Source organism: Polyangium mundeleinium (genome assembly GCF_028369105.1).
In the GTDB taxonomy this organism is placed as follows: domain Bacteria; phylum Myxococcota_A; class Polyangia; order Polyangiales; family Polyangiaceae; genus Polyangium; species Polyangium mundeleinium.
The window spans coordinates 1,439,086-1,900,458 of the sequence record NZ_JAQNDO010000001.1 but is presented as its reverse complement, the minus strand read 5'-3'; the positions used below and the strand labels follow the sequence as shown (position 1 = coordinate 1,900,458).

Annotated in this window: 366 protein-coding genes, 7 tRNA genes and 1 pseudogene (1 of these 374 only partly in view); 184 read left to right on the top strand and 190 right to left on the bottom strand. The window is 68.1% G+C overall.

Going from position 1 to position 461,373, the window contains the following annotated elements:
* Positions 1-491: 491 nt before the first annotated feature.
* Together POL67_RS07800 and POL67_RS07795 are read right to left on the bottom strand one after the other, a co-directional pair.
* Positions 492-848 carry a hypothetical protein gene (locus POL67_RS07800; protein ID WP_271916463.1) on the bottom strand — a complete coding sequence of 119 codons (357 nt, stop codon included), beginning with the start codon at positions 846-848 and terminating at the stop codon, positions 492-494.
* Complete coding sequence (locus tag POL67_RS07795) at positions 845-1,744, bottom strand: histone deacetylase family protein (protein WP_271916462.1); 900 nt, start codon at positions 1,742-1,744, stop codon at positions 845-847. The genes POL67_RS07800 and POL67_RS07795 overlap by 4 nt, the downstream gene beginning before the upstream one ends.
* Positions 1,745-1,812: 68 nt before the next feature.
* Here POL67_RS07795 and POL67_RS07790 point away from each other — a divergent pair, with 68 nt between their 5' ends.
* Genes POL67_RS07790 through POL67_RS07780 form a run of 3 tightly spaced genes read left to right on the top strand, consistent with a single transcriptional unit; the run spans position 1,813 to position 5,831 of the window.
* Positions 1,813-2,748, top strand: a complete 936-nt coding sequence (locus POL67_RS07790; protein ID WP_271916461.1) for a DUF58 domain-containing protein — start codon at positions 1,813-1,815, stop codon at positions 2,746-2,748.
* Positions 2,745-4,778, top strand: coding sequence for a vWA domain-containing protein (locus POL67_RS07785; protein ID WP_271916460.1), 2,034 nt, complete (start codon positions 2,745-2,747; stop codon positions 4,776-4,778). The genes POL67_RS07790 and POL67_RS07785 overlap by 4 nt, the downstream gene beginning before the upstream one ends.
* Positions 4,779-4,820: 42 nt before the next feature.
* Positions 4,821-5,831 carry a hypothetical protein gene (locus POL67_RS07780; protein ID WP_271916458.1) on the top strand — a complete coding sequence of 337 codons (1,011 nt, stop codon included), beginning with the start codon at positions 4,821-4,823 and terminating at the stop codon, positions 5,829-5,831.
* Between the two features lie 48 nt (positions 5,832-5,879).
* Here POL67_RS07780 and panB read toward each other — a convergent pair whose 3' ends face one another.
* The 18 genes from panB to POL67_RS07690 form a co-directional block, all read right to left on the bottom strand.
* On the bottom strand, positions 5,880-6,815 hold the full coding sequence (panB, locus tag POL67_RS07775; protein WP_271916457.1) for a 3-methyl-2-oxobutanoate hydroxymethyltransferase: 936 nt from the start codon (positions 6,813-6,815) through the stop codon (positions 5,880-5,882).
* A 225-nt stretch (positions 6,816-7,040) separates the two neighbouring features.
* Positions 7,041-8,417: a DUF2330 domain-containing protein gene (locus tag POL67_RS07770; protein ID WP_271916456.1), complete on the bottom strand. Its 1,377-nt coding sequence runs from the start codon at positions 8,415-8,417 to the stop codon at positions 7,041-7,043.
* 161 nt (positions 8,418-8,578) lie between these two features.
* On the bottom strand, positions 8,579-10,756 hold the full coding sequence (locus tag POL67_RS07765) for a DUF4388 domain-containing protein (protein WP_271916455.1): 2,178 nt from the start codon (positions 10,754-10,756) through the stop codon (positions 8,579-8,581).
* Positions 10,757-10,954: 198 nt separating this feature from the next.
* The gene (gene rpoC, locus POL67_RS07760; RefSeq protein WP_271916454.1) at positions 10,955-15,286 is read right to left on the bottom strand and encodes a DNA-directed RNA polymerase subunit beta'; all 4,332 of its coding nucleotides are present in this window, start codon (positions 15,284-15,286) and stop codon (positions 10,955-10,957) included.
* A 6-nt stretch (positions 15,287-15,292) separates the two neighbouring features.
* Positions 15,293-19,420: a DNA-directed RNA polymerase subunit beta gene (gene rpoB, locus POL67_RS07755; RefSeq protein WP_271916453.1), complete on the bottom strand. Its 4,128-nt coding sequence runs from the start codon at positions 19,418-19,420 to the stop codon at positions 15,293-15,295.
* A gap of 272 nt (positions 19,421-19,692) precedes the next feature.
* Entirely contained in the window at positions 19,693-20,079 is a 387-nt protein-coding gene (gene rplL / locus POL67_RS07750; RefSeq protein WP_136932093.1) for a 50S ribosomal protein L7/L12, read from the bottom strand.
* Positions 20,080-20,252: 173 nt separating this feature from the next.
* Positions 20,253-20,789 (bottom strand): 50S ribosomal protein L10, encoded by a 537-nt coding sequence (gene rplJ, locus POL67_RS07745; RefSeq protein WP_271916452.1) that lies wholly within the window; start codon positions 20,787-20,789, stop codon positions 20,253-20,255.
* Positions 20,790-20,791: 2 nt separating this feature from the next.
* Positions 20,792-21,502, bottom strand: coding sequence for a 50S ribosomal protein L1 (rplA, locus tag POL67_RS07740; protein ID WP_271916451.1), 711 nt, complete (start codon positions 21,500-21,502; stop codon positions 20,792-20,794).
* Positions 21,503-21,673: 171 nt separating this feature from the next.
* On the bottom strand, positions 21,674-22,117 hold the full coding sequence (gene rplK, locus POL67_RS07735) for a 50S ribosomal protein L11 (protein WP_136932096.1): 444 nt from the start codon (positions 22,115-22,117) through the stop codon (positions 21,674-21,676).
* A gap of 55 nt (positions 22,118-22,172) precedes the next feature.
* Entirely contained in the window at positions 22,173-22,703 is a 531-nt protein-coding gene (gene nusG, locus POL67_RS07730) for a transcription termination/antitermination protein NusG (protein WP_271916449.1), read from the bottom strand.
* Between the two features lie 22 nt (positions 22,704-22,725).
* Positions 22,726-23,385 carry a preprotein translocase subunit SecE gene (secE, locus tag POL67_RS07725; protein WP_271916447.1) on the bottom strand — a complete coding sequence of 220 codons (660 nt, stop codon included), beginning with the start codon at positions 23,383-23,385 and terminating at the stop codon, positions 22,726-22,728.
* Positions 23,386-23,535: 150 nt separating this feature from the next.
* Positions 23,536-23,608: transfer RNA gene (locus POL67_RS07720), tRNA-Trp, on the bottom strand.
* A gap of 61 nt (positions 23,609-23,669) precedes the next feature.
* Entirely contained in the window at positions 23,670-23,870 is a 201-nt protein-coding gene (gene rpmG, locus POL67_RS07715) for a 50S ribosomal protein L33 (RefSeq protein WP_506333364.1), read from the bottom strand.
* A gap of 6 nt (positions 23,871-23,876) precedes the next feature.
* Entirely contained in the window at positions 23,877-25,067 is a 1,191-nt protein-coding gene (gene tuf / locus POL67_RS07710; RefSeq protein ID WP_271916446.1) for an elongation factor Tu, read from the bottom strand.
* 64 nt (positions 25,068-25,131) lie between these two features.
* Positions 25,132-25,207, bottom strand: a tRNA-Thr gene (locus tag POL67_RS07705).
* 18 nt (positions 25,208-25,225) lie between these two features.
* Positions 25,226-25,298 (bottom strand) — tRNA-Gly (locus POL67_RS07700).
* 88 nt (positions 25,299-25,386) lie between these two features.
* Positions 25,387-25,469, bottom strand: a tRNA-Tyr gene (locus POL67_RS07695).
* A 122-nt stretch (positions 25,470-25,591) separates the two neighbouring features.
* A tRNA-Thr gene (locus POL67_RS07690) sits at positions 25,592-25,667 on the bottom strand.
* Positions 25,668-25,950: 283 nt separating this feature from the next.
* Between POL67_RS07690 and POL67_RS07685 the strand changes: the two genes are divergently transcribed.
* Positions 25,951-27,873 (top strand): protein kinase domain-containing protein, encoded by a 1,923-nt coding sequence (locus tag POL67_RS07685; RefSeq protein ID WP_373372353.1) that lies wholly within the window; start codon positions 25,951-25,953, stop codon positions 27,871-27,873.
* Between the two features lie 279 nt (positions 27,874-28,152).
* Positions 28,153-28,413 (top strand): hypothetical protein, encoded by a 261-nt coding sequence (locus POL67_RS07680; protein WP_271916444.1) that lies wholly within the window; start codon positions 28,153-28,155, stop codon positions 28,411-28,413.
* Positions 28,414-28,545: 132 nt separating this feature from the next.
* Here POL67_RS07680 and POL67_RS07675 read toward each other — a convergent pair whose 3' ends face one another.
* A complete protein-coding gene (locus POL67_RS07675; protein ID WP_271916443.1) occupies positions 28,546-30,300 on the bottom strand; it encodes an MXAN_5187 C-terminal domain-containing protein in 1,755 nt (584 codons plus the stop codon).
* A 4-nt stretch (positions 30,301-30,304) separates the two neighbouring features.
* Positions 30,305-31,066 carry a hypothetical protein gene (locus tag POL67_RS07670; protein WP_271916441.1) on the bottom strand — a complete coding sequence of 254 codons (762 nt, stop codon included), beginning with the start codon at positions 31,064-31,066 and terminating at the stop codon, positions 30,305-30,307.
* Between the two features lie 96 nt (positions 31,067-31,162).
* Here POL67_RS07670 and POL67_RS07665 point away from each other — a divergent pair, with 96 nt between their 5' ends.
* From POL67_RS07665 to POL67_RS07640, 6 genes are all read left to right on the top strand, one after another.
* Positions 31,163-32,764 (top strand): prolipoprotein diacylglyceryl transferase, encoded by a 1,602-nt coding sequence (locus POL67_RS07665; RefSeq protein ID WP_271916440.1) that lies wholly within the window; start codon positions 31,163-31,165, stop codon positions 32,762-32,764.
* Positions 32,707-33,369: a bifunctional phosphoribosyl-AMP cyclohydrolase/phosphoribosyl-ATP diphosphatase HisIE gene (hisIE, locus tag POL67_RS07660; RefSeq protein ID WP_271916439.1), complete on the top strand. Its 663-nt coding sequence runs from the start codon at positions 32,707-32,709 to the stop codon at positions 33,367-33,369. The genes POL67_RS07665 and hisIE overlap by 58 nt, the downstream gene beginning before the upstream one ends.
* 65 nt (positions 33,370-33,434) lie before the next feature.
* Positions 33,435-34,331, top strand: coding sequence for a hypothetical protein (locus tag POL67_RS07655; protein ID WP_271916438.1), 897 nt, complete (start codon positions 33,435-33,437; stop codon positions 34,329-34,331).
* A 45-nt stretch (positions 34,332-34,376) separates the two neighbouring features.
* Positions 34,377-36,314 (top strand): hypothetical protein, encoded by a 1,938-nt coding sequence (locus POL67_RS07650; protein ID WP_271916437.1) that lies wholly within the window; start codon positions 34,377-34,379, stop codon positions 36,312-36,314.
* 40 nt (positions 36,315-36,354) lie between these two features.
* The gene (locus POL67_RS07645; protein ID WP_271916436.1) at positions 36,355-37,848 is read left to right on the top strand and encodes a BamA/TamA family outer membrane protein; all 1,494 of its coding nucleotides are present in this window, start codon (positions 36,355-36,357) and stop codon (positions 37,846-37,848) included.
* Positions 37,845-38,528: a hypothetical protein gene (locus POL67_RS07640; RefSeq protein ID WP_271916435.1), complete on the top strand. Its 684-nt coding sequence runs from the start codon at positions 37,845-37,847 to the stop codon at positions 38,526-38,528. The genes POL67_RS07645 and POL67_RS07640 overlap by 4 nt, the downstream gene beginning before the upstream one ends.
* A 117-nt stretch (positions 38,529-38,645) precedes the next feature.
* Here the strand turns inward: POL67_RS07640 and POL67_RS07635 are convergent, their stop codons facing one another.
* A complete protein-coding gene (locus tag POL67_RS07635; RefSeq protein WP_271930763.1) occupies positions 38,646-40,886 on the bottom strand; it encodes a sigma-70 family RNA polymerase sigma factor in 2,241 nt (746 codons plus the stop codon).
* A 203-nt stretch (positions 40,887-41,089) separates the two neighbouring features.
* On the opposite strand from POL67_RS07635, the gene POL67_RS07630 reads away from it, so the two are divergent.
* From POL67_RS07630 to POL67_RS07620, 3 genes are all read left to right on the top strand, one after another.
* Positions 41,090-41,695, top strand: coding sequence for a precorrin-2 dehydrogenase/sirohydrochlorin ferrochelatase family protein (locus POL67_RS07630; RefSeq protein ID WP_271916434.1), 606 nt, complete (start codon positions 41,090-41,092; stop codon positions 41,693-41,695).
* A gap of 135 nt (positions 41,696-41,830) precedes the next feature.
* A complete protein-coding gene (locus POL67_RS07625; RefSeq protein WP_271916433.1) occupies positions 41,831-43,090 on the top strand; it encodes a PEGA domain-containing protein in 1,260 nt (419 codons plus the stop codon).
* Positions 43,091-43,097: 7 nt separating this feature from the next.
* Positions 43,098-44,051, top strand: coding sequence for a hypothetical protein (locus tag POL67_RS07620; protein ID WP_271916432.1), 954 nt, complete (start codon positions 43,098-43,100; stop codon positions 44,049-44,051).
* Positions 44,052-44,113: 62 nt separating this feature from the next.
* Here POL67_RS07620 and hflX read toward each other — a convergent pair whose 3' ends face one another.
* Positions 44,114-45,943: a GTPase HflX gene (hflX, locus tag POL67_RS07615; RefSeq protein ID WP_271916431.1), complete on the bottom strand. Its 1,830-nt coding sequence runs from the start codon at positions 45,941-45,943 to the stop codon at positions 44,114-44,116.
* 131 nt (positions 45,944-46,074) lie between these two features.
* Here hflX and POL67_RS07610 point away from each other — a divergent pair, with 131 nt between their 5' ends.
* The 6 genes from POL67_RS07610 to thiL all read left to right on the top strand — a co-directional run bounded on the left by POL67_RS07610 (position 46,075) and on the right by thiL (position 52,991).
* Positions 46,075-47,046: a homoserine kinase gene (locus POL67_RS07610; RefSeq protein WP_271916429.1), complete on the top strand. Its 972-nt coding sequence runs from the start codon at positions 46,075-46,077 to the stop codon at positions 47,044-47,046.
* Positions 47,047-47,132: 86 nt separating this feature from the next.
* Complete coding sequence (locus POL67_RS07605; RefSeq protein ID WP_271916427.1) at positions 47,133-48,026, top strand: M48 family metallopeptidase; 894 nt, start codon at positions 47,133-47,135, stop codon at positions 48,024-48,026.
* A 4-nt stretch (positions 48,027-48,030) separates the two neighbouring features.
* Positions 48,031-49,800, top strand: coding sequence for a dynamin family protein (locus POL67_RS07600; RefSeq protein ID WP_271916426.1), 1,770 nt, complete (start codon positions 48,031-48,033; stop codon positions 49,798-49,800).
* Between the two features lie 45 nt (positions 49,801-49,845).
* A complete protein-coding gene (locus POL67_RS07595; RefSeq protein WP_136969208.1) occupies positions 49,846-50,577 on the top strand; it encodes a GTP-binding protein in 732 nt (243 codons plus the stop codon).
* On the top strand, positions 50,574-52,022 hold the full coding sequence (locus POL67_RS07590; protein WP_271916425.1) for an ATP-binding protein: 1,449 nt from the start codon (positions 50,574-50,576) through the stop codon (positions 52,020-52,022). Before POL67_RS07595 ends, POL67_RS07590 begins: the two co-directional genes overlap by 4 nt.
* Before the next feature lie 9 nt (positions 52,023-52,031).
* Positions 52,032-52,991, top strand: a complete 960-nt coding sequence (gene thiL, locus POL67_RS07585) for a thiamine-phosphate kinase (protein WP_271916424.1) — start codon at positions 52,032-52,034, stop codon at positions 52,989-52,991.
* A 15-nt stretch (positions 52,992-53,006) separates the two neighbouring features.
* On the opposite strand, the gene POL67_RS07580 is transcribed toward thiL, so the two are convergent.
* The 3 genes from POL67_RS07580 to sppA (POL67_RS07570) form a co-directional block, all read right to left on the bottom strand.
* Positions 53,007-53,465, bottom strand: a complete 459-nt coding sequence (locus tag POL67_RS07580) for a hypothetical protein (protein ID WP_271916423.1) — start codon at positions 53,463-53,465, stop codon at positions 53,007-53,009.
* Positions 53,466-53,635: 170 nt separating this feature from the next.
* Entirely contained in the window at positions 53,636-56,971 is a 3,336-nt protein-coding gene (locus POL67_RS07575; protein ID WP_271916422.1) for a vitamin B12-dependent ribonucleotide reductase, read from the bottom strand.
* Positions 56,972-57,558: 587 nt separating this feature from the next.
* The gene (sppA, locus tag POL67_RS07570; protein ID WP_271916421.1) at positions 57,559-59,289 is read right to left on the bottom strand and encodes a signal peptide peptidase SppA; all 1,731 of its coding nucleotides are present in this window, start codon (positions 59,287-59,289) and stop codon (positions 57,559-57,561) included.
* Positions 59,290-59,487: 198 nt separating this feature from the next.
* Here sppA (POL67_RS07570) and POL67_RS07565 point away from each other — a divergent pair, with 198 nt between their 5' ends.
* The 3 genes from POL67_RS07565 to POL67_RS07555 all read left to right on the top strand — a co-directional run bounded on the left by POL67_RS07565 (position 59,488) and on the right by POL67_RS07555 (position 63,298).
* Positions 59,488-61,179 carry a ribonuclease J gene (locus POL67_RS07565; RefSeq protein ID WP_271916420.1) on the top strand — a complete coding sequence of 564 codons (1,692 nt, stop codon included), beginning with the start codon at positions 59,488-59,490 and terminating at the stop codon, positions 61,177-61,179.
* On the top strand, positions 61,176-62,114 hold the full coding sequence (locus tag POL67_RS07560) for a CHAD domain-containing protein (RefSeq protein ID WP_271916419.1): 939 nt from the start codon (positions 61,176-61,178) through the stop codon (positions 62,112-62,114). The genes POL67_RS07565 and POL67_RS07560 overlap by 4 nt, the downstream gene beginning before the upstream one ends.
* An 89-nt stretch (positions 62,115-62,203) precedes the next feature.
* Positions 62,204-63,298, top strand: a complete 1,095-nt coding sequence (locus tag POL67_RS07555; protein WP_271916418.1) for a hypothetical protein — start codon at positions 62,204-62,206, stop codon at positions 63,296-63,298.
* 61 nt (positions 63,299-63,359) lie between these two features.
* Here POL67_RS07555 and POL67_RS07550 read toward each other — a convergent pair whose 3' ends face one another.
* Together POL67_RS07550 and POL67_RS07545 are read right to left on the bottom strand one after the other, a co-directional pair.
* Positions 63,360-63,929 (bottom strand): peptidylprolyl isomerase, encoded by a 570-nt coding sequence (locus tag POL67_RS07550; RefSeq protein ID WP_271916416.1) that lies wholly within the window; start codon positions 63,927-63,929, stop codon positions 63,360-63,362.
* Between the two features lie 47 nt (positions 63,930-63,976).
* Complete coding sequence (locus POL67_RS07545) at positions 63,977-65,200, bottom strand: thiolase family protein (RefSeq protein WP_271916415.1); 1,224 nt, start codon at positions 65,198-65,200, stop codon at positions 63,977-63,979.
* 289 nt (positions 65,201-65,489) lie between these two features.
* Here POL67_RS07545 and POL67_RS07540 point away from each other — a divergent pair, with 289 nt between their 5' ends.
* Positions 65,490-68,813, top strand: a complete 3,324-nt coding sequence (locus tag POL67_RS07540) for a GAF domain-containing protein (protein ID WP_271916414.1) — start codon at positions 65,490-65,492, stop codon at positions 68,811-68,813.
* A 364-nt stretch (positions 68,814-69,177) separates the two neighbouring features.
* Here the strand turns inward: POL67_RS07540 and POL67_RS53495 are convergent, their stop codons facing one another.
* Complete coding sequence (locus POL67_RS53495; RefSeq protein ID WP_271916413.1) at positions 69,178-70,929, bottom strand: cytochrome b N-terminal domain-containing protein; 1,752 nt, start codon at positions 70,927-70,929, stop codon at positions 69,178-69,180.
* Positions 70,926-71,495: a QcrA and Rieske domain-containing protein gene (locus POL67_RS07530; protein ID WP_271916412.1), complete on the bottom strand. Its 570-nt coding sequence runs from the start codon at positions 71,493-71,495 to the stop codon at positions 70,926-70,928. The genes POL67_RS53495 and POL67_RS07530 overlap by 4 nt, the downstream gene beginning before the upstream one ends.
* A 112-nt stretch (positions 71,496-71,607) precedes the next feature.
* Here POL67_RS07530 and POL67_RS07525 point away from each other — a divergent pair, with 112 nt between their 5' ends.
* Positions 71,608-73,845 (top strand): autotransporter assembly complex protein TamA, encoded by a 2,238-nt coding sequence (locus POL67_RS07525; RefSeq protein WP_271916411.1) that lies wholly within the window; start codon positions 71,608-71,610, stop codon positions 73,843-73,845.
* Between the two features lie 10 nt (positions 73,846-73,855).
* On the opposite strand, the gene POL67_RS07520 is transcribed toward POL67_RS07525, so the two are convergent.
* The 15 genes from POL67_RS07520 to POL67_RS07450 all read right to left on the bottom strand — a co-directional run bounded on the left by POL67_RS07520 (position 73,856) and on the right by POL67_RS07450 (position 97,808).
* A complete protein-coding gene (locus POL67_RS07520) occupies positions 73,856-74,098 on the bottom strand; it encodes a hypothetical protein (RefSeq protein ID WP_271916410.1) in 243 nt (80 codons plus the stop codon).
* A 160-nt stretch (positions 74,099-74,258) separates the two neighbouring features.
* The gene (locus tag POL67_RS07515) at positions 74,259-76,586 is read right to left on the bottom strand and encodes a (Fe-S)-binding protein (RefSeq protein ID WP_271916409.1); all 2,328 of its coding nucleotides are present in this window, start codon (positions 76,584-76,586) and stop codon (positions 74,259-74,261) included.
* A 151-nt stretch (positions 76,587-76,737) separates the two neighbouring features.
* Positions 76,738-77,346, bottom strand: a complete 609-nt coding sequence (locus POL67_RS07510; RefSeq protein WP_271916408.1) for a hypothetical protein — start codon at positions 77,344-77,346, stop codon at positions 76,738-76,740.
* The gene (locus POL67_RS07505) at positions 77,328-78,413 is read right to left on the bottom strand and encodes a tetratricopeptide repeat protein (RefSeq protein ID WP_271916407.1); all 1,086 of its coding nucleotides are present in this window, start codon (positions 78,411-78,413) and stop codon (positions 77,328-77,330) included. The genes POL67_RS07510 and POL67_RS07505 overlap by 19 nt, the downstream gene beginning before the upstream one ends.
* Positions 78,413-80,386 carry a serine/threonine protein kinase gene (locus tag POL67_RS07500; protein ID WP_271916405.1) on the bottom strand — a complete coding sequence of 658 codons (1,974 nt, stop codon included), beginning with the start codon at positions 80,384-80,386 and terminating at the stop codon, positions 78,413-78,415. The genes POL67_RS07505 and POL67_RS07500 overlap by 1 nt, the downstream gene beginning before the upstream one ends.
* Before the next feature lie 217 nt (positions 80,387-80,603).
* Positions 80,604-81,353, bottom strand: coding sequence for a TrmH family RNA methyltransferase (locus tag POL67_RS07495; RefSeq protein WP_271916404.1), 750 nt, complete (start codon positions 81,351-81,353; stop codon positions 80,604-80,606).
* Between the two features lie 49 nt (positions 81,354-81,402).
* The gene (locus POL67_RS07490; protein WP_271916403.1) at positions 81,403-82,278 is read right to left on the bottom strand and encodes an STAS domain-containing protein; all 876 of its coding nucleotides are present in this window, start codon (positions 82,276-82,278) and stop codon (positions 81,403-81,405) included.
* An 82-nt stretch (positions 82,279-82,360) separates the two neighbouring features.
* Complete coding sequence (locus POL67_RS07485) at positions 82,361-82,672, bottom strand: hypothetical protein (RefSeq protein ID WP_271916402.1); 312 nt, start codon at positions 82,670-82,672, stop codon at positions 82,361-82,363.
* 540 nt (positions 82,673-83,212) lie between these two features.
* On the bottom strand, positions 83,213-86,563 hold the full coding sequence (locus tag POL67_RS07480) for a hypothetical protein (protein WP_271916401.1): 3,351 nt from the start codon (positions 86,561-86,563) through the stop codon (positions 83,213-83,215).
* Positions 86,564-86,628: 65 nt separating this feature from the next.
* Positions 86,629-87,918, bottom strand: a complete 1,290-nt coding sequence (locus POL67_RS07475; protein ID WP_271916400.1) for a hypothetical protein — start codon at positions 87,916-87,918, stop codon at positions 86,629-86,631.
* 49 nt (positions 87,919-87,967) lie between these two features.
* Positions 87,968-92,161, bottom strand: a complete 4,194-nt coding sequence (locus POL67_RS07470; protein WP_271916399.1) for a VIT domain-containing protein — start codon at positions 92,159-92,161, stop codon at positions 87,968-87,970.
* A gap of 178 nt (positions 92,162-92,339) precedes the next feature.
* Complete coding sequence (locus tag POL67_RS07465) at positions 92,340-92,747, bottom strand: hypothetical protein (protein WP_271916398.1); 408 nt, start codon at positions 92,745-92,747, stop codon at positions 92,340-92,342.
* Entirely contained in the window at positions 92,744-93,475 is a 732-nt protein-coding gene (locus tag POL67_RS07460; RefSeq protein ID WP_271916397.1) for a hypothetical protein, read from the bottom strand. The genes POL67_RS07465 and POL67_RS07460 overlap by 4 nt, the downstream gene beginning before the upstream one ends.
* A gap of 129 nt (positions 93,476-93,604) precedes the next feature.
* Positions 93,605-96,163, bottom strand: a complete 2,559-nt coding sequence (locus POL67_RS07455; RefSeq protein ID WP_271916396.1) for an alpha-amylase family glycosyl hydrolase — start codon at positions 96,161-96,163, stop codon at positions 93,605-93,607.
* 124 nt (positions 96,164-96,287) lie between these two features.
* On the bottom strand, positions 96,288-97,808 hold the full coding sequence (locus POL67_RS07450) for a DUF2330 domain-containing protein (RefSeq protein ID WP_271916395.1): 1,521 nt from the start codon (positions 97,806-97,808) through the stop codon (positions 96,288-96,290).
* 84 nt (positions 97,809-97,892) lie between these two features.
* Between POL67_RS07450 and POL67_RS07445 the strand changes: the two genes are divergently transcribed.
* Positions 97,893-100,115 (top strand): hypothetical protein, encoded by a 2,223-nt coding sequence (locus POL67_RS07445; RefSeq protein ID WP_271916393.1) that lies wholly within the window; start codon positions 97,893-97,895, stop codon positions 100,113-100,115.
* 92 nt (positions 100,116-100,207) lie between these two features.
* Positions 100,208-101,428: a hypothetical protein gene (locus POL67_RS07440; protein WP_271916391.1), complete on the top strand. Its 1,221-nt coding sequence runs from the start codon at positions 100,208-100,210 to the stop codon at positions 101,426-101,428.
* A gap of 3 nt (positions 101,429-101,431) precedes the next feature.
* Here the strand turns inward: POL67_RS07440 and POL67_RS07435 are convergent, their stop codons facing one another.
* On the bottom strand, positions 101,432-102,685 hold the full coding sequence (locus tag POL67_RS07435; RefSeq protein ID WP_271916390.1) for a 6-phosphofructo-2-kinase/fructose-2,6-bisphosphatase: 1,254 nt from the start codon (positions 102,683-102,685) through the stop codon (positions 101,432-101,434).
* A gap of 82 nt (positions 102,686-102,767) precedes the next feature.
* Positions 102,768-104,597: a radical SAM protein gene (locus POL67_RS07430; RefSeq protein ID WP_271916389.1), complete on the bottom strand. Its 1,830-nt coding sequence runs from the start codon at positions 104,595-104,597 to the stop codon at positions 102,768-102,770.
* A 61-nt stretch (positions 104,598-104,658) separates the two neighbouring features.
* On the opposite strand from POL67_RS07430, the gene POL67_RS07425 reads away from it, so the two are divergent.
* Positions 104,659-107,667, top strand: a complete 3,009-nt coding sequence (locus tag POL67_RS07425; protein WP_271916388.1) for a radical SAM protein — start codon at positions 104,659-104,661, stop codon at positions 107,665-107,667.
* Between the two features lie 48 nt (positions 107,668-107,715).
* Here POL67_RS07425 and POL67_RS07420 read toward each other — a convergent pair whose 3' ends face one another.
* Both POL67_RS07420 and POL67_RS07415 read right to left on the bottom strand, forming a co-directional pair.
* Positions 107,716-111,573, bottom strand: a complete 3,858-nt coding sequence (locus POL67_RS07420; RefSeq protein WP_271916387.1) for a calcium-binding EGF-like domain-containing protein — start codon at positions 111,571-111,573, stop codon at positions 107,716-107,718.
* Between the two features lie 81 nt (positions 111,574-111,654).
* On the bottom strand, positions 111,655-112,521 hold the full coding sequence (locus tag POL67_RS07415; protein WP_271916386.1) for a hypothetical protein: 867 nt from the start codon (positions 112,519-112,521) through the stop codon (positions 111,655-111,657).
* A 561-nt stretch (positions 112,522-113,082) separates the two neighbouring features.
* Between POL67_RS07415 and POL67_RS07410 the strand changes: the two genes are divergently transcribed.
* On the top strand, positions 113,083-113,823 hold the full coding sequence (locus POL67_RS07410) for a hypothetical protein (RefSeq protein ID WP_271916385.1): 741 nt from the start codon (positions 113,083-113,085) through the stop codon (positions 113,821-113,823).
* 78 nt (positions 113,824-113,901) lie between these two features.
* A complete protein-coding gene (locus POL67_RS07405) occupies positions 113,902-114,975 on the top strand; it encodes an NnrU family protein (protein WP_271916384.1) in 1,074 nt (357 codons plus the stop codon).
* A gap of 25 nt (positions 114,976-115,000) precedes the next feature.
* On the opposite strand, the gene POL67_RS07400 is transcribed toward POL67_RS07405, so the two are convergent.
* Both POL67_RS07400 and POL67_RS07395 read right to left on the bottom strand, forming a co-directional pair.
* The gene (locus tag POL67_RS07400; RefSeq protein WP_271916383.1) at positions 115,001-117,121 is read right to left on the bottom strand and encodes a response regulator; all 2,121 of its coding nucleotides are present in this window, start codon (positions 117,119-117,121) and stop codon (positions 115,001-115,003) included.
* A 22-nt stretch (positions 117,122-117,143) separates the two neighbouring features.
* The gene (locus tag POL67_RS07395) at positions 117,144-122,687 is read right to left on the bottom strand and encodes a HAMP domain-containing protein (RefSeq protein WP_271916382.1); all 5,544 of its coding nucleotides are present in this window, start codon (positions 122,685-122,687) and stop codon (positions 117,144-117,146) included.
* Positions 122,688-122,904: 217 nt separating this feature from the next.
* Here POL67_RS07395 and POL67_RS07390 point away from each other — a divergent pair, with 217 nt between their 5' ends.
* From POL67_RS07390 to POL67_RS07380, 3 genes are read left to right on the top strand one after another with little or no spacing between them, the layout of a single operon-like run.
* The gene (locus POL67_RS07390; RefSeq protein WP_271916381.1) at positions 122,905-123,306 is read left to right on the top strand and encodes a winged helix-turn-helix domain-containing protein; all 402 of its coding nucleotides are present in this window, start codon (positions 122,905-122,907) and stop codon (positions 123,304-123,306) included.
* Entirely contained in the window at positions 123,299-123,556 is a 258-nt protein-coding gene (locus POL67_RS07385; protein ID WP_271916380.1) for a DUF5985 family protein, read from the top strand. The genes POL67_RS07390 and POL67_RS07385 overlap by 8 nt, the downstream gene beginning before the upstream one ends.
* Positions 123,553-123,834, top strand: coding sequence for a DUF5985 family protein (locus POL67_RS07380; protein ID WP_271916379.1), 282 nt, complete (start codon positions 123,553-123,555; stop codon positions 123,832-123,834). Before POL67_RS07385 ends, POL67_RS07380 begins: the two co-directional genes overlap by 4 nt.
* A 1-nt stretch (position 123,835) precedes the next feature.
* On the opposite strand, the gene POL67_RS07375 is transcribed toward POL67_RS07380, so the two are convergent.
* Positions 123,836-124,570 carry a class I SAM-dependent methyltransferase gene (locus POL67_RS07375; RefSeq protein WP_271916378.1) on the bottom strand — a complete coding sequence of 245 codons (735 nt, stop codon included), beginning with the start codon at positions 124,568-124,570 and terminating at the stop codon, positions 123,836-123,838.
* 14 nt (positions 124,571-124,584) lie between these two features.
* Entirely contained in the window at positions 124,585-126,294 is a 1,710-nt protein-coding gene (locus tag POL67_RS07370; protein WP_271916377.1) for a hypothetical protein, read from the bottom strand.
* A gap of 146 nt (positions 126,295-126,440) precedes the next feature.
* On the opposite strand from POL67_RS07370, the gene POL67_RS07365 reads away from it, so the two are divergent.
* A complete protein-coding gene (locus POL67_RS07365) occupies positions 126,441-126,941 on the top strand; it encodes a hypothetical protein (protein WP_271916376.1) in 501 nt (166 codons plus the stop codon).
* Positions 126,942-126,946: 5 nt separating this feature from the next.
* Here POL67_RS07365 and POL67_RS07360 read toward each other — a convergent pair whose 3' ends face one another.
* On the bottom strand, positions 126,947-128,020 hold the full coding sequence (locus POL67_RS07360; RefSeq protein WP_271916375.1) for a hypothetical protein: 1,074 nt from the start codon (positions 128,018-128,020) through the stop codon (positions 126,947-126,949).
* 138 nt (positions 128,021-128,158) lie between these two features.
* Between POL67_RS07360 and POL67_RS07355 the strand changes: the two genes are divergently transcribed.
* The 5 genes from POL67_RS07355 to POL67_RS07335 all read left to right on the top strand — a co-directional run bounded on the left by POL67_RS07355 (position 128,159) and on the right by POL67_RS07335 (position 135,081).
* Positions 128,159-129,376: a hypothetical protein gene (locus tag POL67_RS07355; RefSeq protein ID WP_271916373.1), complete on the top strand. Its 1,218-nt coding sequence runs from the start codon at positions 128,159-128,161 to the stop codon at positions 129,374-129,376.
* Positions 129,377-130,098: 722 nt separating this feature from the next.
* Complete coding sequence (locus POL67_RS07350) at positions 130,099-131,781, top strand: 1-acyl-sn-glycerol-3-phosphate acyltransferase (RefSeq protein WP_271916372.1); 1,683 nt, start codon at positions 130,099-130,101, stop codon at positions 131,779-131,781.
* Complete coding sequence (locus POL67_RS07345; protein ID WP_271916371.1) at positions 131,778-132,761, top strand: NAD(P)-binding domain-containing protein; 984 nt, start codon at positions 131,778-131,780, stop codon at positions 132,759-132,761. The genes POL67_RS07350 and POL67_RS07345 overlap by 4 nt, the downstream gene beginning before the upstream one ends.
* Before the next feature lie 84 nt (positions 132,762-132,845).
* The gene (locus POL67_RS07340; RefSeq protein ID WP_271916370.1) at positions 132,846-134,390 is read left to right on the top strand and encodes a serine/threonine protein kinase; all 1,545 of its coding nucleotides are present in this window, start codon (positions 132,846-132,848) and stop codon (positions 134,388-134,390) included.
* Positions 134,391-134,433: 43 nt separating this feature from the next.
* On the top strand, positions 134,434-135,081 hold the full coding sequence (locus POL67_RS07335; RefSeq protein WP_271916369.1) for an HAD family hydrolase: 648 nt from the start codon (positions 134,434-134,436) through the stop codon (positions 135,079-135,081).
* Positions 135,082-135,099: 18 nt separating this feature from the next.
* Here the strand turns inward: POL67_RS07335 and POL67_RS07330 are convergent, their stop codons facing one another.
* The 9 genes from POL67_RS07330 to POL67_RS07290 all read right to left on the bottom strand — a co-directional run bounded on the left by POL67_RS07330 (position 135,100) and on the right by POL67_RS07290 (position 153,277).
* A complete protein-coding gene (locus tag POL67_RS07330; protein ID WP_271916367.1) occupies positions 135,100-137,472 on the bottom strand; it encodes an MYXO-CTERM sorting domain-containing protein in 2,373 nt (790 codons plus the stop codon).
* A gap of 137 nt (positions 137,473-137,609) precedes the next feature.
* The gene (locus tag POL67_RS07325) at positions 137,610-138,161 is read right to left on the bottom strand and encodes a hypothetical protein (RefSeq protein WP_271916366.1); all 552 of its coding nucleotides are present in this window, start codon (positions 138,159-138,161) and stop codon (positions 137,610-137,612) included.
* A 98-nt stretch (positions 138,162-138,259) separates the two neighbouring features.
* Positions 138,260-138,341 (bottom strand) — tRNA-Leu (locus tag POL67_RS07320).
* An 87-nt stretch (positions 138,342-138,428) separates the two neighbouring features.
* Positions 138,429-139,592: an ATP-binding response regulator gene (locus POL67_RS53490; protein WP_271916365.1), complete on the bottom strand. Its 1,164-nt coding sequence runs from the start codon at positions 139,590-139,592 to the stop codon at positions 138,429-138,431.
* Between the two features lie 69 nt (positions 139,593-139,661).
* Positions 139,662-141,437, bottom strand: a complete 1,776-nt coding sequence (locus tag POL67_RS07310; RefSeq protein ID WP_271916364.1) for a carboxypeptidase-like regulatory domain-containing protein — start codon at positions 141,435-141,437, stop codon at positions 139,662-139,664.
* A 2-nt stretch (positions 141,438-141,439) separates the two neighbouring features.
* Positions 141,440-142,180: a hypothetical protein gene (locus tag POL67_RS07305; RefSeq protein WP_271916363.1), complete on the bottom strand. Its 741-nt coding sequence runs from the start codon at positions 142,178-142,180 to the stop codon at positions 141,440-141,442.
* A 57-nt stretch (positions 142,181-142,237) separates the two neighbouring features.
* The gene (locus tag POL67_RS07300; protein WP_271916362.1) at positions 142,238-148,936 is read right to left on the bottom strand and encodes a tetratricopeptide repeat protein; all 6,699 of its coding nucleotides are present in this window, start codon (positions 148,934-148,936) and stop codon (positions 142,238-142,240) included.
* A 46-nt stretch (positions 148,937-148,982) separates the two neighbouring features.
* Positions 148,983-150,839, bottom strand: coding sequence for a signal peptide peptidase SppA (sppA, locus tag POL67_RS07295; RefSeq protein ID WP_271916361.1), 1,857 nt, complete (start codon positions 150,837-150,839; stop codon positions 148,983-148,985).
* On the bottom strand, positions 150,839-153,277 hold the full coding sequence (locus tag POL67_RS07290) for a zinc-ribbon domain-containing protein (RefSeq protein WP_271916360.1): 2,439 nt from the start codon (positions 153,275-153,277) through the stop codon (positions 150,839-150,841). The genes sppA (POL67_RS07295) and POL67_RS07290 overlap by 1 nt, the downstream gene beginning before the upstream one ends.
* A 402-nt stretch (positions 153,278-153,679) precedes the next feature.
* Here POL67_RS07290 and POL67_RS07285 point away from each other — a divergent pair, with 402 nt between their 5' ends.
* From POL67_RS07285 to POL67_RS07275, 3 genes are all read left to right on the top strand, one after another.
* On the top strand, positions 153,680-154,819 hold the full coding sequence (locus POL67_RS07285) for a hypothetical protein (RefSeq protein ID WP_271916359.1): 1,140 nt from the start codon (positions 153,680-153,682) through the stop codon (positions 154,817-154,819).
* A gap of 236 nt (positions 154,820-155,055) precedes the next feature.
* Positions 155,056-155,364, top strand: a complete 309-nt coding sequence (locus POL67_RS07280) for a YtxH domain-containing protein (RefSeq protein ID WP_271916358.1) — start codon at positions 155,056-155,058, stop codon at positions 155,362-155,364.
* A 139-nt stretch (positions 155,365-155,503) separates the two neighbouring features.
* On the top strand, positions 155,504-156,013 hold the full coding sequence (locus tag POL67_RS07275; protein WP_271916357.1) for a hypothetical protein: 510 nt from the start codon (positions 155,504-155,506) through the stop codon (positions 156,011-156,013).
* Positions 156,014-156,046: 33 nt separating this feature from the next.
* Here the strand turns inward: POL67_RS07275 and POL67_RS07270 are convergent, their stop codons facing one another.
* Genes POL67_RS07270 through POL67_RS07255 form a run of 4 tightly spaced genes read right to left on the bottom strand, consistent with a single transcriptional unit; the run spans position 156,047 to position 158,562 of the window.
* Positions 156,047-156,364, bottom strand: a complete 318-nt coding sequence (locus POL67_RS07270; RefSeq protein WP_271916356.1) for a hypothetical protein — start codon at positions 156,362-156,364, stop codon at positions 156,047-156,049.
* 14 nt (positions 156,365-156,378) lie between these two features.
* The gene (locus POL67_RS07265) at positions 156,379-156,651 is read right to left on the bottom strand and encodes a hypothetical protein (RefSeq protein WP_271916355.1); all 273 of its coding nucleotides are present in this window, start codon (positions 156,649-156,651) and stop codon (positions 156,379-156,381) included.
* Positions 156,648-157,481 (bottom strand): sensor histidine kinase, encoded by an 834-nt coding sequence (locus POL67_RS07260; RefSeq protein WP_271916354.1) that lies wholly within the window; start codon positions 157,479-157,481, stop codon positions 156,648-156,650. The genes POL67_RS07265 and POL67_RS07260 overlap by 4 nt, the downstream gene beginning before the upstream one ends.
* Positions 157,459-158,562 (bottom strand): PAS domain-containing sensor histidine kinase, encoded by a 1,104-nt coding sequence (locus tag POL67_RS07255; protein WP_271916353.1) that lies wholly within the window; start codon positions 158,560-158,562, stop codon positions 157,459-157,461. Before POL67_RS07255 ends, POL67_RS07260 begins: the two co-directional genes overlap by 23 nt.
* 59 nt (positions 158,563-158,621) lie before the next feature.
* Here POL67_RS07255 and POL67_RS07250 point away from each other — a divergent pair, with 59 nt between their 5' ends.
* Positions 158,622-159,104 carry a response regulator gene (locus POL67_RS07250; RefSeq protein ID WP_271916352.1) on the top strand — a complete coding sequence of 161 codons (483 nt, stop codon included), beginning with the start codon at positions 158,622-158,624 and terminating at the stop codon, positions 159,102-159,104.
* 57 nt (positions 159,105-159,161) lie between these two features.
* Here POL67_RS07250 and POL67_RS07245 read toward each other — a convergent pair whose 3' ends face one another.
* The gene (locus POL67_RS07245; RefSeq protein ID WP_271916351.1) at positions 159,162-160,292 is read right to left on the bottom strand and encodes a DHH family phosphoesterase; all 1,131 of its coding nucleotides are present in this window, start codon (positions 160,290-160,292) and stop codon (positions 159,162-159,164) included.
* A 123-nt stretch (positions 160,293-160,415) separates the two neighbouring features.
* Positions 160,416-162,401 carry a serine/threonine protein kinase gene (locus POL67_RS07240; protein ID WP_271916350.1) on the bottom strand — a complete coding sequence of 662 codons (1,986 nt, stop codon included), beginning with the start codon at positions 162,399-162,401 and terminating at the stop codon, positions 160,416-160,418.
* Between the two features lie 105 nt (positions 162,402-162,506).
* Between POL67_RS07240 and POL67_RS07235 the strand changes: the two genes are divergently transcribed.
* On the top strand, positions 162,507-162,749 hold the full coding sequence (locus POL67_RS07235; protein WP_136930940.1) for a hypothetical protein: 243 nt from the start codon (positions 162,507-162,509) through the stop codon (positions 162,747-162,749).
* Positions 162,750-162,762: 13 nt separating this feature from the next.
* On the opposite strand, the gene yhbY is transcribed toward POL67_RS07235, so the two are convergent.
* Positions 162,763-163,065 (bottom strand): ribosome assembly RNA-binding protein YhbY, encoded by a 303-nt coding sequence (yhbY, locus tag POL67_RS07230; protein WP_136930941.1) that lies wholly within the window; start codon positions 163,063-163,065, stop codon positions 162,763-162,765.
* A gap of 151 nt (positions 163,066-163,216) precedes the next feature.
* Between yhbY and POL67_RS07225 the strand changes: the two genes are divergently transcribed.
* Positions 163,217-163,681, top strand: a complete 465-nt coding sequence (locus POL67_RS07225) for a host attachment protein (protein WP_271916349.1) — start codon at positions 163,217-163,219, stop codon at positions 163,679-163,681.
* Positions 163,682-163,739: 58 nt separating this feature from the next.
* Positions 163,740-165,161 carry an MATE family efflux transporter gene (locus POL67_RS07220; protein ID WP_271916348.1) on the top strand — a complete coding sequence of 474 codons (1,422 nt, stop codon included), beginning with the start codon at positions 163,740-163,742 and terminating at the stop codon, positions 165,159-165,161.
* Between the two features lie 77 nt (positions 165,162-165,238).
* Here the strand turns inward: POL67_RS07220 and POL67_RS07215 are convergent, their stop codons facing one another.
* Positions 165,239-165,787, bottom strand: a complete 549-nt coding sequence (locus POL67_RS07215; protein WP_271916347.1) for a dihydrofolate reductase family protein — start codon at positions 165,785-165,787, stop codon at positions 165,239-165,241.
* Between the two features lie 314 nt (positions 165,788-166,101).
* Between POL67_RS07215 and POL67_RS07210 the strand changes: the two genes are divergently transcribed.
* Entirely contained in the window at positions 166,102-168,282 is a 2,181-nt protein-coding gene (locus POL67_RS07210; protein ID WP_271916346.1) for a bifunctional alpha,alpha-trehalose-phosphate synthase (UDP-forming)/trehalose-phosphatase, read from the top strand.
* Here the strand turns inward: POL67_RS07210 and POL67_RS07205 are convergent.
* From POL67_RS07205 to POL67_RS07190, 4 genes are all read right to left on the bottom strand, one after another.
* Entirely contained in the window at positions 168,279-169,154 is an 876-nt protein-coding gene (locus POL67_RS07205) for an oxygenase MpaB family protein (protein ID WP_271930761.1), read from the bottom strand. The two genes, POL67_RS07210 and POL67_RS07205, sit on opposite strands and share 4 nt — an antisense overlap.
* Before the next feature lie 138 nt (positions 169,155-169,292).
* Entirely contained in the window at positions 169,293-169,652 is a 360-nt protein-coding gene (locus POL67_RS07200) for a ribosomal maturation YjgA family protein (RefSeq protein WP_271916345.1), read from the bottom strand.
* A gap of 77 nt (positions 169,653-169,729) precedes the next feature.
* Positions 169,730-171,235: a serine/threonine-protein kinase gene (locus POL67_RS07195; RefSeq protein WP_271916344.1), complete on the bottom strand. Its 1,506-nt coding sequence runs from the start codon at positions 171,233-171,235 to the stop codon at positions 169,730-169,732.
* A gap of 12 nt (positions 171,236-171,247) precedes the next feature.
* Positions 171,248-172,639, bottom strand: a complete 1,392-nt coding sequence (locus POL67_RS07190; RefSeq protein ID WP_271916343.1) for an FHA and sigma-54 interaction domain-containing protein — start codon at positions 172,637-172,639, stop codon at positions 171,248-171,250.
* Between the two features lie 93 nt (positions 172,640-172,732).
* Here POL67_RS07190 and POL67_RS07185 point away from each other — a divergent pair, with 93 nt between their 5' ends.
* Positions 172,733-172,915, top strand: coding sequence for a hypothetical protein (locus tag POL67_RS07185; RefSeq protein WP_271916342.1), 183 nt, complete (start codon positions 172,733-172,735; stop codon positions 172,913-172,915).
* 18 nt (positions 172,916-172,933) lie between these two features.
* Here POL67_RS07185 and POL67_RS07180 read toward each other — a convergent pair whose 3' ends face one another.
* Both POL67_RS07180 and POL67_RS07175 read right to left on the bottom strand, forming a co-directional pair.
* A complete protein-coding gene (locus POL67_RS07180; RefSeq protein ID WP_271916341.1) occupies positions 172,934-174,436 on the bottom strand; it encodes an OmpP1/FadL family transporter in 1,503 nt (500 codons plus the stop codon).
* Complete coding sequence (locus tag POL67_RS07175; RefSeq protein ID WP_271916340.1) at positions 174,433-178,347, bottom strand: hypothetical protein; 3,915 nt, start codon at positions 178,345-178,347, stop codon at positions 174,433-174,435. The genes POL67_RS07180 and POL67_RS07175 overlap by 4 nt, the downstream gene beginning before the upstream one ends.
* Before the next feature lie 138 nt (positions 178,348-178,485).
* Between POL67_RS07175 and POL67_RS07170 the strand changes: the two genes are divergently transcribed.
* Positions 178,486-179,403, top strand: coding sequence for a hotdog family protein (locus tag POL67_RS07170; protein ID WP_271916339.1), 918 nt, complete (start codon positions 178,486-178,488; stop codon positions 179,401-179,403).
* A 1-nt stretch (position 179,404) separates the two neighbouring features.
* Here POL67_RS07170 and POL67_RS07165 read toward each other — a convergent pair whose 3' ends face one another.
* From POL67_RS07165 to POL67_RS07150, 4 genes are all read right to left on the bottom strand, one after another.
* Positions 179,405-180,214 carry a Uma2 family endonuclease gene (locus tag POL67_RS07165; RefSeq protein WP_271916338.1) on the bottom strand — a complete coding sequence of 270 codons (810 nt, stop codon included), beginning with the start codon at positions 180,212-180,214 and terminating at the stop codon, positions 179,405-179,407.
* Between the two features lie 88 nt (positions 180,215-180,302).
* Positions 180,303-181,124 carry a metal ABC transporter permease gene (locus POL67_RS07160; protein ID WP_271916337.1) on the bottom strand — a complete coding sequence of 274 codons (822 nt, stop codon included), beginning with the start codon at positions 181,122-181,124 and terminating at the stop codon, positions 180,303-180,305.
* A gap of 6 nt (positions 181,125-181,130) precedes the next feature.
* On the bottom strand, positions 181,131-181,958 hold the full coding sequence (locus POL67_RS07155; RefSeq protein ID WP_271916336.1) for a metal ABC transporter ATP-binding protein: 828 nt from the start codon (positions 181,956-181,958) through the stop codon (positions 181,131-181,133).
* The gene (locus tag POL67_RS07150) at positions 181,955-183,064 is read right to left on the bottom strand and encodes a metal ABC transporter substrate-binding protein (RefSeq protein WP_271916335.1); all 1,110 of its coding nucleotides are present in this window, start codon (positions 183,062-183,064) and stop codon (positions 181,955-181,957) included. The genes POL67_RS07155 and POL67_RS07150 overlap by 4 nt, the downstream gene beginning before the upstream one ends.
* 126 nt (positions 183,065-183,190) lie before the next feature.
* On the opposite strand from POL67_RS07150, the gene POL67_RS07145 reads away from it, so the two are divergent.
* The 5 genes from POL67_RS07145 to POL67_RS07125 all read left to right on the top strand — a co-directional run bounded on the left by POL67_RS07145 (position 183,191) and on the right by POL67_RS07125 (position 187,481).
* Entirely contained in the window at positions 183,191-184,162 is a 972-nt protein-coding gene (locus POL67_RS07145; RefSeq protein ID WP_271916334.1) for a hypothetical protein, read from the top strand.
* On the top strand, positions 184,159-185,205 hold the full coding sequence (locus tag POL67_RS07140) for a nitrilase-related carbon-nitrogen hydrolase (RefSeq protein WP_271916333.1): 1,047 nt from the start codon (positions 184,159-184,161) through the stop codon (positions 185,203-185,205). The genes POL67_RS07145 and POL67_RS07140 overlap by 4 nt, the downstream gene beginning before the upstream one ends.
* 65 nt (positions 185,206-185,270) lie before the next feature.
* Positions 185,271-185,546 (top strand): hypothetical protein, encoded by a 276-nt coding sequence (locus POL67_RS07135; RefSeq protein WP_271916332.1) that lies wholly within the window; start codon positions 185,271-185,273, stop codon positions 185,544-185,546.
* A gap of 13 nt (positions 185,547-185,559) precedes the next feature.
* The gene (locus POL67_RS07130) at positions 185,560-186,210 is read left to right on the top strand and encodes a class I SAM-dependent methyltransferase (protein WP_271916331.1); all 651 of its coding nucleotides are present in this window, start codon (positions 185,560-185,562) and stop codon (positions 186,208-186,210) included.
* 50 nt (positions 186,211-186,260) lie between these two features.
* Positions 186,261-187,481, top strand: coding sequence for a hypothetical protein (locus POL67_RS07125; RefSeq protein ID WP_271916330.1), 1,221 nt, complete (start codon positions 186,261-186,263; stop codon positions 187,479-187,481).
* On the opposite strand, the gene gloB is transcribed toward POL67_RS07125, so the two are convergent.
* A complete protein-coding gene (gene gloB / locus POL67_RS07120) occupies positions 187,478-188,242 on the bottom strand; it encodes a hydroxyacylglutathione hydrolase (RefSeq protein ID WP_271916329.1) in 765 nt (254 codons plus the stop codon). The two genes, POL67_RS07125 and gloB, sit on opposite strands and share 4 nt — an antisense overlap.
* Before the next feature lie 189 nt (positions 188,243-188,431).
* On the opposite strand from gloB, the gene POL67_RS07115 reads away from it, so the two are divergent.
* Entirely contained in the window at positions 188,432-190,645 is a 2,214-nt protein-coding gene (locus tag POL67_RS07115; protein ID WP_271916328.1) for a beta-propeller domain-containing protein, read from the top strand.
* A gap of 54 nt (positions 190,646-190,699) precedes the next feature.
* Here the strand turns inward: POL67_RS07115 and POL67_RS07110 are convergent, their stop codons facing one another.
* The 8 genes from POL67_RS07110 to POL67_RS07075 form a co-directional block, all read right to left on the bottom strand.
* A complete protein-coding gene (locus POL67_RS07110; protein ID WP_271916327.1) occupies positions 190,700-191,206 on the bottom strand; it encodes a GNAT family N-acetyltransferase in 507 nt (168 codons plus the stop codon).
* 56 nt (positions 191,207-191,262) lie between these two features.
* Positions 191,263-192,591: a hypothetical protein gene (locus tag POL67_RS07105; protein ID WP_271916326.1), complete on the bottom strand. Its 1,329-nt coding sequence runs from the start codon at positions 192,589-192,591 to the stop codon at positions 191,263-191,265.
* Positions 192,592-192,600: 9 nt separating this feature from the next.
* Complete coding sequence (locus tag POL67_RS07100) at positions 192,601-193,746, bottom strand: acyl-CoA dehydrogenase family protein (RefSeq protein WP_271916324.1); 1,146 nt, start codon at positions 193,744-193,746, stop codon at positions 192,601-192,603.
* A gap of 11 nt (positions 193,747-193,757) precedes the next feature.
* Positions 193,758-194,972 carry an acyl-CoA dehydrogenase family protein gene (locus tag POL67_RS07095; protein ID WP_271916323.1) on the bottom strand — a complete coding sequence of 405 codons (1,215 nt, stop codon included), beginning with the start codon at positions 194,970-194,972 and terminating at the stop codon, positions 193,758-193,760.
* A gap of 25 nt (positions 194,973-194,997) precedes the next feature.
* A complete protein-coding gene (locus POL67_RS07090) occupies positions 194,998-196,071 on the bottom strand; it encodes an STAS domain-containing protein (RefSeq protein ID WP_271916322.1) in 1,074 nt (357 codons plus the stop codon).
* Positions 196,072-196,271: 200 nt separating this feature from the next.
* The gene (locus tag POL67_RS07085; RefSeq protein ID WP_271916321.1) at positions 196,272-197,411 is read right to left on the bottom strand and encodes an acyl-CoA dehydrogenase family protein; all 1,140 of its coding nucleotides are present in this window, start codon (positions 197,409-197,411) and stop codon (positions 196,272-196,274) included.
* Positions 197,412-197,423: 12 nt separating this feature from the next.
* Complete coding sequence (locus tag POL67_RS07080) at positions 197,424-198,605, bottom strand: acyl-CoA dehydrogenase family protein (RefSeq protein WP_271916320.1); 1,182 nt, start codon at positions 198,603-198,605, stop codon at positions 197,424-197,426.
* The gene (locus POL67_RS07075) at positions 198,605-198,970 is read right to left on the bottom strand and encodes a hypothetical protein (protein WP_271916319.1); all 366 of its coding nucleotides are present in this window, start codon (positions 198,968-198,970) and stop codon (positions 198,605-198,607) included. The genes POL67_RS07080 and POL67_RS07075 overlap by 1 nt, the downstream gene beginning before the upstream one ends.
* A gap of 269 nt (positions 198,971-199,239) precedes the next feature.
* Between POL67_RS07075 and POL67_RS07070 the strand changes: the two genes are divergently transcribed.
* Complete coding sequence (locus tag POL67_RS07070) at positions 199,240-199,716, top strand: hypothetical protein (protein ID WP_271916318.1); 477 nt, start codon at positions 199,240-199,242, stop codon at positions 199,714-199,716.
* Between the two features lie 285 nt (positions 199,717-200,001).
* Here POL67_RS07070 and POL67_RS07065 read toward each other — a convergent pair whose 3' ends face one another.
* Positions 200,002-200,475, bottom strand: a complete 474-nt coding sequence (locus POL67_RS07065) for a DUF4304 domain-containing protein (RefSeq protein ID WP_271916317.1) — start codon at positions 200,473-200,475, stop codon at positions 200,002-200,004.
* A gap of 3 nt (positions 200,476-200,478) precedes the next feature.
* Complete coding sequence (locus POL67_RS54120) at positions 200,479-200,802, bottom strand: hypothetical protein (RefSeq protein ID WP_373372352.1); 324 nt, start codon at positions 200,800-200,802, stop codon at positions 200,479-200,481.
* A 1,394-nt stretch (positions 200,803-202,196) separates the two neighbouring features.
* On the opposite strand from POL67_RS54120, the gene POL67_RS07060 reads away from it, so the two are divergent.
* The 5 genes from POL67_RS07060 (at position 202,197) to POL67_RS07040 (ending at position 205,952) form a co-directional block, all read left to right on the top strand.
* On the top strand, positions 202,197-202,616 hold the full coding sequence (locus POL67_RS07060; protein WP_271916316.1) for a hypothetical protein: 420 nt from the start codon (positions 202,197-202,199) through the stop codon (positions 202,614-202,616).
* Positions 202,617-202,819: 203 nt separating this feature from the next.
* A complete protein-coding gene (locus POL67_RS07055) occupies positions 202,820-203,566 on the top strand; it encodes a hypothetical protein (protein ID WP_271916315.1) in 747 nt (248 codons plus the stop codon).
* Between the two features lie 2 nt (positions 203,567-203,568).
* Entirely contained in the window at positions 203,569-204,060 is a 492-nt protein-coding gene (locus POL67_RS07050) for a hypothetical protein (protein ID WP_271916314.1), read from the top strand.
* A 202-nt stretch (positions 204,061-204,262) separates the two neighbouring features.
* The gene (locus tag POL67_RS07045) at positions 204,263-205,000 is read left to right on the top strand and encodes a hypothetical protein (RefSeq protein WP_271916313.1); all 738 of its coding nucleotides are present in this window, start codon (positions 204,263-204,265) and stop codon (positions 204,998-205,000) included.
* Between the two features lie 7 nt (positions 205,001-205,007).
* Entirely contained in the window at positions 205,008-205,952 is a 945-nt protein-coding gene (locus tag POL67_RS07040) for a hypothetical protein (protein WP_271916312.1), read from the top strand.
* A gap of 405 nt (positions 205,953-206,357) precedes the next feature.
* Here the strand turns inward: POL67_RS07040 and POL67_RS07035 are convergent, their stop codons facing one another.
* Both POL67_RS07035 and POL67_RS07030 read right to left on the bottom strand, forming a co-directional pair.
* Positions 206,358-207,389 (bottom strand): hypothetical protein, encoded by a 1,032-nt coding sequence (locus tag POL67_RS07035; RefSeq protein WP_271916310.1) that lies wholly within the window; start codon positions 207,387-207,389, stop codon positions 206,358-206,360.
* Positions 207,390-207,509: 120 nt separating this feature from the next.
* On the bottom strand, positions 207,510-208,634 hold the full coding sequence (locus POL67_RS07030; RefSeq protein ID WP_271916309.1) for an AraC family transcriptional regulator: 1,125 nt from the start codon (positions 208,632-208,634) through the stop codon (positions 207,510-207,512).
* Between the two features lie 227 nt (positions 208,635-208,861).
* Here POL67_RS07030 and POL67_RS07025 point away from each other — a divergent pair, with 227 nt between their 5' ends.
* Together POL67_RS07025 and POL67_RS07020 are read left to right on the top strand one after the other, a co-directional pair.
* Positions 208,862-209,212: a hypothetical protein gene (locus POL67_RS07025; protein WP_271916308.1), complete on the top strand. Its 351-nt coding sequence runs from the start codon at positions 208,862-208,864 to the stop codon at positions 209,210-209,212.
* Between the two features lie 88 nt (positions 209,213-209,300).
* Positions 209,301-209,753 (top strand): hypothetical protein, encoded by a 453-nt coding sequence (locus tag POL67_RS07020; RefSeq protein ID WP_271916307.1) that lies wholly within the window; start codon positions 209,301-209,303, stop codon positions 209,751-209,753.
* Positions 209,754-210,147: 394 nt separating this feature from the next.
* On the opposite strand, the gene POL67_RS07015 is transcribed toward POL67_RS07020, so the two are convergent.
* The 3 genes from POL67_RS07015 to POL67_RS07005 form a co-directional block, all read right to left on the bottom strand.
* Positions 210,148-212,451, bottom strand: a complete 2,304-nt coding sequence (locus tag POL67_RS07015; RefSeq protein WP_271916306.1) for an RCC1 domain-containing protein — start codon at positions 212,449-212,451, stop codon at positions 210,148-210,150.
* 211 nt (positions 212,452-212,662) lie between these two features.
* Positions 212,663-213,970 carry a serine hydrolase domain-containing protein gene (locus POL67_RS07010; protein WP_271916305.1) on the bottom strand — a complete coding sequence of 436 codons (1,308 nt, stop codon included), beginning with the start codon at positions 213,968-213,970 and terminating at the stop codon, positions 212,663-212,665.
* Positions 213,971-214,173: 203 nt separating this feature from the next.
* The gene (locus POL67_RS07005; protein WP_271916304.1) at positions 214,174-214,419 is read right to left on the bottom strand and encodes a hypothetical protein; all 246 of its coding nucleotides are present in this window, start codon (positions 214,417-214,419) and stop codon (positions 214,174-214,176) included.
* A gap of 213 nt (positions 214,420-214,632) precedes the next feature.
* On the opposite strand from POL67_RS07005, the gene POL67_RS07000 reads away from it, so the two are divergent.
* Complete coding sequence (locus POL67_RS07000; protein ID WP_271916303.1) at positions 214,633-215,040, top strand: DUF2795 domain-containing protein; 408 nt, start codon at positions 214,633-214,635, stop codon at positions 215,038-215,040.
* 43 nt (positions 215,041-215,083) lie between these two features.
* Here POL67_RS07000 and glmS read toward each other — a convergent pair whose 3' ends face one another.
* Entirely contained in the window at positions 215,084-216,904 is a 1,821-nt protein-coding gene (gene glmS / locus POL67_RS06995) for a glutamine--fructose-6-phosphate transaminase (isomerizing) (RefSeq protein WP_308789512.1), read from the bottom strand.
* A gap of 118 nt (positions 216,905-217,022) precedes the next feature.
* A complete protein-coding gene (locus POL67_RS06990; protein WP_271916301.1) occupies positions 217,023-218,189 on the bottom strand; it encodes an MFS transporter in 1,167 nt (388 codons plus the stop codon).
* Positions 218,190-218,353: 164 nt separating this feature from the next.
* Here POL67_RS06990 and POL67_RS06985 point away from each other — a divergent pair, with 164 nt between their 5' ends.
* The 6 genes from POL67_RS06985 (at position 218,354) to POL67_RS06960 (ending at position 226,507) form a co-directional block, all read left to right on the top strand.
* Entirely contained in the window at positions 218,354-218,701 is a 348-nt protein-coding gene (locus POL67_RS06985) for a hypothetical protein (protein WP_271916300.1), read from the top strand.
* Positions 218,702-218,774: 73 nt separating this feature from the next.
* A complete protein-coding gene (locus POL67_RS06980; protein WP_271916299.1) occupies positions 218,775-219,905 on the top strand; it encodes an NHL repeat-containing protein in 1,131 nt (376 codons plus the stop codon).
* Between the two features lie 168 nt (positions 219,906-220,073).
* The gene (locus POL67_RS06975; protein WP_271916298.1) at positions 220,074-222,173 is read left to right on the top strand and encodes an esterase/lipase family protein; all 2,100 of its coding nucleotides are present in this window, start codon (positions 220,074-220,076) and stop codon (positions 222,171-222,173) included.
* A gap of 103 nt (positions 222,174-222,276) precedes the next feature.
* Positions 222,277-222,672: an MAPEG family protein gene (locus tag POL67_RS06970; protein ID WP_271916297.1), complete on the top strand. Its 396-nt coding sequence runs from the start codon at positions 222,277-222,279 to the stop codon at positions 222,670-222,672.
* 42 nt (positions 222,673-222,714) lie between these two features.
* Positions 222,715-224,598 (top strand): serine/threonine-protein kinase, encoded by a 1,884-nt coding sequence (locus POL67_RS06965; RefSeq protein ID WP_271916296.1) that lies wholly within the window; start codon positions 222,715-222,717, stop codon positions 224,596-224,598.
* Positions 224,599-224,680: 82 nt separating this feature from the next.
* Positions 224,681-226,507, top strand: a complete 1,827-nt coding sequence (locus tag POL67_RS06960) for a putative bifunctional diguanylate cyclase/phosphodiesterase (RefSeq protein WP_271916294.1) — start codon at positions 224,681-224,683, stop codon at positions 226,505-226,507.
* A gap of 6 nt (positions 226,508-226,513) precedes the next feature.
* Here the strand turns inward: POL67_RS06960 and POL67_RS06955 are convergent, their stop codons facing one another.
* From POL67_RS06955 to POL67_RS06930, 6 genes are all read right to left on the bottom strand, one after another.
* The gene (locus POL67_RS06955) at positions 226,514-226,921 is read right to left on the bottom strand and encodes a hypothetical protein (protein WP_271916293.1); all 408 of its coding nucleotides are present in this window, start codon (positions 226,919-226,921) and stop codon (positions 226,514-226,516) included.
* Positions 226,922-226,935: 14 nt separating this feature from the next.
* A complete protein-coding gene (locus POL67_RS06950; protein ID WP_271916292.1) occupies positions 226,936-227,586 on the bottom strand; it encodes a DNA-3-methyladenine glycosylase family protein in 651 nt (216 codons plus the stop codon).
* Positions 227,587-227,753: 167 nt separating this feature from the next.
* Positions 227,754-229,124 (bottom strand): hypothetical protein, encoded by a 1,371-nt coding sequence (locus tag POL67_RS06945; protein WP_271916291.1) that lies wholly within the window; start codon positions 229,122-229,124, stop codon positions 227,754-227,756.
* The gene (locus POL67_RS06940; protein WP_271916290.1) at positions 229,121-230,563 is read right to left on the bottom strand and encodes a hypothetical protein; all 1,443 of its coding nucleotides are present in this window, start codon (positions 230,561-230,563) and stop codon (positions 229,121-229,123) included. Before POL67_RS06940 ends, POL67_RS06945 begins: the two co-directional genes overlap by 4 nt.
* Positions 230,564-230,684: 121 nt before the next feature.
* The gene (locus tag POL67_RS06935; RefSeq protein WP_271916288.1) at positions 230,685-231,443 is read right to left on the bottom strand and encodes a hypothetical protein; all 759 of its coding nucleotides are present in this window, start codon (positions 231,441-231,443) and stop codon (positions 230,685-230,687) included.
* A gap of 44 nt (positions 231,444-231,487) precedes the next feature.
* Positions 231,488-233,971, bottom strand: a complete 2,484-nt coding sequence (locus tag POL67_RS06930) for an MMPL family transporter (RefSeq protein WP_271916287.1) — start codon at positions 233,969-233,971, stop codon at positions 231,488-231,490.
* Positions 233,972-234,102: 131 nt separating this feature from the next.
* On the opposite strand from POL67_RS06930, the gene POL67_RS06925 reads away from it, so the two are divergent.
* Positions 234,103-236,106 carry a vWA domain-containing protein gene (locus POL67_RS06925; RefSeq protein ID WP_271916286.1) on the top strand — a complete coding sequence of 668 codons (2,004 nt, stop codon included), beginning with the start codon at positions 234,103-234,105 and terminating at the stop codon, positions 236,104-236,106.
* Between the two features lie 13 nt (positions 236,107-236,119).
* On the opposite strand, the gene POL67_RS06920 is transcribed toward POL67_RS06925, so the two are convergent.
* On the bottom strand, positions 236,120-237,463 hold the full coding sequence (locus POL67_RS06920; RefSeq protein ID WP_271916285.1) for an alkaline phosphatase family protein: 1,344 nt from the start codon (positions 237,461-237,463) through the stop codon (positions 236,120-236,122).
* 231 nt (positions 237,464-237,694) lie between these two features.
* Here POL67_RS06920 and POL67_RS06915 point away from each other — a divergent pair, with 231 nt between their 5' ends.
* From POL67_RS06915 to POL67_RS06905, 3 genes are read left to right on the top strand one after another with little or no spacing between them, the layout of a single operon-like run.
* Positions 237,695-239,308, top strand: coding sequence for a sigma 54-interacting transcriptional regulator (locus POL67_RS06915; RefSeq protein WP_271916284.1), 1,614 nt, complete (start codon positions 237,695-237,697; stop codon positions 239,306-239,308).
* Between the two features lie 56 nt (positions 239,309-239,364).
* Positions 239,365-240,171 carry a patatin-like phospholipase family protein gene (locus POL67_RS06910; protein ID WP_271916283.1) on the top strand — a complete coding sequence of 269 codons (807 nt, stop codon included), beginning with the start codon at positions 239,365-239,367 and terminating at the stop codon, positions 240,169-240,171.
* On the top strand, positions 240,168-240,662 hold the full coding sequence (locus POL67_RS06905; protein WP_271916281.1) for a cupin domain-containing protein: 495 nt from the start codon (positions 240,168-240,170) through the stop codon (positions 240,660-240,662). The genes POL67_RS06910 and POL67_RS06905 overlap by 4 nt, the downstream gene beginning before the upstream one ends.
* 15 nt (positions 240,663-240,677) lie before the next feature.
* Here the strand turns inward: POL67_RS06905 and POL67_RS06900 are convergent, their stop codons facing one another.
* Positions 240,678-241,265, bottom strand: a complete 588-nt coding sequence (locus POL67_RS06900; RefSeq protein WP_271916280.1) for a PepSY-associated TM helix domain-containing protein — start codon at positions 241,263-241,265, stop codon at positions 240,678-240,680.
* Complete coding sequence (locus POL67_RS06895; protein WP_271916279.1) at positions 241,258-241,974, bottom strand: molybdopterin-dependent oxidoreductase; 717 nt, start codon at positions 241,972-241,974, stop codon at positions 241,258-241,260. The genes POL67_RS06900 and POL67_RS06895 overlap by 8 nt, the downstream gene beginning before the upstream one ends.
* Positions 241,975-242,176: 202 nt before the next feature.
* Between POL67_RS06895 and POL67_RS06890 the strand changes: the two genes are divergently transcribed.
* Together POL67_RS06890 and POL67_RS06885 are read left to right on the top strand one after the other, a co-directional pair.
* Entirely contained in the window at positions 242,177-242,395 is a 219-nt protein-coding gene (locus tag POL67_RS06890; protein WP_271916278.1) for a KGG domain-containing protein, read from the top strand.
* A 56-nt stretch (positions 242,396-242,451) separates the two neighbouring features.
* Positions 242,452-242,781, top strand: a complete 330-nt coding sequence (locus POL67_RS06885; RefSeq protein WP_271916277.1) for a KGG domain-containing protein — start codon at positions 242,452-242,454, stop codon at positions 242,779-242,781.
* Between the two features lie 87 nt (positions 242,782-242,868).
* Here POL67_RS06885 and POL67_RS06880 read toward each other — a convergent pair whose 3' ends face one another.
* A complete protein-coding gene (locus tag POL67_RS06880; RefSeq protein ID WP_271916276.1) occupies positions 242,869-244,407 on the bottom strand; it encodes a deoxyribodipyrimidine photolyase in 1,539 nt (512 codons plus the stop codon).
* Between the two features lie 230 nt (positions 244,408-244,637).
* Between POL67_RS06880 and POL67_RS06875 the strand changes: the two genes are divergently transcribed.
* Positions 244,638-246,788: a S9 family peptidase gene (locus tag POL67_RS06875; RefSeq protein WP_271916275.1), complete on the top strand. Its 2,151-nt coding sequence runs from the start codon at positions 244,638-244,640 to the stop codon at positions 246,786-246,788.
* Between the two features lie 101 nt (positions 246,789-246,889).
* Here POL67_RS06875 and POL67_RS06870 read toward each other — a convergent pair whose 3' ends face one another.
* Both POL67_RS06870 and POL67_RS06865 read right to left on the bottom strand, forming a co-directional pair.
* Positions 246,890-247,927 carry a class I SAM-dependent methyltransferase gene (locus POL67_RS06870; protein WP_271916274.1) on the bottom strand — a complete coding sequence of 346 codons (1,038 nt, stop codon included), beginning with the start codon at positions 247,925-247,927 and terminating at the stop codon, positions 246,890-246,892.
* An 87-nt stretch (positions 247,928-248,014) separates the two neighbouring features.
* Positions 248,015-249,478, bottom strand: a complete 1,464-nt coding sequence (locus tag POL67_RS06865) for a cellulase family glycosylhydrolase (RefSeq protein WP_271916273.1) — start codon at positions 249,476-249,478, stop codon at positions 248,015-248,017.
* A gap of 23 nt (positions 249,479-249,501) precedes the next feature.
* Here POL67_RS06865 and POL67_RS06860 point away from each other — a divergent pair, with 23 nt between their 5' ends.
* Positions 249,502-250,026 carry a hypothetical protein gene (locus tag POL67_RS06860; RefSeq protein ID WP_271916271.1) on the top strand — a complete coding sequence of 175 codons (525 nt, stop codon included), beginning with the start codon at positions 249,502-249,504 and terminating at the stop codon, positions 250,024-250,026.
* Positions 250,027-250,052: 26 nt separating this feature from the next.
* Here POL67_RS06860 and POL67_RS06855 read toward each other — a convergent pair whose 3' ends face one another.
* A complete protein-coding gene (locus POL67_RS06855) occupies positions 250,053-251,540 on the bottom strand; it encodes a vWA domain-containing protein (RefSeq protein WP_271916270.1) in 1,488 nt (495 codons plus the stop codon).
* An 82-nt stretch (positions 251,541-251,622) separates the two neighbouring features.
* Between POL67_RS06855 and POL67_RS06850 the strand changes: the two genes are divergently transcribed.
* Positions 251,623-252,600, top strand: coding sequence for a hypothetical protein (locus POL67_RS06850; protein ID WP_271916269.1), 978 nt, complete (start codon positions 251,623-251,625; stop codon positions 252,598-252,600).
* Between the two features lie 3 nt (positions 252,601-252,603).
* Here the strand turns inward: POL67_RS06850 and POL67_RS06845 are convergent, their stop codons facing one another.
* The 9 genes from POL67_RS06845 to POL67_RS06805 form a co-directional block, all read right to left on the bottom strand.
* Positions 252,604-253,113 (bottom strand): hypothetical protein, encoded by a 510-nt coding sequence (locus tag POL67_RS06845; protein ID WP_308789511.1) that lies wholly within the window; start codon positions 253,111-253,113, stop codon positions 252,604-252,606.
* A 114-nt stretch (positions 253,114-253,227) separates the two neighbouring features.
* Positions 253,228-254,637 (bottom strand): dihydrolipoyl dehydrogenase, encoded by a 1,410-nt coding sequence (gene lpdA, locus POL67_RS06840; protein WP_271916268.1) that lies wholly within the window; start codon positions 254,635-254,637, stop codon positions 253,228-253,230.
* A gap of 138 nt (positions 254,638-254,775) precedes the next feature.
* Positions 254,776-255,960 (bottom strand): thiamine pyrophosphate-dependent dehydrogenase E1 component subunit alpha, encoded by a 1,185-nt coding sequence (locus POL67_RS06835; RefSeq protein ID WP_271916266.1) that lies wholly within the window; start codon positions 255,958-255,960, stop codon positions 254,776-254,778.
* Between the two features lie 42 nt (positions 255,961-256,002).
* The gene (locus POL67_RS06830) at positions 256,003-256,809 is read right to left on the bottom strand and encodes a hypothetical protein (RefSeq protein WP_271916265.1); all 807 of its coding nucleotides are present in this window, start codon (positions 256,807-256,809) and stop codon (positions 256,003-256,005) included.
* Between the two features lie 99 nt (positions 256,810-256,908).
* Positions 256,909-258,108, bottom strand: a complete 1,200-nt coding sequence (locus tag POL67_RS06825; RefSeq protein WP_271916264.1) for a hypothetical protein — start codon at positions 258,106-258,108, stop codon at positions 256,909-256,911.
* Positions 258,109-258,243: 135 nt separating this feature from the next.
* Entirely contained in the window at positions 258,244-258,858 is a 615-nt protein-coding gene (locus POL67_RS06820; protein ID WP_271916263.1) for a DUF4149 domain-containing protein, read from the bottom strand.
* Positions 258,855-259,886 carry a tocopherol cyclase family protein gene (locus tag POL67_RS06815; RefSeq protein WP_271916262.1) on the bottom strand — a complete coding sequence of 344 codons (1,032 nt, stop codon included), beginning with the start codon at positions 259,884-259,886 and terminating at the stop codon, positions 258,855-258,857. The genes POL67_RS06820 and POL67_RS06815 overlap by 4 nt, the downstream gene beginning before the upstream one ends.
* Positions 259,883-260,914, bottom strand: a complete 1,032-nt coding sequence (locus tag POL67_RS06810) for a HEAT repeat domain-containing protein (protein WP_271916261.1) — start codon at positions 260,912-260,914, stop codon at positions 259,883-259,885. The genes POL67_RS06815 and POL67_RS06810 overlap by 4 nt, the downstream gene beginning before the upstream one ends.
* A gap of 60 nt (positions 260,915-260,974) precedes the next feature.
* A complete protein-coding gene (locus tag POL67_RS06805; protein ID WP_271916260.1) occupies positions 260,975-261,634 on the bottom strand; it encodes a hypothetical protein in 660 nt (219 codons plus the stop codon).
* 184 nt (positions 261,635-261,818) lie between these two features.
* Between POL67_RS06805 and POL67_RS54510 the strand changes: the two genes are divergently transcribed.
* The 6 genes from POL67_RS54510 (at position 261,819) to POL67_RS06780 (ending at position 268,142) form a co-directional block, all read left to right on the top strand.
* Positions 261,819-262,046 (top strand): 4Fe-4S binding protein, encoded by a 228-nt coding sequence (locus POL67_RS54510; RefSeq protein ID WP_506333363.1) that lies wholly within the window; start codon positions 261,819-261,821, stop codon positions 262,044-262,046.
* Positions 261,992-262,255 carry a 4Fe-4S dicluster domain-containing protein gene (locus POL67_RS06800; protein ID WP_276075460.1) on the top strand — a complete coding sequence of 88 codons (264 nt, stop codon included), beginning with the start codon at positions 261,992-261,994 and terminating at the stop codon, positions 262,253-262,255. Before POL67_RS54510 ends, POL67_RS06800 begins: the two co-directional genes overlap by 55 nt.
* Positions 262,256-262,278: 23 nt before the next feature.
* Complete coding sequence (locus tag POL67_RS06795) at positions 262,279-263,040, top strand: hypothetical protein (protein ID WP_271916259.1); 762 nt, start codon at positions 262,279-262,281, stop codon at positions 263,038-263,040.
* A 97-nt stretch (positions 263,041-263,137) separates the two neighbouring features.
* Positions 263,138-264,058 carry a hypothetical protein gene (locus tag POL67_RS06790; protein WP_271916258.1) on the top strand — a complete coding sequence of 307 codons (921 nt, stop codon included), beginning with the start codon at positions 263,138-263,140 and terminating at the stop codon, positions 264,056-264,058.
* A gap of 37 nt (positions 264,059-264,095) precedes the next feature.
* The gene (locus POL67_RS06785) at positions 264,096-266,081 is read left to right on the top strand and encodes a protein kinase domain-containing protein (RefSeq protein WP_271916257.1); all 1,986 of its coding nucleotides are present in this window, start codon (positions 264,096-264,098) and stop codon (positions 266,079-266,081) included.
* Between the two features lie 66 nt (positions 266,082-266,147).
* Positions 266,148-268,142, top strand: a complete 1,995-nt coding sequence (locus POL67_RS06780; RefSeq protein WP_271916256.1) for a monovalent cation:proton antiporter family protein — start codon at positions 266,148-266,150, stop codon at positions 268,140-268,142.
* Positions 268,143-268,151: 9 nt separating this feature from the next.
* On the opposite strand, the gene POL67_RS06775 is transcribed toward POL67_RS06780, so the two are convergent.
* The 5 genes from POL67_RS06775 to POL67_RS06755 all read right to left on the bottom strand — a co-directional run bounded on the left by POL67_RS06775 (position 268,152) and on the right by POL67_RS06755 (position 273,636).
* Complete coding sequence (locus POL67_RS06775; protein WP_271916255.1) at positions 268,152-268,838, bottom strand: hypothetical protein; 687 nt, start codon at positions 268,836-268,838, stop codon at positions 268,152-268,154.
* Between the two features lie 33 nt (positions 268,839-268,871).
* Positions 268,872-271,325 (bottom strand): ATP-binding protein, encoded by a 2,454-nt coding sequence (locus tag POL67_RS06770; RefSeq protein ID WP_271916254.1) that lies wholly within the window; start codon positions 271,323-271,325, stop codon positions 268,872-268,874.
* A gap of 43 nt (positions 271,326-271,368) precedes the next feature.
* On the bottom strand, positions 271,369-272,208 hold the full coding sequence (locus tag POL67_RS06765) for an MlaE family ABC transporter permease (protein ID WP_271916253.1): 840 nt from the start codon (positions 272,206-272,208) through the stop codon (positions 271,369-271,371).
* Positions 272,201-272,731 carry a hypothetical protein gene (locus tag POL67_RS06760; protein WP_271916252.1) on the bottom strand — a complete coding sequence of 177 codons (531 nt, stop codon included), beginning with the start codon at positions 272,729-272,731 and terminating at the stop codon, positions 272,201-272,203. The genes POL67_RS06765 and POL67_RS06760 overlap by 8 nt, the downstream gene beginning before the upstream one ends.
* Before the next feature lie 89 nt (positions 272,732-272,820).
* Complete coding sequence (locus POL67_RS06755) at positions 272,821-273,636, bottom strand: rhomboid family intramembrane serine protease (protein WP_271916251.1); 816 nt, start codon at positions 273,634-273,636, stop codon at positions 272,821-272,823.
* Between the two features lie 107 nt (positions 273,637-273,743).
* On the opposite strand from POL67_RS06755, the gene cysS reads away from it, so the two are divergent.
* Both cysS and POL67_RS06745 read left to right on the top strand, forming a co-directional pair.
* Complete coding sequence (cysS, locus tag POL67_RS06750) at positions 273,744-275,318, top strand: cysteine--tRNA ligase (protein WP_271916250.1); 1,575 nt, start codon at positions 273,744-273,746, stop codon at positions 275,316-275,318.
* A gap of 120 nt (positions 275,319-275,438) precedes the next feature.
* Positions 275,439-276,410, top strand: coding sequence for a DnaJ C-terminal domain-containing protein (locus POL67_RS06745; RefSeq protein ID WP_271916249.1), 972 nt, complete (start codon positions 275,439-275,441; stop codon positions 276,408-276,410).
* 28 nt (positions 276,411-276,438) lie between these two features.
* Here the strand turns inward: POL67_RS06745 and POL67_RS06740 are convergent, their stop codons facing one another.
* Together POL67_RS06740 and POL67_RS06735 are read right to left on the bottom strand one after the other, a co-directional pair.
* Positions 276,439-276,771 (bottom strand): hypothetical protein, encoded by a 333-nt coding sequence (locus POL67_RS06740; protein WP_271916247.1) that lies wholly within the window; start codon positions 276,769-276,771, stop codon positions 276,439-276,441.
* Between the two features lie 67 nt (positions 276,772-276,838).
* Positions 276,839-277,171: a hypothetical protein gene (locus POL67_RS06735; RefSeq protein ID WP_271916246.1), complete on the bottom strand. Its 333-nt coding sequence runs from the start codon at positions 277,169-277,171 to the stop codon at positions 276,839-276,841.
* A gap of 229 nt (positions 277,172-277,400) precedes the next feature.
* Here POL67_RS06735 and POL67_RS06730 point away from each other — a divergent pair, with 229 nt between their 5' ends.
* From POL67_RS06730 to POL67_RS06715, 4 genes are all read left to right on the top strand, one after another.
* The gene (locus tag POL67_RS06730) at positions 277,401-277,760 is read left to right on the top strand and encodes a PEGA domain-containing protein (protein ID WP_271916245.1); all 360 of its coding nucleotides are present in this window, start codon (positions 277,401-277,403) and stop codon (positions 277,758-277,760) included.
* 265 nt (positions 277,761-278,025) lie between these two features.
* Positions 278,026-278,835 (top strand): hypothetical protein, encoded by an 810-nt coding sequence (locus POL67_RS06725; RefSeq protein WP_271916244.1) that lies wholly within the window; start codon positions 278,026-278,028, stop codon positions 278,833-278,835.
* A 74-nt stretch (positions 278,836-278,909) separates the two neighbouring features.
* Positions 278,910-279,320 (top strand): AMP-binding protein, encoded by a 411-nt coding sequence (locus tag POL67_RS06720; protein ID WP_271916243.1) that lies wholly within the window; start codon positions 278,910-278,912, stop codon positions 279,318-279,320.
* Between the two features lie 155 nt (positions 279,321-279,475).
* Entirely contained in the window at positions 279,476-279,886 is a 411-nt protein-coding gene (locus POL67_RS06715) for a hypothetical protein (RefSeq protein ID WP_271916242.1), read from the top strand.
* Between the two features lie 85 nt (positions 279,887-279,971).
* Here POL67_RS06715 and POL67_RS06710 read toward each other — a convergent pair whose 3' ends face one another.
* Positions 279,972-280,355 carry a hypothetical protein gene (locus POL67_RS06710; RefSeq protein WP_271916241.1) on the bottom strand — a complete coding sequence of 128 codons (384 nt, stop codon included), beginning with the start codon at positions 280,353-280,355 and terminating at the stop codon, positions 279,972-279,974.
* 7 nt (positions 280,356-280,362) lie between these two features.
* The gene (locus tag POL67_RS06705) at positions 280,363-280,593 is read right to left on the bottom strand and encodes a hypothetical protein (RefSeq protein ID WP_271916240.1); all 231 of its coding nucleotides are present in this window, start codon (positions 280,591-280,593) and stop codon (positions 280,363-280,365) included.
* Positions 280,594-280,712: 119 nt separating this feature from the next.
* Between POL67_RS06705 and POL67_RS06700 the strand changes: the two genes are divergently transcribed.
* Positions 280,713-282,356 (top strand): long-chain fatty acid--CoA ligase, encoded by a 1,644-nt coding sequence (locus tag POL67_RS06700; protein WP_271916239.1) that lies wholly within the window; start codon positions 280,713-280,715, stop codon positions 282,354-282,356.
* Between the two features lie 9 nt (positions 282,357-282,365).
* Positions 282,366-282,920 (top strand): hypothetical protein, encoded by a 555-nt coding sequence (locus POL67_RS06695; protein WP_271916238.1) that lies wholly within the window; start codon positions 282,366-282,368, stop codon positions 282,918-282,920.
* Here POL67_RS06695 and POL67_RS06690 read toward each other — a convergent pair.
* Positions 282,917-283,405 (bottom strand): GreA/GreB family elongation factor, encoded by a 489-nt coding sequence (locus POL67_RS06690; protein WP_271916237.1) that lies wholly within the window; start codon positions 283,403-283,405, stop codon positions 282,917-282,919. The two genes, POL67_RS06695 and POL67_RS06690, sit on opposite strands and share 4 nt — an antisense overlap.
* Before the next feature lie 21 nt (positions 283,406-283,426).
* The gene (locus POL67_RS06685; RefSeq protein ID WP_271916236.1) at positions 283,427-284,119 is read right to left on the bottom strand and encodes a class I SAM-dependent methyltransferase; all 693 of its coding nucleotides are present in this window, start codon (positions 284,117-284,119) and stop codon (positions 283,427-283,429) included.
* A gap of 61 nt (positions 284,120-284,180) precedes the next feature.
* On the opposite strand from POL67_RS06685, the gene POL67_RS06680 reads away from it, so the two are divergent.
* From POL67_RS06680 to POL67_RS06655, 6 genes are all read left to right on the top strand, one after another.
* Positions 284,181-284,894, top strand: a complete 714-nt coding sequence (locus tag POL67_RS06680; protein WP_271916235.1) for a hypothetical protein — start codon at positions 284,181-284,183, stop codon at positions 284,892-284,894.
* 40 nt (positions 284,895-284,934) lie between these two features.
* Complete coding sequence (locus POL67_RS06675) at positions 284,935-285,951, top strand: lysylphosphatidylglycerol synthase transmembrane domain-containing protein (RefSeq protein WP_271916234.1); 1,017 nt, start codon at positions 284,935-284,937, stop codon at positions 285,949-285,951.
* A 43-nt stretch (positions 285,952-285,994) separates the two neighbouring features.
* Positions 285,995-286,588, top strand: a complete 594-nt coding sequence (locus tag POL67_RS06670; protein ID WP_271916233.1) for a Uma2 family endonuclease — start codon at positions 285,995-285,997, stop codon at positions 286,586-286,588.
* A 9-nt stretch (positions 286,589-286,597) separates the two neighbouring features.
* Positions 286,598-288,580 carry a sulfatase gene (locus POL67_RS53485; protein WP_271916232.1) on the top strand — a complete coding sequence of 661 codons (1,983 nt, stop codon included), beginning with the start codon at positions 286,598-286,600 and terminating at the stop codon, positions 288,578-288,580.
* 46 nt (positions 288,581-288,626) lie between these two features.
* Positions 288,627-291,026 carry a hypothetical protein gene (locus POL67_RS06660; protein ID WP_271916231.1) on the top strand — a complete coding sequence of 800 codons (2,400 nt, stop codon included), beginning with the start codon at positions 288,627-288,629 and terminating at the stop codon, positions 291,024-291,026.
* 208 nt (positions 291,027-291,234) lie between these two features.
* Positions 291,235-293,661: a hypothetical protein gene (locus POL67_RS06655; protein ID WP_271916230.1), complete on the top strand. Its 2,427-nt coding sequence runs from the start codon at positions 291,235-291,237 to the stop codon at positions 293,659-293,661.
* A gap of 72 nt (positions 293,662-293,733) precedes the next feature.
* On the opposite strand, the gene POL67_RS06650 is transcribed toward POL67_RS06655, so the two are convergent.
* The 3 genes from POL67_RS06650 to POL67_RS06640 all read right to left on the bottom strand — a co-directional run bounded on the left by POL67_RS06650 (position 293,734) and on the right by POL67_RS06640 (position 299,230).
* Positions 293,734-294,411 carry a hypothetical protein gene (locus POL67_RS06650; RefSeq protein WP_271916229.1) on the bottom strand — a complete coding sequence of 226 codons (678 nt, stop codon included), beginning with the start codon at positions 294,409-294,411 and terminating at the stop codon, positions 293,734-293,736.
* 119 nt (positions 294,412-294,530) lie between these two features.
* Positions 294,531-296,306: an eCIS core domain-containing protein gene (locus tag POL67_RS06645; protein ID WP_271916228.1), complete on the bottom strand. Its 1,776-nt coding sequence runs from the start codon at positions 296,304-296,306 to the stop codon at positions 294,531-294,533.
* A 137-nt stretch (positions 296,307-296,443) separates the two neighbouring features.
* Positions 296,444-299,230 carry a glycosyltransferase family protein gene (locus tag POL67_RS06640; protein WP_271916227.1) on the bottom strand — a complete coding sequence of 929 codons (2,787 nt, stop codon included), beginning with the start codon at positions 299,228-299,230 and terminating at the stop codon, positions 296,444-296,446.
* A gap of 158 nt (positions 299,231-299,388) precedes the next feature.
* Between POL67_RS06640 and POL67_RS06635 the strand changes: the two genes are divergently transcribed.
* On the top strand, positions 299,389-300,666 hold the full coding sequence (locus POL67_RS06635) for an AAA family ATPase (protein WP_271916226.1): 1,278 nt from the start codon (positions 299,389-299,391) through the stop codon (positions 300,664-300,666).
* A complete protein-coding gene (locus tag POL67_RS06630) occupies positions 300,663-301,472 on the top strand; it encodes an HNH endonuclease family protein (protein ID WP_271916225.1) in 810 nt (269 codons plus the stop codon). Before POL67_RS06635 ends, POL67_RS06630 begins: the two co-directional genes overlap by 4 nt.
* Positions 301,473-301,731: 259 nt before the next feature.
* On the opposite strand, the gene POL67_RS06625 is transcribed toward POL67_RS06630, so the two are convergent.
* Positions 301,732-302,691: a GDP-L-fucose synthase family protein gene (locus POL67_RS06625; protein ID WP_271916224.1), complete on the bottom strand. Its 960-nt coding sequence runs from the start codon at positions 302,689-302,691 to the stop codon at positions 301,732-301,734.
* An 80-nt stretch (positions 302,692-302,771) separates the two neighbouring features.
* Between POL67_RS06625 and POL67_RS06620 the strand changes: the two genes are divergently transcribed.
* On the top strand, positions 302,772-303,185 hold the full coding sequence (locus POL67_RS06620; protein ID WP_271916223.1) for a helix-turn-helix domain-containing protein: 414 nt from the start codon (positions 302,772-302,774) through the stop codon (positions 303,183-303,185).
* On the opposite strand, the gene POL67_RS06615 is transcribed toward POL67_RS06620, so the two are convergent.
* On the bottom strand, positions 303,186-304,130 hold the full coding sequence (locus POL67_RS06615) for an NAD-dependent epimerase/dehydratase family protein (RefSeq protein ID WP_271916222.1): 945 nt from the start codon (positions 304,128-304,130) through the stop codon (positions 303,186-303,188).
* 87 nt (positions 304,131-304,217) lie between these two features.
* Between POL67_RS06615 and POL67_RS06610 the strand changes: the two genes are divergently transcribed.
* Both POL67_RS06610 and POL67_RS06605 read left to right on the top strand, forming a co-directional pair.
* Positions 304,218-305,240, top strand: a complete 1,023-nt coding sequence (locus POL67_RS06610) for a glycosyltransferase family 2 protein (RefSeq protein WP_271916221.1) — start codon at positions 304,218-304,220, stop codon at positions 305,238-305,240.
* Positions 305,237-305,848, top strand: coding sequence for a class I SAM-dependent methyltransferase (locus POL67_RS06605; protein WP_271916220.1), 612 nt, complete (start codon positions 305,237-305,239; stop codon positions 305,846-305,848). The genes POL67_RS06610 and POL67_RS06605 overlap by 4 nt, the downstream gene beginning before the upstream one ends.
* Positions 305,849-305,854: 6 nt before the next feature.
* Here the strand turns inward: POL67_RS06605 and POL67_RS06600 are convergent, their stop codons facing one another.
* Positions 305,855-306,154, bottom strand: coding sequence for a hypothetical protein (locus tag POL67_RS06600; protein WP_271916219.1), 300 nt, complete (start codon positions 306,152-306,154; stop codon positions 305,855-305,857).
* Positions 306,155-306,469: 315 nt separating this feature from the next.
* On the opposite strand from POL67_RS06600, the gene POL67_RS06595 reads away from it, so the two are divergent.
* Positions 306,470-306,781, top strand: coding sequence for a hypothetical protein (locus tag POL67_RS06595; protein ID WP_271916218.1), 312 nt, complete (start codon positions 306,470-306,472; stop codon positions 306,779-306,781).
* Between the two features lie 2 nt (positions 306,782-306,783).
* On the opposite strand, the gene POL67_RS06590 is transcribed toward POL67_RS06595, so the two are convergent.
* A complete protein-coding gene (locus POL67_RS06590; protein WP_271916217.1) occupies positions 306,784-309,393 on the bottom strand; it encodes a hypothetical protein in 2,610 nt (869 codons plus the stop codon).
* A gap of 135 nt (positions 309,394-309,528) precedes the next feature.
* Between POL67_RS06590 and POL67_RS06585 the strand changes: the two genes are divergently transcribed.
* The 4 genes from POL67_RS06585 (at position 309,529) to POL67_RS06570 (ending at position 313,585) form a co-directional block, all read left to right on the top strand.
* Complete coding sequence (locus POL67_RS06585; RefSeq protein WP_271916216.1) at positions 309,529-309,690, top strand: hypothetical protein; 162 nt, start codon at positions 309,529-309,531, stop codon at positions 309,688-309,690.
* A 157-nt stretch (positions 309,691-309,847) separates the two neighbouring features.
* Complete coding sequence (locus POL67_RS06580; protein ID WP_271916215.1) at positions 309,848-310,912, top strand: hypothetical protein; 1,065 nt, start codon at positions 309,848-309,850, stop codon at positions 310,910-310,912.
* Between the two features lie 67 nt (positions 310,913-310,979).
* Positions 310,980-312,776: an AMP-dependent synthetase/ligase gene (locus POL67_RS06575; RefSeq protein ID WP_271916214.1), complete on the top strand. Its 1,797-nt coding sequence runs from the start codon at positions 310,980-310,982 to the stop codon at positions 312,774-312,776.
* A 53-nt stretch (positions 312,777-312,829) separates the two neighbouring features.
* Positions 312,830-313,585, top strand: a complete 756-nt coding sequence (locus tag POL67_RS06570; protein WP_271916213.1) for an HAD family hydrolase — start codon at positions 312,830-312,832, stop codon at positions 313,583-313,585.
* Here the strand turns inward: POL67_RS06570 and POL67_RS06565 are convergent.
* From POL67_RS06565 to POL67_RS06555, 3 genes are all read right to left on the bottom strand, one after another.
* A complete protein-coding gene (locus tag POL67_RS06565) occupies positions 313,539-314,852 on the bottom strand; it encodes a hypothetical protein (RefSeq protein ID WP_271916212.1) in 1,314 nt (437 codons plus the stop codon). The genes POL67_RS06570 and POL67_RS06565 overlap by 47 nt on opposite strands.
* 167 nt (positions 314,853-315,019) lie before the next feature.
* Positions 315,020-317,230, bottom strand: coding sequence for a hypothetical protein (locus tag POL67_RS06560; protein ID WP_271916211.1), 2,211 nt, complete (start codon positions 317,228-317,230; stop codon positions 315,020-315,022).
* Positions 317,227-318,747, bottom strand: coding sequence for a DUF1501 domain-containing protein (locus POL67_RS06555; RefSeq protein WP_271916210.1), 1,521 nt, complete (start codon positions 318,745-318,747; stop codon positions 317,227-317,229). Before POL67_RS06555 ends, POL67_RS06560 begins: the two co-directional genes overlap by 4 nt.
* Positions 318,748-319,113: 366 nt before the next feature.
* Here POL67_RS06555 and POL67_RS06550 point away from each other — a divergent pair, with 366 nt between their 5' ends.
* From POL67_RS06550 to POL67_RS06540, 3 genes are read left to right on the top strand one after another with little or no spacing between them, the layout of a single operon-like run.
* Positions 319,114-320,052: an AgmX/PglI C-terminal domain-containing protein gene (locus POL67_RS06550; RefSeq protein WP_271916209.1), complete on the top strand. Its 939-nt coding sequence runs from the start codon at positions 319,114-319,116 to the stop codon at positions 320,050-320,052.
* Positions 320,053-320,102: 50 nt separating this feature from the next.
* On the top strand, positions 320,103-320,324 hold the full coding sequence (locus POL67_RS06545; protein WP_136933684.1) for a thioredoxin domain-containing protein: 222 nt from the start codon (positions 320,103-320,105) through the stop codon (positions 320,322-320,324).
* The gene (locus POL67_RS06540) at positions 320,325-320,672 is read left to right on the top strand and encodes a peroxiredoxin family protein (protein ID WP_271930757.1); all 348 of its coding nucleotides are present in this window, start codon (positions 320,325-320,327) and stop codon (positions 320,670-320,672) included. It begins immediately after the preceding gene.
* Here POL67_RS06540 and POL67_RS06535 read toward each other — a convergent pair.
* On the bottom strand, positions 320,658-321,437 hold the full coding sequence (locus POL67_RS06535) for a hypothetical protein (RefSeq protein ID WP_271916208.1): 780 nt from the start codon (positions 321,435-321,437) through the stop codon (positions 320,658-320,660). The genes POL67_RS06540 and POL67_RS06535 overlap by 15 nt on opposite strands.
* Before the next feature lie 101 nt (positions 321,438-321,538).
* Here POL67_RS06535 and POL67_RS06530 point away from each other — a divergent pair, with 101 nt between their 5' ends.
* Positions 321,539-324,145 (top strand): AAA family ATPase, encoded by a 2,607-nt coding sequence (locus POL67_RS06530; protein WP_271916207.1) that lies wholly within the window; start codon positions 321,539-321,541, stop codon positions 324,143-324,145.
* Between the two features lie 64 nt (positions 324,146-324,209).
* On the opposite strand, the gene POL67_RS06525 is transcribed toward POL67_RS06530, so the two are convergent.
* The 3 genes from POL67_RS06525 to POL67_RS06515 all read right to left on the bottom strand — a co-directional run bounded on the left by POL67_RS06525 (position 324,210) and on the right by POL67_RS06515 (position 326,307).
* A complete protein-coding gene (locus tag POL67_RS06525; protein WP_271916206.1) occupies positions 324,210-325,049 on the bottom strand; it encodes an STAS domain-containing protein in 840 nt (279 codons plus the stop codon).
* Positions 325,050-325,240: 191 nt separating this feature from the next.
* The gene (locus POL67_RS06520; protein ID WP_271916205.1) at positions 325,241-325,648 is read right to left on the bottom strand and encodes a hypothetical protein; all 408 of its coding nucleotides are present in this window, start codon (positions 325,646-325,648) and stop codon (positions 325,241-325,243) included.
* A complete protein-coding gene (locus tag POL67_RS06515; RefSeq protein ID WP_271916204.1) occupies positions 325,645-326,307 on the bottom strand; it encodes a hypothetical protein in 663 nt (220 codons plus the stop codon). The genes POL67_RS06520 and POL67_RS06515 overlap by 4 nt, the downstream gene beginning before the upstream one ends.
* Positions 326,308-326,476: 169 nt before the next feature.
* On the opposite strand from POL67_RS06515, the gene POL67_RS06510 reads away from it, so the two are divergent.
* The 5 genes from POL67_RS06510 to POL67_RS06490 all read left to right on the top strand — a co-directional run bounded on the left by POL67_RS06510 (position 326,477) and on the right by POL67_RS06490 (position 330,517).
* Complete coding sequence (locus POL67_RS06510; RefSeq protein ID WP_271916203.1) at positions 326,477-327,355, top strand: Rieske (2Fe-2S) protein; 879 nt, start codon at positions 326,477-326,479, stop codon at positions 327,353-327,355.
* 116 nt (positions 327,356-327,471) lie between these two features.
* Complete coding sequence (locus POL67_RS06505) at positions 327,472-327,675, top strand: hypothetical protein (RefSeq protein ID WP_153823764.1); 204 nt, start codon at positions 327,472-327,474, stop codon at positions 327,673-327,675.
* A gap of 30 nt (positions 327,676-327,705) precedes the next feature.
* Positions 327,706-328,047 (top strand): SPW repeat domain-containing protein, encoded by a 342-nt coding sequence (locus POL67_RS06500; RefSeq protein ID WP_271916202.1) that lies wholly within the window; start codon positions 327,706-327,708, stop codon positions 328,045-328,047.
* 54 nt (positions 328,048-328,101) lie between these two features.
* Complete coding sequence (locus tag POL67_RS06495) at positions 328,102-329,964, top strand: hypothetical protein (RefSeq protein ID WP_271916201.1); 1,863 nt, start codon at positions 328,102-328,104, stop codon at positions 329,962-329,964.
* A 37-nt stretch (positions 329,965-330,001) separates the two neighbouring features.
* On the top strand, positions 330,002-330,517 hold the full coding sequence (locus POL67_RS06490; RefSeq protein WP_271916200.1) for a hypothetical protein: 516 nt from the start codon (positions 330,002-330,004) through the stop codon (positions 330,515-330,517).
* Positions 330,518-330,527: 10 nt separating this feature from the next.
* Here the strand turns inward: POL67_RS06490 and POL67_RS06485 are convergent, their stop codons facing one another.
* The 7 genes from POL67_RS06485 to POL67_RS06455 form a co-directional block, all read right to left on the bottom strand.
* Positions 330,528-331,475: an RluA family pseudouridine synthase gene (locus tag POL67_RS06485; protein ID WP_271916198.1), complete on the bottom strand. Its 948-nt coding sequence runs from the start codon at positions 331,473-331,475 to the stop codon at positions 330,528-330,530.
* Between the two features lie 43 nt (positions 331,476-331,518).
* Positions 331,519-332,925, bottom strand: a complete 1,407-nt coding sequence (locus POL67_RS06480; protein ID WP_271916197.1) for a hypothetical protein — start codon at positions 332,923-332,925, stop codon at positions 331,519-331,521.
* An 11-nt stretch (positions 332,926-332,936) separates the two neighbouring features.
* On the bottom strand, positions 332,937-334,520 hold the full coding sequence (locus tag POL67_RS06475; protein WP_271916196.1) for a hypothetical protein: 1,584 nt from the start codon (positions 334,518-334,520) through the stop codon (positions 332,937-332,939).
* Positions 334,521-334,618: 98 nt separating this feature from the next.
* The gene (locus tag POL67_RS06470) at positions 334,619-336,010 is read right to left on the bottom strand and encodes a Stp1/IreP family PP2C-type Ser/Thr phosphatase (RefSeq protein ID WP_136933669.1); all 1,392 of its coding nucleotides are present in this window, start codon (positions 336,008-336,010) and stop codon (positions 334,619-334,621) included.
* Between the two features lie 112 nt (positions 336,011-336,122).
* The gene (locus POL67_RS06465) at positions 336,123-336,914 is read right to left on the bottom strand and encodes an acyl-CoA thioesterase (RefSeq protein WP_271916195.1); all 792 of its coding nucleotides are present in this window, start codon (positions 336,912-336,914) and stop codon (positions 336,123-336,125) included.
* 40 nt (positions 336,915-336,954) lie between these two features.
* On the bottom strand, positions 336,955-342,678 hold the full coding sequence (locus POL67_RS06460) for a hypothetical protein (protein WP_271916194.1): 5,724 nt from the start codon (positions 342,676-342,678) through the stop codon (positions 336,955-336,957).
* Positions 342,675-344,396, bottom strand: a complete 1,722-nt coding sequence (locus POL67_RS06455) for an ATP-binding protein (protein WP_271916193.1) — start codon at positions 344,394-344,396, stop codon at positions 342,675-342,677. Before POL67_RS06455 ends, POL67_RS06460 begins: the two co-directional genes overlap by 4 nt.
* A gap of 192 nt (positions 344,397-344,588) precedes the next feature.
* Here POL67_RS06455 and POL67_RS06450 point away from each other — a divergent pair.
* Positions 344,589-344,664 (top strand) — tRNA-Arg (locus POL67_RS06450).
* Between the two features lie 94 nt (positions 344,665-344,758).
* Here the strand turns inward: POL67_RS06450 and POL67_RS06445 are convergent.
* A complete protein-coding gene (locus POL67_RS06445; protein ID WP_271916192.1) occupies positions 344,759-345,958 on the bottom strand; it encodes a tyrosine-type recombinase/integrase in 1,200 nt (399 codons plus the stop codon).
* A 345-nt stretch (positions 345,959-346,303) separates the two neighbouring features.
* Between POL67_RS06445 and POL67_RS06440 the strand changes: the two genes are divergently transcribed.
* Together POL67_RS06440 and POL67_RS06435 are read left to right on the top strand one after the other, a co-directional pair.
* Positions 346,304-349,639 (top strand): hypothetical protein, encoded by a 3,336-nt coding sequence (locus POL67_RS06440; protein WP_271916191.1) that lies wholly within the window; start codon positions 346,304-346,306, stop codon positions 349,637-349,639.
* 278 nt (positions 349,640-349,917) lie between these two features.
* Positions 349,918-350,538 (top strand): hypothetical protein, encoded by a 621-nt coding sequence (locus tag POL67_RS06435; protein WP_271916190.1) that lies wholly within the window; start codon positions 349,918-349,920, stop codon positions 350,536-350,538.
* A 151-nt stretch (positions 350,539-350,689) separates the two neighbouring features.
* Here the strand turns inward: POL67_RS06435 and POL67_RS06430 are convergent, their stop codons facing one another.
* Both POL67_RS06430 and POL67_RS06425 read right to left on the bottom strand, forming a co-directional pair.
* Positions 350,690-351,877, bottom strand: a complete 1,188-nt coding sequence (locus tag POL67_RS06430) for a tyrosine-type recombinase/integrase (protein WP_271916189.1) — start codon at positions 351,875-351,877, stop codon at positions 350,690-350,692.
* Positions 351,874-352,176, bottom strand: a complete 303-nt coding sequence (locus tag POL67_RS06425) for a hypothetical protein (protein WP_271916188.1) — start codon at positions 352,174-352,176, stop codon at positions 351,874-351,876. The genes POL67_RS06430 and POL67_RS06425 overlap by 4 nt, the downstream gene beginning before the upstream one ends.
* Before the next feature lie 1,934 nt (positions 352,177-354,110).
* On the opposite strand from POL67_RS06425, the gene POL67_RS06420 reads away from it, so the two are divergent.
* From POL67_RS06420 to POL67_RS06370, 11 genes are all read left to right on the top strand, one after another.
* On the top strand, positions 354,111-355,835 hold the full coding sequence (locus POL67_RS06420) for a hypothetical protein (protein ID WP_271916187.1): 1,725 nt from the start codon (positions 354,111-354,113) through the stop codon (positions 355,833-355,835).
* Complete coding sequence (locus POL67_RS06415) at positions 355,832-356,290, top strand: transglutaminase-like domain-containing protein (protein ID WP_271916186.1); 459 nt, start codon at positions 355,832-355,834, stop codon at positions 356,288-356,290. Before POL67_RS06420 ends, POL67_RS06415 begins: the two co-directional genes overlap by 4 nt.
* Before the next feature lie 4 nt (positions 356,291-356,294).
* Positions 356,295-357,044 (top strand): P-loop NTPase family protein, encoded by a 750-nt coding sequence (locus POL67_RS06410; RefSeq protein WP_271916185.1) that lies wholly within the window; start codon positions 356,295-356,297, stop codon positions 357,042-357,044.
* On the top strand, positions 357,041-357,664 hold the full coding sequence (locus tag POL67_RS06405; RefSeq protein WP_271916184.1) for a hypothetical protein: 624 nt from the start codon (positions 357,041-357,043) through the stop codon (positions 357,662-357,664). The genes POL67_RS06410 and POL67_RS06405 overlap by 4 nt, the downstream gene beginning before the upstream one ends.
* A 695-nt stretch (positions 357,665-358,359) precedes the next feature.
* Positions 358,360-360,486, top strand: coding sequence for a LysM peptidoglycan-binding domain-containing protein (locus POL67_RS06400; protein ID WP_271916183.1), 2,127 nt, complete (start codon positions 358,360-358,362; stop codon positions 360,484-360,486).
* A 191-nt stretch (positions 360,487-360,677) separates the two neighbouring features.
* Positions 360,678-361,373, top strand: a complete 696-nt coding sequence (locus tag POL67_RS06395; RefSeq protein WP_271916182.1) for a hypothetical protein — start codon at positions 360,678-360,680, stop codon at positions 361,371-361,373.
* 100 nt (positions 361,374-361,473) lie between these two features.
* A complete protein-coding gene (locus POL67_RS06390; protein ID WP_271916181.1) occupies positions 361,474-361,953 on the top strand; it encodes a hypothetical protein in 480 nt (159 codons plus the stop codon).
* Positions 361,954-361,973: 20 nt separating this feature from the next.
* Positions 361,974-363,188, top strand: a complete 1,215-nt coding sequence (locus tag POL67_RS06385) for a hypothetical protein (RefSeq protein ID WP_271916180.1) — start codon at positions 361,974-361,976, stop codon at positions 363,186-363,188.
* Positions 363,189-363,223: 35 nt separating this feature from the next.
* Positions 363,224-363,610 carry a hypothetical protein gene (locus POL67_RS06380; RefSeq protein ID WP_271916179.1) on the top strand — a complete coding sequence of 129 codons (387 nt, stop codon included), beginning with the start codon at positions 363,224-363,226 and terminating at the stop codon, positions 363,608-363,610.
* 16 nt (positions 363,611-363,626) lie between these two features.
* Positions 363,627-364,598 (top strand): hypothetical protein, encoded by a 972-nt coding sequence (locus POL67_RS06375; protein WP_271916178.1) that lies wholly within the window; start codon positions 363,627-363,629, stop codon positions 364,596-364,598.
* A 171-nt stretch (positions 364,599-364,769) separates the two neighbouring features.
* Positions 364,770-365,582: a hypothetical protein gene (locus tag POL67_RS06370; protein ID WP_271916177.1), complete on the top strand. Its 813-nt coding sequence runs from the start codon at positions 364,770-364,772 to the stop codon at positions 365,580-365,582.
* 109 nt (positions 365,583-365,691) lie between these two features.
* On the opposite strand, the gene POL67_RS06365 is transcribed toward POL67_RS06370, so the two are convergent.
* From POL67_RS06365 to POL67_RS06355, 3 genes are read right to left on the bottom strand one after another with little or no spacing between them, the layout of a single operon-like run.
* A complete protein-coding gene (locus POL67_RS06365) occupies positions 365,692-366,453 on the bottom strand; it encodes an ImmA/IrrE family metallo-endopeptidase (RefSeq protein WP_271916176.1) in 762 nt (253 codons plus the stop codon).
* A 1-nt stretch (position 366,454) separates the two neighbouring features.
* Positions 366,455-366,874, bottom strand: coding sequence for a hypothetical protein (locus tag POL67_RS06360; RefSeq protein ID WP_271916175.1), 420 nt, complete (start codon positions 366,872-366,874; stop codon positions 366,455-366,457).
* The gene (locus tag POL67_RS06355) at positions 366,871-367,455 is read right to left on the bottom strand and encodes a hypothetical protein (RefSeq protein ID WP_271916174.1); all 585 of its coding nucleotides are present in this window, start codon (positions 367,453-367,455) and stop codon (positions 366,871-366,873) included. Before POL67_RS06355 ends, POL67_RS06360 begins: the two co-directional genes overlap by 4 nt.
* Positions 367,456-367,741: 286 nt before the next feature.
* Here POL67_RS06355 and POL67_RS06350 point away from each other — a divergent pair, with 286 nt between their 5' ends.
* The 5 genes from POL67_RS06350 (at position 367,742) to POL67_RS06330 (ending at position 375,698) form a co-directional block, all read left to right on the top strand.
* Positions 367,742-368,035: a hypothetical protein gene (locus POL67_RS06350; protein WP_271916173.1), complete on the top strand. Its 294-nt coding sequence runs from the start codon at positions 367,742-367,744 to the stop codon at positions 368,033-368,035.
* 290 nt (positions 368,036-368,325) lie between these two features.
* Positions 368,326-368,883 (top strand): hypothetical protein, encoded by a 558-nt coding sequence (locus POL67_RS06345; protein ID WP_271916172.1) that lies wholly within the window; start codon positions 368,326-368,328, stop codon positions 368,881-368,883.
* A 61-nt stretch (positions 368,884-368,944) separates the two neighbouring features.
* Positions 368,945-371,284 (top strand): N-6 DNA methylase, encoded by a 2,340-nt coding sequence (locus tag POL67_RS06340; RefSeq protein ID WP_271916171.1) that lies wholly within the window; start codon positions 368,945-368,947, stop codon positions 371,282-371,284.
* Positions 371,278-372,702 carry a restriction endonuclease subunit S gene (locus POL67_RS53480; RefSeq protein WP_271916170.1) on the top strand — a complete coding sequence of 475 codons (1,425 nt, stop codon included), beginning with the start codon at positions 371,278-371,280 and terminating at the stop codon, positions 372,700-372,702. Before POL67_RS06340 ends, POL67_RS53480 begins: the two co-directional genes overlap by 7 nt.
* Positions 372,699-375,698, top strand: a complete 3,000-nt coding sequence (locus POL67_RS06330; protein ID WP_271916169.1) for a type I restriction endonuclease subunit R — start codon at positions 372,699-372,701, stop codon at positions 375,696-375,698. The genes POL67_RS53480 and POL67_RS06330 overlap by 4 nt, the downstream gene beginning before the upstream one ends.
* A gap of 78 nt (positions 375,699-375,776) precedes the next feature.
* Here the strand turns inward: POL67_RS06330 and POL67_RS06325 are convergent, their stop codons facing one another.
* A complete protein-coding gene (locus POL67_RS06325; protein ID WP_271916168.1) occupies positions 375,777-376,001 on the bottom strand; it encodes a DUF2188 domain-containing protein in 225 nt (74 codons plus the stop codon).
* Between the two features lie 47 nt (positions 376,002-376,048).
* Entirely contained in the window at positions 376,049-376,312 is a 264-nt protein-coding gene (locus POL67_RS06320) for a DUF3892 domain-containing protein (protein WP_271916167.1), read from the bottom strand.
* A 128-nt stretch (positions 376,313-376,440) separates the two neighbouring features.
* Between POL67_RS06320 and POL67_RS06315 the strand changes: the two genes are divergently transcribed.
* Positions 376,441-376,800, top strand: coding sequence for a helix-turn-helix domain-containing protein (locus POL67_RS06315; protein WP_271916166.1), 360 nt, complete (start codon positions 376,441-376,443; stop codon positions 376,798-376,800).
* Positions 376,790-377,665 carry an ImmA/IrrE family metallo-endopeptidase gene (locus POL67_RS06310; protein ID WP_271916165.1) on the top strand — a complete coding sequence of 292 codons (876 nt, stop codon included), beginning with the start codon at positions 376,790-376,792 and terminating at the stop codon, positions 377,663-377,665. The genes POL67_RS06315 and POL67_RS06310 overlap by 11 nt, the downstream gene beginning before the upstream one ends.
* Here the strand turns inward: POL67_RS06310 and POL67_RS06305 are convergent.
* Together POL67_RS06305 and POL67_RS06300 are read right to left on the bottom strand one after the other, a co-directional pair.
* On the bottom strand, positions 377,619-378,137 hold the full coding sequence (locus tag POL67_RS06305; protein ID WP_271916164.1) for a DUF6884 domain-containing protein: 519 nt from the start codon (positions 378,135-378,137) through the stop codon (positions 377,619-377,621). The genes POL67_RS06310 and POL67_RS06305 overlap by 47 nt on opposite strands.
* Before the next feature lie 9 nt (positions 378,138-378,146).
* Positions 378,147-378,608 (bottom strand): sigma-70 family RNA polymerase sigma factor, encoded by a 462-nt coding sequence (locus tag POL67_RS06300; protein ID WP_271916163.1) that lies wholly within the window; start codon positions 378,606-378,608, stop codon positions 378,147-378,149.
* A 413-nt stretch (positions 378,609-379,021) separates the two neighbouring features.
* On the opposite strand from POL67_RS06300, the gene POL67_RS06295 reads away from it, so the two are divergent.
* Both POL67_RS06295 and POL67_RS06290 read left to right on the top strand, forming a co-directional pair.
* A complete protein-coding gene (locus POL67_RS06295; protein ID WP_271916162.1) occupies positions 379,022-379,483 on the top strand; it encodes a hypothetical protein in 462 nt (153 codons plus the stop codon).
* The gene (locus POL67_RS06290) at positions 379,480-380,544 is read left to right on the top strand and encodes a hypothetical protein (protein WP_271916161.1); all 1,065 of its coding nucleotides are present in this window, start codon (positions 379,480-379,482) and stop codon (positions 380,542-380,544) included. The genes POL67_RS06295 and POL67_RS06290 overlap by 4 nt, the downstream gene beginning before the upstream one ends.
* 9 nt (positions 380,545-380,553) lie before the next feature.
* Here POL67_RS06290 and POL67_RS06285 read toward each other — a convergent pair whose 3' ends face one another.
* The 5 genes from POL67_RS06285 to POL67_RS06265 form a co-directional block, all read right to left on the bottom strand.
* Positions 380,554-381,348 (bottom strand): hypothetical protein, encoded by a 795-nt coding sequence (locus POL67_RS06285; protein WP_271916160.1) that lies wholly within the window; start codon positions 381,346-381,348, stop codon positions 380,554-380,556.
* 14 nt (positions 381,349-381,362) lie between these two features.
* Positions 381,363-382,481 (bottom strand): DUF2169 family type VI secretion system accessory protein, encoded by a 1,119-nt coding sequence (locus POL67_RS06280; RefSeq protein WP_271916159.1) that lies wholly within the window; start codon positions 382,479-382,481, stop codon positions 381,363-381,365.
* Between the two features lie 4 nt (positions 382,482-382,485).
* Complete coding sequence (locus POL67_RS06275; protein ID WP_271916158.1) at positions 382,486-383,160, bottom strand: hypothetical protein; 675 nt, start codon at positions 383,158-383,160, stop codon at positions 382,486-382,488.
* A gap of 15 nt (positions 383,161-383,175) precedes the next feature.
* On the bottom strand, positions 383,176-384,096 hold the full coding sequence (locus POL67_RS06270; RefSeq protein ID WP_271916156.1) for a DUF2169 domain-containing protein: 921 nt from the start codon (positions 384,094-384,096) through the stop codon (positions 383,176-383,178).
* Between the two features lie 100 nt (positions 384,097-384,196).
* Positions 384,197-386,587, bottom strand: coding sequence for a type VI secretion system Vgr family protein (locus tag POL67_RS06265; RefSeq protein ID WP_271916155.1), 2,391 nt, complete (start codon positions 386,585-386,587; stop codon positions 384,197-384,199).
* Positions 386,588-386,814: 227 nt separating this feature from the next.
* Here POL67_RS06265 and POL67_RS06260 point away from each other — a divergent pair, with 227 nt between their 5' ends.
* The 14 genes from POL67_RS06260 (at position 386,815) to POL67_RS06195 (ending at position 401,730) form a co-directional block, all read left to right on the top strand.
* Complete coding sequence (locus POL67_RS06260; protein ID WP_271916154.1) at positions 386,815-387,789, top strand: hypothetical protein; 975 nt, start codon at positions 386,815-386,817, stop codon at positions 387,787-387,789.
* 19 nt (positions 387,790-387,808) lie between these two features.
* Positions 387,809-389,236 carry a serine/threonine-protein kinase gene (locus POL67_RS06255; RefSeq protein WP_271916153.1) on the top strand — a complete coding sequence of 476 codons (1,428 nt, stop codon included), beginning with the start codon at positions 387,809-387,811 and terminating at the stop codon, positions 389,234-389,236.
* Positions 389,220-390,458, top strand: coding sequence for a hypothetical protein (locus POL67_RS06250; RefSeq protein WP_271916152.1), 1,239 nt, complete (start codon positions 389,220-389,222; stop codon positions 390,456-390,458). The genes POL67_RS06255 and POL67_RS06250 overlap by 17 nt, the downstream gene beginning before the upstream one ends.
* A 1,407-nt stretch (positions 390,459-391,865) precedes the next feature.
* Complete coding sequence (locus tag POL67_RS06245; RefSeq protein ID WP_271916151.1) at positions 391,866-392,630, top strand: hypothetical protein; 765 nt, start codon at positions 391,866-391,868, stop codon at positions 392,628-392,630.
* A gap of 51 nt (positions 392,631-392,681) precedes the next feature.
* Positions 392,682-393,803, top strand: a complete 1,122-nt coding sequence (locus tag POL67_RS06240; protein WP_271916150.1) for a hypothetical protein — start codon at positions 392,682-392,684, stop codon at positions 393,801-393,803.
* A 51-nt stretch (positions 393,804-393,854) separates the two neighbouring features.
* A complete protein-coding gene (locus POL67_RS06235; protein WP_271916149.1) occupies positions 393,855-394,979 on the top strand; it encodes an RNA polymerase sigma factor in 1,125 nt (374 codons plus the stop codon).
* A gap of 144 nt (positions 394,980-395,123) precedes the next feature.
* Complete coding sequence (locus POL67_RS06230; RefSeq protein WP_271916148.1) at positions 395,124-395,384, top strand: hypothetical protein; 261 nt, start codon at positions 395,124-395,126, stop codon at positions 395,382-395,384.
* A 416-nt stretch (positions 395,385-395,800) separates the two neighbouring features.
* Positions 395,801-396,169: a hypothetical protein gene (locus tag POL67_RS06225; RefSeq protein WP_271916147.1), complete on the top strand. Its 369-nt coding sequence runs from the start codon at positions 395,801-395,803 to the stop codon at positions 396,167-396,169.
* A gap of 14 nt (positions 396,170-396,183) precedes the next feature.
* Positions 396,184-396,537, top strand: coding sequence for a hypothetical protein (locus tag POL67_RS06220; protein WP_271916146.1), 354 nt, complete (start codon positions 396,184-396,186; stop codon positions 396,535-396,537).
* A 16-nt stretch (positions 396,538-396,553) separates the two neighbouring features.
* Positions 396,554-397,978, top strand: a complete 1,425-nt coding sequence (locus POL67_RS06215) for an ATP-binding protein (protein ID WP_271916145.1) — start codon at positions 396,554-396,556, stop codon at positions 397,976-397,978.
* A 374-nt stretch (positions 397,979-398,352) separates the two neighbouring features.
* A complete protein-coding gene (locus POL67_RS06210) occupies positions 398,353-398,829 on the top strand; it encodes a hypothetical protein (RefSeq protein WP_271916143.1) in 477 nt (158 codons plus the stop codon).
* Complete coding sequence (locus tag POL67_RS06205) at positions 398,808-399,056, top strand: hypothetical protein (protein ID WP_271916141.1); 249 nt, start codon at positions 398,808-398,810, stop codon at positions 399,054-399,056. The genes POL67_RS06210 and POL67_RS06205 overlap by 22 nt, the downstream gene beginning before the upstream one ends.
* Before the next feature lie 25 nt (positions 399,057-399,081).
* Positions 399,082-399,606 carry an AgmX/PglI C-terminal domain-containing protein gene (locus POL67_RS06200; protein ID WP_271916140.1) on the top strand — a complete coding sequence of 175 codons (525 nt, stop codon included), beginning with the start codon at positions 399,082-399,084 and terminating at the stop codon, positions 399,604-399,606.
* Positions 399,607-400,431: 825 nt separating this feature from the next.
* Entirely contained in the window at positions 400,432-401,730 is a 1,299-nt protein-coding gene (locus tag POL67_RS06195; RefSeq protein ID WP_271916139.1) for a TIR domain-containing protein, read from the top strand.
* 10 nt (positions 401,731-401,740) lie between these two features.
* Here the strand turns inward: POL67_RS06195 and POL67_RS06190 are convergent, their stop codons facing one another.
* The 3 genes and pseudogenes from POL67_RS06190 to POL67_RS54115 all read right to left on the bottom strand — a co-directional run.
* Entirely contained in the window at positions 401,741-402,193 is a 453-nt protein-coding gene (locus tag POL67_RS06190; protein WP_271916138.1) for a toll/interleukin-1 receptor domain-containing protein, read from the bottom strand.
* Between the two features lie 768 nt (positions 402,194-402,961).
* On the bottom strand, positions 402,962-404,038 hold the full coding sequence (locus POL67_RS06185; protein WP_271916137.1) for a tyrosine-type recombinase/integrase: 1,077 nt from the start codon (positions 404,036-404,038) through the stop codon (positions 402,962-402,964).
* A 44-nt stretch (positions 404,039-404,082) separates the two neighbouring features.
* A pseudogene (locus POL67_RS54115) lies at positions 404,083-404,385 on the bottom strand (helix-turn-helix domain-containing protein); the annotation flags it as partial.
* 50 nt (positions 404,386-404,435) lie between these two features.
* Between POL67_RS54115 and POL67_RS06180 the strand changes: the two are divergent.
* The 12 genes from POL67_RS06180 (at position 404,436) to POL67_RS06125 (ending at position 420,488) form a co-directional block, all read left to right on the top strand.
* The gene (locus tag POL67_RS06180) at positions 404,436-404,972 is read left to right on the top strand and encodes a hypothetical protein (protein WP_271916136.1); all 537 of its coding nucleotides are present in this window, start codon (positions 404,436-404,438) and stop codon (positions 404,970-404,972) included.
* A gap of 20 nt (positions 404,973-404,992) precedes the next feature.
* Positions 404,993-405,793: a hypothetical protein gene (locus tag POL67_RS06175; protein WP_271916134.1), complete on the top strand. Its 801-nt coding sequence runs from the start codon at positions 404,993-404,995 to the stop codon at positions 405,791-405,793.
* Positions 405,794-405,831: 38 nt separating this feature from the next.
* Positions 405,832-406,047, top strand: coding sequence for a helix-turn-helix domain-containing protein (locus POL67_RS06170; RefSeq protein WP_271916132.1), 216 nt, complete (start codon positions 405,832-405,834; stop codon positions 406,045-406,047).
* The gene (locus POL67_RS06165) at positions 406,044-407,852 is read left to right on the top strand and encodes a hypothetical protein (RefSeq protein WP_271916131.1); all 1,809 of its coding nucleotides are present in this window, start codon (positions 406,044-406,046) and stop codon (positions 407,850-407,852) included. The genes POL67_RS06170 and POL67_RS06165 overlap by 4 nt, the downstream gene beginning before the upstream one ends.
* Positions 407,752-409,971, top strand: a complete 2,220-nt coding sequence (locus POL67_RS06160; RefSeq protein ID WP_271916130.1) for a DUF5131 family protein — start codon at positions 407,752-407,754, stop codon at positions 409,969-409,971. Before POL67_RS06165 ends, POL67_RS06160 begins: the two co-directional genes overlap by 101 nt.
* Before the next feature lie 238 nt (positions 409,972-410,209).
* Positions 410,210-410,821 (top strand): hypothetical protein, encoded by a 612-nt coding sequence (locus POL67_RS06155; RefSeq protein ID WP_271916128.1) that lies wholly within the window; start codon positions 410,210-410,212, stop codon positions 410,819-410,821.
* Between the two features lie 1,201 nt (positions 410,822-412,022).
* The gene (locus POL67_RS06150; RefSeq protein ID WP_271916127.1) at positions 412,023-412,487 is read left to right on the top strand and encodes a hypothetical protein; all 465 of its coding nucleotides are present in this window, start codon (positions 412,023-412,025) and stop codon (positions 412,485-412,487) included.
* A gap of 65 nt (positions 412,488-412,552) precedes the next feature.
* Positions 412,553-417,358 carry a DNA polymerase gene (locus POL67_RS06145; protein WP_271916126.1) on the top strand — a complete coding sequence of 1,602 codons (4,806 nt, stop codon included), beginning with the start codon at positions 412,553-412,555 and terminating at the stop codon, positions 417,356-417,358.
* Positions 417,359-418,366: 1,008 nt separating this feature from the next.
* Complete coding sequence (locus POL67_RS06140; protein ID WP_271916124.1) at positions 418,367-418,585, top strand: hypothetical protein; 219 nt, start codon at positions 418,367-418,369, stop codon at positions 418,583-418,585.
* Positions 418,582-419,748, top strand: a complete 1,167-nt coding sequence (locus POL67_RS06135) for a BRO-N domain-containing protein (protein ID WP_271916123.1) — start codon at positions 418,582-418,584, stop codon at positions 419,746-419,748. Before POL67_RS06140 ends, POL67_RS06135 begins: the two co-directional genes overlap by 4 nt.
* A 29-nt stretch (positions 419,749-419,777) precedes the next feature.
* Positions 419,778-419,969: a hypothetical protein gene (locus tag POL67_RS06130; protein ID WP_271916122.1), complete on the top strand. Its 192-nt coding sequence runs from the start codon at positions 419,778-419,780 to the stop codon at positions 419,967-419,969.
* A 165-nt stretch (positions 419,970-420,134) separates the two neighbouring features.
* Positions 420,135-420,488: a hypothetical protein gene (locus tag POL67_RS06125; protein WP_271916121.1), complete on the top strand. Its 354-nt coding sequence runs from the start codon at positions 420,135-420,137 to the stop codon at positions 420,486-420,488.
* 141 nt (positions 420,489-420,629) lie between these two features.
* On the opposite strand, the gene POL67_RS06120 is transcribed toward POL67_RS06125, so the two are convergent.
* The 8 genes from POL67_RS06120 to POL67_RS06085 all read right to left on the bottom strand — a co-directional run bounded on the left by POL67_RS06120 (position 420,630) and on the right by POL67_RS06085 (position 434,086).
* Positions 420,630-421,523, bottom strand: coding sequence for a hypothetical protein (locus POL67_RS06120; protein WP_271916120.1), 894 nt, complete (start codon positions 421,521-421,523; stop codon positions 420,630-420,632).
* A 697-nt stretch (positions 421,524-422,220) separates the two neighbouring features.
* A complete protein-coding gene (locus POL67_RS06115) occupies positions 422,221-422,994 on the bottom strand; it encodes a hypothetical protein (protein ID WP_271916119.1) in 774 nt (257 codons plus the stop codon).
* Positions 422,995-423,194: 200 nt separating this feature from the next.
* Positions 423,195-424,514, bottom strand: coding sequence for a group II intron reverse transcriptase/maturase (gene ltrA, locus POL67_RS06110; RefSeq protein WP_271916075.1), 1,320 nt, complete (start codon positions 424,512-424,514; stop codon positions 423,195-423,197).
* A 1,027-nt stretch (positions 424,515-425,541) separates the two neighbouring features.
* A complete protein-coding gene (locus POL67_RS06105; RefSeq protein ID WP_271916117.1) occupies positions 425,542-425,682 on the bottom strand; it encodes a hypothetical protein in 141 nt (46 codons plus the stop codon).
* Positions 425,679-426,581: a hypothetical protein gene (locus tag POL67_RS06100; RefSeq protein ID WP_271916116.1), complete on the bottom strand. Its 903-nt coding sequence runs from the start codon at positions 426,579-426,581 to the stop codon at positions 425,679-425,681. Before POL67_RS06100 ends, POL67_RS06105 begins: the two co-directional genes overlap by 4 nt.
* 99 nt (positions 426,582-426,680) lie before the next feature.
* The gene (locus tag POL67_RS06095; RefSeq protein ID WP_271916115.1) at positions 426,681-429,146 is read right to left on the bottom strand and encodes a type VI secretion system Vgr family protein; all 2,466 of its coding nucleotides are present in this window, start codon (positions 429,144-429,146) and stop codon (positions 426,681-426,683) included.
* Between the two features lie 12 nt (positions 429,147-429,158).
* Positions 429,159-430,031: a hypothetical protein gene (locus POL67_RS06090; protein ID WP_271916114.1), complete on the bottom strand. Its 873-nt coding sequence runs from the start codon at positions 430,029-430,031 to the stop codon at positions 429,159-429,161.
* Between the two features lie 5 nt (positions 430,032-430,036).
* Positions 430,037-434,086: a YraN family protein gene (locus tag POL67_RS06085; protein ID WP_271916113.1), complete on the bottom strand. Its 4,050-nt coding sequence runs from the start codon at positions 434,084-434,086 to the stop codon at positions 430,037-430,039.
* A gap of 188 nt (positions 434,087-434,274) precedes the next feature.
* Here POL67_RS06085 and POL67_RS06080 point away from each other — a divergent pair, with 188 nt between their 5' ends.
* Positions 434,275-435,117 (top strand): hypothetical protein, encoded by an 843-nt coding sequence (locus POL67_RS06080; RefSeq protein WP_271916112.1) that lies wholly within the window; start codon positions 434,275-434,277, stop codon positions 435,115-435,117.
* Positions 435,118-435,141: 24 nt separating this feature from the next.
* On the opposite strand, the gene POL67_RS06075 is transcribed toward POL67_RS06080, so the two are convergent.
* Entirely contained in the window at positions 435,142-436,323 is a 1,182-nt protein-coding gene (locus POL67_RS06075; RefSeq protein ID WP_271916111.1) for a hypothetical protein, read from the bottom strand.
* Positions 436,324-436,474: 151 nt separating this feature from the next.
* Between POL67_RS06075 and POL67_RS06070 the strand changes: the two genes are divergently transcribed.
* The 7 genes from POL67_RS06070 to POL67_RS06040 all read left to right on the top strand — a co-directional run bounded on the left by POL67_RS06070 (position 436,475) and on the right by POL67_RS06040 (position 442,255).
* Positions 436,475-437,551, top strand: a complete 1,077-nt coding sequence (locus tag POL67_RS06070) for a hypothetical protein (RefSeq protein WP_271916110.1) — start codon at positions 436,475-436,477, stop codon at positions 437,549-437,551.
* A 69-nt stretch (positions 437,552-437,620) separates the two neighbouring features.
* The gene (locus tag POL67_RS06065) at positions 437,621-438,862 is read left to right on the top strand and encodes a sigma-70 family RNA polymerase sigma factor (protein WP_271916109.1); all 1,242 of its coding nucleotides are present in this window, start codon (positions 437,621-437,623) and stop codon (positions 438,860-438,862) included.
* A gap of 416 nt (positions 438,863-439,278) precedes the next feature.
* The gene (locus tag POL67_RS06060; protein ID WP_271916108.1) at positions 439,279-440,019 is read left to right on the top strand and encodes a hypothetical protein; all 741 of its coding nucleotides are present in this window, start codon (positions 439,279-439,281) and stop codon (positions 440,017-440,019) included.
* Positions 440,016-440,549, top strand: coding sequence for a hypothetical protein (locus POL67_RS06055; RefSeq protein ID WP_271916107.1), 534 nt, complete (start codon positions 440,016-440,018; stop codon positions 440,547-440,549). Before POL67_RS06060 ends, POL67_RS06055 begins: the two co-directional genes overlap by 4 nt.
* A gap of 1 nt (position 440,550) precedes the next feature.
* Positions 440,551-440,922: a helix-turn-helix domain-containing protein gene (locus tag POL67_RS06050; protein WP_271916106.1), complete on the top strand. Its 372-nt coding sequence runs from the start codon at positions 440,551-440,553 to the stop codon at positions 440,920-440,922.
* Between the two features lie 104 nt (positions 440,923-441,026).
* On the top strand, positions 441,027-441,218 hold the full coding sequence (locus POL67_RS06045) for a hypothetical protein (RefSeq protein ID WP_271916105.1): 192 nt from the start codon (positions 441,027-441,029) through the stop codon (positions 441,216-441,218).
* Between the two features lie 536 nt (positions 441,219-441,754).
* Entirely contained in the window at positions 441,755-442,255 is a 501-nt protein-coding gene (locus tag POL67_RS06040; protein WP_271916104.1) for a hypothetical protein, read from the top strand.
* 55 nt (positions 442,256-442,310) lie between these two features.
* Here POL67_RS06040 and POL67_RS06035 read toward each other — a convergent pair whose 3' ends face one another.
* Entirely contained in the window at positions 442,311-443,114 is an 804-nt protein-coding gene (locus POL67_RS06035) for a hypothetical protein (RefSeq protein ID WP_271916103.1), read from the bottom strand.
* A 42-nt stretch (positions 443,115-443,156) separates the two neighbouring features.
* On the opposite strand from POL67_RS06035, the gene POL67_RS06030 reads away from it, so the two are divergent.
* Positions 443,157-443,474 carry a helix-turn-helix domain-containing protein gene (locus POL67_RS06030; protein WP_271916102.1) on the top strand — a complete coding sequence of 106 codons (318 nt, stop codon included), beginning with the start codon at positions 443,157-443,159 and terminating at the stop codon, positions 443,472-443,474.
* Between the two features lie 265 nt (positions 443,475-443,739).
* Here POL67_RS06030 and POL67_RS06025 read toward each other — a convergent pair whose 3' ends face one another.
* Positions 443,740-444,003: a hypothetical protein gene (locus tag POL67_RS06025; RefSeq protein WP_271916101.1), complete on the bottom strand. Its 264-nt coding sequence runs from the start codon at positions 444,001-444,003 to the stop codon at positions 443,740-443,742.
* A 135-nt stretch (positions 444,004-444,138) separates the two neighbouring features.
* Here POL67_RS06025 and POL67_RS06020 point away from each other — a divergent pair, with 135 nt between their 5' ends.
* The gene (locus POL67_RS06020) at positions 444,139-444,939 is read left to right on the top strand and encodes an Ntn hydrolase family protein (RefSeq protein ID WP_271916100.1); all 801 of its coding nucleotides are present in this window, start codon (positions 444,139-444,141) and stop codon (positions 444,937-444,939) included.
* Positions 444,940-445,285: 346 nt separating this feature from the next.
* Here the strand turns inward: POL67_RS06020 and POL67_RS06015 are convergent, their stop codons facing one another.
* Positions 445,286-445,609 carry a hypothetical protein gene (locus POL67_RS06015; protein ID WP_271916099.1) on the bottom strand — a complete coding sequence of 108 codons (324 nt, stop codon included), beginning with the start codon at positions 445,607-445,609 and terminating at the stop codon, positions 445,286-445,288.
* Between the two features lie 1,192 nt (positions 445,610-446,801).
* Here POL67_RS06015 and POL67_RS06010 point away from each other — a divergent pair.
* The 4 genes from POL67_RS06010 to POL67_RS05995 all read left to right on the top strand — a co-directional run bounded on the left by POL67_RS06010 (position 446,802) and on the right by POL67_RS05995 (position 453,522).
* On the top strand, positions 446,802-447,284 hold the full coding sequence (locus POL67_RS06010; protein ID WP_271916098.1) for an HNH endonuclease: 483 nt from the start codon (positions 446,802-446,804) through the stop codon (positions 447,282-447,284).
* A gap of 107 nt (positions 447,285-447,391) precedes the next feature.
* Positions 447,392-449,344: a helix-turn-helix domain-containing protein gene (locus tag POL67_RS06005; RefSeq protein ID WP_271916097.1), complete on the top strand. Its 1,953-nt coding sequence runs from the start codon at positions 447,392-447,394 to the stop codon at positions 449,342-449,344.
* A gap of 304 nt (positions 449,345-449,648) precedes the next feature.
* The gene (locus tag POL67_RS06000) at positions 449,649-451,613 is read left to right on the top strand and encodes an ATP-dependent nuclease (protein WP_271916096.1); all 1,965 of its coding nucleotides are present in this window, start codon (positions 449,649-449,651) and stop codon (positions 451,611-451,613) included.
* A gap of 1 nt (position 451,614) precedes the next feature.
* Positions 451,615-453,522, top strand: coding sequence for a UvrD-helicase domain-containing protein (locus tag POL67_RS05995; RefSeq protein ID WP_271916095.1), 1,908 nt, complete (start codon positions 451,615-451,617; stop codon positions 453,520-453,522).
* A 53-nt stretch (positions 453,523-453,575) separates the two neighbouring features.
* Here POL67_RS05995 and POL67_RS05990 read toward each other — a convergent pair whose 3' ends face one another.
* From POL67_RS05990 to POL67_RS05980, 3 genes are all read right to left on the bottom strand, one after another.
* The gene (locus tag POL67_RS05990; RefSeq protein ID WP_271916094.1) at positions 453,576-453,932 is read right to left on the bottom strand and encodes a hypothetical protein; all 357 of its coding nucleotides are present in this window, start codon (positions 453,930-453,932) and stop codon (positions 453,576-453,578) included.
* Positions 453,933-454,093: 161 nt separating this feature from the next.
* A complete protein-coding gene (locus POL67_RS05985) occupies positions 454,094-455,098 on the bottom strand; it encodes a DUF2130 domain-containing protein (RefSeq protein WP_271916093.1) in 1,005 nt (334 codons plus the stop codon).
* A 283-nt stretch (positions 455,099-455,381) separates the two neighbouring features.
* The gene (locus POL67_RS05980) at positions 455,382-455,993 is read right to left on the bottom strand and encodes a DNA sulfur modification protein DndB (protein ID WP_271916092.1); all 612 of its coding nucleotides are present in this window, start codon (positions 455,991-455,993) and stop codon (positions 455,382-455,384) included.
* Positions 455,994-456,076: 83 nt separating this feature from the next.
* Here POL67_RS05980 and POL67_RS05975 point away from each other — a divergent pair, with 83 nt between their 5' ends.
* The 3 genes from POL67_RS05975 to POL67_RS05965 all read left to right on the top strand — a co-directional run bounded on the left by POL67_RS05975 (position 456,077) and on the right by POL67_RS05965 (position 457,916).
* Entirely contained in the window at positions 456,077-456,508 is a 432-nt protein-coding gene (locus tag POL67_RS05975) for a hypothetical protein (RefSeq protein WP_271916091.1), read from the top strand.
* Positions 456,505-456,948: a hypothetical protein gene (locus POL67_RS05970; RefSeq protein ID WP_271916090.1), complete on the top strand. Its 444-nt coding sequence runs from the start codon at positions 456,505-456,507 to the stop codon at positions 456,946-456,948. The genes POL67_RS05975 and POL67_RS05970 overlap by 4 nt, the downstream gene beginning before the upstream one ends.
* A 512-nt stretch (positions 456,949-457,460) precedes the next feature.
* Positions 457,461-457,916, top strand: coding sequence for a hypothetical protein (locus POL67_RS05965; protein ID WP_271916089.1), 456 nt, complete (start codon positions 457,461-457,463; stop codon positions 457,914-457,916).
* 276 nt (positions 457,917-458,192) lie between these two features.
* On the opposite strand, the gene recA is transcribed toward POL67_RS05965, so the two are convergent.
* From recA to POL67_RS05950, 3 genes are all read right to left on the bottom strand, one after another.
* Positions 458,193-459,188 carry a recombinase RecA gene (gene recA / locus POL67_RS05960; RefSeq protein ID WP_271916088.1) on the bottom strand — a complete coding sequence of 332 codons (996 nt, stop codon included), beginning with the start codon at positions 459,186-459,188 and terminating at the stop codon, positions 458,193-458,195.
* A gap of 135 nt (positions 459,189-459,323) precedes the next feature.
* Entirely contained in the window at positions 459,324-460,259 is a 936-nt protein-coding gene (locus POL67_RS05955; protein ID WP_271916087.1) for a hypothetical protein, read from the bottom strand.
* Positions 460,256-461,373: the 3' portion of a YifB family Mg chelatase-like AAA ATPase gene (locus tag POL67_RS05950; RefSeq protein ID WP_271916086.1), read on the bottom strand. It continues 397 nt past the right edge of the window; only the last 1,118 of its 1,515 coding nucleotides appear in the window; its start codon lies beyond the right edge, outside the window — the gene reads right to left on this strand; it ends in the stop codon at positions 460,256-460,258. Before POL67_RS05950 ends, POL67_RS05955 begins: the two co-directional genes overlap by 4 nt.

The window sequence follows — 461,373 nt, the reverse complement described above, 5'->3', positions numbered from 1 at the left end:
GAACACCTCATTCGAAGCAACCCCGACTGGCTCCGCCCTCCGGAGACGGGTCCTGTTCGGCTGCCGAACAAGGAGGTGCGCGGCGGGCCGGGACTCGTTTTGCGACAGGACAGGATTGGTCCGCGGGTCCGCCTCGCTTCAGGCGCAAACAACAATGGATTGCGGCCGCGTCCCGGCGTGGTTGCGGGAAACAACGGCCGGCCGGCGAGACAAGCCCGGGGCTGTTTCGCGAAAAAATCCCCGTCCGGAGGTCGAGCCGACAGGCTCACGGAGCAAAACAGGAGGCGGACGCGACGACGGTCACAGCTTGCCGCGAAACAGGGGGCGGCCGGGGAACCGGGAAGCGTTCGGGGACGAGAGCCGGCGGGCCCCCAGGGGAGGCGAAGCTCGTTCGGCGGCAGAACAAGAGGCGGACGCGCGAAACATGACCGTTTCGACGATTCGATTCGGGGAGCCCCCGCCATCCACCGTCGGCGGCCCGCGCCGCCTACTTACAAGAGCGCCCCCGGACACACCACCGGCTGCGTCCGTTCGGTGCTCCCCTCCCGCATGCACGATTTCCCCATGACACGAATGCGCTCGCCGATCTGCAAATCCGGCGGGCACGGGGTGCGCGTGGCCGGGGAGACGGCGTCCCGGTCGACCGAATACACCTCGCATCGCTCCGCCGTGCGCGCGAGGTAATGGCGGATCGTCGGGCGGCGCGGCATGGAGGGTGAGGGCGAGGGCGAGGGCGCGGCCGACGGCGTGGTCTCGGGCGGTGTCGGCGTCGCGTCGGCCGATTCGCCGCCACGGCAGGCCGAAAGCAACGTCGCGAGGAGGAGCAGCGTGATGCGTCCGGGCGTCATCCGAAGACCTCACGGGCGACCGCATACGTCCCGACGTGCGCGGCGAGGGTCGCGTCGATGGGATCGGTATATCCACCGCCCAGGGTGAGCGCGATCGGAATGCCGCGGCGGCGCGCCTCGCCGAGGACACGCTCGTCCCGCCTGCGCATGCCCGCCGCCGTCATGCCGAGCCGGCCCAGTTTGTCCGCCGCGAGGGCGTCCACGCCGCCCTGGAAAAAAACCAAATCGGGGTTCGATTCGGCGAAGGCGCGGGCGAGAAAAGGTTCGAGCGCGGCGAGGTATTCGTCGTCGCCCGTCTGGTCCGGGAGCGCGAGGTCGAGGTCGCTCTGCTGCTTGTGAAAAGGGAAATTCTTTTCGCCGTGGATCGAGGCCGTATACACGCGGGGCTCGTTTCCGAAAAGGGAGGCGGTGCCGTCGCCCTGGTGGACGTCGAGGTCGAGGACGAGCACACGGCGGACGTCGCCCGCGTCGAGCAAGGTGCGGCAGGCAACGGCGATGTCGTTGAAGACACAGAATCCAGCGCCGCGATCCGCGAAGGCGTGGTGCGTGCCGCCGGCGAGGTTTCCCGAAATGCCGTCTTCCAGGGCCGCGCGGCCGGCGCAGAGGGTGCCCGAGACGCTGGCGCGCGACCTGCGCACGAGGGCGTCGGACCAGGGAAACCCAATGGCGCGCAAGATGCGGGGGTCGAGCGTGCCCGAGAGCAAGCCTTCGAGGTAGTGCGGCGCGTGGACACGCGCGAGGTCGGTGATCGAGGCGGGCGTGGAAGGCTGGAGGTCCGTCGGATCGAGCAGGAGCGCTGAAAGCAGGCGCTCGCGCAGGCGTGCGTACTTCGCCATCGGGAAGCGATGCCCAGGCGGAAGCGGGACCTCCACGTGATCGCAGAAGAACACGCGCACGGTCCTCTCCTTGCCACAAGTTTTGTCGTGGCGGGCCTTTCCCGTTGGGGTAATGCATCGATCCCCTCATGGCCGAGCTTCGCCCCTCGCAGCGCTCCGGAACGGACGGGATCCCCATCGACTGGGGTAGCCTCGCGCCGCTGCGCCTGCGGGCCCGAACGCTGGCCGAAGGCGTCTACGCCGGCGGGCACCGGAGCGTGCGCAAAGGGCCAGGCGTGGAGTTCGGCGGGCACCGGCCTTACGTGCCCGGCGACGATCTCCGGTTCTTCGACCGGCGCGCGCTGCTGCGGCACGACCGGATGATGGTGCGCGAGTTCGAGACGGAGACGGATCGCGCGCTCTGGCTGTGCGTGGACGCGACGGCGTCGATGGCCTACCGGAGCAGCCGGGCCCCGGGCGCGAAGCTCGCCTACGGGGCGCTCGTGGCCGCAGCGCTGGCGCGCGTGGCGCTGTCGACGGGGGATCCCGTGGGGCTCGCGTGGATCGGCGGGCGGGGGACCATGCCGCTGCCGGCGTCGAGCGGGCGCGAGGCGTTCGACCGGGTCGCAGGGGCGCTCGAAGGGGCCGCGGCGGCAGGCGACGCGAGCGCGGACGAGGCGGCCATGGAGCGCGCCCTCGCCCCCGTGGCGCGGCGCGCGCGGCGCGGCGCGGTGATCGTGCTGGTGAGCGATTTCGTGGACCTGCCGGAGCGGGCGCTCTCGGCGTTCACGGCGCTCGGGGCCGGCGGGCGCTCGCTCGTCGCGGTGCGGGTGCTCGATCCCAACGAGGCAGATCTCGGCTTCTCCGGGCACGTGCGGCTCCGCGCGAGCGAGGGCGACGTGGTCGTCGAGACGGACGCCGAGGAGGTGCGCGCGGTGTATCGCGAGCGGATCGCGGGGATCGCCGAGCACTGGTCGAAGGAGCTGTCCGCGCGGGGCGGTCGCTGGGTCGAGGCAACGACGGACAAGCCTCCCGCCGACGTGGTGCGCGAGGTGGTGCGCGCCGTGGCCGAGGCGCGCGCATGAGCTTCGCGACGATCGCCGCGCTGCTCGTGGCGCTCCTCGTCGGCGCGCCGGTCGCGGCGCACCTGCTCCGGCGAAGGCAAGCCGAGGAGCAACCCTTCCCGCCCGCGAAGCTCGTGCCGGCGACGAAGCCGATGGCCCGGCGGCGGAGCATGCTGGAGGATCGCTCGCTCTTCGTGGTGCGGGCGCTCAGCGTGCTGATGCTCGCGGTGCTCGGCGCGACGCCGTTCGTGCGGTGCTCACGGCTCGGGCTAGCGCGGAGGGACGGGGCGTCGGTGGCGCTCGCGATCGTGATCGACGATTCGCTGAGCATGCGCGCGCCGCTGGAAGGCGGGGCAGGCGGGCCGGGGAAACGGACGAAGTTCGAGCGGGCACTCGCGTCGGCGCGCGAGCTCACGACGGGTTTGCGCAGCGGCGATGCGGTGGCCGTGGTCCTCGGGGGCGCGCCCGCGCGGGTGGCACTCGCGTCGACGACGAACATGGCGGCCGTGACGGGCGCGCTCGAGGGGATCGAGCCGTCCGATCGCGCGACCGATCTGGAAGGCGCGCTGGCCCTGGCGCGGGAGCTTTTGCGCAGCGTGCCGCACGCCGATCGGCGCGTGGTGCTGCTGAGCGATCTCGCGGACGGGGCGCCGAACGCGCTGCCCCTCGGCGGCGGCTCGGATACGACGCTCTGGGCGCCGCTGCCGGAGCTCGTGGCCTCGGGCAGCGATTGCGCGGTGACGCGGGCGGATCTGCGCGCGGGCAAGGTGCGGGCGCGTGTCGTGTGCAGCCCCGACACGCGGGCGGCGGGCGAGGGCGCGGCGGGGATCTCGGCCTCGGCAGGTCGGGCGGTGGAGCTGCGCGCCGGGGGCAAGGTGCTGACGTCGGCGCCGCTCGGGGCCGCGGTCCGCGCCGAGGAGGTCGCGCTCGACGTGCCGGAAGGCGCGCCGGAGGAGCTGACGGTCGGGCTGACGCCGGGCGACGCGATCCTGGAGGACGACGAGGCGCCGGTCGTGCCGGCCGGCGGAGCGCTGCCGATCGCGGTCGTGGTGGACGTGGCCTCGACCCACGTGGCGACAGGCGGGCCGCCGCCGATCGAGCAGGCGCTCGCGGCGATGCACCTCGACGCGGAGGTGCGTCCCCTGCCCGCGGTGCCGGACCACGCGGACGAGCTCGCGGCGTTCGCGGGGCTCATCGTGGACGACGTGCCGGGCTTCACGCCGGAAGGGCGGCGTTCGCTCGCCGCGTGGGTGGAGCGCGGGGGCGTGCTGCTCTTGACGTTCGGGCCGCGCGCGGCGACGGCCCCGCTCGGCGCAGGGTTCGACCCGCTCATGCCGGGCGTGGTGCGCTGGGGGCCGAGCCCGTCGCAGGGCGCCGATGCCACGAGCGCGGTGTTTTTCGGCCCGAGCGCGGAAGGCCTGGCGAAGCTCTCGCCCGATGGGCGCGCGTCCTTCGATCCGGCCGCCGCGACGAACGCGGACGTGCTCGCGCGCTGGGACGACGGCGCGCCGCTGCTGCTGCGCCGCTCGCTCGGCCGGGGCGCCGTCTTCGCGCTCTCGCTGCCGCTCACCGTGGACGAGAGCGATTTCGTGCTCCGGCCGGCCTTCCTGGCGCTGCTGGACCGGTTCGTGGGCACGGCGCGAGCGCGGGGCGGGGCGCGGCAGATCGACGTGGGCGACGCGTTCACGTTCGACGGGTTCAAGGACGTGGCCATCGAGCGATTGCCGGTGCGCGCGGGCGAGGCGCGGCGGCCGATCCCGGTCGTGGAGCAGGACGGCCGCCGTCGCGCCGTGGCGCCGCTGCAGGGCCGGTACGAGGTGCGGCTCGACGGCGAGCGCGCGGTGCGGGTCGCGACCGTGCCGGAGCGCGAGATCGATCTGCGGCCGCGGCGCGTGATCGACGCGGCGCGCGCCGAGGAGCTCGGCGGGGTCGTGCCCTCGATTGACGCGTCGCCTTATGTTGCGCTCGGGCTGCTCGTCCTCGCCGTGCTGGAGCTGTTCCTGCGCGCGGTGGGGCAAAAGCGCGAGGGTTCGGCGTCCACGCCAGCCTGAACCGCGGTAGCATCGCGCTCCTTGCTTCGGAGGAGTGGGGACATGCGATTCACATGCTTGCTCGCAATCGCCGCGCTCGCCGCGGCTGGGTGTACCGCCGACGGCAGGGACCTCTTCGGCTCGCCAAGCAACCCAGGTGCAGGTGGTGAAGGCGGCGCGGGAGGAAGCGGCGGCATGGGCGGCATGAACGCGTCGTCGTCCTCGTCCGGAAGCACGGCTTCCTCGTCGAGCGCATCGAGCTCCAGCGCGTCGTCGTCGTCGTCGTCGTCGTCGTCGTCGTCGTCCTCGTCCGCCTCGTCGTCCTCGTCCGGCGGCGGCGATAGCTGCCAGCACGCCGTCTGCACCGTCGGGAATCCGCTCACGGCGGGCTGCAATTCCTGCGTCACGCAGGTCTGCGCGTCGCAGAACGGCGCCGCGTGTTGCGAGAACTTCTGGGGCGAGAACTGCGTGCAGCTCGCCGATCAGCTCTGCAACGCGGGCTGCTGCGGCAACGGCGAGTGCAACGGCGAGACGTGCAGCTCGTGCCCGAACGACTGCGGCGCCTGCTTCTGCGGCGACGGCGTGTGCAACAGCGGCGACAACTGCACCACGTGCCCCCAGGACTGCGGGCCCTGCGCGGAGTGCCCGCACTCGGTCTGCGGCACGGGCGCGGCCCTCGATCCGAACGTCTGCCGCGCGTCGTGCGTGGACGAGGTGTGCATGCAGGACGCGAACTGCTGCGGCATGAACTCGGGCTCGCCGTGGAACGGAGCCTGCGCCTACCTCGCGGACACGCTCTGCGGCGCGGATCCATGCATCACGTCGGTGTGCATGGATCAACCGGAGTGCTGCACGACAGGCTGGAATGAGGCCTGCGTGGCCGCAGCCACGATGAAGTGCGGCGTGAGCTGCAACTGCGCGCACTCGATCTGCCAGTCGGGCCCCAAGCTGGATCCGACGTGCAACCCGTGCGCCGCGGCCGTCTGCAAGGCCGATCCTTATTGCTGCGAGCAGAACTGGGACGGGATCTGCGTGGACGAGGTCGGGTTGGTCTGCGGCATCAACTGCAATTGATGCCGGACGCGCGGGGCGGGCGCGCAGGCCCGCCCTCGCGACCCAACCTCAATGCGTCTGCCAGTGCGGAGGAATCTCTTCCAGCGCCGCCGCCGCAGGCTCGGCCGGCGGCGTGATGCGGCGCGGGCCGTTCGGCTTGAAGCTGTGCTCGGCGCCCGGGAACGTGCGCGCTTGCACCTCGTCCACGTACGCCCGCGTCGCCGCCATGATCTGCTCGCCCACCTCGGAGAAGCGCTTCGCGAAGCGCGGGCGCAGATCCGGGTACATGCCGAGCATGTCGTAACAGACGAGCACCTGCCCATCACACCCCGCGCCCGCGCCGATGCCGATCGTCGGGACCGACACGGCCGCCGTGATCTCCTCCGCGAGATCCGGCGGGATCGCTTCGAGCACGATCGCGTAGGCGCCGGCCTCGTCGAGCGCCTGCGCGTCGCGCACGAGCCGCGCCGCGTTCTCTTCGCCCTTGCCCTGCACCTTGAAGCCGCCCATCGCGTGCACGGACTGCGGCGTGAGCCCGATGTGCCCGCACACCGGGATGCCCGCCGCGACGATGCGGCGCACGTGCTCGGCGATCTCCTCGCCGCCTTCGAGCTTCACGCTCTCGAACGCGCCGTCCTTCATCATGCGGCCCGCGTTCTCCAGGGCCTGCATGGACGAGACCTGGAAGCTCATGAACGGCATGTCCCCGACCACGTGCGCCCGCCGCGCCCCGCGCGCGACCGCGCGGCCGTGGTAGCAGATCTCCTCGACCGTCACGGGCAACGTCGTCGGGTGCCCTTGCACGACCATGCCGAGCGAATCACCGACGAGCAGCATGTCCGCGCCGCCCTCGTCGAGGAGGCGCGCCATCGTGAAGTCGTAGGCCGTCACCATCGCGATCGGCGGCCCACTTGCCTTCCGTGCGCGAATGTCCGGAACGGTGACCTTCTTCGGGGCTGCAGGCGGACGACCAGCGCCGCTGCTCTGACCTTTGGGACCGTACATGTTTCCTCCGGGTCGCGGCCGCTGGGTCGCGGTCCACGCCTGCAAAAGAGGCTAGGGCGACCCGAACGAAACGACAAGACGCGTGATCCGCGAAAAAATCGCGCGGGCGGCGGTGGAAGACGACCAGGAAAACCACACGAGGTCGCGAAGCGAGCTCGCCTCTAGGGGGTGAATCGGCCGGGCTTTGCCCGGACGAGAGGGGGACGCGAGGCGTTCCCCTCGGGACTAACGACGTCGACGGCGACGCGCGACGGACAGGAGCATCGCGCCGCCGAGGAGCCCGAGCGCCGCGGGCATGCTCGCCGCGCCGCCGACAGCGCAGCTCCCGCTGCCCTGGCCCAGGTTCGGGTCGTCGTTGCCCACGCCGAAGCCGTTGTCCCAGGGGTTCAGGTCGGGGTCGGTGCCCGGCTCGGTGCCCGGGTCGACGCACCAGTCCGGCGGCGGCGGGCACGCGGGCGGCGTGCCCACGGCGTTCGAGACCTGGAGCCATCGCTCGACGTACGACTGGTCGTTCGACGCGCCCAGCGTGAGGTCAGCCGCGAGCGCCGCCCGCGAGAGCTCGGCGTGGATGCGGGTCACCCAGAGGCTGTTCTCGGGGATCGAGCCGAAGAGCGCGTCGAGGTCCTCGATGCACTCGTCGAGCGCGCTCGGGCCCATCGGATCGCCGCCGTAGCCGCTGTTTTCCGGGTCGAACTCGGCCGTGTACTTCAGGCTGTCCTCGATCCAGTACCGCGAGAGCGGCTCGCCCGCCTCGACGAGCCACGCCTTGCCGCCCGACGCGTCGAAGCTCTGCTGCTTGATGTCCTTGTAGTTGCTCGACTGCGTGTCCCAGTTCCACACGAGATCCGCGGCCTTGATCTGGAAGCTCGGGAAGTTCGTCGGCTCGTAGCGGCCCTCGGCGAGGACCCACAACGTGATCGGCGTGATCGCGCCCGTGCCCGCGGCGACCATGCGCAGCGGCAGGACCGGGAGCGCGCCCAGCGAGGTGACACGCACGGGGCGCATCGAGTTGATGCCCTGGCCGGGCACGAGCTTGAGGGCCAGGAAGTCGAAGCCCTCGTTCACGTACGCGTCGACGATCGGCTTGATGTCGGGCGGGATGTTGTAGCCGTTCGTGAGCAGCCAGTTCGCGAGCGCATTGGGATCCTGCGACGAGAGCTGCACGGTCGCGTACGGGCCGACGACCTCCTCGGCGATGACCTCGACGCCCCCAGTCCCGCCGCCGGTGCCGCCGCTGCCGTCCCCGCCAGCGTTCGGCGCGCCCACGCAGTCCGACGGGAGGCAGTTGATCGAGGGCGAGAGGACCGAGACCTGGGTGCCCTGTTCGAGCGCGTTGAAGACGGCGTCGGACGAGAGTCCGATGTCGACCTGCCCCTTGATCGGCAAGAGCCAGGCGAACGAGGCGGGATCACCCGCGTAGGTAATTTGATCCCAAAGGGTCGTGCGATCGTTCGAGATCGAAAGGACCATGCGGTGGCCCGTGACCTGCGTGGTTTCCTGCTGGCTGATGAAACAGCCGCCGCACGCATTCGAATCGGTCGCGTACAGGGCGGGCACCACGAGGAAAGGCAACGACAAGGCGAGGGCGCGAAGGAGCTTCATCGCGGTTCTCCGAGGGCAAGTGCCCGGCAGCGCCGAGCGAGGATGCTTCGCCACGCGCGACCCCATGAAAGCGCGTGGTTCCTCGATTCTACGCGTCGCCACGCGCCCGGATCGGGTGATGGCGGGAGAACACGAGAACGAGCTCGGAGATGGAACGCCCGTTACGGAGCGTGGAGCATGCCCTCGTCGAGGCGGCGCATGCCTTCGAGCAAGAGCGCCTCGGGCGAGACGGCGATCGTGCGGCCCGAGGGCTCGACGCCCGGTTCGAGCCGGAACTCGCCCTCGTGCAGCGCGAGCATCCGGTAGAAGGCTTCTTCACCGAAGACCTGCTCCCAGCGCGCGTCCACGATCTGCCCCTCGGCGAAGTGGATCTCGCCCGTGCTCTTGCCCGTCTGGATCCGGAGCGCGCACGTCTTGCGGCCATGCCAGAGGACCTGGACCATGTCCGGAATGCTCATCTCCGCGAGCGATCCCGCCACGCCACGCCCGCCGCCACGCGCGACGCGGCGCTCCACGAGCTGACGTAACTTCGCGGCAAAGATGTCCGCGGACGTCGGCTTCGCGACGAAATCGTCGACGCCGAGATCAAAGGCCTTCTGCGCGCTGTGGCGGTCGTTCTTGCGCGTGAGGATCACCCACGTGATCTCGCGTCCCCACGATTCCTTCTGCGCATCGGCACGAAGCGCGAGGCCCATCTCCGGCTCTTCGAGGTCGATCTCGCTGACGACGGCCGCGATCTCGCCGCCCTCGAGCTCGCGCCACGCCTGCGCCACGGTCCGCGCGACGCGCACCTCGAAGCCCTGCTCGATGAGCCGGAGTTCGAGCACCGTGGTCTCCTCGGGATCCGGATCGATGACGAGCACGGTGTACCGCTCGGACAAAAGCCGCGCGCGCATGTCGTCGCCCGTGACCTCGTGCCGGAAGAGGTCGACGATGTTCGGATCGAAGACGGTGCCGCGATACCCAGCGAGCACGTCACACGCCTCGGCCGGGCGGAGGATCTTGCGGAACGGGTTGCGCGGGTTCTGCGTGAGGTCGGCGTAGGTGTCCGCGACGGCGAGGATCCGCGCGCCAAGCGGGATCTCCTTGCCCGCGAGGCCATGCGGCAAGCCGCGGCCGTCGTACCGCTCGTACATGGCCTGAAGCGCAGCCACGGTCTCCGCGGGCAAGCCGACCGATCCCATGAGCTGCGCCGGGAGCGCGACGGCCTTGAGGCCCGCGACGCGGTGGCCCTCGTACTCCGCGACGTTCAGCGCGGTGAGGTGATACGCGCCCATCTTGCCGAGATCGTGCAGGTAGGCCGCGACGACGAACGCCGCGACGTGGGCAGGCGCGAGGCCGATGCGCTCGCACGTGCGGCGGCAGAGGCGCGCGACGACGGCCGAGTGGCCGCGAAGATCCTGGCGGTTCGCTTCGAGCAAGCTCACGAGGACGTTGAGCGTCTCGATGTACTCGTGGGTCTCGATCGGCGTGAGGACCGGGACGGGCGGAGGCGGCGGCGTGGGCGAAGGCGTGGTCGCCGTCAGCGAGCGCGCCTGCGGGGGCGGCGGGTGTCCTCCCGTCGGCGACGTCTGCGCGTTCGCCGCGTTCGGCGCATGCCCGCCGTTCGCCGAGGGCTGCGTGCTGCCCGCGTTCGGCGAAGGCTGCGTCTGCTCGCGCGCGCCAGACGGGCTGGTTTGTCCGGTCGCCGAGGGAGACGTCGGCATCGGCCCGCGCGGCGGCGGCGGCGCTTGCACGGCCGTATTGCGCGGCGAAGCGGCAGGCGTCGGGATGGGCCCCGTCGCAGGTCGCGCGGGCGCAGGGCCGAGGTCGATGTCGATGAAATCGCCGGTCGTGACGTTTGTCGTGACCGGACGGAGGAGCGCCTCGAAGGCCGAAGGATCCTTGAAGTAGTGCCGCGCGATCGCAGCGCGCACCGCCGCCGGCCGGGCCACGAGCGCGCGCACCTCGCGCACGCCCGCCGCGAGCTTCACCTCGTGGATCGCAGCGTCGTTGTCGGGATCCGCGGTGACGACCGAGAGCACGGACTTCGCCTCGTCGAGCAGCACCGGGAAGACGCCGTGCATCTTCGCGGTCTTCGGCAGCACGCGCCCGAGCACGCGCGGCTCGATCGCGGCCTTCGCGAGCTTTTCGGTCGAGACGAACCGCGTGTTGTGCAGCGTCGCGACGTACTTGAGGAGATCTCCCTCGGGCATGATGTCGAGCTCGACGAGAGAGTCCTCGATCCGGCCGCGCTGACGGCTCGCGTGCTCCACGGCGCGCCGATGCTCTTCGGCCCCGATCCGGCCCTCGGAGAGCAGGCGATCAGCGACACGCTGGTTGGTGCCGTGCACGGACATCGCGAGTGCAGAGATAGTACATGTCCGCAAGGACGGGGTATCCCAAGACCCGCCGAAACAGCAGTCATCCGGCGGATCAGCACGGGACGGCGCGTACCTGGCCGAACAAAAAACACACGCCCGCGCCTGAAGACAGGGCGGGCGTGCATCGAAGGGGTCAGGAGGCCGTCGGCGACGACGACCCCCCTCCCCTGCACCTCACTCCTCGTTGACGGCCGTGAGCGTCTCCTCGGGGCGAGGACGCGGCGGCGCCATGGCCGGCGCCGGGGGCTCGGCCGCCGGCGCGCGCTCACGCACCGGCTGCTCGCCCTCGACGATGACCTGGAGCCGCTTGTAGGCGGGCAGGCCCGTCCCGGCCGGGATCAGGCGGCCCATGATGACGTTCTCCTTGAGGCCGCGGAGATCGTCCACCTTGCCGCTGATCGCCGCCTCGGTGAGCACCTTGGTCGTCTCCTGGAACGACGAGGCGCTGATGAACGACTCGGTCGAGAGGCTCGCCTTGGTGATGCCGAGGAGCAGCGGCTCGGCGATGGCGGGACGTCCGCCACGCTCGAGCACCCGCTCGTTCTCGCGCTCGAACAGGTGCTTCTCGACCTGCTCGTCCACGAGGAAGTTCGTGTCGCCGACGTCCTTGACGCGAACGCGCCGGAGCATCTGCCGCACGATGACCTCGATGTGCTTGTCGTTGATACCGACACCCTGCAGGCGGTAGACCTGCTGGATCTCGTTCACGAGCCAGGCCGCGAGCTCCTTCTCGCCCTTCACGCGCAAGATGTCGTGCGGGTTCGGCGGGCCGTCCTGGAGCGGGTCGCCCGCGCGCACGCGATCGCCCGGCTGCACCTGGATGTGCTTGCCCTTGGGGATCAGGTACTCGCGCGCCTGATCCGGGAGCGGGTGCCCGTCCGCGCCAAACGGCGTGATGATCACCTTGCGCTTGCCCTTCGTGTCCTTGCCGAAGGAGACCTCGCCATCGATCTCGGTGATGATGGCGTGATCCTTCGGCTTGCGGGCCTCGAAGAGCTCGGCGACGCGGGGCAGACCACCGGTGATGTCCTGCACCTTCGTCGTGTCGCGCGGGATCTTGGCGATGATGTCACCGGCCTCGATCATGTCGTCCTGCTGGGCGACGATGTGCGCGCCGACCGGCAGGAGGTAACGCGCCTCGAGCTCGCTGTTCGGGAGCTTCAAGGTGGCGTTCGAGTTCGGGTCCTTCAGCGAGATCCGCGGGCGGAGGTCCGCCGCCTTGGACTCGATGACGACCTTGCGCGACAGGCCCGTGACCTCGTCGACACGCTCCTGGACGCTGACGCCCTCGACGAGGTCGCCGTACTTCACGATGCCGGAGACCTCGGTGAGGATCGGCGTCGCGAACTGGTCCCACTCGGCGAGCAGCTCGCCCGGCTTCACGCGCTGGCCGTCGGCGACCTTCATGTTGGCGCCGTAGACCAGGCGGTGATGCTCGCGCTCGCGGCCCGTCTCGTCGACGACGACGAGCTCGCCATGGCGGTTCATGACCACCATGGTGCCGTCCTTCTTGCGCTGCACATTCGCGCGACGCAGGCGCACGGTGCCCTCGGTCCGGGCTTCGAGGTAGCTCGCCTCGATCTTGCCGCGGGCCGCCGTACCACCGATGTGGAACGTGCGCATCGTGAGCTGCGTGCCGGGCTCACCGATCGACTGGGCGGCGATGATGCCGACCGCCTCGCCGATGTTGACGCGGTAGCCACGCGCAAGGTCGCGGCCGTAGCAGAGCGCGCAAACGCCCCGCCGCGTCTGGCAGGTGAGCACCGAGCGGATCACGACCTCCTCGATGCCCGCGTCCTCGATCCGCTTGACGGAAGCCTCGTCGAGCTCGGTGTTGGCCGTGATGAGGACCTCGCCCGTGAGCGGGTCGATCACGTCCTCGAGCACGACGCGGCCGAGGATGCGGTCGCCGAGAGGCTGGATCACCTCGCCGGCCTCCTCGAGCTTCGTCACGCGGATGCCGTCGATCGTGGCGCAATCGTACTCGGAGATGACCGCGTCCTGCGCGACGTCGACGAGACGCCGGGTGAGGTAACCCGAGTTCGCCGTCTTGAGCGCCGTATCCGCGAGGCCCTTACGCGCGCCGTGCGTCGAGATGAAGTACTGCAGCACGGTGAGGCCTTCACGGAAGTTCGCCGTGATGGGCGTCTCGATGATCTCGCCCGAGGGCTTGGCCATGAGGCCACGCATCGCGGCGAGCTGGCGGATCTGCTGGGTCGAGCCGCGCGCGCCCGAGTCCGCCATGATGTAGATCGGGTTGAAGCTCGGCTCGATGCTCTCCTTGCCCGTCTCCGGATCGGTGACGCGCTCCTTGCCGATCCCATCCATCATCTTGGCCGTGACGGCGTCCGCCACGCCGGCCCAGATGTCGACGATCTTGTTGTAGCGCTCGCCGTCCGTGATCAGACCTTCCTGGTACTGTTCGACGACGCGCTCGACCTCGCGCTGCGCCTCCTCGAGGAGGTCCTTCTTCGCCGGCGGGATCACCATGTGATCCATGCAGATCGAGATACCGGCGCGCATCGCGTGGTCGAAGCCAAGCGTGCGGAGCCGGTCCGCCAGGAGGACGGTCTCCTTGTTGCGGTGGACGCGGTAGCAGACGTCGATGAGGGCCGAGAGCGCCTTCTTGTCGAGCGTCTTGTTCGCGTAGTCGAAGCTCACGCCCTTCGGCAGGACCTCGGAGATGAGGACCCGGCCCACGGTCGTCTGCACGATGCGGCGCTTGATCTGGCCGTGCTCGTTGCGGACGGGGTTCCCGTCCTCGTCGATGTGCGGCACGCGCACGCGGATGCCCGCGTGCAGCACGACCTCGCCCGCGTCGAACGCCATGCGCACCTCTTCGGGAGAGGCGTAGACGCCGCGCAGATACCCCTCGGCCGTCGAGCCCTCCGCGCCCTGGCCGTCCGCGCCGAAGCGCAGGCTGCCCTCGCGGAAGCTGCCCTTCGCGAACTTGCGCTCGCGCGTGGCGTAGTAGAGCCCGAGCACGATGTCCTGCGTCGGGTTGATGATGGGCTTGCCGTTCGCGGGCGAGAGGATGTTGTTCGTGCTCATCATGAGCACGCGCGCCTCCATCTGCGCCTCGATCGAGAGCGGCACGTGCACCGCCATCTGGTCGCCGTCGAAGTCGGCGTTGAACGCCGCGCAAACGAGCGGGTGGAGCTGGATCGCCTTGCCCTCGATGAGCACCGGCTCGAACGCCTGGATGCCCAGGCGGTGGAGCGTCGGCGCGCGGTTCAGGAGCACCGGATGCTCGCTGATGACCTCTTCGAGGATGTCCCAAACCTCGGGACGCTCCTTCTCCACCATCTTCTTCGCGCTCTTGATGGTGTTGACGTACCCGCGCTCTTCCAGCTTGTTGTAGATGAACGGCTTGAAGAGCTCGAGCGCCATCTTCTTCGGCAGACCGCACTGGTGCAGGCGCAGCGTCGGGCCGACGACGATGACCGAGCGACCCGAGTAGTCGACGCGCTTGCCGAGCAGGTTCTGACGGAAGCGACCCTGCTTGCCCTTCAGCATGTCGCTGAGGCTCTTCAGCGGCCGCTTGTTCGGGCCCGTGATCGTCTTGCCGCGGCGGCCGTTGTCGAAGAGCGCGTCGACCGCCTCCTGGAGCATGCGCCGCTCGTTGCGGATGATGATCTCGGGCGCGTTGAGCTCGAGCAGCCGCTTCAGGCGGTTGTTGCGGTTGATGACGCGTCGGTAGAGGTCGTTCAGATCGCTCGTCGCGAACCGACCACCGTCCAGCGGGACGAGCGGACGCAGGTCGGGCGGCAGCACGGGGATGACCGTGAGCATCATCCACTCGGGCCGGTTGCCGCTCTCCCGGAACGCCTCGACGACCTTCAGGCGCTTCGCGAGCTTCTTGCGCTTCGCCTCGCTCGTCGCCTTGCGCATCTCCTCGCGGAGCAGCTCGGCGAGCGCGTGCACGTCGACCTGCTTGAGCATCTCGAGCACGGCCTCGCCGCCCATGCCCGCCGCGATCTTGTCGTCGCCGTACTCGTCGATGATCTGCAGGTAGCGCTCCTCGCTGAGGAGGTCGCCGCGCTGCAGACCCGTCTCCTTCGGGTCGATGACGATGTACGCCTCGCAATAAAGGACCTTCTCCAGATCCTTCAGCGTGATGTCGAGCATGTTGCCGATGCGCGACGGCAGGCTCTTCAGGAACCAGATGTGCGCGACCGGCGTCGCGAGCGAGATGTGCCCGAGGCGCTCACGTCGAACCTTCGACTGGATGACCTCGACGCCGCACTTCTCGCACACGATCCCACGGTGCTTCATGCGCTTGTACTTGCCGCAGTTGCACTCGTAGTCCTTCACAGGCCCGAAGATCTTCGCGCAGAAGAGACCATCCCGCTCCGGCTTGAACGTGCGGTAGTTGATGGTCTCCGGCTTCTTCACCTCGCCGTGCGACCACTCCCGGATCTTCTCCGGGCTCGCGAGCGAGATCCGAATGGCGCTGAACGAAAGCGGATCTTTGGGCTTCTCGAAGAAGCTGAAGATGTCACGCATTCGGCATCACTCCTCTTCCGCGGCCGAGGCCTCGAGGCCCGTCTCGACCAGCTCGACGTTCAGACACAACGATTGCAGCTCTTTGATGAGCACGTTGAAGCTCTCCGGCAGGCCGGCCTCCAGCGTGTACTCGCCCTTGACGATTGCCTCGTACATGCGCGTACGACCCATGACGTCGTCCGATTTCACCGTGAGGAACTCCTGCAGCGCGTAGGCCGCGCCGTAGGCCTCCATCGCCCACACCTCCATCTCGCCGAGGCGCTGACCGCCGAACTGAGCCTTTCCGCCCAACGGCTGCTGCGTGACGAGCGAGTAGGGGCCGATCGACCGGGCGTGGATCTTGTCGTCCACGAGGTGGTGAAGCTTCAGCATGTACATGATGCCCACCGTGACGTTCTGATCGAACGCCTCGCCCGTGCGACCATCGAACAGGATCGCCTGGCCCGAGCTCGGCAGACCCGCGAGCGCGAGCGCGCCCTTGATGTCCCCCTCGCTCGCGCCGTCGAACACCGGCGACGCGACGAACACACCGTGACGAACTTTGCGCCCGGCTCGCACCGCGTCACCCTCATCCATCGCCGCGACGATCGCCGAGCTCTCTTCGTCGTTGGCGTACACCTCGGCCAGACGATTGCGGATCTCGGCGCCCGCCTTTTGATCCTCGATCATCTGCTGGATCTGCCGGCCGAGCTCGTAGGCGCCCCAGCCGAGGTGAATCTCCAGGATCTGACCGACGTTCATGCGGCTCGGCACGCCGAGCGGGTTCAGCACGATGTCCACCGGCCGGCCGTCCTGCAGGTAGGGCATGTCCTCCTCCGGAAGAATCCGGCTGATGACGCCCTTATTGCCGTGGCGGCCTGCCATCTTGTCGCCGACCTGGAGCTTGCGCTTGATGGCGATGTAGACCTTCACCATCTTGATCACGCCCGGCGGCAGCTCGTCGCCCTTCGACAGGCGCTCGATCTTGTCGCGGAAGTGCTCCTCGCGCGTACGGACGAGGTCCTCCAGATCCCGCAGGATGTTCTGGATCCGGTCCGTCTCCTCCACCGGGATCTCGCCCCAGTAACGGCGCGGGATCTCGGCGAGGGCCGCCTCGGTGATCTCGTCGCCCTTCTGGAGCAGGACCTTGCCCTTGTCGTCGACGAGCTTCCCGTTCGTCGTCTTGCCGACCAGGATCTCGCGGACCCGGCGATAGAACGAGTCGCGCAGGATCTTGATCTCCTCGTCGCGCGTGCGCTCGATCCGAGCGCGCTCCTGATCTTCGATGTCCCGCGCGCGGTCGTCCTTCTCCGTGCCCTTGCGCGAGAAGACGCGCGCGTTGATCACGATGCCGCTCACGCCCGGCGGGACCTTGAGCGAGCTGTCGCGCACGTCACCGGCCTTCTCGCCGAAGATCGCGCGGAGCAGCTTCTCCTCGGGAGAAAGCTGCGTCTCGCCCTTCGGCGTGATCTTGCCGACGAGGATGTCGCCCGGACGAACCTCGGCGCCAATCCGCACGATGCCCGAGTCGTCGAGGTCCTTCAGGGCCTCCTCGCCGACATTCGGGATGTCACGCGTGATCTCTTCCTTGCCGAGCTTCGTGTCGCGCGCGACGCACTCGAACTCCTCGATGTGGATCGAGGTGAACACGTCGTCCTTCGCGATGCGCTCCGAGACCAGGATCGAGTCCTCGAAGTTGTAGCCCTGCCACGGCATGAACGCGACGAGCACGTTCTGCCCCAGCGCGAGCTCGCCCATGTCCGTCGACGGGCCGTCCGCGAGCACGTCGCCCGCCTTCACCACATCGCCCGTGCGCACGATCGGCTTCTGCGTGTAGCAGGTCGACTGGTTCGAGCGCTGGTACTTCATGAGGTGGTAGATGTCCGGCACCTCGGCGCCTTCGCCCGCTGCGCGCACCACGATGCGCGTCGCGTCGACGCTCTCCACGATGCCCGGACGACGCGCCACGACGCACACGCCCGAGTCACGCGCGAGCCGGTTCTCCATGCCCGTGCCGACGAGCGGCGCCTCGCTCTTGATGAGCGGCACCGCCTGGCGCTGCATGTTCGCGCCCATGAGCGCGCGGTTCGCGTCGTCGTGCTCGAGGAACGGCACGAGCGCGGCCGCGACGCTCACCATCTGGTTCGGCGCGATGTCCATGAGCTCGATCATGTCCGACGCGACGATCTTGAAATCGCCGTTGAGACGCGCCGAGACCACGTTCTCGCGGAACTTGCGACCATCGTCGAGCGCGGCCGTCGCCTGCGCGATGTACTTGCCCTCTTCCTCGAGCGCGCTGAGCCAGGTCACCTCGTCGGTTACCGTGCTCTCCGTCACCTTGCGATACGGGGTCTCGACGAAGCCGAACTCGTTCACGCGGGCGAACGTCGAGAGCGACGCGATGAGGCCGATGTTCGGGCCTTCCGGCGTCTCGATCGGGCAAATGCGGCCGTAGTGCGTCGCGTGGACGTCGCGCACCTCGAAGCCCGCGCGCTCGCGGGTGAGACCGCCCGGACCGAGAGCGGACAAGCGCCGCTTGTGCGTGACCTCGGAGAGCGGGTTCGTCTGGTCCATGAACTGCGAGAGCTGCGAGCTCCCGAAGTACTCCTTGACCACCGCGGAGACGGGCTTCGCGTTGATCAGGTCGTGCGGCATGAGCGTGTCGATCTCCTGCGACATGCTCATGCGCTCCTTGATCGCGCGCTCCATGCGGACCAGGCCGATCCGGTACTGGTTCTCCATGAGCTCGCCGACCGCGCGCACGCGGCGGTTGCCGAGATGGTCGATGTCGTCGACCGAGCCGCGGCCGTTCTTGAGCTCGATGAGGTGCCGGACCGTCTCCAGGATGTCCTGCGGCGTGAGCACCGTGAGATCGAGGTTCGGACGCTGGCCCTCCGGCAGATCCCGGTAGAACTTGTAGTTGAGCTTCAGCCGGCCGACTTTCGAGAGGTCGTACCGCTCCGGGTTGAAGAACAGGTTGTGGAACAGCGTCTTCGCCGTCTCGAGCGTGGGCGGGTCACCCGGGCGGAGACGACGGTAGATCTCGAGGATCGAGTCCTCCTGCGTCTTCACCTTGTCGGCGAGCAGCGTGTCGCGGAGGTACGAGCCGACGTTGAGGCCGTCGATGAAGAGAATGCGGAAGCTCTCGAGCTTCGCCTCGCGGATGCGCTCGAGCTTGGCGTCCGTGAGCTCCTCGTTCACCTCGACGATGACCTCGCCCGTCTCCGGGTCAACGACGTCGTGCGCCGCGACCTTGCCGACGAGCTCCTCGGTCTCGACCTGCATGCGCTCGAGCTTCGCCTCCTTCATCTTGCGAATCGCGGCGCGCGTGAACTTCGTGTTCTTCTTGACGATGACATCTTCCTTGATCTTGATGTCACGCGTCGCGCGCTGACCCGCGAGGAGGTCGTACTCGATGCTCTTCGCGTACTTGCCGCCCTTCTCGAGGTAGACGGTCTCCGTCGAGTAGAAGTAGTTCAGGAGGTCCTGCGTCGAGTAGCCGAGCGCGCGCAGAAGGACGGTCGCGTGCATCTTCCGACGACGGTCGATGCGCACGTAGATGATGTCCTTCGGATCGAACTCGAAATCGAGCCACGAGCCGCGGTACGGGATGACGCGCGCCGAGTAGAGCAGCTTGCCGCTCGAGTGCGTCTTGCCCTTGTCGTGATCGAAGAACACGCCGGGCGAGCGGTGGAGCTGGCTCACGACCACGCGCTCGGTGCCGTTGATGATGAACGTGCCCGTCTCGGTCATCAGCGGCAGCTCGCCGAAGTACACCTCCTGCTCCTTGATATCCCGGACGATGCGCTCGCCGCCGTCACGGGTGTCGTAGATCATGAGCTGGTTGGTGACCTTGATCGGCGCCGCGTAGGTCATGCCTCGCTGGCGGCACTCCTCGACGTCGTACTTCGGCGGCTCGAGGTTGTACGAAACGAAGACGAGCTCGCTCGTCCCGTTGAAGTCCTTGATGGGGAACACCGAGCGGAAGACCGCCTGGAGCCCGACTTCCTCCCGCTCGTGCGGCGGGACGTTCATCTGGAGGAACTTGTCGTAGCTGGACTTCTGGATGTCGATCAGGTTCGGAACGTCGATGATGCGACGAACGCGCCCCAGATTCTTACGGATGCGGAAGTTGGATTGGACGACCGACGGCATCGATATTCCTCCGGCTCCTACGGGTGCACAGGGCTCGATCCCCGCGCGCTCCACGAACCGAGCATCAGCCTCGAAGCTACGAAACAGCCATCAAAGGTCCCGGCGACGGACAAACTCGGCTGCGCTACCGCGACCTGGAAGACGCGCTCGAATCACGCGACAGACGCAGCAGCAAACCCCCCAAAGACAAAACTCGACGCGCGGCAGGGACGTTCGCCCCTGCCGCCGTCGCATGGCGGATCGCGCTGTCCCTGAACGGGAAGCTCGGATCCTTACTTGAGCTCGACCGTTGCACCTGCCTCGGCGAGCTTCTTCTTCATCTCCTCGGCGTCGGCCTTGGAGACCGCTTCCTTCACGTTCTTGGGCGCGCCCTCGACCAGGTCCTTCGCCTCCTTGAGGCCAAGGCCCGTGATCTCACGGACCGCCTTGATGACCGCGATCTTGTTGCCACCGGCGTTCGCCAGGACAACGTCGAACTCGGTCTTCTCCTCGGCCTTCGGCGCCTCGGCCGCAGCCGCCGGGCCAGCAGCAACCGCCACCGCCGCCGGCGCAGCCTTCACGCCCCACTTGTTCTCGAGCTCCTTGATGAGCTCGGCGATCTGGATGACCGGCAGGTTGGAAAGGTAATCGACGACCTGCTCCCGCGTGATCTCAGCCATGACGAGACTCCTTCAAACCGTCTGCGCGCCGCGGTGGGATGAGTACCCCGGGGCGCGTCTGTAGATCAAAACCCGAAGGGCGCAATGCCCTTTCTCACTGGTCGAGCGTTTGGAGCTCCGGACCAAGTCCGTTCCCCCATCGCCCCGACCACGATCGGACTCGGAACGTGGGCTCAGCCCGCCCCGCCCGCCGCGTCCTCCTTGGCCTTCAACAGGTACGCGAAGTTCTGAAGAGGCGCATTGAGCTGCTGCAAGAACTGCTGGAGAGGCGCCTGCAACGTGGCAAGCAGCGTCGCCCTGAGCTCGTCCTTGCCGGGCATCGTCGCGAGCTGATTCTCCACGCCCTCGGCGTCGAGAATCTGACCCTCGATGAGACCCGCCTTGATCTTCAGCTTCTCGTGTTCCTTTTCCTTGCGGAAGGCCTTGACGACCTTCGCGGCCGCGCTGGGATCTTCGTAACTCCAGGCAATCCCGGTCATCCCGACCAGCGTATCGTCGAGCTTCTTTGACCACGCGTGATGCTTGATCGCGTGACGAACGAGCGTGTTTTTCACGACTCGATACTCGACGCCCGCCTTCCGGAACTCGTCGCGCAGCTTCGTGACCACGGCGACGTTGAGACCCGTGAAGTCGAGGAAGACCGCCGAGGTCATGCGATCGAAGCGCTGCTTGACCTCGCCGACCAGAGCCTCTTTCTCCGTGCGCTCCATGATCAGCCCTCCTCACCCTTGTCGCTGAGGTGCACAGGGTCGATCCGGACGCCCGGCCCCATCGTCGAAGACATCGTGATGCTCCGGAGATAAATCCCCTTCGCCGTCGACGGCTTCGCGCGGATGAGAGCCTGGATCAAGGCCTCCGCGTTCTTGGCGAGCGCGTCCTCCTTGAAGGAGACCTTGCCGATCCGAGCGTGCACGATGCCCGCCTTCTCGACTCGGTACTCCACCTTGCCGGCCTTCGCTTCGGACACCGCCGTCTTCACATCGACGGTGACGGTGCCGACCTTCGGGTTCGGCATGAGGCCTCGCGGACCGAGGATACGACCGAGCTTACCGACCAAGCCCATCATGTCGGGCGTAGCGATCACGCGGTCGAAGTCCATGAAGCCTTCCTGGATCTTGTTCACCAGGTCGGCCTCACCGACGAAATCGGCGCCCGCCGCTTCCGCTTCCTTCGCCTTTTCGCCCTTGGCGAAGACGAGGACGCGGACCGACTGGCCCGTTCCGGCCGGCATGACCACAGCGCCACGAACCATCTGGTCCGCGTGACGCGGGTTCACGCCCAGCCGCACAGCGATATCGACGGTCTCGTCGAACTTCGCCGATGCGGCCTGTTTTACGAGCGCACACGCTTCTTGCAGCGTGTACTTGCGCGTGCGGTCCACCATGGCCTGGGCCGCAGCGCGTTTCTTGGCGACTTTCGGCATCTGCCCTCCTGTTTTATCGGCTTACGCCTCCCACGGTGCGCCGTTTTTAACCGTGGTGCTCTCCTCCCAACGTGGGGGGGTGCTCTTGTAGAGCCGCGTTTTCACGCGGCCGCGCGCCCGCTGCCGGCTTCTCCGCCAAACGGAGATGCAGCAGAGCGCGCGGTGGACGACTCAGTCGACGATCGAGATACCCATCGAGCGGGCCGTGCCCGCCATGCTGCGCATCGCCGACTCGAGGTTCGTCGTGTTCATGTCCTGCATCTTCATCTGCGCAAGCTCCTGCAGCTGCTTGCGCGTCACCTGGCCGACCTTCGTCTTGTTCGGCTCCTTCGAACCCGAACCAGGCTTCTTCTTGGTCTCCAGCCCCGCAGCCTTCTTGAGAAGGACCGACGCGGGCGGCGTCTTCAAGATGAACGTGAACGACCGGTCCGAATAGACCGTGATCACCACCGGGATGATCATGTCGCCCTGCGAGGCGGTCCGCGAGTTGAAGTCCTTGCAGAACGCCATGATGTTCACGCCGTGCTGGCCGAGCGCAGGACCGACCGGCGGCGAGGGGTTGGCCTTCCCCGCAGGGAGCTGAAGCTTGACGTACCCGGTGACCTTCTTCGCCATTGCTTTACCCGTTCTGTGCTGCGTCTACCTTGTTCGTTCCGACCCGGAACGTCGCTCAGCGCTTCTCTACCGCCGAAAAATCGAGCTCCACGCTGGTCGGACGGCCGAAGATCGACACCTTGACCTTCAGCTTCTGCTTATCCATCTTCACGTCGTCCACGGTCCCGGTGAAGTTGGCGAACGCGCCGTCGAGCACGCGAACCTCCTCGCCGACCTCGAACGTGAGCTTGGGCTTCGGCTTGACTGCGCCCTCCACAATGCCTCGACGCAGACTCTCGATCTGCGGGGCCGGGACCTCTTGCGGCGTCTGGTTGCCGATGAAGCCCGTCACCTTCGGTGTGTCCTTCACGAGGTGCCACACCGTCTCGCTCATCTCCATTTCGGCGAAGATGTAGCCAGGCAAGCTGAGCTTCTGACGAACCCGTTGCTTGCCCCCCGGGCGGTTCTCCGTGACCGTTTCACTCGGGATCAGGACCTCGCCAATCTTGTCCTCGAGGCCGTGCTGCTTCGCGCGCTGTTGGAGCGCATCACGCACCTTCGCCTCGTAGCCCGAGTAGGTATGAATGACGTACCACTTCTTCGCCATGGCGCGTGGCTCCCGAACGGCTCTAGCTCCCAGTGCCGTAGACGATGCCCGTCACGAACGACCACAACCGGTCGAGCAGCGCGAGATAGAGGGTGGCCACGGCGCTCGCCGCAATGACCACCATGGTTGAGTTCGTGACGTCCTTCTTGGTCGGCCACTTGACCTTGATCAGCTCCGAAGCGACCTCGTCCGTCCACTCCCGCACATCGGGACGACGATAGGTCCGCAGCGTGACGATGACCGCGACGACGCCCGCGATGACGGTCGCATACGTCGCCTTGTCCTCGTCCGCGACTGCCGCGACTGCAGGCACCGCACGGCTGAACCAGTCCCGGTTCGAGAGGTTGCCCCAGATCCCGTGGATGGCCTTGCCAAGCACGTACGCGCCGAGGATCGCCGCTCCGAAGAACCCCGCCATCACGTAGCGGTCGCTCCCGAGTGGCCGCGCCGCCGCGGCCTCGGCGTCTTCGCCGGCCCCTTCGTCCTGCGCTTGCCCCTCCGGGCCCTCCGCAGCAGCGTCGTCGTGCTCTTCACCGGCTTCGTCCGCGCTCGGCGACACGTCGAGATCGCTCCCCTTGCGCACCGCAAGCGAGGCGTCCGCACCCGAGTCCGGGGCAGACTCCGGCGCAGAGCCCTTTTTCTGGGCCTTCCGTGCCTCGTCTTTCTCTCGTCGTGTCGCCATCGCCGTTCGTCCCAAACGTGTCGGATCCCGCTTCGAGCAGCGTCACCGACATCTACGCCTCGCCCGCTCGCTTCCGCGAGGCCGAGCGAGGCGTTTCGTGTGGCCCCTACCTGATGCTGAACAGGCAGCGAAAGGAGGAGCCGTCATGGGCAGGGGCAGAGAGGCTCGAACTCCCGACCTGCGGATTTGGAATCCGCTGCTCTACCAGCTGAGCTATACCCCTTCAACCTGCTCGACCCGGGACTGATGCCACGAGCCGAGCAGTTCGTCTACTTCGGATCTGACTACTTCGTCTCCCGGTGCAGCGTGTGCTTCTTGCACTGCTTGCAGAACTTCTTCAGTTCCACGTAGTCGCCGGGAGCTTTGGTCGTCTTGTAGTTTCTTGCCGTACACTCGGTGCAGGCCAGCGAGATCGGGATGCGTGTCCCTCGTTCTCCCGTGGCCCCACCGCTGCCACCGGACCCGCCGCCCTGCACCGACATCATGCCTCGTTACTTGAGGATCTTCGTCACGATGCCCGCGCCGACGGTCTTGCCGCCTTCGCGGATCGCGAACCGCATCTGCTCTTCGAGCGCGACCGGCGCGATGAGCTCGATGTTCATCGTGATGTTGTCGCCCGGCATCACCATCTTCACTCCCTCGGGGAGGTTGACGGTGCCCGTCACGTCCGTCGTCCGGATGTAGAACTGCGGGCGGTAGTTCGTGAAGAACGGCGTGTGACGGCCGCCCTCCTCCTTCTTGAGAACGTACACCTCACCCATGAAGTGGGTGTGCGGCGTGATCGAGCCCGGCTTCGCGAGGACCTGGCCACGCTCGATGTCGTCCTTCTCGACGCCGCGCAGGAGGCAACCGACGTTGTCGCCGGCGATGCCCTGATCGAGCAGCTTCCGGAACATCTCGACGCCCGTGACCACGGTCTTGCGCGTGTCCTTGAAGCCGATGATCTCGACCTCTTCGCCGACCTTGATCACGCCGCGCTCGATGCGGCCCGTGGCCACCGTGCCGCGGCCCTTGATCGAGAACACGTCCTCGATCGCCATGAGGAACGGCTTGTCGATCGCGCGCTCCGGCTCCGGGATGTACGTGTCGAGCGCCTCGAGCAGCTCCCCGATCTTCGCCTCCCACTTGGGATCGCCCTGGAGCGCAGGCAGCGAAGCACCACGGACAACCGGCGCATTATCGCCGTTGAAGTTGTACTTGTTGAGGAGCTCGCGGACCTCCATCTCGACGAGGTCCAGCATCTCCGGGTCGTCCACCGCGTCGCACTTGTTGAGGAAGACGACGAGGTAGTTCAGGCCGACCTGGCGGGCGAGCAGCACGTGCTCGCGGGTCTGCGGCATGACGCTGTCGAGCGCGCTGACCACGAGGATCGCGCCGTCCATCTGCGCGGCGCCCGTGATCATGTTCTTGATGTAGTCGGCGTGGCCGGGGCAGTCGACGTGCGCGTAGTGGCGCTTCGGCGACTCGTACTCCACGTGCGCAGCCGCGATCGTCACCGTCTTCGTCTCGTCACGGACGGTGCCGCCCTTGGCGATGTCGGCGTACTTGATCTCTTTCGCAAGCTTCTGCTTGGACTGGACCTTGACGATGGCCGCCGTGAGCGTCGTCTTGCCATGATCGATGTGGCCGATCGTGCCGACGTTCACGTGGGGCTTGGTTCGACTGAATTTCTCCTTGGCCATCGTTCTTGCTCCTGACGGTTGCCGACCGAGACGGTCGCGCTCGCTGTCCTTTCCTTGCGCTTGCTGGAGCCCACCATCGGGATTGAACCGACGACCTCGTCCTTACCAAGGACGTGCTCTACCAACTGAGCTAGGTGGGCATGGAGCCGGTCCGGCGGAGCGGGCGACCGGGTTCGAACCGGCGACGTTCAGCTTGGAAGGCTGACGCTCTACCAACTGAGCTACGCCCGCAGATAGAGAACGGGGAGGAGTCCCCCCGGCCTCGTCTACGTACCGACTGTCCGACTCCGCGGGTCGAGGCGCCTCATCGGCGTCTCGGTGGAGGGTGATGGATTCGAACCATCGAAGGCAATTGCCGGCAGATTTACAGTCTGCTCCCTTTGGCCACTCGGGCAACCCTCCAGATTTTCAACGTCTCGCGAGATCCAAGGGCTCGCGGGTCCCCTCTCTACTCTGTTTCGGTCGGTTCGTCTCCTGAGATTTTTAGATCTCGTTCGTCCGAGCCTTCCGCCTCTGACGTCCGGTGGAGCTGACGAGGGGACTTGAACCCCTAACCCCCTGCTTACAAGGCAGGTGCTCTACCGGTTGAGCTACGCCAGCGAGTTCCTCCCTCGAAGACAGACGTGTCCCGTCAAAGGGGAGCAGGCTCTTAGCCCCTTGCTTTTGACATGTCAAGCCGGATGGAAGGTTTTGTTGTTTGGAGCGGGACCCCAGCCGCGCTCGAGAGGCCGGAATCCACGGGAGACCCGGCAGGGTCACCTCCCCCGGCACGCTGGATCGCGAACCCGCGTGAGACCAGACAGGCGAGGCACGATCCTCGCGACGCGTCCTGCCGCAACTTCTTGCACCACACGCGCGCCTCTTGCGATGCTCGCGCCGCATCATGGAGTGTCCCGCCTGTCAACACGCGAACATCGATGGAGCGCGCTTCTGCGCCAAATGCGGAGCGCCGCTGCCCTCAGCGCCTTCCGAAGAAGACCCGTTGATCGGGTCGATCGTGGGCGGTCGCTACCGCATCACGGGCGTGCTCGGTGAAGGCGGCATGGGCCGCGTCTACACCGCCGAGCAGCAGATGGGCACGACGGTCCGAAAGGCCGCGGTCAAGACGCTCCTCGCGCAGTACGCGAAGGATCCGCAAGTGCTCGCGCGCTTCAACCGCGAGTGCGGCACCGTCGCCGAGCTCAAGCACCCGAACACGATCCAAGTTTGGGACTTCGGGCAGACGAACACCGGCGAGCTCTACATCGCGATGGAGCTGCTCGAAGGAAGTCCGCTCGAGGACGAGCTCGCGCACAAGGGACCGATGCCGCCCGAGCGCGTCGACAAGATCATCGGACAGGCCGCAGGCTCGCTCCAAGAGGCGCACAGCAAGGGGATCGTGCACCGCGATCTCAAGCCCGCGAACCTCTTCCTCACGAAGATCGACGGCGACGATTTCGTGAAGGTGCTCGACTTCGGCATCGCCAAACGCGGCGAGCGGCCCGACTCGAAGGAGCAGAAGCTCACGCAGCAAGGCACGGTGCTCGGCACCCCGCCGTACATGAGCCCCGAGCAGTTCCGCGGGCAGGAGCTCGACGCGCGCAGCGACGTCTACTCGCTCGCGATCGTCGCCTACGAGATGCTCACCGGGCGGCTGCCCTTCGACGCAGACACGCCGTGGGCCTGGGCCACGCAGCACCTCACGGCGCAGCCCTCGCCCTTCGAGGTGACGCCGCTCGGCGCGCAAGTGCCGCCGAAGATGAAGACCGCGATCATGCGCGCGCTCGAGAAGGACAAGAACAAGCGCCAGTCGTCCGTGCGCGAGTTCTACGATGAGATCTCGATCGGAGCCGGGCGCGCGTCGATGGTTGGGGGTGCGACGGGTCAGCAGCAAGTCGCGGGCACCGCGGCGATGCCAGGCCTGCCGAGCGGACAGTACGGGATGCCGAGCGGACAGATGCCCGGCATGCCAAGCGGACAGTACGGGATGCCGAGCGGGCAGATGCAAGGCATGCCGAGCGGCCCGATGCCCGCGCGTCCCGGCGGCACGCAGATCGGTGAGCCGCTCTTCGCGCAAGGAGCGCCGAGCGCGCCGGGGGGTCGAACGATGGTCGACACGGGTCCCAGCGCGGCCGCGATGACACCGGGGCCGATGCCGGTCGTGTCGATGCCGCCGCAGCACGGCCACGCGCCCATGCAGATGGGCGGACCGGCCTACGCCGCGCCGCCGCCTCCGCCGATGGGCGGTAGGCAGCAGCAAAAGAGCAGCCCGATGCCGATCATCGCGGGCATCGGCGCGCTCGTCGTGATCGGGATCGTGATCGCGATCTTCGCGACCCGCAGCAGCAAGAGCGGCGGCGATGGCGAGGTCATCCTGATGCCGTCCGCGGCCCCCACGACTGTCGTGGTCGCCTCCGATCCGACGGCGAATCCGGCGGACAGCGCGGGTGTCGCGGGGACGGCCTCCTCCGCGGGTGGTTCGGCGCAGTCCGGACAAACCACGGGCTCGAACACCGGATCAAACGCGGGCTCCGGCTCCGCGGCGACGACGGCCTCGGGCTCGGGCAGCGGCCCGAAGGTCGACGCCGCGGGCGACAAGGCCTGCGACGCGGCGATCACGTATGCGTATGGCGGCAACACGACGATGGCGATCAGCCAGTACCGCTCGTGCACCGGGCCCAAGCGGAGCAAGGCGCTCTCGGCGATCGACGCCTCGGCCGCGCGTGAGGTGAAGTCCAAGGGGTGCGCGGGCAAGCCCATCGCGGACTCGGCGGCGTCGATCGGCGCCAGCAGTGCAAAGGCCGCGCTCCCTCCGCGCTGCAAGTAACGCAGCGCGTCCCCTCGACAGGGTCGTACAGCGGCCCTAGATGGGAATTCGCCTGTGTGTGACCGCGTTTTGACGCGCTTGACGCCCGTTCGACGCGGGTGCTAGATGGACCTTGCGAGCGATGACGCTCGTTCGCAGAAGCCTCTGTTCGATGGTTCGGCGCAGCGTGTCAAAGCCGACGAGCTGCACTTCGCAGCCCACGTCGGCGCCGATGCCGGAGATTGCAGAGGAGAAGGTCGTTCACGGGCAATGGGCAGTAGACGTCGCGGAGCCATCCGGATGACGTGGCTCGATATGTGCCGCTCCGACGAGTATCGGGGGCGGTGGGTCGCACTCGACAACATCGATTACGAGGACGGGTCGTCCCAACCCCAGCAGGCGGATGTCGTCGACAGCGACGAGGACCTCGGGGAGTTATGCAGCAGGATGCGCGAGTCCGACAGAACGGCATGCGCGATCCTGTATTGCGAGGATGATTCGTTCGCGCCGCCTGTCGCCAAGCGGGCCGCCATGCAGACGCGAGGTGCCGCGCACCGCTAGCCAGCTCGGCGCAGCCCCCGCTTCGATTCCCCCGCTCTTTCTTCCCCCCACCAACCAAACCGTCACGACGGACGCGAGATCAGACGCGCCCGAGCCGATGCTTGGAGCTCCTCGCAAAGTTGCTTGGAGCTCCTAGCGAAGGATCGGCTTGAGCGTGGGTTTGCCGTCCTTCATCACCACGTTGTAGTCGACCGTTTTTTGGGGGTGGGAAGCCTTGAGCTTCTCGGCCTGCTGGCGGAGCTGCTTGGCGAGCGCCTCGTACGTGACGCCCGCGGTCGACTCCTTCGCGGCGCGCTTGGCCTCGACGTACTGCGCGTAAATCTGACGGATCCGCGCGTCCGAGAGGTCCTCGGACGACCCCTGCGACGGGCGAGGTCGCGCTGGCGCGGGGCGTGGTCCAGGCTGAAGGCGCGCCTCGGGCGCGGGCGTGTCCGTATCCGGAGGAGGTGCCGGCGCTTCGGGCGGAGGATCGGGCGGCGGCGGCGCGACGACCGCGCGTATGCTGCGGCTGCTCTTCCGGCGCGAGGACGGCGCCGGCACGCTCGGCACGGGCTCATCGGACACGGTCGGGACGTGGACGGCGGCCCGCGTGCGTGTGCTCGAAGGCCTGCGTCGCGAGGGCGGCCCTTGCTTCGATGCGTCGAGGTCGAGGTCGAGGTCCAGCGGGCGCGCCGAGGCAGGGCCGCTCAGACCCGCTTTGCCTTGTTTCGCCTGGGCCGCGAGCTCAGCGACGCGGCGCTTGCCGAGGTCGGGCGAGGAAGCCTGCGGGCGTCGCGCGGCCGGCGCGTCGGCCGGCGGAGGCGCCTCGGCAGGCTTCGTTTCCGCGAGCTTCGGCTCCGCGGCTTTGGATGCGATCGACGCCTCGGGCCGGCGCATCATCATCATCAGCGGCACGGGCTCGGGCTTTTTCGTCGGCTCCGGCTTGGCGGGCGGCGCGGGCTCGGCCGGCTTCGCCGCGGGCGGAGGCTCGGGCGGCGGCGCAGGCGGAGGCGCGGAAGGACGATCGAGCGGCGTCGAGGCGAGCGGCGGGCGCGGAGGCGGCGGGGCCTTCGCGGCGAGCGAAGGCGCAGGCGGCGCGGCAGGTTTGCCCGCGGGAGGCGGCGGCGGCGCGGCGGGTTTGCCCGCGGGAGGCGGCAGCGGCGCGGCAGGTTTGCCCGGCGCGGGCGGCGGTGGAGGCGCTTTTCCGATCGCGGGCGGCGGCGGAGGCAGCGCGGAGATTCGTCCCGGGCTCGAAGGCGGCGGTGGCGGCGCAGCCGGTTTCGGGGCCGCAGGCGGGGGCGGCGGCGCGGCCGGTTTCGAGGCCGCGGGCGGGGGCGGCGGCGCGGCGGGCTTCGGGGGCGGCGGCGGCGCGGCCTTTGCCGGCGGCGGCTCCGCGGTCGTGAACTCGAGCGCGTCGTCGGCGAGCTCTTCGTCCGCGACATCCTCGACCTCGTCGGCCAGGAGATCCTCGTCGGCGAGCACCTCCTCGTCGAGCGTGAGCGCCTCCTTGCGGATGCGGGCGCGTCGCTCTTCCTGTGCGGCGGCGAGCTTCGCGTACTTCTCTTTTTGCTTCTTGCCGACGATCGTCAGCGCGTCCTTCGTGCCGAAGCGCGCGGCCGCGCGGAGCACGTCGCGCTGGTAGGTGCCGTTCTCGATCTCGCGCGCGACGCGGCCCCAGTACTGCTGGAACGTGTTGTAGCGCTGGATCAGCGTCTGGAACTTGAAGCGGAGCGCAGTGTTCCGGATCTGCTCGCGGCGCAGGAGCATGATGCGCCGCTCGAGCTCCTTGCGCGGGACCAGCGGCTCGAGCTTCTCGATGCCGAGGAAGTACTGCTCGTAGAGCGCTCGCAGCCGTTCGAGTCGGCTGTCGAGATCCTCCAGGGCGCGTTCGACCTCGGCGTGTTCCATGCGGTCAGAGCGGCGTGACCTTCAGGTTGTCGAAGCAGACCGGGACCTCCCAGTCGTTGAAGCCGACATGCTCGTGTCCAGGGCCCGCGAGTGGCTCGGGGTCGGTGAGCGTGAAGTACTCGACGCCGTTGATCGACCACACAATCGTCTTGCCGTCCGCGCGCTCGACGCGGAACCGATAAGCCTGGCCCGCAGACACGGGGCGCTCGCGCTCGTCGTCGCTCTTCGGATCGACGTCGATCTCGAGCCGGTCGTCGCCGTGCTCGTCGAGGCGCGCGAGGACGTGCTTCGAGTTCCGCCAACCGCCAAAAATGGCGATGTAACTCGTGGCGTTCGTGTACGACGTCGTCGTGGCGCCGCTCTGCCCGTCGCCCCATAGCTCGACCTTGAGGTCGCCGATCGCGCTCTCGGCGTAAGCGTCGAACTCGATACGTGCGTTCACGGGGAGCCGGCGGCGGAGCCAGATGCCGCGATTCTTCGCGCTCTTGCCGCAGAGGCGGCCGTTCTCGATGTGCCAGCCGGGGGAGAGCGCGTTCCAGTCCTCGCCGAGCGCGGCGCGGTCGAAGGTGTCCTCGAAGGGCGCCGTGATGGGCGGACCGGGCGGGACCAGAGGGACGGCCGGGGCCTTGGTTTGGGGGCGCGGGGTCGCCGGGCGGGCGGCCTGCGCGGGGCCGGCGTCTGCTGTGGGCGGTCCCTCGGGCACACACGAAACGAGCGTGAGCGAGAGGAGGGCGCACGCGCGGATCGTGGTCGCTCGTCTGAGCACGCCGGCATCGTAGCAGCAGGCGGGGCTCCACCAAAAGGGCCGCGAGCATCGGCGACGCTTGCCCGGCCCTTGGGGCAAGCGTAAGGAAGGGCGGCCATGCATCCGATCCTGTTCCGCGTGCCGCTCCCGCGCACGACGCTACCCCTGCTCTGGGTCCTGTGCGCGCTCGCGGGGATCGCGGCGATCGTCGCGATCTACCAGTTCGTGACGAAGAACAGGGCCTTCGCGATCGGCGCTGCCATCGCGACAGTGGCCCTCGGCGCCGCGGCGTTCGTGTTCCGCGCGAGCACGGTGCCTGTCGGCCCGCTGCCCATCTACAGCTACGGCGTGATGCTCGGCCTGTCGCTCGTCGTGGGCTGGTATCTGACGCTCGGGCTCGCGGAGCGGGATGGGCTGCCGAAAGAGCTGATGGCGAACAACTACGTGGTCACGGCCGTGGCCGCGGTGGTGGGCTCGCGCATCCTGTACATCGTTACGAACCTGAACGAGTTCGAGTCGTTCGGCGCGATGCTCGACGTCCGCAAGGGCGGGCTCGTGGCCTACGGCGGCTTTCTCGGCGGATTCATCGGATCGCTGGTGTTCCTGCGGCGTCACGGGATCCCGCTCCTGCCGTGGGCGGACGTGGCGGTGCCGAGCCTCGCGTCGGGCCTCATGATCACGCGCGTCGGCTGCTACCTGTTCGGCTGTGATTTCGGCCAGCCGCTCGCGAAGACAGCGCCCGCGTGGCTGCAGAAGCTCGGCACGTTCCCTCGCTGGGATCCCTCGGTGATCGAGACGCCGAGCGGCGCGCCTGCCGGCTCGCCGGCCTGGATCCAGCACGTGAAGAAGCACCTCATCGAGGACGACGCGACGGCATCGCTCCCGGTGCACCCGACGCAGGTCTACGAGTCGCTCGTCGGCGTTTCGCTCCTCGTGCTGCTCCTGGTCTCGCGGCGGTATCAGAAGTTTCGGGGTCAAATCTTTTTGATCTTCACGTTCGCCTACGGCGTCGGACGCTTCTTGCTGGAGATGCTGCGCGCGGACGACGAGCGCGGCTGGATCCCGCCGTCCTTGCCCGAGCACATCCTCCTGCCGCTCGCGCTCTCGCTCTTCGCGGTCGGCTACGTGGTCGGCATCTCGAAGATGGTCGAGAACCCGACGATGCGGCGCCTGTCGCAGATCCTCGCGTTCGTCCCGGCCGTCGTGCTCTTCCTCGCGCTTCGGCCCGAGTCGTTCGGGACCTCGGCGACGATCGAGCTGTCGACATCACAAGCCGTGGCGCTCAGCACGGGCGTCGCAGCGGCCTTCGCGTTCTCGGTCTATCACCAGGCCGCGCTCGCTCACCCGGAAGCGGCGATGGCGATCCCGCAGCTTGCCTACATCGACGACGAAGCGGCCGAAAAGAAGGCCGAGAGCAACGTCGCCGACGAGGACGAGGACGAGGACGGCGAGCCGGCCGCGGCGACGAAGAAGGCCGCGGATGCAGACGCGGACGAGGATGAGGACGAAGCGCCGCGCGTGAAGAAGAAGCCGCGAAGAAGGCGCAGAAGGCCGACGCGTCGGACGAGGCGCCGAAGGCCGTCGCGACGAAGAAGACGAAGAAGAAGCCGGTGGAGGAAGAGCGGACCTCGGAGCCGCCCCCGTCCGAGGAGAGCTGAAGCGTGGAGCTCGCCTGGGGCGAGGCGGGGCTCTTGCCCGCAATCGTTCAAGACAGGCTGACGGGTCAGGTGCGCATGCTCGCGTACATGAACCGCGCGTCGCTCGAACGGACGATCGAGACGGGGCGAGCAACGTTCTTCAGTCGATCCCGCGGCGCGCTTTGGGAGAAGGGCGAGACGAGTGGCAACACGCTCGCCGTCGCGACGATCGTCGCGGACTGCGACGCCGACGCGCTGCTCCTGCTCGTGGATCCGGTCGGGCCGACGTGCCACACGGGCAAACCCGCGTGTTTCTTCCGCCGCGTGGACGAGCGCGGGATCGCCGCGGAGTCCGGCGTGGATGCAGCCGCGTTCCTCGACGTGCTGGAGCGCGAGATCGAGGCGCGGCGCACGTCGAGCGCGGAGAAGAGCTACACGCGGTCGCTGCTCGACGGAGGCCCGGCGAAGATCGGCGCGAAGATCCGCGAAGAGGCGGACGAGCTCGTCCGTGCGATCGAAGGCGAGGACGACACGCGCGTCGCGAACGAGGCCGCGGATCTCGTGTACCACGTGCTCGTGGGGCTCGCGTCGCGTGGCGTGTCGCTGCGCGAGGTGGTGCACGTGCTCGCCGCGCGCGCAGGGACGAGCGGGCACGAGGAAAAAGCGAACCGACGCGGGCCTCGCTGACACCCGCGGCGACGTCCTGCGGCGCGTTCCGGAAGAGGCCGATGCTCTGGTAGTGTCGGTCTACGATGACCGGCGTTCGGCGCGCGGGGACGCCGCAATCCCCCTTCCGCGAACCACCGAAGCTGGAGCTCGGCCCGCTGTCGGTCGGGCTGCATCAAGCCGCGTCGCGCGCGATGAAGCGCCTGCCGAGCGGAGGGCGCATCGTCCGGCAAGGGCCGACGCGGCGCATCGCGCACACGCAAGGCGCGCTCGGATGCACGGGGCTCGTGCTCGCCGCGAGCGCCGCGTTCATCGCCATCACGACGGGGTGGTTGCCGCAATCCCACGCCGAGGTCGCGATCGTGATGGTCACGGTGATCGTGGCCGGCGCGTGCCTCGCGGCCGTGTTGCTCGCGCTCGATCGCGCGCGGCCTCTGCCCACGTGCGAGGCGGAGCCCGTGGGGCACGCGGCGCGGCTCGTGGCGCAGCGGCTCGCGCGGCTCGCGACGTGCGCGGCCGAAGACACGGCGCGGTTTGGCCCGAGGCGGATCAATGCGCTGCGGCGCGCGCTCTCGGCGGCCGCGGATCCCGCGCTCGCGACGTGGATCCCGGACGACGTGCGGGGCCGCGCCGAGCTCCTGCTCGCGCGGGCGATCGTGGCGCACGCGCGTCCCGGATGGACACGTGACGCGGCCGTGCGCGCCGAGGTGCGCGGGCTGCTCGTGCGGGCGGCGACGCACCTCGACGAGCCCGCCGTGGCCGCGGCGGATCTCGTGCGGCTCGACGCGGCGCCGCTGCCGCCGGCGGACGCCGTGGCCGGCGCGCACGGCCGGGAGCCGCTCCGGAAGCGCTTCCGGCAGCGGTTTGCGAGCGAGCCTGGCTCGGCGGCGGACGAGGCCGCGGCCGAGGAAGAGGCCCAGCACGAAGAGATGCGGCCCCGCGCGAGGCGACGGAGGGAACGGCGGGCCAACGTGATACCCTGAGCCGGCGTTTTCGCGTCGCCTTCCTTCTGCTGGCACAGGTGCACGATGAAGCAGAATCGCTTGCGCTCGTTTGGCCTCGGGCTCTCGTTCCTCGTGGCGGCCGCCTCGGTCCCGCTGGCCTGCTCGCCCGACTCCGGGATCAATCCCGGCGGATCGGGCGCTGGCGCGAGCGGTGATGGCAACTCGTCCTCGTCCGGCATGGGCGCGGGCGGTGAGGGAGGCACGCTGTTCCTCGACTCCGGCGGGACGTGCGGCGATCCGACGGACAAGGACAAGGACCTCATCGCCGATTTCCTCGAGCTCGGCCCAGACAAGGACACGGACGGCGACGGTACGCCCGATGCGCTCGACAACGACAGCGACGGCGATGGCGTGCTCGACGCGGACGAAGCGGCAAACCCCTTCCTCCTGAACGGCGAGCCCGGACAAACGCGTGACGATAGCTGCGATCCGCTCGCGGACTCGGACGGCGACGGCGATCCGGACGTGCGCGATCTCGACAGCGACAACGACGGCGTGTCGGACACGCAAGAGACGACGTACGACGCGGACGGCACGAAGGGCTGCCGCGTGCGCGTCGATTGCGACGACGACGGCGTCATCGATCTCGTCGAGCTCGCGGCTGGATCGAGCCCGACGGAGAAGGGCTCGGTTCCTGTGGATGCGGGGCTCTACTTCGTCCTGCCGTACCAGGGCGGCGAGCAGACGAAGGATTTTACGTTCTCGACCGGCGTCACGAAGGCCGACATCTACTTCCTGATCGACACGACGGCTTCGATGCAGCCCGCGATCGACAACCTGAAGGCGTCGATCGACACGGAGATCATCCCGGCGATCCTGAACGGCGATCCCACGGCGACCCCGCCGATCCCGGCGATCGGCGACGCGTGGATCGGCGTGGGCGAGGTGCGCGACGTGCCGTGGCTGCCGTACGGGCAGGACGGGGACGCGCTCTATCGGTATCGCTTCCAGGTTGGTGCTCAAACGATCGCCGGGGACCTCGCGCCGCCGGTGTTCGACGGGCAGAAGTACACGGCGCCGATCGCGACGAAGCAGATCCTCGGCACGCTCACGGCGGGGGGCGGCGGTGACGCGCCCGAGGGGACATCCCAAGCGCTCTGGCTCGCCGCGACGAACCCGAACAACTACGCGCTCACGATCGGCGGGATCTGGAACTACCCGCAGTACACCTGTCCGCTCGCCGGCGGCATCGGCGCGCCCTGCTTCCGGCCCGAGTCGCTGCCGATCTTCGTGCTCATCACGGACGCCGCGTTCCACAACGGGCCGAACGTCACGCACCAGTACGACGGGGCGAAGGTCGGCGGGACGGTGAAGACGTACGCCGAGGCCGTGACCGCGCTGAACAACATCAACGCGAAGGTCGTCGGCGTGCCCGTCGCGACGGGCAGCCCGGGCGCGGCGCGGGCCGACCTCACGGACCTCGCCACGCAGACGGGCAGCCTCTACCACGACCCCGCGTTTGGCGGGAAAGACCACCCGCTCGTGCCGAAGACGGACGTCGGCAGCGGCTCGGTGTCGCAGGAGGTCGTGCGCCTGCTCGGCCGGCTCGCGGACGCGGGCCTGCACGACGTGACCACGGCGCGCGAGAACTACGCGTGCGACGGCGGCATCGATTGCACGGGCGACGGCGTGCCGGACCTCGCATACCAGAACCCGCCGGTCGATCAGGGGATGGCGCCGTTCGACGCGAGCACGCTCATCACGAAGATCGAGACGCTCGAGAGCGCGGCCTCTCCCCTGCCCTACGCGAGCCGCACGGAGACCACGTTCTTCGGCCTGCAGGGCGACGCGCCCGTGAGCTTCCGCGTGCACGCCGTGAACAACACGATCAAGCCCGCGACCTTGCTCGTGATGCGCGCCTTGATCCGCGTACGTACGCCTGACGGGCAGGTCCTCGGCGGCAAGAACGGGATCAAGCTCGTGTACTTCGTCCTCCCGCAGTACATCCCCAAGGTCAAGTGAGCGCACGCCGGGCGATGTCGCGGGGCAGCGGACGAAGCACGTGATCGGCGCGCGATCGCTCGTCTGGCTCTCCGCCCTCGCCGTCGTGGCGACGCCGGCCCTCGCCGCGGCTGCCGATCCGCCGTCGCCGAGCACGACCACGCCGCCGGAGCCGCAGCAACGGGCCCGCCTCCGCTACACGCTCGAAGGGATCGAGCTGCGCGGCAACGTCCGCACCGCAGGGCGCGTCGTCCTTCGCTACGTGAAGTTCCGCGCGGGGGATGTGCTCGACGTCGACGACCCGGAGCTCGAGCTCACGCGCTACCGGCTCCTCGGCACGGGTTTTTTCGCGCAGGTGGATCTCAGCTTGCGCAAGGGGTCGCGGCGCGGCGCCGCCGTGCTCATCATCGAGGTCGTCGAGCGCAACACGCTCGTCGTGCAGAACCTCTGGGCCGGCGTCGCCGCGGATGAAGACACGGCCGGAAATGCGCGCCCGCTCTCGGCGTTCCTCGGCGTGCAGGTGGCCGAGACGAACCTCGCGGGCACGGGGATCACGCTCGGCGCGGGCGTCGCGCTCGCCGCTGATCAGTTCGCGCTGCGCACGAGCTTCGTCGATCCCTCGTTCGTCGGGACGGGCTGGTCAGCCGCGATCACCGTGCTCTACAACGACGCGCGCGACTTCTTCGGCAACCGCGACGTCCTCTTCGAAGCGCCGCTCATCGCGCAGCGCGAGGTGACGGACTACGCGGTCGTCGCCTACCGCCGCTTCGGCGCCACGATCGGCACCGGCCACGACCTCGGCGTCTCCTCGTCCTTCGCGCTCGACTACCACCTCGAACAGATCGACGCGACCGTGCCCGTCGCGGCCTCGCACATGCGCGGGCTCTCGCGCGAGCCGGTCGATTTCTCCATCCGGCCCGGCCGCAGCGTGCTCTCGACGGTGCGCGGCACGCTGACGTACGACACGCGCGACGCGCCGTTCCTGACCGCGCGCGGGACACACGCGCAGGCGTCCGTGACCGTCGGGATCCCGGGCACCGATTACAGCTTCCAGAAGTTCGAGGGGACGCTGCGGCGCTGGTGGCGCCTGCCGTGGCGGCACGTCGTGAGGTTCGACGCGTACGTGGGCGCGATCGCGGGCGACGCGCCCTTCTTCGAACAGTTTTACGTCGGAGATTTCACCGACCTCCTGCCCGATCGCCTGCTCGCGCTCGCGCCGGATCGGAGGCAGCCGCCGAACTTGCTCGGCACGGACATCATCGAGGTCCGTTACGGCAATTTCGCCGCGAAGATCGAGGGCGAGTATCGGATCCCGCTCTACACGGGGCGCGAGTCGGTCTACGGCGTGGACCTCTTCGCGTCGGCGGGCATTTATTCGGTGGCGACGCGCCGCGAGTTCACGGATCCGCCAACGGGGTACCGTGGTTGGTCGCGCCTGCCGGTCGACGTCACGGGCAACCTCGGCTTGCGTCTCGACACGAAGCTCGGCGGCGTGACGGTCGCGTTTTCGAACGTGCTCGGGCTCGTCGCCGCGCGCAACGGTGCACGCAAATGACCCGGCGGGCGGCGCTCTTCGCGCTGGCCCTCGCCGCCCTGACCGCACCGGCCGTGACCGTGCGCGCGGAGCCGCCGAAGACCCCGGCGGCCCTGCCGACGAGGAACGCAGTCGTCGCGCTGGAGGGCAAGCAGGCCGTCCTCAGCGTGCCCTTCCGCGACGTGGTCGACGCGGAGATCGAGAAGAAGCTCTCGAGCGGCTTGCCCACGGTGATCGTGCTCCGCGCCTGGATCTTCCGTGACGGGGGCACCGAGCCCGTCGCGCTCACGGCGAAGACGTGCCGCGTCGTCTACGATCTTTGGGACGAGGTCTTTCGCCTGCAGATCACGCAGCCGGGCGGGCTCGTCGATACGGTCGCCGTCAACATCGAGGGCGTCTTGCGCCAGTGCGCCGAGGCCCGGAAGCTACGCATGATCGAGCGCTCGCAGCTCGAAGACAACGGCCGGTATTTCGTGGCCGGGCTCGTCGAGGTGAACCCGATCAGCCAGGAGACGCAGGATCGCATCAAGCGCTGGGTGACGCGCCCGAACGGCTCGGCCGCGATCGGGCCCGGCGACTCGCTCTTCGGATCGTTCGTGGGTCTCTTCGTCGCGCGGATCGGCGACGCGGATCGAAAGCTCGCGTTCCGGACGCAGGTGTTTGCCCCGCCGAACCCGCCGCCGCCCGAGAAGAAGCCGTAGGCGCGCCACGGGTGCGGCCCGTCGACGCCGTGGGTCATTCTCGGTCGATAGGCGGTGCCATTGATTCTTTTTGCGTGCCCCAACGCGCGAGGCACGTTGCGTCGACGTGAGGCGATCTCAAGCGCAGAGCGCTTCGATCTCGGGCTCGGGTTGCGTCGCCGCGAGCAGCACCTCGGCAGCCTCGCTGCCTTCGCGCACGACGGCCTCGAACGCGCTGCGAAGCTTCGACTTCGTACGCGCTTCGAGCTGCCGCATGCGCTCGCGCGAGACGCCGAGACGACGGCCGAGATCCGCGAGGCTCACCTCGTCGTCGTCCGAGAGCAGCCGCTCCTCCACGATGAGCCGCTCGCGTGGGTCGAGCGCCTTCCACACGCGGCCCACCACGCCGCGGACGAACGCGTCGCGCTCCGCGCTCGCCGTGAGGTGCTCCGGATCCGACGACGGATCGCGCAGCATCTCCAGCAGCGTCGGCCCGCCCTCCATTCGCGCCTGCGCGTCGAGCGAGGTGTCGCGCGACGCGACCCGCTGCGACATCGATCGGATCGCGTCCTCCGTCGTCTGGAACCGGGTCGCGAGCAACGTGTCGATCGAGGCGTCGCCCTCGCCGAGCTGCATTTCGAGCTTGGCCCGCTCGCGCCGCAGCCGGAAAAACGTGCGCGACACGAGCGGCCCCGTCCCGCCGCCGACCATGCTCCACTCGCGGAGCAAGTGGTCCACGATATAGGCGCGGATCCAGTAGACCGCGTACGTCTTGAAGCGCAGGTTGCGCGACGGCTCGAACCGTCGGACCGCTTCGAGCAGGCCGAGGTTGCCCTCCTCCACGAGGTCGGAGAGCTGCATGCCGTAACCTCGGTACTGCGCGGCCACCTTCACCACGAATTGCAGGTGGCTCTCCACGAGCGTGTTCGCGGCCGCGTGATCGCCCTCGCGCCGGTACCGCCAGGCGAGATCGAGCTCGGTCTCACGATCGAGCACCTGATACCGCCGGATCGCCGCGCGATACGCCCCGAACGGGGACTGCGCCGCCGGGCTCGAACCGAGGCCCTCGGGGCGCGGCTTGCGGGCAGCCCCGTCAGGGCTCGATGCTTTTGGGGCGAGATGACTCCGCGGGCGTGACTCGGCGTCGAGCGGTGGATCCGCCGAGGGTGGAGGCTCGGTCGAGCGCTCGCCGTGCGGCGCCCCGAAGACGTGCTCCTCGGGCACGCGCGTCGGCGCGACGCCGTCGAGGTGGAGCATGGCGCGGTAGATGAAGCCGCGCGTCTTCTTCTTATGACCCCCAAGGATCGGCTGGATCGTGTTCGGGCTCGTGACGTAGCCGAATGCCTCGACCTCACGCGAAATGCGGATCGCGAGCTTGCGCATCGTCATGCCCGGGTTCTCGGCCACGTGCTTGCGGGCGAGCTCGGCGATGGGCGCGGCCTTCACCCAGGCGAGATCCAGCTCGACGCCCGTGGGCGGCCCGTCCTTCGTGGCGGGCGCCTCGATCACCACAGACGCCGCGTCTCCGCGCAGGATCGACTCGATCGCCCTCGACATTGCATGCCGCACGCGACGCGCGCGCCCGTCGACGAGCTTCTGCACGTGCGGCAGGCCGATCACGACCCCTCGCTCGGCGAGCCGCTCCTTGAGCAAGAGCGCGAGCCTGCGTGACGACGGCTCCTTGTGCTCGACCTTCCACGCCTTCGCGAGCTCGTGGATCCGGCGCGCGCTCTCGAAGACCCGGCCCTCCTGCGCGCCGAGGATCTCGCGCGACATCGCGTCGATGCGCGCCTCGGCGTCGGCCGACGACGTCACGCCATCGTGGCGCAGGAGCGCGAAGAGCGCGTCCTGGATCTCGCGCCGCACGAGCCTCTGCTTACCGGCGAGGATGCTCTGGAGCGAGTCGACGTTGAGGCGGATCCCGCTCCGCTCGAGCTCCTCGCGCAGGCGAAAAGCGAGCGCACGCTTCGATCGCTCGGGGTGCAGGTAGAGCCAGAGCTGGGCGAGCGGCAGCATCCGCTCGCAGACGATGTACGTGGGCGCCGTGGCCGAGGACGCGCCCGCGAGCCCGGCCTCGACGAGGGCACGCTCGACTGCGGCGATCGCGTCCTCGCCTCCCACCTCGGCGATCGCCTCTCGCAGCGCGCGGTCGACCTCGGGCGGCACCGTCGCGACCGCCCCCGAGAGCTGCCGCTTCAGCGTGCGCAGGTGGTAGCGAATCCCGCGCCGCGCGAGCCGATCGCGCAGGTCCCGCGCGAGGGCTTCGCGTGAGAGGTGCGTGTTTCGTTGCAGGTGCAGGGCCGCCGCAGCTCGGAACGCGGCGCCCGGGATCCGTTCGGGCGTCCCTGCCATCCCCGCCGCCGGCATCGTCACGCTCATCTCCACGACCGACCTCCGTGCTCTCGCCGGCGCCCCACGCGCCGATCGTCGCCGCGCACAACACTCGACAAACATCGCAACGTCACGTCAACATTGAACAAAGACTGATGGATTCCCAGCCCCCGTGTCAAGTTACATTTTGTACAACATTACCAAACATTGTACAAAGCATCTACAACAAGGACTTGTGGTAAACGGAATTCGTGCGGTACTTGCCGGTCGAAGTGGATGTGCAGGGGCGCCTGGCGCTCGTGGTCGGGGCGAGCGCGGAGATCGTGCCCAAGGTGGAGCGGCTGCTCGCCGCGGGAGCGCGGGTCGTGGTCGTCGCGCCGGGGGAGGTCGATCCGGCGATCGAGGCGCTTTCGGCGGAAGGGCGGCTCGACTTGCAGCGGAGGGAGCCGTCAACGGGCGACGTCGACGGCAAGGCCATCGTCTTCGTGGCCACCTCGGAGGACGGCCGCGCAGCGCCATTTCACGCCCGCGGGGTCGCGGAGGGGCGGCTCGTGTGCACGCTCGACAGGCCGGAACTGTCGACGTTCGTGAACCCGGCAGTCGCCCGGGCCCATGGCCTCACAATGACGTTCGCGACCGGCGGCACGAGCCCGGGGGTGGCGCGGCGCATCCGCGAGGACCTGGAAGCGCTCTTCGGCGATCCGCGGTTCGGGCGGTTCCTCGGGGCGCTCGAAGGCCTGCGGGCCCGGCTGCCGCGGGGGGAGCGCGCGGGGCGGATGGCCGAGGCCGTGAAGGGGTTTGCTCTGGACGCGAAGCTTCGTTTTCCCGCGTGGGTGGAGCGGGGCGAGGAGCCCTGACACACGCGGGAGGGGGGAGGCACCGAGAGGGTGCAAGGACGCGCGCTGCTCAAACCTCTTGTGTCGCGCAGGCAGCGCGAGTTAATTCAGCGAAACTCAGAGAGTCGAGCAGAGACGAGTGAGGAGGGCTTAGATATGCGATCGAGTTCGGGCCGGCTGACGTCGTTGCACACGGCAGCAGTGCTCACGAGTCTGTTGGCGCTCACGGCGTCTCCGGCGGCGTACGCGCAGGCGAAGGCTCCTGCCGCTGCGCCCGCCGCCCCCGCCGCGGACAAGAAGCCTGCTGCGGCGGCGCCGGCCAAGAAGGACGACAAGGCCGCGGCTGCCGCGGCGCCCGCGAAGAAGGACGACAAGGCCGCCGCCGCTCCTGCGAAGAAGGACGACAAGGCCGCCGCCGCTCCTGCGAAGAAGGACGAGAAGACCGCCGCCGCGAAGCCGGCGAAGCCTCTCACCGACAAGCAGAAGAAGGACATCGCGACGCAGGCCCTGAAGGACGGCGACACCGCCTTCGAGAAGGGCGAGTTCCAGGCCGCGCTCGACGCGTACAAGACCGCCGACGAGACGCTCCCGGGCCTCAACGCGAAGTTCAAGGTCGCTGTCGCGCTCGAGAAGCTCAACAAGGTGCAGGAGGCCGTCGCGGCCTACCAGGGCTTCCTCGCGGCGATCGACGAGCAGGCCGCCGACAAGAAGAAGAAGTTCGATCCCAAGAAGTGGGAAGACCGCGTCAACGAGGCGAAGGCCAAGATCGAGGCGCTCAAGAAGACGCCTGCGACGGTCAAGATCGCCACGACGCCGGAGACGGCCGCGGGCCTCCTGGTCGCGGTCGACGGCAAGGAGCCCGCGCCCGCCGGCGAGCTGAAGCTCGAGCCGGGCAAGCACACGCTCGTCTACTCGGCGAAGGGCTTCATCACCTCGCAGCCACAAGAGGTCGAGGTCGCCTTCGGGGAGACGAGGGAGTTGCCGGCGCCGACGCTCGAAGCCGAGCCTCCGCCGCCCCCGCCGCCTCCGCCGCCCCCGCCGCCCCCGCCGCCTCCGCCGCCCCCGCCGCCTCCGCCGGCCGCACCGAAGTCGTACGTCCCCGCGTACGTGACGCTCGGCCTCGCGGGTGTGGGCGCAGTCGTCGGCACGATCTTCGGCGTCTCGGCGCTCGGCGCGAAGAGCGACTTCGAAGCGAACCCGACGGTCGACAACGCCGACAAGACCGATCGCAACGCGCTCATCGCGGACATGTCGTTCGCCGTGGCGCTCACGTTCGGCGTGACCGGCGCCGTGCTGCTGTTCGGCGGCGATGACAAGCCCGCCCAGCAGACGGCCACGACCAAGCTCTACAAGCCGGTCGTCGCGCCCTTCGTCGGTCCGACGGGCGGCGGCGGCGTCGTGTCGTTCAAGTTCTGACCACACGATGAAAGCACGGAGCACTCGAAGCTGGGCAACGCTCGTGTTCTGCACGGGCGTCGCCCTCTCCGTGGGCGCGGGCTGCGAGCTCGTCGCTTCCGTCGATCGCGACAAGATCCCGATTGGCGAGGGCGGCACGGGAGGCACGGGCGGCACGGGCGGCATCGGTGGCCAAGGCGGCATCGGTGGCCAAGGCGGCGTTGGCGGTGTCGGCGGCCAAGGTGGTCAGGGCGGCCAAGGTGGCCAAGGTGGCCAAGGCGGCAGCACCGGCACGTGTGTCGATCCTGCAGCCGACTGCCCTCCGCCGTCGGGCCCGTGCGTGATCGCGATCTGCGACGCGACCAAGAACTGCGGCGAAGAGCCGAAGGCGCAAGGTAGCCCGTCGTCGAACGAGGTGGCGGGCGACTGCAAGCAGCACACGTGCGACGCCGCAGGCGGCGAGCAGGTGACGGACGAGGCCCTCGGGACGGCGTGCGGAGACGCCACGGCGTCCTGCGCGAACGGCATCGCGAACCAGCCCGACACCTGCGACGGCACAGGCACGTGCCAGGCGAACGACAACGTCGCCTGCGCGCCCTATGCCTGCAGCGGGAACGCCTGCGGCACGACCTGCACGCTCGACGCGGACTGCGCAGCCGGCAACTACTGCAACGGCGGCGGCACGTGCGCGCCGAAGGTCGCGAACGGCGCGGCGTGCGCGACGGCGAACGCTTGCCAGAGCGGCTTCTGCGCCGACGGCGTCTGTTGCAACACCGCGTGCAACGGGCTCTGCCTCGCGTGCGACGGCACGGGCACGGCCGGCATGTGCACGCCGGTCCCGGCGGGCACGCCCGATCCGGCGTGCGGTGCGGGTGAAGCCTGCAGCGACGCGACGACCTGCCTCAAGCTCGCCGGCACGCCCTGCGATATGCCGGACGAGTGCATCTCCAACGTGTGCACGGCCGGCGAATGCGCGCCGTGACGTGATGAACGCGCGGGGGTCCGCTCCGGCAAACGGAGCGAATCCCCCGCGCGTTTTTCCTTTCAAACCCGCAACGTCGTCCGCCGATAACGCTTGCCCGCCGTGAGCTCGGCGAGCGTCGTGAGCGACGATTCCGCCTCCTCGGCAGGCGCCGCATCCGCGGCGTCGCCCTCGCCTGCCTGCGCTTCGTCCTCGTCCACGTCGTAGGCCGGCACCGTCCTCGCCTGCTCCCACCGATCCTTCAGCCGATCGGCGATCGTCGCGAGCAACGCGCGTGTCGTCTCGCGGTTCGTCGCGGAGACGAGCACCGCGCTCTTGTTGCCGAAGAGCAGCCGCCGCGCCTCGCCCTTCTCGACGAGGTCGACCTTGTTGAAGACCAGGATCCGCGGGATCGACGAGAGCCCGAGCTCGCCGAGCAGCTCCTCGGTCGTCGCGATGTGCTGGTCGTGGGCCGGGTCGCTCGCGTCGACCACGTGCAGGATGAGGTCCGCGTCGGCGGCCTCCTCGAACGTGGCGCGGAACGCGGCGAACAGGTCCTTCGGCAGCTCGCGGATGAAGCCCACGGTGTCCGTGATGATCACCTCGCGTTCTTCGGGAAAACGGATCCGGCGCGAGCGCGTGTCGAGCGTGGCGAAGAGCTTGTTCTCCGCGATCGTGTCCGAGCCCGTGAGCGTGTTCAGGAGCGTGCTCTTGCCCGCGTTCGTGTAGCCGACGATGCTCACGATCGGCACGTCCTTGCGCGCGCGCTTGCGGCGCCGCTGCTCGCGCTGACGCGAGAGCTTTTTGAGCTGCGCTTCGAGGAACGAGACGCGCTCCTTGGCGCGGCGGCGCCCGATTTCGAGCTTGGTTTCGCCGGGGCCACGCCCGCCGATGCCGCCGGTGAGGCGCGAGAGCGAGTCGTCCTTCAACGCGAGGCGCGGCAGGGCGTACTTGAGCTGTGCGAGCTCGACCTGGAGCTTGCCGTCCGCGGACTCGGCGCGCTGCGCGAAGATGTCGAGGATGAGCTGCGTCCGATCGATGACCTTGAGGTCGGCGTGCTTGGAGATCGCGGAGGCCTGCGAAGGCGTGAGGTTGCGATCGAAGACCAAGGTCGCTGCGTCGAGCTCGGCCGCTCGCAAGACGATGTCGTCGAGCTTGCCCTTCCCCACGACGAGGCGCGGGTCGATCTTCTCGCGGAGCTGCACGACGTTGTCGACGACCTCGACGCCCGCGGTGCGCGAGAGCTCGGCGAGCTCGCGCAGGCTGTCCTCGGCCTCCGCATACGCGCCTTGCTTCGACTTCTCCGCGACGTGCACGAGGATCGCACGGCCGTCCTTCGCGTGCGTGAAGATGCGCGACCTTCGGGCGAACTCGTCTTCGAGCGCGCTGATGAGCCCGCCGAAATGGATGTCGATGCGGCCCACGGGCAGCGGGCCCACGCGCCGATAGGGCAACCCATTTCGCGGATCCTCGCCCTCTGCAACCGGGGATGGCGGCGTGTTGTACGCGAGATCCATCGTCTTCGCCTCGCCTTCGGGCGAGAGCTGGATCGCGGCCACGAGGTCGAGGCGCAGGCGCACGAGGTCGACGATGTCGTCGCGCGTGAGCTGCTCGTTGTAGAGGTGCGTGTGAACGAGGCGGAGCGCGCGGAAGCGGCCCTCGGCGGCGCGCAGGCGGCCGATGTCGGGGAGCATGAGCTTCGTCGCGTCACCGACGACGACGTAGTCGATCTCGCCCGATCGATGGACGAGCGCGCCGACCTGGCGCCCCGTCACGTGCGAGGCCTCGGCGAGGGATTTGACGAGCTCCGGCGTGGCCACGTGATCGAGGGGGACCTTGCGCCGATAGATACGCTCGAGCAGTCGAACCGCGTGGGGGCTCAGCCCCGTGGTGTTTCCGTAGATTTGTTGCATTCGGACGGTGGTTTGAGGGCCAAGCTCCGCTCGCCGGAGCGTCTCCCCCAAGCATGGATTCGTGCCCCCCTTTCATAACGCACGGATCCCCGGGGCGCGAGAGGCCACGCCTTGGTACCGTGCAGCCGGACATGGGCATCTTCACGGCACTCTCGCAGGATGATGCGCAGGCGCTCGGCGCGCGCTTCGGGCTCGTCGTCACGGGCGCCCGCGGGCTCGACGCGGGCAGCGTAAACACGAGCTACGAGCTCGCTATCGAAGGCGGGAGCCGTGTCTTTTTGCGGATCTACGAGGGCGCGAATGTGGCCTCGGCCGAGCGGGAGGCGCGCCTGCTCGCGCACCTCGCCGAGCGCGGCGTGCCCACCCCCATGCCGCTGCTCCTCGCCTCCGGAGGCGGCTCGTTCGTGGCCGAACACGCGGGCAAACCCGCGGTCGTCTTCCCGTGGATCGAAGGCGACGTCCGCTGTCAGCGCGGGGTGACCGAGGCGCACGCGCGCGCCGTCGGGGAAGGGCTCGCCCGTGTCCACCTCGCGGGCGCGTCGTTCGGCGAGCCGCTCATGACGCGGTTCGGCCCCGAGGACCTCGCGGCGCGGCTCGCGGGCCTTCGCGAGCGGACGGACGCACCGGAGCACGTGCAGCAAATCCTGCCCGCGCTCGAACGGCGGCTCGACCACCTCTCCCGTGTGAGCCTCGGCCCGACGCTCCCGGTGATCCATGCCGATCTCTTTCGGGACAACGTTCTGTTCCGGGACGGCGCGCTCACCGCGCTCCTCGATTTCGAGAGCGCGTCGAGCGGCGCGGCCGCGTTCGACCTCATGGTCACGGTGCTCGCGTGGTGCTTCGGGGACGGGCTCGATCGAGGCCTCGCGCGGGCGCTCGCGCGCGGATATTCCACGGTCCGCGCCCTCGCGGACGACGAGCGAGCGGCGCTCCGCGATGCGGCGCTCTTCGCGACGCTTCGCTTCACGATCACGCGCATCACGGACTACGAATTGCGCCCGCGCGGCGTGGTCGCCTTCAAAGATTACCGGCGCTTCGTGGCGCGCGGCGCGGCCATCGAGGCGCTCTCGACGCGCGAGCTCGCCGAAATGCTCGGCGTGTGAAGGGCGCGTGAAGGAGTTTTGATTTTCGTGGTGGATCCTGGGCCGACGGTTGCGCTGTAGGAGGCACGCCGTTACCTTCGAGGACCATGGCACAAGTCGGGACGCTCGATTTCAAGGGCTTCATCGAGAACCGCAAAGAACAGCGCGCAGGCGGCGTGGACGGGGGTGGACACGCGTATGCGTACGTCTCCGATCGGACGACGCGCGCCGCGTTCGACAAGATGAAGCCGGTCGAGCTGGCGGTCGCCGCCTCCGTCCGGTTCTTCAAGGCCGTCGGCAAGAGTGATCTCCTCGGCCACGCAGTGAAGGTCGGGACGAACCAGTTCCCGCGCGTGCATGGCATCGCCGCCGAATGCGCGCAGACGCTCGGCATCGCGACGCCGACCGTTTACATCCTGAACAACCCGCAGATGAACGCGGCGACGTACGGGACGAACGATGACTCGTTCATCATGGTCCACTCCGCGCTCGTCGATCACTTCTCCGACGAGGACCTGCGAAACGTCATCGGCCACGAGTGCGGCCACATCCACAACAGCCACGTCGTCTACCTGACGGCGATGCACTACCTCAAGATCATGGCCTCGCGCTTGCTCGGCCCGCTGGTCGAGCCCGCGGTGGTCGCGCTGTCGAGCTGGTCGCGCCGCGCCGAGGTCACGTGTGATCGCGCGGGGCTGCTCTGCTGCAGGAGCCTCGAGGTCGCGCAGCGGACCTTTGCCAAGCTCGCGCTCGGATCGGCAAAACTCTACGCCGAGCTCAACATGGACGCGTTCCTCGCGCAGTACGAGGAGGGCCGGGAGGGCGTGGGCCGCTACCGCGAGCTGCTCGCGAGCCACCCCTACCTGCCGAAGCGCGTGATGGCCCTGCGCACGTTCGCCGAGAGTGAGCTTTACAAGAAGCACATCGGCCAGGAAGGCCCCGGCCTCTCGATGGAAGAGGTCGACGAGAAGGTGCACGACATCATCAAGGTGGTCGGGTAGGACGATGCTCGAGACATTCCGCACGAGACAGGTCGAAATCACCACTACGCTCCGCGAGCTGCTCTCGATCGCCGGCCGCGTCGGCGCGCGCTCCCTCGCGGGCCGCCTCGGCAGCGACGTCGTCGACAAACTCTCCGCCGACCGCTTCCACCTCGTCGTCGTCGGCGAGTTCAACCACGGCAAGACGACGTTCGTGAACGCGCTGCTCGGCGCCGAGGTCCTGCCCGTCGGCGTGACCCCGACGACGGCCGTCATCCACCACCTCGAATACGCGCCCGAGCCGCGCGCGGAGCTCGTGCGGGCCTCGGGCGAGCGCACGACGATGCCGTTCGAGGAGGTGCGCAAATTCGCCGTCGGTCAGGAAAAAGGCTCCGAGAGCGCGACGAGCGAGGTGAAGCACCTCGAGGTCTTCTACCCGGCGGAGCTGCTCCGCGAGCGCATCGTGCTCGTCGACACGCCAGGCGTGAACGACCTCTCGCTCCAGCGCGCGGACATCACCTACAGCTACATCCCGCGCTCGGACGCCGTGCTTTTCCTCATCGACGCGGGTCAGCCGCTCAAGGAGAGCGAGCGCGTCTTCCTCAACGAGAAGCTGCTCGGCCAGTCGCGCGACAAGATCATCTTCGTCGTCACCAAGAAGGACATCTGGAGCGAGGACGAGGAGGAGGAGGCGCTCGCCTACATCCGCACCGAGCTCGCCAAGCTGATCCGCACGCCCGTGGTCTTCCCCGTCAGCGCGAAGCGCGCGGCCGAGGGGCACCCCGAGGAGAGCGGCATGCCCGAGCTGCTCGGGCACCTGACGAAGTTCCTCGCCGAGGAGCGAGGCCGCATCCTGCTCGACAACGCGCTCGGCGAGGGCCTCGAAGCCGCGCGCATGCTGGTGAAGGGCATCGACGCGCGCAGGCGCGCCGCGCAAATGTCGAGCGAGGAGCTCGCGCGCCGCATCGACCTCCTGGAGAAGGACCTCGCAGGCCAGTCCCGCACGATCGATGAGCGTCGCGTGGGCATCCGCGAGGAGGTCGCCGCGATCCGCGCCTGGGTGCAGCGTGATCTCGCTCATTTCGTCGACGACGTGACCCGGCAGATCCCGGACCTCGTCGACAACCACTCGGCCGAAGACATCAAGGTCTGGCTCGGCCCCTTCCTGGAGAAGACGTTCGCCGACTGGGCGCAGGCCGAGACGAAGGAGATCGCGAACGCGCTCGAAGCGCTGGCCGAGAAGACGATCGCGCTCGTCCGCGAGGACGCGCACGACGTGGCCAAGCGTGTCGGGCAGGCGCTCGGCTCGGACGTCCGCTCGCCCAGCGTGGAGGTCGACACGCTCGGCTACGACGTGGGCGTTTTCGCGCTCTTCACGCTCGGCCTCGGCGTGATGTTCACGAACGTCCTGCTCGGCGGCCTGCTCCTGCTCGCCTCGCCCGTCCTCGCCGTGTACGTGAAGGACAAGGTCGAGGCCGAGACGAGGAAGCGCGCCAAGGAGCTCGCCCCGAACGCGCTGCGCGAGGCCGCCGCGCGCGTCGGCCCGAAGCTCGACGAGATGATCCAGGAGTTCGCGCAGCGGCTCGACCAGTGGGTCGTGACCGCGGGCGAAGAGCTGCACCGCGAGGTCATCGAGGTGCTGGAAGCCGCGCGCACCGAGCGAGCGGGCAAGGCGCCCGGCGTGGAGGCCGCGACGCAGGCCTGCGACGCGGAGGCGCGCGAGCTCACGGGCGTGGTCGAGCGGCTCGAAACCATGCGCCGCTCGCTCTGGACCACGGACGCGGCCGCGAAGTGACGATCCCGGGGGACGTGCGCCCTCGGCCCATGCGATAGTAAAAGCGTGCAGCTCGATTTCGCATCACGCGAGATCTCGATCAAGCTCGTCTATTACGGTCCTGCGCTGAGCGGAAAGACCACAAATCTGGTCGCTCTGCACAGCCGCGCCGGCGCCGACGCGCGCGGGCGGCTCATGACGCTCGAGACGCAGGACGATCGCACGCTCTTCTTCGATCTCCTGCCGCTCACGTTCCGTTCGAAGGACGGCGACGTCTCGCTCCGCATCAAGCTCTTCACGGTCCCCGGCCAGCCGATCCACGCCGCGACCCGCAGGCTCGTCCTGCAAGGCGCCGACGGCGTCGCGCTCATCGCCGACTCGCGCATCTCCGAGACCCAACGCAACGCCGACGCCTTCCTCGATCTGCGCCAGAACCTGCGCGACAACGGCATCGAGATCTCGAAGATGCCGCTCGTGATCCAGTTCAACAAACGGGATCTGCCGGACATCCGCAGCGACGAAGAGCTCGCGCGGCTCGCAGCACGCGGCAAGGAGCCGGTCTTCCGCGCAGTCGCGACGAGGGGCATCGGCGTCGTCGAGACGTTCGTTTGCCTGCTCTGGTCCACGTGGCGTTCGCTCGATCAGAGCCATCAGCTCTCGCGCAAGCTCTCGATCGACGGCGACGACCTCGTCTCGACCGCGGCGCAGCAGCTCGGCGTGACGACGCCATTCCGCGAGCTCATCGCCGCGCGAATGGGCGGGAGGATGGCCGGCGCTGCGCCCGGAGGCGCTCCTTGAGCGACGAGCGCTCGGTCGACGTCGACGCGCTTGGCCTCGGGCTCGGACCGCTCCGACTCGAAGACCTCGTCGACCGCGAAGCGATGCGTGGCATGGTCGGCTCGATCGAGCAGGTCTTCGGCATGCCCGTCCGGATCGTGTCGAACTCGGGCGTGAGCCTGGCGAGCTCGTCCCGCGAGGCCCCGCTCTGCGCGATGATCAACGAGGAGCCCGTGGGCCGCCGCGCCTGCGGCGCCATCGTCTCCGAGGTCAAACGCCTCCGCGTCACGTCGAGCGAAGGCGCCACGCACGGCTGCTTCACCGGCGCGCGCTACCGCGTCGTCCCGATCGAATACGAAGGCGGCACCATCGGCCGCGCGATCCTCGGCCCCTACCTTTCTCCGGAGGTCGAGAGCGTCCCCGACACGCTGCTCGCGATCGAGGGTGTCGACCCGGCGCGCGCGGCGGAGCTTTTGCCGCACATGGCGCGGGCGACCGAGGCCACGGCCGAGACCGTCGCGAAGCACCTCGTCGCCGTGCTCGACGTGATCCTCTGGAGCGGGCACAAGGCCCTGCTCACCTCGAAGATGCACATCGCGTCGATCCGCGAGAGCTACCGCGAGCTCTCCGAGAAAAACGCGGCGCTCGAGCAGGCCTACGAGCGGCAGCAAGAGCTCGACAAGCTGAAGTCGAACTTCCTCGCAACGATCTCGCACGAGCTCCGGACGCCGCTCACCTCGATCCTCGGCTACAGCGAGATGCTCGTGGGCGGCATCGCCGGCGAGCTCACGGGGCCGCAGCTCGACTTCGTGCAGATCATCCACTCGAAGAGTGATCAGCTCCTGAAGCTCATCATGAGCCTGCTCGACCTCTCGAAGCTCGAGAGCGGCACCGTGATGATGCGCCGGAGCGACGTGGCGATCGGCGCGGTGCTCGCCGAGGCGGCCTCGACGGTCGCGCCCGTCGCCACGAAAAAGGGCGTCACGCTCACCGTGGACGCGCCGGCGGACTTGCCGCTCGTGCTCGGCGATCCGGAGCGGCTGCGGCAGGTGTTCGTGAACCTCGGCGAGAACGCCATCAAGTTCACGCCGCCGGGCGGCACGGTGCAGATCGTCGCGCGGCAGATGGCCACCGAGGTGGACGGCGGCGACGAGCCCGGGATGGTGCTGCTCGCGCCGCTCCGGCAGATGGTCGAGGTGCGCGTGACCGACACGGGCATCGGCATCCCGGCCGCCGAGCGCGACAAGGTCTTCGACCCGTTTTACCAGGTGGATCAGTCCTCGACGCGTGAGCACGGCGGCACGGGGCTCGGGCTCTCGATCGTGAAGCGGCTCGTCGAGGCGCACCACGGGAGCGTGCACATCGAGGGCAACGAGCCGACGGGCGCCGTCTTCGTCGTGCGTTTGCCCGCGTCGCGCCCCTCCGCGCCGCCCTCGCACGGAGCGATTTCGGTCCGGTTCGCGTAAAGTCGGGGCATGACAGCTCGAAGCTCGGAGCGAGCGCGCATCGACATGCTCTCGCGCGTGTTCGGCGCAAACGGCTCAAGCCGGACGATCGTGGGCATCGGCGACGACGCGGCCGTGATCGCGCCCGGCCAAGAGCCCCTCGTGTGGACCGTCGACGCGCAGGTCGAAGGCATCCACTTCCGCCGCGACCTCGTCTCGATGGCAGACCTCGGCTACCGCGCGACGATGGCCGCAGCGAGCGACCTCGCAGCCATGGGCGCCTCGCCGCTCGGCATCCTCGCGGGCCTCGTACTGCCGGCCGACGTCACCGACGAGGACCTCTGCGCCATCGCCGAAGGACAACGCGAGGCAGCAGAGGAAGTTGGTACACAAATCATCGGTGGAAACCTCGCACGCGGGCAAGAGATTTCGATCACGACGACGGTGCTCGGCGAGACGCCGCGTCCGCTCGGTCGGTCAGGCGCCAAACCCGGGGAGGTCCTGGCGATCGCAGGGCCCCTCGGGCTCTCGGCAGCGGGTCTCGTGCTGATCGGCCGAGGGCGCGAGCGGGAGGCGGACGCAGCCCCGGCCGTGCGCGCCTACCGGAGGCCCATCGCGCGCATCGCGGCAGGGCTCGCCGCGCGGGACGTGGCGAGCGCGGCGATCGACGTGTCGGACGGGCTCACGCGAGACGTGGGGCACGTGGCGCGAGCGAGCGGCGTGCTCGTGGTGCTCGATCGGTCGACGCTCCTCACACCGGAGCTCGAGCGCGCCGCAGCACTCGCCGAGGCAGACCCGTACCAGCTCGCGCTCGAAGGCGGCGAGGACTACGCAGTCGTGGTGACAGTGCCGGAGGACCGTGTCCCCGCGGGTTTCAAGCGGATCGGGCGCGTTGTACCAGCCCAGGGCGGGAAGATCGGCATCGCCGTCGAGCACACCGACGGCACGCTCACGCCGCTCGACGAGCGCGGCTACGACCACTTCGGCTGATCGTTCGACCTCGAACTAGTTGCAGGCAGCCGGCGCACTCCCGGCCATGGTGGCGCGGATCTGCGTGAGCGCCGTCGAGCGCGGAGCCTTGCCTTCCTTGACGAGCTTCGCCGTGCCCGCGCACATCGACGCAGCCGTGGCAGCCTTCGACCGAACCGTCGAAGTCGCCTTCGTGTCCTTCGCCAAGGCCTGAAGCGCCGAGCAACACCCGTCAATCGACGGCGCCGCCACAGCCTTCGGAGGCTCCGTCGGCGCAGCCGACGGCGTAGGCGCAGCCTCCGCAGGCGCAGCGCTCCCCGCAGCCGAGCCTTGTGCAGCCTGAGGCGTATCCTCCGTGGCCTTGACCGGCGCAGGAGCCGCCGACGGGAGCGGGACAGCCTGAGGCGCCTCTTCCTCCTTCTTACAGCCGGTGAAGAGCAGCGCGCCAAGCGCAAACGTGAGCAGGGCAGTGCACGCGCGAGCGGAAGTCAGCATGGACGCCGTTTACCCGTGTTTTGGGGCGGCGGCTACTTTCGAGGCGGCGTAGCGCCGGGGTTTCACCCCGGGCCCGACCAGGGGCTGTCCGCCCCTGGACCCGGACCAGGCACGGCCTGGACCGAGGGTGCATCGACCGCAGTGCGGTCGATGCATCGGATCTAGATTTTTTAGCTGCAACCCATGCTGTTGCCGCAGTTGAGGCACTTGTAGCAAGCGCCGTTGCGGACCGTGATGTGGCCACAACCGTCGCACACGGGGGCGTCGCCCATCATGTCCTCGAGCTGCGCATCGAGGGCGCTCGTGACGCGCTCCTGCGTCTCGACGCGGGCCGGCGCAACCGGCAGCACCGGCGCGGCCGACGAGCTCTCCTGCGCCCGCGTCTCCGTCGGATCCTGGATCGTCGCCGTCGGCTGCGGCTGCACGTGCGCGAGGTCGTAGCGGTGCAGGTACTCGATGCCGAGTACACGGAAGATGTAATCGACGATCGACGTCGACAGCCTCACGTAGTCATGCCCCTCGACCATGCCCTGCGGCTCGAAGCGCGTGAACGTGAACTGATCGACGAAGGTCTCGAGCGGCACGCCGTACTGCAAGCCCACCGAGACGCTCATGGCAAAGCAGTTCATGAGCGAACGGAAGGCCGCGCCCTCCTTGTGCATGTCGATGAAGATCTCGCCGAGCGTGCCATCGACGTACTCGCCGGTGCGGAGGAAGATCTTGTGCCCGCCGACGATCGCCTCCTGCGTGAAGCCCGTGCGCTTCTTCGGCAAACGCACCCGCGCACCCGTCGGGCGGACCGCAAGCCCCGCAGGCGCCTGCGTGGCCATCACGACCTCGGCCTTCGCCTCGGCCTTCTCCGCCTTCTCCTCCTTCGAATCACCCGACGCGGAGAGCGGCTGCGACGCCTTGCAGCCGTCGCGGTAGAGCGCGACCGCCTTCAAGCCGAGGCGCCAGCCCTCCTCGTAGATCTTCTGCACCTCCTCGACGGTCGCCTCGTTCGGCAAGTTCACCGTCTTCGAGATGGCACCCGAGAGGAACGGCTGGGCCGCCGCCATCATGCGCACGTGCGACATCGGCGCGAGGAACCGCTTGCCAATCTTGCCGCAACGGTTCGCGCAATCGAACACCGCGTAGTGCTCTTCGCGCAGGTGCGGCGCGCCCTCGACGGTCATACGACCGACGATGACCTCGTTCGCCTCGGCAATCTCCGACGACGAGAAGCCAAGCGCGCGGAGGAGCGAGAAGCCCGGCGTCTGGCGCTGCTCGGGCGTGATGCCGAGCCGCACGTACGCCTCTTCGCCGAGCACCCACGGGCTGAACGCGAGCCCGAGGTCGAAGACACCCGGGATGGCCGCCTCGACCTTCGCGAGGTCGTCATGCGTGAAGCCACGCTGCTTGAGCGACGCGCGGTTCACGTTCGGCGCGGCGAGCAGGGTGTTCGTGCCCGACACGTAGGCGACGATTTCCTGCACCTCGTGCTCGCTGTAGCCGAGCCGGCGCAACGCCTCCGGCACGGACTGGTTCACGATCTTGAAGTAGCCGCCGCCCGCGAGCTTCTTGAACTTCACGAGCGCGAAGTCGGGCTCGATGCCCGTCGTGTCGCAGTCCATGAGGAGGCCGATCGTCCCGGTCGGCGCGAGCACCGTCGCCTGCGCGTTGCGGAAGCCGTTCTGGTGGCCGATGCGCACCGCCTCGTCCCAGTCCGCGCACGCCGCGCGCCAGAGCGGCTCGGGGCACTTCTCCCGATCGATGGCGTACGCCGCGTCGCGGTGCAGGCCCATCACCCGGAGCATCGGCTCGCGGTTCTTCGCGTAGCCCGGGAACGGCCCGCGTGAACCGGCCATCTCGGCCGAGACCTTGTACGCATGGCCGCACATGATCGCCGTGATGGCGCCGGCCACCGCGCGCCCCTGGTCCGAGTCGTACGGGATGCCGAGGAGCATGAGCAACGTGCCGAGGTTCGCGTACCCGAGCCCGAGCGGCCTGTAGTCGTGCGAGTTCCGCGCGATGGGCTTCGTCGGGTAGGACGAGAAGTCCACGAGGATCTCCTGCGCCACGAAGAAGACGCGCGTCGCGTGGCGGAAGCCCTCGATGTCGAAGGAGCCGTCGGCGCGGAGGAACTTCGTGAGGTTCAGGCTCGCGAGGTTACAGGCCGTGTCGTCGAGGAACATGTACTCGGAGCACGGGTTCGAGGCGTTGATGCGCCCCGAGTTCGGGCAGGTGTGCCAGCGGTTGATGGTCGAGTCGTACTGCACGCCGGGGTCGGCGCAGGCCCACGCCGCGTCGGCGACCAAACGCCAGAGATCCTTCGCGTTGTGCGTCTCGACGACGTCGTTTGTGGTGCGCGCCCGCGTCTCCCAAGCCCCTCCGGTGGAAACCGCGCGCATGAATTCGTCGGTGACGCGGACGGAGTTGTTCGAGTTCTGGCCGCTGACCGTGTGGTAGGCCTCGCCGTTGAAGTCGGAGGACATGCCGGCGCCGATGAGCATCTGCGCCTTGCGCTCCTCACGGACCTTCCACTGGATGAAGTCGACGATCTCGGGGTGGTCCATGTCGAGGCAGACCATCTTCGCGGCGCGCCGCGTCGTACCGCCGCTCTTCGTCGCCCCGGCCGCTCGGTCGAACACCTCGAGGAAGCTCATGAGCCCCGAGCTCGTACCGCCGCCCGAGAGCTTCTCCTGCTTGCCCCGGATGGTGCTGAAGTTCGTGCCCGTGCCCGACCCGTACTTGAAGAGCCGCGCCTCGCTCTTCACGAGGTCGTAGATGCTCATCAGGTCGTCGTTGATCGACTGGATGAAGCACGCCGAGCACTGCGGCTTTTCGTACGCGTTCGAGACCTCGCAGATGGAGCCGTCGCCTTCTTCGCGATCAAAGGGCTGCTTGGTCTCGGTCCAGGCGTAGTTGCCGCCCGCGCCGACGATGCCGTAGCGGTGCCAGAGGCCGCAGTTGAACCAGACGGGCGAGTTGAAGGCGCCGTACTGGTTCACGAGGAGGAAGGTGAGCTCCGCCTCGAAGGTCTCGGCTTCCTTGGTGCTGGCGAAGTAGCCGCCGAAGGTCTCGCCCGCCTCGCGGATCGTCTTGGCCAGGCGCTCGACCACCTGACGCACGCTGGTCTCGCCGATGTCCTTCTTCCCGTGAAGGCCGGCCTTGCGGAAGTACTTGGAGACGACGATGTCCGTCGCGAGCTGCGACCAGCCCGCCGGCACCTCGGCCCCCTCCATCTTGAAGACCACGGAGCCGTCGGGGTTGTTGATGACGCTCGACCGACGCTCCCAGGTGACCTCGTCAAGCGGGTTCGCCCCTCGGTGCGTGAAGACCCGGTCGAAGGCGAGGCCACGCGCACGCGCTGCCTTCTTCGCCTCTTTCGCGGAGACCGCCGCCCCGGCCGCCGTGGCCGCCGCGGTCTTGCCGGGCTTGTCCGAGACCCGGGCTGCGCGCTTCGTGCCCTCCCCGGACGTCTTCGCCACCTTCCCGCCTTCCTCACCGATCGTCGGCTGCGCCATCTACATGTCTCCCAAGATGGAAAACGTCGCCTGTCCGTACGAACCGCTCCGAGAATCGTACAGTGGCGACGCTGCATTGGCAGGCCCGCGGCGCTGCCTCTGCTTTTGTTCAGGAGTAACTCGAAATCGTTTGCCGCGCCGGGCTCGACTCACCCGGCGGGCGACCTGCTGCCGACGGTGGAACCCCACCGGCAGTGTCTTGGTCGCCGTCGTACCCCAACCCCTAGCGTCCAGGCAAGCCCCCAAGATCAGGATGAGGGTTCTCCACACCAAACCACATGAACCGCTGCACCCCTGTGGATTTGTCCCGGCCCACTCTGGTTTTTCTGAACAAAGACCGGGATCTGGAGCGCCTCGGTCAAACGCCGGTGTCCCCGCTTGGCAGGAAAATTCCGTTTATCATCCCACACCATTTCCAATTGGGTCGAATTGTCTGGACGAGCAAAATGTAAGGAAACAACGCATTGACAACGCGTCGCGTGGCGTTTCAAGCGGCAACGCCATCCCGCGGTGCGTAGCGTCGTTCCCACCGCACGCGCCCCCCAGGGCCGGAGAGCGCAGAATCTGCGGGATCCCTTGGGAAATCGTTACGTGAGGTCCTGCCAGGTTCGTCCATCCGAACCCCAAGGCTCGTAGACGAGCACGCGCTCGCTCGCCGCGAGGTTCAAGCCGAGCAGGGCACGCTCGGCCACCGGCGAAAGGCCGAGCGCCCCCAGCGCCGACAGCGCCGCCCGGGCCACGCGCGCCGCGCTCGGCGGCAGCCCCTCCCCACGCGGCGGAGGCACGAGCCGAAGCTCGAGCGGGCCGAGCCCCGCGAAGTCCGACGCCCGAGCGACCGCGTCCGAGAGGCCCCCGAGCTCGTCGACGAGCCCACGCGCCCGCGCCTCGGTCCCGCTGTAAATACGGCCCTGCGCGAGCTTGTCGATGTCCTCGAACGCCCGGCCCCGCCCCCGCGCGACCACGCCCACGAACGTCCTGTAGAAGGCGTCGACCTCGGACTCGAGCACCGCGCGCTCGGACGCGTCGAGCGGCCGGACGGGCGAGAACAGATCGGCGCGCGCCCCGCGCTTGACCACGTCCGTCGAGACGCCGACCTTCTCGAGGAGCCCACGCAGGACGAAGTGCGCCGACACGACGCCGATCGACCCCGTGATGACCTGGGGCTCGGCGACGATGACGCGCGCCGCCGCCGCGACGTAGTAGCCGCCGCTCGCCGCGACGTTCGAGAGGTACGCGATGACCGGCTTCTCCTTGGCGAGCAGCTCGACCTCGTGGTGGATGCGGTCCGAGGCGACGGCGCTGCCGCCGGGCGAGTCGATGTGCAGCACGACGGCCGCGATGCGTCGGTTGCTACGCGCCGCGCGGAGCGCCCGGACGACGCGGTCCTCGACGGCGAGCTTGCCGAGCGAGAAGCGGCTGCGCGAGACGATGGGGCCATGCACCTCGACAAGGCCCACGACCGGCCGCGGCAAGAGCGGCCGGAAGCCTGACGCGCGACGCGCGGCGATGTACCGGCCCGCCGGCATCCAGCGCGCCGTCGGGGCCGGCTCCTTGCCGAGCAGCCTCGTGACCTCGTCCTCGTACGCGACGGCGTCCACGAGGCCGAGCTCCTCTGCGCGGCTCGCTCGGTAGGGCGCCTCGTCGACCCAGCGGGACGCGACCGTCATGTCACCGCCGCACCGCTCCGCGAGCGCCCGGACGAGCGCGTCATGCCGCGCGCCGAGCACCTCGCCGAGCTGCTCGCGTTGCGCCTCGCTCATCGCGTCCCGCACGAGCGGCTCGGCGGCGGCCTTGTACGTGCCGCGCGCAAACACTTCGGGCTCGACCCCGATCTCGGCGAGCGCTCTCCGCAGGTAACGCCCCGTCGCCGCGTAGCCGATCGGCGCGACGAGCGTCTCGGGCCCGACCACGACGCGGCGCCCCGCGGACGCGAGGAACATCGTGTCGTTGTCCGCGCCCATGGGCAGGTAGAAGACGACCTCCTTGCCTGCGTCCCTCAGGGTCGCGAACACCTTGCGGAGCGAGGCGAGCACGCTCGGGCCGGCCGCGAGACCGTCGAGCCGGACGAAGAGCCCTGCGGCCCGGTCGTCCCCGGCGATGAGCTCGCAGAGCTCCCGCACCCGCGCCACCGAGAGCGGCGGGCGAACGCGCCGGAGGATCCGCGCGAGGCCGCGCGGCCGCGTCGGCACGGTGTCGACGACCGGCCCGTCGAGGTCGAGCAGGACGTAGCCGCCCTTCGGGATGGCGAACGCGCGGCGCAGCCATCGGAGGGGCATGACGAGGAGGAGGAAGAGGTTCGTGAGGACAGAGCGGAGCAAGGGAGGGCCTTCGGATCCGGGGAGGAACCAGCGCAACGTAGACCCACGGAGGCGGCGGCGGTAGATCGGGCCGTTCCCTCCTCGGGAAGGGGGCCAGACCGCCCAGGCCGCGTTATGCTCCGGGGACGAGCCGGCCGTCGACGGCGCTCGAACGCGACAGGAGTGTTGTTGTCCTCGTTGAACGATCCGCAGAGCGGCATGTCCCCCCCTCCCCCGCGCGGGCCTTCGAATGGCCGCTCCTCGCTGCGGGTCGTCCCCCTCGGCGGGCTCGGCGAGATCGGGATGAACTGCATGGCGCTCGAGCAAGGCGACGACGTCGTGCTCGTCGACTGCGGCGTCACGTTCCCGACGACCGACCTCGGCATCGACACGTATCACCCGCGCTTCGACTACGTGATCGGGCACAAGGACCGCGTGCGCGCCGTCGTGCTGACCCACGGACACGAGGACCACATCGGGGGGCTGCCTTATCTGCTCGCGCACCTCGACGAGGACGTCCCGGTCTACGGGCCGGCCCACGCGCTGGAGCTCGTCAAGCACAGGCTCGCGGAGCACGGCTACGGCGACGACGAGGTCGAGCTCATCCCCGTCGCGCCGCGCAAGACGTACGAGGCCGGCTCGTTCTCGTTCGAGCCCATCCGCGTCACGCACTCGATCGTCGACGCGGTCGCCCTCGCGTTCCGGACGTCCGCGGGCATCGTGGTGCACACGGGCGACTTCAAGCTCGACCCCACGCCGCCCGACGGCGAGCTGACCGACGAAGCGCGCCTCGCCGAGCTCGGCGACGAGGGGGTCTCGCTCCTGCTCTCCGACAGCACGAACGTGGACTCGCCCGGCCGGTCGACGAGCGAGCTCTCCGTCGGCCAGGCGCTGGAGGAGATCGTCACGCGCGCCAAGACCCGCGTGATCATCGGCATGTTCGCCTCGAACGTGCAGCGCCTCGCCATGCTGGCGAAGGTCGCCGTGGCCACGCGGCGGCGGCTCTGCTTGCTCGGCCGCAGCGTGCAGACCCACGTCCGCGCCGCCGAGATCGTCGGCCGGCTCCGGTTCCCGAGTGATCTGCTCGTGCCGCCCGAGCACCTCGGCTCGATGCCGCGCGACCGCGTCCTCATCATCGCGAGCGGCACGCAGGCCGAGCGCATGAGCGCGCTCGTGCGCCTCGCGGCCGGCACGCACCCCTTGCTCCGCCTCGACCCGGGCGACGTCGTCGTCCTGTCGAGCCGCATCATCCCGGGCAACGACCGGCCGGTCTTCGACATGATGGGCGATTTCCTGCGCATGGGCATCGACCTCAAGACGGGGCTCACGGACCGGGGCGTCCACGCGAGCGGGCACGCGCACCGCGAGGAGCAGACGCGCATGATCGAGCTCTGCCGGCCTCGCTCCTTCGTGCCCGTACACGGGACCTTGCACCACCTCGTGCGGCACGCCGCGCTCGCCCGCGAGGTCGGCGTCTCCGACGTCCTCGTCGCCGAGAACGGCGAGGTGGTCGAGCTCGGCGCGCGTGCGGCCCTCGCCAAGGCCGCGCGCGTGACCGTGGGCAAGGTCGCGACCTACGCCGGCGACGAGCTGCCCGACGAGGTGATCCGCGAGCGCGCGCAGATCGGACGGTCGGGCGTGGCGATGGTGTCGCTCGTGCTCGACCGGCGCGGCAGCGTCGCCGCCCCGCCGCGCGTCGTGCAGCGTGGCGTCGTTGATCAAGAGGAAGGCGCCTCCGAGGTGATGCGCGCGGCGGCCCTCGCGGTCTCGCGCGCGATCTCGGAAGCGGACGGGCGGACGCGGTCGAGCGACGAGGGCGTGACCGAGGTGGTGCGCCTCGCCGCGCGCCGCGTCATCGAGGCAAAGACGGGGCGCAGGCCGATCGTCGTCGTGGCGCTTTCCCGGGTATGAACACACCGAACCATGCCCATCAGCTCGTCGCCACGGCGCTCCACGCGCTCGTCGCGGACGCACGCGCGGCCCGGGAGCGGGTGCTCGCCGTCTCCACGTCCGCGATCCAAGGAGCACCGGACGGCGCCAGCGACGAGGCGGCGCTCCACGACTTCCGCGTGGCGCTGCGGCGGATGCGCACGCTCCTCCGCGTCGCGCGCGAGCTCTGGCGGCGCAAGCGGCTCGCGCGACTCGAGGGCGAGATCCGCTACTACGCCCAGGCCACGGGCGCGCTCCGCGACGAGGAGGTGCTGCGCGAGACGCTCGCCGCGCTCGATCTGCCCCCAGAGGCGCACGCCGAGGTGGGCGGCTGGCTCGTCCGTCGCGCCCACGCCACGCGGAAAGAGCACACCGAGGTGACGCGCTTGCTCCGGGACGGCCCTCCCGCGCGCACGCCGACCTTGCCGGGCGGCAAGCGCATCCGACGTCTCGAACGCTCGTTCCATGCGCTCGCCGCGCGCCTCAACGGGGACACGCCGCGGCTCGTGCCCGCCGTCGAGCTCGGCCACGAGGTCCTCGATCGCGCGGCGCGCGACGTGGTGACGTGGGCCCAGCGGGACGTCGGCGACGTCGAGGCGATGCACGAGCTCCGCATTCGTTACAAGCGCCTGCGCTACACCGCCGAGCTCTTCGCCGTGCCCCTCGGCGTGACGGCGACACGCCTCGCCAAGCATGCGACGCGCATGCAGCGGCACCTCGGCGAACTGCACGACATCGACCAGGCGATCGTCACGCTCAGCCGCGCGCGAAGCCTCGGCACGGCCACGAAAGACGCGGTCCTCGCGGCGCTCCGCGCGTCACGCGTCGCGTGTGCATCGAAGGTCGAGCTGCACCTCGTCGAGGCGCGAAACCTCATGAATCGTGGGATGGACGACGAGCCACCTCCCATCGTGTGAATGCTCGCCGGTCTCCTGCGATTGCCGTCCTCGTGATACCTTCGGGCATCCTTTCCAGTCGGGCCTGCGCGCCCGAGCGAGGTGATGCCGTGAAGCGCTCCGCCATCCTGACCGCAACCCTTCTTTCGGCTCTGGGCCTCACGTACCTGGGCTGCACCCAAGACTTCAACCAGTTCGAGCCCTCGGGTGGCACCGGCGGCCTCGGGGGTGGGACGAGCTCGTCGAGCACCGGCGGGACCGGCGGCGTCGGCGGGGTGGGGGGCATGGGCGGCGGCGGCATGGGCGGCGGCGGCACGGGCGGCATGGGCGGCATGCCGTGTCAGAACCCTGGGGACTGCCCCGCGGACACGACCTGCCGCGACTGGAGCTGCGTGAACGGGACGTGCGAGGCGGACGACGCGCCCGACGGCATGAACCTGCCCGACCCGATGAACGGCGACTGCAAGGCGCTCGAATGCGACGGCATGGGCGGCGAGAAGGTGGTCAACGACGACGACGACACGCCGCCGGGTGACGGCAACCCCTGCACGACCTCGGTCTGCGTCTCCGGCCTGCCCATGCAGATGAGCGACCCCTCGGGCGACCCATGTCCCGACGGCGTGTGCAACGGGAGCGGCGCGTGCGTCGAGTGCGTCGAGGACAACCACTGCTCGGGCAATGACGTCTGCAGCGGAAACACGTGCGTCGAGTGCGCCACCGACGCCGACTGCACGGACGGCGTCTGCAACGGGGGCACCTGCGTCGCGTGCGTCGCCGACAACGACTGCATGGGCACGAATCCCACGTGCCTGCCCGACAACACGTGCATCTCGTGCAGCGACGGCGTGAAGAACGGCGACGAGACCGGGATCGACTGCGGCGGCGCCAAGTGCGCCAAATGCGACGCCGCCGCGTGCGCGGCGAACGCCGAGTGCGAGAGCAACTTCTGCGTCGACGGCGTCTGCTGCGCGACCGCCTGCACGGGCACGTGCCAGGCGTGCAACGTCATGGGCAACGTGGGGACGTGCTCCCCCGTGCCGGTCAACCAGGACGACACGAACGGGATGACGCCCTGCATGGGCAACAAGGCCTGCGACGGGGCCGGCGTCTGCAAGGGCGAGCCGGGCGCTCCGTGCACGAACAACCCCGACTGCCTGAACAACATGTGCACGGGCTCGGGCGCGAACAAAACCTGCGCGCCCTGATCGAAGCCCGCCGCGCGCGCCGGGTCTCCGCGGAGGCCCGGCGCCTGGGCGCCCTCCCCGGCTACTGCCGGAAGATCTCCACCCGCTCGATCACCACGTCCACATTCGGCCGATCCCGCGAGGTCGGGACGTTCGCGATCTTGTTGACCACGTCCTGACCGCTCACGACCTTGCCGAAGACCGAGTGCTTGTTGTTGAGGTGCGGCGTCGGCCCCTCCGTGATGAACCACTGCGACCCGTTCGTCCCCGGGCCGCTGTTCGCCATGGAGAGCACGCCCGGCCCGTCGTGCCGGAGCTCCGGGTGGAACTCGTCGCTGAACTTGTACCCCGGCCCGCCCGTGCCCCAGCGCGCCGCCATGTCCGGGTAACGCGTGAGCGGATCACCGCACTGGATCATGAACCTCGGGATCACGCGGTGGAAGCGGACGCCGTTGTAGAGACCCTCGCCTTGATGGGTCTGCCCGGTCTTCGGGTCCTTCCAGTCGATCGAACCGGTCGCGAGGGCGACGAAGTTCTTCACGGTGTTCGGCGCGCGCTCCTCCTCCAGCCGAAGGACGATGTCGCCGAGCGTCGTGACGAGCCGCGCGTGGAGTTGCCCTGCGCCGGGCACGTTGATGGCCGGAAATTGCATGTCTCTCTCCTCTTCCTTTTCCGTGGGGCCTTGGGGCCCCGACCCCCTCAGATTTTCTCGAACAGAGCTGCGATCCCTTGCCCCACGCCGATGCAGAGCGACGCGAGGCCGATCTTCTTCTCGCGCGCCTTCATCGCATGCACGAGCGTGCAGGCAATGCGCGCGCCCGACGAGCCGATCGGGTGGCCGAGCGCAATGGCGCCGCCGTTCACGTTGACGCGTGACGGGTCGAGCTCGAGCGCGCGCACGCACGCGAGCGACTGCGCCGCGAACGCCTCGTTCAGCTCGACGAGGTCCACGTCGGACGCCTGAAGACCTGCCCGGGTGAGCAACTTTCGGACGGCGGGGATCGGCCCCTCGCCCATGAAGCTCGGATCCACGCCGGCCGTCTGGCTGCCGAGCACACGCGCGAGCGGCGTCACGCCCGCCTGCGCCACGACCTCCGCCGACGCGAGCAAGAGCCCCGAGGCGCCGTCGTTGATCGGCGAGGAGTTGCCCGCCGTCACGCTGCCGCCCTTCTTGAACACCGCCGGCAGCTTCGCGAGCGCGTCGAGCGTCGTGCCTTCCCGCACGGACTCGTCGCGGTCGAACAGCACGGGATCGCCCTTCTTTTGCGGGATCGGCACGGGCACGACCTCGGCCGCGAAGGCCCCGCCCTTCCACGCCTCGGCCGCCCGGCGCTGCGACTCCACCGCGAAGCGATCCTGATCCTCCCGCGAAATCCCGTACTTCTCGGCCACGTTTTCGGCCGTCTCGCCCATCGAGATCAGCGGGAAACGCGCCTTCATCCGCGGGTTCTCGTACCGCCAGCCGAGCGTCGTGTCGTAGACCGGCGGCGGCGTGCGGTCGAACGCGCTCGCCTGCTTCGGCATGGAGAACGGCGCGCGCGTCATGCTCTCGACTCCGCCTGCGATCACGCACGACGCCTCGCCCACCGCGATCATCCGCGCCGCGTCCGCGACCGCCTCCAGGCCCGAGCCGCAGAGCCGGTTCACCGTCACGGCGGGCACCTCGTAGGGCAGGCCCGCGATGAGGAGCGCCATGCGCGCGACGTTCCGGTTGTCCTCGCCCGCCTGGTTCGTCGCTCCGAACACCACGTGATCGAGCTGCGCGGCGAGCGCCTCGTTGCGCTTCGCCAGCGCCGACACGACGTGCGCCGCGAGGTCGTCCGGGCGCACGCTCGCGAGCCCGCCGGCGTACCGCCCGATCGGCGTGCGCACGGCGTCGACGACGTAGACCTCGCGAGGCAAAAGAGACTGTCGCGTGCTCATGCGAAGGGACTCTAGTCGCAGCCCCCGAACCTTCGCAAAGCTTCGTTTTTCTCACCGCCGGCGACGCGCCGCGTGAGCCTTCATCCTCCTTGGATCATGGGTATTCGAAGCGGCTGCGCGCGCCCGCAAATCCTGCGCGCGACATGCGCATCGAGGAACGTCGCAGACGGACAAAGGCCCAACGTGATCGCTCCGACGCGGCCTTTTTGTCGCGTATTGCGATGAAAATGAAGGTACGCTCGGAGGACGTCATCGCGTGGGGGGGAGCGCCGCGCACCGACGGATTGCCATGAAGAGCACCGAGCACCGAGCGCGCGAGCCCGGTCCTACCGAGGAGCAACTCGCCTTCCTGGCGCGGGCCGGCGAGCGCCTGGCGAGCTCCCTCGATTTGCGTACGACGCTGACGAACCTGGCGCGGCTGAGCGTGCCCACGCTCTGCGATTATTGCGTCATCGACCTGCTCGAAGAAGACGGACGCCTGCACCGCGTCGAATCCGTGCACGTCGACCCCGCCAAGGAGCACCTGCTCACGGCCCCCACGTCGCCGCGCGAGAGCGGCATGTGGTTCGCCGAGGTCGGCCCGCGCCTGCTCGCGCGCGGCGAGCCCTTGCTCACGCCGAGCAACGACGCGGGCCTCGCCCCGCGCAGCCACCCGTTCTTGCCCCCGGCCGTCCTCGGCACGGTCTCCTCGATCAACGCGCCCCTCGTCGCCTCGGGACGCACCATCGGCGTGCTCACGCTGGCCACGGCCGACTCGGGCCGGCGCTACGGGAGCGCCGATCTCACGATCGCCCAGGACCTCGCCCGGCGCGCCGCGCTCGCCATCGACAACGCGCGCCTGCACGCAGCCGAGCAGCGCGCCCGCGAGGCCGCCGAGCGCGCCGCGGCCCGCACCTCGCGGCTCCAAGCCCTCACGTCGAGCCTGGCCGCCGCCCTCACGCCCGCGCAGGTCGCCGACGCCGTGCTGCAACAAGGCCTCGTGGCCGTCGACGCCCGCGCCGCCGCGCTCGCCCTGCGCACGCAGGACGGGAGCCTCGACATCGTCGGCGCCCTCGGGTTCGCCCCGGGCACCCTCTCGCGCGGCGCCCGTGTCGCAGCGGATGCTCCGGGCCCGCTCGCCGAGGCCCTGCGCCGCAAGCAGCCCCTCTGGCTCGAATCGGAGGCCGCCGTCGCCGAGGCGCGGGCCCTCGCCGAGCTCGATCCCGAGGGCCAGGACCCGCCGAAGGCCGTCGCCTGTTTGCCCCTCCTTCTCGACGACCGGGCCACGGGCGTGATCCTCTTCTCCTTCCGCGAGCCCCGCGTCCTCTCGCACGAGGACCGCTCGTTCCTGCTCACGCTCGCGCGCCAGTCCTCGCAGGCCCTCGAGCGCGCGCGCCTCTACGAGGCCACCGAACGCGCCCGCGCGGCCGCCGAGCTCGCGACGATGCGCCTCGTCGCCCTCCAGCGCATGACGGCCGCGCTCTCCGACACGATGAGCCGCATCAAGGTGGCCGAGACGATCGTCGACCACGTGCGCGACATGCTGCCGAGCTGCAAGGCCATCGTCGCGACCGTCTCCGCCGACGGCGAGCACCTCGACCTCGTCCGCGCCATCGGCCACACGCGCGAGACGCTCGACCGGTACGACTCCACGAAGCTCGACTTCTCCTCGCCGCTCACGGACGCCGTCCGGAGCCAAACACCGCTCTTCTTCGACGACGCCGAGGCCTACCGCGCGCGCTACCCGCACCTCGCGACCAGCACGTCCGACGTGCCGTGGGGCGTCGCCGCCGTGCCCTTCATCGTCGAGGATCATGCCATCGGCGGGCTCTCGCTCCGCTACCACCGGTCGAGCCAGCGCGCGAGCGAGGACAACGCCTTCATCCTGCACCTCGCCCGCACCTGCACGCAGTCCCTCGAACGCGCCTACCTCTACGAGGCCGAGCGCAAGGCCCGCGCCGACGCCGACGTCGAGCGCAAGCGCCTCGCCCTGCTCGCCGAGGCGAGCGCCGTGCTCAACGCCTCGCTCGATCCGGCGGCCATCACCGAGTCCCTCGCGCGCGTCGCGGTGCCGAGCTTCGCGGGCTACTGCATCCTGTGCAGCCTCGACGAGGAGAGCGCCCCGCAGTTCGTGTACGCGCTGCACGAGGATCCCGAGATGGAAGCGCTCCTGCGCGACATGCGCGCGCGTTACCCCTTCGGCAAGAGCCACCCGATCAGCGAGGCCGCGCGCACGGGCAAGTCGAAGCTCCTCCGCGTGGTCGACGACGGCTCGTTCCGCGCGGTCGCCGCCGACGACGAGCACCTCGAGATCATCCGCCGCATCGGCACCACGTCGGCGATCGTCGTACCGCTCATCGCGCGCGGCCACACGCTCGGCGTGCTCTCGTTCGGCACCACGCGCGGCCGCTACGGCCAGTCCGACCTCGCGCTCGCCGAGGAGCTCGGCCAGCGCGCCGCCCTCGCGCTCGACAACGCGCGCCTCTTCCACGAGGCGCAGGAGGCGAGCCGCGTGAAGGACGAGTTCCTCGGCGTCGTCTCGCACGAGCTGCGCACGCCGCTCAACGCCATCCTCGGCTGGGCGCGCATGCTCCGCACCGGCGCCGTCCGCGAAGGCAACCAGCCCCGCGCGCTCGAATCGATCGAGCGCAACGCCGTGCATCAAGCGAAGCTCATCGACGACCTGCTCGACGCCTCCCGCATCACAGCAGGCAAGCTCCGTCTCGACCCATCGGTCCTGGAGTTCGCGCCCGTCGTCGAAGCCGCGGTCCACTCCGTCACGCCGGGCGCGACGAACCGCGAGATCACGCTGCACACAACCTTCGACACGGACAGCGTGCCGATCTTCGGCGACCCGAGCCGGCTGCAGCAGGTCGTGTGGAACCTGCTCTCGAACGCGATCAAGTTCACCCCGAAGGGCGGGCGGATCGACGTGCGGCTCGCGCGCGCAGGCGACGAGGCGGTGCTCGTGGTCTCCGACAGCGGCCGTGGCATCCGCGCCGAGCTCTTGCCGCACATCTTCGAGCGCTTCCGCCAAGGCGACGGCACGCTCACGCGCGCCTCGGGTGGCCTCGGACTCGGCCTCTCGATCGTGCGTCACCTCGTCGAAGCACACGGCGGCACCGTACGCGCCGAGAGCGACGGCCCGGACACAGGCGCGAAGTTCACGGTCAAACTCCCGATCGCCAAGCCACGCCCGCTCCCCGCACAAGGCCCGCCCGTCGACGAACGCCGCACGGAAAAACGCGCGCTCGCGGGTCTGTCGGTGCTGGTCGTCGACGACGAACCCGACGCGCGGGAGATCCTCTCGGAGATCCTCGACATCGCAGGCGCGACCGTAAAAACCGCGGCCGACGCTGCCGAGGCCCTGCGCATCCTGTCCGACTTCGTGCCCGACGTGCTGGTCTCAGACCTCGCGATGCCAGGAGACGACGGCCTCTCGCTCATCCGCAAGATTCGCAGCCGCACGCCGGATCGGATCGCGACGGTGCCGGCCATCGCGCTCACGGCGTACACGCGGCCGGAAGATCGCGTGCGCGCGCTGAACGCGGGGTTCCAGATGCACGTGCCGAAGCCCGTGGATCCGACGGAGCTCGTCGTGACGATCGCGAGTCTGCGGACGCTTTTGGCTTGAGGTCGAGCCTCCCCCGCAGCCCTTCGGGATCTCCTCGGGGAGCCGTCGGTTTGGGGCCTCCCCGAAGACGCCTCGGGCCGCGCCGGCCTCCTTTTGGGGCCTCCCCAGCGACCCCACCGGCCGCGCCGACCTCCCTTTGGGGCCTCCCCAAACGGCACTCCGGACACACCCACCTACATTTGGGCCCTCCCCAAACGGCACCCCGGACACATCCACCTACATTTGGGGCCTCCCCAAAACGTACGTGGACCGCTCCGACCCCGCTTTGGGGCGTTTTCGCTCCCTTTTCGGAGCGACTGTTCACATTTGGGGCTGGTCTCGACTTGACACAGGCGCGGCGGGGCCATGCCCGCCGCCACCTTCCCTACTTGCCCGCCTGCTCCTGCACGAACTTCGCGAGCAGCGCCCGATCCTTCTCGGACAGCTTGTCCTTGAACGCGGGCATGTGCCCTTCGAGCTTCGGATCCATCGCGCCCTTCGGGTAGGTCGCGCCGCTGCCGGGATCATCGATCTGCGCGAGGATCCAAGGCACCGAGGCCCAGCCGCGCAGCTCCGGCGCGAGCGAGTCCTCGTCGTCCGTCTTGCCGTCGAACCGATGGCAGCTCGTGCATCGCTGGCTCACGAGCTTCTCGCCCGGCAACCCCTCGCCCTTCTTCCCTTGCGCTTGCACCGCGAGGAAGTCCGCGATCGCGTCGAGGTCCGCCGGCGCCATCGCCGTGAACGCCTTCGCTGCCTCGGGATCCGCGGGCGGCTTCGTCATGCTCGGCATCTCGCCCTTGAACGCGGTCTTGCCGAACATCGCATCGTGATCCGGCTCCTCCATCACCCGCTTCGCCCACGCCTTCGTGCCGAAGCCCGTCAGATCCGGCGCCGTGTCCTTGTCCTTCGGCGGCCCCAGATCCCCCATGCGATGGCAGCTCGCGCAGTGCTGCTCGAACAGCGCAACGCGGCGCGTCTCCGGGTGGTTGCGCAGCATCGCCAGCGCGCCCTCCGGCGGCACGCCTTCCTGCGCCAACGCCAGCGCCTTCGTTCCTTGCGCCTCGGCCTTCGCCACGGCCTTCCCGAACTCCGCGTCGGCTGCGTCCGTGCGCATCGACGCGAACGTGAGCACGCCTGCCGCCACCCCGAACAACCCCACCGGCGCGAGCAGCGGCAGCCGCTTCATCACGCCGCGATCCGCCTTCTTGTCGAGCAGCGGCAAGAGCACCAGGTACCCCGCCACGAGCCCTGGGATCACCACCGTCGCGATCAACTCCAGCTTGCCCGGGAAGGGCTTTCGCATCTCGTAGAGCGCGAGGAAGTACCACTCCGGCCGCGCCGGGTAGTCGCTCGTCGGATCCGCCGGCGCGTCGAGCGGCGCGCCGTGCCGCATCCACGTCAGCGCCCCGATCACGCCGAGCACGGCCACCGCCACGATCACGTCGCGCGCCGCTTGCGTCGGGAAGTACCGATCCGACTTCACCGCGTCCGCAGGCGTCGCGAGCGCCGGCCCGTGCTTGCGCGACAGCCACAGATGCTTCGCCGCGATCGCGCCGAGCAGGAACGGCAACACCACCGTGTGCAGCGTGTACAGACGCGACAGCGTCATGTGCCCCGGCGTGCCTCCGCCGAGCAAGAGCTGCTGCAAGACGCCGCCGACCACGGGCACCGTCCCGATGATCCCCGTCTCCACACGCAGACCCCAGAAGCCGCGTTGATCCCAGCGCAGCGGATTGCCCGTCAGCGCCGTGACCACGACGAGCCCCACCATCGCGAGCGAAAGCCAGTACGTCAGCTCCCGCGGCTTGCGGTACGCCCCGCGCGCGATCGCGTACCCCACGTGGATCACCGCGAGCACGATCGCCGCCTGCGCGCCGAACTGATGCAGCCCGCGCACGATCCAGCCCCCCGGCACCTTCTGCTGCAGGTACGCCACGCTCGCCCACGCCGTCGTCGCGCTCGGCGAATACACGGTCATGAGCAGCACGCCCGTCACCGCTTCCAGCAGCAGCACGATCCCGAGCGCCGCGCCCCACGCGTACGCGAAGCGCGCTCCGCCGGGGACGGTCGCTTCCACGAACTTCCGGGAGATCGCCCGGTAGCCCGTCCGTTCGTCGAGCCAATCGCCGAGCTTCACCCGACCTCCTTTCGCTCCGCGATCCCCTGGCGGAAGAGCTTGAAGTCCACCTCGACGTGCCCGTCCACGACGCGCACCACGAGCGGATCCATCCCGCGCGGGCTCGGCCCTGCCTCCGCCGCGCCCGCGAGCGAGAACTTCGACGTGTGGCAGGGACACGAGAAGCTCTTCTTGTCGCCGTTCAGATCGATCGAGCAGCCGAGGTGCGGACAAACCGCGCTGAGCGCCGTCACGCTCTCGCCCTTCTTCGTCACCCAGATCGAGCCGAGGAGCTGATCCTTCGTCACCGTGTACGCGTCGCGCTCGTCGCCGACGACCACGACCCGCCGCGGCTCACCCTCGGTCAGCTCGGCGAGACGACAAACCCGCATCCACCGCGCCGCGCCTGCGCCGCCTTCAGACGATGGGGCCAGCATGGTCACGGCCGGGACCACGATCGCGCCCGCGTAGGCCGCGCCGCCCAGCGCGACGAGCACCTTCAACGCGCCGCGACGGCTGCCGTCCACGCGCGAAGGTTCCTCGGGACGCTCGGCCCGCGGCGGCTCGCCGCCGAGGTCGTTTTGCATTGGCTCCGCCATCTCGTAGGCTCTCCCTCTCCGCCGCGCCCGTGCGCGGCTGACCGAGGATACCCGAGGGGAAGGCCACTTGACGCAGAACAGGAGCAAGTCCCGCGTCGCCTTGAGCAAGCTTCTGCCGTTCGCCCTGACCCTCGTCACGTCCGCGGCGTGCAAAACCACGCCCCCCAAAACCCCGACGTGTAACCCTCAAGACCTCTCCGGCTGCATCATCGAAGAGGTCGACGTCCTCGGCAACGACGAGATCCCCGACGCTGCCATCAAGGACCGCATCGCCACCGCGGAGAGCTCGCATCCGCTCGGCGGCGTCCTCCAGGGCATCCCCATCCTTGGCCTCAGCGACGTCCTGGCCGTCGAGTACGAGCGCTTCGACCGCTTCGTCCTCGAGCGCGACCTCGCCCGCATCGAGCGTTACTACCGCAGCCGCGGGTTTTACGAGGCGCACGTCGAGGCCGGCCGCGTCATGCGCCGCAAGTCCGACGGCAAGCTCCGCGTCGAGATCGTCGTCGACGAGGGCAAACCCGTGAACCTCCGCAAGGTCGACCTCGCCTGGGTCGACTGGCGCCTGCCCGACGCGGCCGACGTCACGCGCCCCGTCACCGAGGCGAAAAACGAGCTCCCCCTCGGCAAGCGCTTCGAGGAGGACAGCTACGAGGCCACGAAAAAGGCCATCACCCGCGTCCTCACCGAGCGCGGCTTCCCCTACGCGAACGTCCACGGCGACACCAAGGTCGACCTCATCGCCCACACCGCCGACGTCACGTACACCATCGAGCTCGGCCCCCAGGCCACCTTCGGCGACGTCCGCATCGTCGGCCTCGGCGAGCTCCCCGAAAAGCCGATCCGCGCGGCCCTCGGCTTCAAGAAGGGCGAACGCTTCTCCACCGCCACCCTCGCCTCCGCCGAGCGCGCCCTCGCCGACTTCGGCATCTTCGGCGCCATCGACGTCCGCCCCGAGCTCCCCCCGCCCGACAAGCCGCGCACGAACGTCGTACCCATCACGATCGTCGTCCAGCCCGCCGCGCTCCGCGCCGTCAAGCTCGGCTTCGGCGCCGAGGCCGGCGGCCGTGTCGAGGCGCACGGCATGGCGAGCTGGGAGGACCGCAACTTCCTCGGCGGCTTGCGCCGCTTCGCCATCGAGGCGCGCCCCGGCCTCGTGTTCTACCCGAACGCCCTCTACAACCTCTTCCTCGCGCGCCCGAGCTACATCCTCCCCGAGATCCGCCTCCGCTTCGAGCTCCGCCAGCCCGGCGTCTTCGAGCCCCGCACCCAGGCCGTCCTCCGCGGCGCGGCGAACATCTACCGCCCCCTCAACATCATCACGGCGCCCGCCCCTGGCACGCCCGAGGCCAAGGAGCCCGCGCTCGGCTACCGCGAGGCCGCCGTCACCCTCGGCCTCGAACGCCGCTTCGCCGACTTCACGCATTACCTCGGGCAGTTCATCCACGTGCAGTACGACGACCCGTTCCTGTACTGGCACGACGGCGTCCCCGAAGGCTTCACCCGCCTCGTGTTCACGTACCTCGAAACCGTGGGCACGCTCGATTTCCGCCAGAACGACCGCGGCGAGACCGACCGCATCACCCCACGCCGCGGCGTCTACCTGAACCTCAATGCGCAGCTCGCGGGCTACTTCCTCCCCGGCGACGCCAACGACGTCCGCCTACGCCCCGAGCTCCGTGCCTACGTGCCCGTCGCCAAACGCGTCACCCTCGCCTTCCGCCTGGCGGGCGGCTTCCTCATCCCGCGCTCGGACGACTTCCAGCAGACCCTCGACATCCTCGGCCCCAAGGCCCGCGACCGGAAGCGCCCCGACGAAAACGACGACGGCATCGTCGACGGCACGAACATCCCCCTCGACGAACTCCGCCGCTCCCTGCAGCTCCTGCAGTTCCGTGGTTTCTACAGCGGCGGCCCCAACTCGAACCGGGGCTACGTCTACAACGGCGTCGGCATGCACGCGAGCGTCCCGCTCCGCGACACGGCGCGCGGGGCCGTCCCTCCGTGGGCGCCGACGGGTGGCCTCACGTTGTGGGAGTCCGCGATCGAAGTGCGCCTCTCGTTCACCGAGAACCTCGGCGCGATCCTCTTCCTCGACGCGAGCGACGTCCGCCCTGGCCTCGCCGAGCTCGCCTTCGACCGCCCGCACATGTCCGCCGGCCTCGGCGTCCGGTATGCGACCCCGGTCGGCCCGGTCCGCGTGGACGTCGGCTACCGCATCCCGTGCGCCCAGCAGATCGGCATCTGCGACGAGGCCGCGCTTGGCTACGACGTCGGCTTGTTCGGATATACGGGCGGATTCCCGATCGTGACCACGATCGCGATCGGCGAGGCGTTTTAAGGCGGAAGGATCAGCCTTCTTCTTCTTCGACGCTCCACGTCGCGAGCGCCGTGATCCCGATGGCCGTCGCGCATTGCGCGCAGAGCGGGGGCTCCTCGTAGCGGACCTCGTCTCCGCGGGTCCACACGTACAGCCCTCGCCCGGCCGGCTCCCCTTCGATGGGCTCCGAGCAGGCGTCGCACCGGAGCTCCCCCGCATCCTCCGGCGTCATGTGCGCCTTGAGCGCCACATCGGCCAGCGAATCGATGGCCATGGAAAAAACCATGTTTCGCGGTTGCTCCATATGCCTCCCTCGGATCCAGCGACCGCCCGAATCTAGCTCAGGCTCTCGTCGGACGCACGTGCTCCGGAACGAGGGGGGGTGGACCAGGTGATTCCTGGATGGAGTTGAGGGAATCGCGGAGCTTGCGTGATCAGGCGGAGGGGGCTTCCACCGTCTCGGGCGCAGCCTTCTTCGGCTTTTCCTTCTTCGACCCGCCTTCGAGGCAGCTCTCGAGCAGGATCTCCGACACGTCGAGCTGACGTACGCTTTCTTCCTTCCCGTGCGCCTTCAGGCCGTCGGTGATCATCGTCTGGCAGAACGGGCACGCGGTCGCGATCGTCTTCGCCTCCGTCTGCAGGAGCTGGAGCGTGCGCTTCACGTTCACGCGGTCCTTGTTTTGCTCCTCCATCCAGAACTGCGCGCCGCCGGCGCCGCAGCACAGGCCCTTGTTGCGGTTCCAGCCCTCCGCCTCGACGAGCTCCACGCCCGGGATGCTCTTCAGGATGTCGCGCGGCTGCTCGTACACGTCGTTGTAACGGCCCAGGTAGCAGGAGTCGTGGAACACGACCTTGCCCTTCACCGGGGTCTTCGGCGAGAGCTTCCGCTCCGCCACGAGCCCGAGCAGGTAATCCGTGTGATGCACGACCTCGAACTTCGCGCCGAAGTCGGGGTATTCGTTCAGGATCGTATTGAAGCAGTGCGGGCAGGCCGTGATGATCTTCTTCACCCCGCCCTGGTCCTTGTAGCCGTTCAGCGTGGCCACGTTCTGCTCGGCCAGCATCGCGAACAGGTACTCGTTGCCCGCGCGCCGCGCCGGATCCCCCGTGCAGGTCTCCTCCTGCCCGAGGACCGCGAAGTCCACGCCCGCCTCCTTGAGCAGCCGCGCCGTCGCCCGCGCGATCTTCTTCGCCCGGTCGTCGTAGCTCGCCGCGCAGCCGACCCAGTAGAGGACCTCGGCCTTCGGGTTCTCCGACATCATCGGCACGTCGAGCCCCTCGGCCCAGTTCGCGCGATCCATGCGGGCGAGGTTCCAGGGGTTCCCGTTCACCTCCAGCGCCTGGAACGGACCGTTGAGCTGCGCCGGGAACTCGCCCTTCACGAGCACCAGGTGCCGCCGCATCTCCACGATCTTGTCGACGTAGCTGATCATCACGGGACACTGCTCTTCGCAGGCCCGGCACGTCGTGCAGGCCCAGAGCACGTCCGGGTGGATCACGTTCGCCACGAGATCCTTGCTCGCGTCCTCGACCTCGGCGCTCGGCTGCGCCTGCAAGCCTTCCGGCTCCGAACGGTAGGGCCCGACCTCGCCGTTGTCCTCGGTCGTCGCGTCGGGCCGCGCCAGCGCCGCGCCCACGCGATCGGCCTCGTGCTTCTGCGCGATGAGCACGCTGTCGTGGTCGTACAGGTGATCGCGCAGGTTGAGCGTGAGCTGCTTCGGCGAGAGCAGCTTGCCCGTCTTGTGGGCGGGGCAGTTGTCGGAGCAACGCCCGCACTCCGTGCACGTGTAGAAGTCGAGGATCGCCTTCCAGGTGAAGTCCTGGATCTTGTTCACGCCGACGGGCTCGGCCTTCGCGGGCTCCTCGGCCATCTTCATGACCATCTCGCCGATGGCCTCCGCGCTCGGCGCCATGAGCGGCAGCCGCCCGCGCGGCGTCACGTTGCGGAAGAAGACGTTGAAGCCCGCCGTGATGACGTGGAAGTGCTTCGAGTACGGAAGGATGTTCGCGAAGATCAGGACGAGCGACGCGTGCGTCCAGAAGCCGATCTTGGCGATCACGAGCAACGTATCGCGCGGTACGCCCGCGAGCAGGGTCGCGAAGAACGAGCCGGCCGGCGAGGGGAACGGCGCCCAGCCGAGCGCGTGCGTCGGCGCAGGCCCGAGCGGGGCCACGACCTTGCGCACGGCCTCGCAATACTCGGGCTCGAGGTTCCGCCCCGTACAGCCCGCGAGGCCCTTGTGGTGCAGGACCATGGAGGCGCCGTCGTAGAGCATGTCCGCCAGCATCATCGTCATGATGATGCCGAGGATCAGGATCGCCTCGCCCGACTTCGTCATGCGGGGGTCGACCTTGATCACGCGGAAGTACAGGAAGACGAGCGCGCCGACGATGACGAGCGACGCGATGATGTCCTTCAGGAACTCGTACGCGTGCCCGAGGGGCAGGCCGAGGAAGCCCTCGGGCCCCAGGATGAAGAGGTTGAACGACGGGTCGAACCCGCGGCCCCAGAGGATGAGCGACCGGGCCAGGAGCACCACGAAGCCCAGGAAGATGAGCATGTGGGCCGCGCCGGCGAGCCGGTAGTAATGCATCTTCTTCTGGGCCAGCGCGTAGATCACCGTGCCCTTCACGCGCTCCGGAACGTCGTCGAAGCGATCTTCCGACCGCCCGACCTGGAGCAACGACCACCGCCGGCCTGCGCTGTACGCGAAGGCCCCGGCCAGGCCGAAGATCATGAGAAACATCATGAGCGGATTCATGGCGCGCGTTCTCCCGGGGAAACGGCCCCTGTTGTAGGGGGCCGAGGTGCTGCGCGTCAACCCGAGCGATGCCGCGCGTCACGGGGGTTTGGGGGCGTAGCTGGGCTCGTCCTAGCGTAGCCCCCAAACGTCAACCGAATCGTTCACGAGATCAAAGTGTGAACTCGAACGACTTCTCTTCCGTGCCCGCGCCTGGCGCGAGCTCCACGACCATGCTGAACGGCCGCTGCCCCACACGCGCGCCGAGGCGCACCCGCACCGGCGCGGCCGCGCCGTTGAGCTTGTCGAGGCGGATCACCACGCGGTAACGACCGCGCTTCGGGTCCCCCTCGGCCAGGTAGACGTTCTCCACGTTCTGGCCCTGGCACTCGTTCTCCGACTGCGGACAATCGCGGTCCTTCACGAGGCCCGTCGAGGTCGGCTCCCCGACCCGCGCGAGCTCGCCGCCGACGTCGTAGACGTTCAGGTCCACGTCGGCCTCGGCGGCCTCCCACGCGATCACGAACTGCAAGATCCCCGTGTGCAGCCCGCACCCCTCGTCGATGACGCCGTTGCAGTTGTCGTCGCGAGCGTCGAAGCACGTCTCGATGCCCGTCGGCGTGCACGCGGTCTCGAGCACCACGCCCTCGCTCGCCTTCACGTCGACGACCTTGAGCGCGTCCTTCGCCGGCGGCGCCGGCACCTCGAGACACGCCGGCGCCGCGAGCACGAGCGCGAGCGCGGCGAGCAGACTCCGGGGCGTCAGAACGTGCCTGCGCATGAGACGCCGAGGCCGCCGAGCGGGCCGCAGGCGAACGAGCGGATGCCCGCGCCTTTCTGCGCCTGCGTCGTGGGCAGAGCTTCATCCTTGGGCTTCGCGGGCTCCTCCGGCATCGCGAAGATCGTCAGCACGACGCCGCCCGCGCCGAGCACGAGCGCGCTGATCCCGAGGCCGACGCTGAGGTTGCGCATCGTGTTCGCGTCGCGCCCGTCGGCCGCGATCACCTGACGATCGAGCTGGCAGAACGAAGCGTCCCCGCGGCTGCAGTTCGGCCCGTACATCTTCTCGTGGATCTCGATGTCGCGCGCGACGTTGTTGCGCAGGTGGGTCGACACGAGGCTCGCGCCGAGCGTCCCGAGCCCGAGCCCAGCGCCCACGCCCGTCGCCACCAGCCCGATCAGGCGTTGCTGCGGGATCCAGTTTTTCTGCGGCGGAGGTGGCGGAGGTGGCGGCGGCGGCGGCGGCGGCGCCTCTTTTTTGACCTCCTTCGGATCGATCGAGAGCTCGAGGGGCTTGCCGCCTTCGAGCTCGATCTCCTGCACCTCGTCCTCGTGGTCCGGCGCGCTCACGACGATCTTGTGCTTGCCGGGCGAAAGCCACAGCGGCTTCGCGAGCGGCAGATTCACGCCCGGCTGATCGTCCACCACGAGCTTCGCGCCGCTCACCTTCGACGTGACGTTGAGCACGCCGATGTGCACCATCGCCTTCGAGAGCTGCTCCTTGACGTCGGTCTTGTCCTCGTCGGACAGGGCCCCGACGTCCGAGACGAGCGCGGCTTCCATCGCCTCGGCCGCGGGCATCCACTTCTCGAGCGCGAGCAGCGAATAGCCGATCATGCGGACGATCTGCGCGCTCGGGTAGAGCGCCTTCGCCTGCTCGAAGAGGTTCAGCGCCTTGTCGAACTGGCCCGCGCGATACGCCGTGAGCCCCTCCGATGCGGCCTGGCGCGCGAGCTGGATCTGGGCCTGCGAGGTCTGCGCGTCCGACGCGTGCGAGGGCGCGGGCGCGGCGAGACCAACGAAGGCGACGAAGGCAAAGGCGAGCGAACGCCGGCAGAGCTCGTTCATCAGAACTTGATGTTACCGACCTTCGGCGCGACGGTACTAGAAGGCTTCGGTTTTACGGTGCCGGACTTCGTCGTCGCCGTGGTGGCGGCCACCGCGGCGGCCGTGGGCTTGGCCGTCGGCGCCGCCGTGGGCGCGGCGGAAGGCTCGGCCGTGGCCGCAACTTCGATCGCGAGATCGTCCTCGGGCTCGGCCGTAGCCGCGGGCTCGGCCGTCGGCGCGGCCGTGGCCGCGGGCTCGGTCGTCGGCGGCGGCGCGGCTGGGGGGGTTGGCGAAGGTGCGACCGGAGGCGGCGCCGGCTCGGCCGTCGTCGCGGCGGGCGGCGTCGTGGCCACGGTCTGCGCGGCGGGCGCGGTCCCCTCGGCCTTGCCCTTGAACACGAAATAAAGCCCCGCTGCGCCCGCGAGCCCCACCGCGATGAGCCCGCCCGCGAGGATCGCGCCGAGCTTCGACCTGGCCGGCTGCACCATCGCCCCGGCCTGCGTCGAGTAGAGCGGCGCGCCCGTCGTCCCCGGCGGGATCGACACGCGCGGGATGGGCGCGCCCGACTGCGACATGCCCATCGCCGCGAGCTGCGCGGCCGTCGCGCCTGCGTGCGAGAGCGCCGCGGGGTTTGGGGCGTAGCTCGGCTCGTCCGAGCGTAGCCCCATGCGTGGACCCGAGTTCACGCCGGGCGGCAGCGTCATCCCGGCTTGCGAGAGGCCGGCGGCGGGGATGCTCGTGCCCGGGATCGGCATGCCCGGCGGGATCGAGCCGCCCGCCACGCTCATGCCGTACATCGGCATGCCTTGCAGCGCCTGACGGACCTGCGCCGACGCGGAGAGATCCGACGGGTTCGGCATGTCGAGGCTCGTCGGCTGCGCCGCGTAGTTCACCTGCAGCGCCATGGCGAGGGCCTGGATCTGCTCGACCGCGTTCGGGTACCGCTGCTCGGCCTCCCGCGCGCAGGCCCGGGCAAACCACGCGTCGAAGCGCGGGCCGAGGTGCGGCGACATCGTGCTCGGCGGGACCATCGGCTCGTAGAGGATCTGCCCGATGAGCGCGGCCATGCCCTCGGCGGACCAGTAGTTTTTCCCGGTGAGCAGGCGGTAGGCGATGAGCCCGAGCGCCCAGAGATCCGCGGCCGGGCCGACCTTCGACGCCTGCCCGCGGGCCTGCTCGGGCGACATGTACCAGGGCGTGCCGAAGATCGCGCCGTCCTGCGTGAGCTCCTTGGCGTCGCTCTGATCGACGAGCTTGGCGATGCCGAAGTCGAGGATCTTCACGAGCGGCGTGCCGTCCTCGCGTTGCGTGACGATGAGGTTCGCCGGCTTGAGATCGCGGTGCACGATGCCGAGCGCGTGCGCCTTGTCGAGGACGCGCGCGACCTGCTTCAAGCACACGACGACCTCGCCCGCGGGCAGCGCGCCGCGTTGCTTCAGCTCCGAGCCGAGATCCCGGCCCTTGAGCAGCTCCATCACGATGAACGGCACGCCGCCGATCTCGGGCGCGACGTCGGCGTCGATGACGCGCACGACGTGCTCGCTGCCGATGCTGACGGGGGCGCGCGCCTCGGTGCGGAAGCGCTCGACGGCGCCGGGGTTGTTCGCGACCGACGGGTGCAGGAGCTTGAGCGCGCAGATCTCGCCCGTGTTGACGTGACGAACGGCGTACACCGCGCCCATGCCGCCGCGACCGATGAGCTTCTCGATGCGGTAGCGGCTCTGGATCACGAGCCCCGGCTGGAGATCCCCTTGCTGCGGGTTCACGGCCTCGCCGACATCGGCGGGCACGGCCGGCACGCCAGCGGCGGGGCGCGGCGCGGGCGCGGACGCACCTGCGGCGGGGCGAGGTTGCAGCGGCGCGGCGGGCGCGGGCGCGGCGGCTTCGAGGGGGCTCGGGAACGGCACCGTGGCGACGGCCGAGGGCAAGGGCGCATCCGCGAACACGGGCGGCGGCGGCGCGGGGTTTGCCGTGGGGCCGGGGTGCACGGGCATCGGCACCGTTCCCGTGGGCCTGGGAGGCGGCGCGGAAGGGCGCGCGATCGCGCCAGGTGCAGGGGGTGCCGCGCGAGGCGGCGCAGGCGGTTTCGGCGGCGCAGGCGGAGCAGGCACGAGGACTCCCGGACGATCGAAAACAGCCGACAATCGTCGTTCTGCACAGGCTATCGACTTTCGCCGGAAGGGGCAAGCGAGGTGGAAATGTCCCTGCGCGCTACCCCGCCGCCCCCTCGACCCCGAGCGCGTCCTCCCCGAGCGAAATCCCGTTCGCGAGGAGAATCTCCGCCGCGTGATCGATCGTCAGGATCATCGCGCGGGCATGCAGCGCACGGAGCTCGTCCTCGGAGAGATCCCCTTGCCGGCCCGACGTCGCGTGCTGGAGCAGGATCGCGCCCGTCACGCTCACGTTCAGGCTCTCCACGAACCCTCGCATCGGGACGCGGACGCTCCGCTTGCAGGCGGCGACGAGCTCCTCGTGGATGCCGTCGCGCTCGTTGCCGAGGACGAGGCAGACCTTCGGGATCGAACGAAGATCCTCGGGCGCGAGCTCGCCTTGCGGGTGGGTCGCGATGAGCTCGTGGCCGGACGCGGCGAGGGCGGCGAGGGACGCGGCGCTCGTGGGGTACGTGCGCACGTGGACCCATTGCTCGGAGCCGCGGGCGACCTCGCGGGCCGCGAGGAACGAGATGCCGCCGCGCTCGACGACGTGCAGGCGCTGGACGCCGAACGCGTCACACGACCGGAGGACAGCGGCGCCGTTGTGCGGGTCGTAGGGCGCGTCCATGAGCACGGTCACGGAGCCGAGACGGGAGGCGAAGACCGCGTCGAAGCGGGCCTTGCGCTCGGGCGTGAGGAAGGGGCCGAGCGCGCGCACGATCGCGGCGTGATCGAGGCTGGCGAGCCGGGCGAGCAGCCGCTTCTGCGCGAGCTCGACCTGGATGGCATGGGGGGTCCTGCGGCGCATCGCGGGGGCGGGGATAGCACGAGGGAGGCGAGGGCGGGAACAGGGGCGATCAGCCGGCGCGGGCCATCGCGAAGGCGATCCCGCTCTGGACCGTGCTGCGCGTGACGATGCCGCCGAGGTCGGCCTGGATCTCGACCAGCGTCTGCGCGACGTCGCGCCGGACGCCGGTGAGCACCACCTTCGCGCCGAGGAGCTGCACTGCGCGGGCGGCCCGGACGAGCGCGTCGGCCACCTCCGTGTCGACGACCGAGATCCCCGTGATGTCGAGGATGGCCGTGCGCGCGCGCCGCTCGGTGACGCCTCGGAGCAGCGTATCCATGACCTGCTGCACGCGCTGCGAGTCGAGCACGCCGATGAGCGGCATCACCACGATCTCGTCGGTGACGGGGATGAGCGGCGTCGACAGCGCGGAGAGCGCCGCCTCCTGCGCGTCGATCACCGCTTGCCTGCGTATCCCCTCGGCGAGCGCCTCCTCGGCGCGTTTGCGGTCGGTGACGTCGCGCGCGACGACGATCACCATGTCGTCGGACATCGGCGTGACGTTGGTGCTGAAGAAGATCTCCCGGCCGGCGGCCGGCATGCTGTATTCGAGGTGGACGAGCCCCTTCCGCTCCAGCGACGCGTGGACGTGGAACAGGAGGAAATCGGCCATCGCCGGCGGCATGACCTCGTGCAGCGTCTTGCCGAGGAGATCGCCGCTCGGCTTGTAGAGGAGATCCGCGCCGGTGGGCGCGATCTTGAGGTACCGCCCCTCCCGGTTCATGACGATCACCACGTCCGTCATGGCCGTGAACATGGCCCGCAGCTCCGCCTCGGCGGTGCGCGCTTCGGCGAGCGCCGTCTCGGCTGCGGCGAGCCGCGTACGCAGACGCTCCACCTCGGCGTGAAGCACGTCGGTTCCGTTCGGATCGGACTTATCCCCCATCCCTGCGTACCTGTCGCAGGTGCGGCGCGATGTCTAGAGCCGTGTCGCAGGGCTCGTCGACCTGCCTCCGAGGGTCATGGCTTTAGCTGCGCGCCGTCGCGGCGTGCAGCCGCTCGCGCGCGGCGATGTACGCCGTCTCCAACGACCACGACAAGCTGCGGTCCGTCGCCTGGGAGAACACGCGAACCTCGTCGAGCACGCGGCTCGGCACCGCGAGGGTCCGCTTGACCTTTCTGTCGGACGTCGGCGGCGTCGCCAGCGCCTTCGCGGACACCGGCACGAGCTGCGGGACCTCGATCGCCCCAGGGGGCTGGGCGTGCGGGGCCGGCAGGAAACGATCGGGGCCTGACGCGTCGACCGACCGCACGAAGAAGCCGCCGTGGAACTGGGACACGCGGGGCTCCTACGTCAGGTGGTGCCTTGTTTGCAACAGCGGCGCAGACCATGGCGGGCCTCCCCCGATACAAGCCGCCGAGGTGGTCACGACCCTCCCGCAACCCTCGTCGACCAGCCGCCGAGGTGGTCACGACCCTCCCGCAACCCTCGTCGACCAGCCGCCGAGGTGGTCACGACCCTCCCGCAGGCATCTTCGACAAGCCTCCGAGATGGTCACGCCCCTCCCGCAGGCATCTTCGACCAGCCGCCGAGGTGGTCACGCCCCTCCCGCAACCCCCGTCGACAAGCTGCCGAGATGGTCACGACCCTCCCGCAGGCCTCGTCGACAAGCCTCCGAGACGGTCACGACCCTCCCGCAACCCTCGTCGACCAGCCGCCGAGATGGTCACGACCCTCCCGCAGGCCTCGTCGACAAGCCTCCGAGACGGTCACGACCCTCCCGCAGGCCTCGTCGACAAGCCTCCGAGACGGTCACGACCCTCCCGCAAGCCTCGTCGACCCACCTCCGAGACGGTCGCGACTCTCCTGCGGTCAGGGCCTACGCCCCCTGACGGCGGCCCCGCCGCGTCCTCGCCGCGACGAGCCCGAGGGCCGCCGCCGCGAGCGGCATCCCCGACGACCCGCCATCGCCCGCGGCGCGGCAGTCACATTCGGCCCCACCTCCCGGTACGGTCGAGCCGCCCGAACCTCCCGAGCCCGGACCAGCGCCGCCCATGCCACCGGAGCCGCCCGAGCCCGGACCAGCGCCGCCCATGCCACCGGAGCCGCCCGAGCCCGGACCCGCGCCGCCCATGCCACCGGAGCCGCCCATTCCACCGGCCCCACCACTTCCACCAGCGCCGCCCATTCCACCAGCGCCGCCCATTCCACCGGCCCCATTCCCTTCGCCCACGCAGATCCCCCCGGTGCACACGCCCCCATTGCACTGGGCGTCCATCGTGCAGGCCGTGAAATCCACGACCCTCGCCCGGACCCGCGACGTCCCGAAGGGCGCTTCCGTATGGAATTGCGGATAGGCCACCAGCACCTTGCCCGCATTCGTCGAAGCAAGCGTCGGGAGGCCCTCGGGGTGAGCATCGCTCGTGATCGCGAGCGTCGTGATCGGCGCAAGCATGCCGTCGACCACGAGCGCATGAACGTCCGTCGCGCCCTGCCCGCACGTGCGAACCCCGATCACGGTGCGACCCCCGTCGGCGACCACGCCGCGCCCCGCGAGCCCCACGTGCGCGCATCCCGGCGCGCTCGCGAGCGACACCGCCGCGGCATCGAGCACGGCCCCCGCGGGGCTCACCCGCACCCCGAAGACGCCCTCCCCGTCCACCCACACGACGACATGGTTCGTCCCATCAAAGGACACGGACGCCCCGGCCGGCGCGGCGAGCGTCCCCGAAAGGACGATCGGCGTCGCATCGACGGCGCTGCCCTGCGGCGTGAAGCGCTTGCCGACGATCTGCTTTGCTGCGTTTTGCCATACGACGAGGTGATGCACGCCGTCGAATGACGCGCTGAGCGCCGCGGGGAGGGCGTCCGGCGCGAAGGACGTGAGCGTGCCCGAGGGCCCCGCCGCGTCGATCGTCGTCGCCACAACCTCGTCATAACTGCTCGCGGCCACGAGCGTCGCGCCGCCGCCCACCGAGAGCGCCACGCGGTCGCCGACCCCGTCGAAGCCCTGGATCTCCGTCGCAGGCGTGTCGAGCACCACGCCTTGTGGGCTGAGCCGACCCGCGCGCAACCCGCACTCCGTGCCGTCGTAATAGATGTTGCACTCAAACCACGAGAAGAGCGTATTCGTCCCGTCGAACACGGCCTCCGGGCGGATCACGTCGTACGCCCCATTGTTCACCTGAATGGCGCTCGCGTCGACGACCATCCCCGAGGGATCAATGCGCGTCGCATACAGGTTCGTCTCCTGCTTCGCGACCAAATCACGCCCGTCCGACCAGGCCACGACGAAGTTCTGGCCATCGAACGCCACCGCGGGCGCGCGTTGCTCGCTCGCCCCGCGCGACACCACGATCGGCGCGGCGTCGAGCGCCTGCCCACTCGCGTCGAAACGAAGGGCCTCCACCGTGAAGGCGCCCGGGAAGAACTTGTCGAAGTAGGCATTGCGCCACACGTGGAGCGCGTGCGCGCCATTCGAAGCGCCCCGCGCCACGGCCCCGCGCGGCGCATACACGACGCCGTTATGATCGAGCACGGCCCCCTGGGGCGAGACGCGCGCCCGCCGGAGCGGATGCGCGACCAGATCGGGCAGGTAATCACTCCAGGTCACGACGGCGTTCGTGCCATCGGTCGTCACGTCGAGCTGCGTGATCTCCTTGCCGGTGGGATCGATGAGGGGAATCGGCGCGGCGTCGAGGAAAGCACCCTGCTCCGGGTCGAAGCGCGCCGCGACGACCGTCCGCTCCTCGTCGGTATACTGGATGTACCCCACGAAATACGACGATCCCATCCACAGGGGCGTGGGCTGATGCTGCGAGAGGAGCGGGTCGGGCAGGATCGGAATACTGACAGGATCGAGCAAGACGCCCTGGGCATCGACCCGCGCGAGGTGGCCCTGCGAAAACCCCGGGTTGTCCCACGCGAGCAGGGCCCCCGCGCCATTCGAGGCGACGCGCAAGGCCCGGACCGTCCCTGCGCCGAACACGACGCCATTCGGATCGAGGACCTGCCCGGACGGCGTGACGCGCGCATAATATCCCGTGTCTTCGTTCAGGCCGCTCCAGGCGACGAGATAGTTCGTCCCATCGAACACCACGTGGCCATCGGTGCCGGACGGCGACAGCGAGATCGGCGCGCCGACCGGCTGACCATTCGCGTCGAGGCGCTGGCCGTACAAGCCCATCAGACCCGCGGGCGCGGGGTAGACGATGTCGTACGCGAGGAAATACCCATTCCCGTCGCTCGCGAGCGACGGATGTTCCCCCGCGTCCGCCAGCGGAATGCCGGACAGGTCGAGCACGTCGCCCTGCGGGTCGACACGCGCGGCGTAGATTGCCCGCTCCGAGACGGGATCGAGGAACCGGCTCACCTCCCAGGCCACGAGATACCGGCTGCCATTCCACGCGACGGCCGGATCCCTGTGGATGCCCGTGCCGAGGCCATTGACAGGTTCGTCCACCGCGATCTCCGCGCTCAGGATCGGGTCGAGCACGGCCGGATACACGGACGTGGCGAGCACGCGGTCGGGGACCCGCAGGACGATCCGCGTGTCCTCGACGTGCGCCTCGACATGGGTCCTCGTCCCGCGCGCGTCGATCCACGTCGCGCGCCCGAACCGCACACCAAGCCCGGTCGCGGGGTCCACGTAATGCAAGCCACGCGCCGTCGCGCCGACGTACCGCTCGCCGCTGGTCGCGAGCACGACGGAGAGATCCCCCTCGCCCTCGGGCGCGCGCGGAAACCCATAAGAGAGCTCCACGCCGTCCTCGCGATTGTCGATGTGCTCGGTGACGTCGCCGGCCTCGATGGCCAGGTGGTGGCCTCGTTCGATGCGGCCCGTGGGCGCGCCGCGCAAGAGCTCACGCTCGCCCCGCGTGATGCGCGCCTTCTCGATGCGCAGGGGCGCCCCCGCGCGCACCGCCCCGCCGGCCGAAGGCGAGGGCGCGAGGGGGGCGACGTCGAAGCCCTCTACCGTGGCCGAAACGTGGTGGGTCGGCCCGGCGCCGACCCATCGGGGCCCCTCGGCGCGGAACGCCCGCCGCGCGTCACGCGCCGTCGCGTCGAGGTCGAGGGGCGCGGAGAGCCGAGCCCCCGCCTGCGGAGCGGGCGGCGCCGGCGAAACGCCCGGCGTGGGCGACTCGGCGCATGCGGTGAGCATGCCCGCGACGAGGAGGAGGGACGTGCGTTGCGTGAACGAGCGGAGCCGACGAGACGTTCGAAGGGCCATGAATCGTCCTTTCTTGTGCAAGGCCGGGACAAGGAGAAGAAGAAATGCCGACGCGACGGTCCGGCTCACCCGATCGACCGCAGCGCCGCGACCACCCCACCCAGCGACGCCCGGTCATCCTGGTCGAGCGCGCTCGTCCCCCGGGAGAGCGCCTCCACCAGCACCCGCAGGTCCTCGTCGCGCCCCGGCGGCTCGATCGAGGACACCCGCTCGGCCCGCGCGACGTCGTCCAGCAAGAGGCCAAACTCCCGCTCGTCGAGGCCAAACGCCTGCGCCTGCTTCGACACCACGCCCGCCGCGCTCGCCACCTCGGCCAGGCCCTTGCGCGCCTGGAGTCCGAGCCGCGTCAGCTCCGCGCGCTCCCGCAGCGATCGATACGCCGCCTCGATCACGTCGAGATCCGCCCGCGCGTGGGCCAGCGGGTCCTTCGCGCGCCTGTCGTCGTCGTCGTCGTCGGCCGCGTCCGGGGCAGGTGGCGGGAGCGTCGGCCGCCGCGTCGTGACCTCTTCGAGCTCGGCGCGCGCCTCCGCGAGCGCGACGAGGTAGCCGTCGATCGCCGCCGTGGCCGCGGCGAGCCGCGCCGCCGGATCGCCCGGCGCCGCCGGATCGAGCCCCGCGATCTCCGCGGGCCGCCTGCGCACGAGCTTCTTGATCGGCAGCGCGCATGCGAGCCGGAACGCCGCGGCCTCGGCCGCCGTGAGCACACGTTCCCCGAGCTCGATCCGCAACGTGAGCTCGTCTCGCATGCGCGCGATCTCCGGCACGAGCCGCGGCTCCCCTCCTGGGCCGTTCCCCTTCTGGAGCTTCTGCCCGAGCGCCGCGCGTGTATCCACGAGCGTCCCGAGCGCCTCGCGCAGCTTCGTCAGCGCCGCGTCCGCCGCGCGTAGCTCCCCGCGCAGGTCCTCGCCCGCGAGCCGCTTCTTCGCCTTCGCTTCGAGCGCCGCCGTCTGCGCGGCCCGTGCCGCCGAGAGCGCGTTCTTCTGCACGACGCGCCCGCCTTCGAGCTTCGCGGCCGTCCGCATCGCCAGCATCGAGAGCGCGAGCGTCCCGCTCCGCGCGAGCATGCCGAGCGCCGCGGCGAACGTGATCGTCGCGAGCGTGCCTCCGATGGTCGACGTCGAGATCACGAAGGCAAACGTGAGCACGCCGAGGATCAAGGCGATCGATCGCAGGATCCGCGCGCGGCCCGCGACGACCTCGGGGAGCACGCCGCGCGGCGCGGCGAGCCCTTCGAGCCCCTTCGCGGCCGCGCCGAGCACGTAAGCGCTCGCGGCGAGCACGAGGAGCAACGAGACGAACGCCAATGCGCCCGCGATCGTCGCGACGAGCTGCCCGAGAAAGGTGATCTCGATCATGCGCCTCTCCTCCCCTCTCCCAGCGGGAGAGGGGCTGGGGGTGAGGGACTCAGAGGCCGGGGTTGAAGGACGAAAGCGAGACGTCCGTGTCCTTCGCCCCGAGCTTCGCCTTCCGGATCGTCACACGAAACGCCTTCCCATCCCACGCGATCAGGTGCAACGAGACGGGCACCTCGCGCCCCGGGCTCGCCTTGCGGAAGCGCGCCAAGAACCCGAGGCGCGCCTCGTCGCCGAGCGGAAGCTCCACCGCCGAGATCCCGATCGAAGCCGCGTCGGAAAGCTCGGCGAGCGTCGCCTCCACTCCGCCCTCCTTGCCGACGAGGCCGAGCGTCGTGTCGAGGTCCTCCCACGTGAGGACCGCGAGCGCGCTCGGGCCGCTGAAGAGCGAGAGCTCCTTCAGCTTGCGCGAGAGCCCCTCGGCGAGGCCCGGCTCCACGGGTTTGCCTTCGCCTTCGAGCAGCCGCGCGAGGTGCGCCGCCGCCCAGAGCCGCGCCCAGAGCCGCGGATCCCGCGGCCCCGGCGTGCCCTCCGCCGAAGCAACCTGCCGCTCCAAGCGCAGCGCCTCGTCCACGCGCCCGCTGCCCGCGGCGGCCAGCGCGAGCCGCAAGAAGCTCGGCGCGTCCGCGGCCGGCAGATCCGTGAGCGTCTTGTATTGCCGGTACGCCGCGCCGTACCACCCGTTCCGGAGGAACACGTCGCCGAGCAGCCGCCGCGACTCGGGGCTCTGCGAGTCGAACTCCACGATCTCCGAGTACGTGCGGAGCGCCTCGTCCTGAAAGCCCTGCGCCGCGAGCACGTCGCCGAGCGCGAGCGCGAGGTCGGGGCTCATGAACCCACGATCCCGGAGCCTCCGGCCTTGCGCGAGCGCGTCGTCCTTCTTGCCCGCCTCCGCCAAGAGCCGCACGACCCGCAGATCGCCCTGCGGATCCCCAGGCGCGACGAGCATCCGCTCGCGCAGCTTCGCGAGCTTCGCGTCCACGCCGTCGATCGCGGCGAGCTCCGCGTCGACCTGATCCCAGGCGATCTTCTCGCCGAAGAGCGTACGCCGCACGGACGCGGCGATCCGCGGATCGACGGTGCGACGGAGGATCGCCTGCGCCACGTACGCGCGCGTGTCGGGCACGGGCTCGAAGTGCGCGAGCAGCGTGGTCACGGCGTCCTCGGTGCGGGCCTTGCGCTGGAGGAGGTCGAGCAGCGCTTGCTCGGCGCGCCAGTCCGGGATCTCGCACGCGCCGCGCGCGGCCTGGTACCGCGACACCAGCGTCTTGCCGTCGAGCTCGCCGCGCAGCCGCTTCGACCACATCACGATGCGGTCCGCGAGGGGCCTCCGCGCGACGTCGCTGCACGGCGTGGCCGGCGGCGTGAGGGGCGGAGGGACACGCACCGTCGTCCCCTCCGCGAGCTTCTTCGTGGCCTCGAACTGCGACGTCGACGTCGACATCGGGGGCGGCGGCGGCTCGGGCGCGCGCCCCTTCGCCCTGTCGAGCGTCGGCTGATCCTCGGTCGCCAACCCGTTCACCACCGACCGCTTGCCCGCAATCTCTTGCCCGTCGAGCCCCTCGCGCTCCGCGTTCGCGCGGAACGCCCCGCCCCCGCCGCCCGGCGCGGGCTTCGCAGGCGAAGGCGCGTTCTCCGCGACCGCAGGCTCGGGCTCCGTGGGCGTCGCCGTCGCCATCGCTGTCGCCGGAGACGTCTGGTTCTGCACGTCCATCGGCTTGTCCTCGAGCGCCAGCGGCGCGGGCGCAGCCGCCACGCTCTCCGGCGGCGCCTCCTCCTTGCTGCGAAGGCTGCACCCCATCGCGACCGCGGGCGTCGGGTTCAGCGCCGCATCCATCAGCGCCCGCTCCGTGCGCGCATCGAGCGCCGTGAGCCGCACGCCCCGCAGCGGCGAATACCTCCGCCGGATCCCTTGCCGCGCATACGCGGCCTCGTTCTCCAGCGCGAGGATGCTCGTGAACGGCGTCATCAGCCCGTACTCGAGCCCGATCTCCACGATCTTGCCGCGCTGCTCCTCGGGATCCGTCACCTCGCCGAGCAGCCGCCGCACCTTCTCCGCGGCCCAGAGCCGCGGCACGAGCGACGTGCTCGTCCCCTGCGCGAGCGTGATCGGGTAGTTCTTCGCAAAATCCTTCCCGCCCACGCGGCCCTTCACCGTCGCCTCGGCCGGCAGCGCGTGGTGCGTCCGCGCGAACAGGAGCACCTCTTCGCCGCGCGAGACCTTTCCGCTCGCCGTGAGCATCGCCTCGTCGAGCCCCGCGCCGAGGTCGATCGCGAGCTCGGTGATCGTCGGCGTCTTGATCGCGCTCGCGAGCCTGAGCACCTCGCTCGTCGCCGTCTCCATCCGATCGATGCGGAAGCTCTGCCCGCCGCCCTGCCGCGCAAGCTCGCGGAGCAGACCGACATTGCTTTGGGTCCCAACGGCCACCGTGAAGAGCCGCGCCCGCGAGGTCGAGAGGCTCCGCCGGAGCCGCTCCGAGAGCCGGTCGCCGCTCACCTCACCCGACGTGGGCAAACCATCGCCGATGTAGACCACCGCGGGCTGCTCGGTCCCGTGCAGCCGCCCGAGCGCCGCGTCGAAGAGCGCGCCGAGGTCCGTCGCGCCGCCCGACGAATGCTCCGCGAGCCGCGCCAGCGCCGCCGCGATCTCCTTGTCCGCCGCCTCGGCGAGCCCCTCCTTCGGCCAGAGCACCGTCGGCGCCGAGTCGATCGCGATCAGCACGAACCGATCCTTCTGCGAGAGCGCCCGCAGGATCGCCTCCGCCGCGGCCGCCTTCTGCTGCCGCACCGCCTCGTCCCCCGACGCCGAGGTGTCGACCACGACCGCGACGTCGCCCGGCGGCTCGGGCACGGCCGCCCAGTCGATGTCAGGCACGTACCGCGCCATCACGTAGTCGGCCCGATCCGCGCCCGCGGCGAAGCGCGCGACCGTGAGCGCGGCTCGCTTTTGCGGCTCGATCGGCGTCGCTTCGAGCTGGAAGTCCGCGCGCGGCAGATACCCGCTCCGGCGCATCGTCACGCGCCGCCCGCCGTCCTCGACCACCGCGTCCGCGAGGCTCGCGATCCGCATCTTCGAGCCCGCCACCCCGAGATCCACCTCCAGGGAAAACTCCCCGATCCGCGCCGGATCCTCGCCGCGCATCGGGTAGAGGTACTCGAGCTTCCCGCCCTGCGAAGGCAACACCTCGAGGTACCGGAGCACCACGCGGCGCGCGCCGGACGCCGGGATCGGGTAGATCCGCGAGCGATACGTGCGTCCGTCGACCCATTCGAGCAGCGCGGGCGAATGCCCCGTCGCCATGGCCGTCGCGTACCGCGCCGCGGCCTCCTTGCGCTCGGTCACCTCGCCCTCGACGAGCACGCCGTTCGTCTCGACCGCGAACGACGTCACGATCGCCCGCTCCGGCACGCTGAACCAGTACCAGCCTTCGAGCACGCCGCCGCCGGGGTTGCCGAACGTCTGATCGACCTCGGTCTCGGCGAGCCCCTCGCGGATGACCGCGCGCACGGACTGGCGGCTGACCTCGAGCACCTTCGCCTTCTCGCCGGGGAGCCCCGGGCTCACGCCGTAGATCCGGCCCGCGCCGCTGCCCGCGCCCGCGAGCGGACGGCCATCCCCCATGCCGCCGGTCCAGTCGTCCCAGAAGAGCACCGGGCTCACCTTGGGTTTGTCGTTTCCGGACGCCTGCGCCTGCTCGCCAGCGCTCACCTCGACGCGCCCGCCCGGCGACGTGAGCACCGCGAGCCCGCGCGTCACCACGACCACGACCTCCGCGCCCGCGCGCCGGATCGAGAGCCCCGCGTCCGCCGCGGCGATCGTCGCGTCCCCGGCCTTGTGCTTGAGGCCGCCGCGCTCCGAGGGCGGCGCGTCGAGCCACACCTCGCCGGCCACGATCTCGGCGCCGTCCGGCTGGAGCCGCACCGTCGAGTCGCCACGCAGGAAGAGCGACGACCCATCCGAAAGCCGCACGAGCGCCCGCGCCCCGGTCCCCGTGGCGAGCTCCGCGCCTGCGGGCAGCGGCGCGCCCGAGATCACCGTGCTGCCCTTGCCGGCCTCGATAAGCCGCACCTCGCCGGCCGCGAGCTCGAGCCGCGCATCGACGACGCCTGCGCGCACCGGCGGGACGCGCTGCGACGCGATGAACACGGCGAGGCTCGCGACGAGCACGAGCAGGCCGATCGCCGCGCGCAGCGGCAGCGAGTGATTCTTCGCGAACGCCCTGATTCGATCCAGCGAGCGGGACATGGTCCTCCGGAGCCGACGAAGGCCAAACGGCCCTGGGGGCTCGGAGCTGACACCCCGCCCGAGGGTCCCCCTGTCGCGCCGTCCATGTTCGACGGTCCGGGCGGCGGGGGAAAGATCTCTTCGGCGAAAGGGTCGGTCTAAAAAGTGCCCATGCAGCGTGCTGCCGCCGCGACGCCGCTCACGACCCGAGCTTCTTGATGGGCCCCGGCACCGCGGAGAGGCGCCCCGTCGGCGTGCGCCCCGCATCCGACCCCGGCGCGGGCGGCGGGAGCGTGGCGCGCCCGATCCGGGCGAACACCCGCTCCGGGGTCTCCACCTCGGCCGACTCCATGCCCATCGTCTCGCGGACGAGGATGGTCATCTGGTAACAGATCATCGCCGCCTCCCGCACGCCGCGCTTGAGCAGCAAGGAAGGCAGCGTCTTTTCGAGCACCACGGTCATCGAGCGGGGCGTCACGTTCTTCGGCAAAAACCCCGCCTCCCGGAGGGCAATCCGCAAAGTGCCCCGCGCCTCCAGCCGGCTCAGCTTCGAGAGCCGCTCGAGCTCCTCCGCGACCCGCTCGAACACACGCGAACCCTCGCTCATGATGCGCCCTCCGCGCCGAGACGGCGCTCGACGTATCGCACGTACGCAACCGGCGGGAAAAAGCTGAATCCGAAGGCAAGCATGGCCGGCACCCCAAACGCCGCGCCGCCGACCAGGAACACGTCGGCGAAGCGCGATTGCAGCACGTGGAGCGCGCCGCCCGCGGTCAGGCCGTCGAGCATGAGCGCGGCGCAAAGATAACCGAAACCCCAAAGGCCGAACCGATCGGCCACGAGCGGCTCGGCGAGCCCGAAACGCACGCGCTTTCGCATGAACGCCGCATACCGGAGCGCCTCCACCGCGGCCCAGCCATAACAAAGCGTCCGCAACACCGCGCGAGGCCAGAGGGCCGAAGGCAATCCATTGGACCAGGGAATGACGTGGTTCACGACGGGCATGGCGAGGCCAAAGGCCACGAGGAGGAACGCGAACACCTGGGCCCAGGTCTCCTCGCGCCGAAAGACGAGCCACACGAAGCCCGCGACCGTGAGGAATCCGATGTCGACGACGAGCCCGCCGATCTCCACGGCGAGCGGCGCAGGCGCGCCGCCTCGCGTCACCGCGCTCGCGACCTGAATCGAATACCCCACGAGCGGAAGCAACATCGAAAGCCCGAGCAGAAACTCCGGGGCCTTGCGCGTACGCATCGCAAGCCCCAGCAGCCGCGCGGCGACTGCCGCCGCCACCAGCCCGAACACCACCAGGACCATGAGGGTGAACGGTTTCAAACGACCGAAGAGACGCTACCACGATGCGCGGCTCGGCGTCGAGCCCCGCGCACGGGGCCGCCGGGCGACACGAAGCCGCGCCCCTCGCCTGCGAAGGACGCGGCCCGTGTTTTTCTCATCCGTACATTTCTAGTTGTTCTGCACGATGATCGCCCCGTACGCGGGCAGCTCGAACGACATGCCCGTGATCCCGGAGAGGAGATCCGTCGCCGCGGCGCCCCACGGGATCGTCTGCGACGTCGACTTGCGGTTCAGGACGACCGAGATCGTCTCCGCGCCGCTCTGGAGCTTGTATTCGTAGACGTCGGCCGTGTTCTTCACGAGCGTGATCGTCGCGGCGAGGTCCGTGAACACGGCGTGCGCCTTCCGGATCGCGACGAGCTTCCGGTAGTGATGCAAGAGGCTCGACGCGTCGGCTTCTTGCGCGGCCCACGAGGCCGGCTCCTGCTCCGACATGAACTTCACGAACGGGTAATCCGGGTTCGGCGCGACCGTGATGCCCACGCCCGCGAAGGGCAGCACGTCCTTGTTCGCCTCGTTCGTGGCCGCCGCGTCGATGTTCCAGCCCGTCATCTTGTCGCCGACGAACACGTTCGCCTCGAACCAGCTCATCGGCTCGCGGATGAGCTCGTCGCGGTCCCACGCCTCGTTCCCGAGGAACTTGTCGCGCTTGCCCTTCTTGCCGAACTCCTCGCCGTAATAGATGACCGGCATGCCCGGCACCGTGAGCACGATCGTCGCGGCCTGCTTCAGCTTCGCGTCGAGCGCCGCGCCCGCGCCTTCGAACTGCGTCGCTGGCCGCTCGAGGTCGTGGTTCGATAGGAACCGCTCGAGGTAATGATGCGGGCTGCCGCCATTGCCGCCGGCCGCGAGGTCCGCCTGGACCTTGTTCACGTACCCCACGAAATCGACCGCGTCGCCCGCCTGCCCGTTCACGAAATTGCCGACGATGCTGCGGAACGGGAAGTCGAACTGCGAGTCCATGTCGCCCCCGTACGGCATCATCTCGCCGTACTGGGCCGGATCATCCCAGCGATTCTCGCCCGTCAGGAGCACCGCGGCCGAGCCCGCGGGCCGCACGACGTCCTTCTTGACGAAATGGTTGAACTCCTTCCACCACACGTGCGTGCCGTGCTTGTCGAGCGAGATGTCCGCGTTGTCGTCGAATTGATCGATGTGCTTCGACGCGTCGAGGCGATACCCGTCCGCGCCGAGATCGATCCAGTGCTGCGAGATCTTCTTCATCTCGGCGCGCACCGCGGGGTTGCGGTAGTTGAGCTCCGGCATTGGGCCGCCGAAGATCTGGTGGTAGCACTGGTAATTCTTGCACGCCCACATCACGGCCGATCCGTCCCACGGGTGCCCGTCCGCCAGCATGTTCGAGTATTGATCGGACCAGACGAACCAGTCGTGGTACTTGTCGTAATCGGCGTGCTTCGGATCCGCGCCCGCGACGAACCAGGGGTTCACGTCGGCCACGTGGTTCTGCACGAGATCGAGGATGATCTTGATCCCCGCGGCGTGCGCCGCCTCCGTGAGATCGGTGAAATCCTTCATCGTGCCGACGGACGGATCGATGTCGTAAAAATCCGTCGTGTCGTAGCCGTGGTAGCTCTTCGCCTTGAAGACCGGGGTCATCCAGATGGCGTCGGCGCCGAGCTCTTTCAGGTACGGCAAGGCCTTCCGCAGCCCGACGAGATCCCCCACGCCGTCCATCTTCGTCGTGTCGATGCCGCTCTCGGCCTTGGAATCGCCGACCGCCTTCGTCGTGCCGCCGTCCGCGAACGTGCGGACGATGAGCTGGTACATGATCCCCTTGCTGCCCCACGACGCCCAGTCGGCCGCGTCCGTGATCGGCGCATACGAGATCGGCTTCAGATCGAGCACGTCCGACGTGTCCTCGAGCGTCTGCCCATTCACGTCGAGCTTCGTCGAGATCCGGTAATACACGGCCTCACCCGGCGTCAGGCCCGTGATCATGAGGCCATTCTTGTTGATGTCGTCCGCGGCCGCCCACGTCACCTTCTTGTCGAGCGTCCCCGCGGCCGCGCCGTACTCGACCGTGCCCGTCGAGCCCTTCGCCACCCGGAACATCAGCCGCACGCTGCCATTGCCGAGGTCGATGAAATCCTTCGGCCGCGAGATCTCGTACGCCGGCCCCGCCGCCGCCGGCGGCGTCGTCGAGACGGCCTGGCCCTGCGTGATCCAGCACTCGGCGATGTTCGCATCCTGGGCGTTTTTCGTGAGATCGGCGAAACGAACCCCCGTCTCGACGTCCTTCTTGCAATTGCCGTTCGAGCATTGCACCGGGATGAGCCCGAGCCACGCGTCGTCCGCGTCGCCGGTCACCGTCACCCGCACGTCGGTGTACACGCCGAATTCGTCCGTCCCGTCGAACACCTGCGGCGTTCCCCACGCCGGCGACGTCGAGCCAGCGCCCCAGAAATGCACGCCCCACGACTTCGGGTCGCCGCCGTCCTGCAGCCGATAATGGATCCGGATGAAGCTCTCCTGCACGATCCCGCCCGCGCCGCCCGTCCCGGCGCCTGCGCCGGCGCTGCCCGTATTCGTGGTGAGCCCCGTGCCGCCCGTGCCGCCCGTGTTGAGATCCTCGCCTTCGCACCCCGCGTTCATCGCGAGGAGGCAAGCGAGCGAACCGAGAACCGAATAACCAAGATATCGTCTCATCGTGATCTCCCGTTTCTGTCGATGCCGTCACGGCCTCGCGAATACACCTTCGCGCCGCATTCACGGACGGTCGCTCATGATGCGACCCGCGAAGGGGATGTCAAGCGAGGATCGGGCGCCCGTGTTATGGCGAAATCCTGCGCGAAACGCGCCGTCTTTGGGTCACCGCCAATACCACGCCGATCGTGCCGAAGAGCCCTGCGCCCGCGCCAAGGCCGAAGCCGAGCAAGAATCGCTTTCCCGCCGAGCCCTCGTCCGGGCGCGGCTTCGCGACGACCCCGGCAGCCGGCACGGAATCGCGCACCATCGCTGAAAGATAGACCTTCCCCCGCACCACCTCGGAGGACGGCGTGGCGGGCCGCACGCTCGTGAGGTCCGCGCTCGGCGGCCCGCCCCAGATATCGAAATCGGGGCTCGGGCACGTCACGGGGCCCTGCCAGCGGTGGCGAAGGACGTAACGCCCCTGAAACGTGCTCACCTCCGCGGGCACCGCCGCCTGCCCCTCGCCGCCGCGCCCGCCCTGGATCGGCGGCGCGACCCGCAAAACGGGGTCCTCTCCGAGCGCCTCCTTGCGATAACGCGCATGAAGCCGCGTATGCACGACCATCCCCGACGGCGCGCCCAGCCATCGTAGATCCTCGGGCGAAAGCAAGGGCCCCGGACACGGATCACACGACTCCGCGTCCCACGCGTATTCGGTCACGAACGCGCCGGGATTCTTGTCGAGCGTCGCGTCGAAGAGCGACGCGTAGAACTCGCCGAAGTGCGCGCGGGCCGCCCCGTCGACCTCCACGTTCGTGGGAATCGTGAGGTTCGGGAAATTCGTGGCCTCGTACCTGTCCTCCGCGAGCACGTGCACCACGAGGTCCTGCGTGCCCGCCGAGCTCGAGAGCCCGAGGCGCAAAGGCAGCCGGACCTCCTCTGCGTCGTATTCGAATTGAATGGGCGAGGACACGGAGCGGCCTCTGCGGATCTCGACGTGCGAGGGATAGAAACGCGTCACGAAGAATTTCCACCCGGCCTCCTTGTACGAGCGCAGCACGGTCGCGACGTTCTCCGGAATGTGCTTCTCCCGTCTCTCGAGCCAAGGCTCCAGGTCGGAGGGCTCGATGACGTTGATGGAGGCGCCGCGCACCGCGAATTGCGCGTCGATCTGGACGCGAGACGTTTCCTGGGCACGGGGACGCGTGGAGCCCTCGTCCGGCAGCACGCTCGGGCCGCCCTCCTTGTCGCGGGCCGCAATCGAGGCGATGTCCGCGTAGGTGCAGGGATCCTGCTGCCAGGATTCGACGAGCCGCGGCGCGCTGCTCACGTCGAGCCGCTCGAAAATGTCGCTCGGGAGCCTCTTCACCGCGTCGGGGTTGAACGTGGCCGGCACGGGCACGATCATCTCGACCCCGGTCTGCTCGACGATGTACGTGGGCCGCAGGGGCACCGTGTCGAGATCATAGGTCTCGGCCGGTGCGGTGTAGTCCATTTGCATCGAGACGACGGTGCGCGTCCCGCGCCGCGCGATCACCACGGTCGTCGCGCTGTTCGGGATCTTCGAGTCCCTCCTGTCCAGGAAGAAGTAGCCCGGGAATGCTTCGGCCGACGCGGCCGCAGCCGTCAAGAAGGCCCACGCGAAGACGCCCGCGGCGCGCATGCCGTGCAGGGTATCGACGGCCGCGGCGCGTTGTCACGGTTTTTCCCTCGCGGCGCGGGGCCCGGTCCGGATACCCTGCGCGACGTGGCTGACAAGGACGCCTCGGGCAAGCCCGAAGAGCGAGCCCGCCGCGCGTCCCGACGCACGCGGCAAAACCTCGCTGTCGCGACGATCACGCTCCTCGTGCCGATCGCCGTCGCGCTCGTCCTGCTCGCCGAGTCCGAGGCGGGGCTCGTGCGCGTCGCCTTCTTCAACCTGCACCTCGCCGAGCCGCGCGGCGCGCTCGCCGTAGGCTTCGGCCTCGGATTCGCGCTCGCCACGACGATCGCCCTCACCCGCTTCGTCGCGCAGAGGCGCGCCGCCGCGTCGCTCGTCTGCCTGCCGCCCGCCATCCTCGCCGCCATCACGCTCGCCGCCTCGATTGCGTGGATGCCGGATCCGCTGGCCCCAGCGCCCGATCTCTCGTTCGGCGAACGCGCGCGCGCCGCGGCCTCCGCGTTGATGCTTCGCGCGTCCCTCTTCGATGCCGGCCTGCTCGTCGCGTCGATCTCGCTCGGCGTCGCCGCGCTCTCGCTCCGGCCTGGACGCGTGACGGCGTCGATCAACAAGGACAAACGCCCCCTCGCCGCGCTCGTCGTCGCCGCGCTCTCGCTCCCGGCGGCGGCGCTCGTCGCGCGCCTCCTCGGCAAGGACGACCTCGGCCGCGACGCGGTCGGGAGCTGGATCGCGGCGCTGCCCGCGGGCATGGGTCTCGTCGCCGTGGTGCTCGGCGCGTCGCGGACGAACCGGGGCGACGGTTATGCCGCCACGCGCCTGCTCGCCGCCGCGTGCGCGGGCATCGGCGGCGTCCTCCTCGCGGCGCTCGCACCTGCGATGGGCGAGGTCATCGCCATCTCGACGCCTGGCACCACCCTCCCCGCGCTCGGGCACGCCGCGCGAGACCTCCGCCGCACGACGGTCGAGCTCACCGCCACCGGCGCGATCTTCGCCCTTCCGATCGTCCTCACGACGCTCGTCGCGATGCCGCCGCGTGGCCTCACCGGCGCCCTCTCCCGCGCGCGCCCCGCCTTCCTCGTGACGCTCCTCCTCGCGCTCGCGCCGGCCCTCTTCGTGCTCCCCACGAACGCCGCGCTCCGCCACATCGAATCGCTCGTCGCCGACCAGACCCGCCTCACCGCGCACCCCGGCGTCTCCCTCGCGGACCCGTCCTTGCCTCCGGGCACGCTCGTCGTGGATCTCGCGAGCCCCTTCCCGACCGAACTCCCGCCCACGACCCCTGCGCAGATCGTGCTCGGCTTTCAGTTCCCCCCGGCGCGCTGGGAGGACGGCGTGCCCGTACGCTTCGACGGCCTCGGCGACGGCGCGTACGACCTTCTCCTCGAAGGCCGCTACTTCAGCGTGCCCCTCCGCGTCACGCTGCCCGATCCGCGCGTCGGCGCCCGTATCGTCGTGCCCGCCCTCCCGCTCGCGCCGCCGCTCCGCCAGCCTGCCGAGCCCATCGAGCCCCACGCGCCCCACGCACCTCCGCCCGGCTTCCTCGACGTCGACGCCACGCTCGACGAGTTCGTCGTGAAGTGGCGCATCCGCGACATCGTCACCGTGCTGCGCCGCGCGCCCCGCGAAGCTGCGCCGGGGGACGTGCGTCATCCGACGCTGGCCGCGGTGGTGGCGGACATCTGGAAGGACCACGGCGCGCACCACGACCCGCAGGACCGAATGCGTGACCGCGCGCTGATCCGTTTGTCGCCAGACACGCGGCTCGAAGAGGCCCACGGCGTCGTCGCTTCCGTCCTCTCGGCCAAGCGAACGATGCAGACGCGCAACGGCGAGACGCAGTCGGTCCCCACGTTCGACGTGACGGTCGCCGAGCCTCTGGAGCAGCGCACACGCGCGACGCTCTCACCGCCCGCCCCGGAGCAAGCGCCGGAGACCGTGACGCTGGAGGAAGCCGAAGAAGCCCAGGTCTCGGGCAACCTCACGCGGGAAGACGTCGACGTTGGCCTCGCGGTCCTCCACGCCGAGATCCGGGATTGCTACCGCATCGAGTTCGACAAGCGCCCTGGCGAGCCGATCGACCTCGACCTCCAGTTCCGCGTGGGCGCGGACGGGTTCGTCGGCGACGTGAAGCTCACCTCGCCGCCGGGCGAAACCTCGTTCGGCGCCTGTGTGAAGAGCTCCGCGCTGCGTCTCCCCTTCCCGGAGCGCGAGGCCGGGGTCTCCTCGATTCGCGAGCACCTTCGCCTGACCCCCAAGCCGCCGGCCGAGAGCACAGAGGCCCCCGAAATCCCGCCCTCCTCCTCGTATTGAGGTGACGAGCCCAGAGGGGCCAAGCCGGGCCGCGCGGGCGGGTTCCATGGCGGCAGCCGGCGCGATCGAACCTGCGCCGGCCCGAGGTGACGATGCACCGCTCGCTCGTCGTGTGGCCGCTCCTCGCGTTTGTCGCGGGGTGTGACGGCGTCACGTACTGGAATCCGCCCGAGGTCCCTGCCGCCGCGCCGAGCAGCGTCGAGGACGACGTCGTCCTCCGCGAACACGAGGACACGGTCGAGCGAATCGCCAACATGACCGGCGATTTCGCGCTGCAGGAGCGCGTCGCCGCGCGTGGCCTGCGGATCGTCGACGTGGCGTGGGAGGACACGGCGCGCGCCGTCGGCTCCGCGCTCGGCCCGAACATCTCGGACCTCACGCTGGAGCTCCGACGACGACGCACGACCGGCGAATGGGCGGACGCGCTCATGCCCGTCCTTCGATATCCGAATTTCTCCGACCGCACCGCCGACGTCCCGTCCGACCGGTTTTTCCTCCGTGTCGGCAACGAACGAGGCGCGCCGCTCCAAACGATCTCCCTGCTCGACGCCTTGCACGACCTCCGCAAGATCGTCTCGAGCCCCGAGAGCCTCACCGGCATCGAGGGCGCGCGCTCTCCGATCGACCTCACGGCCCCGCGCGACTCGCATTTCCTCGTGAGCGCCCAGGCCGTCTTCGAAAACCGCAGCGAAGACCGCTCCGTGCGGGGCTACGGGCAGGAGCTCTATTTCAATGAACATGGGAGCCGCGCCGCGTTCACGGCCGAGCGCCGGAGCGACGTGGCGGCGCGGATCGAGGCCCGGGGCGGCCCGCGCACCGAATCCGAGCGAAGCGCCCTTGGCCGCGGCGCGGACCTCCTCGCGTTGATCCAGGTCCCGCTCGTGCACGAGCATCGGGGCGCCCTCGGGGGTTTGTCCTCCTCGGACAACGGATATGGCTACGAATTCTCGGACGACGCTCTCGCGGCGGGCGGATTCGGCCCGAACGACGCGACGATCCACATCCGCCCCGGGCCCGTGCGCAGCGACCTCGAACGCGCGGTGCTCGGCCACGGCCCGCGCCTCGGCCCGTTCCTCGAAGGCCACGGCGGCCGCCTCGTACGGGACGAACGATTCCCGATCCGGATCACCGTGCAATTCTACAAGGCGACGAGCGACGGCGTCGTGACCGACGCGGATCTCGACGGAATCACGCGGAACATCGAGAGCGCCTACGCGCACGCCGATTTCGTGGGCTCGCTGGTGCTCCCGTCCGGAGACCCGAACCGACCCACGGCATGGCAGACGATGCCGGGGGAATGGTTTCCCTGGTAAAACCTATCCCCCCGCCCCCTGATCCTCCACGTTTGGCGGCAGCGCGAATCGTTTCTCCTCGCAGCCGTACGCCGTCGGCGTCAACTGGATCACCGTGTGCAGCGGCACGCTGATCGACGGGCACTCGCCCGGCGGCCGGTCCATCAGGTACGCGTAGATCGCCCGGAGCACCGCCTGGTGCGCGATCACCAAGGTCGGCGAGCGCTGGCGCTCGAGCTGGATGATCACCGGGTCGAGCCGCTGGATCACGTCCTCGTACGACTCTCCGCGCGGATATCGATACCGGAACTTGTCGGCGCTCCGCGCGGCCCACACGTCCGGCATCTCGATCCGCACCTGGTCGTACGTCATCCCGTCGCAGACGCCCGCGTCGATCTCGTCGAGCGCACGCCAGGTCCGCGGTGACCGCGTGATCTTCGTCGCCGTCTGGATCGTCCGCCGCAGCGTGCTCGTCCAGACCGACACCTCTTGATCCCGCGGCGCGTTCTTCCGAACGAACTCCGCCAGGTGCTTCGCGTACTCCTCGCCCGCGGGGGAGAGCTCGGGATCGCCGCCGATGCGGCCGTGCCGGTTGTAGTCGCTTTGCCCGTGCCGCGTCAGCCAGATCGGGCGCGGCGAGACGTGCAGGTCGATGAGCAGGGGCGCGAGGCGCGCGGGCAGGTAGCCGTGGATCCGGTTCAGGATCACCTGGCGGCCGACGTCGATGATCTTGATGTAGCTCTGGTTCGGATCCTCGAGCGTCTCGTACATGCTCTCGTAGTGGGCGATGCGCCGCAGGAAGTCGTGCGCCGCCGCGTCCGGATCCATGTCGACGTAGTCCGGCGACTTGAGCTTCGTATCGCGGACGTTCGCCTCGATCACCCCCGGGTCGTTGCAGAACGACTCGATGAAGACGACCGGCAGCCCCTCCTTGCGGCACCGCTCCTCGACGAGGCGCCTGCGCTCCTTCGTGCTGTTCGTCGCGTCGAAGATGCCGACCTCGCCGCCCTCGCGCAGCCAGGCGAGCATGTCGTCGAGCGCCGTCATGGCGAGATCGTGCAGGACCTGCCGGCCTTCCTTGTTCGACGGCGCGAAGAAGTCGGCTGGCTGGCTCGCGCCGATCTGCCGGCGACGGTAGCTCCCCACGTTGAACACGCGGGTCGGATGACCGAGCCAGCTCAGGTAACGCGCCACGCGGCGCCCGATGTACGTTTTTCCCCGCGCAGGGAGGCCGACCATGGACAGAACGGTCGTGGCCTTGTCTCGCTCGCCCGGCACCCTTTTGCTCCGTACCCCCGACACGGCACGCTCCATACCGCCCTACGCGGGAAGGGGGAAGCACGAACCGCGGACGTAGGCGTCAGCCGATCTCGGCGCCCCGCACGACCGCACGCGCCTCGCTGGTCCCATGAAGCTCGGCGTAGCTGCGCCGGAGGCCGAAGCAGCGCGCGGAAAGCTCACACCGCCCGCACGCTTCTGCGCGGACGAACTCGCCGCCGTCGTGCCCGTTCGGGATCTCGGCGAGGTCGAAGAACCCGCGTGGATCGACGGGCGCGAGGCAGAGCGGGATCCCGCACATCGACTCGAACCCGAGCACCGGAATCCCCGTCGCGCGCGCGATCATGAGGCCCTCGCGCATCGCCGGCAGCAGATCCGTGTACCGCGGGATCAGGCTCTCCGTGCGGGGCACGAGGTCCGTGAATGCCCCGACGACCGAGACGTTGATCTCCGCGGCCGGCCAGCGCGCCGCGACGAGGCGCACGAAGTCCGGGAAATCCGCCTGGTTCGGCTCGCAGAAAACGAAGTTCAGCCGCACGCGGATCTTCGTCTGCGCGAGCGCGTCGAGCCCCCGCGCCGTCTTCTCGAACGTGCCCGGCGCCCGCGTGATCACGTCCGAGATCTCGGCGCGCGACCCGTGCAGCGACACGAACGCCACGTCGAGCCCGGCCTCTTCGAGCTCGCGCGCGCGGCCCGGATCCGCGAGGCGCACCGCGTTCGTCTGCAGCTCCACGGCGATCGCCCCTTCACGCTTCGCGAGCGCGACGTACTCGCGGAGACGGCCGTTCAAGGTCGGCTCGCCGCCCGAGACTTGCAGGACACCGCCGGCGTGCGCGATCTCGAGGATCGCGCGGCGCACGACCTCGTCCTCGGGCGCCGGCAGGTGCGTGGAGACGAAGCAAAAATCGCAGGCCTGGTTGCACTGGAACTGGATGCGTACGATGTGCGAAGGCACGAGCCGGCCGTCGGGCGCGCGGTGGACGTCGCGGGTCACGAGCTCGCGATCGATCTGCTCGCGCACCGACGAGATCACCGTGAGCTTGCGGCGAATCCGGTCCTCCATGAGAGGCCGGAAGGCGGACGTGGTCTCCCGCGCGAGGAGCGCGCGCGGCACGCCGGGACAACGATCCGCGACGACACACGCGCCGCACGCGGGCACGCGCTCGTGGCCCGGCCGATTCGCGCCGCCGGGGTTCAACGCGTAGAGGTGCGCGAGGCGCGCGGGCCGCTCGAACGAGCACGGAGGGATGGCCGCGCCAGGGTCGAGCGAGAGCGGGATGCCGGCCTCCCGCGCGGCCTGATCGAGCCGTTCGAGCGCACGCGCGGCGCCTTCGAGCGGCGCGAGCGTCGCGGGATCGGGCGCGTCCACGGGCATGGACGCGACGAGGCGCAGGACCGGGAGGTTCGCCGCGCGCACGCCGCCCGGGATCGCCGCGACGAGGTCGAGGTTGTTCCGAACGATCGGCGTCGTGATCTCCAGCGGGATCCCCGCGGCGGCGAGGGCACGCGCACCCGCGAGCGCGGCGGAGAACCCGCCCTCGTCACGCGTGATCCCGTCCGCCTCGGGGCCAAACGCCGGCACGTGCACGCGCGCGACCGAAAGACCTGCGTCGGCGAGCGCGCGCGCGAGGCTCTCCGTGACGAGCGACGCGTTCGTCTCCAGCACGACGCGCTCGGCGCCGCGCGCGCGGGCGTGCCGGACGAGCGCCGCGAGATCCCGCCGCATCGTGGGCTCGCCGCCCGTCAGCACGACCTCGCGCGTGCCCTTGGCAAGCGCCTCGTCGATGCGAGCGAGCACGGCCGCGGGGCGCACGAAATCAGGCCGTTCGACCGGCCTTCGCGCCGAGCAAAAGCCGCAACCCTGGTTGCAGGTCTCGTTCGTGAGCACCCGCGCGACGCGCATCCAGCGCATGGTACCCTAGTCCCGTTCCTCTTGCGCGCGGCGTCTCCCGCGGCGAACAATGCGCTCTCCCATGAGCCCCCGCGCCGGCACGACCGACACGAGCCTCCTGCTCGCCGAGGGCTGCAACCTCGCCTGCCCCGTCTGTGATTGCCGCGGCAAGCCGCCGGACGAAGGAACCCAGCAGCGCGAGCTCCGTCGCGGCGGCGGCGTGCTCGAGCTGCGCGGAGAAGCTTCACGTCTGAAGGATCTGCGCGCGCTCGTGCAGAACGCGCGCGACGCGGGCTGGGGCGCAGTGTACGCGCGGACGAACGGCGTGGCCTACGCCGCCGAGGGGCGCGCCGAGGAGCTCCGCGCCGCGGGCCTCTCGGGGGTCGTATTTTTCCTCGCGAGCGATCGAGCGGCCGTGCACGACGCGATCGCCCGCGTGCGAGGCGCGTTCACCGCGGGCCTCGCGGGCCTCCGCGCGATCGCGGCGACGGGGCTCGACCTCGTCCTCGAGATCCCGGTGCTCGATCCTGCGATCCAGGACCTCCGCGGGATGATCGCGCTCCTCGCGGGCGTGGCGCCGAGCGCACGTCGCGTCCGCCTGTACACGCCCTCCGCGCTAAGGCCCGTGGATGGACGCGCGCCACGCGAGCTCGCGCCGCCCCGCTGGGATCGGGCGCGGGACGGGCTCCTCGCGGCGATCGGGTTTGCCCGGGAAAAGGGGCTCGAAATCACGCTGACCGAGCGCGACGGGATCCCCCTCTGCGCCGTCGCGACCCAAACCCCGGACGGCGGCATCGACGTCCCCGAGCGTTTGCTCGCCGATCGTGGCGGCCGTCCCATTCCGCGCCATGCCACCTCCTCGCTCGCGCCGGCCTGCGACGCCTGCGGCGCCTCGCGCGCCTGCCCCGGCACGACCACGCTTTACCTCTCCACGCACGGCGCCGCGGGGTTGTCCCCCTTGCCCCGCGCCCCGCAGCAGCGCCCGCGCGAGCGCTGGGACGAGACCCGCAAGAGCGCGGCGCGCGCGGCGTTTTTCACCGTCCTCCGCCCGACGGTCCATTGCAACCAGGACTGCTGGTTCTGCAGCGCGAACGAGACCTCCCACAACGTGGAGGAGGATCCGGGCCGGATGATGCGGCGGATCGCGCGCCTCGGCCGCACGGGGGTCGAGCAAATCTCGTTCAGCGGCGGCGAACCCACGCTCTCGCGCCACCTCGTCGATTACGTGTCCGTGGCCAAGCGGACCGGCGTCCGCAGCATCGAGCTCGTCACGAACGCGGTGCTCCTCGACAAACCGGAGAAGGTCGACGCCCTCGTCGCGGCGGGCCTCACGAACGTCTTCGTCTCGCTGCACGCGCACGACGAGGCGCTCGCGCGGCTGCAAACCCGCAAGATGGGCGACCACGCGCGGACGGTGCGGGCGCTCCACCTCTTCGCGCGCCACGACGCCCTCCGGCTCGACGTGAACCACGTCGTGTCCGCGCAGAACCATCGGCACCTCGTGCGGTTCGTCGAGTGGATGCACGCCGAGTTCGGCGCGCGCATCGGCATCTCGTTCGCGTACGTCACGCCGCAATACAAGGCCCTCGAACGCCTCGCCGACCACGTGCCCCGCTTCTCGGACGTGATGCCCTACCTGAAGCGCGCGATCGCGCGGGCGAACGAGCTCGGCGTCGAAGTCGTGGTCGGCTCGCGCCAGGGCGTCCCGCCCTGCCAGCTCGAAGAGATGATGCCGTGGAGCGACGTGCTCGTCTCGCTCAGCGGCGCGCTGACGGAGGACCTGCCGCAAAAGCAGAAAGGCCCGGCCTGTGCCGCGTGCCGCTTCGACCTCGTCTGCACGGGCGTATGGAAGCCGTATGCGGCGGTCTTCGGCACCGGCGAGCTCCGGGCCATCCCGGGCGAGAAAATCACGCCCGAGCGTTGCCTCGCCGAGCCCCGCATTGCGCGCTTCCGGCCCGGGATCGACCGCCTCGACGAGCTCCGCTTCGGCGACGGCCGCATCCCGCGGAGCGACGAAATCCCGCTCCCGGAAGCGCCGCGCGAGCGTATCCACCTGCCCGTGGCCCAAGCCTCCCCCGCGCCGCGCGCCCTCCGTGTCGCGATCGTCGGCACGGGCCGGCGGGGCCTCGCCTTCGCGGCTGCGCTGGAGCAAGCGGGCGGGTTCGTCCTCGCCGGCATCACGTCCCCGCATGCGCCGGACAAGGATCTGCCGGAGATCGCGGCCGACGTGCCCCGCGCGCGGACGCTCGCGGAGCTCTGCGAGCGTGCCACGATCGACGCGGTGATCGTCGCCACGAGCACGCGGCAGCACGCGGACATCACGCGCGACGCCTTGGCGCGCGGGCTCCCCTGCCTCGTGGAAAAACCGCTCGGCGCGACACTCGCCGAGGCCGAAGCGCTCGCGGCCGAGGCAGGAGAGCGCATCACGGTGGCGCAGCAGCTCCGCACGGCGGGCGGGCTCGAAGAGATTCTCACGGTGCTCGGGGATCAAAAAGGTCCCGATCGTCCTCTCGAAATCGAGGTCGTTCACCGGGCCACGGCCACCTCGCCCGCGAGCTTGCACGCGTGGTCGCGCACGGCGCTCTACGAGCTCTTGATCCACCTCGGCGACGTGGCGCACGCCGTGGCAGGCGAAGATCTCCGCATCCGAAAGGCCACGGCCAAGGGTGGCGGTCGACCCGAGCGCGTGACCTTGCGCGCGCGCGGCGCCGGTCCCTCCCAGCCGGACGTGACGATCGAGCTCTTGCTCGCCGAGGCGGCGGACGCCCTCGAAGTGCGCGCGCGCCTCGCCGATGGAAGGCGTTTGTCCTGGATACGCTCGGAGGGACGTGACCTCGTGGAGGTGAGCGACGCCGGAGGCAAACGGACGCGCACGCCGCCGCGCGGAGGCGACCTCGCGCGGCTGCTCGTCGCGTTCCGGGAGAGCGTCGCCCGGGGCGATCGACCGAAGGTATCGGCGGAGGACGGGGTTCGCGCGATGCGGCTCGCGGCCGAGGCGATCACGGCACTGGAAGCCGCGGGCGCCCCCTTTGATCGGGCTGCCGAGCCGAAGCGAGTCGCATCGGTGCCGCTCCGGGATCGGGTGGGATGACGCTCGGCCCGGGGGCTTCGATGCCCCCGGGTCGTCACGCCTGCCCCTTCAAGGCGTCGTCATGCATCGATCCAGAAGCCGGTACCCATTGACGTGCGCGGCCGTCACGAGCGTACGCGTCACCGTGTTCCCGCTCGACCCCCAGCCCCGCCGGTAGAGCACGTCATACGTCCCCGAAGGCACCTTGCCGCCATAGGCGTTCGGGAGCAGCGAATACACGCCCCCCGACTGGAACTGGTAGCTGTAGCCCCCGATGTAATGCGCGGCCGCCGTGTCCTGCGCCACGAGGTAGATCTCCGCGCCGGTCGACTCCGTGTTCGTCGCCGGCACCGCCGCGCCCCCGAGCGTGATCGTACCGCTCACGCTCGCCACCGGGAGGTCTACGTCCAGCGTGTTCGACCCTGCCGAGAGCGTCACGTCCGTCGCCAGAATCCGATAGCCATTGACGTGCGTCCCCGCCAGAAGCGTACGCGTCACCGTGTTCCCGCTCGACCCCCAGCCCCGCCGATACAACACGTCGTACGTACCCGCAGGCACCTTGCCGCCGTAGGCGTTCGGGAGCAGCGAATACACGCTCCCCGACTGGAACTGGTAGCTATAACCGCCGATGTAATGCGCGGCCTTCGTGTCCTTCGCCACGAGGTAGATCTCCGCGCCGGTCGACTCCGTGTTCGTCGCCGGCACCGCCGCCCCCCCGAGCGTGATCGTACCGCTCACGCTCGCCACCGGGAGGTCCACGTTCAGCGTGTTCGACCCTGCCGAAAGCGTCACGTCCGTCGCCAGGATCCGATACCCATTCACGTGCGTCGCCGCGAGCTGCGTACGCGTCACCGTGTTCCCGGCAGACCCCCAGCCCCGCCGATACAGCACGTCGTACGTACCCGCAGGCACCTTGCCGCCGTAGGCGTTCGGGAGCAGCGAATACACGCCCCCCGACTGGAACTGGTAGCTATAACCGCCGATGTAATGCGCAGCCTTCGTGTCCTTCGCCACGAGGTAGATCTCCGCGCCGGTCGACTCCGTGTTCGTCGCCGGCACCGCCGCGCCCCCGAGCGTGATCGTACCGCTCACGCTCGCCACCGGGAGGTCCACGTCCAGCGTGTTCGACCCTGCCGAAAGCGTCACATCCGTCGCCAGAATCCGATACCCATTCACATGCGGCGCCGCGAGCTGCGTACGCGTCACCGTGTTCCCGGCAGACCCCCAGCCCCGCCGATAGAGCACGTCATACGTACCCGCAGGCACCTTGCCGCCGTAGGCATTCGGGAGCAGCGAATACACGCCCCCCGACTGGAACTGGTAGCTATAACCGCCGATGTAATGCGCGGCCTTCGTGTCCTTCGCCACGAGGTAAATCTCCGCGCCGTCCGACTCCGTGTTCGTCGCCGGAACCGCCGCGCCCCCGAGCGTGATCGTACCGCTCACGCTCGCCACCGGGATGTCCACGTTCAGCGTGTTCGACCCTGCCGAGAGCGTCACGTCCGTCGCCAGAATCCGGTAGCCATTCACGTGCGTCGCCGCGAGCTGCGTACGCGTCACCGTGTTCCCGGCAGACCCCCAGCCCCGCCGATACAGCACGTCATACGTGCCCGCGAGCACCTTGCCGCCGTAGGCGTTCGGGAGCAGCGAATACACGCCCCCCGACTGGAACTGGTAGCTATAACCGCCGATGTAATGCGCTGCCTTCGTGTCCTTCGCCACGAGGTAGATCTCCGCGCCGTCCGACTCGGTATTCGTCGCGGGCACCGCCGCGCCTCCGAGCGTGATCGTACCGCTCACGCTCGCCACCGGAATGTTCACGTCCAGCTTGCTCTCCCCCGTGCCGATGACCACGCCCGTCGCGAGGATCCGATAGCCATTCACGTGCGTTGCTGCCGGCTGCGTACGCGTCACCGTATTCCCGGCAGACCCCCAGCCCCGCCGGTAGAGCACGTCGTACACGCCCGCGACCACCTTGCCGCCGTAGGCGTTCGGGAGCAGCGAATACACGCCCCCCGACTGGAACTGGTAGCTATAACCGCCGATGTAATGCGCTGCCTTCGTGTCCTTCGCCACGAGGTAGATCTCCGCGCCGTCCGACTCGGTATTCGTCGCGGGCACCGCCGCGCCTCCGAGCGTGATCGTCCCGCTCACCACGCCGACCGGGATGTTCACGTCGCCCGTGCCGGGGTGCGTGGTCGCGCAAGCCCCGCCATCACAACCGATCGAGGCCGTCCCCTTGCAAGCGCCCTGCGCGTCGCAGACGTCGCCGCTCGTGCACGGGATGCCGTCGTTGCAGGTGCTCCCCGGCGACGCGAACACGGGCGGGAACGACTTCGTCGCCTCGTCGCACGCGCCATAACTCACGCACGGGCTGATGCTCACGGGCTTCTGCGGCACGTTCACGTGCACGCACCCCTCCGCGTCCGCGCCCGCCTGGAGCGGCGCGCAGACCTCCGCGCCCGTGCACCACGCCCCGTCGTCACAAGCCGCGTTGCTCGTCGTGTGCGACGCGAGGCCGCCCGCGCACTTGTCGATCGTGCACGCGATCCCGTCGTCCGGCACGTTCGTGTTGTCGTTCGTCGCGACACACCCCACCGCGAGATCACACGTGTCGTCCGTGCACGCATTGCCGTCGTCGCACACCCGCGGGCTGCCACCCGCGCAGGTGCCCGCCTGGCATGCCTCCCCCACGATGCAGAGCGACGTCTGGCACATCGTCCCGTTGGGGCGCGGCGTGTGCTCGCAGCTCCCGCCCACGACCGTATCGACCGTGCACGGGTTCTGATCGTCGCAATCGGGCGTGTAGCACTGCGGCATCCCGCCCACGACCTGGCAGGCCTGGTTCATCACGAGGCAGACGTTCGGCGTGCAGGGATCGTCGGTGCACCCGCCGCTCCCGTCGTCGTGATACCCCGCATCACACGAGCACACGTACGACGCGCCTTGTCCCGCGCAGACCGTCTTGTTCGGCATGTCGCAGGGGTTCGGCAGGCACGGGTCCGTCGTGCAGCCGCCGCTCCCGTCGTCGTGATACCCGCCCGCCACGTCGCACGTATCACACGAATCCCCGGCGAAGCCGGCGTCACACGTGCAGACCACGTGGCCGCCTTCGACCACGCACGCTCCATGGCCCGAGCACGTCGACGGCGTGCAAACCTCATCGATCACGCAAGCGCCGTTCACGTCGTGATACCCGGGATCGCAGCCGCAGACCGTGGATCCCCCTTCGACCGTGCACACGCTCGCGTGCGGGGCCACGCAGGGATTCGGCAGACACGGGTCCGTCGTGCAGCCGCCGTTTCCATCGCTGTGATACCCCCCTGCGTCGTCACACGCGTCGCATGCGCTCCCGCTCCATCCGACGTCGCACATGCACACGGCCTTGCCGCCCCTGTCGTCGCAGCTCCCGTGACCGCTGCACGTCGTCGGCAGGCATGTCTTGTCCTCGACGCACACGCCGCCCTCGTCGTGCGTGCCGGGCTTGCAAACACACTGCGCGCTGCCCGAGCTTCCATCGCAGATGCGATCGGCCGACATGCACGGATCCGGCACGCACGGGTCCGTCGTGCAACCTCCGCTGCCGTCGTCGTGGTAGCCGCCCGCGGCGTCACACGACGTGCACGTCGCGCCGCCCCAGCCCTTCTCGCACGTGCAGACGGCCGATCCACTCGAATCGTCGCACGTCCCGTGTTCGCCGCAGGGGTTGTCCTTGCAGCTCGCGTCGATCACGCACGCGCCGCCGTCGGGGTACGATCCCGGCGGACACCCCGCGTCGATCTCGGAGGCATCGGTCTCGGTGGCGTCGGTCCCGGCATCGGTCGGGCGCGGCGGAATGCCATCACCTCCGTCGCCGCAGCCGAGGGCCACGAGCGCGAGGAGCACGAAGAGCGTGGGGGACAAACCCGTCGGGGGGCGCGGTCGCATGGCGCGCATCCTATCGACGTATCTCGGGGCTCGGAAGGGCGAACGAGCGAACGGCGAGCGGGAGGGATGGGACCCCGACGTTCACTCGCTCAGCCCGAGCGGTCCAAGAAATGCACGCAGGCGGAAGTCCAGTTCCACACCACATGCAATCGGTACTCGGCGCACGCGAGCGTCTTCGATGATGTAGAGGTCATCACCCAACTGGTAAGCAGCCACCTGTCCGGCTTCGAAGCATCGAACCTCCGCGCCGTTCGGCTTGCTGTTGAGGGCCGCGGTGCACGTTTCGTTGCATTGCGCGAAGAGCAGACCCAGATCCTGGGAAAGGCCTACATGAGGCGGCAGAACGAGGCGGGCGAGCGTGACGCCTCGACAGTAGCCAGAGCGGGGGGCGCCCCTTGGCCTGAGTTTCCCGTCCTCGTAGTACTTGTGCCCCCTGGGCAGCACTTGGTGGGTGAACGTCGCCGGGGCCTTCCGCCTCGAGGACGTGGGCGTGCGACAACGCTCCGAAGGGCTATCGTCCAGATATGCCTTGTGGAGCTGCGTCAGGTCGTGCTTCGGAATCTCGGTTTCGATCGTCGCGCAGGCGTTTGCAGGCATATCCTCGTGGGGACCATATGGGTACCAATGGCCGCCATTTTTCCGCAGCTCTACCGCATATCCATCCCGTATACGATATTCCAGCGTGACGAGCTGCCCCTCGGAATCAATGCATGAGAGGCGTACATGCGAGGGTGATACCTCTTCGGCGGAGCAGAGGTCATCCCTCGTGAACTCGGCAGCAAAGTACGGGCTGGCCAGATCGAGTGTGCGCCTTCCGCGCAACTTGTGCTTCAGATCCTGGCTCTCCCGACGCGAGTATCCGGTCACGAGCGCCGGCCTGTCGAGACTCACGAAATGCCCCCCATAATCGAACCGAGAGAACAAACCTGCAAGATAGACCTCGACCACGAAAGTCGTCGTACATTCCGTCGCCAGTTCTCCCGCGTCCCCGGCATTCCCTCCAGCATCCCCCTCCGTACTCCCATCGACGCCTCGCACCTCGACGACGGTTGCCTCCACCTCCCCCCCATCCGCACCGTCATCCCCCCACACCCCGCCTGCGCGCGCAGCACGCCGAACGCGGCGGCCACGAGCATTCCGCCGAGCAGTACCGCCCCGACCAACCGCGCGCCCCGACGAGGCGACATGCTTGACACGTACGCCAAGATACTCACTCCCCGTCCCCCATCCCCAAACTTTTTGCTCCCGAGGGACTCTCTACCGTCCATTCGCGTGAAAAATCTCACATTGTTGCACCCAACCCGGACGGCCATTCGCAAATCTTTTCCCCGCGATCCCACCTCCCACCCCCCGCACCCCGCAACGTTTTCCTCGCCTCCTCCACCTTGCGAACCTTTTTGCACAACCGTCCCCTCCCGCCCCTCCCTCCCTGAAGCCCCTGTGCAAAACGTTTCCTTCTCCTGTACAGTTCCCCACCTTCCATCCCTCGAAACCGACGGAAAGGCCCCCATGACAACCCCCATCGACCCTGAGAAGGCTTACGAAAAGCACCTCCCCGCGGCGCAAGCGCTCCAACCCGGCGACGTTTTGCCCTTCCGGCTCGACCTCGACCTCGCGCTCGCGAACGTCACCACCGGCATGCGCGTCGCCGCGATGCACGAGCACCACATCCCCCTTCATTTGCCCAAGATCCACCTCGCCGCGCTCCTCGCCCTCCCCGAACTCGCGGTCGCTACCAAGTTCGCCGCGCTCCGCGCCGAGCAAGAGACGCCCGGCGAATCCCTCCTCCAGGCGAAGCTCTCCACCGCCGCGCGCCTGCGCGCGCAGCTCCTCTCGTCCGCCAAGGCCCTCGCCTCCAATGGCACGATTCCCCAGGCCGAGGTCGACGCCATCATCGCGGGCCGCGGCGCGCGCGACCGCGCCGAGGATTGCATTTCGCTCGCAGACCTCTTCCGGAGGCACGCGCAAACCATCGCCGGAAAACACCCCGTCACCGCCGCGCAAATCGACGAGGCCGCCGAGATCGGCGCCTTCCTGGTCACTCACCTCAAGCCCGCGGATGCGCCGAAGGCTGCCCCCGCCGCACCCACCCTCGCCGTGGATATCCGCAATCGATTGGCGACCCTGCTCGTCCGCGAGCACGCCCGCCTCCAGGCCGTCGCCCATTACTTTCATCCCGACGACTGGGAAGAGCTCGCGCCACCGCTCGGCGCGCGCTCCGTCAAACGGCAGAAGCCCGTGGAGCCTTGATCACAGGGGCGCGACGCGGGGGTATCCACGAAACACGGCCCTGGCACATCACCTCCACCCGGCGTACGCTCGCGCCCCATGCGTACCCTCCCGGCTCTCGCCCTCGCGGGCCTCTGCTTGCTCCTCGCCCCCCGCGCGCTCGCGGACGGCGATCCCGCGCGCGGCAAGCAGCTCCTCTTCGAGCGCGGATGCGCAGCCTGCCATTCCTTCGATGGCTCCGCGCGCCCCGGGCCGACCTATCTCAGCCTCGTCGGCAAGACGCGCAAGGTCGTGACGCAGGAAAAACCCCGCGAGCTCGTGGCCGATGAGGCCTACATCCGCCGCAGCATCGTCGAGCCGAACCACGACGTCGTCGAGGGATACATGCCCGGCGCCATGCCGGGGCTCGCGATGCGCGAGGGCGACGTCGATCACCTCGTCGCCGCGATCCTCGAGATCGGCGGCGCCCCGAAGCCCGAGCCCGCGAAAGGCGCAAAGGACGGGAGCCTCCGCGCGATCGCATCCGCGACGCTGGTCTTTGTCCTCGGCCACATCGGCCTGTCGAGCCTCACCCTCCGGCGCCCCCTCATCCAGCGGCTCAGCGAGAAGGGTTTTCAGGGGATCTATTCGCTCCTCGTGCTCGCGGCGTTCGTCTGGATGATCTTCGCCTATCGCGCGGCGCCCTACGTCGAGCTCTGGCGCGCCCCGCCGTGGACGCGCTGGATCCCGCTCGTCGTCATGCCGATCGCGTTTCTCTTCATGGTCTGCGGGTATTCCACGCAAAACCCGACGCAGATGATGCAGGAGAAGGCGGTGGGCGCGGAGCCGCGGGGGATCGTGCGGATCACGCGCCACCCGGCGTTGTGGTCGTTCGCGTTATGGGGGATGGCCCATCTCCCGCCGAACGGGGACGTGGCCTCGATCTGCCTGTTCGGCGGGATCGCCTTCCTGGCGATCGCGGGGATGCTGCACATCGACAGCCGCCGCAAGGTCGCGCTCGGCGAGGCGTGGGAGCCGTTCGCCGCGAAGACCTCGCTCGTGCCCTTCGCCCGCGGCGGCGTGGGCAAGGCGCTCGCCGAGATCGGGATCGTGCGGTTCGTCGTGGTGATTCTGCTCTACGTGGGCATGCTGCACGGACACCGGCTGGTGATCGGCGTATCGGCGATGCCGTAATCAGACAAGCCGGGCCTTCCGCCGCTCACGCGTCCGTCAGGGGAATCCCGCAGAGATTCGCGATCAGCGAGACGAGCCGCCCGAGGTCCACCGGCTTCGGCACGTGCCGCTGGAATCCCGCGGCGAACGCGCGCTGGCTATCCTCGTTCCGCGCATACGCCGTGAGCGCGATCGCCGGGGTTCTCCCGCCAAACTCTGCGGGCAACGTGCGGATGCTGCGGATCAGCGCATATCCATCCATGCCCGGCAATCCGATGTCGCTCACGAGCACGTCGGGCCGGGACCGCGAAAGATCATGGAGCGCCTCGTCGCTCGACGCGGCGAGCGTCACGGTCGCGCCCCTGTCTTCGAGGACACGCCGCAAGAGCGCGCGGGCGTCCTCCTCGTCGTCGACCACGAGCACCTTGAGCCCCGCGAGCCGGACCTGCTGCTCGTTCGCCGCGTCATCGTCCACGGACGCACGCGTGACGGGCGTGCTCCGGATGGGCAGCTCCACGGTGAACGTCGAGCCCTTCCCGATTCCGTCGCTCGCCGCGGTGATCGTCCCGCCGTGCGCCTGGACCATTTGCTTGACGAGCGCGAGCCCGAGCCCGAGCCCGCCATGACGCCGCGCCGTGGACCCGTCCGCCTGCCGGAACGCCTCGAAGATGTATGGCATGAACGCGGCATCGATGCCCTGCCCGGTATCGGTCACCCGCAGCAGCAGGTTCGAGCCCGAAAGCGCTGCGCTGAGCTCGACCTGCCCCTCCTTCGGCGTGAATTTGATTCCGTTCGAAAGGAGGTTCCAGACGACCTGCTGGAGCCGCTCGGGATCACCGAGCGTGAAGCCCAAGGGGCCGACCTGGATCGTGAGATTCACGCCGCGCGCCTCTGCCACGGGGCGGAGCGATTCGACGGCGGCCTGGGTGATCTCCACGAGGTTCGTCGGCACCATGTCGAGGCGGAACTTGCCGCTCACGATACGCGAGATGTCGAGCACGTCGTCGATGATGCGCGCCTGCGCCCGCGCATTCCGCTCGATCACCGAGAGCGCCCGCTCGACCTGCGGCGGCGCCTTTTGCCGCGCGAGGACCGCCCAGCCGAGGATCGCATTGAGCGGCGTCCGGAGCTCGTGCGAGACCGTGGCGAGGAACTGATCCTTCGCCTGGCTCGCGAGCTCCGCCTCGGCGCGCGCCGCGCGCTCCCGTTCGAGCAGCGCGGCGCGCTCGGCCTCGTGCTCCGCGCGCTGGAGGTGCCGGGCCACGGCCCAGGCCGCGCGCTCCGCCATGGCCGCAAAGAGCCGCTTCTCCGCATCGGCAAAACCGCTCGCGCGACTCGACCCGATGAGGGCGACGCCGACGACCTCCCCGAAATGGAGGAGCGGCACGCCATACAGGGCGCGCGTGCCGCTCGTCGAGAGGCACGCGCAATCGGGGAAGGCCTGCGCGCCCTCCACTTCGACCGGCTGCTTCCCCGCGGCGATCGTCCCGCAGAGGCCCTGCCCGATCCGCACCGAAATGCTCTCATTGGCGTGCGGGCCCACCGCGGCGCGCGCGCGGAGCACCTCGCCCTCCCGGAGCAGCACGGTCGCCGTATCCGCGGCGTCCGCGGCGCCGAGGAAGATATCGATCAGCTCGCGCAGGAGAACGCCGAGGTCGTCCGTCTCGAGCGCCGCCGTCGCGATACGCTCGAACGCCACGAGCCTGCGCACGGCCTCGTCGCGCTCCCGCGTCCGCAGCTCGACCTGCGCCTTGCGGATCTCCTCCCTTTGCTGGAAGAGATCCACGAAGGCCTTCACGCGGGCGCGGAGCACATCGACGTTGAATGGCTTCGTGATGTAATCGGCCGCCCCGATCGCGTATCCCCGGCGCGCGTAGTCCTCGTCCCGATGGATGGCCGTCAAGAACAGGATCGGGACCTCGCGGCCGTGCTCGGTCGCGCGCATTCTGCGTGCGACCTCGAACCCGTCCATCTCTGGCATCTGGACATCGAGCAGCACGACCGCAAACGGCTCGCGACGCACGCATTCCAGTGCCTCGACCCCCGATTTCGCCTCCACGAGCCGCGCGCCGAGCGGCTTCAGCACCGCGGCGAGGGCGAGGAGGTTTGCCGGTGTATCGTCGACGAGCAAAACACTCGCCGGCGCCGTGCGTTGTTCCGCGTTCATGGCTTCCTGAGGGGCAAAGAGGTCAATCGATCTTTCCCGGGCCGCCCACGTGCTTCTTGAACCTCCAGCCGTGAATCACGGCGAGGAGACGCTCCGGATCGACCGGCTTGGTGACGTAATCGGATGCGCCTGCCGCGAGCGCCTTCTCCCGATCCCCCTTCATCGCCTTCGCGGTGAGGGAAATGATGGGGAGCGACTGGAACTGGATGATATCGCGAATGGCGCGGGTCGCGGTGAGCCCGTCCATCTCCGGCATCATCGTGTCCATGAGCACGAGGTCGACGTCGGGGTGCACCTGGAGCAATTCGAGCGCGATGCGCCCGTTCTCCGCGTGGAGCACTTCGATCTTGCGCGCCTCCAGCACCGTGCGGAGCGCGAAGAGGTTGCGGTTGTCGTCGTCGACGAGCAGCACCTTCATCCCGCGGAAATCGGCGTCCGGGGGCAGCCGCAGGACGTCTCTGTCCGTGGACGGCGGCATGGCGCTCGATTCATCGCGGAACGGCGCCTCCGGGCCGACGTACGTCGCCGGCAGGTACAACGTGAAGGTGCTGCCCTGGTTCGGAGCGCTCACGACGTCGATCGTGCCGCCGAGCAAGCGCGCGATCTCGCGGCTGATCGTGAGCCCGAGGCCCGTGCCGCCGTATTTGCGGCTCGTGGTCCCGTCGGCCTGCTGGAACGCCTCGAAGATGAGCTTCTGCTTTTCCGGTGGAATGCCAATTCCGGTGTCCTGTGCGGAGAAGCTGATCATCGTCTCGCCTCGATCCCCCGGCGCCATGGCGATCGTCATGGAAACGCCGCCCTCGCTCGTGAACTTGAATGCATTCGAGAGGAGGTTCTTCAGGATCTGCTGGAGCCGATTGACGTCGGTGTAAAGCGTCTCCGGGAGCCGGCTGTCCATGCGCACCTCGAACGACAGCGACTTCTGATCGGCGACATGTCGGAACGTCTGCTCCAGGTAATCGTGGACGTCGGCGAGGCGGAACGTCCTCGGATCGATGGGCATCTTGCCCGCCTCGACCTTCGAGAGATCGAGGATCTCGTTGATCAGCGCCAGGAGATCGTTGCCCGAGGTATAGACGGTCTGCGCGAAGCGGACCTGCTCGGCCGTGAGGTTCCCGTTCTGGTTGTCCGCCAGCATCCTCGACAGGATGAGCAGGCTGTTCAACGGCGTCCGGAGCTCGTGCGACATGTTCGCGAGGAACTCCGACTTGTATTTCGAGATGAGCTGGAGCTGCTCGGCCTTCTCCTCCAGGCTCAGGCTCGCGAGCTCCACCTCGTTGTTCTTGATTTCGAGGAGCTTCGCCTTTTCGTTCAGCTCCGCGGCCTGCGCCTCGAGCTCCGCGTTCGACTTCTTGAGCTGCTGCAGGAGCTCCTCCGTCCGCATGCTGGAGGAGATCATGTTGAGGATGACGCCGATGCTATCCATCAACTGATCGAGGAACGCGAGGTGGTTCGCGATGAACGGCTTGAACGAGGCGAGCTCGATGACCGCCTTCGTCTCGCCCTCGAAGAGCACAGGCAGCACGACGACGCTCCGCGGCGGCGCCTCTCCCATGCCCGTCGCGATGTAAATGAACCCGTCGGGCACGTCGTGCAGCAGGATGCGCTTCTTCTCGAACGCGCATTGCCCGATCAGGCTCTCCTTCAATCGGTACGTATTCGAGAGGTTCTTGCGACCGCCGAACCCATAACTCGCGATGAGGTGCAAGACCGGCTCTCCGGTGGTGTCGCTCTCCATCATGTAAAATGCGCCGTGCTGCGCGTCGACGAGCGGCGTGAGCTCGGACATGATGAGCCGGGCGACCGAGACGATGCTGCGCTGGCCCTGCATCATGCTGGAGAACTTGGCGAGGTTCGTCTTGAGCCAGTCCTGCTCCTGGTTCTTGTGCGTCGTGTCCTTGAGGTTGCCGATCATCTGGTTGATGTTGTCTTTCAGCGCGGCAACCTCGCCTTGCGCCTCGACCGTGATGTACCGGGTCAAATCGCCCTGCGCGACGGCGGTGGACACCTCGCCGATCGCGCGGACCTGCGAGGTCAGGTTCCCGGCGAGCTGATTGACGTTATCCGTCAAATCGCGCCACGTGCCGGCCGCGCCTGGCACCTTGGCCTGGCCGCCGAGCTTGCCTTCGATACCGACCTCGCGCGCCACCGTGGTCACCTGATCGGCGAAGATGCGCAGCGTATCGGTCATGTTGTTGATCGTCTCGGCGAGCGCGGCGACCTCGCCCTTCGCTTCGAGGACGAATTTCTGCCGCAAATCGCCATTCGCGACCGCGGTCACGACCTTCACGATGCCGCGCACCTGCTTCGTCAGGTTCGAGGCCATGATGTTGACGTTGTCGGTCAAATCCTTCCAGACGCCGGACACGCCGGGGACCTTGGCCTCCGCGCCGAGCTTGCCCTCGATGCCGACTTCCCGCGCGACCGTGGTCACCTGATCGGCGAACGTGCGCAGCGTATCGGTCATGTTGTTGATCGTCTCGGCGAGCGCGGCGACCTCGCCTTTTGCTTCGAGCACGAATTTCTGGCTCAGATCGCCGGTGGCGACCGCGGTCACGACCTTCACGATGCCGCGCACCTGCTTCGTCAGATTCGCGGCCATGACATTGACGTTGTCGGTCAGGTCCTTCCAGACGCCGGACACGCCTTTCACATCGGCCTGTCCGCCGAGCTTGCCCTCGGTGCCGACCTCCTTCGCGACGCGCGTCACCTCCGCGGCGAACGAATTGAGCTGGTCGACCATCTTGTTGATGACGTCCTTGATCTGGAGGATCTCGCCTTTGACGTCGACCGTGATTTTCTGCGTCAGATCGCCATTCGCGATGGCCGTCGCGACCTTGGACACATCGCGGAGCTGGACCGTGAGGTTCGACGCCATGGCATTGACGTTGTCGGTGAGGTCCTTCCACGTGCCATAGACGCCCTTGACGTCGGCCTGCCCGCCGAGCTTGCCCTCGGTGCCGACCTCCTTCGCGACGCGCGTCACCTCCGCGGCGAACGAATTGAGCGTGTCGACCATCGTATTGATGGTGCTCTTGAGCTCCAGGATCTCGCCGCGCGCGTCGACCGTGATCTTCTGCGAGAGGTCCCCTTTCGCGACGGCGGTCGTCACCTTCGCGATGTTGCGCACCTGCGTGGTGAGGTTCGCCGCGAGGACGTTGACGTTGTCGGTGAGATCCTTCCACGTGCCGGAGACACCTTTGACGTCGGCCTGGCCGCCGAGTTTGCCCTCGGTGCCGACCTCTTTCGCGACGCGCGTCACTTCCGCGGCAAAGGAGCGGAGCTGGCCGACCATGACATTGATCGTGTTCTTCAGCTCCAGGATCTCGCCGCGCGCGTCGACCGTGATCTTTTGCGAGAGATCCCCCCTCGCGACGGCCGTCGTCACGTTCGCGATGTTGCGCACCTGCACGGTGAGGTTCGCCGCGAGGACGTTCACGTTGTCGGTGAGGTCCTTCCACGTGCCGGAAATGCCCTTCACTTCGGCCTGACCGCCGAGCTTGCCCTCGGTGCCGACCTCCTTCGCGACGCGCGTCACCTCCGCGGCGAACGAATTGAGCTGGTCGACCATGACGTTGATCGTGTTCTTCAGCTCCAGGATCTCGCCGCGCGCGTCGACCGTGATCTTTTGCGAGAGGTCGCCCTTGGCGACGGCCGTCGTGACATTCGCGATGTTACGGACCTGCGTGGTGAGATTCGCCGCGAGGACATTGACGTTGTCCGTCAGATCCTTCCACGTGCCCGAGACGCCCTTCACATTGGCCTGACCGCCGAGCTTGCCCTCGGTGCCGACCTCCTTCGCGACGCGCGTCACCTCCGCGGCGAAGGAGTTCAGCTGGTCGACCATCTTGTTGATGACGTCCTTGATCTGGAGAATCTCGCCCTTGACGTCGACGGTGATCTTCTGCGTCAAGTCGCCGTTCGCAATGGCCGTCGCGACCTTGGACACGTCGCGGAGCTGGACCGTCAGATTCGCGGCGAGGCCATTGACGTTGTCCGTCAGGTCCTTCCACGTGCCCGAGACGCCTTTCACCTCGGCCTGACCGCCGAGCTTGCCCTCGTTGCCGACTTCCTTCGCGACACGCGTCACTTCCGCGGCGAACGACGAGAGCTGGTCGACCATGACGTTGATCGTGTTCTTCAGCTCCAGGATCTCGCCACGCGCGTCGACCGTGATCTTCTGTGAGAGATCACCCTTGGCGACCGCGGTCGTCACCTTCGCGATGTTACGCACCTGGGCCGTCAAATTGGCCGCGAGACCATTGACGTTGTCCGTCAGGTCCTTCCACGTGCCCGAGACGCCCTGCACCTCGGCTTGCCCGCCGAGCTTGCCCTCGTTGCCGACCTCCTTCGCGACGCGCGTCACCTCGGCGGCGAACGAGCGAAGCGTGTCGACCATCGTATTGATGGTGTTCTTGAGCTCGTAAATCTCGCCGCGGGCGTCGACCGTGATCTTCTGCGAGAGGTCCCCATTGGCGACCGCGGTCGTCACCTTCGCGATGCTGCGGACCTGGGCCGTCAAATTCGCCGCGAGGCCGTTGACGTTGTCCGTCAGGTCCTTCCACGTGCCGGAGACGCCCTTGACGTCCGCCTGCCCGCCGAGCTTGCCCTCGGTGCCTACTTCCTTCGCGACGCGCGTCACTTCCGCGGCGAACGACGAGAGCTGATCGACCATGACGTTGATCGTGTTCTTCAGCTCCAGGATCTCGCCGCGCGCGTCGACCGTGATCTTTTGCGAAAGGTCACCCTTGGCGACGGCGGTCGTCACCTTCGCGATGTTGCGCACCTGGGCGGTCAGGTTTGCCGCGAGGCCATTGACGTTGTCCGTCAGGTCCTTCCACGTGCCGGAGACACCTTTGACGTCCGCTTGCCCGCCGAGCTTGCCTTCATTGCCGACTTCCTTCGCGACGCGCGTGACCTCGGCGGCAAACGAGTTCAACTGATCGACCATCGAGTTGACGGTGGTGCCGATGCGGAGGAATTCACCGCGCACCGGGCGACCGTCGATTTCGAGGACCATCTTCTGCGAGAGGTCGCCGCGGGCGACGGCGGTGATGACGCGCGCGACCTCGTTCGTCGGGGCCACGAGGTCGGAAATGAGCTGATTGACGGACGCCATGCAGCTCGCCCACGAGCCCTTCGCCGGACCAACGGAGGCGCGCTCGTGCATCTTTCCTTCCTGACCGACGACCTTGCCGACACGGACGAGCTCGCTCGTCATGTGCTCGTTCAGGCCGATGATGTCGTTCAGGAGCTCGCCCGTGCGGCTCAGAATCCCGTCTTTCTGGTATTCGAAGCGGACCGTGAAATCGCCTTGCTTGACGGCCTTCAGCACTTCCTGGAGGTGCTCGACCTCGGCGCGGCTGTCGTCGGAGAGCCGCTCCCATTCCGCGATGGCGGAAGCGGCGCTGCGGCTTCGGGCCGTCGTCCTGCCGAGGCTCCTCGCTCCATTCTTGGCCGTGCTTCTGCCATGAAGATGTCCATCGACGCCGTTCGAAGTCTTGTGCGTGCCATTCGAGCGCACGACCCGGCTCTGCTTGGAGACGACGGCTTCTTTTGTGCTCATTCCTCGTTCCCCAGGGACGTCCTTGGTCCGCTGTATGAGCGGTCTTCACCCAGTGTGGTCAAGGACCTGGCATAGCTTTGTTTGGGACAGCACGCTTGCATCATCATGCATGAGTCCGTCACGTCCGCGATTGCACGGCTTGCCCGTCCTCCAAGATTGTCGCCGTCCGGTTGCGAGGTGTTCGCACGAATGGTACGTCCCACGATCGGGAGAGACATTGGCCGAAGAGCGGCGATTACCCGACGAGGTCGCGCGGTTCATCGCCGACCACATCACTTCGGTGGAGCAGCTGGAGATTCTGCTCCTCCTGCGCGGCGCGCCGGACGACGAGTGGACCGCCCGCGGGATCTGCGAGGCGCTCCGCACGAGCGAGCAATCGGTCATCCGCCGTCTCGCGGATCTGGAGGCGAGCGGGCTCGTCACGTCGCGCCCCGGCTCCAAGGTGCTCGTCTACAGGTACGCCCCCGCGACGCCCTCGCTCGACGAGGGCGTCGCGCAGTTATCGGCGGCGTACACGGAGCTCCGTTACAAGGTGCTTGAGAGCATTTTTTCGAACCCGATCTCCGACCTGCACGTGTACGCCGAGGGGTTCCGGTTCAGAAAGGATCGGGATGGCTGAGACCGTTTATGCGCTCTGCCTGCTGACCAGCCTGGTCTGCGCGGCGCTTTTGCTCAAGAACTACCGACATACCCGCCTGCGGCTCATTCTGTGGACGGGCCTCAGTTTCTCCGCGATGGCCCTGAACAACCTGCTGCTCCTCACCGATCTCCTGATCGGGCCGCTCGCCGATCTGTCGATCCCGCGCGTCGTGACCGCGGTCATCGCAGTAGGTCTCCTCCTGTACGGGATGATCACGGAGGTCACGTGATCCAGCTTCTCTCAGGCGTGTTCGTGGGCATGGCCCTGGCCGTCAGCCTGTTTTTCCTTCGATTCTGGCGAAAGAGCCGCGAGCGGCTGTTCGCGCTGCTCTCGCTGGTCTTCGCGCTCCTCTCCGTCGAGCGCTCGGTCCTCGCGTTCGTGCGCGGGGACTACGAAAGCAGGCATTGGATCTTTCTCGTGCGGCTCCTGGCGTTCGCAATCCTCATCGCGGGCATCGTCGACAAGAACCGGCGCCAGCCCCGCCGGTTCGCGGTGCGCCCGCGTTGATTCACTTCACGCAAGAAAAAACTTCGGCGTGCGGGCGGCGGAGGTATTCGGCCCAGAATTCGGTCCCGAGCGCCGTGATCCCCTCCGGGGCGATCTGCGGCGGGTGCCAGACGATCTCGCGCAAGCCGGCTCCCCGCAGGGCTTCCTCGTAGGTGGCGCGGCTCCAGTGATGCGCGGCGATCGTGAACGGCAGCCCCGGCGCGACGCTCGTCAGGGTGGCGACGTCGCCGTCTCCCTCGCCGTGCGACGCCACTTCGAAGCTGTATTTCCGATAATACGAGGCGTCCGCGAGCTCGATGCCGGGGCTCATGCAAATGGACACGAGTCGGCCGCCCGGCGCGAGGGAGGCGAACAGGCTCGCGCACATGTCGCGCAGCACCTCCCGCGTCGGCGCGTAATGCAGGAGGTAGGTCGCGGCGACGACGTCGAAGGTGCCGAGGCCGCGGGCGCTCGCGGCGTCGAGCACGTGGTACTCGATGCCGAGCGGCTGCGACGCTTCGAGGTGGCGCGCATAGTCGATCATGCCCTCGGAGTTGTCGATGCCCACGACACGCGCCGCGCCGCGCTGCTGGAATCGACGGCTGTAGAGCCCCGTGCCGCAGGCGACGTCGAGCACCGAGCGGCCCTTGATGTCGCCGAGCGCCTGGAAGAACGTGTACTCCTCGTAATACTTTCGCAATGGCAGTTCGGCCGTGAGGTTCGTGATCGCTGCGAGTGTGTCGTATTGGCTACCCATCTGGTTCCTCTCTTTCAGAGTTCGATCAGCGCCTGCGCGGCGACCACGGGAATCGACGGCCTCGCGCTCGCCATGCTGGAGAAACGCACCGCGGCAGGGTGGGGCACCCGCGCGAGCGAATCGAGCTCGGTGGGACGCACCGATTGATACAAAAGCTCCACCTTCACGCGCCGGACCGCCGCGCCGCCTTCGATCTTGTACGTGACGCGGTCGAAGCCGGCCTGAAACGTGCCGTCGCCCGAAACGCCCACGGGCCCGATCCAGTCGATCCACGTATCCGCGCTGGACCAGCCCAGGGGCAGGAGGCGATTGTCCTTGACAAACCCGACCGACGCGAGCGGCCGATGCGTGGGCGCGCCCGTGGCGTCCTTCGCGACGGCCTCGTAGACCTGCACCTCGGATTCCTTCGTGACGAGGTCGAGGTGCGGCAGGACCGTATCGGCGCGATCGAGCCGCGCACCCGCGCGGTCCACGAGGGCGCCCGTCGCGTCGAACCCGCCCGATTCGAAGAGCACCTCGCCGCCCGCGCCCTCGGCGCGCAAATGAATCCACGCGCGCCGGCTCGGATACCCCGTGGGGAACTTGTGCCCCGCGTGGTTCTCGACCTGCACCTCGACGGAGAGCGCGCTGCCCGCCATCGACGCAGAGAGAATCTTGACGACCCCTCCCTCGGCGATGTGCGCCTCGGCCCGCGCCGCCGATTGCTCGAGCTCCTCCGGCGCCACGTTCGCGCCCGTCCATTCGACGTTGTCCGCGAGGATCCGCAGCATGTACGAATTGCCTCCGCTGAACCGATGCTGACCGTACGGCGTGCGCGCGCCGAGCCCCGCGGGGAACTTGGCAATGGGCGAGGAAATGTCGACCTTCGCCTCGTCCTGCGTGGGCAAATGGCAGGTGGCGCATGGAACCCCCGACGCGAACGTGGAGTTCTTCCATTCCAGGTAGGGCGCCTGCTCCAGGAAATCCCCCACGCGCTGGTCGCCCTTCATGACGGGCACGAGCACCGTGTGACACGTGGCGCAGACCTCGCTCTTCGTGATGTGCGCGGAGGCGGTGGGCGTGTAATTCACGATGAGCTCCATCGGGTCGACCTTGGGCACGAGGTGCGGGCCATAGATCTTCCGCTCGTATCCAATGACGAAGCCGCCCGCGAAGCTCTGCGTTTTTCCGAGCCCGTCGTCGGCGATCTGGTGGCACAAGGTGCACGTCACCCCGTCGCGGGCGAGGTGCGCCTCTTCGCCGTCGCCCGCGACCAGGGCGTCGAACGTCAAATGCGCGCCCGCCTGCGCTTGCTCCTCGGACCCGGCCGGCGCGTGGCAACGCGTGCACGTCTCCTCGACGAACGCCTCGCGGCCGGAATGCTTGACGAGCTCCTCGCCGAAGACCGCGAGGTAATAAGGATCCCGCGCGGCGAAGGCCATCATCGAGCTTCGCCATAGATACACCGGCGAAATGTCGTTACCGGCGGTGTCGTGCATCACGGTCGATTCCGGGCCGGCGAAGTGGCATTGCCCGCACTGGCCGCTGGTCGCGAAGCGATCGGTGTTCGTGGGCATGACGGGCGGGAGCGAATCGAGCGGCGGAGGGAGCACGACCTCGGGCTCGGGCTCGGGCCCGGGTCCGGGCCCGCCGCCGGGCGGTGTCTCCCCGCAGGAAACACCGAGGGGCCAAAGGAGCAGCAAGATGCCTGCGCTCCGCGCGTATCGGGTGTTCGTCGCATTCATGGCAGCTCCCTCCGATCGGTGGGTCCGGGCGCCATCAAACCAGAGCCTCGCGCGGGAGGCGATGACATTGTGCAGACAGCGTGCGAGGATGATGACGGAACGCAACGGAATCGGCGGTAGGATCCAGCAGGGCGAGGGCGAAGAAGATGGGCGCGCGGGACGCGATGGGCGTGTTGCTCCGGCCGGGGATCACCGGCTTTGGCGGATATCCCGGGCCGCCCCCCGACGCGGCGACCTTCCGGGCGTCCTGCCACGCGGCGCTGCGCGGGCTGCACGGCAAGAACCAGATCCTCTGGTTCGACGCCCCGAATGCCGGTCGAAATCACCACCGCGCGCGGCTTCTGCTCGGGCATGCGGGGCTCCCGGCGCACGTCCTCGTGCTGCTCAATGAAGTCTTCCCGATCGTCGCATTCGCGCGGGCGAGCGAGGACGGGCCCGGGAACCTGCTGTACACGTTCCTCGACGCGCCCGCGCTCGCGGCAGGATTTTACGGCGCTTACGAGATCGCGGCTGCGGAGGACCTGCAAGCCCCGTTCGATGGGAAGACGTGTGAGCGCCGCGGCCTGCTCGACCAGGACGAGCTCGCGCAGGCATCATCCTGGGATCCCGCGCAGCTCGGCCACGTGGTGTTCAACCACTGGGATTGAACGTTCTAACATTCCGCGACGAGGTCCACGCCGCCGAAGAACTCGTCCACCAGGATTCTCCAGGCTCGGCCATTCTCCTCGGGTCCGCATTTGAACGCCGGCTTGATCGGTTTTTCGCCGCGGAGCACGGCGCGCGTCTCGCGATAGTACCGGGCGGCGAGGTCGGCGCCGTACTCGTTCACGGCGTCGCCGTTGTTCGGCTGGAACGCGTAATAGGTCCCGCCGCGGACCATCGTGGGCATGGGCGCGTACGGCGCGAGGCACGAGGGCTTCGTGCTGCATTTCTGGAGGATGGCGTCGTGGATCGATCCGAGCTTCTTGCGGGACCATTGCTCGGGCCCCGAGAGCCGCGCGGCGTCGTTCAGGTGGAAAATCTCGTGGAACAGGGTTTCCCGTACGGCCTCCGCAGAGCCGTGGAGCGAGCCCGAGACGTTGTAGCCGATGCTCCAGCCGCTCGCGTACGCGGAAGGGGTCGTGCGGCCGACAGAGCGAAAAAACTTCCAGGAAAGGGCGCGATGTCGATAGTGGACGCCTGCCTTCGCGCGGGCGGCGACGCCGTCGAAGAAGGCGTCGAAATCGGCGCTCGCCTCGGCGACCCAGGTGAGGTGTTTTTCGTACCGGCCCACGGGCAGCTCAGGGACGATACGAATCGAGCCGCGGAAGCCGCCCGCCATGACGTAAGGCTCCTCGACGCCGACGACGCTACCGGTCTTTTCGTAAAGCGAGAGCACGGTGGCCCGCGCAGACGTGTGCCCTTCGTAGCGTTTTCCGATCAGGCAACGAATGCGCGCCCGTGGGTCGATTTCGGTGCAAGCGGCTGCGGCGGACGCATCGCCGGGGAAAAGCAGCGTCACGGCGTCGTCCGCTGAAAGGGAGGGGGGAGCGGGAGCGGGCGCGGAGGCGGAGGCGGGCGCGGAGGCGGGCGCGGGAGCGGGCGCGGAGGCGGAGGCGGAGGCGGGTGCGGGCGGGGCGGCGGAAGCGCTCGCGGCCGCGGGTGCCTGGTCCGAGGGCACGGCGGGCGCCGAGCAGGCGGCGAGCAAGAGGGACGCGACGATACGGAGTTTGGCGAAGCGTATCATTGTCTCATCCGCCGAAAGTCCGGGGGCCCGAGAGGCTGTCAGATTCTTGCCGTCAACATACCGCGGGTCGTGACGGGTGGAAAGGCATGGTACAGTGTGAGCCGGCGTCCGTACCCCGGACGCCGATCGGAGGACTTCATGCTTCGTTTTGGCTTGGTTCGCTTGGGTGGTGTGGTGATGGCAGCCGCGGCGCTCACGCTCACGGCGTGTGGGACGACGGTCACGGGAGGCGGAGGCGGCGGGTCCGGCGGATCCGGCGCGCAAGGCGGTACGGGCGGCATTGGAACGGGTGGTACCGGCGGCACCGGCGGCATCGGGACGGGCGGCACCGGCGGCATCGGGACGGGCGGCACCGGCGGCGGCATCGGTGGGACGGGCGGCACCGGCGGCGTCGGCGGGGGCGGGCAAGGCGGACAGGGCGGCGGCGGCGGGAGCTTGCCCGAATGCAGCGGCGGCCCGGAGGTGGTGCTCGCCATGGATCGTATCCTGATCGGGGATACGAATCCGGACGGGACGCCGAACCCGACGAATGGGTGGAAGCAATACGGAAGGAACATCGACGGGCTCGTATCCACGAAGGAGTCGACCGGTCTTTGCAAGCCCGTGGACGGCGGGTCGCCGGTGGCGGTGTATCCCGACGGGAACAATGGCATCGACAACTCGTTCGGGCGGAACGTGCTGCCCATTTTCCTGGGCCTGTCCTCGGATTTCGGCGAACAGATGAACGTGCACATCGCGAGCGGCGAGTTCACGTACCTGCTCTCGATGGCGAACGTAGGTTCGGAGGAATGCGCGACGTCGAGCAAGTTCTTCCTCGGGGGGAGCCTGGGCCAGGAGCCGGCCTTCGACGGGAGCGACGTCTGGCCGATCGACGCGTCCTCGGTCACGGACCCGGCCGACCCGACGTCGGCGGTCTGCTCGTTCTCGTCCACGACCATCACGCAGGGCTTCGTCGACGCGAGCCCGCCGAGCCAGTTCACGCTGCTGCTCACGTTCCAGGACCTCGACCTGAGGCTGCCCATTCACCTGGCGCGCATCGCAATGCACCTCGACGCGGATCTGCAGGGCGCCACGGCCGGGCAGATCTCGGGCGTCATCTACACGCAAGACCTGAGCGACGAGGTGGCCAAGCTGGCAGCGCGGTTCGACGAATCGTTCTGCGACCCGAACAGCCCGACGCTGCAGAGCATTTTGAAGCAGCTCCGCCAGGCCTCGGACATCATGAGCGACGGGACGCAGGATCCGACGAAGCCATGCGACGCGATCTCGATCGGCGTCGGCTTCACGATGAAATCGGCGCAGCTCGGGGCCGTGGTGCCGGCCGCGCCGCCGCCGCCGGATCCGTGCCTGCCTTGAGCCGGCGAAACGGATAGAATGCAGGGGCGTCGACGGGCGCCGATCGGACGAAGCCCTGTTTTTTGGCGTTTTACCGAACCTCGGGCCCGTGGCGCTCGCCGCCGACGCCGCCGGATCCCTGCGCCCCCTCCGCTCGTCGAGAGAAAGCATACCGCAAGCTGCATCCACGGGGTCGCTCGTGGTCGTCTGCGAGGCGCGTGGACGAGACTTCGAGACGCGCCCACGAGACTTCGAGGCGCGTGGACAAGGCATGGAAGCTCACCCGACGCGTCTTCAGGTCGTGTGGACGAGACTTCGAGACGCGTCCACGAGACTCCGAGACGCGTGGGCGAGGCATGGAGGCTCACCCGACGCATCTCCAGGTCGCGTGGACGAGACCGCGGGGTTGCGTGGGAGGGGCGCGTCCCCGAATCGATCCAACACGAAAAGGAGTGGGGGGGACAAGCCCCACCCCTTTGCTTTCACCATGGGCGTGGGCGAATGCTTGCTTCTTGGCAATAAATTCTATTGCTTGGAGCAAGATTGAACCGGGCGAAGCGACATTCAAAGCTACTTACGAATGGGTGACCCTGCACCACGACCCCATCAAGCCGCTCCCCTGATCCCCCCTCGCCCGCCTGACCCGAAATCTCCCGCCTGACCCGAACGAGCGCCGGGCGCGCACGCTCCCCGCGCACATCTCCCTCGCGCCGGGCCGCGAAATTTCCTACACAATATCCGCCATGCAGGACGACGCTCCCATCTTCGGGTTCAACGCGGCGCGGGAAGACATCGTGCGGACCGTGGTCTCACGCGTCGTGCTCTCCACGAAAGACCCGCTGCTCGCGCTGAACGACGCGGCCTACCACGAGACGAAGCGCCTCGAGGCCAGCAAGCGCGGGCCCGAGGAGCAGAAGGAGCTCGCCGAGTGGCAAAGGCTCGCCCGCGCCCTCGGCCGCATGCCCGACGGCGAGCGGCGCGAGAAGCTCGCCTCCATCGTCGAGCACGTCGGCTGGGACGTCGCAGGGAACTTCGATCCACGCGTGTTCAAGGTGTCGTCGAAGCTCCTGCCCCCGATCGTGACGTACCTGCTCGCGCCGCGGACGCTCGTGCGCTTGGCCCGCGATCCGAAGCAGCTCGTGAGCCTGTCGGCGCTCGACGACAAGGTGCGCGTCGAGGGGCCGGTCGAGGAGCTGCGTGAGCTTTCGCGGCAAGGGACGGCGGTGTACGTCCCGACGCACCTGTCGAACATGGATTCGATCGTGTTCGGCTACGCGCTCGAGCGCGCCGGGCTGCCGCCCGCGACCTACGGCGCAGGCAAGAACCTGTTCACGAACCCCGTGCTGTCGTTCTTCATGCACAACCTCGGCGCTTACCGCGTCGACCGGCGGATCCGGCACAACCTCTACAAGGACGTGCTGAAGACGTACTCGTGCGTGCTGCTCGAGCGCGGCTACCACTCGCTGTTTTTCCCGGGCGGGACACGTTCGCGCTCGGGCGGCGTCGAGCGGCGGCTGAAGCTCGGGCTCATGGGCACGGCGATCGAGGCGTACGCGCGGACGTTGATCGCGAACCGGGAGCGGCGCGTGTACTTCGTGCCCGCCACGATCAACTACCTCATCACGCTGGAGGCCGAGACGCTGATCGCGGACTTCCTCGCCGAGGCCGGCAAGGGGCGCTTCATCATCGAGGACGACGAGTCGTCGCGCGTCGGTCGCGTGACCGCGTTCATGCGCAAGATGTTCGACATGCAAGGCGCCGTGGTGATCCGCTTCGGCAAACCCATCGATCCCTTCGGCAACATGGTCGACGAGCGCTGCCGGTCGTTCGATCGGCGCGGGCGCGAGGTCGATCCCGCGAGCTACGTGAAGGACGAAGGCGGGCGCGTGACGCTCGATCCCGTGCGCGACGCGCAGTACACGCGCGAGCTCGGCGACGAGATCTGCAAGGCCTACCTGCGCGACACGGTGGTGCTGGAGACGCACGTGGTCGCGGCCGCGAGCTTCGAACGGCTGCGGCGCGCCTCGCCCGCCTCGGATCTCTTCACGGTGCTCCGGCAGCGCGACGTCGTCGTGGTGCCGCGCGACGATCTCGCCAAGGACGTGGTGAAGCTCCGGGATCGGCTGGTGGAGCTCGCGGATCGCGGCGAGATCGTGGTCGGCGGGTTTCTACGGACCGCCTCGGGCGGCGACATCGTGGAGCGGGCGCTGCGGGCCTTCGCGGGCTACCACGCCTCGCCCGTGCTCGCGTCACGGCCGGAGGGGCTCGCGATCATGGACACGAATCTATTGTTTTATTACCAGAACCGGCTCGCGGCCCACGGGATGGCCTGGGACGTCATCGCGCCGCCGGGCATGCCGCCGGCGCGGCCGCCGGTCTTCGCCAAACCCGCGGCGCAGGAGGCGGCGCAGGGAGGTTTGTCGTGACAGAACGTCAGACGCCGAGCGTGGGGGTCGTGGGCGGAGGGCCCTGGGGGCAAGCGCTCGCGACGGCGGCGCGCCGGACAGGCGCCGAGGTCGTGCTGCACTCGCGGCGAGATCAGGCGGGGGGTTTGGGGGCGCAGCTCCGCTCGTCGGAGCGTAGCCCTCAAGCGTCGACCGCCGATCCAGGCCTGCACGTGACGGTCGATTACGCGGAGGTCGCGAAGGCGCGGCTCGTGGTGATCGCGGTGCCCTCGTCGGTCGCGCGGAGCGTGCTCCGGGCGCTCGGGGATTACCTCGGCGGTCAGCACCTCGTGGTGCACGGGGTGCGCGGGCTCGGGGTCGAGGGGCTGGAGACGGTGAGTGATCTCGTGCGCGAGGAGACGCCCGCGCGGCGCCTCGGCGCGCTCGGGGGGCCGGTGCAGGCCGGCGAGCTCATCGAGGGGCGGCCGTCGGCGATGGTGATCGGGTCGCGGTTCCCCGAGGTGATCGCGGCCGCGACACGGGCGTTCCAGGGCCCGAGCCTCCGGGTGTACGGGACAAACGATCTGCGCGGGCTCGAGTGGGCGTCGGCGCTCGTCGGTTGTCTGTCGATCGGCGTCGGCTACGCGGAGGAGGCAGGCGCAGGGCCGGGGCTTTTGGCGGCGCTGATCTCGCGCGGGGTCGACGAGGCGGCGCGGCTGATGGCCGCCGCGGGCTGCGAGGAGCGGACGATGCTCGGGCTCGGCGGGTACGGTGATCTGCTCGCGTCGATCGCGCTCGAAGACCGGCCGGAGGTGGTGCTCGGCAAGGCGCTCGCGCGGAAGGTGCCGCTCGATCAGGCGATCACGATGGCGAAGCTCCGGGTGGAGGCGATCCCGCTGATCCCGCGGATCGTGCGGTTCGCGGAGGAGCGCCGGGTCGACGCGAACACGTTCCGGGCGCTGTCGGAGATCCTCGCTGGCGGGCGCCCGCAGGCCATGCTGGATCGCATGTTCGCAGGTTAATCGCGGATCCGGGCGCCGTGCGTCGAAAACCTGCCGTTCCGGCACGGCGGATCCCGCTTGCGCGGATGCGCGATCGGAACGAACATGGGCTCTGTGTCTGCCGCGCAGAGCCTAGCCGATAAGGAGCCGGTGAGCGTCGGCAAGTACAAGCTGATCGCGAACCTCGGCCGTGGAGGCATGGCCGACGTGTTCCTCGCCGTGGTCGCGGGGCCTCTCGGCGTGAACAAGCTGCAGGTCGTGAAGCGGCTGCGCGCCGAGTTCGCCGAGGATCCCGAGCGCCGGGAGATGTTCCTCGACGAGGCGCGGATCGCGACGCGCCTCAATCACCCGAACGTGGTGCAGACGTTCGAGGTGCACGCGGACAACGACGTGTACTTCATCACGATGGAGTACCTCGAAGGCGCGCCGCTGAACCGGCTGATCAACCGGTCCTCGCGGACGAAGACGCCGCCGCCGCCCGGGGTGCTGCTCAGGATCCTCGCCGACGTGCTCGCAGGGCTGCACTACGCGCACGAGCTCGCCGATTACGACGGCAAGCCCTTGAACATCGTCCACCGCGACGTGAGCCCGCACAACGTGATCGTCTCGTACGACGGTCAGGCCAAGCTGCTCGATTTCGGGATCGCGAAGGCCGACGTGCGTCTGATGGAGACACGCACGGGCATCATGAAAGGCAAGCTCGGGTACATGGCGCCCGAGCAGGTGCGTTGCAGGCCGCTCGATCGGCGCGCCGACGTGTTCGTCGCAGGGATCGTGCTGTGGGAAATGCTCGCCGGCCGGAAGATGTGGGACAAGGCCGCCGACATGGAGGTGCTCCACAAGCTGGCGACCGGCGAGATGGAGCCGATCGAGTCGGTTCGTCCCGACGTACCCCCGGCGCTCGCGAAGATCTGCGCGAAGGCGCTGGCGTACGATCCAGCGGAACGATATGCGACCGCGGCCGAGATGCGCGCGGCGATCCTCGGCTACCTCGACGGCGCGGGGCTGCGCGTGACGCCGGAGGACATCGGCAAATACGTCACGTCGGTCTACGCGGACAAACGCACCGAGATCCGGAAGATCATCGAGCGGCAGATCGCGAAGCTGCGGCAGAGCGAGGCGGCGTCGCCGTCGGCCGAGGACGCGCCCGCGTCGTCGATGCGCGTGCTGCGCGGGGATACGGCGCACGGCGGGAGCGAGCCGGGCGTGGGGGCGAGTCTGCCGAACCTGCGCAGCATGCCGCCGTCGATGGAGGCGCCCGACGCGCTCGCGCCGGAGATCCCGCCGCCCCCGAGCCTGCCGTCCACGGGGGCGATCGAGCCGCCGCCGGTGACGCCGACGCTCGACCGGAACCCTGGGCCAAAGACCGAGCCACCCGCGGCGCGGACGAAGGAACGAGCGCCCGTCGAGGCGCCGGCGGATCTGGTCGAGGCGGCGCCCGAGTCGTCGGGAGGGTCGGACCGCGTTCGCCTGCTCGTGACGCTCGTGGTGGTGCTCGCCGCAGCGGTGGGCGCGTTCGTGGCCCTTCGGTTCCGACAAACCCATTCGCCGCCGGCGCCGCCCGCGGCCGTGGGGACGTCGGACGTGGGTCCGAAGCAGCCTGGCTCCGGGCCGGTCACGCCGGCGGCGACGACGACCGCCCCGAAGTGAAGCGCTTGCCGGGGCGGCGTGTCGTGCTAGTCGGCCGCTCGACATGAGCCGTTTCTCGCCGCGCGCGTTGATCTTCGACATGGATGGGCTGCTCGTCGACTCGGAGCCGCTCTGGCACCACGTGGAGCGCGCATTTGCACGCGCGCGCGGGGGCGAGTGGACCGACGAGATGGCGCTCGCCTGCACGGGGCAGGGAATCGGGCGGATCGTGCACATCATGGGGGAGCACATCGGCTTCGAAGTGGACGAGGCGCGCGACGTGGCCGAGCTGGAGGATCGCTTCCTCGCCCACGTGGAGAGTCTTTCCCTCAAGCCGTTCGCCCGCGCGTTCCTGGACGAGGCGCGGGGGCGATTGCCGATCGGGCTCGCGTCGTCGTCGCCGCGGCGGCTCATCGACGCGAGCCTGAAAAGGTTTGGCCTGACGGACCATTTCGACGTGACGGTGTCCGGGCAGGAGGTGCCGAAGGCGAAGCCGTGGCCGGATGTGTATCTGCGCGCGGCGGAGCGGCTGTCGGTCGGGGCCGAGGGGTGTCTCGCGCTGGAGGATTCGAAGAACGGCGTGCGGGCCGCGAAGGCCGCGGGGATGGCGGTGATCGCGGTGCCCGAGGGGGATGGGGCCGCGTTCGAGGAGATCGCGGACGTGGTGGTGAGGAGCTTGGAAGAGGCGCGGGCGCTCGTGCGGTTGCCGTAGCGCCCGCGCCTTGCGGGATCAGCTCTGCCGGCGGCGACGCGCGAAGAGGGCCGCGACGGCCGCGAAGGCGGCGAGCGAAGCGCCCGCGGGGACGCTGGAGGAGCCGGGGACGGCGCAGCCGCAGCCGTCCGGGTCCGTGACGGGCGGGGTGGCCGGGTTGCCACCCGCGCCCGAGCCGCCCGAGCCGCCCGCGCCACCGGCACCACCGGCGCCACCGGCGCCACCCGCGCCGCCCACGCCGGACGATTGGACCGGGGTGAACGTCAGGTTCGTGAAGAGGCCGTCGCCCTCGCCAGCATTGGCGATCATCACGTAAGCGGTCTTCATGCCGGCCGGGACCATCGCGGTGGTGTTGTAGGCATTGATGCCCTGCGAACCGCCGCCGTCGGGCGTGAGGACGACGGTGTCGGCCGTGGGCTTGAAGGGCCCATACGTGAACTGGAGAGGCTCCTCGCCGTAGCGGACGAGGACCTTGGGCGCGAAGCTGCCGCCGCCGAACGGAGAGCTGCTGCCCGTGGTCGCGCCGTCGAAATCGATGGTGAGCGATTCGGTGTTCTCGGGCAGGGGAACGCGGACCTGGACGACGCCGGGCACGTAGCCTTGCTGGTTCGAGCCGATGTTCGCCGCACCCACGCTCGGCGCGAACCAGACGCCAACGGTGCCGCCGGCCGTGCCCACGGGGAGCGGGCCCTCCATCGTGGAACCCGTGAATTCGAGGATGCGCTTGCACTCGGGCAGGATGCCGCGCGTGGTGAACGCCGCCTCGAGCTGGGCGGCGACGGCGTCGCCGAGCGAGGAGGTTTTGATCTGCGCGAGGATGAGGTCCGCCATGTCGTGATAATGGAGGTCACCCGAGGGCGCGGCCTCCATCGCGGCGAAGACGGCGAGGTCGAGTTCGGGCTTCTGGACCTCGGTCAAACCCTTGCGGACGTCCCAGAGCGCGCCGGAGAAGAGGGTCGCGTCCTGGTGGGACTCGCCGGCGATGGCCGTGGGGCAAGCGTCGGGGGCCGCGAGGCTGCGAATGGCCTTGCCGCTCGGATCGGCGTCGAGGACGGCATATTCGCCGACGTCGGGGTCACCCGTGATGGCCGACGAGAAGTAATCGGCGAGGCCTTCGTTCATGCCGCCCGGCGAGAAGACGATGCCGTACGCATCGCGGTGCGGGGTGCCAACGAGCTGGATCGTCGCATTGACGACGGCGTGCGTGAACTCGTGGTAAATGACGTCGCCGTCGTACGCGTAATCCTTGACCGGGCCCTGGCCGAACATCATGGCGCCGCCCGAGATGTCGAAGAGCGCGCCCAAGGACTCCGGCGGCGAAAAGAAGGCGTTCTGGAAAGGAACGAGGGGAACGTTGGGATTGCCGATGTTGGCCGGGTTGCCGCCGAAGAGGCCGTCGGGCATACGGAGGTTCGCGACCGCGTCGAGCGGGCCCTGCTGGACGAGGAAATCGGACTTGAAGGCCCGGAAAAACCGGTATGCGATATCGGTGTGCGCATAGATGTGCAGCTCCGAGAACGGATCCTCCAACGCCGTGTCCTCGGCCGGCGTCGTCGACGTGAAATCGAGCGTTCCCTGGGCCGCCGTCACCGTCTGCACGAGCTCACAGGTGTGGATGTTGATACCCATGATGTTCTTCGTCGTCTTCATGTCGATGCAATTGCGCGCGACGACGAGGGGACTCGAGAGTTTGGTGGCCCCGTCCGGCAAATTCAGCGTGACGGTCTCCGTTTGCGGAGATTTGACGGGGTTCGAGGGGAACACGTTGGCCTGGTGCATCGAGACCGCGGCATTGTAGCGCGCCACGATGTCGCCGGTCTGCGCGTCGACGACGACGACGGGCGCATACGGAATGGTGAGGCCCGGCGTATAAAAATGCCAGGCGAGGACATTGCCGCCGCCCGAAGGCCAAATCACGAGCTGGGCCTTCTTGGGGTCCATGTCGACGCCGGACGATTTGGAGGCCTTTTCGGCGACGTCCTCGGCCGACAGCGCGGGCACGACGCTCGCGGGCAGGTCCTCGGCAAGGCGCGCCGCGACGATCCGCGCGACGCCGTTCTCGCCGAACGAGACCGTGGCGCCACGGTGAAGCACGGGCACGCCCTGGTGCATCTGCGGCATCTTGACGATGCGCCGGCCGTCACGCAGCGTCGCATCACGCGCGGTGCCGAGCGAGAGGCTCTGCGACCAGGGCGCGCGCTCCGCGAGGATGGTACGCGCCGAGGCTTCGAGCGCCTGGGGCTCCGCATCCTTGGCCGCGACGAGCGGCTTCTGCGCGGCGGGCGAGAACGCGCCCACCTCGAGCAGTGTACGCGGCCCGGAGGCGGCGAACGCCGTCCCGCCGAGCGCGAGGACCATCAAGCTTGCCGAGAAGGAGGAGAAAAAGCGCATCGTTGACCCTTGCTTTGGGAAGTCCGAGGACGTGGGGACACGCACGGGAGGGCGCGTCCGAATGCAATCCTAGGAACCCCCGAAAGCGAGAGCAACGATTGGAATCGTCCGACGAGAATGTAGCGACGGAAAATTGACTAGTCGCGAAGGCTCTCGCACCGCGGGCAAGCCGCCTTGAGCCGTTCGTTCGCGCGATCGATGCGCGCCTGCGCAGCCGCGCAACGATCGTCCTCTTTTCCAGCGAGATCGCAGAGGCGCGTGGCCGCACGTTTCATCGAGGCGTAGGCGCGGCACGCGCCATGGCAGGGCGAATCCTCGCTGCCCGTCGCCGACATCGACTCGGGCGTGACGGGCTTGGTGGGCGCCTTGCGCGCTGCATCCGTGGGCGCCGCTGGCGGCGCAGCCCCCCCCGCGGAGGATTTTGCCTCGTCCGCCACGACCATCACGTTGAGGAAGGAGATCTCCCAGCGAGCAAGCTCCGTCTCGGCGTCGTCCGGGGTCCGGAGGTCATCCGACGCGATCTTCGCCGATGCCGTGGCCGACGGGGGCGGCGGCGGAGCAGGCTCGGCCGCGACGTCAACCGCCGTCGTCGGGGCCTCCGCGGGCGGCGGGGCCGCCGCACAAGCGACGAGCGCGAGGGGCACGAGCGCAAGGAACAAGGACGCCGGACGCAGGAGACGCAAGGACATGTCGAAACCCCCAAACGCGAAAAAGGCCGGCACCTTACGGTGACCGGCCCTTTTCACTTTCTTTACCAGGCTCGCGGCCCGTGTGGGCCGCTTCGGGGTGCGAAGGGGGGGACTTGAACCCCCACGGTGTTACCCGCTAGCACCTCAAGCTAGTGCGTCTGCCAATTCCGCCACCTTCGCTCGGAACCGCTTGCTTCGAGGCGACGGAACCTACCCGCTTCGCCCCCAATGTCAACCACTTTTTTTCGAGGCCCCCAAGGTCGTCCGTCATGCCGTGAGCACTGCGACAATCTCGCCGATCTCGAAGGGCTTGCGCACGGCCTTGACCTCGAAGGACGCGGGCAAACCCGACAGGTCACGCACGTTGCCCGAGATGAGGACGATCCGCACCGAAGGGTTCGTCTCGCGGATCTCGTCGAGCGCGCCGTGCACGTCCGCGCCAAACGGCGAGAGGTCGCAGAGAGCCGCGTCGACGCGGCCGGTCTTCAAGGCGCCCGCGAGCTCAGCGCGCCTACGCACATGCACGATGGTCGCGCCACGCGCCGCGAGCGCCGCTTCGAGCAGATCGAAGACGGCGTCGTCGTCCTCGACGACGAGGATACGTTGGCCCGCAAGGACCATCGCCGGCTTGCGGTTCGAGTGCGGCGGCGCAGGCGGCGAGGAAGGACGGCGAGGCCAGCGCAGCTCGAACCGCGCCGAAGGTTCGGCCCGCACGAGCAAGAGCGAACCACCCGACTCGCGCGCGAGCGCCGCCGCGTAACGAAGGCCGATGCCCGCGCCGCCCGCGCGCGTGGTGACGCCCGCGTCGAGCAAGTTCGCGCGGCGCTCGACAGGCACGCCGGGGCCTTCGTCGGTCACGCCGAAGACGACGTCGTCAGGTCCGTCGAGCGTCGCGTCGAGGAGCACGGCGCCACGCGATGGCGAGACGGCGACGGCGTTCAGCAGGAGGTTCGTGAGGATCTGCAAGATGACGGAGGTGCCCGGCAGGTGCGCAGCTTCGAGCGCAGGGTCGAGCGAGGTGCGGAGCTCGACGCCGCCACGCTTGGCCTCGGGCTCGCAGCCCTTCGCCGCCTCGGCGAGGATCGTCGCGACCGACGCGGGCGCATCGTCCGGTACGTCGGCGCCGATGGCGCGACGAACGATCTGCCTTGCGTGACGCGCGCGTGATGCCGCGATGGCGAGCGCGTCCTCGACGGTGGGGAGAGAGTCGATCTCGCCACGCGCGCGATCGATCCATCCAAGCACCACGGTGAGCGCGTTCGAGACCTCATGGAGGACGCCCGCGAGGTCTCGATCGGTCGGGCGTCGCAACGCCTGCTCGACGTCGATCCGCAGGCTCTCTTTGTCGGCCAAGGGCCCGCGGCTCGCCTCCTGCGATGACCCTCGTCCGCGCGCCGTCTCGTCCTTACCACCGGTGTCGGACTCCGCCACGCCTCCAGCCTATCCCGGACCGAGGCGAGCGTGTACCCCCGGGACGCAGGCGCGAGACAGCACGCGCGCCTACCTCGAAAGCGCGAGGGACGGAGCGAGAGGCAACTTGTAGCGGCCCGCGAAATCCGTGGCTCCCTCCGCAATCTGAATCACCACGGTCTCTTGGGTGCCCGAGGCCGTGACGGGCATCCACGCGCGGACGGTCGCGTTCGGTACGATCTTGCCAAGAGGATCACGGACCTCGCCGCGGAGCACGACGGGGTACGGGAGGACGAGCGTGTTGAAGTCGAAGGGCTGGCCGACGAGGATCTTGACCTGCGGATTCGCGATCCACGGGTAGAGCGAGTCGGGCGGCGGGATGACGACCAGATCCGCGAGCCCCGGATCGGCGAGCAAGGAGAACTCGCCCACGAAGCCGAGCGGCGTCGACATGGGCTGCGAGGCAGGCGCGTCGGCGAGGAGGCTGCGCGAGAGGTACGGGCGCGCAGGCGTGCGCGAGGGGAAGACGGAGGCGGAGCCGAACGAGAGCGGGCTGCCGTTCGGCAGAACGACCTCGCCGGAGACGACGGACTTGTCCCGGACCGTAAAACCCTTGCCGCAGACGCAGTCGCCATCGGCGGGGACCTCGAAGCCGTCCTCGGTGGTGACGGCCTTCGTGAGGTCGAACGTGGGGTGCGTGGTGACGCGGTACTTGCCGGGCGGGAGGAGCGCGGTGAAGCGTCCCTCGGTGTCGGTGTCGACGACGGCGCTGTAGATGGCGCTGTTCGAGGCGTTGCCGGAGAGCTCGAGGCTGCGGAAGGAGACGGTCGCGACGACGGGCGCGCCGTGGGCATCGACGACGGTCGACATGACGCTGCGGCCGACGGCGTCGAGGTCGATGAGGGTGAGGTCGGCCTGGATGTTCTTGCTGTCGGGGTTGAGGGGGCTGAGCGAGGCGACCTGCCAGAAGAACTTGGGCGCGTCGGGGTCGTCGGGCGGCGGCCGGAGGCGGAGGATGGGCGAGCTTTCGAGGCTGAAGTCCCAGTAGTATTCGAGGTTGTAGGTCGTGAAGAGCGCGAAGGGCGGATCGACCGTGAGGACCTGCGTGCGCGAGACGGGGATGCCGTGCTTGGGCTCGACGACCTCGATCGACCAGCCGTTCAAGTCCTTGCCCTCGGGGAAGGCGATGCTGCCGGAGATGACGCGCGGCGCGGCGGAGAGGTGGAGGTCGATCTTGCCGCCCTGCGAGAGGTCGATGCCACGGTAGTACATGGGCGGCGGCGGAGGCGCGGGGCAGTTCTCGGGGGCGCGCGGGACGACGTGCACGTCGTAGATGCCGGGTGGGATCTCGACCGAGTAGGCGTTCGTGCTGCCCGGCTGGATGACGGCCTTGGCCTCGTGATCGGGCAGGCCCGCGTGCTGCGCGTCGCGGTAGAAGGTGAAATCCGCTTCGAGTTTGCCCTCGGGCGAGACGGGGCAGCCCTTGTAGTCGTAGTCGACGAAGAGCTCGATCGGCGAGACGACGACGTGCGAGAGCGCGATGTCGTGATCGACGACGAGGCCCGCGCTCGACTGCGCGACGAAGCCCTCGCCGCCGAAAGGCACGAGGTAGGGCGTGTTGGCGCCAGAGTTCGCCTCGGCCGTGGGGCGCACTTCGAGGATGAGCCCGGGGAGATCGGCCTTGGTCCCGACGCAGGTCTGGAGGCCGTCGACGCTGGCGCAGACGCCGCCGCCTTCGCAGTCCTCGTCGGAGGAGCAAGCATTCACGGCTTCCGCGTCGGCCCCCCCGAGCACGAAGCATCCAGAGAGGGCGGGCACGGCTGTTAGCAGGAAGATAGTTGAAGTCAAGAAGAAGGCGCGTTTCAAGGTCAACCTCCCGTGGTCCCGGCGTCGTTCATGTCGCTCGTCACCGCCGTGGGATCGAGCGGACAGCTAGCTGTGGTGGAGGGGCAGTTTTCCAGAATCGGAGGACAGTCCCCCACGCCGCATTGCCGAAATTGCCAGGTGATCTGGCTTGAATCCCGGAGATCCTTGGGGCAGCCCGTCCGCGTGTCGAACTCGTGCGTGACCACGAGCGTGAGCCGATGGCAGCCCGGATCGAGCGGATAAACCTTGGAGTTCCAACGAACCCCCACGAGCGGGCGTGGGCCATCCGCCAGGGTCGCCGCCGGTAGCTCCTGGAAATTCGGAAATGAAAACCGAAACGGTTGGTTGACGGGGTTCATTTCACCGTAATCGACGTAAAGGGCGACCTTGACGGATTCACCCGCGTCCTCGGACGCGACCGACGCGGCGATCGGAAATTCGGGCAAGCCGAGGTCGCCGCCCACGAGCAAGATGGAGCGCGGATCGGGGTCGAGGCCCGAGGCGACGAGAATCGGCGGTGTCTGCTGAGGCTCGTACGTGACGGGCTCCGCGGTGACGAGGCAACCCGGCGCGAGCACGGCGAGCAAGAACGCCTGAAGCGATCTTCGGGCCAGCGCACCGAGGCCCAGGAAATGGCCTTCAGGCAAAGACGGACGGCGCCGCACCCCTGACAGCGCTGTCAGGTCGTGGAGAGCCTCCAGCGCGGGCGAGAGGGCGGGCGAGAGCGGACGAGCGACGAGCAAGGGCACCTCCTTTTCGGGCAGGGGCACGGCGTAACGGTCGCCGCGCGAGCCCCTCCATCAAGTGCCACGAAAGCGGCTCGGCGGTCCGTTCTTGTTCCCTTCGGTGGAAGGCGCCGCGCGGAAGCGGGCCTCGGCATACTCGCTACGCGTGGCGAGTCGAACGAGATCGGCGAGGGCCGGGTGCGCCGCGCAAGCCCGCGCGAGGCCCCCCTCGGCGGTGAGAGGCGCGTCGAGCTCGAGCTTGAGCTCGGCGACGACGAGGCGAAGCGCCGTGGGGAGGTCGCCGCTCGCAAAGAGGCCGGCGCGGCGGGCGGCGCGGCGGGCGCTTTCCATGGCGGCCTCGTAGGTGATGCCGTCGGGCTGGGCGAAGATCTCGCGGAGGCGGCGGTCCCCACGGGGTGGGACGATTTGCCAGAGGTCCTGGCCAAGGCGCGCGACGCCGGGGTCGGTGCCGCCGGTGGGGCCCACGGGGCCAAAGGCGGCGCGGAGGGCCTCGATGAGCGTGAGGAGGTGCTCCTCGGGGAGGCGGACGAGGACGTGCTCGGGCATGGCGCCGGCGATGGAGGCGCCGAGGAGGTAACGAAGCTCCGGGGTCTCCTCGCGGATCTCGCCGGAAAGGACGACGGCCGGCGGCGCGAGGAGCGCGACCTGGACGCCAAGGGCGGCGGCCTGGCTCGGGGCGCCGGCGGGCGCGCGGCGATGGAAGAGCGGGGTGCGGGCAGCGCCGAAAACACGCGTGACGGAGCCCCACACGTCGCCGAGGACGGTGGGCGCGCCAGGCTGGACGCGGAGGGCGCCGGTGAGGCCGTAGTGGCTCGGCTCGCGGCGGTAACGGCCGGTCTCCCAGGTGATGGCGAGGGCCTCGTTGATGGGGCTCTCGACGTTGCGGAAGAGGAGCGCGAGGACGAGCTCGGGCGCAGAAGCGAGGGCCGAGAGCGCAGGAGGCGCGACGGCGCGGCCAGCCGGATCGAAGCCGGCGAGGACGTGGTCGACGGCGCGGGCATAGGCGCCGTTGCGGTCGAGCAGCGCAGCCTCGTGGAGCTTCTGGAGCGTGGTTCGATCGCCGGGACGGAGCGACGCCTGGTGCTTGCGGACGACGAGGAGGTCACGCGAGCGCGCCTCGGCGTTCGCGCCGTAGAGCTCGACGAGGCGCTCGCCCGCGTCGTACGAGCCGGCCATGAGCTGCTCGAAGAGCGCCGTCTCGCGCGCAGGTCCGCCGCCCGGGGCCGGGGCCGGAGGCGCGGTGCGAGCACGGGGCTGCGCGGGCGGCGGAGGCTCTTCGACGATCGGCGCGGGAGGAGGCTTTTCCGCGGGCGGCGGCGGGCGGAGGCCCGTCGGCATGGAGCGGATCGCGCTCGCCGCGAGGGGGATCGGGATGTCGTCGTCGTCGTCGACCGCGTCGTCGAACGCGTTGTCGAAGGCCTCTTCGAGGTCGAAGACGAGAGCCTGGCCGTCGTCGGCGATGGGCGCGTGGGGCGGAGGAGGAGGAGGCGGCGGCTCGGAGGGCTCGACGATGAGGCGCGGCTTCCGCGCATGGGCGAGCTCCTCGGCGATCTGCGCGGCGAGGTTGCGATCGGGAGCGGCGAGCGGGAAGGCGTCGGCGTAGAGGCGGATGGCCTCGTCGGGATCGGTGGCGACGACGAGGCGGCCGAGCTGGTAGAGGAAGCGGGCGCGATCGAGGCCGGCGCTCTGGCGGATGAGGTCGAAGAGGGCGGCGCGCGCGGCCTCGGGCTCGCCGTATCCCGCGACGAACTCGAGCTTCTTGCGCATCGCGATCGGGCGGGTGTCGGGCTCGACGGCGGCCGTGTCGAGGAGGCGCGAGGCGGTCTCGAGCTGGCCCGCAGAGAGGGCCGCATCCGCCGCGGCGAGGGCGACACGGCCACGGCTGCGGAGGCCACGGAGGTCGCCGCTCAAGGCGCGTTCGAAGAGGGGCAAGGCCGCGTCGAAGTTCTTGTTGCGCACGAGGCGCTCGGCCATGCCGAGGGCGATGAGCGGAGCCGGGCCGAACGCGGCATGTCGGCGCGAGAGCTCACGCATGCCGGCGCCGCCGCCCTGGATGACGTCGAGCTCCTCGGCGAGCAGGAACGCCTGGAGCTCCATCTGCTCGGGCGTGAGGTGCTCGGCGATGCGCATGAGCTCGTCGATGGCGTGTTGCGCTTCGCGAGGCGTGCCGCCGCCACGCGCGCGGTATTCGAGGCGGCGCGCTTCGAGGACAGCCTCGGCCGAGTGCGGAGCGAGACGAACGGCGCGGCGGACGCGGTCGAGGGCGGTGGCCTCGTCGCCGGTCGAGGAGGAGGCGCGCGCCGCCTCGACGAGGTAACTCGCGCGTTTGTCCGCGGGCTCGCGGGAGGCGGTGGCGAGCTGATCGAGGGCTTCGGAGAGGGTGCGGGCATCGCCCTGGTGGCGCGCGATCGCGACGCGCAGCTCGATCACGGCGTCCCGCGCGGCGATGGGCGCGATGCTCTCCAGGATGTTGCGCGCGGCCTGGGCATTGCCGCCCGCGAGCCAGTCGTTCGCGGCACGGATGCCGTACTCGGCGCGCTCGTCGGTCTTCGCGGAGAGCTCGCCGAGGCGCTGCCAGAGGGGTGCAGCCCGGAGGGGCGATCCGAGTCGCTCGTGGATGTCGGCGAGGAAGCGGAGCGCGCTCGGATCGTCGGGCGTCTCCGCGAGGAGCGCGTCGAGCTCGGCGCAGGCGTCCTCCAGGCGGCCGAGGCGCTGCTCGAGGACGGCGGCGCGGCGCAGGCGGAGCGTGCGGCGAAGATCGGGCGTCGATGCAGCGGCGATACGCTTGCCAAGGATGTCGGCGACAGCGGCGTGATCGCCCTGCGAGGCCGCGTGTGCTTCGAGCCCTTCGAGGGCCTCCTCGTTGTCGGGCGCGAGCTCGCTCGCAGCCTTGAGGTGCGCAACGCCGGCCTTGTGATCACCGAGCGCTTCGAGCAGCGCCGCGAGCTCACGCAGGATGGCCGCGCGCGCGACGGCGTCGTCGGTTCGCTGGAGCTGGAGGTTCAAGAGCGCGACCTGCGCGGGGCGATCGCCCGTGCGGCGCGCGAGGCGCAACGTGGTCGCGAGGAGCTCGTCGGTCGGCTCGCTGTCCTGGAGGATGCGCTTCAGGACGTCGAGCGCGGCCGCGTCCTCGCCGCGGCCCGCGAGCATGGTCGAGAGGTCGACCGCGATGCGCACGCGGGACATCGGACCGAGGTCCTGGCGCGCGAGCTCGGAGGCGAGCACGGCCTCGGCCTCGCTCGCGCGCTCGGACAGGACGAAGAGCCGGCGCATGCTGGAGAGCGCGGCCTCGCGTTGCTCGGGCGTGATGCTCGGGGATCGCAAGGCGCGCTCGAGCGTCTCGATCGACTCGGCAAAGTTGCCCTCGCGCTCCTTGCGCTCGGCGACATGGAGCAGGGCCGCGAGCCGGGCATCCGGAGCGACAGCCGCGTCGAGGTCACGCGCCAGCGCCGCGTCGCCCGAGGCGAACACGGCCGCGTCGGCGTCGCTCACGAGGAGCTCGTCCTCCGGATCGCGGCGCGCCGCCTGCACGAAGAGCGTGCCCGTGATCAGCGGATCACCGAGCGCATGCGCGAGCTTGCCGCCGAGGCGAAGGAGCGCGACGCCGACGCTGGCGTACGGCTTCGCGACGGCGAGCAGCAAGGATTCGAGAAAGGCGCGGGTCGCCGCCGCGTCGCCCGCGGCGGCCACGGGCGCAAGCTCGACGAGCGTGTCGTACTCGTCGATGTCGCCGTCTGCGGCCACGGCGCGCTCGACGAGCGAAAGCCCAAACGCGTGTGCGCCGAGGATGCCGAGCGCGACCCTGGCGAGCGCCACGGCCGCACGCGCGCCATCCGGCCCGTCGGTGCGCTTCAGCGCGGCGAGGGCCGCGGTCTCGAAGCGGGCGACGAGCGGCCCGACGTGGCTCACGGACGCGATGAGCTTGCGTAGCGCCTCGCCGATCTCCTCGACGGTCCCGAGGTCCGGCCGCGCCGAGAGGGCGCGCAGGAGCAGGTCGAAACGCATGCGGCTGCCCTCGCCCGCAGCCTTCGCGAGCGAGGCGGCGCGCTTGAGCCACGCGGCCCGCACGCCCCCGTCGACCGACTCGGCGACGCGCTCGATCGCGCGGATGGCCTCGGTCGGGTTGCCGCCGCGCTCCGCGAGGCGCGCCATCAAGAAGTACGACGTGCCCTCGGAGGGGACGGCCTCGAAACACGCGACGGCGTGGCGGAGCGCCGCTTCGATGGCACCTCTCCGTTCGAGCTGACGCGCGCCGCGGTAATGCGCCGCGCGCCGCCCGTAACAACCGAGGGCGGCTGCGGCGAGCACGTCGTACGTGCGATCGAGCACGTCGATGCCGCCCTCCACGGCGGAGGATCGCTCGACGATCGCCACCGCTTCGGCGCGCGACGGGTCGATCTGGATCGCGCTCGCGCCGATCTCGAGCGCGCGCTTCGGCAGCCCGTTCGCGACGGCCAGGTTCGCTGCCTCGATGAGCAGGCTCGCACGACGGCGCGGCTCGGACGTGAGCGTCTCCGAGCGCCGCACGATCGCGTCGAGCGCGGCCGCAGGGCCCGCGAACGTCACGAGGTCCCGCGCGTACCGCTCCATCCCGCCGCGCGGCGCGGCCACCGCGGCCCGCCAGAATGCATCCTCCGCGCCTGCCGAATCCTGCGCGAGATCCCAGCGCACGGCCCCGAGATCCCGGAGCCCGCTCGACAGGTTCTCGAGGGCCGACTGCTCCGGCCCGTCCACGAGATCGCCGAGCGCGTGCACCCTCGCCTCGACGAACGCGACGAGCCCGTCCGAGCCGAGCGACGCGCCGCTCTGCTGCATCTTGTCGTCGAGCGCGTCGAGGTGCTCGTGCAGGTGCCGCGACTCCGCGCCCTTCGCCGCCGCGCGCGCGAGCTCCGCCGCCGCGCCGTCCCAGTCCTCCGCGACTGCGCGCCGCTGCGCCAGATCGAAGAGCCGCTCGATCGTGCGCTCGTTCTTCGTGTCCGCCGAGACGAGCCGCTCCAGCAAGATCACTCCGAGCGCCACGTCCTCTGCGCGATCACTCATCGCGAGCAGCCGACCTCGCAGCCCCGGCACGCGCGGACCGTACATGTCGAGCGCACGCCTCCCGACGTCGATCGCCCGCGGCGCATCGAGCTCGAAGAGCAGCGCGAGCGCGTCGCCGAAGAGGCTCGCCATGTCGTCGAGCGGCCGCGGCTGCGCGAGCACCCACCCGAGCGCGTCCTCCAGCCGGTCCGGATCGTACGCCTGCGAAGCAAGCCGGACGAGCTCGCGCATCGCGTTCGGGCATCCCGGACGAAGCGCGAGCCAGCGCTGCGTCCACGTCACCGCGAGCGCCATCTCCCCGACCGCTTCGAACGACTTCGCGAGCCCCTCGCAGAGCGACGAGCGGATCAGCATCGTCGAAGCGCCGCCCTCGACCGCCATCGCCGCGTCGAGGTCCGGCATCGCGATCGTCGCCTTCGCCAGCGCAGACAGAGCGCGCGCCGACCCGGGATCCGTGAGGCACGCGTCCTCCGCGGTCCTCCGCGCGAGCGACGCGATCCCGAGCCCGAGGTAGCCCTCCGCGGCCACCGCGAGCAGGCTCGCGCTGATCTCTCCGCTCGTCTCCGCCGCGATCTGCACGAGCGCATCGGCGCGCTCGCGCTCCTTCGACGCGCCGAGCGTCGCCTGGAGCAACGCCGCCGCCGCGACCTCCGAACCCTTTGCGCGCGCCGCGATCGACGCGATGCTCCCGCCCTTCTGCCGGAGCTCACGCCGCACCGAAGCGATCCCGTCGAGCGACGCAAGCGCGACGGCGCGATCCGCGAGCAGCCCGAGATCACTCTCGACCTCGGCCACGATCCCCGCGTCGAGCACGGCCGCGATCGCGCGCGCCGCGTTCCCCTCGTCGAGCGCCCGCGACACGCGGCGCAGGTGCACCTGCCGCGCGCGGTACCGGTTCGTCTGGAAGGCGGCGAGCGCATGATCACGCAGCGCCTCGTCGGCCGCGCCTGCGGCGCCGCGCGCGGCGAGGGCGTCGACCATCGTGTTCGCCGCCATCTCGTCTTCGGGCGCGATCTCGAACGCACGCAGCCGATCCTCGAGCGCGCTGTCCGCGTCCTCGAGCGCCTCGTGCCGCGCCGCCGCCGTCAGATACCCTGCCGCCGCGTCCGCCTTCGGGATCGCGTCCTGCGCCCACGCCGCGATCGTGCCGACGAGCTCGAGCGGCATCGGCTGGCTCGAATCGAACGCCGCCGCTTCCTTCAGCGCCTCCGCCGCGCCTTTCGGGTTGGCGCCTCGCGCGAGCAGCACCGCGATTTTCAAGAGCGCCTGCGCCGACGAAGCGGGCCGCGATGGATCACACGACGCGCGCAGCACATCCGCTGCTGCGATCGGCTCCCCGAGCCCTGCGAGCCACTCGGCGAGCTCCGAACGCAGCGCCTCGTCCTCTCCGAGTTCGAGCGCGCGCCGCGCCACGTTCACGGCCGTGTCGAGCTCCGTCTCGCGTGACGCGAGCAGCCGCGCCAGCGTCGACGCTGCCTCGCGCTCGCCGGCCACGTCGCCGGCCTCTCGACAACGCGCGACCACGCCGCGCAGGTGGGCGATCTCCGCGCGTGGGCCGTGATGCCGCTGGATCGGCTCTTCCGTGCGGTTCGCCTCCAGCACGAGGGAACCTGCCGAGGTGGGCGCCGATCGATCGGCGAGCTCGGGCGGCGGCATGGTGGCTCGCCGCGCGACCGGCGCGGCGTCTTCATCCGTCGCGGAAAAATAGCTCATGGAAGGGCGCGGCCAGGCTACCAGAGGCCGCGGACGAGCGGTGAGCTCAACGCACGATCAGACCGAACGGCATGGCCGCCAGCGTACGCTCGCCCGACAGGAAAGGCGCCATCGACCCCAGATATCGGGCGACCTCGGGCAGGAGCGCGCCCACCTCGGGCAAAAGAGCGTCCACGGCGGCTTGCCGCGCCGCCTTCGCGGCCTTGCTCTCCTGCGCCGCGCCCGCATCTCCATCCTCTGCGGCTTCGAGCAAATCAAGGAGCCCCGATCCCTCGCCCACCACCTCCGCCGGCGCATCATCCGGCAGATGCGCGAGCTTTCGCGCGAGCGTCACGGCGTCCACGAGCCCGCCGAGCTCGTCGACGAGGCCTCTCTCCTTGGCCTCGACCCCGCCAAAAATTCGACCCTCGGCGCTCTCGGCGACCTTCTCGACCGCCATCCCGCGCCCCTCCGAGATGCGCCGGACGAACACATCGTAGATCGACTGCATCGACCCGAGCACCTTCTGCCGCGTCGGCTCGTCCCACCCCTGAAACGGCGACATGTACGTCGCGCGCTTCGCCTTCAGCGGATCGGGCGCGGCTGCGATCGTCTCGGTCGTCACGCCGATCTCCGCGAGCGTCTTGCCCACGGCGAGTTTTCCCGACACGACGCCGATCGACCCGAGGATGCTCGTCGGCTCGGCGACGATCTTCGTCCCCGCGCAGGCCAGGTAATACCCGCCGCTCGCGGCCATGCCCCCGACCGACACGACGAGCGGTTTGTCCCCGCGCAGCTTCATCAGCCGCTTCCACAAAAGATCCGACGCGAGCGCCGATCCGCCGGGCGAGTCGATCCGCAGCACCACCGCCTTCGTCGACTCGTCCTTCTCCAGCCGCGCGATCGTCTTCCCGAGATCACGCTCGTTGATCCCGTCGCTCCCACCGAGCGGCGACGACGGCGCGCCGCCCATCGAGATTGCCCCTGTCGCCGGCACGATCGCCACGTGCGGCTCCCCGCCCGAGCCCGGCCCCGCGAGCACGCGGATCACGTCGATGATCCCGCCCGACACCGGCTCCGGCGACGCGCTTCCGCCGAACCGCACGCTCACGCGCTCTGCGCCCGCGAGCTTCTTCGCCTCCTCGCGCGCCTCGTCCGCGTACCCGATCTCGTCGACCAGCCCCTTCGCCTTCGCCTCTTCCGGCGCGAACGGCCCATCCTCCACGAGGTCCGCGAGCTCGGGCTTGCCGCGCCCCTCCGTGATCGCCGACAGCCACGCCGAGCGCAGCCCGCGCAGCGCGCCCTCGACCGACTGCCTCGCCTCGGGGCTCGCGCTGTCGCGCGTGAACGGCTCCTGCGCGCCCTTGTACTTGCCGACCTGCAGGAAGTTCACCTCGACGTGGAGCTTCTCCAGCAGGCGATTGCCGAACACGAGCTCGGCCGCGATGCCCACCGATTCCACGCCTCCGGCCGGGCTCACCCAAACGCGATCACAGCCCATGGACGCGAGCAGCAGCGTCGCGTTGCCGAGATCGTCGGCGTGACAAACCACGGGCTTCTTCGCCTTGCGGATCGACGCGAGCAGGCGCCCGACCTCGTTCGCCCGCGCGAGCCCGAGCCCCGCGGTCCCGAGCTTCACGAAAAACCCCTTCGTCGTCTCGCGCTCGTTCGCCGCGCCGATCACCTGCACGAGCTCGGCGTGCGTGCGTCCGCGCGACGAGCCGAAAAGCCCACCCTGTGACGACTCGGGCGCCCCACGCGACAGATCGATCTCGACCACCGCCGGCCCGCTCAGCGCCGGCGAAACCCGCGCGTTCGTGGTGCTCCGCGGCCTCCCCTCGCAGCCCGCGCCCGCGACCACGAGCGCCGCGATTGAAAGGCCGAGCGCCCCTATACGAACACGTCGGTCCCGCCTCTTTTTCATCAGGGCTCCCAGGAATCCGCGAACTTGGCGAGCCGCTCTTTCGCGCGCTTCGTGTGCGGGTTCGCGTCGCCGCCCTTCTCGATGATCTTGCGGTAGAGCGTGCTCGCCGTCATGCGTTCGCCGTTCTCCCACCGGAGATCCGCGAGCGCGGCGACCGCATCCAGGTTCGTGTTGTCCGCGGCCACGGCCTGCTCGTAGAACCGGATCGCCGCGGCGCGGTCGCGCTTCTTCTGCGCGAGATCCCCCTGCGCCTTCAGCACCTTCGTGTCCTTCGGCGTCTTCTCCGCGAGCTCCTTCAAGAGGGGCTCGGCCTTGTCGAGCTCACCCTTCTGGATCGCCTCGATCGCAGACTTCAGCGCGTCGTCCCCCGCCTCCACCTTGAGGCTCGCGGCCTCGACCTCGGGCTTCTTCGCGCCCTCCGCGCTCGCCACGAACGCGCGCAGCGACGCCACGAGCGGGTGGGGCCTCGGCATCGCCGCGAGCCTGTCGAGCTCGACCTTCGCCCCGGCCGTATCCCCCGATCGGGCGAGCGCGTAGATCAACATCGACCGCGCGCGCCCGAGGTTCTGCTCGTCCCGCGCCGCGGCCCTCAGCCGCTCGATCACCGTCGCCCACACCGGCGCGGCCTCGGCCAGATCGAGCGTCGCGAACAAGAGCTCGTCGCTCGCCTGCGGGGTCGACTTCGGCAGCGTCGCGACGAGCTTCCGCGCGCCGTCCACGTCTCCCGCGAGGCGAAGCGCATCGATCCGACAGCGCGCCACGTCCGCGTCGGCCGCCGCGATCGACTGCGCCCGGTCCGCCGCCTGCTTCGCGCGCCCCACCACCAGATCGAGCTCACGCCGCGCGTTCGGCAGATCCGGATCCGACGCGCCAAGCAGCCGCACCTTGAGCCACGCCACGTCCGCGCGCACGACCGCGAGGCGCGCGAGCCGCACCGCCACGCGCACATCCGCGTCCGCGATCGCGCTCGCCTTCACGTACGACTCGTTCGCCGCGTCGAGATCCCCATCCCGCAGATCACGATCGCCCTGATCGAGCAACGCCCCGAGCCGCGCGTCGCCTGGCGTCGACGCGGACGCCCCGCTCCCCTTCGGCAAGTACTCGCGCCCGACCATCACCGCGCCGAGCGCGCCCGCGCCGAGCAGCAAAACCCCCACGATCCAGCGCGCTGCATGCGGACGACGCGGCGGCACGCCCGAGACCGAGAGCACATCGTCGCTGTTCAGCAGCGCCGACGACGGCGGCAATGACGTCGGCCCGCTCGACGGCGGCGTCGCCGGCGGCGACTTCGAGGAGATCGGCTTCGCTGCCTCGGCCCGCGGCGGCGCGGGCGTCGCCTTGCCCGCCGTGAGCGCCGGCGGACGATCCATCATCAGCGTCGGCCCTTCGCTCGTCGGCGGCCGCTCCATCATGAGCGTCGGATCGTCGCCGCTCGAAGGCCCCGCTTCCTGCACGTTCGGCGGCTCGGGCGTGGCCTTTCGCGGCGGCGACGGGGCCTCCGGCGGCGGGAACATCGGCGCGGACGCCGCGGCCTTTCGGGGCGGCGGCGGAGGCTCCGGCGACGGAAACATCGGCGACGACGACGCGGTTTTTCGCGGCAAGGGCGGCCCTTCCGACGGCGGCGGCGGGAACATCGGTGACGAACCCGCGGGCTTGCGCGGCGGCGGCGGAGGCGGCGGAAGCGCGCTGATCCGCTCCACCGTCCCTCCCCGCTCGTCCGGCGACGAACCGGCCTGCGCGCGCATCGGCGGCGGCGACCCGAAGCCACCGTTGTTCCGCGTCGAGATGGGCGCCTCCACGACGTCCATCGTGTTCAGCTCTTCGAGCCCGCCCGGCACACGCGGCGCCGCGAGGGCCGGCATGTCCGAGCCCTTGTCGGCCCCGGCCGCCGCGGGCGGGCGCACCGATGCCGGCCGACGCCCGAGCAGCGCACCGCCCATCGCCATGGGCGGCGCCGCAGCCGCTTGGGCCTGCTGCTGGCGTCCGGGCAACGCGAACACGACCGATCCTTCTTGCCGCGGGGGCTGCGCCGTCCCGCCCCCGAGGCCTGCGGGCGTCCTCGTTCGGGTCCGCGCGGCCGGCGGCGGCGGCGTCGTCGTCCCGGTGCCGGGCACCGTCATGCCGATGCGGTTGAAGAACGGATCGAGCTCGGCGATCGACCCGAGCCTGCGCGGCCGGCTGTTGCCACGGGAAAGCACGTCGTCGCGGGTCACCTTCCCGTCGTGGATCGCGCCCTGGAGCTCGCGCAGGGCGGAGAACTCGATCTCGCGCCCGTCGACGGTGCGTACGACCCACGTGTCGGGGACCGTCCCCACGGATGCGCGACGCACCTTGAACTGGTGCCCGCAGGTCGTGCACTTCACGGAGGTGCCGCGCTCGGAGACGAGAGCGTCGTCGAAGTCGTACACCGTGCCGCAGCGCTCGCAGGTGACTTCCATGGGGAACTTGGCAGCTTTCCTCTTTGTGCACCGGGACGCAACGGCCGCAAAGGCCAGCGCTGCGGCGCATCAGGCTCCCTACTTCTACCGCGCTTGCCCTGTCGTGCTCCACTGTTCGACACGCGAGGCCCGTGGATCCTACGCGCTCGGCCCGCCGGATCCTGGATGCCACAGCCGATCGTGAACGCCCTTTCACGGTCCGACCCCACGCGCCGCGCCCGCCCACCTCTCTCCGAGGCGGATCGGCGCGACAAAACCCGGCGCGATCCGCGGCCTTACCCGGCGCGAACCGCGGCCTTGTACAGGGCATGCTGCTTGCTAGGCTCCTCCTGCTGCCCAGGCCTTCGTCAAGGCCCGGGAGGACCTGCTTCGCGGCGTGGTCGATGCTTATTGGGAGACGGTATGAAGCGACTTTCTCTGCTGGGCTTCATCGGCATGATGGCGACGTTGCTCGCTGGCTGTCCCATCTACGACGACGACGGCGGTTGGAACGAGGGACCGTGCCCCTCCGGGGACTGCTCGAATCCAGACGGCTGCAACGACTCCGGTGACTGCGGCGTGAACGAGACGTGCGGCCGGGACAACCAGTGCCACACGGGCGACTGCACGGTCTGGGGATGCACCTCGGACTTCGAGTGCGTGATCGAAGGCATGCAGGCGAGCTGCCAGCCTGGCGGCACAGGTGGCACAGGCGGCACAGGCGGCACAGGCGGCACGGGCGGGACCGGCGGCACGGGAGGCGTGGGCGGCTCCGGTGGCTCCGGCGGCTCGGTCACCTGGTGCGGCAACCCCGACGACTGCCCCATGGGCGAGACCTGCGCGCCCGACGGCACCTGCCAGCCGGGCACCTGCGACACCGTCGGCTGCATCTACGGCTACGCTTGCGAGGCTTCGCAGTGCGTCCCGCAGAACCCCGCGGCGTGCGGCACGGACGCCGACTGCAGCGCGCTCGGCGCCGGCTACGCCTGCGTCAGCGGCGTGTGCACCGCGCCCGCGGATCAGTGCACGGACCAGACCCAGTGCCCGGCGAACAACAAGTGCGTCGACGGCAAATGCACCCCGGCGTGCAACGACAACGCCGACTGCGACGGCGGGTACACCTGCGACCCCGTCGGCGTCTGCACCGTGCCGGCCAAGCCCTGCACCATCACGAACGACTGCGGCTCGGCCGATGAGGTCTGCGTCGACGGCGCGTGCGTCCCGCGCAGCCAGATGGGCATGTGCCCGCCGGGCGACGTCTGGGTGGAGAACGGCTGCATCCCGAACCAGACGGCCGCGTTCTACTGCAACCAGGATGGCGTGCAGGACGCCTGCGCCGTGGGCTCCATCTGCCTGCACCACGCCTGCTACATCTCGTGCGCCCCGCCGAACGACAACGCCTGCAACAACCTGCCGTCGTTCGACGTCTGCAAGCCCGTCTCGACGATGTCCGGCGACCACCAGGTCTGCGGCTCGAACGACAACCTCGGCAATGAGTGCGATCCCACGGCCGGGCTCGCCTGCGCGTCGGGCAAGATCTGCATCGACGGCTTCTGCAAATAGCTCCCCGCCTTCTCGCATCCTCCCCTCGCACGGCGCCGCGGACATCCCCGCGGCGCCGTGTGCGCTCCCCCTGCCCGCTCCCGCCGTGGCATGCGTGCTGCCTGGCCCTCCCGCGCGGATTCGATCGAGCGTTTACGTGGTTCGTTTCCCGCTCGGAGCTCCAGGTCGCCCGCAGCGACCTCCCGCTCCCGGCCCCACGTGAGGCTCCGATCCATCCCCGACGGAGAGCCTGAACGATGAAGAACTACGGTTTCCTCCAGCGTTTGTCGGAGTCGTTCCCTTACGAGCGCAAGACCACGGCGAGCTGGCTTGTGCCAGCCTCGATCGGGGTCGGCGTCGGCGTGGCCCTCGGCGTGGGCATCGGCCTGCTCTACGCGCCGCGCACGGGCGAAGAGACCCGGGAGCGGCTCCGCCAGGGCGCCGATCGGGTCAAAGACCGCGCGCGCTTCGCCGCCGGGCGCGTCCGGGGCGAGCTCGAGTCAGCCGCGAACCAGATCCGCGAGCGCTCGTTCGCCACATCGAACGAGGTGGGCCAGAGCCGTTAGCGCCGAGGCGCGCGCCAGCTTTCGTGGCGCGCTCCACACACACCTCACGTGCGAACCGTGTACGCGCTGCGTGCACGGTTTGCACGCTTTGGGGCCTCGAAGCTCCTGCGCGGTTCGTCCGCGCGAAAGTCCCGGCATCATGAAACACGAGATCCTCATCGCTTTCTTTTTCGAACGCGCGCAGGCAGATGGCGCGCTCGCCTCGCTCGCCGAGCTCGGCGTCCTGCCCGGCGACGTCAGCGTCATCCCCAAGCACGTCGGCCATCGAGGCGACCTCGGCCTTCACCTCGGCAGCAAGGCCTCCGAGGGCGCCGCGATCGGCGCTGCGATGGGCGGACTGCTTGGCGCGATCGTGGGCGCGCTCGGCGCCGCGGGCTCGCTCGTCGTGCCCGCGACTGGCTCCGTCTTCGCGGGCCCCGTTGTCGCGGCGGCTGCGGGCGCCGGCGTCATCGGCGCGATCGGCGTGGCGGTGGGCGGGCTCTTGGGGGCGCGTCACCCGGAGTTCGAGGCGCGCTTGCTCGATGATGCCGTCGGCATGGGCGGCTCGCTCGTCGCGGTCCGCGCCTCGTCTGCGGCGGCAGGCGCCGTCGAGCGCCTCCTCGAGGCGCGCGGCGCGAGTTTCGTGAGGCGGCAGGAGGCCGAGCCCTGAGCCCGGCCTTCTCCCTCGCCGTCCTCCGGGCGCTCAGCGCGCGCCTGCGTTGCCCATCCGCTCGGCCAGCCCGTGCTCGAGCCCTGCCAGCGTCTCCTCCACCGTCGCGCGGAAGTAACGTCGCGCCGTGAAGAGCGCCGCCGCGCCGAGCAGCCGCGGCGTCAGCCCGCCGCCGAGCAAAAAGCCCACCGCGACCGCGCCGGCGAGCGCCGCATGCGGGTTCGCCCGCGCCACGTCGCTCACCATCGTGAGCACCTCGTTCGGATCGACTCCGCCGAGCGCTGCGAGGGGACCACGGTCCGCCCCTTGTTCTGTCGTGCTGCCCTGCCCCGCTTGTCTCTCCCCAACCATGAACCCCTCCGTTCTCATCCCTGACGCGTCATCACGCGGCCGAGCACGTACCCGAACGCGAGCGCCACGCCGAGCGCGACGAGCGGCCGCTCCTCGACGAAGGCGACCAGCTTGTCGTCGGCCCGTTTCACCTGACGAACCATCCGCGCCGCCCCGCTCGCGTGACCGTTCAGGTGGGCGCCGCCCATTTCCGATTTGTGAGGATCTTCGATCATCGCCTCGCGCTCCCAGCAACGGGCGCGCCACGCGGCCTGAGCAAGGCCCGCACGGTCGAGGCGCGTGATCACGCGTCGAGCGGGATGCAAAGCCGACAGATCGTCCCCTGGCCTTCCACGCTCTCGACCGACAAACGACCTCGGCAGAGCGTCGCCAAGTGGTGTGCCAGGTACAGACCTACACCCAGCCCGCGATACAGGTAGCTCGGCGCGTTGGAACCCCGATAGAACTTCGTGAACACCTGGCCGAGCTCGCGCGCCGGGATGCCGATCCCCCGGTCCTCCACGACCACCATCGCGCTTGCCGCGTCCTCGGAGATCACCCGCACGCAGATCGGCGCCTCGGGCGGCGAGTACTTCACCGCGTTCTCCACGAGCGACACCACGATCTGCTCCACCCGCTCCGGGTCGCCCCGCACGCGCACCGGCGAGGCGGGCTCGTGAAGCGTGAACGTCCGCGACTCCAGCATCAGCCGCGCCTCGCCCACCGCCCGCCGCACCGGCTCGCGGAGGTCGAACGAGAGCGCCGCCACGTGCAGCGATCCGTCCTCGATACGGGGCAGGTCCACGAGCAACGCGTCGATCAAACGGCCCAGCCTGCGCGCCTGCCGCATCGTCCGCGGGAACGTGTCGGGCGGGACGCTCGTCCCTCGCTCGAGCGCCCGCGCGAGCGTCATGAGCGAGACCTCCAGCGGCAGAAGCGGGTTCTTGAGCTGATGCGCGATCAGCGCGAAGAACGTCCTCATCTCCAGCCGCGCCTCTTCCTCGGCGGCCTCCCTCTCGGCGCGCTCGTGCGCGAAGCACTCGTTTTCCTGTCGGAGGCGCGTGTTCTCCGCCTGGGCCTCGGCGAGCCTGGCCGCGAGCGCCTCGTAGCTCGGCTCAATGCGGCGGGCGGCTTTCATCGCGGTTCCCTCGTTGGGCCGGCGCCGCTACGCCCTTGCCCTCCGGCCAATGCCTCGGCAGCACCAGCGAGAAGGCGCTCCCTCGCCCCACCTCGCTCGCGACCGTCAAGCTGCCGTGCAGACGCTTCGCGAGCCCTTGCGCGAGATAGAGCCCCACACCGAGCCCGCTCGCCGACGTCGGCACGTTCGAGCCGCGGTAAAACTTGCCGAACACGCTGGCCTGCTCCGCCGCCGGGATCCCGATCCCCTGATCGATCACGCGCACCCGCACGCGTGACTCCGTCCCCTCGACCTCCACCGTCACCACGCGCTGCCGCCCCGAGTACTTCATCGCGTTGTCGATGAGGCTGATCAGGATCTGGTGCACCCGATCCGGATCCGACGTCACGGGCACCCCATCGCCGGGCCCGTGGTACTCGAGCCGCTGCGACGGCGCGGCCAGGCGGAAGTCCTCCACCACCTCGCGCGTGAAGACCGCGAGGTCGAAGGGCGACACATGCACTTCCAGCGTCCCGCGCTCGATCGCCGCGGCGTCGCTCAGGATCGCGTCCACGAGCCGCCCGAGCCGGAGCGTCTGCCGCAGCGCGCGCGCCATCGTCCCGTCGGGCGGCGTCGTCCCGATGGCGAGCGCGCGCTCGATCGTCCGTAGCGAGTTCAGCACCGGCTGGATCGGCGCGCGGAGCTGATGCGCGGCCATCGACAGGAACGACTCGCGCTCGGCGGCGAGCAACTTCGTCGTGACCGACCGATCACTCGCCGACAGATCCCGCACGAAGGCTGTCGCGAACGCGTGGCCCCCGGGCGGCACGAGCGAGACCTCGAGCGGCACGTTCGTCCCGTCCTTTCGATGCCCGATGGCTCGCTCCGGCGCGACCGTCGCCTCGTCCCAGCGAAGCCCTTCCCCGTCGGGAAGCGCCACGAGCTCGGGGAACGACTCTCCGACGAGCTCTCCGGGCGAGCGCCCGAGGAGACGCTCTGCCGCGGGATTGGCGTACACGATCCGCCCACGTTCGTCCGCGCAGACCACCCCATCGGGCGCCCGCGCGATCACTTCGGTCCAATCGATCGTCGTCTCCTGCACGGTTACCACCTTGCGTTCGTCGACGGTGGCTTCATTAGGGACGGAGTGGTTCATTGCCAGTGGGGGGCACGAAATTGGGAAAGCGCTCGCGACCAACCGTTCTGATCGTCGATGACGACGACGAGATTCGATATTCGATGCGCAACCTCCTGGTCGTATCGGACTTCGACGTCTTGCTCGCCGCCGACGGCGTCGAGGCCCTCAAGCTGCTCGAGCGCCATCGTGTCGACGCGCTCGTCATCGATTTGATGATGCCGCGCCTCGACGGCGTGGGCGTCATTCGGGCGCTGCTCGGCAAACCCCCCGAGACGCGGCCGGGCGTGATCATCGTCGTCTCGGCGCACGTCGAGCTCCGCCGGCGCATCATGGGCCTCGACGTCCGCCGTGTCTTCCCCAAGCCCTTCGACGCGCTCGCCCTCGTGAACGAGCTCTCGGCCGCCTTCAGCGACGGCGCCGCGGACAGCGAGCCCGCCAAGGACAAACCGCCCGCCGAGCCGACCCTCGTCGCCGTCCCCCGCGGACACGAAGGGCGCCCGGTTTGACCCGGACGCCCCTCGATTTCCCAAGATTCCTCGATTTCGACGACGACGACGATTCGCTCAGCCGCCTTCGTCCGACGTGCCGATCCGTTTCCGGATCGTGTCCTCGACCATTTCCCGGACAACCTGCCACAGCGCGTCCTGGTTCGGGCAGGCCGCGAGCGGCCCGAGCGGGATCTGGAAGCCGCCTTTGCCGCGCCGCCCGCCGCCGTAGGGCATCCCGAGCGGGCCGATGCCGAACGCGTCGCGCAGCCACGTCGCCGGATCCAGCGACGCGTCGTTCGTGCGCAGCGAGCCGTCGATCCACCCCTCGACCAGGCCGAACGTGATCGCCGTCTTGATCCCCTCGCGCCGGAGGAGGAAGTCGGCGGCTTGCCCGATCGCGTCTCGGTCCTGCGAGCGCACCTGCCCCACGCCCGCGAAGACCCACGTCCCCTCCACCTGCATCGCCTCCAGCGCCCGCCGCATGATCCGCATCGAGCTCGACGGGATCGCGTACCGCGACAGCGCGCTCAGCACGTCCGTGTCCACGAGCTCGATGATGCTCGCGAGCGCCCGCAGATCGTCGGCGCTCGCGTGCAGCAGATCATCCGTATCGCTCCGGATCCCGTACGCGAGCGCGGTCGCGAGCCTCGTCGCGATCGCCCCGCTCTCCAGGACCCGCGTCGGCGCCTCGATCACGTACTCTGTGTAGATCGTGCTCGCCGCGCCCACGCCGAGCCGGATGTCCACGAAATCCGCGTTGAGTTTTCCCTGAATGGCGTGATGATCCACGATGGATACGCAAGGCAGCCCTGCGCTGCTCGGCAGCTCGATCGAGTTTGCGTCGACCAGGCTCAGCGCGCTGTACCGGTCGAGGTCTTCCGCCGCGGTCACGCGGACGAGCGGGAGATCGAGCAAATTCACCATCGCCCGATTTTCCGCTCGGCTCACGAGCGGCAGGTGCGCGATGTCGCACTCGATGCCCACGCTCGCGGCGAGCCTTTGATGGGCCCATGCGCTCGCCAGGCTGTCGGGGTCCGGGTATCCCCGGATGACGACGACGTGCCTGCCTTCGTGCTTTCGCAGCGCTTCGAGGAGCTGTCCGACTCGGCTCTCCGCTCCGTCCACGCGCCGCGGCCCGCGCAGATCGGGAAGGTGTGGGCTGCTGCTACGGTCGGGTTCGATCCGCAACGCTTCTTGATGGTTCACCGTCTTGCCCCGGAGGTGCGGGCCTGATGCCGCACGGTCCGCCACCCACGAAAGCAAGCCGCGCGCCCATCCCGCAGCCGGGCCGTCCCGTACGAACGGGGATGGACGCTTGCCCGAACCGCCTCAGAGCTTGAACATGGCCATGGCCGTTTCGCCCGGTCGAACGGTCACGCTCTTCGACTTCGCGGCGCCGCTCGTGGGTTTGCACGTCACCGAGTAGGTGCCGGCCTTCAGCGACAAACGCAGCGACGACGACTTCCCCTTCGAGGCCCCGTTCACGGTGAACGAACACGGACCGCCGACCGCCACGGCGACGAGGGTTCCGGTCGCCGCGGCCGGCGCGGGCGTCGGGGCCGCTTTGCTCGTCGGCTCGGACGCGCCGGCGCTGCCGCCCTTCGGCGCTTCGTCCCCACCCGAGGGCGGCGGCGTGGCGGCCGCGACGGCCGACGCGGAGGACGCGGGCGGCTCGGCAGACGCCGCCGCGGAGGCGGTCTCGGCCGGAGGGGGCGCGGCCGAAGGAGCTGGCGTGCTCGGGGGCGCGGCGACGGCCGATGGAGCGGGCGTGGCGACGGGCGGAGGCGTGGGAATCGCGATGGGCCCGTTCTCCTGGGACTGCGAAGTCGTCGAGGCGGACGGCTCGCCGGACTGCTTGCGCAGGAGCATGACCATGAGCACGACGACGCCGAGCAAGCCGACCGCGCAGAACGCGAGGAGCACGCGGATCATGCGCGAGCTGTCGGGCGCGACGGCGGGCGCAGGTGCAGGTGCGGCAGCGGGAGCAGGTGCAGGTGCGGCAGCCGGTGCAGGCGCAGGCTCCGCCGCGGGTGCGGGCGCAGGTGCGGCAGCGACAGCGGGCGCAGGCGCTGCAACGGGCGCAGGCGCAGGCGCTGGTGCAGCCGCAGGCATGACGACCGGCCCGGAGAACACCTCCGTCATCGGCTCGTCCATCGGCACCTGCGCGGGTGCAGCCTGCTGAAGCGCCGAAGCCATGTACCTTTGCGGCACCGGCGCTCCGTAGATCCCCGAGCCGAGGTGCACGCCTGTCTCGGCGTCGTCGTCGGCGGGCAGGTGCGCGAACTCGGGGTTCACGATGCCCCCGCCCATGGGCGGCGGCGTCGGCGCGGGCAGCCACGCGGACGCGGTGGCCGGGGACGACGGCGGCGGCGCGGGCGGCGGCACCGATCCGGTCGTCTTCCTCTCCCGCGCGGCCTGCGCGATCTGCCCGATCCGATCCACGAGCAGCCGGCCCTCGGGCGGCGAGAACGGCAAAAGCGCGTGCGCGAACGCGTGCACGCTCCGGAAGCGCGCCTCCACGTCCTTCGCGAGCGCCCAGCCGATCACCGTGTCGAGCTCCGCAGGCACATCGCCGCGCAGTTGCGACACGCGCATCGGCTCTTCGCGCGTGATCTGCAGCATCAGGTACGCGGCTTCACCCTGGAACGGCGGACGACCTGCGAGCATCTCGTAGAGGATCGTCCCGAGCGACCACACATCCGTGCGCGCGTCGACGTCCTTCGCCTTTCGCACGAGTTCCGGCGACGCGTACGGCGTGAGCCCGAACATCGCCGTCCCCGTGAGCTCGCCCGTCGCGTCCTGCGCGCCGCCGAGCAGCTTCGCCGTGCCGAACTCCGTGATCTTGATGAGCGGCGCGCCGCCGGTCCGCTGCGTGAGGAAGAGGTGCGACGGCTCCAGATCACGCACGACGATGCTGTTCGCGTGCGCCTCGGCCACGGCCTCGCAGGCTTGCAGCGCGAACAGGATCGCGTCGTGCAGCGGCAGCGGGCCGGTCTTGCGGACGTGCCGTTCGAGGTCGATGCCTTCGAGGTACTGCCGGACGAGGTAAAACGTCCCGTCGGCCTCGTTGCCGACGTCGATGATGCGGGCGACGTGCTCGGAGGCGATCTTCGAGAGGGCGCGCGCCTCGCGGCGGAAGCGCTCGATCTCGCGCGCATCGGCCTGGTGCGGCAGGAGCAGCTTGATGATGGCCCGCTGGTCGAACGCGGTGTGGAACGCGTCCACCGTGAGGCCATGTTTACGCCCGAGGATGGCGCGAACGCGGTATTTACCGCCGATCAGGGCGCCGGGATGGATGTCGTTGGCGGAGCGCATGACTCGTCGTTGTCGGCGAACCGGATCGCGCGCCCATTCTTGCATGCCCTCGGCGGGAGGGGTAGGAGCGTGCGTCTGGGCGAGAGACGCCCACGCTCCCGCACCATGAAGCGCTACCAGCCCGGCCCCTACGACAACCTCCCCGACGTGCGGGATGGCTTGACCCGCAAGGAGCGCATCGTGCTCTATGTCCTCCACAAGACGCAGGAGGAGCGCGGGGGCCGCAACGTGCCCACGGCGATGCTCTACGGCCGCGTCGTCGAATACATCGACATGAGCGTCGAGGAGCTTCAGCGTATCCTCGCCCGCCTGGCCGCTCCGCAGGAAAATACCCGCGGCAAGCCCTGACGGCCGGCCGCGCTCAGCCGGCCTTCGGGAGCGTGATCTTCGGCTCCTTCGGGTGACGCCGGTAGAGCAAGATCGTCCGACCGAGCACCTGCACGAGCTCGGCGCGCACGGCGGGCGGGATCTTTTCGGCGAGATCGCCGCGCTCGTCGGGGCACTCCGTCCCGACCCGCACCTTGACCAGCTCATGCTGCTCGAGCGCGTCGTTCACGGCGGAGACAATCCCGTCGGTCAGCCCGTGTTTGCCGAGCTGGACCACGGGATCCAGGTGATGGCCGAGCGCGCGCAGGTGGCGGCGCTGCTTTCCTGTCAGGCTCATGCGGTCCTCTTTCTCGGCCGACTCGGTCGAGGGACGGCCGGCCTAGTCCCCCGGCTCCTCCACGTCAAGCGCGCCCTCGCTCCATTGCCGGACGCACCCGACCCCTCCATGTTCCGCGCGTCGCGCCGACGAGGCGCGAGAGGAGGGACGCGTGCAAGAAAAACGCGTGCAAGAAACGGAACGGATCACGTTCGTCCTCGTCGCCGACGCGAGCCGAGCCCGCCTGTTCCGGCAGGGCCTCGAGGAGAACGCGCCGCTCGAGCTCGTCGAGGAGTTCGAGCACCCCGAGAGCCGCGCGATGGCCCGCGATCTCATGGCGGACAAACCCGGCCGCACGTTCTGGAAACGCGGCCAGAGCGCGCCGGACTACCGGACCGATCCGAAGGACGTCGAGGCCGAGAAATTCGCGCGTAGCCTCGCCGACCGGCTCGCCGCGCTCTACGACACGCAAGCCTTCCACAAGCTCGTCCTCGCCGCGCCGCCGAAGTTCCTCGGCCTCCTGCGCAGCATGCTCGCCGCGCACACGAACCACGTCGCCGAGGCTGTCGTCGCGTCTCACGAGAAGGACTACACGCAGCTCGACGTGCGCACGATCGCCGAACGAATCGCCGCCTGAGATCCAGGCACGGAATCGTCGGGCGCGCCCGCGCAGGCGAGGTATACCGGGGCCCTCCATGAGTGACGTGGCCCCGATTCCCAGTGCTTCGCGCATCGTGGACGAGACGGTGGCCGCAGGACCGCGGACGCGGAGCGCGGAGCTGCGCGAGATCGCCGCCCTCGGCGGACCCATCACGCTGAGCTTCGTCGCCAATCAGCTCCTCGGCTTCGTCGACACCGCCATGGTCGGCCGCCTCGACGCCACCGCGCTCGCCGCCGTCGGCATCGGCAACGGCATCTTTTTCTCGATCACCGTGCTCTTCATGGGCCTCATCCTGGGCATGGATCCGCTCGTGTCCCAGGCCGAGGGCGCGGGCGATCGCAGCCGCGCCCGCGCCGTGCTCGGCCAGGCCGCGCGCCTCGGCCTCGTTTTGTCGATCCCGTGCATGGCGATCATCGTCCTCGCCGGCCTCCTCGTCGGCCGCGCCGGCATCGACGCCGAGACCTCGCGCAACGTCCTGCACTTCTTGCTCGGCCGCCTCCTCAACGTCGTGCCTTTCCTCCTGGTCACGGCCTGCCGCGTGTACCTCCAGGCCCGCGGGTACACGCGCGCGCTCGTGTGGTCGGCCGTATGGGCGAACGCCACGAACATCGTCGGCAACGTCCTCCTCATCTACGGCGACGAGGGCCTCGCCTACATCGGCCTCCCGCGGGTCGGTTTGCCTGCGCTCGGCGTCCTCGGCTCGGGCCTCGCGTCGAGCATCGCCTCGCTCGTCTCCTTTGGCGTCGTGTTCCGGGACATCGTCCGGCGTGAGGGCAGGGTCCGCGCCGAGGAGCTCCGCGCCGATCGCGAGACCACGCGCTCCATCGTCCAGGTCGGCTGGCCCATCGGCACGCACCTGCTCGCGGAGGTCGGCGCCTTCTCGATCGCGGGCATCTTCGCTGGGTGGATCGGCCCCGAGGCTGCCGCGGGCCATCAGGTCGCGCTCTCCCTCGCGAGCCTCTCGTTCACCATCGCGCTCGGCATGTCGAATGCGACCTCGGTCCTCGTCGGCCGCGCCGTCGGCCGTGGGGATTCCACGGGCGCTCGCCAAGCCGGCCTCCTCGGCATCGCCTCGACCTGCGCCGTGATGAGCCTCTCGGCCGTCGTCTTCGCCGCGGCGCCCGCGTTCTGCGCGCGGATCCTCTCGGACAAACCCAACGTCATCGCGGCGGCGGTCCCGCTCATTCGCATCGCCGCGATCTTCCAGCTCGCGGACGGCGCGCAGGCGGTCGCGGCGGGCGCGCTCCGGGGTGCGGGGGATACGACGTCGGCGCGAAATGCGAACGTGGTCGGGTATTACGCGTTCGGCATTCCGCTCGCGCTCTTGCTCGGGTTTGCCGTCGGGATGGGCGCGGTCGGGATCTGGTGGGGGCTCACGGCGGCGCTCTTCGCCGTCGCGACGGCGCTCGTCCTCCGGTTCGCGCGCCTCGCGCCGACGCAGATGAAGCGAATCTGAGGCGCTTCGCTTGCAAACGGACGGACGGGGGCCCCGCGCCCCCGCCCTTGTTTCACAGCGATTGCATCACGCCAGGGTCATACGCTCCCGGCGGCTTGCGCCGAGGGACGGACCTCGTACTGGAGCAGCAACACTCCATTGCGGTACACCTTCGTCGACACGAGCGTGAGGTTCACCGGCGCGGCGAGCCGCGACACCACCGGGATCCCCGCGCCGAGCAGCACCGGATTCAGCTTGAACAGCACCTCGTCGACGAGCCCCTCGGCGAGGAGCATCGCCGCGAAATCCCCGCCGCCGCACAGGTACATGGGCTTGCCCTCCTGCGCCTTCAGCTTCCGGAGGACGCCGACGGCATCCTCCGCGATGACCTTCACGCGTGGATTCGGGCTCTCCTTCAACGTCCGCGAGAAGACGTACGTCTCCAGCGTCGGATACGGGTCCGTGACCCCCACCTTCAGCCCGAGCTCATACGTGCGCCGGCCCATCACGACGGCGCCGTACCCCGCGAGGGATGCGAGGTAATCGGCGGCGTGCTCCCCTTCCATCACGAAAAAATCGAACGAATGATCTTCGCGCGCGATGCGGCCGTCCGCCGTGATGGCGACGTGATACACGAGTTTTCTCATACCGATCTCCAGACACACGCCGGCCGCGAAGCCGACGTCCGAGCAGGCAGCAACCACGTTTTCTGATCCGCCACGAGCGAACGACCGGAACTCGACTCCAATGAGGAGCAGCGGCGTCGCAATGGCGGGGGTTCGTGCTCAGCGCGAGGAGACCATAGGGCGACGCTTCGTCAGCGTCGCGGCCACCTTACCCACGTCCCCAGGGCCTTGCAAGAAGTTTCCGAATCTCCCTGGTGCCGTTCGTCCGGGAAAGCAGTATTTGTCCGCATATCGTTGGTGGACAAAACTTTCTGTCGGTGCCACCCTCCCCCGCCATGGCTCGCCTGCTCCTCGTTTCGAACCGCCTGCCCGTCACCGTGAAGGTCGAGCATGGCGAGGTCCACGTCACCCGGAGCGCCGGAGGCCTCGCGACCGGCATGAAGGGGCCCCACGAGCGCTCGGGAGGCCTCTGGCTCGGCTATCCCGGCGACGTCTCGCGCCTCCCGCCCGAACAGCGCGCCGCCCTCGAAGCGCGCCTCGAAGATCTCCGGTACGTCCCGCTCCACCTCTCCCCGGGCGAGGTCTCCAGGTTTTACGAGGGATTCTCCAATGGCGTCCTCTGGCCCCTCTTCCATTACCTGCTCGACCAGGTCCCCATCGGCGAGCGCGACTGGGAGAGCTACCGCCGCGTGAACGAGCGATTCGCCGACCTCATCGCCGCGCACCACCGCGAAGGCGACCTCGTCTGGATCCACGACTATCAGCTCATGCTCGTCCCCGGCCTCCTGCGAAAGAAAATTCCGAACGCGCGGATCGGGTTTTTCCTCCACATCCCCTTCCCCTCCGCCGAGGTCTTTCGCATCCTCCCCTGGCGCACGCAGATCCTCGAAGGCCTGCTCGGCGCCGACCTCCTCGGGTTTCATACGCTCTCGTACCTGCGCCATTTCGCGTCGTCGCTCCTCCACGTGCTCGGCCTCGAAGCCAACGTCGATCGTGTCTTCACGGAAGGACGCGAAGTCCGGCTCGGCGCCTTCCCCATGGGCATCGACGCCGCCGCGCTCTCCGCGCTCGCCGGCTCGCCCGAGGTCACCGCCGAGGCGCAAACCTTCCGCCAGCCCGGCCAGCGCATCCTGCTCGGCATCGACCGCCTCGATTACACGAAAGGCATCCCGCGCCGCCTCCTCGCCGTCGAGCGCCTCCTCGAACGCGAACCCTCGCTCCGCGGCAAGGTCCGCCTCGTCCAGGTCACCGTCCCCTCGCGCACCAACGTCGAGGCCTACCAGGGATTCCGCAGCCGGGTCGACGAGCTCGTGGGCCGCATCAACGGCGCCTACGCCACGGTGCATTCCGTGCCGATTCACTCCATGTATCGCTCGTTCAACGAGCGCCAGCTCGCCGCCCTGTATCGCGCGGCCGACGTCATGCTCGTCACGCCCTTGCGCGACGGCATGAACCTCGTCGCCAAGGAGTTCGTCGCGTCCCGCACCGACGAGGACGGCGTGCTCGTCCTCAGCGAGTTCGCCGGCGCCGCCTCGGAGCTCGCCGACGCCTTGCTCGTCAATCCGTACGACATCGGCGGCGTCGCGGCCACGCTCAAGCGAGCCCTCACGATGCCTCAGGGCGAGCGGCGGCAGCGCATGCAAAACCTCCGGCAGCGGGTCCTCGAGGACGACGTCCACAACTGGGCGCAGAGCTTCCTCTCCACGCTCGAAGAGCAATCCGATGCGTCGAGCGGGCGCTCGCTCGGCGCGACCACGTCCGCGGCCCTCGAAAGCCTCACCTCGGACCTCCGCAAAGCGCCGCGTCTCACCTTGCTCCTCGATTACGACGGCACCCTCGTCCGGTTCGCCCGCGCCCCCAACGACGCCGCGCCCGATGCGGACCTCCGGCACCTGCTCACGGCCCTCGCGCGCCGCCCCGGCACGCGCGTCCACGTCGTCAGCGGCCGGACGCGCGACGTCCTCGAGCGCTGGCTCGGCGACCTGCCCATCGCGCTCGCCGCCGAGCACGGCTTCTGGACGCGCGACGCCTCGGCGCGAGAATGGCGCCCCCGCACGGACATCCCCTCCGATTGGAATGCGAAATTCCTGCCCCTGCTCCGCCAGTTCGTCGCCCGCACCCCGGGCACCTTGCTCGAAGAAAAGAGCGCCTCCCTCACCTTCCATTACCGCATGGCCGACCCCGAGTTCGGCGTGCTCCAGGCCAAGGAGCTACGGCTCCACCTCGGCGACCTGCTCAAAAACACGCCCGTCGAGATCCTCCCCGGCGATAAAATCGTCGAGATTCGCCCCATGGGCGCGGGGAGCGGCGCGCTCGTGGCTTCGCTCGTCGAAGGCGCTCCCTCCGGCGCCCGCCTCGTCGCGCTCGGCGACGACCTCCTCGACGAGGAGATGTTCGCCGCGCTTCCGCCCCCGCACGTCGCCATGCACGTCGGCCCGCGCCCGAGCCGCGCCGCCTACCGTTTGTCCGGGCCGATGGCCGCCCGCACGTTCCTCCAGGCCATCGCCGAAGACTAACCGCGCGGGCACCTCCGCATCACCTCTTCCGGCGGCGCGAGCCCCGCGGGGATCCACCCGCGCGCGTCGAGCGCCTGCACGATCCGCGTCGTCCTCGAAACCCCTTCTCCCCGCGCCGCCTCGATTCGCGCCGCCGCCTGGTGCCACGCAGGCACGTACCGCAAGGCCGGCGGCAAAAACCTCGCTCCACGAAGTGTGCCGAGCGCGAGCTCGTACGCCCGTTTTGCGTCTGCGTCCCAGGGCAAACCCACCGCGCTCCGCCACCGCTCTGGCAAGAGCCCCGCGCAGAGCCTCGCGACCCCGCGCATGTACGGCGGACCAAAAAGCACCCGCAGGATATCCCGCGCCATGTCCCCGAGCTCCAGCGCCCCCTCCACCATCCCCTCGAAATAACGCTCGAAGCTCTCCCAGTCGGGCGGCAATTGCTCCGGGGGCAAACCCACCACGGCGCCCCATCGCTTCGACTCCTCGTAAAAACGCGCCCGCTCGTCCCGATCGAGCGGCTCCACGGCCGCCTCGTACGTCATCAGCGCCCCCTGCACCAGCGTGGCGAACACCCATTGCAGGGCGGCCGGATCGTTCGCGCGATACCGCGTGCCTGCCCGCCCCTCGCTCGAACGCGCCGAAATCGAACCACGGACCCGCTCGTGGAGCTGAAAGATCCGCCCCCCCACCTCGATCGACATCGACAGATCGCCGAAAACGAGCGCGTGGGTCGCGTACACCGTCCGCCGCGTCCTCGCCATCAGCTTCGTTTGATAATCACTGAACCTCCCCACGCCCTCGGCCACCTCGGGCAGGAGCACCTCCAGGACCACCGCCGGCGGAATGGCGGCCAGCATGGCCCCTTCCCGCCAAATTCGCCGCACCATCCCTTCCTGCGCGAAGAGCCCCTCCACCGGGCCCACCGCGTTCTCACGCGCGTAGGCGAGGCAACGCTCCCGCCGCTGCTTATCCTTCTGGGAAACTGCCGCGAGACTTTCGTAGAGGTCTGGCATTGCAACAACGTATCACGACGGCCGCTCCCTCCGCAGCCTCCACGCGCGCTCGATCCCGGCCCCGGCGCTCACACCGACCGCATAATAAATGAGGTCCATCACATGGAATCCATATCCGAGCGCGAGCCCACCGAGCCGCGTCGCGCGGATCGCATCCACCCACGGCGCGTGATAAAGCTGACTGGCCTCGATCGCGTAACAAAAGAGCAGCGCAACGACGGACGCGGCAGCCGTCCGGCACGCGGGAACGAAGAGCCCCACGAGCCAGAAGCTCATCGTGGCATAAAGCGCGTCCCCCGCTCCCTTCGATAGCCACGCCGGCAGGCCCGGAATCTTCCGCGACAAGAGCCCGAGCCCGATCGTCACGAGCACGAGCGCCGCGTACAGCCCCCGCGAGCGACGAGGCGCCTGCTCGTTGCATGGGGTCTGTCTCGACGAACGTCCGGCCATCAAAGGCAATGCCGTTTGTACTTTTTTCGACCGGACGCGTCGATGAAGAAGGGTGGATCGCAGCCGGCGCTCGCGGCGGCAGGTTTCGCCCGCGGCGTCGTCGGGCGCGGCGACGCGGTCCCGCTGGGCGAAACGCTCGGCGGCGCCGCCGAAACGACGCTCGTCGCGGAAGGCGCCGGCGCGGCCGCAGCGGAGGGCGCGCTCGTGACCACGGATTCGGGCGTGGCGACGCTCATGGCGATCGAAGGCGCGCTCTGCGCGGACGCGGTGCTCGCCGGCACACCCCGGAGCAGAATGACGATCAACACCACCACGAGGAGCCCAACGAGCCCGACGAGCCCGAGCACCACCGGCGTCACGCGTCGCTCCGGCACATGCATCGGCGCCGCACTTGGCACCTCCGTTTTCGCCGTCAAAGCCACCACCGTCGCCGCCGGGGGCTCCTCTCGGGACGGCTGCACGTGGAGCAACGTCGCCTCCTCGGGGCTCGGCGCGGACGGGCTCGAAAGCATGGGCCGCAACGAGCGGCGCTCCTCGCTCTCGATCGCCAGGATCAACTGCGCGCGCTCGGCGAGCGTATCCCCCGCCATTTCCTCGACCCACGCGGCGATCTCCGACGGCGTCGCCAGCGGCCCGCACGCTTCGAGCGCCATCGCCATTTCGAGCGCCGTGGGAAAACGCGCGTCCGCGTCGCGCCGGAGCGCGCGCAACGTGACCTCGTCGAAACAAGCGGGCAGCGCGGCCACGCGTTTGCTCGGCGGCTCGACCTCGGCTTCGAGCAGGCGCACGAGCGCGAGGTCCTCCGACGCGCCCGCATAAAGCCGCCGACACGTGAGCGTCTCCCACAACACGACGCCCGCCGCATACACGTCCGCCCGCCGATCGAGCACCTCCCCGCGGAGCTGCTCGGGCGACATGTACGCGAGTTTTCCCTTGATCGTATGGTCGCTCGTCACGTGCGCCCGCCCGGCCGCGCGCGCAATGCCAAAGTCGAGCACACGCGCAACGCCGTCCGCGCCGACGAGCACGTTCTGCGGCGACACGTCGCGGTGCACCACGCCGAGCGGCTCGCCCCGCGCGTCCCTCGCCTCGTGCGCCGCGTGGAGCCCCCGCAGCGCGTTCGCGAGCACCGCGGCCACGATCGACGGCGGGATCTTCTGCTTGCGCTTGCTCGCCGCGCTGATGAGCCGCGACAGCGGCTCGCCGTGCACGTACTCCATCACCAGGAAGACCTCGCCTTCCTGCGACACGACGTCGAGCGTGCCCACCACGTTCGGGTGCCGGATCCGCGCGGCGATCCGCGCCTCGTCCGTGAACATCGCGACGACCTCGGCGATCCGCGCGTGCCAGGGATGGAGGCGCTTGATCGCCACCGTCCGCAAAAAACCCTCGTCCCCGACGAGCCGCCCGAGGTGGACCGTGGCCATGCCGCCCGCCGCGATCTCGTCGTGCACGCGATAACGGCCCAGCACGAGCACCCGGGGCGCGCCGCGTTCGCCTTCCATTCAGCCCCGAGACTACCCCTTGTGGCGCGCCTTGATGAGCTGAAAGTAGCGCCTTGCAATCCCCGACGCCGCCGCGGCTGCGCCCACGTTGCCGCCGTGCGCCGTGAGCACCCGCTGCACGTACCGCCGCTCGAACTCCTCGACCACGCGCTCCCGCGCCCGCGGCAAAGGCAAATCGAGCGCGAGGATCTCCTCGGTGAAATCCGCCGGCGCGGGCTTCGGCGGCGTGCTCGGCCGCGGCACGCCCGACGCGCGCGGCGTGTTCGGCCGGAGCGTCGCGATCGGCGCGAGCTCGCCGAGGGCCACGCGACGCGCGACGGCGTTGTAGAGCTCGCGCACGTTGCCCGGCCACGCGTAGTCCGCGATCCGCCGCGCGAAATCGGGCGGGAACGGCGTGTCCTTGCCGGCCAGTTGACGCCAGAAGTGTTGCGCCAGGACGACCACGTCCCCCGATCGCCTCCGCAGCGGCGGCAGCTCGATCCGCGCCACCGCGAGCCGGTAAAACAGATCGTCGCGGAACCTCCCCGCCTGGATCTCGTGATCGAGGTCGCGCCGCGTCGCCGCCAGGATCCGCACGTCCACGCGAACCCACCGGTTCGATCCGACGCGCTGCACCTCCGAGCGCTCGAGCGCGCGAAGCAGCTTCGCCTGCAACGGCAGCTCCAGATCGCCGATCTCGTCGAGCAAAAGCGTGCCGCCGTGCGCCTCTTCGAACACGCCCTTGCGGGACTCGGTCGCGCCCGTGAACGCCCCGCGCTCGTGCCCGAAGAGCGCGGACTCGACGAGGTTCGGCGGGACCGCCGTGCAATCGAACACCACGAACGGCCCCTGCTTGCGTGGCCCGAGCTCGTGCAGCGACTCGGCCAGCACCTCCTTGCCCGTGCCCGTCTCGCCCTCGATGAGCACGGGCACGGCCGCGCTCGCGAGCCGCTCGCAGAGCGGATACAGCGCGCGCATCTCCGGGCTCGCGCCGAACATCGCGCCGAACCGCACGGCCGACGGGATCGCCGCGGGCGCCTGATCGGCGAGCCTGTCGATGCGGATCTGCGTCTCGCCCATCGTGACGATCTCGCCACCCGTGAGCAGCGCGCCGAGGACGGCCACGCCTTGCACCGACGTACCGTTCGTCGACTCGAGGTCCGTCACGCGGAGCTTGCCGCGCAGGATCTCGAAGGCCGCGTGCCTGCGCGACACCAGCCGATCGTCGACGCGGAGATCACACATCGGGCTCTGCCCGACGAGCACGCGCGACGGGTGACCGGGCGCGATCGTGAACGTCTGTCCGCGGCTCGCGCCGGCGACGACCACGAGCGAAAACCCGGGCGAGGCCGCGCGGTCGGGCCTGCGCACGAGCTCCGTCTCCACCTTGTCGTCGAACTCGTCCTCGTCCTCGCGCCCGCTCATGCGGCGCCATCTCAGCACGCACGCACGCCGACGTCACGGCCCCGGCGCGCGCCCCGCTTTTCGCCGGAGAGCGCGGGCTCCATGCCTTCGAGCATGAACCTCGAGATCGCGGACGAAGAAGCAAGGGAGCTCAGGATCGCGCTCGACATCCGGCTGCGGGAGATGCGAAACGAACTCGTCCACACGGACGATCACGCGTACCGGGATGACCTGCGCAGGTCGCTCGAACGGCTGGAGAAGGTCGCGGAGAAGGTCAGCGGAAGCGGGGCGCGATGACGGACGCGCGTACGGCGCCTACGTCCCGCTCCCCGCCGGCTCGGGCTTCGGCTTCGCCGGCGCCGCCTTCCCGAACGTGTACATCGCGCCGAGGCCCACGATCGTCGCGCTCGCCGAATACGTCCCGCCGTTGATGATGTTCGGCTGCGGCGCGGGGTTCGCCACGAGCGGGCTCACCTGCGGGATCTTCGCTTCCCGTGGATCGACGTCCTGCGAGAACATGATCGCGTGCGCCACCACGAGGTCGAACCGGAAGGGCCCGACGTGGAGCCCCGCGCCAACCGAAGGCGTCAGCTTGTTCGAATCGATCGTCAGCACCGAGACGTACTCGTTCGGCACCGCGCTCGTCTCGAAGCGGAGCCCCGCCCGCACGTCGAGCTGCATCTTCCCCACGGGAATCGCGTATTCGCCGCCGACCTGCGCCGAGAACGCGCCCCGGAAATTGCGCGGCAGGTTCACGGGCGGCAAGAGGTACGTCTCGGGAAACCCCACCACGTTCTTCAGCGCGACCCCGTTCGGATTCACGCGAATGCTATCGTGCACGCCCCAATCCTCGTAGGCCACCGCGAGCTCGGCCCGGAGCTTGTCGCTTGGCCGCGCCTCCACGCCGAGCCGCACGTTCCACGGCAGCTCGAAGGCCACGTCCGCGTCCTCGCCTTCCTGCCGCGCCGTCGCGAACGGCGCCGCCGACGGGAGCCGCGTCCGGATCGTCCCGCTCGACCGCACCCAGAACGGCAAATGCCCCGACAAACCCACCCGCACCTTCGGGTGCGGGATGTAAATCACGCCCGCGTTCGCCGACGGCGCCACGATCGGCCCGACGGCGAGCTCCGCGAGCACGTCCCACGAAGGCTGCTCCGGCGCGCAGAAGAACCGGTCCGGCACGCACCCCGAAAAGACCACCGTGCTGCGGAACGTCCCCGCGAGCACCTCAACCCCCGCGCCGATCCGCAGATTCGGCGTCGGCGCATAGGCCGCGTACGCGCCGCCCACGGCGAGGATCGAGCCTTCCAGCGAGAGCAGCGAATACCGCTGCGGCGCGGGCTGCCCGTTCAACGTCTCGGGATACGTCGCGACGCCCACGTACGGTGCCCAAAGCCCGACGCCTACGACCCATTGATCGTGCGGGACAAACGAAAACCCGAGCGTCGGGATCGGCAGAAACGGCGCGCTCCCCCGGACCGGATCGAACGTCTGCACGCGCTCGTTCACGGTCGCGCCCGTGTTCGGATCCGTCTGCCGGACGATCGTGCGGCGCGTGTATTCGCTCGAAAAATGAACGTAACTCGCGTCGAAGAGCACGCTCATCCCGGCGTCGTAAAGCCCCGCGGGGTTGTAGACGACGGACCCGAGATCGTCGGCGCCCGCGACGAACGCCCCGCCCCGACCGAGCGGGCGCACGCCACGCTCGGACAGATAGAGGCCCGCTGCGCCGGCGGATTCGGAGAAGAGCCCGAGAGAAACGGCGGCGAGCGCGCCCAAGGCGAGGGCGCGCTTCCGCGGGGAGGTGTTTCTGGTCATTGACGCGGCCGCTTCTGGACGATGGTGTAGATCTGCTCGAGGCCGCGGGTCGGGCTCGTCAGGAAATCACGCGCGGAGCCGAAGATCGTCTCGTAATCGGTGGGCGCGAGCGGCCCCGGGTTCGCCGCCGCGTCGATGCGGCTCACCTCGGCCACCGTATCCATGATGATTTCCAGCGGCGAGAGCCTCGCCACGCCGTTCACCGGATCCATCGGCGTCACGAGGTTCGGCAGGATGTAATCCATCACGTGGTACTTGTCGTACACGTCCGAATTGAGCGCCTTCAGGAGCTGCAGCGCCGCCGGCAATGCGCCCTTGTTCCCCGCCTCGTCCTCGGGCCGCGCGCCCGGGGCCGCCGCATTGAGGAGCGGCGCGATCTCGGTATCGGCGAGCAGCGCTTGCAAGGCGTCCGCGAGTGACGAGAGCGTCGCTTCGAGCGCCTGCCCGTCGCTCGCGGACGACAGGAGATGATCGAGCAGCCGTTCGAGCTCACGCCGCGCCGTCTCGTCCTGCCGGATCTTCTCCAAGAGGTCCACGAGCGCGGCCACCATCGGGCTATCGAGCCCGTCGGCGAGCGATTTGCCGAGTTCGTCTTTCGCCCAGGTACACGGCGTCCCATTCTCGCGATCCGGGCAATGCGCGTTCACCTGCTCGCGGAACACGCGCAGCGTCGTCGAGAGCGCCCGCGGGATCGCCGGGTTCGCGAACTTCGCCGCCGCGCCCTCGCCCTCCACGGCGAGGAACTGATCCACGAGCTGCGAGCGCGCCCGCTTCCATTGCCCCTTGCGCCGCTCCGCGTCTGCCTTGCACGTGTCGTACGCCGCCTGGCAATCGGAGAGCTCCTGCCCCGTCTTCCCGGAGCAGCCACACGCGTTGTCGAAGCGCAGATCCATTCCGTGGAGCCCGTCGGCGAACAACGTGAACACCGTGTGCTGCGCCTGCGGCGTCCCGTCCACCCACGTCGTGCCCTTGTTCCCCTTCCGATCCGTCATCCCCGCGGCCGCGGCGTACGCCGGGTCGAACAGGAGCTGCGCGGTCTTTTCGAGCACGTCGGCGCCCGTGAGCACCTTGCCCGCGTTCGGCCCACGCGCGACCGTGATCTTCGAGACGTCGCGCATCGCCTTCGAGAACTCGTGCAGCGCGGGCACGATGTCGGTCATGAACGCGTCCGCCAGGATCGGCTCGTACGTGTTCACGCCCGCGCCCGAGCAATAGAGCGGGTTCGTCTTGGCATCCCCGCTCGAATCGCACTCCGCGCCGTGATCGGGCCCCGGCCAGTGGCGCTTCAGGATCTCGATGAGGTCGAGCAGCATGACCTCGCCGTCGGCCACGAACTCGCCGTTCTGCTGCTGGCATTGCCCAGCGTCGGTGCACGTCGCGTTCGCGAACGTGGTCACCAGGGGTCGCAGGTAATCGTAGAAGCCGAACCGTTCGAGGACGAACAGTGTGTTCTCTCCGCGCAGGCGGAGAATGTCGGCCGACGTCTGGCACTTGCGCGTCTCGATCTGCGTCTGCGGACAAACCACGGTGGGGACGGGCTCGATCAGGTTCGAGATGAAATCGTTCGTCTTCTTGTTCTTCGCGTTGCCGCCGAGGATGTAGAGGTCGATGTCCGGCAGCACGCTGAACTGATCCGACGTCGCGCCGAAAAAGACGAGCCGGTTCAGCGCCTTCGGTTCCGGCTTCAGCGTCAGGCCCGTGATGCCCGACGACTGCTCGAAGAGCGCGCCCTTGTCCGTGAAGGCACCGAGGAAGTTCAGAATGCCTTCGAGCGTGCCCGATTTGATCTTGAACTCGGCCCGCTTGGGGTGATTGGCCGGCAGGACCGAGTCGAGGTAAAACACCCCGAGGTTCGGGAACGCGAGCAGCTCGCATTCGTCGTAGCTACCGATGAGCGGCCACGACACCGTGAGGCTGCCGAGCGCCGCTTTCACCTTCGCGCCCTGCTTGTTACACGCCTTCACGTTGTTCGCGTGGTGAATGATGTCGAGCGTCCGCTCCCAGCACGAGCGGTTCTCCCCCGCGAGCGGCTTCGTCCGATCGACGGGCGTCGACGGATCGAGCGTGTTGTTCGTCGTGACGTTCCACGCCGGACCATTGAGGTCGTCGTCGTAATACGTCATCTCGTCGCGGGTCGTCATGAGCCGCATGAGCGACTCGCCCATGTGCGACACGCCGCCCGTCGGCGTCACGAACGCCGGATCTGCGAACGATCCGATGAGCTTCGCCGTAAGCCCCGGCCGCTGCGTGACCCGCCCCATCACGGCCGCAATCTCGTCCCAAATCGGCGCCTCGTACGGAATCTCCGCGAGCTTCTCCTTGCCCTGCGCCGCGAGCACGTCGTGGCCCTCCGCGATCTTCCGGATCTTCAGCGCCGCGCCGAGCAGCCGCGAAAGCTCCTGCTCGTGGTTCTCCACGAGATCGATGAGCCCGAGCACGAGCGCATCCGACTCCGGATCCGCGAGGATCTGCCCGAGCGCATGCGCGAGATCCGGCAGCGGCGAGGTATCGGCCTTGAAACGCCGATACGGGACACAGCTCGCACACGCGGTCCCCGCGGGTTTGACCTCCTCGGTCTCCAGATCGTAGACCGCGTCCTCGCGATCCCCGAGCAGCATCGTCGCCCCCGCGACCGCGTACATCAACGTCTCGCGCTCGTCCTTCCACGCGTCGTCGCCCGCGCTCGGCGCGTACTGCGTCGCGTCCACGAGCGGCGCGAGATCCTGCGCGACCGCGCCGATCAGCGTGCGCGACGTGTCGACGTATTCGTACATCTGCGGCTCGGCGCGGCCATAGGCGTCCGTGCCCGGCGTTCCTTGCGGGCTGAACGGCGCGAGCGCCGCGACGGGCACGTTGATGTCCGTGACGAACTGCCCGAACTCGTCCGTGTCCGCGAACCCATCACCGTCCGTATCCGCGAACGGCGCGGGCACCGTGCCCGCCTGCCCCGGCACATTGCCGAACGGAACGACAAACCCACGCCGATCCCGCCGCGCGATCCACGTCGGCTCTGCGGCTTCGTCCTTCGCGTACCGCGCGTCCTGGTCGAGCAGGATCCGCGACAGCATCTCGAGCGTCTCCATCGGCCGATTCGGCTGCGCCGTCGCCGGGTCCACGACGAGCGGCACGAGCGGCGCGAGCGTCGGCTTCGAGGTCGCGAGATCCCGCTCCACGACGCGAAGGATCTGCGCGAGCTCGGGCGCCATCACGCCCTCGGGCGCGAGCACATCGAGCGCGCTGCCGAGGAGCGGACGCAGCCGCGGATACGAGAGCAAGGGCCGCACCGCGCCGAGCGCCGCGCCCGTCGGCCTGTACCCTTGCCGTCCCCATATCTTCGAGAAGGCTTGACGTGCGGGCTCGCTCTGCATGAACGAGGCGAAGACCTCGCCGAGCGCGCGTGTCGAGGCGGGCACCGTGGGCGTTCCTTGGGGCTCGAACGGATTCGACTCGTAGAGGCGCGAGAGGTTCTGACTGAACGACAGGAGCGCGTCGTGCAGCCGCACCTTGTCGCCCTCGGCCTCGGTCGTGACGTCGTCGATCTCGATGTCGGGAAAGATCGCGTTGAACGCCTGCACGAGGTCGCTGCGCCGCTTCGCCATGGCCTCGACCTTGGCGATGCCGAGCGCGCGCGCCGTCTCCTGCTCGGCCCCGCGCGCGGGCGGCAGGAAGCTCGTATCGACTGTGTCCGCGTAGATCCCCTGGTTCGAGTAGTGGCAGATCGCATGGTACGATCCGCCCGTGAGATCTTCGGTCAGCGAACTCGCGCCGATACGATCGCAGAGCACACCGTAAAGGTCGTCGCCGAGCGTGGCCTTCGGCGGCGCAATCCGGGTGGTATCGATGCCCTCGTGGCACGACGCGGCCGCAGCGACGGTGGCGACCAGGCCAAACGAACGAAGAACACGGCGCAAGACAGGCGAGCGAGTCAGACGAGCGCGCATGTGGACCCTCCCACGCGAAGCATTCTACATGAGCTCTGCCCCACCAGGAACGCCGACGTTCGACAATTGTCACGGGCGAGGCGCCCAAACGTTGCTACATCGCCGCGCATGACGTTCATCCCCGCAGAACCCGAGGTTCCGGAGGCACAACGCGCGTCGGGGCCGCTGGTCCTACGTTACGAGGACATTAGTCAGAACGGAAAACTCCTCCTCGACGCGATGCCCGTGGTGCTCGGGCCTTCGGTGTGGCGAGCGGTGTGGCAGCGGGGCGCGGCGCCCGCGCTCGCGGCGGAGGGGATCCTCCCGATCCTGAGCCGTTTCGTGATCGAGGGCGGCGAGGGCCCGCTGTCGGTGATGTCCAAGGTCGAAGGCGAGGGACGATTCCAGATCGCGCACACCGTGGGCGCAGACGGCGCGGTCGAGCGGCTGATGCTGAACATGTGGTGCAACGTGTACGGCGAAGCAGGCCGCACGCACGGGCCCGCGCCTGCGAACGCGGGCGAGCGCCTGCTCGCGGGCCGCGTCTTTGCCGAGCACGTGGTCACGCGCCCGTTCGGCCCCCCGGAGGCGCGCAAGATCACGCGCGTCTCCGTGCCGGGTTTTCCCGAGGTGCCGCCCGACCGCCATGCGTGGCGACCGCCCGAGGCCTCGATCGAGCTGCCGCCGGGGGCGCGCTGGCTCGACGACGCATTCACGCTCGACGCGACGCACGTGCTCTTTGGTCTCGACCATACGGATTCGAACCAGCACGTCAATTCGCTGGTCTATCCGCGCCTCTTCGTGGAAGCCGCGCTGCGCCGGTTGTGGGACCACGGCCGGAAAAACCCGCAAATCGCACGCGCCGCGGAGATCGCCTACCGAAAGCCGAGTTTCGCCGGCGAACGGGTGCGGGTCGCGCTGCGCGCGTTCGCGGGGGACGACGCGGCGGGCGTGGCGGCGATCCTGGTGTCGGACGAGGAAGCCCAGGGGCCGATCGAGAAGGCGCGGCCGCGGGTGTTCGCGCGGATTTGGTTTGGCGAGAGCTGACTCAGGATTGCCCCTTCTTCAGCCGTTCGAGCTCCACGCGCATGGCGGCGAGCTCCGCTTCGAGCTCCTCCCGGCGCCTCGCCTCTTCCTCGGCCCTGCGTGCATCTTCCTCGTGCCGCGCGAGCGCCTCGCCCAGCAAGCTCTCCAGCTTGGCGATCGTCTCCTCCGCGTCCGGCAGCGCGGCACCTCCGAAGAGGAAACGTAGCTTCTCGCCCTCCACCAACAACTCCAGCCCGAGGACCTCCGACGTATACCGCCCGCCTTGGGGGACGATCGGCCGATAAGCCCGGGAACGCGCGCCGTGCTCCGCGGGCGGCAATCGGAACCCCGAGAGCCTCAGCCGCCTCCGATCGAACATGAAATACTCGTGGATGCCGAGCCGCGCATACCGCTCGATGTTGCGCTGGTCCTTCGCCGCGTCCCCCGCGTGCAGCACCTCGAGCGCCCAGTCGAGCCCCTTGCCCTCCCGGGAAACCACCCAGGAGGTGCGCGGACGCGGCTCCACGTCGACCACCGCCAGGAGATCGGGCGAGCACATCTCCTCGCCGGGGTAATACACCGCGAGCCCCCCCGAGATGTAGATCTTGCGCCCGATCCGCCTGAAAAACGTCTCCAGCGTCTTCCGCGCGTTCGCAATGGCCGTCCAGTGCGGATCCCCCTCGGGCGGCTCCAGCCCGAGGTCGAACTCGGACGGCAGGGTCGCCTCCACGTGCGCCCGCTCCGCCTCCGACATGAGATCCCACTCTTCCTGGCTCGGAGCGCGGGGATCCGCCGGGTTCACCCGCCACGTGGGACGTGCCGACAGAGCCATGAGAGGCAGTGTATCGATCCCCGGGCGAACCGACAAGGCTCGCCCCGCGGACCTCGCTCATCTTCACGCGCCGTGCACGCCGATTCCTTCACTTTTTCTTGAACAAAAGGGCGAGTCCGAACACCCCCCCCAGCGTCAGGATGATCGTCGCCCCGCTGGCCACGTCCGCGTAGTACGAAAGCATCAATCCAATCGATGACCCGACGACCCCGATGGCCACCGCGAGCAGCGCCACGCGCCCGATGCTCCGGCCCACCATTTTCGCGGTCGCGGCCGGGATCACCACGAACGAGCTCACCAGCGCGATCCCCACCGTCTTCACGGCCACCACGATCACCACGGCCGTCAGCGCGAGCAACATGTAATCGAGCGCGGCCACCTTCACGCCCGACAGCGCCGCGAGCTCCGGGTCGAACGTCGCATACGCGAGCTTCGTCCACGTGAATGCCATGAGCAGCGTCGTCACCACGCCGACCACGCCCACCGTGATCAGATCGTCCGGGGATATCGCCAAGATGCTCCCGAAGAGCACCGTCTCCACGTTCACCTGCGGACCGTCCGTCGACCGGAGCCCCAGAAGGAGCACGCCGAGCGCGAACGACACCGCCGAAAACACGCCCGTCGCCACGTCCCCGCGCAGGCTCCCGCGCCGCAGGACATAACCGATTCCGAGCGCGATCAGCACCGTGAACGGCAGCGCCACCCACGTCATTCGCTCCAGCGACACGCCGAGCAGAAGGCCGAGGGCGATGCCGCCGAACGCCGCGTGCGCCAGGCCGTCGCCGATGAACGAGAGGCCCCGCTGCACCACGAAGACGCCGATCATCGCGCAGAGACCGCCCACCACCGCGCCGGCGATCATCGCCCGCATCATGAAGGGCACCAGCAAGGGCTCGAGCAATCCGTCCACGAACGTTCACTCCTCGTCCGGCAATTTGTGGTGATGCGAATGCGCCGCGTGGTCGCCGCCCGCCACGGCCGATATCGCCGAAAGCGACGCCTGGCCGAGCAGCTCGCTCGGCAATCCCCACGCAGAGACGCGCCCCGCGTCGAGGTACACCACCCGCTCGGCGCAACGCGCGACCGCCGCCAGGTTGTGTGTCACGAGGATCGCCGCGAGCTCGTCGCTCGCCGAGATCTCCGCCAGCAAATCGAGGAACTCAGCTCGGCCCTTCACGTCGACGCCTGCCGTCGGCTCGTCCAGGATCACGAGCGACGGCTTGTTCACGAGCGCCCGCGCCAAAAAGACCCGCTGCGTCTCGCCGCCCGAGAGCCGCGCGATCTCCTTTTCGAGCAGCTTCTCCCCGCCCACGTGCCGCAGGATCTCGATCGCGCGGGCGCGCTCCTCCTCGCGGATGCGCAAAGGCCAGCTCCCGCGCATGCTCGCCACGATGAGGTCGATCGAGCGGGCAGGGAAGGTCATATCGCTCGTCTTGCGCTGCGGCACGTAGCCCACGTCCCGCAGCGCTTTTTGCGCGGGTTTGCCCAGGATGCGGATCGAGCCGCTCGTCGGCGGCATCAGGCCGAGCACCGTCTTCAGGAACGTGCTCTTGCCCGCGCCGTTCGGGCCGCAGAGGCACACGAACTCGCCCTTCGGCACCCAGAACGAGATCCCGTCGAGCAGCCTCCGCCCGGGCACGTCGACGATGAGGTTCTCCACCTCCAAAACCCGCGACAGCGAGGGATCGGGCAGCGTGAAATGCCCTTGCGGCATCCCGTCCGCTTCGGCGTGCACCGCGCTCATTTCAAGGCCTTGTCGAGGACGTCGGCGTTCTTCAGGAGGAGCTTCTCGTACGTCTCGGCGCCGGCGCTGCCGCCGATCGGATCGAGCTCGAAGAGCGGCAGCTTCCCCTGATCGGCGATCACCTGCGCGGGCCTGCGATCGAGCTGCGGCTCGGAGAAGAGCGCCGCGGGCTTGGTCTTCTCGACCGCGGCGAGCACGTCCTTCACGTACCGCGCCGTCGGCTCCTTGCCCGGGAACGGCTCGATCACGGCCGCGATCGAGAGGCCGTAGCGCTCGGCGAAATAACCCATCGAGCCGTGGAACGTGACGATCGTCTTCTTCGTCCAGCCCTTCGCGCGCGCTTCGAGGTCCGCGTGCAGCTTGTCGAGCTCCGCCTCCAACGCCTTGCCACGCGCCCGGTAGCCCTCGGCGCCCTTCGGATCGAGCTTCTCGAACGCCGCGACGAGCTCGGGCACGACCGACTTCATGCGCACCGGATCCAGCCAGAAATGCGGGTCCTCGGCGCCGTGCGCGTGGTGATGGCCGTGGTGGTCGTGCTCGCCCTTCGCCGCGCCCTTGGGCTCGGGCTTCGGCGCGTGATCACCGTCGTCATGCTCGCGGCCGTCGGCATGTTTCTCGTGGTCGTGCTCGTGCTTCGCCTTGTCGTCGTGGTGATCGTCGTGGCCCTTCTCGTCGTGGTCTTCGCCCTCCTCGGCGGCCTCGGCGCCGACCTCCTCGGCCGTCATGCGCCGCGGGTTCGCCTTCGGGCCGAGCTGCACGATCGGCACGTCCGTGCCCGCGGCGCCCCGCACGATCTTCTCCAGCCATCCATCCATGCCGAGGCCGACCGAGATGCCGAGCTTGCTCTTCGCGACCTGCGCCATCTCCTTCGGCGTCGGGTCGTAGCTATGCTCGGAGCGGCCCGGCGGCAGCACGAGCACGACGTCGAGCCCGTCGCCCGCGACGCGACGCGCGATGTCCCAGAGCGGAAAGATCGAAACCGCGACGCGAGGTTTGTCTGAGGAGGCGCCGGGCCCGTCCTTGCTGCGGCTACTGCAGGCCGCGGCGACGAGCACGACGAGGACGAGGACGATGGAGCGCAGAACCGTGGCGAGTCTCGGCGTCATGAACAAGGCTTCCCCCCGGGCGAGGGCCGGGGCGGCAGGATCGAAGCGAGGGGGGATGCGTGTCAAGCAAGCTCGGATGCTGCTCGGGCGGTGTCTCGACGTGCCCCCGTAGTACGATGCGCCGCGATGTCGTCCACGTCCCTCACGGCGCCCAAGGCCAAAACGTCGGCAGCGCTCGCCCCGCGCGCCGCATTTCCCCGCGTCCGCGTTTGCATCGACTGCCGCACGCTCCTCGGCCCGAAAGAGACGTGTGATGGGGGCCCCAAGCACCGGGTGACCTCGATCGAGACCCCCACGGGGCGCAACGCGCTGCGCACCGAGGTGTGGGGCCCGCCGTCCGTGCGAAGGCGCGCCAAACAGCTCGCGAAGGCCGGCGGCACCTCGCTCGGCGCAGGCACGATCTTCGAGGGGTGTAGCGGCTGCGGCGACTGCGGCACGGTCGCGCTCGAGGGCGAATTCATCGTTGTCGTCGCCGTGATCGCGCTCATCGCGGCGGCCGGCGCCTTGCTCTACTGGATCGTCGCGAAGATCGTCGAGGCCATCCGCGCCTACCAGAACCGGCCTCGGCCGAACGGCGGGCTCACGAAGCCTCCCTCGCTCGGGCGCAGGGCCGGGCCGACCGGTGTCGTGATCGGACAAACCAACATGCTCGCGCCCGCGACGGGCAAGGAATGTGTCGCCTGGGCCCTCGATCTCCGCAACGAGCGCTTCCTCGGGACCGACCTCATGCTGCACGACGCGGAGACCTCGGGCTTCGAGGTGAAGCTCGACGACGGCACCCTCCTGCGCGTCCCCGGGGGCCGCATCCGCCTCGAAGGCCCGAAGAAGCGGGTCGATCGTTCGGACGCGCCGTCCCTCGAAGAGTTCGTCCAGACGATCTCGCCCGAGGACGACCCCGAGGACGAGGGCCTCGATGCATTCCCGTACGACACCGTGGACGAGGTCGTGGTTCGTCCGGGCGATCGGGTTCGTGTCTTCGGCGCGCTCGAACGCGAGGTGGATCCGGAGGTGCCCGGCGGGTATCGCGCGCCGAACGCCGTCCTCGTGCCGAAGGGCGTGCCTGCCTTCCGCGTGGAGCGGGACAAGGGGCCTTCGTGAAGGTCGAGCTCGCGGCCTGCCAGGTCCACGTCACGCCCGAGGACTACGCGTCCGCCGAGGCCTTCGAGGCGATGCTGGATCGCGTCGGCGAAAAACTCGCGAACGCTCGGACGCGGCTCGCGCACGGCGCTTACGAGCACCCTTGCCTCGCCGTCTTCCCCGAGATGATCGGCGCCTTCTTGCCGCTCGCCGGCCGGCTCGACGCCGTCCGTGGCGCGCGCTCTGTCGACGAGGCGCTCAAAAAGGTCGCGATCCGTTCTCCCTTCCGCATGGCGTCCGCGATGCTCCGCGGCAAGACGGCCCGTACGAGCGTCGGTTTTCTCCTCGCGGTCGCCCCCGACGTGCAGCGCCTCTATCGTGACGCCTTCGCTCGATTCGCGCGGCGCTACGAGGCGTGGACCGTGGCCGGCAGCGCGCTCTTGCCGCGCAATGCGCACGGCAACCTCGCCGATTCGTTTTCGCCGGCCGAGGGGCGCGTCTACAACACCTCGTACACCTTCAATCCCGCGGGCCGGCACGTCGGCGTCTCCCGCAAGGTGAACCTCGTCCCTACGGTCGAGGACACGCTCGGCCTCTCGCCGGGCCGGCGCGGCGAGCTCATGCCGTTCTCCACGCCGTTCGGCCAGGTCGGCACGCTCATCTGTTACGACGGATTCGCCGTCCCGCACACAGCCCGCGAGCCCGACTTCTGCCCCCTGCTCTCCCATTACGATGCGCACGGGTGCAGCGTGATCGCCCACCCCGCCGCGAATTTCTGGCCGTGGGAGACGCCGTGGACCTTCGGCGGAGTGGACGGACATTCGACCCGCAAACAGCAATGGCTCGACGAGGGCCTCTTGTCGCAGATGGAAAGCACCCCGCTCCGTGCCGTCCGCTACGGCGTGACCGCGCAGCTCCTCGGCCGGATCTTCGACAGCCACTTCGACGGCCGCTCGCACATCCTCGCGCGGGACGGCTCCTCCGTGCACATCCTCGCCGAGGCGGCGCGCGGCGACGCGTCGCCCGAGGCCGAGGAGGTCCTCCTCCGCGTGGTCGAGGTATAGACAATCCCGCGTGGGGGTCTTACCTTCGGGCGCCTGCGACGAGCCCCTGAGGAAGCACCACGATCATGAATCAACCGAACCCGTGGATCTTGCTCATGGGAGGCTTCGCGCTCTTCAACGTCGCCGGCATGGCGTACGGGATCAAGGCGCCGGAGTGGGCGAAGATCGCGGCCGCGCTCGCCTGCGGGCTTCTCGGCGTCGTCTGCATCGTCCTCGCGTTCAAGCGTCAGTTCGGCAAGAAGCCGGTCCCGCCGCCGAAGGTCGAAAAACGCGCAACGCGCATGGCGAAGGCCCCGTCTCCGCGCCCCACGGGGGCGAGCGACGCGAGCGACGTCTCGTAGAAAGGACGCTCGGGTGACGTCGCGCGCGTCCGGCTCGACCTCCCGCAACGAAGCGCGCAGGGTCCTGCTCGCGGAGGTCGCCGCGGGCCGCACCGTCTCCGACGTCGCCTTCGACCGGCTCTACCCCGAGCGCATCCGCAAGCTCTCCCATCGATACTGGACCCCGGTCGACGTGGCCCGCCACGCCGCGACCCTCTTCGCGAAACACGGCGCGCGCCGCGTGCTCGACATCGGCGCCGGCATGGGGAAATTCTGCGTCGTCGCGGCGCTCACGACCGACCTCGAGGTTTCCGGCGTCGAGCAGCGCGAGGGCCTCGTCGTGGCCGGCCGGGAGCTCCTCGCGACGTACGCCATTCCGCGCGTCACCTTGATCCACGGCACGCTCGACGACGTCGATTTCGACGCGTACGATGGTTTTTACCTGTTCAACCCCTTCGAGGAAGGCACCTTCGCGCCCTCGGAATGGGTCGACCGGACGATCCCGCTCTCCGAGCAGCGCGCCTCCGAGGACGCCGCCCGGGTCGAGGCCGCGCTCGCGCGGGCCCGGCGCGGCACGTGTGTCGTGACGTTCCACGGATTCGGCGGCGCGCTCCCCCCGGGATTCGTGTACCTGCCCGAGGAGACACGCGGCATTCCGTTCCTGCGGCTCTGGGTGAAAGATTGAGCTTACGACGAGGGTGGCGCAGCCTGGCCCTTGGCTGGTAAGCTCGCCTCGTGCAGGGCGACCTCGATTTCGACAAGCGCAGCCGGCATCTCACGGCGGTCTTCTGGTTTGCGCTCGCGATCTTTTGCCTTGCCCTCGCGTTCGGTATGCTCTCGGCGCCCATCCATGGGCATCCGGTCCTCGCCGTCCTCATCCAGGGAGGCATCGTGTTGCTCCTCGGCACCATCGGCACGGGGGCGCTGGTGAGCGGCGTGCGCGAACTCTCCGGTGAGAGCGGCAAGGCGCGGGGTGTGCCCGACGAGGCGCTCGCCCATTGCCTCACGTGCGGCGAGCGCACCCCGAACGACGCCGTTTGCCCCGTCTGCGGCGAGCCGCCTTGCGACCGGACGCGCTCGTTCAACGTCGACAAGCAGGGCTGGGGAGGCTCGGCGTTCGGCGCCGCGCTCTCCGCGGCCCTCTTCTGCCTCGGGCTCTTCATCCTCATCGGGCCTTATTACGACGGCGAGCGCCGCGTCTGGGTGCTGCTCGCTTGCGGCGCACTCGCCTTGCTGCTGCTCGTCGTGGGAGGCGCGGGGCTCGTCGGCTCGCTCGGGACCTTGTACAAAGGGCTCGGGGGCGGGTCGACCCTCTCGTATTCGGTGGGTGGCAAGGAGCGGCAGGCGAATGGCTCGGGGGCGGCGGTGTGGGGCAAGCTCGTGTGGCTCTCGGGGCAGGCGCGCGTGGTCGCGCCGCTCTCGCCCTCCCCGGCGAACGAGGGCGGGTATCGGGTGTCGGCGGGCGACATCGAATTCGCGGAGATGGTCGCGACCCTCAATGCCGCGGGGATCGTGAACCTGGAGGACGTGACGACCTACCGTTTTCGCCTCGGCGAAGAACCAGCAAAGGAGGGAGCTCGCCCGCGTGCCCGCGGAAACGGCCCGCTCCCGTTCACGCGCACGAAAGACCGATGCCTCCGCATCCGGCTCGCGCCCCTCGTGCGCTCGGTGACGCCGAGCGGCGAGTACGACGATGGCCTCTCGGACGTGCTCGTCCTGGATCAGCTCCTCGCCGCCGAACCTCGGAACGCCGTGCACCGTTTCTTCGTGCAATACCTGCTCGAGGAGGCGGACGTCCGGCAACTCCGCCACAGGCTCGACGAGACCCCCGTGCACCGCGCCCAGGCAATCACACACGCGCGCGCCCTACGCGAGGGCGGGATCGCCGTCGCGCAGGAGCTCGTCGACGCCGTCCTCGGCGGCCTGCGCGAGGCCCCGCAGCAGCCGTCCGTCTAGCGAAACCCGTCCTTCGCCTCCCGCACCTTCCCGAGCGTCTCCGCGCCGCCCGTCCCGCCAAACTTCGCCCGCAGGCTCGGCGCGTCGACCCGCAAGAACGGATTCGTCCGGTGCTCCTCCGCCATCGTGGACGGCACCGTGGGCTCGCCGCGGCTGCGTTTCTCCTGGGCCATCGTCAACGCGCGCTTCACGTCCTCGTTTTCGGGCTCGGCGAACGCGGCGAACCGCAGGTTGCTCACGGTGTACTCGTGCCCGCAATAGAGCTTCGTCTCGTCCGGGAGCCGGCCGAGCTTCTGGCACAAAGAGGCATACATCATCGCCGGTGTGCCTTCAAAGAGCCGCCCGCACCCGGCGACGAACATCGTGTCCCCGGTGAACACGGCGTCGTTCACGACATACGCCACCGCGCCCAACGTGTGTCCGGGCACGTGCAACGGCCGAAACGTGAGACCTGCCACCTCGAACGGCGTCCCCTCCTCTACCCCGACCGTCTGCGCCGGCACCCGCCCCTGCGCCAAGTCACTCGCGTGACCGTAGACGGGCAGGTCCCCGAAGCGGCCGCGGAGCGCCTCGTTCGCGCCCACGTGATCCCAGTGGTGGTGCGTGTTCAGGATCGCCACCAGCTCCAGCCCCTCGCGCGCGAGGGCCGCGAGCACGGGCTCCGCCTCCGAGGGATCCACGACCACTGCCGCACGGCGCCCCTCGTCGGCCACGAGATACGCATAGTTGTCGCTCAAACAAGGGACGGTGACGACTCGCATGCGGCACACCCTACTGCGCCCGCCGCCACTCCTCAACAGATGCCGTCTGTGCCACTCCGTCCCCGGACCCTCCTGGCAAGGGCGCCTCGATGGCACACTTCGGCACCAAGGCCCAATCCCATTTCGTGAGGAAATTCGAGGGGCGGGGGCCGAGCGCTCGATGGCCCGCCGCTTGCTCAAAGGACCGGCATGATCAAACACGCTCGCTCCGCCTGGTGGCTCTTCGCTTCGCTCCTCCCCCTCACCGCGGCCGGTTATGGCTGCAGCGGCACAACCGATGTGCGCACGCCGACGACGGCTGAAGCGCGCGGCACGCTGCAGCAGGCCCAGAGCTGCGCGGATCTCGAGCAGATGCTGAAGCAAGACGCCATCGCGAAGATGAACGCGCAGATCGACGCGATCATCGCCGAGATCGAGGCCAACGGCGGGTACTGGGGCTACCCCGATTACGGCTGGGAGGACGGCGGCAGCGTTTCGGTGGGCTCGGGCGGCGAAGTCCCCCCCTCCCCGGCGCCCGGCACCGGCGGATCGGGCGGCAGCACGGGCGGCTCGGGCACCGGCGGCGCGTCGAACGGCGGCGGCGACGGGACGGGCACGCCCCCCGAGCATTCCGAAACGAACACGCAGGTCGCGGGCGTCGACGAGGCCGACATCCTCAAGACGGACGGCAATTACATCTACCTCCTCCACGGGCAGAGCCTCCAGGTCCTGAAGTCCTTCCCCGCTTCGGATCTCGCGATCAACACGACCACCGAGATCGAGGGCAACCCGATCGAGATGTTCGTGACCGACGACCAGCTCGTCATCTACTCGCAGGTCGACGGCACGCAGCTCTACACGGACGCGGGCGTGGAGCCGCGCTCGCCGTATTACGATTATTACGGCGGCGGCGTGGCGTACGACGGGTATTACAACCCGTACTACGCGCCGCTCACGAAGATCACGGTCCTCGGCCTCGACGCCGGGCAGACGACGGGCGTGCAGAAGGAGGTCTATTTCGAGGGCAACTATGCCTCCTCGCGCCGCGTGGCCAAGCACGTGCGCACGGTCCTCTCCGGCGGCCAGCACGGCCCCGCGCTGAGCTACTACCCCGACCTCGGCGACAGCAACCCGCAGACGGTCGCGGAGTGGACGGCGGCGTTCGAGGACCTCCGCTTCAAGAACGCGCTCGCGATTTACGGCTCGACGCTCAACGACTGGCTGCCCTACCGCTTCGAGAAGAGCAACGGCGCCGTGTCGCTCATCCCGCCGAGCTGCGGCTCCTATTACGTGCCCAGCCAGGGCTCCACGGCGTACGGCCTCGTGCAGGTCGAGTCGTTCGCCCTCGACAACCTCCAGGCGCCCCTCGCCGAGACGAGCATCGTCAGCGCCGTGCACACCGTGTATTCGAACGCGGACTCCCTTTACCTGGCGGCGCAGGCCTGGAAGGACCCGGGGCTCAACTGGAGCCTGCCCGTCGAGGCGGTCGACACCAGCGAGACGTTCGTGCACAAGTTCGACCTCGCGACGAACCCGGCGCAGCCGGCCTACGTCGCGACGGGTGCGGTGCCCGGCTACGTGAAGAACCAGTTCTCGCTCGACGAGAAGGACGGCCTGCTCCGCATTGCGACGACGCGGCAGCTCGCCTCGCAGACGGACTGGACGAGCTCGAACAGCGTCTACGTCCTCGGCGAGAGCGAGGGCGAGCTCGTGCAGGTCGGCGCCGTCACGGACCTCGCCCCCGGCGAGCAGATCTATTCGACGCGCTTCATCGGCAACCGCGGGTATGTCGTGACGTTCCGCCAGGTCGACCCGCTCTTCGTGATCGACCTCTCGACGCCCACGGCCCCGGCCGTCCTCTCCGAGCTCAAGATCCCGGGCTTCAGCGAGTACATGCACCCGATCGACGACAACCACCTGCTCACGATCGGCCAGGACGCCACGAATGAAGGCCAGATCCTCGGTCTCGCGCTGCAGGTCTTCGACGTGACGAATCCGGGGGCGCCGGCGCTGATGCACAAGTACACGTTCTCGGGCTCGGAGTCGGGTTACTCCGAGGCGTCGTACAACCACAAGGCGTTCAACTGGTATGGCCCGAAGAACCTGCTCGCGTTCCCCTTCAGCGGCTGGAACCCGAACACGGGTGAGATGAAGAGCTCGCTCGAGCTCTTCGACGTGACGCTCGACGCCGGCATCCAGAAGCGCGGCTCGATCGACCACACGACCTTCTTCCAGGCCGATCCGTACGGCTACTGCAATGGCTACTACGGCGTCGACGTTCGCCGCGGCGTGTTCATCGACGATTACGTGTACGCCGTCTCGTACGGCGGCGTGACCGCGAGCCACGTGAACAGCCCCGAGACGCTCGTCTCCTCCGTCGCCCTGGCCCAGCCGGCCCAGCCCTACGGCTACTGCGGGTTCTGAGAGATCATCGTCGCGCCCCGAGGCCCCCTCCTCCCGGCCTCGGGGCGCGACGGTTCATTCCGACGATCGCTCGCGCGTCATCTCGATCATCGTCGCGCGAAACCCGAGCGACGCAAAGAGCTTCTGCCCCGCCTCGTTCTTCGAAGCCGTCGCGAGCACGACGCGCGGCGCGCCGAGCTCCGATAGCCTCTGAATCATCCCCTCGCAGAGCGCGCGCCCCGCGCCGAGCCGCCGCGCCTCCGGCTCCACGTAAATGTCGTGCAGGACGCCACAAGCGTCGAGCAGCAGCGTCCAGTCGCGCTCTTCGAGGCGACCCCAGGTATACCCGATCACCTGCGCCGCGCCGTCCTCGCCCCGGGCCTCGGCCACGAGCACGACCGAGCCCTGCCGGCCGAGCTCGGCCGCGAGAAAGGCCCCGTATCCTCGCTCGTCGCCCACGGCGAAAAACCGGAGCGGATCGAGCGAATGATGAAACCGGACGAGCGCCGCGCCCATGCGGCCGAGGGCGGAGACATCCTCGCGTGTCGCCGGGCGAACGAGAACGGGCGCAGAGAGCGTCATGGAACATACTTAGCAGCGGGCACGCCGAAAGAGAAGACGGACGGCTTCGGGCGTCTTCAATCGCGGAACCGATGCCGGAGTTTTTCCACACGCGCCTGGATGATCTCCCCGTGCGCCGCTTCTTCCAGCGCCGCGCGCAGTTCCAGGTCCGCGCACGCCTCCACGGCGATACGAATGCGCCGCTTCGTGCCCTCGTCGTTCGATTGCGAGAGCGCGATCGCCGCGCCGATGCGGCGCTCGGGCGCGGCGCCGGGGTCCTCCACGACCACCGCGAGATCCTCGGGCACGATGCGGCTTTCGCGATACCCGCCGCGCTCCGCGAGCAGACGGCGCATCTCGTCGAGCCACACGGAAAAAGGTTTGTCCCGCTGATCGAGCTTTTCGAGGTCGAGCCGCACGACGCTGCTCTGCCCACGCGCGGCGCGGGCCTCCTCGATGCGCCGGAAGAGCATCTCGCGCCGCACGAGGTTCTCGTCGAGCACGGCGGCCGCCGTCCGGGCCACGCGGGGCGGCGGCGTGAGCGGCATGCCACGGAGGATCGTGGCGCGCACGGGCAAGAGGAGCTTCTCGTTGCGGCGCAGCCCGAGCAAGACGCCGTGAGAATGGCGGCGTACGCTCTCGATTTCCGTGTACGGGATGAAGCGCGGGCCGAAGTAGCCGTGAAACACCACGCCGTCGGTGCCGATCACGACCTCCCGGCTGCGCATGAATCGAAAGAGGGCCGTGACGAGCCCGAAGAGTCCAAGGGACGGGATGAGCACGAACGAGAAGAGGGCGATCGGGTTCGTCGGGCCCTTTTCGAAGGAGCTCGCCAGGAGGATCGCGACAAAAAGCACGGTGAGCGGCGTGGTGAACAGCAGGCCGGTCACGCCCAGGATCTCCCCCCACGGCATGCGCGACGCGGCGCTGGCGAGCGCGACGCGCATCACGCGCGCGGACGCCGCCACGCCCGCGGCCTCCAGCAACCGATGGCCCGTCGCGTCGTCGGGCACGTCGATCGCGACATCCAGGCCGTCGCGGAGACGCAAGACCGCGCGGCCCGGCGCCTCCAGCCAGCCCTCGGCGACCTCGCCGAGCTGGAACGAGCGCTCTCCCTCGCGCTCGGCGCGCACCACGATCGTCTCCCCCTCGATCGCGAAGGATCCTGGCGAGGAAGCGCCGCGCCGGAGCGACGCGCTCCCCGCGACGATCGCCGCGACGCCCGCGACGACCAGGAGCCCGAGCAGGGGCCACACGAACACGCCCGAAAAGACAAACCCCAGCACGCCGCAGAGCAGCGAGCCGACGAGGCTGCCGATCATCGCGACGCGCGCGCGCCTCCGCCACCGCTCGGACGCGGAGAAGCCGACGCGTGTCTGCGGCAACCGAAAGCCGTCTTCGGACAAATGCACCTCCTAGCCTTCGAGCACCATCTCCGCGATGCGCTTCCGATGATGCGCGGCGTCCCCGAGCGCCGCGCGGCTCCACTGGGCGCGCTTGAAATAAAGCTGGACGTCGCACTCCCAGGTAAAACCGATGCCGCCGTGAAGCTGCACAGCCTTCGCCGCCGCGAACGTGTACGTGTCCGACGCGTGCGCCTTCGCCATGCGCGCGAGCTTCTCGGCTTGCGCGGGCGCGTGATCGATCGCCGCCGCCGCGCGATACACGAGCGACCGCGAGAGCTCGATCCGGGCGAGCAGATCGACGAGCGGGAACTTCACCGCCTGGAACGCGCCGATCGGCCGCCCGAACTGCTGCCGGATCTTCGCGTATTCGGTCGTCATGCCGAGCAGCCGATCCGCGCCGCCCACCATCTCCGCCGCGAGCGCCGTCCACATCCGCGGCATCACCCGACCGAGGATCGACACCGCCTCCCCCTTCGCGCCGATGCGATCCGCGTCGCTCACAACCACGTTCTCGAACCGCACGGCCCCGCTCCGCCGCGTCGCATCGACGAGTTGGTCCGCCGACACCGTCACGCCTGGCGACGCGGCCGGCAGAGCGAACAGGCTCGGCCCCTCGGGCTCGGTCGCCGTCACGAGCAAGAGCTTCGCGCTCGGCGCATCCACGACGAGCTCCTTCTCGCCCGAGAGCAGGATCCGCTCTCCCTCGCGACGCGCCGTGGCCTCGACGTGCGCGAAATCCCAGCCGCCGCGCCGCTCCTCTGCTCCCACGGCCGCGCGGACCTTGCCCTCCGCGATCTGCGGGAGCCAGCGCGCCTTCTCGTCCTCGCTCGCCGCCTCCCGAAGGACGAGTGTCGCGAAGAGCGTCCCAACAAACGGCAAGGGCACGAGCACGCGGCCCATTTCCTCCATCAGCACGGCGAGGCTCGTCATCGACATCTCGCTCCCGCCGTGCGCCGCGGGCACCACGAGGCCGAGCCAGCCCGCCTCGGCCGCCCGCGCCCACAGCCCCTCGTCGAAGCCCGCGGGCGTCTCCGTCCACCGCCGCACGTCCTCCGTCTTGCAGGAGCTCTCGAGCAGCTTCTTTGCTTCGCGCCGGAGGAGCGCCTGCTCCTCGCCATACCCGAAATCGTCGGGGATCCGAGCGGTGCTTTGCATGGTCCCTCTCCTCAAGTGCTCTTCGGCAGGCCGAGGATCCGCTCGCCCACCAGGTTTCGCTGAATCTCGCTCGTCCCGCCGCCGATGGTGAAGCCGAAGCTGTTCATGTACGCCCGCTGAAAATGGCCCCCGCCCGCCGCGCGCTCGGCGCCGAACGCATATTGCGCGAGCGGCCCTTCGAGCTCCTGGCCGACCGCCGCGACCCGCTGCCCGAACTCGGTCGACACGAGTTTGCCCAGGAACGGAAGCGCGAGTGGGCGCTCCTCGACGAGCCCGGGGACACGCGCCCGGAGCGCCGACGCCAAAAGCGCCTCCTCCTCGATCGCCAGCTCCGCAATACGATCCCGCATCACGGGGTCCTCACTCGCGGGGCGTCCATCCCGAGAAACTTCCTTTGCCAGCGCGACGAGCCGCGCGACTTCCCCGCCCGCCGCGAGCGCCCCGCCCGTCGCGCTTCCCTCGGACGCGCCACGCTCGAACGCAAGCGTCATGACCGCGAGGCGCCATCCGTCCCCTTCCCCGGCGAGCAGACACGAGGCCGGGACAAGGGCGTCCTCGAAGAGCACCTGGTTGAAGCCACCCTCGCCCGTCATCTTCACGAGCGGCCGCACCGAGACGCCCTTCGATTTCATGGGGAACAGGAAATAGCTGATCCCCGCGTGCTTCGGCGCGCTCGGGTCCGTGCGCGCGAGCAGGATCATGAAATCGGCCCAGAGCGCCTGCGTCGTCCACACCTTGTGGCCATTGACGATGTAATGATCGCCCTGCCGAACGGCGCTCGTGCGCAGGCTCGCGAGATCACTCCCGGCGCCGGGCTCGCTGAAGCCCTGGCACCACACCTCGTCGCAGGAGAGAATGTTCCGCAGGTAGCGCTGCTTCTGCTCCTCCGTACCCACCGCGAGGATCGTCGGGCCTGCCCAGTCGAGGCCGATGCGGTTCACGATGAACGGCACGCCGGCGCGCCCCATCTCCTCGGCCACGACGCGCTGCGACCCGGACGGTAGCCCCTTTCCGCCATACGCCGTGGGCCACTCGACGCCGAGCAGCCCTGCGCCATACACCTGCTTTTGCCAGGCTTTGAGCCACAGGAATTGCGCTTCGGACTCGACCTCCAGGAACGTCTGCGGGAGCTTGAACCCCGGATCGGAGGGGCGGTTTTCCTGAAAAAACGCTCGCGCCCGCTCGCGCAGGTCACGCTTCTCGGCGGTGTCTCGGGTCGGGTCCATGCGAAACGCACGCTACCACGAGGTTTTACCGCTGCGAAGAGGACAGGCTCGGGCTCGGCGCGCGCACGCCCATCGATCGGAGCGCCGTCTTCAGGCCCTCTTCGAGGTCGGCGACCGTCGTCAGCCCCGAGAGATCAACGCCGAGCTCCACGATGGTCTGCGCGACCTTGGGCCGAATGCCGCTGACGATCGCGCGCGCCCCGAGCAGCTCCGCGGCGCGCACGATACGCAGGAGGTGATCGGCCGTCTCGGCGTCGAGCGTGTCGACGCCCGTCAGATCGAGGATCGCGAAATGCGCGCTGCGCTGGACGATCTCGTGCAGGAGCGCCTGCATGATGGTCGTCGCGCGCGCCCCGCTCACCTGACCGACGATCGGCAACGTCAAGATGCCCTCCCATACCTGGATGATCGGGGTCGAGAGCGCCGTGATCGTCCTCTCCTGCTGCTCGATCAGGAAGGCATTCTCTTTTTCGGTCCGGCGGAGCGCGTCCTCGGTCGTGCGGCGCTCCTCGACCTCCAGGCGGAGCCGCTCCAGCGCGACCGCGAGATCCGCCCGCGTGGCCGCGTCCGCGGCGAGGAGGCGCTCGAGATCGCCCTCCACGGTGCGATCCGAGGGGCGCACGATGAACTCGTCCGCCTCATCGCCGCGGGCCTGGAACGTGATCTGCTGCGCCCAGCAATTCGAGCCGAAGAGGCGCGCGCAGAAGCCGGAGAACTTGCCGCCCATCATGCCCGAGCCCCAGCACACGGAGAGCGCGCGCTGGTACGTCGCCTCCCAGCCGTTCTTGCAGCGGAATCGCCCGATCTCGCGCTCGCGATCCAGCGAGACGATCTCCCATAACCCCCAGCCCGCCGCCGCCGCGATGACCGCGAGGGAGGCAAACCCCTCCTCGAACGTGGGGAACGTGGCGATGTGCGCCCAGTCCCCGTCGACGCTGTCGCGCCCGCCGCTCTGCAGCGCGAGGTTGAATCGCTCGACGCCCACCATCCGTGAAAGGCCGAGCATGAGGCCGGCGACGGTCGTCTCGGTCCACATGATCACGGACGGATGGCCGCCACATGCCACCATGCCCTTCTGCATGTCGAAGGACACGGACACGCCGCCGACCTCGCAGGCGACAATGGACTCACGCTTCTGTTGATCCGGGACTTGGCCCCCCGAAAAAAGAACGTCCGTCATGCTCACCCCCCGGTGAATGCTGCACGATACGCGTCCCGAACGCGGTCGTATGCTCGGGCCAATCCTGAATGAGGGGACCGGGGGGTGCACTAAGCGCGCCGGGGCGCGCGCGTATGGGCTCAGAACGCGGGCTGCGCCGCGAATCGGGCGAGGTGATGCTCCTCGTCGCCGAAGAGGGCGTTCAGGACGTGCATGCGCTTGAAATACAGCCCAATATCGTGCTCGTCCGTGATCCCGATTCCACCGTGGAGCTGGAGGGCTTGTTGCGTGACGTAACGCCCGCAAATGGCGAGCTCGACCTTGGCCGCGCTGACGGCGAAGCGGCGCTCCGCCGGATCGGGGTCCGAGACCTTGACGCTCGCGAGGATCGAGGTGCTCTTCGCGAGCTCGGTGCGGATGAACATATCGACGGCGCGGTGCTGCAAGGCCTGGAACGTGCCGATCTTCATGCCGAATTGCTCGCGCGTCTTCAAGTAGTCGACGGTCATCGCGAGCGAGGCGCGCATGACGCCGAGCCCCTCCGCGCACGCCGCCGCCGCGCCGAGGTCCATGATTTCGTCGAGCACGGGCGCCGCCGCGCCCTCGGGCCCGAGCCGATTCGCCGCCGGAACGACCACGCCGGCGAGCGTGATCATCGCGGCTTTTTGCCCATCCATCGTGTTCACCGGCGTGACGCGGAGGCCCTCGGTCTCCCGCGGGAGCACGAAGAGCGAGATGCCGTCGGTATCGCCCGGAGTGCCCGCGGTGCGGGCCGAGACGACGAGGACATCCGCCGCGTGGCCATTCTGGACGAAAATCTTCTCGCCCTGGAGCACGTAAGCGTCGTCCTTTTTCGTGGCCGTCGTCTCGACCCACGTCGGATCGTAACGGCCGCCGCGCTCGGCCCAGGCGAGGGCGAGCGTCGTGTCCCCGGCGATGAGCGGCGCGAGGTAAGCCTCGTGTTGCTCGGCGCTGCCCGCGCGCAGGATGGCCGTGCCCGCGGAGAGCACGGACGCGACGAAGGGCTCGGGGACGAGACCCGCGCCGAACTGTTCGAGGAGGATCGCGACGTCCACGAACGAGCCGCCGAGGCCGCCCGCGGATTCGGGGAACGCGAGCCCGATCCAGCCGAGCTCGGCCATCGTCTTCCAGAGCGACTTGTCATAACCGACGGGGTCTTCCCGGAGGGCACGGAATCGCGTCACCGGGGACTCCTTCTTGAGGAAGGAGGCCATGGTGCTTTCGAGGAGCTTCTGGTCCGGAGTGAGGTCGAAATTCATGTCGCGTCCCCGTCAGCTCGGCAGGCCGAGGATGGCTTTGGCGATGACGTTCTTCTGGATCTCGTTGCTGCCGCCATAGATGCTGGCCGCGCGCGCGTAATTGAACTGCGGGGGGACCGAGGCCTCGGCCTCGGGGATCGTGCCCGGCGTGTTGTGCCAGGAGAGCGCATCGTGCCCCATCACGTCCATCGCGAGCTCGTACATCTGCTGCATGATCTCGCTGCCGCGAATCTTCAGGATGCTCGACTCGGCCCCCGGCGCGTGGCCGAGCTCGGCCGACGCAATCGCCCGGTAGTTCGCCATCCGGAGCGCCCAAAGCTCGATCTCCATCCGGGCGATCCGCGCGCGCCACGCCGGCACGTCGACGAGCGGCACGCCCCGCTCCTTCGTCGCCGCCGCGATCTGCTTCACGCGCCGGAGCGTCCGCGTCGACAACCCCACCGCCGCGATGTACGTGCGCTCGTGGCCGAGCAGCGCCTTCGCCAGCGTCCAGCCGCCGTGCAGCGGACCGACGAGGTTCTCCGCGGGGACCACGACGTTCTCGAAGAACGTGTCACAAAACGCCGGCGTTCCGGCGATCGTGAGCGTGGGCCGCGCCGTGACCCCGGGCGTCTTCATGTCGACGAGGAAAAAGCTGATGCCCGATTGTTTCTTCGCGCTCTTGTCGGTCCGCGCGAGCACGAAGATCCAGTCGGCGTACTGCGCGTACGTCGTCCAGGTCTTTTGCCCATTGAGCACGTAGTTGCCGTTGCCGTCGGGCTCGGCCGAGAGCTTGAGCGAGGCGAGGTCGCTGCCGGCGTTCGGCTCCGAATAGCCCTGGCACCAGACCTCCTCGCCCGCGAGGATCTTCGGCAAGAAGCGCTTCCGCTGCGCGTCGCTGCCGAACTGGAGAATGAGCGGGCCGACCATCATGAGGCCGAACGGGGAGAGCGCCGGGGCGCCGGCGAGCTCGAGCTCCTCCGTCAGGATGAAGCGGCGCGTGACGTCGAGCTTGGCGCCGCCCCATTCCGCGGGCCAATGGGGCGCGACCCATCCCTTCCCGGCGAGGATGCGGTGCCACTCCATGATCTCATCGTGCTCGAAATGCCCGTCGACGGCCGCTATCTCGCGGATGCGCGGAGGCATGGCCTCCCGGATCCACGCGCGGACCTCGTCGCGGAAGGCGATCTGCTCAGGGGTGAAGGACAGGTCCATCAGGCTCTCCGGCTTCCGTCCATAGTGCGAACGGGCGCCGAAGGGAAGGGGCTCGTCGTCGGCTGCTGCTGCGGCTCGCGTCGATGTCCGTCCTTGGAACCGTGGAGGAGGTCGAGCAGGGGTTCCTGCTCGTGGTCCTGGTAGGGCGTGGACTCCCAGCGGGAGCGGGATAGCATTTCGAGTGCCCAAGTGCCGATCTCGGTGCGGCGCTGGCGCGCGTGCGGTATGGGTGCGTCCTTCGATCCCGACCCCAGAATGAGCAGGTTACCGCGCTTGCGGACGCGGACGTGCGCGAGGTCGGGGTGCTTCTTCAACCAGCGCTCGACCGTGGAAACATCGTGTTGGATGACGAACGACTTGGCCATGGGTTCGATGCGGAGCTTGTACGAAGTCCCCAGAGAATTCGATCTGGTTGAGCCAGGACGCGTGCAGGGGTCGGAAACTGCTCGAACGGCACGGATTTGCGCTCCAGAGGACGACGACGACGGGACTCAGGCAAGGCACTCACTGCCGCGCAGAAACCACACTGGACGATACAAAACAAGGCAGGGGAGTTCTTGGACCGAAGCGGTCGCCCCGTGACCGGCCCGCACCCGCCCATAGGCGGAAAACACATACCAGGTGGATGAGAGCTATGGCGGACGAATCCATTGACTTGTTCAAGCGAATCTTTCACGAGGCGGAGGTCGTCGACATCGACTTCTCTAGGTGGGATAAATTCATCCGCATCGTAGCAGTCGCTCGAGTCATGCCACTTGGAGAGGATGGATGGTTCCAGTTGTATCAGGTCGACTTCTGTGATGTTGAGTCCTTCACTTGGCGGTCGAACCACCTCGGCGTCGAGCTAGACAAGCCGGATCAACACTGTCAACTGACGTTTATGGATTACTTGGTCAAGAAGACCAAGACTGCTTATGTATTCGAGCTCCGTGGCATTCGGCCTTCTCCCGACATTGTGATCCATTGCAAGCGCCTCGACATAAGCAGCATCAGCAAATCCGCGATCGATGCTGTGAATCCCAGATGGCATCAACCGTACCATCCACTGGCCAGGCCAAGTATCGAAGAGTTGTTCGCTGCGCGAAAGGTTCCGAAGGGTAAAACCCCGTAGAGCGGGCGGCGGAGCTGAAGCAGGCCATGGAGAAGGTGACGGCCGCTCTCCGAGACATGCCCCCCTCGCAAGTTGCATATGCATAAAATGGGATATGGTCGTTCCTATATCGACCATCTCCCAGGGCATCTGCCCAGAGATTCTCGGCGTCTACTCCCGCAGCCTGGTCCTCGGGTGAAAGAGGGAAGCGAATTTTTACGAGTCCAGACACCTTCGCACTCACTCTCCGAATGTCCCCCATCCATCGGAGTACCCCCCACGTCTGCGCCCGCGCTTCTTCGGCCTCTATGGCGGGGGCAAGCCGAGGTGTTTCCTTGCAACAAGGATGACCGAAGCGTTGTGGAACGTTCCGCCCTCGATGGCCCGTTTCAAATCGTCCACCGTTTGGAGACGATCCATGAACGGCAGGACCATGTCGTGGAACATCCCCTCAATCCCTGCGGTGCGCTGCTCGTCAGACATTTCGACATCCTCGTATCGGAGAAGCCTCTCGATCAGCGCCTTCTTGTCCGGATAGGCCGACGTCAATCTGATGCGGATGGGGCACTGGTACTCCTTTGGCCTGGGCATGCCCTCGACGCTCATTCCCTCCGGGACGAAAGCCAAATTCACGTAGAACGACGCTCCCCAGGAGGACTTCTGCAGGTTCACGACCTGCAGAAGTCCTTGTGCCTCTCGGTACCACGTAGTGCCCTTCTTCTTGAATCCTCGCGGTGCGAGCGCTTTGCCGAACAATGTTTCTACGGTCTTCTTGTCCATCGTCTATGGCCTTTTATAGGTTTCCACCGTGCCGGTCCACGTCCCACCCTCCTTGGCTTCGAGCTCCTTACGATACCCCTCCACCTGCTTTTCTCCCCTCTTGATCGCACGTCGATTGTCCGGCTTGAGCTCCTTGACTTGTTGTGTGTCATAGTTGACAGCGTCGGGCCGTTTCCTGCTTGGCAACCGTACTCCCTTCTCGAAACCGGGACCTGGGTCCCAGTCCTCGTGTGCCTGCCGGCCGGCCTTCGTTGCGGCGGTCTCTCCGTTGACAGGGCCCTTGCCCGCTGGAGCTGCCTTGAGCGCACTCCCGGCCCCGCTCGACACGGGCCGCGTCCTCGTCTTGACCGTCGTCTTCGGCGCACTCGTTCCCCCGCCGCTCCCGCTCCCCGTCGACAACGACTGCCCGTCGTGCGTCGCGGGGGGCTTCTGCTTGCCCTTCGGGATGAAGTTCTGGTGGCGCGCATGGCAAATTCGTTCGAGGCACTCCCGGCCTCGGTCTTCCGCGAGCGCGGAGACGTCCGCGGGGGTGAGCCCCAGTCCTCATACTCCCGAGCCGCGTCCTCGGACAACCTCGCCGGCTCAGCCGGCCGGACCTCGCGGGGGCTCTCCGCGACGATGGGCTCCATGCGGATCCGATGGACGAGGACCCTGGTGCAGGTACGTCCGCCCGTCCCGCCGCGTCTCCGCGCCTGCCCTGGCTCCGTGCACCGCTCGTGCGATCTCGCGATCGGCCGAGGTAGCGGCTTCGGCCGATCGGCCTTCTTGGCCTCGGTCTTCTTGGTCGCCTCGTCCTGCTTGCCCTCGACCTTCGCCGCGACCACGCGGGGCTTCGGCGGCGCCGGGCATTCGAGTCGATGGTACGGAATCGGTAAGAGTCTCGCGCTCTCGCGAGGGGCTCCAATATCGAATATATAGACGGGGCTGCCTTCGCGTCTCGCCAGGTCCACCTCCCGCGCCCCGAAAGAGGGCAAGCCATCGGAGGTGAGCGCCCAGGAGCGCTGGTCCTCCGGCACGTTCGGCGGACGCACGCAGACGTGGACGACGTTCGGCGCCTCGAAGATCCGGGCCATGGCGGCGTCTCGCGAGGAGGCGCACCCAGACAAAACGAGAAGCTGCGCGACGAGCGCGGCCATGAACCCAATGGTCGAACGATTGCCACGACAAATGAATGCATTGCACGTCCGGCCGATCGGACGCGTCGAGGGAAGCCAGGCCATGGAAGGACCTTCCGTTCCCGCAGGCCACACCAAGCCGCCCCCGTGGCGCTGTGCGCGGGCCTGCGTTGTTCCTGACGATCCTTGTGCACGGCAAAGGCGGAGCCGCGCAAGCGCATTCGCAGGCTGGCGGGACACACAATGTCCGTGCGCGACGGGTCGATGATTCTCGACGTCACAGCGTGTTTACGTTGAGGATGCCTCCCGCGTCGTATCCGACCATCGACCGGCGCGCCTCCGACCTCCACGATCTGCATCGACGACGCCCCCGGGCCTTGCCGACAACCGCCGCGAGCCCGTCGACGAAGCCCCCGGGCGGAGGTCTTGACGGGGCTCGCGGAAGATCATCCCGAGCAAGAAGACGCAGCGCCGACGGAGACGTACCCTGCGGGCGCTTGGGACCCACCTGGCGAAACGAGGAGAGAGCTGAAGATGTGGCGAAAATTAGAGCCCGAGGAGATCGCGTTCAATGAGCGAACCAACGCGGTATTCTTGTCCGAAGAGATGAGCTTCGAGGAGGCGGTTCGCGAATATCGCCAAATCGAGACCGAATTCGTCGAGCGGGCAGGCGACAACGAATCCCATGTCGTGAAAACCAGGCGACGGATCACAGAGTGGCTCCTGAGGCATGCGCACACGGACGAGCAACCCCATGAGGTGTGCCGGGAGATCTGGCACGAGCTTGTGCAGCGGGGATTCTCCGACATCGAGACTCGCTACCGGATGAGCGGCATCTATGCGCGGTGCTGCCAAATGAATGGCGAGTTCGACGCTGGCCTCGCGGTGACGGAACCGCTCATCGCCGAGTCCGAGCAGAGGCTCGCGGATCCGACGCTCCCGCCGAACCCGCGTGCCTTTTACGAACACGAGCTCGCGATCGACCGCAAGATACGAGACGAGCTCAAAGCCGGCATCCGACGGTGAGCGAGGCACGTGGGTGGTCTCGACGGAGGAGGAACGCGGAGAGGGGGGCTCGCCGGTCATAGATGATCCGAGCGCGACCCTCGCCGTCGAGCCCGACGCCTCGAAACGTATAGAAGCAGGCTCACAAACTTGTCCTTGGGTGATTCCGAGCCTGTACCCTCCTCGGTCGAGCGGCGGCCGAGCGTGCCGGGGACGGAGGCGGAATGCCCAGGGTCAACGTCTGGATCGAGGGGATCGTTTTGGCGTGCGTGACGATGTCGGTTGTCCCGTTGGGCTGCGCGAGCAATATCGAATCTCCTCCGCTGAAACAAACGCCGACCCGTGAAGGGCCACACGCGCCGAACAAGACCATCGCGCGCCTGCGAGACTGCGTCGAGGAGTACGGCGGGGACCTCGGCGGAGAAGCCTTCGAGTTTCACTACGACGTGAAGGTCGACGAAGAGGGGCAGGTGGCCTCTGTGAAGTCGGACGTCTTGCATGCCGATTTCAGCGGGTGCACGCGGGCGGCGCTCCGGGCGATGGAGGTGCCGCCGGAGCTTTTCCTGACGTGGATGTCCCAGCCCCTCGCTCGGGGAGACAGGCAGAAAAACGCGGCGCGTGGGCTCGTCGGCGATCTCGTCATCGTGGGCGTGACGATCGCCCTGGCCCCCCTCATCATCGAAGCGGCCGGGGTGACGATCGTGATTATGATCGGGGTCGCAATCGCCGAGGACGTCGTGGAGGCAGTTCGGAGGAGGAGAACGAAGAAGGACGAATGCACGGACGGTTATGTGGACTGCATGGATAGCAAGCTGGGTGACGAGCTGGGGAACAACTGGAACACAACCAGATGCGCGACATGCTTGGAGGTATGCAACAATAAAGGGTCATGGCCGTCGCAGGTCCCGGTGGGGGAGGACCTTGTGCCCTGCGGGCGCTTGGACCCACCTGGCGAAATTAGGAGAAATTGAATATGCTCCGAAAATTAGAGCCCGAGGAGATCGCGTTCAATCAACGCATCAACGCGGTATTCTTGTCCGAAGAGTTGACCTTCGAGGAAGCGGTTCGCGAATATCGCGGAATCGAGGAGGAATTCGTCGAGCGGGCAGGCGACAACGAATCCCATGTCGTGGAGACCAGGCGGCGTATCACCGAGTGGCTCCTGAGCGAGGCGCTCAGAGACGAGCAACCCCACGAGGTTTGCCGGGAGATCTGGCACGAGCTTGTGCAGCGGGGGTTCTCCGACCGCGACAGACGCTACTGGATGAGCGGCATCTATGCGCGGTGCTGCCAAATGAATGGCGAGTTCGACGCTGGCCTCGCCGTGATCGAACCGCTCATCGCCGAGGCCGAGCAGGCGCTCGCGGACCCGGCGCTCCCGCCGAACCCGCGTATTTTTTACGAATACGCGCTCCCGATCGACCGCAAAATACGAGACGAGCTCAAAGCCGGCATCCGAGGGTGAGCGGCGCACGTGGGTGGTCTCGACGGAGGACGAACGCGGAGAGGGGGCTCGCCCGTCATGGATGATCCGAGCGCGCCCCTCGCCGTCGAGCCCGACGCCTCGAAACGTATAGAAGCAGGCTCACAAACTTGCCCTTTGGTGATTCTGAGCCTGTACCCTCCTCGGTAGAGCGGCGGCCGCGCAAGCCAGGGACGGATAGGGAATGTCTAGGGCCAACGTCTGGATCGAGGGGATGGTTTTCGCGTGCGTGACGATGTCGGCTGTCCCGTTTGGCTGTGCGAGCAATATCGAATCTCCTCCGCTGAAACAAACGCCGACCAGCGAAGGGCCACACGCGCCGAATAAGACCATCGCGCGCCTGCGAGACTGCGTCGAGGAGTACGGCGGGGACCTCGGCGGAGAAGCCTTCGAGTTTCACTACGACGTGAAGGTCGACGAAGAGGGGCAGGTGGCCTCTGTGAAGTCGGACGTCTTGCATGCCAATTTCAGCGGGTGCACGCGGGCGGCGCTCCGGGCGATGGAGGTGCCGCCGGAGCTTTTCCTGACGTGGATGTCCCAGCCCCTCGCTCGGGCAGACAGGCAAGAAAACGCGGCGCGTGGACTCGCCGGCAATCTCGTCATCGTGGGCGTGACCATCGCCCTGGCCCCCATCATCATCAAAGCGACCGGGGTGACGATCGTGTTTATGATCGGGATCGCGATCGCCGAGGATGTGGTGGAGGCGGTTCGAAGGAGGAAATCGAAGAAGGACGAGTGCAGGGACGGTTATGTGGAGTGCATGGATAGCAGGGTGGGTGACGAGTTGGGGAACAATTGGAACACATCCAGATGCGAAACATGCAGGGAAATATGCCAGAGGCACAACTCTTGGCCGTCGCACGTGCTCATCTGGGACGAATGGGTGCCCTGCGGGCGCTTGGAACCAAACTGGCGAAAGTAGAAGAGATATGTTGCGAAAACTAGAGCCGGAAGAAATCGCCTTCATCGAGCGAATGAACGCGGTCTACTTGTCCGAAGAGCTGGACTTCGAGGAAGCGGTCCGCGAATATCGCCAAATCGAGGCGGAATTTGTCGAGCGGGCAGGCGACAACGAGTACCATGTCGTGGAGACCAGGCGGCGCATCACGGAGTGGATCCTGAGCGAGGCGCTCAGAGACGAGCAACCCCACGAGGTTTGCCGGGAGATCTGGCACGAGCTTTTGCAGCGGGGGTTCTCCGGCATCGAGAAACGACACTCGATGAGCGGCATCTATGCGCGGTGCTGCCAACTGAATGGTGAGTTCGAAGCCGGCCTTGCGGTGATCGAGCCGCTCATCGCCGAGGCCGAGCAGGGGCTCGCGGATCCGACGCTCCCGCCGAACCCGCGTGCCTTTTACGAACAGGAACTCGCGATCGACCGCAAGATACGAGACGAGCTCAAAGCCGGCATCCGATCGCTCATGCAACGAATCGAAGCGGTCTACTTCTCCGACGAGATGAGCTTCGAGGAAGCGGTTCGCGAATATCGCCGAATCGAAGAGGAATTTGTCGAGCGGGCAGGCGACAACGAAGCCGATGTCGTGGAAACCAGGCGGCGCATCACCGAGTGGCTCCTGGACCATGCGCTCGAAAAAGAGCAACCCCACGAGGTTTGCCGGGAGATCTGGCACGAGCTTTTGCAGCGGGGGTTCTCCCGCATCGAGGAACGACACAGGTCAAGCCGCATCTATGCGCGGTGCTGCCAAATGAATGGTGAGTTCGACGCCGGTCTCGCGGTGATCGAACCGCTCATCGCCGAGGCCGAGCAGGAGCTCGAGGATGCGGCGCTCCCGGACCCGCATGCATTTTATGAACACGAGCTTGAGAAGCACCGCGAGATACGAGACGAACTCAAAGCCGGCATCCGAGGGTGAGCGGCGCACGTGGGGGAGATCGCTCCACCTCCGCCAGGAGGTCGCTCCACCTCCGCCAGGAGGTCGATCCACCTCCGACCGGAGGTCGATCCACCTCCGCCAGGAGGTCGCCCCCCTCCGCTCGGCGGCCGGCCTGGCTCCCCGAGGAGGTCCCCCTCCTCCGCCTCGAAATCGGCTAGCTCCGCCCGGAAATTAGCTTCCTCCCCCAGGAGGTCGTCCCCCTCCGCCGGGAGATGCAGCACCTCCGATGTGCGGCCGTTCACCTCTGGTAGGAGCCCCCGCGTCCCCTTCCGGACGTCCGCAACCTCCGGGAAGAGGTCGTCGAACACCCAGGAGGGGTCCTCCACCGCCGAGGAGACCTCCTCGATCTCCGGAAAGAGGTTCCCTACCTCCGGGGCGATAGCCCTACGGCGTCGTCGCGGTGAACTGCACGCCGCCGCCATCCTTGGCGATCTGCGGCGTGATGATGACGTTCGGCGGAGGCGGCTCGGGACGGTTGGCCATCCCGATGATGAGGCCCGTCAGCGAGAGGCCCACAAGCCCGCAGCCCACAGCGCCCACGGCATACCAGGTATTCGCGGATGCGTCGCCTTTCGAGGCTAGCCCAAAACCAATCCCAGCGGCGCCGACGCCAAGCCCCATCCCAACTCCGCTCACGACCATGAGTCCTTTTGGCCACGTGGGCGGATCCCCCTTCGCTCCACTCGACAGGTTTGCATTGATGTTGAAATGAAGCGGCGGGGTGGGGAACTGGACATACTGCGCATGGATACGCTGCTGCATCGCGATCCGTAGCTCCTTTCGTTCCCCGGCTTTGATGTCCACGTGCGTCTCGTTCATCCAGTACCCGGAAGCGTTCGCTTTGATCTCGTGGCTTCCGGGCTCGACGTAGATCTCGTCGTGGTAGGGCCAGTCCATCACGAGTTCGCCGTCCACCGTGATGCGCACGCCGGCGATGTTGATCCGGAGCGCGATCGTCCCGACGCGCTTCGCGCAGTAGGCCAATACCGTCCGTACCTCTTCGACCGGGTGCAACTTGTAGTCGCGCAGGGCCCAAAACGCGATGACGTCTTGGATGTTGCGTGCGCAAGGGAGGAACAAACCTGCGCGAGCCTGGGCCAAGCCAAGCTCCAATTGTGTATCCGGCAGACTGTTGTGCGCGTAGGCATCCTGGTACTTTTCGAGAGCCGCCGCGACCTTGCCTGCTTTCTCCAACGCCTGCGCCTCCAGGAGGAGCTTCCTGGTCGATGCGTGGAAGAGCGTCATGATGGCTCGATCGGTCGTGTACACGGTGTACGGGATCTTGAGGTTCTCGGGCACCTCGGTAGGTTCCGTGGAGGCCGGAGCGCTGACCCCTACCCCTTCCTCGGCCAGCGACACCGACGAGGAGACCGAAACCGCGAGGAGGAGCGGGCTAGCGAGGAGTAGGTGCTTCATGAGAGGCACGCTACACCCGCCCTCCTAGGCTGGTCAAGACGAACCGTTTGCCCGCGTGCACGCCGTCAAACCCTACGTGTTCGCGGGCAAACCTACGGTTCGTCCAGGACCGACGGTCCTTCACCCCGCCTCGTCCCCGTCGCCTTTGCGCAGCTCCTGCGGGGTGCGGCCGGTCCAGCGGCGGAAGGCGCGATAGAAGCTGCTCCGCTCCGTGTAGCCGAGGAGGAAGGCGATCTCCTGAATCGAGAGGGATCGGTCCTGCAGATAACGGTCGCAGAGGGCGCGGCGCTGCTCGTCGAGCAGATCGTTGAAGACGACGCCCTCGTCCTTGAGGCGGCGCTGCAAGGTGCGTGGGCTCAGGGCGAGGCGCCGGGCGATTTGATCCTGGGACGGGGCGCCGCCGCGCAGCTCGTCGACGAGGAGGCGGCGCACACGATCGGCGAGGCCATTCTCGTGCGGGAAGCTATCGAGCTGGGTCCGGGCCTGCTCCTCCAGATAGGCGCGGAGACGCGGGTTGGCGAGGCGAAGCGGCCTTTCGAGCTCTTCGCGATCGACGATCATCCGTGTCTCGGGCATCTCGAAGCGCACCGGACAGCGGAACGCCTCGTCGTGGGGGCGAAGATCCCGCGGGGCGGCGTGCTGGAACCAGACCTCACGCGGCTGAAAGTCCTCGCCGATGTAGATGCTGAGGCTCTTCACCCAGGTCGCTGCGATCGACTCCGCCATCGCGCCGATCCGGCGGATGGAGGGGTGCAACGCGCGGCGGAGACGGGCGTCGCCGCCCTCCAGGTCGAGGACAGGGAGCAGCATCTCGTGGACGAGGTGCCGGTAGCGGTCGGCTTGCAGCACGGCCTCGCCGAGCGTGGCGGCGTGCGCGGCCATGTACGTGAGGAGGTTTCCGTGATCGAACTCGAAGGCGGCGCCGTAGGTCAGCCCGAGCGAGCCTTTCGAAAAACGAGGCACCGCGAGGCGCCACAAAGCCACGTACCGCGCCATGGAGACGCGCTGATCGGGATCCACGAGCTCGATCTCCCCGACGCCCGCCTCGGCGAGGAGCGGCCGAGGATCGAGGCCGGCGCCTTCGAGGACGCTCGACAGGTGCCGGATGGCGCCTGCGTGGACCGTGCTCGTCACCTCCGGCGCGCGGAGCGAGCGGACGCGCTCGTGCGGATCTCGTTGGCTGCTCGAGGCCGCCCCTGCGAGCCCCTCCTCCGCGTTCGTGTGCCTGCCCATCCCTCTGTTCATGACACCGGCGCGGCGCGTGGAGGCGTTGGTTTCTTGCCTTCGTGTCGGCGGACGCAACAACGTTGTCGCGAGCGGACACTGGCGAGAACTCGAAGGGGCGGGCATTCTCGATTTCATCGGTGAGCGCGGTGAGCGCGAGGGCAGCGCCGGATCGGCGGCCCCGCGCGGCTGCGCTCGCGATTCACGTCCCACACGACCGCGTGTCGTGTGACGGAAGGAGAATGGTCATGCTCAAGAAGATCCTCGCTGGTTTTGGTCTCGCGTTTTCGCTCGTCGCGTGCCTCGGCGCGCCGGAGGAGGGGGTCACCCCGGACGAAGGCGAGGTCGGCGTCGCGGAGCAGGCGCTGCGGCCGTCCGGCCGTTATCGCACCTACTACAGCGACGCCTCGCATACGGTGGCGATCGGCTGGGAGAACCGGGAGTGCGATTGGCGGTACGACTCGTCCGACGGGGACTTCAGCAATTACTACAAAGAATATCGCTACGATTGCGCCCCGCCCGCCGATCCCTTCCTGCCGGCGACGGACTGCTGGACCTGTTCGTCGGCGACGTCGTGCACCCTCCGGTCGTGCCCGTAGGATCCTGCTAGGACACGCCGAGCGGACCCCCTCGACCAAGCCAACGTGCGAAGCTCGCACGAATAATTGTCTAAACAGTTCACCCGAGGTGCTCGCCAAGGGCTGGTACATGGCCTACCAGCGCCAAGCGACAGCCAATCTCGGCAACTCACACAAAGAAGGAAATGTCATGTCGACAAATCAGTTCAATCGCACCGCCACCACCTTGATCATGGGTATCGGCATCTCGCTGCTTTTTGGTTGCCAGGGCGAGTTGGAGCCCACCCAGGCGGACGACAACGGGAGCACCGCGGACGACACGGCTGAGTCGCAGTTGGAGCTCAACACCAACCAGGCTGACCTCGGAGTCGAGAGCGATGCGGCACCTGACTGCTGGGACTGGTGCGTTGGCGGCTGCTATAACGAGCGCTCTACGTGTGAAAATTACTGCATCAGGATGTGGGGCAACTACGATGACATGGGCTACTTGACGGGTTGCTTCCAAGACTGCGGCAGCAATTACAACATCTGTACACAAGGCTGCTTTTTCATGTGCGAATAAGCGCCCAATAAAGGTCGGTCTCCTCGCCCGGCTCCGCGTCGGGGGCGGGAGCGGGCGGGTCCGCGGTGGACGCATGGAGCGCCATCGAGGTCACGAGGAGCGCGGAAGCGAGGGACGTCGAGAAGACAAGCGAGAAACGGATTGCAGGTGTCTTTCTCGACATAGCCTGCGTGCTTGTCCTTGCTCGAGAACACGACGGGGAAAAGCGCGCCGTCCTTCATGGCCGTGGCGCAGGCGGGCAGGTCCCCGCAGGCGCCACATTCGGTCGTCTTTTCGCAGAGCGTGGCCTGGTGGTGCCCGCTGCGTTCGATAGCCCGAGCGGGCATTCGCCTGACCGCTTCCACGGTGCCGGGAAATGCCCTGTATCGAGGTGCACGAAGCAGGGGCGCTCACCTCACGGCCGCGCGCCTACCCGAGCGCTCTGCCGCCTTCGCCGCAGCGCGAGCAAGAGCCCAAGACCGATCCAGGGGGCTCCGTTCGCCGAGCCGCCCCCGACGACGCAGGCGCCACAGCCACTCTCGCTCGACGGGATTTCCCCGGCGCTACCGCCTGCGCCTGCACCCGTGGTCGTGCTCGTCGCCATCATCCCGCCGGTCCCGGTCGCGCTGCCGCCGCTGCCGCCGCTCCCGCCGGTCCCGGTCGCGCTACCGCCGCTGCCGCCGCCACCGCCGGTCCCGGTCGCGCTGCCGCCGCTGCCGCCGCCACCGCCGCTCCCGGTCCCGCTGCCTCCGCTACCGCCGCCACCGCCGCTCCCGGTCGCGCTGCCGCCGCCACCGCCGCCACCGCCGGTCCCGGTCGCGCTCGAGCTCGACGTCGGTCCCTCGATCTGGCACACGCCGGCGAGGCAAACCCCGCCTGCACAAGGTGTGTTATCCGGCTTGGGGATCGGTGAGCACACCCCATTGACCGGGTTGCAGAGCCCAACTTCGCACTCGCCCACCGGCGGGCAGACAAGCTCGTTGGCTCCGGTGCACATCCCATTCTGGCACGTGTCCGTTTGCGTGCACGCGTCGCCATCGTCGCATCCCGCCCCATCGGCCTTTGCCGGTGTGGAGCATAGGCCCGTCGCGACATCGCAGATGCCCGCATCGTGGCATTGGTCCGGTGCCACGCAGGTCACCGGGCTCGCGCCGATGCACGTACCCGACTGGCACGTGTCCGTCTGCGTGCAGGCATTGCCATCGTTGCACGACGTGCCGTTGGGCTTCGACGGATTACCGGAGCACACGCCCGTCGCGGGGTTGCAGGTGCCCGCGACATGGCATTGGTCGGACGCTGCGCACATCACCGGGCTCGCGCCGGCGCAGGTGCCCGACTGGCACGTGTCCACCTGTGTGCAAGCATTGCCGTCGTTGCATGCCGTCCCGTTCGGCATCGGCGCGGTGACACATGCGCCCGTCCCCACGTCGCATGCCGCCATGGCGCCGCACATCGAGAAGAGGCTGAGTCCGCTCGTTTGCACAGCCGTGCTGTGATTGACGGTCGTAGCGTCGCCAAGCTGACCATGGAGGTTGTACCCCCAGGTCCACACCGTACCGTCCGACGTCAGCACCACGCTGTGCGCGTAGCCCCCCGCCACCGCGGTGATGTCACTCAAATTCAGCTGTTCGGGCAGATGTTTGTCGCTGGTCGAGCCGTCTCCGAGCTGGCTTCTGAGGTTGTCCCCCCAGGCGTGGACCGTGCCGTCCGACTTCAGCGCCAAGGTGTGGTCGTAGCCCGTCACCACCGCGACCACGCCTACGATTCCAATTGTTTTCACCGGAGTGCGTCGATCGGTGGCCGTGCCGTCCCCGAGCTGGCCACTGACATTGCGCCCCCAGGCGTGGACCGTGCCGTCCGATTTCAGCGCCGCGCTGTGGCTTGCACCCGCCGCCACCGCGGTGATGCCGCTCAGACTGCTCGTTTTCACGGGCTTGTGTCGGTCGGTGGTCGTGTTGTCGCCGAGCTGGCCGAAGAAGTTTCGCCCCCAGGCCCAGACCGTGCCGTCCGACTTCAGCGCGAGGGTGTGTGTGTGGCCCGCCGTCACCGCGGTGATGCCGCTGAGCCCGCTCACTTGCACGGGCGTGAGTCGGTCGGTGGTCGTGTTGTCGCCGAGCTGGCCTTCGTAGTTACGCCCCCAGGCCCAGACCGTGCCGTCCGACTTCAGCGCGACCGTGTGGTAGTTGCCCGTCGCCACCGCGGCGACACCGCTCAGCCCGCTCACTTGCACGGGCGTGAGTCGATTGGTGGTGGTGTTGTCGCCGAGCTCGCCTTCGTAGTTTCGCCCCCAGGCCCAGACCGTGCCGTCCGCCTTCAGCGCCACGGTGTGTTCGACGCCCGTCGCGACCGCGGTGACGCCGCTCAGCCCGTCCACAGGCACAGGCGTGAGTCGTTCGGTGGTGGTGTTGTCCCCGATCTGACCGAGGTTGTTGTATCCCCAGGCCCAGACGGTGCCGTCCGACTTCAGCGCCACGGTGTGGAAGTAGCCCGCAGCAAGGCTCACCGCCGCGCAGCGCGCCGGATTCCCGTTGCAGTCACCCAGGCTGCCCGCTCCCGCCGTCAACGCTTCCCGCGCCTCGGCCGTCTCCTCCGACGCCGGACTCGCGGCCTGCCCGCCCCCGTCGCCTCCTGCGCCCATCCCCGAGGAATCGACGCCACAGGCGCCCGCAAGCAAAACGAGCGGCCCGAGCCACCGCGGTCGATAGAATCGATGATTCATCACGTGAGTTCCTTCTTGGAAAGAGACGGCGAGAGGACGCGCCGGGATTCCTCGTTACGTCGCGGGCGAGCCACGATGCAACCCTTCGAATCGGACCGTGTCCGACACGCGGTCGAGCGGCAGGCTTGCGCCAGGAGATCGCCTCTGGAAGGAGGCGGAGGAACGCCGAGCCTGCGGTGGAGAGGCGGATCAGCCCGGCGAGGCGAAGAGCTCAGGCGCCGTCGGTCACGGCTCCGACCACGCCGTCGAAGAATTCCCCGCAGCTCGTCGTGTCGAGGAGCCGATCCCACCCGCGCTCGTCGAAGGGCTGGGGCAGGCCGTGGTTCGTGAGCAGGACGGCGAAGAGCTGCCGCGAAGGATCGACCCACATGTACGTGCCCGCGCCGCCCGCCTTGCCATACGAGCCCGGCGAGAGGCGCGTGCCGCCGTTCGAAAATCGCGGCGTGAAGAGCTCCCAGCCAAAGCCCTTCGGCGTCGACATCAGGTTCATCAGCGGCGACGTGTCCGTCTTGCCCGCGTCGACGAACGGCGTCTGATCCGCGACCATCTCGGCGGCGAGCTCCGGCGCGAGGATGCGCCTTCCGGCATACGTGCCGCCGCTGAGCACCATCTGGCAAAACGTGGCCACGTCCTTCACCGTGGAGAACGCGCCGTCGCAGCCGCACACGCCGCCGAGCAGAAAGTCCAGATCATCCTGCACCGCGCCCCGCACGACCGCGCTGCGCCGCTCCGTGGGGCCCGTCGCCGCGATGCGCGGCAGGAGCGCCGGGGGAGGATTGTACGTCGTGTCGACCATTCCGAGCGGCCGCCACACATGGTCACGGGCGACCACGTCGAGCGTCGTGCCCGAGGCCACCTCCACGAGCTTGCCGAGCAGGCGATACGTGAGGTCGCTGTATTCGACCTTCGTCCCTGGTGGATATTCGAGTGGTGTCGCCGCCATTTTCCGCCATATCTCGTCCGGCTTCCCCTCGTAGATACGGTTGTCGAGCGGCAGCCCCGACGAATACCGGAGCATGTCCCGCACCGTCACCCGCTCCTTCCCCTCCCCCTTGAACGTCGTCAGGTACTTGACAACCGGATCGTCGAGGCGGAGCTTGCCCTGGTCGACGAGGACGAGCACCGAAATGGCCGTCGACACGACCTTCGTCATTGATTCGAGGTCAAAGAGAGTGTCGAGCGTGACGGGGTCGCCGCCCCCGCGGACCTTCTTGCCGTACGCGTGCTCCGCGACGATCTTGCCGTGCCGCGCCACGAGGGCCGCGAATCCCGGGAAGGCCTCGTCGTTCACGCGGCGCTCGAGGCGCGCAAACGCGTCCTGCAGCCGCGCGAAGGACATGCCCACGTTCTCGGGGGCGTCCAGCACGAGCGGCCCCGTCGAGGGCGCGGGCGGCCTCGGCGCTACCTTCGTCTCCGCGCCGCCCGACGCGGGCGTCGGGCAGCACGCCGAGGCGAGGAACAAGGCCCCAAACCCTTGGAGGAGGCGGCGGCGATCGAAGGGGGACGTGACTTGGCCCATAAGAAGGGGGATTCTTCGTTAGCGGGGGATGGAAGCTTCCTTGCGGGTACACGCGAGGCGTGGGCGCGCAAGCGCAACATTTTGCCGACATTCACACGGGCAGCAAGGTCCTCGTCGAGGGGGTGGGCCATTTTGGGACCGAGGTTTGGGGGCGGAGCCCGGCGCGCCCGAGCGGGCCCCCGAGCGTCCCGGGGCAGGGCCCGTCACTTCGTGCCAGCGGATTTCCTCGACGTCCAGGCGGGCGGATCACTGGCGGGGAAGGACTCCTCGGACGCCTCGTCCACGCGCTCGTCCGCGACCGTTTTGGGCTCGAGCACCCGGGGCTCGCCTTCTTCCCAGGCGATCGGCGGCCGGCCGTGCTCGGGCTCGTCCGCCGGCGTGCATCCGCTCGGCTTCTCGGGCTGGGCCGTTCGCTCGTTTTGATCCCGGGGGTTCCAGTTCTGCGCCATGAGGTTTCCTCCCGCAGGTCTCATGCCCGCCTCGCCGCAGACCGCAAGAGGAGCGAAGAACGGGCCGGGCCGCCCGCGATGCGGCGCGCCGAGCGCAACCGCAATGGATCACTCGGCCAAACCCTGGACGCGGGTCTTCCTGCGCCCAACGAATGCGGCGAGACCGAGCCACTCCGCATCCGGTTGGCCGCACGCCACGCGAGGAGATAGACCATGGCCGAAAAAAACAAGGATGAGAGCAAGGGCACGATGACCGTCCAAGAGGCGGGTCACCTCGGCGGCAAGGAGGTTCAACACCAGCGAGACCTCCGCGATCGGAAGGAGGTCCGCGGACAGGCCTACGACAAGCCGGGGCCGCCCGAGGGGACGGCGTTCGGCATCGGCGCGATCACGCAGGCGCTCTCCGGCCTGGCGTTCCCCGTGACGAAGCAAGACCTGCTCGCGCGGGCGGGCAACCAGACGATCGAGTATCGCAAGGGGCAGCCCGTCTCGCTTCGCCAGATCATCGAGGATCTCGAAGACGAGTCGTTCCCCTCGATGGCGAACGTCGTTCAGGCGGTGAGCGGCGCCCTCAAGGAAGAGGGGCTCAGCGGCGGTGGGAAAGACGAGAAGGCGGCCTGAGGCCGGCCGGGGGGCACCTCGCGACGGGGGTGCCCCCTCGTGTTCATTCGACGGTGACCGTCTTCGCGAGGTTGCGCGGCTGGTCGACGTCGTTGCCTTTCAGGTTCGCCACGAAATACGCAATGAGCTGGAGCGGCAGCACCGTGAGGAGCGGCATCACCTCGTCCGGCGCTTTCGGGATCCACACGATGTGCTGCGCGAGCTCCAGCATCGGCTCGTCGCCCTTCGTGGCAATGGCGATGACCTGACCCTCGCGGGCCCGGACCTCCTGCAGGTTCGAGAGCATCTTCTCGTATTGCGCGTCGCGCGGGCATACCGCGACGATCGGGAGCTGCTCGTCGATCAGCGCGATCGGGCCGTGCTTCATCTCGCCGGCCGCGTAGCCCTCGGCGTGCGCGTAGGAGATCTCTTTCAGCTTGAGCGCCCCTTCGAGCGCGATCGGGAAGCCAAGCCCGCGGCCGAGGAAGAGCACGTCCTTCGCGTGCACGAGCTTCTTCGCGATGGCGTGCACGTAATCGGCGTCGCCGAGGATCTCGCGCTGGTGGCTCGGGATCTCCCACAACGCCTGCAGCACCTTCTGCGCGCGCTCCTGCGGCAACGTGCTGCGCCGCCGGCCCATGTACACGGCGAGCAAGAGGAGCGCCGCGAGCTGTGTCGTGAAGCATTTCGTCGAGGCCACGCCGATCTCGGGGCCCGCGTGCGTGTAGAGCGCGCCGTCGGCCATCCGCGGGATCGCGCTGTCGAGCACGTTCGCCACCGCGAGGATCCGCGCGCCGCCCGCCTTCGCCGCCTTCACCGCCGCCAGCGTATCGGCCGTCTCGCCCGACTGGCTCACCGCGATCACCAGATCGTCCGGATAGAAGAGGGGCTCGCGGTAGCGCACCTCGCTCGCGAGCTCCACGACCGAGGGCACCTTCGCGAGCTGCTCCATCCAGTAACGACCGGCGATCGCCGCGTGGTGGCTCGTCCCGCAGGCCACGAAGTACACGCGCCGGATCGACTTCGCCACCTCCGGCGTCACGCCCATCTCGGCGGCGTACACGTCGCCCTCGGCGAGGTCGATCCGGCCGCGCAGGGTCGCCTCCACGACCTCCGGCTGCTCGTGGATCTCTTTGCGCATGAAATGCTTGTAGCCGCCACGCTCGGCCTGGACCGGGCTCCAGTCGATGTGCTTCGCCTTGCGCGTCACGACCTCGCCGCTGACGGTCTCGCAACGCACGCCCGAGGCGCGCAGCTCCGCCACGTCCCCGTCCTCCAGGAAGATCATCGAGCGCGTGTGCGCGAGCAGCGCCGGGATGTCGCTGCCGCAGAGCATCTCGCCCTCGCCGAGGCCCACGACGAGCGGCGAGCCGTGCCGCGCCACGACCACCACGTCCGGCTCCTCGCGCGACACCACGGCGATCGCGTACGCGCCCACGACGTGCCGGAGCGCCGCCTGCACCGCGGTGAAAAGCGGCTTCTTCCCGCGCGTCAGCTCCCGGTGGATGAGGTGCGCGACGATCTCCGTGTCCGTGTCCGAGAGGAACTTCACCCCGTCGGCTTCGAGCTCCTGCCGCACGGCCACGTGGTTCTCGATGATGCCGTTGTGCACGACGGCGACCGGGCCGGCCGAGTGCGGGTGCGCGTTCGCCTCGCTCGGGCGGCCGTGCGTCGCCCAGCGCGTGTGCCCGATGCCCGTCGAGCCCGCGAGGGGCCGCTTCTCCAGCGCATCCCCGAGTCGCGCGAGCTTGCCCAGCGTCCGCACGATCTCGATGGAATGGCCGTCATGGATGGCGACGCCGGCCGAGTCGTACCCCCGGTACTCGAGCTTCCGCAACCCGTCGACGATGATGGGGGCCGCATGCCGCGTCCCGACGTAACCCACGATCCCGCACATCGGATGCCTCGCTTCGGAGAGCGGCACGCCCGCCGCTGCCGAGGTGTAACCCGAGCCGTGGCGCCGAGCGAAAAAAGTTTGGCGTCGGGAGGCGCCTCGACGGACGTCAGGCAGCGGCCTCGTTCTGCCCTGCACGCGTGCGGCGCGCGAAGGCGATCGCGATGCCGCACGCGATCGCGGACATGAGCGCGGCGCCCCCGAACGCGACGGCCCCGCCCCCGCGGCGATAGACGTGGATCCAGCCGAGCATCCCGGTGACGGAGCCCGCCGAGACCGTGGCCACGAACACGCCCTGCGCCGTCCCGAGCAGGTGCTTCGGCGCACGATCTTTCACGTAAGCGAGAGCTGAGATCCACGCGAGCCCAAAGGCGATCCCGTGCAGCGGCTGGAGCACGAGGAGCGGCAAGAAGCCCGGGACGAACCCGATGAGGATCCAGCGGAGCGCCGCGACCCCGTACGCGACGGCGAGGAGCACGGGGGCACGGACGCGGGACGCGAGGGCGCCGGCGTTGGCCATGAGCACGACCTCGGCGAAGACGCCGACGGCCCAGGTCACGCCGAGGACCCGCGGCGAGGCGCCCCGCGCGAGCAGGTGGAGCGAGAAGCACTGGTCGTAACAGGCGAAAGCGACCTGGGCGAAGAACGCCGAGGCGAGAAAGAGGCGCACGTCGGCGCTCGCGAGCAGCGCTCGGATCTGCGCAGCCGAGGGTCTCGCGGGGACGGGCACGCGGGAAGGGAGCGCGAAGGTGACGCCGAGCGTGACGAGGAGGAGCGCGGCGATGGCGAGCGGGACTTGCACGGCGGAGGTCGGTTCGAGGCCGCCGGCGAGGACCGCGGCGACGAGAAACCCCATCGAGCCGAAGAGGCGCGTCGCGCCGTAGGGCACGTGCCCCTCGCGGGCCGCTTCGAGGGCCACGACGTCGGCCAGCATGGACATGGGGGAGCGGAAGAACCCGAAGACGACGACCGGCAAGAGCAACGCGGCGAAGCTCGCGCCCCCGCCGCCCGCGAGCGCCGCGACCCCGGCAAACCCAACGAACGCCCCGGCGCACGCGACACGCAGGAGGTGGCCACGCAGGCCGAGCGCGTCGGCCACGAGCCCGAACACCGGCGGGCCGATCACGCTCATCGCCGGAAACGTGGCCGTGAGCAGGCCGAAGGACACGCCCTCGATGCCACGCGCCGCGAGCCACGGCGGGAAAAACGGCAAATACACGCCGATCACCGCGAAGCTCGCGAGGTAGTAGAGGCGGAGCGCGACGACGCCGGGCACGAGGGGGCCGAACTGTGCGCGACCGCTCGGGCCGCCGCAACCGACGCGCTGCGCGGCAATGGCCGAGCACGGCCGAGCACCGGTGTTTCCCGCGATGGGGCCCCGGCAAACCCGGGGTACCGTCCTCCGCTCGCCAGCGCCAAGCAGTGGGAAGGAGGAAAGCGATGCACGACCACCCCACGCACGGCAGCCACGACCACCAGCACGGCGATGGCTGCGGGCACACGGCGATCCGGCACCAGGGGCACACCGATTATCTGCACGACGGACACCTGCACCACGCGCACGGCGATCACACGGACGAGCACGTCATTTCCGTAACCCAGGCGAACCGCGACGAATGCACGCCCTCGCACGCCTGCGGCGGGCACACGCAGGGCCACGCGCACGGCCCTGCGTGCGGACACGAGGGCGTCCCGCACGGGGATCACGTCGATTACCTCGTCGGCGGGCATCTGCATCACCCGCACGGCGGGCATTGCGACGATCACGGCAAGCTCGAGCTCGCCTGATCCGCTCGCGCGACAGTCGGCTTGCGGCCCGACCAGGCCGGCTGGTAGCCTCCCGCGGTTGGAGGTTCTTTTCATGAAATCGAAGGACGATCGGCAATCGATCGAGCGCCCGTTCGGGCGCGTGCTTCTCTCGTGCCTCGGCGTCGCGCTCGCCTCGCTCGCCGTGGCTTGCTCGGATGGCTCGAACAACAACCCGAGCGGCGCGGGCGGCGAGGGCGGCGACGGCGGCACCGGCGCGGCGGGCGGCATGGGCGGCGCGGGCGGCGACGGCGGAGACGGCGGCGACGCCCCGATCGTCTACCCCGCGGTGCCCGAAGAGGTCGCGAAGTTCAACCCTGCGCTCGGCGAGCTGCCGGAGGGCCTCGCGATCGACGGGACCACGGCGTACGTGGGTTACTCCGTGGCCCCCAAGGTCGTGAAGGTCGACCTCGAGACCGGCGCCGTGACCGATTACGGCGAGATTCCGGGGGAGATCGGGATCGCGTTCCCGCAGGGTGTCGCCCTCGACGCGCAGAAGAACGTTTATATCGCGGTGAAGAGCGAGGACCCGGGGAAGTTCATGCCGGGCATCTACAAGTTCCCCCCGGGCGGCGGCACGGCCACGCTCTGGAGCTCGCACCCTTCGATGAGCTTTCCGCGGCATATCGCGTTCCATTCCTCGGGATACGGCCTCATCTCCGTCCCGAACGCGGCGCGGATCTACGTCGTCTCGCCGAACGGGATCACCGATGATCCGGGCGTCGCGCAGCTCCTCTCGGGCGACCAGACGTCGGCCTGCGCGTACGGCGAGTTCCTTTCGTACGGCGTCACGAGCACGGCTATCTCCGGCAACACGTTCTTCGCGACGAACGCCGACCGCGCGTACATCTTCCAGGGCACGTTCGACGGCCAGACCAGCGAGCTCCTGCCGGACATGGTCTCGGGCCCGGACTGCGGGACGCTCGGCGGCGCCGAGAGCATCATCGAGGATCCCGCAAGCCTCAGCCTGATGCTCGCGGTCCGGCGCATCGACAAGATCACGCGCGTCGAGTTCACCGGCGGGATGCAGGTCCTCGCCGAGACCGGGCTTTACGAGCCCTCGGCCATTGCGATTGGCGAGACGAAGAAGGGGCGCCACCTCTACGTCACGAACTCGGCCCACACCACGTACAACAAGGGCGGCATCCCCGGCCTCGTGCGTATCCCCCTCAACAAGGCCAAGTAAAGCCGCCGTACATCTCGTCCGGCCATCTGCTGCACCGCAGCAATCTCCTCCCTTCTCCCCCATCGTAACCTCGATCTCTCGTCTGCGGTGCTTGTTGCACCGCCGCAGACGACGCTTGCCTTCCTGCCCCCGCGCGCCTACGCTCGATACGATTTCCGGAGGTTTGCCATGGCTTTGCGTGAGGTTTCCGTGGGCGTGCTTTTCTTGCTTCTGGCGGCGGCCTGCGGGCCGACCCCGGATCCCGAGGCGACGGGCGGCCAGGGGGGCCAGGGAGCCTCGGGCGGAAATGGGCCGGGCGGCGCAGGCGGGCAAGGCGGCGCGGGCGGGCAAGGCGGCAGCGTGCCGTATCCGCCCGCGGATGCGTTCGATCCGGCGTACGACGCCTATTTCGATCCGCCCGCGGCCGGCGAATACGTCGACGATTACCGCGTCGTCGGCGCGATCACCCCGCCGTCCTGGTCCTGGGGCAAGATCGAGCTCGTCGAGGGCCTCCAGCGCTACCGCACGGAGGGCTACAACGTCCGCACGCAGAAGCTCCGCTGGGAGGACACGTTCGAGGACGACACGTACAAGCTGAAGACGTATTTCGGCGCGCTCAACCAGGAGCTCGTCGACGGCTTCAACATCCATTACAAGGACGCGTGTGCCGGCGAGGTGGGGAAATCGGGCGCGCCGGCCTGCGGCAAGAAGGGGCCGATGCGGCCCGAGGCGCGGTTCGTCCTTTTGCACCACGGCCCGAAGACGGCGTCGCTCTCGTGCGACAAGACGAAGACGCCCGTGCTGCTCGTGCACGGCGCGATGCAAAACGGCAACGTCTGGCTCCTGCCCGGCGGCGACGACGGCGCGGGCAACGCGTACCCGGACACGGCGCAGAAGACGGGCTTCGTGCAATGGCTGGAGGAGCGCGGGCATTGCACGTACGCGCTCACGTTCGGCACGTTCCACGGCGACAACTTCAACCAGGCGACGAACCTGGCGAACGTGATCCGCCGCGTCTCCGCGCTCGTGGGTCAGCCCAAGGTCGACATCGTGGCCTGGAGCAAGGGCGTGCTCTCGGCGGACGTCTACCTCTCGAACGTTTCGAGCTGGAAGGATTGGGGATCCAAGCATTTCGAGCGCGTCGCCGCGGATTCCGCGAAGAACGTGCCCGCCTTCCGCAAGGACGTGCGCACGTACGTGGCGCTCTCGGGTCCGCACCTCGGCATCGACCTGAACTTCCGGCACCCGTTCAACAACCTGATCATCTACAGCACGCCCGACGCGGCGCCGATCGGCCAGGGCCCGGTGACCTGGGGCTGGATGAGCGCGGTGCAATGCGTGACGTTCGGGTATGCCGCCGGGCCGAACTCGATCTTCCCGAACCCGTACGCCTACTCGGCCTGCGAGAACCGCGGCGCGATGTGGCCCGACTACTTCAACCGTATCTACACCTCGAACATCACGGGCCTCGACGAGGCGGGCAAGCCCGTCTCCCAGGCGAGCCTGGAGGCGCTCAACGTGGGGGACGGCGCGAATGCGGCAACGTTCGATTTCGATCAGTACAACCACGCGATGTGGGGCTCGATCGACGAATCCGGCGCGTACGTCTCGGCCTACCTCGGGCAGCTTCAGACGGCGTACGACCTGCGCTCGTTTTATCCCCTGCCGAACCGGCAGGACGATCCAGCCTCGTACGATTGGTCCGAGCTCGACACGGACGAATCGAAGTGGCGCGACTGGGTGAGCATCTACAAGCTCGGCTACAACCCGGCCGGGCTTCCTGGGACCGGCGGATGGGTCGACGACGACGACGCGCACATCACCTGCCGCGCCGCCTCCTACGATCCCGCGACCTCACCCTGCAAGGCGAAGCACGTCTCGTACGACACGAAGCACGCCGAGGACTACTCGTTCGGATACGCGACGTACACGCTCATGGACGGCATCGGCATCGCGGCGGTCATGGAAATGGGCGGCAACTTCATCGAGCGGTTGAAGGGCCACGGGCTGAGCCCCGACCTCGAATCCCTCTACGTGGTGCACGGCCAGAAGCCCGGCGCGCCCGGCACGATCTTCGAGATCGACGGCATGGAGTGCCCGACCTGCGATCCGAAGGGCGACGGCGTGCTCTTCGACGTCAGCATCGCCGCGCGGGATCAGCTCACGCAGGGCTGGCCGGCGGACGCGAAGGCGTCACGCTCGAAGCAAGAAGGCGTCGCGTTCGGGCACCTCGAGGTCGGCGTCGCGCCGGCCGTTTGGGAGAAGATCGAGGCCGCCTTCAGCCAGTGATCACGACCCACGCCGCGCGGGCCGCGTGGGGCTTCCCCCCGGGGTCCGCGCCGCGGTAGAACGAGCCTCCGGCCGAACGAGCGCCGGGGAGCCTGTACTTCTCATGTCCAAAGACCTCGCCCTGCCCGCATTGACGACGATCGCCGCGCTCGTGGCGTATTTCGTGTTCATGCTCAACGTCGGCCGCGCCCGCAAGAAATTCAACGTTCCGGCGCCCCAGACCTCCGGGAACCCCGATTTCGAGCGCGTCCTGCGGGTGCAGCAGAACACGGTCGAACAGATCACTCCGTTCTTCGCGGCCCTGTGGCTCTGCGCCTTGTTCACGAGCGCGAAGCTCGCCGCGGGGCTCGGCGCCGTCTGGGTCCTCGGTCGGATCCTCTACGCGTGGGGCTACTACCAAGCCGCGGAGAAACGTGGGGCTGGTTTCGGGATCGCGATGCTCGGTTACATGGGCCTGCTCATCGGATCGATCTACGGCGTGATCACCAACCTCCTGTGATAGGCTCCGGGGCCACCGCGTCGAGGAGGGCCGGAACGTTCGATGTTGCTTGCGCCGGGGACCGTGATCGCGGGTCGATACCGCATGGAGCGGCCGCTCGCGTCCGGGGGCATGGGCTCGGTGTGGGTCGGGCGGCACGTCACGCTCCAGACCGACGTCGCGATCAAGTTCATCTCGAACGAGTCGGCCGCGTCCCAGGCCGCGCGCGCGCGCTTCGAGCGTGAGGCCCGCTCGGCGGCGCACCTCCGCCACCCGAACGTCGTCGCGGTCCAGGACTACGGCATCGAGGACGAGACGCCCTACCTCGTGATGGAGCTCCTGCGCGGCGAGAGCTTGGAGGAGCGCATCCTCGCGCGGGGCCGGCTCTCGCTCGAAGCGCTCGGGCCGATCGTGCAGCAGATGAGCCGGGGCCTGCGCAAGGCGCACGAGGCCGGCGTCATCCACCGCGATCTCAAGCCCGGCAACGTGTTCCTCGCGCGGGACGACGACGACGAGGTCGAGGTCGTGAAGATCCTCGACTTCGGCATCGCCAAGGAGACGGACATGTCCCTCGGCGAGGCCACGAAGACGAGCGAGCTCATGGGCTCGCCGCATTACATGAGCCCCGAGCAGCTCCGGAGCTCGAAGAAGACCGACGTGCGCAGCGATCTCTGGTCCGTCGGCGTCGTGCTCTACCGCGCGCTCACGGGCAAGATCCCCTTCCCCGGCGACACGCTCGCCGAGGTGATGGTGCAGGTCTTTTCCGCGCGCCTGTCACCGGCGACGTCGCTCGCGCCGGAGCTGCCGCCCGCGATCGACGCGTTCTTCCAGCGCGCGCTCGCGCGGAACCCGGACGATCGGTTCCAGTCGATGCGCGAGCTCGCGGAGGCGTTCCAGTCGGTCGCGAGCGGCCGCGGCATGCCGGCGGCGGTCGCGGCCCCGAGCCCGCCGGACGCCCCGCGTGGCTCGCTCCCGAGCCTCAGCGCGGTCGCGACGCCGTTGCCCGTCGCTCCGCCGATGGGCGGGGTGCCTCCGGCGCCGTCGTCCTCGCCGGGCATGCCGGCGCCGCCGTTCGCAGCCGCAGCACCGTCGTCCTCGCCGGGCATGCCGGCGCCGCCGTTCGTGCCTCCCGCGCCGCCCTCCTCGCGAGGTTTGTCGGCGCCGCAAGCCTTCGGCCCCACGACGACACCACCCGCCGTCGCGCCGCCCATCACGCCGCCCGTGTCCACGGTTGGTCCGGACGCACCTCTGCCGCTCGTGCCGGGAGGCCCCACCGCGCCGCCCGTCTCGATCCCGACGTTTGCGGACGCCTCGGCCGCGCCGCTCAGCGCCCCGTCCCCGCAGCCGCCCACGGCCACGCCCTTCCCAGCGCCGCCGGGTGTCTCCGCGCCCGAGCGCGAGGCCCCGGACCCGCTCGACCCGCGTGCGTCCCGACGAACCCGGCAGGTTCAGGCGGCCGTGATCGGCGTGATCGGCGTGGGACTCCTGCTCGCGATCGTGCTCATCGCGTCGCGCCGCTCGCCCGATCCCGAAGTCGCCACGACTCCGCCCGAGACGACATCATCCGATTCGATGGGCGTGGCCACGGCGGCGGGCACGGCGCTCACGCCGGACGAGATGGCGGCGGCAGTTCCGGACGAAACGCCGATCGAAATCCTCGCGGACGAGGCCGTCCCCGCGCCGAGCGCCACACAAACCGCGCGCCCCTCGGGCTGGACCTGGAAGGCGATCCCGAAAGGCCACGGGCGGCTCCTGATCCGCGCCAAGGGAGGCTCCTGCAAGGTCACCGTCAATGGCGTGTACTACGGTGTGACGCCCATCGACGTGGTGGTGGAAGCTGGAAAGCAACGCGTCTTCTGCCGCATGCCCACGGGCTCCACTCGATCCAAGGAGCTACGCGCGCCCGAGTTCAAGGTGACCAAGGTCGAGTTCGAAGTGAAGCAATGACGTCAGCCCCGGGCGGCCGGCCACGCTCGGAATTTGCGGGCGACGAAACGCTCGGCTTTCGCTATAGGTAGTATTGGCCAACGTGACGAGCTCAGATACGAAAGACGATCTGCCCGAGGAGATCGAGGCAGACCTCGAAGAGGACGACGAGGAGGAGCGCCGCGACACGCGCGAGTGGCGTACCCGCTCGTGGCTGCCGAAGGCGCCGCTCTTCGGGCTCGACGCGAGCCTGTCGGAGCTCGGCGTGGCGATCCTGGAAGCCGACGCCGAGGGCCGCCTCGTGCGCATGAACGCGACCGCGGAGCGGCTGACGGGCGAGAACTTCGAAGAGAAGCGCGGCGCGCCGATCGACGAGATCTTCCGCGTGAGGCCCGTCTCGCCCCCCACGCCGTTCCCCTCCGAGGGCCCGACGAGCGGCCAGCTCCCCACGGGCCTGCTCGGGCACACGGCCCTCCTGGAGCGGAAAGACGGGCAGATCGTGGCGATCCGCCACGCGACGGGCATCGCCGGCACGGGTGAGGGCGCGCCCGAGCGCGCGGGCAAACTCGTGGTGTTCCGCGACGCGAACGTCGAGCAGCTCCTCTCGCTCCAGATCGCGCGGCAAGCGCGCTACGACGCGCTGACGGGCCTCTTGAACCGGCACGCCTTCGCGGAGCGCATCGAGCACGCGCTCGCGCAGAGCCGCGAACGCGGGGTGCGGCACGCGATCGTGTACTTCGACCTCGACCGGTTCCGGCTGGTCAACACGACATGTGGCCACGACGCGGGCGACGATCTGCTCCAGTGGGTGGCGACGCGCCTGCACGAGATCATGGGGCCACAGGACGCGGCGGGCCGGATCGGCGGCGACGAGTTTGTCGTGCTGCTCCACGGCCGCGACACGCTCGAAGCCGAGCAGGTCGTGCGCAAGCTCCAGCGGACGCTGCACGAGTTCCGCTTCGGCTGGCAGAAGAAGACGTTCCCGGTCGAGGCGAGCATGGGCCTCGTGCCGTTCGGCGCCGAGTTCCACCGCGCGGCCGAGGTGCTCGGCGCCGCGGATCAAGCCTGCCGGCTGGCGAAGGACAGCGGCCGCGGGCGCCTGCAGATCTACATGAACGACGACCAGGACATGGCGCGGAGCCGGCGCGCCATGCAGTGGGTCGCGAGCATTCAGCGGCACCTCGCGGACGGCCGCTTGCGCCTCTTCGCGCAGGAGATCCACGCGCTGCCGCCGACGAAGCGGCGGGGCCTGCATTTCGAGGTCCTCGTGCGTGTGGTCGGCGACGAGGGCCAGCTCGAGTCGCCGGTCGGGATCATCCAGGCGGCCGAGGACAGCCGCATGATGGACGAGATCGACCGGTACGTCGTGCAGAGGACGCTGGCGACGCTCGGCGCGCTGCCGAAGGAGCACCTGAAGAACCTGCACACGTGCGCGATCAACCTCTCGGCGCTCTCGCTCCTGCGCGAGGGGCTGCTCGATTTCCTCGTCGAGCAGCTCGGCAAGTACAAGGTGCCGGCGACGAAGATTTGCTTCGAGATCACGGAGACGGCGGCGTTCGCGAACCTGCAGGAAGTGCTCTGGATGATGCAGGAGCTCGGGGCGATGGGCTGCCGCTTCGCGATCGACGATTTCGGCAGCGGGCACGCGTCCTACGGGTACCTGGAGAGCCTGCCGGTCGATTACGTGAAAATCGACGGCATGTTCGTGCGGAGCATGCTGGACAGCCCGCTCCACCGGGCGATCGTGGAGAGCGTGCAGCGCATCGGCGGGATGCTGGGGATCGAGACGGTGGCCGAATCGGTCGAGACGCAGCCGATGGCGGACATGCTCTCGAACATGGGCATTCATTATGCCCAGGGCTGGCTCTACGGAAAGCCGAAGCCCATCGGCGACGTGCTGGCGACGCTGGTGCTGCCGAATGGGAAATAGCCGACCTCAACGGCAGTCTCCATCGATCGAGATCGTCTCTCCCGTGCCCAGGCTACACTTGACCTCGTAGTTGCAATCGACGCCCGTGTACCTGCACGAGGACGCGAGATAATTGTCCTGGCAATACGAGTCGTTGCACCGGATCCCCGGCTCGGCGGGCGGCTCCTCGGGCGGAGCGCCGCTCCCGCTCGACCAGGGTTCGCAGGCGAGCTTCCCGCCCACGCACGAGCATTCCCAGCCCCATTCGATGAAGTTGAGCTTGCACGTCTCGCCGGGCTGACACCCCACGTCCTGCCCGCAGCGCTTGGTCGCCCCTGCGAGCGAGCCGCCCTCGTCGCCGCAAGCCACGAACAGGAGCAGGCCGGCCGTCATGGCCATGAGGGCCCGCAAAGGAATCTTCGTAAGAAAAGCCATGGTTCGTCTCGCTTTCATTTCTTGGTTTCGTGAAGCCTCCAGAGGTACCAGCAAGCAATCGATCGATACGGCCTCCAGGGACGCGCGAGCTTGACCATTCGCTCGGGCGTCGGATCCTTCCGGAGGCCGTGGAGCTTCTTCATGCCCTTCTGAATGCCGAGATCCGCGACGGGGAGCACGTCGGGCCGGCCGAGGCGGAAGATCAAGAACATCTCCGCGGTCCAGCGCCCGATGCCTTTGACGCGCCGGAGCCGCTCGATCACGACCTCGTCGTCGAGCGCGGGCAGCTCGTCGAGCACGAGCGTGCCGTCGAGGAGTTTTTCGCAAAGGTCCCGGATGAACTTGACCTTGGACCCCGACAAACCGCAGGTCCGGAGCGCTTGTTCCTCCACGCGGAGGAGCTCGGCGGGCGGGAGCAGCTTTCCTCCCCCGATCGCGAGGACACGCGCGAAGATGGTATCGGAGGCCTTCACGGAGAGCTGCTGGCTGACGATCGACTCGACGATGGCCTCGAAATACCCGGGCGTATGAAACGGCCCGCTCGTCTGGGCGGCAGCGCCGAGGCGGCAAGGGCCGACGGTCTGGATGAGGTCGGCGAGGCGGGGATCGGCGGCCGAGAGGAAACGGAGGGCCTCGGCGTGGGGATGGGGGGCGGTCGCGGTCATGGAGCGGTCATCTTACCCAAGAAGATGTCGGTTGTCGTGACGGCGGTGAGCGACAAACCGCCGAGGTCGGCGGGGGCGTTCAAAGCTCCAGCATGTCCGCATGCTTCACGAGAAACACGTTCGTGCCAGGGAGCGGCACGATCTCGCCCTGGGAAAACTTCGAGGCTTTACTTCCCCCGCCTCCGAAAACTCGCTCCCAGATCCCACCCGTCCCCGCCACGGGCAAGCACGAGCTCCGGCGTCAATCCTCCCACCACCCGCAGTTCCCCGAGCACACCCACCCGCAAGCTATGCGTCAATGCCCGCGCCGACGCATTCGGCGCGAGCTTCGGCGGCTTCATCGCGAGGTCTTTCGCCCGCGCCGGGTCGTCCGCGGTCGCCAGCGATAACAAGGCCCCGAGCGGGCCCGGCTGCGAGGGTCGCACGATGTCGATCGAAAGCGTCACCTGCCCCCGCGCCCGGCGCCGGCTGAGCTCCACGCGCGGGATCGTCGAGACCGTCACCTCGTGCCCCGGCCGCGACAAGATCGGCGCGAGCGTCCGCGCCACCTCGACGAGGTGCGCAGAGGCTTCGTCCACCAAAAGCTCCGCCGGCGGCCCACCCCAGCCCGGATCCCCATTGGCGGGCGGGAGCGGTCCGAGTCCGAGGTGCGACAAACGCTCCGGCGGAACCGCGTCCACGAGCCGCTGCGCGACCGAAGGCGCCCCATAGCTGCCGGCCTGCGGGCCCATTTGCAAGACGATCCACGCAGCGCGGCCGAGGTCGAAACGAACGGCGCCTTTTCGCTCGCCGTGCAGGCCGAGCCCGAGCCAGCCCACGTCGTCCCGCTCCGCTTCGAATCGTCGCAACGACGTCGCCAGGTCGTCCGCGCGCGCGACCTCGATCCCGTCGAGGAACGCCGCGCCCCGCGCCGAGAAAGGATTTTTCGAAAGGACGAGCCCGCGCTCGCCACATTCCGCGCGGAACGCGCCTGTCCCGTCCGGCGCGCTCGGATCGAATTTCTGCGGCACCACGGAGACAAGCGGCGAGGCGAGCGCGCGGGCGAGCTTGTGCGGGTCGGTCGTGCCAAACACCATCGCCAGCGGATCCTTCGGGTAAGGCGTGGGGGTCGGGACGTCCGCGAGGAGCCCCGCCGCGCCTCGACCGCGGGCGCGCTCGATCGAGAAGATCACGTCCGCCGCGCCGAGCGTCACCTTGCGCGCCGTGCGCAGGCCCTCGCGCAGCCGCACGACCGTGCCGAGCGCCTCCCTCGAAGGGAGCGATTGCGCGAGCGCCGGGGCCGGGTGGCCCGCGGCGTCGAGGGTGTAGAGCGGATCGGCGATCGCCGCGCCGAAGAGCGCCGCGGTCGGGTCGCGCAGGTCGTGGGGATCGATCGCGCGCGTGGGCCAGGGCAGGTGGAGCGAGAACCGGCCGCCGTGCGGGGTGCGGCCAAGCGCCGCGGCGGAAGGCGTCGCGGCCGCGAGCGCGGTCGCCACGGAGGCGCCGAGGAACGTGCGCCTGGACAAACGATTGTCCCCGCCGAACATTTCGCCGCTCATCGGACCACCCAGATCTCGTCCGCGGTCGCGACCACGAACGGCGCGCGCCCCGGGCCGTCCGGAGGACACACCGCGAGCGCGCGCACGCCCGCCGCGGCCGGCAGCCGCAGGATCTCGCGCGGCCTCCCCGCCTCCCCCGCCGCCGCGCGCGCCCACGTGCGCACGATGACCGCATCCTCGAGCGCATTCGCCACGTCGAGCCCGCTCAGGATCTCGGGATCGCCGTCCTGATCGAGATCCCCCACCGCGAGCTGCGCGCCCGCGCCGGTGATTGTCTCGACGTGCCCTGCGTCGTCACGCACCTCGACCGTGCCACGATCGTTCCGCGCCGCGAGCACGGTGAAACGCTGCCCCTGCGACGTCACGAGCGAGGCCGCGGCGAGCACGTCGAAGTTGCCGGCGATCGCCGGCGCGATCACCGTTTCTCCCGACCAACAAGGCACGAGCGGGCCCGTGAGCCACCCCGACGTGATGCGCGCGCAGCCACTCGCCTCGCCCGAGGAGACGGGCAAACCCGCGACCGGCGCGACGACGACGAGCTCGGCGTCGAGGCGCAACGCCTTCGCGCGATCCGTCACGCCGACGTCGACGAACCACGCGACACCGTCCGCTTCGTCCCTTCGTTCGACGAGGCCCGCGAGGCCGATCGGCTCGCGCAGCGGAGACGGGTGCAGCGGCGAGAGATCCGACCAGGAGCGCGAGCGCAGCGGCAACACCTTGCCCTCACGCAGCCGCAGGGTCGTCACGCGGCGACGGCTCGTGCTCAGGATCTCCAGGGCGCCGTCGCCGTCGATGTCGCCACACGCGAGGGCCACGACGTCGGACTCGAAGTTCTGGCCCCGCGTGACGTTCGCCTTCGCGAGCGGCACCGATTCGAGGAAGCTACGAATCTCGGCGTCGAGCGGCACCTCGGCAAACGCGTGCGCGAAGGGGGCCGGCTCGGGATCACGAATGCGCGCCCATACGGTGCGCGGGACAGGAAACACATCGGCCGTGACGCGGAGCTTTCCGCTGCGGATCTCGACGAGGAGGTGCACGAACGAGCGCTCGCCGCGCGCTGCCACGCGCGCGTCCGCGAGCGGGAGCGGGGTCGGATGCGTGGTGCTGCCCGCGCCGAGGCGACCCGCGAGGAGCGAGGCGATCCGGGCCGTGAGCTCGGCCCCGCGCGGCGCCGGCGTGTCGGAGACGAGCGGCGCGGCGATCGCGCGCGCAGGAAGGAAGGACAAGGGCGCGAGATCCGCAGCGAGGCTCTCGACCACACGAGCGACCGAGGCGCGCGGCAGGCGCGGCGCGGCGGGCGAAGGCGGAGGGTTCGTCGGGGCGGGGTTTGCCGGCGGCGAGTTCGTCCCGGCCGACGCGGACGGCGCCGTGGGCTTGTTCGGCTGAGCGGCGCTGTTTCGCGGGACGAACAGGACGAGGGCGATCGCCGAGACAAACATGCCACGCGCGAGCCTCCCGCGCGTGTGTTCCCCGCGCTCACGCGGACGTGTCCCCTCGGTGCGTAGCGGCAGGGCGGCCACGCGATCAGAATAGGCGACGGGGAGGCGCGTGGCTATGGGATCAACGCGACCGCTCGGTCGAGGGCGCGGCGTCTTCCTCCTCGGGCAAACCCGCGAGCCTGCGCGCCGTCGGACGGATCCCCTCGGCGAGCGCGGCGTGCCCCGCGAGCGCATAAAGGCCGCAGGCCGCCTCGGTGACGCCCTGGTACGTGGAGAGCCACTGGGCCATCGCCAGGTTCTTCGTGCTTTGCGAAAGGACGGCCTCGCGTTTCTCGCGGTCGACGTCCGCGAGCGCGCGCCGGAGGTCCGCGATGGCGAACCCGAGGTCCTCGGCGACGGCGAGCGGCGCGATGGCGAGGCTTCGGATCTTCGGCGGCTCGACGAGCGGTCGATCCCGAAGGAGGCGCTCGATGGCGCTCGCCACGCGGAGGAGGACCTCGGGGTCGTCGGGGATCTGCGAGGGAATGCCGTACGCTGCGGCGACGGGCACGCCGTACGTGCTCGCGAGCGTGGTGCGGAGCGAGAGGAGCAGGGCCTTCAAGACCTCGAGGCGCTCCTCGGCGAGTGCGCGGGGGGCGTCGTCGTCCGCGAGCTCGCGCGTGTGTGCGAGGTCGGCCGCGAACATCGCCTCGGTCGAGCGCGCGAGCAGGTCGCGTAGTGCGTGGAGGAATCCGCCGACGGTGACGTCGCGGGGCGGGCCCTCCGGAAACAGCGCGGCTTCAAGCTCCTTGGCGATATCGGGGGTGTGCTCGTTCAAGGAGGCGAGCACGGTGCGGCTGATGGAGACGCGATCCGCGATGAGCTTGGAGGGTTGCGACATGGGAAGGACCATGGATACCGCCCCACGGGCAGCCTGAGAAGACCTCACGCCTTCCAGAGCCGAAGCCCCGCGGGCACGACGACGAGCGCGACCACGAGCCCCGCCACGCTGCCGAGCGCGCCCACGAGGCCGAGATCCCGAAGGCCGTCGAAGCGGCATAACGCGAGCGCCGCGAAGCCCGTGGCCGTCGTGAGCGCCGTGGCCGCGACGGGAGGGCCCTCGTCACGCAAGGTCTCGCGAATCACATCGTGCTCCACGTCGGGGGCGCCGGCCTGCCCTCCTGGCTGGCCTGGGCCCCCGATCCCCCCGTCGACTTGGCGGGCTCGATAAAGCAGAAACATGCCCTCGTCGACGGTGATGCCGAGCAGCACGGGCAAGACGAGCGCGTCGTAGGCATGCAGCGGGATGCCGAGGATCCGCACGAGCAAGAGCACGGCCGCGATCTCGCAGAGGACGACGACCGCCGCGATCACCACGTCCCGCGCCCGCCGGAGCGACATCGCGAGCGCGGCCACCACGAGCACCGCGGCGACGCCCGCGATCTTCGGCAGGTCTTGCGCGAGGCTCTGCCGGAGCACGACTTCGAGCCGCGCATACCCCGTCAGCATCGCCCGCGGATCGGTCCGCCGGAGCGCCTCCTCGACCCGCGCCGTCGCGCCGGGCACCTCGCGAGGTCGCACGTAGAGCGCCACGAGATGCTCACCCTCGTCCATGCCGAGGTAACGCGACAGGAGGATCGACGCCGTGCCTTTGCGGAGATCCTCGATCTGCACGAGGTCACGCGCGGGCGCGCGCATCGCGTCGAGCGCGCCGGAGAAACGTGCCGGGGCAAACCCCGTCTCGACGAGCGCCTTTTCGAGCTCGTTCGCCTTCGCCGGGAGGTCTTGCGCGTCCCGCGCCGCCAAACGCGCTTCCTGCGTCTCCTTCGCCGGCGCGAGCGCCGTGAGCGCGTCGACCGCCTCGACGTCGTCCTTCATGCCGGAGAGCGTCTCCGCGAGCCGATCCCCTCGCACCCGCGCAGGCTCGAGGTCCCGATCGGCGACGAGCACGACCCATTGCCCGCGTTTGCCGCCGAACGCGTCGAACACCGCCTGCTGCACCTTCAGCGGTTCGAGCTCCTTCGGCCGCACGGCCACGATCGACTCCGACAAACCCGGGGCCGCGCCGAGAAACACCGCGACCACGGGCAGGAGCGCGACGAGGGCGAGGAGCGCCGCGCGCCTGCGCGTGCCCGAGAGCCAGGCGAACGCGTCGGTCCAGCGCACGGGCGCAGGCGGTGGCGGGGGCTTTCGTTCGAGCAGCGCGCCGACCTCCGGCGTGACGAGGACGATCGCCACTGCCGTGAGGAGCTCGCCCGCGGCGCAAAGGAGGCCGAGCTGCTGCATGGCCTCGATGCTCGAAAACGCGAGCGCGCCAAACGCCGCGGCCGCCGTCCCCGCCGCGAAGAGCACGCCGCGCGCCGTCTTCGCCCGCGCAGCGCGCGCGGCCTCGCGGGGTGCGAGCCCCGCCCGCCGCGCCTCGAGCAGCGCCGCGTAAACGTGAACGCCCGTGTCGACGCCCACGCCCACGACGACAGACATGAACGCGACCGCGATCCCCGACAAACCACGCGGGAGCGCCGCGGCCACCGCCGCGGTCCACACCGTCCCGAGCAGGAGCGGCGGCATCACGGCGACGAGCGCACGCACGCGCCGGAAGATCAACGCGAAGACGAGCGACGCGAGCACCATGGCGAGGGTGCTGGAGATCGAGAGGTCCCGCGTCAGCATGGACTCGGTCGCCGCCGCAATGGCATGCCCCCCCGTGAGGCCAAGCCGCATCTCGGGGTGCGCCAAGCGATGCGGCGCGAGGACGGCCTCGGTGTCCGAGACGAAGCGCCGCGCGTCCTCGCCACGCAAAGCCTGTCCACGCGGCTCGACGAGCACGAGGTGGGCCTTGCCGTCGTCGGTGGCGAACGCCCCGTCCGGCTGCGTGCGCACGCCGGCGCCGATGTCCGCGCCCTCGTAGATGAGCTGCCCGAGCCGGAGCGGGTCGGCCGCGAGCATCTCGGCCGCGGCGCCGCTGCCCGGCGCGAGGAGCATGGCTCGGCTCTCCGCGAGCCGCGCGCGCATGCCTTCGGGCGTGAGCGCGCCACGGAGACGCTCCATCGCCCGAGGATCCGCGTGGCGGAATGCGAGCATCGGATCGAGGGCGCGTGAGGTGTCGATGCGATCGGCGGCGCGGGCCACGCTCGGGCGTTTTCCGAGCTCGGTCGCGATGTCGGCCGCGACGCGCGTGTTCGTCTCTGGATCCGGCCCTTCGACGAGCACCACGGCGAGGTCGCCGCCGCCGAAGCCTCGCACGTACCGCCGCAGCGCCGCGGCCTCGCCCTGATCCGGCAGGAGCGACGCTACGTTCGGGTCGAGCCGGAGCCGGAACGTGACCGCGAGGAGCGCGAGCAACGTCATCCCGACGAGGGCGAGCGTGACGGCGCGCCTCGGCCCTTTCTTCTCGGGTGCCGCGCGGGCCGCCGACTCGGGAGCAGACATCGGCGCTTCGATACGCCGGGCGCCCTCGCCCGGCAAGCCGTACGTACGCCGGGGCAAGAACGATCCGCTTGGTGAAGAATTCAAAAAAATCGGGAACGCAGCGGCCTTGTGGATGTCGAGGGTCCATCGCCATGCGGACCTCTTTCGTTTCGTACACGCGCGCCGCTGCCGCCCTCGCTTCGATTCTCCTCTCTGCGAACGCCGCGTCGGCCGACGACGTGCAGGCTCTGCGATCGGACAAACTCGTGGAGAAAGCCCACGTGATCGACCTCCGCATCGGCCACGGGCACGCCGACCTCGTCGTGCGGCGCACGGTGCACAATGGCGGTCCGCGCCACGATCAGGCGACGTTTTACATCGACCTGCCGACCGGGGCCGTGGCCGTCGGGCTGCGCACGCTGGCGACGCTGGACGGCAAGCCCCACTGGTACGACGGCGAATTGCTGGAAGCAGAAAAAGCCGCGGCGCGGTACCGCGAGCTGACGGGGATCGGCGGGTATTATCCGAAAGATCCGGCCTTGCTCTCGTGGCGGAGCCAGAGCCTGCTCGCGCTGCAGGTCTTCCCCTGCCCGCCCGGCGAGGACAAGACGATCGAATACACGCTGCGGCTGCCGACGCAATATCGCGACGGCCGCCATCACCTCGATCTCTCGGCCATGGGCACGGAAAAGCTGCCCGCCGCGGCCACAGTGTCGCCGATGATCGCGGGCGAGGCGCTCTTCGTCGGCGATACACGTCAAAAAGCGCCGGCCCAGATCAGCTTGAAGGACGCGGTGGACCTGTCGGTCGCGCCCGCGAGCGAAAAACCCCTCGAAGGCGCGCTCGCTTCGGTTTCGTTCGGCAAGCAGAAGAATGTCGTCCGGTTTCACATCGACGCGGCGCCCGCGCTCTCCCGCGTGCCCCGCGGCGCGCACGTCGTGGTGCTGATCGACGCGTCCCGATCGCTCGAACAAGAGCAGATCGAGGCGGAGGTCGCCATGGCGCGGGCGTATCTCTCCCATTTCACGGACGCCCGCGCGGCCGTGCTCCTGTTCGACCGCGCGGTGCACGTCCCGAAACACGGGTTCGTCTCGGCACGCAACGCGCTCGCCGGGCTCGACGGTGCACAGGTCGTCCGGCGAAACGGGAGCCACATCGACGAGGCCCTCGCCCGCGCGGACGCGCTGCTCGCGGCGCTGCCGGAGGGCACGCCGAAGCGGATCCTGGCCTTGACGGACGCGCGCACGCGGCGGGAGCTCACGCCGGAGCGGCTGCGGGGGCAACTCTCGAAGAGCGGCGCGCTGCTGCACGTTGGCGTGGTGGGGAGCGCGTTTTCAACCACGCTCGAGCGCGACGACACGCACGCCTGGGCGACGCTGACGCGGCCCACGGGCGGGCTCGTCTGGCAGGCGTCGATCGATAAGGACGACCCGGGCGAGGAGCCGCGCGACGTGTACGAGGAGCTCGCGCGGCCCAAGCGGATCGACCATTTCGAGGTGCACGCGCAGGGCCTCGCCCGGGAGGATATCGAGGCGCCCGAGGAGCTGACGGAGGGCGCGTCGTTCGAGGATTTGCGTTTGTCGGAGAAGCAGGTTCCGTTCGTGGAGGTGACGGGCGAGTTATGGGCGACGCCCGTGCGCCGGGTGCTCGTCGCGGACGAGGCCGAGAATCGAAGGTGGGCGGGGCTCGTGTTCGGTTCGCACCTGCTCCATTCGATCGACGAGGCGGACATGATGACGCTCGCGATGATGGGGCGGGCCGTGTCGCCGGTGACGAGTTACCTCGCGATCGAGCCGGGCGTGCGGCCTTCGACGGAAGGGCTCGAGCATTCCACGGGCAGCGGCCAGGGTTTCGGGTCCGGTTTTGGCCGGCTCTCCGGCGCGCACCGCGCGAAGCCGGTCCGGCTCGCGACATTCGACAAGCAGGCGTTCCTGAAGAGCGAGCTCGAGCGCGGGCTCTCCGCGTGCGGCGGTGCGGGGAAAACGGCGAAGGTCGGGCTCGAATCGACGCTCCAGGAGCTCGTCTCGGTGCGGGCGACGATCGACGGGGAAAAGGCGGAGTCGAAGCTCGTCTCGTGCCTGGAAGAGGCGGCGTGGGAGATCGTGCTGCCGACGGCGTTCGATTCGGCCTGGCAGGGTTTTACGATCGCCCTCTGATCAGCCTACCGTTTCATTGCAGCTCGGCGTTCCACATCGCCTGCCAGAGCTCGGGATAGGCGCTCGCGACGCGCGCCGGGGCGTGGTCGCAGAGCGCGCGCGCCGCGAGGTCGAAGGCCTGCGCGCCGTTGGTGACGGGCGTGAGGGAGCGCTTGCATTTGGGGCCAGGTCGCTCGGGCGGGCTCGGCGGGACAGGCAACGACGACCGCGCCGCGCCGCGGTTCAAGACCGCGGAGACGCTGCCGATCCCCTGCGCGGCCCTGTGCGTGACGGCCTCGGAATACGCGCCGTCGCCGAACTTCTCGGCGAGGAGCTGCAGGATCGAGGTGTGATCGAGCAGGCCGCTGTGGACCGTGCCCGGCTCGACGAGCGGCGAGACGACGATCGCGGGGACACGCACGCCCGCCGTCGCGAATTTTCCATCGTGAATCGACGGGGGCGGGACGTGATCGTACAAGCCGCCGTGCGAGGCATACGTGACGATGAAGAGCGTGCGGCCGAAGCGCTTGGGGTTCGATGTGAGCGCCTGGTAGACCTGGAGCAGGAATCGCTCGCCAGGCGCCATGGGCAAGGGCGGGCGGTTGTCGTTCGGCGGACGACCGAGGTGGAAAGGCGCGTCGAAATACGAGGGCTCGATGTAAATGACCTGGGGGAACGTGGCGTCGGGCTCGTTGCGAACGTCGTCCGCGAGCCGCGCGGCAGGGCGGAACCGGTCGCTCGTGACCTCGCCGTGCATCCAGGGGCCGAGGGTGAAAAAGGACAAACCGTCGTGGTACACACGATATCGGACGCCGCGCTGCTTCATCCAGTCGAAGACCGTATCGTGCAGGGGCAGGAGCCGGGGCGTGGTGTCCGCAAGGAGCGAATAGCCGCACGTTGCCATGAGCCGGTTCGGCGCCACACCGGTGGGGAGTGGAGCGAACCAGCGATCACAGATGGCATAACTCTTCGCCAGGAAATTCGTGACGGGCGCGCCCGAGGACCGCAGGAAGCCCATCGGCAAGGACCGCGACGCGCGGTGCGAAGAGAGCGCATACGCGCGCACGAAGCCATCCATACACCGCTTGCCGGAGGACGCCCTGCGGCCGAGGGAGATCTGGACGGACTGGCTATCCTCCGGCAGCTCCCCGGGCATTGCGCCGTCGCGGATCTCCTGGGGCTGGTGAATACGCCCCTCGCAGGTGTTCTCATACCGCGCGTCGAGGAGCTTCCCGTCGATCGGCGTGCCCACGAGCCCGTCGAGTCGGCCCTCGTAAGGCCCGCCGTCGAGGCTCAGGTGACCGAGAACGTGATCAAACGACCTGCTCTGCATCATCAAGACAACAAGGGTGTCGATGTCCCCCAGTTTGTCGGGCACGGTTGACCTCCAACGGGCTGCGCGTCGAAATGACGAACAAGATTGCACGCGGCATGCCAGCAAAAGATCGTGGACTCGTGAGCTTGACCAGGGGCTCGACACACCGCGGGCACCCCCTGCCGATCCGGGCCCAGGCCGGACGTATCGCTGACGTGTCGGCTGACGTGTCAGTCGACATGTCAGACGCGCACAGGCTTGTCGGGCATCCCCTTTTCATGGTATCAATGGTACGTGTCCTCACAAGACGCGGAGCTCTCGACGCTCGATGGGCTCAGCCCGCCGACACACGCAGACGACCCCGAGGCGGGGTTCGGGAGCACGCATGTCCCCACGTTGACGATTGTCTGGCACCCGACGCTGGAGCGCGTCGGCGATCGAGCACTCTTGCCGCTGCGGCCGGACGGCAGCGGTGTCCTTGTATCGCGGCTCGAGCCCGACTTCTCGCGCCCGGGTTCGAGCAAGCGCGAGCCGCTCGCCGACGCACACGTGAGCCGCACACCCATTCGCCTGCTCTGGCTCGAAAACAAATGCATTCGTATCGAGAAGCAAGGCAGTCCCACCCGGGTCGTCGTGAACGGAGCGCCGCTCGAAAGCTGTCGCGATTTCTCGGCGAATGATTTGCAGGCTGGGATCGTGCTGGAGCTTGCGAACCGTGTCGTGCTCCTCTTACACCTCGACGAGGTGCGCCAGGAGTCGGAGGATACCCTCGGCCTCGTGGGTGCGAGCCTGGCAATCGAGCGGGTGCGCCGCGAGATCCGGCAGCTCGCGAGCCTCGACGTGCCCGTGTTGGTACGCGGAGAGACCGGCACGGGTAAAGAGCTCGTCGCGCGTGCCCTGCATGACACCGGAACGCGAAGGAATCGGCCTTTCGTGCCCGTGAACATGGGCGCCATCCCACCCACGCTCGCCGCCTCGGCGCTGTTCGGGGCCGACAAGGGCGCCTTCACGGGCGCGGTTCGCAGCCACGGGTACTTCGGAAGCGCAGCAAACGGGACGCTGTTTCTCGACGAAGTGGGCGAGATGCCGCTCGATGTGCAGGCGAACTTGCTCCGGGCCCTCGATGACGGGGGGGAGGTCCAGACGCTCGGGGCCTCGCACATGCGGGAGACGCTGGCCCGGATCGTCGCCGCGACCGACGCCGATCTCGAAGCCAAGGTGCAATCAGGGGCCTTCCGCGCGCCGCTTCTGCACCGACTGGCGAGTTACGAGCTCGTGATTCCGCCCCTGCGCCAGCGACGCGACGATATCGGGAGGCTCTTCGTGCATTTTCTGTACGCCGAGCTCGACCGCTTCGGAAAGGCGGACCGGATCGCGGCGAACAAGGTGTGGTTGCCCGCGTCGTTCTTGGCGGCGCTCGTCCGTCACGACTGGCCCGGAAACGTGCGGCAGCTCCGCAATGTCGTCCGTCAGCTCGTCCTGGGCAGCCACGACGCCGGCCCGCTGGATCCAGGACCCGCGCTTGCGGCGCTGCTCGCGACGCCGCCGCCACCCGCGGTTGGCGGCGGCGTGAGCCTCGGAGGCGATGGAGGGGCCCCGGCGACAAAGGCGCCCATTTCGCCGCGCCGCAGCCGCAAGCCGAGCGACGTGACCGAGGAGGAGCTGCTCGAAGCGCTGCGCGCGTGCAACTTCGACATGAAGGCCACGGCCGAACGGCTGAGAATCCCGCGAAGCTCGATTTACAATCTGGTCGAGCAACACAAGGTGCGGCGCGCGAGCGACCTCGATAAGGAGGAGATCCTGCGCTGCTCGCGGGAATGCGACGGGAACGTCGAGTTGATGGCGAGGAACCTCGGGGTGTCGAAGGTGGCGCTGCAGCGGCGGATGCGCGAGCTCAAGATCGGCTGATCGCCCGATCGGCAAACCCAGGTCGCATTTTTCGGCTAGGATGCGCCGCGCCTGCCATGTCATCCGCCTCGGCCGCCCCCCACGCCTCCGTTCGCTCCACCCCCACGCTGCGCGAGTGGCTCCGCGAAGGTCCCTTTTCGATGGGCCTCTCGTCAGGCTTCTTCGGGTTCTTCGCGCATGCGGGGGTGATGACCGTGCTCGAAGACGAAGGGCTCGCGCCCGCGCGGGTCTCGGGCTCCAGCGCAGGCGCGCTCGTGGGCGGGATATGGGCGGCGGGCGCAAGCGCGGTGACGATCCGCGACGAGCTTCTGCGCTTGAAGCGCGAGGACTTTTGGGACGTGCGGCTCGGGCCGGGGCTGCTCGCGGGCAAACTCTTCCGCGCGCGGCTCGAAGCGTTGCTCCCGGTGCCGACGTTCGATCGGTGTCGCGTGTCGCTCGCGGTGAGCGTGTACGACGTGTTTGCCCGCGGGACGCGCGTGCTCGGGGGAGGGCCGCTCGCGCCGGCGATTCAGGCCTCGTGTACGGTGCCGGGCCTGTTTCATCCGGTCTGGCACGAGGGACGGCTGCTGCTCGACGGCGGGATCCTCGATCGGCACGGGCTCGCCGGAATGCCCGCGGGCGAGCGGCTTTTTTATCATCACCTCGCGTCGCGCTCGCCGTGGCGAAAAGCGGACAGCCCTTCGCTGAAGGTGCCCGCGCGCGACGGGATGACCGCACTCGTCATCGAGGCGCTGCCGCGCGTGGGTCCGTTCCGGCTGCCAGAGGGCGCGCGGGCCTTCGACATCGCAGCGCACGCAACAAAGGACGCGCTCTCCCGGCCCGCAACGGGCCCCGAGATCCGCGTGCAGGGAGGAGCCACATGACCGACGAATCCACGAAAAAACCATCTCTCATCCGGGCCCGCGACCGCGGACCCGAGCACTCGATGTCGCATCCGTTCAACCCCCATTCGCAGATCCACGGACATCTCCTGGGAATGGCGACGGGGCTCGAGAGGCTCGGGGTCAACCTGATCCGCGTGCCGCCGGGGAAAGAGTCGTTCATCTATCATCGCCATTACGGCGAGGAGGAGTTCCTCTACATCCTGAGCGGCCGGGGCATCGCCGAGATCGGGGACGAGTCCTTCGAGGTGGGGCCGGGCGATTTCATGGGTTTTCCCGTGCCGTCGGTGGCCCACCACCTCAAGAACCCGTTCGAGGAGGACCTCGTGTATCTCTCGTGCGGCGAGAAAAAGCCGACGGAGATCGCCGAGTTCCCGCGGCTCGGAAAGACGATGGTGCGCGCGGGCGACCAGGTCTCGCTCTTCCCGACGAGCGCAGCCGAGGCATTTCCCGGGCTCGAAAAGCTGAAATGAAGAGGGGCGGCCGGATCAGGGGCCGCCCGAGAGCACGACATAGGCGATCGGCACGGCCGCGCCGACGAGCACGAAGATGCCGCCCCGGCCGATCAGGCCTTTCCGGCCGGGCAGCATGAACATCCCCGAAAACGCGAGCAGGAGGAGCAAGACCGCGTAGCCGTCGGCCACGTAGGTCCACGCTTTCTTGCCGCGGTTCAGGTGCAGCCAGTTCGCGAGTCGCAGGAAAAACCGCGGCTCCTCGCCCTCGTCGAGGACCTTGCCGGTTTGCGTGTCCACGTGGAGCGTGCGCCGGTCGAGCGTGATTTCGAGCTGGTTTGGCGCGGCGCGGTAGACGTCGCTTGCTTTGCCCTTCACGTCGAGCTTTTGAAGGACCCGCTCGGCGACGGCCTGATCCTCGCCTTCGAGAGGTCCGCCGAGATCGTGCGTGGTCTGGTGGCTCTTGAAATTCGGGTCCCAATCCGCGATGTGGTTCACCGCGAGGCCGGACGCGGCATACACGAGCGTGAGCCCGACCGCGAGGTTGCCCGCGTCTCGGTGGACCGTGCGGAGGAGGCCTCGCAACGACAATCGCCGCCGGGGCTCGGGCGCGCCCTCAGCCATACCGCTCCTCGGCCCAGGGATCGGCGTGGTTGTGGTAGCCGCGCGTCTCCCAGTAGCCGGGCCGGTCGGTCCGGACGAACCGAATGCCCGTCACCCATTTCGCGCTCTTCCAGAAATAAAGGTCGGGCACGAGCGCGCGGGCGGGCGGTCCGTGCGGGCGCGTGAGCGGATTGCCCTCGTGCTTGTGCGTGATGAGCACGTTCGGCGCGGTCGCCTCGGCGAGGCGGACGTTCGCCGTGTACCCGTTCGCCGCCTCGAAGATCACGTGCCGCACGGTGTCGCGCACTTTGGCCATCTTGGCGAGCTCGGCGACCTTGACGCCCGTGAATCGAGCGCCGAGCACGCTCCAGCCCGTGACGCAATGAACGTCGCACGTCAGCTCGGTTTGCGGCAGCGCGAGCAGGCCCGCGAAATCGAGGTCGAAGGGGTTGTCGACGTCGCCGTGGACGTGCAACTTGAAGGCCGAGGGGCTCGGGTCGCCCGGGTCGCCGCCCATGGGCTTGAGCGCGTCGAGGATGCGCTGGCCCGGCGGGAGGCGCGGGCGGCCGTCGGGGCGGAGCTGCTTGGCCCGCGGGTCGTCGGTGGCGGCGAGGACGTAGGTGCCGCCGCCGAGCGCGAGAAACGAGGTGCCGGCCGCGGCGGCGCGCAGGAAGGCGCGGCGGCGGATGACATTTTCGAGCTCGGGGGAATCATCCTTGGGCTTGGGCACGGGAGCCTCCTCGATCGAGCGAACGCATCCTAGCCTTCTACGCGCGAGCGTCGAGGCGGTTTCAACGGCGCGCGCTTCCGCTCTCGATCTCTCGCACGGCGATGGCGGGCCCGCAGCGCGGGAGGAGCCCTCCTTCGGGAGGGCCCCCCATTGACACCCTGGTCGGCCGGAGAATGTTCGGCGGGAGCTGGGAGGGAACTACATGGCAGAGCGCAAGGACGAACCCGGCAAAGGCCAGATGACCGTCGAGGAGGCCGGTCGCAAGGGCGGGCACATCGGCGGCGAACATACGCGGGACAAGTACGGGCCCGAGTTCTACTCCGAGATCGGCCACAAGGGCGGCCAGCGCGTCCGAGAGCTCATCGAGGAGGGCAAACAGTCCGAAGGTGAGGGCGAGCGCGGCCAAGGCCAGAAACGCTAGCCAGGAACGACGAGCGCGGGCTTGCCGCTCGTTTTCCCAAGGAACAGGAGACGACCATGGCGGAGAAAAAAGAGCATTCCGGGAAGGGTCAAATGACCGTCGAGGAGGCCGGACGGCTGGGCGGTGAGGCCCGCAAGGAAGAGCTCGGCTCCGAAGGTTACGCCGAGATCGGACGCAAGGGCGGCGAGACCGTGCGCGAGAAGTACGGCCCCGAGTTCTACTCCGAGATCGGGCACAAGGGCGGCCAGAAGGGCGGCGAGACCGTTCGCGACAAGTACGGCCCCGAATTTTATTCCGAAATCGGGCACAAGGGCGGTCAGCGCGTGAAGGAGCTGATCGAGGAGGGAAAGCAATCCGAAGGTGAGGGTGGAGGCGAGAAGAAGTAAATCTTCGCGCGTCGCGGTGCGGGGCGCGTCGAAACATGAATACCCGAGGGCCGGGGCGGATCAAGGAACTTCCCCCCGGCTCTCAATTCATTTCGTGTACCGTTTGTCGCGACGAGCCGCGTCCTCCGGGCTGCCGAACTCGACGAGGTAGTGCTGGAGGTCGATTTTCTTCAACGTATTGGACGAGCTCATGTAGCGGACCGTGCCGTAGACCGGTCGTTCGGGGGCCCAGGGACGGTCGTAGCGACCGAACGTCCAGAGGATGCCCGAATACGAGTTCGGGTCGCGGCCGTCGAGCGCGTACTTGTCGTTGAGCTCGATCAGGATGGCGAGGGCCTCGCGCGGGGTGCGGGTCCATTCGAGGACACGTTTGCCCCAGAGCATGCGCAGGTAGTTGTGGATGCGGCCGTCCCGGAGGAGCTCGCGTTGCGCCGCGTTCCAGAGGGGATCGGACGTGCGCGCGCCTTCGAGCTCGGCGAGGGTGAAGAGCGCCGGGCGGGGATCGGATTCGTGATCGGCGAGGGTCTTCTGGGCCCAGTCCGGGAGGGATTCGAAGCGCTGCGCGTCGTCCGGTCGGAGGGCGCAGAGGTTCAGGCCGATTTCGCGCCAGGTGACGAGCTCGTCGAGGAACGACTCGACGGGCGGGCTCATACCCCAAAAGCCCTCGCGTTTGCCGCCCGCGGGTTGGGTCTTTTTTTCGGTCCAAGCTTCGAGCCGCTCGAGCTCGGCGAAGACCTCGTGCGTGGAGACGTGGCCAAAATGGAGATAAGGCGAGAGGCCGCTCGTGGCGCGGGCGTCGGGGTCGTTGCGCTCGGTGTCGTACCGGAGGAGGTTCGACCGCAGGAAACGCGCGATCGCGGCGCGGCCCGCCTCGGGGCCGCCCGGAATGCGGGGGACGACAGGGACCGTGTGGTCGATCGGGAGCGCGGCGAGCGCCGCGGGCGAGGCGGCGAGGAGCTCGGGCGAGGCGGCGGGCCAGCGCGCGAGGAGGTCAGGCGCGAGGAGGGTTTTGGGAGGGGCCGGCAGGCCCGCGGCGAGCGGATCGGCGAGCGGGCGGCGGCGGAGGTGCGGGAGGAGGTTTTTCTGGAGATACGCGCGGAACGAGAAGGCCGTGGTGAAGACGCGTTCGGGGGCGTAGATGGGCAAGAGGCCGTTGGAATCGACCTGTTCGAAGCGGACCGGGATCTGCTTCGCCGCGGCGGCGATCATGCGCGGCAGGAAAAAGATGGGAAAATCGTCGGTGACGACCACGCACGCGCGGCGCGAGAGCGCGGCGATGAGGCCCTTGCCCGCGCCGGGGCGAGGTTCGACGTAGGCGTGGTGCGTGACGCCGGCCTCGGCGAGGCGGCGGGCATTGTCGGCCATACCGCGCAAAACGAACGCATGGAGCCTGTCGCTCGCGTAGGGATACCCGGCGCGCAAGGCTTCGAGGACGACGAGGGGGCGGCCGAGGGCGCGCGCCCATTCGGCGGCGCGTTCGAGGCCAAAGTTGAAATGGGTGCGCCGCGCCGCCGTCATCCAGTAGAGGACGAAGGCCCCGTCCGGCCGGAGATCGCGGTCGTTTGCCAGGCGCACGCGGTCCGAGGGGACGCGGCTCTCGCGGAGGAGCGTGTCAGGGTTCGTCATGGCCATGTCCAGACGCGGTTCCCCTAAGTCAGCACCCACCACCGGCAAGGGCCGCGGTACGAAGAGGCCTGAAAAATCGTCGGACAGTGAAACAAGCCACATGTCGGGGGCACATTTTTTTCGGCGAGAGGCTCGGGACGTCCGACCGGCTCTTGGAGTATGAAGGCGTCGGTTCACACGCACCGGTGGGGAGCGTCCACCTCCGGGTACGCATGAGGGAGGTTTGCCCGATGGCACTCGCGAAGAAGATCGGCCTGTCATTCGTCCTGTCGCTGCTCGTCGGCGTCGCTGCTTGCGCCGAGACGGCGGAGTATCCGCCGCCCGAGACGCCGCCGCCCCCGCCGCCCGCGCGCACGGCCGACGCGACGCCGCCGCCGGCCGCCACGGCCGCCGTGAAGGGCCCGGCCGCGCCGCGGGTCGATACGTCGCTCATCCCGCGCGACGTGCTCTTCGGCAACCCCGACCGCGCGAGCCCGCAGCTCAGCCACGACGGCAAGCAGCTCTCGTTCCTCGCGCCCGTGGACGGGGTGATGAACGTGTGGGTCGGCCCCGCGGACGACCCGTCGAAAGCCAAGCCCGTGACGAGCGACAAGGTGCGCGGGATCCGGCAGTATTTCTGGGCCTACACGAACGACCACGTGCTCTACGTGCAGGACAAGGGCGGCGACGAGAACTGGCATCTCTACGCGGTCGATCTGAAGAAAGGCGAGACGAAGGATCTCACGCCGATCGACGGGATCGCGGCGCGGATCTCGGGCGTGTCGCAGAAGATCCCCGGCGAGGTGCTGGTCGGGATCAACGACCGCGACAAGAAGGTGCACGACCTCTACCGGATCGACGTCAAGACCGGCGAGAAGAAGCTCGTCTTCAAGAACGAGGGGAACTACGCGGGTTTCGAGGCGGACGACGATTTCAAGGTCCGGCTCGCGATGCGCAAAGGGCCCGACGGCGGCGATGTGTTCATCGACCCGAACGCGAAGCCGAAGGAGAAGGGCAAGGAGCCCGAGCCGTACCTGACGGTGCCGTTCGAGGACGCCGAGACGACGAACCCCGTGAGCTTCGACGGGTCGGGCAAGACGCTCTACCTGCTCGACAGCCGCGGCCGGAACACGGCGGCGCTCTTCGAGCTCGATTTCGCGACGAAGAAGGCAAAGTTGCTCGTCGAGGACGCGAAGGCCGACGTGCAGCGCTTCATCGGTCACCCGAAGACCGGCAAGCTGCAAGCGGCGGCGGCGGTGTTCGACAAGCCGACGTGGCAGACGATCGACAAGTCGATCCAGCCGGATCTGGATCTGCTCGGCAAGCTCGGCGACGGCGAGCTGCGCGTGCTCAGCCGGACGCTCGACGACAAGCGCTGGCTCGTGGCGCTCGTGCCCTCGGACGGGCCGGTGAAGTATTACCGGTACGATCGTGACAAGAAGAAGACGGAATTCCTGTTCACGAACCTGAAGGCGCTCGAAGGCAAGCCGCTCTCGAAAATGCACCCGGTGGTGATCAAGTCGCGCGACGGGCTCGACCTGGTGAGTTATTTGACGCTGCCGAAGGCGTCGGATCCGGAGGTCGATGGTCGTCCGGACAAGCCGCTGCCGATGGTGCTCCTGGTGCACGGCGGGCCGTGGGCGCGCGACACCTGGGGGCTGAACGGGATGCACCAGTGGCTGGCGAACCGCGGGTACGCGGTGCTGTCGGTGAACTACCGCGGCTCGACCGGGTTCGGGAAGAAGTTCCTGAACGCCGGGAACAACGAGTGGGCCGGCAAGATGCACGACGACCTGATCGACGCGGTGAAATGGGCCGTGGACGGGAAGGTCGCGGACGGCGCGAAGGTGGCGATCATGGGCGGGAGCTACGGCGGGTACGCGACGCTCGTGGGGCTGACGTTCACGCCGGACCAGTTCGCCTGCGGGGTCGACATCGTGGGGCCGTCGAATCTGAAGACGCTGCTCGCGACGATTCCGCCGTACTGGGCGCCGATGGTGGCGACGTTCCACAAGCGAATGGGGGATCCCGGGACGCCCGAGGGCACGAAGCTCTTGGAGGAGCGGAGCCCGCTCTCGCACGTGGACAAGATCAAGAAGCCGCTGCTGATCGGGCAGGGCGCGAACGATCCGCGCGTGAAGCAGGCGGAGAGCGATCAGATCGTGAAGGCGATGCAGGCGAAGAGCATCCCGGTGACGTACGTGCTGTACCCCGATGAGGGGCACGGGTTCGCGCGGCCGGAGAACCGGATGAGCTTCAATGCGGTGGCCGAGACGTTCCTGGCGCAATGCCTGGGCGGGCCGATCGAGCCGGTGGGCGACGATTTCAAGGGGTCGAGCCTGCAGGTGCCGGCGGGGGTGGAGCAGGTGTACGGGATCAGCGAGGCGTTGCCGAAGAAGTAGGCAAGCCCTACCGCTAGACCCTCACCCCAACCCCCTCTCCCGCCCGCGGGAGAGGGGGCTTTTTTTTCAGAGGGGGCTTTTTTTCAGAGGGGGCTTTTGTTTCAGCTCGCCGCGGGCTTCTGGAAGAGGACGACCTTGTACGTGTCGGTGCGGTCGACCATGTTCTGGTAAAGGTTCGTCCCGGGATTGCGGTAGAAGTTCTCCATCGCGAGTTTCGCTTCGAGCCGCTTCTTCGGGCCGACGACGGGGACGCGGAACGCGGGGAACATGTCGAGGACGTGGCGCACGTACGCGTCGGCGCGGCCAGCGTCGAGGTCACGCGCGAGGACGGCTTCTTTCGTGACGTCGCGGACCTCGACCTGCTTCATGCCGATCGACTTCAGGAAATCGAAACAAGGCTGCCACGTGACGTCGGGAATGGCGTTGCCCCACGTGAGGAAACCACCGGGCTTGAGGAGACGGTAGGCGGTGCGGAAGAAACGCTCGTCCTCCGGCGTCACGATGCCCACCATTTCGGTGACGTGGGTCTCGTTGACGGCGACGAAATCCGCGCTCCCATCCGGGATCGAGAGCTTCGTGGCGTCCGAGTGGGTGGCGACGAGGCGCCCGCGAAGGCCGGGGACGAACCTGCGCCTGCACGTCTCAATGGCGGCATTTTGCATGTCGACAGCCTCGTAGGTGCAGTCCGGCAGCACGTTGTGGCAGACGTGGTGCGCGCCGGCACCGGTGCCGCAGCCCATCTCGATGACGTGAACGCGACCGTTGCGCGCCTTGACGTACTCCTGGATCTCGTTGAACTGATAGAGACCCGTGTACGCAATCCGACCAAACCGCTGCGGATCGGAGGCCAGGATCGGGCACTTTCCCCAGGCCTCGGGCCACGCGTAGCCCCAGGTGTTGAACGTGAATTCGTACGACTCGCCCGTGTCGCCCTCGACGATGCCGACGGAGCGGTAGAGCGAGTAGAGGAGCGAATAAATGGACTGCTTGGTGTAGTCGTCCTCCGCGACGTGCCCGTTCGTGGTCGAGACCTTGGTGCCCGGTTCGACGAACCCGCTCAGGACCCACGCACCCAAGATGAGCTGAAGCTGCGGCGCGGTGTACGTTTTCGTCGGATCGAGTCGAGTGAAAATATCCACGTGAGGTCTCCCTTCGGCTATCGGCGCGCACCCTACAAGGACTCGCCTGGAAATTCTACCAGGACGGAGGGTAAGGAACGCCCCACATCAGCGAGGGAGGACCGAGACCTCGACGCGCGTGGCGCCAGCGGAAGGGCGCACGAGCAAGAGGCCCGGGTGCGTGGCGTCGACGCAGCCGTTCGAGAGCTCGACGCGGTAGCCCTCAGGATAATTTCGCTCCGGGACGATGATTTCCGTGACACCGTTTTCGGTGGGCACGTCGTACGCGAGAGCAAACCTGCGGGCTGCGGTGTCGTAACGGAACGAGGGCGCCTCGCCGGCGACGGCGCGGGGATAGGGGCGCGCGACGACGGAGGTGATCGCGGTGGCTTCCTGGCCCTCGTCGTCGATGAGGGAGAGGTCCTCGGCGTTCCAGGTCTCCTTCGAATCGCTGTACTCCCAGTAGGTGAAATGGAGGGCATTGTCGTCCATGGCGTCGTAGACGGCCGTGACGAACTCGCCGGCGGTCTCGAGGTCCCGCGGGACGCCCGATTCGCCGATGAGGACAGGCATGTTCCATTCACGGCCCTTGTCAGCCCATTTCGAGAGGTACGTGGCCGCATTCGAGGGGGACGGGGTGCCGCCGAAGAGGGCGATGGAGTCGTACCAGTGCGGGGCAAAGACGAGGCCTTCGCCCTCGGGTTTGTCGAGGTACGTGGCGGCGCCGATCGCGTCGGTGCCGGTGGCGTCGAAGAAGACGAGCGCCGTGGGGTCCTTCGCGCGAAGGAGGGCAGCCATTTCAGTGTAGAAAGGCGTGAGGACGGTTTGCTCCCACGTCTTCAGGTCGGCGGTGCCCTGGTGCGGCTCGTTGATGGGCTCGTAGCCGAGGACGCCGGGGCGCGTCGCGTGGCGGGCCGCGATGCGCTCCCATAACGCGCGAAACGCGGTGCGGGCGCCGTGTTCGTCGGTCCAGAATTTGTCGAACGCGGCCTGGACGTCTTCATCCTGGGAGTAACGGACGAACCAATCGGGGCAATCGTGGTGGGGCTCGGGCGTGGGAAACGGAAGGGTCCAGCCGGGAAAACCGTCGCCGCAATAGACGTCGGAATAAATGTCCTGGTGGAAGTCGACGATGGTCCAGATGCGGCGCTCCCAGGCGCCGTCGAGGAGGGCGTCGTAACGCGCGAGGAAGGTCTCGTCATCCGTGCCCGGCGTAGGCTCGACCGCGGCCCATACGAACGGGACGCGGAGCGCGGAGACACCCCACTCGGCGGCGCGATCGAGGTAGCGATCGAGCGATTCCTGGAAGCCGGCCTCGGTGGACGCGAAATCGAAGGGGACAAAGGGCGCGAATTTGCTGCGGCCGCCCGCATTGACGCCGCGGAGGAAGACGATGCGGCCAAGGGCGTCACGAAGGACGGTGCCGTCAGGCGCGAGGCGATGGTCCGGGGGCGCAGGGAGCGCGATTTCGCAGCGCGGGGCGTCAGGGAGCGCAGCAGGTTCGTCCGTGGAGCCACACGCGACGAGGGGGAGCGAAACGGAAAGGGCGAGGAGGAGGCGGAAACGTTGCACGCGGCGGATGGTAGCGGCGGAGGGTGGGCGCTGTCACGGTGCGTGATGGGCAGAAGCGCGAGGGCTCTGCTAAGCTCGCGGGCGTGATGCGTCTGCTCGGCTCGATCGCGGCGGTCCTGCTCCTCTCGGCCTGCAATGGCGGCACGCAGCCGCCCGATTCCCCCCAGGCGTCGGGCAGCACGACGACGGAGACAGCGCCAAGCGCAACGACGCCGAGCCCGACGACGACGGTCTTCGTGCCACAAGAGCCGACGGTGACCCCGCCCGGAGGCGTGGTGCCCACGGCGAATCCAGAGAACCCGGCGAACCCGGCGCCGACGGCAAACCCGACGAACGGGGAGGCGTCGACGCAGCCAGGAGCGTCGTGTGGGGGAAGGACATGCGGGGCGGGCGAGAGTTGCGCGTCGTATTACGGGGTCGCCGGGCCGCGCGGGCCGATGTTCCACGAGTGCGTGGTGCGATGCCGGCGCGGCGCGCCCAACGGCGGTTGCCCGGCCGGGCAGCGGTGCACGACGATCTCCGATGGTCCGGGCGAGGTTTGTCGCTGAATACCATTCCAGCGAGGTAAGACCGGTCAATCCTCGATCGCGCCGAGGAGCGTGCGCAGGACCTCGGCCTGCGTGCTGAGCGCGGGGTCGTGGCTCGTGCGGGAGAGGGACGCGAGCGAGTCGGCCTGGAGGGTGACGACAGGGCGGAGGCCGCCGAGGGTGTCGAAGCGGCTGCCCTGGAAGATGCGGCCGAGGCGCCGGACCATGGCGAGCGCCGAGGCATACGCGATGACGTCGCCGTGGCGGGCGCTGGCGATGCGCTCGACGTCGTCGTCGTACCGAGCGTCGATGGTGCGCGAGGCCGTGTGCCAGGTGCCCGTGGCCGCGTCGCGGTACCGCGCCGAGACGGTGATCTCGCAGGGTTCGCCCGGCACCCACACGGGCATGGCGATCCGCGCGATCTCGGTGCGCGCCTCGCCCGCGTAGAGGTCGCCGATCAGGAGGCGGTCGTGGTCGATCGAGAGCGCGGCGAGCCCGCCCGAGACCTCGAGGACGCGGACCGGCGCAGGGACGGAGTGAACCGTGAGCTCGACGTCTTCGAGCACGACCTCCCCCGGCGGAGGGACGATCCGCGCGACCGCATCCTCGCGATCGGCAAAGGAGCCACCGGCGAAGACGTCGTCGCCGAAGGGCGCGAGGTGCGCGACGTCGAGGCGATCCGGCGTGCCGACCGCGGAGACGTGGACGTCGGCGCGGCGCAAGGAGGCGAGCTCGTTCGCGAGCCGGAGGCCGGCCTGCGCGACGCCGATGCCGTCGCTGAGGACGAGGACTTGCCCCGCGGAAGGGGGCGTCGTGGCCTCGGCGAGTTTCACCCCGACGAACCCTCGCGCGAGGGCGAGGGCGCCTGCGAGGTCACGCGTGTTCGCGACCGCAGCGCCGCCGCGCGGGCGTTCGAGGACACGCGTGATCGCGCCGTCGAGCAAGGTGCGATGCGAGCCGGGCAAGGCAGGGACGACGACACGCGGGCCGGAGGCGTCGATGATGGCGACGCGATCCCGATCGCCGAGGTCGTCGAGGGCGATGCGGGCGAGCGGCGCGGTGTTCGGGTTGCGGCCGTCGAGCACGATGGCGAGGCGGCGCGGCGCGCGGACGGAGGGTTTGGCGGCGGGGAAGGCGTCGACCGGGGCGATGGCGTCGATGCGGAGGAGGACCTCGCCGCCCCAACTCGGGACGAGGGTGTCGCTCGACCGAACGACGACGGCGAGGCCACGCCCTTGGAGCGCGACGGGGCTCGAGGTCTTGCGCCAGATGCCGTCCTTGGGGACGAGGAAGCCGGTGGGCGGAGTCCAGGGATCGTTCGGGCTGCGGCGAACGACGGGCTTGGGCAGGTCCGTGGAGTCCATGAACTCGACGCCGTTCGCGGTGATGACCGAGGCGCCGCGACGGCCGCCCGAAGGCGCAAAAACGACCTGCCCATCGCGGGTGAGCGCCGGCGGCGCGCACGCAGACAAACCCGCCGCGGCGATCGCCACGAAGGCACCCAGGAACCGGCTCGCTCGCCCGCCCGTGCTCATCAGGGTGCCCGTAGGATACGCCAATCCACCCGGAAAGGGGCGATCGACCGTGTCGTGACCGCGATGACGCGGGCGTCCGTTCATGGCAAAGCTCGGCGCGATGGAGAAGGCGACGGCGGGATTCAGGATCGGCGCAGACGAAAACGGCCTCGGGCCTCGGCTCGGGCCGATGCTGGTCACGGCGGTGATGGCGCAGGTGACGGAGGAGGGCGCGGCGATCGTGGGGCGAAAGCCGCGCGGTGGTCTGGCCGAGCGGCTCGGGGACTCGAAGGCGATGGTGGCCTACGGGGACGTGGGGCTCGCGGAAGCCTGGGCACGCGCGCTGGTGGAGCGAGGCGGGGGGCGCGCGGCAGCGGCGCGGACGCCGGACGAGCTCGCGCATGCGATCGCGAGCGAGGATCGCGCGGAGCTTCGCGCGGCGTGTCCGCCGCACGTGGAAGCGCAGTGCTGGGGCGCGGAGGCGGAGGCGTTCACGGCGCCCGCGGAGCTCGTGCGGACGATCCACGGGGATCTCGATCGGCTGGAGAAGAAGGGGGTGACGATCGTGGCGGTGCGGAGCGAGGTGCTCTGCGCGAAGCGGCTGAACGAGGGGATCGCGGCGGGGAAAAATCGGTTCGTGATGGATCTGCACGCGATGGAGCGGCTGATCCTGTCGATGCGGAAGGACGCGGGGCAGGACGTGCAGGCGGTCTGCGGGAAGGTGGGCGGGTTCGGGAAGTACGGCTCCGCGTTCGGTCCGCTCGGAGGGCGGATGCACATGGTGCTGGAGGAGACGCGGGCGAGGAGCGCGTACATGTTCCCCGGGCTCGGCGAGATCGCGTTCGTGCGGGATGGGGACGCGACGGATCTCCTGGTCGCGCTGGCGTCGATGGTGGGCAAGTGGATGCGCGAGATCCTGATGGGGAGGATCGTGCGGCATTACCAGGCGATCGTGCCGGATCTGCGCGGGGCGAGCGGGTACCACGATCCAGTGACGGCGGCCTTCGTGGAGGCAACGCGCGTCACGCGGAAGAAGCAGCAGGTGCCGGAGGAGTGCTTCGAGCGGAGGGGGGCGGAGTGACGATCAGGAGAGAGCGGCAGCCGCATCGGGCGCAGTGACGGCCGCGCGGAGCCAGGTGCGGAGGACGGCGGGGTCGCTGCACGGATCGATCCGCGTCTCGTGGTCCGGGCCGAGGGGGAGGCCACGCGCAGAGAAGACGTCCCTTACGGAGGCGCGGAGCGCGCGGAGCTCGCCTTCGTCGCGGCCCTCTTCCTTCACGGCGTCGAGACTCTCGAAGCCCTCGCGCTGAAGGAGGTTCTGGAGCGTCGCGTGGTGCGCGGCGTCGCGATCGTAAAGCGCTTCGACGGGGACCGGGTTCTTCAGGATGTTCGGCGCCGTGAGCAGCTCGCCCGGCAGCAACGTGCGTACACGCGCGCCAGGCTCGTAGACTTTCACCCTGCGTGGACCGAAGAGCCGCACGACCCAGATGAGTTTCGTGCCGGCTTCGAGCAGCTCGGCGACCTTCGCCTGAAGCTCGTCCTCATCCTGGCCCGTATCGGCATACTCGACGGCGAGGGGAGGCGCGCCCTTCACCCAGCCGGGCGCGCCCGGAATGTCGCCGACAGCGATATCCGGGGCGCGCAGGAAGCCCGGAAGATGGGCTTTTGTCGGACGGGTGGTTTGGAGGGACGAACCCAGGAGGCTCGCTCAGCGGTTCACGATGTGGACCGCAGCGCCCATCGCGTGCGCGGCGGCTTCCATGAACGCCTCGCCGAGCGTCGGGTGCGGGTGGATCGTGAGCGCGATGTCCTCGGCGAACGCGGCCATCTCGAGCGCGAGCGCGCCTTCGCTGATCATCGTGCTCGCCTCGGGGCCGACGATGTGCACGCCGAGCACCTGCTTCGTCTTCTTGTCGGTCACGACCTTCACGAAGCCGTCGGTCTCCATCATCGCCATCGCCTTGCCCAGCGCCGCGAACGGGAACTTGCCGACCGAGACCTCGATGCCCTTCGCCTGCGCTTCCTCGGCCGTCAGGCCCGCGGTCGCGATCTCCGGGTCCGTGAAGATCGCGCCCGGGATGCACGCCCAGTCCTTCGCCGCCTTGTGGCCCGCGATGACCTCCGCGATGACCTCGCCCTCCTTCGACGCCTTGTGCGCGAGCATGGGCGGGCCCGAGACGTCGCCGATCGAGTAGATCGTCGGGACGTTCGTCCGGCCGAACTCGTCCGAAGGCACGAACCCGCGCTTGTCGATGTTCACGCCCACGTTCTCGAGGCCGAGCCCGCGCGAGTTCGGGCGCATGCCGACCGCGACGAGGACCACGTCCGTGACGACCGTCTCGGGCTTGCCCTCGACGTCGAGCTTCACCGCGACCGAGCCGTCGGCCTGCTTCTCGTAGCCCATGGCCTTGGCGTTCTTGTAGATCTTGCCGCCGCGCTTCTGGATGCGGCGCTCGACCACCTTCACGCAATCCTGATCGACGCCCGTGAGCAGCGTGGGCATCGCCTCGACGACCACGAGCTCGGCGCCGAACGCCTGGTAGACCATGCCGAGCTCGAGCCCGATCACGCCGCCGCCGATGACGAGCAGCCGCTTCGGGACCTCGCGCAGGCTCACGGCCTCCTTCGCGCCGATGATCTGCTTGCCGTCGAACTTGAAGCTCGGGATCTCGATGGTCGTCGAGCCCGTCGCCAGGACGATGCCCTTCGTCGCCTCGATCGTCTCGACCGAGCCGTCCGCCTTCTTCACCTCGATGCGGTTCGGCGAGACGATCGTCGCCGTACCCGCCATGAGGTCGGCGCCGTTCGACTTGAGCAGGCCTCGCACGCCGCCCGTGAGGCGCTTGACGATGCCTTCCTTCCAGTCCTGCATCGCGTTCGGGTCGTGCTCGACCGAGCCGAGCTTGATGCCCATCGTCGCCATCGACGAGTGCGCCTTCTCGTAGGTGTGCGCCGCGTTGATGAGCGCCTTCGACGGGATGCAGCCCCAGTTGAGGCACACACCGCCCACCTCTTCCTTCTCGATGCACAGCGTCTTCTGCTTGAGCTGGCCGAGCCGAATCGCGCAGACGTAGCCGCCGGGTCCGCTGCCGATGACGATCGCGTCGTAGGTCTTCATCCGATTCTCCAAGGTGGAACGCGGGCCGACAGCCCCTTTTGGGCGCGGATTACCATGTCGAGGGAAAGGTGGGGTCGGAAAAAGCGGTAGACCAGAGGCCAGGCGGGTTTGGGGGGGTTCTCGGACCCCCCATCGTTGCTAGTGCCCGCCGCCGCCGTCGTGCGAGCCCGGGTGGGGGCGGTTCGCCAGGACCTCGGCGCGTTGCTCGGCGAGGTGCCACGGCAGCTCCGCATACACGTCGTCGAAGAGCGTCTCGCGCGCAGGCGGGCCGAGCGCCTCGACCTCCTGGATCGCCGCGCTGATCTCGGCCATGAGCCCGTCCTCGAGCGCCGCCTCCTCCGCCTCGTCGAGCAAGCCCCGGTGGACGAGGTGACGGCGCAGGCGCACGATCGGGTCGCGCTGCGCCCACGTGTCGACCTCCTCCTGCGAGCGATACCGCGTGGGATCGTCGCTCGAAGAGTGCGCGCCCATGCGGTAGGTCACGGACTCGATGAACGTGGGCCCGCCGCCGGCGCGCGCGCGGGCGACAGCGTCGCTGACGACACGGTAGACCGCGAGCACGTCGTTTCCATCGACGCGCACCGAGGGGACGCCGTACGCGCGGCCCTTCACTGCGAACGTGGGCGACGCCGTCTGTTTCCCCGCGGGGACGCTGATCGCCCAGTGGTTGTTTTGACAAACCAGGACGCAGGGGACCTTGAAGACGCCCGCGAAGTTCAGGGCGTTGTGGAAGTCGGGCTCGCTCGTGCCGCCGTCGCCGACGAAGCCGAGGACGACGCTGCGGTCCTTGCGCATCTTCGCGGCCCAGGCAGCGCCGACGGCGTGCGGGAGCTGCGTGGCCATGCAGCTCGACCACGCGACCTGGTTCACGGCGCGGCCGCTCATGTGCGAGGGCATCTGCCGGCCCTTGAGCACGTCGCCCGCGTTGCCGAAGTACTGCGCGATGTAGCTCTTGAGCGGGAAGCCTCGCACGAGCATGATCGCGCTCTCGCGCAGGGCCGGGAACACCCAGTCTTCACGCTCGAGCACGAGGCCCGTCGCGATCGGCGTCGCCTCCTGGCCGCGACACTCGCCGGCGAAGTGGATGCGGCCCTGGCGCTGCAGGAGCATCATGCGCGTGTCGATGAGGCGGACGCGCTTCATCTCGCGGTAGGCGCGGAGGAGCACGTGCGGGGACAGGCCGGGGTCGGTCGCGGGATCGGCGCTGCCGTCGTCGCGGAGCACGCGGAGGAGCCCGAGATCCGGGGCCTCGGCGGCGCGGGGAGCCGGCGTCGCGGACGCCTCCATCGCGGCCCCGTGCGCCTCAACGTCGTGGTCGTGCATGCGGGCGAACCTAGCGCGAATCCGCCCGGGTGTAGAGGGGCTTCAGGGGCGGCAGACGCCGTAGAGCGGCGTGTCGGGGGTGCAGGTCTGGCCCGCGGGACAGCCGCCCTTGCCCGGCTCGAGGTCCTGCCAGCCCATGTTCAGGCAGCTATACCGGCAGACCGAGTCGCAGCGCTGGGCCTCGCTGCAGTCGTTGATGGCGTCGCACGGCTCCCCCTCAGCGGCGAACTTCCCCGACGGCGGGACACAAAGCGCAAGCTCGTCCTCGAGCACGGTCAGGCGGCATTCGGTGTCCTCGTCGCACTCCTTCCCGTCGAAGAGCGTGCAGGAGGGGGCGAAGTTGCAGGTCCAGATCCGCTTCGAGCCGTAGTTGAGACGGACGCTGCACTTGGCGCTGCCGCAGAAGAACGCGGGCTCGCTCTGGCAGCAGACGGGCGTACAATAGCCAAAGACGCAATAGAGGCCGGCCGCGCACTCGCCGAAGGACGCGGTGCACCTCGCGCCGACCCCCTTCACGCCGCCGCCGCCCTCGCAGACCGTGCCCGTGCCGAGCGAGTTCGGCCGGCACGTCTCGTTCGCGCCCTCGCAGTCCTGCGCGAGCAGGTTGCAATCCGACTGGGTGACGTCGCCAAAGTCCGTGCACATGGGGAGCGCTCCCCCGGTGCCCGACGACGAGGTCGTCATGCCCCCGTCGCCGCCCATGCCGCCAACGCCGCCAACGCCGCCCGTGCCGCCAACGCCGCCCGTCCCCGCGGAGCCGCCCGGAGGGGTTTCGGTGCCCGGACAACCGAGGAGGAGCCCGGCCGAGAGCAAGACGAGGACGAGAGAAGCCAAGCGGATCGGCGACATGGCGCGACGATACCATGAGCGGCGTCGAGGCTTCGAAAAGGAAGAAGCCGCAGCGATCCCGCCGCGGCCTCTTCGAGATGCATCAGCGTCTGCGAGGGCTCAGGGCATGCCGCCCATGCCACCGGCGCCACCGGCACCACCAGCGCCGCCCATGCCACCGGCGCCGCCCATGCCACCGGCGCCGCCCATGCCACCGGCGCCGCCCATGCCGCCGGCGCCACCCATGCCACCACCGCCGCCAGAGCCGCTATCGGGCGCCAGCGTGCCGAGCGGGTACTTCGACTCGAGGCAGTACGAACCTTCCTTCGTCTCGGTGCAGGTCGTGCCCGCGATCTGCGCGCAGTCGGCCTGGCCATTCGGGCACTCGAGCGAGAAGAAGCAGAAGCCCGTGCCGCCAATGGTGCGGCACCAGAGGCCCGGCGCCGCGCAATCGTCCTGCTGGTCGCAAGCGTTCGAGCAGAAGCCGTAATCCCCGGCGCCCGAGCAAAGCTCGCCCTGGGGGCAGTTCGGCACGGCAGGCGGGATCAGGCAAAGGCCCTCCTCGAGTCCGCCGCACTCTCCCTGGATCGGATCCCCGCCGAGCACGCAGTAGCCGGAGCAGAAGCCCTTGCCGCCGGGGAGGCCGCCGACGCAGAGGCCCGTGCTGCATTCGGCGCCCATCGGATCACAGATTTCGCCGAGCTGCTTGCCAGGAACCTCCTCGCCGATGCACACGCCGGGCGTGAGCTGGCAGTAGCGGTTGTCGCCGCACGCGAGATCGTTGCTGCACGTGGGCAGACAGATGTCGCCGTCGGAGCGGCGCTGGCAGCGAAGGTCCTCGCGGCCGTGGCACTTGAACGGATCGAGATCGGCGAACGGGTTGAAGCCCCCGCTGAAGCCAGGTCCGATCTCGCAGCCGAGCACGCAGCGCCCCTCGGTCGCGCTGTTGTCCGGGCCCTTGTAGCAAATGCTGCCGACGCCCGGACAGTCGCCGCTCTTCGCGCAGGGCTTGCTGCAATACCCATTCTGCGGGCCGCCCAGGAAGACCGGGTCGTCCGTGCCCGCCACGATGCAGGTCCCGGGGGCACAGTCGGAGTCGGCCGTGCAAGCCTCGCCGAGCCAGTCGCCCGAATCGACCGTGCCGCCCGTGCCGCCCGTGCCGCCAACGCCGCCGACGCCGCCCGCGCCGCCAACACCACCCGCGCCGCCGGTGCCGCCTGGGCCGGTGTTGCTATCGTCGCCGCAGCCCGTGCTGTTGACCGCGAGCCCGAGGCTCAATCCAAGGGTCGTCAGGACCCACCATGCGCTCTTCAATTTCATCGGCCGCCTCCACGCGAACGAAAAGAAAGACCAGGCCACCCGCGTGACGGGCAGCAAACCTCGCCTTCCGGAAGGCGGAATCATACCTTCTGCGTCGCGCGAGGGCCAGCCGCTCGGCCCTTCGGGAAGGGCGCGTCAGTCGTCGCGAGGGCCAGGCGGCAAGGGCGCGACCGCCTCTTCGTCGTCTTCCTCGTCGTCCGGTTTCCGCGGCTGGATGGTGAAGACGCTGAGCACGACGAGGCCGAAAGCCATCCCCATGCCGATCTTCCCGAAGAGCTCCGCGCGCTTGTGGACAGCTTCGAGGACCTGGCCCTGCGGCGTGTCGTCGCGCTGCACGTTTTGCCTGTGCAGCTCGTTGATGCGCGGCGAGAGCGAGAGGGCGACGTAGGCCGCGGAGACGGCCATGAAGAGCGTGCACGAGCGGCGCAGGCGCGAGAGGATCGTGCGGCCGCGGCGACGCGCGGCGAGCGTGCGCGTGACCTCGGCAGCGAGCACCGCGAGCGCCGCGCCGAGGCCCACCACGTCGAAGCGCGCGAAGACCGCGCCCATCACGTCGCCCGCGATCGGCCGGGGGAGCATGCCGAAGACGATGGGCGCCGCGCCGGCGCCGAGAGCGATCATGCCGCCGATGTACACGCCACCGGCGAGGACGGCGACGAGGGCCGCGACGCGGTCGACGACGGCGAGGAGACGGTCCCGCTTTTCCTGCGGATCGGGGGCCAGATCGGCCTCGGTGAAGGTGTCGTTCATACGTGCATCCTCACGCCGTGGTCGGCGTCGCGCGTGCCGATCTCGAGCGCGGCGGCGTGGCTCTTCACGACGACGGGCGGCCGGCCCGACGCCTCGAAGCGCACATGCGCGCGCGCGAGCTTGCTGTTCAAGCAGTACGTCATGGGGCCGTCCGGGTTCGGATAGTAGAGGCCGACCATGTCGTCCGTCTCCGCCTCGAACGAGCCCTCGATACGCGCGGCGCGGCTCTCGGCGGAGAAGCTGTAGCGACGCAGCCCGACGTCACCGTGCGCGCGGGCGATCTCGAGCGGGCCGTTCCACGTGTACGTCACGCCGCGGAAACGCGCGCAGACGAGCGTGACGAGCGGCGTGAGCACGGGGCCCACGCGAACGCGGCCGGAGAGCGCTTCCACGACGAGTTCCGCTTCGCTCTCCCACGTGTTGACATGGCACCAGGCATAAAGATCGGCGTGCCCGCGGCCCCAGTTGTGCCCCTGCATGCCGCGCCAGTTCGAAAGGTCCCAGCGCTCGCCATCGACCTCGACCTCGCCGGAGAACACGAGGTCCGGGTACGGCGTGAGCGTCTTCGATTTGGGAAATTTGCCGCGGTACATCGAGGCGTGCGGGAACGGAACGAACGGGCTCGCCTCGCCCTCGAAGCGAAGGTCCCAGCGAATCGCGTGCTCCCGCCGCGCGATGCGACCGTGGGTCTCGCCGGGCCGGATGCGCATGCGCTCCTCGGAAGCGCCGCCGGCCACGGGGAGGCTCCACGCAACGTCGAGGCCCTCCTTGCCGAAGAGCGCGTCCGCGAAGGGGAGCACGTGCTTGACGGCGACGTGTTTGCTCTGCCCGCCGCGGCGATCGAACGCGACCGCCCAGCCCTCGGCGAGAGCGCGGCCAGGCTCGCGCGCGGAGGCGAAGATCGTGGCCTTGATCCAGAGCGCGCGATCACCCGCAGGGTCGTTCGCTTTGAGGAAGTAGCTCTCGACGTGATCGGCGCCGGCCGCGGGATCGAAGCGGACGGCGTTCGGCTCTCTCGGTTCGTTCATGCCGGTTCGTCCTCCGCGAGCGCGAGGAGGGCCTCGCTCACGGCGTGCGGGTCGGCCCGCGAGGGATCCCCTTCCATCGCCGCGAGGATCGTGCGGGCCGAGCGGATGCGCGCGCGCCCCACGGCGGCGACCGCGAGCGTGCGCTTGTTGCGATCCCACGAGCCGAGCTCGCTGACGATCTCGCGCGTGGCGCGCGCGTGGCCCATGCTCGCCAGCGCGACGCGCGCGTGCCAGGAAAAACGGTCGCGGCCCAAGCCGAACGCGCCGCCGAACGCGCGCCGCTCGAGCCCCACGCGCGCCTCTTCCAGGCCGAGTGCTCCTGCGAGCTCGATCGCGGCCGCCTCGTCCTCGGCGTCCTCCGTCTTGATCGAACCGTTCACCACCGACGCGAGCACCTTCGCCCCTGCCTGATCCCCGGCGCGGCCGAGGACCACGGCCGCGGCGACGCGCACCGTGGGGGAGCTGTGATCGACGAGCGCGCGCGCTCTTGCGACGAGGATCGGATCGACCACGTGGGCGCCCTCCTCGCCGCCGATCTCCTCGGCCATGCGGAGCGCGATGTGGCAGACGAGCGGGTCCGCATCACGCGTGCGGGCGGCGAGCGCCTCCACGACGGACGCGCGATCCGTGCAAACGCGGGCGTACGCGATGACGGCCTGGAACCGCACCTCTGCGCGGGCGTCTTCGAGCGCGCGGGCGAGCCTTTGGGCCGCGCGGCAATCGCCGATCTCGCCGAGTGCGGTGAGGGCCATCTGCCGCACGTGGACGTCGTCGTCTTCGATGGCGACGAGCAGGGCGGGCAGCGCTTCGTTCGCGCCCACGTCGGCGAGCCCGAGCGCGGCGGCCGAGCGGACGGGCGCGGCTTCGTCGGAGAGCGCGCGTTCGAGGGCGCGCACGACCTGGCTGCGTGCCTCCTCGGCGTGGCGGACGAGGTCACGCACGGCATCCTCGCGCACGGCGGCTTTGGACGAGCCCACGTCGCGGAGGGCGGCGTCGAGGGTACGGGGAAGCGCGGGCGCCCGAAACATGCGCGCCGAGGCTAGCACGGCGGGTGCCGGTTCACTTCCCGCGGATCGTCCGGAAAGACCTCAGGGACCGCCGCCAGCGCCGCCAGCGCCGCCAGCGCCACCGGCTCCGCCTGCACCCCCGGCGCCTCCAGCTCCGCCTGCACCACCCGCTCCGCCTGCACCACCCGCTCCACCGGCACCTCCGGCTCCGCCCGCGCCTCCGGCTCCGCCTGCGCCTCCGGCCCCCGTGGGGACCCAGGGCGGCGGCGGTGCGGGCGCCTCGGAGGGCAGGCAGATCTGCGGAATCTCGATCGACACCGGCGGCGGCGGGATCTTCACCACGCAGATGCGCTCGGCGATCGGCTCGAAGTCGATGACCCGCGCGGCGCGCTCGGACGGACGGGCGCACTCGTAGCCGTCGCGGCAGTCGCCGTTGTCCTCGCAGCCGGCCATGCAGAACGTCCGCCCGAAGCGGCCCCAGGTCGCGTCGTCCGCGGGGCCACAGGCGGGATCGAGCTCCGCCGAGAACGCGACGCAGACCCCGTCGCCTTCCGGGCATTTGTCGGGCTCGCACCCGAAGAGCGTGCAATAGCCGCCGGGCTGGGTGCTGTCGCAGAGGCGGTCACCCGTCTGCGAGCAATCGAGCGAGTTGGTGCAGTCGTCCCCGATCTTCGGCGTGCAGCCGGCGAGCGCAGCGACGAGGGCGGCGAGGACGAGCGGGATCACGCGGGGTCGGGGCATCGCAGGGCAAGCGTACTAACGGGCCTCGGGCCGGCGTGCAACCGGGCGCCGCGGTCGACGTGAGGAGGCCGGGATCCGCCGGCCGATCGAGGTCGACCGTGGCGCGCGTGATCGGGTCTGCGGCGTTGCTCTGGACGGATGGCCCGGGGCACTGCAGGATGGGGACGCCGCTCCCTGCCCGCCCATGGTCTGGAGGGCGCGCGGCGCAGAGCCCGGGTCTTCTCGAGTGTGCGGAACGCTCGAATTGACAGCCGGGGCGCCGCCCTTTAGATACCGGGAAATTCCGGACCGCACCCCCGGAGGACGAAGCAACCCCATGGCTACCTATATCACCGAAGATTGCATCAACTGCGGCGCTTGCGAACCGGAGTGCCCAACGAGGCGATCAGCGAGGGCGACGAGATCTACGTGATCGACCCCGAGCTCTGCACCGAGTGCGTGGGCTTCTACGACCACGAGGCTTGCCAGGCGGTTTGTCCGGTGGAGTGCTGCTTGCCCGACCCGAAGCGCGTGGAGGACGAGAGCGCGCTCATCTCGCGGGCCTCGCGCCTGCACCCGGATGACGGCGAGCTCAAGAAGAAGGTCGCCGCAAACGACTACCCCTCCCGTTTCCGCAAGTAGCCAAGAGGAGCGCCGCTTCCGAGGTGCATCCGCCCACGGCCCGCCCCCAGCTCCGGCTGTTCGCCCTCGCGCTCTGCGCGCTGGGCCTGGGTGGTTGTGGCGGCGGCGCTCCCCTCCTTCACCCCGCACACGTCCTCACGCCCGGCAAGGTCACGCTGGGCGCTGGTTTGTCCGGCCGGCCCGTCCTCGCCGCGCTCCCGAGCGCGCCCGGAACGGAGGAAGCGCTGGCCGAGGGCGTCCTCCAGGATCGAACCGTCGCGCCTGCCGTCGCGCCGTGGGTGGGCGCGCGCGTCGGCATCGCGGGATCGAACGAGGCGGGGCTCACGTACTCGGGGCGGGCGGTTCGTCTGGACGGACGGCATGCGTTCACGTTGACCAAGAGCGTCGCGCTCTCGACGGGGCTCGGCGGCGAGCTGATCCTGTCGGGACGGCCGAGCGGGGGCGACGACGGCGGCTCGCTGCTCGGCGGGGGGCTCGACGTGCCGCTGCTCATCGGCTGGAAGAGCACGGGGGAGCTTTATTCGGGGTGGATCGGCCCGCGGGCGGGGATCTCCTGGGTGCGCGGGACCTACCCTGCCGCGGATCTGGACAAGCCGACGACGCTCGCGGGCGAGCACGTCCGGGTCGGGATGGTGGCCGGGCTGCGGCTCGGGTTCCGTCACGTGCACGTGGCCCTGGAAATCGGCGGGGACTGGCACAGGGTCTCGGGCCGCCTGGGCGCCACGGACGTTTTGTTCAATCAGTTTTCGCTGACCCCAGCGGGCGCCCTGATCCTCGGCTTCTGAGCATTTCGCGCGAATTTCGGCCGAGAATCGGTCCCCAGAGGAGCGACCTCGGGCGAGGCGCTTGCCCACCCCGCGGACCCACCATAAACTGGGGATCATGCGCTCCTCGAACGTCCCGCTGCCCGCGCTCCTCGCCTCTCTCGGCGTCGTCGTGGGCGGTTGCTCGGCTCCCGTGGCCGACGCCGACGAGATCACGAGCGCGATCGGGTCCACGACCGAGGCGATCGTCCTCGTCGAACGCAGCGCCGCCGAGGGCGAGTTCGTCCAGACGAACGTGTCGGCGAAGTTCATGCGCCTCGCGTCCGGCGCAGATCCCGGTCTGGCCGAGCGCGTGGTCGGCGGATCGTGGCTGGAGCTGCCGGCCGCAGGCGAGTGCATCGCTCTCACGCCGTTCGCCGCAGCCGAGGATTCCGATGCGCTCGCCGCGCTCGGCACGATCGAGCTGCTCGACGTGGGTGACCTGTCGATCCAGACCGGGACGACGCGCATGCCGCTGGCGACGCGTGCGTTCCCGGACGTGGGCGCGTTCGTCTCGGGTGTGTTCTACACGTCGCGCGACGCGCAGAGTGATCTGCCGGCGCCCGCGCGGTACGTCCTCGAAGGCACGGGCTCGGCGACGCTGAATCCGTTCTCGATCGAGGCCGACGCGCCGAGCGCGCCGGAGCGGGTTCGTCTGGGAGAAACCGCGCTCGCCGAGGGCGTGGTGTTCGAGGAAGGGGCGGCGGCGACGTTGCGGTGGAGCGCGAGCGAGGCGCCTGCAGTGGGCGACCTCGTCTACGTGGATCTCACGGCGTCGAGCGGCACGGGCATTCGTTGCGCCTACAACGATTCCGGCGAAGGCGTGATCCCGCAGTCCGTGCTCGGCAAGAAGACCTGGGGCGCGCTGCCCGCGACGGTCGCGCTCTCGGTGCACCGCATCCGCCAGGGCGGCTTCGCGGCCACGGGGATCGACGCGGGTGAGCTCCGGTTCGACCTGTCCGTCGTCGGCCGCGCGACGATCGTATCGACGTCGCCCTGACGAACGTTCATCCGGCCAAACCAGCGGGGACCGATCGATGAACCCCGACGAGCGCGAGACGGCAGAGCGTTCCCGGAGGCACGCGGAGGCCTCGCGCCGGCTGGAGGAGGCGTGTGATTTCGCGGGAGCGGCGCGGGAAGCGCTGCTCGCGGGGGACGCGCGGCGGGCGGCGCGACTGGCCGCGCTCGGGGGCGACGAGGCGACGGCGCGGGAGGCGATCGCGCGCATCGTGGAGCGGCTGCCGAGGGAGGTCGCGCTCGCATCGGCGTCGGATCTCGCGTCGCGGGGGTTCAGCAAGTACGCAGGGGCGCTCTACGCGCAGCTCGGCGACCACGCGGAGGCAGCGAGCGCGTTCGTCGCGGCCGGTGAGGTGCTGCGCGCAGCCGAGAGCTTCGAGCGCGCGGGGCAACCGGCCGAGGCGGCGCGCGCGCTCGAAAGCGCGCTCCGGCAGCGGCCGGAGGACGCGGCGCCGCGGCTCGCGCTGGGCGCGCTGCTCGCGCGGCATGGGCGGACCGAGGGAGCGATCAAGGCGCTGCAGCAGATCGACGTGTCGGCGCCGGAGCGGGCTGCAGCGCTGCCGCTGCTCGCGCGGTGCTTCGAGGAGGTGGGCCTCGCCGAGGCCGCGCGGGAGGCGCGCGCGGAGATGGCGCGGCTCGGGGTGCACGAGGAGCCGCCCGCGAAGGATGCGCCAAGCGGGTCGGTCCGGAAAAACGAGCGGCGCGGCGGAAGCGTCGTTCTTTTCGGCCGCTACGAGACGACGCGGGAGATCGCGTCGTCGGCGCATGCGCGGCTCGTCGAGGCGATCGATCGGATCAGCGGCGAGCGCGTCGCGGTGAAGATCTTCAGCGGGCTCGTCGAAGGCGCGGGGCGCGACGCGCTGCAACGCTTCGAGCGAGAAGCACGCGCGCTCGAACGGCTACGCCATCCGAACGTGGTGCCGCTCCATCAGTACGTGCCCGAGGGGCCGGCGATGGTGCTCGCGTTCATGCGAGGCGGGTCGCTCGCGGACAAGATGCGCGAGGGGCCGATGGCGCCGGCGCGCGCTGTGGAGATCGCCTGTCTCCTTCTGACGGCGCTCGGCGAGGCGCACCGGCTCGGGATCCTGCACCGCGACGTGAAGCCTGCGAACGTGCTCTTCGACGACGCAGGCACGGCGATGCTCTCGGACTTCGGCGCGGCGCACCTCGGCGACCTGTCGAGCACGGCGACGGCCGGCGCGATCGGCACGTACGCGTACATGTCGCCCGAGCAGAGGCTCGGTCGTCCGGCGGGGATCACGAGTGATCTCTACGCGGTGGGCGCCGTGCTTTACGAGCTGCTCACGGGCGAGGCGGCCGAGCCTACGCGCGGGCGGTTTCGCGAAGGAGCGCCGAGCGAGAAGAACCCGGAGCTCGGGGCGGAGCACGACGCCGCCGTGGCCGCGCTCCTCGCGGACGAGCCGGATCGCCGGCCGGAAGACGCATTCGAAGCGCGGCGCGCGCTCTCGGCGTTGCGCTGGCCGGAGGCGCTTCCTCGACGATGGGCCACGCCGAACCCGAGCGAGCGGCCCGCCGCGCCGAGGGAGGGCGAGCGCCTCGGTCCGCCGCTCGCGCTCGGCGACGGGCGCGACATGGCGAGCCTGCGCCACGACGCGTGGCTCGAGCGCGAGGTGCTCGTGATCCCGATGGACGAGGCATCCCTCGCCCGCGCGCGCGCCTTCGCGCGGACCGGGTCTCCCGCGCTGCCGACGGTGCTGCGCGTGGATCGAGCGGCCGGTGAGATCTGGGTGGCGCCGCCGCTCGGCAAGGCGCTCGCGGATGCGCCGCGGGCGATCGACGCGGCGGCGATCGAGCGGCTTCGGCAGGCCCTCGTGGCGCTCGCGGCCGTGGGTGGATCGCACGGCCACATCGACGCGCAGCACGTGTACTGGTTTGACGGAGAGATCGAACTCGCCTGGCCGCGAAAGCCTGCCCCACCGGACGCGGCCGAGAGAGACCTCGCGGCGATCGAGGCGCTCACGCGCGGGACGCCGCTTTCGCGCTGAGCCCCGCGCGCGCTTCCTGCATCCACGTCTCGCACGGGCGCGCAGCACGCCCCGGCGCGACGGACCATGGAGCAGCTCCCGATCCTCCGAGATCTCGCGATCATTTCGATCGTCGGCGTCCTCGTCGTCCTCGTGCTCGGCCGCGTGCGTCTGCCCGTCGTCGCAGGGCTCCTGCTCGCAGGCGCGTTCATCGGCCCCACGGGCTTCGGCCTGCTCAGCGATGCGCACCGCATCCAATCGCTCGCCGAGATCGGCGTCGTGCTCCTGCTCTTCGGCATCGGCCTCGAGTTCTCGCTCGAACGACTGCGGCAGATCGCCAAGACCGTCACGATCGGCGGCTCGCTCCAGGTGGGCCTCACGATCCTCGCGTCGGTCCTCTGCGCGCGCCTCGCGGGACAGACGTACGCCCGCGGGATCCTCTTCGGATTTCTGTTCGCGCTCTCCAGCACCGCGCTCGTGCTCCGCACGCTCGCCGAGCGCGGCGAGGTCGACGCGCCGCACGGCCGCTTCATCGTCGGCGTGCTGATCTTCCAGGACCTCTGCGTCGTGCCGATGGTGCTCGTGATCCCGATCCTCGCTGGCAAATCCGGCGGGGATCCAGCGCATGATCTCCTGCTCGCGCTCGGCAAGGCCGCGCTGCTCGTCCTGGTCACGGTGGTCGTGGCGCGTTCGCTCGTGCCGCGCTTCTTCGCGCTCGTGGACCGCGTGCGGAGCCGCGAGCTCTTCCTCATGGCCGTGCTCGGCATCTGCCTGGCGACGGCGTTCCTCACGTCGCTCGCGGGTCTCTCGCTCGCGCTCGGCGCGTTCCTCGCGGGCATCCTGCTTGCGGGCAGCGAGTACGCGCACCGCGCGATCGGCGACGTCCTCCCCCTGCGCCACGCGTTCACGAGCCTGTTCTTCGTCTCGCTCGGCATGCTGCTCGACGCGCACGTCCTCCTCGAGAGGCCGCTCTCGGTGGGGCTTTATCTCGCCGCGTTCGTCGTTGGAAAAGGGTTCATCGCGACGCTCTCGGCCCTGTCGATGCGCTTCCCCGCGCGCGTCGCGTGGCTCGCGGGCGTGGGGCTCGCGCAGTTCGGCGAGTTTGGCTTCGTGCTCGCGACGCTCGCCGAGCGGAACGAACTCATCACGCCGAGCGAAGATCGGGCGCTCCTCGCGGCAGGCGTGCTCAGCATGATCATCACGCCGCTCGCGATGCACCTCGCGCCGCGCGTGCGCGCCGGGGAAAAGATCCTGAAGCCGCTCGAACGCCTGCTCGGCGCGCGCGGCATCGACGAGCCGATGCCCGAGCACTCCGCGCTCTCGGAGCACGTCATCATCGTGGGGTACGGCGTGGCCGGGAAGATGCTGGCGCGCGCGCTCGCCGAGACATCGGTGCCGTACCTCGTGCTGGAGCTGAACGCGGAGACCGTGCGCGCCGCGCGGGAGGCCGGCGAGCCCGCGTATTACGCAGACGTCACGAGCCCCGAGGCGCTCGCGAGCGCGCGCGTCGAGCATGCCGCGGCGCTCGTCCTGCTCATCAACGACCCCGAGGCCACGCGCCGCGCCGTGGCCGCCGCCAAGCAGAGCGCGCCGAAGATCCCCGTCCTCGTACGCGCGCACTACATCGCCGCGGACCGCGCGCTCGCCGAGCTCGGCGCCGAGGAGGTGGTCTTCGAGGAGCTCGAAGCCGGGCTCGAAATGATCGCGCGTGTGCTGCGCCGGCGCGGCATCCCGCGGAACGTGATCATCGAGCGCGTGAACGTCGCGCGCCGCGAGAGCAAGGGGCTCTTCATCCGGAAGCAGACGCTGCAACGGCCCACGCTCGCGACGTTGCCCGAGCTCGGCGAGCTCAAGGTGGAGACGTTCCTCGTGCGGCACGGATCCTTCGCGTGCAGCAAGAGCCCGCTCGACCTCGACTTGCGCCGCAAGACGGGCGCGAGCCTCGTCGCGATCCGCAGAGACGGATCCCTCTGCGAGGACGTCACCGCGACCGCGCCGTTTCGCGAGAACGACGTGCTCTACCTCGTCGGCAAGCTCGTCGCGATCGAGAGCGCGGTGCGCCTGCTCGACGAGGGGGACTAGACGGAAAGCTCAGGCAGCCTTGCGCCGGCGACGCTCACGCACGAGGCGCACGGCCGCGCGCACGCCGAGGCCCGCGCCGAAGAGCAAGCCGAGCGACGAGGGAACACCCGCCGCCCACACCACGATCGGGATCGGCGGCCGCGTCGGACACGTCGAGCGCAACACGAAGCGGCACGCGTTCGCCCCGTCGACCTCCTCACGCGCAGCGGTGGTCTCCGGCGTCTCGGGCAGCGCTCGCAGCGCTCCCGACGCGATCAGCCACGCCGCGGCCGCCTCCTGATCGGCCGAGGCCTCCCGCGGCACGTGGTTCTTCATCGCCGCCGCGAGCGCGCGCGCCCGCGCCGCGGGCTCGATCTCCGCGAACGCCGACGCGAAGGCCGACGCCACCGGCGTCGAGATGCGCCCGAGGCAAACCACGGCCCGATCCTCGGCCGGCCGCAGGTACACCGTGCTCCCCTCCGACGTCATGTGAGGGATCGAGCCCATGACGGGCTCCTCGCGCGTGAGCCCGCGCCGCGCGCTGAGCACGCACGGCGGCAAGCGCGGCGGCTTCCGCAACCACACCGCGGCGTACTGCAAGTACGACACGATCGCGGCCGCGAGGCCGAGCGCGGAGAGCACGAGAAGCGCGGCGGTCACGTGGCGCGCGCGACGCCCCCGCGCGGGCTCGGCCGAAGGGGACTCGGACGCGCTCATGGGCAACGCTTTTGCTCGCCGATCCCGGGCATGTCAACCGCGGAGCGCCTCGCCCGGGGTCTGCGCGACCTTCACCCAGACCGAAGCCGCTTGCGGCTGGCCCATCGCCGCCGACAGGTACGCGAGGAACCGCGCGCAGGCTTGCTCGGCCTGCCGATCCGACGCCTCGCGGGCGCGCGCGAGCGCCGTGAGCGTCTCCATGAGCGCGCGATCCATGTCGCCCGCCGACGCGAGCGCGATGCCGTAGGACAGGAGCGCACGCGCACGCGCGCGCGGCGAGCTCGCCGCATCCTTCGCTTCCTTCAGCCTGCGCAGCGCCTCGCCGGACTCGCCGCGGTTGAGCAGGACGAACGCGCCCATCCGCTCGACGAGCGTGTCGTGCTCTCCCGTCACCCGGAGCCGCACGAGGATGTCCTCCAGCGTCTCGATGTCGCCCTCGACGAGCGCCTGGCGCAGGAGCTTCGACAGACGCTCCGCCATCACCACGGGATCCTCGACCGCTTCGGGATCCTCGCCGAGCGCCGCGACCGCCTCCGCCAGCGAGGTTTTTGCCGGCGGCACGGACCCCAAGAGGCCCTCGCCCCCCGCGTTCAGGCTGTCGGGCGAGAGCGAGCCGAGCGACAACGGCGGGTGAGGATCGGAAGCGCGCATCTGTCCCCCCTCCCCCATCGCCGCCTCGATGATCGACGCGATCGAGAGCTCCTCGGCGCGCGGGTCCACGAGCAGCTCGCCCTCGTCCGAGAGCTCCGGCACTTGCACGTCCGGATCGAGGCTGCGCGCCTCGTCGATCAGCGCCGCCGCCGCCCTCCGCAAGCCAGCGCCCGCCGCCGCGAGCGCCGCCTCCGCCGCGAGCACCGCCGCCGAGGCTCGCTCCCCCGCGACGGCCGCGTGATACGCCGGCTCCGCGAGCCCGAGCGGCCCCACGTTCTGCTCCAGCACGCGCCCGGCCATGCGATGCCAGAGATCGCGCGTCCCCGCGTCGAGCAGCCCGATCAGCGCCCGCGCCGTCGTCCTCGTCGTGATCGCCAGCCATCCTTCTTCCGGCCGGTACGCCCATCCCGCGCCGACGAGCGCGTCCTCCACGACCGCCACGCGCGCGCCTGCGCCCGCCATCAGCGTCGACACCGCGTCCACGATCTCGTTCGGCACATCCGCGCCGAGCAGCGCGACGCCCACGAGCGCCGCCCGCTCCCCGGGTTCGAGCCACGTCGCGCGCCGCGCGATCCACTCGTGCGCAGGCGCCGGCGCGCCTCGACCGCTCACGCGATCCCGCGGCTCGGCCACATCCCCGACCCAGCGCAGCTCGCCCGTCGCGAGCCCCTCCGCGAGCGCCTCGCGGATCCCGAGCGGCATCCCTTCCCCGCGACGCGCCCACCTCTCTGCGGCTTCCTGCGTGATCGCGCCGCCGCAAAACGCGCGCGTGAGCTCCACGGCCGCCTCCTTCGGCAGCGGGCCGAGCTTCACCTCCGCGACCACCGGGATCGACGACAGCACCTCGGGCAGCGCCTCCTCCACGTCGAGCCGCACGACCGACCGGAAGAACCCCGGCGGCGGGATCGCCAGCGACACCACCTCCAGCGTCGCGATGTCGACCAGCGTCACGTCATCGACCGTGAGCAGCCCCGATCGCCCGTCCACCGGCGCGAGCCACGCATCCACGAGCTCCGCGGCGGTCCGCGGGTCGAGCCCTTCCCCCGCCAGGAGCTTGTCGAGCGCTGCGACGAGCGCCTCCGGCAGCTCGGGCGCCTCTCCCCGCGCGAGCGAACGCGCGAACGCGTTGCGCAACGCCCCGAGCGGCTCGCGTGGCAAGAACGTCGGCGCGATCCGCAGCGACCGCGGCGGCGCGAGCCTGTGCGCGAGCTCCTGGAGCAGACGTGTCCCGCCCGCGCCCGGCGCTGCCCGCAAAAGACCTGCACATCCGAGCGGCACCGAGAGCTTGCGCAGATCCTCCTCGCGCCCGACGAGCTCCGGCGCGGCCACGAGCCTGTGCACGTTCGCCAGCGTGTCGCCCCGCAGCGGCGCGTAGATGTCGAGCCGCAGGCCTCGAACGATCGAGCCGTCCGCGGCGCGCCCCCGACGCAGGCCCGCCGTCACGAGATCGCCGGCCTGCACCGCCGCGAGGTCCGGATCGAGCAGCACCTCCCCGGGACGCGCGATCAGCGCGAGCCGCTCGGCGCGGACGAGCGGCGTTCCCCACGCGAGCTCGCCCGGCTCCCCGAGCGCTTGCATCGCGCCCTGCGCGAGGCCGATCCGCAGGGGCTCGCCGTCTTGCGCTTCGGCCACCTGTTCGAGCGTGAACCCGAGCGCCTCGTCGAGCGCCTCGGCCGCAAAGTCGAAGCTGAACGCCTCGCCGCTCCACGCGCACAACGCGCCTCCATGGGCCTCCGCGCGCTTCCGGATCGCAAGCGATCTCTCGAGATACCCCGATCCGGAGCTCGCCGCCGGGCCGCTGGGCCCGCGGAAGCTCACCACGATACGTTCCGCCACGCGCGCATCGTCTCTCATCGCGCCCGGCTGTCAAAGGGGGTTCTCAGCCGAAAATGATGAAGCCGAGTTTCGTGAGCACGAAGTCCGCCACGAGGATCGAGATCGAAACGCCCACTACGGCCCGCGTCGTCGACTGCCCCACGCCCTCGGTGCCGCCGCGCGTGATCATGCCGAAGTGACAGCCCACGAGCGCGATGATCGCTCCAAAGAACGGGCACTTCATGAGCCCCATCCAGAAGTCGCGAAAGTTCATCGAGCCGAGCGCGGAGCGAAGGAAAAACCCCCACGGGATGCCGAACTGCCAGTCGCAGATGAGCATCGCGCCCGAGAAGCCGATCACGAGCGCCAGCGCACCGAGCACCGGCATCACGATGACGCAGGAGATCAACCGCGGCACCACGAGCTTCTTCATCGGGTCGGCGCCGAGCGCGCGGATCGCGTCGATCTGCTCCGTCACGGCCATCGAGCCCACCTCGGCCGCGATGCCCGATCCGATCCGACCTCCCACGATCACCGCCGTCAACGTCGGCGCGAGCTCGCGCGAGAACGACAAGCCGATGACGCGGCCCGTGTACTCCATGCCGCCGAACTTCTGCAGGCCGAAGGCGAACTGCACCGCCATGACCATGCCCGTGAAGAGCGCCGTCGCGCACGCGATGCCGAGCGAGCGTATGCGCTGCTCCATCTGGTGCATCGTCGATTGGAGCTCGAACGGTCTCTGGAACATCGCCGCGAACGTCTCGCGCGTCATCCGCCCGAGCTGCCCGAGGTGCACGAGGAAGTTCATCCCCCGCTGCACGAGCCGCTCGTAGAACGGCGGCTCCGGCGGCAGCCCCGGCAGCGACTTCGGCTTCTGCGACTCCACGCCGGACTGGCTACTCATCGGCCGGCACCGTCGCGAAACCCTTGACGAACTCCCGGAACGGCCCGACCGCGGCCGGGAAGCCCGCGGGGTCCGCGATGCAGTAGAGGTCGTAGACGCAGCCGTCCTTCTTCAGGACCCACACGTCGAACTGCCGCGGCACGCCGTCGAGCTTCGCCGTCACCACCGTGTGCAGCGCCTCCCGCCCGTCGAACGGCACGACCTCCTCCGTCACCACCTCGCGGTCCGTGAACTGCAAGAACAGGTGCTGCACGAGCGAACGGAGCGGCACGTCCTCGCCGTCCACCTTGCAACGACCCGAGGCGGCGATCATCGCGTCGTTCGCCGTGTCCTCGAACGCGAGGGCCTCGCCGTCGAGCTCGATCCGCTTCCACGTCGAGGGCGGCGTCGGCACCTGAAAGGCGTAGCCGCGCCCTCGGTACACCGAGCCCGTAAAACTCGGCCCTGCGCAAGCGCCGATCCCGGAAAGCGCGAGGCAGAAGCCGAGCATGAGCGCTCGGGGGCGACGAAAGGGCATTCCCATCGCGCGGGCGAAGCTAACACGCCCTCCGAGGTGTCTCCGGCGGAAACCGACGACCTGACCATGCTGTGACGAACTGCGTAGTTCGTTTCTCACCAGCCCCAAGGGTCCCGGCTCGGGGGCCGTCGCGGCGGCGGCGCGCCGTAGGGCGGGCCGGAGGGGGATTTGGGCCTCTGGGCGGGCGGCCGGAACTGGGACCAGCGGTCGTGATCACGGCCTGTCTTGTCGCGCATGAACAGGCGGACGAGCAGCGCGCCCGCAACGAAGCCGCCGAGGTGCGCGAAGAACGCGACCCCGCTGCCCGTCCCGCCGAGCGACCCGAGCCCGCTGAAGAGGTTCAGGACGAAGTACTCGAGGATGATCACCCAGGCCGGGAGCTCGAAGAAGAGCCCGAAGAACAGCCAGAGCGGGACGATCGGGTTCAGCACCGTGATCGGCGAGCGCGGGTAGAGCGACCCGTATGCCGCGAGCACGCCCGAGATCGCGCCCGAGGCGCCGACCATGGGCACGACCGACGACGGGTTCACCACGACCTGCGCGAGCGCCGCGGCCATGCCGCAGAGGACGTAGAAGAGCGCGTAACGCCGGCTGCCCATGGCGTCCTCGACGTTGTCGCCGAAGATCCAGAGGTAGAGCATGTTGCCGCCGAGGTGCGCCCACCCGGACGGATCGTGCATGAACATGCTCGAAAACATCGTCGGCAGCGCGGCGAGCGGCTCGTGCACGAGCCGCGCGGGCACGAGGCCGTACTCCATGAGCAGGTCGTAGGCCCTCGCCTCGTTCCCGCGGGGTCCGGCCACCGAGAGGAGCGCCTGCGTCCACACGAAGACGCAGATGTTCGCGATGATGATCAGCCAGTTGACGTAGGGGGGACGCCGAGCCGGCAGCCGGTCTCGAAGGGGCAGCATGGCGGGACTGGCTTACCATGCGCACGCCATGCCGGCCCTTCAAGGACACGAGGGTCCGCCTTCCCCCTCGTGACAGGCGTGGATCATGCTGGTAGACGGAGAACGCGATGCCTCCGATCGGCCTACGCCTCCACGACACGATGACCGGCAAGCTGACCGAGCTGGTCCCGAAAAGGGCCGGCGAGGTACGCGTCTACTGTTGCGGCCCCACCGTCTACGACGTCGCGCACGTCGGCCACGCCCGCGCCGCGCTCGCCCCCGACGTGCTCGTGCGGCACCTGCGCAGCCAGGGCGTGCGGGTCGTCTACGCGCGGAACGTGACGGACGTCGACGACAAGATCCTCGCGCGCTCCCGGGAGAACGGCGAGACGCCGCTCGACCTCTCGGCCCGCATGGCGGCGCTCTACCAAGAGGACATCCGCGCGCTCGGCTGCCAGGACCCGGACCACGAGCCGCGTGTCTCCGACTCGATCGCCGACATCGTCCGGATCATCGAGACGCTCATCGCGAACGGCAACGCGTACGTCGCCGACATGCCGAACGGCTCGAAGGACGTCTACTACGCGGTCCGCTCCTTCGCGCAGTACGGCAAGCTCTCGCACCGGCACATCGAGGACCTCTGCTCGGGCGCGCGCGTCGAGGTCTCCGAGCAGAAACACGACCCGCTCGATTTCGCGCTCTGGAAGGGCGCGGGCGAGTGCACGTGGGGCTGGGACAGCCCGTGGGGGAAAGGCCGCCCCGGCTGGCACATCGAGTGCTCGGCGATGAGCGAGCGCTACCTCGGCTACGGCTTCGACGTGCACTGCGGCGGGATGGACCTCATCTTCCCGCACCACGAGAACGAGATCGCGCAGAGCGAGGCCGCGCATCCGGGCGAGGGGCCGTTCTGCTCGCTCTGGATCCACAACGGCTTCGTCAACGTCGACAAGGAAAAGATGGCGAAGTCGCTCGGCAACTTCGTCACGATCCGCGACGTCTACCAGCGCAACGACCCCGAGGCGCTGCGCTACTTCCTGCTCACGGTGCACTACCGCGGCCCGATCGCCTTCGAGACGGAGAAACGCGACGACGGACGGGTGGTCTTCCCGGGCATCCTGGAGGCGGAGCGGCGGGTCGATTACCTCTACCACACGCTCGGCCGGCTCGGTTCGCTGGCCGAGCTCGCGAAGGGCGCCACGGGCGGCGACGATGCGCCGGCGCCGACGATGCGTTTGCCGCGCGAGATGGCGCCGATGATGGACCTCGCGTCGGCCGCGCGCGGCAAGGTCGACACGGCGCTCGACGACGACCTCAACACGCCTGTCGCGCTGGCGGTCGTGGGCGAGCTCGCGCGGGCGGGCAACGAGCTCGTGGACCTCGCGCAGAAGCGCCGCAAGGACCCGGAGATCGCGAAGGCGGCGCCGCTCGTGGCGAAGATGCTGGCGCGCGCGCTCTGGTCCACGGTCGAGCCGCTCGGCATCTTGCAGACGCCGATGGATGTCTACCGCACGCGCACGCAGGCGCGCCGGCTGGCGATCATGGGCAAGACGGCGGAGGAGATCACGACGCAGGTGGAGGAGCGGCGGCAGGCGCGGCAGGCGAAGGACTTCGCGCGGGCCGACGTGATCCGCAAGGAGCTCGAGGCGCTCGGGATCGAGGTCGCGGACAACCCGACCGGGACGACCTGGCGCATCGGCGTGTAGGAACGACGCCCTCACCCCCGACCCCTCTCCCTCGCGGGAGAGGGGAGAAGAGGCCGTTCGGTCGTTTCCGACTTGCCCCCCGTGACGTAGCCACCTCCGGGATTTACCCTTCCCCGGCCCATGGCTCGTGACCTTTACTCCGTGCTCGGCGTCGCCCGGGACGCAGACGAAGACACCATCAAGAAAGCTTTCCGCAAGCTCGCCGTCCAGTACCACCCGGACAAGGCGCCTGGAAAGGCGAACGAAGCGAAGTTCAAGGAAATCAACCGCGCGAACGAGGTGCTGTCGGACAAGCAGAAGCGCGCGCTCTACGACGAGTTCGGCGAGGACAGCCTGCAGCAGGGGTTCGACCCGGAGCGCGCGCGATTCGTGCGCCAATACGGCGGAGGCCGCGGCCGAGGCGGCGCGCCCGGCGGGGCGGGCGGCGTGCCGTTCAACGTCGAGGAGATCTTCGGCGGAGGCGGCGGCGGGTCGGGGGATTTCGGCGACCTCTTCGGCAACATCGGCGACATGTTCGGCCGGGGCCGCGGGGGCGGGGCGCGCGGGGGCGTGCGGGCGCGCAAGGGCCAGGACGTCGAGAGCGAGGTGACGATCGATTTCGTGTCGGCGGTGAAGGGCACGACGGTGCAGCTCCAGCGCGAGGGCGAGGAGCCGATGACGGTGCGCATTCCCGCCGGCGCGAACGAAGGCAGCCGCATTCGTGTCCCTGGGCAGGGCGCGCCAGGCATGGGCGGCGGTCCTCCGGGGGATTTGCTGCTGACGATCCACGTGACGCCGCATCCCTTGTTCAAGCGCGAGGGGGACGATCTGCGCCTCGACGTGCCGGTGAGCATCGGGGAGGCGTATTTCGGCGGGAAGATCAAGGTGCCGACGCCGGACGGCGAGGTGACGCTGAAGATCCCGGCGCACACGCAGAGCGGCCAGGTGTTGCGGCTCAAAGGCAAAGGCGTGGCGCGCAAAGGGAAAGAGCCGGGGGATCTTTATGTGCGATTCTTGATCCAGATTCGCACGGAGGACGATCCGAGCGTGGCTGATGCGGTGAAGGAGCTCGACGTGCCGGGGGAGGAATTGCGGAGTGAATTGAGGTTCTGAAGGAGCGAACGGCGAACCGTGCGCATTTCTATCGAAATGCGCTTCCATTCAGGACATTGCTCACCGCGACGTAGCGGCTGGAGTTGCCCTTCTCCGTCACGAAAACCTTTGCCTGCTCTGCCGTCGCGTCTTTGCCGTCCTCGTCTGTTGCGATGACGTAAACGCTCTCATCAAATCTGCCCGCGTCGGGCGCATCGCGACAGCTCAGGCGCTTGCCATGGATGATAAGGAAGTTCGGCCAGATGACGCCGTGCGCATGTAGCTGCGCCGCGATCTTGGCAATGGTGCCCCACCAGGGCCGAAACTCTTGGCACTTCTTACAGCCTTCCGCGTTGATGTCCTTCGATAGTCCGATCTGCATGTGAAACCTCTCCTGTTCGTGCGTGCGCGGCAGCCGCCTGCGCTACGGAGGGCGCATGGTGGGGACACTACCATGCGGATCCTACGAGGCGGTGGAGGTTCGGCGGATGAGGTAAGCGTGGCGTGCCCCGTTTCCAGCCCACCATGTCCTCCTCCACGAGGACCGGGGACCTCCTCCACGAAGACCAGGTACCTCCTCCACGACCTCCGCGACCGCCTCCACGAAGTCCCGGACCGCCTCCGCGACCTCCGCGACCTCCTCCAGGAGGACCGGGCACCTCCTCCTCGACCTCCAGGACCTCCTCCTCGACCGCCGCGACCTCCTCCTCGACCGCCGCGACTTCCTCCACGAAGACCGGCACCTCCTCCACGAAGACCGGCACCTCCTCCACGACCTCCACGACCTCCTCCAGGAGGACCGGGCACCTCCTCCTCGACCTCCAGGACCTCCTCCAAGACCTCCGCGACCTCCTCCAAGACCTCCGCGACCTCCTCCAAGACCTCCGCGACCTCCTCCAAGACCTCCGCGACCTCCTCCAGGAGGACCGGGCACCTCCTCCAAGACCTCCGCGACCTCCTCCAAGACCTCCGCGACCTCGTATCCCGACGTAGCTCGGGTAGCATCCCCCCATGCTCCGCCGCCTCCTCGCCTCCGCCGCCCTCCTCTCCTTGCTCGCCCTCGCCGGCTGCGACGAATGCGGCGAGATCGATTGTGCTTGCTTGCAAGGCGGCATCGTCGTGACCGTCGTCGACGCGACCACGAAACAGCCGCTCGTCGGGGCCAAGGTCGCCATTGGCAACGACCTCTGCGCCCCGAATGGCCCGGACCACGTCTGCAATGTCCCCGGCGGCACCTATTCGGTGAAGGTCTCCGCGACGGGGTATGCTCCGAAAACGGTCTCCATCGTATTGCCCGAGCCGCAGGGCGAAGGCTGCTGCGTCTGCGGCGACCGCGTCGAGCAGACCGTCGAGCTCGCGCAGATGCCTTGAAAGGCGTCGTCACGATTCGAGCTCTATCCCAAAGAAATGGGGATCCTCGTTCGCCGCCGTGCGAACCGTCGTACGCGACCACGCGCAAGACGCCGACGTGGAACCCGGACGAATATTCAAAACAAAGACCAACAAAAATCGAGCTTTCTCAACGAGATAGCTCCGTCGAGACCGTTGCCATCGGCCTCGCGACGATGGTATTCGTTCCCGATTGGGAACGTCTCGGGTCATGAGGCCCCCACGATTCCCTCCCCCATCGAGGCCCATGCTTAAACGAACCCTGTTCCTCACGGCCTTCGCCTCCCTCCTCGCCTCCCCTGCGTTCGCGCAGGGCCCGACCGGCGACACCTCCGCGCCGCCGCCGCCGCCGGCCGACGCCGCCGCGCCGCCCCCCGACGCCGCCGCGCCGCCGCCCGCCGCGCCCGCCGCGCCCGCGGAGCCCCCCAAGGACGAGCCGAACGAAGAGACCCCCGAGGATCCGGGCGGCCGCGTTCGCTGGGGTGTCTCCGGCAACCTCGGATGGCACGTCCCGCAATCGATGTTCACCATCGGCGGCGAGGGCCGCATCGGCTACCAGGTCTCGAACGTCTTCAGCGCGTACGCCGCCATCGGCGGCACCGGTGGCTTCGGGTTCAGCGCCGATGTCGGATTCGAGGGCATCAACGTGGGCGTCTCGGCCATCTCGTACTGGTACGTCGGCGCCATTGCCGAGGCCATTTTCGGGAACCGATTCTACGTCGGCGGCGGCCCCGTCCTCGCGCGTGGCGCCCTCGGCGGCATCACCACCGGGGTGAGCCTCGACGGCGTCGCCGAGGTCACCGAAATCGCCTCCGCCGGCTTCAAGCCGGGCCTCAACCTTCGGTTTGGCCTCTCGACGGCGAACCCGAGCGGCCCCAGGCACCGCCGCGGCGGCTTCAATATCGGCATCGACGCGCTCTTGCTCTTCCACCCGAGCGCGCTTTTCGTGACCACCCGCGCGGACGGGCCGAACGGCAGCGCGGGCGTGTCCGTCCGGGAGAACACGCTCGGCGTCTCCCTCATCCCCATGCTCACGCTCGGCTACGATTCGCGCTGAGCCGCCACGCCCCCTTCCGTTTTCGTCCGCATCCCGGCTACCATCGCCGCGCCCACCACGAGAGGAGGCGACCGATGCTTGCCGGACGCATGATGGACTTTCCCCTCACCCTCACGCATTTCCTCGAACGCGCGCGCACCTTCTTCGGTCGCAACGAGATCGTCTCGCGCCTCCCGGACAAGACCCTCGTCCGCGGCACGTACGGCGACTTCTACCGCCGCACCGCCAAACTCGCGAACGCCCTCGCGCGCCTCGGGGTTCGGCCGGGGGATCGGGTCGCCACGCTCGCGTGGAATCATCAGCGCCACCTCGAGGTCTACCTCGGCGCGCCGGCCATGGGCGCCGTCGTCCACACCTTGAACCTCCGCCTCCACCCGAACGAGCTTGAACGGTCTCCATCGTATTGCCCGAGCCGCAGGGAGAAGGGCTGCTGCGTCTGCGGTGACATCGTCGAGCAGACCGTCGAGCTCACGCTGACGCCTTGAGATGCGTGCAAGGCGAGGTCGCCGCGTTCGTCACGGATCGAATTTCATCGCGGGAGAATCCATTCTCGATCTCAAGGAGATCACCCGAACGAACCTCGCGCGCTCCCTGTTCGTCGGTTGCGGGGCCATGCAAGCCCGTGATAGCTTGACGTTCGATGAACCTCGTCGGCTACCACAACCGGAAGCGAATGGGATATCCGCTGCTGGACCGCGGTCCGGACCGCGATCCCTTCAAGTTCATGACGAAGAAGCCCGTCGAACACCTCGTCGGCGCGACGGTGTGGGCGATCGAGGGGGTCAGAGGAGCACGGATGGAATACTTCCTCGGAGCCTGGTTCATCATCGGGGAAGCCGGACCATCCAACCATCCGTCGCTCGGGAACTACGTGCGCGGGACCGAAGGCGAAGTATTCGAACGAATGATTCGCCTTGACGACCGCCCCTGGTTCTCGCACTTCCGCACGAGCCAGGGGAACTTTGGCTTCGGCTTGTCGCCTATCCAGGAGGAATTCGTCACGCACCTCGAAGCCATCGCGGCTGCGGTCCTCCGGAGAGCGCCCGGCTGACGAGACCGTCACCGCCACTTGAACCTACACACGTACGCGACGGACGTTCAAGACGAACGCTGACGCGGACGGCCGGAGCACCTCATCAGGGCCGTAGCCCCTTCCCGGGCGTGGAGCTGGGGCCGGCATCGCTAGGACCGGCGTCGGGCGCGGGCGCTGGGGCGGGATCGATGCGCTCACACGAGGCGAAGTCATACTTCTCGTTGTTGCCGCAGAGGATGCTATTGTCATTGCAGCAGACGGCACAACTGTAACTCGCCTCCCGTCGGAAGCAGCTATAAGAGCAATCCATATCCAGTTTAATACATGTTTCAGGAATCTTGTGCGGCTTCGTCTCCTCGTCTCGGTCGCGCTCCGGCTTGTACGGGCCGCAGCCCGGGCGCGAACTTCCGAGGGCGGCCAGGACCACAAGCGCGAGCGACACCTTCTTCATGAAGACCTCCAGACCTCGAACGTTGGGGGGTTGCATGCCGCTGCTATTCCTTATTGGGACACCAGAAGAAGCTGTGGTTCTCGCCCTTCATGCAGGCATCTCGCGCTTCGTCGCAGCAACCCACGCATGCGGAGCCAGCCCCGGACTTGAAGCAATTGTTCTTGCAAGCAATCGCCTTCTTCTGGCACGGCGGCAGGTCGTCAAAATCATCCGAGCATCCGCCCATGGCAAACGACAGGGCGACGAAGGAGAGACGAACGACAAGGCTCCACATGATGCTGCTCCTGCTCCCCACGGTACTGCGCCCCACGCGTGCAGGGAAGCTTCCATTTCCGCGCACACCCCGGCTACCATCCCCCCCGCCCGCTCCCCATCCTCGAGAGGAGGCGACCGATGCTTGCCGGACGCATGATGGACTTTCCCCTCACCCTCACGCATTTCCTCGAACGCGCGCGCACCTTCTTCGGTCGCAACGAGATCGTCTCGCGCCTCCCGGACAAGACCCTCGTCCGCGGCACGTACGGCGACTTCTACCGCCGCACCGCCAAACTCGCGAACGCCCTCGCGCGCCTCGGGGTTCGGCCGGGGGATCGGGTCGCCACGCTCTCGTGGAATCATCAGCGCCACCTCGAGGTCTACCTCGGCGCGCCGGCCATGGGCGCCGTCGTCCACACCTTGAACCTCCGCCTCCACCCGAACGAGCTTGGCTACATCGCCAACCACGCCGAGGACAAGGTCGTCGTCGTCGACCGCTCCCTCCTGCCGCTCTGGCGCAAGTTCGCCGACCAGGTCCGCTCGGTCCGCCACGTCATCGTCGTGCCCGACTGCCCCGCGCAGGGCGAACCGACGAGCGCCGAGATCGATTACGAGGAGCTCATCGCCCCCGAAAAGGACGAATACCCCTGGCCCTCGCTCGACGAGCGCAGCGCCGCGATGATCTGTTACACCTCGGGCACCACGGGAAACCCCAAGGGCGTCGTCTACAGCCATCGCTCCACCGTCCTGCACACGCTCATCGTGTGCAACGCCGATACCCTCGGCGTCCGCGAGGCCGACACCGTCCTGCCCGTCGTCCCCATGTTCCACGCCGCCGCCTGGGGCCTCCCGTATGCCGCCATCATGGCCGGCTCCAAGATCGTCTTCCCGGGCCCGCACCTCGACCCGCCCAGCCTGCTCGACCTCATGGCCGCCGAAAAGGTCACGATCGCCGCCGGCGTGCCCACGATATGGCTCGGCATCCTCCAGCTCCTCGATCAACACCCCGGCAAGTGGGACCTCTCCGCGATTCGCTCCACGGTCATCGGCGGCTCGGCCGCGCCGCCGGCCCTGATCGAGGGATTCAAGTCGCGGCACGGCATCGACGTCACCCACGCCTGGGGAATGACCGAGACGAACCCCATCGGCACGCTCGCGCGCGTCAAACATGGGATGTCCCATCTCGACGATGCCGCCAAGCTCGGGTGTAAAGCATCGCAGGGGTATGCCGTGCCGTTCGTCGAGCAGCGGCACGTCGCCGAGGACGGCACGATCCTCCCGTGGGACGGCGAGACCATGGGCGAGCTCGAGGTGCGCGGGCCCTGGGTCGCCTCCTCGTATTTCGGCGGCGAGGGCCCTGATCGGTTCACCACGGATGGCTGGTTCAAGACGGGCGACGTCGTCACGATCGACCGCGAGGGCTATCTCCGCATCACCGATCGATCAAAGGACGTCATCAAATCGGGCGGCGAGTGGATCAGCTCGGTCGCGCTGGAGAACGCGCTCATGAGCCACCCGGCCGTGCTCGAAGCGGCCGTCTTCGCGGCGCGGCACGCGAAATGGACCGAGCGCCCGCTCGCGGCGATCGTGCTCAAGGAGGGCAAGACCGCCACGAAGGAGGAGCTCAATGCCCACATCGAGGCGAAATTCGCGAAATTCTGGCTCCCGGACGATTACGTCTTCATGGCGCAGATCCCGCGCACCTCGACCGGCAAGTTCCTGAAGACGAAGCTCCGCGAGCTGTACGGCGACCACCTCGAAAAGAAGGGCGCCGCGGAGTAACACCTACCCATGCGTCCCTCCCTTCTCCTCGCGCTCGCCCTCGTCGCTTGTGGCGGAGCGCCGCCCCGGGAGATGCCGGCCGTCCACGTCGCGACGGCGCGCGCCTCGCATTCCTCCAGCGGGGCGCTCGTCGCCGAGCCGCTTCGGGATCCTGAGCCGTGCACGCGTGTCGCCGAGCTCGTGCGGATCGAGCGCGTGCCCGAGACGGAGAACGACACCACGCTCACCCCGGATTCCGGCTTCGGGCACAAGTCGATCCATTTCGCGGGCTCGCTGAACGGCGACCGCTTTCCCGACCTCATCATCTACTACAACGATACCTGTGGCAGCACGCATGAATGCATGTGCGGCGTCTACCTCGGCTGCGGCAACGGGGAATACCTCCCCGTATGGGGTCCCGAATACGCCTTCGAGCTGCAGGTCACCGACACCGAGACGGCGAACGGCTATCGCCTGATCCGGCACATCTCACGAGCGGGCGAAATGGATGCGATCGTCGTCGATCTCCACTTCGACGGACAATCGTACCAGCCCGTGCCGCAAGAGACGCCTCCCCGCCCCTAAGCGACGCTCTCCACCTCGTAGACCTTCGTCCCCTGCGGCGTCGGCACCTCTGCTTCGTCCCCTTCCGACAAACCCATCAATGCCGCGCCGAGCGGGCTCGTCGGCGTCACCACCTGCACCTCGGTCCCGCCCACCTTCACGCGTTGCCCGCCCGCCGCGGGCAGCACGAAGCAGACGAGCTTCGCTCCCCGGTGCACCAGCGTCACGAGCGCCGTCGCCGCGATCCCGTCCCCCGGCGCAAACGCGCGCACATAGATCGCACCCAAGAGCGCGAGCGACCGTTCGAGCTCCCGCGCTCGCTCGGCCTGGCCCCGCGCGATGTAGGACGCCTCGGTCGAGCGCATGTCCTTGTCGTTTTCGGGCTTGTTCTCTTCGTGGGACGCGGCCGCGGCCGCCTCCGACGCGATCCGCGCCATCGTGGCGAGCTCATCCCCGAGCCGCGTACGAAGCTCCTTCAGGAGTGCCTGTTTGTCGAGCTGCACCATCCACTCTCCGTCGACGCCGCATCAAGCCACGGACGCCCCACCCCCCGCAAGCGCCACGCGGTACACGACGCCCCATTTCTCCGCCGTCCCCTCCACATCGTCGATCACCGGCACCCGGTAGCGCGTGATCTCCTCGATCCCCTCGTTCGGCAGATACGCGCGCCCCGGATCCCCGAGCAGCACCGTCCGCCCTTCCGCCGCACGCGCGCGGAGCCACGGGAACACCACGCGTGTCATCGCCGCGTCGTAACAAACGTCCCCCGCCAGCACCACCTCCGCCCCCTCGGCCCAGGCGGGCAAACCCGCCCCCCCCAGCATGTCCTCGACGTGCGCCTCCACGGAGACGCCCCCGTCCTCCGCGTTCCTCGTGATCGCCACGGCGGCCAGCGGATCCGTGTCCACCGCGACCACCCGCCGCGCCCCCGCGCGCGCCGCTGCGATCGCGCAAAGCCCCGAGCCCGACGCGAGATCGAGCACCACCTTGCCGCGCACGAGCTCCGGCCGATCGAGCACGAGCCGCGCGATCGCTTGCCCGCCGGACCAGGCGAATGCCCAGAAGGGCGGCTCGATCCCGTGCATCCGGAGAAACGCTTCCGTGGCGCGCCAGAGCGGCGTCACCTCCGTCGCGAGCCGGAGCCGGATCTCGGGCAGCAGCGGCGGCGCGCACGGCGCCGTGTTCTCCTCGATGAATCGCCTCGCTTCGGCCTCGCGCATGAACGCGCGCGAGCGTACTCGATGCTTGACGCACGCGCGGAAAAAAGGTCAGTAGGGACCGATGTGGGCCCACGCGCGTCCTGCCATTCTCACCTTCCTGGGCCTCTTCGTCGCCGCCTGCGCGCCAGCCAAGCCTGCGGAGAGCCCGGCCGGCGCGTCGCCCACGGTCGCCGTCGCGGCGATCGAGCCGAGCGGCGAGCCGATCGGGCCCGACGTCGCGAGCCCTGGCGACCAGTTCGAGCTTTTGATCGGGGGCAAGGTCTACTCCGTGGCCGACGGCAAACCTTTCGAGGTGCAGATCGGCGGCGAGCGCATCGAGGCCACGATCCGCTCGAAGCAGGTCTTGCATTACGAGGGGAACGGGGTCTCCTTCCGGTATCCGAAAGAAATGACCCTGGAGGAGGAGCGATCCACGGGCGTTTCGAGCATCACCGTCGAGGCGGCCGATTCGACGTTCCTGATGATCCAGATCTATACGGTGGACGTCGATCCCGCGACGCTGCGCCAGTCGCTCGTGGATGGGATCGAGAAGGAGATGCGCTCGCGCGGCGGCCAGTTTCACCCGGGCAGCGGCAGCACCGTGCACAGGCGCCTGCGGGGCGAAAACGCCGAGGGGACGCGGCTCGAGTTCACGCTCGCGAAGGAGTCGATGCAGACCGAGATCTACGTCCTGCGCAAGAACAAGCTCATCATCTCCGTGCTGATCCAGCGCTCGGACGACGACGCGATCATGGCGGAGCGCCGCTTCAAGGTGATCACGGACTCGCTCCGGTAGGCTTGACAGGCGCCGCTTCGTGCGAGAGACCGAGGCGCCCGTGAGCGACCCCTCCCCGAACGAGCCCACGAAACAAGCCGCGCCGCGCTCGCTCGTGCGGCTCGCCGTCCGCCTCGTGGGCCCGGTCCTGCTCGTGGTCGTGCTCCTGCGCATGCGCGACACGCGCGCGGCGTGGGATGCGCTCGCAGGGGCCTCGCTCCTGCCGCTCGCGCTCGCATTTGCGCTGAACGCGGCGAGCTACTGGCTCAAGATCATCCGCTCCGACGTCCTCCTCTCGGCGCGCGGCTACGACTACCCGCGCAAGCGCGCCTGGCTCGGCTTCCTCTCGTCGGTCTTCGTCGGCATGTTCACGCCGGGCCGTGTGGGCGACGTCCTTCGCGCGCAATACTTCCGCCACGACCTCGGCATGCCTTATTCCGAAGGGATCGCGGTCGTCGTGGTCGACCGGCTCTGCGACCTCTACGTGCTCGTCGCGTTCGTGGCGGTGGGCGTGGCGCGATGGAGCTCGGTCGTCGTCGGGGATCTCGCGCTCTTCACGTGGGCGGGCGTGCTGCTCACGACGCTCGGCCCGCTCGTCCTCTTCGTGCCCTCGTTCGCGCAAACGGCGATGCGGGCGCTTTACAAGAAAATGCCCGGCCACCCCACGGGCGAGGGATTTGATCGTTTTCTTTTGGCCCTGCGCGCCCAGCGCCCGCGGCACCTCGCGTCCGCGGTCGTGCTCACGCTCCTCGCGTTCGGCGTGAATTACCTCCAGGGCTATCTGATCGCGCAATCGCTGCACTTCGACCTGGCCTTCTACGACGTCGTCGGCCTGCTCGCGGTCGCGAGCTTGCTCGGCCTCCTGCCGATCTCGGTCTCGGGCCTCGGCGTGCGCGAGCTCTTCTTTTCAGAGGTCTTCCCGGCGCTCGGCCACACCGCGGACGCGGGCTTGATCTACGGCCTCGTGGTGTTCCTGGTGATCTACGTGGGCGTGGCGGCGATGGGGTTTGTCGGGTGGTATCTGGCGCCGCCGCCGTTCGGAGACGAACCCGAGAAGCCGAGGCGCTCGACGGCGTGAACGGGGCGCTCCCCCTTGGCTCCGGATGTGGTAAGATCAAGCCATGAACGCCTTGCCGGCGCGCAAGCTGGAGGATGACGAACGGAACGCGCCCGAGGTCGAGGCGGCGTTCGAAGCGGTGCCGGAGGGACAGATCGCCGAGATCATCGACGGCGAGCTCCACGTGCAGCCGCGACCGCGAATGCGACATTCACGTGCGTCGTCCGTACTCACGCGTTCGCTGCGTGCCTTCGATCCGCCCGAGGATGAGCCTCCGGGGGGATGGTTCATCGTGTTCGAACCCGAACTGCACCTCGGTCCGCGACCGGACAAGCTCGTGCCGGACCTGGCTGGCTGGCGACGGGAGCGTGTGCCCGAGATGCCCGACGTCGCGGCGTGCACGATCACGCCCGACTGGGTATGCGAGGTCCTCTCACCGGACAACCTGTCCACGGACCGCGGGAAGAAAAGGCGAATTTACCAACGCGAGCGCGTCGGGCACCTCTGGTTCGTGGATCCTGGTGCGCGGGCGGTCGAAGTGTATCGGCTCACCGGTGAAGGGTATTTGCTGGTCGACGTGTACGAGGGCGACGTGCGTGAACGGCTCGAGCCCTTCGAAGCCATCGAAATCAATCTCGGCGCGCTCTGGCGGATGTAGAGCCCGAACGTGAACGAAAACCAGCCCCCCGGGGCTTCCGTCTCCGGCCCCGACGCGATCCTCCTCGCCTGGATCACCGCGGCCATCACGAATGCGATCACCATCACGCGGTCCTTCCGCTTGCCGCCGCGCCTCCTCACGCGCGTCCTGCATCACGCCTTCGACACGGGCCATTTCCTCGCCCTCGGCCTCGCCGGGGCCGGCCTCGTGGGCCTGTACGTTCGTTTTGGCCACACGCGCCGCCGCACGTCCGCCGCCGTGTTCGTCGTGCTCTCCCTCGCCCTCGGCGCCCTCGTCTTGCCCTCGGACCTCGCGACGGCCGCCGAGCGCCACGCCTCGGGCCATGCGGCCTGGGTCGAGACGGCGCTGCTCATCCTCGCCGTCGGCCTCCTCGCGCTCACCGTCCCGCTCGCCGTCCTGCTCGGCCGCCTCGCCGCGCGCCCCTATCTCCGCTGGGTCGCCCTCGCCGCCGCCGCCGCGCTCCTCTCGGCGAACCCCGTCCTCCTCCAGGGCGATTATGCCGGCGCGCGCCTCTTCGTCGCTTTCGCCGCCGCGGCCCTCTTCGCCGCCGCCCTCGCCGGCGCCGCCTTGCCCGCGCGCCTCGCCCCGTTCGTCGCCCGCCTGCGCCCTCTCCGCGCCCCCTTCCTCGCCATCGCCTCGCTCGCCGCGGCCGCCTCGCTCGTCATCGCCCCGCGCCCCACCGTCGCCTTGGCCCTGCAAAGCCCGACCGGATCCCTGCTCCCGCCTTTCCTCGGGCCCCTCCACGAGGACGCGATCGTCGACGACGCCCCCGTGCCCCCCGAAATGGCCCCGTGGTTCGCCGACCGCAAGGACGCGCCGCCCGTACCGCCCAGCGCGCCCTCGGTGCTGCCTGCAAGCCCCGTCGTTTTCCTCTTCAGCATCGATTGCCTCCGAAACGACCTCCTCGCGTCCGGCAAGTACGACGAAAAACTCCCCACCCTCGCCTCCCTCCGCCGGCAGGGCGTGTATTTCCGCAATGGGCGCTCCCCCGGCGCGCAGACCGTCTACAGCCTCTCGGCGCTCTTCGCCGGCACCTACTTCTCACAGCAATACTGGACCCCTTCGACCGGCGACGTCCACGGCCTCTGGCCCGAGAACGACCCCACCCCGCGTTTCCCCGAGCTCCTCCGCGCCCGTGGCGTCACCACCGTCACCTTCGCCGGCGCCCCCTGGCTCGTGAATCGGTATGGCATCGTGCGGGGGTTTTCCGAAGAGACCTTCGTCCGCCCCGTCGGCAACCATTTCACCCTCGGAAAGCACCTCGTCGACGCGGCCCTCCGCCGCCTCGCGGCCACGCGCGGCGAGCCCTTGTTCCTGTACATCCATTTCCTCGACGCCCACGCCCCCTACGACCTCGCCGGCGGAAGCGGCCCCGAGCTCGATCGGTACCTCGGCGAGCTCGCCCTCGTCGACGCCGAAATCGGCCGCGTCGTCCGCATGATCGCGGCCTCTCCGCTCGCGGACCGCGCCGCCTTCGTGATCACGAGCGACCACGGCGAGGCCTTCGGCGAGCATGGCCAGTACCGCCACGCGAACTCCCTCTACGACGAGCTCTTGCGGGTCCCCCTCCTCGTCCAGGCCAAAGGCCTCACGCCGCGCGTCGTCGACGAGCCCGTCACGCTCGTCGACCTCGGCCCGACGATGCTCGACCTCTTCGGCGTCGAGACGCCCGGCACCTTCCTCGGCCAGAGCCTCGTGCCGTTCCTGCGCGGCGAGAGCCCCACGCTCACGCGCCCGATCCTCGCCGAGACCCGCATGAAGCGCGCCCTCGTCCTGCGCGACGGGACCAAGGTCACGGTCGACGATCGCAGCCGCACCCTGGAACTTTATGATCTCGCCTCCGATCCGGGCGAGATGCGGAGCCTCGCGGACGACCCCACGCGCCTCCTCCCCCCGCTCTCGCTCCTGCGCCGTTTCCTCGCCACGCACACCTTGCGCCGCGAAGGCTACGTGACCCCCTATCGACGGTGAGCCCCGCTTGACGCCGTCTCCCGAGGCAGCTACGCCCTCGCCCTCCATGGAATCGGGAGAGGCTCGGATCCAGGGCCGCGCGGGGGGGCGCCTCGGCAGCGCCGCCGTAGCCCTCGTCCTCCTCGCCGGGATGGCCTACTTCGGCAAGGTCGTCCACGCGCATTACCCGATCCAGCAATGGCTCGTCTGGCATTACGCCGGCATGTGGCTCGGCGTGCTCGTCGTCCTCGCCGGCGCCTACGGCCTCGGCCACGTCCTCGTCCGGCGCGCCCTCGGCCTCCGGCTCCCGCTCCTCGAACACGCGATCACGGCCTTCGCCGTCGGCGTCTTCGGCTACGAAATCCTCGTCTTCCTCGCCGGGATCTTCCAGCTCTATCGAGCGCCCACCTTTTTCGCCCTCCCGCTCGGCCTGCTCGCCGCCGTCTCCGTCCCCCTCGCGCGCCACCTCGCGCACGTGCGCCGTGTCCTTTCGCGGGCCTCGCGGCGCGCGCCGCGCCTTGGAACAGGGGCGATCCTCGCGCTCGCGTTCGGCTGCCTCGGGCTCGGGCTCTTGTATGTCAACGTCCTCACCCCGCAAAACGTCCAGTTCGACGCGCGGTGGAAGCACATGGCGATCGCCGAGGATTACGTGCTCCACGGCGGCATCCACCCTTCGGCCGAGGGCTGGGTCTTCTCGGCGCGCCCGCATTTCAGCTCGTATCTCTACACCTGGGCCTTTCTCTTGCCCAAAGCCCGCCTCTTCGACCGGATGGTCCTCGCGGCCCACCTCGAATTCGCGGCCTTTCTGTTCACCACCGTCGTCGGCATCCCCGCGCTCGTGAGGCGCCTCGTCCGGGGCGCCGATCCTCGCTGGATCTGGGCCGTCCGTTTCCTCTTCCCGGGCGTCCTGCTCTACGACAGCTCCGTCAGCGGCGGGGCCGATCACCTCGGGGCCATGGTTGCGGTCCCGATCGCGCTCTGCACGTTCCGCGTCCTCCGCGATTTCGATCCGCGCCGCGCCGCGCTGCTCGGCGTCCTCGCGGCCGGCGCGGCGCTCACGAAGGAGACCGTGGCGATCATGCTGGTCCCCTTCCCGGCGCTCGCCCTCCTCGTCCAGTCGATCCGCGCGGCCCGGAGCAATCGCCGCGCCCTCCTCGGCCCGCTCGTCTTTGGCCTCGCCGCCCTCGTCGCCACCTCGCCGCTCTGGCTGAAGAACTTCGTCTTTTATGGCGACCCTGTTTATCCCCTCTCGCATCGCTTCCTGAACCTGCACCCCTTCTCCGAGGACGCCGCGTATCGATTCCAGTACGGGTATCTCGAAGGGAAGATGTGGGCGCCGACGCGGGACCTCGCGGGCCTCGCCGAGACGGCGAGCTCGCTCTGGCTCTTCTCGTTTCTCCCGAACGACTGGGGGAAATTCCACGGCGACGTCCCCGTCTTCGGCTCGCTCTTCACGCTCCTCCTGCCGGCCTTGCTCCTCGTGCGCGTGGACAGGCGCGTGTGGTTCCTCGTCGCGTGGATCCACGTGGCGATCTTCGCGTGGTACTCCGTCCACCACCAGGACCGTTACCTCCAGGGACAACTCCCGCTGATGACGGCCGTCACGGCGGTGCTCTTGCTCTCGCTGTATCGCTCGTTCGGCCGTCCCACGCGGGCCGCGCTCTTCGGGCTCGTGGGATTGCAGGTCGTCTGGGGCGGCGACGTGTATTTCATCCAGACGCACGTCCACGCGAAATCACCGCCGAAGCAGGTGATCGACCTCGTGAGCGGCGGGTTCGATCAAAAATACACGGAGCGTTTCGCCGTCCAGGCGCGCTTCCAGACGATCGGCGCCGAGGTCCCGCCGGGATCCCGCCTGCTCCTCCACCTCATGCACGTGCACCATGGCCACCTCGGCACGGGCCATCGCACGGTGCTCGACAATTACCTCTGGCAATTCGGCATCGAATACGGCCGCGCCGGCTCCCCCGAGGGCGTACGCAAGCGCCTCCGCGAGCTCGGCGTCACGCACGCGTTCGTCGCGCCCGAAAAAGAGAGCGACGGCTCGAACTCGATCGCGGCCGACATCCTGTTCTGGGAATTCGCGCAGAGCGGGCTCGCCGAGCGCCGCGTGATCGAGGGCGGCGTCCTCGGCCGCGTGACGGACACCCCGATCACGGCCCCCTTCCACGACGCGGCCCTCCTCCTCGGCTGCACGAAGGACGCGCCGCCGCGCGGGCTGTATCACGTGAACGACCTGCACATCTTGCCGTATGGCCCGAAGGCGCTCGACTTCCCGGCGCCCGAGGCCGAGGCCGCCACGAAGGAGGCCGCGGAGCGGCTGATTCCGGCCGCCGAATACGTGATCCTCGAAAAACAATGTTACGAACAGAAGCCCACCGCGCTGCTCCAGGGCTTCGAGCTGCTCGTCGAGCGCAGGAGCCACGGCGCCTGGAAGAAGCTCGAAATCTGGTCGCGGAAGCGCTGAACTGCGACGTTTCAGGCTTGACGAGTTCGTGCAATGGGACGATTTCGACCCTCGGTCTTCGAGGGCTCCTGCCCCCGCCCTTGATCTCCACCTCACCCGGCCCACGTGAGGCTTGACTCACGGGGGGCCGGGGAGTACTCCGCCCCGGGCGATGGAGTCGGAGTCGGCCCCAACTGTACCGTCCGCTGGATCACGCGCGCTCGACGTCGTGCGTACCCACCTCCGCGGGGCCCTCGCCACGACGATGCTCGTGGCCGGGATCGCCCTCTTCGGGTGGGTCGTCCACCGGCATTATCCCATTCCGAAGTGGCTGTTCTGGCGTTACGCCGGTTACTGGCTCGGCGCCTTGGTCGTCGGCACCGCGAGTTACGGGATCGGCCACGTCCTCGTCGAGCGTGTCTTCCGCCTCCGCCTGCCGCTCCTCGAACACGCCGTCTTTTCGTTCGTGCTCGGCATTTTCGGATTCGAGACCACGATGTGCCTCGTCGGGGCGGCGCAGGGCTATCGCAAGCCCGCCTTCTACGCCGTGCCCCTCGTGCTCCTCGCCGCCGTGGCCTTGCCGCTCCGCCGCCACGTCGCGCACGTGCGCCGCGTCCTCGCCCGCACGGCCCGCACGCGCCCCGCGCTCGGCTGGAGCACGCTCGCCACGGTCTTCGGCGTGCTCGGGCTCGGGATGGTCTATTTCCTCGTGCTCACGCCGCACAACATCCAGTTCGACGCGCGGTGGAAGCACATGGCGATCGCGGAGAACTGGGTCGCGCACGGCGGCCTGTATCCCGCCGCTGAAGGCTGGGTCTTCTCCGCCCGCCCCCATTTCACCTCGTACCTCTACGCGTGGGCCTTCCTCGCGCCGGGCCGCCTCTTCGACAAGATGGTCCTCTCGGCGCACCTCGAATTCCTGATCTTCGTGGTGACGACGGTCCTCGGCATCCCGGCGCTCGTTCGCCGGCTCGTGCCGAAGGCCGATCCACGCTGGGTCTGGGCCGCGCGCTTCGTCTTCCCGGGCGTCTTCCTCTACGACAGCTCGCTCAGCGGCGGCGCCGATCACGCCGGCGCGATGTACGCGATCCCGATCGCGCTCTGCCTCTTCCGCGTCCTTCGTGACTTCGATCCGCGCTTCGTCGTGCTCCTCGGCCTCTTCATCGGCGGCGCGGGGATCACGAAAGAGACGATCGTCATGATGCTCGGCGTGGCGCCGCTCCTGCTCGTCGGCGGCAAAATCGTCGTCGTGCTCGTCCAGAGCCTCCGCGGGAAAGCCACGCCGGAGCTGCGCCGCCGGGCCCTGCTCTCGCCGCTGCTCCTCGCCGCGGCGGGCCTCGTCGCGACCTCGCCCCTCTGGCTGAAGAACTTCCTCTTTTATGGGGACCCGGTCTACCCGGTCTTCAGCAAATACCTGCACGCGCACCCGCTCACGGACCAGGCGCTTTATCGATTCAAGTACGGGTATGCCGAGGGCCTGCTCTGGAAGCCGACGCGGGACCTGAAGGGCCTGCGCGAGACGCTCCAGGCCCTCTTCACCTGGTCCTTCAGCCCGAACGACTGGCCCAAGTTCCACCGCACCGTCCCCGTCATCGGCTCGCTCTTCACGCTGCTGCTCGCGTGCCTGCCCTTCCTGAAGAACACGAAGCGGCTCTGGATCCTCGTCTTCTGGATCCACCTGGGGATCTTCGGCTGGTATTCGATCCACCACCAGGATCGCTATCTCCAGGGCCTGATGCCGCTCATGGCAGCGGTCACGGTGGCGATCGCGCTCTCCCTGTGGCGCTCGTTCGGCGTGGCCGCACGCGGCGCCCTCGGCATGCTCGTCGGCCTGCAACTCATCTGGGGCGGCGACGTCTACTTCATCCAGACGCACGGCTTCGTGAAGACGCCGCTAAAATCGGCGATCGACCTTTTGAGCGCCGGCTTCGAGAAGAAATACGACGATCGATTCGACATCCAGGACGGCTGGCAGGACGTCGGAAACGCCACGCCGAAGGGCTCGCGCCTGCTCGTGCACATCTTCCTGAGCCACCATTTCCAGCTCGGGACGAACCGCGAGACGATCCTGGACATGTACCTCTTCCAGTACGGGATCGAATACGGCGCGGCGAAGACGCCGGAAGGCGTGCGCCAGATGGTGAAGGACCTCGGCGCCACCCACGTCTTCGTGGCGCCCGACAAGAAGGCCGACGGGATGAACTCGATCGCGGCCGACATCCTGTTCTGGGATTTCGTCCGGTATCTGACGGACCGAAAATCCGTGAACGAGGGCGTGCTCGGCGGCGTGCCCGACAAGCCGATCGACGTGCCGTTCCGCGACACAGTGGCCGTCCTGAGCTGCTCGGCAAAGGCGCCCCCAAACGGCCTGTACAAGCTCTCGGACCTGCGCACGTTGCCCTACGGCCCGGACAACCGTCGCTTCGGCAAGCCCCTGCGCGCAGCGAACAACAAGGACGTGGCCGCGGCCTTCCTGCCGATGGCCGAATTCGTGGTCGTGGAAGACACCTGCTACGACCCGAAGAGCCTGCCCCCGGACATCTCACGCTCCTACGACCTGCTCGTCGAGCGCCGGGAATGGTCAGGCTTCCGGGGGATGGACATCTTCCGCCGCAAGGCGCACCTGCCGGCGATGCCGGTGCCCCCTGGGCCTTAGGTCTCAGCACAAGCCGCCGCGCCGGGCGGAGCAACTGGGCGACACGGACCCCTCGTCAAGGTCCCCGGCACGTCAAGTTCGATCGCCTCGCGCGAGCGCTCGCCTGCCGGTCCACACGAGGGCGCCGAGCAGGACGAGCAAGGCGGCGTACCGGCCGTCTGCGTGCGCTCCGACGGCGCAGGTTCCACATGCGGACGTCCCCTCCGGCAAGCTGCCTGGGTTCGGCGCCACGGCCGAGGCCACGGGCGGGCTGCTCGATGGCGGCGGCGCAGACGAATCCGCAGAGGGAGCCGAAGGCTGGGCGTCGACCGCGGGCCACTGCCTCGAACCGGGTTCGGAATCGATGACGGCTCCGAGCTCCGAGAGCCGATCCGTGCGGACGTGCTTGCTCGCGCACGATTTGCCGTCGGCTTTGATCGTGTAGAAGAGGCGGACCTCCTTCACCGGCGACGTCGGCGTGTCCCTCCGCTGAATCTCGAGAAAATCGGAGCAGGGCATACCGCGGTCCGTGATGGCATCCCGCGCCTCGTAGGCCGATGTCCCAGGCACCCAGTTCTCCCGAATCGCTTCCACCTTGGGCAAGTCGCCCGAATCGATGAGGTAGAGACGGACGGACTCGTATCTTCCGATGATGAATGGAACGAGGGTGCCCGTGTCGATGACGGCAGCGCCCTTGAAGGTACCCGTCATGAGGAGGACCTTGCCGGGAGGCAGCGCGCCCTCGACGTCGACGTGGATCGAGTGTTTCACCAGGACCAGGCCGGGAGGGGCCACATTGGCGCGGGCGACCCCCGACGCAAGGGCGACGAGGACGCATGTCCCGAGGATGCAGAGGGCGCGGGGGTGAGACATAGGCCGGCCTTTCGGCGTCATGGCGACCGATCCTCGAAATGTTTCAGCCCGTTGGCCTGGGGATCGAGCAGCTTCATGTCCAACGCTCCGCCCGGCCCAGGGGGTAGGTAATAAGCCTTGAACTTTGTGAGGGGATGTTTCGGGTCGTAGGCAGTGAGCGCAAGTCGCAGGAAGAACGGCCGTACGTTCTCGTCCGAGCTGAAAATCGAGAGGTCGCGGACCACGGCATTGCTGATGCCGACATAGTGCCAACCTCCGTCGGCGTTCTTCTTGCGCATCAAGGCTGCCATATGGGCCTCGCGCAACTCGTTCGGATTGTCATGCTTCGTCTCGCCCGGCACGATGGCGAGATAACCGGCGGTCTCCCAGCCCTGTTCGCGGAGGAGGCGCGCGCCATAGGTAGCGTAGATGTCGCAGTCGGCTTCGAGCTTCTGCTTTTTTTCGTCGACGTTGAGGTGCCCGACCTTACCCAGCGGATTGGGTCTGACGTCCTCGTGCGCATACGTGAAATATTGCTCCAGGAGTTCCTGCGTCATCTCCAGGGCGATCTCGTGTTCCTTGCCCTCGAATCCAGTAGAGGAGTCCTTCGTTGAAGACTCGTCGCCCTCCAAACCTCTTTTGTCCAGCGCCTGCAAGGTCTTTCCTATCGCAGGCGTGTGGGTGTCCAGCCATCGCCTCGGATCTGGATTCGGGGTGATCTTCTGGCCGACGACCGGCGCCACCCTCTCGAACGTGCTCTGTTGCCCAGCGACACCGTCGGAGCTGTTTCGAAGTGCAATGAAGATCGCGTTCTCGACGATGCGATCCTCGCTCTTGACAGCGATCTTCCACGCTGCCTTCGGCTCCCCGTTGTTCGCCAGCCCGCGCACGAGCTCGATCAAAAGTTCACGCGTCTCGTCGATCAACGCGCCGTTGGGTGGTTTTTGTCCTTTGGCGGCGGTGAGCACGGCAATCAGGTTATCGGCGAGCTGCATGGCCGTCACCACGTGGGGCTTGCGTTCTTTTTCCGAGCCCGCGGTATACAGCTTTCCCCTGAGGTCCCGCACCTGATCCAGGAGCGAGAGCTTCTTCTGCGCAGGCTGTAGCGCGACGTGCGCCCTGCCGGATTCGCGTTGCTGAACGACATGTGCGAGCTCGTGGGCGAGCAGGAGGCGGCCCCCTTCGGTATCGGGCCTGAATTCGTCCCTCGCGAAGACGATGTTTTCGCCGAGCGTGAAGGCGCGCGCCCCGAGGCCGCCAGCGATCTGATCCGCGCCTCGATCGGCCACCACGCGCACGCGCGAGAAGTCGTGGCCGAAGCGTTGCTCCATGTACTGCCGCGCGTAGGCGGGCAGGGCGGCGCCGCGCGTGGAGATACGGTCGAGGATATCCGCGGAGCCCTGGGTCGTCTGCGGGGACGGCGGAGCCTTCTCGACCTCACCGCCAGGCTCGCTCCCTTTCGGCGCCGCTGCGAGCTCTGGACGAGCGCCCATCACAATCGAGCGGGCCGCGGCGTCTGCGGCCTGCTCCTCGGACGATGACGAGCGGGAGGCGCTGCGCGCAGCGGACGGCAGTGCGCGTGTCGCCTCGACGGGTGGGGAGAGCGGCACATCGAGGAGTGACCGTCGCCACGGCGCAAGCAACGGGTCAACCTGCTCCCTGTGATCCGAGCCGCTGGATTTGAGTCGCGACCATGAGGATCCATGGGCAGCCCACGGAGTCGTCTTCGTGGCCGAAGCGGACTTCTTTGGTGTGGGCTTCGAGATGGGACCCAACGGCTGGGGAGCGCGCTGCCGACCGCCGAACATCGCCATGGGAGAGCCTCCTCGTGGTGAACCACGTCAGTTTACGTGGAGCTCAATCTCTCGTCCTCCCCAATCGATGAATGATTGCCCTCCTGGGCTCTCCGTCCGTGCGCGTGCGCGAGCGGGTCCCCTCGACCGAGCACGGCCTAATTCGTCTTCAGCTTCTCCGCATTGAGCACGAGCACGTCGTCCGCGAGCACGTGGGCCCAGTTCCCTGCGGATTCGTCGACGATCACGACGCGCCCCTGCTTGCCCGCGTAGGCGCTCGTCGACAGCTCGGTGGGCCGGAGGATCTCGTCGTTCTTGCCGCAGGCGCGCGCCACGACGCGCCCGTCGACCTCCAGGCCCACGAACGTCTTCTGGCAATCCTTGCCGCCGGCCACGAGGACGTGCACTGGCTGGCCGTCGAGGGGCATCATCGGCAGCACGAGCTTGCCCTTCGCTGCGTCTCCGCCGTGATACCCGTTCACGAATGCGCGGCCGAGGAACCCCGTGACCTCTTGCTGGTTGCCCGTCGGGCCCGTCGTCGGCACCTTCCCGAACGCCGTGCCCGTGACTTCGCTCCCCACGGGATAGGCATCGTCGAAGCTGTAATGCACCGTGAACCGCGCCGCGAACGCGATCACGTCGGGATCCGAATCGGGCAGCTCCGTGCGGGCTGCGCGGAAGAGGTCGACTGCATTCGCCGACGTGCCCGCCCGGAGCCGCGCGCGCACGTCGTCCTTCGTGCCGCCGGACCAGTGAATCCCGTCCACGTAAAGGCCCATCCCCGGCGCCTTGTCCTCGTCGATGATCCGGAGCGTGGCGCGGCGGCCCTGCAAATCCTGAATCTGCCAGGCCTCGGGCACGAGCTTCCGGTCGACGCGCGGCCGCGCCGTCCGCAGGGCCGCGCCGTCGACGACGAGCTCCACGCGCAGGCCGGGGCTCGATCGGCCGCCGAGCGCGAAACGAAGCTCGGGCCGCGCGAGCACGCCGAGGTCGATCTCCAAGGTCCCCGTGTTGCCGCCCGCGTCTGGCAACGAAACGAGCAGGCTCTTGCCCGTCGCGCCCGAACGCCGGCTCTTCTCGATACGTAGCCCCGCGCCCTGCATCACCGCGCCTTGCGGGAGGCTGCCCTCGAAATCGGCGACCTCGGCGAGCCGCGCCCGCAGCTCGCCGAGCAGCTTCTCCCGGTCCGGGTGGCGCTCCAGGAAGACCTGATAAAACTCCAGGGAATCGAGGACATCGTTCCGCGTGCCCGTGCGCACGAGCGTTGCGATGTCGCGGGCCGGGTCCGGGAGCTGGGCGCCTTTGACGGCGCGGAGCACCTTCACGACCTCGGGATCCCAGCGAATGAAATGGAACGAGCTGCCCTCGATGTTCGCGCGGGTCTTGTCCTTGTACTTGTCGCCCCAGGGATTGCCGAGATCGACGACCGCGCCCTCGGCGAGGAAGTCCTCCAGCGTGCCGCGCTTCTCGTGCCCTGGCCGCCCGCGCCGGTCGATCGGCTTGTGCGCGATGCGCCGGTTCGCGAGGCCATAGGCGTCGATGATCGGCAAGTCCGCGTACCAGCCCACGAGGCCGATGCAATCGATCGAGAGGCGGGGCTTGAGCCCCCGGGCGACGAAGAGCTTGTGGATCCGCTCGCCCATGCCCGCGTACGTCGAGCCGCTTTCGAGCGGGAACACGCTCTTCAGCGGGTAGAACGTGTTCTCCTCGGCGAGGTTCCAGCGCTTCTCGTAGGGCTTGAGCACGCGGACGGGCAGGACGGCGAGCGCGACGGCGAGCGCCGCGGCCGAGCCGAGCAGCGCGCGGGCCGGGAACGCGGCCTCCCGCAGGCGATACCGGAGCGCGATCTCGGTCGAGGCCGCGAGGATCGGCAAGAGCGAGATGAAGAAGCGGTGCTCCATGAAATCGCCGCCGACCTTCACGACGTACCGGCCGTAGACGAGGAGCGAGAGGAGCGCGAAGATCCGGAGCCGCGTCTCGGCGCGATTGCGCGCCCGCCCGGAGAGCACGAAGAGGAAGAGCGGCAGCCAGATCGCCGCGCCGCTCGTGAACAGGAAATGCGTCGCGTAGATGAGGCCCTGCGACCAGTACGTCAGGTTGCCCGATTTCGCGTAATAGGTATTCGGAAAGAAATCGCCGTACGCGCGCCAGCGCCAGAGGAAATACGGCACGTACAAGAGGACGAGCGGCGCGCCGTAGGCGAGGTACCGGCGGAGATCGAGGCGCTTCCAGAACGGCCGCTCCTCGTGGTGGACCAGGTCCTCGAAGACGATCGCGAGGCCCATGCATCCATAGAGGAGCAGGTGATCCGGCCGCGTGAGCGCGGCGGCGACGAAGGCGAGCCCGGCCCAAAACGCGCCATTCTTGCGGAGCGAGGCCCACATGCCCACGGCCACGAGCATCGCGGCGGGCATGGTCTCCAGGCCCGACGAGGCGAACGTGTAGAACGGGCGGCTCGCGGCGAGGCCGAGCGCGGCGAAGGGCACGATCGCGGCTTTTGGGCTCGCCTTGCGCACGACGAGCGCGACGAACACGATCGCGAGCACGTACGACGCGAGGTTGCCGAAGAGCCCCGCGTGCGGGATCGAGACGCGGACCTTGGCGAGGAGGCCGAGCACCAGCGTCCACAGAAAGTTCGTGTACCCCTCGACCCACTCGCCCGGGTTGAAGACGAGCCCGTCACCCCGCGCAAAGTTGCGAGAATAGCGGAACGAAATGAACGCGTCGTCACAGAGCCATCGGATCTTCCACGCGAAGAAGAGCCCGGCGCCGAGGCCGCCGAGGAGGAAGAGGGCGTAGAGGACACGCTTGACGGCGAAGGAGACGCGGCTGGCGAGGAAACGCTCGAAGAGGAGCAAGAGGGCCGCGCCGAGGATCAGACCGGCGAGGAGGGGCAAGCTGGCCTTGATGGCTTCGGCCGCGGCGACGACGATTTCGAGGAGCATCACGGAAAGTCCGGAGGCGTAAGGGCGGGATCCGGCGCCCCGCGGGGCGGAGACTAGTACATCCAGGGGGAAGTTCTAGGGGGTCGTGCGTCGGCGGCATCACGTGAGGGGGGCACCTCCCGCTTGACGCTCTCCGCGCTCCCTTGCAAGGATGCCGCGTGTTCATCCACAAGGTCGAGATCACGAACCTCCGGTCGATCGAGCATCTCGTGTGGGAGATCGACGATGGGGATGCCTACGGATGGCACGTGATCATCGGGGACAACGGTGCCGGGAAGAGCGGGTTGCTCCGAGCTATCGCGTTGGCGCTCGTAGGCCCTCAAGAAGCCCTCGCCCTTCGCCAGGATTGGAACGATTGGCTCCGAAGGGGCGCCCCCTGGGGCGGCATCAACCTGGAATTGGTTGGTGATCCTACGTTTGATAGGTTCTCAAAGAAAGGCAATCGCCCCAAGCATCTCAAAGCGGGCATCTGGTTGGAACGGACCGGGGCGGAGCCTCAACCGGTAGCACTGCATGCGTGGGAGAAAGGCGATCGGCATGTTTGGGGGCCATCCTGGGGCTGGTTTTCCGCATCGTACGGCCCCTTCCGTCGCTTCACAGGGGGCGACAAGGACCTGGAGAAGCTCTTTTACTCGAACCCGAAGCTCGCGCGTCACCTGTCGGTGTTCGGGGAGTCCGTGGCGCTCAGTGAATGCCTCGAATGGCTCATCCGCCTTCATTACAAGACGCTTGAGGGTGATCCGGAGGGCAACCTCCTCGAACCCGTCATGGCCTTCGTCAATCAGAGCGACTTCCTCCCCCATGATGCGCGGATCGAATCGATCTCCTCGAAGGGCGTCCGCTTCGTCGATGGAAATGGATGCGAGGTCCCCGTCGAGAACCTGAGCGACGGGTACCGCTCGATCCTGAGCATGACCTTCGAGCTGATCCGCCAGCTCGCAGCCACTTACGGCGCATACGCCGTCTTCGACCCCGAGGACCCCACGAAAATCATCGTCCCCGGCGTCGTCCTCATCGACGAGATCGACGCGCACCTGCACCCCACCTGGCAGCGGCGCGTCGGGCGCTGGTTTCGCGAGCATTTTCCCAGGATCCAGTTCATCGTCACCACCCATAGCCCGCTCATCTGTCAGGCCGCCCGGCCCGGGAGCGTCTTCCGATTGCCAAGGCCCGGCAGCGACGAGGAAGCGGGAATGGTCACCGGCACCGAGCTCGATCGCCTCCTCTATGGCAACGTGCTCGACGCCTACGGGACCGGCGCCTTCGGCGACGCAGCCACACGCTCCCCGGAGGCCCTGGAGCTCCTCGAACAGCTCGCCATCTTGAACCAGAAGGAGCTCGCCGAAGGACTCTCCTTGTCAGAAAGGAAGCAGCAGAAGAAGCTCCGCGCCATCCTCCCCACTGCGGCCAGCGAGGGGACGGAGGACGACGCGTGATCGGCCTCCCCAAACGAGTTCTCCCCAAGGCCGCGCGAGACAAGCTCCGCGAATACCAGGCCGAGATCGACGCCCTCCCCGACTACGCCGCCCGCGTCGAGCACGCGAAGGCGAGCTTCGGCGCCCAAAACCGCAAAGGAAACGCGACCTTCGATGCGGTCAAGAAGGCCCTCACGGCCATGTGCTGCGGCGCGCGGCGCTGCGCCTATTGCGAGGACTCGGCGGCCGATGAGGTCGAGCACGTCCGGCCCAAGAGCCTCTACCCCGAGGCCACGTTCGTGTGGTCGAATTACCTCTACGCGTGTGGACCGTGCAACGGCCCCAAGAATGACCATTACGCCGTGTTCGCGCATGCGTCCGGCGTGATGACCGAGGTCTCGCGGCCTCCGAAGGCCCCCGTCCTGCCGCCCGTCCCCGGCGATCCCGCGTTCATCGACCCGCGCGCCGAGGACCCGACCACATTCCTGGCGCTCGATCTGCGGGACACGTTCTTCTTCGTGCCCCGGAAGGCGCGCGGGACGAGGGAGTACGACCGCGCCGAATACACGATCAAGACGCTCGGCCTGAACACGCGCGACTACCTGCCGAAAGCACGGCAGCAGGCCTTCAAGGACTACAAGGCGCACCTCGCGCAATACCGCGCGAGCCTCGCAGAAGCCGCGCCGGAACGAAGGCTACGCCGACTCGAACAGGACATCCGCGAGCGCGGTCACCCGACGGTCTGGGCCGAGATGAAGCGCCAGCACGACCACATCCCCGCCCTGCGCGAGCTCTTCCGCGCCGTCCCCGATGCACTCACCTGGTGACAAAGGCGTCACCTACCCCCGTCCACGCCGCGAAGCGCCCAGGTGACCCGTCACCTCCCCCCCGCTCACGGCGTGAGGCCCCCAGGTTCGGAACGATCCGCACCCCCGCACCCCCGTGACCCCACCCAGATCAGCCCCGCCCTGACCCACCGCAGCATCCGCGCCGGCGAGGTTCACCCGCGCCTGCCCCCCTCGCATCCGCGGCGCCCACGAGGATCCCCCCTCCCCTGCCCCCCTTCAGCTCCGGCGCGGACCTAGATCACGCCCCGACGATCCGCCCCCGGTTCTCCTCGTACCAAGCGATCGTCTTCACCAGCCCGTCCCCAAGCTCGGTCCGCGCCTCGAACCCGAACCATTCCCTCGCGCGCGACACGTCGAGCATCCTGCGCGGCTGCCCGTTCGGACGCGCGCTGTCCCAGACGATGTCCCCTTCGTACCCCACCGCCTTCGCGATCGTCGCCGCCAGGTCCCGCATCGACACCTCGCGCCCCGCGCCGAGGTTCACCGGCTCCTCGCCGTCGTAGCGCTCCGCCGCGCGCACGAGCCCCTCGGCCGCGTCCTCCACATAGAGGAACTCCCGCGTCGGCGACCCGTCACCCCACAAGACGACCGACCGCTCCCCGCCGCGCCGCGCCTCCACGAACTTCCGGATCATCGCCGGGATCACGTGCGAGTCCTCCAGGTCGAAGTTGTCCCGCGGGCCATACAGGTTCACCGGGAAGACGACGACAAACTTCGACCCGAACTCTTTCCGGTACGCCTGCGCCATCACGAGCAGCGCCTTCTTGGCGATCCCATAGGGCGCATTCGTCTCCTCCGGATACCCGTTCCAGAGATCCTCTTCCCGGAACGGCACCGGCGCAAACTTCGGATAGGCACATATGGTACCGGCCACTACAACCTTTGGGGTTCCCGCGCGCCGCGCCTCTTCGAGGACGTGCAGGCCCATGGCCATGTTGTCGCGGAAAAAGGTGCCGGGGTGGCGGCGGTTCGCGCCAATTCCACCGACACGCGCGGCGAGATGCAAGACGAGGTCGGGGCGATGCGTTTCAAAGAGAGATCGCGTCGCGTGCGCGTCCGTCAGATCGAACGCGGCCGAGCGGGGGACCACGATCTGGCGCGCGCCACGCGCTTTCAGCACTTCCACGACGTGCGAGCCGAGGAACCCGGCGCCGCCTGTAACGAGGATCTTGGAGTCAGAGAGAGGGAACATCGGCATGGCAAGCACGACCTTAGCGCAGGCGATACCACCCCCACGCCCAGGGCGCAGCCAATCGATCGAGAAGTAGCGAGACGCACATGCCACGCAGAGTCCGCCCCAAAAAGCTGTTCCTCACGATTGGCGAGCGCGTGAAGGCGTTCCGGCTCGCCGCCGGGCTGACCCAGGAGGAGGTGGCCGAAGGCCACGCGCCCGGCGAGTCGCTCGCCAACAAGGGCCACATCTCCAGCATCGAGCACGGGCTCGCCAACCCGACCGTCGAGACCCTCCAGCGTATCGCCGAGGCGCTCGAAGGGCTCGACGTGGAGCTCGTCGACCTCGTCGTGTCCCCGGACGAGAGCCTGCGCCACGCGGTCATCGCGCTCTCGCGGACGCTCCCCGAAGAAGTGCTCGAGGAGATCCTCGCGAAATACGGTCCCCTGCCGAAGCTCGTGCCCCAAAAGAGGGAACGCACGCACCACCGGGCGAGCGGAGCGCGGCCGAAGGCGCGGTGATTACGTCCGGGAATACCAGTCCACGAACTTGCGAATCCCCTCGCGCATCCCTGTCCTCGGCTCGTACCCGAGCGCAGCCTTGGCCGCGCGGATGTCCGCGATCGTGTGCTCGACGTCGCCGACGATCGCAGGTCCCCGATGCACACGCGCAGGCTTGCCGAGGGCCTCGGCGAGCAGCACGACGACCTCGTTCAACGTCGTCGGCGTGCCCCCGGCGCCGAGGTTGTAGACGCGGTAGCCAGCATCGACCCGATCGATCGCGCGGAGCGTGCCGTCGATGACGTCGTCGACGTAGGTGTAGTCGCGGCTCGCCGCGCCCGTGCCGTAGAGCTCGATCGTCTCGCCCCGATCGATGGCGCGGCAAAACGCGTGGATGGCCATCTCGGGGCGCTGGCGCGGGCCGTAGACCGTGAAGTAGCGGAGCGACGTGACCCCGAGGCCGTGCGTGTGCACGAGCGCGCGCAGCACGAGCTCTGCGGCGCGTTTGCTCGCGGCGTACGGGCTCATCGGCTCGTCGGCGCGGTCGTCCTCGGCGAAGGGCAGGCGCTTGCTCGCGCCGTACACCGAGGAGCTCGACGCGAACACGAAGCGGCGCACGCCCCGCGCGCGGGCGAGCTCGGCGAGGCGCGTCGTGCCCTCGACGTTCACGCGCTGGTAGCGGGCGGGCGCGGCGAGGCTCGGGCGCACGCCCGCGAGGCCCGCGAGGTGCACGACGACGTCGAAGTCCGTCGCCGAAAGGACCTCCGCGACGGCCGCCTCGTCGAGCAGATCCGCCTCGACGACGTGGGCGCGGCCGCGCACGCGGGCGAGATTTCGCTCCTTGATCGCGCGTGCGTAAAAGGGATCGAAGCTGTCGAGGCCGACGACCGTGTCGCCTCGATCGAGCAGGCGCTCGGCGAGGTGAGATCCGATGAACCCGGCGATGCCGGTCACGAGCAGCTTCATCGCGGGCGCGAGGGTAGCACCCCGATCTCGCCTTGCCTGTCCTCCGAGGCCTCGTGCGGACGGACCGTTCTGCTATCCTCCGCCGCCGTGACCGCCGTGGACATCACCCAGCCCTCTCCGGGCGAGCCTCCTGCCATCGCCCTGACCCGAAAGGTGGCCGAGAGCCCGGTGGTCATCCTCCCGCGCGTCTCGCTCGTGGTCCCAGGCCTGAACGAGGCGAAGAGCTTGCCGGAGCTGGCCCGGCGCATCGACCAGGCGCTCTCGGGCAAGGAGGCGTACGAGCTCATCTTCGTGGACGACGGCAGCACGGACGACTCGTGGGCCGTGATCAAGCGCCTCGCCTCGGAGAACCCGAACGTGCGGGGCGTGCGGCTCCGGAAAAACTTCGGCAAGGCCCAGGCCCTCACGGCGGGCTTTCGCAGGGCGCGCGGCACGATCTTCGTGACGATGGACGCCGATCTCCAGGACGATCCCGCGGACCTGCCGAACTTCTTCACCAAGCTGGAGGAAGGTCACGACGTCGTCGTCGGCTGGAAGGTGCAGCGCCTCGACCCGACGAACCGCCTGTTCCTCTCGCGGATCTTCAACGGCACCGTCGGCTTCATGACGGGCGTGAAGCTGCACGACATGAACTGCGGCTTCAAGGCGTACCGGAGCGAGGTCATCCGCGCGATCCCGATCTACGGCGACCTGTTCCGGTTCATCCCGGCGCTCGCCGCGTCGCAGGGCTTCAGCGTCACCGAGATCCCGATCAAGCACCACGCGCGCAAGTACGGCAGCTCCCGCTACGGGCTCGAGCGCATCCTGCGTGGCTCGTTCGACCTCATGAGCGTGATTTTCCTGACGCGGTACCAGAAGAGGCCGATGCATCTCTTCGGCTTCGCGGGCCTGACGCTCGCGGGGATCGGCATGCTGATCGAGCTCTACCTCACGGTGCTCTGGTGCTTCGGGCACAAGATCGGCGACCGCCCGCTGCTGCTCCTCGGCGTGCTCATGATCGTCACGGGCATTCAGCTCTTCTCGATGGGCTTCATCGGCGAGTTCCTGACCTACCAGAGCCAGACCCGGCACCTCGAAGACGAGCCGCCGATCCGCGAGGAAATCCTGTGATCCCCGACGCGTACTTCGACCGGTTCGAGACACAGAAGTACCAGAGCCGAAACCCGGTCCAGCGGATGCTCATCCGCCGCTTCGCCGCCACGCTGCACTCGATGTTCCTCGAAGCCCTGCCGGCGCGCACGGTGCTCGAAGTGGGCTGCGGCGAGGGGTTCCTCTCCGGCTACCTGTCGGAGAAGCTCGAAGACACGAGCTTCGTCGGCGTCGAGTACAACCCGGACGACGTCGCGCGCCTGCGCCGCCAGTTCCCGCGCATCGAGGCGCACGAGGGCTCGATCTACGACCTCGGCTTCCTCACGAAAAAGCCCGACGTCGTCGTGTGCTGCGAGGTGCTGGAGCACCTCGACGATCCGCGCCGGGCGCTCGCGGAGCTCAGGAAGGTCGGGGCGCGGCGCGCGCTGCTCTCGGTGCCACACGAGCCGTTCTTCATGCTGTCGAACTTGCTGCGCGGGAAGAACGTGTCGCGCTTCGGCAACGACATCGATCACAAGAACCACTGGGGCCTGGGCTCGTTCCGCGCGTTGCTCGAACCGGACTTCGAGGTGCTGGAGCTGCGGACGTCGTACCCGTGGATCCTCGCGCTCGCGGAGCCTCGGCCCTAGCGGCGCTCACCAGCCGGGGTGGAGGCTGCCGTTGCAGCCGGACGAGGAGAATTCTTCCACCTCGTAGCAACATTGCTCGTTTTCGAGCAGGCCCTCGCCGAGGATGGTGAAGTCGTTCGGGTTGTCGCGCCCGATGATGTCGCGCGCCCTCGTCGTCGGGGGGCACGTGTTCGGATCGTCGCCCGGCGCGTCCGGCCAGGGGAAACATCGGTACGTCGTGAGATCGTCGCCGCATCCTTGGATGGCCACGGGCACGACGAACAAAGCGAGCACGAGCGCGCGCTGGAGGTTCTTGGACGTGTGCATGCGCGCATCCTATCCGAACGTGCAGCCAGCCTCAGGACTGCGCTCCTTTCGCGCACAGCTCGCCACCGCCTCCAAGCCGCCAGCTCTCCGCGCTTCCCCGCGTTGGATCCTATCTATCAACGCTCCCCCACGTTGACGCGCCGCGCGGCAGGTCTTCCCCGACAAACCTTTCCCACGCGCCCGCGTCCCCGGCGCTCGCCTGCGCCCCGGCTGGACGAACCTTCCTTCGGCGAGCGCCTTTCCGCCCACTGGCCGTGAGCTTGCATGGTGGATCCCGCGCGCGATCCACGTCCCCGAACTGCGAGGCTCTAGCCCATGGCGCTCGATTTATCGATCTCCCACGGACAACGTACGGCCCCCGGTCCCCAGCCCGACACGAGCGGGCCGAGCAATGCCTGTCCCGAATCGACCCGCGCGGACGACGTGTCCCCGGTGTCCCGAGCGCTGTCGCTCGCGCAAGCGCTGGCCGACGCGCTCGCCGATACCCGCGGCTTCGGGGTCAACGCCACGGCCCTGCACGAGCTCTCGCTCGCGCATTCGCTCGCCTCGCACGTCGTCGACATCCTCGAAGGCCTGCCGCCCGAGTCCGTACGATCGCGACCGTCCGCCCCCGACGCCGAGGAATGACCCTAGGCCGGCGGCCCCGCCTCGATCGCCCGCCGATACCGCTCCCGCCGCGTCCCATCCTTCAAAATCTCGTAGGCTTCATCGAGCACCTCGATCACGAGGCGCACGTCGCTCTGGAGATCGGCCGTCGCGGCCGTGAGCAGGCGTGAAGGCTCGAAGAAACGCCGCAGCTCCAGGTAGGCCCGCCGGATCTCGTAACTCGTCGCCGTGCGCCCGAGGCCAAGCAGCGCGAAGTAGTCGCCGTCCTCGACAAGCGCGACCCGCGCCCGCACCCGCATGCGAATCGCCTCCTCATCGAGCGGATCCTCCGCAGGACGGCGCTCGGCCGAGGCGGGACGCGCCGGGGTGAGCGCTGTGAGGACCTCCAGACAAACGAGCGCGTAAAGCAGCGGCGTGAGATCGTGCCCCGCTTGGGCCGCGAGCTCGCCCACGGTCGTGCCCGGCGCCTGCGCCACGAGCGCGGCTTCATCAGGCACGAGCGCGCACTCGGAGAGGAGCGACATGCGCGGGCCGGCGTCGAACCGCGCGGCCGCGCCGCCGAGGCGCGCGAAAGAGGCCTCGGGCGGGATCACGCGCCGGACGATCTCCACGAAGACCTCGGCCCCGGTGGCGCCGCCGAACACGTTGGGCTCGGCGCGCAGTCGGCCCGGCGGCTCGGCTTCGAGCTCCAGCGTGCCGGACTCGACGAGGATCGCCCGGCCGATGATCCACTCGGCGTGCGCGCGGAGGACGGGCCAGAGCGCGTCCTGCTGGAGAAATCCGTGCGCGATGAGCGCCGCGCCCGCATGCCGGCCCGAGGGCGGGAGCTTGCCGGCGAGGCGATGGGCGACGTCGCGCTCGAGGTCGCCGCGGGCCGAAAGGAAGGAAAGAAGCGCCTCGTCGGCGACGCCCGACCCGGCCGTGACCACGTCCCCATCCTGAAGGACCACGCGACGCACGGCCCCGCCTTCATGGAGGGCGAGCGAGCCCGTGGCGCGGCTGGCGATGGCGCGGGCGAGCGCGCGCGGCGCGTCGCCGGGGCCGAGGACCGTGGGTTGCTCGCTGCGCGGCCCCTGCGAGGCGTGCGGGGTCTGCGAGGACGGAACGGGCGCGGGCGGCGGTGGCACCGGCGGAGCGAGGCGCACCGAAGGCGGCGGGGCGTCCGAGGCTCGGGTGAGGATGTTGGGGGCCGTGGGCGGCGAGGGAGGGTTTCCGCTCGCCGGCGTGTAGCCCCCGGGCGTACGGGGGTTGGGGGGCGTCGCTCCGCTCGCCGGCGTGTAGCCCCCAAGCGTGCGGGGGTTTGGGGGCGTAGCTCCGCTCGCCGGAGCGTAGCCCCCAAGCGTCGATGCAAAGCGCGGCAGGCCGCCCGGCACCGTCCAGCGGGCCGGGAAGACCGTCGGCGGCGCGACGTCGATCATGGGCTCGATCACGGGCGGCGGCGGGCGCGGCGGCGTGGGCGCGGACGAGGGCCGCGGCTCGATCGAGCGGGTGGCCGTGGTCGTCGTCTCCATCGGGCGGATCGGCGTGCCCGCGTCGTCGGTGATGCGGGTCGGGCGCGGCTCCCAGGCCGTCGCGGGGGCCTCGGAGGAGACGGCGCGGGTCTCGGACGAGCGCGGCGTCGATCCGCCGGGCGCCGTCGTCACGGTCGGCTCGCTCGGTTTCGGCGTGGGCGGCATGTCGAGCACGAGCTCGCCCACGCTCGGCGGCTCGAGGGCGGCCGTCGACGGCGGCGCGGGGTTGGGCGCGGTCGTGTGGCCTTCGGCCAGGGCAAACGAGCCGGTCGTGATGCTGAGGGCGGCGTTGGGTCCCGTGCCCGGATCGAGCCCCGTGTTGGCGAGGTCCGACTGGGAGCTGTCGGCCTCGGCGTCGAGCGGCTCATCGAGGATGGCGAGAAACTCGTCGGCGAGGATGAGGTCCGCGTCCTCCTCGGCGGCCACGGCCGGCGGGGGCACGGACGAGGCGGGCGTCTGCGCGAGCACGCGTTGCTCGGCCGAGGCGAGCAGGGTCATGAGCTCGGGCGAGAGCTGCATGGGGTGCGAGGGCAGGAGCGTGGGCGGCGATTGCCCATCACTCTCGTCGGGCGGGAAGATCGACGCGCCCATCTCGGCGATCTCGGGCGCGCCGGGAAACGCGGACTGGAAGGCCGGCGGGAAGGTGCCGGTGCCGTCGTCGAGCAGGCCCGGGGGCACGGTCTCGCCGGGGCGGATCGCGGCGGCGCCGCGGTCGTCGACGATCGAATCGTCGAGCGGCGCCGGGTCGGCGAGCGCGGCGATCTGCGCGACGATGGCGTGGATGTCGAGCGGCCGCGCGAAGGAGCGACCGGCGGCGGAGTGCGCGCCGATCTCCGCGGCGCGCAGGCGGCTGCCCAGACAAACGAGCTCGGCGTCCTCCCCGCCGGGCAGCTCGCGCAGCCGCTCGATGGCGTCACGCGCGCCGGGCTGATCGATGTCGACGAGCACCACCCGCGGCGCCTCGTCGAGCACGCGCGCTTCGAGCCGCTCGATGGGCGCGAAGGCCACGGCGAAGCCTTGCGCGCGGAGCGCCGACGCGATGGTTTGCCCTTCCGCGGAGGCGTCCGCGATCAGAATCACGTCGCGACGCGGCGTGTTCGGGGCTTCCTCCATCGCGGGCACAGCGTGATCCTTCGACCCGAGGCGCCAGGCTGTCAACGCGTGCGCCCTCGGGTCTTCCCTTCCTACGTCCAAGGCGGCGTTCGTTCCAACATTTGGAGCGATGCGCTCACGTTTCTGGTGGTAAGAATCCAGCGCATGTCGGCCTTTGGCACCCCCCGAGAGCTCGCGCTGGTCGCCTTCCTGGTCGGGCTCGTGGTCATCCACTCGGTCGTCCCGCGGATCGGCGAGGCCATCGGCGGCTTCTTCGACCGGAAGAAGGGGGGCGGAAAGACGAGCCGCTCCGAGGGCGCGGGCTGAACGAGCGCGGACTCACCCCCCGCCCTTGCGTTCTGCATTTGTAGAACGTTGCGTCGGGGGAGGGGGGACGCCGCGCGTGAAGCGGGCCGGCGCGCGCGACGCGAGGCGCGAATGGCGGCGCGCGCGGTCTCCCGAAAAACGTGGTAGGGCTCCGCCCGTGCAGACGCGCACGCGCAACGCCCTCGTGTTCGCGGCCGCCGCGGTGGTGGTCGTCGCGGCCGTCGCCTGGGTCTGGCAACGACGCGAGATGGCGCGCCCGCTGCCCGGAACACTCGACGCGATCCCCGAAGGCGCGCTCCTCGTCGCGACGGCCGACCTCGGCGCGCTGCGGCGCTCGGACGCCTTCGCGCCCCTGCTCTCCGAGACCCGCGAGATCCCCGGCCTCGGCAAGGTCCGCGACGTCTGCGGCACAGACCCCATGGCCGGCCTCACGGAGCTCGGCGTGGCCGTGCCGGCCGCCGGCGGCGACGGCGACTTCGGCCTCGTCGCCTCGGGCGCCATCGACCCGGACGCCTTGCTCTCCTGCGCGAGCAAGGTCATCGAGGCCCGCGGCGGCCGCTCCGTGGTGAACCCGATCGGCGCGTTTCGTACGGTGCGCGACGCGAGCCAGTCGACGAGCGGCGCGGAGATCGCCGTGCGCGAGGGCGGGCCCATCCTGCTCGGCGCGGGCAGCTACCTGCGCGCGATGATCGACGCGGCGGAGGGCCGCGTGCCGAGCGCGCGCGCCGACGGGGATCACACGAAGCTCGCGGCGGAGGCGGGACCCGGCGCGCTGCGCGTGACGGTGGTGCTCACGCCGGAGCAGCGGCGCACGTTGCTCGAAGAGATCGCGCTGAACGGTGCGCAAGGCTCGCCGGCGGCGTCGGTCGTGGGCTTGGGGCTCTCGGTCACGATCGGCGAGCGCGTGGGTTTGTCCGGGGTCGTGGCCTGCGACGCGGCGGCTCCGTGTGCCGATCTCGCGCGAATTTTCGACGGCAAACGGACCGCGCAGTCGGGCGACCTGCTCGTGCGCCTGATGGGCCTCGGGCCGATCCTCGAACGCCTGCGGATCGGCGCGGAGGGCCCGCGCATTTCGGCGCGCGTGGACATGTCGACGGACGAGGCGACCGAGCTCGTGACGCGCGTGATCGCCTTGCGCGCCGCGGCAGGGCGGCAAAGAGGCCCGGTCGAGCAAGAGCCGCAGCCCCCGCCGCCGCAGGCCCCGCCGCCGAAGCCGCACTGAATCTTACGGCGGCGTCCGTTTTTCGAGTGCAACGAACGGCACGTCACTCGATTAGACTGGCGCCGCCATGACTACGCCGAACGACACCATTCCTTCCCGGCTCTTCAAGCAAGCCGAACGCAGGCCCGACGCGCCTGCCCACCACATCAAATCGGGCGGCGTCTACCGGCCGAAGAGCTACCGGGAGCTCGCGGACGAGGTCAAACGCCTGGGCAAGGCGATGATCGCGCTCGGCCAGGAGCCGGGCTTCACGGTGTGCCTCCTCGGCTTCAACCGCTCCGAGTGGGTCGCCTTCAACGTCGCAGCCATGGCCGCGGGCGGTGCGCCCGCCGGCATCTACACGACGTGTTCGCCCGAGGAGGTCGCGTACATCGTCCACCACGCCGAGAGCCAAATCGTCCTCGTCGAGGACGCCGGGCAGTGGGCGAAGATCGAGAAGATGCTGGGCGAGCTGCCGCACCTCAAGCACGTCGTCACGATGCGAGGCGCGCCCTCCATCGATCATCCGATGGTCTCCTCGTACGAGCAGTTCCTCGACAAGGGGAAGGACGTCACCGACGAAGCGTTTTTCGCGCGAATCGCCGCGCTCGAACCGCAGGGACTCGCGACGTTGATTTACACGTCGGGCACGACGGGCCCGCCGAAGGGCGTGATGCTCTCGCACCAGAACCTCGCGTGGACCGCGGACACGGCGCAGCGGCTCGTGGGCGGCACGGCGCAGGACTGCGTGCTCTCGTACTTGCCGCTCTCGCACATCGCAGAGCAGATGTTCACCATCCACGGCTGCATCACGATGGGCGGATCGGCCTACTTCGCCGAGAGCATCGAGAAGGTGCCGGACAACCTCAAAGAGGTGCAGCCGACGCTCTTCTTCGGCGTCCCGCGCATCTGGGAGAAGTTTTACGCGGGCGTCCAGGGCAAGCTCAAGGACGCCAAGGGCGCGAAGAAGGCGCTCGTCACGTGGGCGATGGACATCGCGCGCGAGGCGACGGCGGTGAAGATGCGCGGCCGGCAGCCCGAGGGCGCGCTCGGGCTCCAGTACAAGCTCGCGCAGAAGCTCGTGTTCGCGAAGCTGAAGGCGGCGATCGGCCTGTCACGCGCGCGCACGTGCGTGTGCGGCGCCGCGCCCGTGTCCAAGGAGATCCTCGCGTTCTTCGCGAGCCTGGACATCCTCGTCTCCGAGGTCTACGGCCAGAGCGAAGACACGGGCCCGACCACGTTCAACCTGGCGAGCAACATGAAGCTCGGCGCAGTCGGCACGCGGATCAACGGCATCGACGTGCGGATCGCCGAGGACGGCGAGATCCTGGTGAAGGGGCCGAACGTGTTCCTCGGCTACTACAAGGAGCCGCAAGCGACGGCCGATACGCTCCAGGACGGCTGGCTGCACTCGGGGGATCTCGGTCAGTTCGACAAGGACGGCTTCTTGTCGATCACGGGTCGCAAGAAGGAAATCATCATCACGGCCGGCGGGAAAAACATCGCCCCGAAGAACATCGAGGCGGCCCTGAAGAACCACCCGCCCATCGCGGAGGCCGTGGTCATCGGCGACCGGCGCAAGTTCCTCACGGCGCTCGTGGTGATCGATCCCGCCGCCGCCAGCGAGATCGCGGGCTCGCCCGGGGCAGATCCGGCGAAGCTCCGCAGCGACCCCACCGTGGTGGCCGCGGTCCAGAAAGCGGTCGACAGTGTGAATTCCACGCTCGCTCGCGTGGAGACCGTGAAGAAATTTCACATCCTCGACCAGCCCTTCACCATCGAGCGTGGTGAGCTCACGCCCACCTTGAAGCTCAAACGCCGCGTGGTTTACGACAACTACGCCCGTGAGATCGACGGCATGTACGAGGGCGCGCACGACGCCTGACGCAGCAACGAAACCCCCGGGCGCCTCCACTCCGTGCTAACGGAGCCTGCGCCATGCACGCTGTCACCTTCGACTTCGGACAGACCCTCGCCGCCCTCGACGCGGACCTCACGGTTTCGCGCCTCGCCGAGCGGAGCCTAACGTTCGACCCCCAACGAATCGAGGCCGCCCTCCCCGACGCATGGCGCGTCTACGATGACGCCATCCATCGCGGCCTCGGCGGTCATCCCTGGAAGATCTTCATGCGCGCGCTGCTCGAACGCGCGACCTCTTCGCCGCTCGACGAGGAGGCGCTCACGAGCGCCGTGGATTTCCTCTGGTCCGAGCAGCCCCGGAAGAACCTCTGGCGGCGCCCGATCCCCGGCATGCTGGAGCTCGCGGAGGACCTCTCCGACGCGGGGGTGCCCGTGGGCATCATCTCGAACTCCGAGGGCCGGCTCGCCGAGCTCGTCGCGGAGCTCGGCTGGGACGATCGGTTCCTCGTGATCGCCGACAGCGGTCGGCTCGGCATGGACAAACCCGGCCGCGCGATCTTCGCGTGGACCGCGGAGCGGCTCGGCCGGCCGCTCGATCGGGTCGTGCACGTCGGCGACTCGCTCGCCGCCGACGTGGAGGGCGCGCTCGACGCGGGGATGCGCGCGGTGTGGTTCCGCGGAGACGCGAAGCGCGCGCTCGGCGAGCGGGCGCGCGTCGCGAAGGACGCAAGCGAGGTGCGGCGGGCGCTCGTCGAGTTCGGCCTGACCGCGGTCGCCGAGCGTGTGCCTACTCGAGCTTCGACCCGGCCTGGATCCAGGCAGCGATCGACTTGATCTCGGCGTCCGTCAGCGGCTCGCCCGAGAGCGGCATGAGGCTCGTCATGTCCGCGCGTCCTTCACACGCCGGATCCACCTTGCAGAGCAGGTAACTCGCCGCCGGTTGACCCGGCACCACGCGTTGCGCGCCCGTCTGCACGCTCGGCGCGTTGATCACGTTCGCGAGGAACGTCGCCGGGTTGGGGGATAGATCCAGATCCCCCGCCTTGTCCGTGCTGTCGTGGCACTTCGACGTCGCGCAGCGCGAGCCCATGAGCGTGCGCACGCTCCCCCACGTGCCGGCCGTGTTCGGATCGGGCGCGTCGGGGTCGGGGGGACAATTTCCGTAGTCGATCGGGTCGAGGGCCGACAGATCGCCCTGCAACGTGTCCGGCTTCATGCCCCGGATCCAGCACCACACCGCGCGCGTCGAGAGCGCGGTCCACGTGCGCTGGAGGAGCGGCATGCGCGGGCCGTGTTTGTCCGAGAGCAGCCGCTTGTAGAGGTAACTCCGCCCCGGATCACCCGGCGCGATGAGCGACCACGGCGTCGCCGACGGATGCGCGTTCCCGTTGCCGTTCGCGTCGCCGACGCGCACCCGATCGAGGTCGGTCACGCGTACGTCGAGGAACCCCTTCAGCGACGGAGGCGACGCAGCGAGGTTCACGATCACGCTCGTCGGCGAGCCTCCCGCGACGAACGACGCGCCGTCGAGGGGCACGCTGAGCACCTCGGCGCCAGCGTCGTCGAGCCTGCGGATGCGCGCGCCGTTCGCGTCGAGCGAAGGCGGCGCCGAGGCGAGCCGTAGCTCCACGTTCGCCGGCGGGAACGGCGCGTTCTTGTCGAGGACGACCTGCAGGATCTCCCGCTCTTGCCCGCCGATCACGAGTTTGTCCCCGGGGCGCTCGCACTCGTCGGGCACGAGGCTCGGCTCGGCCGCCGTGATCTGGCAGGGCGCGTTCACGAGCGCGAGCATGTCCTTGACGCCGCCGAGCTCGGGGTACTGCCGCGCCGAATGGCACACGCCCTGGTTGAGCGAGCACGTCTGCGCGACGCCGAGCGCGTGCAGCGATGCGATGTTCGGGTAGATCGCCTCCGCCGGATCGTCGCTGCCGCCCGCGCCGCCGCCGTTCCCGCCGCCGCCGACGCCGCCGCTTCCGCCGCCGCCGCCGTTTCCGCCCGCGCCGCCGGTGAGCTCGACGTCCTCGTCGGCGCCGCACCCGACCACCATCGCCAGGGCGATCGAGAGTGCCCCGATCGCCCTGGTCGCCCGTGACAAACCCATCCTGCTCGTCCTTTCGACGCTTGGGGCTGCGCTCGGACAAGCCGAGCTACGCCCCAAGCCCCTTCGACGCTTAGGGCTGCGCTCGGGCAAGCCGAGCTACGCCCCAAACCCCTTCAACGCTCGGGGCTGCGCTCGGACAAGCCGAGCTACGCCCCAAACCCCTTCCGTCACTGCTTCTTCGCGGTGATCGTATCCGGACCGCAGGTGATCGTGTACGGCGCGCCGATCTGCCCCGCGACGAACGTCACGTATCCGCACGTACCCTCGTACGAGATCTCCGGCGGCGTCAGCTTCGGCACGTCGGTCGCGTCCCGGGGCACGACGCCGCCGAGCATGAACTGCGGCGCCGCGACGAGGACACCGCAGAACGAGCGCAGCTTCGCGTCGAGGCCCGCGAGGTTCGTGTCCTCCAGGGTCGTCTTGACGAGCGCCTCGATCTGCGGCTTCTCCGCGACCGGCTCGACCCACGGCTCGCCGAGGAGACGATCCTTGAGCGCGATCACCGCGTCGCCGATCGTCGCGCCCGTCGTCGCCTGCGCCCTCGACACGATCTTCGCGATGAAGTCGTTCCCGCCGAGCGGCTTGCACGCGCCGTACGTCGCCTCCCACGAGAGCCGCCCCTGGAAGTCGAGCCCGCGGAAGCCCGGCTCCGCGTCCTTCAGCGCGAACCCGATGGCGAGCTGGAGGCTCTCTTCCGAGTTGTCCTGCGGATACTCGCTGTAGCTCGGCCACTCCATGGCGCGGTGCAAGCCGCGGCGCAGCGGGCGCGACGAGATCGCGAAGACGCCGTCGGCGGGGCTGTTGCCGCGCCGGCCGATGTCCTTGTCCGAGATGGTCCACGGATCGAAGAGCCGCGGCACCTCGTAGGCCGCGTTGCCGCAGCCCTCTTCCGGCGCCTTCAGGTTGAAGGCCGGATGCGCGAGGATGTCCGCGAGCAGCTCGCGCAGCGAGAAGTGCGACGCGACGAACTTCTCCGTGAGCCCCATCAAGATGTCGCGTTGCACCTCGGTGCGCGGGAAGTAGTTCGCGATCGTCAGCCGCGTGCCCATCACCTCGGCCCACACGACGTCGACGATGTTCTGCGCGACCATGTACGCGAACGCCTCGTCCGGATCGGCGAGCTCGCCGCCGGGCAGACGCACGAGCCCGTGCGCCGCGAGCTGGTCCACGCCGCGCTTGAGCGAGCGCTCGAGGTCCCACACGCTCGCGCGGCGGCCCTTGTTCGGGGCCTCCGGCGTCGATCGGATCGAGCCGAAGTACGTGTCGACGCCGAGCGGATCGTCCTCGGTGGGCGCGCGGAAGCTGCCGCACGCGTTGCCGCTCCAGCCGTAGGGCGCGCTCCCGCCGCCGTCGGCGACGCCCCAGTAGCGCAGCATCGACAGCGCGCGCATCTCGTCCGTGCCCTTCGTCTCCTGCTCCTCCTCGGGGTGCACGCCGGCCGAGTTTCCGTAAAGCGCGACCTCGAAGAGGCCGGGCACGGGCCACGCCCGGTTCAGCGACGGATCGTCGCTGTACGTCACGGAGAACTCGCTGTTGTGGCAGGTCAGGCACACCCGATCGCGGTGGAGGTAGGCCCGCTCGAAGATCGCGCCGAAGTTCTGCCGACGCGCGCGCTCCATCTCCAGTTCGCCCACGTTCGCGCCCGAGTACGGCTGCGACATCATCGCGAAGAGGTTCCCGCGGTACACGGGCGAGAGGTCGTCGAGCTCGAGCGCCGACGAGAGGAGCTGGTTCATCGTGAACCCGGGGCTCGGCGGGTTTTTCGTGGTCGCGTCGTTGTCGCGCACCCACGCCGCGAGGTTGCCGTTGTCGAAGGCCGTCGCCGGCGGCGAGCCGTAGCACTGCTGCAGCGACTTCGTCTCGATGCGGTTCACGCGCAGCGTGTCCATGAAGAAGTCGCTCCACCGCTGCCGGAACGCGTCCTCGCGCATGAGCGCGCGGGCCACGATTTTGCGCGCGTTCACGAGGTCGTCGCCGTAGGGCGGCAGCGCGCCGCCGAGCTCGCCGAACTTGCCGGCGGCTTCGAGGTCCGCCTTGCGGATCGCCGTGATCGCGTCGGTGTACGCGTTCACCTCGGCCTGGCCCCACGGCTTGCGGCCGCTCACCGCGACGATCGCGCGGCGCACCCACGCTTGATCACTCGCCTGGCACTCGGTCCACACGTGCTGCGGCGTGTGCGGCCTCGGATCACCGCCCTCGCCGCCCTCGCCGCCCATGCCGCCCTCACCGCCGCTGCCACCGCTGCCGCCGACGCCGGGGCCCGTCGGCTCGGGCGGGTCCGTCCCACCCCCGCCGCATGCGGGCACCGCGGCCATCGCGGCCGCGCACGTGATCACGAGGGTGAACGTCGAGAGCCCGGAGAAACGCTTGGTCTTCATGCCACCACCCCCAGCTGCCGCTTCTGCACGAGGAGCGCGGCCTCGACCTCGGTCGTCGCGCCCGGCACGTCGGAGACGTTGAAGCTCTCCTGCGCGAAGGGCCAGATGCCCAGCGAGAGGAGCGCTGCCATGCGGTTCTCCTGCGGCGTCGAGGCGACCGTCGCGCGCCCGTCCTCTCCACACGCGCCGAACACGCCCTTGCCCGAGGGCCGCACCGGCCCGCCGATGAACACCACCGGGAAGCCATACGGCCAGTGGTTTCTCCCCTGGCTGCCTTGCTTGAACGGCGTGCGCCCGAACTCCGTCGTCAGCACGATCAGCGTCTTGTCGAGGTCGAGCTTGGCCGGGTTGTTCTCGCCGGGCGCGTTCACCACCGAGAGGAGCTGCCGCAGCGTGTGCGACAGGTTCCGCGCCTGCGTGAACGAGTTCTCGCCGTGCGTGTCGTACCCGCCGCCGCCGTCGGCCGAGAGCAGCCCCGTGTCGACGATACACACGTACCTCGCAGGCACCGTCGGGTGCCGCAGCAGGTGCGCCGCGAGCTTGAGGTTCATCGTCATCGCATCGGTGCCCGCGTTGTCCCCGCAGTTCGAACCGCCGATCTTCGTGAAGAACTGCGGCTCGAGCACGCCCGAGATCGCCTGCGCATTCGCGATGGAGCTCGACGCCGCTTCGAGCTCGCCGAGGCGCGGCGCGCGCAGCGGACCGCCTTCCCCTCTCCAGCGCAACCGCTCGTGGTACCGATCGATGTAGCCTTGCATCAGCGCGTCGTACTGCGCGCGGTTTTGCCCGACGGTCCCGCGGGCGAGCAGGCTCGTGAGATCACCGGCCGCATCGACCTTGATCGCGAGCGGACGCGCCGCGCCGGGGTGCATTCCGATCGACACGACGCTGCGGACGTTGTCCGTGGGCAGCCCGTTCGCGCCGTTCGACATCAGCGCATACGAGTAGGGCGCGCGCCCCGGCGTGTTGAACCGTTCGAGGAAGTAACGCTGCACGTGCGCGCCGAGCCCCGAGAACGCCGGATGCCCGAGCCCGCGGCCGCCGAGCATCATGGGAATCGCGCCCTCGTGGGGCTCGAGGTCGTGCGCCGAGACGGAGACGCGTGTCCGTTCCATCACATCGGGCCGCTCCCGCAGGGGCATCACGAAGGGCCCGAGGTGCACGGCTTGGCCCATCGAGTCGGCCGCGAAGGGCTCGGTCAGCGGGCCTTGGAACGCACACTGGTCCACGGCCGCCTGCACGTGACCCGACTTCAGGTACGCGTGCCACTGCGTCCCGCTCGCCTCTCCGAGCGAGGGAACGCAGTAAAACGACTCGTACTGGCTCACGCCGCCGTATAGAAAAATCTCGAGGATGTTTTCGGCCTGCAGCTCGAGCGGCAGCATGGCCCCCTCGGCTTCCTTGGGCACCTCTCCGAACGCGCGCGCTTGGCGCATGCCCCAGAGCGATACGCCGAGGCCGCTGGCCGCCGTCGCGGTGACGAGACCTGCGCCCTTGAGAAAATCGCGACGCTTCACGTAAGCCTCCAAGTCGAACGTGCCGGGACGAACCACGCCGCCCGGCACGTGTCTACGTTCTCTTGCGCGGAAAGGGTGGTCAATCAAGTTTTCAACGTCCACCCGGAACGGTTTTTTAAGCGGCTTCGTTGGTGCCGCAACGTTACGCGTGCGCGACCGTTCGTTCCGATGGGAGCGTGAAATGCCGTGCCTATTGAAGCTACGCGAAGGGCCGCGACGACAACGTGCTTGGGCGCGACGACAACGTGCTCGGTGGTGCCCGGCGGCTCGGGGTCGTGGAAAATCGCGACCGACGGGAAGGGTTTGCATTGCGCATTCCCGGGGTCGCCTTGACGCACCCCAGCGCGCCTCCTAGCATCCGCGCCGATGTCGCGCGTCTTTTGGCCCTCGTCCCTCGCCCTCCTGCTCGTCGGCTGCGCCGGCGCCACGCCGCCCGCCGACGCGCCGCCGCCCGCGGAGGCGAAAGCCACGCCGGCCGAGGCGTCCCCCGCGCCCGAAGCGAAGGCCGAGCCCTCGGACAAGGGAACGGACGTGATCGGAGCCGAAGCCCCGGCGGGGAGGCTCGAACCGACCGAAATTCAGAAGGTCATCCGCGCCAACTTCAAATCGTTGCAGGCCTGTTACGAGGAGGGGCTGAAGAAAAACCCGAACCTCGGAGGCCGGATCGCGATCAAGTTCGTCATCGGCAAGGACGGCAAGCCCGGCTCCGTCGGCGAGGAGACGCCTGCGACCTTGCCCGATCCCGACGTCGTGAAATGTGTCCTCGCGGCCGTCGAGACGCTGACGTTTCCCACGCCCGAGGGTGGCGTCGTCAAGGTCGTCTATCCGATCATGTTCGCGCCGGCCGGCGGCGATGCAATGAGCAATTGCAAGAAATCCGCCGAGGAGAAGGACGGCATTCGCACGGTGTCGATCGTCTGCGACAAGCAAACGCTCAAGGTGACGGACATGCCCGTGCGCGCCGTGGACGAGAAATTCGCCGACGCGATCCTGACCGGATTCGAGCAGCAATCGCCGAAGATGCGCCGCACCCGCGGCAAGCCGACGATCGCCGACAAGCCCTGCTACACCACGCTCATCGACGGACAAACCTGGGTCTCGACGTTGCTCGTCACCGAGGTCACCCCGGGCCGCGCGCTCGTCGTGTCCTGCCTCGACGAGACGGGCGGGATCAGCTCCGGCCGGTGCGATGCGCTGGTCGAGTTCATCGTCAAGCGCGAGGCCACCGCGCCCGCCACGCCCTCGCCCTCCCCCACGCCGAAACGACCGATGCCCACGGGGACGGCCACGGGCGGCGGCTTCTGACGGTTTTCCAAAGCTTGCCGCCTCGGGCGTACCCCTGTATGCTCGGGCCCATGTCCGCGCCGATCCGCGCTCCGCGCCGCCTCTTCCTCCTCGGCGCCGCGCTCCTCGCTTTTGCCGCCGGCTGCAACCTGAAGACACGCGGTCCCGCGCTCGCGGCCTCGGCGCAGGCGCCCGCATTCTCGCTCCCGTCGCACACGGGCGAGACCGTCACCCTGGCGAGCCTCACGCAAAAAGGCCCCGCGGTCGTGGTGTTCTACCGCGGCTACTGGTGACTGTATTGCCGTAACCAGCTCGGGGAGCTGGTAAGATTGCACGATCGATTCCGGAGGCTCGGCGTGGGCCTCGCGGCGATCAGCGTCGATTCCGAGGAAGATTCGCGCGAGTTCGCCGAGACGCTCGGCGCGCGTTACCCGCTGCTCCGGGACGACGGGTTGAAGACCGCGCTCGCGTACGGCGTCGCCATGCAGGGCCAGGACATCGCGGTCCCCGCGCTCTTCGTCATCCTGCCGGACGGACGTGTCTTCTTCCGGCAAATCGGCGAGAGCATCGCCGACCGGCCGAGCACCGCCGAGCTGCTCGATATCGTCGACCGCGCGCTCGTCGAATCACGGCGCGATTGAGCGGCCGCTCCCTGCGCGCCTGCGCCCTCGAAACGCCGCGAGCGCGCCGAGGAGGAACATGAATCCCGCCGCGCCCTCCTCGCCTTTCACCGCGCACCCGCCGCAGCCGCTCGGCGCGTGCGCGGGCGCGGCCGGCGTGTTCTCGGCCGGATCGGCGGTCGTGCTCGGAGGAGGCGTCTCTGCGGGCTCGTCCCGAGGCGGGGTCGCCGTGACGCCGGGCGGAAAGGGCCGCTTTCCATCGGCCGGATAATCGACCGACACGCTCTTCCCGTCGTCGAGGGCGTAAACGACCTTCACGAGCCGGGCGACGAATACGCCTGCTTCGAGCTTCTCGACCCGGACGACGTCGTGCATGCCCTTCACGGGCCAGCGCACGGGCACGAAATGCTCCGGGTGGATCGTGACCCCTGACGAAAGGATCCCCTTTCCCTCCTCGAAAAACGCTTCGAGGGCCGCCCCCTGGAACTTGCGCACCGAGGAGGCCTCGAAGTCGGACTTCTTCATCGCATAGATGACGGGCTGGACGTACTTCCCCACGATTCGCGGCATCCCGCCGAGCACGCAGAGCTCGGGCATGGGCGCGCCGAACGACGTCGTGTACGGATGCGCCAGGAACACGTAGTCGGGGAACTGCGAGGCATTCTCCAGCTCGAACGTGTATTCGACGCGCTTCTCCCCGTTGGGGATGAGGTCGGCCCGCGCTTCACGGGAGACAAGGAGCCCGAGCGAAGCCAGAAAAAGCAGGGCGGTACGTCGTGTCGTCACGGATGGGTGCTCTCCTCCGCCCATCCTACACGAACGCCCTGCCCCGTCCCCGGCCGAAAACTTGTCCCACGCCCCGCGTACGTGAGACCCCCCTCCCCATCATGACGATCCCCCGCTCGCAGGCCGAGCTCGTCACGCTGCGCAAGCTCGCCCAGGATCTGGCCGCTGCGCGTAAGGAGCGTCCGACGAGCGTCCACCTCCTCGCCGCCATCGCCTCGCGTGAGGGTCAGGCCGGCGAGCTCTTGCGCGAGCGGCGCCTCGACGCGGACGCGCTCCTCAAAGCCGGTCGTTCCTTCGACGAGGACACGCCCGATCCCCTCGCTCGCGCCACCGTCGCGGCCCGCGAGCTCGGAAAGCGCGCGCCTCTCGGCGAGCCGAACCCCCTGCACCTGCTCCTCGCCCTGCTCGCGGATCGCACCTCCGCCGCGCACCGCGCCCTCGTCCAGGCCGGCGTGGATACGGGGCGGCTGCGCACGGCGGCCATGCAGCTCTCGCTCGGGGTCGTCGCGGCCCGGCGTGTGCCACAAGCCGCAGGCGGCAAGACCACGGAGGCCGAGCCCCGGCCGGCCCCGCGCGCTCCCACGCGCATCGACCTCGACAAGCCCGCGCCCATGCCCGCGAAGCGGCCGACGGGCACGGGCGTGACGGTCCCGCTCTTCCCGCCGCCGGGTCGGCTCGGCCAGGAGCAACGTCCGCCCACGAAGGCGCCCACGGTCACGCCTTCCGCGGCGCAATCCCCGCCGCCGCCGCAGGCCACCGCGACCGCGACGCCGATCCCGCTCCCCACGCCCGCGACCGCGAAGCCGGCCGAGAAGGACCGGAAAACCAAGGCGCGCGAGCCCCTCGCGCTCGGGCCCACGATTCCGGAAGGGCATCCGCTCGCGCTCGATCGGGCGAAGACGCCGACGCTCGCGGCGCTCGGGAAAAACCTCACGCTCGCGGCGTGCCTCGGCGAAATCGAGCCCGTGATCGGTCGGGACGCCGAGGTCGACGCGACGCTCGACATCCTGGCCAAGAAAAACCAGAATAGCTGCCTGCTCGTGGGGCCGGCCGGCGTCGGCAAAACCTCGGTCGCGCGGGGCATCGCCGAGCGCCTCGCCCGCGAGGCCGATCGGGACCCGTCCGCGGCGCGGCTCTTCGTCGAGGTCGCGGTCTCCGAGCTCGTCGCCGGCACCGGGACGCGCGGCGCGCTCGCCGAGCGCATGAACGCCATTTTGCGCGAGATTCGCGAGGAGGGGCGCGCCGTCATCCTCTTCGTCGACGAGATCCACGAGCTCTTCTCCGGCGGCCTCGACGAGGCCACGGCCGAGATCAAGCTCGCCCTCGCCCGCGGCGATCTCCGCCTCGTCGGCGCCACGACGCCCGAGGAGCACCGGCGCGCGTTCGAGCCCGATCCCGCGCTCGCGCGGCGATTCTCGGTCGTCGAAATCGAGGAGCCGGACGAGGCATCGGCCTTCCTCCTCTGCAAACAGGTTTGTCAGGGCCTCGGCGCTCACCACGGGCTCGGGTACACGGACGAATCCATCGCGTCCGCGGTCTCGTGGTCGGTGCGGTATCTGCCGGGCCGCGCCTTGCCCGACAAGGCGATCGGGATCCTCGACCTCGCCGGCGCGCGCGCTCGCCGGCGCGCCGGGGCCGGAAAACTCCAGCCGGTCGGGCCCTCCGAGGTCGCCGAGGTCCTCGCGAGCCTCGCGGACATCCCCGAGGAGCGGCTCCTCGAGACCGACCGCGAGCGCATGCTCAACCTGGAAACACTGCTCGCCGATCGGGTCGTCGGCCACACGGCGCCGCTCGCCCGCATTGCGAGGGTCCTGCGGCGCAATGCCGCGGGCATTCGCGCGGATCGTCCGCTCGGCACGTTCCTTTTGCTCGGACCGACGGGCGTCGGCAAAACGGAGACCGCGAAAGCCATCGCCGAGGCGCTCTTCCATTCGGCCGACGCGATGACGCGGCTCGACCTCTCCGAGTACAGCGAGGCGCACGCGACGGCGCGGCTCATCGGCGCGCCGCCCGGCTACGTCGGGCACGAGGCCGGCGGCCAGCTCACGGAGGCCGTACGACGCCGCGCCTACCAGGTGATCCTGCTCGACGAGATCGAAAAGGCGCACCGCGACGTGCTCGAAGCGTTCCTGCAGGTCTTTGACGAGGGCCGCATGACGGACGGCCGCGGCCGAAGGGTCGATTTCACGAACACGGTGATCGTGTTGACCTCGAACCTCGGCGCGGCCGAAGCCGGGGCCCTCAAGAGCGAACGTTCGGTCGGGTTTTCCCGCAGCAGCGCGACGCAGGTTTCGCCGGACAAGCTCGAATCGACGATGCTCGCCGCCGCGCGCGGGGCCCTGCCGCCGGAGCTCTACAACCGCATCGACGAGGTGCTGGTTTTCGGTCCGCTCGGCAAGGCCGAGGTGAAGGAGGTCGCGCGCAGGCTGCTCGCGGCGCTCGGGCGTGGGCTCGAAGAAAAGGGCATCCGCCTCGACGTGGAGCCGGCCGTGCTCGACGTGCTCCTCGCGGAGGGTGGGTTCGACGAGGGGCTCGGCGCGCGTCCGATGAAGCGCGCGATCATGCGCCACGTCGAGGCGCCGATCGCCGAGATGATCCTGCGCGGCGAGCTGCCTGCGGGATCCGTCGCGCTGCTCTCGGCCGATCGAGGGCAGATCGTCGTCGACGCGGTGGACGAAGCCGCCGGCGAGCTGGCGACGGGCGCTTGAAGATCACCGCCGCCCCTCTCCCGGGAGGGAGAGGGGTTGGGGGTGAAGGCCGAAGGGTGAGAGGCTAAATCCCGACGTCCTCGGACACCGGCATCGACGCCGGCATCGACGACGGGGAGGCCGAAGCCTCGGGCCGCGGAGGCCGCTGGCGACGCTCGCCGCGGCTCACCGCGCGGTCTTGCCCTTCGTCCTTCGAGGCGTGCGCCTTCTTGTCCTTGTCGCCTTCGCCGGGCTTCTTGCGCAGGCTGATGCGGTCGGCCTCGCGCATGTTGAGGCAGGCGCGCAGGCCGTCCTTCAGCGTGCGCAGCGTCATGAGCCCGCCGAGGTGGACGCCGATCTCCACGAGCGTACGCGCCACGTCGGGGCGCACGCCCGTCAGCACGCATTTCGCGCCGAGCAGCTTGGCCGCGTGCGTCAAGCGCACGAGGTGCGCGGCCGTCATCGTGTCGACCACGTCGACGCCCGTCAGATCGATGATCACGTACTCCGCGCCGCGATCGGCGATCCGCTGCAGGAGCTTCTCGGTCATCTCGGAGGCGCGCGCGCTGTCGATCGCGCCGACGAGCGGCAGCGTGAGCACGTCGTCCCACACGTCGATGATGGGCACGCTGAGCTCGCGGATCGCGATGCGTTGCCGCTCCACCGTGGCGAGCTGCTCCTCGAGGTCGCGCCGCGACGCTTCGAGATCGCTCATCGCCTTGTCGTGCTCTTCGCGGGTCTGCTTGAGCTCCCGGAGCAGCACGAGCAGACTCTCTTCGAGCGCACCGAACCGATCCTCGGTCAGCGCGCCGGAGAGCCCGATGGCCTCGTCGAAGGCCCCGACAGAAGCGAGCGAAAGCGCCTCCAGGACGCGCTCGATCCGCTTCCCCTCCACCACTACCGACTCGTCGGTCGCGTCCGTCATCCCGATGGTCTCCGATGCGTCCCTCCTACATACGGGAAGATGCCCATGAGCATCAAGTTCCTCCTGATGCCAGCGGCGCGTGGAACCGTGCTTTTCTCGAATCCTCGGGAAAGCATGTCCACAGAGGGCGGAAATTCAGCCGAAGGCGAGGGACAGCGGCCGAAGCCGCGGCCCCCTCGAGCGAACAGGAATTAGGGAAGCGAGAGCACCTTGACGTCGATGCTCGTGTTGCCGTCGCTCGACGTGAGGGTCACGACGGCGTCGCCGGGCTTGCCTCCGACGAAGATGAAGACGGCGCGCGGCTCGTCGGTGGCGTACCGCTGATACGCGTCGCCCGGCGCGAGCAGATCCACGAAGCCGGGCAGGACACGCACGATGTCGGGATCACTCGAGCTCGCCGTCGCGTCCGCGCAAGGGCTGCTCTGGTAGGTGCACTCGATCGCGAGCGCGATGCCCTGCGAGAGGCGGACGTCCTTCTCGACGTTGTCGACATCGGCGACAGCCGTGGGCGGCGCGATCGTGAGCGCAGTGATGCTGGGTTCGCAGCCTGCGGCGAGCGCGGCGGCGGCAAGGAGCAAAAGGCACGCGCGGGGGCTCACGGCTTCACCTCCAGCACGGTCAGCGCGACGGCGACCTCGATCCCGAGCGCCTTGACGGTGACGGTCGTCTCACCCGCGGCCGTGGCGACGATGCGACGGCTGCCGGCCACGCCTTCGTCGAGCATCAAGACCACCTGCGGATCGGCTTCGAACGCCGCGTCGAGCTCGCCGAGCAGCCGCTGCGGGCCTCGATGCGGCGCCGCGACGAGGGTGAGCTCGTCGCCCACGAGCATCTCCATCGCGGCGGGCAAAGGCGACGTTTGAAGGCCGCCGGTGGTCACGCGGTGCAAACGGAGCGCGTCCGCCTCGGCGATCCACACGTGAAGAAAATCCACGACCAAATCGCCCTCCATCGTGATGAGCATCGACGCGAGCCCGGGCGCCTGCGCGTGGATGCGGGCGTCGTCGATCGTGAAAACCGCATGGTTTGCCGCGACGAACGAGAGCGGCGGCGTGGCGGCGCCCTCGGAGGTGACGGAGACCTGGATGGGCAAAGTGGCGCCCTTGGCGATGGGGGCGTTGATGCCTGCGACGGCGCAGACGAGTTCGCTCGGGGGGCAAGCCGCGGTCGTGTCGGTCTGGCCGAGCGCGCCGGACGAGCCCTGGGCACATCCGGTCGCGAGCGCGAGGAAAGGAAGCAAAAAACGAGGGAATGGCATGGCCCGACGATAGCAACGGACATGCCCGTCGCGTAATCGCGATCGTGCTCGGGTCCGGCGGCCCGGGAGGCAGGGCAAGAACGTCATGGCCGGCGCGGCGATTGCACAGCGAGGCGTGCTCGGGGGAGAGGACCCCGACACACGCAACGAGACACGAAAGGGGAACGGGATGGCGACGTCGCTCCTGACGGCAGTCGAGAACCGATCGAGCGTCGATACACTCGCGGAAGCCGTGCACCGGCCGGTCCAAGCGGTCCTGCAGAAGCGCCCGGAGCTCCGGACCACGCTCGACGGGACGTGGCTCGGGCACCCGCTTCACGCGGCGCTCACCGATTTCCCGATCGGCGCGTGGGCGACGGGGGTCGTCCTGGACATCGCCGGGCTCGGGCGACGAAAAAAGGGGCTGCATGACGCGGCATTCACGGCGCACGCCTTCGGGCTGGCGGCCGCGGGCGCGGCGGCGCTCGCAGGGCTCGCGGACTGGAGTTACCTCGACGGAAAGCCGCGGCGCGTGGGCTTCGTGCACGCAGCGCTGAACACGATCGCGGCCGGCCTCTTCGGTGTCTCGTTGCTCCTGCGCAAGAACGGCCGGCGCGGGGCGGGCATCGCCGCGTCGACGACGGGCTTCGGCATCGTGATGGGCAGCGCGTGGCTCGGCGGGGTCATGTCGTACCATTACGGGATCGGCGTGAGCCACCGGGCCTTCGAGCAGGGCGGTCCGAGCGGCTTCGTGCCGGTGCTGCGCAATGACGAGCTCGTCGAAGGGCAGCTCCGCCGCGTCGTGGCCGAGGGCGCGCCGATCCTGCTCGCCCGCGCGAACGGCCGCGTCCACGCGATCGGCGATACCTGCACGCACCTCGGCTGCTCGCTCAGCGCGGGCCGCCTCGACGGCGAGCGCGTCGTCTGCACCTGCCACGGCTCGCAGTTCCGTCTCCGCGACGGCCGGGTGATGGTCGGCCCCGCGACCGACTCGGAGCCCCATTACGAGACGCGCGTGCGCGACGGCCAGATCGAGGTCCGCAAATCGGGCCTCAATGGTGCTTCGTAAAACGCGGGCACGAGAATCCCAGCCGCAGCCGGGTTCGTCCGCCGCGGCTGGGCCTTCGTTTGCATCGGAACGTCGGGGACGCCGCCTCGCGGCACGATTCGCCCACGGAGCAAGGAATGGTCCGTACCGAAAGCGTGGCCGATCACCATCGAAAGGCCGCCGAACACTTCGAGAATGCTGCTGTGCACCATCGGATGGCCGCGGAGCAGCACGAGCGCGGAAACGAGGCCGAGGCCCTCCGGCACGCGATCGAGGCTCGGCGGTATCACGAACAGGGAATGCGGCACGAGCAGGAGGCCGAGAAGCGGCACGCCGCGTGACACCCATCGCCCGAGGAGGAGGAGAACACCATGACATGGCCCCGATGGATCAATGTCGCACTGGGTATCTGGCTGCTCATCGCCCCGGCGCTGCTCGGATACGTCGATGCCTACGCCGTGAACAATGACCGCCTGCTCGGCATCCTGATCGCGGCCTCGGCAATCGTCGCGCTCTGGGCGCCGAAGGCCCGGTTCGTGAACGTCGTGCTCGGCGCGTGGCTGATCATCGCGCCGTTCGTCCTCGGGTACTTCGGCCGAAACGCCGTGGCGAACGACATCGTGGTCGGCATCGCCGTCGCGGTCTTCGCGTTCATCCCGAGCCGCTCCATCACGAGCACCCACACGACCGCGGGGCCGGGCGACCTGAGCTGACCCGACCCCACCTGAAACTTGGCCCGGGACCTCGCCCCGTGGGAGGTCTCGGCCATGTCCATTCGTGTCGCCCGGCCCTGGCTCGTGGCCTCTGGCCTCGTCCTCGGCCTCGTCACGCGGTCGGCGCCCGCGCTGGCCTGGGTCGACGTGCACGTCGCGGGCGACGACGTCCGCGTCGACGTGAACAAGGACGGCTCGGCCCGCGTCGAGCACAAGATCACCCTGCGCGTCTCCGGCGGGCCGCTCAAGTCGATCGACCTGAAAGGCATCGACGCCGACGCCGTGCCCGAGCCCGACGGCTACGTCGTCCCAGGCCGCGACGCCGCCACGAACTCACTCGCCTCGGCCGCGCCCGTCACCACGGAAATGCTGCCGCCGCCGAGCCGCCCGCGCGACGACGGCCAGCCAAACCCCTCGGCCATGCGCATCCGCTTCGACTCGGACAAGGGTTTGTCGCGGGGCGTCTTCGTGGTGTTCGTCCGGTACCGCACCGAGCTCTTCCGCCGCGGCCTCGTCCAGCGCGACGGCTCGATGGCCCGCCTCCGCTGGACCGGGCTCACGTGGGAAGACGGCTTCGACTCGGCGCGCGCCACGTTCGTCCTGCCCGCCGGCCCGACCGAGCCGCGCCCCGACGAGGCCGGCGTCGCCGCCGATCCCGCGAGCGAATCCGCCGCGCCTCCCTCGGTCCTGTCCACCGTTCGCCGCGCCACGGGCCGCGACGAGCTCGAACTCTTGCGGCCGTACGCGCCCAAAGGCGAGCCCGTCACGTGGCTCGTCCGTTTCGACGCCCGTGCCCTCGAAGCCACCACGCCGCGCGCCGAGCCGACCACGGTCGTGTCCCCGGGCCCCGCGGCGCTCGCCCCGGATCGCCGCACGTTCGTGCTCCTCGGCGGAGGCCTCGCGTTTGTCCTGTATGCCCTGCTCGTCGCCTGGAAGACCCGCGAGGTCGAGCGCGCCGCGCGCGCGGCCGGCGCCGAGCCACGCCCCTTGATCCCGGCCCCGCTCTTCGTGCGCGCGACGGGCGCGGGCCTCGCGCTCGTCGGAGGCCTCGCCTTGCAGCTCACCTTGCCCACGGGCACGGCGGGCGCACTCCTCGTCGCGCTCGCCTCGGCGTTCGCCGCGTTCCGGGCCCCGCGCTGGATCCGCGCGTCCTCGCTGCGCGGCCCGGGCACATGGCTCCCCGTCTCCGAGGAAGAGGCCTTCGCTCGCGCCGCGCGCCCCTCCGCGCAAGCGGGCCTGCTCGACGTCTCCACCCGCGCCGGAAAGGCCCTCTTCGCGCTCGGCCTGCTGCTCCTCGGCGGGGCCGTGTGGTTCGTCTCGCGCACGTCGATGTACCACGCCGAGCTCTTCGCCTACGACGCAGTGGCCCTGCTCGCGCTCTTCTGCACGGGCCGGCTCGCGGAATTGCCGCCCGATCCGGTCGCCTCGGCCGCGCCGCTCCTGCGCGACGTCGCGAAGCGCGTCCGCAAAGCGACGAAAAAGGCCGGCGAAGAGGTCCGCATCGTCCCGCGCATCCGGGTGCCCGAGGGCAGCGCGAAGGCCGACGAGCTGCGGCTCGCCGTGGTCCCGCGCGCGCCACTCCCGGGGTTTGCGGGGCTCGAAGTCGGCGTGGTGCTCACGCCGGCCGCGGGCTCGACGTTGCGCTCGCCGGAGGTGCTGCTCCGCGTGACGTCGGGGACAACGTGCGAAGAGGCGATCGAGGCGGTCGCGCAGCAAGGCCGATCGCAGCGCGGCAAGCGCCCGACGGAGCGCGCGATCACCCTGGTCCCGCGCTTGCCGACGGCGTGGATGACGGCGGACCTCGTCACGCGGCTCGTGGGCCTGCTGCGCGAAGGTCGCAAGGCGGCCGAGGAGCGCTCGGGCATTCGGCGGTCGGCCCAGGTCATCACAGCCTCCGAGGATGGCCGAGCGGCTTGACGCCGGGCAGGTTTTCCCGCTTGCTTCGAGGGCGCCCGTGACCGCCCCTGCCGAAAAAACCCCCCGCCTGTTCGCCCGGATCGCCGCCGCCGCGTTGCTCCTCGGGATCCTCGGGTTCCTGGTGGCCGCGCAGAGCGACCCGAACACGCCGGCCTCCCCCGCAGTCGGAGCGAACGCCGACGCGCCCGCGCCTGCCGAGCCTTTTGGCCCGGCCCCTGCGCCGCCCGATCCGACGCTCGTCGCATTGCTCGACGGGCTGACGGTGGGGAATGAGGTGAATGGGTGGAAGGTGGTGAACTTCTACCCGACGAGCGAATCCGTCGTCTGGGTGGAGCTGCAAAAAGGCGAGATCTTCTTCTCGGTGGGAATCGGCCCGAAAGGAACGGGCAAACCGCCGCCGCCGATCCAGACGGAGATGTACGAGGTCGGTTACGGAATGCCGAAGCCGCGCAATGCGGGGATTTCGACGCAGGAGATGACGGCGGCCGCGGAGCAGGTGGCGGCGCGGATCCGGAAGCGGGAGAAAGAGGTCCCGCGGCCGAAGGGCCTTTGAAAGGCCTGCATCAACCGCCCTCTTCCCCCACGATCGCCGCAATGTCGCCCGGCAACGGCGAGCTCGCCGTGAACGCCGGCACCTTCGCGTCCCCGCCCCACGCGATCCGCGACGCGTGCAGCGCGTGCCGCGCGAGCCCCGGCACGCTCTCTCCGCCGTAAAGCGTGTCCCCCGCCAGCGGATGCCCGATCGCCGCGAAATGCGCCCGGATCTGGTGCCGCGACGCCTTGCCTGCGCGCGCCTCCACGAGCGCCCATTCGCCTCGCTCGGACAGCTTCTTGTACGTCGTGTGCGCCGGCCGCGGCGAATAACGCTCCACGTCGCGCGGGTGCACGCATGGATACACCCGACGCCGATCCTTCGGGTGCGGCGCCAGCGGAATCTCGATCGTCCCCGTCTCCGGCAGGTCCTTCGCCGCGCAGACGAGCAAATATCGTTTGTCGAGGCGCTCCTCCTTGATCGCCCCCGTCAGCACCTCGAACGCCTCCCGCGTCCGCGCCGCCAGCACGAGCCCGCTCGTCTCCGTGTCCAGCCGATGGCAAAGCCCCGGCTCCCGCGTCGAAAAGCCAATCCCCGCGCACTCCGGGTACCGCGCCACGAGCGCATTCGCCAGCGTGCCCCGCTCGCCCGGCTCGAGCGGCGCCGTCGGTTGACCGGCCGGTTTGTCCAAAACGACCACCTGGCGCGTCTCGAACACCACGGCGAGCGCCGCCTCCGCGTCCGGCAGCGCCCCGCCCGAGAGCGACGTTGGATCGAGCTCGACCGAGACCACGTCCCCCGCGCGCGCCACGTCCCCCTTCGCCACCCTGCGCCCGCGCTCGCCTCCGCCCTCGTGCAGGCGGACCTTGCCGGCCTCGAACAGCCGCTTCGCCCCCGCTCGCCCGAGCGTCGGCATCACCTCGAGCAGGAGCTTGTCCAAACGAACCCCTGCCTGCGCCTCGTTCACCGTGATCTTCATGGTCTTCCGTGATGTCCGTCGCCCGCGACGAACGATCGCTGCTCTACCGCAACGTCCCGCTCCACGATAGCCCCACGACGGGCGCGCGCCGCTCTCCCACCTGGCTCTGCCCGATCACCCCGAACACCGGCAGCGTCCCCGGGGCCTCGCCGTGCGCCTGCTTGCCGGGCTTCGAAGCCTCCGCCTTCGGCTTCGTCATGAACCACCCGATCGCGCCCCCTGCGAGCGCCATGCCGCCGATCATCCCCACCCAGGCCCGCTGCTGCGTCTCCGTCGGCCCGTCGAGCAGGAGCGGGCTGCCAAGCGCCGCGCCGCCGAGCCCGCCAAGCAGCGCCCCGAGATCCATCCCCACCACCCGGTTCGCAGGGGGCCGCCAGTGCACCGCGAGCGCCGCCGCCCCGAGCCAGCCGAGCCCCGCGCCGTAGCCCATCCCCGTGATCGGGAAGCTGTCCACGTTGCCCCGCACGAGCGCCTCCGTCACGCCCCCGAGCACGAGCCCGAGCCCGCCGCCCGTGTGCGCGAGGAGCGCCCCGCCCTCCGACATGCCGCGCAGCGCGAGCCCCAGCGTCGACAGCGTGAGCCCTGTCATGCCCGCCACGAGCCCCGCGGTCCATTGCTCGCCCTCGCCCCCCGACGCGCCGAACCGGCCCGCGTAGATCATGTGCCCCGCGATCGACGGCCACCACACGCCCGACGCGAGGAACCACGCGGGTCCCACGCCCACGTCCCACTCCTCCGCGACGAGGATCGACGTGACCAGCCCGCCTCCCGCGCCCACCGCGAGCAACGGATACAACAGCCGCGGATCCTCCGACCCGCTCGCACGCTGGATCGAGTACCCGAGCAGCCCCCCGAAGAGCGTCGCGTTCACCGCGAGCGCCGTGCGGCCCGCGCTCCTCGCAGGGTACGTCAGCGTCCCCTCGGGCGCGTGCCGCGGCTCGGGTCGACGCGCCGGCATCGAGCGGAGCCCCGTCACGAGATCCCGCAACATCACGACCGCGCGCACGGAAAGATCCGCTGGGCTCGCACGCTCGATCCGCACGCGAAGCTCGGGCGACGACGCCTCCACGAGCACGATCCTGAGCTCGATCTCGCCGTTCCGCGCGCGCACGCTCGGCACGATCAACGTACCGCCGAGCGTGCTCGCCAGCGCCACGAGCTCGGCCTCGTCGGGCGCTGCGCCGCGCTGATCGAGATCCAGCACGAGCCCGAGATCCTGCGCCGCGTCTGCGAGCAGCGCGTCGAGCTGGCCCGCGATCGGCACGAGCTCCGCGCCTTCGCTCGCCTCGTCCGCGTTCACCGGCCGACGTGAGATCTTCGTGGGAAACAAGACGGCGGAGTTGCGCGAGGCATCCGCGCTCGCGCTCGTCGTGCCGTTCGTCCGCGGGGCCTCGGCCGAGGCAGTGCGCGCGGCGCCGAGCGCCGCGAGGACCACCAGGAGCCGAGCCACGCGGCTGCGTTTCAGAACATCACCACGCCGCTCGCGAAGACGTCGAAGGTGTTGCTGTCGCTCACCCAGAACCGCCTCCCGACCGCGTTGATCGTGGGACGATAGTTCGGGTTCGGAATACCCGTGGCGGAGACGAACTCGCCGACGTTCAGCTCGTTGCCGCTCTTGCACGGGCCCGACTGCCCGATGTCATCCTTGAACGTCGGGTTGCACGGCTGATCCCCGGTGATCCCGTGCTTCTGATCGTGCGTGAAGCCGAAGCCCAAGTTGAACTTCACGTACTCGCTCGCTTGCCACGTCACCGACGCCTGCCCGCGGATCGACGCGTACTGCTGCACGTCGGTCAGACCCGTGACGTACGTCTTCTGCGAGCCCTCGTCGATGATCGAGATCGGCTGCCGCATGCCCGCCGGCGCGTTCGCGTCGTAGGCCGGGTTGCGCCGGTACTTCGCCCACTGCGGCTGGCGCATCGAGTTCGCGCTGCTCGATCCGAGCGCGTCGAAGATCTCCGAGTAGTCGCGGCCCTCCGACGTGTACGTGCCCTGCGCGCGTAGATCGAAGGTGAGCCGGCCGAACTTCTCACGGTTCTCCCACGGGATGATCTGGAGCCCGAGCGTCATCGTGCCGCGGATCGGCGGACGGTTCACGAGCGAGCCCTCGAGGTCCGTGAAGCCGTAGTCCGAGTCCTGCTGTTGGAACTCGAAGAGCGCGGAGAAGCCGCCGTACGGCTCCAGGTACTTGATGCGCTTCGAGACGAGCGTGTGCACCTCGAGCCCGATCGTGCCGCGCGTGACGCCCGCGTCTCGCTCGCCGATGCCGACGCCCTCGTTCGCCAGGTCCGACTGCCCGTTGCGGTTGATGTCCGACGGGTGCGCGCACTGCACCTGCCCCGAAGGCGCGTTGGGGTTGCACGCGTGCATGGGCGTGCCGAGCGCGAAGCGACCCTCGACGCCGAAGAGCAGCGTGGGCTTCGTGCGATCACGCGCCTGGTTCATGAACGCGCTCGTGTCGATACCGACCGCGAGGTACTCGAGGCCGCTGCGCTCGGGCGAGGTGAACGGCAGCCCGAAGAGCTGCTCGCCCGGCGCGCCCGCGAGCACCACGTTCTGCACGTTGGAGCTGCCGTCGAGGTCCGTGAGCTCGCGCGAGTTGTTCAGGATGATCGGCGTGCGGAAGTAGAGCGCGAGATCCTTGTAGAGGCCGATGTCGACGCGCGGGATGAGGCGCGACGTCTGCTCGCTGTAGCTGGCCACGTTGAGCAGGTTCGAGGTGAACCCGCCCGACGTGAGGCCCGGCCCGAAGATGTTCGTCTCGCGCTGGATCTTTGCGCTCTTCGTCGAGTACTGGAAGCCCAGGCTGATCGCGATGTCGAACGGATCGCCGTCGTCGAAGGCGTCGATCACGTTCACCACTTCGCCGGGCTCCTGCATCACGCGCGGCTCGGTGGCGCTATGCGGTTCGTCCGCGAGCGCGCCGGTCGTCACGAGCGACGAAAGAAGCCCCGCCACGAGGGCGAGCGAGACAGGCAATCCCAGGCTTCGCCGCCTGAGGCGAAAGCCATTGCCCTTGCGATCGCAGAACGTTGCGCCTTCCATGGCAGACCTTTCCGTTGGACGGACGCTACCGGCGCTGGGGCGAACGTGTCAATTGGAACTACCAGGAAACCCGTATGCCCGCGACGGCGCGGCTTTTCTCAGGCCCCGACAGGGGGCGATTGATCCGAGGGGGGCTCGGGGAGGTAGCTGTCGCGGGGCCGCGGCTCGGTCACGGGCGCGTCGTCCTCCCCCGGCTCGACCTCGTCCGGGAAGATCGCGTCCGTGATGTCCTCGGCGTTGAGCTCCTCGCGCGCCGAGCTGAGATCACGCGAGGTCTGATCGAGCCGGTCGGCGAGCACGCCGAGGAACTGCCAGAGCAGCTTCACCGCGAGCTCGTGCTCCTTGCGCAGGATCTCGAAGAAGTCGTTGCGGTGCAGCACGATGAGCTCACTCGGCTCGATCGCGGTCACCGTCGCCGATCGCGGCGCGGCGCGGATCAGCGCCATCTCGCCGAAGTGCTCGCCGGGGCCGAACTCGTTCAGCACCGTCTCGCCGCGGCTGATGCGCACTTGTCCCGAGAGCACGATGAAGAGCTCGTCGCCGCGATCTCCCTCCTGCACGACGATCTGATCGACGTCGTACGAGACCACGTCCGCGACCTGCATGATCCGGAGCATCTCGCGCTCGGACAGGCGCGAGAAGAGCGGCATCTTCGCGAGCACCTCGCGCTTGAGGTGCAGCCGCCGCGCGCGGTTGTCGTCCTGTTTGTCGCCGGCGCCGAGGCGAACCAGGATCGCGGTGATGTTGTCCTTGCCGCCCTTCCTGTTCGCGAGATCGATGAGCTCACGCGTCGCCGTCTCGCCATCCGCCTCCTCGAAGTACGGCTCGAGCTCCGCGGTGTGCGCGATGTATCCATGCAGGCCGTCAGAGGCGAGCAGGAACTGGTCGCCGGGCAGCACCTCGATCGTCAGCGTGTCGACCTCGACCCGCTCGTAGACGCCGACGGCGCGCGTGATCGCGTTCTTCTGCGCGACCTTTTCGATCTGGTCCCGCGTGAGCTTTCCGCGCTTGATGAGCTCGTTGTAGACCGTGTGATCTTCGGTGATTTGCTGCACCTTCCCGCCGCGCAGGAGGTAGATGCGGCTGTCGCCGACGTGCGCGATGAAGCCGTGCGAGGCCACGATCAGGAGGGCCGACAGCGTCGTGCCCATGCCGCGTTTGTTCGCGTCCTGCTTCGCCTCGTCGTGGATCTTCGCGCAGGCTCGCTGCACGGCGAGCTCCAGCATCGCGAGGATCTCCTTGGCGCCTGCCCGACCGCTCACGCCCTCGCGCGCGTACTTCTCGACGACGTCCTTGTGCTTCTTGACCTCCTCATGGATGATCCGCACCGCGAGCGCGCTCGCCACCTCGCCGGCCGCATGCCCGCCCATGCCATCCGCGACGATGGAGAGCGCGAGCTTCTTGTCCACGAGGAAGTTGTCCTCGTTGTGGTCACGTACGCGGCCTACGTCCGTCGCGGCGTAGAACTGGATATTTTCGGACAGCGCCATCGAACGCGAGGCTACCACGGGGAGTCGAGCGCCTACCACCCCCTGCCCCGTTCGCCCGAGGCGTGGTGAGGGGCCATCCGCCACCCAGGCCCCGGCGTCGCCACGCCCAACGTCAACGAATGGTTGCGATGGTCTGGTGGTTCAGCGCGAGGAGACGGCCGTCTTCGGTCCAGAGCTGCCGTTGTTCGACGCTGTATCCATCCGCCGCGACGAGCACCTGGCCGCGGTGAAGCAGCGGCGCGTCGGCAGCCACGCCGTCGAACGGCGGAAAGAGCTGGAGGGTGAACGAGACGGTGCCGACGGGGCGCGGCTCGGTCCAGACCGAAAACGACGCGGGCCAGGTCGCGTCCGCGAGCGCCGTGAGATACGCCGCGTCGAGCGTCGGGCACGGAGGACGAAGCCGCACCCAGTTCTCCGTGACCGGCGACGAATGGCCCGAAAAAGGAAATGGGCCCGTCACGCGATACTCGAAAAACTTCGCGAACGTCGGCCATTCCTGCGACGCCATGGGCGCGACGTCCTTCCACGGCGTGAGCCGGGGCGGCGGGATCTCGCGGTGCGTCGTGGTATCGGCCCGCGCTCGCGCGAGAATGCCGACGGCGTGCGAGATGACGGCGCCTTCTTGCACCACACGCGCCGCCACGGTCGTCTGGCCAGAACCGCGGCGCAGGACCTCCACCGAAATCTCCGCGGGGCCGGGGAGCAGCGGGCCGCAGAGCTCGGCCGTCAGCGAGCGCAGCGGCCTCTCCGCGACGTCTTCCGTCGATTCGAGGGCTCGCACGAGCACAGCAAGGGAAAACCCTCCGAATGCGCCGCGCCCCTGCTGCCAGCCATCCGGGACGTCGAGCGAGAATCGGCCCGGAGTGACGGGGCGCGGGGTCGTAAGAGCGACGAAATCAACCATGGGATCGGGCACTTGTAGCACGCAGCCCGTCCCGTGCACGTCAGAGCGGCTCGCCGCGGAGGAGCGACAAGAGGACGCGCTTCTCGGTCGCGTCGGTGACGACCTCGAGGACGCGGTTGATCTCACGCACGGCGGCCGCGACGAGCAGGGTGCGCGCGCGCGGATCCTCCGCCGCTTTTGCTGCGAGCGCGCGCACGGCGGGATGCGAGCGATTGAGCACGAGCTTGCCCGACACCGCATCGAATCGAAGCGGCCGACCGCTCCGCGCATACCGCACGCCGGTGACGACCTGCGTCGGCGCGAGCCCGAGTTTGTCGATCGCTTGCATGAGCGAAGGCCCGAGCGCGCGCGTGGCCGGCTCCACGGGCTCCGACGGACCGAAGAGCAACACCACGCGCGACACGAGCCCGCCGAACCACGATGAAGCAGGCTCCTCCTCGATACCGCTTTCGGCTTCCGGCGCCTTCGGCTCGACGACGTCAGGCGCGACGAAAGGCGTGACCTCCACGCCCGGCCGCGCGAGCGCGTTTGGCATGCCAGACCCATAGGTGAACGCATGCACGGCCGCGAGCACCTCGGGCTGCATGGCCTCGGGCGCGGGCGCCGCGCGCTTCTCCGGGACGGCCCCGCCGAGCTCCCGGACGATCCGCGTCCTCGCCCGCAAGACCGAGGCGAGCACGCCGCCGTCGCGCAACACGAACGGCGGCGCCTCCCCCGGAAAAACCCCTTCCGCCGTGCCCTCGTGGCGCGTGACCCATATCTCGCCTTTGGCCTCGACCTGCGCCACGACCTCGGACGCCTGCACGCGCGTGCCATCGGCCGCCACGACCTCGAGCTCCCCCACGTCGCCGCCGAGGAGCTTCAGAATCCATCGATACCCTTCGACGAGCTCCGCGGGCGCGCCCTTCTCCTCGGCGGCCTCGACCATTTCGATCGTCCGCTCCACGAGGAACCGGGTGAGCACCGCGCCCATGTTCACCTTTTCGAGGTTTCCGACCTTGGTCGGCGCGACGAGCAGCCGCCCGCACACCGGCACCATCCCGTCGAAATGCTTCAGGCCGGCGACCTCGTAATGGCACGCAACCGTCTCCTTTTTCGTCGCGTCCCGCACCTCGATGCGCCCCGCGCCGGCCCAGGAAGGCGGGAGCCAGAGCATTCCCTTCACGAAGAACGGAACACCGGGGAGCGGGCCGTGCACGGAGAGCTCGACGAGCCCCCCCGGCGGCGGCGCCAGCCATTTCGCGAGGTGCTCGTTCGCCTGCCCGACCACCCGCGCCCGCAGGCCCTCGCGCGCCACGTGCCCCTTGATCCCGTCGAATCCGCGGTTCGTCGGAAGCGCGTCGTCGTTCACCACAGCGAGGACGGGCCAGCCGTCGCCGTCGAGGATGCGGCAGAGGAGCCTGCCCGTCGTGTGCACGTGAATGCCACGCGCGGCCGCGTGCTCGGGCATGAGGATCCCGATCTCGCCGAGGACGCCGTCGCCACGAAATGGAACGACCTCCAGGCATTTCGCCCGTTGTGTCGCGTCGAGGCCGATGAAATCGAGCGGCCGGGAGGCCCGGCGTTGCTCGGCGACGAGCTCACGCTTGATGGCCTGGGAGACGTCCTCGAACAGGGCGCGCGAGCGGATCGCCTCGAACTCCTCGGACGTGAGCGCGAGCGGCGGGCGCGGGCGCGGGGCGCTGGGATAGGGCGGCGGGAAGTTCACGTACGGATAATCGGACGAACCATCCCCCGCGACGTCCGCGATCGAATGGAAACCGCCGAGGATGTCGGGGAACACGCGCATCGTGAGCCGGCGCTTGGCGAGCGTCTGATCCTTGCGGGAATGGGCGCAGACGACCCGGCGGAGCGAGGTCCGCACGAACGCGGGCAGCTCGTCGAGTTTGTCGGCGAGCGTTTCGAGGTGCTTCTTCGCCGCTTTCGTGAGGTCCACGGCGAGGTCGCGTTTGTCCTTGTCGTCGAGCTCGACATCCTCGACCCGCACCTTCGCGCGGAAGGGGAACATCCCCTCGACATCGAGCGTCACGACCTCCCCGCGCAACGTCTCGACCTGCACATCCGCGCGCCCGCTCTCGGTGAGCTCGATCTCCCCCTCATAATGCGAATGCAACGATGCGAGATCGACCCGAAGCAGGGGATGCACCGGCGAGCCTGGGAGTCGCGGCCGGCCTTGCGCCGCCTCGCCCGTGCGCCGCGCTTGCAAGGCGGCGACGGCCTCGCTCACGTCGACGAGCTCGTATCCCATACCGACGAGGATCTCCAGCAGGAGATCACCCTCCGGCGAGGACGGCGTGTGCACGATGGGCGCGTCGAGCTCGCTCCCGCCGCGCGTCGGGGTTTGCCATTGCGTGTACCGCGCCCGCCCATAAAAGAGCTTGGCGCCGCCCGGGACGAGCTCGGCGAACGCGCGCGCGTCCCCTTGCACGGTGGGCCAGCGGAAATCCGCCGAACGAAGCGCGAAATCCGCTTGGAGGATGTCGGAGCGGGCGCGATCCTGCGCCGAGACCTTGTACAGCGTGGCGACGAGGCGCAGCACCCGGAGGTCCCCGAAAAACGCCGTGAGCTCACGCCCCTTCGCGCGCTCGACGAGCCCGGCCGCGAGCGAGCAGGCCGCCGAATAGACGCGCGCCTCTGCGACCGACACGCCCGACGGCGTCAGGTCCGAGAAGGGCACGACGAACGCCTCGGAGGCGAGGAGAATCCGCGCCACGACGGGGACGGGCATTCCCGTGAGCTGCCGCGTGCAGAGCAGTCGCTTGTCGAGGAGGATTTCGACGTCGGCCGCGGGAAGCTCGAGCCCGCGCCGTGGCAAGGCCGCCGCGACGGACATCGACGTCTCGGTTTGCTCCTCCTCGTACCAGAGCGCGGTGAGCCCCTCGGGCTCGGCGAGCGGCCCGCACACGAAGGGATCGAGCACGGGTTTGGCACGGAAGACCTGCCGATCGTACTCGGTACGCGCGCCTTCTCGCCGCACGTCGAGCTCGCCCTTCGCATTTTTGGCGCGCCCCCCCGCCCACCGCTCGAACGCATACGCCTCGCGGTCGTCGAGGCAAAGGACCGGGCGCCAGGAGAGCGTCGGAAAATCAGGCACCTCCCGGAGGAACGGAATCATCTCCGGCTCCGGATGCGTTTTTCGGACCGATTCGAGCGAGACGAACTTCGGCCGCCCCTCCTCGTCGAGGACCGGCACGAGCGGGAGCGCCTCGATCCGCGCTGTGAGCTCGTGACCCCTGTGCCGCGTGATCGCCTCGATGACATACGCCCGGAGAAGCGGCCCGGGCGTGCCCGTCGGCGCATCCCTGAGCGATGCGCGCGCCTCGGCGTTTCCTTCGAGCGCCGCGACGATCCGCCGCAACAGCTCGTCGCGCACGGGCACGAGAAACGCCATGTCTCGGGTCCATGCGATGCGATCCCACGAGGGCGCGGGCACGAGCCCGTCGTATTCGATGACGATCGTCGTGGGCTCGATGTACTTGCCGGTCGCGACCACCTGGAGCAAGACGCCCGCGTGCAGCCAAAAGATCTCGTCCTTGCGGGCTGGCGCGATGACGCCCCGCCCCTGCTGCGCCTCGAAAGGCATCGAGGGCAAGACCTCGCCCTCCGCGCGCCGGGACGCGCAAAGCTCGTGAAACATCGCGAGCCGCGGCGTCACGGGCTCCCGGGGCGACCGCAACGCCCGCGCGTAAGGAACGAGCGTCACGCCTCGAAATACCTTTTCGAGCCAGCCGAGCTCGAGGTCCGTGACGGCGACGACGGGCCGCTTGTCCGGAGCAACCCCGCTGGATCCCGGCGGCGCGTGGCAAATGGCATTCGTGCGATCGACGTACGAGCGCAGCTCGGCGAGGCTGAGCGGGAGCCGATCCGGATCGGGCGAGGGCCAAAAGCTCCGGGTCCAGAGGGGCGTATACGCGGAGAGCGCCGGCTCGGGCGGGGGATTCTCAATGCCGAGCGCCTCGGCCGCGAGCACGAACGCCCCGACCGCTGCGCGCACGAGTGGCCGCAGCCGTTCGAGATCCCCGGCTCGTTTGTCCTGCGCGAGCCGCTCGACATGCGAGCCGAGCGCGAGGAGCGAGAGACGCGTGAGCTGGAACATGGCGAGGCGCAACGCTTCGCTGTCGTGCACGCCCTCGTACGAAAAACGAGGTACGATCTGCCCGTCCCAGGCCAGGGCCGCGTCGATCGCCAGCGGAAGTTTGTCACGGTCGACGGTGATCGTGTCGATATGACGCCCCTCGACGTACACCCGGACGGTCGAGGGCCGCTGCCCCGAGCCGATTCCTTCCGCGCCGAGCGCAAGTTGCCCGCGCAGCCCCCGAAAAGGCCCGTCTTTGACGTGGAACGTCTCCTTGACGACGTGATCCGGCTCCGACGGCACAGCGGGCTCGCTGCGCGGCCGTGCATGAAGGCGCCGCCTGCGCTCGTGCGCGGCATGCGCCGCCGCGATGCGCTTCCCCGCGTCCTGGATCTCGAAATCGACGAGGATCCGCTCCCCGAGGCGACCACGCGCCCAAACGACGTCGTCGAGCCACGGTTCGAGCTCCGCGGGCGCAGGTTCCTTCCCCTCGAAGACGTAGACGGGCTCCTTATCACGCGAGAGCAATGCCATGGGCGTGAGCGACCCGCCGACCGCATTCCGGAGCAGGGGCAATTCGAGCAGCGCCCGCGCCTGATCCGGAAGATCCACCCCGCGTCGAAGCGCCCCCGCCGCGACACAAACGAACGCGCCGAGCGCATCTTCGAGGCGCGCCTTGTCGTGATCTAGGACCTCCACGTCGGGCAAAGGTTTTCCCTCGCCCGTGACGAGCGCCACGAGCGTACGAAGCGCATCGACGAATGCGCTGCGCGCCGCCTGCTCTGCGCGCAACATCATGCCCGCATCCTCGCGTAATGCCGAGCGCGAGGCATTCGTGGGCAGCTCGTCCGCGTCGACCAGCACGCGAACCGGGAGCTCGACCTGCGCATGCGCCGCGCTCGGGAACATGGGCTCTGCCGCGAAGGGCCGCCGTAACAAAAGAACCCCGAGCTCCAGATACTCGACGACCGGCGGCCCCGCAGGCACCGCGAGGATCTCGACGACGCCGCGCCGGAGGTCTTTTTCGCGGAACCGAACACGCAAAAGAGCCGGCGGCCGCGGCGCGAGGGGAAGTTTTTCCCCGGCCCTCCGGAGCGCGAGCGGCGCGTCGTGCATCGCATCGGCGAGGAGCCCAATTTCACGTGGCAGCTCCCGCCGCGCGGCGCGCTTCAAGGTCTCGAACCCGATACGGCGACGCACGTGCACACGCGTGCCCCGCTCCGGCATTCCCTTGGGCAAAGCAACCCGAACGACCTCCGGGAGCGGCGCGTCCTCCCCCGCGAGGACGGACGGAACGAACCGCACCCGCACGGCGTTCGTATCGCCCGCCGCGCGAACATGAATGTCCACAAACGAAGGTTCCAGCCCGAGCGCCGCATTGACGCCGAGCGCGAGCCCCCGCAAAACGCGCCCCGAGCCCCCGGAATCCCCGAGCACGTGATCGAGCAGCCGCGGCAATTCCGTCTCGACCACAGGCTCGCCGTCGAACACGAACACGACATCGTCAGCGTCGTATTGCACGTCGAGGAACGTGGCCCCCGAAGCGACCGCGGCACGCGCGATCTCCGCGGCATACAGGTGCAGATCGACGAGCAGATGCTCGCGCAGCTTGGCGAGCGCGCGCCGCGCGTCGACACGAATGCGCCCCCGGGCGAGAATCTCGCGCCCTTCCTCCGCCATTCCCGTCATGCAATCACCTTCGCCGAAGCCTCGAACAGCGAATCGGAGACCTTGCCGGACGGATCCTCGCGCGAAAGCAAGAGGATCCGCGCGAGCAGATGCGCCGCGACAAACGGATCCTCGCGCGCCCGCTCCCGCGCGGCCACGACGGCCTCGTTGGTCACGTCGAGGAGGAGCCCGCCCCGGGCCCGCTCCTCGGCCCACCCCCGCTCGGCAAAACTCATTCGACAAAGCCAGACCCCGACCCCGACGCATCGCGCGTCGCCCTGGACGAGGATACAAGGAGCGGCAATGCCCGTGCTGGACCGCGCGAGCGCCACCCGATCGAGACGAATCCCCGCCCCGCGCAGGGCCTTCTGCATGCCGAGGCAAAGCTCCCCATCGGCCTTCGTGACCTCGGCATCCGGAAGCTCATGCAAAAGCACCCAATGCTTCTCGACCGCAAGCGGCCCCGGCAAAGGCCCCCGCGCCGCGAGCGAAGAGACGATGGCCGGATGCGGCACGAGCACGACCGGCTCGCCGACCTGCGCGAGCGCGCGGCCGAGATCATCCGCGAGGGGCGCGACGAACATCTCCTTGCGCTTGAACAGCTTGCCCTCGGGAGCGACGTGTTTCCCCTCCCAGGCCGCGACAAGCGGGAGCACGATCTCGTCCTTGGGCAAAACGAGCGGCGGTGCACAAGCCGCCTCCAACAATGCGACGTACGAGAGGACGACCTCTTCGTCATAGGGCGGCCTCGCCTTCGCGAGATCCCGCGCCGCCCGCGCGAGCCGCGAGCCGAGTTCTCGCCGGAGCGATCCCGACACGAGGTCCCGCACCTGCGAAACAACGCGGTGAAACGCCCGATCTCTGAGGACGTTGTCGCGGCTCAACGTATGCCGCAAATGAGGACTATCGACACGAAACCGCACATGCTCGAGCCCCGGAAGGAGCGGCTCGGTGGTCTCGAACAGCGTGAGCCCGCGATTATAAAACCCAGCAAACGTAGGCTTTCCCCACGCAGGATCCTCGGGCGCGGGCGGCGTCGCGCAAAACCGCTCCGACCCCGCCGAAGGCCCGACGACGAAATGCTCGCCGCCCCGATGTGTCGCCACGAAAATCGGCGCCGGCACACCGAGCGCCCCATCGATCCGCCGCGGTCCACTCCCCTCGGGTCGATCCGGGTCGGACACGTGCAATTCCATGGGCACGGTCGCATACCTGCACCACCGCAAAAGCGCCCCCTCGATCCGAGCCCGATGCTCCTCGAACCGAGCCGCCTCCATGGTTTGATGCAGCGAAACGATCGTCCCATGCCCAGCTCGCGGCGTGAGCCGTTCGAGCTCATACCGATGATCCCGAAACAACCGAACGCGATGGCATACCCCATCCCGCCAGGTATCAATCTCGACGACCTCGGGATCGACGGCAAACACACTAACAAACCCGACCCCATACTTGCCGATCTTGGACGAATCCCCCTCCTTGGAAGAATTGAACAGCGTGAGCAAAGGCCCCTCGATGACGGCCCGATCCATGCCCGCGCCGTCATCCTGCACGGAGGTCGTGACACTCCCTCCCGACCGCTCGACGCGCACGACGATCGCAGTCGCCCCCGCATCGATGCTGTTCTGCACGAGCTCCCGGACAAACGCATGCGGATCGGCAAACTGCCGAACCATCTCGGCCACCGGCCCCGCCTCGGGCCTCTCCGCCACCTCACGCTTGCGCTCGGAACGATACGGCATGCCGTCCGCGAGGCTACCACAACCCCCCGCAAACGAACCCGCCCACCCCGCAAGCCCACAGCGCCAGGTCGATGGCAAGCCCGCACCAAACGAAGATCGTAGGCTCCACCCTCGCGGACCGCACTTGCCCCTTGACTCGCCCCACCCGCCACGTACGATTCCGCGGTCCTTCTTCCCGAGAAGGACCGCCGTGCCCCCGTAGCTCAGTGGATAGAGCAGCGGTTTCCTAAACCGAAGGTCGCAGGTCCGATTCCTGCCGGGGGTGCCAGCCGTTTCCTGATAGCTTCCGCGTACTTAGCGCCCGCCGCCAGGGTCGCCCGGAAGGTTCGTCAGGGTCCCGTTACCACGCTGTTACCAGTCCGTTACCACGACCCCTTCTGGAGGCTCCCCAGCCGACGAGCAGCCTCGTCGAGGTCCTGCTTGAGGTGGTGCACGTACCGCTGGGTGGTCGACAGGTGCTTGTGACCTGCCATCCGCTGGACGACGTGGACCGGGATGCCGGCGCGGAGCCAGAGGGTGATCGCGTAGTGCCGGAGGCAGTACACCGACCACTCCTCCAGCCCGATCCGCTTCCCGACCCGCTTGAACGCGCGGTCGAGCCCGAACTGGCCCCACGGCGCGCCCTGCTTGTTGACGGCCACGTGCCCGTCCCGCGGCCCCTCCTCGACCGGAGCGAGCAGGGGTGCGAGCTGCGGGGCGATGGGGATCTCCCGCTGGCCGGTCTTCGGCGTGTGCACCTCGCCGTACGACCGACCCTCCCGGATGCTGAGGAAGCCGCCCACCGCGGCGCCCTCCTCCCGCCGCAGCTTCACGTCCTTCCTGCGCAGCGCACGGAGCTCGTTCGGGCGGAGCCCGGCGAACGCCATGAGGGCGAAGGCCCGGCGATGAAGCTCGTTCGCGGTGTCGAGGAGCTTCTTGACCTGATCGTCCGAAGGGATCTCGAGGAGCGTCTGCTCGACGGGCTTGAGCCTCGGCAGGTTCGCGGGCAGGTCGGCGAGGTACTTGCGCTTGACCGCGAACTGGAGGACCGACCGGAGGACGATCTGGATGTTGTTGCGGGTCGCCCGAGCCCGCTGCCGCTTGGATAGCTCGACGTCGAGCGCGGAGGCGGCAGCGCCGTCGACCTTGCTGATCGGGTCCTCGCCAAACCTCGGGAGCAGGGTGCACTCGAGGACCGACGTGTACCCGCGCCGGGAGGTCGGCTTCAGATCGGTGATCATGAAGGTCGCCGTGTACTCGGCGGCGACGTCGGCGAACGTCTTCTCGGAAGGCGAGTTCGGTTCGACAACGCCGACAGGTGACGGCGGCGTGGGGTCATTTGCGGGTTTAGGCGCTTGCTGCACCTTCGTCGCCGCCGGAGCCGCCGTCGTTTCCGCCGGCTCGATCGGCTCGCCGTGCTGCGCGATCAACGAGAGGAGCCGCCGCTCCTCTGCCCGGGCCGCAGCCATCGTCTGCACCTGGGCATCCTTGCGGTACCGCCCGGGTGTCCCGTCCGGCTTCGTAAACATGATGTCAATGACCAGCCGCGTCTGACCGCGGCGCGTGGCTTTGCGTACCGTCATGACCAGCTTCCTTTCTGGTCGTTCCGGTCACTTTCGCGATGGCCCGACTGTAGCACGAGCCTCTTGCTGACGGGGCCACCACACGCCTCGGAGAGCGGAACCCGCCAAAGCTTGCCGAACTTGCGCGCTCGCTCGCCGTCGACCATGACCTCCCGCTCGCACCGTGGTGTTCGTGGACAATTTTGCCTGTTCCCTGGCTCACCTCCGTGGTATGAAGCCACCCACCCCCACCGCGAACTGGATAGGCCGTAACCGAACGACAAAATGCACGCCGACGAACTCCTACTCCATGCTTTTAGAGACGGCCTGCCGTGCGTCCTCTTCCTCGGGCAGGACGCTACCAACATGTCCGGTCCCGTCGATCCTATACTCGGGCTTTTTCTTGAGCGGCGCCGGGAGCGAAAAGGTACCCCATCAGGTACCTGGCTTGAGCTGCTGACGCCGTCGGCAACGCCCGCGGACTTCGAATGGCTTTCTGAACGGTTTGCGCGCAATGTAGTCCACGAATCCGTTCAAGACGTTCTAGACCTGCCGTGGAGTGCGATCTTCACAAGCACAATAGATCCGCAGCTACTGAGACGTCTTGAGACATGCGGTCGACAACCCGAACCAATCGTTACCGCAGAACAATACCCTCGTGTCGCGCGAAGCACCCGCCGCCCGCCTGTATACCATCTCTTCGGCCGTGCAAATGAAACTGCAGAAGCAGCTCGCTGTCCTAGGTCCGTCAATGAACTCGCTCGCCGCCAGATCAGGACCAGCTTGTTGCTCGCGCGGATACCAGAAACCACAACATCGGCCGGGGTTCTCGTCGTCGATGGCTTTACAGCTGGAAGTGATTGGCTGGGGCTCGACGCTCTCCTCAGTGCGCTTCCCCTGAACGAGGGTTTGCGGGTACTCTGGTTCGGAGCAAGCGATTCAATCAATTCCCCTCTCTTTCAGGATCTTGTCGAAGCCGGCACCGTGCTCACCGATTCGCGCAAGCTTCCCGTCGTCATTGCTGACCTAAAATCCCGCGATCTCCAAAGCAGCTTTGCGGCTCTTACATCAGATGAGCCTGGCATTATTTCCCTACCTGATGGTTTCGTTAGCGTTTCACCATCCCTGCGTCTGAGAGTTGAAGCATCCGCCATAATTGTTGATGATGAGTGGACGCAGCGGCCAGCGCCGCTCGACCTTTCCGCTGAGGAAGATACGTTCCGGCGCTTTCATGGCGATCTAGGTGGGACACGCGGGCTCATTGATGGAATTGGGCGTGGGTTCGCAATCGAGCGGCCATTCGAGCGTCAGCTTCGAACCTCTGTCAGGTCCGCACTGGAAAAGCGTGCCGATATCGCACGCACGGTTGTCCTGCATGGCCAGTCTGGCACTGGAAAAACGGTGGCATTTGCCCGACTAGCATACCGTTTTCGAGTCGATGAGAAGGTTCCGGTTCTATTCGCAGCCGGCCGTATACCTGAGGTGGCAGATGTTGATGCCTTCTGCACAGAGGCTGAAAGGCAGGGCGCGAGCTCGACCCTGGTTCTATGCGATTGCAATCAACCCATCGAGCGCTATCTAGCCTTGTCAGGCGCTTTGTCCAGCCGAGGGCGTCGTGTTGCTGTTGTGGGTACAAGCTACCGTCTCTCACTCAGGTCCAGGCATCGATCATTAGATCTAATTGAGGCACCCACAACGGTAACAGATGCTGAACACGCTAACGTCAATGAATTGATGCGCAAGTTCGGGCGTGAACAAATCAGCCGGGCCCCCAAGATAGGCACAGCAGATACCGATCATGTCTTTGCACTCCTCTATCGCACAATTGCTCCTGGGCGGCAGCGGCTTATTGCAGGAGTGAGCGGCGAGGCACGCTCGGCGGAAGAAGCACTTCGGCAGCGCTCCAAAAACGTCCCGCAGGTAGCCCAAGGGTTGGCCGCCACCAGCTCGCGAGCTGCAAGTGCTACGCTGTTCGAGGTCGAAGCAGTAGCCGAGGCATTCGGAACAGATGCTCCAGGCAGGCTAATTGATTACGTGATGGCTGCCGGCCGACTGGATATCTATGTGCCACTGAACTTGCTCTTGCGAGTCTTGCGCGCACAAGACCCGTCCCTGACCTTTGCTGCAATGGCGCGATTGTTCCAGGATGTCGATCTCTTCAGATGGCGGTACGGCGATCAAGAGAAAAGCGAACTGCTCGTGGGGCCACGACTTCGGCTAGAGGCTGAATTAATCTGCCGTCGTCGTCTCGCAGATCCTGCAAGAGAATTAGACTGCTTAGTCGACTTAATTGCGAGCGTTCGACAGCGCAGCGTCGACCAGTACAGCGAAGTAAGATTCTTGTCCGACTTGCTTCAGAAACTCGGACGCGACGGTCCGCGAGAGGATGCTTACGCAGACGGCTACTTGCGAGTGGCGAAAGCCTTGACATCGCTCCGCATCGAGCATGGTCTGGAGGATGCAAGCATTATGCTTCAGGAATCAAGTTTCCGGCGTGCTTGGCTCCGAGCGAGGAAAGCATCAGATACAATAGCAGAACGCGATGTGGTACTTGAAGAAGCGCGCAGTGTAGTGGAAGAGGCTATCCGAAAGGTTACGAACGGTCAGTTACGTGCAGCCCGCCGCACACGGGAGAATCTATTCGTTGAGCGAGCATCGATTTATGGCTTTCTGGCTGTCGGCCATTCCGTGCATAACGCGCCGGCAGATGTGGTGTGGTCGGATTACTTGGCCGCTCGTACAGCGGCGAACCGTGCAATGGGTGTCGCACCGAACTACTTCCCCTACGATGTAGCATTGTGGACGCCTGCGGATATTCTCGCCGAATCGCAGTCCACTGCTTCGCTGTCGCCACCACGGCGCGGGGAACTTGTGGCCGACATCTATTCTGTGCTTGACCGGATCGATCCAAGCCAGCTACCTCCATCACAACTGGAACGGTTCCACGTGCGTCGTGCCAAAATTGGCGACGTACTAAAGGACGCTGAATTAAAGGCTGATGCCCTAAAGTCCTTGGAGGCGATAAACCCGGCAGTCGCCCTTTACTTAGAGGCCCGCTCGATCTGCCTAGAGGCATTTCAGGAGACGCCGGTTGCTTTCACCGACGAAGTGCGTGACAAGGCGCGACGCGCAGCAGACTTCATTGAACAGAAGCTCAGTGTCGCATCGACGGACCCTCGTTGCCTTCGGCTACTTCTCGAATTTGTATGGATCGGCGCGACTGGAGAGCGGCTACTCCGCGGTGAACGACGCCCTATACCACACGATATGAGGGCACGCCAAAAGCTACTGCAGATCGTTCAGGCGCTCAACAAGTCATCTAATGACGCAGCAGACTTCTCGATGCGGTACCTGGAGGCGGTGCTCGCATGGGTGTGCCGCGACGTCCAGTACGCGCTTGATACTTGGCGCTCCCTCGCGCATGATACAGAATTCGAAGACAGCCGTCGTGTGCACCGTCGTCTCTTTGTGGCTGACGCTAGCGGCAACCCTTCGATCCACCGCGGACGTCTAATCGCTTCCAGAAGCCAGGGTCATTGGCAGGTTGCAGTTGAAGGCGTCAACGCTCGTATAAACCTGCTTGAGCGCGACTTTTACGGAACGCTCCTTAAGCCTGGTTATGAGGTGCGGGACTTCGCAATCGCGTTCAACTATCTGGGCCCCATCGCTGACCCGCTAACTCGTTATGAGGTAGCATCGTGAGCTTCACAAGCGTACTTGATGCACACCGAACACTACGACAGCGCTTGGTTGCGCACGCTGGTCCCCGAGCACTCGCGGAAATTACAGTCGCCACACCCAAGCGAGATGACGACGAGCTATCCTTCGTGCGACTCGTGGTTTGGTCCTATGCACTGATCCAGGAGACAGGTCGGGTTTCGCTAAAATTTCTTAAGGAGCTGCCCCCACTCACGGGGACACCGAACGCACAACTACTTCCCCAGGTTACGTTCTTGCGAACATGGGCGACGCATAATCTCATGCTCGATAAGGACGAAGACCTCAAGAAGCTGAAGCAGGCTTGGGAGTGGTTCCGTAGTGGTTGTGGAAAGAGCGTTCCTGAGGAGCCGAATGAATGGAAAGCCTGTTTTGACGCGCTCAGTAAAGATGTCGACTTGGTGCTCCGCAATGCCATCGCGGCGTGTGAAGCGTTGGACAGCGCAGAGGATGGTCCGCGATTAATTAGCGAGTTGAGCCGCCGGTTGGATCGAAATTGGGATGGCTATAGGTTTGATGAATATGTCGTCGGTGCCGCCAAACGCCTCGGTTACGATAGGATCGATGTCGTCCAGTTTCGAAACCGCCATCTCGACAAATGGCGAAAGGTTGTCGCTGCTGCGGACGATGGTTGTGCTGAGCGACTCGTGACGCAGCGGATCGAGGCGGATATGCTCGACATGATGAGTCGGGCTTTACCAGCACCATCGAGTGAAATTATTGATAAATTGCAGCTCAAGACGCCGCTAGAGCTAACAGTGTTGATGTTGGCACTTCGAGTGCGTGCACCAATCTATGCAGAGGATCTCGCACAGGCTCTTGATTTGATCGGAGCTGAGCTTGCACGGGTTGCACAACGAGAGCAGGGCCCAACTAGCTCGTAATACCTCGCCCGTCACCGTCGCCTGTCGATGGGCTTCCTGAATCCCATGCCAGGCCCCATCCCGATCCCCCCGAGTCGTGACGTGGCGTGACCCCCCGCCCATCCGATATTCATGGCCAGCCGCTTGCCCGACTCGTCAACGGGAGGTGGCGCTATCCGCCGCTGTTCCATGCTGCCATCCGCCTGGCGGCATCGTCGAGATCCTCCTTGAGGTGGTGCACGTACCTCTGCGTGGTCGACAGGTGCTTGTGACCTGCCATCCGCTGGACGACATGGACCGGGATGCCCGCTCGGAGCCAGAGGGTGATCGCGTAGTGCCGGAGGCAGTACACCGACCACTCTTCGAGGCCGATCCGCTTGCCGACCCGCTTGAACGCGCGGTCGACCCCGAACTGACCCCACGGCGTGCCTCGCTTGTTGACGGCTACGTGCCCGTCCCGCGGGCCCTCCTCGACGGGAGCGAGCAGGGGCGCGAGCTGCGGGGCGATCGGGATCTCCCGCTGGCCGGTCTTCGGCGTGTGGACCTCGCCGTAGGACCGACCCTCGCGGATGCTGAGGAAGCCGCCCACCGTGGCGCCCTCCTCCCGCCGTAGCTTCACGTCCTTCCTGCGCAGCGCACGGAGCTCGTTCGGGCGGAGCCCGGCGAACACCATGAGGGCGAAGGCGCGGCGGTGGAGCTCGTTCGCGGTGTCGAGGAGCTTCTTGACTTGCTCGTCCGAAGGGATCTCGAGGAGGGTCTGCTCGACGGGCTTGAGCCTCGGCAGGTTCGCCGGCAGGTCGGCGAGGTACTTGCGCTTCACCGCGAACTGGAGGACCGATCGGAGGACGATCTGGATGTTGTTCCGGGTCGCCCGAGCTCGCTGCCGCTTGGACAGGTCGACGTCGAGCGCGGAGGCGGCGGCGCCCTCGACCTTGCTGATCGGATCCTCGCCGAACCTCGGGAGCAGGGTGCTCTCGAGGACCGACGCGTAACCGCGCCGGGAGGTCGGCTTCAGATCGGTGATCATGAAGCTCGCCTTGTACTCGGCAACGACGTCAGCGAACGTCTTCTCGGAAGGCGAGCTTTGTTCGACAACGCCAGCCATGGGCGGCTTGGGACCATTCGCAGGTTTCGCTCCCGCCTTCGGCGCTACGACCACCGCCAGCGTTTCCGCCGGCTCGAACGGCTCTCCATACTGCGCGATCAACGAGAGGAGCCGCCGCTCCTCCGCCCGGGCCGCGGCCATCGTCTGCACCTGGGCATCCTTCCGATACCGCCCGGGGGTCCCGTCCGGCTTCGTAAACACGATGTCAATAACCAGACGCGGCTGACCGCGGCGCGTGGCTTTTCGTACCGTCATGACCAGCCTCCTTTCTGGTCGTTCCGGTCACTTTCGCGATGGCCCGACTCCAGCATGAGCCGCGCGCTGACGGGACCGCACCACGCCTCGGAGAACTTCACCCGCCACAGCCGGCCAAACTTGCGCGCCCGCACGCCGTCGAGGCTCGCCTCGGTGCCGCCATCCGAGGCGCGGGTGGCGCGGCGCTCGAGGGTCTTACGGAGGGCCGCGGTGTTCATCCCGAGGAAGGCCGCGGCGCGTTCCAGGGGGACCCATCTTGGAGGGATCGATCGTTCATGGCTGCCCTTGTTGCTCGACATGGCGGGGTCTCCTTTCGTCCCGGTTCTCCTTCGTTCTCGCGGCGACAGGTCGGGGTTCGAGCTCGGGAAGAGCGAACCCTCGGACCTTCTGCGCCGCGATGTCTCGTTGAACCTAGCAATGGGACGTCTTGTCGCCAGGAAAATTTGCAATCGGGTCCTGAACTCCTTCCGCCGACTTCTCCCGCCGTCGATTGCTGGCCAAGACAAACAACAAATAGCCACTGCAAAAGTGGGCTTTGGCATCTTCACCCCCTTGTTTCGCAGGACCAAGAACGAGAAGAGCCGCTCGGCGTAACCACTTTTTCGTCGATCCGCCCCCGGGACCGCATCGAGAGCGCCCCCGAGCGTCCTCGGCGCACCTTCCACGCCCTCCCCCCGAGGCACTCGGCCCTGCCTCCTTGGCCGACTTCCCCGCCCCTCGTGGCCCAGCGCAAAGGCCGTGCCGCTCGCGCGTCAGCCAGGACAAACAACCAAAAGCCACCTGAAAAGTGGGAAACTTGCCGATCACCCCCTGGATTTGCCGGCCCAACTTCCAGAAGAGCCGCTCGAGGTAACCACTTTTTCGATTTTTCGGGCTCTCGGCACCACCTCCCCCACCCGTAACCCTGCGAAAACACGTCGGGCTCCCCCTCGGAGACCCCCTCGACGTCGACCCGCCACAGGTTCCAGGTGGACCCACCCGCAAAATACCAGTGGCTTTCCACCGGCCCCGAGCGGCTCATCAGCGGCTTTGTAGCGGCTTTTTTGCAGATCGGGGTCCTCGAGCCGGCGATTCCAGCGACAGCGGAGCGGCAGCTTACTTCTTGGAGTGTCCCGATCGCGGGGACGTAGACGACGGCCCCGCTATCCGTTTCGTGGACGGAGCCGGGGGCACCGAGGGCAACGCTGGGGCGGTGAGGAGCTCGGCGCGCTTCCCCGAAGTCGGGGCCGACGAGGACGCGATGCTCGGCGGGGGCTCGGCGCGCTTCTTCGACGTCGGGGCCGATGGAGCTCGCGAACGGGGGGCAACGCTCGGCGGGGGCTCGGCGCGCTTCTTCGAGCTCGGGGCCGACGGGGCTCGCGAACGGGGAGCGGCGCTCGGCGGGGGTTGCTTCTTGCTGGCCTTCTTCCCGGCCTTCGACGCTTTCCAAGCGCGCCAAAACTCCTCCAGCGCCTTTCGCACCAAGTCGTTCACGAACCGCCCGAGAGGCATCTTTTTCTTCGCGGAGACCGTCAAGGCATCGTCGTACACGTCGACATCGAAGTGGATTGTCGCCCGCACGGTCTTGCGCCCGTCCTTCCGCTGCTCGGCTCGCTTCTGCACTTCACGACGCATATCCACCACTCCAGTGCGACCGTCCATACACATTAAGCTGACAGCGGAAGGCCCGTCAAGAGGTCGCCGAGGCCTGCAGTTACACTGTTACTGCACGCTACCGCTGGCGCGTTCGTCCTTCCGAACCGAAAAACACGGGGTTCACTGCGCCCTGCTGCACGCGTGTCGGGCGTGGGGGGCCAAAAGTACCGCAGAACACCGAGATGGCAAAAGTTTGACGGTTTGACCGCGCACAGAACATCGACGCAATTCTGAACCCCGCCTCGGTGCCCGGATAAACCCAGAAACAGCATCGAACCGGCCTCGAGCTGCCAGCCGACACGACGACCGAGGGGGCCGAAATCACATGATTTCGGAAGGGGGTCTAAAAATTATGACAAACCAGACATGGGCAAATCCCCGGGCAATTTGCGATCGGGCCCCTGAGAGATGGGCTAAAAGGCCCCTCGAGTGAGCCCCTGGAGGAGCTGCGAATTTACAACAGGCCCATGTCCGAAAGCTGATTAGTTTCAGCGTCTTAACTTAGCGCGCGGAAATTTTTGGCGTCATGACGCCAGGGACTTTCTTTGTAGCGGCCATTGCGCCATTCAGCATTTCGATACACACATTCCAGAACGCCATGAAGAAGAAAGAGCCGGACGACGAGCTCGACGGGACCCCTCCGTCCGCCGAGCAGGAAGCCGAAGACTATGGAGGGCACCCTCTATTTCCTCGACCGGAAACCGAGAGCGGCCCGGATCGCCGCCGCTTCGACATCATCCAGTTGCACCGCTGGTACGGCCCCAAGAACGAATACTACGAGCGCTGTCCGCGCGACTTCCTGGGCTCCGAGCTGCGGAGCTTGGAGCAGATCGTCGAGATGTTCGGCGGCCAGTGTACCTATCAGGCCATCGCGAAGTGCAGCAGTACGCATCGTTACCAGGCGCACTCCGAGAAGTGGTACGTCGACGGTCCGGCACGAAAGCCCTTTTACGAGGAAGCTCGGCGTACTCCGCCTTCCCAACCGGATCCCAATGCTCCTTATGGGCAGGGGCCGTGGGGGCAACCGCCCGGCGCGCCGCCGTGTGGGCCGCACGCGGGCCCGTATCCCGGGTATCCGCCGCATTACTACCCGCCTCCGCATGCTCCACCTGCGCCTCCACCCCAGCAGCAGACCATGGACATCCTCGGCTTGATGCAACTCTTGCTCGATCGGGACGCGAAGACTCGAGCGGCTGAAGTTCAAGCCCGAGCGCAAGTCGAGGTTGCTCAGCTTCAATATCAGCAGTCGCTCCTGAAGCTCGCGACGGAACGGCCCAATGGATTGGAGCAGGCGCGCGAGATCTTCGAGTTCACGAAGAGCGTGCAGCCCCCCACGCCCCGCGAAGACTCGGGTCCGTGGAAGGAGGCATTCGAGGCGATGAAGGACGCGAAGGTGCAGGGTGGCGGGGAGAAGGGCGACGAGTTGTCCTTGGCGACCCTGGCCCCGCTCTTGACCGGTCTTGTCGACCTCATGAAATCGAGGCGTGCGGAACCGCAGGCCCCGCAACCGCCCGCGCCGCGGCCTGCGCCGGCTCCCGAGCCGGCTCCGCAACCGCCGGTATTCGATCCGGCGACGGGCGCGGTTTACGTGTTCGTGCCCGGAGTCGGGCACTGCAGAGTGGTGGATCCGGCCACCGTGCAAGCCGTCCAGCAACAGCAGCGCGTCGCCACGCCCGCGCCGCCCGCGCCGCCCGCGCCCCAGCAGCCGTTCGCGCAGCCCCCGCAGCCGTTCGCGCAGCCCGCGGCCCAGCAGCCGTTCGCGCAACCCACGCCCCAGCAGCCGTTCGCGCCGCCCGCGCCCCGGCAGGCCGTCGCGCAGCAGGTGCCGGCGGTGGCTTATCCCCAGCCGCAACCCGTCGCGCAGCCGCAGCCCGCCGCGCCGCCCGCGCCGCCTGCGTACCCCCAGGCGCCGCCCGTCGTGCAGTTGGCCCCGCCGCCGGCGGCGTATTCGCAGCCGCAGCCGGCCGCGCACCCGGTGAACGACACGTATCCGCCGCCTCCGGTCACCACCCAGGCGCCCTCGCCGCAGTTCGTGCCGCGTGGCCTGCAGCCGTGGGGTCGGGTTGGCGAAACGCCCGGTGCTCGTTCGGATGACCCGTCGCAGCTCCTCTCAACCGCATTGGCGTCGATCCCGAACGGACTGCCGTCCGACTTCGAGCAAACCGTCAGGGAGGCAATGGGCTCGCCCATCGCACAATCGATCACGAGCCATCCGAAGTTCAAGTCGATTCACGACGCTGCCAGCAAGGGCGAGCTGACGGCGGAAGAAGCGCAGGAGCAGGCGCTGACCTTCCTCAAGCGTGCGGTGGGAGGTGAATCGTGATCCGCGTCGGCGTGGTCCACTTTCCCTCGAACCTGGAGAAAGCCAGGTTCATGGCGGCGGGAAGCGTGGCGGATCTCCGCTTGCCGGAGGTACAGCGCTGGGCTGCCGTATTCCGCAAGTTGCCGCTCGTCGAGCGCCCAGCTGCGATCCTCAAGTTCTGCCAGTATGCAATCGACTATGTGCGCGATCCGCGTCGTGAAGTGCTCGAGGACTCGGCCGTCACACTCCTGCGGGGATATGGCGACTGCGACGCGAAGGCGCGTGTCTTCGTGGCGCTCTGCCGTGCGAGCGGCGTGCCCGCCCGTGAGCATTGCGTGCGGCCCGCGCAGGACTTCCCGCACATCCTCGCCGAGGTGTGGGTAAACGGGCGGTGGCGCCGTGTTGATCCGACGATCCTCAATTCGTCGATCGACCGCATCCCGCCGTCGTCGACGGCCATCACGAACTACTGGTGACGCCATGAAGAAGTACCTACCGCCGCTTCGATGTGTCATCTGCCATCGCCGCAGGCCGCGAATTTGCGGTGGGTTCTGCTCGTGCGGCGCGTCCAGCTGGGAGCTCGAGCCGCACGAGCCCCCGGCCGGCATCGTGGTCGACTCCCTCGACGTGTCGTTCGAGCGGTTGCGTCCCATGAAGTTTTCCTCCGTGCTTTCCGAGGCACTTGGCGGCGTGGTCCTCGGCTTGAAAATCCTCGTGGGCGGTTCGCCGGGCGCGGGGAAATCGACGCTCTGCGCGGAGCTCGCATCGCAGATCGCCGAGGAGCTCGACGGGGAGGGCTACTGGCTCGACGGCGAGCAAAACAAGACGCTCGTCCAGGAGCTTTTCCAGCGGACCGGTTCGTCCTCGAGCCGGATCAAGCTCGTGGGCCGCCGGCAGAAAGCCGGGGCGAAGATCGGCTGGCGTGAAGCCCTGCAGGCGATTCCGTCCTATGCCGCGGTGGTGATCATCGATTCGCTCCAGCGCTGGGCTACGAGCGTCGCGGAGCAAACGCTGCTGCTCGAGCAGCTCTCTGCCATGCCGCACACGGTGCTCGTTGTCTCACACTTCAACAAGGCAGGGCAGTTCGCGGGCCGCATCGGCAATGAGTACGACGTCGACGCCACGGCCATCGTGAAGCCGAAGTGCATCGAGGTCACGAAATGCCGGTGGACGCTCTGTCCCCGCGTCGTGCCTCGGCCTGTCATGGCGATGGAGGAAGGTGCCGGATGAACACCCGTCTGCAGCCCCTCCGCATCAACTCGCTCCTCGCCCAGGCACTCGGCGGATTCGTTCCGGGATCGAAGATGCTCATCCTCGGCCGTCCCGAAACGGGCATGGCGATGCTTTGCGCAGAGCTCATCGTCAAGATGGTCCCGGCGCTGCGTCAGGGCGCGTACTGGTTGGATGCGGCACGCAACCCCTCTGCCATCTTCGGGCTCGTCGACCATATACCCTTCGGCTTTTCGCGGTTCGGCGTCGTAAATCCGGTCGAGGATTGCGACCCAACTACCATCTGGCGGGAGGTGCTGAACAACGAAATGCGCCGTGGAGCTATTGTCGTCGTCGACTCGCTCGAGCGTTGGGCATCCGGCCCTACCGAACAAGAAGCGTTGGTCGAGCAACTCGCGATGAGGCCGGATACGGGCTTCGTGCTGTCGTACGCCGACCAGAGGCCTGAGCTCGCACAGATCTTCGACGCCGTGGCAACCGTGAATTCGGATTGCATCGAGGTGACACAATGCAGGTGGACGCCAGGTCCCCGCGTGGTCTCTCGGCGGCCCATGACTACCGAGGAGGTCGCATCTCGCGACGAACACAAACCGCAACAACGCAAAGGAGGCACGGGATGAAAGCCATCACGTTGTCATACGATTCCGGGGGCTGGGAAACCGGCAACCCGGAAGGCGAAGGAGAGGCGCCAGCCGAAGACACTGGCGACTTCATGGACACGCTCGCATCGCTCTTCGGCGGTGGAGGCAGTAACAACGGTTCGCCCGGGGGCGGCAGCCTCGGGGAGAGCCTGGGTTCGCTCGCGGGCGCGGGGCTTGGAAGCCTCGTCGGTCCCGCTGGCACGGCGATCGGCGCGGGACTCGGAAAGGTGGTCGGCGGCGGCGTCGAGCGCATCGTGAAAGTGCAGACGACGCGAGCTGGTCCGGCGTCGCGAGGCCCGAAGCGGCCTTCGCGAAACGAGCAGCGGATTCTCGCAAATGGTCAGGAGATGACGAGGCGCACGGGAAACCCGGCATATGCCGAGGAGGCTTCGCTCCGCGTCTATCGGCCTGCCGAGTACCGGCGCCGACGCGCCGCAGGCACCTTGCCGACGCAGGGCCTTCCGCCTCCGTCGTCGCGCGCGCCTTCGCAGCTTCCGCCGCCCTCTCGACCGCGGATCACGTTTCCAATGATGGCCCCGCAGCTCGAGCAGGAACGCAGGGCCGAGCCGCCCGTCTTCGACACGTTCGACGAGGAATACAACGAAACCGCGGCTCCGGATCCGAGGCCGCGCCCCATGCGGCATACCTCGGTCACGCCGCTGCCGCGCGAATACATGGAGACGCTCGTCCGCGACGTTCCGGCCGTCAAGAGCCTGGATCCGCGCCTCCTGCGTCTCGCCTCCGGCACGGTGAGCGTCGCACGTGACGTCTCCGGCGTCGATCCCTCGACAGGCACGTATCACGCGTTGCCCGGAGAAACGCCGCACGGAATCACGAAGAAGCTCACCGGACAGGTCGAGCGCGTCGCCGAGTTGCTCGCGGCGAACCCGGGCAAACAGGAGTCGTCGCCGGTGTGGAACATCCCGCCGGGGTGGCTCGTTTACGACCGTGAGACGGGCGCGCTGGCGACGGCGCGCAAGTACGTCGTCCAGCAGGGCGATTCGCCGTTCTCCATCGCGAAGAAGCTCGGCGCGAGCGCCAGGCCGAAGTGGTTCTCCGAGCTCCGCGCGGCAAATCCACAGAAGCCCGTCAAGAACGGCAACTTCGTGTCGCTCCACGCGGGCGAGGAGCTCGGCGTTCCCGACGACTGGCCCGAGAATCCGCTGGCGGTTCCGGTCAGCGGCGCGGCGCCTCCGTCGCAGAGCGCGCCGGCCTCGCAATCTCCTTCGTCGTCCTCGACGCCGCAGCTCCCGGCTCCGGCACCGAGCCCGGGCCTCCCCGGCCCGGGGCAGAATTCAACGATGGATCCGGGCGCGATCCTCCAGGTGCAGCTCATGCTGTCGCGCTGGGGGCGGCGGAACCCAGCGGCGATCAATCCGAGCGATTTCGGTAACACCTACGATTTCACCTCGACGATGACGCCGCGCACCGTGCAGGCAGTGCAATCGTTCCAGCTCTGGTGGAATCGCGAGCGGCCGCTTCGACCGCTCCGCATGGATGGCACGCTCGATAACGACACGATGGCTGCGATCAAGGAAGCCGAGCAAGTCGCGGCCAACTATCCGCAGATTCCGGGCATGCAGGTGCCGTCGCCGCCGCAGCCGGGCCAAACCACGCAGCAGTACCCGTTCCCGCAGTCCCCCCCGCCGGGGTGGCCGCCCAATCTCCCGTGGCCTCCCTTCCCGGTTCCGGGCCAAACGGCGCCGCAGCAACAGCCGGCTCCGCAGCAACAGCCCGTTCCGCAGCAACAGCCGGCTCCACAACAGCAGCCGAGCCAGACGGCGCCGCAGTACCCGTTCCCGCAGTCGCCGCCCCCGGGATGGCCGTCCAATGTCCCGTGGCCACCACTTCCGATTCCCGGGCAAACGGCGCCGCAGCAACAGCCGGTCCCCCAGCAGCAACAGCCGGTCCCCCAGCAGCAACAACAGCCGGCACCTCAGCAGCAACAACCGGCGCCGCAACAGGCCCCGCAGCAGCCGCAATGGCCCTACGGTTGGCCATGGGGATGGCCGTGGGGCTATCAGCCGCAGCAGCCGGCCCCGCAGCAGCAACAACCGGCTCCGCAGCAGCAACAGCAACCGGTCCCGCAGCAGCAGGCTCCGGTGCCGCTGCCGTTTCCGTTTCCGAATCTGCCGCCGTGGTTCGCGATGCCCCACATCCCGAGCATCTCGAAGACCCAGGCGCCCGCGCCCACGCCCGCGCCAACGGCGCCGACGGCGACGAGCTCGGCCCTCCCGCCCTTCGACGCGCACATGCCCGAAGATCAACGGCAAATCCTCAGCCATATCCTGCAGAACGAGACGCGCGTCGAGGCCCTCATCATGGCCGCGAACATGTACGACGCCATGGGTTATCCGTTGGCCGGACAAGCATGCCGCGCTAGAGCCGTCGCACTCGCGGCGATTCTCGATTCGCACATGCCGGAGGACCTGCGGCAGATCGTTCGGAGCATTCTCCAAAACGAGACCCGCGCGGATTCTCTCGACTGGGCAGCGAACGTATATGAGGCCATGGGTTATCCCATGGCTGCACAGGCGCTTCGCAGCCGCTCGCAGTACCTGAAGGCGGTGCCGCCTGGTCAGCAGCAGGTGCCCGCGCCGATGCCGGCCCCGGTACCGTACCCGGCGCCCGTGCCGGCTCCGGTACCGTGGTTTCCGCCGTCACCGGTGGACACCGAGGAGCAGCCGCCGATCTGGACGTACCCCGAAAATCCGGCGGACGGCAATGTGCAAACTGCGGGGAACGATTCGTCCTTGATGCCGATGCTCGCCCTGGTGGGAGCCGGCCTGGCGTTCACGTGATCGAATAGGGGACCGGTGTCGTCATGCTGTTGTTCTTTCCTCCCTCGTGGTGGTGGAGATGGTGGCAAAAGGCGCAGGAGTCCAAGCCGCAAGGTGATGCCCCTGCGCCTGCGCCGCAGCCTGGCATGCCGGCGCCGGTCCCCGCTCTCTTTCGCTGGATTCATCGAGACCAGAATCTGCCCCATGTGACGATGGCAGCGCTCGAGACCGCAAAGGCTGGGACGTGGATGGAGCTCGATGCCGCGACGCGGAAGCGCCAGTTTCGAGCGTTCGTCCTGCTTTCCCTTCGCGTCGCTCCGCTCACGTCGAGCGACTTGCCGCTCGGTGAGCTCGGTGCTCACCTTTTCAGCTCACAGGAGCGCAATGCCGCGGGATCGGCGGTTGCGCGGACCCTCGTCCTCCTTGTGCCCGGAAATGTGCGCGTGCAATCGGATGTGGTGACAGAGGGGGCTTTACCCGCGGTCGGCGTTGTGGAAACGGGACTGGCGCCCGCCCTCGTCGTCGTACTCGTGACCGCGTGCGCCGTGGCTGCGGCCTACCTCGGCAGCATGGGCGTCGAGGCCATCCACGCCGTGAACTTCAACGACGAGGTCACCAAACGAATGCTCGCAACGCAGGCAAGGGTGCTCGAAGTGCTCTCGCTCCACGTCGAACGGGAGCGAATTGCTGGACACGAACTGCCCTTCGACGAGACCGAGCGCGCACTCCTGCACTCGCTCGAAGATACGCAGCGACGCCTGGCGACGTTGCAACGCAAGCCCCTGCCGACGCCGTTCGCGGGGGCCACTGAATTCGTACGGTCCGCGGCGACGTCCATTCTGCCGTTGGCCGGCATCATTCTCCTCGCGATGTACTTCCTGAACCAACCCCAACAACGGAGGTCATGACCACATGGCAAAACGAACGAGGAACATTGTCCGCGTGGACCGCAGCATGGTCGCGGTGCCCCGCGCCCGGCTGCCTCGCCTGAAATACAGACGTCGATCGATGATGCGAGAGGCTGGCAAGGGCATTCTGTACATGGCCGGTGCTGGCGCCGTCGTCGCTTTGCTCGCGAACCTCGACGACCTCAAAAACAGCAAGGAGGCCAAGGACCATTGGTGGCTCGTGCCGATGGCGGTGCTCGTCATCGGATACATGCTGCGCAGGCGCGGCAATCCATACGCGACGGCGGTGCTCGCCGTGGGCGGCGCGCTCTTCGCGCTCGGGTATGCGGCGCAGTCGAAGGCCGCGCAGGCCCAGCCCGCGCAGCAGCAGGTCCCGAAGCAGCAGTTCGCGCCGAAGAAGGAGACGGGCGCGCCATTCGCCATGGGCAGCCCGCCGCCCATGGGCCAGCTGCCCGACGGTGGCCTCTGGGTTCAGGCGCCCGATGGGCAGTACGTGCGCCTCTCGCGCGCACAGGCAGGGACCGTCAACGAGTTCGTGAACCGCGTCATTCAATCGTCCGCTGCGCGACGTGCAGCGTGAACAGCAAAGGAGGAAGCATCATGACGCATAACATCGACCCAGGGAAGGTGCAGAGCGTTCTCGATATCTTCGACCGCATGGACGCGGAGAACGAAACCGCGGCTCCGGACGACGATCCCGACTTCGACGACACCGCCGGCCCCGATGACCTCGACGACGACGTCGCTGGCGCCGAGCTCGACGCGGAGGAGGGCGATACCGGCGACATACGCGCGCTTCAGCGCCGAGGCCGTCACCAGATTTCGCTCGAGGAAGCGCGCGCGCTGCAAATGCGTGCGCGCCAGCGCGGGCAGCGCGTCGGAGCGAAGAAGGTGCAGGCCAAGGTGAAGAAACGCGCGCCGGTGCCGAGGTTGCAGCTCCCGCCGAACATGGTGCCGCCCCAGGCTGGGACGAAGCAGCTCTTCGACAAGTGGAAGAACAAGAAGGAGCCGTTCGTCGTGCGGCAGGAGGGCCATTATTACGCCGTGACCGAGATCCGTTGCATCTGCGAGGGTACGCCCAAGAATGCGTGGTGCAGGATCCCGGCGGGACAGTATCGGTTCTTCGATCGCGCGGTCGGCGACGACATCACGTTCCTCGGCACCGTCTCCGGGCAGGTGACGACGAACCTCACCAACCTGCAGCGCCCCTCGAAGACGACCTACAACGAGCAGGACTTCCTCATTCGTTCGATCACGATGCAGGAGGCGGGACTCCGCGTCCGGTACGACGCGGCCGACATCGCGCAGATCCCGAACGTCGGCGCGGCCGAATCCGTTCTCGCGGGCCGGGCGTGGCTGTGGGATGACGCGGGCGCGTTCCTGCCGAAGGAGATCTTCCACGACTACTCCGGCGAGAACCTTCTCTACCGCGCACTCCGGCGATCGGGCGTCTTGTTCTTCAATTGGGACAAGCGCCGCACGGGCGGCAACGGCACGACGCGACAGGTGCTCGTCGATCACCTCCGCAACGTGCCGGATACCAAGGTGAAGAGCCTCTCGCGCACGTCCGGCGGGGCGCCCGTGTTGCCCGTGCCCGATGGGTACATCTTCACGGACAACCCCGAGCGGAGCGAGGAGGGCGCGTTCTCGGCAGTGATCATGGTCCACGAGGACATCGCATTTCCGATCAAGCCTATCGAAATCGGCGGCATGGCTTCGCCGATCAAGCCGGTGGAGATCGGTGTCTACATCCAGCTCTCGCTCAATGGCGTGAGCTTCGAGCATGCGAAGCGGGCCCAGGCCATTTCGGCGTGATGTCCCGGTAACGAAGAAACGGTGATGATATGAGCGTGGCTGAGATCGACAGCGAGAAGGCGATGAACATGGTCGAGGTGAGCCCCAATGGGCGGTCGAACCATTGCGTCATCATCATGGAGCAGCCTCCTCTCGATGGGGAAGAGCCGGCTCCGCGCTGGCGCGTCTCTGCCACGCTTACCTTGCGGGATGATGTGTTGGGGCCCGAGCCGATCCAGGCCGATCTGCCCGTGGTCGTCATCGGGCCCCTCGTCCACAAGCGGCAGATCATGGCGGTCGCCAGGTACCCGGGCCTCGTGGCGCATTGGTCGTTTCGCTTCGAGAGCGATTACGGCAGGGCGAAGGCACGGGTGTGGTTGCACCCAGGCGGCTCCGCGATGGGGGAGTGTGGCATCTTCGTCGTGGCGCACGAGCCGGTTTGATCGTCGGGAGGTACGCATGGATAAGTGGCTGCCCAACGAGCGCTGGTATGACAACTTGGATGTGCTCGGTAGCGACTATTATCAGAGCACGCCTGGGATCCACCTCGACCCTGGCATGGATCCAAGTTGGCGGATGGCGTTCCGAACATTCATCGAGCGCCTGAACGATCTCCCGACGATTCTCTTCTGGGTGAACACGTTCGAGAAAGCGGGGCATGCCTATGCTGCGCAGACGCTGCGTGACCGCGCGCATGCGCTCACGGTGCCGCTGGACATGCCGCAAGACAAGCAACCCATGGTTCGATGGCTCCTGATGGACGAGACACGTCCCGCGTATCTCGTCGAGGCCGCCAAAGAGTACGAGGCCAAGGGTTACGGAGCGGCGGGAAACGTCCTGCGAGATCGAGTGGCGCTTCTTCGGATCGCGCGCCGGAGAGTGGTCCCGGCGCCGGAAATCGTGTCACCGTGGATACCGAGGCCTTCGGGGACATCGTTGATCATTGAACCGTGGTTTGACGATCTCGATGTGCTTGGGAGCGAGGATTACCAGAATAACCCAGGACTCCACTATGAGAAAGCCATTCAAGGCACCGCTGCGCTCGATCTCATGGTCAAGGCCGCGAGCTACGATCTCGGGCAGGTCCTGCGGTGGGCGAAGGAGTACGAAGCTGCCAAACTGCCTGTCGCTGCGCAGGCAATGCGGGATCGTGCGGCCACCCTTCTGCTGCCGTTCGACCTTGGGATGTCCCAGGCAGAGCAAAACTATGCCCAGGTCCACTTCCAGTACGAGACGCGCCCCCTCATGCTAATCGAGGCTGCTCGGAATCTCGAGGCGCACGGGCATGAGCTTGCCGGGAATGCACTGCGTCAGCGGGCCGCCCTGCTGCGCGTGGCCAGTCGTCGGCGCCAGCCGTCCACCGAAATCGTGTGGCCGTGGCAAGGGCTTCCCGAGGGGCCCAAGCCGCAGCCGGTGCAACCGCGATCTTGAAAGGAGGGAATCGTGGATCCGGTAGGGCTTCGCTCCGAGATTCTGAATGCATGGCCCCTCGCGGTGGGGTCGCAGCGGATTACGCCGCCCGAGCTGCAGGCCGTCGAGGCGGTAGTCGCTCGGACGGGATGGCCGATCCCGGACGCGTTGCGCCGACTGTACAGGGAGCCGGTGACGGCGAAAGCGTTGAAGTGGGGCGAGATCGGTGCGGTGGCCGAGGCGCTGAAGTGGCGGAAGTGGCTGCCGGTGCCGGCGCCTGACGTGCTGTGGGAGCGAAAACGAGAGATGGCGCGGAAGATGCGCGAGCCCGTGTGGGTGCCGGTGGCGCACGTGGAGTTCGAGGAGGCGCCGGAGCGGATTCTCACGGTGGAGGGGTGGCTCTCGCTCGAGGATGAGTATCTGCCGCGCGTATGCGCGGGCGAGCATTTGCGAGCGCATCCGGAGGCGAAGGCGGCGATCGTGATCGCCGCGAGGACGTTCGTGCTGCGGGCGATGCGGGATCATCCGACGCTCGGGCGGACGACGCCGGTCAAGAATGGTGAGGTGTTCCAGGTGTTCTCGCGGGGGGCGAACGAGGAGTGCGTGGCGGCGGCGGCGCGGACGAGGGGGTTCGTCATGCGGTATGGGGGACGGCTGATCCTGGCGAACCACGTCGCGGGGGCGCCGTGGCGGGAGGATGGGTCGCGGGGGTTCGATGCGTCGGGCACCGAGAAGTACGTGACGTATAACTATGGGCGGAGCGGCGCCGATGTCATTCCGACACGGCTCGCTTTAACGTCGCACCCCGGGAATCGAGGGTGTCTCAGCCAAAACGGAGCGCATTGGCTCGGGGAGCATGGATTCGACTGCGAGGCGATCCTGCGGTTCTTCTACGGGGAGGATGTCGAGATCGTGCAGCTCGGGACGCGTCACGGCGGGCGCGTGACGGGGTTCGTCGGGCTCGTGGCGCTCGGGGCGTTTGGGCTCGGCGTGGTCGGGCGGTAGCCGCGGAGGAAGGGAGGAGCCATGGCGCAACGAATCGTGCAATGGTGCCAGGGGGAGCCGAGCCCGCGGACGAGGCGCGGGCGGGGAAAATCTTGGTGGTCGCGACGTCCTACTCGCTTTGGCGCCAGAGCAGTGTCACGGAGCTCATGCGGCCCCATGCAACCGAATGCTCGACAAGCTCGCCCCGTGCACGAGAACCAAGCCATGCAGAAGCCCGCACCTCTTCTGGCTCATCAGGGGCAGTGCGACCCGCGGCAATGTCATGCGCAAGTGTTGCTGAATCAACGGGCATCCCGCGAGCCGGCGTGGGGCCGAAATCAGGATTGCCAATTGACCAACTCACCCGGCCTTTCTCAGTAACCACGATCGCGCAAGCCTCCGGCGTTAGCTCGACGAATCGCAGTGCGGCAGCAACGAAGCTAACTTGGAACGTGTCTGCAAGCGCGCATGCGTGTTTAAGAGAGGGCTCCTTCACGTCGCAGCGGGGCTCGACAAGCTTTTGTGGCAGAAGCAGCTCTACCGCGAAAGCATTGGCTTCGCCTTCTCGGGACTGATCTCGAGCCTGAAGGTCCTCACCTGTGCAGAGATCCAGGGCATCGTTACCTGCATGAAGCTCGTGGTGTCCGAGCTCATGGGCTATTGCGAAGCGCCGCTGTCCACCCGTCAGTTTCGAGGACGCGGCGATAATGGCTCCGTTATTGGCTTTCACGAGACGCGCAAGCGCGCCGTCCATGGGCCGGTCCATGACGATCGCGCCGCGCATGTACGCGATCGTGTCGATGGATGCCAGCAGGGGCGTCGTGAGCTTTAGCTCTGCAGCGACGACGCGAGCCTTCGCCGCACCGACTGCTCGCTCTACCCGGCGAGTCATCCTATCCCTGTTCCTTGTCGAATAGCAATTCGTACTCTTCGACAAGGCGGTTCAAGTCATCTTCCGACAGCTGATCCAGCTTGTGAAAATGGGCCTCCATCGGGGCCCCGATTCTACCGCGCATTTCACGAAGTCGTGATCGTGCCTGCTCCGATGTCAAACGCTTAGGCGGACCGAGTCTGCGTTCGAGGTCTGCGCGAGCAGCGGCTAATTTTTGCTCTGCAGCCACAAACTGCGCTCGCTGGGCATCGGCATGCGCGGCCTCGACACGAGCGCGCAAACGCGACGCCAATCGTTTGATGTTGACGCCGGTTTCACGAGCTGCCTCTCGTACCTCCTCTGCCGCAAGGGGAACGTCGGCGAGGGTTCGATCGACCAGCAATGCGAGGTCCATCTCGGTATCCGGGGCCTTGCGCTTCATGTGGTAGCCTCGATTTTCGATCGTGTATTCTCGGCGTGCAACCGGCGGTCTATTTTGCGCAGACCCACGTTGATACGGTCGACAGGTAGCCCCAGATGCTCCGCCATGTCCGCAGGCTTGTCAAAGCCCTCCAACCATAGATCCACGATCTGGCGTAAAAGTGGATCGTCCGATGCAACCTCGTACAGAAGCCTCTCTACGTGTTGCGCCCACTGCTTTTGCTCCAGCAGCTGCTCGGGGGTCGGCACGAAGGTGTCGGCGATCGGTTGGCCGTCGAACTCCTCGCGAGCGACGTTCTCCTTGAGCTTCGAGAGGTTGTCCACCTCGCTTCGTATGCACTCGAACAAGTGCTGCCGAAGCGAATGGTTGCTTGCGCGCGACCACGGGCGAACACCCGAGATGACTTTTTCCACGACACCGTAAACGAAGTCTTCGCTCCCTGATGCCGTCCCGAGCGGGTTGCTTCCGGCCCAGCGCTTGCGGTTCGCGACTCTCTTCGCATGGAGGCTGAGTGCCGCCGCCAGTTCCTCGTACTGGGACTCGGTCATGGCGCGCAGTTCGTCGATCGCGTCGTTCGTCATCTCCACATCGTAAGCTTGCCACCGTTGTCGTCGGGCCGTCCAGACCATCTGAGTCGTCAACCGGCTGACGACTCGAGGGGGCGGGCACCGAGGGCGCTGCTGAACAAGAGTGCAGACGCCCTGCCAGACCTGCTGCTCATCCGCCGGAAATCGCCACCCCTCGAGAAAAATTCGTACTCCGTGACCAGAACCGCGCCGTCGTCAGCAGCATGGGGGCGGAGTCGGTGTTTTTCCGGCTCCACCCCCGCCCGAGGGGGTCGTCTTCACCGAGGAAGAAAGGACCGAGATGGCCAAGTACATCGGCTGCGTAGAACACGAGGACGGGCGCATCAAGAAACTGCGCGTGTACGAGTCCAAGGAGTGGAAAACCAAGGACCGGAAGACCGTGGTCTCGGAAATCGATGACTCGAAGACCGAGTACTACACCTGGTACTACAATCCGAAGACGGAGAAGTACGAGTCCGGTTCGCGGGTGAACGTCGTCTGGGTGAACCGGGTCGCGTTCTTGAGGACGGACCGGAACAACTACGCTGCCGACAACCTGGGGTCCCTCCCAGCCCTCGATCGGTGCCCGTTTTGAGAGACAAGTCCGCAGGAATGCGCGCGCTGGTCGCGCTGGAGGTTAGCAAGATGAGCAACAAGCCGAAGACCGTCCCCGTCGACCCGCACCGGAGGTCATCCCCGTCCCCGGTGCCACCTGGGGGGCGCGACTACCCCAAACCCGGCCCGAAGACGGTACCCGTGGATCCGCACAGGCGCTCGCCGCCGACGCCCCATCCGCCGCCCACGAAGACGAAGTAACGCCGACCCTTCGCTGCGCTGTTGCCGAACCCATGGACAACGGCGTGCCATCTCTGTAGTGTTGGCAACATGCGATCCCTGCGTCGCTCGACTCGCGCGGCGGTGCTCGTGGCTCTCGTGCTCGGGTGCGGGTTCTCGGGCGGCTGCTGCGGCCTCGGCAGCGACGACTCGAAGCGCCGCCGGCCTGAGCCCGTGACCACGGAGTACGCCCCGTCGCAGCGTTCCCGGGAAGCGAAGGCCGAGGAGCAGCAGCTCGCCGAGCGCCGCGCGAGGTACGCCGCGATGGCGCCCGCGCAGCTTGAATCCGCGCTCGAGGGCGCGTGCATGGGGACCTCATGCGACGCGGAGACCACGAAGCTCATCCTCGCCGCCGCCGCCACCACGCAGGAACGCACGAAGCTCGAGCGCAAGCTGACGGCCCTGGAGGCCGCCGCCGCCGCACGCCAGCGGTCCAAGGCGGCGCCGCCGCGCCGTCAGGAGCCGGCCTCGACACACCCGGCCCAACCCGCGCCCCGCCCAGAGCCTGCGGGGCGCGTCTGCTGCTGCGATGGGACCGTGTCTCCGACCTGCACCACGGTGCATCGGGGCTGCTGCTCCCGGCACGGCGGCGTGTGCGCATGTAACTGAACAAACTCGCACACGATCCCCTCTTGCACGCCGATCCGGTCCGGACGATCCTCCCGCGCGCATGCTCCCCCTCACCCCGGCCCGAAAGCGGACCGCCCTCGACGCCCTCCCGGTAGCCCGCCTCCGCGAGCTCGTCACCGCCCTCGGCGTCGACACCCCAGATCGTCGATCGAAGGACGGTCTCCTTCACGCCCTCGAAGAGCCGTTCCTCGGCGTCCTCGTCCAGCTCAAGCGCGACGAGCTCAAGGCGATGTGTGAGGCCCTCGGGCTCGACACCTCCGGCAAGGTCAAGGACGAGATCATCCAGCGCATCCTCGGCGAAGACGCACTCCCGGCCGTCGACGTCGTCCCCGCAAAGCCGGAACCTGCTCCCCGCCCTGCTGCCAAACCGACGATGAAGACCGCTGCCACCACAAACGATGCCACGCTCCACTGGATCGCCAATTTCATCTGGGGAATTGCCGACGACGTGCTGCGCGACCTCTACGTGCGCGGCAAGTACCGCGACGTCATCCTGCCGATGACCGTCTTGCGGCGCCTCGACACGCTGCTCGAGCCCACCAAGGCTGCGGTCCTCGACATGAAGGCCAAGCTCGACAAGGCCGGGATCGTCCACCAGGACGAGGCCCTCCGGCAAGAAGCAGGGCAGGCGTTCTACAACACCTCGCAGTTTACCCTTCGCGATCTCAAGGCCCGCGCGAGCCAGCAGCAGCTCAAAGCGGATTTCGACGCGTACCTCAACGGATTCTCGCCGAACGTGCAGGATATCCTGGAGAAGTTCGAGTTCCGCAACCAGATCCCGCGCCTTTCCAAGGCCGACGCGCTCGGCACACTCATCGAGAAGTTTCTCTCGCCTGATATCAACCTTAGCCCCAATCCCGTGCTGAATGGCGACGGCTCGGTAAAACAGCCGGGTCTCGACAACCACGCGATGGGCACGATCTTCGAGGAACTCGTCCGTCGTTTCAACGAGGACAACAACGAAGAGGCGGGCGAGCACTGGACCCCGCGCGACGCCGTGAAGCTCATGGCGAACCTGATCTTCCTGCCGATCGCCGACCAGATCGAATCGGCACCGTATCTCCTTTACGACGGAGCCTGCGGCACGGGCGGGATGTTGACGGTCGGCGAGGAGACGCTGAAGGAGCTCGCCGAGAAGCGTGGCAAGCAGGTCACGACGCATCTGTACGGCCAGGAAATCAACGCGGAGACCTACGCGATCGCGAAGGCCGACCTTCTCCTCAAGGGCGAGGGCGACGCGGCGGACAACCTCGTCGGCGGGCCCGAGCATTCGACGCTCTCGAACGACGCTTTCCCCTCGCGGGAGTTCGACTTCATGCTCTCCAACCCGCCCTACGGGAAGAGCTGGAAGAACGATCTCGAGCGAATGGGCGGCAAGGACGGTGTGAAGGATCCGAGGTTCGTGATCCAGCACGGCGGCGATCCGGAGTACTCGCTGCTCACGCGTTCGAGCGACGGGCAGCTCCTCTTCCTCGTCAACATGCTCTCGAAGATGAAGAGCAAGACGAAGCTCGGGAGCCGCATCGCCGAGGTCCACAATGGCAGCGCGCTCTTCACCGGGGATGCGGGGCAGGGCGAGAGCAACATCCGCCGCTGGATCCTCGAGAACGACTGGCTCGAGGCCATCGTCGCGTTGCCGCTGAACATGTTCTACAACACGGGGATCGCGACGTACATCTGGGTGCTCACGAATCGCAAGCCCGCGCATCGGGTGGGCAAGGTGCAGCTCATCGACGCGACGCAGTGGTTCAAGCCGCTGCGCAAGAACCTCGGCAAGAAGAATTGCGAGCTATCGGAGGACGACATCCAGCGGATCTGCGACACTTTCCTCGCGTTCAAGGAGACCGAGCAATCGAAGATTTTCCCCAAGGAAGCCTTCGGATACTGGAAGGTAACCGTGGAACGACCCTTGCGGCTTCGAGGAATCGACCCAGGGCGCATGTATAGTCCGAAGGAGCTCAAAGCCTTGCGCGACAGCGCCGAGCAGGACGAGACTGCTCCGGCCGTGCTCAAGAGGGTCCACAAGGCAGGCAAGGTCGAAGCCAACCCGCTGCACGGGTTGTTTCCTGCGACGATCGACGGGAAGAAGTGCATCGTCGAGTACGAGCCTGACAGCGATCTGCGCGATACGGAGCAGGTGCCGCTGCTCGAGCATGGCGGCATCGAGGCGTTCCTGCGCCGGGAGGTGCTTCCGCATGCGAAAGATGCCTGGTATGACCCGGCGAGCGTGAAAATTGGGTACGAGATCAGCTTCACGCGGTGCTTCTACAAACCGCAGCCGCTTCGCTCACTGGAGGAAATTCGAAGGGACATCCTGGCGGTCGAGAAGGAAACCGAGGGGCTGTTACACGAGATCGTCGGGGGAAGCTGGTCGTGTTAGAAGAGCTCAAGCCCTACGCGACCTACAAAAATTCCGGCGTCCCGTGGGCAGAACGAGTGCCGGACCATTGGGCGGTCGTACGCGGTAAGGTTCTCTTCTCCGAGTCTTGTCTCCCTGTACGCGAACTCGATGAAATCGTGACGTGTTTCCGAGACGGTCAGGTCACGCTTCGACGAAACCGGCGGGCCGGCGGTTTCATGATCGCGTTGAAGGAAGTTGGATATCAAGGTGTCCGCAAAGGACAACTGGTTATCCATGCGATGGACGCGTTCGCGGGGGCTGTCGGTGTGTCGGACAGCGATGGCAAGTGCACACCGGAGTATATCGTATGCAACCCCAGGAACGAGGACTATGTGCCTGGGTACTTCGCGTCGAGCTTGAGAATAGCTGCTCAATCTAAATTCATCGAGGTCACCTGCCCGGCTGTTAGAGAGCGTGCCCCGCGCCTGAGATATCCTGACTTCGGGACAATGCTGTTCCCGGTGCCGACGGTCGCAGAGCAGCGCGCGATCGTGCATTTCATTGAATACATGAGCCGCCGTGTTCGCCGCTATGTCGCCTCTAAGAAAAAGCTGGTTACACTTCTGAACGAACAGAGGCAGGCCATCGTCCACCGAGCCGTGACGCGCGGGATTGTTCCCAATGTGCAGCTTAAGCCCACGGGAATTGAGTGGCTGGGGGACGTGCCGGCCCATTGGCATGTCAAACGGTTGAAGTCTCTGGTGACGGAAGCAGTGGCTGGTCCATATGGCGCAACCTTGACTAAGGCGATGTACACCCGCGAAGGATATCGCGTCTATGGCCAGCAGCAGGTCATCCCCGACGATTTTACAGTAGGTGACTACTACATCTCTTCAGAAAAGTACGCTGAGATGGAGCGGTACCGCGTAATGCCTCACGATGTCTTGGTGAGCGTCATGGGCACCGTCGGGCGCGTCGCTGTCGTTCCTGAATCTGCTGAACCAGGAATCATCAATCCACGCCTCGTGCGGTACCGACCAGACTTTGACCAAGTCAGCGCGCGGTATCTGCAGCTTGCCATGCAGTCTCCTCCATCGCAGGCACAGCTCACCGAAGGCGCAAAAGGCACGACAATGGAGGGACTGAACATGCAGATTCTGGGGAATCTCGCGATTCTCGTGCCACCGCTCCAAGAGCAAAATGCAATCTTGAATATGGTTCGCACGGAAACCCAGCTACTTCTGCGCGGCATCTCCTGCACGGAACGCGAAATTGCTCTCCTACGCGAGTATCGCACCCGCCTGATCGCCGACGTCGTCACCGGCAAGCTCGACGTCCGCGAGGCTGCCGCTCGTCTACCCGACGAGCACGAAGAGCCCGAACCGCTCGCCACCGATGCTCTCGACGATGGAGACGAGTCCCCCAACGATGCCGACCCCGAGGAGGCCGACGCATGACCACGGATACCAGCGAGAAGGGCCTCGAGCGCCTCATCGTCCGCGCCATGACCGGACGCACGGGCCTGCTCGAACCACCCCACGTGGCCACCGACACCGCCGTGCCGGTGGCAGGCGGCACTGGCTGGATCCTTGGCGACCCGGCCCATTACGACCGCGAGTTCGCCGTCGACCTCGTCCAGCTCCAGGGCTTCCTCCGCGCCACACAGCCCACCCTCGTCGAGCCTCTCTCCCTCGACACCGACGGTCCCACCCGCCGCAAGTTCCTCGCCCGCCTCCAAGGCGAGATCACCAATCACGGCGTGATCCACGTGCTCCGCCACGGCGTGAAGCACGGCCCGCTGCACATCGACCTCTTCTACGGCACGCCCTCGCCCGGCAACACGGCTGCCGCTGACCGCCACGCCCAAAACCGCTTCAGCGTCACGCCGCAGCTCCGCTACAGCCGCGACGAGACCCGGCGCGCCCTCGATCTCGTCCTCTTCATCAACGGCCTGCCGATCGCCACGTTCGAGCTCAAGAACAGCCTCACGAAGCAGACCGTCGCCGACGCCATCGAGCAGTACAAGCGCGACCGCCCCCCGTCCGAGAAGCTCTTCGCCTTCGGCCGCTGCGCCGTGCACTTCGCCGTGGACGACCACGAAGTGCAGTTCTGCACGCACCTGAAGGGCAAGGACTCCTGGTTCCTGCCCTTCAACCAGGGCTGGAACGACGGCGCCGGCAACCCGCCAAACCCCGACGGGCTCAAGACCGATTACCTCTGGAAGCGCATCCTTACGCCTTCCGGGCTGACCGATATCCTCGAAAACTACGCCCAGATCGTGGAACTTTCAGGCAAGAGCTCGGGCAAGAAGAAGTTCGCCCAGATCTGGCCTCGGTATCACCAGCTCGACGTCGTGCGAAAGCTCCTCGCGGATGCAGCGAAGCGAGGCGCCGGCAAGCGTTATCTGATCCAGCACTCTGCAGGTAGCGGCAAATCCAATTCGATTGCCTGGCTGGCGCACCAGCTCATCGGGCTACGCAAAGACGGCGTGGTCGTTTTCGACTCGATCATCATCGTCACCGACCGCAAGGTCCTCGACCAGCAGATCCGGGACACGATCAAGCAGTTCGCGCAGGTCGGCGCGACCATCGGCCACGCCGAGCACTCGGGGGACCTTCGCAAGTTCATCAGCGAGGGGAAGAAGATCATCATCTCCACGGTGCAGAAGTTCCCGTTCATCCTGAAGGAAATCGGGGACGAGCAACGGGGACGCCGGTTCGCGATTATCATCGACGAGGCGCATTCGAGCCAGGGAGGCAAGACCTCGGCGGCGCTCTCCATGGCGCTCTCGGAGGCCGGCGCCACGGACGACGACGAGACCGTCGAGGACGCGATCAACCGTCTGATGGAGTCGCGCAAGCTGCTCCCGAACGCGAGCTACTTCGCCTTCACCGCGACGCCCAAGAACAAGACGCTCGAGATCTTCGGGGAGCCGTACGATGCGGGGGGCGGCAAGGCGAAGCATCGGCCCTTCCATACCTACACGATGAAGCAGGCCATCCAGGAGCGATTCATCCTGGATGTGCTCGAGCATTACACGCCCGTTGCGAGCTATTACAAGCTCATCAAGCGCGTCGACGACGACCCCGAGTTCGACGCGAAGCGCGCGATGAAGAAGCTGCGCAGGTACGTCGAGAGCCACGAGCACGCGATCCGGCGCAAGGCCGAGATCATGGTCGATCACTTCCACTCCCAGGTGCTCGCGCAGAAGAAGATCGGCGGGGAGGCGCGCGCGATGGTCGTGTGCGACGGCATCGATCGGGCCATCCAGTACTTCCTCGCGATGCGGACGTACCTCGAAGAGCGCAAGAGCCCGTACCGCGCCATCGTGGCGTTTTCCGGGGAGCACGAGGTGGGCGGGAAAAACGAGACGGAAGCGTCCTTGAACGGATTCCCGTCGAGCCAAATCGCGGCGAAGATCGTCGAGGATCCGTACCGCTTCCTCGTCTGCGCCGACAAGTTCCAGACCGGCTACGACGAACCGCTCCTGCATACGATGTACGTCGACAAGGCGCTCTCCGACATCAAAGCCGTGCAGACGCTCTCGCGGCTGAACCGGGCGCACCCGCAGAAACACGACGTCTTCGTCCTCGACTTCATGAACGACGTCGCCACGATCCAGGCGGCATTCGCGGACTACTACCGCACGACGATCCTCGCCGAGGAGACCGATCCGAACAAGCTGCACGACCTGAAGGCCGAGCTCGACGCGTACCAGGTCTACGCGCCCACGCAGGTCGACGAGCTCGTCGCGCTCTACCTCGACGGGGCGGATCGGGACCGGCTCGACCCGATCCTGGATGCCTGCGTCGCCGTGTACAAGGACCAGCTCGACGAGGACGGGCAGGTGGACTTCAAGGGCAAGGCGAAAGCCTTCAACCGTACGTACGGGTTCCTCGCCTCGATCCTCCCCTACTCGAACGCAGCGTGGGAGAAGCTGTCCATCTTCCTGAACTTCCTCGTGCCCAAGCTACCCGCGCCGAAGGAGGAGGACCTGTCGAAGGGGATCCTCGAGACGATCGACATGGATAGCTACCGTGCCGAGAAGCGGGCGACGATGAAGATCGACCTGCCGGACACGGACGCCGAGATCGCGCCCGTTCCGACGACGGGCGGGGGGCGGAAGCTCGAGCCGGAGATCGACAGGCTTTCGAACATCATCAAGAGCTTCAACGACCACTGGGGGAACACCCAATGGGACAACCGGGATCGCATCGAGCGACTGCTCGGACATGACATCCCTGCGAAGGTAGCGTCGGACGCCGCCTACCAGAACGCGCAGAAGAACTCGGATAAGCAGAACGCGCGCATCGAGCACGACAAGGCGCTCGCGCGCGTGATGACGGCCGTCCTCAAGGACGACACCGAGCTGTTCAAGCTCTTCGTAGACAACCCGGACTTCAAGAGGTGGTTGTCGGATACGATCTTTGCTGCGACGTATCAGGCGGCGTAGGCCGCGCTCACGCTCCTGCCCTCGTCGCCCGCCACCGATCGGAGAGGACGACGAGGGCGGGTCCCTTTTCCCACGGGCTCACCCTTTCGAGCTACGGGGATCGTTCCCGTAGCTGTTCCTCTCGGAGATCGTCCCATCCTTGTTGTGGATGTAGTGCTCGGAGCCGTTCCTCCGCGCGATATCCCGTCCGGCATCCTGGGCGACCTGCTTGGTCTCGTGGTTGCTCACCGCGACACCGTTCACCTTGTTGGACCAGCCGCCCTTCGGGTTCGGGACCGTGTGCACGTCGTTCTTGCTGGGCATGATAGTCTTCGTCCTTTCTGGCGCTCGAGCGTCGAGACGCCTCGCTGTCAGCAATCCGGGAGATCTGCGAGGTTGTTCTTGACCGTCGCGTCACGGTCGGTCCGGAGGTACTTGCCGTTCGGGCCCATGACGACCCCCACCTCGGTGCGCACGTTGCCCGGCCAGACCACGTAGTAGGTGTGGAGTCCGGACTCGATGTCGCGGATCGCGTCCGCCTTCAGCCTCGGCGACCACGCGGTGCCCGGGTTACACAGGCTCGTGATGTCCCCGGAGCGATCCTTGCCCGTCTTCGTAACTTGGCGATCTGCCATGGGTTTTACCTCTTGACTTGCGGTTTCCGTGTCGGCATCGTTGACGAGATCGTCAAGCCAACCGACAAAAATGGTGGCGCCCACGGGCACCATCTCATGTTCGTCACGCCGGACTTTACGGATTCGTCATGAGCCAGTCAAGGGCCCCTTCCGAAGTTTTCCCGGAACGCCTCCGACGCGCCCGGGAACTGCGCCAGCTCAGCCAGGCCGACCTGGCCTCGCGGGCCCGCCTGCAGCCGTCTGCGGTCTCGCACTTCGAAACCGGCACCCGGAAGCCGTCCTTCGACAACCTTCGGCGTCTGGCCGATGCACTCCAGGTCTCGACCGACTACCTGCTCGGGCGTACAGATGCCATAGGTGGGGCGCCGACAGCCGACATCCTGTACCGGGACATCGAGCGCCTGTCCGCGACCGACCGTGACTTCGCGACGGACATGGTCGCCAAATTGGCGGCACGGAATAAGAAAGGAGAGGGGGATGGGTCCTGAACTCGCCGATCTCAAGGCGGAGGAGGTTCTTCGAGAACGTTGCATCGCCTCGCTGCCGATCGATCCGATGGCCATCGCTCGTGACATCGGCATCGACGTGGTCGAGAAGCCCACCGGTGGCGGCGTGTCTGGCATGCTGATTCGGAGCGGTGATGCGTTTGCCATCGCATACGCCGCGCACGTGCCCAGCGAGGGGTTCCAGCGTTTCAGCGTCGCACATGAGCTCGGGCACTACTTCCTCAGTGGCCACATCGATCATGTCCTCAGAGAGCGGAGCTTTCACGAATCGCGTGCCGGCTACGTGTCGCGTGATCGGTACGAGGCCGAAGCAGACAAATTCGCTGCGGGGTTACTCATGCCGCGCAGCCTCTTCGTCCGTGAGCTTGCCGCCGCAGGCGAGGGCCTCGAGGCGATCGAGGACTTGGCACGTAAATGCAAGACGTCCCTGACGGCGACAGCGATCCGATTCGCCGAATACGTTGACGAGCCCGTCGCGATTGTCGTGTCGAATCCGAACGACGAGTCCATTCAATACTGCTTCATGTCGAAGCGATTCCAGGAATTCAACGTGACGTGGCTCCGGAAGGGCGAACTCGTCCCGAGGGGCACCCTCACGGCTCGCTTCAATGGCGATCCAGGGCAGGTTCTCCATGCGGAGCGGGACGAAGACACTGTCGAACTGCGCACTTGGTTCGCCACTGGCCCCGATCTGCGCCTTGTCGAGCAGGTCATTGGTCTCGGCACGTATGGCAAGAGCCTCACCGTACTCACCTTCGAGGAGGTCTTCGACGAGGAAGAGGTCGAGCGCGAAGAAAGTCTCATTGACAGTTGGACCCCGACGTTCTCGCGATCGAGGCGGCGCTAAAGCCAGGGGGGCTCAGCCGCCCCGCGACGCTCATCCCTTGAGCCACGCCACCCGCGCCCCGCACCCCTTCACGCCCTCGCAGCGGCTCCTCGGGCCTGGGCAGGTTGTGCCAGTGCGCACCGAAGACCAGCGCGTCGGCGTACACCTGCCCCGCGAGCACGACGAACAGAGGCGGCACGGGAAACCCACCGATCACCTCCGCGACCGTTCGCACGCCCCATCCCTCGCGGTCCCGCTTGCCAAACGCCCGAAGGTTCCGGTCGTAGGGTTCGAGCCATGCGTCGAGCTCGACTGCACCATAGAGCGCGGACACGACTCGCACCGCGTTGCACTTCGCTTCGGCGTACGTGATTGCCGCGCGGAACAAGGCTGACGTGTAGAACTCACGCGCGTGCGCTCCGCGGTTGAGCTTACGTGCCGAGCATCCCACGAGCGCCACCCGTGCGGCTTGGGGGTTCGCGGGTGTGAACATTGGCACCCTCTACTCGTCGGACCCGGCGCCGACGCCTTCTTCGATAATGCGCCGTAGCCGCTTCCGAGCAGATCGCAGGCGTGCGTAGGCCCGCTCTGCGGTCATGCCGAAGTCGCACGCGATTTCGGTGATCGTTTCGCCGTACAGGTCGTACCGAACCACGAGCTGCCGCTCCACGTCGCCGAGCGTATCGAGCCCGCGACGCACGATTTCGCGGACCTCCGGGTCGACTGCTCTCGAGAGCTCGTCGATTCCTGCCTCGGCGTCGAGCACCTCTCGGCGGCGCCGTCGGTAGTTGGCGACGACCCCTCGGGCGACCTTGACGAGCCACGCTCTACCCTCGCCGCGGAGATCCTCGGCATGGCGTATGGCGATGACGAAGACCTCGTGGTGGAGGTCTTCCAGCGTCTGACCACTGAAACCAAGCCACTGTAACTTCGCGCGAATCGTGGCGGAATGCGCTATGTACAACGCCTCGATCCGCCGCGTAGTCGCGCATTCGGACGTCGAGCTCGACGGCTTCGAGCTTGAGTTGCGTTTTCAATGCAGCCGGAAGGTCGACCTTCAGTGCACGCTCGGATTCGCGTCGCGATTTGGGTTCCGTCATTGCTTCAACGCCCCTTCGGCATTTGCCCCACCAATGGCAAATTGTACCCCCGTACCGGCGCGACGTTCACGAAACGCGCCCGGTTCGCGGCACGCCCTGGGCGTCACCGCGCGCTTTTCCCAGCAGGACGGATGGGTTATCCTCGGGCATCGCCATGGTAAAACGAGACCTCGATGCCGCCGGCCCGGAAGCCCTGCGGACAGGGGACGGCTCTCTGGAATCACGCCCCCCCGACGTCGCCCTCGACGACATCGAGGCCCCGGTCGCTTCCGCCGTCGTGACGCTCCTCTCCGGACGCCGCTACGAGCTCGAGGCCGGCGCCGAGCGCGACCAGCTCACCATCCGCAGCAGCGGGGGCGAGGTCGTGCTGCGCGTCGAGGTCACGGACCGCGGCCCCGTTCTGTCGTTCTCCGGGGCCGAAGTCGAGCTGTCCGCCGCGCGCTCCCTTCGCCTCGCAGCCCGGGACGTATCGATCGCGGCCGAGCGCGACGTCGAGCTCGTTGCAGGCGGGTCGCTGCGGGAAAGCGCCGCCGGGCACCATCACGTCCGAGCCGGCGGTGATGCTCGCGTGGAGGGCGCGAGCGTCGAACTGCAGGCGAACCGTGACGGCGTGGGTGTACGGGCCATGCGCGCGATCAAGCTCGATGGGGAGCATATCGGACTGAATGACGATCCACTTCCGCAGCCGTTCGGTTGGTCGGAAATCGCCGGAGGGCCTGGCGAGGAGGGTGAGACGTGAGCGCGGAAGAGGCGATCCTCCCGTTCGAGCGGTGGGCGGACATTTCGGCAAGGCTGCTTCGCCGCGGCCCCGCGGAGCGACTCGACATCCTGGAAGAGCTCGAGATCGATCCTGTTGATTGGAGCAAGAATGAGCTGCACTGGGCGATGACGCTCTCCCGCGATGCGGATGCGGACCGACAGGACCGGATGGAGCTCTACGCTGCGAAGTGCCTGGCCGAGATGAATCGGCGTCGTGAACCGAAGGTGCAGGAGTCCGCTGAGGCCCCCGCAGCACCAAGTCCACCGATCGCGTCCACTGCGGCATGCCAAGAGCCCCTTGCGGCGCCTCCCGCGGCTTTCGTGCAGCCACCTGCGGCCCCCGTGTCGCCGCCGGAGCCGCCCGCCGTCGTGTTGCCGAAGCCCGCTTCCGCGCTGGGCACCACGATGCCCGCGGTGATGCTGCCTCCGGGGAAGCCGCTCCCGTTCGGTGAGCAGCCCTCGCGCGAGTTTGTAGACGCTTTGCAGGTGCCACGAGCGGCCGCCGCAGCGGAACAGATCGGCGACACGCAACCCTTGCCCATCGTCGAGGACGCCGGCCAGGGAGCTTTGGGGGCGAGGCCGCTCGACGCGCCGGTGGACCTGGCGATGACAGGACCGATCAAGCTACCTGCGACGGCCGAGCCGCCGCTTCCTTTTAGTGATCGGCCCGCGCCAGAATTCGTCGAGGCAATGCAGACTCCGCGTGCCCCTGCGCCGAGGACTGCCATCACGGACGCCACGTTGCCATTGCAGATGGACCTCATGGCGCAGGCGAGGGCCGCCATGCCGTTCCTGAAGCCTTCCGCGCCGGTCGAGGCTCCTCGCCTCTCCCTGGACGCGTACGCCTCGCTTTGTGCGGAGCTTGCGGTCAGGCCGGAGAGCCGAGCGAAAGTCTTCCGCCGCTATGGCATCCGTGACGATGCCGCGTGGCGCGCCGTGGACCAGGAGTGGCGTGTACGTTTCACCGAGCGTCCGGAGATCCAGCGGGAGTGGCAGGGAAAGTACGACCGGTTCAGGGAGTGGTTGCTCAGAAAAGCTTGAGAAGCACGCTCATCTCGTCAGGTGTATCGGCGATAGCATGCTCTTACGAAGCAGCCTCAGCTTGGTGCGCTGATCGCCGCAGCCCCAGCCCCGACATTCTCTGGCCTCCCGCCAGCATTCGTCGTGGTAGGGCGAGCCACAGCGGCCGCACTGGCTACCTGCATCCGGCTCGCCACATGCCCGACATGCACCAGCGACGGCGGCGATGGGAAGCTGGTCGATCCAGTGCATGAAGCTCTCGATGAGGAGCAACGCCCGCACGAGATGCTCCTCGTCCGTCTCGCGACACCTCGACACTTCGAATCGGACCACGTACCCACCGGCCCACAGCCTGAGCGGATTGCCCATCCTGAACAACGCTTCGGTAATCTGGGCCTCGAACTGCTTCATGAGGGCCAGGATCTCCTCGCTCAGCAGCGCCACGGCGTCAGGGGTTCCCTCCGTGACCAAAGCGTCGAAACCCTGACTCCCGGCCGCTCGATGCACGAGATCGTGCATCCGTCGTGCCTTGACGCATACGCCCGGGATGGGGCGCATCGTGAGACCCACGAAATGGATGTCCCTGATGTCCCCGAGCGGCCCCATGGTCAGACGAAGCATTCCCCCCCAGCCGGGCTTGTCGAATTCGAGGCAGTAGATCCGTGCGAAGGCGCTACGCCAGGCAATCCGAAATCCAAAGGATTCTCCCAGCTTGGATAACATCCTGTCACGCTTCGCGTGGGCGCGGCCGATCGCGAATGCCAGCAGGAGCAGAACAGCAGTGACGAGGAGCGCAGTTTCGATCTTGTCGATGATCCGGTGCATACGCGGGTTCCTGCTCAGCGTGTCCAGAGCGTGGCGTGTCGCATCGTCTCGACCATCTCTCGTGGATAAGGCATCGCGACCTCCAGGGTCCCTGCCCAGGTGAGCGTGATGAGATCCCTTTCGGGCTCGATGAGCACGGTTTGCAGGCTAGGCTCGAGCTCGCGGGGATTCACGCCAGGCGGTTCGAGCACCATCTGCGGTCGGTCTGCCGGGAGCTCGAACGAGAGCGCCTCGTGCCTTGGATGCAGTCGATGGAGCTCCACGCGCTCGTTGCCCTTCAAGCGAGCCGTGGAGAGCCCCGCCGGCGCACAGTTGAAGGCACGAGGATCGACCGTGCCGTCCCACGTCACCATACGCTGAAGAATTTCATCGAGCCCCAGAACCCCGAGCCTTGCTTCATGAAGCTCTCGCTTCGGGCGATCGAATGTCGCCGGGATGAAGAACACGGCGCGCGGGAACGTGAACTGATCAATGGGTTCGAAGCAGGCGGCGGCTGGGCAGTCTATCCATGCCCGCATCGTGGGGGCGCACAGCCGATCGGGGACAATCGGATCGAGGGGATCCTCGATGCTGGGCATGGCGCTGCCTTCCATTCGCTCCCGATCGACGTCGATGAAGAACCCTCGCCCCGCGGGGTTGCGCGGGTACGCGAGCATTCCCACGGTCGACGCGCCCGGGCTGTTCTTGACGAGCGCCTCTGCGTGTTCGTCCCTACCGCCGTATGCATGATCCCAGATGAGCGGGAGCGCGTCGCGCGGCACCGGCGCTGACGCAAGGAGAGCTCCTCCCCTGCCGAGTTGAATGGTTCGATCGCCCCAGACGCGGAGCGTCCTCGCAATGGGGCCGACGCGAAGTGCCACCTGGAAGCTCGGGACACGACCCTGGTGGGAGTACGCGGTTCCTCGAAGGAGGACGTCCGTGGCAGGCTTGATGCCCGCAAAGAAATCGACGTCCTCGACGAGGCGATGGGCGTTCGTCACCGAGGAGCGAATGTACCGCGGCGCCTCGACCAGCGTTGCAGTCTGCGGAACCGGCTCGGCACGCGTGCCATTGCGAATCGCGTAGGTCCGCTTGGCCGTGACGCAAAGGTAGCTCTTGCCATCATACGCGCGGAACGTGCTGATGGTCGACATGGGCTCAGCCCTTTTGCTGGGCCTCGACCCAGTCATGAACTTCCTTGGCCACGGGCTCCATGAGCTTTTTCACGAGCTGCTCCGTGATGAATTCAATGATGGAAATGGGAATGGATTCGAGCGGCCCTCCGATGCCTCCAAGTCGTGCGCCAACGATTTCGCCAAGCCGGGGAGCGAGAAAACCAAGCGAAACCCACTTGACCGCGCTCGACGCCAGATCGGCGAGTGTGGGAGACGTCTTCACGGACGTGACAGAGAGGACGTATCCCGTGGGTTGCTCACCTTTCTCCCAGCAGTTGAAGTTCAGCCCGAACGCACCGAACATGCACGCCGCCAGCGGATTGCCCTGGCCGGTGACGCTTCCGATCGCGAGCAGGGGCTCACTGCCGGAGGGGCCCAGGATCTTGGCGTATTGAGGAACCTGGAGCAGGCCCATCTCCCCCACCAAGTGCACGTGCGGGACGAGGAAGAGCGAAAACTCGTCGTGGATCATCTGCCACCCGTCCGCCGTGACCCTGCCGGTGCGGTGCCAAAAATTCGCCGCCGGCCAGAAGAAGGGCGCGCCTACCGCGTAAGGCCAGGGGACTTTCTGGTCCTCGACCACGCCGGGGAAGGGGTAGAAATCGTGCACATCGATCCCCACCATGATCGCCGAGTTGTTGTAGAAGTTGACCGACATCGTCGTTTCCCGTGCTCAGGCTTCGACCGTGATCCAGGAGGGAGCAGAGCTCTCGTTGTAGCGAAACTCGTATCCGTAGACGCAGGAAATCAACTGCCTCGCAGCATCGACGTGGACGCTGCGGACGCGCGCGGACACCTCGGTTCGACTCTGGCCGCGGCGCAGCGTGACGCGTGCAGGGCACGCGGGCACCTCGAAGCGGATAGCGTCCGTCCCAAGGCCCTGGAGTTGGATGGCTGTGCCAGAGGGAAGAGCATCGAAGACCAGATAACCAGGGGCATGGTGCTGGACCATGAAGAAGGCCCGACTCGCGAACCCTGCCTGGAAAGCGGAGGTTGTCGCATCCTCTGGTTTCGCAAGTGACAGGTCGACGCGAACATCACGAAGCCGAAGCGCCACGAGCTCCGGGCATGGGACGAAGCAGCCCGGCACGGGGCGATCACTCCAGCGGGTGACGAGCTGGTCGGCGAGCTCGAAGTTCGGCAGGAGGCCCCCGATCGCCGCAGCTTCGTCCGCATAGAAGCCGATACCACGTTCATTGAGGTAATACGGCACCTTCCCTCCGGGATGCGGAAGATCGGTGCCCGGGAGGAGGCCGGGGGGGAGCACGAACGAGCCCCCGAAGGCGCGTTCGAATGAGAGGGGGAGCGAGTCGAACGGGGCCGGGTCGGTTGCGGTCGGCTCGCCGAGAACGCTGGACTCCCAGCGCCGATTGCCAAATGCGACGATCCGCCGGATTTCACGACCGACGCTCAGCGTGACAGGGCGGAGGAACGGCGGTCGTGACGGGCCGAGGACGTCGCCGGCAGCCGTGACCGAGGTGCCGCGCCACATGGGAATTTTATGAATATCTGGCGGGTCTGTGGATACCCGCTCGACGGACCCGAGCATGGGCTCGAGCCGCTCGCCGACCACCCGAAAACGCAGCTCGACCACGATCGCCCCGACGTCGACCTCGTCGCTCAGGCTTCCCCGCGAAAGCACGGGAGAAAACTGCGTCTTGTTCCGGACGAACACGAAAGCCTCCGCCTGACGCTCACTTATTCAGCTTGATCTCGCCGCCCTTGGCATCGATGTTCGCTCCCTTGAGGGACAGGTCGCCGCCTGCCGATATATTGGTGATGCCATCGGAATTCGATATAACGCTGCCTGCAGCGATGTTGATTTGCCCGCCACCAAGTTGAAGCCAGGCCCCGGCGCCGTTGTCAAGCAGAACGATCCCGCCCTTCATGAGGATCTTCGCTCCCCCGACCGTGAGCAAAATCTCACCGGGCTTCATCGTCAGCGTGCAGCCCGAGACGTTGACCGTGAAGCAATCCTTCTGGAAGAACCCGGCCGTGGTGCTGTTGGTCTGAAAATCGTTCGCCAGGTTGAAATACGAGTTCATCGCCTTCCAGGCGAAATGCCCGTTGGCCTGGGACTCCTCGTTGGCTCCGATGAAGACCCCCCGCTTGCCCAAGATGGTGAGCTGATCGTCGGCATGCACCTTCGTCGACCGGTTCCCGAACACGACATGCGTATCATCCGCTCCGATCGTCGTGATCCGCTGCACGTCCACCGTGTGCGCCTCGTTCGACGCGAAATGCGTCGTCCGGTCTCCCTGGACCGTGACCTCCTCCGTTCCCTTCACCGCGTGCGTCCGGTTCCCGGTCACCGAGTTGGACTGGTCGCCTCCCACGCTCGTGGAATGGGAGGCGCGGACCACCTCGTTGAAGTCGCGCTGCGCATGCAGGAAGATTTCCTCCAGCGTCGCCGCATCCTCGAACCGGATCTCGTTGTAACCGTCCCCCTCGGGCACGGCGGTGCGGCTCCGGATCGTGCTTCGCGTGGGATACTGCGACGGATCGTAGGGCGGTCGGTTCGGCTCATTGTAGACGCGGCCTACGATCACGGGACGCTCCGGATCACCTTGCAGATATGCGACGAGCACCTCGTGTCCCACGCGCGGCGTATACAGCGCCCCAAAGCCCGGCCCTGCCCAGTTCTGCGAGACCCGGATCCAGCAAGAGGAAGGCGTTCTATCGTCGTCCGGGCACTGATCCCAGGGGAAACGCACGCGGACGCAGCCCTGCGCGTTGGCGTTGATCTCGGGCCGATCCGCCTTCGAGAACTCCTCGGCCGTCACGAGCGCGGTCTGGATGCCATGAATGCGCGGCCGCGGAGCGCGTTGCGCCGGGCGGAACGGAATGGATGCCGGGAGCGCCTGGAAGCGGTTTTCGTAGCCGGCCTCGAGCGCTCCCGTCGTGCCCGCGAACCCGAACGCCTCGTCGTCGAGCACCGTCCCCTGCGGCGTGAGCTCCGTGGCGAAGGTCTCCACGCGTACCACGAGCAGATCCACGTCCTCACGCAGCCCATCGCGATCGTGCAGCTTGAACTGGCGCCCCGGTTCGAGCGCGCGGACGGTGCTCACGCCTTCCCGTAACGCCTTCTCGACGACGAACCGCTCCATCCGAAGCTTCGCCGGGAACTTCGCCGGCGCCTCACCGTGCAGCTCGTCGTTTGCAGGAAACTCGTAGTGGCCCTGGGCGTCCGGATCGCCTCCGCGAAGCTCGGCGCTCGCCTCGAAGAGCTGCGTGCTACGATTCCAGTCGTAATCGCGCATCACCACGGCACGCGACCGCATCCGGCGCGTGTCCCGGCAAACCCGAACCACTTCCTGCCCCGCGGCCTGGCCGCCCCGGCTCGCGCCGCAGAGCTCGAACCGTCGCGCTTCTTCGAATAGCGGCGCCTGTCCGGGGGCGTCCGTGACGACCAGGATGAGGTCGGAATCGGTGTGCTCGAAGTAGTAACTCAGGCCCTCGCGTTCGAGGAGTCGCGAGAGGAAATCGTAATCGCTTTCGTTGTACTGCACGACATAAGAACCCGTGGCGCGGTCGGTGAGGCGTCCTTCGTCGGTGACGGCCCAGCGGTAAAGCCCGCGGGGTTCACGGAACGAGCCGAAGTCCGGATCGACGGACGGGGGCTCCACCTTGCCGCTTTGGGGGGCGAGTCCCTTGTGCCCGCGTGGATGCGCGGGAGATCGGTTCTCGATGACGGCGTGAACGATATCCTTGAGCGTCCATTCGACGAAGTTGCGGCAGCGTCGCCGGAAGCGTGCCCGAAACAGGTGGGGAACGAGCAGGACTCGGTAAAGGATCACCTCCGAAGTGCGGTCGATCTCCTCGACCTCGGCAAGAATCCCGTGCACGTACCGCCATCGCCCGAGGGTGCGAATCCGGAAGGTCGCGCCCGTGTCGAAGAGCGCGTCGAGATCGACGGGACCGCTCTTGGCCGGGCGCATGAGGATGATCTCGTAGTGGAAAGGCTGGGAGATCTCCTCGATCGCGTGCCAACGCACGACGCCGAAGGCGCCCCATCCCTCGTGCGTGCCGAGCAGGTAATCGGCTTGGTTGCCGCGGTCGAGATTATGCGGCAGGCGTGAGGTCATGGTAGCTCGCTCCTGAACGGAGCGAATTCCCTAACATGAATCGGCGTGGTTTCGCACCTGGAGAGCGGCGGTTCGAGGGGCGAGAAGCTGCTTCGGCCGCCCACGTCAGTCCCCGCAGTTTTCATCATCGAGCATCATCGAGCGTTTCTGCTCCGAGAACGGGAGCTCCTGTCTGTTGGTCTGCGGCGGGCGCTGAGGTACCATCGGATGGTACAGGAAGGGTCCAGATGAAGCGAACGCGAGCCGCGCTTGCGGTCATGGGGATGGTCTGCGGCGTGCTTGCGCTCGCGGATGCGGCGCACGCAGAGCCGACCGCCACCGACAAGGCTGCCGCGGATGCGCTGTTCACCGAGGCTCGGCAGCTCCTCGACGCGGGAAGGGCCGCGGAGGCTTGTCCCAAGCTCGAAGAGAGCCAACGGCTCGATCCTGCCGTCGGCACCGCCCTGAACCTCGCGGACTGCTACGAGCGCGTAGGCCGCACGGCGAGCGCCTACATCGCCTTCGGGGACGCTGCGACGCTCGCGCGGCGCTCGGGAGACCCGAGCCGCGCCGAGGAGGCCGAGCGGCGCGCGGACGCGCTAGCGCCGAAGCTCGTGAAGCTCGCCGTGACCGTGCCCGAGCCGAGCCGCGTGGAGGGGCTCACGGTCCTTCGTGATGGCCAGCCCCTCGCACCCGCCCTCTGGGGCACGGCGATCCCGGTCGATCCCGGCGAGCACGTGGTCGAAGCGAAGGCGCCCGATCGCGTGCCTTGGAAGACGACCGTGAAGCTCGACGTGCCTGGCACGGTGCAGCCGATCAGCGTGCCGGTTCTCGCCGAGGTAGAGCGCCCGCCGCCGCCCGGAAAAACCGCCCAGCGCGTCGCGGGGATCGTGGTCGGCAGCGTGGGGCTCGCTGCGCTTGCCGTCGCGGGGGGGCTGTCCATTGCGGCGGCCAAAACGGATGACGAATCGAAGCAGTATTGCCTGCCCGAGGACCCGAACAAGTGTTACGCGAAAGGCGTAGCGCTTCGGAACGAGTCGATCATGTATGCCGACACCGCGACCGTCGTGTCCATCGCGGGGGGCGTGGTTCTCGCGACGGGCGTCACGCTGTTTCTACTCGCGGGGGCTCCGAAGTCGCCAGATAAACCGGCGCGCGCGTGGGTCGTCGTGCCGCACGCGTCGCCGCAGGGCGCGGGACTCACGTTCGCGTCCGTGTTCTGACGCGAGCTGCCGAGATCGCATGCTGCACACCTTCCAACCCGGGCAGCTTCTTCTCGACAAGTACCGCGTGGAGCGTGTGCTCGGCGCGGGGGGCATGGGCATGGTCATCGCGGCGCGACATCTCGCGCTCGACGAGCTCGTCGCGATCAAGTTCATGCTGGGAGGCGGGAGCCAGGCGGACCTGACGCGGTTCGTTCGCGAAGCGCGTGCGGCGGTACGCCTGCGGAGTCAGCACGTCGCGCGTGTTCTCGATGTCGCCGCGCTCGAGGACGGCACGCCGTACATGGTGCTCGAGCACCTCAACGGCAGCGACCTCGCACACATGCTGCGCGAGCGCGGACCGCTGCCCGTGAGCGAGGCTGTGGATGCGATCCTCCAGGCGTGCGAGGCGATCGCAGAGGCGCACTCGATCGGGATCGTGCATCGCGACATCAAGCCCGCGAACCTCTTTCTCACACGGGGAGCCGATGGTTCGCCGTGCATCAAGGTGCTCGACTTCGGCATCGCGAAGTGGAGCGCGAGCACGGCGAAGATGGATGCTTCGCAGCCCATGGGCTCGGCGCCGTACATGGCGCCGGAGCAGTTCGCCGCGACGAATCAGGTCGACCCACGAACCGATGTGTGGGCGCTTGGTGCGACGCTGTTCGACCTGCTCACGGGGAAGACTCCCTTTCACCGTGATGACGTCGACTCGATCCAGGCGTTGATGCATGCGGTCCTGCTCCGCGATCCCATGCGTCCGCGGATGCTGCGAGCCGATCTTCCCGAGGCGCTCGAAGCGGTGTTGCTCCGTTGCCTCGACAAGGATCAAGCAGCACGCTTCCCGAGCGTCGCCAAGCTGGCTGCTGCACTCGTGCCGTTCGGATCGGAGCATGCGAGCCTGTACGCGAAGCGTGTTGCCAGGGTGCTCGGTGAAGCGGAGACGAGCGCGCGTGCAGTCGCCTCGTCCGAGGTGGAGCGCACCGCGCCGGTGCCACAGCTCGTCGTCGCGACGGCTCCGCTCCCGCAGTTCGAGGACGACAGCGCTGAGGGGACTGCGCTTCAAACAGCCGCTCCGGTATCGAGGAAGGACCGTCGTGTGCCGCTCGTCGCTGGGCTCGTCATTGCGGTCGCAGTCGGTGGGATCTTCCTCGGCATGCGGCTCGGTCGCGGGACGGCGGCGTCTCCGAGCACCGCAACGGAGATGCTGGAGGTCAGGACACCGCCACCGCTGGAACAGCCCTCCGACATCGCCACTGGCGCACCCATCACGGTGAGCGCAGCGCCCGTCACGAGCACGGCGGCCGCGTCCGTGGCAGACACGCCTGCGCGCGTCGAGGTGCCGCCGTCGACGGCAAGCCAAGCGCGCACGGTACAGCCACCACGTCGCGTGGTTCCTGCTGCACCTGTCGGCACTCCCTCGTCTACTTCTTCACCGAAGGAGAATCTGTATGGCCGCCGCCGATGACATCTACGCTTCGAGATCGGAGCAACTCTCCTCGAAGGCGCGGAGACGTGCGGCTTGGATGCGTGTGCTCGCAGGGGTGCTCGCGATCGGCACCGCGAGCCTGTTCTCCGCATGCTCGGGCGGTTCACCGAAGTGCCCAAAGGACGACGGCGACCCTTGTACGCTGGACGAGTGCAAGGCCGGTGTGGCGGTGAACAGCTACCTCGGCGACGGGCACCCGTGCTTCGTCGGCAAGCTACAGGGAGCCTGCACGGAAGGGCGCTGCGCGGTCCCGTGTGAGATGGCGAGCCAGTGCAACGACGGGCTGCCGTGTACACGGGGCGAGTGTCAAGAGGGCGTGTGCGTGATCGAGGCCGACGACTACCAGACCGCGCCGGAGGATGGGAACGCGTGCACGGAGGAGCACTGCATCGGCGGGAAGGTTGCGTCGTGGCCCAAGCCGGATGGAAGCTCGTGCCCGGGGGGCGAGTGTGCGTCTGGCGTCTGCGGGTCGTGTGATGTACCCGCGGACTGCGGTTCGGCGACGGAATGCCTGGAGTGGACATGCGCGCAGAATCACTGCGTCTCCAAGTTCGAGGCGTCGGGCACGTACATCCCGGCCCTCGATATCGTGGGAGATTGTCAACGGCCCATTTGTGATGGCCATGGAAATGTCAGCGCAGAAATCTGGCCGGGTGACAAGCCGTGGAGCTACGACGCATGCTTCGAGTGGGTCTGCGTCGGCGCCACGCCTCTCCGCGCTCCGAAAATTGGCACCAACTGCATCATGGATAGCGGACTTATCGGCAAATGCTCCGAGAGTGGGGCCTGCGTCCAGTGCGTCAAAGACCTCGACTGTCCTGCAGAGCACCGCTGTGAGGACTCTGCTTGTGTAAAATGCGGAGACTATCAACCCACCGGCGATGAGATCTGCGGCGGGTCGTGCGGCCAGTGCAAGGGGACGTCCTGCGACGAGGATAGCGACTGCGCCAGCAGCCACTGCGTGTTCACCAATGGGTTCCCTGCGCGAGTCTGCTGCACCGGAGACTGCGCCGGAATCTGCGAGCAATGCGACGCGATGACTGGTACCTGCGTCGCCGTGCCCAAGAACCAGAAGGACGATAGCTGCTTGGGGATCGGCTTGGCCTGCTTCAACTCGCAGTGCAAGACGATGTCAGGTTACCCCTGCGTCAAGGGCACGGAATGTATCAATGGTTCGTGCGTGAATGGGACCTGCGGTTGAGGCATGGAAGCGAAGATGACCCGCGGTTACTGCGTTGTTGCTATGGGCCTCCTCGTACTCGCGAGCTGCCGGCAGATTCTTGGAATCGAGGAAGCAACCCTGATCTGTCCGCCTGATTTGCCAGGATGCAAGCTCTGCTCGGTCCCCCAGGATTGCGGGCCGTCGGACGAGTGCCACGCGTGGACCTGCGAAGACAACGCCTGCGTGCCGGTCAACATGCCGGCTCGCACCAAGTGCGCGACGGGCGTGTGCAGCGATGATCCCGTGTCAGTCTGCGTAGGTTGTTTGGAATATGAAGACTGCCCTGGCGGACAATGCCGGGATCGCACCTGCTCTCGGTGCGATGACGGGATTCAGAACGGATGGGAGACCGGTATCGATTGTGGCGGTGGGGGCGCCTGTAAGGATTGTCTTGGCACTGCTTGCCAGGTCGCGGGCGACTGTAAGAGCGGCTTCTGCGAGGACGGGACGTGCTGCGTCGCGACGTGTGACGACGTCTGCGCCTACTGCGGCAACCCGCAAGGAGACTGCAGGCCGATGCCGAAGTACGTGCAGGACAACAATCCCGAGTGCGCCGGCGAGAACGTCTGCGACGGATCCGGAGGTTGCAGGCTACGCCCCGGGGAGGTCTGTATCAACCCGGTCGACTGCGCCAGCTTTCGTTGCGTGATGAATCGTTGCAGGAAAGACGCGGGCGAACCTTGCTCCTTTCCCCAGCAGTGTGTCGAAGATCTCTGCGTGGACGGGGTTTGCCAAAAGTAGACGGGGCCGCACGAAGTATGTGGTCTGAGCTACCATCCGGTCGGGGTTTGCCTCGGCGCCCTGGTAAAACCGTGGCACACATTTTCCTGGACATCCAGGCTTCGCTTGTGCAAACGTTTGTCCAGGAGGATGCGCCCACGCTCCGTGCAACACCGACTCGTGAGCACCCACCCGGCAGCACCGAGAGACGGGACCGAGTAAAACCCAAAACCCAAATAGCCGGACCTCGTGGGCGCCTCTCCTCCGCCTTTTCTCACACCCTACGATCCGATGAACGCCGGAGCCCCCGGAGGTAAGGGTTCGCGCGTGCGGCCCCAGACGAACCCTTCGGTTTTTCCTCGCTAACGCCCCTTGCGGAACACCGGCCTGTCCTGGTAACCGTCCGCGCCGATGGGGTCCGGGGTGCGCAGATGGGCTTGGGCGATCGCGACAGGGGCGGTGGGCTGCCTCCTTGCGCCTCGCGCGGAGGCGACGGTCGTAATCCCCCACAGGCTCGTCTACGAGGCGCCGAAGGAGTGTCCTGACGAACGGGAGCTCCGCAACTCGATCATCGAGCGTATCGGCCGAGATCCCTTTGATGCGAACGAGTCGAGGACCCTCTCGGTCCGGATCGAGCGTGCGGGGCGGGGGTTTCGCGCGACGATCGTGACGACCAAGGGCGAGAACAGCCGAACGCGCACCCTCGAGTCGCCGATCAGCCGTTGCACCGACATCTTCAAGGATGTCGACTTCGTCGTCGGCTCGATCGTGGAGCCGATCTTGATCGAGCTGCCGGTGAGGGAGGCTCCGCCGGCCGCGCCCTCCGCATCTCCCCCGCCGCCTCCGCCCCCCGCGCCTTCGTCCCCCGCACCGCCCCCATCCGCGCCTCCGCCCCCCGCAACGCGGTCGTCGGAGGGTTCGTCCAAGGCTGATGCCTCCGGGGCAAACCTGCGCGGCGAGATCTTCGCCGGTTTCTCTCTCGCTGGTCTTGCGACGCCGGGTCCGGTGGCGCTGGGGGCAACATTCGGAGGCGGGGTGCGGACGGGCCCGTGGACCTTCGGCGTCGAGGTGCGCGGCCTGGCCGATGTGCCTGGTAGCACGGAAGCCATTCCGGTAGGTGTCTCATTATGGACCGGCGGACTGTTCGCGTGTGGTTTTCGGCCATTGTCCGTATGCATCGCGCTTACCGCCGGAGCACATCATTTCGGGGCGCAGGACAACATTCAGCTGCAGTCCACGAGGGCTCCATTTGTCGCATCTGGCTTCAGAATCGCCTACGAGTCGCCACAATGGCACGGTCTTGTCGGCCGGGCGCAGCTCGAGGTTGCCATCCCCATAACGCAGGCGCGGATCTTTGATCGAGGGGACGCCGTTTGGGCTGCGGATCCCGTTCTGGCAACGGGAACGTTCCTGCTCGTGAAGCCGTTCTGAGCGACCGACTCCCTGCTTGCCACAGCAAAGTGATTTGTGGTACCTGAAGCCATGCGCCGTAGAGCCACACGAATCGCGTTGTCGCTCCTCCTCCCGACGCTTGCCGTTTCCGGGGCGAGTGGCTGCTACGTCACAGACATCATCATTGAGAGGCCCTTCGAGGACGCAGGCGCAGATGCTGGAGAGGCAGACGCCGGCAACGGCGGCGACTCGCCCGATGCGTCCGAGGAGGACGCCGGCCCAAGTTGCAGCGGCGACTGCGCTCCGATCAACCACCCCGATTTCGACCTGCCGATGCTCTTCTGGTTCGGCGCGCCCAATCAGATCCCCGAATGCCCGAACCGCGCACCGGTCCGACACGACCTTCTACACGCCGACCTGCTCATCCTGGCGGACGACTGCGAGCCCTGCACCTGCAAGCCCTCCACAGGCTCGTGCGGGCTGCCGGAGACGGTCACGGCGCACGCCGGTCTTTGCTACTCCGGGGCCGTGGGCACCTCGTTCGATCCACCCCCGGACTGGGACGGCTCCTGCACGGCGGCGAACTCCATCCCTGCGCAGGCGCAGTGCCCTCCGGGGAGCGGCATTCCGTGCGTCCAGTCGCTCATGATTGGAGCGCTCACGAAGCTCGACGAGAAGTGCGAGCCCGACCTGCCGCAGGTGCCGAAGGTGAAGAACTTCTCGGGCGTATCGTGGGGACTCGCCGCGATCTCCTGCCAGGGCTACACGAACCCGCCGCTCGCAGGATGTGAGGATCCCGGCGAGATCTGCGTGCCCGCCGCGGACCCCGAGGCCGGGTTCCGCCAGTGCATCCGGGCTCGGGGCGACGTCGCGTGCCCAGGCGAATCCTACACGAAGAAGTTCGTGTTTTACGAAGGGTACGACGATCAGCGGACCTGCATGGCCTGCACGTGCGGTGCGCCCGCTGATGGCGTGTGCACGGCGTTCGTCTCCGTATTCAAGGACGGGGCCTGCACGGATCCAGTCGTCCCCGGTGTTGCCGCGTCCTCAGACGACCCTGCGTGCGTCGACCTGACCCCGAAGGGCCAGCCCCTCGGCAGCAAGTCCATCTCCGGCGTCACGTACCACTCGGGGACTTGCCAGGCGGGCGGGGGAGAACTTGAAGGAACGGTTGTTCCGGTACGTCCGATCACGTTCTGCTGCCAGCCGTAAAAATTATTTGGCCCCGCGCAACAAAACCCACCCCTCGCGACATAAGGGGGTGTGACGTCCCAGGACCAACCGGAGCATGAGGCCACCTTCTCGGCCCTGTACCGCGACCACTTCGACGCGGTCCTGGCCTGGTTGCTGCGGAAGGCCGTTCCCCCGCGTGACGCCGTCGACGTCGCGCAGCTCGTGTTCATCGCCGCCTGGCAGCACTTGAGCGAGATTCCAAAGCCCGCCGGTGAGGCTCGGGCGTGGCTTCTTGCAGCGGCGAACAATCAATTCTCGAATTATCGGCGCCGCCAGGTCAACGCGAAGCTCCTGTCCGAGGACGTCGTGCCGTGCCTCGCCGACGAGGAGGTGCTCGAGCAGCGCTTGATCAAAGCGCAGCTCATCACGAAGGCGATCGACGCCATGGAGGATGGTCCCAATCGCGCGGCGCTCGTGGGCGTGTACATCGAGGGAAAGACAACCGCGAGGATCGCAGCCGAAACACGTGTGAACGAGACCTCGGTGCGGAGCGCGTTGAGTCGCGGTCGGGCGGAGTTTCGAGAAATCTACGAGCGTCTCCACGGCGAGAAGGACGACCTCGATGCGCTCGATGCGGCGACGATCGCCATGGTCGCGCTTCTCCTTTTGTCGAGAATTCGCGTATGGAGCTACGTCGATCAGGTCCTCGGCGTCATCAATCCCTCCGGAAGAACGGTGCCGAAAAGCGAGCTCTCTGCACGTTTACGCTGGCGACGCTTTGCGCCCGCTCTCGCGGCGCTACCGCTCCTGCTGCCGTTCATTCCTCGCTCCTTGTCGTCAGAGCCGGTTCCCGCCGAAGCCACTCACCTCGCGGGAGCGGTATCTCATATCCCGGTCGCCGCAGGTACCGCCGGACGCCTCGCCGTTCCACAGTCGCCCCCCGCCGCGACGCCGTCGGCCTCGACCCCGTCCCAGCGCTCACCCGCGCGGAAACGCGCCGAGCTGCAGCTCGAGGATTCCCGAGAAATCGAGCGCAACATGTTGCAGCAGGCGGCCTCGCTTCTCGTACGCAAGCACCCAAGGGGCGCCTTGGTCCTGCTGCGCGAGCATGCCAGGAGATTCCCCGAGAGTCGCCTGGCCGAGCAACGTGATTCCTACACCCGCCAAGCCATGATGGCGCTTGGAGAGAAGGCCGCTGCTGCTGCGGAGCTGTAGGCGAGTAATGTAGACGCGGCGCGATTGCATGCGTCGCAGGTCGCACGAATTGCAGGGTGTCATCCCTGGAGAGAGGAGTATTCCATGCGTCGGCTCGAGAACCAGTCTCGCTCAGCGGCACTCGTAGCGTCCTTCGCACTCATCATGGCCACGCTGTTGGTCGCGAACTGCAGAGAAGCGCTCGGCATCGACGAGGCCAATCTCGTCTGCCCTACCGACTTGCCCGATTGCATGCCGTGCGAGGAAGTCGAAGACTGCGGCCCCGGGACGGAATGCCACACGTGGACCTGCACGGACTCGCTCTGTCGACCCATCAATGCGGCGCCAATGACGAAGTGCTCGACGGGCGTTTGCAGTGAGGAGCCTGTCTCGGAATGCATCGCGAGCGCGGCTGACGGCGGATGACAGGAGAGGCGGCACCAATGCTACCCGTGAGCAAGCGACCAGCACCCGTGCCGACAGGCGAGGAAGACGAGTGCGAAACGCAGGTGTGGAGGGGAGGGCCCCTCTTGGACGGCGGCGCTGGAACGGCTCCTGTCTGGGCGAGCACGATGCCGCCCAGCGCCGCCGTCCAAGGGGGGTCGTCTGTCGATGATGAGCCGGGGCTGCCACGCGATACTCGCGTGGATCCTCCGCGCGTTTTCGACGAAAGCGCGCCCCCCGAGAGCAGCGTGGTCCCCGTTGTTGCTCGCCGGCAACCGTGGTGGACGCGGTTCTTCGCCGCGCTAGCGGACGCCTTCGGGCGCCCACCGCTCTGGAAACGCCTTCCGCCGATCCCGCCGCCGCGCTCCCCCGAGGCGACACGCGTCTCCGCGGGGGCCGTGGGACACGACGAGCACGGCGAGTTCATGCTGTTCGCCCTGCTGCGAGCGCCTCGCGTCTACCAACGGGCCGCGGTGCACATCGCTTACCGCGCTCTGGAGGCGCGGCGACAGGGCGACGACGCGTACGCCGAGTTCGTCATGCACTTCGCGCTGTCACGGATGCGCCCCGACAGTGATGGGAGGATTTCGATGCAGCGGCTGCAGGACTCACTCTGTCATCTCGGACATGCCGGAAAGATTGCGCCTGTGCTGAGGCGGCTCGAGGAGCAGGGGATCGTGGAGCTCGTCGTAAAAAACAGCGACGATCCGATGGCCGCCATTCTCCGGTTGGACATCACGCACGTCGTGCTCCGAGTGAGGGCGTGAAGGGGAAGCACATAATGTCGGAACAGGAAACCGAGCAAGAGTCCGTCGCCGAGGAAGTCGCCGAGGCAACCGAGCAAGAGCCCGTCATCGAGTGCGCGGCCCCGTTCGCGCTCGCAAGCGACGGGTACGTCTACATGCACGAAGACGAACTGCCCGCCGATATGCGGCACGGCCGGAAGGAATGGCGCGGATTTCGCCTGACGCCCGCGGAGATGGGGCTCTTCGCCGAGGAGGTCGAGCTCGTCATGCCGAACGTGGCGCTCTCGCTCCGGTGCGCGATCCAAGGCAAGACCAGCGCGCCGAAGCAACCCCAGGATCCCGAGCCGGTGACCCCGGAACCAGGGCCGGAGCCGAGTGGAAGCACCTGACGAGACATCCCATCCAATGGACACGCGCCGCGGCGACATCTTCTCCATAACGCTGGCGGGGTTGTCTGCGTCGCTCGTCCACGTCAACGTCACCATCGAGCACGACCAATTCGGCACATTCGAGCTCGCGGGTCTCGACGAAGACTCCTGGGAGCTAACGCGGCGTCGTGTGGCGACGGCCATTTACAACACGCTCAAGAGAAACGATCTCGAGATCGCCGTCGAGATCACCCCAACCGGCACCAACAACCACGGCGGCCAACTCGATCTGGCGATCGCAGTGGCCGTTCTGCTGGCATTCGAGCAGAAATCGCTACCGTCGACGGTTGTGCTCGGCGAGCTCTCCAGGTCAGGCGAGGTCCAGCACGTACGTGGCATCTTGCCGGCGCTGAAGGCTGCGTCGACATCCCACGCCATCCGGCACGCGATCATCCCTCGCGCCGACGCCGCGGAGGCGGCACACGCCGGGCTCGACGTGCGCGTCGTGGACCACCTTCGCGATGTGCTCGACTCCCTGCGCGGCTCCCACGTGCTCGATCCCGCGGGCCCTCGTCGCTCGACACGGTCGTATGAGCGTGATCTGGCAGAGAAGCCGTTCATGATGGCATCGGTCCGCCGCGCGCTCGAAATCGCCGCGGCCGGCCAACATCCGCTCCTGATCATCGGGGGAGCGGGGCGTACGTCGGCAGCTTTGAAGCTACCCGCTCTCCTCCCCTCGATGACCGCGGACGAGGCGATCGAGGTGACGAGCATCTACTCCATTGCCGGATTGCTCGAAGCCGAGCGGGGGCTCCTCGGGAGCCGCCCGATCCGCTTGCCGAATTACCGCGACGCGACGCTCGAGAAGTTCCTCGGCAGGGACGACCCGGCCTGCCCCGGTGGGGTGCGTCCCGGGGAAGTCTCGCTCGCGCATGGAGGCGTGCTCTTCCTCGACGAGCTGCTCGAGTTCCGTCGCTCCGACCTCGCCGCCCTGGCCGTCGCGCTCGCCAAGGGCGAGAGCTCCGGGTTCCCGGCGCGGCCTCTGCTCGTCGGCGCGTCGTGCGCTTGCCCGTGCGGGTTTCGGGGCGATGAGGGCATCCGGCCTTGTACGTGTACGCGGACGGAGATCCAGCGTCACGAGCGGCGGCTGCGGGCGGTGTTCGATCGCTACTTCGACATGCAGGTGGTGTTGCCATCGGTCTTCGACGTGGCCAAGCCGGAGCGGAGCGAGGTGGTCAGGAGGCGGGTTGCGGCGGCGCGCACGGCTCGGGCAGCGATGGCGCCTGAGAGCGAGACGGGGAGTGAGCATGCGCTGTGGAGCTTCGCCCAGAAGCGCGGGGTGTTGCCGAGCAACTGGCCCAAGGTGCTGCGCGTTGCGCGAACGATCGCGGCTCTGGCGGACATCAGTGGCGTGCGCGCCCCGGGCAAGCGACATGTGTACGAGGCGATCCAGTTCTCGTGACACGCGCACCGAACGCGGGTCATGGCGAGCAGTCGTTCCGCGCGTCTGCCTGTCTGTAAGTCAGAACGCAACAAACCGTGATCTCGCTCTGCGGCACGCCATTCTCGTCGAGCTCCGTGGCCGGCGAGGCTCCGTTCGGCGCGTACACGCAGGTGGCGATCTGCGGGCGAGCGACCGGAATGATGCCTCGGATGGGCCATCCGGCAGGACAAGCGTGAACGCCGGGCCGGCGCACGCACTGGCGGTCTGGGTCGGGAAGGCGCAGAGAGGGCCCAAACCGCACCGCCACCTTCGGCGGCTGGTCCAGCGCGGCCTGCTCCTCTCGACTTGGCGCGCACCCGGCGAGCACGAGGAAGACAGCGGCTCCGGACATCGTGGCGACGTGGGAAGCGAACCACTTGGTCGACGTGGGTGACGGCATGGCGTGTTCGAGGACAAACGCGTACCACGTAAAACTGTCGTTCGCAACGGCATTTGGTAGGCACGAGCGCCTACGGACAAACTGCAACCGGATCCCGGGACGAACCACCGGAGTTCGGCGCGGCATCACCTTCGAACGGGTGAGGCTCTCGGCGGCGTGGGGGAGCTCCTCACACCGCGACGAACGCGAGACCCGGCTCGCCGACGAGCTCTCGGCCCTCCTGCTTCTGCCGAACGTCGTCCTTCCAGCAGACAATCGCTGCCTCGACGAGGTCTCGAGGCTCGCGGTGCTCGCGGGAGAGCCGCTCGAGGACGCTGGTATCCTCTGTATTCCCATCACGATCGACCAGTACCGCGGCCGCCTGGAAAGATCGATCGATGTGGCCGCTCTGCCGGAGGTCATCGAGCGATGGCAAAGAATGCTGGTGTGAAAGGCAAACGAGAACGTCGAGCAACTCCCCCTGTCACTGGAGCGAAAGACGAAGTCCGCGTTGAGCTACCGGAGGGGAAGCGGTTCTGGGACATGTGTTCACCCGACCAAAAGGCAGCGATTACCAAAGCGCTCGCAGATCTTCTTGTGGCGGATCTCATAAGCTATCCTCCTCCCAAGGAAGATGTCACACAACCAGAAGAAAATGGCGATAAGAAACGCTCGTGACCGTTCGGGAGCGGCAAGACAAGTCATGGTCATTCGAGTTCCGAAGGTAACCTCCGCCGCGGTGTGGCTGGCAGTCTTCCTGGGTTGCGGGGCGGCACGCTCGCCTACGCCAAAGAAAATCATCGAGAGCAGCGAGACCTCGCCGCCACTGGGCGCCTCCTCGCCGAAGGAAACCTCTGCACTGCCGCCTGAAGTGATCCAGCGCGTCGTCCGCCAAGCCTTTCCCCGCTTCCGCCTGTGCTACGAGAATGGCCTCCGACATAATGCGGACCTCCGGGGCATCGTCGTCACGCGTTTCATCATCGGACTCGACGGTACGGTCAGCCGTGCTGCTGCGGTGCCGCCCGCGGGTTGGCAGCAGCCTCCCTCGCCGTCACGTCCCCCCATGCCCGATCCCGCGGTGACGGCCTGCGTGGTGAAAGTAATCACCGAGCTCCAGTTTCCGCGTCCCGACGGGCGTGTCGTGGCGGTGGTGTACCCGATTTTCTTCAGTGCAGGGGACAGCGAGCCCGATGTAGGCAATGCACAAAATCGAGGCGAGGCAAGATAATGCGGGGCGCCGCCGCGCCCCGCTGCCCGCCTTGATGGGGGCTATCCTTCAAGCTGTTGCAACGGGTGCCTGTTTCTCGGAGGGCCATCGAGCATCGACAGACTCACGGCGCACCGCATCACGTGCTCCAGCGTCTTCCGTGCCAGTAACTCGCCCGGTCGGGTCGACGACCTGCACCTGCCACCGCAGGTATACTTTATCGTACATCGACAACAGCACGCCCCATATCACGTGGCCCCGTATCTGCTCAGCACGGGGCGAGCCGAGGAGAGAAACGAGGTGGCGTGCCCAGTTACTTGATTATCTTGTAACCCAGACGTCGTAGTTCTTCCCTCGCTCGTCGCCTGTCCTCCTCGCTAGGCGGATGAAGTGGCGGTACCACAAGAGCACTGGATCGGACAGGGCGGCGACGGAGACCTCCGCCAGGGCTCTCGTGATCTTCCGGCGCGTCGAGAAGATCTGCGATCCGCCGAAGCAGAATTGCTATCTGCGTCCACTTGCCTTTGGCCGATGCTACCGGTGATAGCTTCCGCTCTTTTTGCGTAGATGCGCCCCGTTTGTCACCCTGCTGATCGTTACGTCGGTGTCGCGGCGGCATGCTGTATGCTCCTGGCCCGGGCGAGTTTCGCGCGAGGTCGGGAAGACCATACGGATGTTCGACAATCGACGTCAAGGTGGACGCAAGCCTGGCTGCTGCCCGCCCTCAGTTGGCGACGCTCGTGCCCTGATTTGCCTGGGGTTTGGCGCTCGTGCCAGTCTGGAACCGTCGGTGCGCAAAATTCTTTGCCGTGGACGGCCAGGCATGTATGCTGGGACTGGTGTGTGATGCCTCCCCCGGTCGACGTGTACATCTCCTTTGCGCCGGAAGACGCGGCGTCTTGCGAGACGCTCGAGAGGCACCTCGCGCGCTTCGTGAACAAGGGTCGCATCCGGGTCGCGCACCAGGGAAAGGTCGCCCCTGGTCAGAACATCAACGCCGTCCTGGATGTCTGGTTTTCGCAAGCGCGCATTGTTGTACTTTTGCGTACAGTAAATTTCGAAAATAATGACCGATGCCGCAGCGAGGAGCAGTGTGCCTTTGAACGACAAGAGAGGCACGAGGCGAGAGCCGTTCCGGTCCTCGTTAGGCACCACGCCTTGAATACGACCCGCGTGTTTCCGGCCGGTGTAGCCACCCTTCCTGGCAGGGGGTTCGTCGAGAGCTGGCCGAATCGCGATGAGGCTTGGACGGTCGTCGCTGAGGGCATCTACGGTATTGTTAAAAGCCTACTTACGGCCGAGGGTTACGTCGATCCGCCTGTGAGTATGCCCATGCATGCGCCACTCGGGCAGCACTATCAGACGCCAGGCGTCTCCCCGATGCAGCCTCAATATGCGCCTCAACAGGCGGCTCCACAGGCCGCCACCACCGCGAACAGCGAATGGGGCGCAATGTTCCGCAAAGCCGTCGGGCTTTGCCTTCTGGGCTACGCCGTATACCTCGCGTGGCCAAGCACGGCACACGAGAACGCTACCGCGGCGCCGCCAGCCCCCGTCGCCCCCATCCAGGTCGCTACGACGCCTCTCGCGCCCCGCACGACGACCACGCCTACCGGCATCTACGCATCTTCGTGCTGCGGCGGAATCGACTGCCAAGCCGATGCCGAGAACAGGAGGAAACTCCCAGACGTGTGCCTCGATGGTCAGGCGATGTGCGGGAAATGTGGTTCTGGAAGGGCGCGCGTGCCGGGCGCGTGCAGCGAGAACCTCAGCGCCGAGCAGCGCTATTCGCTCCGGCTAGCCCACGCATTGATCAACGGTAACGAGCCGTCCAAGGATGCGCTCGTATGCTTCCGCCGACCAGGAGCAACCGAATCTCGCACGTGTGTCCCTTACTCGTCCGCGCACGCAAATTCGGAGAAGCTGTTTGCAACGCCGCCGCTGCCGGTACCTATTGTACTGGGTGAGTTAATCCACGGAAAGGGAATCCAGATCGAGATCTGGGAGCCTGGACAACTTCTCCCTAGTCTGCAATTCACAGCGAGCCACAACTACATCAAGACAACCGCGCTATGCATCGGGCTTCGGCTCGCGCCACCGAACGCCAAGGACACGCGCGTGCTGGTATTCATCGATGATCCTTGATGGCCGCCGGTCAAGGCCGGGCCAGGCCTTCAACCACGGCTCTGATTCCACGCGCGACGTCCGTCCACGCAGCGTCGCGACTCTGCCACTCCGCGACGGGTTTGGCGTCTCTCGGGAGAGCCTGTAGCGCCCCGAGTGGTGTCTGGTGCCAGTCGCAGGCACGCACGATGATAGGGACGACGCGCGCTTGGCCGGCCTCGCGGCGTTCGAGTGCGCGCTTCATCTCGATCTCGTAGCAGTAGTTGGACGCGATGAAATCGGCGCTGACGAGCACCAGCACGAGGTGCGCCTTTTCGAGATGTACGTCGATCGCGTGCTTCCAGCTCTCGCCGGCTGGGATGAGCCGGTCGTGCCACTCGTGGATCAACCCGCTCCGCCGAAGGCTAGACAAGTGGGCCGCGAGCTCGTCACGCATGGCCTCGTCCCGGTGCGAGTAGGAGAAGAAGACGTCGATCGGTTTCATTCGAGCTCGTTCGCGAGCTAGCCGACCCTGTACGACGCGTCAAGTGCTGGCGTAAAGCGACTCCGCGCACGTTCGGTCCAGCTCAGGGGCCCCGCCGCCGAACATCCTGCGCTAGTTGTCCTGCCGGGTTGCCGGCCACGGGTCTCAGCGCGAGCTCGTCCGCTCCTGTTACCAGAGCGTTACCACGACCCCATTACCGTCGTGTCTCATCACGTCGTCTCCCGGGCACTCCGAAGAACCCCCTCACCTTCGCGAAAGTGCCTGGAACGACGCTGTTTCTGATGTCATTCTCATACTTTGGCGAGGGGGCTCCCGGATCACGGGCCGAGGTTTCCTAAACCGAAGGTCGCAGGTCCGATTCCTGCCGGGGGTGCCAGTAAAATCAAGAAGTTACACGCGTCAGGAAACCGCTGGCTCTCCCGCGTGCCAAATCTCTGCCAAATCTCACGCGTGGCCCTCGGCGGGGAGCGACGGCACCTGGCCTAACCGGCGCTTCCCCGGGGCGCGTGAGCATGCCCACGGCTCTCTAGAGGTCCCGCGCCCATGCCCGGACAGAGGCCCCCGGGCCGGCCCCTTCAACCGGCACTGGTTCGGGTCCCTCCGTCCCTCCCTGCGTCGCCGGATCTCTGCGTCGCCACCTGCACGGTGCTGCTCGCCCGCTCGCCCGCGCACGCCCATCGCCCCGCCGTGCCGTACCAGGAGACCAGGAGCTAGAACAGAGCGGGCCGTCCTAGCTCGCTCCGCAGACCGGCCCGGATGTGGCCGCTGTCACCTCGGCAAGAACTCGTGCCCGGTGCTCTTGCCCTCGAACACGCGGATGTACCGTTCGGTCGTCTGCACGTCGGCGTGCCCAAGCCAGACGCTCACCTGCTTGAGCGACGCCCCGTTCGCGTGCACGGCGCTCGCCCAGGCGCGCCGCAGATCGTGCATGGAGAACTGCGGCAGCCCGGCCGCCTTCCGGATCCGCTGGATCTCCTTCCACACCGACTTATCGTCTAGCGCGATCGCCTCCCGCACGGCAACGAGCGCGAGCGCAGCCGCGGCGGTCTTCGCCGAGATCGGGATCTCGCGATAGCGATACCCCTTCGTCGTCCAGTTCTTCTTGGGCGTGATCGTGAGGATCCCGCGCGGCGCGTCCACGTCGCTCGCCTCGAAGTGACGCGCTTCGTCGATGCGGATCGCGCTCCCAGCCGTCATGCGGAAGAGCGCGGCGTACCCGGGCTTCGCCATCTCGTCGGCCTTGTCGAGGAACGCGTCGATCTGCGATGGCGATAGTGTCGTCGCGTTCGGCTTCGGCCGCGGCTCGCGCAGCTTCAGCTCGGCGAACTCCTCCTGCTTGAACGGATTCTGCTCAATGAGGCCCTCGCGCTTGGCGAACGCGTACATGCGCCGTACAGCCGTCAGCGCCCGGTTGATCGTCGCTGCTCCGTTGCCGGCGGCCGTCCTACTTCGGACAAACGAGGACATCACCTTGAAGGTGACCTCGTCCGCGCGACGGATCTTCCGATCTTCGGCCCATTCGATGAACTTGAGGACGCGGTGCGCATACGAGGCCGCCGTTTTCTTCGTGTGTCGCGGCGGTTGACAGTGCTGGATGAACTGCATGCCGAGCTCGCTCAGGAGCGGCGCTGGAGCTTCCGAAGGGCCTCTCGCAGCTCCGCCGCGCTTTGCGGCAGGGTCGCGTCGTGCCTGGGCGACGAGTTCGTCGAGCCGTCGCTGGGCCTCGACTCGGTCGGCGGTCCCGAGCGCGACCTCGCGGCCCTCGATCCAGCCGGTCCAGAGCTTCTTCTTGCCTCGGCGTCGGAGGAGATGCGGCTGGCCGAGGATATACTTGCGTTTCGCCATGCGGGGTCTCGGAACGAGGCTCCAATGCGGGAAGCCTCGAGCAGGCGCGTCACGCTTTCGGCGTCGACGCGGACTTGTCGGTTGATCCGGTAGGCGACGAGCTCGCCAGCCTTGATCAGGCGGCGCACCGTCCGCGTGGACACGCCGAGAACGGCGGCCACCTCTGCTACTGGGAAAAGGTTCGGGAGGCCTTCCGTGGGCGCGGTGGGCCGTCCAGGCTTCTTATCCCTTGGGGGCGCCTTGTTCTGCGCGCGGCCAGGATCGGTCTGCGCAGATAAGCCCGGGCCGAGTTCGAGTGCCTGTGGGTCCAGCGGACGGTCTGGTGCTGACGCGCGATGCGAAGACATCCCAGCCGCCTCCAGTGGCGGCATCATTCTGGACGTTCTAGGCTTCGCACATGGGCAGCACTTGCCATCCCGATCCGGAACTCACGGCCGCCCTGGCAGCGCTCGAAGAGGACGAGCAGGAACGCAACGAGGAGGCCATCCGCAGCGTCCGCAAGCGCCTCACCACGCGCATCAAGGCCGAGGATGACCTCGGTGTGCTTGAAACGCTGCGCCCTCGTGAGATCGCCCGCGTCCTGGCAGGGGAGATCGACGACGGGCTCCATTTCTTCGAGCTTGCTCGGGCCCGTGGGCACTTCGTGGAACTCGGCCTGAAGCTCCACCCCTTCTACGACGCGTTCGTGGCCGAGCGATTGAAAGCGAAGCGAGGGACAAAGCGCTACGTGCCGGACGAGGAGACGTTGCGCGCTCGCTTTGGCGATGACTGGGCGCTCGTGCGGGATGGGTGGCCGGCCGTGGCGTTCCTCGTGAAGGTGCTTGAACTACGCGAGGACACGTCGTTGCCGCCCGAGGAGAAGGCCGCGCGAGAGGAGGCGTATTGGATCGAGGCGGAAGTCTTCCTGACGCTTCTCCATCCGAACCAGCGGTAAAGCCCGATGTGCAGGCATTCGTGGAGCGCGTCATCTCCGCCATGAGCAAAAAGCGAGATGAACTGCTCGTATACGAGACCCTTAACTACGTTTTCGATGACGTCGACGGACTACAGAAGCGCTTACTTGCCTATTCGCCCGGCGGTGAAGAAGCCAGGGCCCTGGAGCGCTACGTCGGGGCATTCAAGAATGCCGCCCGAGATCTTCGGGCAAAGATCGCTGGCCCCGCGACGCTGGGCACCACCGGGGGTCAAGAAATCAAGCGAAGTGCCGGTACGCTCCGCCGATGGAAGCACGAGGAGAGACGGCGGGCGCAGCCCGGAACGCCACCATCGCGAAAGTCGCTTGTGGACATCGCAGACGAGAAGGAGGCGCGTCGCCAACATAGAGATCCGACGGGAGAATTTCTTACGTTGACACAGGTGGCAGAAAACTTGAGGGTCCCGGAGAGCAGCGTCCGAAACGCCGTAAAGAGAGCGCGTGAGGCGGGGGAGCTTGCGCCGCGGCGCCTGCTCGGCAGCACCAGCTACGCGTTCCGCCCTGGACACGACGAGAGGATCATCGAGCGTTTCCTGGGCCGGCGGCGAGCCCCAAAAGGTGGTCGTACGATCGAGGCCGCCGCGCGCGAGGCAGGCGTGCCGCTCGAGCAGGCGCTCAGTCTCATCCTGGCCATCGAAGAGGAGCTTGGCTGGGAGGCTGAACGCGCGATTAGCGCGGGGAAAGTCATCCCACGCGACCAGTACGAGGCCCTCGTACAGATGCTCCGTGACGGCTGCGACGTCGCCGCCGCAAGCGGTAGTGCGAAGCCTCGAACGTCCTGACCTCATGCGCCTGCCTCGTGCAGGGCCAGGAGGTCAGCGTGCTGCTTGCTCTCAAGATGGCGCTCATGCGCCGGGGGGTTCGCCAATACGATGCGGCGCGTCTGCTGGGCATCACCGACACCCGGATGTCCCGCATCATTTGCGGCCGGCTGGCGGCGACCGACGACGAAAAGAAGCGGCTGGCGCAGTTGCTCGAGACGCCGGTCGAGGAGCTCTTCGCTGATGCCACTCCCGCGGCAGGAGGCTCACGATGAGCACCTCCATCCGCGCGATGGAGGCCAACGTCGTCAAGTTCGGGACGGCGTACGTGCCCGAGTTCTACTGGCCGCTCGTCGCCGAGCTTCTTCAGATGCTCGTGGCCACGCCGACCACGCCCACCGTCGGGGGGCCGAGCATGGTGACCGGGGACAAGGACGCGATCGGCATCGCGGGCCCGTTCACGACGGCGCAGCCGGCCATGGCCGTACCGCCAACCGAGTCGGTGACAGACGCAGCTCCAACGACCACGCCCGGCACCGAGAAGTACGATGCCGAGGGAGGCCCCGTCATCCCCGGCGCCTCTCCAGGCACAGGGGCGACTCCCCCCGCCGCAACCCCGGCCGTAGATCAGCCGCCACCGCTTCCGGCTCTGCCTACACGGCCTCGCGAGCGTCGATCGTCGTCTCGTCGAAGGTCTCGACGGTCGGGGCCCAGCATGGCGGAGCCGATCAGCTCCCGCACCACCAATACGGCGGAGCGGTCGATCGCGATGCACGCCCCGGCGCCGGCGGCGCGCTGCGCGACATGTGGCACCCCCGGCGTTCGCACCGAGGCGTGGGTCTGCGGCGTGTGCGACGAGCCCTTCATCCTCGGCGGCCAGCTCGTGGTCTCGCTGGCCGGCCTGGATGAGAAGCTGGCCGCTGGCGGGCTGTACTGCGAGCGCTGCGGCGAACGGCGCCCCCCTTTCGAGCACCTCGCCTGCACCGGCTGCTCTGCACCGGCGCGTCACATCGGGGACGTCCTAGCTCACAACCGCCGCGAGCAAGGCAGACACGCCGCCCATGCAGGCGCGGACGCTTCAGTCGAGCTCCCCGACGACGGGATCACGACCGACCCCGAGATCGAAGCGCTGCTCCCGCGCGAGTCGAACGAGGAGTACGCCCTGCTCGAGCAGGACCTGCGCGCCCACGGCTGCGTGGCTCCGCTCGTCGTCTGGCAAGATGGTCCGCGTCAGGTTCTCCTTGATGGCCACACCCGGCGCGCGATCTGCCGAGCCCACCGCATCTTCTACGAGAAGAAGATCCTCGAGTTCCCGGACCGGACGTCCGCCATCCTATGGGTCATCGAGAACCAGCTCGGCCGACGGAACCTCACGCCCGAGGCGCAGGCGTACCTGCGCGGTCGCATCTACAACTTGGAGAAGCGGCAGGGGGCCCGCACCGACCTCGATACTTCTCGCCAGGGTGGCGAGAAGATGTCGGAGCGGCTAGCCGAGATCTATAGGGTGGGCAGCCGCACGATCGAGCGCGATGCTCAGTTCGCCAGGCTGCTCGATCAGCTCGCCGCGACGTACGGGACGGCGATCAAAAACGCCGTACTCACGCGCGACGCCAAGATGACGCGCGCCGAGGTCGCCCAGGCCGTGAAGCTGGATGCTCTCACGCGGGAGCGCATCCTCGCACGGATCCGCCAAGGTGAGGCGGCTGTCGACGTGATCCGCGAGGCCGTGCGGGGGCGCGCAGCCGATGACGCGCGAGCTTGCGCCCCGGCGGCAGAGAGCGACGCCGGCCAGGCGGAGACCGCCACGAAACCGGAGCTCCAAAACGGTGAAGAAGAGCCGCCGGAGAGTGCTTCTCCTTCTCCCGCTCCCTTTGGCTCGCGCGATGCCGGCCGTCTCGATCAGCACCCCGTCACCGTGGCCATGCACAACCTCGAGACCGCGCTCCGCAACTTGAAGCAGGGCGAGCTCAGCCCCACGGATGCGCGGCGGATCGAGCAGTGGCTCTCGCAGATCCAGCAGATCCTCGCGGCCCGTTTTCAGGCGCGTGCTGGCCAGCCGATCGAGGTGGCCCGTGGGTAAAGGCTCGGCGATCGAGTGGACGCACCACACATTCAACCCGTGGTGGGGCTGTACGAAGATCTCGCCGGGCTGCAAGTACTGCTATGCAGCGGCGTCGGCGGAGCGGTGGGGGCACGAGGTCTGGGGGAAGGATGCCACCCGCCGCTCGTTCGAGGAGCAGCACTGGCGGGAGCCGCTCGCATGGAACCGCGACGCAGCGCACGAGGGGCAGCGCAAGCGCGTGTTCTGCGCCTCGATGGCCGATGTCTTCGAGGACCGCGAGGATCTCGTGCCGCACCGGGAGCGGCTATGGAAGCTCATCGCGGAGACGCCGTGGCTCGACTGGCTGCTCCTGACGAAGAGGCCGGAGAACGTCGGCGCGATGGTCCCCTGGGGCGAGAAATGGCCCCCGAACGTTTGGCTCGGCACGACGGTCGAAAACGCCGAGTTGGCGGCGAAGCGTATCCCCGAGCTGATCAAGCATCCGGCCGTCGTACGATTCCTGTCCTGCGAGCCGCTGCTCGACGAGATCAAGCTCGGCCCGTGGCTCGGCGAGATCGACTGGGTGATCGTCGGGGGCGAGAGCGGGCACGGCGCGCGGCCCATGGAGCCCGCCTGGGCGCGGACCCTGCGTGATCAATGCGTGCGGGCCGGAGTCGCCTTCTTCTTCAAGCAGTGGGGCACATGGGGCATCACCGAGGCCGGGGTGCTTACGCACTCGTTCATCACGGTGCCCGATGCCGTCGGCGAGGAGCAGGTCTTGGTCCGGCTCGGCAAGAAGAAGTCGGGGCGCGACCTGGACGGCCGGACATGGGACGAGGTGCCGAGCAGCGGGCGACGGCGGGCACGTCCTCGTGATGCGGAGGAGCAGGACGCGGGAGATGCGGCGATGAACATCGAGGGTAAGTCCCCCACGGCGAGCGGTCCCGCTGCCATGCCGGAGCCTGAGATGCCTCAGGATGGTGTGGGCGCCGCAGCATATCACGGGTCGCCGCGAAGCCTGCGCGTGCCCAGCGAACCCCTGCCGCCGGGCGTTAGCGTACGCATGGTGGCCATCCGGGACATCGTCATCCCGCCGAACCGGCAACCCGACCCTGATGTCGTCCGCCATCTCGTGACGTCGATCTCCGATCTGGGGCTGTTGAATCCGATCATCCTCACCCCTTATGGCGATCTCGTCGCCGGAAGAAACAGGGTCGCCGCTTACGTCGAGCTGGGGTACCCGCAGATCGAGGCTCACATCGAGACGTGGGGCGCCGTCGACCGGGAGCTGGCCAAAATCGATGAGAACCTGGTTCGTCGCCGGTTCTCCGTGCTCGAGCGCGGCCAGCTCCTCGCCCGGCGGAAGGAACTCTATGAGGCGCTCCACCCGGAGGCACGGCAGCACGCCCGGGGCGGGCGCGCCAAGGCAGCGGCCGGCGGTGCAACCGAAATCATTTCGCTCGCACCGGCCTTTGCCGCGGATGCAGCAGCCAAGCTCGGCACGTCCGAGCGGACCGTGCAGGAGGAGATCAGGATCGCAAGGAATCTGGCCGCCGATGCGGCCGAGCTCATCCGGGGTACAGCGCTCGCGGACGAGAAGGTGAAGCTCATGGAGCTCACCCGCCTTCCGCGGGATCAGCAGGCTGCCGTCGCGCGGCTGCTTGCCGAGGGGCGCACCAGAAGCGTGAAGCGGGCCGCTGGCATGCTCCAGCGCACTGCCACCCAGAGCGCCTCCGTGACCCAGGATACGAAGAGCTGCGGAGAGGGTACGTTGCCGACCCAGGATACCACGTCCGATACCGCGAAGGCAGTGGTCGAGCAGCCCGACCAGCCTCCTGCCGGCGCGGCGGCGCTCCCGACCCAAGGCGAGGATTCGACTGTCCGCCTCGACGAGCGGCCGGAGCCCATGATGCCGATCGACCCCGCGAGCGTGCGCCGCATGCCTGCCTATCGCCCTGGGGGCCTCGCCGGCGCGGATGAGACCGATATCGGTGATCAGGAGGTGGCGAGCATTCCTCGGGCGCTCGCCGACGTACGAAACAAGCTTAGACGCTCGAAGCCGGGCAGGATGAACGCCGATCTCGTGTCGACCCTGCGTGAGCTCCTCACCGAGATCGATCGCGAGCTGAGGCTCCACGAGGAGGCTACCGATCGATAAGCCGATCCCGCTGGGTAAGGCTGTCGCTTCGACTCCACACGCTCCAGAGGCGGCGGGGCCAGCCATACGCTGCATTCCCCTTCTGGGGTTCGGCGTGTGACTGCCTGGGCAGTCCGACGATGTCCGTGAGCCTCTTCCCGCGCCGAGTGCCCCGCGAATACTCAGCTACTCGGCCGCGAAATGCGGAAACACAACATAGATGACGCCGACGGCGTCGACAACAAAGAGAGATAACCACATGACTAAGGACAAGGAAACGGAAGGCAACGCGTCGAACAGAATTTCCGACGCAGGGTCGCGCGAAGAGCTCGTCGCTTCTTTCGGTGCAGGCTACGCGTTGCAGCACCTCTTCGATTCTATCGACGGTATTCGCCAGGCGATGGATGAGGGTGATGTCCGCTTCGAGCAGGACATCAAAGCCTGCGCCGTGGCGGCGCAATACATCACGGAGTGGTTCCGTGAGAAGAGGGTGGCTTTTGATGACGACCTGCAGCCCATCGCGCCAGCGACGACGCTCGAGCTGTCTCGGCTCAAGACGCTGCATGCTGAAGCAATGCACATGGCCCTAGACGCGATCCATGGTGCGGCGGAAGTAACCGAGGGCATCTGGTCCGATCCGGACTTCCTGCCTGCCATCGTCAATGATATGAATATCGAGGCTTTCGGCGCTGGACCACCGAACCGCCTCTGGGTGGGCGACCGCAAGACCGGCCAGAAGGTCGAGTTGGTGCGTGAGGTCTGCGCACGGTTGGCGTCTACGGGGCTGCTCGTCGATCTTGAAGGCTTCCCGGCGAGTCCGTTTCCGCGGAACCCGTTTCCCGGAATCAAAGGCCCGTCCAATAAACAGTAGTTCCGCTCGGCCTTACGCCTGGCGTTGATCTGGCTCACGTATGAGCGGCCCCACGTCTCATCATCCTGCATTATGGAGGACTGGGGCGTGGGGCTGCGCGCTCAACGTACGCGACACCCGGTAGCCGTCCTCGGCCGATGACTTGCCTGGATTGGCCAAGCGCGTCACCGGGCGCACGCCCAACATAACGGGTTCTCGTGAGCCCGGCCCTCGTGGAAGGGCGCGCTGGCCCAGCGAAAACGGGCGGTCTTTCGCCCCCCGCCCGGGTCAGGCGCACGGGAGCATGGCCCGAGCGGCGTGGGACGACAATTTTTAGGCTGAGCCTCATGGTTTCTCCGGAGGGTACTTCAACAGATCGGAAAGCAAAAGGTCGGCGAGCGCATGCGCGAACGGGCGCAGGCGCGGGTCGAGAGGCTTCTCGGAGACCGAACGCGTCGATCGGGTGGGCTCGACGGCGTTCGGAGAATCCGTCACGAGGGCCGAGGTGGCTGCGGAGACAACAGGGGCTCCTGATTCCGGCACAAATGGCTGCGGAGATGCAATCACCGCGTTCTTGCGTGTCGACGGACGGCGCGTCTTGGGCGTGCAAGGGCTTGAACTCGTCGTGGTCTCGGGGCGTGGGGTGCGGGCAGCTTCTTTCCGCGCCTTCATCGGATCCTCGCAAGCGGAGTGCTGCACAGCCGTTTGCCGCCGCATCGTCTTGCTACGCCCGGACGGGATACTCGTACTTTCCTGGCTGAGCTGCACGATGCTGCGCCGCCAAAGAAGCGCCGACTGGACCGGGTCGACGGGTCGCCAGATATCGCCCTCATCGGGCCCGTGGACAAACTCTTCGCGTTCGCCGTGGGCGTGGGCCGATTTTGTTGCGGCAAAACCTGCTCGTCCATCGCCGTCATCTCGAGAATGGAGAAGGATACCACAATTTGTTCTTCGACCAGTTCACCATCGCCCCTTCCCAGGAAGCTGTGGTTCCGTGCAACGAGGCGACGAGCTGTGCTGCCGACGGTTTTTCGCGGAACGTAGTTATTTCAATAGAACAAGTGGTCACTTGCTTCTTGAGCTACTGTTGAGCACGTTCTGCTTCTTTCAGCATGGAACCAAGGGTTTAGTGCGCTCGGTACAAGTTCTTGTTGTGCCGTGAAGACTTGTAGAAGGGGGTGCGCTTCCCTTTCTCGGATCCCACGTGATGGAATGCCAAGCCATGGATACTACATTCACGGCAGGCGACGCGGTCCGGGTCTCCGGGCTGCGTTATAAGAAGCTGGATGAGATTCTTCGGAGCGGGCTCTTGAAGCCCAGCGCCGGAGGTGGTCAGGGGCGCGGCTCGCCGCGTCGGTTCACGGCCCGAGATCTGCTCGCGCTGCGGCTCGCGCGGGAGATCTTGAGGGCAGGCATCCGCGTGCGGACGATGGTCGGAGCCTTGCGCTACGTGCAGCGGGGCCACGGGTTCCCCGAGCTCCACGAGCTCGTGAACGTGGCCATCTGGACCGATGGTCAAGAGGTCGTCTTGTTTGACAAGACGAAGAAGAACGCGGCCCCGGGCTCCAGCGAGCGCTGCGTGAGCCACCTCGTGGACCTCGGCCCTGCCGCAGAGCGTGTGCTCCGCCGTATCGAGCGCATCGCGAACACGGAGCCGCAGAGCCGGAAGAATAAGAAGGATCGTTGAAAAAGGAGAACGGCTCCATCCGCTTGGTCTGCGAAGCCGCGGAAGGAGCCGTCCAGGAGGTGAACATGAATCTAGCATGCGCTTCTACGGAAACCAATACAGGGGGCGCACAGGTGCTGCCCTTCGAGCCCCATCACATCCAGTACCTGGAGCACCGCGCCGTCGTCCCAGATTGGGCCGCCGAGGCCGGTCTGCGGTCCGTCTCGCCGGACGTGGGCGTGAGGCTGCTCGGTCGGGACCAGCCGCTTCCCTGTGGCGGGATCGCGATCCCATACCCCAACGCGCCGGGATATGTGCGGATCCGGCTCGACGAGGGCAAACCTCGCTACCTCGCCCCGGCCGGGCGGGAGGTCCCCATCTTCATCCCGCCGGGGTGCGAGTTCGAGGGCTCCGCGCCGCTCTACGTTGTCGAGTCGCCGGGCAAGGCGCTGGTCCTCCAGGACAACGGCTTCAATGCTATCGGGCTCGGCGGGATCTACTCGACGCTCACGAAGGACCACAAGCTCAATGACTCGTGGAACGTGGTGGGCCTCGTCCGGCGCGAGGTCGTCATCACGTTCGATGCGGGCCGGGCGCTGAACCCTGACGTCGCGCGAGCGGAAGCTCGGCTGGCCATCGCGCTCGAGCAGCACGGCGCCAAGGTGAAGGTGGCGGCGCTGCCGCTGCGCGATGACGGTGAAGATCAAGGGCCGGACGACTTCCGCGCCTCGAACGGGTACGTCGACCTTCGTAGGGTGCTGGCCGCGGATGTGCCCGCCGATCCGGTCGAGCGGGTGAAGAACATCTCGGCCGAGCAGGCCGTGAACCTCCTGGGCGACTTGCCGTTCTTGTGGTCGCTCACGGAGCGCGGCGTCGCCACGCAAAAGAAGGTCATGACGCTGTTGCGCCCGCACGGCGTCAGGGAGAGGGATCTTCAGCGCGCCCTGTACGAGGCCGAGCAGAAGGCCAAGAACCGGAGAATTCATGAAGAGGAGACGCCGGCCGGCGCGTTCTACGCTGTTCGCCGCGAGAAGCTCTGCTTGGTGAGCTCGCCGGACGGAGGCGTGACGGAGAACTGCCAGCCCCTAGGCAACTTCACGGCCCACATCGTCGAGGAGGAGATCTTGGACGACGGCGCCGAGAAGACGCGTGCCTTCGTCATCGAGGGCGCGCTCGAGACCGGAGTTCCCCTGTCGCGCGTGCGTGTGAGCCCGCAAGAGCTCGGGGGCGAGCTGTGGCCGAGCCAGAAGTGGGGCGCGAAGCCGATCGTCTACCCCGGCATCCCCAGGGTGGCGAGCCACCTCCGCGCTGCAATCCAGACAGTGTCGAGTCCGACGGAGACCGTGACGTACATGCACTCGGGTTTTCGAGACCATGGCGGCCGGTGGATCTATCTGCATGCCGGCGGTGCCGTGGGAGCGCACGATGTCTCGATTGAGCTCGAAGCCGCGTATCGCCGCTATAAGCTGCCCGCGTTCGCGGAGGATCCCCGGGAAGCGGTGAAGATCTCGCTCGACTTCCTCAAGACCGCCGACACACGTGTCACGTTGCCTTTGCTCTGCGCGGTCTATCGAGCGCCGCTTCAAAGCTCGCATTACTTCGACGCGGTGCTCATGCTGCACGGCAAGAGCGGCAGCATGAAGAGTTCGCTGGCCGCGCTCGCGCAGAGCCACTGGGGAGAATTCGATCACGCATCGCTGCCCCTGAGCTGGGGCTGGACGTTCAGCGCGATCGAGCTGTACCTCCACCGGATGAAGGACGCGCTCGTCACGATTGACGACTTCGCGCCGAAGAGTGCCGACGCCACGGACGAGACTCACAAGAAGGGCGCCCAGCTCGTTCGCCATGTCGGGAATGGGAGCTCGCGTGGTCGCCTCAAGTCGGATTGCACCGCGCGTCCTGATCGCCCCTGCCGAGCGCTCGTGCTGAGCACGGGCGAAGACCTGCCGAAAGGAGAGTCGATTCAGGCGCGGCTCGTCGCCATTCACATGTCGAAAGAGGACATCAACCTCGACGCACTGACGAGGCTTCAAGCCAACGCCCATCGTCTGCCGCACGCGATGGCTGCGTACGTCGAGTGGCTTATCCCGCAGATGCCGCAGCTCGAGGTCGAGGTGAAGAAGAAGTTCCAGGAGCTCCGTGACGAGATGCAGCAGAAGTACGGCCATCTCCGCGCCCCGGCCGCGATGGCGCACCTGCTCGTCGGCGCGTACTACTTCACTGAGTTCGCCAAGGACCTCGGCGTCATGAGCGACGAGGATGCCAAGGGCTACATCGATGAGGCCCGAGCGGCGCTCCTCGCGAACTATCGCGAGCAGGTGCGAGCGACGGAGCAGTCGAACCCCGGCCATCGCTTCCTGGAGGTGCTGCGCGATCTGCTGCTCCGGCGCAAGGTGACGTTGCAGTCGATGGGGATGCCGCTGACGTCGGCCAGCAGCGACGGCACGGAGCCTGTGGGCTGGAAGGACAAGACGCACGCCTACCTCCTGCCCGACGCCGCCTTCGAGGCGGTCAACAAGGCGTTGAAGTCGATGAACGAAGGCACGCCGCTCCAGCAGTACGGCCTCTGGAGCCGCATGGTCGAAGAGGGGCTCATTCTCCCGAACGGGAAGGAGCCCACGCACCGGCTCGATGTCGATGGGGACCGCAAGCGGGAGCGCGTGCTGAAGATCGACCTGACCAAGCTGCGGGGCGAGCCGGACCCGGACGGGTCGGGTGACGGAGGGCCCGGTCCTGGTGGTGGCGAGCCTGGTCCCGACGATGACGGCGGGGCGCTGTGCGAGGGGGGTGATGACGGGCTTGATCTCCCCTCGCTCTGGCGTCCCATCCGGAGCCCGGCGGAGAACATGAACGGCTCTGCGCCCCTCACGATAGCGAGCTTGCCCCCTTCGCCGGTGCTGGCTGTCCAGATGCCCGGTTCGTGTCCAGATCGATCCGGGCACGGGTGCGAAGGGCCCGGGGATGGCAAAACCCCAGCAGATCCAGGGGATATGCAGGCACGGACAGGTAATCAACCTCACTCTGACCAGATGACCAGATCTTTCAGGGGGGAGAGTCCCTCTGTGAGCGCCGATGTTGCGAGGCTTGGGTCTGTATCCCCGTCCCTGTCGGGGGCGCCTCTCCCCTCCGAAAAGATCTGGTCATCTGGTCAAGCCGGGCAAGGAGCCTCGTTTTCGCGGCGTTCTCGCTCCCCCGAGGGCCTCCAGGGATCTGGTCAAGCCGAGCAGACATCTGATCGAGCCGGGCCGGGCACCCTGGCGGAAGCCATCCTCCGCGCCGGGCGCGTCGGCCTGGTCGTCCATTCGACGGGCCCCGACATTACCGAGGGACCTGTCCTCGTCGCCCTCGCCCTGCCAGATGGACAGGCGCGGGTGTTCCACACGCTCGGTGGTGAGGAACTCGGCCCTGTCGCCGATGCCCTCTGCCAGGTGACGATCGTCGGCCACGACCTCAAGGGCGCGCTCGCGCAGTTTCAGTACCACCTCGGCTTCATGCCAGGCACGGTGGTGGATACGGCCATCGCGTGGCGGCTGCTCGACGGCGGCAGGCACCTCAAGAACCACAAGTACTTCTCCCTCGAGCGCGCGCTCGGCAAGCAGATTGTCCAAAAGAACATCGATTGGTCGACCGCGCCGAGCCCCGAGCTACGGGATGAGCTCGCGGAAGAGGCGCGGGATGTCCTGCGCCTCGCGGACATCTTCCAGAAGGATCTCCAAGAAGAGCGTCTCGAAGAAGTAGCCGCGCTCGAATTCAAGCTTCTCCCCATCGTCGCGCAGATGGAGGTGAGCGGTGTACCCATCAACCGAGTCGAATGGGAGCGGCTCGTCGACATGTGGACGAGCGAAGCCGCGGAACTCGAGAAGAACCTTGTCGCCACACTGGGCGTGAAGAACATCGATAACAACGAGGAAGTCCTCGCGGCTTTGCATCGGCTCGGTCTCCAGGTCGAGCGCACGAACAGCGAGGCCCTCGCGCCGTACATGCATCTGCCAGTAGCCCAGCAGCTCGTCCTCTACCGGCGCAATAACGGCTTCGTCACGGGTGCCGGCAACGGCGTGCTGCGGGCCTTCAGCCGTTCCGAGGACGGGCGCGTGCATGCGACGTTGAACCAGATCGGCGCCGTGACTGGCAGGCTCAGCGCGCAAGAGCCCAACCTGCTCGGCCTGCCGCGCGACAAGCAGGTGCGCTCGTGCATCCAGGCTCCCGCAGGCAAGAAGCTCGTCGTCGGGGATTACAACGCGATCGAGCTGCGCGTGCTCGCGGATCAGACAGGGGACGAGAAGCTCAAGGAGGTTTTCGGGAAGAGCGATGGAGACCCGCATCGCCACACGGCATCCCTGTTGATGAACGTGCCCGAGAACCAGGTCACCGACGAGCAGCGCAACCGGGCAAAGCCCGTGAACTTCGGGGGCTCGTTCGGGATGGGCGTGAACAAGCTCATCGCGTACGCGAAGAAGAACTACAAGGTGGACCTCAGGCCAGAGCAGGCGGCGCAGTTCAAGCAGATGTTCTTGCAGAACCACGCAGGGGTCGCGGCGTGGCAGAAGAAGATGGCCGAGGAGATGCCGGCCGAGCTACGCACGAAGAGCGGCCGGGTCTCGTACTACTTTGACCCCGCCGAGGATTACAACGCGCGCCTGGCCTTTCCCATTCAGGGCACTGCGGCCGATGGCATGAAGCAGGCGATGGTGCTTCTCGCCCCGCACCTCAAGCGGCTCGGGGCGCAGATGATCCTCGCGGTGCATGACGAGCTGCTCGTTGAAGCTCCCGAAGAACATGCTGAGGAGGTCAAGGTGCTCATGCGCGACAGCATGATCGCCGGGATGAAGAAGTACGTGCCCTCGGTGCCGATTGTGGTCGAGCCCAAGGTGATGTCGCGCTGGGAGAAGTAGATGGGCCACGGGCGACGGGCGGTGGACATGCGAGCTTCCCGCCCATCGGTTCTCGCCCGCCGTGGTCACGATCCTGGGCGTGCCGGTCAACCCCCCACGCCTTCACCAACCCGGCGTGAAGCACAGCAAAAGCACGAGAATAGGCGCTTTTTTGCCAACAGGGACGACGCGGCAAATCCCCTGGTGTTCTACGCATCCCTATGACTCCCTCGGGAACAGGCACACGAACGTTCCGAGCGGGCCCAAAGCTCAGGGCCCTTTCGGATCGCGAAGCGGCTGGAAAACAGGTTTTCGCTCTCCAGCGGGCGGGGATCCACGCGGGCCGCGTATGGAGATGGTCCCCGGGTCGGCTCGCTCTGGAGCCCTGCCAGTGCCTGCCGTCGTCCTCCTGGCACTCGAGGTGGTGGGGGGTGCAGGCTGGACCGGGGCCAAGGCCCTTGTGGTGCGACGGGCGAAAGGCCCGTCTCCGAGCCAGCGACAGATCTGCGAAGGTCTCGGGCAGGTCTGCCGCCTAGAAATTCGCGACGTCGCGACTTTGTCGCCGAGCGGCCGAGCTGCGGCCGGGCCTGGTTGGCAGCCTCGAAAAAACAAGGCAGCCAGGCGCCTGCGTTCATCGTCAGCCGCCCTTCCTCCGCAGAACAATCGACATTCGCAATATGACACGCAGCCGGCAACCATCTCGACCGACGCATCCTGGTCAGGCCATCCAGGTGAGCGGTTGACCCGCCTCGGCGCCTGATTCCTGATCTTGCTCGGGGACTTGCAACCGGAGCAGTCGACGAGGTGGGGCTGGTTCTTGTCGTTGATGGTCCCCAAACGTCCCGTGGTCGTCCGCAGCCTGCATATGCGCCCGCCCTGCGTGCCGATACCGCGCGCCGGCGAACGCGCTGGTCAACCACGCCGTAGTTCCTCGAGTAGTCGGTGTCGACGTCCGCATTCAGCTCAATGCCGAATGCCATCTTGTGGGAAAACAACGATATTGTTAATATACGTTGAAAGGAGGGTTCGATGTCCAGCAGTCGAAGACGCACTGGCCGACGACCGGGGCGGCCGAAGGTCATCGGAGGACCCGTCATTCAGCCCAAGATCACCCCAGAGGACGACAAGAAGCTCGGAGAGCTCGCCGTGCTCGGGGAATTCGAGGGCAACCGTGCACGCGTGATGCGGGTCGCGCTGAGGGAACTCTACGAGCGCAGAATCGGAAGCAGGAAGGAGAAGGCCACATGAATAGCGATAAGCTCATGAAGTACGACGCGATGTTCGAAGGAAAGTCCCTCACGTTTCGCGTGTTCCGAGGTAGGGTCGCCGTGATCACTGCCGAGCTGGGGGCGGCGCTGGGGTACGCAGAGAAGGGCCTGACCAAGCGCATTCTCGACGAGTGGAAGGACGAGTTCATCGAAGGGCGGGACTACGACGTCCTCGAAGGGCAAGATTTGAAGGCGTTCAAGCGACTGGTTCCGCATCGCGGAACCAGTGGCGTAGCTAGTCGGGCGCGTAGCTTGATGGTCCTCTACGAGAGCGGCGTGGACCTCGTCGCCCTGAAGACTGACAAGGAGCTCGGCAAGAAGCTTCGTCGCCTCCTAGCCGATGAAGTTCTGCCGAAGCTGCGGCGCGGAGAGAGCATCCCGGGCACTTCGGTGCCGGCGGCTCCCGACCGGCCGCAGCTCCTCGATCCGAAGGTGGCGGCTCTCCTGCTGGCCGACAACCCCTCGGGACGCGCGTGGTTGCTTCTGCAGCTCGCTCAGGTGGCGCAGCAGGTGGGGATGTCATCCAGTCGCATCGAGGGCTACCTGGAAGCGGCTGGAGCGCTCCTGATGTCGCCGAAGAAGTCTGCCCTGCCCTCCGCGAGGGCGGTCCCTGTCGCTGTGCTACCCGAGCCGGCGGAGGCACCTCCCAAGCCCGTGCAGGAGGTGATCGAGTCTATGGCTCCCAAAGTGACCGAGCCAGCCCTGCCATCACCTCCGGCGCCAGCCCCGCGGCCTCTGGGTCGGCTCTCTGGTCGCCTATCTCCCGGGGGGCTTCCGGGCATTGTACGCGCTCCTCAGCACCCGCCGCAGCCGGCGGGCTTCTATCCGCCCCAAGATCTTGATGGCGACGGTCAGATCTCGATCTCTTCGCTGGCCCGCTACTATGGTGTCAGCCGTCAACGAATCGGCCGCGTGGTGACCTGGAGCCTCGAGAAGCACGGGATTGATCTGCGGCACGACCCTCGCTATGCGGTGCGTGAGGTGGTTCCCGGAGAGCACGTAGATGCTGAAGTCTACCGACTGACCGAGGAAGGGGCCGCCGTGTTCAACAGGCACTTTTTCGAGTACGTGCAGGAGAATCCGAAGACAATCAGGGAGCTCGATGAGCGACATAGGAGGGGGCTGTTCCGCTCCGTCGCATAGATGCGGTAGACTCGACGCGGAGATCAACCGTGAGCAATGACAAGACCCAGACCTGGGCAGAAGCTGCGGATGCGTGGCGAGCAGCCACTGCTGAAGTATCAACTGCTGCTGCGGATCTGGGGGCATCGCTGTCCTACTATTGGAAGCTGGTGGTCGGGGTGCTGATCGCGATGAAGGCCCTGCGCCTGGGGATCGCTCTGGCCGTGCTGCTTTCCCGCTGACCTCGCCAGATTGCATCCGGGGCAAGCCGAGCTCGAGGTGGATGGGGGCCGGCCCCAATATCGACAATCGCATTCAGGACATGGAGCTGGGGCGCCCGGCTCGGCTACGGCCGCCCCAGGAAGATCCGGGACCTGATCAAGGAGCTGGCCGCTGGAGGCTACCTCGTGTTCGACGACCAGCGCTTCGCAGCGAAGCGCAGTCCACGGACCGCGGAGTACTGGCTCACGGAGGAGCAGGCTCTCTTCGTCACGACCCAGGCCCGCACCCCGACCGCACGAGCGATCACCCTCCAGGTCATTCGCGCCTTCATCGCGGCCCGCCACGCGCTGAACAAGCCGGTCCTCGACCAGAAGCTCGTGGAGAGGATCGAACTCGCCGTGGGGCCGCTGCTCGATGCCTACAAGCTGCTCGACAAGCGCCTCGGACGTCTCGAGTCGGGCGGCGGCTTCAGCATGCGCCCGATGCTTCTCGTGCCCGGGTCGACCTCGAGGATGCTGGCTACTCGATGGCGGGGGTGATTGAAGGTCTAACCGAGAAGGGCTACAGCATCGCCAAGACGACAGCGCCCCGCGCAGACCAGGTACCTTCCTGCGCTGGTGCTGCCTCAGCTCGGCGCACGTAAAGGACCAGCTCGAATTCGGCGGGCTGGCCGTCCCCAATCACCTCGAGCGAGCATTGACGTAGGCCCGGGCTGCATCGCGCTGGCGCACCAGCTCCCCCATGTCGAGCTGCCCACCCTTGTCGGCGTGGCCTGTCCGGGCGCGGGCGCGGAAGGCGGCTTGCACGTTGTCCTCGGTGGCGGTCGCCGGATCGAGCCCGAGAGCGCGGACAGCGGCGGCGCCGGTATCTTCTCGGGGCGCCCCGGTGGGGGGCCGGAACCAGGTGTCGGCGAAGTTCTTCGCTTCGGCTTCCCGCCGGGCGGCTTCCGCTTGCTCCTCGACGCGCGCTCGACCATCGGCGCGGAGCTGCTCGTCGGTGGGCCTGTGCAAGTAGACGCGCCGCGCGCCGTCCACGCCGCCCGCGGATGCGGAGCCCACGACGGCGAGCTCGTACAGGTCGACCGTGGTCATGTGCTCGTAGAAGCCGCCGGGGCAGGGCGGGCGATACCCTGGGAGGTGCACCTCGAGATCGGAGCGGGACACCGCGCCGTTTTTCTCCCCCAACGTTCGCTCCGCGCTGCACTTCACCGCGCGGTCGGGCGCCCCGACCCGCGCCGCGGGGAACGTGACCCATACCGACGAGGGCGGCGAGCGGATGAGGGCCTGCTCGAGGCGATGGCGGCGTAGCCAAGCCTCCCGCTCCTCGGCCGTGGGGTTGTGGTCGTAGACGTCGAGGGCGAGGTCGCATCCCCAGAACCAGCCGGCGATGGTCGGCGGGTCGCCATCTGCGCGGTGCGAGCCGTAGGCGCGGGCGTGGCCGTGCTGTTGAAGGGGGTCGAAGTTGACGCCCATGTCGCCGCCCGGCGTCTCGATGTTGCAACCTCCCCCTCTAATGTCCGCCAGCACGCGGCGGCGCACGCACAGCGGAGGGCCGTCGAGGCGGCCGGGGACCACGTGAAGCGTTCACACGTACCGCGGCGTCCACCGTGACCAGAGCTTCGGCTCAACGCCACGGCGAGGTCTCGCGGTCACGAAATCGGGCGGGCTCGCCGAGGGAACGGCCGGGGCGGCCTCGCTCACTTGCGTCGCCTCGGGGGCCTCCCCGTTGATCCACGCACGGACATGATCGGCGACAGACCGCCCTTGAGCCGCGGCGGCGCCATTGACGCGGCGCCTCTCTTCGGCGGTAAGCCGCACGCGGAGCACATCGGTTGCGGCCGTGTCGGCGCGTGGCGGACGACCGCTCTTCCCGGGTTTGGGGCCGTGGGTGGCGGCGCCGGTAGCGAGCGTTTCCTCATTCTGTGCCACGAAACATTCTGTATCACAGAACCAATTCTGTGCCACGAAACTATCAGCACCCCATTGAATGGCTGGCAGGCGCCTCGTGGTCGACGACGTGCGCGGCGCAGCGCCGCGCGATCCGTGGACCATGGGCGGCCATTGGGTCACCGAGGAGCAGGCCCTTTTCGTCACGCCCAGGCTGGGACCTTCGATTACCCACACTGGCTCCGACACATCTTCCGAGGCGCGCCTCGCATCGATCACCCGGTCCCGCGCCCCGGATGAGGTGCGCGGAACAGTCTCCCTTGCGGGCCGACTCGTCACTGGACCCGGAGCTATGAGAACGGGGACAAGCCCGTTCTCTGCGGCATCAAGCCGCTTGCCGCGCTCGCCGAGACGGCTTGTGCGACTGCTGAGACGCCACCGACTTCTTGGGCCTGCCCCTCGTCACCTTCGCCCGGATGCCGCTCTCCGGTGCCGGCTCCTCGCTCGCCTTTGCGCGCTTGAGCTGCCTGCGATGGACAGCATCCGGCATGCCGGCGTGCTCGGCCAGGAGCTCGCCGAGCACCTTGACCCTGCGGCAGACGGCGACCCTGTCCATGCCGAGCGCAGTGCCGATCTCGTCGAGGTCGTGCCCGGCGGCGCGCAGCTCGATGAGCTGGCGGTCCCGCGGGGCCAGCGTCTCGAGCCATTCGTTCAAGCTGATGGCGCTGATAATACGACCCGTCGGGTTCAGGCTGCGGGGCCGTGCCCTGCCGATATCCGTGTTCGACTCCTGGTTGTCGATCTGCGGGTTGTCCTCGAACTCCGCCACGTACTCGTCGAGGCCCAGGACCTCGACGCGGCGGCGGTTGTAGTTGCGCTGGTCGAAGACGTCCTTCAGCCGCTGGGTCCGATCGCCGGAGGCGAGATGGCGGCTTAGATCAATGGCGCGTAGACGGCAGGCATGCACGAGCAGGGCATCGTCGAGGATGTCACCCACCTCGGCATGCTTCTTGTAGAGCGCCCAGGTAAAGCCGAGCGCTTCCTGCATCCGATCCTCACGGATGTTCTCGTGCAGGAAGCGCGCGACGGGGTTGAAGATGCCGCGCCTGATCTTCTTCTCGAACTCCTGGCGAATGTTCCTCGGAATCGTGGTCGTCACGGGGTCCTCCATGGAGCGCGCACACGGAGGCCCTTGCCCCGTGACGCGCAGAACGCGCGCCACGCGGGCGCGGAGACGTTTCAACGATGATGAGGAGTTCTCCTGTAGAGTAGCCCCGGGGGATCACTCCCCCGGGGCCCTCGCCGGAACCGGACAAGGAGATTTCCACCATCCGGCTCTTCCGTTGATGTGGCTTGCGGCTACGTCCCCCAGATTCGGACTATCACGCGGGGACGGGGCAGAGGCAGGCTCTTCAGCATCTCGCCGAACCCCTCCCAATTCAGGCGCACCCGATTGCTCCGACGGCAGAGCCACTTGTACCAGGCCCTCTTGGCTTCTTCGACGAGCAACAGCAGACTGCGAACATTGCCGTTGACGCCGAAGTAGTTGAAGTGCCCTTGGATGCGCCTCTTGAGCGCGGCATGCTGCACCTTGACCGGCAGGTGCCGATAGCGGCGGCACCAGTCGGCGACGGACTGGACTGCCCGTCGAAGGCGAGCAGACCGAGTCTTGCACGCCATTTGCCATTGACCTCTCAAGGTCCGCCGCCAGTACAGCGTGAACCCGAGGAAGTCGAACGTCGCCAGACCTTTGCCGCCCGTCTGCGCGGCCGGTGGCCGCTGGAAGGGTAACAGGCGAGTCTTGTCCGGGTGAAGGGTCAGTCCGAATCGCCCCATCCGCTTGTGGAGCACCTCCATCACGCGCTCCGCGTCGTCCTGGCGCTCGAACACCATCACAAAATCATCCGCATAGCGGATGAGGTGCGCCTCACCCCGCGTACGCGGCTTGACCTCGCGATCGAACCACAGGTCGAGCACGTAATGCAGATAGATGTTCCCCAGGAGCGGGGAGAGCACCGACCCCTGGGCCGTGCCGATCTCCGGCTCGGAGTACTCCGCGCCGTCGAGCACACCCACGTGCAAGCATTTGCCGATGAGCCGCAGGAGCGACCCATCGGCCACCCGAGTCTGGAGCATCTCCAGCAGCTTGGTGCGATCCACGCTGTCGAAGAAGGACACGATGTCAGCCTCCAGAATCCACCCCACCTTGCCCTTGTACACGAGCCGGTCGAGGGCACGGATGGCGTCATGGGCACTGCGTCCGGGCCTGAAGCCGTACGAGCAGTCCAGAAAGTCCTGCTCGTAGATCGCTTCGAGCACCTCGCGCACGGCGTCCTGGACCAGTTTGTCCTCGAACGCCGATATCCCAATCGGCCTCGTCTTGCCCTTGTCCTTGGGGATGTGGACACGCCGGATCGGCTGGTGCCGATATCGCTTCGACCTCAGCCGTTCGTGCAGGCCCTGGAGGTTGCGCTCCAGGTCCAGCCCATACTGCTCCTTCGTGACTCCATCCACCCCCACCGCTGCATCCTTCCGCATGCGGCGATACGCGCGTGCCAGGGCTGGCCCGTCGATGAGATGGGCCAGCGCGTGGAACCGTCCTTCGGGCTCCCTTCTCGCTCTTTCCGCTACCTTCAACAGTCCCGGTGACATGTTCTCCGACATCAATGCGTCGGGCATGGTTCCCTCCTGAAGTTCACACCAACACGGGCTGCCTTTGCTCGGCCGGGTCCGGGCGCTACCCCGTTCCCCGACGTCATCGCTCGTATTCAGCCCTCCGACTCCCGCGTTCCCGTCGGCATCGGCTCCGGTTGTCCCTTGCCTGCTGCCTACCTCGGTGCGAATACTTCTTCTGTGCAGAGCCACGAGCATGGCTTCGGCCGGCCGCGCGCGTATCCGCAAGCGCGCGGCGCGTCGGAGATTGATCACCGGGTCTCCGTGGCACCGGTTGTTCCCGAAGAGGAACGCGGGTCTCCCAGGTCTCTGGACCGTCCCCTTCCTACGTGCCGTGGTCGTACACCCCGCCGGGAGTGCCCTTCCCTTGCCCACTTCTGGGAAGTTCACCGTCGCCTTCGGGTGCAATGACGCCCTCGGCCCCCGGAATGATTATAATTTTCGTGGCTGCATTCCCCACGGCCCGCACGCTCGCGCACCTACGCATCGCCGGCCGCGTTACCGTGACCGTCGCAAGGCTCGCTACCGGCCTGGGCGGGCCACCCTTGGCCGGGCGGGGATCGCACCCGCCGGACGGCAAACCGAATTTCATGAGTTTATCGCATCTCATTCCTTTCGGACCAGACTTGCCTGGTCGCACCATTGTTCTTATCCCGCGACGTGACGAATGTTTGCGGAGGACGAACTTGTCGGTGAAGGGTCCTCTGGCACGCGGTGCACCATCACGCGCTCCTGACGATGATGGCCTTCGCTTTCCTTCAGCACTTGCGTAACGCCGAAAAACACGACCGGGCGCAGCAGCCGGCCGCCTGAACCGTCGCTACCGGAAATCCGGCGGCCATTGATTCAAAGGTTCGCTACGCCCCAAAGATGCGCGCGGTGCGGAGAGACGGTGCGGGCGCTCGTGCCGATATGACGGTGTGGGTGGAGGTGGCAGAGTAGTGCTATCAGTCGCGCGGGCAGCCGGTCCCCTCCAACCTGCCTTCGGGCCCCAAGCCGCCGGGCAAGTAGACCCCGTTGTTGGCTTCCGGCATCACGCCTCGCCGTACGTGAACGCGAGCCCCCATCGCTCGCGGCTCAGCGCCATCTCCTCGCGGTTATTGGCCCGCAGCACCCACTCATCGTCGTCCTCCCCGAACATGTAGTAGACGTCGGCGCCGGGACGCGCGATCAACTGTGCAATCGCTCGACGTGCTCCCGTAGCGATGCGATCCCCCCGCGCTCGGCCGCGGCGCGGGCGGCCTCGAGCGCCTTGTCCGCCACCTCCTGCAGGCCGACGGCCGCCGCGAGTGACCCAACAGCCATCCACGCCGCCGCCGCCTGGGCTGGGAGCCCAGTACACTCTGCATGGAGCGCGGCCTCCGTGAACCGCCGCCGAGCATCCTCTTGGGCCCCTCTGGCGAGCGCAGCGGCCCCGAGCGCCATCAACACCCCTCCAAGCTCCCGCGCGAGCCCACGCCCGCGGCAAAGCTCGACCGCGTCCTCGTACGCTCCCGTCGCCGCCTGGGGCTCCCTGGTTGCCGATGCCTGCGCCGCGGAGAGGAGCGCGGCGCGGAGAGGCTGCATCGCTGCTTCTGCAGGCAGCGCGTTCACGAACCCGAACAACGGCCCCTCGGGGACGATAAACCGCGCCTCGGCGTCGAGGTTCTTCACGGACCGAGACTCATCGAGCACGGCACACCGCACGCCGGGCGGGAAAGGCAGCCGCAGCCATGCCTGTACGGCTGCGAGAAACCCTGGCCCATCAGACACGTGTCGGGGCAGGAGACCCACGAGCACGCCGTCGAGATGGGGCGCCAAGAACTCCGCCACGTGGGCCAGTGCAACGGCAGCACGGTGGGACGCATCTCCGGGCGGCAAGGGCCCGAGGCGGGGCAGCTCGATGCCCTCGGCACCTATGCCCCCGCGGAGCTGCTCGTATTGCGTGGTGATCGCCTGCGTGAGCGCGGTGAAGTAGCGATGTGCGTCCTCGAAGGGCTCGTCGAAGAGAAAGAACGGGCGCCGGTTGTCGGGCGCGTGCTCGAGCAGCCGCAGCGCCTTGATGACCTCCCGGTATCGGTCTGGCTCCGCCACGATCCGAAGGCTTCGCACCCGTTCGGCGCATAAGAATTCAGCTATCTCCGAGACGAAACGATGCGCTGCAGCGGATACCGGATCCATGGGTCCCTCCCTTCAGTTGAGCTTGACCAGTCCCCCGGCAACATTGACCGTGCCACCGGCAACCGACACGGAGGGGCCCATGATCTCGACACCTCCGGCGCCGATCTTGATCGCGCTGCCGCCCGCGCTGAGCACGATCTCCCCGTCGGCCGTCAGGTTGATGAGGGGCGCCTGTATGGCCGCCTCTCCCTGCGCGACGACAACCACGCTCCCTCCGGCTTGGACGTTGACCGTGCCGCCGGTTGCCAGCGAGGCATCCGCGCCCACCGCACCCTCTGCGCTGGCTGCGATGCTGCGCAGGAACGCGGCCCCAATGGCCTCGAGCACGCTGCCTCCGATGGCAACCGTCCGGCTACCTGCAATGCTCTGCTCGTCGCTACCTGCGACGGCAATGGAACGGCTGCCTGCGACGACGAGACTCGCACTGCCTGCGACGGTCTCCGCGCGGCTCCCGCCGATATCTACCGTCTGATCAGCGCCTACCTGAATGCGCTGGGCCGCCGCGACGTTGAGAGCATCGCTTGCACCCACGATGGCGGTTCTGTTGGCGGCGACGCTGAGGCTGTCGTCCGCACCGACCGTCGCGGAACGATTCGACCCGATGGTTGTGTTTTGGTTGCCGTCGACTGCGATGGTCTCGTTTCCCGCGACATGCTCCGCGTTGTTCCCACCGACATCTGTGCTCCGGTTCGAGCCCGTACGCTCGCTCCGGTTCACACCAACCCTCGAATTGCTGTCGTTCGTGACCTTCTCGGCCCTGTCATGGCCGACGGTCGCGCAGAAGTCGCGGCCGGCATTCAACACAACTCGCTCGCGTCCCTTCGCATCGTCGAAGGCAAACTCGTTGACCACACCAGCACCCGGCGTGGAGAAGGACTTCATTGTACTCACGGTCGGTGACCCGCTGGCTGGCGCTGGGGGGAGGTTCTGGCCGTTGTAGACGCAGCCGGTGACGATGGGTCGGTCGGGGTCGCCATCGAGAAACTCGACGACCACTTCGTCATCGACGCGCGGATGGAACAATGCGCCCCGACCTGCGCCTGCAAAGGCGTGGCTGACGCGGACCCAGCAGGACGTCGGCTCTGCACCGTGACGCTCCGGATCGTGGTCCCAATGAAAGCGCAGGCGTACGCAGCCGATCTCGGCGCCCGGTGGTCCCCCGACGTGTATCTCCGCGCCTTTGGTCGATGGCTCGGCCGTCACGAAGGCCGTCTGTGAACCCACGATGCGGGGCTTCTGCACGGTACGGGCGGGCCGGAAGCGCGAGGGAGAAGACCGAGAACCCCGCCCACGGCGCACGCACTCGAACCGCGCCTTGAAGGGTTCTGGCTTGTCACCGGAAGGGAGCGACACCACGCCGGCCTGCTCGGCTTCGAGTTCAAGGCGCGTGACCAGGTACTCGCCATCATGATGGGTGCCGTCGTGGTCGAGGTGAAAAACCGTGCCGGCGGACAGGACGCGGACTCCCCCCGAGCCCGTTGCGTACGAAGCCTCGACGGCGTGGCGATCGAGGCGTGCACGGGCAAGAGGCGCGCCGAGCGCGGGCTTGTCCTGGAAGGCGCCTGGGAACTGATCCTCGAAGAGGTCAGCACGTGTGCCGGCCTCGGCATGGAGGGCAATGTTGGGCTTCCGCCAGTCGTAATCGAGGAGTCGCACAGCTTTCTCGCGCAGGCGTGCACCGAGCGTGATTGCGGTGATGTCGCGACCGTGGACTCCGGGGCCGAGGGAGCGGAAGGGGGCGAGCCAGGTCTTGCCCTCGTCCGCGTCCGAGAGAACGAGGAGACACATATCCGAGCCGTGCTCGAAGTGGTAGGCGATGCCCTCGTCTTCGAGGATACGTGAGAGGAACGCGTGGTCGCTTTCGTTGTACTGGACGCAGTATGGTCGGGCGGCCGGGTTATCGAGGCGGCTGACATCCGTAATGCGGTAGCAAAAGCGCGGTGCCGCAGGGGTGAACGAGAGGGGATGATGCTCGTCGCCGTGGGCGGCTGCCCCGTCGGCGCGGGTGAAGATCGGCGCCAGGACGGCATCGATGATCTGACGGAGGGTCTTGTCGAGGAAGATGCGCGAGCGCGTGCGGCGCTGCGCGAGTGCGAGCGGAGGCTCGAGGGTGACGCGATAGAGCATGCCCTCGGGGGCAAGGGCCAGCTCCTGAGCCTCGGTGATGATGCCGTGAACGATGCGGAAGCCAGGATCGGTGAGGGAGGCAATCCGGAGGCAGGCGCGGGCCCCGAGCAGCTCCTCTGGGTCGCCGAGCCCCGGGCCGCGGAGCAGGACGGTGATGTCGTAGCGGTAAAGGGTTGAGATGGCCTCGCGGGCCGCGAAGCGTACGACCGGGAGATGGTCCCACGGGTTCGGGCCAGGAGCGCCTTCCCAGGCGAAGGTGAAGTCGAGACGGGCTCCGGCAGCGAGATCGCGCAGGCGGTCCACGATGCTCATCGCGGTGGTCCCCAGCGTTCCGAGCGAGACCTTTGCCATGGGCATCTCCTTTCAGGGCGTGAACACGTCTCCGTCAGCCGGCAAGAAGCCCTGCTTCCGGGCCTTCTCGATCACGGCCTCGAGCAGGGGATCGGGTGGCATCCGGGGCCGGGTGTCGTTCGGTGGGAGCTTGGCCAGTGGGGTCTGCATGAGGGGATGGTCGAGCTCGGGCATCGGGAGGCCCTGCTTCGCGCGGACGGCGGCGATGGCGAGGATGTCGACGGGGAAGAGATCGTAGGGCGACGTCAGGAACTCTTTGTTCGCATCGGAGTACACGGCCTCGTCGAGGTGGTAGTCACAGGCGTTCAGCAAGGCGGTGACAAAGCCCTGCCCATCATTCCAGGTGTCAAGCACGGAACGGTAGACCCCGATGCGTGCAATCCCCTGGCGATCTAGCTCCGGTCGAGGCGTGCCAGCGTAGCGGTACCATAGCTCCAGCATGAAGACCGCGAACGGACTGAGATCCCAAGAACCGAAGGCATTGTCATCGAGGCTTCGGATCATCCGTGCGGCAAGCCACGCGGCCATCCGCTCCTCGCCGAAAACAAGAGCATGCGCGAGGGTATGCGCAGCATCCAGGACATGGGTTCCACCAGGATCAATACGAGTATCCCACCAGTTATATTGGAGAACCCGGTCAAGATGTGCCCAACTCTCGACTCTACCGTTCAGTACATCGAACATGCCATGCTGAGCGTACCAATTCCCAAGCTGGCGCAGGATGCCGGCTGCAACAGCAGCTGCACGTGGCTCTCCACTTCGGATCCATTTGGCGATGTCCGCGAGGAGCTTCTTTCGCTGGTCGAGGCGAGGGTTCTTGCACCATGCATTCAGATCACGGACAAAGCTTCGGACGTGTTTTTCTCTCTGTGCAGCCGTCTTCACGCTATTCACCAAGGGCTTCGCGTTATGGTCCCGTTGCCTAGCACCACCCTCAACACCTCGCCCTTGATAGAGCCCGATCCGCCACTGTTCTGAATCTCCTGCATCAGACTCAACGCCTTGCTCTGGGTCTGTGGATCGCTGGTCGCCTGCCAGAAGCGGCGACCTTGCGCGGCTCGAGCAAGGCGGCTCCATACGAACTGCGTGGCGCCATTCTTTTGTGCACCGGCGAGCCCGGCTGCGTACAGTCCTTCGGTCGTCTTGACCTCGAAGAACCGCAGCATTCCGGCCGCATCACGGGCCACGATGTCTATGCCGTGGCCCGACTTGTTCCGGACGCTCCCGAGGATGTTGAAGCCCAGCTTCTGAAGGTAGTTCCTTGCGATCCGCTCGCCCCTCTTCCCGGTCTGGTGGTTCTTGCACGCGAGCCCCAGCGGGTCGATCCACGCCCACGGCTCCGGCACATAGTTGTACAGCCCGAGCCCGCCCTCGGGCCCGATCGGGTCCTGGCTGATGTACCGCCCGAGGCCGGGATCGAAGTAGCGGAAGCGGTTGTAGTAGAGCCCCGTCTCCTCGTCGCCATACTGCCCCGCGAATCGCCACGGGCACGCGGTTTCCGCCACTTGGATCCACGCCTCGCCGAGGGGGCTGATACCGCCGAGCCAGGCGGTCTTCCCTTCCTCATCCACCACGATCAGCGGGACACCCCGGTGGTCTGCAATCACGGCGAACCGCTCATCTCCCGCGGCCTTCGCGACCGGTGAAAGGCTGCCTGGCTCCCACAGCCACGTCTCGAGCGGCGCACCTTCGGTGATTTCGTGGATTAGGTCGTCGCCATCCCAGAGGTACCGTGTTGTTTTCCCCGGGCTGTCTTTCCGAACACGCCGTCCAAGGGCGTCATATGCGAACGAGATCTTCGCCCCGTCCGGCCGCACGACATCGACGAGCTGCCCCAGCACGTCCCACGCGTACCGCCACCTCGCCCCGTCCGGCAGCACCTTCTCCACGAGCTGCCCGTCGGCGTCGTGCACGTACCGAACACCGTTGGCCTCCTCGACACGCCCGCCCGCTCCATACTGTCGATCCGATCGGCCCTCGCTTCGGTACACATTGCCGACGGTGTCGACCGGCTGATGTTCAGTCCGCCCCCCGGGCATCACCGACCAGATGAGATGCCCCCGTCGATCGTGCCCGAAGACGACCTCACGCCCCTTGCCCATCACGAGCGCCTCGAGCTCCTCGTCGGACTTCCAGCGATAGCCGAGCTCCAGGGCGACTTCCGGCGCCTCCATCGTGCGAACCGCCGGCCTGCCAACATGATCCCAGTCCCAGTGACTCGTCACCTCGCCGGGTAGCTGCCGCGCGACCTCATCGCCCACACGGTCCCGCGTGATGGCCGACTTCCACGGCGCACGCACCCGCGGACCGCCCTCACGCAGCGACTCCGGCGTGAAGTCGCCGAACCGCTGGCTGTGACCGAACGATACTTGTTCAAGCGTACCCCACTGATCGAAGCCGAAGTGCGCTTCGTGCCCGAGGCTCGTCCGCAAGAGCACCCGCTCTCCCGCGGCGTTGTAGCGGCTCTCGACGATGACATCTCCCGCGCGCTCCTCCACCACACGCCCGAGGGCATCGCGCACGAAGGTCACGTCGGATGCGGCATTCCTCGCACGCACGAGCTCGCCCCTCGCGTCGTAGGCGAACTCGAACTCCTGGACCGAGGGCAGCACCGCGCCCGGCAAGATCGGCCCCGGCATCCGCAGCTTGATCAGGCGGCCCAGCGCGTCGCGCTCGAGCGAGATGTGCTTGCCACCGCCGGTGGTCACGCGCTTCGTGTGCCCCACCCGATCGTACAGGCAGGCCAGGGTGCGACCGTCGAAGCCGACTTCCTTGACCACGCGCCCCGCGCGGTCTCGCTCGTAGCGGTAAACCTCTCCGCGCTCGTTCGTCAGGGCGACAAGGGCCTCGTCGCTGTCATAGGAGATCTGCACGATCCCGCCTTCGGGGTCGACCTGCTTTTCGAGCTTGTTGATGCCACGGTACGCATAGCGCCACACTCGCCGCGCTTCATCCTCGCGCTCGATCACGTTTCCCTCGGCGTCCCGCTTCACGCGAATGAAGGCTCCGTCCGAGCGCTCCACGCGTACCACGCGGCCGCACACATCATGTTCCAGCCGCACCTGCACACCGCGGGCGTCGACCGCCTTGATCACCCGCCCCAGGTCGTCGAACTCGTACCGGCTGACGGCACCTCCAGGCGTCATCACCGCGATGCAATTGCCCTGGCCGTCGTGCTCGAGCTGCACATTGCGTCCCAGGGGGTCCTCGACGGACAAGAGGAGCCCCCGCCGGTCGTACTTGAATCGGCTCTCGCCCCCGATCGGATCCACCTCCCGCACGAGCTTGCCCCGATGGTCGTACGCCCAGCGCCACGCCGCCCCAGTCGCGTCGACCATCTCCACGGGCAGATTCAACGCGTTGTAAGCCCACCGCGTCTCGTGCCCCAGCGCATCGCGCTCGACGGTCCGGTTTCCGCGTGCGTCATACGCCCATTCCGTCCGGCGGCCGAGCCCATCAATCTCGGCGACCTTGCGAAAACCGTCGCCCCATTCGTAGCGTCGCTCGACTCCCATCGGGTCGATCTCACGCTCCACGAGACCGTCGCCGTTACCGAAATACGCTGTGCGTCCACCGCGCCCGTCTTCCACGACCGTGGCGAACTGCTCCTTGTGGTACGTGATCTTCCGCTCGTAGATCTTGCCGTCCCCCCACGTGTGCACGCAGTAGCCGCCCGGCGCGTACCAGTCGTACTCGAAGTAGAAAGAGAGGCCGTTGCGGTTCGTCTCCTGAATGAGCACGCCGCCCTTGTATGCATATCGGAACGAGTGCCCAGCGGCGTCCTCGGCCGCCACGAGATAACCTTCTTCGTTGTACGAATACCGAACGAGCGTGTGCCATGTATCGCCACCGCTCTCGGGACGCCGCACTCGAACTGCGACAAGGCGGCTGCCCCTCATGACGAAGCGAAGGTGGCGACCTGCACTATCCGTCCCGTCGTGCAGCCGCCCATCCCGATAGCGCAGCGTGATCGCATTGCCGCACCGATCGCTGATCTTCGCGAGCGGGTGCGTCACGGTCGCCCCCTCGGCCGGCTCGAACCGGTAGCTCGTGCCGTCCCAGAAAGTGAGCGTGTACCCTGCCTCGTCACGCGCCAACGTGTATCGGTCTTGGTCCCGCCACTCGGAAGCGCCCACGGCGAGGTCCAGATGCCGCGCCACGCGCCCATCGGGCAGCCGCACATCGAGGCTCAACCGGTGGCCGCGTAGCGGGCTCTCGTCGACGCTCGCCTCGAGCGGGTGATGCCAGGCCGGGCCAAGCGCGCCCGCGGTCTCGTCGCCGCTGTAGTAGTTGCGCTCGAAGACAAAAGGGAGTGGCCCCGGGAGCTCGAAGTCCACTGCGTCCGTGAGGACCTCGCCGGTCATGACATCCACCGGATGTCCGGTCAGAAAACAGACCAGCTTGCTCATCCGCGAGCGCGGCTTGATCCGGAACGCGCTATGGATCTTGTTGGAGAACCACTTCGTGCGCATTCCCCGCATGATCAATGCCGTGGCGTCGAAGGCGTCCGGGCCGCCGACGTCTACGGGCGGTCCCGAGGGGGGCGCGATGCACGACGAGGTGGGCACGTTGATCGGGAAGTTGCAGCTCGAGACGAGCGAGCCCGCGCGCCCCGCGGACAGGCCGCCGAAGTACACGGTCTTGCTCCCGGTGACGAACGTGCCCGCGTTGTCGGGGACATCGTTCGGCGCGAACGTCGTGCCCGGGGGCATCGGGGCGTGGGAGAGGCCGAGGACGTCGGTAGCCACGGTCGCGGCGGGCATGCCGTTGACGAGCACGGGGCCCCCGCCGAGCACGGCCGAAAGCGCCGCGCCCAGGGGGTCGAAGACGATGCCGATGAAGGGGTGCGGGAGCGGCCAGGGGTTCGGCGAGCCCGGCACGACCACCATGTGGATGTCGATCCCGAGAACCAGATCCCCCCATTTGGCCGCCGCCGGCATGCGCCCCCTTCCGCGTGGTCTAGCGGGCCTGCCACAGGCGCACCCAACGGGCCAAGTTCTTGGCGCGGCACCCCTGGTCGGCGCGCGGGATGCGCGAGGTGGTCTACGCCGTCGCGAACTGCGCGTGCTGCGCCCCTCTCGACATGACGGAGCCTTGGGGGCATGACGGAACCCAGGAGGCTGTCGCCATGATCCTGCGCCGCGTCGTCGTCGCGCTCACGTTCGCGCTTCTTGTCCCGGCCTTCGTCACCCTGTCGGCGTGCAACGACCCTGCGTGCAAGGACGGGGGCGAGGGCTGCCCATGTACGACGGGCGTCGAGTGCGGCAGGCCGCCCATGTGCACGGGCTGGATCTGCGACGGCACCTGTCGCAGCTTCAACGAGCGCGTGGGCTTCCGCTGCCGGATCGAACCCTGCGTCGACGGCGAGAAGTGCCCCGGCGTGTGCGACGGCGCGGGCACTTGCATTGGGTGCCTGCAGGACGCGGACTGCACGCCGGGGCATACCTGCGAGGCCGGGAACGTGTGCTCGCGGTGCGATGACGGCGTGAAGAACGGGGACGAGACCGACGTCGACTGCGGCGGGTCGTGTCCGCTGTGCCCGGGGACGTGCAACGTGGATGCAGGCTGCCCCGGGGGCTACTGCTGGGAGGGCCTGTGCGCCAGGTGCAATGACGGGATCCAGAACGGAGACGAGACCGGCATCGACTGCGGCAAGGCTTACGGACACTGCCCCGTTTGCTTCGGCCCGTTCTGCAAGACGAACGCCGATTGCGCGAGCGGTGCATGTGAACTCGGTCTCTGCTGCGCGAAACCGTGCCCTCTCTGTTACAATTGCGGATTCGATACTGGTGAATGCATACCTCGCCCTTATGGGACGTACGACGGAGACAACGCTGTCAATCCCGACGTGACCTGTGCCGGGGACCACGTCTGCGACGGAAACGGGCGCTGCGCGTTGGACTTCGGCCAGCCCTGCACGGAAAACGCTGCCTGCGCTTCCGAGGTTTGCCTCAACGGCCTCTGCACGTGATGACCTGCACCGGCGCGGTGGCCATCACGGCGGCGGGACCAGCTCCGGGACGCAGCAGTAGGTCACGGGCACCTCAGTCAACGGCTCGCCGATGATCTCGCCGCCGTTTGGCTGGCAAGTACCAGGGCCGCTGGAGAGGACCTCGGCTGTCTTCCCTGCGAGCGCGGTGCCGCTAGTCAGATCGACACACTTGCCCCCCTCGCTCGACGTGAGCACGAGGCTGCCCCGCTCGTTGCCGCACGCATCATCGGCGAACGCCTCAACCCGCACCTCGCAGAAGCCTCCCTCGGGAGGTCCGCAGGAACACGCCGAGCAGAATCGCTGCTCCGCCACGTTTTTCCAGCCGTCGTGCCGCTCTGGCCACGCCTCGGGACAGGTCTGCGCGGCCAGAGGCCCATAGGCCACGAGGCAGAGCCGGTAGCCTGGCGGGGTCTTCATGACGCAGCGGTCGATCCCGCCCTCGCAGGCCCCGATCTGCGCGGGCGAGTACTCGATGACCTTCGTTCGCACGGGCGGGGGCAAGGGCTGGCCCTCGGGCGGGATGGCCGGCTCGGCCACGCATGGCGCCACGACGGGCGGCTCCACGCTCAACGAGCGGACACAAGGCCCGCCCTCGCACATCGCACCTCCCGGGATCGGGTTTGCCGCCGTGCATGATCCGTCCCAGCCGATCGGCGCGTCAAAGGGCGTGATATAGGGCGAAGGTAGGTCTTGACAAGCGGTCGAGTTGGCGGCCCACGAACTCGGCATCGTGCAGCCGACATCCGGCGGCGCGCATGAGCAGACCGGACAAACAGGCTCAGCGAACACAACATCGACCCACGTCACCCAGGCCATACCGGGCAGCGGCGGAGCCGGCGGGTCCGTCTCCTTGCCCATCCAGACGAACGACGGGGTGTCGCCCCAGCCGCCGCCGCCCGAAGGCACGCACTGCCCAGGGCAGACCAGCGAAGACGCGTCTGGGCCCGCTTCTGGGCCTCCATCATCGTCGCTGGCATCGACATCGTCGCCGGCATCTACGTCAGCATCATCGCCTGAATCAGGCGGGCACGCGTACTTCTCCCCTGCCGGGCCGCAGCAGGGGACCTCCTCCTGCGCGTCGTTGTAACAAACGGACACGTACTCGCTCGTCGCGAAGCCACATGCAGCGACCCCGAAGGCGACCAACACGCCGAGGTACCAGGCGAGGATCCTGAACGCGCGCATGCCACAAAGGCTAGCCTCCGAAACCAGGCACGGTCAACGTTCGGACCTGACGGACAAACCAACGCGGACGCCGTCGCGTTCCACGAACGCTTGCGCCTCGCGCGCCCCACGGGCATGCTCTGCGGTGGGGACAAACCTGCTCTTTCGGGTCATGCGGGACGCCTCTTTACGCCCTTTCAGGGCGCGCTTTTTGCTCGTCGCGGCCCTGCTCTGTGGCGCCTCGGAGGCGACGGCGCAGTCGCCCGAGGTGCTGCCGTGGCGCCTCGACTACACCCCCGGCCCTGACGCCCCGAAGAACTGCCCGGACAGGAGCTATATCAAGGCCGCCCTCGCCACGAAGCTCAAGGGCCACGACCCCTTCACCGATGACGCGCCGCGCTCCATCTCCGTGAAGTTGGTGCTCAATCCGCAGCGGATCGAGGCGCACATCGAGGCCCGCGACGAGAACGGTGAGGTTGTCGCCAACCATGTTACGTACGCGGAATCTTGGCGCTGTGACCAGCTCGCCGATCGCACCGTCTTCTACCTGCGCGACATCATCGACCCACTGACGATCCCACCCGCGGCACCGGCGGCGTCGAACTCGTCGGCGACGCCCGCGCCCTCCGCGTCTTCATCAGCCGTTCCGCCCCCAGCTCCCTCGACGCCTGCTCGCGTCGAGCCGCTTCAACCCGCCGCAGGCCTCTCGGCACCGAAGACCCCGCCGCCCCTGGCAGGGCTGCCGCAGCTTGCCATCTACGCGAACATGGGGGCTGCCTGGTGGAGTGCCTCCGAAACCGCCCTGAGCCTCGCGACGGGCATCGAGGCGCGGTGGCGGTGGGTCTCCATCGGTGTCGAAGGGCAGTACGATCGGGCTTGGGCTTTACCGACGAAGCTCGACGTAGAGGCGCGACGGGTGGGTCTGACCGCGCTGGCATGCGGACGCCATGAGCTCCTTACTGCCCGCGTCTTCGTCCGCGCCTGCGTCTTCGGAGACGTGGCGCAGCTTTCACTCGATGTGCAGAAATTCAAGCTCATACACGAGGAGGATGACCTTGTCATTGACCTCGGCGCGCGGCTCGGCGGCGAGTTCCGGCTCGCTCGCTTCGTGGGCCTCCAGCTCCACGGGGACATGGCCTACGCGGCTCGTCAGCGTAGGTTCGTCGTCGATGGCGAGGAGCTCTGGCGCTCTCCTCGTCTCACCGGCGCGGTCCGGGTCGGCCTGGTTGTTCCCTTCGACATCCGGTGAAGTCGCCTTCGAGCAGGAAGCCGTACGATTTATTGGACGGGTCCCCCGTCTCGGCGCGTGTTTGTCTGTATGGGGCTCCTCCTCCCGTTCCTGCATCATGCGAGCGACGCCTTTCTCCGCTTCTACGCGACGTACCTCCTGACCGTTCTGGGGATCCTCGCTCGGATGGGCGTGCGCCAGGCGGATGTTAACGACCTCGCGCAGCTCGTCTTCGTGAAGGTCTACAAGAACTTCGACAAGGTCCCGTCCGCGGGGGTCGAGGACTGGCTCAAGATGATCTGCGATCAGCAGGCGGCGGAGCACTATCGCCTCTACCGTCACCGCTTCGAGACCCCCGAGGCAGACGTCGGCGTGGACGTGCCCAGCGACGAGAACCCACACGAGCGCTTCGAGCATCATGAGCTCGATCAGGTCGTCAAACGCGTGCTCCAGACCATGGACGCGCAGCTCGTCGATGTGCTGGTCAGGGCAGAGTTCAACGGAGAGTCGCTGCCGAAGATCGCCGCGGCGCTCGGGGTCTCGCGCAATACCGCGCAGGCCAGGCTCGTCGAGGCCAAGGACGTCTTCCGGCGCAGGGTGAAGAAGCTGTTCGGCCGGGACTTCACGCCGTTCATGCTGCTGCCCTTCGGTCTCGATACCGTCTTCCACCCCGAGGACCTCACGCCCGACTTCATCGAGAAGGCGCGGCACGAAGTCTGGCGCGGCGTCGCCCGCGAGCTCGGCTTCGACGATGCGCTTCCTCCCGCCCTGCCGCCGAGCCCGCCGCCTTCCGAACCGCCGGCTTCGGGCAAGCGGCTCATCCAGATGATCGCGCCTCGGGGCTCTGGGCCTGCCGCTCGCGCCACTGCGAAGGCGGTGCTCGAGCGCATCATCAAGCACCCGCTCTTCCTGGTCGGCGTCGGCGCCCTGGGCGGGGGTGGCGCGGTCGCGCTCTGGCCCCACGACGAGTCGCCTGCTGCGCGGCATGCGGTGCCGATGGTGCTCTCCGTCGTGGTCGACGAGAGCGGGCGTGGTGGGAGCTCCTCTCACGGTTCGCTTCCGCCCGCCCCCGGACCGAGCCCCGCCGTGGTTGTCATCACGCCCCCGCGGGCCGCGCCCGCCGCCGTGCCCCTCAACGACCCGGAGACGACAAACCTCGAACAAGCTCGGGAGATGCTCTCGCGCAGGCAGTTCGCCGAGGCGCTCTCCACGCTGCGACAGCATGAACGGGACTACCGGAGCAGTCATCACGCGGGGGTCCGAAACAAGTACATCGCCGCGGCGCTCGAGGGCCTGCGGCAGATCGAGCAGAAGAGCGACGACACGCCCTGACCAGCCTCTTGCACGGGGGCGTGCACTTTCCTTGGACGGGTCGCCTGAGTTGGCTCGTGTTTAGAGAGTAAGGGACATGCGGCTTCTGAGCCCGGCCATGAGCGCCGGCATGCGGACGCGTTTGTCCTCGCGAATCATCATCATCCGCAGACGGCCGCGGTGCAGGGCGCGCATTGGGGTGCGTTCGTCGAGGCATACCACCGCGGTCGCCTGGGGATGGTGATATTCGCTCGAAGGAGGTCGCGGGACACGGCTCGCATTCGCTAGCCCAGGTTCCGCGCCCGCCTCCGGGCGATCATCGCTCTGATCTTCATCCGCTGTCGGCTGCGGCGTCCTGAGTCGACGTCGTAGAGCCGACGACAGGGGCTTCGCGGCTTTTCAGACCGCAGACGGCATTCGTGCGCTCGGAGGGGTACATGGCCGACGAGGAAGAAGACGAAGCTGCCACGCGCGTGCTGACGCGCCCGGCTGCGAGCCACGAAGAGGACGACAACGCCCCCACGGCGTTCTTCGTGCGGCCGGCGGCGCCCGCGCCTCCTGTCCCCGCCACGTCGATCCCGGTGAGGCCCTCATGGTGGCGCGTGCTGATCGGCGTCTTGTCCTTCTGGCGGCACCGCCCTGTAGCAGCGGTTGTCGCTGCTCCGGGGCCGGCCCCTGCACCTGCGCGTCCGGCGGCCTCTGCGTCGACATCGCACGTGCACATGTCCGCGCACAAGGCGGCGCGCAGGCCCGTCCCCACGCTGGTCTCGTCTCTGTCCCCAGGGCGACGCGCCGTTGTCGACGAGGTGCACACGTTGCTCTGGAGCTTCGAGTCGCACGAGCTCGAGGCGACGGCGAAGCTCATCGAGCACATCGCCGCAGCTAGGCTCGCGGGGCCGGAGGGGCACGTCGAGGCGCAGATCATCTACGCGCTCATGTACATGCGCCCTGACGAAGACGGGACGGTCGGCCTTGCTGTTCTGCGCGGCAAGCTCCTCGGGATCGCACGATCCGCAGTGGACCAAGCGCTCCTTCATCTCGAAGAGCAAGGCCAGGTTGTACTTCGTCCTGCGGGTCCAATCTCCGGGACACGACAAGTTGCTGCCGGGATCGAGCATGCAACGCGTGGGCTGCTCGAGCGCGTCGCTCCCGTTGCACAAGCGAGGAGAGCGTCTTGAGCGGCGAGCGCGTCTCCACACGTACGCCGGGCGGCCCCGATGCGCAGGCCGCGCCCATCTCGACAAACCCGCGCTCGACGATCCGACCTTCCCCGCCTGCGCTCTCACCCGTCGAGCCTCGACGACGTCATCGCACGCCGATCGAGGAGGTGAACGATGTCCTCCGGCAGCTCCGCATCCCCGAGCTCGCCGACGTCCTGCTGTACGCGCAGCGCACCCTCGCCGCGCGTGACGCAGGCCCAGATCCGGCCGTCGTGAGCGCGATCCTCGCGGCGATGGGCCGGCTGCATCCGGCCTACAAGAACACGCAGGGCGTGCCGCAGCCGATCCTCCGCGGGGCCCTTGTTCAAGTTCCACGCGCGGCGTTCGAGGCGGCTCTACTTCACGCCGAGCGCGAAGGGCGCGTCCGGCTCGTCGCCGCTCCGCTACTCGCGCTCTTCGTCGAGCGTGCCGCGGGCATCCATGATCCGAAGCGGGGCTTGCTCTACTTCTGTACCGCTCCGGAGGCACGCGGACGGCGGGAGCCCTGACATGGGCCGCCGACACGAGCCGGATCCGTTTGCTCTCAAACTAGGTCATCGGATCAGGGATCTGCGCCTCGCACAAGGGATGTCGCTCGAGCACCTCAGAAGGAAGACCGGCGTCGTCGCGAGCCACCTGTCGCTCATCGAGCGCGGGTATGTCGCGATCAACGTCGCCACCCTCGATCGCATCGCACGCGCGCTCGACTTGACGCCGATGTTCCTTGTGCTGTTCCCCGAGGAAAGTGAGCTCGAGGCAGTTGTCGAGCAGATCGGCAGCATGAGCGCGGAAGAGCTCGCGCAGCTCTGCGAACGGGTGTCCGCCTCGCAGAGCCCACGGGCAGAGGAGCCTCGCCCTTCGCGTGGGACTCGTCGTACGTAGAATAGCGAGTCGGACTTGGCAGGAAACCAGGACGAGCCTCGACGGCAGATGGGGATGATCGGTTGTCACGGCATGCAAGCGAAGAACCTAAGGTCCGGCTCAACTTGGAACTTCCCGAGCGCCTTCGTGGCAGGCTCGATCAGATGCGTGCGATGAGCGAGGCCGGCACGATCACCGAAGTGGTGAAGAGAGCCGTGGCCCTGTACGACGTGCTGCTCGCGGCGATCCGAAACGGCCGGGAGAGGATCATCCTGCGCAGCACCGACGGCACGGAGCGCGAGCTGCTCATCCCGTGATCTTTCCTCCAGCAGGATGAACAGCAGGGTTTGTCCTCTCTTGCGGTTTGCCGCGGAACATGCGATCGAGGGTCTCGATGTCCTCCGCTCGTCCGCCTCCCGCGTCTTTCGAGCCCCCGCCTCCGCCCTCCCGAAGGCAGCTCAGAACGGGGCCTGACGCGTTCGACGTCCTCTCGCGGGACGGCACGGCCGCAGTCCTGCTCTTCGCCCGTGCCAAGCTCGAAGCTGAGCGTCGACGCGCACCGGGGCTCGTGAACGGATCCCTTCGCGCCTTCGCCGCGGGCGTGGAGTCAGCGGCTCGCAGCGTGACCGAAGGGGTACATGATGATGGCGTGTTCATCGCACCGCTCTTCCGTCTGCTTCGCGAGCGTGACGAGGTCCCCTCCTGCCCAACGCTTTCCGCATTCAAGGCGCGACTGCTCCAAGCGTACAACCGGGGGCTTCTCGAACTCGCCACGTGCAAGCTGCCCGAGGACGAGAACCCCTTGGTGGTCGCTGCATCAGCAGTTCGTTCCCGACGAACCACATTCCATCTCGTGCAGCGATGGTCGCGTCGGAACATGTACGCCGCGCTCGACGACGTCCTCGAGGTGCTCTCTCCCAAGGCTTATGCCGCAGCAAAGGACTTCGCGCGCAAGGTCCACGAGGATGAGAAGCGACGCGAAGGGCGCCCCCGCCTGTTCACGATGCGTCTCGATGCTTTCGCCGCGCGCGTGCAGGCCGTGGCCAATGAAGGCTCGGACGATGCGCTCATCGTGGAGCTGTTCCAGGAGCTCGATGACCGCGGTGAGGCGACGGGGCTCGGTCTCTCGGCATTCAAGGCTCTGCTTCGCGGTGCGCATCGCAGGGGCCTGCTCACGCTGCGCGCCTGGCAGGCGAAGGATGGTGTGAAGACCCCAGCCATGCAGGTTTCCGCGGTCGATCACGAGGGGATGAAGCTGCACCTCGTGTGCCGTACGGCGGCGCCGTTGCCGATCCCATGGGGGCGCCCAGCGCTGCCATTGCCCCCTGCAAGGGCGGCGGCGACGGGGGCTTGAAAACCCGATCTAACGCGTGTCTGTCATTCGGCCGGAGGAGACTCCAGCGCAGCGATCAGGGCAGCGCTGGTGCGGGACGCGCCTCGAACTCCTCCGGCCTTTGGCGCCAGCGCTCGGCGACGAACCGCTCGATACCCACGACGCTGCTGTCTTTCGAGTTCGGCGGATACCGGAGCTCGACCATCACCCCGTGCTCCTTGCCGTCCTTGAGCACATCCAACAGCGCCGCTGCCGTGGGTGCGTCGCGGCGGATGTAGCCCGTGATCGCCGCGCCGCCTGGGTCGCGTAGCTCGATGGACTGGTGGGTCTGCTCCGTGTCGTTGTAGTCGAAGTTGTAGTAGTCCGTGAGCTTCGCCCAGACGCGGAAGAGGTACGTCCCCTTGAGCCGTTGCGTCCGGAAGAACGGCAGCGAGACGGGGTTGTATCCGACCGAGGATCGCCAGTCGAGCTTGAGGCCCTCTGCCGTTTTCTTGAAGTGGTAGTAGTAGTCCCGCTTGTTCTTCCCGAAGACGACCTCGACGCTGCAGTAGTCGCCCTCGTTCATCTTCGCGCAGTCGTCGGCCTCGATCGACTCGAACGGCTTCTTGCAGTCCTTCTGGTCCTTGTAGTGCTCGGCGAGCGCGGCGCGGTTCGCCTCGGGGTCGAGGATGAACTTGGCGCGGTCGAGGCAACTGTCCTGGTTCAGGTAGTCGCGCACGATGCTCGATGCGTCGCGGGAACATCCAGCCAGAAGCACGCTGTTCGCCAGCATGAACGCGAGGGGCAGGATCGTTGACGCCGCGGAGGGCACGATCGGAGGAGGGGAAAACCGATGCATCGCGATGTCACGATACACGATCGTGTTGATTGTCAACACCATCGTGTGTTCACCTGAAGCGCCATCCCCGCGACCTTCGGCGCCGTGGACTTCGGCAAGGAAGTGCGGCGGCGGCGAGAGGCGCTGGGCCTGACCCTGGAGCAGCTCGCGGAGCGCGCGGGGCTCACCCCGAATTACATCGGGGGCATCGAGGCCGGCCGGCGTGACCCCTCGCTGTCGAGCATCCTCGCACTCGCGAAGGGCCTGGGGGTGCCGCCGGGGGAGCTCGTGGGAGGCGTCCACGACCTTGACCCGGCCGCCATCGAGGCAGCACGGCTGTTCCAGGGCGCGTCCGAGGACGTCCAGGATGCCGTTCTCCGCCTCTTGCGCGCGGTGACGCGGGGACGGCGGCGGAGCGGGTGAGCCGGGCCCGGGGCGGGGCCTAGCGGGAGCCGTCCGGCAACCACCTGCATGACGAAGGTGGTTGCCGCGGACGGGAAGGCCGAGGGACGGCCATCCTCGCCTACTGGTCGGAGCATGGATGCGGCTCGCGACCGGTCACGCGCCGACTTTTCTTCGGCTCCCGCCGCTCGCGCGCCGACTTTTCTTCGCCTCGCGCCAGGGAGGACTCGAACTCCGACGTCCAGGTACGGGGGGGCGCGCTCTGGCCGTGAGCTGCGCCGATCCCTCAGCTCGCGCGCCATGATGAACCGAGAACTCGCCGCATGCCGGCGATCGAGCGCGTCGAAGAAGCGCGTGAACGGTTGTCGGCGAGAATTTCACCAACGAGGCGAAGGAGCGCTGGGCGACGGACTTCAAGATCCTGCTTCAGCGTCGCGACGTGACGCTCCCGCGCGACCGCGAGCTCGTCGGCCAGGTCCACGCCATCAAGCGCCGTGTGCTCCCCTCGGGCAAGGTCAGATTCGACGCCGATCGCAACGCCCGGGGCCACGCCGACAAGTTCTAGGCGGTGGCGCTCGCGAGCGCCAGCGCGAGCGCCAACCGGACACGCCGAGGGGCGGCGAGATCGGGGTGCGAGTTCTCGGATGAACGACCCGCCGGTATCCTGTATTCTCGAGGATCCCAGATGACGTTGTTGATGGTGTGGACCAACAAGCCCAATGACCCGACTGCGATCAACATCGCGAGCGACAGTCTGCTGTCCGCTGACGATGGGAAGGGCGGCCAGATCTCGTGGCAGTACGCTACCAAGATTCATCGGCTCCACCCGACCCGAGAGTATTTTGGCTACTGCGGCGACTCGTTCGTAGCCCTCAGTGCCATCGCCTCCGCCGTCGCGACCATCAGCAACTCAGACCATCTCCACAAGGTGGACGAAAAGGAGGCGCCGACAGTCGACGCGAGGGCGATGGCGATCCACGAACACCTCCGGCACACGTTCCCACTGATACCGACTGCGTGGCGGCGCCCGGCGACACTTCTGCTCGCTGGTTGGGACTCACGGAAGGAGTGCTTCTCTGTTTGGCGGTTGGAGTTGAGCGACAAGGACGTCGCAGCACCTGTAGCGATCGACCTCACATCAAAGCGCGTTCACTGCTTCGGAAGTGGGGCAGCCTCGGCGAAGTCGCGACTCAGCGAGCTGGAGAAAAAAGGGGTGGTTAACACGCAGGGCATCGTGAAGGCGCTTCACGATGTAATTCTCGACGGCAAAGAGACCAGTGTCGGTGGGGCGCCGCAGATGGTCATGCTGACGAAGGAGAGCGACGTCCCCGTTGGGTTCTGGTGGTCCAGCGACGGTGGCAAGGGCACCCGCCACCTCTTCGGCCTCCCGATCCACCTGTCTAGCAAGATGGAGAACGTAAGTTGGAGAGAACCTGCGACGTTCGATGAACGTCCCTTCGTTCCCTTCAAACGCGTCGACGCTTGACGAGGTTCACTCTGGCGGGTTCCCGCCGCCGAGGCCCTGGCGCTTTGCCCCTTCCAGAGGCGCGGCGCGCGGTCCAGATGCTCGGTGCGCAGGTGGGCTGCCGCCTCGCAGGCTGGCCAAGCGCCTCGCCTCCGCTCCTTCGGCGCCTCAGCGGATGAAGCAGACCAGACCGCGCGGAGCCCTCCATGCGGCGCATCCTCAAGACCTTCGTCATCCCGGCAGGAAACCCCGCGGGCACCCCGCCCGAGCCCGGGCCTGAGGTCGAGTTCGAGGCGCCAAGCGAGGACGGACGGCGTGAAGAGCGGAGGCATCGCGCGGCTCGACCTGGCCGGGAGCGAGGCCGCGGTCATCGGTGGCTTGAAGAAGCCTGTTGGGGGCTCGTGCTCGGCGGCGAGCAGTCTTTCGAGAACAAGAAGAACACTTCGTACAGCGTCCCGTCGCTCGTGACCGCGAGACCGATGCGACGGCGGAGAGGATCGAGGTTCGGCACCATGCCGCTCGTGCCGTCGGGGTTCGCGTAGACGACGTCTCCCGCCTTGCCGTGGCCGAAGCGCGTCACCACGAGCTTGCCATCCGGGAGCTTCACCACCCGGCCGAGGCCCCCGCCCTCGGGCGGCGCCGGGGGCAACTCCGCGACGGTCGAGAACCCAGCCGCGTCGGTCCACTTCAAGATGCGGTTGTTCTTCGCGTCAGCGATGTAGAGGGCCGCCGCGGTCTCATCCCATCAGAGGCCGTTCGGGTCCCCGTCGACCGGGATGCTGGTAGGCCCACGACGAATTCCAGTGTCCCCCTGCGAGGCGACGCCTGGATCAGCCGTGGCGATGGCGGTCTGAGTGCCGCCGCACGCCATGAACGAGAGGGGGCCGCAGAGGGAGAGTGCGAGACGAACTGCGACGCGCAGCATGAGCGGAGCATAGGCGAGGCCGTGGAACCGGCCCACGTTGTTCTGCCGATCGCGAGAGGAGTTCGATGTCGATCAGCTCGGCGAGCAAGTAGTCGTTGTATTTGCCGACGTCGTTCTAGATGAACTCGCCGATCACGGCCGCTGTTTGCCCGTCTTCACCGACAGGTGCCGGCGGCGACTCACGAGGCGGACATCGAGTTCATGGTGAAGCGCATGAACAAAACCTCCGAGCTGAGGAGATGTACTCCCGGCGGTGGCCCCTGGGGGTGTGTCTGCGGGTGCTTGCGCAGCGTCAGGGAGGGGGTGGTGACGATCTTTTTTGCAGTTGGGACTCGGTGTTGAGTACCTAGATCTGATCGGACCGTTCCTAGCTAAATCCATGATCAGACACATATTTTACCTACTCAACACAGACTCCTAACCACAAAGTTAAGCGCCCATCCCCCGCACCTCCGACTCAGCCGATCACAACCCTTAGGACTGGGACCGGGTCGCCACCCTGGACCTCCAGGCATAGGTTGAAGCGGTTGTAGTTCAAGGACCAGATGTTGTTCCTGGCAGCCGTTGAACTTCGATGAGGCCGTCATGAACGACGACCGTCTCCTGCTAACCCTGCGCTGCTAGCGCCGCTGGTCCAAAGCTCAGCGAGAACGTCGACAGGAAGAACAACGACAAGTCCCGCTTCAACCGGGAGGCTGGCGGTTGAGCTTCCACGCGAAGAAGAACATCAGGTTCGAGCCGGCATGTAGTCGTTGAACTTGAACAACAACGTGACCGAGGGCAGATCGACGCCAGCGGCCTTGTTCAACTGCACCGAGTAGAACGTGGACGAGACGAAGAAGCCGGGCCGTACTTCTCAGCGAGTGACCCGGAGGAGCAGAACCTCTCGTCCTTCGCGAAGTTCAGCGCCCTTGTTCGTCAGGGCAACGGCGACGAGTGCTGGTACTGGCTCGGCGCGGTGAACAACCGCGGGTACGGCGTCTTCCGCGTCGGCCGCCACGTCGTCATGGCCCACCGCCACATGTTCGAGCTGGAGCACGGACGTCCTCCGTCTGGGATGGTCCTGCACACCTGCGGCAAGAAGACGTGCGTCAACCCCAGCCACCTCTACGAGGGCTCGAAGCCCAACCCCTTCAACGCGGACGCGGTGCTGCTCGAGGAGATCGAGCGCAAGGCGCTTCCCGCGGCTTCGTCATCACGAGGGCGGCCGGGGATCAACAACCCGCGCGCTCGGCTCACCGAGGAGCAGGTGAAGGAGATCTGCGCCCTGCTCGATCAAGGCGTGTCTCCGCGGATCATCGGGTTCAGCTTCGGCGTTGACGCGAAGTCGATCCGCAACATCGACGAGGGCAAGACGTGGAGTCACGTCCCCGAGGTGGCTCGTCGGGCCGAGGCACCGAAGAAGAGACGGCGTGGGGGATGGCGTCGTCGAGCACGTTGAACGTGGCCGCAGACGGCAAGAAGCCCTGAGGAGACGCCTGTGCACAAGGCTTGACGCGCGAGTGACGCAAGCCGATAGATCCACTGTTTCCTACCCCCAGAGGAGCCATGGCCGTCCACTCGTTGGGAGACCTCGGATCACTGGTTCGCGCGTTCCGCGAGCACCGCGGTCTGACGCAGGAGCAGCTATCGAAGGACGCCGGCAGGCTCCCTCGCACTGCCATCGCTCACCTGGAGCAGGGCTATCGCCTCCCTGCCGCCGAGCACCTGCGCGCTCTGGCGAAGCATCTCAGCCTGCCAGACGCGCTCGTCGAGCCGTTTCTACGTCTGAGTGCTGCACGACGAGTCGAGTTCGAGGCCGAACTTGGCGAGCTCATCGGGCAGGAGGTGTCGATCGCACATCTGGACGATCAGGCGTCCCAGGCCGTCGAGGGCGCTGTCACCTCGTTGATCGGCGCCGCGATCACGAACCACGCTGCCTTCGACACTCTGCGGGAGATCCAGGTCTTCTACGGCATCCGGCCGGTGTCGCAGCAGTTCTTCAACCGCTACTTCAAGGCCGATTCATTCCAGGACATCGGGCAGTTCTCGGCCGCAGTGAAGCGCTACCAGGCCGAGGCCATCCGTCTGTTCCCGACATTCATGCAGGCGTACGAGGAGATGAATCGCGCAAGCGACCTCGCAACGCTTGTCGCAGCTCTCGGAACACGCTCACTCGACGAATACCGGGACCGAGCTCCGTGGAACCGTATTGAGAACATCGACGAGGCGCGCTTGCGCGACCTCGGGTACATCGCCGCCGCGAAGCTCGACCAGGAGCGTAAAGAGCGCGAAGAACTGGTGAAGTGGCTTCGAGATATGGCTGCCTTCATTCGGCAAAACGGGCGCACTTCCGTAGAGGAGTTCAAGCCCAAGCGCCGACGTGAAATGGAATCACTTCTACGCAAGTTTGGTTCCCGGCTCAGCCACGGCCCGATGTCCGCGCTATTCAGCCCCGCGCCTGAGGAGTTGGAGGCCGAGGCCGAGCGCCTGGCGCCGAAGGATGAGATCGATCGAGCGCGGATCGCGGGTACCCAGGCAACAGGCCTGCGCAATCTTTCGCAGTATCTCGCAGCCGACCACATGGACGTGTACGTCGCAACCTCGATGCGAGAGGACTCGGACTTCGTGTCGGTAAATCAGTTCGTGCTGCGTCTCTTCGAGCACCCGGAGGTCAAGCCATTGAAGTTGCGGTATTTCAACCCAACTCAGTCTTGGGTTGAGGATCGCATCGCGAAGGGGCTTGTTGAGGCGCTGATGCTAAGGCGATCCGCCGCAACCATCTACATGGCGCAGAAGTCCGACACGTTCGGAAAAGATTCGGAGGCGTCCGTCGCGCTCGGCCAAGGCAAGCCTGTTATCGTCTACGTCCCCAAGCTCGATGCTCCCGAACTCCAGCTCGATTCGTCAGAGCTCGCGCAATCGTCAGAGGACGACCTTCGCAACATCCTCCACAGGATCGACCCTGATGAAGTTTCACAGACGATGGACCGCGAGGCGATGCTCGGCGCGATTCTGAACCGGCGACTTGCCGCCGGCACGGATGAGCAGATCGCGGACGTAGTGGCGCGCCACTGGGCAGACTTCGGTTTGGATACGGAGACAGACCGTTTCAAGGAGACCCGCGGCAAGTATCTCGAATGGCTCCGCGGGGTGATGAGCAACCCCAACGCACCACCGCCAATACCCGAGGGCCTCCGCGCAGACATCGATGGCACTCTCGTCGCGACCGCAGTGCGCTTCGAGCGGCGCGCATCGCTGTTTCGCGAGAAGCACCCGCTTGCGCTTCAGGTCATTCTCAGCACCGGCGTGTTGAATGGCATACTCGTGGCCAGATCGGTCGACTCGTGCGCGACGCTGCTGCGAAAGGTATTCGAGAACAACCTTGACCTAGAGCTGGTCCGCGGCGAGGACAGCTATCGTCTGATCGAGCGAACGACGCAGTCGACCATCCGAGTGATCTCGAAGCACCATCTCCTCGCCAACGCATTCGCCTCGTACTACGCAAGCCATGCACCATGACCCGCTCGATTGCGTCCCACTCGCGCGAACTCCGTGGGACGCTCGCCTAGAGACCGCGGGCGCCGGGCATCTCTCAGCGTCCCCATTGCGCACGTACTGTCCTCATGGGCGCGCCGAGCAGGCATGAAGAACGGGCACGCTGGCACGGTTGTTGGGGCCAGGATTGCAGTGTCATCGCTTCGTGAAGTTCTCGAAGGGACTGATCTCAAGGTCTCGCCGCATCGTTCCTGGCTTTCTCTACCAGTTGCCAAGTCCGCATCCGCCGGGCCTTTGAAGTTCGTGTTGCTTTAGGGAGTTGGTCGCCATGCAGCTATTCAAGTTGACGATCAAGGGTTTCCGGTGCTTCGGTCCCGAGGAGACAACGATTGAGTTCGACCCGCTCACGGCGTTTGTCGGTGCGAACGGTGCGGGCAAGAGTGCTGCTCTTATTGCCCTCGTCCGGATGTTCGGAACTACGAATGCGCACCGGACCCTTACCCGAGAGGACTTCCACGTCTCGTCAGCGGCAGGCGCGAGCATGCCAAATCAACTCGATCTTCGGATCGAGGCATGGTTCCAATTTCCCGAACTCCTGAACGATGCAGCGGCAGCCGCCTCAGCTGCCGTGCCCGAGTGTCTGAAGCACATCGTCGTGAGCGAAACCGCATCTGTGCCGATGTGTCGCATTCGCCTGGACGGAAGTTGGTCCGCCGGACCCACAGCGGAGGGCGAGGTCGAGCAGAGACTCTCCTGGGTGAACTCCGACGCAGTGGATGCTCCAGAAGAAAAGGTCTTTCCGCTGTCCGGCGTCGAGCGCCGCCTCATTCAAGCATTGTACATTCCCGCTACCCGTGACGCTGTCCGCGAGCTCCGAGCTGTGTCGGGGACGATCCTCTCTCGCGTCCTGAAGGTCATTCGGTGGCCGGATGAGCTTAAGGAAAAGATTTCCAAGCTTGACCGAGAGCTCACGGGCATGGTGCGCGCCGAGGCGACCCTGAGCGAGCTCGAGTCGACGCTCCGCGAGCATTGGTCAGACCTTGTCAGTGGCACGTCTGTCCCGTCATTCACGTTCGCGGATACGGATCTTGCCGGCGTCCTGCGGCGCCTTGATGCCGAGATCTCGGGCCCGGTCGGCTCGAGATCCATCCATCTTCTGAGCGAAGGCGAGCGCTCGCTTCTCTACTTCGCCCTCGTGGAAAGCACGCTCACGTTCGAGGCCAAGCTCGCGGGCAAGGGCTCAGCCACGTTCGATAGCGGGCCGCGCCCAGTGCTCACCTTGCTCGCGGTGGAGGAGCCTGAGAACCATCTCGCTCCTCAGTACCTCGGGCGTATCCTGAAGAAGCTCCGCAACTTAATCGCCGCTGGCGGTGTGCAGGTACTTCTGACGAGTCACTCCGCATCGATCATGCGTCGTGTTGAGCCGTCCGAGGTGCGCCACTTCCGCGCTGAGGCGAATGGCGGGCGCCGTATCACCCGCCTGTCGCTGCCAAAGGACACTGAAGAGGCATTCAAGTACGTGCGCGAGGCCGTGATGGCATATCCCGAGCTCTATTTCGCCTCCGTTGTGGTTCTCGGCGAGGGTGCAAGCGAAGAGATCGTCATCCCGCGTGTCGCTAGGGTTCTTGGGCTCGACATCGATCCTCGTTTCATCGCGGTCGTCCCCCTCGGGGGCCGGCACGTGCATCACTTCTGGCGGCTCCTTCGCGAGATCGGAACACCCTACGTGACCTTGACCGACCTCGATCTCGAGCGCCATGGCGGTGGTTGGGCACGCATTCGTGACCTGGTAGGTGAGCTGGTGGAATTCGGCGAAGGATCCGCCAAGGTGCTCGACGGCGTTCACCTTGAGCAGGTCGACACTGTTGTTCCCGTAGCGATCACGGATCCTACCTTCGCATCTTGGATTAGGCATCTCGAGGTCGGCTTCAACGTCTTCATGAGCGCGCCGCTCGATCTCGATTTTTCAATGCTCTCGGCATTCCCAGAGGCATACAAGAAGCTCGCTCCCTCGCGCGGAGGCCCGCAATTCCCGCAACCTCACGAAGACGTGAAGCCGTTCGTCGAACGGGTCACACGCGCAACCCTGGGCACTAACGGAGGCAGCGGCCTCACGTACACAGACGAGGAGCACAAGCTCTTTTCTTGGTACGCGTACTTTTTCGCGTCGGGCAGCAAGCCTGCAACCCACGCGCGAGCTCTCGCGCAGTGCGACGATACTACACTCGCGAAGGGCGCCCCCGATGTCCTCCGTCGCCTTGCCGAGCGAGTAAAGGCGCTCGCTCCAACGTGACATGGCTCGTCTAGTCGACCCCTCGGCGTGGACGCCACGCGGCATAGCGGAGCTCGAGCCGGCCGCCGAGTCGGCGGTGCGGGCCAACGAGAACACTGCCGTCGTCGCAGGACCCGGTGCAGGCAAGACCGAACTCCTCGCGCAGAGGGCTTGCTTCCTGCTCGAGACAGGAACGTGCCCGCCGCCGCGGCGCATTCTTGCGATCAGCTTCAAGCGCGATGCGGCTCGGAACCTGCGCGATCGCGTGCACCGTCGAGCAGGTCTCGATTTGGGACGACGCTTCGACTCATACACCTTCGATGCGTTTGCCAAAAGCGTGCTGGACCAGTTTTTGGTCGCCCTCCCTCGGGAAGTCCGACCGACGGGCGACTACGAGGTGGTGCTCAGCTCACCTCGAGCCGAAGACGTGGGCGACATTCTCCGACGTATGACGCCACCAAGAGACCTGGGCTCTTCGAGCGACCTGGAGGCATTCGAGAACGAGTGGTTCTTCAAGCAACGGGTACTCCAAGTTCCGTTGCGAGTGCAACCCAAGAATCTCGAGCATTGGGCCGCGCAGGAGTTTTGGCGACAACTCCTCTTCGCAGAGGCACGCAGCAGGCTCTACTTCGGAATGATTACAAGGCTCGTGATCGGCCTCATTCGGACCGACGAGCGCGTGCGACGCGCCTATCGCACCACATACTCGCACGTCTTTCTTGACGAATTCCAGGATACAACCGAGCCGCAGTACACGCTCACGCGTGCCCTCTTTCAGGGGACCGCGGCGATCCTTACTGCCGTTGGGGATCCGCAACAGCGCATAAACGGCTGGGCTGGCGCTTTGCCGAATGCGTTCAAGGTATTCTCAGCGGATTTCGGAGCTACCACTAAACGCCTTGAGCGCAACCGGCGCGCCTCGGCAGAGATCGCGCCCGTCGTGCGCTTTCTGGCCGCGCGGCTACGCGAGGAGGCAGACGAAGCCGCTGCGTCCGAGATCGCGGCGCTCGAAGGCGGAGGCCCACCGCCCGAGGCCTGCGGAGCATACCTCTTTCCTAACGACACCGACGAAGCTGACTGGATTGCAGGAGAGATCGCCGCACTTATCGAATCGGGAGTGCCTCCGCGCGACATCTGCATCCTTGCTCGCTACCACGCGGCCCGCTACACAGCCGCGACGGTTGACTCCCTTCGGCGCCGCGGCATTAACGCGCGTCTCGAGGACGCGCTCCAAGATCTCCTCTCCGAGCCAGTCGTGACGCTACTGCTTCTCGCATTCCGTGCGCTGCTGGGTCAACACCCAGGTATCGCATGGGCGAAGCTCCGCGATGAGTTAGCGTCCCTCCACGGTTTGGAGGGAGAGGAAGATGTTTCAGCCCTCGACCGTTCGCTCGCAGGACTTCGTGGAACGCTGCGCAGCTTTGCGCCGACTCTCCCGCCCACAGCCGACGCAATCCGGGCGCTGGTCGCCGAGCACATCGAGCCGCTTTTCATTCGAGCGCTACGCAATCGCTACGCGCAATATCAGCGTGGCTCGTTCTACGAGCAGACCGTCTCCAAGCTCTCGGCCGAGCTCTCCAAGATAGGAACGGGAGGCTGGGAGGATGCGATCGCGTTGGTTGAAGGGGCTGGTGCCGTTCCCATCATGACCATCCACAAGAGCAAGGGCCTCGAGTACTCGGCGGTCTTCTTTATCGGGCTGGAGGACGCTGCCTTCTGGAGCTTCCGCCTGTCCCGTTCCCAGGCGGTGGAAGAGCTTAACGCCTTCTTCGTCGCGATCTCTCGGGCGAAAAAACGCGTCGCCTTCTCCTTTGCGGGACGCCGGACCTTAGAGAGAGGAATTAAGAAACAGTCACGAGACCAGATCGCGGAGGTCTACGAACTCCTCACGGCGGCGAGCGTGCCGGTCACCGACATGGGAAGCCCGTGACGGTGAGCCGTCTGTTCGCCCGTGCAGACCGACGGGGGGATGGCGTCGCTCCGTTAGGTGATCTCCGGCTCCGTTTGTCGCAGGCGGTACAGCCCACAGAGCGGGTAGCCGGACCGAACCTGCTCGCCGCCCACATCGAACGAGACGCCCCTTGCGTCGAAGTACATGACGTCGACCTCGCCGCCCAGCTTCTTCAGCGACGCTGCGATGGCGCTCGCGGCCGCAAAGTGCGCCTTCGCCCCCTCCCCGGGGCGCCCGTACTCGGTGATGAGCCACTCCCTTGTGGTTGCCGGGAGTCGGTTTAGGATCTGAAAGCTCGTGAGGAACTGCGGGACAGGTCCCTTGCCTTTCGCGGCGTTCGCAAGCACGGCGCGGATCTCATCGAGCAGTTCGTTGTCTCTTGCGGCCATGGGTACACCTCGCCGCGAAGGAAAGGACCGTTCGCGTCCCGGGTCAACCCGCAGCGTACCTCTTCTCGCGCTCTGCGTGCCCGAGAAGGCTGGTTCGACATAACCGTGCAGGCTCTCAAGTGCCCGGCGGCTTCGCGCCCGAGCTCGTATACGATCAGCGGCTACGCACGACGCGCAGCGACCTTAGCCGGAAGCGCCAACGCCCGCGAGCGCGCCAGCGGAGGGCGAGCGCCTGTGTCGCGGGCGACGGGTGCATGGAGGATCGCAGCGATCTGGCCGTCGAGTCGAGTGGTGTTCTTGCTGATCACGGCGAGGTATTCCGACTGCCGCGCCCACGTACGCTCGTGGTCCTGCCGCTCCTTGTCCTGGAGCCCCTCGAGGTCCTGCACGGCCTCGGCGATCGCGTGCATCTGCTCGCCGAACTCCTCGCTCTGGATGAGCTGAAGCAGTCGATCCGCCCTTCGTTGGCGCTCAGGCTCTGTCGCCCTGCTCTGCGCCAAGGTGACGATCGCTTCGCGCAGGTAGCGCGCGAGATGAACTGCGATCGACGGATGCACGACAGGCACGTCGCGCACGACGCAGAGGTGCTTCTGACCGCGCGGGAACATGTTACTTACGAGTACGACGTAGCGCGCCTTGTGCACGGTGCGGGCCTTGCGCACCTGCCCGATGAAGCCGTTGCTCCAGGCCGCGACGTTCTTGCACTCGTACGCGATCACGCCGCACATGGCGCCCTTCTCGCGAACTTCGTGCAAGATATCCGCGCCTCCTTGACGCTTGTTGAGCCGGCGGATCTCATCCGTGGGGAACGCGGTCTGAAGCTGGGTGAGGATCTCCGCCTCACCGAACTCGCCACGCTGGTCAGGCGTCTGTTTTTCCAGCCTTCGCTGAAGTTCCGCCACCTTCTTTTTGAGCTGCTCGTTCTCGCGCAACTGCGTGCGGCTCGCGGCCGCCGCTTGGGACGTGGCGCGCGCCAGCTCTTCGGCGTGCTGGCCACGAAGCGCTTCTACTTGGCGGAGCGCTAGAGCCTGGGCTTCGCGCTTCGCCTCGCGTCCGAGCTTTGCCTTTTCGTGCTCGAGAAACTTGCTGAGGTTCGCTTGGACACGCGCGTGAGCCTTCGGGTCGAGCAGCGCTTGGCCGCAGACGGGGCACTTCTGCTGTGGCACGGGGCCCTCCGGGTTCGAGGCGGTGGATTGAAAGGTAGCGCGGATACGGGACGCGAGGGCCGATCGCCTCAAGTGCGTCAGGGACGTCTGCGGGATGAGAGCAGAGACGAACCGACCCATCTCCCGTCGCCAGGTCGCGAGCCGCGCAGGACCGGGCTGTCCGCAGGTAGCTAGAAAAAAGGAAGGCAGCTACGAGCACGCGCATGGTGGATCTGTCGTTGCATCAGCTAGACGAGCGAGAAGGCGGTGCAGCCCCCGAACTGCACCGCCCTCTTGTTCTTCTTCAGGCCGCCGCCGCCGCCCTCTCGTCGCCCTGCATGTTGTCCTCGTCGATCTGCGCGTCCTCGGCGACCAGCACGGACTCATGCCGCCGGTCCTCGATGGAGAGCTCCAGTCCGAGGTGCACCTTGATCAGGTTGGCCGTGAGGATGACGCTCGCGGCGTTCTTCGCGATCCTACCGTTCACCACAGCGCGTCCCTCCCATCGCGGGCACATGCGGGACCAGTCCAGCGTTCCGAGGCCCGCCAGGACGCTCTTCCAGTCCTCCCGCCGCTCCCGCAGCAGTGCGTTGCCGGCCCGGCCGAGGGCCTCGAGCGCGACCGCGTGCCCATGCAGGTACTGCTCCCGCAGCTCGGCCGCCCGGACCTTGCCGAGGCCGACCTCGTTCCAGAGCGGCATGATGCGCGTCACCTCGGTCCAGAAGTCGACGGCGATCTGCCTCGCGGTCTCGAAGCTCCCGCTGAACCCGGCGAGCAGCGTCTTCGTCGCCGCGTGGATGTTGGCCAGCGCGAAGAGCTTGTTCGATCCGCAGGACCCGGAAGGGCTTCGACCCTCCAGGGCGTTTGAGGGGCTAGATCGCAGGGATAAGGGACTCGACTCTCTCTCCGTGCGCATGATACGTTCGCCTTGAACGGCGCACGACCTGACCCGTAGCACCGCCACCCGATCGGCAGCGCAAGCGCGATAGCAACACCACCATGCCCGACGCCTTCTACCACGGCACAGATCACGTCACTGCGCAGAGAGTGTCGAGCCGCACTTCCGCGATTGATGTCGCTCGTGGCGGCGGAGAGTTTGGACGCGGATTCTATGTGGGCGATTCGCCCGTCCTTGCCCTCCAGTTCGCGATCGGGCGGTTTGGAGTCACCAACGCCAGAGCGCTGCGCTTCATTATTACTCAGGAAAGCTATTCGGCGCTCGAAACTAAGTATCTTGCGGAAAAAGACGCCAAGAAACTTCGCCAACGGGTTCGACGCGCGAGAGCTACCCGAAGCCATTTGGTTGGAGTAGACGTGGTGTGTGGCCCAATCGAAGGAAGGGCGCAGAACTTACAAAGCAAATTCGAGACGGAGCGCAGTCAGGCTGTCCTAAATGACCCGGCATGCACGACGATTGAGCTGGTGCGATGACGCTTGTACCCTCTCACTACGTTCACTTTCTGGTCTTGGGAACTTATGACAGAGGTTACGGGTGGTATGCACCCAAGGAACTTCCTGCGGGGGCAGGTGTGGCATACGCATCGCTCGCCGTTCCCGTCACGAAGCGCGGCGAGCGCTTCGCTGGCTACTGGGCGTGGGTTGTAACTCTCGATGAGGGCGCGCCCCGTCTGCTTGATGAGCCCTTTGAGCTAAGGCCAGCGGGTGACCTTTTGGAGATGGATCTGATCTCCGCAACGATTCGTTTCAAAGTGGCGCCCATGCCACCTGCGCGGTATAGAGGCACCTTGTCGCACCCGGACTTCCAGGACCCATTGCGAGGTATCCTCCCCATTGAGGATGAGGCGTATGCCTTCCTTTTTCCTAGAGACAAGGCCATTATCATCGGAGTGGATCCTGATGAGTACCAATAAGCGCGCTGTGAGTGTTGCCGGCGCAACCGGCCCCTAACCTCCGCGTCCTTCGACTGCTCCTCGCACTGGAACGCCTCGTGCCCATTGAACGTCTTGCCCTGCTGGCGCCGAGAGCTTCTTGACCTTCTCGCTCGGCGTCATTCATTCCTTCAGCAGCGGTAGCGCGTGATCGGGGTACAGCTTATCCCACTCCGCAATGTCGCAGTTCGCGACGCGCGTATCGCTAACACGATCTATCAAGCGTATGCGCACCACGAACATGAACTGCGGGTACTCCTGGGCGTGCATCTCGTGCTCGCAATGCGGGCAGATGAGGATCGGCCTGCTGCGCGGGACGGTGACGAACCCGTTGGACTAGCAGTACCCCTCCCAGTGCTTCTGGATGCTGCTCGCGAGTAAGTGGAAAAGCAGAGCTTTTGCTCGGCGCCACTTCCCGCCGGTGGAGACGATCCAGAAGCTGCAATCCTCGCGCACCTTTGCGAGCCGATGGGGCCTCGTGTACGCTTGCTCTGGTGCCCGTCACGATCGTTCAGCTCCAGGTCTTGATCCAGGTTGAGTACGACAGCCTCGTCGTTCGTCTCGGCCTCTCGCCTCTCCCGCTCGATGTGTACGAAGTCGATGACAGCGGGAACGGAGGCGTTACGGCACACGGCACCGACAAGCGAAACGCAACGCCCGGCTACACGCCGACGCGCATTGTACTTCCCGAGCAGCCTGGCGATCTTGACGCATGGAGCGCAGTTCAGCCCACATTCCCGCCGAGCACCTTCGACCGCCACACCGATGAGTGGCCGATGTGGCGCTCGGAGCTGTGGCACGAAATGGTGCATCAATATCAGCACCAGGTCTTGAAGAATTGGAACCAGGCGGATGGTCGACAAGGGCACGCGGAGGGCTGGCCTGACGCTGTGGGGGATGTCGCGGCGAGTTTCGGGATCACGCAAGCCGAGCTACTGCGCGTCCTATAGGGTAGAGGCGTCGAGGGGCCGTTCTGCTGCGCGAAAGAGCGCCGCCGTGCAGGAAGTCCTTGGCTGGCGCCGGCCTCTTGCTCTTCAGCGCGGCGCAGCCCACGAGGGCGACCCGCTTGGCCCCCGGCTGCTTCTCCGTGAACACGAGCCCTCCGAGAGGGGACTGAGCGCGCGTCAGAAGTCCTGCGAGTTGCCTCGGCGACTCCAACGACGCGCTGGTCTACTTCTTCGCGCCAACGCGATCGACGCCCCCCGCGTCCACGCCGGCCTCCCGACCTACTGCGCCGCCGTCCGCTGCGCGAGCGCGCTCTCGACCGCGCTCCGAAGCGCCACGCCCATCGGCCCCTTGATCGCCTCGCGCGCCTTCTCCCGGCCCTGGCCGAGCGTCTCCCCGCGAAAGGACAGGTAGGCCCCGCTCTTCTCGACGACACCTTGGGCGACGGCGAAGTCAAGGAGGTCACCCGAGATGTCGATCCCCGTCCCCCAGCGGATGTCGAACTCGGCCTCGCGGAACGGCGGCGCGCACTTGTTCTTCACGACCTTCACGCGCGTCTTCGACCCGACCACGTCGTCGCCGACCTTCAACGCTCCGATGCGACGGACATCGAGGCGCACGCTCGAGTAGAACTTGAGGGCGTTGCCTCCGGTCGTCGTCTCGGGGTTGCCGAACGTCACCCCGATCTTGTGCCGGAGCTGGTTGATGAAGATGAGCAGGGTCTCCGTGCGGTAGGCGGTGGCCGTGAGCTTGCGCATGGCCTGGCTCATGAGCCGCGCGTGCAGGCCCATGTGCGTGTCGCCCATGTCGCCCTCGAGCTCGGCCTTGGGCACGAGCGCCGCGACCGAGTCGATGACGACGAGGTCCACCGCGCCAGAGCGCGTGAGGGTCTCGGCGATCTCGAGGGCCTGCTCCCCGTTGTCCGGCTGGGAGATGAGGAGCCGATCGGTGTCCACGCCGATGTTGCGGGCGTAGCCCGGATCGAAGGCGTGCTCGGCGTCGATGAAGGCCGCGACGCCGCCCTGCTTCTGGGCCTCGTGGAGGGCATGCAGGGTGAGCGTCGTCTTGCCCGAGGACTCGGGCCCGAAGATCTCGACGATCCTCCCCTGCGGGTAGCCGCCGATGCCGAGGGCCTGGTCGAGCGCGAGCGAGCCCGTGCGCAGGACGCGCACGCTGCGGTCCGAGTCGGCGCCTCCGAGCGTCATGATGGCGCCCTTGCCGTACTGCTTCTCGATGGTGGCGAGCGCGCCTTTGAGCGCGTTGCTGATGTGCTGCATGGTCGTTGGTCCGCAAAAGAAAGCGCGCCCCTCCCGAGCGGGGTGCGCACGTTCATGCATCCGGGAGCCGAACAAGCGGCACGACCGGACTCGGGCTGCATTGAAGCAGGTGTTGTTATTCGGCCCCGACGTCGCTCACGCTGCCCCGCGTAGCCGCTCGACGAGCGCAAGCGCCTCGGGGATGCGCCGATCCCGCTGGCGATCGCCCAGGAGATCGTCCACGAGGTCGAGCAGCTCCGGCGCCGCGGCGACGAGCTCCGCAGCCCCCTCGACGGCCTCCGCGACGAAGAGCTTGTTCTGGTCGAGGATGACCTGCTTGTCGGCGCAGCGGTAGGCGACGTGCCAGCGGACCTGCGGGGGCTCCGTGGGCCTCACGTCGTTCTGCTTGCTGGTGGGCGGCGCTAGCGTATCGGCCTCGCCCGCGTCGCCCGGACGCACCGTCTTCTTCTTGAGCTCCTCGGCGTAGGCGCGGAGAGGACACGACTCGGTGCAGGGCGTGTTCGGCGTGGCATTACAATCCGGGCACGCCTCGTCCGGCCACGCTTCGGTCTCGATGGCCACGAGCCTGTTCTGCCGCGCGCTGCCCTTGACGTACATGTCCGGGCGGCAGCCTGGGCACTGGCAGGTCCCCGGCTCGTGCGCGGGAGCGGGTGTGCTCTGCACGAGACCGCACCTCACGAGGCGCGCCCGCGCTTCGCTTCTCGTGAGGTCCAGATCTTCCGCGACCCAGAAAACCAGCGTGTTCTCGTCCCAGGTTGGGTCGAAGAAGACAGGCGCGTCGTCGACAAGAACGTCACGGCGCTCCTGCTCATCGCCCAGAGTCATGCAGATGGTGGAGGCCAGGTAGACCTCCCGCGTGTCCTCATGCTCGATGAGGCGGTGCCCGAGCTCGACGCCCGGGAGACGGCCCAGGAGCTTGAAGCCGTACTTCCCCACGGCGTCGGTCTCGAACTCTGCGATGAAGCGCTCGCCGCTGGTGGGTTTCTCCCGACCGCACAAGACGCAGTTGCCGTGCGCGTCCGCGGTGGCGAGATGGCGTCCGCCCCGCAGGCAATCGACAATGGTCATCATGTGACGAGCGGGGCGGCGTTGAGGGCCTCGGCGATATGATGGGCCCGGACGGCGTTACTGCCGTCGAGGTCCGCGATCGTGCGGGAGACGCGCAGCACCTTCGCGTGGAGCTCGGCCGAGAGCCCGAGCCGCTCCACGGCTTGCCCCAGCATGCGCTGCCCCTTGTCGTCCGGCTTCGCGACGCGATCGAGGTCCGCGAGGCTGAGCCGGCCGTTCACCGGCTCGGTGACCACGAGCTTCTCGAAGCGGTTCTTCTGCACGTCCCTCGCCTTGACGACGCGGGCGCGCATGTCCGCGGAGCACTCGCTGCGGCTGCCCTTGAGCTCGTCCCCGGACAGGATCGCCTTCATGTCCATGCGGTCGAACACGGCACCGCGCAGCCGCTCGCGGTATGCCCGAATGCGCTCCGGCGGGCACTTGCATGTCCTGTCCTTCGTGCGGTGGAAGCCGCACGGGCACGGAAGAACCGACGCGACGGTGAGCGGTCGGGCCGGGAAGACCACGCGGGTCTGGCGCTGGCAGATGACCGATTGCCCGTCCTTGAGCGCGCCATCGAGCACCGCGAGCGTCCGCTTCTTGAACTCCAGCAGCTCGTCCAAGAACAAGACGCCGAGGTGCGCGAGCGACACCTGCCCAGGTCGCACCGGAAGGCCGCCGCCGACGAGGCCCACCTCGCTCACCGTGTAATGCGGCGCCTGCAAGGGCCTCTGCGTGAGGAGCCCCTGGGAGGTGTGGAGCAGGCCCGCCACCGAATGAATCGACGTCACCTCGAGCCCCTCCTCGCGGGTGAGCGGGGGCATCACCGTGGGCAGACGCCGGCAGAGCATCGTTTTCCCTGACCCAGGCGAGCCGATGAAGAGCAGCGGATGGAGGCCGGCAGCCGAGATCTCCAGGGCACGACGGCCGTCCACGAGACCTTGGATATCCGCGAGGTCGACTTCCGCGAGCGGAGGCGCTTTCAAGAAGTCACGCGCGAACTGGAGCTGCCCCGCGCCTCGCAGCGAGTCGACCACGTCCTGCAGGTGCGCCGCGACCTGCACCTCCATGTGCTGCACGCTCGACGCCTCGGGGCCATTGGACCAGGGCACGATGGCACGCGACACGTCCTTCACCC

Bases quoted from the DNA above. Each gene is read 5' to 3' on its own strand.
- POL67_RS06360 (WP_271916175.1), bottom strand. From the start codon at position 366,874: ATGAAGCGCAAGGCCCCGGATACCGAGATGGACCTCGCATTGCTGGTC.
- POL67_RS06035 (WP_271916103.1), bottom strand. From the start codon at position 443,114: ATGGTGTTGACAATCAACACGATCGTGTATCGTGACATCGCGATGCAT.
- POL67_RS07095 (WP_271916323.1), bottom strand. From the start codon at position 194,972: ATGGACCCGACCCGAGACACCGCCGAGAAGCGTGACCTGCGCGAGCGG.
- POL67_RS07050 (WP_271916314.1), top strand. From the start codon at position 203,569: ATGCTCCGAAAATTAGAGCCCGAGGAGATCGCGTTCAATCAACGCATC.
- POL67_RS06965 (WP_271916296.1), top strand. From the start codon at position 222,715: ATGTTGCTTGCGCCGGGGACCGTGATCGCGGGTCGATACCGCATGGAG.
- POL67_RS06440 (WP_271916191.1), top strand. From the start codon at position 346,304: ATGTCCGGTCCCGTCGATCCTATACTCGGGCTTTTTCTTGAGCGGCGC.
- POL67_RS07770 (WP_271916456.1), bottom strand. From the start codon at position 8,417: ATGAAGCTCCTTCGCGCCCTCGCCTTGTCGTTGCCTTTCCTCGTGGTG.
- POL67_RS07075 (WP_271916319.1), bottom strand. From the start codon at position 198,970: ATGGCCAAGTCGTTCGTCATCCAACACGATGTTTCCACGGTCGAGCGC.
- POL67_RS07385 (WP_271916380.1), top strand. From the start codon at position 123,299: ATGGCTGAGACCGTTTATGCGCTCTGCCTGCTGACCAGCCTGGTCTGC.
- POL67_RS06240 (WP_271916150.1), top strand. From the start codon at position 392,682: ATGCGCCGTAGAGCCACACGAATCGCGTTGTCGCTCCTCCTCCCGACG.
- POL67_RS07635 (WP_271930763.1), bottom strand. From the start codon at position 40,886: ATGAGCGTGACGATGCCGGCGGCGGGGATGGCAGGGACGCCCGAACGG.
- POL67_RS07450 (WP_271916395.1), bottom strand. From the start codon at position 97,808: ATGCGCGCCGCGGGCGTCTTCGCGTGGGCCTTCTTGACGGCTGCGGCC.
- POL67_RS07610 (WP_271916429.1), top strand. From the start codon at position 46,075: ATGGGCATCTTCACGGCACTCTCGCAGGATGATGCGCAGGCGCTCGGC.
- POL67_RS06080 (WP_271916112.1), top strand. From the start codon at position 434,275: ATGATCCTGCGCCGCGTCGTCGTCGCGCTCACGTTCGCGCTTCTTGTC.
- POL67_RS07055 (WP_271916315.1), top strand. From the start codon at position 202,820: ATGCCCAGGGTCAACGTCTGGATCGAGGGGATCGTTTTGGCGTGCGTG.
- POL67_RS07340 (WP_271916370.1), top strand. From the start codon at position 132,846: ATGGGCTCTGTGTCTGCCGCGCAGAGCCTAGCCGATAAGGAGCCGGTG.
- POL67_RS07300 (WP_271916362.1), bottom strand. From the start codon at position 148,936: ATGAGCTATTTTTCCGCGACGGATGAAGACGCCGCGCCGGTCGCGCGG.
- POL67_RS06890 (WP_271916278.1), top strand. From the start codon at position 242,177: ATGGCAGAGCGCAAGGACGAACCCGGCAAAGGCCAGATGACCGTCGAG.
- POL67_RS06345 (WP_271916172.1), top strand. From the start codon at position 368,326: ATGCGATCCCTGCGTCGCTCGACTCGCGCGGCGGTGCTCGTGGCTCTC.
- POL67_RS06980 (WP_271916299.1), top strand. From the start codon at position 218,775: ATGAAATCGAAGGACGATCGGCAATCGATCGAGCGCCCGTTCGGGCGC.
- POL67_RS06930 (WP_271916287.1), bottom strand. From the start codon at position 233,971: ATGTCTGCTCCCGAGTCGGCGGCCCGCGCGGCACCCGAGAAGAAAGGG.
- POL67_RS07080 (WP_271916320.1), bottom strand. From the start codon at position 198,605: ATGGACCTGTCCTTCACCCCTGAGCAGATCGCCTTCCGCGACGAGGTC.
- POL67_RS07030 (WP_271916309.1), bottom strand. From the start codon at position 208,634: ATGAACAGAGGGATGGGCAGGCACACGAACGCGGAGGAGGGGCTCGCA.
- POL67_RS07655 (WP_271916438.1), top strand. From the start codon at position 33,435: ATGACCGGCGTTCGGCGCGCGGGGACGCCGCAATCCCCCTTCCGCGAA.
- POL67_RS07210 (WP_271916346.1), top strand. From the start codon at position 166,102: ATGGCTCGCCTGCTCCTCGTTTCGAACCGCCTGCCCGTCACCGTGAAG.
- POL67_RS06765 (WP_271916253.1), bottom strand. From the start codon at position 272,208: ATGAGTAGCCAGTCCGGCGTGGAGTCGCAGAAGCCGAAGTCGCTGCCG.
- POL67_RS07540 (WP_271916414.1), top strand. From the start codon at position 65,490: ATGAAGAGCACCGAGCACCGAGCGCGCGAGCCCGGTCCTACCGAGGAG.
- POL67_RS06485 (WP_271916198.1), bottom strand. From the start codon at position 331,475: ATGAAGATCACGGTGAACGAGGCGCAGGCAGGGGTTCGTTTGGACAAG.
- POL67_RS05955 (WP_271916087.1), bottom strand. From the start codon at position 460,259: ATGATGACCATTGTCGATTGCCTGCGGGGCGGACGCCATCTCGCCACC.
- POL67_RS07675 (WP_271916443.1), bottom strand. From the start codon at position 30,300: ATGGAACACGCCGAGGTCGAACGCGCCCTGGAGGATCTCGACAGCCGA.
- POL67_RS07545 (WP_271916415.1), bottom strand. From the start codon at position 65,200: ATGAGCACGCGACAGTCTCTTTTGCCTCGCGAGGTCTACGTCGTCGAC.
- POL67_RS06095 (WP_271916115.1), bottom strand. From the start codon at position 429,146: ATGGCAAAGGTCTCGCTCGGAACGCTGGGGACCACCGCGATGAGCATC.
- POL67_RS06375 (WP_271916178.1), top strand. From the start codon at position 363,627: ATGGATAAGTGGCTGCCCAACGAGCGCTGGTATGACAACTTGGATGTG.
- POL67_RS07680 (WP_271916444.1), top strand. From the start codon at position 28,153: ATGACGTGGCTCGATATGTGCCGCTCCGACGAGTATCGGGGGCGGTGG.
- POL67_RS06410 (WP_271916185.1), top strand. From the start codon at position 356,295: ATGAAGAAGTACCTACCGCCGCTTCGATGTGTCATCTGCCATCGCCGC.
- POL67_RS06310 (WP_271916165.1), top strand. From the start codon at position 376,790: ATGGGTCCTGAACTCGCCGATCTCAAGGCGGAGGAGGTTCTTCGAGAA.
- POL67_RS06230 (WP_271916148.1), top strand. From the start codon at position 395,124: ATGGCCACGCTGTTGGTCGCGAACTGCAGAGAAGCGCTCGGCATCGAC.
- POL67_RS07440 (WP_271916391.1), top strand. From the start codon at position 100,208: ATGCACCGCTCGCTCGTCGTGTGGCCGCTCCTCGCGTTTGTCGCGGGG.
- POL67_RS06160 (WP_271916130.1), top strand. From the start codon at position 407,752: ATGCGCGGCGGATCGAGCAGTGGCTCTCGCAGATCCAGCAGATCCTCG.
- rpoB (WP_271916453.1), bottom strand. From the start codon at position 19,420: ATGCCGTCGGTCGTCCAATCCAACTTCCGCATCCGTAAGAATCTGGGG.
- POL67_RS06900 (WP_271916280.1), bottom strand. From the start codon at position 241,265: ATGGCTGAGGGCGCGCCCGAGCCCCGGCGGCGATTGTCGTTGCGAGGC.
- POL67_RS06305 (WP_271916164.1), bottom strand. From the start codon at position 378,137: ATGTTCACACCCGCGAACCCCCAAGCCGCACGGGTGGCGCTCGTGGGA.
- POL67_RS07495 (WP_271916404.1), bottom strand. From the start codon at position 81,353: ATGCGCCGCAGGACCCCCCATGCCATCCAGGTCGAGCTCGCGCAGAAG.
- POL67_RS06715 (WP_271916242.1), top strand. From the start codon at position 279,476: ATGAACCTCGTCGGCTACCACAACCGGAAGCGAATGGGATATCCGCTG.
- POL67_RS06775 (WP_271916255.1), bottom strand. From the start codon at position 268,838: ATGAGCGCGTCCGAGTCCCCTTCGGCCGAGCCCGCGCGGGGGCGTCGC.
- POL67_RS06660 (WP_271916231.1), top strand. From the start codon at position 288,627: ATGGAATCGGGAGAGGCTCGGATCCAGGGCCGCGCGGGGGGGCGCCTC.
- POL67_RS06810 (WP_271916261.1), bottom strand. From the start codon at position 260,914: ATGTTTCGGGCGCCCGCGCTTCCCCGTACCCTCGACGCCGCCCTCCGC.
- POL67_RS06700 (WP_271916239.1), top strand. From the start codon at position 280,713: ATGCTTGCCGGACGCATGATGGACTTTCCCCTCACCCTCACGCATTTC.
- POL67_RS07155 (WP_271916336.1), bottom strand. From the start codon at position 181,958: ATGAGCGCGGTGCACGCCGAAGCGGACGGGATGCCGCAAGGGCATTTC.
- POL67_RS06705 (WP_271916240.1), bottom strand. From the start codon at position 280,593: ATGTGGAGCCTTGTCGTTCGTCTCTCCTTCGTCGCCCTGTCGTTTGCC.
- POL67_RS07475 (WP_271916400.1), bottom strand. From the start codon at position 87,918: ATGATCGAGATCACCTTTCTCGGGCAGCTCGTCGCGACGATCGCGGGC.
- POL67_RS06565 (WP_271916212.1), bottom strand. From the start codon at position 314,852: ATGGGTTTGTCACGGGCGACCAGGGCGATCGGGGCACTCTCGATCGCC.
- POL67_RS07190 (WP_271916343.1), bottom strand. From the start codon at position 172,639: ATGAGCGGGCGCGAGGACGAGGACGAGTTCGACGACAAGGTGGAGACG.
- POL67_RS07790 (WP_271916461.1), top strand. From the start codon at position 1,813: ATGGCCGAGCTTCGCCCCTCGCAGCGCTCCGGAACGGACGGGATCCCC.
- POL67_RS06620 (WP_271916223.1), top strand. From the start codon at position 302,772: ATGCCACGCAGAGTCCGCCCCAAAAAGCTGTTCCTCACGATTGGCGAG.
- POL67_RS06460 (WP_271916194.1), bottom strand. From the start codon at position 342,678: ATGACGGGAATGGCGGAGGAAGGGCGCGAGATTCTCGCCCGGGGGCGC.
- POL67_RS07325 (WP_271916366.1), bottom strand. From the start codon at position 138,161: ATGTCCTTGCGTCTCCTGCGTCCGGCGTCCTTGTTCCTTGCGCTCGTG.
- POL67_RS06165 (WP_271916131.1), top strand. From the start codon at position 406,044: ATGAGCACCTCCATCCGCGCGATGGAGGCCAACGTCGTCAAGTTCGGG.
- POL67_RS06985 (WP_271916300.1), top strand. From the start codon at position 218,354: ATGCACGACCACCCCACGCACGGCAGCCACGACCACCAGCACGGCGAT.
- POL67_RS07275 (WP_271916357.1), top strand. From the start codon at position 155,504: ATGAAACACGAGATCCTCATCGCTTTCTTTTTCGAACGCGCGCAGGCA.
- POL67_RS07215 (WP_271916347.1), bottom strand. From the start codon at position 165,787: ATGAGAAAACTCGTGTATCACGTCGCCATCACGGCGGACGGCCGCATC.
- POL67_RS07180 (WP_271916341.1), bottom strand. From the start codon at position 174,436: ATGACCAGAAACACCTCCCCGCGGAAGCGCGCCCTCGCCTTGGGCGCG.
- POL67_RS06790 (WP_271916258.1), top strand. From the start codon at position 263,138: ATGCGCTCCTCGAACGTCCCGCTGCCCGCGCTCCTCGCCTCTCTCGGC.
- POL67_RS07420 (WP_271916387.1), bottom strand. From the start codon at position 111,573: ATGCGACCGCGCCCCCCGACGGGTTTGTCCCCCACGCTCTTCGTGCTC.
- POL67_RS07150 (WP_271916335.1), bottom strand. From the start codon at position 183,064: ATGACGCCGAGACTCGCCACGGTTCTGCGCTCCATCGTCCTCGTCCTC.
- sppA (WP_271916361.1), bottom strand. From the start codon at position 150,839: ATGAAAAAGAGGCGGGACCGACGTGTTCGTATAGGGGCGCTCGGCCTT.
- POL67_RS06945 (WP_271916291.1), bottom strand. From the start codon at position 229,124: ATGAGCGGCGAAATGTTCGGCGGGGACAATCGTTTGTCCAGGCGCACG.
- POL67_RS07605 (WP_271916427.1), top strand. From the start codon at position 47,133: ATGGCACAAGTCGGGACGCTCGATTTCAAGGGCTTCATCGAGAACCGC.
- POL67_RS06875 (WP_271916275.1), top strand. From the start codon at position 244,638: ATGGCACTCGCGAAGAAGATCGGCCTGTCATTCGTCCTGTCGCTGCTC.
- POL67_RS07455 (WP_271916396.1), bottom strand. From the start codon at position 96,163: ATGAGACGATATCTTGGTTATTCGGTTCTCGGTTCGCTCGCTTGCCTC.
- POL67_RS06925 (WP_271916286.1), top strand. From the start codon at position 234,103: ATGCGGACCTCTTTCGTTTCGTACACGCGCGCCGCTGCCGCCCTCGCT.
- POL67_RS07220 (WP_271916348.1), top strand. From the start codon at position 163,740: ATGAGTGACGTGGCCCCGATTCCCAGTGCTTCGCGCATCGTGGACGAG.
- POL67_RS06755 (WP_271916251.1), bottom strand. From the start codon at position 273,636: ATGCTGCCCCTTCGAGACCGGCTGCCGGCTCGGCGTCCCCCCTACGTC.
- POL67_RS06685 (WP_271916236.1), bottom strand. From the start codon at position 284,119: ATGCGCGAGGCCGAAGCGAGGCGATTCATCGAGGAGAACACGGCGCCG.
- POL67_RS07515 (WP_271916409.1), bottom strand. From the start codon at position 76,586: ATGAATCCGCTCATGATGTTTCTCATGATCTTCGGCCTGGCCGGGGCC.
- POL67_RS06615 (WP_271916222.1), bottom strand. From the start codon at position 304,130: ATGAAGCTGCTCGTGACCGGCATCGCCGGGTTCATCGGATCTCACCTC.
- POL67_RS07665 (WP_271916440.1), top strand. From the start codon at position 31,163: ATGCATCCGATCCTGTTCCGCGTGCCGCTCCCGCGCACGACGCTACCC.
- POL67_RS06690 (WP_271916237.1), bottom strand. From the start codon at position 283,405: ATGGTGCAGCTCGACAAACAGGCACTCCTGAAGGAGCTTCGTACGCGG.
- POL67_RS07260 (WP_271916354.1), bottom strand. From the start codon at position 157,481: ATGAAAGCCGCCCGCCGCATTGAGCCGAGCTACGAGGCGCTCGCGGCC.
- POL67_RS07060 (WP_271916316.1), top strand. From the start codon at position 202,197: ATGAGCTTCGAGGAGGCGGTTCGCGAATATCGCCAAATCGAGACCGAA.
- POL67_RS07625 (WP_271916433.1), top strand. From the start codon at position 41,831: ATGCGATCGAGTTCGGGCCGGCTGACGTCGTTGCACACGGCAGCAGTG.
- POL67_RS07785 (WP_271916460.1), top strand. From the start codon at position 2,745: ATGAGCTTCGCGACGATCGCCGCGCTGCTCGTGGCGCTCCTCGTCGGC.
- recA (WP_271916088.1), bottom strand. From the start codon at position 459,188: ATGCAGCACATCAGCAACGCGCTCAAAGGCGCGCTCGCCACCATCGAG.
- POL67_RS07045 (WP_271916313.1), top strand. From the start codon at position 204,263: ATGTCTAGGGCCAACGTCTGGATCGAGGGGATGGTTTTCGCGTGCGTG.
- POL67_RS07115 (WP_271916328.1), top strand. From the start codon at position 188,432: ATGATCAAACACGCTCGCTCCGCCTGGTGGCTCTTCGCTTCGCTCCTC.
- POL67_RS07400 (WP_271916383.1), bottom strand. From the start codon at position 117,121: ATGAACGCGGAACAACGCACGGCGCCGGCGAGTGTTTTGCTCGTCGAC.
- POL67_RS06745 (WP_271916249.1), top strand. From the start codon at position 275,439: ATGGCTCGTGACCTTTACTCCGTGCTCGGCGTCGCCCGGGACGCAGAC.
- POL67_RS06545 (WP_136933684.1), top strand. From the start codon at position 320,103: ATGTCCGCGCCGATCCGCGCTCCGCGCCGCCTCTTCCTCCTCGGCGCC.
- POL67_RS07085 (WP_271916321.1), bottom strand. From the start codon at position 197,411: ATGAATTTCGACCTCACTCCGGACCAGAAGCTCCTCGAAAGCACCATG.
- POL67_RS07290 (WP_271916360.1), bottom strand. From the start codon at position 153,277: ATGGAAGTCACCTGCGAGCGCTGCGGCACGGTGTACGACTTCGACGAC.
- POL67_RS06530 (WP_271916207.1), top strand. From the start codon at position 321,539: ATGACGATCCCCCGCTCGCAGGCCGAGCTCGTCACGCTGCGCAAGCTC.
- cysS (WP_271916250.1), top strand. From the start codon at position 273,744: ATGCCTCCGATCGGCCTACGCCTCCACGACACGATGACCGGCAAGCTG.
- POL67_RS07285 (WP_271916359.1), top strand. From the start codon at position 153,680: ATGAAGCGACTTTCTCTGCTGGGCTTCATCGGCATGATGGCGACGTTG.
- rplA (WP_271916451.1), bottom strand. From the start codon at position 21,502: ATGCCGAAAGTCGCCAAGAAACGCGCTGCGGCCCAGGCCATGGTGGAC.
- POL67_RS07110 (WP_271916327.1), bottom strand. From the start codon at position 191,206: ATGACGCTCTCTGCGCCCGTTCTCGTTCGCCCGGCGACACGCGAGGAT.
- POL67_RS06020 (WP_271916100.1), top strand. From the start codon at position 444,139: ATGACGTTGTTGATGGTGTGGACCAACAAGCCCAATGACCCGACTGCG.
- ltrA (WP_271916075.1), bottom strand. From the start codon at position 424,514: ATGCCCGACGCATTGATGTCGGAGAACATGTCACCGGGACTGTTGAAG.
- POL67_RS06825 (WP_271916264.1), bottom strand. From the start codon at position 258,108: ATGAAATTGAAGAGCGCATGGTGGGTCCTGACGACCCTTGGATTGAGC.
- secE (WP_271916447.1), bottom strand. From the start codon at position 23,385: ATGGCGACACGACGAGAGAAAGACGAGGCACGGAAGGCCCAGAAAAAG.
- rpmG (WP_506333364.1), bottom strand. From the start codon at position 23,870: ATGATGTCGGTGCAGGGCGGCGGGTCCGGTGGCAGCGGTGGGGCCACG.
- POL67_RS07065 (WP_271916317.1), bottom strand. From the start codon at position 200,475: ATGGACAAGAAGACCGTAGAAACATTGTTCGGCAAAGCGCTCGCACCG.
- POL67_RS06570 (WP_271916213.1), top strand. From the start codon at position 312,830: ATGCACGCTGTCACCTTCGACTTCGGACAGACCCTCGCCGCCCTCGAC.
- POL67_RS05995 (WP_271916095.1), top strand. From the start codon at position 451,615: ATGGCTCGTCTAGTCGACCCCTCGGCGTGGACGCCACGCGGCATAGCG.
- POL67_RS06145 (WP_271916126.1), top strand. From the start codon at position 412,553: ATGAATCTAGCATGCGCTTCTACGGAAACCAATACAGGGGGCGCACAG.
- POL67_RS07650 (WP_271916437.1), top strand. From the start codon at position 34,377: ATGAAGCAGAATCGCTTGCGCTCGTTTGGCCTCGGGCTCTCGTTCCTC.
- POL67_RS07800 (WP_271916463.1), bottom strand. From the start codon at position 848: ATGACGCCCGGACGCATCACGCTGCTCCTCCTCGCGACGTTGCTTTCG.
- POL67_RS07465 (WP_271916398.1), bottom strand. From the start codon at position 92,747: ATGAGCGAGGGTTCGCGTGTGTTCGAGCGGGTCGCGGAGGAGCTCGAG.
- tuf (WP_271916446.1), bottom strand. From the start codon at position 25,067: ATGGCCAAGGAGAAATTCAGTCGAACCAAGCCCCACGTGAACGTCGGC.
- POL67_RS07530 (WP_271916412.1), bottom strand. From the start codon at position 71,495: ATGCAAAACGACCTCGGCGGCGAGCCGCCGCGGGCCGAGCGTCCCGAG.
- POL67_RS07620 (WP_271916432.1), top strand. From the start codon at position 43,098: ATGAAAGCACGGAGCACTCGAAGCTGGGCAACGCTCGTGTTCTGCACG.
- POL67_RS06350 (WP_271916173.1), top strand. From the start codon at position 367,742: ATGGCCAAGTACATCGGCTGCGTAGAACACGAGGACGGGCGCATCAAG.
- POL67_RS06640 (WP_271916227.1), bottom strand. From the start codon at position 299,230: ATGCTCCTCGAAATCGTCGTCGCCGCGGCCGAAGCCATCAAGGCCAGC.
- POL67_RS06060 (WP_271916108.1), top strand. From the start codon at position 439,279: ATGGCCGACGAGGAAGAAGACGAAGCTGCCACGCGCGTGCTGACGCGC.
- POL67_RS06465 (WP_271916195.1), bottom strand. From the start codon at position 336,914: ATGGTTGATTTCGTCGCTCTTACGACCCCGCGCCCCGTCACTCCGGGC.
- POL67_RS06005 (WP_271916097.1), top strand. From the start codon at position 447,392: ATGGCCGTCCACTCGTTGGGAGACCTCGGATCACTGGTTCGCGCGTTC.
- lpdA (WP_271916268.1), bottom strand. From the start codon at position 254,637: ATGAAGACCTACGACGCGATCGTCATCGGCAGCGGACCCGGCGGCTAC.
- POL67_RS06455 (WP_271916193.1), bottom strand. From the start codon at position 344,396: ATGCCGTATCGTTCCGAGCGCAAGCGTGAGGTGGCGGAGAGGCCCGAG.
- POL67_RS06720 (WP_271916243.1), top strand. From the start codon at position 278,910: ATGCTTGCCGGACGCATGATGGACTTTCCCCTCACCCTCACGCATTTC.
- POL67_RS07355 (WP_271916373.1), top strand. From the start codon at position 128,159: ATGCTTCGTTTTGGCTTGGTTCGCTTGGGTGGTGTGGTGATGGCAGCC.
- POL67_RS06135 (WP_271916123.1), top strand. From the start codon at position 418,582: ATGAATAGCGATAAGCTCATGAAGTACGACGCGATGTTCGAAGGAAAG.
- POL67_RS06940 (WP_271916290.1), bottom strand. From the start codon at position 230,563: ATGTTTGTCTCGGCGATCGCCCTCGTCCTGTTCGTCCCGCGAAACAGC.
- POL67_RS07040 (WP_271916312.1), top strand. From the start codon at position 205,008: ATGTTGCGAAAACTAGAGCCGGAAGAAATCGCCTTCATCGAGCGAATG.
- POL67_RS06600 (WP_271916219.1), bottom strand. From the start codon at position 306,154: ATGCACACGTCCAAGAACCTCCAGCGCGCGCTCGTGCTCGCTTTGTTC.
- POL67_RS07070 (WP_271916318.1), top strand. From the start codon at position 199,240: ATGGCGGACGAATCCATTGACTTGTTCAAGCGAATCTTTCACGAGGCG.
- POL67_RS06515 (WP_271916204.1), bottom strand. From the start codon at position 326,307: ATGCCATTCCCTCGTTTTTTGCTTCCTTTCCTCGCGCTCGCGACCGGA.
- POL67_RS06475 (WP_271916196.1), bottom strand. From the start codon at position 334,520: ATGGAAGGCGCAACGTTCTGCGATCGCAAGGGCAATGGCTTTCGCCTC.
- POL67_RS06815 (WP_271916262.1), bottom strand. From the start codon at position 259,886: ATGAACGAACCGAGAGAGCCGAACGCCGTCCGCTTCGATCCCGCGGCC.
- POL67_RS06505 (WP_153823764.1), top strand. From the start codon at position 327,472: ATGGTCCGTACCGAAAGCGTGGCCGATCACCATCGAAAGGCCGCCGAA.
- POL67_RS07335 (WP_271916369.1), top strand. From the start codon at position 134,434: ATGAGCCGTTTCTCGCCGCGCGCGTTGATCTTCGACATGGATGGGCTG.
- POL67_RS07360 (WP_271916375.1), bottom strand. From the start codon at position 128,020: ATGATACGCTTCGCCAAACTCCGTATCGTCGCGTCCCTCTTGCTCGCC.
- POL67_RS07470 (WP_271916399.1), bottom strand. From the start codon at position 92,161: ATGTCCCGCTCGCTGGATCGAATCAGGGCGTTCGCGAAGAATCACTCG.
- POL67_RS06710 (WP_271916241.1), bottom strand. From the start codon at position 280,355: ATGCAACCCCCCAACGTTCGAGGTCTGGAGGTCTTCATGAAGAAGGTG.
- POL67_RS06195 (WP_271916139.1), top strand. From the start codon at position 400,432: ATGCCTCCCCCGGTCGACGTGTACATCTCCTTTGCGCCGGAAGACGCG.
- POL67_RS06780 (WP_271916256.1), top strand. From the start codon at position 266,148: ATGGAGCAGCTCCCGATCCTCCGAGATCTCGCGATCATTTCGATCGTC.
- POL67_RS54510 (WP_506333363.1), top strand. From the start codon at position 261,819: ATGGTCTGGAGGGCGCGCGGCGCAGAGCCCGGGTCTTCTCGAGTGTGC.
- POL67_RS06445 (WP_271916192.1), bottom strand. From the start codon at position 345,958: ATGACGGTACGCAAAGCCACGCGCCGCGGTCAGACGCGGCTGGTCATT.
- rplK (WP_136932096.1), bottom strand. From the start codon at position 22,117: ATGGCGAAGAAGGTCACCGGGTACGTCAAGCTTCAGCTCCCTGCGGGG.
- POL67_RS07100 (WP_271916324.1), bottom strand. From the start codon at position 193,746: ATGCAAAGCACCGCTCGGATCCCCGACGATTTCGGGTATGGCGAGGAG.
- POL67_RS07575 (WP_271916422.1), bottom strand. From the start codon at position 56,971: ATGGCGCAGCCGACGATCGGTGAGGAAGGCGGGAAGGTGGCGAAGACG.
- nusG (WP_271916449.1), bottom strand. From the start codon at position 22,703: ATGGCGAAGAAGTGGTACGTCATTCATACCTACTCGGGCTACGAGGCG.
- POL67_RS07395 (WP_271916382.1), bottom strand. From the start codon at position 122,687: ATGAGCACAAAAGAAGCCGTCGTCTCCAAGCAGAGCCGGGTCGTGCGC.
- POL67_RS07565 (WP_271916420.1), top strand. From the start codon at position 59,488: ATGTCCCCCCCTCCCCCGCGCGGGCCTTCGAATGGCCGCTCCTCGCTG.
- POL67_RS06855 (WP_271916270.1), bottom strand. From the start codon at position 251,540: ATGAGCACGGGCGGGCGAGCGAGCCGGTTCCTGGGTGCCTTCGTGGCG.
- POL67_RS06050 (WP_271916106.1), top strand. From the start codon at position 440,551: ATGGGCCGCCGACACGAGCCGGATCCGTTTGCTCTCAAACTAGGTCAT.
- POL67_RS07185 (WP_271916342.1), top strand. From the start codon at position 172,733: ATGAACCTCGAGATCGCGGACGAAGAAGCAAGGGAGCTCAGGATCGCG.
- POL67_RS07375 (WP_271916378.1), bottom strand. From the start codon at position 124,570: ATGGGTAGCCAATACGACACACTCGCAGCGATCACGAACCTCACGGCC.
- POL67_RS06585 (WP_271916216.1), top strand. From the start codon at position 309,529: ATGTCGGCCTTTGGCACCCCCCGAGAGCTCGCGCTGGTCGCCTTCCTG.
- POL67_RS07600 (WP_271916426.1), top strand. From the start codon at position 48,031: ATGCTCGAGACATTCCGCACGAGACAGGTCGAAATCACCACTACGCTC.
- POL67_RS06760 (WP_271916252.1), bottom strand. From the start codon at position 272,731: ATGGGAATGCCCTTTCGTCGCCCCCGAGCGCTCATGCTCGGCTTCTGC.
- POL67_RS06260 (WP_271916154.1), top strand. From the start codon at position 386,815: ATGAAGCGAACGCGAGCCGCGCTTGCGGTCATGGGGATGGTCTGCGGC.
- POL67_RS07350 (WP_271916372.1), top strand. From the start codon at position 130,099: ATGCAGGACGACGCTCCCATCTTCGGGTTCAACGCGGCGCGGGAAGAC.
- POL67_RS07205 (WP_271930761.1), bottom strand. From the start codon at position 169,154: ATGGTGCGGCGAATTTGGCGGGAAGGGGCCATGCTGGCCGCCATTCCG.
- POL67_RS06425 (WP_271916188.1), bottom strand. From the start codon at position 352,176: ATGTCGAGCAACAAGGGCAGCCATGAACGATCGATCCCTCCAAGATGG.
- POL67_RS07500 (WP_271916405.1), bottom strand. From the start codon at position 80,386: ATGCCCGTGCACCCCGGCCCCACGGCAAACCCCGCGCCGCCGCCGCCC.
- POL67_RS06880 (WP_271916276.1), bottom strand. From the start codon at position 244,407: ATGACGAACCCTGACACGCTCCTCCGCGAGAGCCGCGTCCCCTCGGAC.
- POL67_RS07235 (WP_136930940.1), top strand. From the start codon at position 162,507: ATGAAGCGCTACCAGCCCGGCCCCTACGACAACCTCCCCGACGTGCGG.
- POL67_RS06320 (WP_271916167.1), bottom strand. From the start codon at position 376,312: ATGGCAGATCGCCAAGTTACGAAGACGGGCAAGGATCGCTCCGGGGAC.
- POL67_RS07170 (WP_271916339.1), top strand. From the start codon at position 178,486: ATGACGTTCATCCCCGCAGAACCCGAGGTTCCGGAGGCACAACGCGCG.
- POL67_RS06435 (WP_271916190.1), top strand. From the start codon at position 349,918: ATGCTCGATAAGGACGAAGACCTCAAGAAGCTGAAGCAGGCTTGGGAG.
- POL67_RS07505 (WP_271916407.1), bottom strand. From the start codon at position 78,413: ATGAACGAGCTCTGCCGGCGTTCGCTCGCCTTTGCCTTCGTCGCCTTC.
- POL67_RS05970 (WP_271916090.1), top strand. From the start codon at position 456,505: ATGACGCTTGTACCCTCTCACTACGTTCACTTTCTGGTCTTGGGAACT.
- POL67_RS07560 (WP_271916419.1), top strand. From the start codon at position 61,176: ATGAACACACCGAACCATGCCCATCAGCTCGTCGCCACGGCGCTCCAC.
- POL67_RS06625 (WP_271916224.1), bottom strand. From the start codon at position 302,691: ATGCCGATGTTCCCTCTCTCTGACTCCAAGATCCTCGTTACAGGCGGC.
- POL67_RS06140 (WP_271916124.1), top strand. From the start codon at position 418,367: ATGTCCAGCAGTCGAAGACGCACTGGCCGACGACCGGGGCGGCCGAAG.
- panB (WP_271916457.1), bottom strand. From the start codon at position 6,815: ATGTACGGTCCCAAAGGTCAGAGCAGCGGCGCTGGTCGTCCGCCTGCA.
- POL67_RS06730 (WP_271916245.1), top strand. From the start codon at position 277,401: ATGCTCCGCCGCCTCCTCGCCTCCGCCGCCCTCCTCTCCTTGCTCGCC.
- POL67_RS07280 (WP_271916358.1), top strand. From the start codon at position 155,056: ATGAAGAACTACGGTTTCCTCCAGCGTTTGTCGGAGTCGTTCCCTTAC.
- POL67_RS06255 (WP_271916153.1), top strand. From the start codon at position 387,809: ATGCTGCACACCTTCCAACCCGGGCAGCTTCTTCTCGACAAGTACCGC.
- hflX (WP_271916431.1), bottom strand. From the start codon at position 45,943: ATGCAACAAATCTACGGAAACACCACGGGGCTGAGCCCCCACGCGGTT.
- POL67_RS06935 (WP_271916288.1), bottom strand. From the start codon at position 231,443: ATGTCGCAACCCTCCAAGCTCATCGCGGATCGCGTCTCCATCAGCCGC.
- POL67_RS06180 (WP_271916136.1), top strand. From the start codon at position 404,436: ATGGGCAGCACTTGCCATCCCGATCCGGAACTCACGGCCGCCCTGGCA.
- POL67_RS05975 (WP_271916091.1), top strand. From the start codon at position 456,077: ATGCCCGACGCCTTCTACCACGGCACAGATCACGTCACTGCGCAGAGA.
- POL67_RS06155 (WP_271916128.1), top strand. From the start codon at position 410,210: ATGACTAAGGACAAGGAAACGGAAGGCAACGCGTCGAACAGAATTTCC.
- POL67_RS07370 (WP_271916377.1), bottom strand. From the start codon at position 126,294: ATGAATGCGACGAACACCCGATACGCGCGGAGCGCAGGCATCTTGCTG.
- POL67_RS06215 (WP_271916145.1), top strand. From the start codon at position 396,554: ATGGACACGCGCCGCGGCGACATCTTCTCCATAACGCTGGCGGGGTTG.
- POL67_RS05980 (WP_271916092.1), bottom strand. From the start codon at position 455,993: ATGCGCACGGAGAGAGAGTCGAGTCCCTTATCCCTGCGATCTAGCCCC.
- POL67_RS07015 (WP_271916306.1), bottom strand. From the start codon at position 212,451: ATGAATCATCGATTCTATCGACCGCGGTGGCTCGGGCCGCTCGTTTTG.
- POL67_RS06150 (WP_271916127.1), top strand. From the start codon at position 412,023: ATGGATACTACATTCACGGCAGGCGACGCGGTCCGGGTCTCCGGGCTG.
- POL67_RS07330 (WP_271916367.1), bottom strand. From the start codon at position 137,472: ATGCGCTTTTTCTCCTCCTTCTCGGCAAGCTTGATGGTCCTCGCGCTC.
- POL67_RS06330 (WP_271916169.1), top strand. From the start codon at position 372,699: ATGACCACGGATACCAGCGAGAAGGGCCTCGAGCGCCTCATCGTCCGC.
- POL67_RS07490 (WP_271916403.1), bottom strand. From the start codon at position 82,278: ATGGGGGATAAGTCCGATCCGAACGGAACCGACGTGCTTCACGCCGAG.
- POL67_RS06500 (WP_271916202.1), top strand. From the start codon at position 327,706: ATGACATGGCCCCGATGGATCAATGTCGCACTGGGTATCTGGCTGCTC.
- POL67_RS06950 (WP_271916292.1), bottom strand. From the start codon at position 227,586: ATGACCGCGACCGCCCCCCATCCCCACGCCGAGGCCCTCCGTTTCCTC.
- POL67_RS06365 (WP_271916176.1), bottom strand. From the start codon at position 366,453: ATGACTCGCCGGGTAGAGCGAGCAGTCGGTGCGGCGAAGGCTCGCGTC.
- POL67_RS06200 (WP_271916140.1), top strand. From the start codon at position 399,082: ATGGTCATTCGAGTTCCGAAGGTAACCTCCGCCGCGGTGTGGCTGGCA.
- POL67_RS06275 (WP_271916158.1), bottom strand. From the start codon at position 383,160: ATGTCGGTCAACTTCTACAACAACTCGGCGATCATGGTGGGGATCGAT.
- POL67_RS06645 (WP_271916228.1), bottom strand. From the start codon at position 296,306: ATGGCGATGTTCGGCGGTCGGCAGCGCGCTCCCCAGCCGTTGGGTCCC.
- POL67_RS06185 (WP_271916137.1), bottom strand. From the start codon at position 404,038: ATGGCGAAACGCAAGTATATCCTCGGCCAGCCGCATCTCCTCCGACGC.
- POL67_RS06205 (WP_271916141.1), top strand. From the start codon at position 398,808: ATGGCAAAGAATGCTGGTGTGAAAGGCAAACGAGAACGTCGAGCAACT.
- POL67_RS06315 (WP_271916166.1), top strand. From the start codon at position 376,441: ATGAGCCAGTCAAGGGCCCCTTCCGAAGTTTTCCCGGAACGCCTCCGA.
- POL67_RS07035 (WP_271916310.1), bottom strand. From the start codon at position 207,389: ATGAAGCACCTACTCCTCGCTAGCCCGCTCCTCCTCGCGGTTTCGGTC.
- POL67_RS06420 (WP_271916187.1), top strand. From the start codon at position 354,111: ATGAAGAAGAAAGAGCCGGACGACGAGCTCGACGGGACCCCTCCGTCC.
- POL67_RS07240 (WP_271916350.1), bottom strand. From the start codon at position 162,401: ATGCGCTCCGCCAACGACATCCATCCCGGCGCCCTGATCGGCGGTAAA.
- POL67_RS07025 (WP_271916308.1), top strand. From the start codon at position 208,862: ATGCTCAAGAAGATCCTCGCTGGTTTTGGTCTCGCGTTTTCGCTCGTC.
- POL67_RS06340 (WP_271916171.1), top strand. From the start codon at position 368,945: ATGCTCCCCCTCACCCCGGCCCGAAAGCGGACCGCCCTCGACGCCCTC.
- POL67_RS07000 (WP_271916303.1), top strand. From the start codon at position 214,633: ATGGCCGAAAAAAACAAGGATGAGAGCAAGGGCACGATGACCGTCCAA.
- POL67_RS06075 (WP_271916111.1), bottom strand. From the start codon at position 436,323: ATGCGCGCGTTCAGGATCCTCGCCTGGTACCTCGGCGTGTTGGTCGCC.
- POL67_RS07480 (WP_271916401.1), bottom strand. From the start codon at position 86,563: ATGGCCCTTCGAACGTCTCGTCGGCTCCGCTCGTTCACGCAACGCACG.
- POL67_RS06955 (WP_271916293.1), bottom strand. From the start codon at position 226,921: ATGGCTTTTCTTACGAAGATTCCTTTGCGGGCCCTCATGGCCATGACG.
- POL67_RS06560 (WP_271916211.1), bottom strand. From the start codon at position 317,230: ATGAAGACCAAGCGTTTCTCCGGGCTCTCGACGTTCACCCTCGTGATC.
- POL67_RS05990 (WP_271916094.1), bottom strand. From the start codon at position 453,932: ATGGCCGCAAGAGACAACGAACTGCTCGATGAGATCCGCGCCGTGCTT.
- gloB (WP_271916329.1), bottom strand. From the start codon at position 188,242: ATGCGAGTCGTCACCGTCCCTTGTTTGAGCGACAACTATGCGTATCTC.
- rpoC (WP_271916454.1), bottom strand. From the start codon at position 15,286: ATGCGTGACATCTTCAGCTTCTTCGAGAAGCCCAAAGATCCGCTTTCG.
- POL67_RS07520 (WP_271916410.1), bottom strand. From the start codon at position 74,098: ATGGCCATCGATTCGCTGGCCGATGTGGCGCTCAAGGCGCACATGACG.
- POL67_RS06400 (WP_271916183.1), top strand. From the start codon at position 358,360: ATGGAGACGCTCGTCCGCGACGTTCCGGCCGTCAAGAGCCTGGATCCG.
- POL67_RS06280 (WP_271916159.1), bottom strand. From the start codon at position 382,481: ATGTCGACCATCAGCACGTTCCGCGCGTATGATGGCAAGAGCTACCTT.
- POL67_RS06430 (WP_271916189.1), bottom strand. From the start codon at position 351,877: ATGACGGTACGAAAAGCCACGCGCCGCGGTCAGCCGCGTCTGGTTATT.
- POL67_RS07410 (WP_271916385.1), top strand. From the start codon at position 113,083: ATGACAACCCCCATCGACCCTGAGAAGGCTTACGAAAAGCACCTCCCC.
- POL67_RS06830 (WP_271916265.1), bottom strand. From the start codon at position 256,809: ATGTCGCCGATCCGCTTGGCTTCTCTCGTCCTCGTCTTGCTCTCGGCC.
- POL67_RS06325 (WP_271916168.1), bottom strand. From the start codon at position 376,001: ATGCCCAGCAAGAACGACGTGCACACGGTCCCGAACCCGAAGGGCGGC.
- thiL (WP_271916424.1), top strand. From the start codon at position 52,032: ATGACAGCTCGAAGCTCGGAGCGAGCGCGCATCGACATGCTCTCGCGC.
- POL67_RS06575 (WP_271916214.1), top strand. From the start codon at position 310,980: ATGACTACGCCGAACGACACCATTCCTTCCCGGCTCTTCAAGCAAGCC.
- POL67_RS06085 (WP_271916113.1), bottom strand. From the start codon at position 434,086: ATGCCGGCGGCGGCCAAATGGGGGGATCTGGTTCTCGGGATCGACATC.
- POL67_RS07510 (WP_271916408.1), bottom strand. From the start codon at position 77,346: ATGCGCAGGCACGTTCTGACGCCCCGGAGTCTGCTCGCCGCGCTCGCG.
- POL67_RS07580 (WP_271916423.1), bottom strand. From the start codon at position 53,465: ATGCTGACTTCCGCTCGCGCGTGCACTGCCCTGCTCACGTTTGCGCTT.
- POL67_RS07145 (WP_271916334.1), top strand. From the start codon at position 183,191: ATGTCGTCCACGTCCCTCACGGCGCCCAAGGCCAAAACGTCGGCAGCG.
- POL67_RS06725 (WP_271916244.1), top strand. From the start codon at position 278,026: ATGCTTAAACGAACCCTGTTCCTCACGGCCTTCGCCTCCCTCCTCGCC.
- rplL (WP_136932093.1), bottom strand. From the start codon at position 20,079: ATGGCTGAGATCACGCGGGAGCAGGTCGTCGATTACCTTTCCAACCTG.
- POL67_RS06850 (WP_271916269.1), top strand. From the start codon at position 251,623: ATGGCAAAGCTCGGCGCGATGGAGAAGGCGACGGCGGGATTCAGGATC.
- POL67_RS06740 (WP_271916247.1), bottom strand. From the start codon at position 276,771: ATGCAGATCGGACTATCGAAGGACATCAACGCGGAAGGCTGTAAGAAG.
- POL67_RS06785 (WP_271916257.1), top strand. From the start codon at position 264,096: ATGAACCCCGACGAGCGCGAGACGGCAGAGCGTTCCCGGAGGCACGCG.
- POL67_RS06395 (WP_271916182.1), top strand. From the start codon at position 360,678: ATGGCAGCGCTCGAGACCGCAAAGGCTGGGACGTGGATGGAGCTCGAT.
- POL67_RS07765 (WP_271916455.1), bottom strand. From the start codon at position 10,756: ATGTCCGTGCACGGCACCAACCAGCGTGTCGCTGATCGCCTGCTCTCC.
- POL67_RS07640 (WP_271916435.1), top strand. From the start codon at position 37,845: ATGACCCGGCGGGCGGCGCTCTTCGCGCTGGCCCTCGCCGCCCTGACC.
- POL67_RS07195 (WP_271916344.1), bottom strand. From the start codon at position 171,235: ATGGAAGGCGAACGCGGCGCGCCCCGGGTGCTCGTGCTGGGCCGTTAT.
- POL67_RS06190 (WP_271916138.1), bottom strand. From the start codon at position 402,193: ATGAAACCGATCGACGTCTTCTTCTCCTACTCGCACCGGGACGAGGCC.
- POL67_RS06285 (WP_271916160.1), bottom strand. From the start codon at position 381,348: ATGCACCGGATCATCGACAAGATCGAAACTGCGCTCCTCGTCACTGCT.
- POL67_RS06385 (WP_271916180.1), top strand. From the start codon at position 361,974: ATGACGCATAACATCGACCCAGGGAAGGTGCAGAGCGTTCTCGATATC.
- POL67_RS06070 (WP_271916110.1), top strand. From the start codon at position 436,475: ATGCGGGACGCCTCTTTACGCCCTTTCAGGGCGCGCTTTTTGCTCGTC.
- POL67_RS06885 (WP_271916277.1), top strand. From the start codon at position 242,452: ATGGCGGAGAAAAAAGAGCATTCCGGGAAGGGTCAAATGACCGTCGAG.
- yhbY (WP_136930941.1), bottom strand. From the start codon at position 163,065: ATGAGCCTGACAGGAAAGCAGCGCCGCCACCTGCGCGCGCTCGGCCAT.
- POL67_RS06405 (WP_271916184.1), top strand. From the start codon at position 357,041: ATGAACACCCGTCTGCAGCCCCTCCGCATCAACTCGCTCCTCGCCCAG.
- POL67_RS06820 (WP_271916263.1), bottom strand. From the start codon at position 258,858: ATGAACGACACCTTCACCGAGGCCGATCTGGCCCCCGATCCGCAGGAA.
- POL67_RS06970 (WP_271916297.1), top strand. From the start codon at position 222,277: ATGTCCAAAGACCTCGCCCTGCCCGCATTGACGACGATCGCCGCGCTC.
- POL67_RS06905 (WP_271916281.1), top strand. From the start codon at position 240,168: ATGACCGACGAATCCACGAAAAAACCATCTCTCATCCGGGCCCGCGAC.
- POL67_RS06550 (WP_271916209.1), top strand. From the start codon at position 319,114: ATGTCGCGCGTCTTTTGGCCCTCGTCCCTCGCCCTCCTGCTCGTCGGC.
- POL67_RS06495 (WP_271916201.1), top strand. From the start codon at position 328,102: ATGTCCATTCGTGTCGCCCGGCCCTGGCTCGTGGCCTCTGGCCTCGTC.
- POL67_RS07005 (WP_271916304.1), bottom strand. From the start codon at position 214,419: ATGGCGCAGAACTGGAACCCCCGGGATCAAAACGAGCGAACGGCCCAG.
- POL67_RS06000 (WP_271916096.1), top strand. From the start codon at position 449,649: ATGCAGCTATTCAAGTTGACGATCAAGGGTTTCCGGTGCTTCGGTCCC.
- POL67_RS06680 (WP_271916235.1), top strand. From the start codon at position 284,181: ATGTGGGCCCACGCGCGTCCTGCCATTCTCACCTTCCTGGGCCTCTTC.
- POL67_RS06910 (WP_271916283.1), top strand. From the start codon at position 239,365: ATGTCATCCGCCTCGGCCGCCCCCCACGCCTCCGTTCGCTCCACCCCC.
- POL67_RS06065 (WP_271916109.1), top strand. From the start codon at position 437,621: ATGGGGCTCCTCCTCCCGTTCCTGCATCATGCGAGCGACGCCTTTCTC.
- POL67_RS06975 (WP_271916298.1), top strand. From the start codon at position 220,074: ATGGCTTTGCGTGAGGTTTCCGTGGGCGTGCTTTTCTTGCTTCTGGCG.
- POL67_RS07270 (WP_271916356.1), bottom strand. From the start codon at position 156,364: ATGGTTGGGGAGAGACAAGCGGGGCAGGGCAGCACGACAGAACAAGGG.
- POL67_RS06670 (WP_271916233.1), top strand. From the start codon at position 285,995: ATGAACGCCTTGCCGGCGCGCAAGCTGGAGGATGACGAACGGAACGCG.
- POL67_RS06695 (WP_271916238.1), top strand. From the start codon at position 282,366: ATGCGTCCCTCCCTTCTCCTCGCGCTCGCCCTCGTCGCTTGTGGCGGA.
- POL67_RS06525 (WP_271916206.1), bottom strand. From the start codon at position 325,049: ATGACGGACGCGACCGACGAGTCGGTAGTGGTGGAGGGGAAGCGGATC.
- POL67_RS07010 (WP_271916305.1), bottom strand. From the start codon at position 213,970: ATGGGCCAAGTCACGTCCCCCTTCGATCGCCGCCGCCTCCTCCAAGGG.
- POL67_RS06265 (WP_271916155.1), bottom strand. From the start codon at position 386,587: ATGACCTCACGCCTGCCGCATAATCTCGACCGCGGCAACCAAGCCGAT.
- POL67_RS06250 (WP_271916152.1), top strand. From the start codon at position 389,220: ATGGCCGCCGCCGATGACATCTACGCTTCGAGATCGGAGCAACTCTCC.
- POL67_RS06595 (WP_271916218.1), top strand. From the start codon at position 306,470: ATGGCGCTCGATTTATCGATCTCCCACGGACAACGTACGGCCCCCGGT.
- POL67_RS07405 (WP_271916384.1), top strand. From the start codon at position 113,902: ATGCGTACCCTCCCGGCTCTCGCCCTCGCGGGCCTCTGCTTGCTCCTC.
- POL67_RS06220 (WP_271916146.1), top strand. From the start codon at position 396,184: ATGTCGGAACAGGAAACCGAGCAAGAGTCCGTCGCCGAGGAAGTCGCC.
- POL67_RS07685 (WP_373372353.1), top strand. From the start codon at position 25,951: ATGGAGTGTCCCGCCTGTCAACACGCGAACATCGATGGAGCGCGCTTC.
- POL67_RS07165 (WP_271916338.1), bottom strand. From the start codon at position 180,214: ATGGCTCTGTCGGCACGTCCCACGTGGCGGGTGAACCCGGCGGATCCC.
- POL67_RS07135 (WP_271916332.1), top strand. From the start codon at position 185,271: ATGAATCAACCGAACCCGTGGATCTTGCTCATGGGAGGCTTCGCGCTC.
- POL67_RS07365 (WP_271916376.1), top strand. From the start codon at position 126,441: ATGGGCGCGCGGGACGCGATGGGCGTGTTGCTCCGGCCGGGGATCACC.
- POL67_RS07780 (WP_271916458.1), top strand. From the start codon at position 4,821: ATGCGATTCACATGCTTGCTCGCAATCGCCGCGCTCGCCGCGGCTGGG.
- POL67_RS06805 (WP_271916260.1), bottom strand. From the start codon at position 261,634: ATGCCCCGACCCCGCGTGATCCCGCTCGTCCTCGCCGCCCTCGTCGCT.
- POL67_RS06355 (WP_271916174.1), bottom strand. From the start codon at position 367,455: ATGACGAACGACGCGATCGACGAACTGCGCGCCATGACCGAGTCCCAG.
- POL67_RS06835 (WP_271916266.1), bottom strand. From the start codon at position 255,960: ATGCACGACCACGACGTTGAGGCGCACGGGGCCGCGATGGAGGCGTCC.
- POL67_RS07430 (WP_271916389.1), bottom strand. From the start codon at position 104,597: ATGCGCTGGATGCGCGTCGCGCGGGTGCTCACGAACGAGACCTGCAAC.
- POL67_RS06470 (WP_136933669.1), bottom strand. From the start codon at position 336,010: ATGGCGCTGTCCGAAAATATCCAGTTCTACGCCGCGACGGACGTAGGC.
- rplJ (WP_271916452.1), bottom strand. From the start codon at position 20,789: ATGGAGCGCACGGAGAAAGAGGCTCTGGTCGGCGAGGTCAAGCAGCGC.
- POL67_RS06510 (WP_271916203.1), top strand. From the start codon at position 326,477: ATGGCGACGTCGCTCCTGACGGCAGTCGAGAACCGATCGAGCGTCGAT.
- POL67_RS07425 (WP_271916388.1), top strand. From the start codon at position 104,659: ATGAGCCCCCGCGCCGGCACGACCGACACGAGCCTCCTGCTCGCCGAG.
- POL67_RS07550 (WP_271916416.1), bottom strand. From the start codon at position 63,929: ATGCAATTTCCGGCCATCAACGTGCCCGGCGCAGGGCAACTCCACGCG.
- POL67_RS06390 (WP_271916181.1), top strand. From the start codon at position 361,474: ATGATGCGAGAGGCTGGCAAGGGCATTCTGTACATGGCCGGTGCTGGC.